The sequence below is a fragment of the Natrialba sp. PRR66 genome (assembly GCF_034808065.1).
GTDB lineage: Archaea > Halobacteriota > Halobacteria > Halobacteriales > Natrialbaceae > Natrialba > Natrialba aegyptia.
Genome location: NZ_JAXHGN010000002.1, coordinates 394,443 through 847,074, shown reverse-complemented (window position 1 = coordinate 847,074; position 452,632 = coordinate 394,443). Strand labels below are relative to the sequence as shown.

Annotated in this window: 441 protein-coding genes, 7 tRNA genes and 3 pseudogenes (2 of these 451 only partly in view); 249 read left to right on the top strand and 202 right to left on the bottom strand. The window is 63.6% G+C overall.

Features of this window, described 5'->3' with window-relative positions; translation table 11 throughout:
- The 5 genes from SM755_RS10340 to SM755_RS10320 form a co-directional block, all read left to right on the top strand.
- Positions 1 to 1,014: the 3' portion of an NADP-dependent malic enzyme gene (locus SM755_RS10340; protein ID WP_323172561.1), read on the top strand. Its footprint begins 1,236 nt before the window's first position; 1,014 of the gene's 2,250 nt are visible here — the last part of the coding sequence; the start codon falls outside the window, past its left edge; it ends in the stop codon at positions 1,012 to 1,014.
- Between the two features lie 236 nt (positions 1,015 to 1,250).
- Positions 1,251 to 2,597, top strand: a complete 1,347-nt coding sequence (locus SM755_RS10335; protein WP_323172560.1) for an FAD-dependent monooxygenase — start codon at positions 1,251 to 1,253, stop codon at positions 2,595 to 2,597.
- Positions 2,598 to 2,759: 162 nt separating this feature from the next.
- Positions 2,760 to 4,154 (top strand): PQQ-binding-like beta-propeller repeat protein, encoded by a 1,395-nt coding sequence (locus tag SM755_RS10330; RefSeq protein WP_323172559.1) that lies wholly within the window; start codon positions 2,760 to 2,762, stop codon positions 4,152 to 4,154.
- 66 nt (positions 4,155 to 4,220) lie between these two features.
- On the top strand, positions 4,221 to 4,595 hold the full coding sequence (locus SM755_RS10325; RefSeq protein ID WP_006108570.1) for a 30S ribosomal protein S8e: 375 nt from the start codon (positions 4,221 to 4,223) through the stop codon (positions 4,593 to 4,595).
- Positions 4,596 to 4,887: 292 nt separating this feature from the next.
- Complete coding sequence (locus tag SM755_RS10320; RefSeq protein WP_323172558.1) at positions 4,888 to 5,214, top strand: sodium:proton antiporter; 327 nt, start codon at positions 4,888 to 4,890, stop codon at positions 5,212 to 5,214.
- Positions 5,215 to 5,325: 111 nt separating this feature from the next.
- Here SM755_RS10320 and SM755_RS10315 read toward each other — a convergent pair whose 3' ends face one another.
- Complete coding sequence (locus SM755_RS10315) at positions 5,326 to 6,321, bottom strand: phosphate uptake regulator PhoU (protein ID WP_323172557.1); 996 nt, start codon at positions 6,319 to 6,321, stop codon at positions 5,326 to 5,328.
- A 392-nt stretch (positions 6,322 to 6,713) separates the two neighbouring features.
- Between SM755_RS10315 and SM755_RS10310 the strand changes: the two genes are divergently transcribed.
- From SM755_RS10310 to phoU, 6 genes are all read left to right on the top strand, one after another.
- Positions 6,714 to 7,688 (top strand): PstS family phosphate ABC transporter substrate-binding protein, encoded by a 975-nt coding sequence (locus SM755_RS10310; protein WP_323172556.1) that lies wholly within the window; start codon positions 6,714 to 6,716, stop codon positions 7,686 to 7,688.
- Positions 7,685 to 8,608 (top strand): phosphate ABC transporter permease subunit PstC, encoded by a 924-nt coding sequence (pstC, locus tag SM755_RS10305; RefSeq protein WP_323172555.1) that lies wholly within the window; start codon positions 7,685 to 7,687, stop codon positions 8,606 to 8,608. The genes SM755_RS10310 and pstC overlap by 4 nt, the downstream gene beginning before the upstream one ends.
- Entirely contained in the window at positions 8,608 to 9,498 is an 891-nt protein-coding gene (gene pstA, locus SM755_RS10300; RefSeq protein WP_323172554.1) for a phosphate ABC transporter permease PstA, read from the top strand. The genes pstC and pstA overlap by 1 nt, the downstream gene beginning before the upstream one ends.
- A 2-nt stretch (positions 9,499 to 9,500) precedes the next feature.
- Positions 9,501 to 10,400 (top strand): phosphate ABC transporter ATP-binding protein PstB, encoded by a 900-nt coding sequence (gene pstB / locus SM755_RS10295; RefSeq protein WP_323172553.1) that lies wholly within the window; start codon positions 9,501 to 9,503, stop codon positions 10,398 to 10,400.
- A 279-nt stretch (positions 10,401 to 10,679) separates the two neighbouring features.
- Positions 10,680 to 11,837, top strand: a complete 1,158-nt coding sequence (locus SM755_RS10290; RefSeq protein WP_323172552.1) for a glutathione-independent formaldehyde dehydrogenase — start codon at positions 10,680 to 10,682, stop codon at positions 11,835 to 11,837.
- Positions 11,838 to 11,918: 81 nt separating this feature from the next.
- Positions 11,919 to 12,590, top strand: a complete 672-nt coding sequence (gene phoU, locus SM755_RS10285) for a phosphate signaling complex protein PhoU (protein ID WP_323172551.1) — start codon at positions 11,919 to 11,921, stop codon at positions 12,588 to 12,590.
- A gap of 90 nt (positions 12,591 to 12,680) precedes the next feature.
- Here phoU and SM755_RS10280 read toward each other — a convergent pair whose 3' ends face one another.
- From SM755_RS10280 to SM755_RS10270, 3 genes are all read right to left on the bottom strand, one after another.
- Positions 12,681 to 13,028, bottom strand: a complete 348-nt coding sequence (locus SM755_RS10280) for a HalOD1 output domain-containing protein (RefSeq protein ID WP_323172550.1) — start codon at positions 13,026 to 13,028, stop codon at positions 12,681 to 12,683.
- 54 nt (positions 13,029 to 13,082) lie between these two features.
- Positions 13,083 to 13,724 carry a helix-turn-helix domain-containing protein gene (locus SM755_RS10275; RefSeq protein ID WP_323172549.1) on the bottom strand — a complete coding sequence of 214 codons (642 nt, stop codon included), beginning with the start codon at positions 13,722 to 13,724 and terminating at the stop codon, positions 13,083 to 13,085.
- Between the two features lie 71 nt (positions 13,725 to 13,795).
- A complete protein-coding gene (locus tag SM755_RS10270; RefSeq protein WP_323172548.1) occupies positions 13,796 to 14,659 on the bottom strand; it encodes a polymer-forming cytoskeletal protein in 864 nt (287 codons plus the stop codon).
- A 162-nt stretch (positions 14,660 to 14,821) separates the two neighbouring features.
- Between SM755_RS10270 and SM755_RS10265 the strand changes: the two genes are divergently transcribed.
- The 3 genes from SM755_RS10265 to SM755_RS10255 all read left to right on the top strand — a co-directional run bounded on the left by SM755_RS10265 (position 14,822) and on the right by SM755_RS10255 (position 17,294).
- On the top strand, positions 14,822 to 15,019 hold the full coding sequence (locus SM755_RS10265; protein ID WP_006666288.1) for a DUF5800 family protein: 198 nt from the start codon (positions 14,822 to 14,824) through the stop codon (positions 15,017 to 15,019).
- 269 nt (positions 15,020 to 15,288) lie between these two features.
- Positions 15,289 to 16,122: a YgaP-like transmembrane domain gene (locus SM755_RS10260; RefSeq protein WP_323172547.1), complete on the top strand. Its 834-nt coding sequence runs from the start codon at positions 15,289 to 15,291 to the stop codon at positions 16,120 to 16,122.
- Between the two features lie 2 nt (positions 16,123 to 16,124).
- Positions 16,125 to 17,294 (top strand): zinc-dependent alcohol dehydrogenase, encoded by a 1,170-nt coding sequence (locus SM755_RS10255; protein WP_323172611.1) that lies wholly within the window; start codon positions 16,125 to 16,127, stop codon positions 17,292 to 17,294.
- Positions 17,295 to 17,324: 30 nt separating this feature from the next.
- Here SM755_RS10255 and SM755_RS10250 read toward each other — a convergent pair whose 3' ends face one another.
- Together SM755_RS10250 and SM755_RS10245 are read right to left on the bottom strand one after the other, a co-directional pair.
- Positions 17,325 to 18,515, bottom strand: coding sequence for a saccharopine dehydrogenase NADP-binding domain-containing protein (locus SM755_RS10250; RefSeq protein WP_323172546.1), 1,191 nt, complete (start codon positions 18,513 to 18,515; stop codon positions 17,325 to 17,327).
- Between the two features lie 86 nt (positions 18,516 to 18,601).
- Complete coding sequence (locus SM755_RS10245; protein WP_323172545.1) at positions 18,602 to 19,189, bottom strand: hypothetical protein; 588 nt, start codon at positions 19,187 to 19,189, stop codon at positions 18,602 to 18,604.
- Positions 19,190 to 19,358: 169 nt separating this feature from the next.
- On the opposite strand from SM755_RS10245, the gene SM755_RS10240 reads away from it, so the two are divergent.
- Both SM755_RS10240 and SM755_RS10235 read left to right on the top strand, forming a co-directional pair.
- On the top strand, positions 19,359 to 19,715 hold the full coding sequence (locus SM755_RS10240) for a DUF192 domain-containing protein (RefSeq protein ID WP_006666283.1): 357 nt from the start codon (positions 19,359 to 19,361) through the stop codon (positions 19,713 to 19,715).
- Positions 19,716 to 19,940: 225 nt separating this feature from the next.
- On the top strand, positions 19,941 to 21,470 hold the full coding sequence (locus tag SM755_RS10235; protein WP_323172544.1) for a (R)-citramalate synthase: 1,530 nt from the start codon (positions 19,941 to 19,943) through the stop codon (positions 21,468 to 21,470).
- A 142-nt stretch (positions 21,471 to 21,612) separates the two neighbouring features.
- Here the strand turns inward: SM755_RS10235 and SM755_RS10230 are convergent, their stop codons facing one another.
- The 3 genes from SM755_RS10230 to SM755_RS10220 form a co-directional block, all read right to left on the bottom strand.
- Positions 21,613 to 21,816 (bottom strand): hypothetical protein, encoded by a 204-nt coding sequence (locus tag SM755_RS10230; protein WP_323172543.1) that lies wholly within the window; start codon positions 21,814 to 21,816, stop codon positions 21,613 to 21,615.
- 55 nt (positions 21,817 to 21,871) lie between these two features.
- Positions 21,872 to 23,458 (bottom strand): 4Fe-4S ferredoxin N-terminal domain-containing protein, encoded by a 1,587-nt coding sequence (locus SM755_RS10225; RefSeq protein WP_323172542.1) that lies wholly within the window; start codon positions 23,456 to 23,458, stop codon positions 21,872 to 21,874.
- 368 nt (positions 23,459 to 23,826) lie between these two features.
- Positions 23,827 to 23,911 (bottom strand) — tRNA-Ser (locus SM755_RS10220).
- A 212-nt stretch (positions 23,912 to 24,123) separates the two neighbouring features.
- On the opposite strand from SM755_RS10220, the gene SM755_RS10215 reads away from it, so the two are divergent.
- Entirely contained in the window at positions 24,124 to 25,092 is a 969-nt protein-coding gene (locus SM755_RS10215) for a MoxR family ATPase (protein WP_006666279.1), read from the top strand.
- Between the two features lie 33 nt (positions 25,093 to 25,125).
- Here the strand turns inward: SM755_RS10215 and ppc are convergent, their stop codons facing one another.
- Complete coding sequence (gene ppc / locus SM755_RS10210) at positions 25,126 to 27,816, bottom strand: phosphoenolpyruvate carboxylase (protein ID WP_323172541.1); 2,691 nt, start codon at positions 27,814 to 27,816, stop codon at positions 25,126 to 25,128.
- A 631-nt stretch (positions 27,817 to 28,447) separates the two neighbouring features.
- Here ppc and SM755_RS10205 point away from each other — a divergent pair.
- The 3 genes from SM755_RS10205 (at position 28,448) to SM755_RS10195 (ending at position 30,922) form a co-directional block, all read left to right on the top strand.
- On the top strand, positions 28,448 to 29,128 hold the full coding sequence (locus tag SM755_RS10205) for a class I SAM-dependent methyltransferase (protein ID WP_323172540.1): 681 nt from the start codon (positions 28,448 to 28,450) through the stop codon (positions 29,126 to 29,128).
- 52 nt (positions 29,129 to 29,180) lie between these two features.
- Positions 29,181 to 29,876 (top strand): creatininase family protein, encoded by a 696-nt coding sequence (locus SM755_RS10200; protein WP_323172539.1) that lies wholly within the window; start codon positions 29,181 to 29,183, stop codon positions 29,874 to 29,876.
- Positions 29,877 to 30,241: 365 nt separating this feature from the next.
- On the top strand, positions 30,242 to 30,922 hold the full coding sequence (locus SM755_RS10195) for a methyltransferase domain-containing protein (protein ID WP_323172538.1): 681 nt from the start codon (positions 30,242 to 30,244) through the stop codon (positions 30,920 to 30,922).
- 63 nt (positions 30,923 to 30,985) lie between these two features.
- On the opposite strand, the gene SM755_RS10190 is transcribed toward SM755_RS10195, so the two are convergent.
- The 6 genes from SM755_RS10190 to SM755_RS10165 form a co-directional block, all read right to left on the bottom strand.
- The gene (locus tag SM755_RS10190) at positions 30,986 to 32,530 is read right to left on the bottom strand and encodes an ABC transporter substrate-binding protein (protein ID WP_323172537.1); all 1,545 of its coding nucleotides are present in this window, start codon (positions 32,528 to 32,530) and stop codon (positions 30,986 to 30,988) included.
- The gene (locus tag SM755_RS10185; protein ID WP_323172536.1) at positions 32,527 to 34,878 is read right to left on the bottom strand and encodes an ABC transporter ATP-binding protein; all 2,352 of its coding nucleotides are present in this window, start codon (positions 34,876 to 34,878) and stop codon (positions 32,527 to 32,529) included. Before SM755_RS10185 ends, SM755_RS10190 begins: the two co-directional genes overlap by 4 nt.
- 2 nt (positions 34,879 to 34,880) lie before the next feature.
- Positions 34,881 to 35,789 (bottom strand): nickel transporter permease, encoded by a 909-nt coding sequence (nikC, locus tag SM755_RS10180; RefSeq protein WP_323172535.1) that lies wholly within the window; start codon positions 35,787 to 35,789, stop codon positions 34,881 to 34,883.
- Entirely contained in the window at positions 35,786 to 36,730 is a 945-nt protein-coding gene (gene nikB, locus SM755_RS10175; RefSeq protein ID WP_323172534.1) for a nickel ABC transporter permease, read from the bottom strand. Before nikB ends, nikC begins: the two co-directional genes overlap by 4 nt.
- A 201-nt stretch (positions 36,731 to 36,931) precedes the next feature.
- Positions 36,932 to 37,132, bottom strand: coding sequence for a hypothetical protein (locus SM755_RS10170; protein WP_323172533.1), 201 nt, complete (start codon positions 37,130 to 37,132; stop codon positions 36,932 to 36,934).
- A gap of 386 nt (positions 37,133 to 37,518) precedes the next feature.
- Entirely contained in the window at positions 37,519 to 37,947 is a 429-nt protein-coding gene (locus SM755_RS10165) for a CopG family ribbon-helix-helix protein (RefSeq protein WP_006824441.1), read from the bottom strand.
- Between the two features lie 152 nt (positions 37,948 to 38,099).
- Here SM755_RS10165 and SM755_RS10160 point away from each other — a divergent pair, with 152 nt between their 5' ends.
- Positions 38,100 to 38,972, top strand: a complete 873-nt coding sequence (locus SM755_RS10160; protein ID WP_323172532.1) for a YihY/virulence factor BrkB family protein — start codon at positions 38,100 to 38,102, stop codon at positions 38,970 to 38,972.
- Positions 38,973 to 38,999: 27 nt separating this feature from the next.
- Here the strand turns inward: SM755_RS10160 and SM755_RS10155 are convergent, their stop codons facing one another.
- Positions 39,000 to 39,653 (bottom strand): ERCC4 domain-containing protein, encoded by a 654-nt coding sequence (locus SM755_RS10155; RefSeq protein WP_323172531.1) that lies wholly within the window; start codon positions 39,651 to 39,653, stop codon positions 39,000 to 39,002.
- A 160-nt stretch (positions 39,654 to 39,813) separates the two neighbouring features.
- Here SM755_RS10155 and SM755_RS10150 point away from each other — a divergent pair, with 160 nt between their 5' ends.
- From SM755_RS10150 to SM755_RS10135, 4 genes are all read left to right on the top strand, one after another.
- Positions 39,814 to 43,083 carry a bacterio-opsin activator domain-containing protein gene (locus tag SM755_RS10150; RefSeq protein WP_323172530.1) on the top strand — a complete coding sequence of 1,090 codons (3,270 nt, stop codon included), beginning with the start codon at positions 39,814 to 39,816 and terminating at the stop codon, positions 43,081 to 43,083.
- 106 nt (positions 43,084 to 43,189) lie between these two features.
- Complete coding sequence (locus SM755_RS10145) at positions 43,190 to 43,330, top strand: rubrerythrin-like domain-containing protein (protein WP_006666264.1); 141 nt, start codon at positions 43,190 to 43,192, stop codon at positions 43,328 to 43,330.
- A gap of 93 nt (positions 43,331 to 43,423) precedes the next feature.
- On the top strand, positions 43,424 to 44,200 hold the full coding sequence (locus SM755_RS10140; protein ID WP_323172529.1) for an NAD(P)H-hydrate dehydratase: 777 nt from the start codon (positions 43,424 to 43,426) through the stop codon (positions 44,198 to 44,200).
- A 45-nt stretch (positions 44,201 to 44,245) separates the two neighbouring features.
- Positions 44,246 to 44,908 (top strand): class I SAM-dependent methyltransferase, encoded by a 663-nt coding sequence (locus tag SM755_RS10135; RefSeq protein WP_006666262.1) that lies wholly within the window; start codon positions 44,246 to 44,248, stop codon positions 44,906 to 44,908.
- 64 nt (positions 44,909 to 44,972) lie between these two features.
- On the opposite strand, the gene SM755_RS10130 is transcribed toward SM755_RS10135, so the two are convergent.
- Entirely contained in the window at positions 44,973 to 45,134 is a 162-nt protein-coding gene (locus tag SM755_RS10130; RefSeq protein ID WP_323172528.1) for a hypothetical protein, read from the bottom strand.
- A gap of 127 nt (positions 45,135 to 45,261) precedes the next feature.
- On the opposite strand from SM755_RS10130, the gene SM755_RS10125 reads away from it, so the two are divergent.
- Together SM755_RS10125 and SM755_RS10120 are read left to right on the top strand one after the other, a co-directional pair.
- Entirely contained in the window at positions 45,262 to 48,066 is a 2,805-nt protein-coding gene (locus SM755_RS10125) for an ATP-dependent helicase (RefSeq protein ID WP_323172527.1), read from the top strand.
- A gap of 439 nt (positions 48,067 to 48,505) precedes the next feature.
- Positions 48,506 to 49,375, top strand: a complete 870-nt coding sequence (locus tag SM755_RS10120) for an amidohydrolase family protein (protein ID WP_323172526.1) — start codon at positions 48,506 to 48,508, stop codon at positions 49,373 to 49,375.
- A 205-nt stretch (positions 49,376 to 49,580) separates the two neighbouring features.
- Here the strand turns inward: SM755_RS10120 and SM755_RS10115 are convergent, their stop codons facing one another.
- Entirely contained in the window at positions 49,581 to 50,348 is a 768-nt protein-coding gene (locus tag SM755_RS10115) for an IclR family transcriptional regulator (protein WP_323172525.1), read from the bottom strand.
- A 169-nt stretch (positions 50,349 to 50,517) separates the two neighbouring features.
- Positions 50,518 to 52,509, bottom strand: a complete 1,992-nt coding sequence (locus SM755_RS10110) for an FAD-dependent oxidoreductase (protein WP_323172524.1) — start codon at positions 52,507 to 52,509, stop codon at positions 50,518 to 50,520.
- A gap of 242 nt (positions 52,510 to 52,751) precedes the next feature.
- Here SM755_RS10110 and SM755_RS10105 point away from each other — a divergent pair, with 242 nt between their 5' ends.
- Genes SM755_RS10105 through SM755_RS10095 form a run of 3 tightly spaced genes read left to right on the top strand, consistent with a single transcriptional unit; the run spans position 52,752 to position 54,699 of the window.
- Positions 52,752 to 52,913, top strand: coding sequence for a hypothetical protein (locus SM755_RS10105; protein WP_323172523.1), 162 nt, complete (start codon positions 52,752 to 52,754; stop codon positions 52,911 to 52,913).
- Positions 52,910 to 53,077: a hypothetical protein gene (locus SM755_RS10100; protein ID WP_160164219.1), complete on the top strand. Its 168-nt coding sequence runs from the start codon at positions 52,910 to 52,912 to the stop codon at positions 53,075 to 53,077. The genes SM755_RS10105 and SM755_RS10100 overlap by 4 nt, the downstream gene beginning before the upstream one ends.
- Positions 53,077 to 54,699, top strand: coding sequence for a Na+:solute symporter (locus SM755_RS10095; protein ID WP_323172522.1), 1,623 nt, complete (start codon positions 53,077 to 53,079; stop codon positions 54,697 to 54,699). The genes SM755_RS10100 and SM755_RS10095 overlap by 1 nt, the downstream gene beginning before the upstream one ends.
- Positions 54,700 to 54,752: 53 nt before the next feature.
- Here the strand turns inward: SM755_RS10095 and SM755_RS10090 are convergent, their stop codons facing one another.
- The 3 genes from SM755_RS10090 to SM755_RS10080 form a co-directional block, all read right to left on the bottom strand.
- The gene (locus tag SM755_RS10090; RefSeq protein WP_006666255.1) at positions 54,753 to 55,340 is read right to left on the bottom strand and encodes an HD domain-containing protein; all 588 of its coding nucleotides are present in this window, start codon (positions 55,338 to 55,340) and stop codon (positions 54,753 to 54,755) included.
- A gap of 3 nt (positions 55,341 to 55,343) precedes the next feature.
- Complete coding sequence (locus tag SM755_RS10085) at positions 55,344 to 56,135, bottom strand: EthD family reductase (protein ID WP_323172521.1); 792 nt, start codon at positions 56,133 to 56,135, stop codon at positions 55,344 to 55,346.
- A gap of 113 nt (positions 56,136 to 56,248) precedes the next feature.
- Positions 56,249 to 56,740 (bottom strand): VOC family protein, encoded by a 492-nt coding sequence (locus SM755_RS10080; RefSeq protein ID WP_323172520.1) that lies wholly within the window; start codon positions 56,738 to 56,740, stop codon positions 56,249 to 56,251.
- A 116-nt stretch (positions 56,741 to 56,856) separates the two neighbouring features.
- Here SM755_RS10080 and SM755_RS10075 point away from each other — a divergent pair, with 116 nt between their 5' ends.
- From SM755_RS10075 to SM755_RS10060, 4 genes are all read left to right on the top strand, one after another.
- The gene (locus SM755_RS10075) at positions 56,857 to 57,066 is read left to right on the top strand and encodes a hypothetical protein (RefSeq protein ID WP_323172519.1); all 210 of its coding nucleotides are present in this window, start codon (positions 56,857 to 56,859) and stop codon (positions 57,064 to 57,066) included.
- Positions 57,063 to 58,769 carry a thiamine pyrophosphate-binding protein gene (locus tag SM755_RS10070; protein ID WP_323172518.1) on the top strand — a complete coding sequence of 569 codons (1,707 nt, stop codon included), beginning with the start codon at positions 57,063 to 57,065 and terminating at the stop codon, positions 58,767 to 58,769. Before SM755_RS10075 ends, SM755_RS10070 begins: the two co-directional genes overlap by 4 nt.
- 66 nt (positions 58,770 to 58,835) lie before the next feature.
- Positions 58,836 to 59,801, top strand: coding sequence for an NAD(P)-dependent oxidoreductase (locus SM755_RS10065; RefSeq protein WP_323172517.1), 966 nt, complete (start codon positions 58,836 to 58,838; stop codon positions 59,799 to 59,801).
- A 77-nt stretch (positions 59,802 to 59,878) separates the two neighbouring features.
- Complete coding sequence (locus SM755_RS10060) at positions 59,879 to 60,886, top strand: LLM class flavin-dependent oxidoreductase (protein ID WP_323172516.1); 1,008 nt, start codon at positions 59,879 to 59,881, stop codon at positions 60,884 to 60,886.
- A gap of 18 nt (positions 60,887 to 60,904) precedes the next feature.
- Here SM755_RS10060 and SM755_RS10055 read toward each other — a convergent pair whose 3' ends face one another.
- The 7 genes from SM755_RS10055 to paaA all read right to left on the bottom strand — a co-directional run bounded on the left by SM755_RS10055 (position 60,905) and on the right by paaA (position 65,568).
- Positions 60,905 to 61,291, bottom strand: coding sequence for a PaaI family thioesterase (locus SM755_RS10055; RefSeq protein ID WP_323172515.1), 387 nt, complete (start codon positions 61,289 to 61,291; stop codon positions 60,905 to 60,907).
- Between the two features lie 62 nt (positions 61,292 to 61,353).
- Positions 61,354 to 62,634, bottom strand: a complete 1,281-nt coding sequence (gene paaK, locus SM755_RS10050) for a phenylacetate--CoA ligase PaaK (protein ID WP_323172514.1) — start codon at positions 62,632 to 62,634, stop codon at positions 61,354 to 61,356.
- An 89-nt stretch (positions 62,635 to 62,723) separates the two neighbouring features.
- Positions 62,724 to 62,891: a 1,2-phenylacetyl-CoA epoxidase subunit PaaE gene (gene paaE / locus SM755_RS10045; RefSeq protein ID WP_323172513.1), complete on the bottom strand. Its 168-nt coding sequence runs from the start codon at positions 62,889 to 62,891 to the stop codon at positions 62,724 to 62,726.
- Positions 62,888 to 63,367, bottom strand: a complete 480-nt coding sequence (paaD, locus tag SM755_RS10040; RefSeq protein ID WP_323172512.1) for a 1,2-phenylacetyl-CoA epoxidase subunit PaaD — start codon at positions 63,365 to 63,367, stop codon at positions 62,888 to 62,890. The genes paaE and paaD overlap by 4 nt, the downstream gene beginning before the upstream one ends.
- Before the next feature lie 25 nt (positions 63,368 to 63,392).
- Positions 63,393 to 64,307: a 1,2-phenylacetyl-CoA epoxidase subunit PaaC gene (paaC, locus tag SM755_RS10035; protein ID WP_323172511.1), complete on the bottom strand. Its 915-nt coding sequence runs from the start codon at positions 64,305 to 64,307 to the stop codon at positions 63,393 to 63,395.
- Positions 64,307 to 64,624, bottom strand: a complete 318-nt coding sequence (gene paaB / locus SM755_RS10030) for a 1,2-phenylacetyl-CoA epoxidase subunit PaaB (protein ID WP_323172510.1) — start codon at positions 64,622 to 64,624, stop codon at positions 64,307 to 64,309. Before paaB ends, paaC begins: the two co-directional genes overlap by 1 nt.
- Before the next feature lie 2 nt (positions 64,625 to 64,626).
- Positions 64,627 to 65,568, bottom strand: a complete 942-nt coding sequence (gene paaA / locus SM755_RS10025; RefSeq protein WP_323172509.1) for a 1,2-phenylacetyl-CoA epoxidase subunit PaaA — start codon at positions 65,566 to 65,568, stop codon at positions 64,627 to 64,629.
- Positions 65,569 to 65,662: 94 nt separating this feature from the next.
- Between paaA and SM755_RS10020 the strand changes: the two genes are divergently transcribed.
- Together SM755_RS10020 and SM755_RS10015 are read left to right on the top strand one after the other, a co-directional pair.
- Complete coding sequence (locus SM755_RS10020) at positions 65,663 to 66,301, top strand: helix-turn-helix domain-containing protein (RefSeq protein ID WP_006666241.1); 639 nt, start codon at positions 65,663 to 65,665, stop codon at positions 66,299 to 66,301.
- Between the two features lie 50 nt (positions 66,302 to 66,351).
- Positions 66,352 to 66,783, top strand: coding sequence for a hotdog fold thioesterase (locus SM755_RS10015; RefSeq protein ID WP_323172508.1), 432 nt, complete (start codon positions 66,352 to 66,354; stop codon positions 66,781 to 66,783).
- 48 nt (positions 66,784 to 66,831) lie between these two features.
- Here SM755_RS10015 and SM755_RS10010 read toward each other — a convergent pair whose 3' ends face one another.
- The 4 genes from SM755_RS10010 to SM755_RS09995 all read right to left on the bottom strand — a co-directional run bounded on the left by SM755_RS10010 (position 66,832) and on the right by SM755_RS09995 (position 71,770).
- Positions 66,832 to 67,554, bottom strand: coding sequence for an ABC transporter ATP-binding protein (locus SM755_RS10010; protein ID WP_323172507.1), 723 nt, complete (start codon positions 67,552 to 67,554; stop codon positions 66,832 to 66,834).
- The gene (locus SM755_RS10005) at positions 67,551 to 68,423 is read right to left on the bottom strand and encodes an ABC transporter ATP-binding protein (protein ID WP_323172506.1); all 873 of its coding nucleotides are present in this window, start codon (positions 68,421 to 68,423) and stop codon (positions 67,551 to 67,553) included. The genes SM755_RS10010 and SM755_RS10005 overlap by 4 nt, the downstream gene beginning before the upstream one ends.
- Positions 68,423 to 70,429 (bottom strand): ABC transporter permease, encoded by a 2,007-nt coding sequence (locus SM755_RS10000; protein ID WP_323172505.1) that lies wholly within the window; start codon positions 70,427 to 70,429, stop codon positions 68,423 to 68,425. The genes SM755_RS10005 and SM755_RS10000 overlap by 1 nt, the downstream gene beginning before the upstream one ends.
- 72 nt (positions 70,430 to 70,501) lie before the next feature.
- Positions 70,502 to 71,770 (bottom strand): ABC transporter substrate-binding protein, encoded by a 1,269-nt coding sequence (locus tag SM755_RS09995; protein WP_323172504.1) that lies wholly within the window; start codon positions 71,768 to 71,770, stop codon positions 70,502 to 70,504.
- Positions 71,771 to 72,018: 248 nt separating this feature from the next.
- Here SM755_RS09995 and paaK (SM755_RS09990) point away from each other — a divergent pair, with 248 nt between their 5' ends.
- From paaK (SM755_RS09990) to SM755_RS09980, 3 genes are all read left to right on the top strand, one after another.
- On the top strand, positions 72,019 to 73,305 hold the full coding sequence (gene paaK / locus SM755_RS09990) for a phenylacetate--CoA ligase PaaK (RefSeq protein ID WP_323172503.1): 1,287 nt from the start codon (positions 72,019 to 72,021) through the stop codon (positions 73,303 to 73,305).
- Positions 73,306 to 73,452: 147 nt separating this feature from the next.
- Entirely contained in the window at positions 73,453 to 73,920 is a 468-nt protein-coding gene (locus SM755_RS09985) for a MaoC/PaaZ C-terminal domain-containing protein (RefSeq protein ID WP_006824620.1), read from the top strand.
- 724 nt (positions 73,921 to 74,644) lie between these two features.
- The gene (locus SM755_RS09980) at positions 74,645 to 75,184 is read left to right on the top strand and encodes a winged helix-turn-helix domain-containing protein (RefSeq protein WP_323172502.1); all 540 of its coding nucleotides are present in this window, start codon (positions 74,645 to 74,647) and stop codon (positions 75,182 to 75,184) included.
- A 120-nt stretch (positions 75,185 to 75,304) separates the two neighbouring features.
- Here SM755_RS09980 and SM755_RS09975 read toward each other — a convergent pair whose 3' ends face one another.
- The 3 genes from SM755_RS09975 to SM755_RS09965 form a co-directional block, all read right to left on the bottom strand.
- Positions 75,305 to 77,263 carry a 3-hydroxyacyl-CoA dehydrogenase NAD-binding domain-containing protein gene (locus tag SM755_RS09975; protein WP_323172501.1) on the bottom strand — a complete coding sequence of 653 codons (1,959 nt, stop codon included), beginning with the start codon at positions 77,261 to 77,263 and terminating at the stop codon, positions 75,305 to 75,307.
- A 149-nt stretch (positions 77,264 to 77,412) separates the two neighbouring features.
- Positions 77,413 to 78,474, bottom strand: a complete 1,062-nt coding sequence (locus SM755_RS09970; protein ID WP_323172500.1) for a phosphotransferase family protein — start codon at positions 78,472 to 78,474, stop codon at positions 77,413 to 77,415.
- A gap of 156 nt (positions 78,475 to 78,630) precedes the next feature.
- Complete coding sequence (locus SM755_RS09965; protein ID WP_323172499.1) at positions 78,631 to 79,383, bottom strand: HAD family hydrolase; 753 nt, start codon at positions 79,381 to 79,383, stop codon at positions 78,631 to 78,633.
- A 287-nt stretch (positions 79,384 to 79,670) separates the two neighbouring features.
- Here SM755_RS09965 and SM755_RS09960 point away from each other — a divergent pair, with 287 nt between their 5' ends.
- The 3 genes from SM755_RS09960 to SM755_RS09950 all read left to right on the top strand — a co-directional run bounded on the left by SM755_RS09960 (position 79,671) and on the right by SM755_RS09950 (position 82,708).
- Entirely contained in the window at positions 79,671 to 80,447 is a 777-nt protein-coding gene (locus SM755_RS09960) for a glucose 1-dehydrogenase (RefSeq protein WP_323172498.1), read from the top strand.
- A gap of 126 nt (positions 80,448 to 80,573) precedes the next feature.
- Positions 80,574 to 81,587, top strand: a complete 1,014-nt coding sequence (locus SM755_RS09955; protein ID WP_323172497.1) for a TIGR04024 family LLM class F420-dependent oxidoreductase — start codon at positions 80,574 to 80,576, stop codon at positions 81,585 to 81,587.
- 125 nt (positions 81,588 to 81,712) lie between these two features.
- Entirely contained in the window at positions 81,713 to 82,708 is a 996-nt protein-coding gene (locus SM755_RS09950) for an AIR synthase family protein (RefSeq protein WP_323172496.1), read from the top strand.
- On the opposite strand, the gene SM755_RS09945 is transcribed toward SM755_RS09950, so the two are convergent.
- The 3 genes from SM755_RS09945 to SM755_RS09935 form a co-directional block, all read right to left on the bottom strand.
- Positions 82,666 to 83,844, bottom strand: coding sequence for an NAD-binding protein (locus SM755_RS09945; RefSeq protein ID WP_323172495.1), 1,179 nt, complete (start codon positions 83,842 to 83,844; stop codon positions 82,666 to 82,668). The two genes, SM755_RS09950 and SM755_RS09945, sit on opposite strands and share 43 nt — an antisense overlap.
- 96 nt (positions 83,845 to 83,940) lie before the next feature.
- Positions 83,941 to 86,886 (bottom strand): AAA domain-containing protein, encoded by a 2,946-nt coding sequence (locus SM755_RS09940; protein ID WP_323172494.1) that lies wholly within the window; start codon positions 86,884 to 86,886, stop codon positions 83,941 to 83,943.
- A gap of 177 nt (positions 86,887 to 87,063) precedes the next feature.
- Positions 87,064 to 87,342 carry a hypothetical protein gene (locus SM755_RS09935; RefSeq protein WP_323172493.1) on the bottom strand — a complete coding sequence of 93 codons (279 nt, stop codon included), beginning with the start codon at positions 87,340 to 87,342 and terminating at the stop codon, positions 87,064 to 87,066.
- Between the two features lie 104 nt (positions 87,343 to 87,446).
- Here SM755_RS09935 and SM755_RS09930 point away from each other — a divergent pair, with 104 nt between their 5' ends.
- The 3 genes from SM755_RS09930 (at position 87,447) to SM755_RS09920 (ending at position 88,792) form a co-directional block, all read left to right on the top strand.
- Positions 87,447 to 87,998 carry a hypothetical protein gene (locus SM755_RS09930; RefSeq protein ID WP_323172492.1) on the top strand — a complete coding sequence of 184 codons (552 nt, stop codon included), beginning with the start codon at positions 87,447 to 87,449 and terminating at the stop codon, positions 87,996 to 87,998.
- Between the two features lie 93 nt (positions 87,999 to 88,091).
- Entirely contained in the window at positions 88,092 to 88,580 is a 489-nt protein-coding gene (locus SM755_RS09925; RefSeq protein WP_323172491.1) for a hypothetical protein, read from the top strand.
- Positions 88,577 to 88,792 (top strand): hypothetical protein, encoded by a 216-nt coding sequence (locus SM755_RS09920; RefSeq protein ID WP_006666221.1) that lies wholly within the window; start codon positions 88,577 to 88,579, stop codon positions 88,790 to 88,792. Before SM755_RS09925 ends, SM755_RS09920 begins: the two co-directional genes overlap by 4 nt.
- A 31-nt stretch (positions 88,793 to 88,823) precedes the next feature.
- On the opposite strand, the gene SM755_RS09915 is transcribed toward SM755_RS09920, so the two are convergent.
- Together SM755_RS09915 and SM755_RS09910 are read right to left on the bottom strand one after the other, a co-directional pair.
- Positions 88,824 to 89,786: a zinc-dependent metalloprotease gene (locus SM755_RS09915; RefSeq protein WP_006666220.1), complete on the bottom strand. Its 963-nt coding sequence runs from the start codon at positions 89,784 to 89,786 to the stop codon at positions 88,824 to 88,826.
- Positions 89,787 to 89,855: 69 nt separating this feature from the next.
- A complete protein-coding gene (locus tag SM755_RS09910; RefSeq protein WP_323172490.1) occupies positions 89,856 to 90,191 on the bottom strand; it encodes a hypothetical protein in 336 nt (111 codons plus the stop codon).
- Between the two features lie 360 nt (positions 90,192 to 90,551).
- Here SM755_RS09910 and SM755_RS09905 point away from each other — a divergent pair, with 360 nt between their 5' ends.
- The 6 genes from SM755_RS09905 (at position 90,552) to SM755_RS09880 (ending at position 94,964) form a co-directional block, all read left to right on the top strand.
- Positions 90,552 to 90,788, top strand: coding sequence for an LSM domain-containing protein (locus SM755_RS09905; protein WP_323172489.1), 237 nt, complete (start codon positions 90,552 to 90,554; stop codon positions 90,786 to 90,788).
- Complete coding sequence (locus SM755_RS09900) at positions 90,785 to 90,961, top strand: 50S ribosomal protein L37e (RefSeq protein WP_006108486.1); 177 nt, start codon at positions 90,785 to 90,787, stop codon at positions 90,959 to 90,961. Before SM755_RS09905 ends, SM755_RS09900 begins: the two co-directional genes overlap by 4 nt.
- Before the next feature lie 267 nt (positions 90,962 to 91,228).
- Positions 91,229 to 92,434, top strand: a complete 1,206-nt coding sequence (locus SM755_RS09895; RefSeq protein ID WP_323172610.1) for a threonine synthase — start codon at positions 91,229 to 91,231, stop codon at positions 92,432 to 92,434.
- A 169-nt stretch (positions 92,435 to 92,603) separates the two neighbouring features.
- Positions 92,604 to 93,311, top strand: coding sequence for a phosphoglycerol geranylgeranyltransferase (locus tag SM755_RS09890; protein WP_323172488.1), 708 nt, complete (start codon positions 92,604 to 92,606; stop codon positions 93,309 to 93,311).
- 215 nt (positions 93,312 to 93,526) lie between these two features.
- Positions 93,527 to 94,138, top strand: a complete 612-nt coding sequence (locus SM755_RS09885) for a DUF1326 domain-containing protein (protein WP_323172487.1) — start codon at positions 93,527 to 93,529, stop codon at positions 94,136 to 94,138.
- A gap of 28 nt (positions 94,139 to 94,166) precedes the next feature.
- Positions 94,167 to 94,964, top strand: a complete 798-nt coding sequence (locus SM755_RS09880; RefSeq protein ID WP_323172486.1) for a DUF2182 domain-containing protein — start codon at positions 94,167 to 94,169, stop codon at positions 94,962 to 94,964.
- 49 nt (positions 94,965 to 95,013) lie between these two features.
- Here the strand turns inward: SM755_RS09880 and SM755_RS09875 are convergent, their stop codons facing one another.
- Together SM755_RS09875 and SM755_RS09870 are read right to left on the bottom strand one after the other, a co-directional pair.
- Positions 95,014 to 95,868 carry a Sir2 family NAD-dependent protein deacetylase gene (locus SM755_RS09875; RefSeq protein WP_323172609.1) on the bottom strand — a complete coding sequence of 285 codons (855 nt, stop codon included), beginning with the start codon at positions 95,866 to 95,868 and terminating at the stop codon, positions 95,014 to 95,016.
- A gap of 79 nt (positions 95,869 to 95,947) precedes the next feature.
- Positions 95,948 to 96,652: a helix-turn-helix domain-containing protein gene (locus SM755_RS09870; protein WP_323172485.1), complete on the bottom strand. Its 705-nt coding sequence runs from the start codon at positions 96,650 to 96,652 to the stop codon at positions 95,948 to 95,950.
- Between the two features lie 218 nt (positions 96,653 to 96,870).
- Here SM755_RS09870 and SM755_RS09865 point away from each other — a divergent pair, with 218 nt between their 5' ends.
- Positions 96,871 to 98,217: a cytochrome P450 gene (locus SM755_RS09865; protein ID WP_323172484.1), complete on the top strand. Its 1,347-nt coding sequence runs from the start codon at positions 96,871 to 96,873 to the stop codon at positions 98,215 to 98,217.
- A 117-nt stretch (positions 98,218 to 98,334) separates the two neighbouring features.
- Complete coding sequence (gene aspS / locus SM755_RS09860; protein WP_006666210.1) at positions 98,335 to 99,639, top strand: aspartate--tRNA(Asn) ligase; 1,305 nt, start codon at positions 98,335 to 98,337, stop codon at positions 99,637 to 99,639.
- Positions 99,640 to 99,740: 101 nt separating this feature from the next.
- On the opposite strand, the gene SM755_RS09855 is transcribed toward aspS, so the two are convergent.
- Positions 99,741 to 100,661 carry an alpha/beta hydrolase gene (locus tag SM755_RS09855; protein WP_323172483.1) on the bottom strand — a complete coding sequence of 307 codons (921 nt, stop codon included), beginning with the start codon at positions 100,659 to 100,661 and terminating at the stop codon, positions 99,741 to 99,743.
- Positions 100,662 to 101,055: 394 nt separating this feature from the next.
- Positions 101,056 to 102,561 (bottom strand): PQQ-binding-like beta-propeller repeat protein, encoded by a 1,506-nt coding sequence (locus SM755_RS09850; protein WP_323172482.1) that lies wholly within the window; start codon positions 102,559 to 102,561, stop codon positions 101,056 to 101,058.
- 385 nt (positions 102,562 to 102,946) lie between these two features.
- Here SM755_RS09850 and SM755_RS09845 point away from each other — a divergent pair, with 385 nt between their 5' ends.
- The 8 genes from SM755_RS09845 to SM755_RS09810 all read left to right on the top strand — a co-directional run bounded on the left by SM755_RS09845 (position 102,947) and on the right by SM755_RS09810 (position 113,640).
- Positions 102,947 to 103,630 carry a helix-turn-helix domain-containing protein gene (locus SM755_RS09845; protein ID WP_323172481.1) on the top strand — a complete coding sequence of 228 codons (684 nt, stop codon included), beginning with the start codon at positions 102,947 to 102,949 and terminating at the stop codon, positions 103,628 to 103,630.
- Between the two features lie 90 nt (positions 103,631 to 103,720).
- The gene (locus SM755_RS09840; RefSeq protein WP_323172480.1) at positions 103,721 to 104,560 is read left to right on the top strand and encodes a pantoate kinase; all 840 of its coding nucleotides are present in this window, start codon (positions 103,721 to 103,723) and stop codon (positions 104,558 to 104,560) included.
- 517 nt (positions 104,561 to 105,077) lie between these two features.
- A complete protein-coding gene (locus SM755_RS09835; RefSeq protein ID WP_323172479.1) occupies positions 105,078 to 108,008 on the top strand; it encodes a DUF1508 domain-containing protein in 2,931 nt (976 codons plus the stop codon).
- 79 nt (positions 108,009 to 108,087) lie between these two features.
- Positions 108,088 to 108,864, top strand: a complete 777-nt coding sequence (locus SM755_RS09830) for a 4-phosphopantoate--beta-alanine ligase (protein WP_323172478.1) — start codon at positions 108,088 to 108,090, stop codon at positions 108,862 to 108,864.
- A gap of 157 nt (positions 108,865 to 109,021) precedes the next feature.
- Positions 109,022 to 109,330 carry a HalOD1 output domain-containing protein gene (locus SM755_RS09825; protein WP_323172477.1) on the top strand — a complete coding sequence of 103 codons (309 nt, stop codon included), beginning with the start codon at positions 109,022 to 109,024 and terminating at the stop codon, positions 109,328 to 109,330.
- A 137-nt stretch (positions 109,331 to 109,467) separates the two neighbouring features.
- Positions 109,468 to 111,408, top strand: a complete 1,941-nt coding sequence (gene ggt, locus SM755_RS09820) for a gamma-glutamyltransferase (RefSeq protein ID WP_323172608.1) — start codon at positions 109,468 to 109,470, stop codon at positions 111,406 to 111,408.
- Between the two features lie 221 nt (positions 111,409 to 111,629).
- On the top strand, positions 111,630 to 112,610 hold the full coding sequence (locus SM755_RS09815) for a tyrosine--tRNA ligase (protein ID WP_006665948.1): 981 nt from the start codon (positions 111,630 to 111,632) through the stop codon (positions 112,608 to 112,610).
- A 79-nt stretch (positions 112,611 to 112,689) separates the two neighbouring features.
- Positions 112,690 to 113,640 (top strand): biotin--[acetyl-CoA-carboxylase] ligase, encoded by a 951-nt coding sequence (locus SM755_RS09810; protein WP_323172607.1) that lies wholly within the window; start codon positions 112,690 to 112,692, stop codon positions 113,638 to 113,640.
- Between the two features lie 15 nt (positions 113,641 to 113,655).
- On the opposite strand, the gene SM755_RS09805 is transcribed toward SM755_RS09810, so the two are convergent.
- The 5 genes from SM755_RS09805 to SM755_RS09785 form a co-directional block, all read right to left on the bottom strand.
- Positions 113,656 to 114,132, bottom strand: a complete 477-nt coding sequence (locus tag SM755_RS09805) for a universal stress protein (RefSeq protein WP_323172476.1) — start codon at positions 114,130 to 114,132, stop codon at positions 113,656 to 113,658.
- An 86-nt stretch (positions 114,133 to 114,218) separates the two neighbouring features.
- On the bottom strand, positions 114,219 to 115,259 hold the full coding sequence (locus SM755_RS09800) for an amidohydrolase family protein (protein WP_323172475.1): 1,041 nt from the start codon (positions 115,257 to 115,259) through the stop codon (positions 114,219 to 114,221).
- 50 nt (positions 115,260 to 115,309) lie between these two features.
- The gene (locus tag SM755_RS09795; protein WP_323172474.1) at positions 115,310 to 116,548 is read right to left on the bottom strand and encodes an HD domain-containing protein; all 1,239 of its coding nucleotides are present in this window, start codon (positions 116,546 to 116,548) and stop codon (positions 115,310 to 115,312) included.
- A gap of 122 nt (positions 116,549 to 116,670) precedes the next feature.
- Positions 116,671 to 117,228 (bottom strand): DUF6790 family protein, encoded by a 558-nt coding sequence (locus SM755_RS09790; RefSeq protein ID WP_323172473.1) that lies wholly within the window; start codon positions 117,226 to 117,228, stop codon positions 116,671 to 116,673.
- 214 nt (positions 117,229 to 117,442) lie between these two features.
- Positions 117,443 to 117,742: a hypothetical protein gene (locus tag SM755_RS09785; protein WP_323172606.1), complete on the bottom strand. Its 300-nt coding sequence runs from the start codon at positions 117,740 to 117,742 to the stop codon at positions 117,443 to 117,445.
- A gap of 160 nt (positions 117,743 to 117,902) precedes the next feature.
- On the opposite strand from SM755_RS09785, the gene SM755_RS09780 reads away from it, so the two are divergent.
- The 3 genes from SM755_RS09780 to SM755_RS09770 all read left to right on the top strand — a co-directional run bounded on the left by SM755_RS09780 (position 117,903) and on the right by SM755_RS09770 (position 119,866).
- Positions 117,903 to 118,250: a hypothetical protein gene (locus SM755_RS09780; RefSeq protein ID WP_323172472.1), complete on the top strand. Its 348-nt coding sequence runs from the start codon at positions 117,903 to 117,905 to the stop codon at positions 118,248 to 118,250.
- Between the two features lie 116 nt (positions 118,251 to 118,366).
- A complete protein-coding gene (locus SM755_RS09775) occupies positions 118,367 to 118,597 on the top strand; it encodes an Lrp/AsnC ligand binding domain-containing protein (protein WP_323172471.1) in 231 nt (76 codons plus the stop codon).
- Between the two features lie 57 nt (positions 118,598 to 118,654).
- On the top strand, positions 118,655 to 119,866 hold the full coding sequence (locus SM755_RS09770; protein WP_323172470.1) for an MFS transporter: 1,212 nt from the start codon (positions 118,655 to 118,657) through the stop codon (positions 119,864 to 119,866).
- A 63-nt stretch (positions 119,867 to 119,929) separates the two neighbouring features.
- On the opposite strand, the gene SM755_RS09765 is transcribed toward SM755_RS09770, so the two are convergent.
- The 3 genes from SM755_RS09765 to SM755_RS09755 form a co-directional block, all read right to left on the bottom strand.
- Complete coding sequence (locus tag SM755_RS09765) at positions 119,930 to 121,054, bottom strand: Gfo/Idh/MocA family oxidoreductase (RefSeq protein ID WP_323172469.1); 1,125 nt, start codon at positions 121,052 to 121,054, stop codon at positions 119,930 to 119,932.
- A gap of 124 nt (positions 121,055 to 121,178) precedes the next feature.
- Entirely contained in the window at positions 121,179 to 123,677 is a 2,499-nt protein-coding gene (locus SM755_RS09760) for a glycoside hydrolase family 3 N-terminal domain-containing protein (protein ID WP_323172468.1), read from the bottom strand.
- A gap of 275 nt (positions 123,678 to 123,952) precedes the next feature.
- Positions 123,953 to 124,570: a nitroreductase family protein gene (locus SM755_RS09755; RefSeq protein ID WP_006665960.1), complete on the bottom strand. Its 618-nt coding sequence runs from the start codon at positions 124,568 to 124,570 to the stop codon at positions 123,953 to 123,955.
- 201 nt (positions 124,571 to 124,771) lie between these two features.
- On the opposite strand from SM755_RS09755, the gene SM755_RS09750 reads away from it, so the two are divergent.
- Positions 124,772 to 125,842, top strand: coding sequence for an aminotransferase class I/II-fold pyridoxal phosphate-dependent enzyme (locus tag SM755_RS09750; protein ID WP_323172467.1), 1,071 nt, complete (start codon positions 124,772 to 124,774; stop codon positions 125,840 to 125,842).
- A gap of 95 nt (positions 125,843 to 125,937) precedes the next feature.
- On the opposite strand, the gene SM755_RS09745 is transcribed toward SM755_RS09750, so the two are convergent.
- The 6 genes from SM755_RS09745 to rsmA form a co-directional block, all read right to left on the bottom strand.
- Positions 125,938 to 127,026, bottom strand: coding sequence for a methionine synthase (locus SM755_RS09745; protein WP_323172466.1), 1,089 nt, complete (start codon positions 127,024 to 127,026; stop codon positions 125,938 to 125,940).
- Entirely contained in the window at positions 127,023 to 128,027 is a 1,005-nt protein-coding gene (locus SM755_RS09740) for a 5-methyltetrahydropteroyltriglutamate--homocysteine methyltransferase (RefSeq protein WP_323172465.1), read from the bottom strand. The genes SM755_RS09745 and SM755_RS09740 overlap by 4 nt, the downstream gene beginning before the upstream one ends.
- Before the next feature lie 152 nt (positions 128,028 to 128,179).
- The gene (locus SM755_RS09735) at positions 128,180 to 128,797 is read right to left on the bottom strand and encodes a YIP1 family protein (RefSeq protein ID WP_323172464.1); all 618 of its coding nucleotides are present in this window, start codon (positions 128,795 to 128,797) and stop codon (positions 128,180 to 128,182) included.
- 142 nt (positions 128,798 to 128,939) lie between these two features.
- Positions 128,940 to 129,530, bottom strand: coding sequence for a HemK2/MTQ2 family protein methyltransferase (locus SM755_RS09730; protein ID WP_323172463.1), 591 nt, complete (start codon positions 129,528 to 129,530; stop codon positions 128,940 to 128,942).
- 2 nt (positions 129,531 to 129,532) lie between these two features.
- On the bottom strand, positions 129,533 to 130,711 hold the full coding sequence (locus SM755_RS09725) for a mechanosensitive ion channel family protein (RefSeq protein ID WP_323172462.1): 1,179 nt from the start codon (positions 130,709 to 130,711) through the stop codon (positions 129,533 to 129,535).
- A 102-nt stretch (positions 130,712 to 130,813) separates the two neighbouring features.
- A complete protein-coding gene (rsmA, locus tag SM755_RS09720; RefSeq protein WP_323172461.1) occupies positions 130,814 to 131,752 on the bottom strand; it encodes a 16S rRNA (adenine(1518)-N(6)/adenine(1519)-N(6))-dimethyltransferase RsmA in 939 nt (312 codons plus the stop codon).
- Between the two features lie 127 nt (positions 131,753 to 131,879).
- On the opposite strand from rsmA, the gene SM755_RS09715 reads away from it, so the two are divergent.
- Positions 131,880 to 132,341, top strand: a complete 462-nt coding sequence (locus tag SM755_RS09715) for a response regulator (RefSeq protein ID WP_323172460.1) — start codon at positions 131,880 to 131,882, stop codon at positions 132,339 to 132,341.
- 101 nt (positions 132,342 to 132,442) lie between these two features.
- Here SM755_RS09715 and SM755_RS09710 read toward each other — a convergent pair whose 3' ends face one another.
- Genes SM755_RS09710 through SM755_RS09700 form a run of 3 tightly spaced genes read right to left on the bottom strand, consistent with a single transcriptional unit; the run spans position 132,443 to position 133,775 of the window.
- Positions 132,443 to 133,039: a DUF655 domain-containing protein gene (locus SM755_RS09710; protein WP_006665969.1), complete on the bottom strand. Its 597-nt coding sequence runs from the start codon at positions 133,037 to 133,039 to the stop codon at positions 132,443 to 132,445.
- Between the two features lie 45 nt (positions 133,040 to 133,084).
- Positions 133,085 to 133,441 carry an RNA polymerase Rpb4 family protein gene (locus SM755_RS09705; RefSeq protein WP_006108447.1) on the bottom strand — a complete coding sequence of 119 codons (357 nt, stop codon included), beginning with the start codon at positions 133,439 to 133,441 and terminating at the stop codon, positions 133,085 to 133,087.
- 25 nt (positions 133,442 to 133,466) lie between these two features.
- Positions 133,467 to 133,775, bottom strand: a complete 309-nt coding sequence (locus SM755_RS09700; protein WP_006108446.1) for a 50S ribosomal protein L21e — start codon at positions 133,773 to 133,775, stop codon at positions 133,467 to 133,469.
- A gap of 154 nt (positions 133,776 to 133,929) precedes the next feature.
- Here SM755_RS09700 and SM755_RS09695 point away from each other — a divergent pair, with 154 nt between their 5' ends.
- A complete protein-coding gene (locus tag SM755_RS09695) occupies positions 133,930 to 135,099 on the top strand; it encodes a cystathionine gamma-synthase (RefSeq protein ID WP_323172459.1) in 1,170 nt (389 codons plus the stop codon).
- Between the two features lie 27 nt (positions 135,100 to 135,126).
- Here SM755_RS09695 and SM755_RS09690 read toward each other — a convergent pair whose 3' ends face one another.
- Entirely contained in the window at positions 135,127 to 136,173 is a 1,047-nt protein-coding gene (locus tag SM755_RS09690) for a hypothetical protein (RefSeq protein WP_323172458.1), read from the bottom strand.
- Between the two features lie 105 nt (positions 136,174 to 136,278).
- Between SM755_RS09690 and SM755_RS09685 the strand changes: the two genes are divergently transcribed.
- Positions 136,279 to 136,962, top strand: coding sequence for an MBL fold metallo-hydrolase (locus tag SM755_RS09685; RefSeq protein WP_323172457.1), 684 nt, complete (start codon positions 136,279 to 136,281; stop codon positions 136,960 to 136,962).
- Positions 136,963 to 136,993: 31 nt separating this feature from the next.
- Here the strand turns inward: SM755_RS09685 and SM755_RS09680 are convergent, their stop codons facing one another.
- Positions 136,994 to 138,124 carry an RNA ligase gene (locus tag SM755_RS09680; protein WP_323172456.1) on the bottom strand — a complete coding sequence of 377 codons (1,131 nt, stop codon included), beginning with the start codon at positions 138,122 to 138,124 and terminating at the stop codon, positions 136,994 to 136,996.
- A gap of 222 nt (positions 138,125 to 138,346) precedes the next feature.
- On the bottom strand, positions 138,347 to 140,281 hold the full coding sequence (locus SM755_RS09675; protein WP_006824674.1) for a beta-CASP ribonuclease aCPSF1: 1,935 nt from the start codon (positions 140,279 to 140,281) through the stop codon (positions 138,347 to 138,349).
- Between the two features lie 393 nt (positions 140,282 to 140,674).
- Here SM755_RS09675 and SM755_RS09670 point away from each other — a divergent pair, with 393 nt between their 5' ends.
- Positions 140,675 to 141,157 (top strand): hypothetical protein, encoded by a 483-nt coding sequence (locus tag SM755_RS09670; RefSeq protein WP_323172455.1) that lies wholly within the window; start codon positions 140,675 to 140,677, stop codon positions 141,155 to 141,157.
- A gap of 9 nt (positions 141,158 to 141,166) precedes the next feature.
- Here the strand turns inward: SM755_RS09670 and SM755_RS09665 are convergent, their stop codons facing one another.
- Entirely contained in the window at positions 141,167 to 141,814 is a 648-nt protein-coding gene (locus SM755_RS09665) for a hypothetical protein (RefSeq protein ID WP_323172454.1), read from the bottom strand.
- Between the two features lie 141 nt (positions 141,815 to 141,955).
- Between SM755_RS09665 and nucS the strand changes: the two genes are divergently transcribed.
- Positions 141,956 to 142,804 (top strand): endonuclease NucS, encoded by an 849-nt coding sequence (gene nucS / locus SM755_RS09660; protein ID WP_323172453.1) that lies wholly within the window; start codon positions 141,956 to 141,958, stop codon positions 142,802 to 142,804.
- Between the two features lie 97 nt (positions 142,805 to 142,901).
- On the opposite strand, the gene SM755_RS09655 is transcribed toward nucS, so the two are convergent.
- Positions 142,902 to 143,366: a YbhB/YbcL family Raf kinase inhibitor-like protein gene (locus tag SM755_RS09655; protein WP_323172452.1), complete on the bottom strand. Its 465-nt coding sequence runs from the start codon at positions 143,364 to 143,366 to the stop codon at positions 142,902 to 142,904.
- Between the two features lie 168 nt (positions 143,367 to 143,534).
- Between SM755_RS09655 and SM755_RS09650 the strand changes: the two genes are divergently transcribed.
- The gene (locus tag SM755_RS09650) at positions 143,535 to 144,005 is read left to right on the top strand and encodes a DoxX family protein (protein WP_323172451.1); all 471 of its coding nucleotides are present in this window, start codon (positions 143,535 to 143,537) and stop codon (positions 144,003 to 144,005) included.
- A 99-nt stretch (positions 144,006 to 144,104) separates the two neighbouring features.
- Complete coding sequence (locus SM755_RS09645; protein ID WP_323172450.1) at positions 144,105 to 144,632, top strand: GNAT family N-acetyltransferase; 528 nt, start codon at positions 144,105 to 144,107, stop codon at positions 144,630 to 144,632.
- A gap of 24 nt (positions 144,633 to 144,656) precedes the next feature.
- Here SM755_RS09645 and mutS read toward each other — a convergent pair whose 3' ends face one another.
- The 5 genes from mutS to gvpA all read right to left on the bottom strand — a co-directional run bounded on the left by mutS (position 144,657) and on the right by gvpA (position 150,044).
- Positions 144,657 to 147,353 carry a DNA mismatch repair protein MutS gene (gene mutS / locus SM755_RS09640; protein WP_323172449.1) on the bottom strand — a complete coding sequence of 899 codons (2,697 nt, stop codon included), beginning with the start codon at positions 147,351 to 147,353 and terminating at the stop codon, positions 144,657 to 144,659.
- Between the two features lie 66 nt (positions 147,354 to 147,419).
- On the bottom strand, positions 147,420 to 147,794 hold the full coding sequence (locus SM755_RS09635) for a CHY zinc finger protein (protein ID WP_323172448.1): 375 nt from the start codon (positions 147,792 to 147,794) through the stop codon (positions 147,420 to 147,422).
- Positions 147,795 to 148,020: 226 nt separating this feature from the next.
- Complete coding sequence (gene gvpO / locus SM755_RS09630; protein WP_323172447.1) at positions 148,021 to 148,581, bottom strand: gas vesicle protein GvpO, halophile-type; 561 nt, start codon at positions 148,579 to 148,581, stop codon at positions 148,021 to 148,023.
- 5 nt (positions 148,582 to 148,586) lie between these two features.
- Positions 148,587 to 149,750 (bottom strand): gas vesicle protein GvpN, encoded by a 1,164-nt coding sequence (gene gvpN, locus SM755_RS09625; RefSeq protein ID WP_323172446.1) that lies wholly within the window; start codon positions 149,748 to 149,750, stop codon positions 148,587 to 148,589.
- A 6-nt stretch (positions 149,751 to 149,756) separates the two neighbouring features.
- Positions 149,757 to 150,044, bottom strand: coding sequence for a gas vesicle protein GvpA (gene gvpA, locus SM755_RS09620; RefSeq protein ID WP_006108429.1), 288 nt, complete (start codon positions 150,042 to 150,044; stop codon positions 149,757 to 149,759).
- A gap of 231 nt (positions 150,045 to 150,275) precedes the next feature.
- On the opposite strand from gvpA, the gene SM755_RS09615 reads away from it, so the two are divergent.
- The 8 genes from SM755_RS09615 to gvpM all read left to right on the top strand — a co-directional run bounded on the left by SM755_RS09615 (position 150,276) and on the right by gvpM (position 155,259).
- Positions 150,276 to 150,920, top strand: coding sequence for a GvpL/GvpF family gas vesicle protein (locus SM755_RS09615; protein WP_323172445.1), 645 nt, complete (start codon positions 150,276 to 150,278; stop codon positions 150,918 to 150,920).
- 4 nt (positions 150,921 to 150,924) lie between these two features.
- Positions 150,925 to 151,179 carry a gas vesicle protein GvpF gene (gene gvpF / locus SM755_RS09610; RefSeq protein ID WP_006665986.1) on the top strand — a complete coding sequence of 85 codons (255 nt, stop codon included), beginning with the start codon at positions 150,925 to 150,927 and terminating at the stop codon, positions 151,177 to 151,179.
- Complete coding sequence (locus SM755_RS09605; RefSeq protein WP_323172444.1) at positions 151,179 to 151,958, top strand: hypothetical protein; 780 nt, start codon at positions 151,179 to 151,181, stop codon at positions 151,956 to 151,958. Before gvpF ends, SM755_RS09605 begins: the two co-directional genes overlap by 1 nt.
- A complete protein-coding gene (locus SM755_RS09600) occupies positions 151,955 to 152,911 on the top strand; it encodes a hypothetical protein (protein ID WP_323172443.1) in 957 nt (318 codons plus the stop codon). Before SM755_RS09605 ends, SM755_RS09600 begins: the two co-directional genes overlap by 4 nt.
- A 213-nt stretch (positions 152,912 to 153,124) precedes the next feature.
- Positions 153,125 to 153,595 carry a gas vesicle protein GvpJ gene (gene gvpJ, locus SM755_RS09595; RefSeq protein ID WP_323172442.1) on the top strand — a complete coding sequence of 157 codons (471 nt, stop codon included), beginning with the start codon at positions 153,125 to 153,127 and terminating at the stop codon, positions 153,593 to 153,595.
- Positions 153,592 to 153,936 (top strand): gas vesicle protein K, encoded by a 345-nt coding sequence (locus tag SM755_RS09590; RefSeq protein ID WP_006665990.1) that lies wholly within the window; start codon positions 153,592 to 153,594, stop codon positions 153,934 to 153,936. Before gvpJ ends, SM755_RS09590 begins: the two co-directional genes overlap by 4 nt.
- Complete coding sequence (gvpL, locus tag SM755_RS09585) at positions 153,933 to 154,859, top strand: gas vesicle protein GvpL (RefSeq protein ID WP_323172441.1); 927 nt, start codon at positions 153,933 to 153,935, stop codon at positions 154,857 to 154,859. Before SM755_RS09590 ends, gvpL begins: the two co-directional genes overlap by 4 nt.
- Before the next feature lie 40 nt (positions 154,860 to 154,899).
- Entirely contained in the window at positions 154,900 to 155,259 is a 360-nt protein-coding gene (gene gvpM / locus SM755_RS09580) for a gas vesicle protein GvpM (protein ID WP_323172440.1), read from the top strand.
- A gap of 169 nt (positions 155,260 to 155,428) precedes the next feature.
- Here the strand turns inward: gvpM and SM755_RS09575 are convergent, their stop codons facing one another.
- The 3 genes from SM755_RS09575 to SM755_RS09565 form a co-directional block, all read right to left on the bottom strand.
- The gene (locus SM755_RS09575; protein ID WP_006665993.1) at positions 155,429 to 155,644 is read right to left on the bottom strand and encodes a hypothetical protein; all 216 of its coding nucleotides are present in this window, start codon (positions 155,642 to 155,644) and stop codon (positions 155,429 to 155,431) included.
- 476 nt (positions 155,645 to 156,120) lie between these two features.
- Complete coding sequence (locus SM755_RS09570; protein WP_323172439.1) at positions 156,121 to 157,176, bottom strand: Gfo/Idh/MocA family oxidoreductase; 1,056 nt, start codon at positions 157,174 to 157,176, stop codon at positions 156,121 to 156,123.
- A gap of 442 nt (positions 157,177 to 157,618) precedes the next feature.
- Positions 157,619 to 158,680, bottom strand: a complete 1,062-nt coding sequence (locus tag SM755_RS09565) for a zinc-dependent alcohol dehydrogenase family protein (RefSeq protein ID WP_323172438.1) — start codon at positions 158,678 to 158,680, stop codon at positions 157,619 to 157,621.
- Positions 158,681 to 158,845: 165 nt separating this feature from the next.
- Between SM755_RS09565 and SM755_RS09560 the strand changes: the two genes are divergently transcribed.
- From SM755_RS09560 to SM755_RS09545, 4 genes are all read left to right on the top strand, one after another.
- Positions 158,846 to 158,998, top strand: a complete 153-nt coding sequence (locus SM755_RS09560) for a hypothetical protein (RefSeq protein ID WP_323172437.1) — start codon at positions 158,846 to 158,848, stop codon at positions 158,996 to 158,998.
- 145 nt (positions 158,999 to 159,143) lie between these two features.
- The gene (bcp, locus tag SM755_RS09555) at positions 159,144 to 159,608 is read left to right on the top strand and encodes a thioredoxin-dependent thiol peroxidase (protein WP_049903706.1); all 465 of its coding nucleotides are present in this window, start codon (positions 159,144 to 159,146) and stop codon (positions 159,606 to 159,608) included.
- Positions 159,609 to 159,804: 196 nt separating this feature from the next.
- Positions 159,805 to 160,485 (top strand): bacterio-opsin activator domain-containing protein, encoded by a 681-nt coding sequence (locus SM755_RS09550; protein ID WP_323172436.1) that lies wholly within the window; start codon positions 159,805 to 159,807, stop codon positions 160,483 to 160,485.
- A gap of 67 nt (positions 160,486 to 160,552) precedes the next feature.
- Positions 160,553 to 160,906: a hypothetical protein gene (locus SM755_RS09545; protein ID WP_323172435.1), complete on the top strand. Its 354-nt coding sequence runs from the start codon at positions 160,553 to 160,555 to the stop codon at positions 160,904 to 160,906.
- 104 nt (positions 160,907 to 161,010) lie between these two features.
- Here the strand turns inward: SM755_RS09545 and SM755_RS09540 are convergent, their stop codons facing one another.
- The gene (locus tag SM755_RS09540) at positions 161,011 to 163,275 is read right to left on the bottom strand and encodes a CDC48 family AAA ATPase (protein ID WP_323172434.1); all 2,265 of its coding nucleotides are present in this window, start codon (positions 163,273 to 163,275) and stop codon (positions 161,011 to 161,013) included.
- Positions 163,272 to 163,520 carry an Hsp20/alpha crystallin family protein gene (locus SM755_RS09535; protein ID WP_323172433.1) on the bottom strand — a complete coding sequence of 83 codons (249 nt, stop codon included), beginning with the start codon at positions 163,518 to 163,520 and terminating at the stop codon, positions 163,272 to 163,274. The genes SM755_RS09540 and SM755_RS09535 overlap by 4 nt, the downstream gene beginning before the upstream one ends.
- A 164-nt stretch (positions 163,521 to 163,684) precedes the next feature.
- On the opposite strand from SM755_RS09535, the gene SM755_RS09530 reads away from it, so the two are divergent.
- The 8 genes from SM755_RS09530 to gcvPB all read left to right on the top strand — a co-directional run bounded on the left by SM755_RS09530 (position 163,685) and on the right by gcvPB (position 174,851).
- On the top strand, positions 163,685 to 164,557 hold the full coding sequence (locus SM755_RS09530) for a TatD family hydrolase (protein ID WP_323172432.1): 873 nt from the start codon (positions 163,685 to 163,687) through the stop codon (positions 164,555 to 164,557).
- A 76-nt stretch (positions 164,558 to 164,633) separates the two neighbouring features.
- The gene (locus SM755_RS09525) at positions 164,634 to 165,212 is read left to right on the top strand and encodes a DUF2150 family protein (RefSeq protein WP_323172431.1); all 579 of its coding nucleotides are present in this window, start codon (positions 164,634 to 164,636) and stop codon (positions 165,210 to 165,212) included.
- A gap of 179 nt (positions 165,213 to 165,391) precedes the next feature.
- On the top strand, positions 165,392 to 166,729 hold the full coding sequence (gene hmgB / locus SM755_RS09520) for a hydroxymethylglutaryl-CoA synthase (RefSeq protein ID WP_323172430.1): 1,338 nt from the start codon (positions 165,392 to 165,394) through the stop codon (positions 166,727 to 166,729).
- 185 nt (positions 166,730 to 166,914) lie between these two features.
- Positions 166,915 to 167,787, top strand: coding sequence for a sulfite exporter TauE/SafE family protein (locus tag SM755_RS09515; RefSeq protein ID WP_323172429.1), 873 nt, complete (start codon positions 166,915 to 166,917; stop codon positions 167,785 to 167,787).
- Positions 167,788 to 167,805: 18 nt separating this feature from the next.
- Positions 167,806 to 170,328 carry a cation-translocating P-type ATPase gene (locus tag SM755_RS09510; RefSeq protein WP_323172428.1) on the top strand — a complete coding sequence of 841 codons (2,523 nt, stop codon included), beginning with the start codon at positions 167,806 to 167,808 and terminating at the stop codon, positions 170,326 to 170,328.
- A gap of 70 nt (positions 170,329 to 170,398) precedes the next feature.
- Positions 170,399 to 171,775: an AI-2E family transporter gene (locus SM755_RS09505; protein ID WP_323172427.1), complete on the top strand. Its 1,377-nt coding sequence runs from the start codon at positions 170,399 to 170,401 to the stop codon at positions 171,773 to 171,775.
- 212 nt (positions 171,776 to 171,987) lie between these two features.
- Complete coding sequence (gene gcvPA, locus SM755_RS09500) at positions 171,988 to 173,331, top strand: aminomethyl-transferring glycine dehydrogenase subunit GcvPA (protein ID WP_323172426.1); 1,344 nt, start codon at positions 171,988 to 171,990, stop codon at positions 173,329 to 173,331.
- Positions 173,328 to 174,851 (top strand): aminomethyl-transferring glycine dehydrogenase subunit GcvPB, encoded by a 1,524-nt coding sequence (gene gcvPB, locus SM755_RS09495; RefSeq protein ID WP_323172425.1) that lies wholly within the window; start codon positions 173,328 to 173,330, stop codon positions 174,849 to 174,851. Before gcvPA ends, gcvPB begins: the two co-directional genes overlap by 4 nt.
- Positions 174,852 to 174,883: 32 nt before the next feature.
- Here gcvPB and SM755_RS09490 read toward each other — a convergent pair whose 3' ends face one another.
- The 3 genes from SM755_RS09490 to SM755_RS09480 form a co-directional block, all read right to left on the bottom strand.
- On the bottom strand, positions 174,884 to 175,480 hold the full coding sequence (locus SM755_RS09490; protein WP_323172424.1) for a GNAT family protein: 597 nt from the start codon (positions 175,478 to 175,480) through the stop codon (positions 174,884 to 174,886).
- A 129-nt stretch (positions 175,481 to 175,609) separates the two neighbouring features.
- A complete protein-coding gene (locus tag SM755_RS09485; protein WP_323172423.1) occupies positions 175,610 to 177,472 on the bottom strand; it encodes an inositol monophosphatase family protein in 1,863 nt (620 codons plus the stop codon).
- An 86-nt stretch (positions 177,473 to 177,558) separates the two neighbouring features.
- Entirely contained in the window at positions 177,559 to 177,738 is a 180-nt protein-coding gene (locus SM755_RS09480; protein ID WP_006666012.1) for a hypothetical protein, read from the bottom strand.
- A gap of 105 nt (positions 177,739 to 177,843) precedes the next feature.
- Between SM755_RS09480 and SM755_RS09475 the strand changes: the two genes are divergently transcribed.
- From SM755_RS09475 to SM755_RS09455, 5 genes are all read left to right on the top strand, one after another.
- Complete coding sequence (locus tag SM755_RS09475) at positions 177,844 to 178,377, top strand: cob(I)yrinic acid a,c-diamide adenosyltransferase (protein WP_323172422.1); 534 nt, start codon at positions 177,844 to 177,846, stop codon at positions 178,375 to 178,377.
- 181 nt (positions 178,378 to 178,558) lie between these two features.
- Positions 178,559 to 178,633, top strand: a tRNA-Val gene (locus SM755_RS09470).
- 477 nt (positions 178,634 to 179,110) lie between these two features.
- A complete protein-coding gene (locus SM755_RS09465) occupies positions 179,111 to 179,446 on the top strand; it encodes a metalloregulator ArsR/SmtB family transcription factor (RefSeq protein ID WP_323172421.1) in 336 nt (111 codons plus the stop codon).
- Entirely contained in the window at positions 179,443 to 179,958 is a 516-nt protein-coding gene (locus tag SM755_RS09460) for an SRPBCC domain-containing protein (RefSeq protein WP_323172420.1), read from the top strand. The genes SM755_RS09465 and SM755_RS09460 overlap by 4 nt, the downstream gene beginning before the upstream one ends.
- Positions 179,959 to 180,218: 260 nt before the next feature.
- A complete protein-coding gene (locus tag SM755_RS09455; protein ID WP_006666021.1) occupies positions 180,219 to 180,359 on the top strand; it encodes a hypothetical protein in 141 nt (46 codons plus the stop codon).
- Positions 180,360 to 180,428: 69 nt separating this feature from the next.
- Here the strand turns inward: SM755_RS09455 and SM755_RS09450 are convergent, their stop codons facing one another.
- From SM755_RS09450 to SM755_RS09440, 3 genes are all read right to left on the bottom strand, one after another.
- Complete coding sequence (locus tag SM755_RS09450) at positions 180,429 to 181,595, bottom strand: hypothetical protein (RefSeq protein ID WP_323172419.1); 1,167 nt, start codon at positions 181,593 to 181,595, stop codon at positions 180,429 to 180,431.
- The gene (gene priS / locus SM755_RS09445; protein ID WP_323172418.1) at positions 181,592 to 182,767 is read right to left on the bottom strand and encodes a DNA primase small subunit PriS; all 1,176 of its coding nucleotides are present in this window, start codon (positions 182,765 to 182,767) and stop codon (positions 181,592 to 181,594) included. The genes SM755_RS09450 and priS overlap by 4 nt, the downstream gene beginning before the upstream one ends.
- A 78-nt stretch (positions 182,768 to 182,845) precedes the next feature.
- A complete protein-coding gene (locus tag SM755_RS09440; protein ID WP_323172417.1) occupies positions 182,846 to 183,322 on the bottom strand; it encodes an N-acetyltransferase in 477 nt (158 codons plus the stop codon).
- A gap of 232 nt (positions 183,323 to 183,554) precedes the next feature.
- Here SM755_RS09440 and SM755_RS09435 point away from each other — a divergent pair, with 232 nt between their 5' ends.
- A complete protein-coding gene (locus tag SM755_RS09435; RefSeq protein WP_049903707.1) occupies positions 183,555 to 184,016 on the top strand; it encodes an archease in 462 nt (153 codons plus the stop codon).
- 76 nt (positions 184,017 to 184,092) lie between these two features.
- Positions 184,093 to 185,559: an RtcB family protein gene (locus SM755_RS09430; protein ID WP_323172416.1), complete on the top strand. Its 1,467-nt coding sequence runs from the start codon at positions 184,093 to 184,095 to the stop codon at positions 185,557 to 185,559.
- A 29-nt stretch (positions 185,560 to 185,588) separates the two neighbouring features.
- Here SM755_RS09430 and SM755_RS09425 read toward each other — a convergent pair whose 3' ends face one another.
- Both SM755_RS09425 and SM755_RS09420 read right to left on the bottom strand, forming a co-directional pair.
- Positions 185,589 to 185,816 (bottom strand): hypothetical protein, encoded by a 228-nt coding sequence (locus tag SM755_RS09425; RefSeq protein ID WP_323172415.1) that lies wholly within the window; start codon positions 185,814 to 185,816, stop codon positions 185,589 to 185,591.
- A gap of 147 nt (positions 185,817 to 185,963) precedes the next feature.
- Positions 185,964 to 187,532, bottom strand: a complete 1,569-nt coding sequence (locus tag SM755_RS09420) for a methyl-accepting chemotaxis protein (RefSeq protein WP_323172414.1) — start codon at positions 187,530 to 187,532, stop codon at positions 185,964 to 185,966.
- Positions 187,533 to 187,679: 147 nt separating this feature from the next.
- Here SM755_RS09420 and moaA point away from each other — a divergent pair, with 147 nt between their 5' ends.
- Positions 187,680 to 188,675: a GTP 3',8-cyclase MoaA gene (moaA, locus tag SM755_RS09415; protein WP_323172413.1), complete on the top strand. Its 996-nt coding sequence runs from the start codon at positions 187,680 to 187,682 to the stop codon at positions 188,673 to 188,675.
- A gap of 116 nt (positions 188,676 to 188,791) precedes the next feature.
- Here moaA and SM755_RS09410 read toward each other — a convergent pair whose 3' ends face one another.
- Genes SM755_RS09410 through SM755_RS09400 form a run of 3 tightly spaced genes read right to left on the bottom strand, consistent with a single transcriptional unit; the run spans position 188,792 to position 192,647 of the window.
- Positions 188,792 to 189,565 (bottom strand): hypothetical protein, encoded by a 774-nt coding sequence (locus SM755_RS09410; protein ID WP_323172412.1) that lies wholly within the window; start codon positions 189,563 to 189,565, stop codon positions 188,792 to 188,794.
- Positions 189,562 to 191,598, bottom strand: a complete 2,037-nt coding sequence (locus SM755_RS09405) for a DUF58 domain-containing protein (RefSeq protein ID WP_323172411.1) — start codon at positions 191,596 to 191,598, stop codon at positions 189,562 to 189,564. Before SM755_RS09405 ends, SM755_RS09410 begins: the two co-directional genes overlap by 4 nt.
- Positions 191,595 to 192,647, bottom strand: coding sequence for a DUF4129 domain-containing protein (locus SM755_RS09400; protein ID WP_323172410.1), 1,053 nt, complete (start codon positions 192,645 to 192,647; stop codon positions 191,595 to 191,597). The genes SM755_RS09405 and SM755_RS09400 overlap by 4 nt, the downstream gene beginning before the upstream one ends.
- 244 nt (positions 192,648 to 192,891) lie before the next feature.
- Between SM755_RS09400 and SM755_RS09395 the strand changes: the two genes are divergently transcribed.
- The 14 genes from SM755_RS09395 (at position 192,892) to SM755_RS09330 (ending at position 199,482) form a co-directional block, all read left to right on the top strand.
- A tRNA-Ser gene (locus tag SM755_RS09395) sits at positions 192,892 to 192,974 on the top strand.
- Positions 192,975 to 193,045: 71 nt separating this feature from the next.
- Positions 193,046 to 193,564 (top strand): 30S ribosomal protein S13, encoded by a 519-nt coding sequence (locus tag SM755_RS09390; RefSeq protein WP_006108387.1) that lies wholly within the window; start codon positions 193,046 to 193,048, stop codon positions 193,562 to 193,564.
- Complete coding sequence (locus SM755_RS09385; RefSeq protein WP_006666033.1) at positions 193,564 to 194,085, top strand: 30S ribosomal protein S4; 522 nt, start codon at positions 193,564 to 193,566, stop codon at positions 194,083 to 194,085. Before SM755_RS09390 ends, SM755_RS09385 begins: the two co-directional genes overlap by 1 nt.
- A 1-nt stretch (position 194,086) precedes the next feature.
- Complete coding sequence (locus tag SM755_RS09380; protein ID WP_004213955.1) at positions 194,087 to 194,476, top strand: 30S ribosomal protein S11; 390 nt, start codon at positions 194,087 to 194,089, stop codon at positions 194,474 to 194,476.
- A gap of 3 nt (positions 194,477 to 194,479) precedes the next feature.
- Positions 194,480 to 195,229, top strand: coding sequence for a DNA-directed RNA polymerase subunit D (locus SM755_RS09375; RefSeq protein WP_006666034.1), 750 nt, complete (start codon positions 194,480 to 194,482; stop codon positions 195,227 to 195,229).
- A gap of 144 nt (positions 195,230 to 195,373) precedes the next feature.
- Positions 195,374 to 195,458 (top strand) — tRNA-Leu (locus tag SM755_RS09370).
- A gap of 176 nt (positions 195,459 to 195,634) precedes the next feature.
- Positions 195,635 to 195,988: a 50S ribosomal protein L18e gene (locus SM755_RS09365; protein ID WP_006666035.1), complete on the top strand. Its 354-nt coding sequence runs from the start codon at positions 195,635 to 195,637 to the stop codon at positions 195,986 to 195,988.
- Positions 195,985 to 196,440: a 50S ribosomal protein L13 gene (locus SM755_RS09360; protein WP_323172409.1), complete on the top strand. Its 456-nt coding sequence runs from the start codon at positions 195,985 to 195,987 to the stop codon at positions 196,438 to 196,440. The genes SM755_RS09365 and SM755_RS09360 overlap by 4 nt, the downstream gene beginning before the upstream one ends.
- A complete protein-coding gene (locus SM755_RS09355) occupies positions 196,434 to 196,832 on the top strand; it encodes a 30S ribosomal protein S9 (protein WP_006666037.1) in 399 nt (132 codons plus the stop codon). The genes SM755_RS09360 and SM755_RS09355 overlap by 7 nt, the downstream gene beginning before the upstream one ends.
- A gap of 12 nt (positions 196,833 to 196,844) precedes the next feature.
- Positions 196,845 to 197,039, top strand: a complete 195-nt coding sequence (locus SM755_RS09350; protein WP_004213962.1) for a DNA-directed RNA polymerase subunit N — start codon at positions 196,845 to 196,847, stop codon at positions 197,037 to 197,039.
- Positions 197,040 to 197,041: 2 nt separating this feature from the next.
- The gene (locus SM755_RS09345) at positions 197,042 to 197,218 is read left to right on the top strand and encodes a DNA-directed RNA polymerase subunit K (protein ID WP_006666038.1); all 177 of its coding nucleotides are present in this window, start codon (positions 197,042 to 197,044) and stop codon (positions 197,216 to 197,218) included.
- 3 nt (positions 197,219 to 197,221) lie between these two features.
- Complete coding sequence (eno, locus tag SM755_RS09340; RefSeq protein WP_323172408.1) at positions 197,222 to 198,427, top strand: phosphopyruvate hydratase; 1,206 nt, start codon at positions 197,222 to 197,224, stop codon at positions 198,425 to 198,427.
- Complete coding sequence (gene rpsB / locus SM755_RS09335; protein ID WP_006666040.1) at positions 198,424 to 199,233, top strand: 30S ribosomal protein S2; 810 nt, start codon at positions 198,424 to 198,426, stop codon at positions 199,231 to 199,233. The genes eno and rpsB overlap by 4 nt, the downstream gene beginning before the upstream one ends.
- 120 nt (positions 199,234 to 199,353) lie before the next feature.
- Complete coding sequence (locus tag SM755_RS09330; protein ID WP_006666041.1) at positions 199,354 to 199,482, top strand: hypothetical protein; 129 nt, start codon at positions 199,354 to 199,356, stop codon at positions 199,480 to 199,482.
- 91 nt (positions 199,483 to 199,573) lie between these two features.
- Here SM755_RS09330 and SM755_RS09325 read toward each other — a convergent pair whose 3' ends face one another.
- The 3 genes from SM755_RS09325 to SM755_RS09315 all read right to left on the bottom strand — a co-directional run bounded on the left by SM755_RS09325 (position 199,574) and on the right by SM755_RS09315 (position 203,021).
- Entirely contained in the window at positions 199,574 to 200,599 is a 1,026-nt protein-coding gene (locus SM755_RS09325) for a glycosyltransferase family 4 protein (RefSeq protein ID WP_323172407.1), read from the bottom strand.
- A gap of 20 nt (positions 200,600 to 200,619) precedes the next feature.
- Positions 200,620 to 201,885, bottom strand: coding sequence for a DUF354 domain-containing protein (locus SM755_RS09320; RefSeq protein WP_323172406.1), 1,266 nt, complete (start codon positions 201,883 to 201,885; stop codon positions 200,620 to 200,622).
- A 212-nt stretch (positions 201,886 to 202,097) separates the two neighbouring features.
- Positions 202,098 to 203,021, bottom strand: coding sequence for a thiamine-phosphate synthase family protein (locus tag SM755_RS09315; RefSeq protein WP_323172405.1), 924 nt, complete (start codon positions 203,019 to 203,021; stop codon positions 202,098 to 202,100).
- A gap of 106 nt (positions 203,022 to 203,127) precedes the next feature.
- On the opposite strand from SM755_RS09315, the pseudogene mvk reads away from it, so the two are divergent.
- The 4 genes and pseudogenes from mvk to SM755_RS09295 all read left to right on the top strand — a co-directional run.
- Positions 203,128 to 204,117 (top strand): annotated as a pseudogene (gene mvk, locus SM755_RS09310) (mevalonate kinase); the annotation flags it as partial.
- Positions 204,114 to 204,866, top strand: coding sequence for an isopentenyl phosphate kinase (locus tag SM755_RS09305; protein WP_323172404.1), 753 nt, complete (start codon positions 204,114 to 204,116; stop codon positions 204,864 to 204,866). The pseudogene mvk and the gene SM755_RS09305, both read left to right, overlap by 4 nt.
- 259 nt (positions 204,867 to 205,125) lie before the next feature.
- Positions 205,126 to 206,478 (top strand): ribonuclease J, encoded by a 1,353-nt coding sequence (locus SM755_RS09300; protein ID WP_323172403.1) that lies wholly within the window; start codon positions 205,126 to 205,128, stop codon positions 206,476 to 206,478.
- 1 nt (position 206,479) lies between these two features.
- Positions 206,480 to 207,529 carry a geranylfarnesyl diphosphate synthase gene (locus SM755_RS09295; protein WP_323172402.1) on the top strand — a complete coding sequence of 350 codons (1,050 nt, stop codon included), beginning with the start codon at positions 206,480 to 206,482 and terminating at the stop codon, positions 207,527 to 207,529.
- 47 nt (positions 207,530 to 207,576) lie between these two features.
- Here the strand turns inward: SM755_RS09295 and SM755_RS09290 are convergent, their stop codons facing one another.
- Positions 207,577 to 208,074: a TspO/MBR family protein gene (locus SM755_RS09290; RefSeq protein ID WP_323172401.1), complete on the bottom strand. Its 498-nt coding sequence runs from the start codon at positions 208,072 to 208,074 to the stop codon at positions 207,577 to 207,579.
- A 156-nt stretch (positions 208,075 to 208,230) separates the two neighbouring features.
- On the opposite strand from SM755_RS09290, the gene SM755_RS09285 reads away from it, so the two are divergent.
- Entirely contained in the window at positions 208,231 to 209,949 is a 1,719-nt protein-coding gene (locus SM755_RS09285) for a glutamate--tRNA ligase (protein ID WP_323172400.1), read from the top strand.
- Positions 209,950 to 210,107: 158 nt separating this feature from the next.
- On the opposite strand, the gene SM755_RS09280 is transcribed toward SM755_RS09285, so the two are convergent.
- Positions 210,108 to 210,758: a plastocyanin/azurin family copper-binding protein gene (locus SM755_RS09280; protein WP_323172399.1), complete on the bottom strand. Its 651-nt coding sequence runs from the start codon at positions 210,756 to 210,758 to the stop codon at positions 210,108 to 210,110.
- Between the two features lie 138 nt (positions 210,759 to 210,896).
- On the bottom strand, positions 210,897 to 211,382 hold the full coding sequence (locus SM755_RS09275) for a DUF456 domain-containing protein (protein WP_323172398.1): 486 nt from the start codon (positions 211,380 to 211,382) through the stop codon (positions 210,897 to 210,899).
- Positions 211,383 to 211,460: 78 nt separating this feature from the next.
- Between SM755_RS09275 and SM755_RS09270 the strand changes: the two genes are divergently transcribed.
- Positions 211,461 to 212,216 carry an SDR family NAD(P)-dependent oxidoreductase gene (locus SM755_RS09270; RefSeq protein WP_323172397.1) on the top strand — a complete coding sequence of 252 codons (756 nt, stop codon included), beginning with the start codon at positions 211,461 to 211,463 and terminating at the stop codon, positions 212,214 to 212,216.
- Between the two features lie 4 nt (positions 212,217 to 212,220).
- Here the strand turns inward: SM755_RS09270 and tmcA are convergent, their stop codons facing one another.
- A complete protein-coding gene (tmcA, locus tag SM755_RS09265) occupies positions 212,221 to 214,536 on the bottom strand; it encodes a tRNA(Met) cytidine acetyltransferase TmcA (RefSeq protein WP_323172396.1) in 2,316 nt (771 codons plus the stop codon).
- A 313-nt stretch (positions 214,537 to 214,849) separates the two neighbouring features.
- Here tmcA and rpl7ae point away from each other — a divergent pair, with 313 nt between their 5' ends.
- The 12 genes from rpl7ae to SM755_RS09205 all read left to right on the top strand — a co-directional run bounded on the left by rpl7ae (position 214,850) and on the right by SM755_RS09205 (position 224,993).
- Positions 214,850 to 215,212, top strand: coding sequence for a 50S ribosomal protein L7Ae (rpl7ae, locus tag SM755_RS09260; protein WP_006108361.1), 363 nt, complete (start codon positions 214,850 to 214,852; stop codon positions 215,210 to 215,212).
- Between the two features lie 11 nt (positions 215,213 to 215,223).
- Positions 215,224 to 215,448, top strand: a complete 225-nt coding sequence (locus tag SM755_RS09255) for a 30S ribosomal protein S28e (RefSeq protein ID WP_006064297.1) — start codon at positions 215,224 to 215,226, stop codon at positions 215,446 to 215,448.
- A 3-nt stretch (positions 215,449 to 215,451) separates the two neighbouring features.
- Positions 215,452 to 215,817, top strand: coding sequence for a 50S ribosomal protein L24e (locus tag SM755_RS09250; protein ID WP_006666054.1), 366 nt, complete (start codon positions 215,452 to 215,454; stop codon positions 215,815 to 215,817).
- The gene (ndk, locus tag SM755_RS09245) at positions 215,817 to 216,281 is read left to right on the top strand and encodes a nucleoside-diphosphate kinase (RefSeq protein WP_006666055.1); all 465 of its coding nucleotides are present in this window, start codon (positions 215,817 to 215,819) and stop codon (positions 216,279 to 216,281) included. The genes SM755_RS09250 and ndk overlap by 1 nt, the downstream gene beginning before the upstream one ends.
- 387 nt (positions 216,282 to 216,668) lie before the next feature.
- Entirely contained in the window at positions 216,669 to 217,904 is a 1,236-nt protein-coding gene (locus tag SM755_RS09240; protein ID WP_323172395.1) for a transposase, read from the top strand.
- Between the two features lie 224 nt (positions 217,905 to 218,128).
- Positions 218,129 to 218,509 carry a hypothetical protein gene (locus tag SM755_RS09235; RefSeq protein WP_323172394.1) on the top strand — a complete coding sequence of 127 codons (381 nt, stop codon included), beginning with the start codon at positions 218,129 to 218,131 and terminating at the stop codon, positions 218,507 to 218,509.
- Positions 218,510 to 218,706: 197 nt separating this feature from the next.
- The gene (gene sod / locus SM755_RS09230; protein ID WP_006824740.1) at positions 218,707 to 219,309 is read left to right on the top strand and encodes a superoxide dismutase; all 603 of its coding nucleotides are present in this window, start codon (positions 218,707 to 218,709) and stop codon (positions 219,307 to 219,309) included.
- Positions 219,310 to 219,473: 164 nt separating this feature from the next.
- A complete protein-coding gene (locus SM755_RS09225) occupies positions 219,474 to 219,746 on the top strand; it encodes a DUF5827 family protein (RefSeq protein ID WP_323172393.1) in 273 nt (90 codons plus the stop codon).
- Positions 219,747 to 220,586 carry an ATPase gene (locus tag SM755_RS09220; protein ID WP_323172392.1) on the top strand — a complete coding sequence of 280 codons (840 nt, stop codon included), beginning with the start codon at positions 219,747 to 219,749 and terminating at the stop codon, positions 220,584 to 220,586.
- Positions 220,587 to 220,671: 85 nt separating this feature from the next.
- On the top strand, positions 220,672 to 221,796 hold the full coding sequence (locus SM755_RS09215; protein ID WP_323172391.1) for a thiamine ABC transporter substrate-binding protein: 1,125 nt from the start codon (positions 220,672 to 220,674) through the stop codon (positions 221,794 to 221,796).
- Complete coding sequence (locus tag SM755_RS09210) at positions 221,797 to 223,878, top strand: iron ABC transporter permease (protein ID WP_323172390.1); 2,082 nt, start codon at positions 221,797 to 221,799, stop codon at positions 223,876 to 223,878.
- Positions 223,875 to 224,993: an ABC transporter ATP-binding protein gene (locus SM755_RS09205; RefSeq protein ID WP_323172389.1), complete on the top strand. Its 1,119-nt coding sequence runs from the start codon at positions 223,875 to 223,877 to the stop codon at positions 224,991 to 224,993. Before SM755_RS09210 ends, SM755_RS09205 begins: the two co-directional genes overlap by 4 nt.
- A gap of 24 nt (positions 224,994 to 225,017) precedes the next feature.
- On the opposite strand, the gene SM755_RS09200 is transcribed toward SM755_RS09205, so the two are convergent.
- Complete coding sequence (locus SM755_RS09200; RefSeq protein ID WP_323172388.1) at positions 225,018 to 225,596, bottom strand: MBL fold metallo-hydrolase; 579 nt, start codon at positions 225,594 to 225,596, stop codon at positions 225,018 to 225,020.
- A gap of 140 nt (positions 225,597 to 225,736) precedes the next feature.
- On the opposite strand from SM755_RS09200, the gene SM755_RS09195 reads away from it, so the two are divergent.
- The 5 genes from SM755_RS09195 to SM755_RS09175 all read left to right on the top strand — a co-directional run bounded on the left by SM755_RS09195 (position 225,737) and on the right by SM755_RS09175 (position 230,447).
- Positions 225,737 to 227,215 (top strand): hypothetical protein, encoded by a 1,479-nt coding sequence (locus tag SM755_RS09195; protein ID WP_323172387.1) that lies wholly within the window; start codon positions 225,737 to 225,739, stop codon positions 227,213 to 227,215.
- A gap of 97 nt (positions 227,216 to 227,312) precedes the next feature.
- Positions 227,313 to 227,387 (top strand) — tRNA-Glu (locus SM755_RS09190).
- A 113-nt stretch (positions 227,388 to 227,500) separates the two neighbouring features.
- Positions 227,501 to 228,337: a biotin/lipoate A/B protein ligase family protein gene (locus SM755_RS09185; protein ID WP_323172386.1), complete on the top strand. Its 837-nt coding sequence runs from the start codon at positions 227,501 to 227,503 to the stop codon at positions 228,335 to 228,337.
- 233 nt (positions 228,338 to 228,570) lie between these two features.
- Complete coding sequence (locus SM755_RS09180; protein ID WP_323172605.1) at positions 228,571 to 229,440, top strand: deoxyribonuclease IV; 870 nt, start codon at positions 228,571 to 228,573, stop codon at positions 229,438 to 229,440.
- 176 nt (positions 229,441 to 229,616) lie between these two features.
- A complete protein-coding gene (locus SM755_RS09175) occupies positions 229,617 to 230,447 on the top strand; it encodes a methyltransferase domain-containing protein (RefSeq protein WP_323172604.1) in 831 nt (276 codons plus the stop codon).
- 23 nt (positions 230,448 to 230,470) lie between these two features.
- On the opposite strand, the gene SM755_RS09170 is transcribed toward SM755_RS09175, so the two are convergent.
- From SM755_RS09170 to SM755_RS09155, 4 genes are all read right to left on the bottom strand, one after another.
- Positions 230,471 to 230,929, bottom strand: coding sequence for a hypothetical protein (locus tag SM755_RS09170; RefSeq protein ID WP_323172385.1), 459 nt, complete (start codon positions 230,927 to 230,929; stop codon positions 230,471 to 230,473).
- An 86-nt stretch (positions 230,930 to 231,015) separates the two neighbouring features.
- Positions 231,016 to 232,326 carry a hypothetical protein gene (locus tag SM755_RS09165; protein WP_323172384.1) on the bottom strand — a complete coding sequence of 437 codons (1,311 nt, stop codon included), beginning with the start codon at positions 232,324 to 232,326 and terminating at the stop codon, positions 231,016 to 231,018.
- Between the two features lie 95 nt (positions 232,327 to 232,421).
- Positions 232,422 to 232,991 (bottom strand): DUF6114 domain-containing protein, encoded by a 570-nt coding sequence (locus SM755_RS09160; RefSeq protein ID WP_323172383.1) that lies wholly within the window; start codon positions 232,989 to 232,991, stop codon positions 232,422 to 232,424.
- Positions 232,992 to 232,997: 6 nt separating this feature from the next.
- A complete protein-coding gene (locus SM755_RS09155; RefSeq protein WP_006666071.1) occupies positions 232,998 to 233,615 on the bottom strand; it encodes a DUF6230 family protein in 618 nt (205 codons plus the stop codon).
- Between the two features lie 339 nt (positions 233,616 to 233,954).
- On the opposite strand from SM755_RS09155, the gene SM755_RS09150 reads away from it, so the two are divergent.
- Complete coding sequence (locus SM755_RS09150) at positions 233,955 to 234,806, top strand: methyltransferase domain-containing protein (protein ID WP_323172382.1); 852 nt, start codon at positions 233,955 to 233,957, stop codon at positions 234,804 to 234,806.
- Positions 234,807 to 234,981: 175 nt separating this feature from the next.
- Entirely contained in the window at positions 234,982 to 235,632 is a 651-nt protein-coding gene (locus tag SM755_RS09145) for a helix-turn-helix domain-containing protein (RefSeq protein WP_006666073.1), read from the top strand.
- A gap of 52 nt (positions 235,633 to 235,684) precedes the next feature.
- Here the strand turns inward: SM755_RS09145 and SM755_RS09140 are convergent, their stop codons facing one another.
- Complete coding sequence (locus SM755_RS09140) at positions 235,685 to 236,461, bottom strand: SDR family NAD(P)-dependent oxidoreductase (RefSeq protein ID WP_006666074.1); 777 nt, start codon at positions 236,459 to 236,461, stop codon at positions 235,685 to 235,687.
- Positions 236,462 to 236,666: 205 nt separating this feature from the next.
- Between SM755_RS09140 and SM755_RS09135 the strand changes: the two genes are divergently transcribed.
- From SM755_RS09135 to SM755_RS09120, 4 genes are all read left to right on the top strand, one after another.
- Positions 236,667 to 238,355, top strand: coding sequence for an AMP-binding protein (locus SM755_RS09135; protein ID WP_006666075.1), 1,689 nt, complete (start codon positions 236,667 to 236,669; stop codon positions 238,353 to 238,355).
- A gap of 283 nt (positions 238,356 to 238,638) precedes the next feature.
- Entirely contained in the window at positions 238,639 to 239,784 is a 1,146-nt protein-coding gene (locus SM755_RS09130) for an acyltransferase (RefSeq protein ID WP_323172381.1), read from the top strand.
- A gap of 126 nt (positions 239,785 to 239,910) precedes the next feature.
- Positions 239,911 to 240,489, top strand: a complete 579-nt coding sequence (locus SM755_RS09125) for an SCP2 sterol-binding domain-containing protein (RefSeq protein ID WP_323172380.1) — start codon at positions 239,911 to 239,913, stop codon at positions 240,487 to 240,489.
- Positions 240,490 to 241,695 (top strand): acyl-CoA dehydrogenase family protein, encoded by a 1,206-nt coding sequence (locus tag SM755_RS09120; RefSeq protein WP_323172379.1) that lies wholly within the window; start codon positions 240,490 to 240,492, stop codon positions 241,693 to 241,695.
- Between the two features lie 128 nt (positions 241,696 to 241,823).
- Here SM755_RS09120 and SM755_RS09115 read toward each other — a convergent pair whose 3' ends face one another.
- Complete coding sequence (locus tag SM755_RS09115) at positions 241,824 to 242,081, bottom strand: PRC-barrel domain-containing protein (protein WP_006666080.1); 258 nt, start codon at positions 242,079 to 242,081, stop codon at positions 241,824 to 241,826.
- Between the two features lie 233 nt (positions 242,082 to 242,314).
- Here SM755_RS09115 and SM755_RS09110 point away from each other — a divergent pair, with 233 nt between their 5' ends.
- Entirely contained in the window at positions 242,315 to 242,971 is a 657-nt protein-coding gene (locus SM755_RS09110) for a hypothetical protein (protein WP_323172378.1), read from the top strand.
- A gap of 22 nt (positions 242,972 to 242,993) precedes the next feature.
- Here the strand turns inward: SM755_RS09110 and SM755_RS09105 are convergent, their stop codons facing one another.
- The gene (locus SM755_RS09105; RefSeq protein WP_323172377.1) at positions 242,994 to 243,722 is read right to left on the bottom strand and encodes an SCP2 sterol-binding domain-containing protein; all 729 of its coding nucleotides are present in this window, start codon (positions 243,720 to 243,722) and stop codon (positions 242,994 to 242,996) included.
- A gap of 214 nt (positions 243,723 to 243,936) precedes the next feature.
- Here SM755_RS09105 and SM755_RS09100 point away from each other — a divergent pair, with 214 nt between their 5' ends.
- From SM755_RS09100 to SM755_RS09055, 10 genes are all read left to right on the top strand, one after another.
- The gene (locus SM755_RS09100) at positions 243,937 to 244,680 is read left to right on the top strand and encodes a sterol carrier protein (protein ID WP_323172376.1); all 744 of its coding nucleotides are present in this window, start codon (positions 243,937 to 243,939) and stop codon (positions 244,678 to 244,680) included.
- A gap of 193 nt (positions 244,681 to 244,873) precedes the next feature.
- Positions 244,874 to 245,932: a ribonucleotide-diphosphate reductase subunit beta gene (locus SM755_RS09095; RefSeq protein ID WP_323172375.1), complete on the top strand. Its 1,059-nt coding sequence runs from the start codon at positions 244,874 to 244,876 to the stop codon at positions 245,930 to 245,932.
- A gap of 1 nt (position 245,933) precedes the next feature.
- Complete coding sequence (locus SM755_RS09090) at positions 245,934 to 246,284, top strand: hypothetical protein (RefSeq protein ID WP_323172374.1); 351 nt, start codon at positions 245,934 to 245,936, stop codon at positions 246,282 to 246,284.
- 6 nt (positions 246,285 to 246,290) lie between these two features.
- A complete protein-coding gene (locus tag SM755_RS09085; RefSeq protein ID WP_323172373.1) occupies positions 246,291 to 246,596 on the top strand; it encodes a 2Fe-2S iron-sulfur cluster-binding protein in 306 nt (101 codons plus the stop codon).
- A gap of 234 nt (positions 246,597 to 246,830) precedes the next feature.
- A complete protein-coding gene (locus tag SM755_RS09080; protein WP_323172372.1) occupies positions 246,831 to 248,384 on the top strand; it encodes an aldehyde dehydrogenase family protein in 1,554 nt (517 codons plus the stop codon).
- A 118-nt stretch (positions 248,385 to 248,502) separates the two neighbouring features.
- Entirely contained in the window at positions 248,503 to 249,570 is a 1,068-nt protein-coding gene (locus SM755_RS09075) for a zinc-dependent alcohol dehydrogenase family protein (RefSeq protein ID WP_323172371.1), read from the top strand.
- Positions 249,571 to 249,951: 381 nt separating this feature from the next.
- Entirely contained in the window at positions 249,952 to 250,884 is a 933-nt protein-coding gene (locus tag SM755_RS09070; protein WP_323172370.1) for a substrate-binding domain-containing protein, read from the top strand.
- Between the two features lie 97 nt (positions 250,885 to 250,981).
- The gene (locus SM755_RS09065) at positions 250,982 to 251,731 is read left to right on the top strand and encodes an ABC transporter permease (RefSeq protein WP_006666090.1); all 750 of its coding nucleotides are present in this window, start codon (positions 250,982 to 250,984) and stop codon (positions 251,729 to 251,731) included.
- Positions 251,732 to 251,733: 2 nt separating this feature from the next.
- Positions 251,734 to 252,573 (top strand): amino acid ABC transporter ATP-binding protein, encoded by an 840-nt coding sequence (locus SM755_RS09060; RefSeq protein WP_006666091.1) that lies wholly within the window; start codon positions 251,734 to 251,736, stop codon positions 252,571 to 252,573.
- A 52-nt stretch (positions 252,574 to 252,625) separates the two neighbouring features.
- Complete coding sequence (locus SM755_RS09055; RefSeq protein ID WP_323172369.1) at positions 252,626 to 253,474, top strand: TOBE domain-containing protein; 849 nt, start codon at positions 252,626 to 252,628, stop codon at positions 253,472 to 253,474.
- Between the two features lie 23 nt (positions 253,475 to 253,497).
- Here the strand turns inward: SM755_RS09055 and SM755_RS09050 are convergent, their stop codons facing one another.
- Complete coding sequence (locus SM755_RS09050; RefSeq protein ID WP_323172368.1) at positions 253,498 to 254,178, bottom strand: hypothetical protein; 681 nt, start codon at positions 254,176 to 254,178, stop codon at positions 253,498 to 253,500.
- Positions 254,179 to 254,280: 102 nt separating this feature from the next.
- Positions 254,281 to 254,754 carry a DUF4442 domain-containing protein gene (locus tag SM755_RS09045; protein ID WP_323172367.1) on the bottom strand — a complete coding sequence of 158 codons (474 nt, stop codon included), beginning with the start codon at positions 254,752 to 254,754 and terminating at the stop codon, positions 254,281 to 254,283.
- Between the two features lie 153 nt (positions 254,755 to 254,907).
- Between SM755_RS09045 and SM755_RS09040 the strand changes: the two genes are divergently transcribed.
- Positions 254,908 to 255,627, top strand: coding sequence for an alpha/beta hydrolase (locus SM755_RS09040; RefSeq protein ID WP_323172366.1), 720 nt, complete (start codon positions 254,908 to 254,910; stop codon positions 255,625 to 255,627).
- Positions 255,628 to 255,799: 172 nt separating this feature from the next.
- Positions 255,800 to 256,759, top strand: a complete 960-nt coding sequence (locus SM755_RS09035; protein WP_323172365.1) for a TIGR00269 family protein — start codon at positions 255,800 to 255,802, stop codon at positions 256,757 to 256,759.
- 241 nt (positions 256,760 to 257,000) lie between these two features.
- Here the strand turns inward: SM755_RS09035 and ftsZ are convergent, their stop codons facing one another.
- The 3 genes from ftsZ to SM755_RS09020 form a co-directional block, all read right to left on the bottom strand.
- Positions 257,001 to 258,191, bottom strand: coding sequence for a cell division protein FtsZ (gene ftsZ, locus SM755_RS09030; RefSeq protein WP_006666097.1), 1,191 nt, complete (start codon positions 258,189 to 258,191; stop codon positions 257,001 to 257,003).
- Positions 258,192 to 258,193: 2 nt separating this feature from the next.
- Complete coding sequence (locus SM755_RS09025) at positions 258,194 to 258,373, bottom strand: ribbon-helix-helix domain-containing protein (protein ID WP_006108317.1); 180 nt, start codon at positions 258,371 to 258,373, stop codon at positions 258,194 to 258,196.
- Between the two features lie 210 nt (positions 258,374 to 258,583).
- The gene (locus SM755_RS09020) at positions 258,584 to 259,345 is read right to left on the bottom strand and encodes a zinc ribbon domain-containing protein (protein ID WP_323172364.1); all 762 of its coding nucleotides are present in this window, start codon (positions 259,343 to 259,345) and stop codon (positions 258,584 to 258,586) included.
- Positions 259,346 to 259,470: 125 nt separating this feature from the next.
- Here SM755_RS09020 and SM755_RS09015 point away from each other — a divergent pair.
- From SM755_RS09015 to SM755_RS08960, 12 genes are all read left to right on the top strand, one after another.
- A tRNA-Tyr gene (locus tag SM755_RS09015) sits at positions 259,471 to 259,544 on the top strand.
- A gap of 584 nt (positions 259,545 to 260,128) precedes the next feature.
- Complete coding sequence (locus SM755_RS09010; RefSeq protein ID WP_006666099.1) at positions 260,129 to 260,521, top strand: hypothetical protein; 393 nt, start codon at positions 260,129 to 260,131, stop codon at positions 260,519 to 260,521.
- Positions 260,522 to 260,596: 75 nt separating this feature from the next.
- Positions 260,597 to 261,208, top strand: a complete 612-nt coding sequence (locus tag SM755_RS09005; RefSeq protein ID WP_006666100.1) for a translation initiation factor IF-2 subunit beta — start codon at positions 260,597 to 260,599, stop codon at positions 261,206 to 261,208.
- 129 nt (positions 261,209 to 261,337) lie between these two features.
- Positions 261,338 to 262,000 (top strand): HAD family hydrolase, encoded by a 663-nt coding sequence (locus SM755_RS09000; RefSeq protein ID WP_323172363.1) that lies wholly within the window; start codon positions 261,338 to 261,340, stop codon positions 261,998 to 262,000.
- 54 nt (positions 262,001 to 262,054) lie between these two features.
- Complete coding sequence (cbiB, locus tag SM755_RS08995; RefSeq protein ID WP_323172362.1) at positions 262,055 to 263,080, top strand: adenosylcobinamide-phosphate synthase CbiB; 1,026 nt, start codon at positions 262,055 to 262,057, stop codon at positions 263,078 to 263,080.
- Positions 263,071 to 263,838: an adenosylcobinamide-GDP ribazoletransferase gene (cobS, locus tag SM755_RS08990; protein ID WP_323172361.1), complete on the top strand. Its 768-nt coding sequence runs from the start codon at positions 263,071 to 263,073 to the stop codon at positions 263,836 to 263,838. The genes cbiB and cobS overlap by 10 nt, the downstream gene beginning before the upstream one ends.
- The gene (locus SM755_RS08985; RefSeq protein WP_323172603.1) at positions 263,838 to 264,446 is read left to right on the top strand and encodes an NTP transferase domain-containing protein; all 609 of its coding nucleotides are present in this window, start codon (positions 263,838 to 263,840) and stop codon (positions 264,444 to 264,446) included. The genes cobS and SM755_RS08985 overlap by 1 nt, the downstream gene beginning before the upstream one ends.
- 12 nt (positions 264,447 to 264,458) lie before the next feature.
- Positions 264,459 to 265,517 carry a nicotinate mononucleotide-dependent phosphoribosyltransferase CobT gene (cobT, locus tag SM755_RS08980; RefSeq protein WP_323172360.1) on the top strand — a complete coding sequence of 353 codons (1,059 nt, stop codon included), beginning with the start codon at positions 264,459 to 264,461 and terminating at the stop codon, positions 265,515 to 265,517.
- The gene (cobD, locus tag SM755_RS08975; protein WP_323172359.1) at positions 265,507 to 266,571 is read left to right on the top strand and encodes a threonine-phosphate decarboxylase CobD; all 1,065 of its coding nucleotides are present in this window, start codon (positions 265,507 to 265,509) and stop codon (positions 266,569 to 266,571) included. Before cobT ends, cobD begins: the two co-directional genes overlap by 11 nt.
- Positions 266,571 to 267,512, top strand: coding sequence for an adenosylcobinamide amidohydrolase (locus SM755_RS08970; RefSeq protein WP_323172358.1), 942 nt, complete (start codon positions 266,571 to 266,573; stop codon positions 267,510 to 267,512). Before cobD ends, SM755_RS08970 begins: the two co-directional genes overlap by 1 nt.
- Positions 267,513 to 267,538: 26 nt before the next feature.
- A complete protein-coding gene (locus SM755_RS08965; RefSeq protein WP_323172357.1) occupies positions 267,539 to 267,973 on the top strand; it encodes a hypothetical protein in 435 nt (144 codons plus the stop codon).
- Positions 267,974 to 268,127: 154 nt separating this feature from the next.
- Positions 268,128 to 268,334, top strand: a complete 207-nt coding sequence (locus tag SM755_RS08960; protein ID WP_323172356.1) for a hypothetical protein — start codon at positions 268,128 to 268,130, stop codon at positions 268,332 to 268,334.
- A 102-nt stretch (positions 268,335 to 268,436) separates the two neighbouring features.
- On the opposite strand, the gene SM755_RS08955 is transcribed toward SM755_RS08960, so the two are convergent.
- Positions 268,437 to 269,333 (bottom strand): sulfurtransferase, encoded by an 897-nt coding sequence (locus SM755_RS08955; RefSeq protein WP_323172355.1) that lies wholly within the window; start codon positions 269,331 to 269,333, stop codon positions 268,437 to 268,439.
- A gap of 106 nt (positions 269,334 to 269,439) precedes the next feature.
- On the opposite strand from SM755_RS08955, the gene SM755_RS08950 reads away from it, so the two are divergent.
- The 3 genes from SM755_RS08950 (at position 269,440) to SM755_RS08940 (ending at position 271,238) form a co-directional block, all read left to right on the top strand.
- Positions 269,440 to 270,168, top strand: coding sequence for a fumarylacetoacetate hydrolase family protein (locus SM755_RS08950; protein ID WP_323172354.1), 729 nt, complete (start codon positions 269,440 to 269,442; stop codon positions 270,166 to 270,168).
- 167 nt (positions 270,169 to 270,335) lie between these two features.
- Positions 270,336 to 270,845, top strand: a complete 510-nt coding sequence (locus SM755_RS08945; protein WP_323172353.1) for a YkgJ family cysteine cluster protein — start codon at positions 270,336 to 270,338, stop codon at positions 270,843 to 270,845.
- Positions 270,846 to 270,953: 108 nt separating this feature from the next.
- Positions 270,954 to 271,238 carry a translation initiation factor eIF-1A gene (locus SM755_RS08940; protein WP_083867281.1) on the top strand — a complete coding sequence of 95 codons (285 nt, stop codon included), beginning with the start codon at positions 270,954 to 270,956 and terminating at the stop codon, positions 271,236 to 271,238.
- A 48-nt stretch (positions 271,239 to 271,286) separates the two neighbouring features.
- Here SM755_RS08940 and SM755_RS08935 read toward each other — a convergent pair whose 3' ends face one another.
- Positions 271,287 to 271,850 (bottom strand): type 1 glutamine amidotransferase domain-containing protein, encoded by a 564-nt coding sequence (locus tag SM755_RS08935; RefSeq protein WP_323172352.1) that lies wholly within the window; start codon positions 271,848 to 271,850, stop codon positions 271,287 to 271,289.
- Between the two features lie 103 nt (positions 271,851 to 271,953).
- Positions 271,954 to 273,885: a formate/nitrite transporter family protein gene (locus SM755_RS08930; protein WP_323172351.1), complete on the bottom strand. Its 1,932-nt coding sequence runs from the start codon at positions 273,883 to 273,885 to the stop codon at positions 271,954 to 271,956.
- A gap of 95 nt (positions 273,886 to 273,980) precedes the next feature.
- Between SM755_RS08930 and SM755_RS08925 the strand changes: the two genes are divergently transcribed.
- The 3 genes from SM755_RS08925 to cruF are packed head-to-tail and all read left to right on the top strand — an operon-like array spanning position 273,981 to position 277,508.
- Positions 273,981 to 275,489, top strand: coding sequence for a phytoene desaturase family protein (locus SM755_RS08925; protein WP_323172350.1), 1,509 nt, complete (start codon positions 273,981 to 273,983; stop codon positions 275,487 to 275,489).
- Positions 275,486 to 276,460: a prenyltransferase gene (locus SM755_RS08920; RefSeq protein WP_323172349.1), complete on the top strand. Its 975-nt coding sequence runs from the start codon at positions 275,486 to 275,488 to the stop codon at positions 276,458 to 276,460. Before SM755_RS08925 ends, SM755_RS08920 begins: the two co-directional genes overlap by 4 nt.
- A complete protein-coding gene (gene cruF, locus SM755_RS08915; RefSeq protein WP_323172348.1) occupies positions 276,453 to 277,508 on the top strand; it encodes a bisanhydrobacterioruberin hydratase in 1,056 nt (351 codons plus the stop codon). Before SM755_RS08920 ends, cruF begins: the two co-directional genes overlap by 8 nt.
- 166 nt (positions 277,509 to 277,674) lie before the next feature.
- On the opposite strand, the gene SM755_RS08910 is transcribed toward cruF, so the two are convergent.
- The 7 genes from SM755_RS08910 to SM755_RS08880 all read right to left on the bottom strand — a co-directional run bounded on the left by SM755_RS08910 (position 277,675) and on the right by SM755_RS08880 (position 283,495).
- On the bottom strand, positions 277,675 to 278,625 hold the full coding sequence (locus SM755_RS08910; protein ID WP_323172347.1) for a phytoene/squalene synthase family protein: 951 nt from the start codon (positions 278,623 to 278,625) through the stop codon (positions 277,675 to 277,677).
- 168 nt (positions 278,626 to 278,793) lie between these two features.
- Positions 278,794 to 280,092 carry a TIGR00300 family protein gene (locus SM755_RS08905; protein WP_323172346.1) on the bottom strand — a complete coding sequence of 433 codons (1,299 nt, stop codon included), beginning with the start codon at positions 280,090 to 280,092 and terminating at the stop codon, positions 278,794 to 278,796.
- Between the two features lie 126 nt (positions 280,093 to 280,218).
- Complete coding sequence (locus SM755_RS08900; RefSeq protein ID WP_323172345.1) at positions 280,219 to 281,568, bottom strand: DolP-mannose mannosyltransferase; 1,350 nt, start codon at positions 281,566 to 281,568, stop codon at positions 280,219 to 280,221.
- A 96-nt stretch (positions 281,569 to 281,664) separates the two neighbouring features.
- Positions 281,665 to 281,799 (bottom strand): hypothetical protein, encoded by a 135-nt coding sequence (locus SM755_RS08895; RefSeq protein ID WP_323172344.1) that lies wholly within the window; start codon positions 281,797 to 281,799, stop codon positions 281,665 to 281,667.
- A gap of 124 nt (positions 281,800 to 281,923) precedes the next feature.
- Positions 281,924 to 282,145, bottom strand: a complete 222-nt coding sequence (locus tag SM755_RS08890) for a hypothetical protein (protein WP_323172343.1) — start codon at positions 282,143 to 282,145, stop codon at positions 281,924 to 281,926.
- 8 nt (positions 282,146 to 282,153) lie between these two features.
- Entirely contained in the window at positions 282,154 to 282,882 is a 729-nt protein-coding gene (locus tag SM755_RS08885; protein WP_323172342.1) for a glycosyltransferase, read from the bottom strand.
- A gap of 184 nt (positions 282,883 to 283,066) precedes the next feature.
- Positions 283,067 to 283,495, bottom strand: a complete 429-nt coding sequence (locus SM755_RS08880; protein ID WP_323172341.1) for a hypothetical protein — start codon at positions 283,493 to 283,495, stop codon at positions 283,067 to 283,069.
- Positions 283,496 to 284,091: 596 nt separating this feature from the next.
- Here SM755_RS08880 and msrB point away from each other — a divergent pair.
- From msrB to SM755_RS08860, 4 genes are all read left to right on the top strand, one after another.
- The gene (gene msrB, locus SM755_RS08875; RefSeq protein ID WP_006666126.1) at positions 284,092 to 284,544 is read left to right on the top strand and encodes a peptide-methionine (R)-S-oxide reductase MsrB; all 453 of its coding nucleotides are present in this window, start codon (positions 284,092 to 284,094) and stop codon (positions 284,542 to 284,544) included.
- A 144-nt stretch (positions 284,545 to 284,688) separates the two neighbouring features.
- Positions 284,689 to 284,895 carry a DUF2196 domain-containing protein gene (locus SM755_RS08870; protein WP_006108279.1) on the top strand — a complete coding sequence of 69 codons (207 nt, stop codon included), beginning with the start codon at positions 284,689 to 284,691 and terminating at the stop codon, positions 284,893 to 284,895.
- A gap of 72 nt (positions 284,896 to 284,967) precedes the next feature.
- Positions 284,968 to 285,426, top strand: coding sequence for a response regulator (locus tag SM755_RS08865; RefSeq protein ID WP_323172340.1), 459 nt, complete (start codon positions 284,968 to 284,970; stop codon positions 285,424 to 285,426).
- Between the two features lie 282 nt (positions 285,427 to 285,708).
- Entirely contained in the window at positions 285,709 to 286,611 is a 903-nt protein-coding gene (locus tag SM755_RS08860) for a serine/threonine-protein kinase RIO2 (protein ID WP_323172339.1), read from the top strand.
- A gap of 316 nt (positions 286,612 to 286,927) precedes the next feature.
- Here SM755_RS08860 and SM755_RS08855 read toward each other — a convergent pair.
- A pseudogene (locus SM755_RS08855) lies at positions 286,928 to 288,171 on the bottom strand (S8 family serine peptidase).
- A 680-nt stretch (positions 288,172 to 288,851) separates the two neighbouring features.
- On the opposite strand from SM755_RS08855, the gene SM755_RS08850 reads away from it, so the two are divergent.
- From SM755_RS08850 to SM755_RS08840, 3 genes are all read left to right on the top strand, one after another.
- Complete coding sequence (locus SM755_RS08850) at positions 288,852 to 289,046, top strand: hypothetical protein (RefSeq protein WP_006108275.1); 195 nt, start codon at positions 288,852 to 288,854, stop codon at positions 289,044 to 289,046.
- A 191-nt stretch (positions 289,047 to 289,237) separates the two neighbouring features.
- On the top strand, positions 289,238 to 289,828 hold the full coding sequence (locus tag SM755_RS08845) for a 50S ribosomal protein L15e (RefSeq protein WP_006108273.1): 591 nt from the start codon (positions 289,238 to 289,240) through the stop codon (positions 289,826 to 289,828).
- A 182-nt stretch (positions 289,829 to 290,010) separates the two neighbouring features.
- Positions 290,011 to 290,445 carry a universal stress protein gene (locus SM755_RS08840; RefSeq protein WP_006824808.1) on the top strand — a complete coding sequence of 145 codons (435 nt, stop codon included), beginning with the start codon at positions 290,011 to 290,013 and terminating at the stop codon, positions 290,443 to 290,445.
- Between the two features lie 136 nt (positions 290,446 to 290,581).
- Here SM755_RS08840 and SM755_RS08835 read toward each other — a convergent pair whose 3' ends face one another.
- Positions 290,582 to 291,292: a phosphoribosyltransferase family protein gene (locus SM755_RS08835; RefSeq protein ID WP_006666134.1), complete on the bottom strand. Its 711-nt coding sequence runs from the start codon at positions 291,290 to 291,292 to the stop codon at positions 290,582 to 290,584.
- Between the two features lie 86 nt (positions 291,293 to 291,378).
- A complete protein-coding gene (locus SM755_RS08830) occupies positions 291,379 to 292,083 on the bottom strand; it encodes a helix-turn-helix domain-containing protein (protein WP_323172338.1) in 705 nt (234 codons plus the stop codon).
- A 223-nt stretch (positions 292,084 to 292,306) separates the two neighbouring features.
- On the opposite strand from SM755_RS08830, the gene SM755_RS08825 reads away from it, so the two are divergent.
- Positions 292,307 to 292,921: a PEMT/PEM2 methyltransferase family protein gene (locus SM755_RS08825; protein ID WP_323172337.1), complete on the top strand. Its 615-nt coding sequence runs from the start codon at positions 292,307 to 292,309 to the stop codon at positions 292,919 to 292,921.
- A gap of 37 nt (positions 292,922 to 292,958) precedes the next feature.
- On the opposite strand, the gene thrS is transcribed toward SM755_RS08825, so the two are convergent.
- Together thrS and pyrE are read right to left on the bottom strand one after the other, a co-directional pair.
- Complete coding sequence (gene thrS, locus SM755_RS08820; protein WP_323172336.1) at positions 292,959 to 294,923, bottom strand: threonine--tRNA ligase; 1,965 nt, start codon at positions 294,921 to 294,923, stop codon at positions 292,959 to 292,961.
- A gap of 285 nt (positions 294,924 to 295,208) precedes the next feature.
- Complete coding sequence (pyrE, locus tag SM755_RS08815; RefSeq protein WP_323172335.1) at positions 295,209 to 295,778, bottom strand: orotate phosphoribosyltransferase; 570 nt, start codon at positions 295,776 to 295,778, stop codon at positions 295,209 to 295,211.
- A 309-nt stretch (positions 295,779 to 296,087) separates the two neighbouring features.
- Here pyrE and SM755_RS08810 point away from each other — a divergent pair, with 309 nt between their 5' ends.
- Positions 296,088 to 297,116, top strand: a complete 1,029-nt coding sequence (locus tag SM755_RS08810) for an alpha/beta hydrolase (RefSeq protein ID WP_323172334.1) — start codon at positions 296,088 to 296,090, stop codon at positions 297,114 to 297,116.
- A gap of 86 nt (positions 297,117 to 297,202) precedes the next feature.
- A complete protein-coding gene (locus tag SM755_RS08805) occupies positions 297,203 to 297,667 on the top strand; it encodes a response regulator (RefSeq protein WP_323172333.1) in 465 nt (154 codons plus the stop codon).
- 87 nt (positions 297,668 to 297,754) lie between these two features.
- Here the strand turns inward: SM755_RS08805 and SM755_RS08800 are convergent, their stop codons facing one another.
- Positions 297,755 to 298,300, bottom strand: a complete 546-nt coding sequence (locus tag SM755_RS08800) for a CDP-2,3-bis-(O-geranylgeranyl)-sn-glycerol synthase (protein ID WP_323172332.1) — start codon at positions 298,298 to 298,300, stop codon at positions 297,755 to 297,757.
- 230 nt (positions 298,301 to 298,530) lie between these two features.
- Here SM755_RS08800 and SM755_RS08795 point away from each other — a divergent pair, with 230 nt between their 5' ends.
- Both SM755_RS08795 and SM755_RS08790 read left to right on the top strand, forming a co-directional pair.
- A complete protein-coding gene (locus SM755_RS08795; RefSeq protein WP_323172331.1) occupies positions 298,531 to 299,409 on the top strand; it encodes a proline dehydrogenase family protein in 879 nt (292 codons plus the stop codon).
- Positions 299,410 to 299,448: 39 nt separating this feature from the next.
- Positions 299,449 to 300,147, top strand: a complete 699-nt coding sequence (locus tag SM755_RS08790) for a DUF502 domain-containing protein (protein WP_323172330.1) — start codon at positions 299,449 to 299,451, stop codon at positions 300,145 to 300,147.
- Between the two features lie 159 nt (positions 300,148 to 300,306).
- On the opposite strand, the gene SM755_RS08785 is transcribed toward SM755_RS08790, so the two are convergent.
- The 5 genes from SM755_RS08785 to SM755_RS08765 all read right to left on the bottom strand — a co-directional run bounded on the left by SM755_RS08785 (position 300,307) and on the right by SM755_RS08765 (position 305,391).
- Complete coding sequence (locus SM755_RS08785; protein ID WP_323172329.1) at positions 300,307 to 301,236, bottom strand: branched-chain amino acid transaminase; 930 nt, start codon at positions 301,234 to 301,236, stop codon at positions 300,307 to 300,309.
- Positions 301,237 to 301,344: 108 nt separating this feature from the next.
- Positions 301,345 to 303,369: a copper resistance protein CopC gene (locus SM755_RS08780; protein ID WP_323172328.1), complete on the bottom strand. Its 2,025-nt coding sequence runs from the start codon at positions 303,367 to 303,369 to the stop codon at positions 301,345 to 301,347.
- A complete protein-coding gene (locus tag SM755_RS08775; protein WP_323172327.1) occupies positions 303,366 to 304,571 on the bottom strand; it encodes a hypothetical protein in 1,206 nt (401 codons plus the stop codon). Before SM755_RS08775 ends, SM755_RS08780 begins: the two co-directional genes overlap by 4 nt.
- A gap of 119 nt (positions 304,572 to 304,690) precedes the next feature.
- Entirely contained in the window at positions 304,691 to 305,218 is a 528-nt protein-coding gene (locus SM755_RS08770) for a winged helix-turn-helix transcriptional regulator (RefSeq protein WP_323172326.1), read from the bottom strand.
- Positions 305,219 to 305,223: 5 nt separating this feature from the next.
- Positions 305,224 to 305,391: a hypothetical protein gene (locus SM755_RS08765; RefSeq protein ID WP_323172325.1), complete on the bottom strand. Its 168-nt coding sequence runs from the start codon at positions 305,389 to 305,391 to the stop codon at positions 305,224 to 305,226.
- 33 nt (positions 305,392 to 305,424) lie between these two features.
- On the opposite strand from SM755_RS08765, the gene SM755_RS08760 reads away from it, so the two are divergent.
- Positions 305,425 to 305,814, top strand: coding sequence for a hypothetical protein (locus SM755_RS08760; protein WP_323172324.1), 390 nt, complete (start codon positions 305,425 to 305,427; stop codon positions 305,812 to 305,814).
- A 50-nt stretch (positions 305,815 to 305,864) separates the two neighbouring features.
- Here SM755_RS08760 and ribB read toward each other — a convergent pair whose 3' ends face one another.
- The 5 genes from ribB to SM755_RS08735 all read right to left on the bottom strand — a co-directional run bounded on the left by ribB (position 305,865) and on the right by SM755_RS08735 (position 309,635).
- Positions 305,865 to 306,608: a 3,4-dihydroxy-2-butanone-4-phosphate synthase gene (gene ribB / locus SM755_RS08755; RefSeq protein ID WP_323172323.1), complete on the bottom strand. Its 744-nt coding sequence runs from the start codon at positions 306,606 to 306,608 to the stop codon at positions 305,865 to 305,867.
- A complete protein-coding gene (locus SM755_RS08750) occupies positions 306,605 to 307,312 on the bottom strand; it encodes a DUF120 domain-containing protein (protein ID WP_006666150.1) in 708 nt (235 codons plus the stop codon). Before SM755_RS08750 ends, ribB begins: the two co-directional genes overlap by 4 nt.
- A gap of 93 nt (positions 307,313 to 307,405) precedes the next feature.
- Positions 307,406 to 308,476, bottom strand: a complete 1,071-nt coding sequence (gene twy1, locus SM755_RS08745; RefSeq protein WP_323172322.1) for a 4-demethylwyosine synthase TYW1 — start codon at positions 308,474 to 308,476, stop codon at positions 307,406 to 307,408.
- Between the two features lie 49 nt (positions 308,477 to 308,525).
- Complete coding sequence (locus SM755_RS08740; protein WP_323172321.1) at positions 308,526 to 308,858, bottom strand: hypothetical protein; 333 nt, start codon at positions 308,856 to 308,858, stop codon at positions 308,526 to 308,528.
- A gap of 63 nt (positions 308,859 to 308,921) precedes the next feature.
- Positions 308,922 to 309,635, bottom strand: a complete 714-nt coding sequence (locus tag SM755_RS08735; RefSeq protein ID WP_323172320.1) for an HAD-IIB family hydrolase — start codon at positions 309,633 to 309,635, stop codon at positions 308,922 to 308,924.
- 140 nt (positions 309,636 to 309,775) lie between these two features.
- Between SM755_RS08735 and SM755_RS08730 the strand changes: the two genes are divergently transcribed.
- Positions 309,776 to 310,099: a multidrug efflux SMR transporter gene (locus tag SM755_RS08730; protein WP_323172319.1), complete on the top strand. Its 324-nt coding sequence runs from the start codon at positions 309,776 to 309,778 to the stop codon at positions 310,097 to 310,099.
- Positions 310,100 to 310,363: 264 nt separating this feature from the next.
- Entirely contained in the window at positions 310,364 to 313,075 is a 2,712-nt protein-coding gene (locus tag SM755_RS08725; RefSeq protein WP_323172318.1) for a methyl-accepting chemotaxis protein, read from the top strand.
- Between the two features lie 392 nt (positions 313,076 to 313,467).
- Here SM755_RS08725 and SM755_RS08720 read toward each other — a convergent pair whose 3' ends face one another.
- A complete protein-coding gene (locus tag SM755_RS08720; RefSeq protein ID WP_323172317.1) occupies positions 313,468 to 314,535 on the bottom strand; it encodes a hypothetical protein in 1,068 nt (355 codons plus the stop codon).
- A 3-nt stretch (positions 314,536 to 314,538) separates the two neighbouring features.
- Positions 314,539 to 316,080 carry a glycerol kinase GlpK gene (gene glpK / locus SM755_RS08715; protein ID WP_323172316.1) on the bottom strand — a complete coding sequence of 514 codons (1,542 nt, stop codon included), beginning with the start codon at positions 316,078 to 316,080 and terminating at the stop codon, positions 314,539 to 314,541.
- 303 nt (positions 316,081 to 316,383) lie between these two features.
- On the opposite strand from glpK, the gene glpA reads away from it, so the two are divergent.
- The 5 genes from glpA to SM755_RS08690 all read left to right on the top strand — a co-directional run bounded on the left by glpA (position 316,384) and on the right by SM755_RS08690 (position 324,549).
- Positions 316,384 to 318,060 carry an anaerobic glycerol-3-phosphate dehydrogenase subunit GlpA gene (glpA, locus tag SM755_RS08710; protein ID WP_323172315.1) on the top strand — a complete coding sequence of 559 codons (1,677 nt, stop codon included), beginning with the start codon at positions 316,384 to 316,386 and terminating at the stop codon, positions 318,058 to 318,060.
- The gene (gene glpB, locus SM755_RS08705) at positions 318,061 to 319,386 is read left to right on the top strand and encodes a glycerol-3-phosphate dehydrogenase subunit GlpB (protein WP_323172314.1); all 1,326 of its coding nucleotides are present in this window, start codon (positions 318,061 to 318,063) and stop codon (positions 319,384 to 319,386) included.
- Between the two features lie 108 nt (positions 319,387 to 319,494).
- Positions 319,495 to 320,862, top strand: a complete 1,368-nt coding sequence (locus SM755_RS08700; protein WP_323172313.1) for an anaerobic glycerol-3-phosphate dehydrogenase subunit C — start codon at positions 319,495 to 319,497, stop codon at positions 320,860 to 320,862.
- Positions 320,862 to 322,064, top strand: a complete 1,203-nt coding sequence (locus tag SM755_RS08695; RefSeq protein WP_323172312.1) for an AAA family ATPase — start codon at positions 320,862 to 320,864, stop codon at positions 322,062 to 322,064. Before SM755_RS08700 ends, SM755_RS08695 begins: the two co-directional genes overlap by 1 nt.
- Before the next feature lie 145 nt (positions 322,065 to 322,209).
- Positions 322,210 to 324,549, top strand: a complete 2,340-nt coding sequence (locus SM755_RS08690; protein WP_323172311.1) for a hypothetical protein — start codon at positions 322,210 to 322,212, stop codon at positions 324,547 to 324,549.
- A gap of 102 nt (positions 324,550 to 324,651) precedes the next feature.
- Here the strand turns inward: SM755_RS08690 and SM755_RS08685 are convergent, their stop codons facing one another.
- Both SM755_RS08685 and SM755_RS08680 read right to left on the bottom strand, forming a co-directional pair.
- Positions 324,652 to 324,786: a hypothetical protein gene (locus tag SM755_RS08685; protein ID WP_323172310.1), complete on the bottom strand. Its 135-nt coding sequence runs from the start codon at positions 324,784 to 324,786 to the stop codon at positions 324,652 to 324,654.
- 350 nt (positions 324,787 to 325,136) lie between these two features.
- Positions 325,137 to 328,076: an oligosaccharyl transferase, archaeosortase A system-associated gene (locus SM755_RS08680; protein ID WP_323172309.1), complete on the bottom strand. Its 2,940-nt coding sequence runs from the start codon at positions 328,074 to 328,076 to the stop codon at positions 325,137 to 325,139.
- A gap of 229 nt (positions 328,077 to 328,305) precedes the next feature.
- Between SM755_RS08680 and aglG the strand changes: the two genes are divergently transcribed.
- Complete coding sequence (aglG, locus tag SM755_RS08675; RefSeq protein ID WP_323172308.1) at positions 328,306 to 329,250, top strand: glucosyl-dolichyl phosphate glucuronosyltransferase; 945 nt, start codon at positions 328,306 to 328,308, stop codon at positions 329,248 to 329,250.
- Positions 329,251 to 329,333: 83 nt separating this feature from the next.
- Here aglG and SM755_RS08670 read toward each other — a convergent pair whose 3' ends face one another.
- The 10 genes from SM755_RS08670 to SM755_RS08625 form a co-directional block, all read right to left on the bottom strand.
- Positions 329,334 to 330,197 (bottom strand): glycosyltransferase, encoded by an 864-nt coding sequence (locus SM755_RS08670; RefSeq protein WP_323172307.1) that lies wholly within the window; start codon positions 330,195 to 330,197, stop codon positions 329,334 to 329,336.
- A gap of 1 nt (position 330,198) precedes the next feature.
- On the bottom strand, positions 330,199 to 331,101 hold the full coding sequence (locus tag SM755_RS08665) for a glycosyltransferase (RefSeq protein WP_323172306.1): 903 nt from the start codon (positions 331,099 to 331,101) through the stop codon (positions 330,199 to 330,201).
- Positions 331,102 to 331,198: 97 nt separating this feature from the next.
- Positions 331,199 to 332,101, bottom strand: coding sequence for a hypothetical protein (locus tag SM755_RS08660; RefSeq protein ID WP_323172305.1), 903 nt, complete (start codon positions 332,099 to 332,101; stop codon positions 331,199 to 331,201).
- Between the two features lie 163 nt (positions 332,102 to 332,264).
- Positions 332,265 to 333,251, bottom strand: a complete 987-nt coding sequence (locus tag SM755_RS08655) for a hypothetical protein (protein WP_323172304.1) — start codon at positions 333,249 to 333,251, stop codon at positions 332,265 to 332,267.
- A gap of 41 nt (positions 333,252 to 333,292) precedes the next feature.
- Entirely contained in the window at positions 333,293 to 334,699 is a 1,407-nt protein-coding gene (locus tag SM755_RS08650) for a polysaccharide biosynthesis C-terminal domain-containing protein (protein ID WP_323172602.1), read from the bottom strand.
- A gap of 159 nt (positions 334,700 to 334,858) precedes the next feature.
- Positions 334,859 to 336,664, bottom strand: coding sequence for a glutamine--fructose-6-phosphate transaminase (isomerizing) (glmS, locus tag SM755_RS08645; protein ID WP_323172303.1), 1,806 nt, complete (start codon positions 336,662 to 336,664; stop codon positions 334,859 to 334,861).
- A gap of 1 nt (position 336,665) precedes the next feature.
- Positions 336,666 to 337,853 carry a sugar phosphate nucleotidyltransferase gene (locus SM755_RS08640; protein ID WP_323172302.1) on the bottom strand — a complete coding sequence of 396 codons (1,188 nt, stop codon included), beginning with the start codon at positions 337,851 to 337,853 and terminating at the stop codon, positions 336,666 to 336,668.
- 47 nt (positions 337,854 to 337,900) lie between these two features.
- Complete coding sequence (locus tag SM755_RS08635; RefSeq protein WP_323172601.1) at positions 337,901 to 339,124, bottom strand: MFS transporter; 1,224 nt, start codon at positions 339,122 to 339,124, stop codon at positions 337,901 to 337,903.
- Positions 339,125 to 339,386: 262 nt separating this feature from the next.
- Complete coding sequence (locus SM755_RS08630) at positions 339,387 to 340,991, bottom strand: SLC13 family permease (RefSeq protein ID WP_323172301.1); 1,605 nt, start codon at positions 340,989 to 340,991, stop codon at positions 339,387 to 339,389.
- A gap of 83 nt (positions 340,992 to 341,074) precedes the next feature.
- On the bottom strand, positions 341,075 to 341,320 hold the full coding sequence (locus SM755_RS08625; protein ID WP_323172300.1) for a hypothetical protein: 246 nt from the start codon (positions 341,318 to 341,320) through the stop codon (positions 341,075 to 341,077).
- A gap of 447 nt (positions 341,321 to 341,767) precedes the next feature.
- On the opposite strand from SM755_RS08625, the gene SM755_RS08620 reads away from it, so the two are divergent.
- From SM755_RS08620 to aglJ, 7 genes are all read left to right on the top strand, one after another.
- On the top strand, positions 341,768 to 342,115 hold the full coding sequence (locus SM755_RS08620; RefSeq protein ID WP_006663647.1) for a hypothetical protein: 348 nt from the start codon (positions 341,768 to 341,770) through the stop codon (positions 342,113 to 342,115).
- 188 nt (positions 342,116 to 342,303) lie between these two features.
- Complete coding sequence (locus tag SM755_RS08615) at positions 342,304 to 342,873, top strand: hypothetical protein (protein ID WP_323172299.1); 570 nt, start codon at positions 342,304 to 342,306, stop codon at positions 342,871 to 342,873.
- 173 nt (positions 342,874 to 343,046) lie between these two features.
- The gene (gene aglF, locus SM755_RS08610) at positions 343,047 to 343,790 is read left to right on the top strand and encodes a UTP--glucose-1-phosphate uridylyltransferase AglF (RefSeq protein WP_006666178.1); all 744 of its coding nucleotides are present in this window, start codon (positions 343,047 to 343,049) and stop codon (positions 343,788 to 343,790) included.
- 117 nt (positions 343,791 to 343,907) lie between these two features.
- Positions 343,908 to 344,891: a GDP-mannose 4,6-dehydratase gene (locus SM755_RS08605; protein WP_323172298.1), complete on the top strand. Its 984-nt coding sequence runs from the start codon at positions 343,908 to 343,910 to the stop codon at positions 344,889 to 344,891.
- 1,021 nt (positions 344,892 to 345,912) lie between these two features.
- Positions 345,913 to 347,292, top strand: a complete 1,380-nt coding sequence (locus SM755_RS08600; protein WP_323172297.1) for an AAA family ATPase — start codon at positions 345,913 to 345,915, stop codon at positions 347,290 to 347,292.
- Positions 347,293 to 347,391: 99 nt separating this feature from the next.
- Complete coding sequence (gene aglM, locus SM755_RS08595) at positions 347,392 to 348,726, top strand: UDP-glucose 6-dehydrogenase AglM (protein WP_323172296.1); 1,335 nt, start codon at positions 347,392 to 347,394, stop codon at positions 348,724 to 348,726.
- A 117-nt stretch (positions 348,727 to 348,843) separates the two neighbouring features.
- Entirely contained in the window at positions 348,844 to 350,079 is a 1,236-nt protein-coding gene (aglJ, locus tag SM755_RS08590; protein WP_323172295.1) for an S-layer glycoprotein N-glycosyltransferase AglJ, read from the top strand.
- 163 nt (positions 350,080 to 350,242) lie between these two features.
- Here the strand turns inward: aglJ and SM755_RS08585 are convergent, their stop codons facing one another.
- On the bottom strand, positions 350,243 to 350,572 hold the full coding sequence (locus SM755_RS08585; RefSeq protein ID WP_323172294.1) for a hypothetical protein: 330 nt from the start codon (positions 350,570 to 350,572) through the stop codon (positions 350,243 to 350,245).
- 123 nt (positions 350,573 to 350,695) lie between these two features.
- On the opposite strand from SM755_RS08585, the gene SM755_RS08580 reads away from it, so the two are divergent.
- Together SM755_RS08580 and SM755_RS08575 are read left to right on the top strand one after the other, a co-directional pair.
- Positions 350,696 to 350,905 (top strand): ribbon-helix-helix domain-containing protein, encoded by a 210-nt coding sequence (locus SM755_RS08580; protein ID WP_006108209.1) that lies wholly within the window; start codon positions 350,696 to 350,698, stop codon positions 350,903 to 350,905.
- 157 nt (positions 350,906 to 351,062) lie between these two features.
- Positions 351,063 to 351,200 carry a hypothetical protein gene (locus SM755_RS08575; protein WP_169332869.1) on the top strand — a complete coding sequence of 46 codons (138 nt, stop codon included), beginning with the start codon at positions 351,063 to 351,065 and terminating at the stop codon, positions 351,198 to 351,200.
- Positions 351,201 to 351,307: 107 nt separating this feature from the next.
- Here the strand turns inward: SM755_RS08575 and SM755_RS08570 are convergent, their stop codons facing one another.
- The gene (locus tag SM755_RS08570) at positions 351,308 to 351,736 is read right to left on the bottom strand and encodes a hypothetical protein (RefSeq protein WP_323172293.1); all 429 of its coding nucleotides are present in this window, start codon (positions 351,734 to 351,736) and stop codon (positions 351,308 to 351,310) included.
- A gap of 138 nt (positions 351,737 to 351,874) precedes the next feature.
- Complete coding sequence (locus SM755_RS08565; RefSeq protein WP_323172292.1) at positions 351,875 to 352,579, bottom strand: hypothetical protein; 705 nt, start codon at positions 352,577 to 352,579, stop codon at positions 351,875 to 351,877.
- Between the two features lie 135 nt (positions 352,580 to 352,714).
- Between SM755_RS08565 and SM755_RS08560 the strand changes: the two genes are divergently transcribed.
- Positions 352,715 to 353,521, top strand: a complete 807-nt coding sequence (locus tag SM755_RS08560; RefSeq protein WP_323172291.1) for a VOC family protein — start codon at positions 352,715 to 352,717, stop codon at positions 353,519 to 353,521.
- 15 nt (positions 353,522 to 353,536) lie between these two features.
- Here the strand turns inward: SM755_RS08560 and SM755_RS08555 are convergent, their stop codons facing one another.
- The 3 genes from SM755_RS08555 to SM755_RS08545 form a co-directional block, all read right to left on the bottom strand.
- Positions 353,537 to 353,764 carry a hypothetical protein gene (locus tag SM755_RS08555; RefSeq protein WP_006666187.1) on the bottom strand — a complete coding sequence of 76 codons (228 nt, stop codon included), beginning with the start codon at positions 353,762 to 353,764 and terminating at the stop codon, positions 353,537 to 353,539.
- Between the two features lie 60 nt (positions 353,765 to 353,824).
- Positions 353,825 to 354,115 (bottom strand): DUF5779 family protein, encoded by a 291-nt coding sequence (locus tag SM755_RS08550; protein ID WP_323172290.1) that lies wholly within the window; start codon positions 354,113 to 354,115, stop codon positions 353,825 to 353,827.
- 62 nt (positions 354,116 to 354,177) lie between these two features.
- On the bottom strand, positions 354,178 to 354,633 hold the full coding sequence (locus SM755_RS08545) for a ferritin-like domain-containing protein (RefSeq protein WP_323172289.1): 456 nt from the start codon (positions 354,631 to 354,633) through the stop codon (positions 354,178 to 354,180).
- Positions 354,634 to 355,159: 526 nt separating this feature from the next.
- Between SM755_RS08545 and SM755_RS08540 the strand changes: the two genes are divergently transcribed.
- From SM755_RS08540 to SM755_RS08500, 9 genes are all read left to right on the top strand, one after another.
- Entirely contained in the window at positions 355,160 to 356,404 is a 1,245-nt protein-coding gene (locus tag SM755_RS08540) for a 2-isopropylmalate synthase (protein WP_323172600.1), read from the top strand.
- A 356-nt stretch (positions 356,405 to 356,760) separates the two neighbouring features.
- Positions 356,761 to 358,626, top strand: coding sequence for a biosynthetic-type acetolactate synthase large subunit (gene ilvB / locus SM755_RS08535; RefSeq protein ID WP_323172288.1), 1,866 nt, complete (start codon positions 356,761 to 356,763; stop codon positions 358,624 to 358,626).
- Positions 358,623 to 359,312, top strand: a complete 690-nt coding sequence (gene ilvN, locus SM755_RS08530; protein ID WP_006824862.1) for an acetolactate synthase small subunit — start codon at positions 358,623 to 358,625, stop codon at positions 359,310 to 359,312. The genes ilvB and ilvN overlap by 4 nt, the downstream gene beginning before the upstream one ends.
- The gene (gene ilvC / locus SM755_RS08525; protein WP_323172287.1) at positions 359,305 to 360,366 is read left to right on the top strand and encodes a ketol-acid reductoisomerase; all 1,062 of its coding nucleotides are present in this window, start codon (positions 359,305 to 359,307) and stop codon (positions 360,364 to 360,366) included. Before ilvN ends, ilvC begins: the two co-directional genes overlap by 8 nt.
- Before the next feature lie 23 nt (positions 360,367 to 360,389).
- Positions 360,390 to 360,800: a hypothetical protein gene (locus SM755_RS08520; RefSeq protein WP_323172286.1), complete on the top strand. Its 411-nt coding sequence runs from the start codon at positions 360,390 to 360,392 to the stop codon at positions 360,798 to 360,800.
- On the top strand, positions 360,797 to 362,218 hold the full coding sequence (gene leuC / locus SM755_RS08515) for a 3-isopropylmalate dehydratase large subunit (protein ID WP_323172285.1): 1,422 nt from the start codon (positions 360,797 to 360,799) through the stop codon (positions 362,216 to 362,218). Before SM755_RS08520 ends, leuC begins: the two co-directional genes overlap by 4 nt.
- A complete protein-coding gene (leuD, locus tag SM755_RS08510; RefSeq protein ID WP_323172284.1) occupies positions 362,215 to 362,856 on the top strand; it encodes a 3-isopropylmalate dehydratase small subunit in 642 nt (213 codons plus the stop codon). The genes leuC and leuD overlap by 4 nt, the downstream gene beginning before the upstream one ends.
- A gap of 195 nt (positions 362,857 to 363,051) precedes the next feature.
- Entirely contained in the window at positions 363,052 to 364,605 is a 1,554-nt protein-coding gene (locus tag SM755_RS08505) for an HTTM domain-containing protein (protein ID WP_323172283.1), read from the top strand.
- A 68-nt stretch (positions 364,606 to 364,673) separates the two neighbouring features.
- Complete coding sequence (locus SM755_RS08500; protein ID WP_323172599.1) at positions 364,674 to 365,645, top strand: isocitrate/isopropylmalate family dehydrogenase; 972 nt, start codon at positions 364,674 to 364,676, stop codon at positions 365,643 to 365,645.
- A 50-nt stretch (positions 365,646 to 365,695) separates the two neighbouring features.
- Here SM755_RS08500 and SM755_RS08495 read toward each other — a convergent pair whose 3' ends face one another.
- The 3 genes from SM755_RS08495 to SM755_RS08485 form a co-directional block, all read right to left on the bottom strand.
- Positions 365,696 to 367,843 (bottom strand): glycoside hydrolase family 3 C-terminal domain-containing protein, encoded by a 2,148-nt coding sequence (locus SM755_RS08495; protein ID WP_323172282.1) that lies wholly within the window; start codon positions 367,841 to 367,843, stop codon positions 365,696 to 365,698.
- A gap of 122 nt (positions 367,844 to 367,965) precedes the next feature.
- Positions 367,966 to 368,802, bottom strand: a complete 837-nt coding sequence (gene dph5, locus SM755_RS08490) for a diphthine synthase (protein ID WP_323172281.1) — start codon at positions 368,800 to 368,802, stop codon at positions 367,966 to 367,968.
- 82 nt (positions 368,803 to 368,884) lie between these two features.
- Positions 368,885 to 369,460, bottom strand: coding sequence for a Rieske (2Fe-2S) protein (locus SM755_RS08485; protein WP_323172280.1), 576 nt, complete (start codon positions 369,458 to 369,460; stop codon positions 368,885 to 368,887).
- Positions 369,461 to 369,519: 59 nt separating this feature from the next.
- Here SM755_RS08485 and SM755_RS08480 point away from each other — a divergent pair, with 59 nt between their 5' ends.
- Positions 369,520 to 370,518: a class I SAM-dependent methyltransferase family protein gene (locus SM755_RS08480; RefSeq protein ID WP_323172279.1), complete on the top strand. Its 999-nt coding sequence runs from the start codon at positions 369,520 to 369,522 to the stop codon at positions 370,516 to 370,518.
- Between the two features lie 103 nt (positions 370,519 to 370,621).
- Positions 370,622 to 370,695 (top strand) — tRNA-Thr (locus SM755_RS08475).
- 207 nt (positions 370,696 to 370,902) lie between these two features.
- Here SM755_RS08475 and SM755_RS08470 read toward each other — a convergent pair.
- From SM755_RS08470 to SM755_RS08435, 8 genes and pseudogenes are all read right to left on the bottom strand, one after another.
- Complete coding sequence (locus SM755_RS08470) at positions 370,903 to 371,829, bottom strand: hypothetical protein (RefSeq protein WP_323172278.1); 927 nt, start codon at positions 371,827 to 371,829, stop codon at positions 370,903 to 370,905.
- A 278-nt stretch (positions 371,830 to 372,107) separates the two neighbouring features.
- Positions 372,108 to 374,540, bottom strand: a complete 2,433-nt coding sequence (locus SM755_RS08465) for a BGTF surface domain-containing protein (RefSeq protein WP_323172277.1) — start codon at positions 374,538 to 374,540, stop codon at positions 372,108 to 372,110.
- 613 nt (positions 374,541 to 375,153) lie between these two features.
- Positions 375,154 to 375,600 carry a hypothetical protein gene (locus tag SM755_RS08460; RefSeq protein WP_323172276.1) on the bottom strand — a complete coding sequence of 149 codons (447 nt, stop codon included), beginning with the start codon at positions 375,598 to 375,600 and terminating at the stop codon, positions 375,154 to 375,156.
- A 383-nt stretch (positions 375,601 to 375,983) separates the two neighbouring features.
- Complete coding sequence (locus SM755_RS08455; protein ID WP_323172275.1) at positions 375,984 to 378,422, bottom strand: BGTF surface domain-containing protein; 2,439 nt, start codon at positions 378,420 to 378,422, stop codon at positions 375,984 to 375,986.
- A gap of 509 nt (positions 378,423 to 378,931) precedes the next feature.
- Positions 378,932 to 379,749: pseudogene (locus tag SM755_RS08450) on the bottom strand (IS5 family transposase).
- 569 nt (positions 379,750 to 380,318) lie between these two features.
- A complete protein-coding gene (locus tag SM755_RS08445) occupies positions 380,319 to 381,038 on the bottom strand; it encodes an energy-coupling factor transporter transmembrane component T (RefSeq protein ID WP_323172274.1) in 720 nt (239 codons plus the stop codon).
- A gap of 21 nt (positions 381,039 to 381,059) precedes the next feature.
- A complete protein-coding gene (locus SM755_RS08440; protein ID WP_323172273.1) occupies positions 381,060 to 381,752 on the bottom strand; it encodes an ABC transporter ATP-binding protein in 693 nt (230 codons plus the stop codon).
- Entirely contained in the window at positions 381,749 to 382,339 is a 591-nt protein-coding gene (locus SM755_RS08435; protein WP_323172272.1) for a biotin transporter BioY, read from the bottom strand. The genes SM755_RS08440 and SM755_RS08435 overlap by 4 nt, the downstream gene beginning before the upstream one ends.
- 526 nt (positions 382,340 to 382,865) lie before the next feature.
- On the opposite strand from SM755_RS08435, the gene SM755_RS08430 reads away from it, so the two are divergent.
- A complete protein-coding gene (locus tag SM755_RS08430) occupies positions 382,866 to 387,329 on the top strand; it encodes a CARDB domain-containing protein (protein ID WP_323172271.1) in 4,464 nt (1,487 codons plus the stop codon).
- Between the two features lie 53 nt (positions 387,330 to 387,382).
- Here the strand turns inward: SM755_RS08430 and SM755_RS08425 are convergent, their stop codons facing one another.
- Positions 387,383 to 387,679, bottom strand: coding sequence for a hypothetical protein (locus SM755_RS08425; RefSeq protein WP_323172270.1), 297 nt, complete (start codon positions 387,677 to 387,679; stop codon positions 387,383 to 387,385).
- Between the two features lie 111 nt (positions 387,680 to 387,790).
- On the opposite strand from SM755_RS08425, the gene SM755_RS08420 reads away from it, so the two are divergent.
- Positions 387,791 to 387,934: a hypothetical protein gene (locus SM755_RS08420; RefSeq protein ID WP_006826216.1), complete on the top strand. Its 144-nt coding sequence runs from the start codon at positions 387,791 to 387,793 to the stop codon at positions 387,932 to 387,934.
- A 189-nt stretch (positions 387,935 to 388,123) separates the two neighbouring features.
- On the opposite strand, the gene SM755_RS08415 is transcribed toward SM755_RS08420, so the two are convergent.
- The 6 genes from SM755_RS08415 to SM755_RS08390 form a co-directional block, all read right to left on the bottom strand.
- Complete coding sequence (locus tag SM755_RS08415) at positions 388,124 to 388,621, bottom strand: DUF5799 family protein (RefSeq protein WP_323172269.1); 498 nt, start codon at positions 388,619 to 388,621, stop codon at positions 388,124 to 388,126.
- 55 nt (positions 388,622 to 388,676) lie between these two features.
- Complete coding sequence (locus tag SM755_RS08410) at positions 388,677 to 389,177, bottom strand: gamma carbonic anhydrase family protein (protein ID WP_323172268.1); 501 nt, start codon at positions 389,175 to 389,177, stop codon at positions 388,677 to 388,679.
- 341 nt (positions 389,178 to 389,518) lie between these two features.
- Positions 389,519 to 389,917, bottom strand: coding sequence for a DUF3006 domain-containing protein (locus tag SM755_RS08405; protein ID WP_323172267.1), 399 nt, complete (start codon positions 389,915 to 389,917; stop codon positions 389,519 to 389,521).
- Positions 389,914 to 391,071 carry a ComEC/Rec2 family competence protein gene (locus tag SM755_RS08400; RefSeq protein WP_323172266.1) on the bottom strand — a complete coding sequence of 386 codons (1,158 nt, stop codon included), beginning with the start codon at positions 391,069 to 391,071 and terminating at the stop codon, positions 389,914 to 389,916. Before SM755_RS08400 ends, SM755_RS08405 begins: the two co-directional genes overlap by 4 nt.
- 159 nt (positions 391,072 to 391,230) lie before the next feature.
- Positions 391,231 to 391,626: an OsmC family protein gene (locus SM755_RS08395; protein ID WP_006665930.1), complete on the bottom strand. Its 396-nt coding sequence runs from the start codon at positions 391,624 to 391,626 to the stop codon at positions 391,231 to 391,233.
- 99 nt (positions 391,627 to 391,725) lie between these two features.
- Positions 391,726 to 392,454 (bottom strand): metal-dependent hydrolase, encoded by a 729-nt coding sequence (locus tag SM755_RS08390; protein ID WP_323172265.1) that lies wholly within the window; start codon positions 392,452 to 392,454, stop codon positions 391,726 to 391,728.
- Positions 392,455 to 392,935: 481 nt separating this feature from the next.
- On the opposite strand from SM755_RS08390, the gene SM755_RS08385 reads away from it, so the two are divergent.
- A complete protein-coding gene (locus tag SM755_RS08385) occupies positions 392,936 to 393,199 on the top strand; it encodes a hypothetical protein (RefSeq protein ID WP_006665928.1) in 264 nt (87 codons plus the stop codon).
- A gap of 143 nt (positions 393,200 to 393,342) precedes the next feature.
- Here the strand turns inward: SM755_RS08385 and SM755_RS08380 are convergent, their stop codons facing one another.
- Positions 393,343 to 393,774 (bottom strand): hypothetical protein, encoded by a 432-nt coding sequence (locus tag SM755_RS08380; RefSeq protein ID WP_323172264.1) that lies wholly within the window; start codon positions 393,772 to 393,774, stop codon positions 393,343 to 393,345.
- A 337-nt stretch (positions 393,775 to 394,111) separates the two neighbouring features.
- Between SM755_RS08380 and SM755_RS08375 the strand changes: the two genes are divergently transcribed.
- From SM755_RS08375 to SM755_RS08365, 3 genes are all read left to right on the top strand, one after another.
- A complete protein-coding gene (locus SM755_RS08375; protein ID WP_049903699.1) occupies positions 394,112 to 394,870 on the top strand; it encodes a TrkA C-terminal domain-containing protein in 759 nt (252 codons plus the stop codon).
- A gap of 509 nt (positions 394,871 to 395,379) precedes the next feature.
- Complete coding sequence (locus tag SM755_RS08370) at positions 395,380 to 395,673, top strand: hypothetical protein (protein WP_323172263.1); 294 nt, start codon at positions 395,380 to 395,382, stop codon at positions 395,671 to 395,673.
- A 635-nt stretch (positions 395,674 to 396,308) separates the two neighbouring features.
- The gene (locus tag SM755_RS08365; RefSeq protein ID WP_323172262.1) at positions 396,309 to 398,495 is read left to right on the top strand and encodes an OB-fold nucleic acid binding domain-containing protein; all 2,187 of its coding nucleotides are present in this window, start codon (positions 396,309 to 396,311) and stop codon (positions 398,493 to 398,495) included.
- A gap of 144 nt (positions 398,496 to 398,639) precedes the next feature.
- Here SM755_RS08365 and mnhG read toward each other — a convergent pair whose 3' ends face one another.
- The 7 genes from mnhG to mbhE are packed head-to-tail and all read right to left on the bottom strand — an operon-like array spanning position 398,640 to position 405,043.
- Positions 398,640 to 399,032 carry a monovalent cation/H(+) antiporter subunit G gene (mnhG, locus tag SM755_RS08360; protein ID WP_006665923.1) on the bottom strand — a complete coding sequence of 131 codons (393 nt, stop codon included), beginning with the start codon at positions 399,030 to 399,032 and terminating at the stop codon, positions 398,640 to 398,642.
- Positions 399,029 to 399,316: a monovalent cation/H+ antiporter complex subunit F gene (locus SM755_RS08355; RefSeq protein ID WP_006108165.1), complete on the bottom strand. Its 288-nt coding sequence runs from the start codon at positions 399,314 to 399,316 to the stop codon at positions 399,029 to 399,031. Before SM755_RS08355 ends, mnhG begins: the two co-directional genes overlap by 4 nt.
- Positions 399,309 to 399,998 (bottom strand): Na+/H+ antiporter subunit E, encoded by a 690-nt coding sequence (locus tag SM755_RS08350; protein WP_323172261.1) that lies wholly within the window; start codon positions 399,996 to 399,998, stop codon positions 399,309 to 399,311. Before SM755_RS08350 ends, SM755_RS08355 begins: the two co-directional genes overlap by 8 nt.
- Positions 399,995 to 401,761: a proton-conducting transporter membrane subunit gene (locus tag SM755_RS08345; protein WP_323172260.1), complete on the bottom strand. Its 1,767-nt coding sequence runs from the start codon at positions 401,759 to 401,761 to the stop codon at positions 399,995 to 399,997. The genes SM755_RS08350 and SM755_RS08345 overlap by 4 nt, the downstream gene beginning before the upstream one ends.
- A 5-nt stretch (positions 401,762 to 401,766) precedes the next feature.
- Positions 401,767 to 402,120 carry a sodium:proton antiporter gene (locus SM755_RS08340; RefSeq protein ID WP_006665920.1) on the bottom strand — a complete coding sequence of 118 codons (354 nt, stop codon included), beginning with the start codon at positions 402,118 to 402,120 and terminating at the stop codon, positions 401,767 to 401,769.
- Positions 402,117 to 402,581: an MnhB domain-containing protein gene (locus SM755_RS08335; RefSeq protein WP_323172259.1), complete on the bottom strand. Its 465-nt coding sequence runs from the start codon at positions 402,579 to 402,581 to the stop codon at positions 402,117 to 402,119. The genes SM755_RS08340 and SM755_RS08335 overlap by 4 nt, the downstream gene beginning before the upstream one ends.
- Complete coding sequence (mbhE, locus tag SM755_RS08330; protein WP_323172258.1) at positions 402,578 to 405,043, bottom strand: hydrogen gas-evolving membrane-bound hydrogenase subunit E; 2,466 nt, start codon at positions 405,041 to 405,043, stop codon at positions 402,578 to 402,580. Before mbhE ends, SM755_RS08335 begins: the two co-directional genes overlap by 4 nt.
- A gap of 193 nt (positions 405,044 to 405,236) precedes the next feature.
- On the opposite strand from mbhE, the gene SM755_RS08325 reads away from it, so the two are divergent.
- The 4 genes from SM755_RS08325 (at position 405,237) to SM755_RS08310 (ending at position 408,591) form a co-directional block, all read left to right on the top strand.
- Positions 405,237 to 405,917, top strand: coding sequence for a helix-turn-helix domain-containing protein (locus SM755_RS08325; protein WP_323172257.1), 681 nt, complete (start codon positions 405,237 to 405,239; stop codon positions 405,915 to 405,917).
- A gap of 69 nt (positions 405,918 to 405,986) precedes the next feature.
- Positions 405,987 to 406,220: a hypothetical protein gene (locus SM755_RS08320; RefSeq protein ID WP_323172256.1), complete on the top strand. Its 234-nt coding sequence runs from the start codon at positions 405,987 to 405,989 to the stop codon at positions 406,218 to 406,220.
- Between the two features lie 64 nt (positions 406,221 to 406,284).
- Positions 406,285 to 407,952 (top strand): tRNA uridine(34) 5-carboxymethylaminomethyl modification radical SAM/GNAT enzyme Elp3, encoded by a 1,668-nt coding sequence (locus SM755_RS08315; RefSeq protein ID WP_323172255.1) that lies wholly within the window; start codon positions 406,285 to 406,287, stop codon positions 407,950 to 407,952.
- A 402-nt stretch (positions 407,953 to 408,354) separates the two neighbouring features.
- The gene (locus tag SM755_RS08310) at positions 408,355 to 408,591 is read left to right on the top strand and encodes a hypothetical protein (RefSeq protein ID WP_323172254.1); all 237 of its coding nucleotides are present in this window, start codon (positions 408,355 to 408,357) and stop codon (positions 408,589 to 408,591) included.
- 168 nt (positions 408,592 to 408,759) lie between these two features.
- Here SM755_RS08310 and SM755_RS08305 read toward each other — a convergent pair whose 3' ends face one another.
- From SM755_RS08305 to SM755_RS08295, 3 genes are all read right to left on the bottom strand, one after another.
- Positions 408,760 to 409,578, bottom strand: coding sequence for an aldolase/citrate lyase family protein (locus SM755_RS08305; protein WP_323172253.1), 819 nt, complete (start codon positions 409,576 to 409,578; stop codon positions 408,760 to 408,762).
- Between the two features lie 69 nt (positions 409,579 to 409,647).
- A complete protein-coding gene (locus SM755_RS08300; protein ID WP_006665912.1) occupies positions 409,648 to 410,313 on the bottom strand; it encodes a lactate utilization protein in 666 nt (221 codons plus the stop codon).
- A gap of 139 nt (positions 410,314 to 410,452) precedes the next feature.
- A complete protein-coding gene (locus SM755_RS08295) occupies positions 410,453 to 411,295 on the bottom strand; it encodes a ZIP family metal transporter (protein WP_006665911.1) in 843 nt (280 codons plus the stop codon).
- Between the two features lie 159 nt (positions 411,296 to 411,454).
- Here SM755_RS08295 and tenA point away from each other — a divergent pair, with 159 nt between their 5' ends.
- Positions 411,455 to 412,114, top strand: coding sequence for a thiaminase II (gene tenA, locus SM755_RS08290; RefSeq protein ID WP_323172252.1), 660 nt, complete (start codon positions 411,455 to 411,457; stop codon positions 412,112 to 412,114).
- A 55-nt stretch (positions 412,115 to 412,169) separates the two neighbouring features.
- Here the strand turns inward: tenA and SM755_RS08285 are convergent, their stop codons facing one another.
- Complete coding sequence (locus SM755_RS08285; RefSeq protein ID WP_006665909.1) at positions 412,170 to 412,826, bottom strand: hypothetical protein; 657 nt, start codon at positions 412,824 to 412,826, stop codon at positions 412,170 to 412,172.
- 271 nt (positions 412,827 to 413,097) lie between these two features.
- Between SM755_RS08285 and rqcH the strand changes: the two genes are divergently transcribed.
- A complete protein-coding gene (gene rqcH / locus SM755_RS08280; protein ID WP_323172251.1) occupies positions 413,098 to 415,266 on the top strand; it encodes a ribosome rescue protein RqcH in 2,169 nt (722 codons plus the stop codon).
- 173 nt (positions 415,267 to 415,439) lie between these two features.
- Here the strand turns inward: rqcH and SM755_RS08275 are convergent, their stop codons facing one another.
- Positions 415,440 to 415,856 carry a DUF2178 domain-containing protein gene (locus SM755_RS08275; protein ID WP_323172250.1) on the bottom strand — a complete coding sequence of 139 codons (417 nt, stop codon included), beginning with the start codon at positions 415,854 to 415,856 and terminating at the stop codon, positions 415,440 to 415,442.
- 178 nt (positions 415,857 to 416,034) lie between these two features.
- Between SM755_RS08275 and SM755_RS08270 the strand changes: the two genes are divergently transcribed.
- The 3 genes from SM755_RS08270 to SM755_RS08260 all read left to right on the top strand — a co-directional run bounded on the left by SM755_RS08270 (position 416,035) and on the right by SM755_RS08260 (position 418,492).
- Positions 416,035 to 416,994, top strand: coding sequence for an N-acetylmuramoyl-L-alanine amidase (locus SM755_RS08270; RefSeq protein WP_323172249.1), 960 nt, complete (start codon positions 416,035 to 416,037; stop codon positions 416,992 to 416,994).
- A 72-nt stretch (positions 416,995 to 417,066) separates the two neighbouring features.
- Positions 417,067 to 418,134: an mRNA surveillance protein pelota gene (locus SM755_RS08265; RefSeq protein ID WP_323172248.1), complete on the top strand. Its 1,068-nt coding sequence runs from the start codon at positions 417,067 to 417,069 to the stop codon at positions 418,132 to 418,134.
- 40 nt (positions 418,135 to 418,174) lie between these two features.
- The gene (locus tag SM755_RS08260; RefSeq protein WP_323172247.1) at positions 418,175 to 418,492 is read left to right on the top strand and encodes a hypothetical protein; all 318 of its coding nucleotides are present in this window, start codon (positions 418,175 to 418,177) and stop codon (positions 418,490 to 418,492) included.
- A 61-nt stretch (positions 418,493 to 418,553) separates the two neighbouring features.
- On the opposite strand, the gene SM755_RS08255 is transcribed toward SM755_RS08260, so the two are convergent.
- From SM755_RS08255 to SM755_RS08245, 3 genes are all read right to left on the bottom strand, one after another.
- Positions 418,554 to 419,303, bottom strand: a complete 750-nt coding sequence (locus SM755_RS08255) for a helix-turn-helix domain-containing protein (protein ID WP_323172246.1) — start codon at positions 419,301 to 419,303, stop codon at positions 418,554 to 418,556.
- Entirely contained in the window at positions 419,300 to 422,359 is a 3,060-nt protein-coding gene (locus SM755_RS08250) for an MMPL family transporter (RefSeq protein ID WP_323172245.1), read from the bottom strand. Before SM755_RS08250 ends, SM755_RS08255 begins: the two co-directional genes overlap by 4 nt.
- Before the next feature lie 152 nt (positions 422,360 to 422,511).
- Positions 422,512 to 423,246: an MBL fold metallo-hydrolase gene (locus tag SM755_RS08245; RefSeq protein ID WP_006665901.1), complete on the bottom strand. Its 735-nt coding sequence runs from the start codon at positions 423,244 to 423,246 to the stop codon at positions 422,512 to 422,514.
- A gap of 137 nt (positions 423,247 to 423,383) precedes the next feature.
- Between SM755_RS08245 and SM755_RS08240 the strand changes: the two genes are divergently transcribed.
- From SM755_RS08240 to SM755_RS08225, 4 genes are all read left to right on the top strand, one after another.
- A complete protein-coding gene (locus SM755_RS08240) occupies positions 423,384 to 424,520 on the top strand; it encodes an alanine--glyoxylate aminotransferase family protein (RefSeq protein ID WP_323172244.1) in 1,137 nt (378 codons plus the stop codon).
- Between the two features lie 95 nt (positions 424,521 to 424,615).
- On the top strand, positions 424,616 to 424,924 hold the full coding sequence (locus SM755_RS08235) for a hypothetical protein (protein ID WP_006824906.1): 309 nt from the start codon (positions 424,616 to 424,618) through the stop codon (positions 424,922 to 424,924).
- A gap of 163 nt (positions 424,925 to 425,087) precedes the next feature.
- Entirely contained in the window at positions 425,088 to 426,287 is a 1,200-nt protein-coding gene (locus SM755_RS08230) for a redox-regulated ATPase YchF (protein WP_323172243.1), read from the top strand.
- Positions 426,288 to 426,431: 144 nt separating this feature from the next.
- A complete protein-coding gene (locus tag SM755_RS08225; protein ID WP_323172242.1) occupies positions 426,432 to 426,590 on the top strand; it encodes a hypothetical protein in 159 nt (52 codons plus the stop codon).
- A gap of 115 nt (positions 426,591 to 426,705) precedes the next feature.
- Here the strand turns inward: SM755_RS08225 and SM755_RS08220 are convergent, their stop codons facing one another.
- Positions 426,706 to 426,930: a hypothetical protein gene (locus tag SM755_RS08220; RefSeq protein WP_323172241.1), complete on the bottom strand. Its 225-nt coding sequence runs from the start codon at positions 426,928 to 426,930 to the stop codon at positions 426,706 to 426,708.
- 153 nt (positions 426,931 to 427,083) lie between these two features.
- On the opposite strand from SM755_RS08220, the gene SM755_RS08215 reads away from it, so the two are divergent.
- Positions 427,084 to 427,731, top strand: a complete 648-nt coding sequence (locus SM755_RS08215) for a hypothetical protein (protein ID WP_323172240.1) — start codon at positions 427,084 to 427,086, stop codon at positions 427,729 to 427,731.
- Positions 427,732 to 427,853: 122 nt separating this feature from the next.
- On the opposite strand, the gene SM755_RS24375 is transcribed toward SM755_RS08215, so the two are convergent.
- The 5 genes from SM755_RS24375 to SM755_RS08195 form a co-directional block, all read right to left on the bottom strand.
- Positions 427,854 to 427,943: a carbon starvation CstA 5TM domain-containing protein gene (locus SM755_RS24375; protein ID WP_369335241.1), complete on the bottom strand. Its 90-nt coding sequence runs from the start codon at positions 427,941 to 427,943 to the stop codon at positions 427,854 to 427,856.
- A 119-nt stretch (positions 427,944 to 428,062) separates the two neighbouring features.
- Complete coding sequence (locus SM755_RS08210; RefSeq protein ID WP_323172239.1) at positions 428,063 to 429,898, bottom strand: carbon starvation protein A; 1,836 nt, start codon at positions 429,896 to 429,898, stop codon at positions 428,063 to 428,065.
- A 167-nt stretch (positions 429,899 to 430,065) separates the two neighbouring features.
- Positions 430,066 to 431,040 carry a TRC40/GET3/ArsA family transport-energizing ATPase gene (locus SM755_RS08205; RefSeq protein WP_323172238.1) on the bottom strand — a complete coding sequence of 325 codons (975 nt, stop codon included), beginning with the start codon at positions 431,038 to 431,040 and terminating at the stop codon, positions 430,066 to 430,068.
- A gap of 133 nt (positions 431,041 to 431,173) precedes the next feature.
- Positions 431,174 to 431,470, bottom strand: coding sequence for a hypothetical protein (locus SM755_RS08200; RefSeq protein ID WP_006665891.1), 297 nt, complete (start codon positions 431,468 to 431,470; stop codon positions 431,174 to 431,176).
- A 332-nt stretch (positions 431,471 to 431,802) separates the two neighbouring features.
- On the bottom strand, positions 431,803 to 433,830 hold the full coding sequence (locus tag SM755_RS08195; protein ID WP_323172237.1) for a hypothetical protein: 2,028 nt from the start codon (positions 433,828 to 433,830) through the stop codon (positions 431,803 to 431,805).
- A 135-nt stretch (positions 433,831 to 433,965) separates the two neighbouring features.
- Between SM755_RS08195 and SM755_RS08190 the strand changes: the two genes are divergently transcribed.
- The 3 genes from SM755_RS08190 to SM755_RS08180 all read left to right on the top strand — a co-directional run bounded on the left by SM755_RS08190 (position 433,966) and on the right by SM755_RS08180 (position 436,505).
- On the top strand, positions 433,966 to 435,243 hold the full coding sequence (locus SM755_RS08190) for a GTP-binding protein (RefSeq protein ID WP_323172236.1): 1,278 nt from the start codon (positions 433,966 to 433,968) through the stop codon (positions 435,241 to 435,243).
- A 270-nt stretch (positions 435,244 to 435,513) separates the two neighbouring features.
- Positions 435,514 to 436,167, top strand: coding sequence for a hypothetical protein (locus SM755_RS08185; protein ID WP_323172235.1), 654 nt, complete (start codon positions 435,514 to 435,516; stop codon positions 436,165 to 436,167).
- Positions 436,168 to 436,271: 104 nt separating this feature from the next.
- Positions 436,272 to 436,505: a hypothetical protein gene (locus tag SM755_RS08180; protein ID WP_323172234.1), complete on the top strand. Its 234-nt coding sequence runs from the start codon at positions 436,272 to 436,274 to the stop codon at positions 436,503 to 436,505.
- A gap of 196 nt (positions 436,506 to 436,701) precedes the next feature.
- Here SM755_RS08180 and SM755_RS08175 read toward each other — a convergent pair whose 3' ends face one another.
- Entirely contained in the window at positions 436,702 to 438,069 is a 1,368-nt protein-coding gene (locus SM755_RS08175; protein ID WP_323172233.1) for a sulfatase, read from the bottom strand.
- 290 nt (positions 438,070 to 438,359) lie between these two features.
- Here SM755_RS08175 and SM755_RS08170 point away from each other — a divergent pair, with 290 nt between their 5' ends.
- The gene (locus SM755_RS08170) at positions 438,360 to 440,021 is read left to right on the top strand and encodes a fused MFS/spermidine synthase (RefSeq protein ID WP_323172232.1); all 1,662 of its coding nucleotides are present in this window, start codon (positions 438,360 to 438,362) and stop codon (positions 440,019 to 440,021) included.
- Positions 440,022 to 440,034: 13 nt separating this feature from the next.
- Here the strand turns inward: SM755_RS08170 and SM755_RS08165 are convergent, their stop codons facing one another.
- Positions 440,035 to 440,256, bottom strand: coding sequence for a hypothetical protein (locus SM755_RS08165; RefSeq protein ID WP_323172231.1), 222 nt, complete (start codon positions 440,254 to 440,256; stop codon positions 440,035 to 440,037).
- Between the two features lie 189 nt (positions 440,257 to 440,445).
- On the bottom strand, positions 440,446 to 441,201 hold the full coding sequence (locus SM755_RS08160; protein WP_323172230.1) for an NAD(P)-binding protein: 756 nt from the start codon (positions 441,199 to 441,201) through the stop codon (positions 440,446 to 440,448).
- Positions 441,202 to 441,757: 556 nt separating this feature from the next.
- Between SM755_RS08160 and SM755_RS08155 the strand changes: the two genes are divergently transcribed.
- The 4 genes from SM755_RS08155 to SM755_RS08140 all read left to right on the top strand — a co-directional run bounded on the left by SM755_RS08155 (position 441,758) and on the right by SM755_RS08140 (position 445,044).
- Complete coding sequence (locus tag SM755_RS08155) at positions 441,758 to 442,255, top strand: hypothetical protein (RefSeq protein ID WP_006665883.1); 498 nt, start codon at positions 441,758 to 441,760, stop codon at positions 442,253 to 442,255.
- Positions 442,256 to 442,382: 127 nt separating this feature from the next.
- Positions 442,383 to 443,312 carry a ribonucleoside-diphosphate reductase gene (locus SM755_RS08150; protein WP_323172229.1) on the top strand — a complete coding sequence of 310 codons (930 nt, stop codon included), beginning with the start codon at positions 442,383 to 442,385 and terminating at the stop codon, positions 443,310 to 443,312.
- Between the two features lie 43 nt (positions 443,313 to 443,355).
- The gene (locus SM755_RS08145; RefSeq protein WP_323172598.1) at positions 443,356 to 444,108 is read left to right on the top strand and encodes a metallophosphoesterase; all 753 of its coding nucleotides are present in this window, start codon (positions 443,356 to 443,358) and stop codon (positions 444,106 to 444,108) included.
- A 501-nt stretch (positions 444,109 to 444,609) separates the two neighbouring features.
- Positions 444,610 to 445,044 carry a universal stress protein gene (locus SM755_RS08140; protein ID WP_323172228.1) on the top strand — a complete coding sequence of 145 codons (435 nt, stop codon included), beginning with the start codon at positions 444,610 to 444,612 and terminating at the stop codon, positions 445,042 to 445,044.
- 71 nt (positions 445,045 to 445,115) lie between these two features.
- Here SM755_RS08140 and SM755_RS08135 read toward each other — a convergent pair whose 3' ends face one another.
- From SM755_RS08135 to SM755_RS08125, 3 genes are read right to left on the bottom strand one after another with little or no spacing between them, the layout of a single operon-like run.
- Entirely contained in the window at positions 445,116 to 445,937 is an 822-nt protein-coding gene (locus tag SM755_RS08135) for a fumarylacetoacetate hydrolase family protein (protein WP_323172227.1), read from the bottom strand.
- Positions 445,938 to 445,981: 44 nt separating this feature from the next.
- Entirely contained in the window at positions 445,982 to 446,329 is a 348-nt protein-coding gene (locus tag SM755_RS08130; protein ID WP_323172226.1) for a cupin domain-containing protein, read from the bottom strand.
- Complete coding sequence (locus SM755_RS08125) at positions 446,326 to 447,114, bottom strand: SDR family oxidoreductase (RefSeq protein ID WP_323172225.1); 789 nt, start codon at positions 447,112 to 447,114, stop codon at positions 446,326 to 446,328. Before SM755_RS08125 ends, SM755_RS08130 begins: the two co-directional genes overlap by 4 nt.
- A 442-nt stretch (positions 447,115 to 447,556) precedes the next feature.
- Between SM755_RS08125 and SM755_RS08120 the strand changes: the two genes are divergently transcribed.
- Positions 447,557 to 448,354: an IclR family transcriptional regulator gene (locus SM755_RS08120; protein ID WP_323172224.1), complete on the top strand. Its 798-nt coding sequence runs from the start codon at positions 447,557 to 447,559 to the stop codon at positions 448,352 to 448,354.
- 4 nt (positions 448,355 to 448,358) lie between these two features.
- Here SM755_RS08120 and SM755_RS08115 read toward each other — a convergent pair whose 3' ends face one another.
- A complete protein-coding gene (locus SM755_RS08115; protein WP_323172223.1) occupies positions 448,359 to 449,660 on the bottom strand; it encodes a DUF362 domain-containing protein in 1,302 nt (433 codons plus the stop codon).
- A gap of 160 nt (positions 449,661 to 449,820) precedes the next feature.
- On the opposite strand from SM755_RS08115, the gene SM755_RS08110 reads away from it, so the two are divergent.
- The 4 genes from SM755_RS08110 to SM755_RS08095 form a co-directional block, all read left to right on the top strand.
- Positions 449,821 to 450,933, top strand: a complete 1,113-nt coding sequence (locus SM755_RS08110; protein WP_323172222.1) for a mandelate racemase/muconate lactonizing enzyme family protein — start codon at positions 449,821 to 449,823, stop codon at positions 450,931 to 450,933.
- A 117-nt stretch (positions 450,934 to 451,050) separates the two neighbouring features.
- Entirely contained in the window at positions 451,051 to 452,268 is a 1,218-nt protein-coding gene (locus SM755_RS08105) for a mandelate racemase/muconate lactonizing enzyme family protein (protein WP_323172221.1), read from the top strand.
- An 85-nt stretch (positions 452,269 to 452,353) separates the two neighbouring features.
- On the top strand, positions 452,354 to 452,539 hold the full coding sequence (locus SM755_RS08100) for a hypothetical protein (RefSeq protein WP_006108117.1): 186 nt from the start codon (positions 452,354 to 452,356) through the stop codon (positions 452,537 to 452,539).
- 77 nt (positions 452,540 to 452,616) lie between these two features.
- Positions 452,617 to 452,632, top strand: partial view of a CoA transferase gene (locus SM755_RS08095; RefSeq protein ID WP_323172220.1) — the 5' end (the start) only. 1,187 nt of this gene lie beyond the right edge of the window; only the first 16 of its 1,203 coding nucleotides appear in the window; it begins with the start codon at positions 452,617 to 452,619; its stop codon lies off the right edge, out of view.

Below are 452,632 nucleotides of genomic sequence, written 5' to 3'. Positions count from 1 at the left end.
TACGAGGAAGAACTCGAGGCCCGCCTCGGCAAGTCCCGGGAGATGATGCGCGTCGTCCTCAACAAGGCAAAGAGCGACCCCAAGACGGTCGCGCTCGCCGAGGGCGAAAACGAGAAGATGATCCGGGCGGCCTACCAGATTCAGGAGCAAGGCATCGCCGCACCGATTCTCATCGGCGACGAGTCAGAGATCCGCCAGACCGCATCGAGTCTCGGCCTCGAGTTCACGCCGCAGGTCGCGGATCCCTCGGTCGGCGACTACGAGGCGTACGCCGACCGCCTGCACGAACTCCGCGCACGCAAGGGTATCACGCGAACGGAAGCCGGCGAACTCATCGAGGGCGATTCGAACTACTTCGGCAGCGTGATGGTCGAACAGGGCGACGCTGACGCACTCTTGACGGGTCTCTCCCATCACTACCCCTCGGCGCTGCGGCCGCCGCTGCAGGTGATCGGCACCGCGGACGACGTCGACTACGCCGCCGGGGTCTACATGCTCACCTTCAAGAATCGCGTCGTCTTCGTTGCCGACGCGACGGTCAATCAGGCTCCCGACGAGGAGGTCCTCGCGGAGGTCACCAAACAGACCGGCAAACTCGCTCGCCGGTTCAACGTCGAACCGCGCGCCGCACTGCTGTCGTACTCGAACTTCGGCAGCGTCGACAACGACGGCACGCGCAAACCGCGTCGCGCCGCGACGATGCTGCAGGACGATCCCGAGGTCGACTTCCCCGTCGACGGCGAGATGCAGGCGGATACCGCCGTCGTCGACGACATTCTCGAGGGCACCTACGGCTTCTCCGAACTCGAGGAGCCGGCGAACGTGCTCGTCTTCCCGAACCTCGAATCGGGGAACATCGGCTACAAACTCCTCCAGCGTCTCGGCGGCGCGGACGCCATCGGTCCGATGCTGGTCGGCATGGACCGTCCGGTGCACGTCCTCCAGCGCGGCGACGAGGTCAAGGACATCGTGAATCTGGCGAGCGTCGCAGTCGTCGACGCACAACAGGAGTAGCGACGAGCACCGGCGTTTGGAAGGCGAATTCTTCCGTTCGAAACGGTTGGACAGGAGTGCTGTCCGATCAGTATCTGTTCAACTGTACTGGTGGACACTGTGTGCGGTTCCGACTGTTTTCGGCGGATTGTCCGGGATAGTTGTCTGCGTTCAGCAGTAGTCTACGCATCAATATCAGGTGATGTGGTAACATTTAACACACTACTCCGAGAACTACGTACCGAGGGGGAGCCACGATGACTCTCGAAACCGTTTCCCGGTACGATCCGACTCGGCGTTTCGAGGGTGGTGATCATGCCGTGGTTATCGGAGCCGGAATGGCCGGTCTGTGCGCGGCTCGAGTTCTCGCCGACGGGTTTACCGAAGTCACGATCGTGGAGCGGGATTCGCTGATCGACGAGCCCGTTACCCGCCGCGGGGTTCCCCAATCCCAACACATCCATGTCCTTCTTGAAGGAGGACGGGCCACGCTGGAGGACCTGTTTCCGGGCTTCGGCGAGGAGTTGCTCTCGGCCGGTGGGGTGGCACACGATGCCGCGCGTGACGTAAAATTCTACATGGAAGGTGATTTTCTCGCAAACGGTCCCCGCCGCTGCACCGTGTACGGTGCGACCCGACCACTGTACGAGCAGGTAGTACGCGAGCAGGTCGCTGCGCTTGAGGGCGTTCACTTCCGCTCGAACAGCCAGTTCACTGACTACCTCGTTACCGATGCAGCAACGAGCGTAACGGGCATTCTGGTGCAGGATGAAGGCGGGGAGACGACGGCGATCACTACCGACCTGACCGTTGATGCCACCGGCCGTACGAGCCGGACCCCGCGGTGGTTGGACGAGCACGGGTACACTCGGCCGTCCGTTGACGAGGTTCGTATCGACGTGGCCTACAGCAGCACCACTGTCGAGCGTCCTGCTACCGACCGCCGAGGTATTATCGTGACACCCTCACCGCAGCTCCCTCGCGGCGGCACGTTCGTCCCCGTCGAAGACGGACGATGGGTGATGACGTTGTGGGGGATGCACGGTGATGCTCCCCCGACCGATCCGGCGGGCTTTGCAAACTTTGCAGCCAGTCTTCCCGTTCCCGACCTGAAGCGGATGCTCGACGACCATCCGTGGCGAACCGACGATATCGCACACTACCCGTTTCCGTCCAACCTTCGGCGGCGATACGAGGACCTCGACCGATTCCCCGAGGGACTGATCGTTATCGGGGATGGTGTCGCCAGCTTTAATCCCATTTACGGCCAGGGCATGTCGGTGGCGGCCTTCGAGGCCGCCCAGCTCCAACACGCGCTCGTCCAGGATAGTCACACGAATCTCGCGCCTCGATTTTTCGACCGAATTGAGGAGACAGTGGATCTGGCGTGGAACTTGGCGGTCGGTAGCGACCACCAGTTCCCCCAAACCGAGGGGCCGAAACCACGCGGAACGGATTTCCTGAACTGGTACCTGTCTCGCTTTCTTCGGAAAGCCCACACCGACGGCGAACTCTGGGATCTCTTCTTCAGTGTGCAAATGATGGAGAAACCACCAACCGCACTACTGCGTCCCGGCGTCGTCTGGCGCGTGTTCAAGCCATAGGTGAATACAGACCGCGCGCTCTTCGTTCCCGTGAAACGAACGCCGCATAGCCGTCGCGGTATCTTCGTCTCCGCGTTCTCTCCGGCACTACTCACCCGACAACTCGCACATAAATCGCCGGTATTTAGCCGGTCTCAACCGTGGCTGTTGCTAGAGCCCGCTATGGAACCGCCACACCGACCTCGATCTCATCGATCCCGAACCCGCCCTCGCTCTCGAACCTCCACTGACGACGGCGAGGCGAACGCATCGCGACGCCGTTTTCTCGGCGCGACCGCGACTGCAACCGCCGCGGCGACGGGCCTCGCCGGCTGCGTCGACCTGCCGAACACGCTCGGCGGCCTCGTCGACGGCTCCGAAGACGTCTCCCTGTTCCAGAACGACCTACGTCGACTCGGTTACTACCCCGACGAGGTCGTCCCCGACGCCGTACACGTCGACTGGACCTTCCCGGTCAACTACGTCGGTCACACCGCAGCCAAATCTAGCCCCCTCCCGACGCCAGACGGCGAGACGATCCTGTTCGCCGGCGACACCGGCCGCGTTCACGCCTACACGCCCGCGGGCGAACTCCGCTGGACGACTCAAACCGGCGCGACCGAACTCGGCTTCCACGGCTCCCCCGCCATCGTCGGTGATACCGCCTACATCGGCGGCTACGACGGCGACCTCTACGCGCTCGACACCGACAGCGGCGACATCGTCTGGCGCACCCGCTCCGCCGAACTCGACGGCGCGCTCGCGATCGGCTCGAGCCCGGCCTACCACGACGGCACACTCTACGTTATCTCCGAGTTCGCCCCACCCTCGAGCGGCGCGCTCTGGGCGATCGATCCCAACACCGGCGAGCCCACATGGAGCGACGACCGAATCTGGGGGCAGGCCCACCCGTCGCCGACGATCGACCTCGACGCCGGGCGGATACTCGCCGGCTCGAACGACGGTGCCGTCTACTGTTGGGAGTTCCCTGAACTCGAGTTCAGCTGGCAATACCAGGCCGACGCGGACGGCGAAGAAGCTGCGGATGGTGCGTTTCGGAAGGGTGCCCAGATCAAGGGGACCGTCGCGGCCCACGACGGCTACGGCTACGTTGGCAGTTGGGACAACAACTTCTACTGTCTCGATCTGGCGGACGGCGAGGAGGAGTGGGTGTTCGAGACGGGAGCGTCGGTGATGTCGAATCCGGCGGTCGATGTCGAAGAAGATATCGTCTACATGGGAAGCGACGACAACTACGTCTACGCGCTCGATGCCAAATCTGGCGAGGAACTGTGGTCGACGGACGTCAACGGGCGCGTCATCGGGGCACTGACGGTCACGGCCGAAACGGTGCTCGCCGGCTCGTACGATTCGCACCTGTACGCCCTGGACAAGGAGACCGGAGACCGTCGCTGGCGCGTCGAAAACCGCGGGCGGGTCACCAGCGCTCCAATTCCCGTCGACGGGCGGATCTACTACGCCGAGCGCGGCGTAATTTCGAATTATTACGATGATAACGAGGAGACGACGACGCTCGAGGAACCCGGTCACGCCTACTGTCTGGTCGCCGACGACTGAGACTCAGTACCAGTCTCGCCGGCACGAAAGCGTGCATTCAAGTATTTGCCGGGATTGTTCCCGCGTATGCAAGATCAGGGACGCTCTACGCGAAAGCGAACCGGCGGTCGACTGAAGAACGTTCGCAAGCGCCGAAAGGACGAACTCGGCCGGCTGCCGACGGAGACGCAGGTCGGCGAACCGCGCTTCCGGACCGTCGATGTCCGCGGTAACGACACGAAGACGCGTGCGCTCGCGACGGACGTTGCAAGCGTCAACACCGACGACGAAACGGTCTCCGCGGACATCGAGGACGTCGTCGAGAACGACGCCAACCCGAACTACGTCCGCCGAAACATCATCACGAAGGGTGCCGTTATCGCGACCTCCGAGGGTGAGGCTCGCGTTACGTCCCGGCCCGGCCAGACCGGTCAGGTCAACGCCGTGTTGCTCGATAACTGATCGACGCCGACTCGATTCTCTTCGACGCTGGTTCCGTAGCTCCAGCAGTGGCCGAATCCGACGCCTATTCTGTGGCCTGTGGGAAGTCACGACGAATCACTGCTGAGAACTGCGACCGGTTGCAGATGGGACAGCAGGACCAATACGCGGTGACTCGTCGTATCCGTCCGCTCTCGATACGCCGACGGTTTGTTTTCAGGGTGCCTCTCTCACGCCGACACCCGCACCAGTCACTACCGCAGGGATCGGTGAGGTCGGTTATTTTATAGTAGTGCCTCGCTAACTAGTACATATGCTCGCTCCGTTCACCGCCGTCCTCTCGTTCATTGTCGTGCTCGCGGGGACCCTCTGTCTTTACGAGTTCTTCCTGTACGATGCGGACGAGAAGGCGGCGGCCCCTGTCCGGTCGCGCATATATCTCGGTTCCGTCCTCCTCTTGGTGCTACTCGGCGTGGGCGGGCTGGTTGCAATCGCCACGAATGCCGTCTCCCAGATGACGGTACTCGGACTCATCGGTATCTTCGGGGCATTCCCGGCGTTCGCCCAGTACCTGTTTCACCGACAGATTGACGCCGAGACGGGACCGCTGGCCCGTCGCGTCTCCGACCGCTGGTCGTGATCGTGGATTGCACACCGGATTTCAATTGAATTCGAGTCAAACCCGCCGCGGCGGAACAGTGCGGAGAACGAACGCTGGCGCTCGGAGAACCGGTTACGGTTACGACTACGATTAGGGCCGCGGAGCCGCCTTCTGCAACGCCGTCTCAGCGATGTTCCCTCCGTAGTCTGCGCTTCGCGAAAGCGAGTCGACGATCAGCCCGAGCGACTGGGCCTGGACGGGATCGAGTTCACGGAGCATGTCGTCGATCGTTCGGGTATGTTCGTCGATTTCGACGACGGCCTGGCGGGCGGCGTGTCCCAGCCGATTCGCTTCTTCGGAGTCGTCGGCGACCAGCGCGTCCATCGACTTCTCTAAGACGTCGGCAGCATCCTTGTGAAGTGCAACGACTGCCTCGGCAACCGACTCCGGAATCTCCTGGAGTTTGAGCGCGAGATTGCTGATCTTGGTGGCGTGGTCGGCGATGCGCTCGAGTTGGCGCGCACTCGAGTGGTAGTCGAAGCAGTCCTCGCGGGGCACGCCGAGTTCTTCCGCGGCGCGCGGGGAGCGAAGCGTCGCCCGGAAGATGCGCGAGACGACGAGCCAGAGGCGGTCGACGTCGTCGTCGCGCTGGATCACGTCGAGTGCGATGTCGTCGTCGTTCTCGACGAGGGCAGTGATCGCATCCGCGAGCATCGAACTCGCGATCAGGCGCATTCGCGAGATGGCGTTGACGATCGAGAGTTCGGCGGAGTCGAGCAGATCTTGAATGACGACGCTGTCGTTCGTCTCCTCTAAAACTTCGACGCCGACGAGGCTCTGCGTGGCGTTCCGAATCGCCCGTCGCTGGTCGGTCGTGATCCGGGTCGCCTCGAGTCGGATGAGGTCGAACCCGCTGACGTACATGGTCATCACGGCCCTGGTCAGGCGTTCGCCTTCGAGATCGGAGACGTCGAGCGTTCCTTCCTGGCGCTCGATGTCGCTCGCCGGCGTGAGCAAGAGCGCATCGTCCTCGGGATAGAACTCGACTGTCGTTCCGGCCTCGACATCGTTTTCGGTCGCCCACGTCTTGGGCAGTGAGACGGTGTACGTCGACCCGCCGGTCACCTGAACCTTCCGCGTTTCCATACCGGAGGTGTTTGAGCGTTCGAATATAAATACTCTGCTATCTATAGAGATCAACGCCGACTATAAAATGGGCGTTTTGGGGCCAGAAACGTACTATTCACCGATGACGATGGCATCAGAACGAATAGTGTGGGCGAATACATATAACTGTGGATCACTCCGGAGCCGTTCCGTCTGTATGCGAGACGACAGCAATACAGTATAGACGTTCAACGCTACGTGGAGACTACTGATTCGTAACGACTCCGTAATCGTTCGTCATCCAGGCGCATGGCGGGGGTAACGACCAGACTGGCTATCTAGCTCATTGCGGAAACTCAGGATAGAGATTATATATAGATATATAGCCATCATAGTAGAGTACTTATTTAGGTGCTGGCGAGTCTTCAGTGATGTCGAGAGATACCACGGCGTCCTTGCCGACCGGACTCGGTCGGCGTGATTTTCTCGCCGCGGCAAGTGTTGCTCTCTCCGGTGGAATGGCCGGTTGTGCCGGTGTCTTCGCCGAAGAGGGCAATCAAGTGAATATCGCGGGAAGCAGTACCGTGTTTCCCGTGACCGAGGCGATCGCCTCCGCATTCTCCGAGGAAAACCCGACCGTCAACCTCTCGCTCAGTAAAACCGGGACCGGCGGCGGATTCGGGAACTTCTTCTGTGCGGGACGGACCGACATTAACAACGCGAGTCGGGCGATCGCCGACGCCGAAATCGAACAGTGTGGAGAGAACGATATTACGCCGATCGAGTTCCAGGTTGCGACGGACGCGTTGACGGTCGTCGTCAATCCCGAGGCCGACTGGGTCGATTGTCTTACCGTCGACGAACTCCACGATATCTGGCGCGCCGGTGGAGCCGAGCGCTGGAGCGATATCAACGAGGACTGGCCCGACGAGGAGTTCGAACTATACGGCGCTGCGACGACCTCCGGCACGTTCGATTACTTCAACGAGGCGGTCATCGGCGAGGAGGAAAACCACCGAAGCGACTACCACGCGACCGAGCGCGACCGAACGATCGTACAGGGCGTGCAGGGATCGGAGTACGCGATGGGGTACTTCGGTTTCTCCTATTACAGCGAAAATCCGAACTCGATCAAGGCGCTCTCGATCGACGACGACGGCGCTTGCGTGGAGCCCTCGATCGAGACGGCAATGTCCGGTGAGTATACCCCGCTCTCGCGGCCGCTGTTCATCTACGTCGCGAAGGAATCGCTCGCGGATTCAGCCGTCCGCGACTTCGCTCGCTTCTATATGGAACGAGCCGCGACAGACCTGGTCTCCGAAGTCGGGTACGTCCCGATCACCGAGGATCAACGCGATGAAAACGTAGCGAAACTCGACGAGGCGATCGCCGAGGTGACCGAATGAGTCAGCCGGACTTCTCTCACGACGGCATCCGAACCGCGCGCGGCACGGCATTTCGCTATCTCTTCATGCTGTGTGCGCTCCTGTCGATCCTGACCACCGTCGCCATCGTCGCGACGCTTCTCATCGACGCGATCGATTTCTTCGCAACTGTCTCGCCGATCGAGTTCCTCACCGGAACGCGGTGGAGTCCGACGAACGAACCAGTCGCGTTTGGCGTGCTGCCGCTGATTTCTGGCACGCTGATCATCACCCTCGGCTCGGCGCTGGTCGCGCTGCCGATCGGGTTGCTGACCGCGATCTATCTCAGCGAGTACGCCTCCGAGCGCCGACGAGCCTACCTCAAGCCGGCGCTCGAGGTGCTGGCTGGCGTGCCGACGGTCGTCTACGGCTACTTCGCGCTCGTCTACGTGACGCCGGCGCTGGACACGATCTTACCGCTCTCGACGTTCAACGCGCTCTCGGCATCGATCATGGTGGGGATCATGATCATCCCGATGGTGTCCTCGATCAGCGAGGACGCGATGAGTGCAGTCCCGGACTCGCTTCGACAGGCCAGTTACGGACTCGGGGCGACGAAGTTTACCGTCTCGACATCCGTCGTCGTGCCGGCCGCGCTTTCGGGGATCATCTCGTCGTTCATTCTCGCCCTCTCGCGGGCGATCGGCGAAACGATGATCGTCGCGATCGCAGCGGGACAGACACCGCGAATGGTCGATCTGACCGACCCGGCGGGGATGTTCCTGGATTCGATCCAACCCATGACCTCCGCGATGGTCCAGATCGGCACCGGCGACATCGTCGGTCAGGGCGCCGCCTACAAGAGCCTCTTTGCAGTCGGGCTCACCCTGTTCGTCATCACCTTCGTCATGAACCTCGTCAGTGAACTCGTCGCCTCGCGCTATCGGGAGGTGTATCGCTAATGGCTGCCGATACGCAGGAGACATCGGTCGACTCCGGATTCGGCCAGATCAGTCGTACGAAAGACGTGGCGTTTCGGCTGCTCGCGTTGGCGGCGACGCTCGTCGGCATCGTCTCGCTCGCGGCGTTGCTCCTGAACGTCGCCGTCGACGCGGTCGGTTGGCTCGACTGGAGGTTCCTCACGAACCCGCCCCATCCGAACCCGAACTCGGCCGGATTCCTGCCAGCGCTCGTCGGCTCCATCGCGATCATGATCATGATCGCGCTCGTCACGTTCCCGCTCGGTGTCGGGGCTGCGATCTATCTCGAAGAGTACGCCGGCGACGGCTACCTCACGCGGTTCATCCAGCTCAACATCGCCAACCTCGCCGGCGTCCCCTCAGTCGTCTACGGCCTGTTGGGGCTGGGACTGTTCGTGGGACTCTTTAACATCGGCTACGGGTCGGTGTTGGCCGCGGCGTTTACCGTCGCCTTGCTCATCCTGCCGATTGTAATCATCTCGGCACAGGAAGCGATACGATCGGTCCCCGACTCGCAGCGACAGGCATCCTACGGAATGGGCGCGACGAAGTGGCAGACGATCCGGAACGTCGTTTTGCCACGGGCAATGCCCGGCATCATGACCGGGACGATCCTCGCACTTGGTCGTGCGATCGGCGAGACGGCACCGCTGATCATGATCGCGGCACCGACGACCGTCTTCGGGGTTCCGAACAGCCTTCTCAGCAAGGTCAGCGCCATGCCCTTACAAATCTACAACTGGGCGTCGTACCCGCAGACGGAGTTCCAGTACGGCGTCGTTGCGGCTGGCGTCGTGACGCTGCTCGTGATCCTGCTTACGATCAACTCGGTCGCGATCATCATCCGGAACCGATATCAACAGCGAACCTGACAATGACTAACAAACAGATGACGTCCTCGGAAACGGAACAGACTGACGACCAGCAACCCAATCCCACGCCGGGCACCGACAGTCTCGCGGACCGCGGAACCGATATCGGCGTCGAGACGAGTTCACGAGACGACCCGGAGACAGTGGCCGACCGAACGATCATCGAGTCGCGCGATCTGGACGTGTACTACGGCGACGACCAGGCGTTAAACGGGATTTCGATGGAGATCCCCGAACAGCAGGTGACGGCACTCATCGGGCCCTCGGGCTGTGGGAAATCGACGTTCCTGCGCTCGATCAACCGCATGAACGACCTCATCGATATCGCCCGCGTCGACGGGGAGTTGTTCTTCCGCGAAAAGGACGTCTACGACGACGATGTCGACCCGGTTGCGCTTCGTCGGCGGATCGGCATGGTGTTCCAGTCGCCGAACCCGTTCCCGAAGAGCATCTACGATAACGTCGCTTACGGGCTTCGCGTACAAGGTCAAGACGACAACTTGGACGAGAAGGTCCACACGGCCCTGGAACGCGCCGCGTTGCTCGACGAGGTCGAGGATCAACTCGACTCGAGCGGCCTCGATCTCTCGGGCGGCCAACAACAGCGCCTGTGTATCGCGCGGGCGATCGCGCCCGACCCGGAGGTCATCCTGATGGACGAGCCGGCGTCGGCGCTCGACCCCGTCGCAACCTCGAAGATCGAGGATCTGATCGAGGATCTGGCCGAGGAGTACACGGTGATTATCGTCACCCACAACATGCAGCAGGCGGCGCGTATCTCCGACAAGACCGCCGTCTTCCTCACCGGGGGGAACCTCGTCGAGTTCGACGATACGACGAAAATCTTCGAGAACCCGGAAAGCGATCGGGTCGAGGATTACATCACGGGCAAGTTCGGGTAGTCGACGATCGGCGCTCCGTTTCGGAAGGGTATAGTGGCGCTCCGCTTCGACAGGTTGTTCGCTGTTCTGGGCTTCGCTTCGGCGTTTTTCTCTCTCTCTCTCTCTTTCTCTTTCCGATTCGCACTCAGTTTTCCACGCTCTACGCTCCACGCTCCACGCTCCACGCACCACGCACCACGCTCCGCGTTCAGCGCTCGGGCGGTCGGTTCGTCACCGAGTTGCACGTGCACCGCGAATCTTTAGGGACAGGGTCGGAGTCGCGACCGGTAGGTGTCACCGATGTCAATCAGAGGCGTTGTCTACCACGACTCCCACGACGTATCGGTCGATGAAATCGACGAACCGACGCTCGAACACCCGAATGACGCGATACTCGACGTGACGACGAGCGCGATTTGCGGCTCGGACCTGCACATGTACGAGGGACGGGCCGGTGCCGACGAGGGGATGGTCTTCGGCCACGAGATCATGGGCGAAATCACCGAGGTCGGCGAGGGCGTCGACACGCTCGAACCCGGCGACCGAGTCGTCCTCCCGTTCAATATCGCCTGCGGGTTCTGCGAAAACTGCGAGGAGGGGAACTACAACTACTGCGAAACCGTCGCGGAGACGCCCGGCGGCGCCTACGGCTACGTCAAGATGGGCCCCTATCAGGGCGGGCAGGCAGAGAAAGTCCGCGTCCCCTACGCCGACTTCAACGCCCTCTCCTTACCCGAGGAGGGCCACGAAGAGGACTTCATCATGCTCGCCGACGTGTTCCCCACCGGCTGGCACGGCACCGAACTCGCCGACCTCCAGCCCGGCGAATCGGTCGCCGTCTTCGGCGCTGGTCCCGTCGGCCTCATGGCTGCTTACAGCGCGAAACTCAAGGGTGCCTCTGAAATCTACGTCGTCGATCGAGTCGAGAGCCGCCTCGAATTGGCCGAGGACCACTGCGACGCGACGACGATCAACTTCGAGGAGACGGACGCAGCCGAGGCCATCGTCGACGCCCACGGCGGCCCGGTAGACAAGGGCATCGACGCCGTCGGCTACCAGGCGATCGACAGCGAACGCGACGGCGACCACCCCTACGATCACGAACGCGAGAACCCCTCGCTCGTGATCAACCAACTGATTCAGGCGGTCGAAGCGACCGGCAAGATCGGCATCGTCGGCCTCTACATCTCGGAGGAACCCGACCCGCCCGAGCAGGTCGACGAACAGGGATTACTCAACATCGATCTCGGCATCGCCTTCGAAAAAGGCCTCCAGTTCGGTACCGGGCAGTGCCCCGTCAAGCGCTACAACCGACGGCTCCGCGACATGATCGTCTCCGGCCGGGCCGAACCGGGCTTTCTCGTCTCCCACGAGGTTGAACTCGAGGATGCCCCCGAGATGTACGAACGGTTCGACGAGCGGGAGGAGGGCGTGACGAAGGTATTGTTGCATCCCTAAGGCGAGGAACAGGCAGCGACGAACCGAGACGAGAGTACATCGCTACCAATCTTTATCAACCACCAGCGTGCTTTCTGCAGTATGGCCCGCCAATCCTACCAGGAGAAACTCGAAACGCTCCGTGAGGATATCCTCTACATGAGCGAGATCGTCATGGAACGCCTTCGGATGGGGCTCGATGCCCTCGAACAGAAGGACAACGACCTCGCCCGCGAGGTCATCAAAGGCGACAGCGAGGTCAACCAGCAGTACCTCGACCTCGAACAGCAGTGTATCGAACTGCTCGCCCTCCAGCAACCCGTCGCCAGCGATCTGCGGTTTATCGCCGCGTCGTTCAAGATCATCACGGACCTCGAACGAATCGGCGACCTAGCGGTCAATCTCGGCGAGTACACCCTCGACGCCAGACACGATCTCTTCCCCGATGTCGACGTACAGGAGATGGGTGAGATGACCCTCGAGATGATCGAAGACGCCATGCTCGCCTACGACAGCGAAGACACCGACGGCTGCCGCGAACTGGCAGAACGCGACGACGACCTCGATCACTTCGCCGAGCGCGCGAGCGAAATCGTCGTCCGCGACCTCATCGAACGTGAACTCGATTCTCCCGACGAGGTCGAACGGCTTCTTCAGGACGTTTCGCGTCTCCTGCTGACGATTCGAGACCTCGAACGGGTCGGCGATCACGCCGTCAACATCGCCGCACGGACGCTGTACATGGTCGAGAACGACGACGAACTGATCTACTGATCGAACGCGAATCAGAATCGAAACGCGGACAGAGCAAGCGCGAATCAAGCGACAGACCGAAAACAATCCAAACCTGACCGGCGGTCCTCGTTACGTATCTTCGAGTTCAACGCGGCCGGTCGTATCGACCGTGACGGTGCGACCGGCGTAGGAGAACGTGACGCTACCGCCTGCGCGGTCGAGAGAAGAAGAGTCGGCCGACGCGTCACCGGGCTCGGGTTCGAAGAGGGAATCGAGCGCCGCTGGATCGATCACGTTGTAGAGGGGATCGAGTTCGTCCGCGACTTCCATCATGTCGCGGCCGTCCTGGTTCGCAATTGCGGAGATAACGGCGACGCTTAAGGGTTGCTCAGGGTCGGCCTGGTAGACGAACCGGTCGTCGCTCGCGGCCGGCTGGGTCGTCGCATCGGCGTGAGTACTGTGCGGTGGCTGGTTCATGGATCGACTAACGAACGGGAGCCGGGAAAGACCGTCCGTTGACTGGCCAACCTTTTAAGAGGGGGCGTCTGAGAGCGTATTCCAGAGCAGATTCGCCTGGCCGCGTCGGAGTCGGGCCGAGAGAGCCTGATCCGAGATATCGAGTTCGGCGGCGAGTTCGGAGAGGGTGACCGTCCGCGGGACCTCGAAGTAGCCGCGTTCGAGAGCGGTAAGGAGGGCCTCGCGTTGGTGTGCCGTCAGATCGTACCGTGCGGTTTCAGTCCCGTGTTCCTGGTAGATTCGTCGGACGAGAAAGCCGACGTCTCGCTCGAGACAGCCCTCGCGATACGCGTGAAGCGCCTCTCGAGAGGGGACGCGGGCGCGAACGACGGTCGTTCCCGTGACGACGATGTCCAGAATCCCGATGTCGTGTTCGGCGGCGACCGGATAGGTGAGCTTCGCGGTTGCCTCCTCCGAGAGGACCACGCTGTACAGGCGTCGCTCGGCCAGCGATTCGAGTTCGGCGAACCGGTCGACGCTGTCGTCGGCCCCCAGTGCGCGTTCGAACGCGTCGAACTCCTCGCCCATCGCCCAGAAGAGCAGTTTCGGTTCGCCGGTTTCGGTCCGGTAGAGCTCCTCGATCCGTAGCGTTTCGATCGCCGACGCTGCGGTGCGAAGGATCGGCGTTTCTAGTTCGAACTCGACGATGAGGGACACGGGTCGGTATCCAGGGTGTGGCCCGATGATTGTTCGGGTGGGACGAGCAAGCGGTGGCGCTACAATGGAACCTACTCGAGATCGCGCTCGCCTGTCGCCATCGTAATTTCGCCGTCGGCCCGGATCGTGCCGTCGATTTCGGCACCGGGCCCGAGTTCGAGGTCGGCACACGACACATCGCCGAGGATGCGCGCGTCGTCGGTGATCGTCACGTCGCCGTTTCGCGTCGTCAGGTCGCCGTGGATGCGCGTTCCGTTGCCGACGGTGACGTCGTCGCGGGCGCGGAGACTCCCGAAGATGTTGCAGTCGCTCCCGACGACGATCGTTTCGGCGCGGACGTTGCCGTGGAGCCGACAGTCGTCGCCGATCGTTGCGGGCGTCGAGACGCGCCAGGCGTCGTCGCCGACCGTTGCGTTCCCGGGGATGACGAGCGGCTCCGTGTCGGGGTCGTCTTCGTCCGCATCCTCGTCGACGAGTTCGGAGATCAGCCGCTGGGCGGTGTCTTCCTCGCCAATCAGGAGGAGGTGTTTGAGGTAGACGAACATGAGGACGATCGTCGGCATGGGGTTGCGGATGACGATCCAGCCGTTGGCCTCGAATCCCTCTTCGATGTCCACGTCATCGCCGATATCCAGGTCGCCGGCGACTTTGAGTTTGCCTGCGATATGCACTCGCTCGCCGATATAGGCGTCTTGGCCGACGAGAACGTTCTCCGCAACGTCACACCACATGTCGAGACGACAGTCGCCTTCGGCTTCGATCTCGCCGTCGACGGAGACGCTCTCGCCGGCGAGGACGTTGCGACCGCGCACGCCGAACTCGATGGTCGAGCGACTGCCGATCAGTACGTCTCCATCGGTTTCGAGGGCGACTTCCTTGGCTTCCGTCCCGTCGGGAACGACGAGTTCGTCGAGCGGGTCCCTGTGTCCGGCCACACTCTCACCCAATGTGAGTGCCCGGTAATAAACCTCGCGCGTCGTCCGCCGTTCGTCTGACGCCTGTTAGCGGAGTATCACCATCGCGGTCCGTCCGAACGGAACCGTCGGCCCGTGGCAGCGTTCGGTTCCTTTTACATCCCCCATCGCGTACACCAGGCCATGACAACGCTTGCATTCGACGACGACGGCGTCGATGTCGTCTACGAAGGCACCGAGTTTCGCCTCGAACGCGAACTCATCGAGGAAGCCGTCGAGAAGTCCTACTACGACGTGACCGATCACGAGGTCCTGCAGATGGTCGCCGAGCAGCCGAACCTCCAGGGCGAGCCGCGCCGCGTCGGCGATATTCTCGCGTAGCGCGCCGAACTCCGTCGGTCGGCCGTCGGTCATCAGTCATCAGTCATCGGTCGGTTTTGCCGTTCCCGTTTGCCACGTTCACGCCTGCGTCGCGTCCAGCGTTGCACTTGCAGCCCGAATCACCAATGGACCGGTTCACCCGATTATATATCGGACTGACACGCTATGGAACGAGTCAAACTGGCGCACGGCGACGACGAGCGGCGGACGTATCGACCGGACGGGACAGAACTCGCTTTCGCGCGGAGAACCGGCCCGACGGTGGAACCATGACCGCCCAGCCGAACGACACCTCGCTCGCGATGTCGGACGAGCCGGCCACGCCCTCGGGTCGTTCTGCATCTGATCCGACCGGTAACGTCGGACGCTGGGATCGACTCGGCTCCGCCGCGCTCGGCGGTATCCTCCTCGTCCGCGGGCTCCGGAAACGCTCGCTCGGCGGCGCAGCGACGGCACTCGTCGGCGGAGCGTTAGTCTCCCGCGGCGCGCGCGGTCACAGCCGTCTGTACCGCCGCCTCGGTGTGAACACGGCAGGCAACGAGTACCGAGACCCCGAACCGCGAACTGACTCCGCCACGGTCGAACGCTCGATCACCGTCGGGAAGCCGGCAGACGAACTCGTCTCGTACTGGCGGGACCCGGAACAGTTGTCGCGTCTCGTCGGCCACTTCGCCGACGTGACCACCTGGGGCAAGGACCGGTACAACTGGCGCGTATACGGCCCGCTCGGGCAAACGATCGAATGGGATACGCAACTCGTCTCGGATCGGCCCGATACGGAGCAGCCCGACGGGGACCGGTCGGACGCGACTCGATCCGACGACGACCTGCACTGGGAGACGATGGAGGGCGCACCGATCCCCCACGACGGAACGATCGAGTTCCGTCCGGCACCGGGCGACCGCGGAACCGAGGTGACGCTTCGGGTGCAGTACGACCCGCCCGGCGGAACGCTCGGCACTGCGGTCATGCGATGGCTCGATGTCGCCCCCGACGTACTCGTCGGCACGACGCTTCGTCGGTTCAAGAGCCTCGCCGAAACGGGAGAAATCCCGACGCTCGAGGCCAACCCCTCCGCTCGCGGAGCGGGTGATCTGGTATGAGCATGCGCGCACTGTGCTGGCACGACGTCAACGATCTGCGCGTCGACGACGTGCCCGAACCCGAACTCGTCAACCCGCGCGATGTCGTCCTGCGGGTAACGATGACGACGGCCTGCGGGTCGGACCTCCACTTCATCGACGGCTACCTCCCTACCATGCGCGAGGGCGACGTGATCGGTCACGAGTTCATGGGCGAGGTCGCGGAAGTCGGCCGCAAGGTCGAGGGCGTCGAGGAGGGGGACCGCGTCGTCGTCCCCTCGTTCATCGGCTGCGGGCGCTGTGGCTACTGCCAGGATGATCTCTGGTCGCTCTGTGACAATACGAACCCGAACGCGGCGCTACAAGAGCCCGTTCTCGGCGATACGACCGCCGGAATCTACGGCTATACGCACGCCTTCGGCGGCTACGCGGGGTCACACGCCGAGTACGTCCGAGTGCCCCACGCCGACGAGAACTGTTTTCACGTGCCCGATGAACTCGACGACGAGCAGGCGCTGTTCGCCTCCGACGCCTGGGCGACCGGCTACATGGGCGCTGACTTCTGCGACATCGAGGAGGGAGACACCGTCGCCGTCTGGGGCTGCGGCGGCGTCGGACTGATGGCCCAGCAGAGCGCCGCCCTCATGGGTGCCGAGCGCGTGATCGGGATCGACCGGTTCCCGGAGCGGCTGCGACTCGCCGAGCGGGAGGCGGGCTCGGAGACGATCGACTACACCGCGGTCGACAGCGTCGTCGACGCGCTCAAAGCCATGACCGGCGGGCGCGGTCCGGACGCCTGCATCGACGCGGTCGGCATGGAGGCCCACGGCACCGGCCCGGCTCACGCCTACGACCGCGCGAAGCAGCAACTGAAGCTACACACCGACCGCGGCGAGGCGCTCCGCCAGGCCATCGTCGCCTGCCGCAAGGGCGGGACCCTCTCGATCCTGGGGGTCTACGGCCTGATGGACAAGTTCCCGCTCGGAATCGTTATGAACAAGGGGCTTACCGTGCGCACGGCCCAGCAACACGGCCAGCGGTACGTGCCGGACCTGCTCGAGTACGCGGCCGAGGGCGAGATGGATCCCTCGTACCTGGCGACCCACGAACTCGAACTCGAGGAGTCCCCGCGGGGGTACGAGCTGTTCAAGCACAAGGAAGACAGCTGCGTTCGGCCGGTGTTCGTGCCGTAAGGTCGACCCGGTCCCGGTCTCCCTGGCGGCTCACGACGGTACGTCGACCGCCGGCGAGTCGGATTCGGGCGTCGACTCGTCGAAGAACCCCGCGACGCCCTCGAGTTCGAGAACGAACTCGGGCCCGAACGCGCCGGCCGGCGTCCGGAAGCCGTCTTCGGCCTCGCCGTCGAGGACGCGCTCGGTCGCCGCGACGGCGGCGTCGACGGTGACGACGTAGGGGTCCGGCGTTTGCAGGCGGGAGACGGCTCGCTCGCCGCTGTTCGTGTCTTCGGTATCGGCGTCAGCATCGTCCGCGGCTTCGGACTCTCGTTCGTCGTTCCCCTCATCACCTTCCTCCTCACCTTCGACCCGCGCCTCGCCCCAGAGGTACGCCGAGCCGCGCTTTCGCGACCACGAGCCGGGCCCCTCGCGGACCAGCCCCGCGAGTTGCTTCATGCCCTCTCGGACGGGCGTCGCGGCGAGCAGCGGTGCGAGGTACCGGTGGGATTGCAATGCGAGCCGTGCGGGCCGGGGTGCGATCGCGTAGATGGAGACGTTCGGGATCCCGGTCGTGTAGTGAGCCGTCGACACGTCGCCCATCGGCATCGTCACCGCGGAGCGTTTGCCGCGGCCGAAGTCGATGCGTCGCGTTCGCCACGCGGCCGGAACGTGTTCGAGTCGGCCGTCGCGGTAGATCGCGCCGCCGTCCTCGATGCCCTCGATGACCGTCCTGACCGTGCCGATCGACGGCGGGCGAAACGAGTCGACGCCCAGTTCGAGCGCGTCGGCGTCGGGGAGGCGCTCCGCGAGGTGGGCGGCGAGGCAGTCCATCGGCACCGCCGAGAATCCGACCGCCGGGAGGAGCGTGACGCCGGCGTCGCTCGCGTCGTCGTCTCGCTTTCTGATACCCTCGATAACGGGGATCTCGCCGGTGATATCGACGTAGTCCGTGCCGGTTCGCAGACAGCCCTCGACGAGCGGGTCCGCCGTGTTCGAGAACGGGCCGGCGCAGTTCAACACGCAGTCGACATCGTCATCGTCGAGCGCGTCGGTGACGACGGCCGGATCTTCGAGGGGGAACACGCGGCCGGGCCGCTCGAGTTCGTCGACCTGCTCCGCGAGCGCCTCGCGGTCGCGGCCGGCGAGGAGCACGTCGAGGTCGCGGTCGATCGCCTCTCGGGCAACCAGGTTTCCGACGAACCCGTAGGAGCCGTACAGCAGGACTGATGGTGAGGACATACGCACGAATCCGATTCCCCGGTGGGTAAACGATGGCCCGGCGAGCGCCGCCCGTGCTGTGAGCGGCGCGAATCGGCCCGGGACGGCTACTCCTCGCGGTCGGCGCGGTCGTACCGCTCCGCCGCGGATTCGAATCCGAACTCGTCGCGTTCGCGGCCGCGCCGTCCTTCGAGTTCGGCGGTCGCCTCGGGATCGGGTGCGGCGTCGTCGGTGATCCGCGCCCACGAGTTGTGGACCTTGGCGTGACACCAGCGACAGAGGTAGACCGTAATCTCGTGAGAGAGCGTCTCGCCGTCGTTGGCGTCTTCGGAACGCGTCGCGTTCTGATTGCTCGATGGACGATGGCCATCGTTGTAGGACAGGTGGTGTTCCTCGAGTAACGGCCGTTCGTCGTCGTGAGCCAGGCGCTTCTCGGCGAGCCCGCAGCGGACGCACTCGCGGTCGCGGTTGCGCGAGCGAAAGTGCGGACAGTCGGCCCACGTCTCGTCCGTCTCGGGGTCGACGACGGGGCAGGCGTAGTCCTCGTCGGCGCGCTCGCGAGCGAACTCGGGGTCGTGCTCGTAGTAGTCGAAGGCGTACCGACACTGCCCTTCACCCGTGAGATGGTCGCAGACGCCGGCGAACTCGTAGGGGTCGTCGACGCCGACGGACGTGCCGTTTGGCGTTCGCTCCATCCTCGACCCGAACCACGGTGTCGATCGGTTTGAACCCCTCGGAGCCTCGCAGACCACCGGATTCTACGGCACCCGCGGAGACACGGAGTGGCATCGACAACTCGCGAGACGGCGCTCCGGGCCGCCGAAACCGGCAGTCTTTTTGCCATCTGCGAATCGATTCGCGGCCGTGCACCTCGTTCACGACGCCGAGACAGCCGACGGCGCGACGGTACTCGCCTCGCAGGTCGAACTCGCGGACTCGCTGCTCGCCCAGACGCGCGGGCTCATGTTCCGACGGTCGCTCCCCGACGAGTTCGCCCTCGCGTTCCGATTCGATTCCGCGAGCACCCGCGACGTACACATGCTGTTCGTCTTCGTGCCGCTCGATGTCGTCTGGGTCGTCGACGGCGTCGTCCAGCGGGTCGAACGCCTCCGGCCGTGGCTCGGCTTCGCCCGCGAGCGAGCGGACACGATCCTCGAACTGCCGGCGGGGGCTGCAGACGGGGTCGAACCCGGCGACGAACTCGTGCTCGCGGACGAGTAACCCGAGCGCGGCTGTCGCAGATAGTACCGTCACCGGCGCGTTTAAGAGGGTGTGCCACGGTAGACCGAGGTACAATGGCACGAGATTCCGTCTCATCGCCGGAGGATAGAGGAAGTCGGGGCGACCCGGCTGGACGCGAAATTCTACGGCGAACGTAGTCACACCGCATCGCTCTGTGGTACTGCTTCTCTACAACCCGCGACAGAAACTGCACCTGATTCTGATATGACTTCGCTCACCCCCGACCAGACGATTCACCCGGACCGAACCGTTCGACTACTCGACACCACGCTTCGCGACGGCGAGCAGGCACCCGGCGTCTCCCTCTCGCCCGACGAAAAGGTCGACCTCGCCCGGGGGCTCGAACGCGCCGGCGTCGCCGTCATCGAAGCCGGCAGCGCCTGCACCGGCGCGGGTGAGCGACGAGCAATCTCGCGGGTCACCGACCTCGACCTCGACGCCCGCGTCACCAGTTTCTGCCGCGGGATGCGGACCGATATCGACCTCGCGCTCGAGTGCGCCGTCGACGGCGTCCACATCGTCGTCCCCTCGAGCGACCGCCACGTCGAAGGCAAGGTCGGCACCTCCCGCGAGGACAACCTCGCGACGACGGCCGAACTCGTCGAGTATGCGACCGACCACGACCTCTGGGTCGAAGTCATCGGCGAAGACGGCTCCCGAGCCGACCTTGACTATCTCGAGGACCTCGCCGAAACCTCACTCGACGCGGGGGCGGACCGCTTCTGTTTCGCCGACACCGTCGGCCACACGGGCCCCGAACGGACCACCGAGGCCGTCTCCCGACTCGCCGCTCTCGGCCCCGTCAGCGCCCACACTCACGACGACCTCGGTCTCGGCGTCGCGAACGCGCTCGCGGCCGTCTCGGCCGGCGCGGACCTCGTCCACTGCACCGTCAACGGCCTCGGCGAACGCGCCGGGAACGTCGCCCTGGAGGAGGTCGCAATCGCCCTCTCGCACGTCTACGACGTGGAAACGCTCGAACTCGACGAACTGTACGACCTCGCCCAGCGCGCCGCCCGCGCGACCGGCGTTGAACTCGCGCCGAACAAGGCCGTCATCGGCGAGAACGCCTTCACCCACGAGAGCGGCATCCACACCGACGGCACCCTCAAAGACGACAAGATGTACGAGCCCTACGCGCCCGAGACCGTCGGCCGCGAGCGACGCCTCGCCCTCGGCAAGCACACCGGCCGCGCCGGCGTCGCCGCCGCACTCGAGGAACACGACGTCGAGGCCAGCGACGAGGAAGTCGCCGAAATCGCGACCCGCGTCACCGAACTCGGCGACCGCGGCCGCCGCGTCACCGACGCCGACCTCCTCGCCGTCGCCGAGGACGTAACCGGCGACGACCGCGAGCGCGTCGTCGAACTGCACGATCTCACCGCCACGAGCGGCGGCTCCGTTCCCACCGCGAGCATCCGCCTCGAAGTCGACGGCGAGGACCGCGTCGCCAGCGGCACCGGCTCCGGCCCCGTCGACGCCGCCGTCTCCGCCATCCGCGACGCGCTCGGATCGAACGCCACGGCTGAACTCGAATCCTACCACGTCGATGCCGTCACGGGCGGCACCGACGCCGTCGTGACCGTCGAGGTAACCATGGTTCGAAACGACCGATCCGTGACCGTCGCCCGCAGTGAAGCGGACATCACGCGGGCGAGCGTCGAAGCCATGGTCGACGCGCTCGATCGGTTGCTCGCAGTCGATCAGCAACCGCTCACGCCGGCGGACGACTGAATCCGGCAGCCGACTGAATCCGGCGGACGACCGAATCGGTGAACGGTAAACCGAGTGTCGCGCTTCGATTCGAGAGCACCATGACAAATGCTACAGGCCGAGTGCGACACACCGAGTTCAGCTAGCGACCCGCCTTCCCGAATCACTGAAACGGCTGTCGACTGAGCACACCCCAGGGATCGAGGAGATAGATACCGGCTAGAAAGAGCGCGAAAACGATCACGAACACCTGTGCGAGTTCACCGGCCGAACTGGGGAGCCCCGAATCGAGCGACAGGGGGATGGTCATCAGCGCAGCCACCCCGATCCAGAGGGTTCCGATAAAAAGCCGATCGCGACTGATCATGTGGATGTGAACTCGTTCGTGTGCAGCGTTATGAACGCCCCGTATTCGGCGCTCGCTATAACTCGAGGCCGCCGAAGGTGCGCTCTTCGGTTTCGTCCATCCGGTTATCGACCAGATTGACATCGTCGTAGGCGACCGGGCCCTCGACCTGTTCGGCCTCGGATCCGGGTTCGTTGCCGAGGTAGGTGACGTTCGGGTCGGTGTTGTACTCCTCTAAGAGCTTGAACGACGAGGTGTTATCGCCGTACTCGCCGCGCAGGAGTCGCATCGCGTCCTCTTCGGTCATGCCGTCCTCGTCGTCCTCGCTCGCCGGTTCCTCCTCGCCCTCGACGATTGCGATGGCTTCCTGCAGTTCCTCGTCGTCGGGGTCGTGCTCAAGTGCTCGCGCGAGCGGGACGTTCTCGATGTACTGCTGGGGATCGCTGTCGGGATCGTTCATATTCCCGAACTGAATCGCGCCGGGCGGACAGGCCTCCTCGCAGGCGGTCGTGCCGACCATGTCCTCGCCCATATTGCCGTCCTGGCGGGCCGGATCGAAGATGCACTTCTCCATGACGCCGCGCGGACCGCGGCCACTCACCCAGCGGCCGCGCTCGTCGTACATCATGTCCTCGCCGAGGTCCTCTGAGGGGGCCTCGGACTCCGGGTCTTCCCACTGGAAGTAGTTGACGCCGTAGGGACAGGCAACCTGGCAGTACCGACAGCCGATACAGACGTTGTAATCCGTCAGAACGAGGCCACCGTCCTCGCGGGTATGGCGGGCCGTCGTCGGACAGACCTTTTCGCACGGCGCGTCGGTACAGTGCTGACAGGGACGGATCAGGTAGTTGAAATCCCGCGTGTCCTCGAACTCGTCGGCATCCGGAGATTCGACGGTGCCGTCCTCGTAGGCGAGGATGTACATCCAGTTCGCGCCGTCGTTCCAGTTGTGCTCTTCGTTGCAGGCGACCACGCAGGAGAGACAGCCGTCACAGGTTTCGAGGTCGAGAACCATTCCCCACTGCGTCCGGTCACCGTCGTCTCCCCCATCTTCGTCCGTCTCGTTTTGTATCGCTCCGGCCGCCGGGTCCGACTCATCGGCGTGCGAAGCCCCCCACGCGCTGAACCCGAAAATACCCGCGCTTGCACCCATTTTCGTGAGTAGCTCCCGCCGTGACTCATCTTCCGCGCCGAACCGCGACAGCGCCCGGTCGAGTCGCCCCTCCTCGCGGGCCGCCTCGACTCGCTCGGCCATCGGCCGTTCGTCCTCGCCGAACTCGTCGACGACCTCGTCGTGGTACCGGTCGTAGAACGCTTCCTCTGAGAGTTCACCTTTCGTGAGCCGCATTGCGTCTCTGGCCATCTCCATGCCGAGGTCCGTGTCGTACTCGGTCTCCTCAAGCATGTCCCTGAAATCGGTCTGTGCGGTCTCGCCGAGCGGGTGGAATAGCTCTCCGGTTTCGAGGTCTGTCTCGTCAGTCTGTGTCTCGTCAGTCTGTGTGTCGTCCGGCCGTGTATCGTCCGGCCGTGTGTCGTCTGTCGACGGTCCCTCCGAGTCTCGCTTTCGATCTCGTTTCTCGGCGGAGTCATCCGGCTCATCCGAATCGGTTCGATCGCCGACCGCTCGATCGTCGTGCTCGTCCCGGTCACCTGGATCAGTCATCGTCGCTGCCCACCCCGCTGTCGATCGCACCCTGGATTATGACACTCATTGTCAGGGATATCGACCAGCCCGACGTGAATAATGGGGTCCCCTGCAGATGACGGCGAGCAAAGCGTGCGTTTCTCTCGTCTAGCGGCGTTCCGGTACAGCTCGTGCTCGCTACGGATGCAGGTTGCATCCGAGACCGAGCACACGCTACGCGGCGCTCGGAGGTAGCGTCTCGCGAAAAACGCCGAGAGGGAGATTTGAACTACGTCCGAGACCCTGCCTTCGGCAGAACCTCGGTCTCATTCAAACCTCCGGACCGTTTCAAGCGCCAAACCGATTCGCGCCGCTACATACGGTTATCGGTTGTTGCTGCTGAAAAACGCCGAGAGGGAGATTTGAACTCCCGAGTCCGTGGGGACAGCAGATTTCGAATCTGCCGCCTTGGCCGGGCTAGGCTATCTCGGCTCATCCGTTGATACTCGGGTAACGTTTTTACCGGTTTCGATCTCTCTCGGAGTCTGTGGATCAGTCACGTCCGATCGGCTGGCCGCCGTCGGCGATCCTCGAACGGGGGGACGCCAGTCGAGGAACCGGTCACGAACGCGTTCCAGCGATCACGGTCCAGTAGAGCCACCAGGAGCGAAAACCATTTGACACGAGCGGCCGAGGACGCTTTCATGGACGTCACCCAGGCCAGCACCGAGTGCACGGCCGTCCTCCAGACGATCGACGACGCCGTCATCTGCGACCGATCCTTCCCCGAGGACATCCTCGTCGGGGTCGTCGGCCGCGGCCACGTCCTCGTCGAGGACGTTCCCGGCACCGGCAAGACGCTGACCGCCCGCAGCGTCGCCACCGCACTCGGCCTCTCGTTCTCCCGCATCCAGTTCACGCCCGACTTACTCCCCGCGGACGTCACCGGCACGCACATCTTCAACGAACGCGAACGCACCTTCGAGTTCAACAAGGGCCCGATCTTCGCGAACGTCGTCCTCGCAGACGAAATCAATCGCGCCCCGCCGAAGACCCAGGCTGCGCTGCTCGAGGCCATGGAAGAAGGACAGGTCACCGTCGACGGCGAAACCCGTCAGCTCCCCGACCCCTTTATCGTGATTGCCACCCAGAATCCGGTCGAACAGGAGGGGACCTTCCCGCTTCCGGAAGCCCAGGTCGATCGATTCCTCGTCAAAACGTCGATGGGATACCCCGACGAGGCCGGCGAAGTCGAACTCTTGCGGCGGCGCGCGGATCGGGAGACGACGAGTCCGTCCGTCGAACGGGTGCTCGAACCCGAGCAGGTCGAACAGCTCCGTCGGGCTCCGGAAACGATTCGGGTTGACGAGGACTTACTGGAGTACATTGCGGCGCTCGCCCGCGAGACGCGAAGCGACGGTCGCGTCGAGGTGGGCGTCTCACCGCGTGGCACACAGCGGTTGTTCGAGGCGGCGCGGGCCTACGCGGCGATTACCGGACGGTCGTACGTCACACCGGACGACATCAAGCGCGTTGCCCGGTCGGTGCTCGCCCATCGGCTCGTACTGACGCCGGACGCGACCGTCAACGGCGTCGACAAATCGCAGGTCGTCGACGGCGTCCTCGAGTCCGTTCCGGTTCCGACGGTCGAGGCACCGGACCAGAACGCGTAGCCGACCGACTCTCAGTCGCGCCGTTATCCGGTGTTATCCGGTGTTTTTCATCCCGGCAGCGATCCCTTTGACCGTCAATCGGAGCGTTCGCTCTTCGATGTCCGTCCGGTGCGAGCGATCGAGCAGGTACGTCTGGAGCAGGTTCAGCGGATCGACGTAGGGGTTTCGTCGCTCCAGGTTTTCGCCCAGCCAGTCGCGGGTGTGCAGTTGCTCACGTTGGCCGATTTGCGTGATCAGGTCGGCCGCTCGCTCGTACTCGTCGAGCAGTCGCGGGAAGAACTGCTCGCGGAGCTCCTCGTCCGCGAGTTCAGCGTACTGGGCTGCGATTTCGGGTTCGGTGCGAGAGAGCGAGAGTGCGGCGTTGTCGAGCGTCGTCCGGAAGAACGGCCACGACTCGTACATCTCCTGGAGGGTTTCCACGTCGCCGCCGTCGTCGAGGTACGCGTCGATCCCGGTTGCGATGGCGTACCAGCCGGGTAGGATACACCGCGATTGAGTCCAGGAGAATACCCACGGAATCGCCCGCAGATCCTCGACGGTCCGCTCGCCGGATCGCGAGGCGGGACGGGATCCCAGGTCGAGGTCCTCGATGACGGTGATCGGCGTCGCCTGTTCGAAGTACTGGACGAAGCCGTTGCTCTCGAGCAGGTCGCGGTACTCCCGGCGGGCGACATCGGCCATGGTCTCCATGGCGTCGACCCACTCCTCGCGGACCTCCTCTTCGGGCTGGTCTTCCGCGTAGAGACGCGCCCGAAGCTGTGCGTTGAGCATCTGTTCGATGTTGCGCTCGGCGATGCGGGGGTTGGCGTACTTCTCGGCGATCGCCTCGCCCTGCTCGGTGAACTTGACCTGGCCCGTCACGGTGCTGTTTGGCAGCGCGAGCAACGCCTCGTTCATCGGGCCGCCGCCGCGCGAGATCGACCCGCCGCGGCCGTGGAACAGCCGCATCGTCACGTCGTGGTCGTCGCAGATCTCCCCGAGTCGGCGCTGGTTCTTGTACAGCGACCAGTTCGCCGCCAGGAAGCCGTTTTCCTTGTTCGAGTCCGAGTAGCCGAGCATGATCTCCTGCGTGCGGCCGCGCGCTTCGAGCGCCTGCGCGTAGGCCTCGTTTTCGAAAAGCGAACCCATGATTCGGCGTGCGCCCGAGAGCGCGTACTCGGTTTCGAGCAGCGGCACGATATCGATCCCGCAGTGTTCGGGCAGGGAGATGACGCCCGACTGATCGGCCAGGAACAGGACTTCGAGGACGTGACTCGGTTCCTCGGTCATCGAGATGCAGTAGGTGTCGATCGCCTCGACGCCGTACTCGGTCTGCCAGTCCGCGAGCCGGTCGAACAGGCGGAGGACGCGAGCGGAATCGTCCGAGAGGTCGGCAGTCGCCGTCAGGTCGATCACCGGTTCGTCCTGCAAGATCGCGTCGGTCAGCAACTCGACGCGCTCGTCCTCCGAGAGGCCGTGGTAATCGACGCCCTCCGCTTCCAGCGCCTCCGCGATCGCGTCAGTGTGTTTCTGCTGGTGATCGCGCAGGTCCAGACTCGCGAGCGAAAAGCTGAACGTCGCGACCTGTCGGCGAATCGGATCGACGTGGGCGTCGACCACGCTCTCCGCACCGTTATCCCTGAGGCTCGATGCGATCACCGTCAGATCCGACCGCAATTCCTCGGCGTCGTCGTACCCGCCCGGCCGCACATCGCCGACGCGATCCAGTCGCTCTCGCATCAACTTGAGCTTCTGGCGGTACGGCTCGTCCGGATACCGTTCTGCCGCGGTCTCGGCACTCCCTGGCAACCGCTCTCGATCCGCCTCGAGTCCAGCCTGGAACGCCGGTCCGGTGTCGATCCGACTGCCGTCCTGACTCAACACCCCCGACAGTCGCTTGAGTTGCTCGCGGTAACGCTCGAGGATCACCGAACGCTGCCGTTCGAGCGTTTTCGCCGTCACCTCCGGGGTCACGTACGGGTTCCCGTCGCGGTCGCTCCCCGCCCACGACCTGAACTCGAACAGCTTCGGAATATCGAGATCGCCCGCGACCTCCTCGTCGATCGCGTCGGCGAACTCGTCGTAGATCTCGCCGACCACGTCGAACAGCGTATTCTGCAGATACCACTGCACGTTTCGCGCCTCGTCTTCCGGTTCCGGCTGCCGGTTTCGAACCTGTGGCGTCTGCCAGAGACTCGTCACCTCGGAGTCGACATCCTTCCAGACTTGTCGTTTCTCCTTGTCGGTGAGCAACCGCTCGTCGAAGGTTTCGAGAGCCGTCGCAATCGACCGGAGCTTCGACTTGACCGTCTTTCGCCGCGCTTCCGTCGGGTGTGCCGTAAACGTCGGCTCGATCAATACGTCCTCGAGAACCTGTCGTACCGTCTCAATATCTTCGTCTCCGAGTTCAGCCGCCGCCGTCTCGAGACTGTCCGCGAGCGCATCCTCCTGGGAATCGGTTCGGATCGACCGAACTCGTTCGCGCTCCTCGGCCAGATTGATCAGTTCGAAGTACGTCGTAAACGCGCGGGCGACGATCCGCTGTTGGTGGGGTGAGAGCCCCTCGAGTTCAGTGATGAGTGACTCTCTTGAGTCGAGTTCGCCCGCGCGGTAATCGATGGCTGCTTGGCGACACGACTCGACCGTTTCGAAGGCCTGGCGTGAGGTCTGCTCCTCGAGGATGTCGCCGAGTAGGGTGCCGAGTTCCCGGACATCCTGCCGGACTTCCCTGTTGTGTAGTCGCATATCATAGGGGTGTGAGTTGAACGGTAAAAAATCCTTGCAGGTTCTCAGCCGGCCATATACATCGTTTTCGATGATAGTTATCGACGATACCAGACGAAAGGAATCGGTCGAATCGTGCAGGTAAATCGTCACCCGGGTTTGCAGCGCTGCTATTTGGCCAACATAGTGCAGAATTTACTACAACTGGTGTTAGTGACTCACTCAATATTCCTTATATACGCTTATAAATAGCAGATACCACCATTCAAAGTTAGTGTATCTTGAAATACCAGATGTGGAGATCAGTGCCGAACCGATGTCTGAACGGCGAGGGTCGAAACGAGCGAGTCCATCGGTCCGCTGGACGATGCGGCGGCGGTTGCGAGAGAAGCACGTAGCGACACCCGGTGGCACCGACCGGCGAGACGGCATCCGGCCGCCGGATACGGAATTATAAATAATATCGACTCCAAGATTAATATCACATGTCTCGAACGACGATGGGCGACGACGGCGGACGGAACCGTCTGGGAGACGCCCGCCAGAACGCACGAACGGACGCCGCCGCTGCGGGCCGGAGGATCGATATCGCGATGAGACCCGGCGGTAGGCGCGGCAGGATGTCTACCGAGCGAATCCGAGGTGCCCGATAATGCCTGGTTCCGACCCGTCCGCGGAGGATATCAAAGCGCACGTGCAAACGTACTGGAACGACCGCGCCGAGACGTATGACGACGACAGCCACCACGCCATCCATGACACCGAGCAACGCGAGGCGTGGCTCTCGGTTCTGCGCACGTTGACGGGTGAGCCCCCACAGCAGATACTCGATCTCGGCTGCGGGACCGGCGTCATCTCGTTATTGCTTGCTGAACTCGGCCACGACGTGACGGGAGTCGATGTTTCGACCGAGATGCTCGAGCGAGCGAAGGAGAAAGCCCGTCAGGCCGAGGTATCGCCCGAGTTCTATGCGGGAGACGCAGAGGATCTGGACGAGCCCGAGAACGAGTTCGATCTGGTGACGGGCCGGCATCTCATCTGGACGCTTCCGACGCCCGCGAGCGCGATCCAGGAATGGCAGCGAGTTGTCCGTCCCGGCGGTCACATTGCGCTCATCGAGGGCCACTGGGATTTCCCGGAGCCGTTCGAGGGCTACGAGGCGATTCACGACGACCTGCCGCTGTACGACGGTCGTCCGCCCGCGGAGTTGGCCGCGTTCCTCGCGGAGCACGGACTCGAGGCCGTCGAGTACGAACCCCTGATGGATTCGGTGCTTTGGGGCGACGAGCCGAACTATGATCAGTATATCGCGGTCGGTACCGTTCCACGATGAGCGATCGGAAACCGTCGCTCGTATTCCGATTGCGGTTCAACGAATCAGACCGATGCACCTAGAGACAAGTTCGTGGCCGGAGATCGAAGACGAAGCACCGACGACGGCGCTCGTTCCCGTCGGCAGCACGGAGCAACACGGTCCGCACGCACCGGTCGGAACCGATACGATCATCGCCCGTGCGATCGCCGCCGCGGCCGACCGAGAGTGGGGCGGCACGTCAGTCGTGCTCCCGCCGATTCCCGTCGGAATCGCACCCTACCACGGCCGCTTCCCCGGAACCCTGTCGATCTCGCCGGAGACGCTTCGCCGCTACGCCCGCGACATCGTCGACTCGCTAGCGAAGTCCTGTTCGAGCATCGACACGGTCGTATTCGTCAACGGACACGGCGGAAACGGCGAGACGCTCTCACACCTGGCTCGAGAGGTGACCGAGTCGGATGCGACCGATCTCACCGCGTACCGCTGGGAATGGATGCGCGCTCTCGACGACCACGTCGGACACGCCGGTGAACTCGAGACGTCGGTTCTCCTTCATCTCTGTCCGGATGATGTCGATGATCCGGTCGCTGGGGACGCAACGACGTGGGCAAGCACGGTCGACGGCGGGGTTCTCCACGAGTTCACCGACGAGTTCAGCGAGAACGGCGCGGTTGGTGATGCGACGAACGCGAGTTCGGAACAGGGCGAAGAAGTGTTTGTAGCGGTCGTTGATGCGCTCGTGTCGTTTTTGGGGCGCGTGCAGTAGGGCGGGGAGCGGTGGAGTCGGCAGTGAGGGTGGTCAAGCGGGCACAGGTGAGCGTGAAGGCGGCAACAGGAGCGGTAGGGGGTGAGAGCAATACGGGAGCGTGTGGTGGGTGCGGTACGGAATCAGTGTGATGGGAGCAGTACGGAATCAGTGTGATGGGAGCAGTACGGAATCGGTGTGATGGGAACAGTACGGAAGCGGTGCGGAAGGGGCGGTTTCGACCGAACCGGTTCGCGCTCGGCCGTGTGTGACGAAATGCAGTTAGTGGAGAGTGACGGAGTCGTGAGCATGGTTCGATACGCGCGGTGTCGTCGGCACCTGAAACGAACGGGGCAACTCCAGCGGTCGATTGACGGTGATCGGTCGTGACGCGGTCGGAGCAGTCCGACGAACCGATCAAAGCGGTGGTCCAACAGTACTGGAACGGACGGGCCGACTCGTACGACGACGACGGCATTTCCGGCGTCCACGCCGACGAGCAGCGCGAGGCGTGGCTGTCCGTTCTCCGTCCGTGGGTTGGCGAGCGGTCCCGATCCGTCCTCGATCTCGGCTGCGGAACGGGAACGCTCTCGGTGCTGTTGGCGGCGGCCGGACACGACGTGACGGGGATCGACCTCTCGCCCGAAATGCTCGGCCGCGCTCGAGAGAAGACACAGCAGGCGGGACTGTCGATCGAGTTCAGCGTCGGAGATGCCGAGCAGTTACCAGTTCCCGAGAACAGCTACGACGTGGTGACGGCGCGCCACCTCGTCTGGACGTTGCCGACGCCCGCGGCGGCGGTGCAGGAGTGGCGGCGGGTCGTTCGTCCCGGCGGCCGGCTCGTGCTCGTGGAGGGCTACTGGGACTTCCCGGAACCGTTCGAGGGCTACGAAACGATTCACGACGAGTTGCCGCTGTACGACGGTCGTCCGCCCACGGAGTTGGCTGCGTTTCTCAGGGAGGAGGGATTCGACGCCGTCGAGTGCGAACCGTTGTCGGAGTCGGTGCTCTGGGGGGAAGAGCCGGAGCAGGAACTGTATCTCGTGGCCGTCGATGTCCCCGAGTAGCGGGGTCGTCGAATCCGGCGAGCGATCGCCCGTTACAGAAGTAGCGAGGCGAATGCCCCGCGTTCACTCGCTGTCCATCGAAATCGCTTCGAGCCCGTAGTGCAATTCCGTCGGATGAGGTTCGTAGCCACGGACATCGTCGCCAGTCGCGATGACGTTCGTGTCGTTGGTCACGACGACGATCGGCGCGTCTTCGACGACGATCGACTGGACCTCGCGATAGCGTTCCCGTCGCGCCCCGAGCTCGTCGAGTTCTCGTGCGTCTTCGAGCAGCGTATCGACGCGATCGTTCCCATAGCCGTGGGGTATCGACGCGGCCGTCGAGTGGTACAGCTCCGCGAGTCGGTCCGGATCGGGATACCAAAGCGTTCCCCACGACGTGAAGTAGGCGTCGAACGACCGCTGAGTGACCCGATCGATCATCGCGCTGTACTCGAGCGTTTGCACGTCGACGCTGATGCCGACCGCAGCGAGGTGATCTTGCATCACCTCGGCGATCAGGGGAAGGCTTCTGGCGTCGAAGGTGAGAAATTCGACGGACAGTTCGACACCGTCGCGCGTCCTGGTCTCGCCGGCGGTTCCGGTCCATCCGGCATCGTCGAGCAGTGTCCGGGCCCGGTCCGGATCGTAGGGATTCGACTCCAGATCCGGATTCGCCCACTCGGTGATCGACGGCGAAAACGGCCCGACTGCGGGCTCGACGAGCCCGTCCAGGAGCGACTCGGTGATCGTCTTCCTGTCTATCGCAAGGGACACGGCCTGCCGAACTCGCCGGTCGTCGAACGGTTCCGAATCCGTATCGAACGCGAGGAATCGAATTCGCGGAATCGGTGGCGTGTAGACGTCGATCCCGCCGGTCGATTCGAGCGCGTCGACCGTTTCGTGCGGGAGGATTCGCGCCATCTCGAGTTCGCCGTTCTCGAGTTTCATCCGGCGCGTCTGATCGTCGTCGACGACCTCGTAGCGAACCGACTCGAGGGCCGGAACCTGCCCGTAGTAGTCGTCGTTGCGGGCGGTCAGGATCTCGATGTTGGGGTTGAACGATTCGACGGCGAACGGTCCGGTACTGATCGTCTCGGTGACCGACCCGTCGTCGTCGACGGCGCGGGGGCTGAGGATCACCGCCTCGTTACGCGAGAGGTGAGCCGGCAACGGCGCGAACGGCGTTTCGGTTGTGACGGTGACGGTCGTCTCGTCGACCGCCTCGACGGCGTCGATCGGAACGTCCTCGAATGCGGGCGCGTCGACGGTTCGGGTGAGCGAGTCGACGGCGGTCGTCGCGTCGAACGCCTCTCCGTCGTGAAACGTAACGTCCTCTCGAAGCGTGAACTCCCACTCCCGGTCGCCGCGTCGCTCCCAGTCGGTCGCCAGTTCGGGCGCGGGCGACGCGTCGTAATCGACGCCGACCAGTCCCTCGGTGATTCCGAGCCGGCGGATCGTGCTGCCGCCGTCGAGCGGGTCCCGGTTCGGTTTCCACGGGCTACCGATTCGAAAGTCGGCCCTGTTTGCATCGTTCGCCAGACACCCCGCAACGGCGAGCGCCGCGGTTCCGAGCGTCGTTTGCAGTGCGGTTCGCCGATCCATCGTGTGCCGTCTCTCGTCTGTCATTGTGTGTCGATATCGTCGGTGGTCTCGATCGATTCTTCGGCATTACCGTCCGGTACTGGCGCTCCCTCGTCGATTCCCGGGCGGTCCTCGATCGCTCGCGAATCGTCTGCACCGGTCTCCCGGCGGTCCGCATCGTCCCGCCACTCCGGAGCGTACAGACACCGCGAACGCGCCTCGCCGACGGCCTCGAACGTCGGCTCAGTTCGCGAACACTCCTCGGTGGCGGCCGGACAGCGGGGGTGGAAGGCACAGCCCGTGGGCGGCGCGGCGAGATTCGGCGGTTCTCCTGCGAGCGCATCGCTGCCCGACCCCGTCGCCGATCGCGACCCGCCGTCGGCTCCCGTTCGACCGTCCGGGATCGCATCCAGCAGCGTTTGCGTGTATGGATGTGCCGGATTCGAGAGCGTCGAGCGCGCCGGCCCGACCTCGACGAGTTCACCGCAGTACATCACCGCGACCCGATCCGCGATGTGGCGAACGACGTCGAGGTCGTGCGAGACGAACAGATACGCGAGCTCGAGGTCGTCCTGCAGGTCGGCGAGCAGATTCAGGATCGTCGCCTGCGTCGACACGTCGAGTGCGGCCGTCGGCTCGTCCAGGACGAGCACGGACGGCTCCAGCGCGAGCGCGCGAGCGATCGCGACGCGTTGGCGCTGGCCGCCCGAGAGCTGTCGCGGGTACCGATCGGCGACGGCGGGCGAGAGTCCGACCAGCGAGAGCACCGTCGCGATGCGATCATCCCGCCGCGGCTCCGCCCACCCCGCTTCGAGGAGCGGTTCGCCGATCGACTGTGCCACCGTCCGTTTCGGATTGAGACTCGCGCCCGGGTGCTGGAACACGACGTCGATCTCGGCCAGTTGTGAACTCGTCCGCGCGTCGACGCCGCCGACCCGCTGGCCGCGGAGGCAGACCGTTCCGTCGTCCGGCGTTTCGAGGCCGGCGACCAGGTGGGCGAGCGTCGACTTTCCACAGCCGCTTTCGCCGACGAGGCCGACGGTTTCTCCCGGTCGAAGGTCGAGGGACACGCCGGTAACGGCCGGCACTCGGTCGTCGGTTCCGAGGAGTCGATCGAGGAGCGCGTCCGACTGTCGGAAGGATTTCGTGACGCCCTCGAGTTCGACGATCGGCTCGGCCGCGTGTTCCGGTTCCGGTCCCAGTCCCGGCTCTGGTCCCGATCCTGAGTTGTCGCCCGGGTCCCGCCCGGAATCGCCGTCCGGAGCAGCCGCCGCAGCCGCGGCTGTATCCGTGCCGCCGTCGACGGCCAGCGACGGCGCGTCGCGTTGCGCGTCGCTCCGGGTGTCCGGCCGGGGAGTTCGAACCGCCTCGACCGGCGCGTCGCGGGCAGCCGGCACGTCACACCGAACCGTTCGGTCCGACCCGACGGCGACCGTCGGCGGTGCCGATGTCCGACAGTCGGGGGTCGCGAACGGGCACCGATCGGCGAACGCACATCCCGGTGACACGGCTCCGTCCGGCGGCGTTCCCGTGACCGTCGGGAGCCGCGACCGGGGCTCGGTGCGGCGCGGCAGACACCCGAGCAACGCCTTCGTGTAGGGGTGTGCAGGATCCGACCGGAGTTCGTCGGCCGGGCCCCGTTCGACGACGACCCCGTCGTACATGACGACGATCCGGTCACACAGCGTCGAGACGACATCGAAGTCGTGGCTGATCACCAGCATTCCCATCCCGCGTTCGTCGTTGAGTTCGGCCAGACGGTCGAGGATCGCCGCCTGCGTCGTCGTATCCAGGGCCGTCGTCGGCTCGTCGGCGATCAGGACGGACGGCCGCCGAGCGAGCGCGATCGCGAGCATCGCCCGTTGACGCATCCCGCCGCTGAACTGGTGGGGATAGTCGTCGACTCGTCGGTCAGGCTGTGGAATCCCGACGGTCTCCATGAGTTCGAGGACGGTCGAGCGCACGCTCGTCGATCGGAGCCGGGCACTCGCCCCGAGCGCGAGTTCTTTGAAAAACGGCTGCGCGTCCGGCTCGCGGTGAACTCGAAGGGCCTCGGCGATCTGTTCGCCGATCGGGTACACCGGGTTCAGCGTCGTCGACGGGTCCTGAAAGACCATTGCGAGTTCTTGGCCGCGGAGCCGTCGGAGCGTCCGGTCGTCGGCCGTCGTCAGGTCCTGCCCGTCGTAGCGAATGCGCCCGTCGACGATCTCACCGGGAGATTCGAGGCGGACGATCGAGCGGGCGGTGACCGACTTGCCGCAGCCGCTTTCGCCGACCAGACCGACGATTTCGCCGGGGGCGATCTCGAACGACGCGCCGTTGACGGCGTGCACGGTGTCGGACTGAGTGCGAAAGCGAACGTGGAGATCGTCGATTTCGAGCGGACCACTCATCGTCAGGTTCGCCTCCGTTGTCGGTCGTCCAGATGGTCGGGGTCCAACCGGTCTCGCAATCCGTCCCCAAGGAGATTGAAGCCGATGACGGTCGCCATGATCGCGACGCCGGGTGCGGTGATGAGCCACGGAGCCGAACGCATGTAGTTTCGCCCGTCGGCGATCATCGACCCCCATTCGGCCGTCGGGGGCTGTGCACCCAGTCCGAGGTAGGAAAGCCCGGCAGCCGCGAGGACGATCGTTCCGAGGTTGAGCGTCGCGAGGACGATCACGGGATTCACGACGTGGGGGAGGAAATGGCGCTTGACCAGTCGGTGCCACGGCGTCCCATAGAGCGTCGCGGACTGGACGAACGGGCGCTCTTTGACGGAGAGGACCGTTCCTCTCACGACCCGTGCGTACGACGCCCAGCCGACGATCGACAGTGCGATGACGACGTTTCGAAGGCTCGGCCCGAGGACGCCCGCGATCACGAGCGCGAGCACGAGGCCAGGGAACGCGAGCTGAATGTCGACGAGTCGCATCAACAGTATGTCGACGAGTCGGCCGCCCGTAGCGGCGAGCAGGCCGACCGTCGTCCCGAGGACGAGTCTGACGAGCGTCGCCGCGAGCGCGAGCGCGAGCGAGACGCGGGCCCCGTACGCGAGTCGGGTCGCCACGTCGCGACCGAGCGCGTCGGTACCGAGCGGATGGGCGAGCGACGGGCCCCGCAGTCGCATCTCGAGCACCTGCGTCGTCGGATCGTACGGCGACACCACTGGACCGACGAGAGCAGCGAGGACGAGCAGTCCAATGACCCCGCCTCCAAGGCGGATTGTAGTATTCGTTTGCAGAGCGAACTGCCGGTACCGCCGGTACAGTCCGCCGAGACCCACGTTCGACGGGACGAGTTCAGTCGCCGATTTACTCACGGCCGCTCACCTCTGCGTTCGATGCGCGGATCGAGGGCGACGTACGCGAGATCGACGAGTTGGTTGGTCGCGACGAACGCGAACGTCGTGAACAGGACGACGCCCTGCACGATCGGATAATCCCTGGCGAAGACGGCGTCGACGAGCAGCGTGCCGAGGCCCGGTCGTTGAAAGACGGCTTCGACGATCACGGCACCGTTGATGACGGTCCCGAACTGGAGCCCCACGATCGTCACGACTGGAACGAGAGCGTTCCGGAGCGCGTGTTTGTACACTACGAGCCGTTCGCGGACGCCTTTCGATCGCGCGGTATCGACGTAGTCGGCGTCGAGTACCTCGAGCATCGATGCGCGGACGAGGCGCGTGACGATCGCCGCCATCCCGGTGCCGAGCGTGAGCGCCGGGAGGACGAGCTGGCCGAGCGTTCCCGCGCCGCTGACCGGCGTCAGGCCGAGCCACAGCGAGCAAACGAGGATCAGCAGGTACCCGAGCCAGAAGTTCGGCATCGAGACACCGACCAGCGCGGCGATCTGGCTCGTCCGATCGATCCAGGTGCCGCGGTGGACAGCGCTTACCACGCCCATCGGAACGGCGAGCAGTACCGAAACAGCCGTCGCCGCCAGCGCGAGTTCGAGCGTGTTCGGAAGCTGTGCGAGCACCAGCGAGGTGACGGGTTCGGACTGCAGATACGAGGTGCCTAAATCGCCCTGTAGGGCGTCGGTGAGCCACGAACCGTACTGGACGAGGAAGGGATCGTCGAGTCCATGCTCCGCGCGAAAGGCCGCAACTTCCGCGGCCGAGGGTGAACTCTGGCGTTGTTCTCTGAGGATCGTATGCGCCGGATCACCCGGCGTGAGAAACACGAATCCGTACGTGATCAGCGAGACGCCGGCCATCACGACCGACAGCGAGCCGAGTCGAGCGAGGAGGGATCGCAGCATGCTAGTGCTGGATCGTCGCTCGTCCCCGCCCGAGAGTACAGTCCGCGATGGCGGTCGTCGATTCTTCGTCGATCACCGTCGAGCGCCCTCCCATGCAATATGAATTGTAGTAGTGAAAATATGATTGTAAAACTTCGGGTTTCGTCGCGGCGTACTCATTGACGGTCGTCGGCTGAGGTGAGACCGGTCGGTCGTAGCACATCATTCGTTCGCGACCGGATACTCCAAGTCCCGTTCGTCGGCCAGTCGGCCGATTTCCGCGAGCATGTCGCCGTGGAATCGACGGCAGTCGTACCCGTTCGGGAGTTCAAGGAGGTTCTCGCCGCGCTGTGAGAGTTCGGTACCAAGGCTCTCACTCGAAACAGGCGCTGGGATCGGCAACCGGATCGTGCTCGATTGCATACTCCGGTTATGAATATCTTCCACTAAAATATTAACTATTGGTACTGGGAGTTGTATATGTAATAATAAGTGCCACCAATGAGGTTCGCGGTCAAGTTGGGCGATCGACACCTCCTGCACGAACTGTCAGCGAAGTAGCTGTCCGTCGTCGTCGAGAATCGCATCGAGGAGACGAAACAGCGCAAAAACGAGGGCGTTCCGTCGGGTTCGATCGGTGGACCCGAGTTCAGGTATCCGTCTCGATGATCGATCTCGCCCGCCTCGAGAACGGGGGTTCAACGCCCCGGTCGACGGCGGTGACGGCTTAGGCAGTCGGTTTCGAGAACGAGACTGGATCCCGCCGAGACGGCCACTGAATGGTGACTGAGACGGTACGGCGGTTTCGTCTAGCTCATCTCGGCCAGCGGCCCGAAGTCGTCGACGGGAAGCACCGAGTAATCGATCGTGAGCGTGTCTTTCGTCGCTCGAATCTTGCCGACGAACGTCGAAATCTCATCGAGCGATCCCTCGAGCACGAACAGTTCCATACAGTGGTGCCCACCGACGTGGCTGTGGAAGTTCGAAGCGACGAGTTCCTCGTGTTCGTGGCGGAGGTGCATCATCTTCTCTTCGACGCTCGTCGTCTCGTAGTCGAACACCACCGTCACGACGCCCATCAGGTCGCGACCTTCCAGTTTCTTGTCCTCGAACTCGCCGAGGAGATTACGACTCGCCTCTCGGAGTACTTCGCTCCGGCCGGAGTAGCCGTGATCCTCGGAAAATTGGTCGATCCGTTCGAGTAACGCTTCGGGCATCGAGACGCTAACGACGCTCATATAATAACACAGTCGCCACAAAATGTTAAATATTGTTATCTCACTTATCGACGGGGCCGAGACGACTCCCGGTGATCTCACGCGTCAACGAACGTCCACCGGACGCCTGCCGACAACCGTACTCACTTCCGATCGTTCGTTGTCGACAGCGTATGGCCGACTCACGGACACGGACGGCGAGTTCACTCGCACTCGTCAGAAACGTCGTTGCTGTCGCCCGAAAGTACCAGCTCAGCGTCATCTCCGCTGGCCTCGCATATCACGCGTTCAACGCACTCGTCCCGCTTATCATCTTGCTGCTCGTCGGGATGAGCCTGGTCGACGCGCTCGAACCACTGCTTCGCGCCGTCGAGGCGGCAACTGAACTCGAGGGCGTTCTCACTCATGACGCGATCCTCGTTACGGGGACCACTGATACCAATATCATGCGCGCTGGAACGCTTGCGTTCGTGATTCTGCTGTGGAGTGGTGCCCGGCTGTTCCGGGCGGTAAACAGCGCGTTTGCCGAGATTTACGGCGCACGTAAAACCCAGTCGTCTGTCGCCAACGCAGCGACGGTAACCCTCGTGACAGCCGTCAACGCCGCGCTGCTCACGGCGACGGTGGCTCTCGGTGTCACGTTGGTCAGTGTCGTCGGTGTGAGCCGCTCCGTTTTCGTCGGTGGCGCGGTAGCAACGGCCGCAAGCAGTGTTCTCCTCGCGTCCCTCCTGTTCGCCGTTTTCTTCCCGATGTACTACCTCTTCCCGCCGGCCGGCGTCTCCGCGGGCGAAGTCCTTCCCGGCGCACTATTTGCGTCCCTCTCCTGGACCGTCCTGTCGCTCGGCTTTCGCATCTACGTCTCGACCGCCGAGAGTGTCGCACTGTTCGGTATCGCCGGGGCCGTCCTGCTGGTTCTTACCTGGGTCTACTTCGGCGGGCTCTGTCTGCTTCTCGGTGCCGCCCTCAACGCCGTCCTCGCCGGCCGCGTCGATCCGGATGACGGCTGGGAGCCGATGCGCGACATCGCCCCGACCGAGATTTCGTGACCGGACACGCCGTCCCGCGAGACGTGATTACTCACGAACTGCCGCGGCGACCGTTCGCGCTCGTGTTTCGCCGATACCGTCGATCCGAGTCAGATCCTCGACGCTCGCTTCGAGCAGGGATTCGACCGTCGGATACCGTTCGTAGAGCACGGTCGCGAGTTCGGGACCGATGCCGTCGATACAGCCGTACATTCGTTTGGTCGTCGGTTCGCGCCGACTTGGAACAGCGCCCGGAGAAAGCGGCCGTGTCGAGGCTGTGTCGGTGTGTTTGTGGGCGAGTCGAACGGCGAAGTCGACCAGTTGCGACCGGTCGGTACAGGGGATTATCGGGACCGAGTGACGGGCCGTGATAGACGCCATCGACCCGCGGATCGCAGTCGGAGAGACGGTCGTTCGCAGCGACTCGAAATCCGAGAAGTCACCCTCGAGCAGCACGTACGCGTGTGTGACGGCGGCGTCGAGCCGTTCGACCTGGTCGTACAGATCCGGCCCGGACCGTCCCATGGCGCTCGAGACGTAGTCGCGCGGCGTCTTGCGCTCGATGCCGACCGGCCCGATCGTGATGTCGCCGGCCGACAGTCGATCGACCGTGACGCCCGTTACGTCGGGATGGTCGCGGACGGCCGAGACGAGCGCGGGCGGCTCCCTGTCGTCGACCGCGGCGGTAACGGCAGTGGACATACGCCCCCGTTCGGTCTCGAGCCGTGAACGAGTATCGGTTCCCGTCTCGAGTTCGTTCGGAGACGGCAGTGTGTCCGGGTACGTGTGATCGTGTGGTCTTGCGAGGGCGCGACTGGCGGAACCGGTACCTTCTCTAGACCCTGTTACGTATTCCCAGTGAATGGGTTCCGCACGGATGGACGATAGCGAACCGACGCGACTCCTCGTCGCCGGGTTCGACGGCGAAGCCGAGTTCAGCGATGAGAGCGAGGACGATGGTACCGACGAGGCCGCTCTCGTGCCGGACGAGGTGGACGACTGTCGGAGCGTCTCGACGATGGCTGGTGCGCGTTCCGAACTCGAATCGGACAGCGTCGCTGTCGACTGTCTGGTGACGGCGGGGGAGTTACCGGATGGGACCGGTCTCGAACTCCTCACGTCGATCCGCCATCGCGAACGGCAGACGAACGCGGATATCGAACTGCCGGTCGTTCTCGCGCCGGCGGACGGTAGCGAAGCGCTCGCGAGCGAGGCTATCGCCGCAGGTGTGACGGAGTACGTTCCGCGCTCGGGTTCCGAGTCCGGGGCCGAAACCGGAACTGAAGCTGGGACTGAAACCGAGGCCGAAACCGGAACTGGGACCGAGACGGAGACCGATACTGGTGCTGGCTCCGAGTCCGCCGATCCGCGGCCGACCGACGCGGAGACGACCCGCGAGAAATTGACGACAGCTATCGAGCGGGCGATCGCACACGGTCGAACCCGGGAGCGCCGGCAGGCAAAGGCGCGGCAGTTCGAGGCGGTTTTCGACGATCAAGAGACCTACGCCTGGGTGCTCGCTCCCGATGGCACCGTTCGCCGGGCGAACAGTACGTCGATCGCCGACCGTGACGCGTCCGCGGGCGTGGATCCGAACGCGACGGCGAACGCAAGTCGCGGCCGTTCGTTCTGGTCGCTTCCGCTCTGGGGGTCCGTCGAGGGGGACCGGGAGGCGATTCGACGTGCGATCGAGACGGCGGCGACCGGACGGCTCGTCCGACGGGAGGTGACGATCGAGCGCGAGCGAGCGACGGACCGCGAGACGCAGACGCTCGAGCTGACGGTCCGCCCCGTCACCGACGAGACGGGGGCCGTCGCGTCCCTGTTCGTCCGGGCGACGGACGTCACCGAACGCGCCGCGCTCGAGCGCGAGCGCCGCGAGTCGGAGGAACTCCACCGAGTCACGTTGAACAACATGACCGACACCGTCCTCATCACCGACGACGAGGGCGAGTTCACCTACGTCTGTCCGAACGTCCACTTCATCTTCGGCTACACGGACGAGGAGATCTCCGAGTTCGGATCAATCGACGACCTGCTCGGTCCCGACCTGTTCGATCGCACCGAACTCGCCGCGGAGGGGGTTCTGACAAACATCGAGTGTACGGCGACGGACAAGGCGGGGCGCGAGCACACGCTGCTGGTCAACGTCCGCGAGGTGTCGATTCAGGGCGGGACGATCCTCTATAGCTGTCGCGACGTGACGATGCGAAAGCGCCGCGAAGAGGCGTTGACGGCGCTCCATCGAACCGCCCGAGAGCTGTTATACGCCGAGACGGATCGGGAGATCGCAGATATCGCGGTCGACGACGCGACGGACGTCCTCGATCTGGAGGCGAGCGCGGTGTACCTGTTCGATACCGACGAGAACGTCTTCCGCCCCGCCGCCCGGTCGGCGTCGATGCGAACGTTACACGGCCCGCTGTCGTCCCAGCAGGTTGGCGACAGCATCGCAGGCGAGGTCTTCGTCGACGGCGAGAGTCGGTTCCTGGCGGACGTTCACGAGTCGCCGCTGCTCGCCGACCCGACGACGGAGATCCGAAGCGCCGCGTTCGTTCCGCTCGGCGACCACGGCGTCTTCGTCGCGGGCTCGGACGAAGTCGGCGTCTTCAACGATATCCGTCGCGAACTGACCGACCTGCTGGCGGCGACGGCCGAAGCCGCGTTCGACCGCGTCGACCGAGAGCGCACGCTCCGCGAACGCGACCGCGAGCTCAAACGGCGAAACCAACAGCTCTCGCGGCTCAACCGACTCAACGAACTCATCCGAGAGATCGATCACGAACTCGTCCGAGCCGAGACCCGCGAGGAGATCGAACGCGGCGTCTGCGACCGACTGACCGCCGCCGATCGGTTCTCGTTCGCCTGGATCGGTACGACGAGTTCGGCCGGCGACCGACTCGAGTCGCGCGCCCACGGCGGGACGGACCGCGGGCGGGACTACCTCGATAGCGTGTCGTTTTCGTTGCCCGCTTTCGAATCTGCTGTGACCGACGCGGCCGGTGTGACCGACACGGCCGATGTGACCGACGCAACCGACCCGAACGAGGCGTCCGAGACGGCCGGCACGGACGACCGACGGAATCTCCGCCACCGCGAACCGGCCGTCAGAACCGCCGTCACGCGCGAGGAAACGGTCGTTTCGAACGTCGTCGACGACCTGCGCGACCAGGCATGGCGGACCGACGCGCTCGAACGCGAATACCAGTCGGTGCTCGCCGTGCCGCTCTCCTACGACGAGTTCACCTACGGCGTCGTCACCGTCTACGCGAATCAGCCGGACGCGTTCGACGACGTGACGCGGACGGTGCTCGCCGAACTCGGGGAGACGATCGCCTCGGCGATCGCGGCCGTAGAGCGAAAGCACGCGCTGCTGTCGAACACGACGACGCGCCTCGAGTTCGCGGTCGCTGACGAGAACTTCGTCTTTACGCGCCTCGCGCGGCGAGCGGACTGTACGATCTCGTTCGACGGCGGCGTCCGCCAGCACGAGAACGGGGCGACGGTGTTTGCCACCGTCGAGGGAGCGCCGGCGGCGGCCGTCGTGACGGCGGCGAGTGAACTCGTCGCGGTGGCGGATGCGCAGGTCGTCAGCGAGTGCCGTGCGGGCGCTGATTCCGATGACGACGATGACGACGGCGGCGATACCGGGGCGGACGGCGACGAGCGAGAGGGGACCGTCCGGCTCGAACTCTCGCGGCCGTTCGCCGCCGTCCAGCTCGCGGATCACGGCCTCGTCCTCAAGAGCGTCACCGCGACGCCCGAGTTCACCCGCGTCGTCGTTGACGCTCCCTATAGCGTCGATGGCGGCGGAAGCGTCGATATCGTGACGACGGCGTTCTCGTCGGTCGAACTCCGGTCGAAACGCCAGCTCGATCGGACGACGCCGCAGGACCTCCGTTCCGAACTGCTCGATCGGCTGACCGACAGACAGCTCGAAGTCGTCCAGTTCGCCTACTACAGCGGGTACTTCGAGTCGCCGCGCGAGCGCTCCGGCGAGGAGATCGCGACGATGCTCTCGATCTCCCCCGCCGCGTTCTACCGACACACCCGAACCGTCCAGCGAAAACTACTCACTATTCTGTTCGACGAACTCGGTGTTCCGGCAAGTACTGCACCACCCGTTGAATAGTGAACCCCTGTCATCACGGCGGGCTAGATAGTGAACGGACACGCTCATCCTAATATAACTAATATTCCTTAGTGGACGGTCGTTGCCCACAGCACTACTCAGTACGATGAAAGATATCGAACGCAACCCCGACGAGGAATCGGTGTACGAGTGTTTCAACTGCGGAACCATCGTTACCGCCACGGCGGCGGGCTCGTGTCCGGACTGCGGTGCCGATATGCGAAATCGGCAGACACCGATCGAATAAGCGCCACGTGGTGGTGGCGGGTCCCGATAGCGCCGGGTCGCAACCGGAACTCGCTTGCCGAATGCCTACCGTCGCGCCCGCCGAACCGATCGTATGGGACGGCTTCAGCGAACGCTCTCGACCGTTTCCGAGGCGGACGACACCGACAACGGTCGCGTCGCCGTCGTCGGCGGGAGCATCGAGTATCCGAATCAACCCGCACTCGTCGGCGAAGCGGCGCTTCGCACCGGTACCGATCACGTCCGCACGCTGGTCGCCGAGCCGATCTACGACATCGTCGCCGGCTACTCCCCAAACCTGCTCGTCAGTCCCTACGACGGCGAGCGGTTCGATTCGACCGCCGTCGACGACACCGTCGCCGTCTGCGAGTGGGCGGACGCGTTGGTGATCGGTCCCGGGCTCGTCGACGCCGACACGGCCGCGATCCGGGACGTTATCGACCGGACCGACGTTCCCGTCGTCGCCGACGCCCTCGCGATCGAACCGGCGCTCGACTCGGACCTCTCGAACGTCGTCCTCACGCCGAGCGACGCCGAGGACGACCCGATCCACGACGGTCACGAGTCCCTCGAGCAGTTCACCGAGGAAACCGGTGCCGTCCTCACGCTGACCGGCGATGTCGACGAGATCGTCGTCGACGGCGACCGTCTCGAGAACGACACCGGCACGTCGGCGCTGACCGTCGCCGGTACCGGCGACACGCTCGCCGGTATCACCGCCTCCCTCCTCGGCCAGGGCATGGATCGCCGGACCGCCGCCGAACTCGGTGCCTGGATCCTCGGCAAGAGCGGCGAACTCGCGACTGCCGAGTTCGGCCCGGGACTCGTGGCGACCGACGTTATCGATCGGATTCCGAGCACGATTCGCTGACGGGGACAATTGGTATGGGGCGTCCCGTGGTCGTTCACGCACGCCATGGCTTCCAGCACGAGCGCTTCGACTACTGACGCGTCGAACGACATCTCGAGCCCGCTGTTCGCCGCAGTGTACGACTACGTCGTCCCGGACCGGCTCCTCTTCGCACCGCACCGTCGGTATCTGACCGCCGGTCTCGACGGTCGTGTTCTCGACGTTGGCGCTGGGACGGGGACGAACTTCCCGTACGTCGCAGCTACCGACGAGTCGGTCGAGTTCCACGCGATCGAACCGGACCCGCACATGCGCCGCCAGGCCGAGGCGCAGGCGGCCGAAAGCGACTGCGCCGTCGACCTGCGGGACGCCCGAGCGGAGTCGATGCCCTACTCCGACGACGCGTTCGACGCGGTCCTCGCCAGTCTCGTCTTCTGTACGATTCACGACCCCGACGTTGCGCTGGAAGAAGTCGCACGCGTGCTCGCTCCCGGCGGCGAGTTCAGATTCGTCGAGCACGTTCGCGCCGACGGCTGGCGAGCGACGGGGCAGAACGTGTTGAACCCGCTGTGGGAGCGACTCGCGGGCGGGTGTCAACTCAACCGAGATACCGTCGAGCGGTTCGTCTCTCACGACGCGTTCGCGGTCGAGACGATCGAGCGCCTCGACACGGGTATCTTTCCGGCGACGCCGATGGTTCGCGGGACGATGCGACGACGGCGCTGCTGAAACGGGGAACCGATTGCAGCGGCGAATTACCGGGGTGACGACGCTATAACGCGTGACGACGCTACTACTCGGCGGATGCAGACGCATCGTCGGACCGAACGTGATCGAGCAGCCGGTTCGATCGCGCTCCCAGGCCGAGTCCGGCCGCGAACGAGAGCAGACTCGGGACCAGAATCCACACGAGATTCGGATGCGTAGAGCCGGTGTGTAGCAGGGAGTCGAGCATGCCTGTCCCCTCTCGACTGAGTCCAATCAATCTGCCGATCCCGCACGTGTTGTGTCCATCGTCGTTCTGCTTCACTTTCGCCCCGGTGACCAAACCCTCTTACACTCCGCTCCCCCAGACGACGGTGATGGATGGGACCGCGCGCCGCGAGTTGCCGATCGCCGACGACGCTCTTCCGTTTGATCCCGACACCACCGCGATCGAAGACCGCGAGGTGTTCGACCTCCTCGAACCCGCCGTCCAGGAGTGGTGGCTCGAGGAGTTCGGCGAGTTCGTCCCGGAGAACGGTGGCTTCTTCACGCCGCCACAGCGGGGCGCGATCCCGAACGTCCACGAAGGAACGAACACGCTGATCTGCGCGCCGACGGGGTCGGGAAAAACCATGTCGTCGTTCCTCTCGATACTGAACTCGCTGTACAAGCGAGATCGGGAGACGGCGGACGGCCTCGAGAACTCGGTCTACTGCCTCTACGTCTCGCCGCTCAAGTCCCTCGCGAACGACATCCACCGCAATCTCGAGGTCCCTCTCGACGGCATCGAATCGATCGTCGCCGACCGGGACGGCGAGTCGATGGGCGAGATCCGCCACGCCATCCGCCACGGCGACACCGACTCGGCCGAGCGCCAGCGGATGCTCGAGGAGACGCCCCACATCCTCAACACGACGCCCGAAACGCTCGCCATCCTGCTGAACTCGCCGAAGTTCCGCGAGAAGCTTCGGACGGTGGAGTACGTCATCGTCGACGAGATCCACTCGCTCGCGGCCGGCAAGCGAGGGACGCACCTGTCGGTCAGCCTCGAACGACTCGCGGCGATGACCGACCACGAACTGACCAGAATCGGCTGCTCCGCAACTATCGAACCGCTTTCGGACGTCGCGGAGTTTCTGGTCGGCCGCGAGGAACCGCACGTGCCGGACGCCCCCCAGGGGGGCGAGGTACCGGACAGCGACCCCCGCAACTACGAACTCGTCGACGCCCGCTTCGCCCGCGAGTTCGACATCGAACTCGAGTGTCCGACCGACGACCTGATCAACACCTCCTGCGAGGTCGTTCAAGAGCGGTTCTACCGGATGCTTCACGAACACGTTCAGGAGCACACGAACACGCTCGTCTTCACGAACACCAGATCCGGCGCGGAGCGCGTGTTACACAACCTGCGCGAGACCTTCGACGCCTACGACGAGACGAACTCGGGCTGTCACCACGGCAGCCTCTCGAAGGACGTTCGCCAGGATATCGAGGGGCGACTCAAGAGCGGTGAACTCGATGTCGTGACGTCCTCGACGAGCCTCGAACTGGGGATCGACATGCCCCACGTCGACCTCGTCGTGCAGGTCGGTTCGCCCAAATCGGTCGCCTCGCTCCTCCAGCGCGTCGGGCGCGCGGGCCACCGCGTCGGCCAGACCGTTACGGGCCGCGTTATCGCGCTCGACCGCGACGAACTCCTCGAGTGTGCGGTCATGCTGAAGAAGGCCGAGGAGGGATTCGTCGACTCCGTGTCGATCCCCGAGAACGCCCAGGACGTGGCGGCCCAGCACGTCTACGGGATGGCGATCGCCGAGATCCGACCGGAAGCCGAAATCACCGAGATCCTCCGGCGAGCCTACCCCTATCGGAACTACTCCGACGCCGAGTTCGAGTCGCTCATGCGCTACCTGACCGCCGAGTATGCGGGCATGGAGGACAGAAACGTCTACGCGAAGGTCTGGCGCGACGAAAACGACCCGCCCGACGGCGAGCACCACTACGAGGAGTTCCCCGTCGGCACGCCGCTGATCGGCAAGCGCGGTCGCCTGGCACGGGTGATCTACATGACCAACATCGGGACGATTCCGGATTCGTTTACCTGTGACGTCTTCACCCGTGCCGGCGACGAGTGGGTCGGCCAACTCGACGAGAACTACCTCGACACCCTGGAGAAGGGCGACGTGTTCGTCCTCGGCGGCGACCACTTCGAGTTCAGCTACCGGCGCGGCTCGAAAGTCTATGTCGATCGAACCAGTGCCCGGCCGACGGTCCCCTCGTGGTACTCCGAACGGCTGCCGCTCTCGTACGATCTCGGCTGTGAGATCCTCGCGTTCCAGGCCGAACTGCTCGCCCACTACGAAGAGGGTGGTCCGCCCCGCGTCCGGGCGTGGCTCCGCGAGTTCCCGCTTGACGACGACAGCGTGCGGGCCGTCGCGCGGCTGTTCGATCACCAGCTCCGGTACGCGGGGGCCGACACGGTGAGTACGCCCGACCGGCTCGCCGTCGAGGTCGAACGCGACCGCGAGGAGTACGAGCGCCATTACTACGTGCACTCGAACTACGGCCGCCGGTTCAACGACGGCTTTTCGCGGCTTCTCGCGTACCACTGCGCCCAGGAGGCGACGGCGAACGTCCGCGTCGCGGTCGCGGACAACGGCTTCGTGCTCTCGATGCCGCTCAACCGGAAGGTCGACGTGGCGGGGATCATCGACGACCTCGAATCCGACCGGGTTCGGGAGAATCTGCGCGCGGCGATCGACGGCACCGACCTCCTCCAGCGGTACTTCCGAATCAACGCAACCCGGGCCCTAATGATCCTCAAACGGTACAAAGGCTACGAGAAATCCGCCAGCGAACAGCAGGTCTCGAGCGAGATGCTCCTCGGGTTCGCCGCGGATCTCGAGGAGTTCGCCGTCATCGAAGAGACCTACCGCGAGATTCTCGAAGACAAACTCAACGTCGCCGAACTCGAGGCGTTTGTCGCCGAACTCGAGGCGGGCGATATCACGGTCGAACGCACGCTGCTCGACTCGCCGACGCCGCGAGCGTTCGGACTGGCGACGCTCTCGGCGAGCGACGTCGTCCTCGCGGACGACGAGAGCGCCGCACTCCAGGCGTTTCACGAACACGTTATCGACGAGATCGGCGACGAGTCGCTTCGCGAACTCTCGTCGGGGAGTTAGGGAAAATACCAAGTTGAGTAGTATAAACCGAAGCCGTCACGTTCTGATCGGATCAGAGACGAAACTATTTCGAACGCTGATTGTAATATCGCTCTCGATGCACTTCTCGCGCCGGATACCGGCCGGTGAAGGTGAACAAACCGGACCGGATATCGAAGGCGAGGTATCTCACTTCTCCCCACTGAGACGGGAGACGCGATAGCCGCTACACGGCCTTCAAGGCGCGAAAACGAGCCTCTATCCCACTCTTTCACTTCCGTTCGTTTTCGGTGAACTCGATCCGACGAATCTCTCCCACAGCTATTTTATCGGCTACTATTTCACAAAATTCTCTGAACTCTTACTATATTCACGATCGAAATCGACGCCCAATCGCGTCGCTATCGCTCGGCGGTCACCCGTGGGAACGTACATATACGAGCGTGTCATCGACACCCGTATGGACGGACCGACGGTACTCGACGAACCGCGCGCGATCGATATGCACGCTCACCAGCCGACCAGCGAGTTCCTCCACGACGCCGGCGGCCAGATGATGCGAGACGCCGCCGACCGGTTCGGTGCGGATCTCGAGACGGACACCTACGAGAACATGCGCGCCGAGTACCGCGACGCCGGCGTGGACAGGGCGATCCTGCTCGGCTGGGACGCTGAGACGAATACCGGCAACCCGCCCGTGCCAAACGATTACGTCGCCGACGTTCGCGACGAGTTCAGCGATTTCTTCGTCGGCTTCGGCTCCGTCGATCCGCTCAAGGACGACTGCGTCGAGGAGGCGATCCGCTGCGTCGAGGATCTCGATCTGTCGGGGTTCAAGTTCCAGCAGATCGCCCAGGGATTCGATCCCTCCGCCCCCGAGCACGACGACCTCTGGTCGACGATCGAGGATCTCGGCGCGCCGGTCGTCTTCCACGGCGGGAACTCGACGCTCGGCGCGTGTTCGCCGGGCGGTCGCGGGCTGAAGATCAAATACGGGAACCCGATGCTGATCGACGACGTGGCGGCCGACCACCCCGACTTGCAGATTCTCATCGCCCACCCGGCCTACCCTTGGGAGAAAGAACAGCTCGCCATCTGCCAGCAGAAGGGCAACGTCTACATGGATCTCTCGGGGTGGATGCCCCGCTACATCGACGACCAGGTGCTTCACTACGCGAAGACGCTCCTCTCGGACAAGGTCATGTTCGGAACCGACTATCCGATGCTCGAACCGAAACCGTGGCTCGAGCAGTTCGCGGAACTGGACTTCGACGAAGACCTCCAGCGAAAGATCCTCTGGAAGAACGCCGAGTCGTTCCTCGGTCTCTGATACGGTCTGCTGTAACGATTTACCACTCGATCCCGCGTCGACCCGGTGTTCGAATAACGGAAACCGAACTCGTCAGCGGCCGGATTATCGAAACGCGACTGATCGGTCGCTCTGCAACCGGTCGTTCTCCCACCGCATGATTACAAGTGTACTATTGTAATCCGCCTCGCAGAGCTGTTCGAACTACTCGAACGGGAGGGCTAGACTACGAGTGTGCCAGATTGATCTCGATTTCGTTCGTCGCGCCGAGCAAGAGCGTGGGGAGGTCGTCGGTGAGCAACTCCCCGCTGAGTCGGTTCGCCGGCCCGGCGATGCTGATCGCACCGATGGCGTCGCCGGATTCGTCTTTCACAGGTGCGCCGACGGCGTGGACACCGGCGACCGATTCCTCGTAATTGAGCGCGTATCCCCGCTCGCGGATCGTTTCGAGCTGGCTACGGAGTTCGTCGCGATCGGTGATCGTCTGTGCGGTCTGTGCGGCGAGGTCGTACTCGTCGAGGATCCGTTCGGTTCGGTCCGCAGGAAGGTGGGCGAGGATCGCCTTTCCGGCCGCAAACTGGTGTAGCGCCGTTCGCTTTCCGATCCGCGCGTGTGTCCTGACCGAGTGACGGCCTTCGGCTCCGTAGATGTGGACGCCGACACCGTTCTCCTCGATGACGCACCAGACCTTCTCGTCGGTTTCCGCCGCGAGTTCATCGACTTTCGGCGTGGCGACGTCGAACAGCGGGTGTTGGTTTCGGACGTGGATGCCGTAGTCGAGAAACCACGTGCTGATGCGGTAGGTGTCGCCGTTTCGGACGACGAGGCCGCGGGATTCGAGCGTTTTCGTGTGGCGGTAGACGGTGCTCTTTGCGAGGCCGAGTTCGTCGGCGATTTCGGTGATGCCGGCACTGGTGGTGTGTCTGAGAACGTCGAGAATGTCGAACGCCGTCTCGACGGTTTCGACCGGTCGATGATCCGGGTGGCGTGCCATAGTAGCTACTCAGATGGGAGCGTCAAAAGGTTTGTTCCCGTTATTCGAACGCGCGCCATCGTCGGCCGGCTGGACGGGGGAGAGCGTTCATACGGACTGCTGCAAGTCAGTTCCAGCGCAACCGCAGGACGGGCGCGGTTGCGCCGGTAAATCGTTACAGTAGACCGTATCAGAGTTCACGAGCGAGTTCGTGGCCGGCGTAGACAGCGTCGGCGATCCGTCTGGGCGCGACGCAGTCGCCGACCGCGTGAATCGATTCGATTTCGGTCGACGAACGGAGCGACTCGGCGTCGGCTTTGAGCGATCGATAGAGGTCGTCGTTCGATTCGCGCATCGTCGTGAACACGACGGCATCGGCCTCGTAGCTGCGCCGGTCCCCGGAATAGACGTTCGACGCGACGACCTCGTCGTCCCGCACCTCCTCGAGGGTGTGGTTGGCGACGAACTCGACGCCGAGGTCGTACAGCGCGGTGAAAATCGTCCGCCGTTCGAACGTGTGAAGCGTTTCCTGAAACGCGCTCGCCCGCGGCGTGACGAATATCACGCGATTGTCGGCGGCGAGCGATTGGGCGACGCCGGCGCTGACGTTGTACCCCTCTTCGTCGAAGATGACGATCGTTTGCCCCGAGAGGTCGGTCGCGATCGCGTCGGTGGGAGTGAGAACGTGATCGCGTTCCCACCCCGGGACCGGCTGGTGTGAACTCGACGTGGTTCCGGTTTCGTCCCACTCTGCGCCGGTGGCGATGACGACGAGTTCAGCGCCGTAGGTCCGCACGTCGTCGTAGCCCATCTCGGCTCTGGGGCCGGTGTGGACCGAGACGGTCTCGAGACGGTCGAGTTCCGCCGCCCGCCAGTCGCGAACGCGGTTCCACTCCCCCAGCTCCGGCAGTCCGGCTTCGAAGGTGACGCGGCCGCCGAGTCGGTCGTCGCGTTCCTTGAGGTGGACCAGGTGCCCGCGTTCGCCCATGACGCGTGCGAACTCCATGCCGGCCGGCCCGCCGCCGACGACGAGGACGCCCTTCGGGTCGGCGGCGTCTTCGTACGTTTCGGGCGGCCAGTCACCCTCGCGGCCGACGGTCGGGTTCTGCGTGCACACTAACGGAATGCCCTGTCGCGATTGGGAGACGCAGATATTGCAGCCGATACACTCCCGAATTCGGTCGACATCGCCGTCTTTGACCTTTCGCGGCCAGTGGGGATCGGAAATCGACTGGCGGGCCATTCCGATCATGTCGACGTAGTTCTCCTCGAGGAGCGCCGCGGCGTCGTCCGGGTCGGTGATTCGGCCGGCACCGCCGACCGGCACGTCGAGTTCTCGAGTCGCCGCTTTCAGATAGTCCATCTGGTAATTTTTCTCGTGGCGACGGCTCGGGCCGATCATGTCGTCGATCGACTGCTTGATGCCGATATCCACGTCCCAGAAGTCCAGATCGTCGGACAGTCGGCGCATCACTTCGATGCCGTCGCCGTCGGCGGTGAGTCCGCCGTCGACGCGCTCGTCTATCGTATAGCGAGCGCCGACGGCCATGTCGGCGCTGACGTTATCGCGAACTCGGTCGATGGCCGCCTCGAAAAATCGCATTCGGTTCTCGAGGGAGCCGCCGAACTCGTCGTCTCGGTCGTTGTAGAACGGAGAGAGGAACTGCGAGAGCAGGTAGCCGTGTGCCGCGTGGAGTTCGATGCCGTCGTAACCCGCTCGCCGCGCTCGATCCGCGGCGTCGCCGAACGCGTCGAGAACGGTTCGAATGTCCTCGCGTTCCATCGCCTTCGGCGTGTAGTTTCGCCCGGTCGGCTGTTGTGACGACGTAAGCGGTGGCTGGCGGCTGCCGTAGTTGCCGGCAGTCGCGCCGCCGTGCCACAGTTCGACGAAGAGTTTGCTGCCGTGGGCATGGACGGCGTCGACCATCCGTTTTTGCGGCGGGATCGTCTCGTCGTCGTGGAGGTAGCCGGAATCGACCGGCGTGACGTCGGTCGTGTCGTCGATCTGGCTGTACTCCTGGACGATCAAACCGAAGCCGCCCTTCGCCTTCTCGGCGCGAAAGTCGGTCTGTTGTTGGCCGAGGCCGTACGCGTTGCCGTGGGGCGGCTGGAAGATGCGGTTCGGAACGGTCACCGGACCCAGTTCGATCGGCTCGAAGAGCCGACTATAGGTCGTCGACATACGGTAGTGACTGTCGTGGTATTACTTAACAGTACTCTTCTGACAACCGTTCTGTGCTTCGATAGTCGCCGTTTGAACGATCGGGTCTCCAAGGTGACTCCCGTTCGTCGGCGTTTCACCGTTTAGCCGTGCTCCGGGAGGAGTATCAGTACACTATCAAGTCACCATCCGCGTTCTGTCACGCGTCGTCGACCGTGGAACATTGAGGTATGTTTATTATGAAAAACCATGTGTGGTGTTGTATGGCACACGATCGACAGTGCGTCCAGCCGCCAGTCCGTCAGTTGACGACCAGCGACCAGCCGATTGAACTCGGGGGGCGGTCGTTTGAGCACGCGAGCGCGGGTGAGAGTGCGAGTGAGGGCAGGAGCGAAAGCGAGAACCAAGACGGGGTGACGCGATGAGTTACCTGCTCGGCTTTCCGACGCCGATCGTCGAGGTGTTTCTCACGCTCATCGTGCTCTTCCTCATCGTCTCCGTGTATCTGGGGATGCGGATGGAGGGGACGACGGCCGTTCGAGACGCCGACGAGTTCACCCAGAGTGACGTTGGGGAGGTGAGCGATTGATGGGAGCAACTGTCTTTGGGTGGCCGCTCCAGACGTGGGGTGGTGACCTCGGTGTCGACTACTACTCCCGAACGGCGGTCGTCTTTTTCGTCCTGTTCGCGGCCCTGATGATCGGGATCGGAATCCTGGCCGGGCGATACCAGACGAACGAGGAGGAGTACTTCGTCGCCGGTCGTCGGTCGGGTATTCTCGTCGTCGCCCTGGCCGTGTTCGCCTCCATTCAGAGCGGATGGGGGATGATCGGCGTGACCGGCACCGGCTACCTCGTCGGGCTCGAGTACTTCATCCTCGTCGGGGGGCTCATCATCTTCGGCTTTACGGGCTCGTACTGGCTGCTCGGCCGAAAGATGCGCGTGCTCGGCGACGTTCGAAACGCGATCACCGCGCCGGACGCGATGTACTACCGCTTTCAGGACGAGCGGGTGCGGCTCTTGGGCGCGGCGGCGGTCCTGCTCGGCTGCATGGGCTATCTCGCCGCCCAGTACGCGGCGCTCGGCATCGTCGGCGCACTCATCCTGCCGATCAGTTTCTTCCAGGCGCTGGTCATTGGCCTGCTGATCGTCGGCTTTTACACGATCATCGGCGGCATGCTCGCGGCGATCTGGTCGGACGCGGTCCAGGGGTCGATCATGATCGTCGGCGGCATCCTGACGGCCTACTACGTGATCACGAACTCGACGCTCGGCTGGAGCGGGATGACGAACGCGATTCAAAGCGGCAACCCACAGTACTTCGAGTTCACGCTGCTCGGCGGCGACGGGCTGATGGCGATCGGACTGATCGTCTCCGTGATCGTGATTCAGGCGACCGTCGCGGGCCAGCCCCACGCGATCACGAAATTCTACATGGTGCGAAACGTGTCGGTGCTGAAGTGGGGCGCGCTCATCACTGGCGCGGCGTACCTGGCGACGACCCTCTACTGGGTCGCAGCGCCGTTCGTGCAGGCGGCCGTCCTCGAGGGAACGGTCGCCGATCCGGGCAATCCCGACGCGACGTTACCGCTCGCGCTGATCGAGTGGGCACCCGACGTGGTCGTCGCATTCGTCCTCACCGCCGTCGTGGCCGCGATCATGTCGACGAGCAACGCCTTCCTCAACATGGGTGCGTCCGCCGTCGTCCACGACTACATCATCGAGTACCGAGGGACCGAGCTCACGCAGGCCGAAGAGGTGCGCTGGGGTCGCGTTACGACCGGCGTCTTGCTCGTCGCCGCGGGCGTCATCGCCGGCACGTTCCCGGGGCTCATCTTCGTGCTCGGAGCCGCCGGCTGGGCGATCTTCGCCGCCGTCATCTTCCCCTGCGTCGCGATCGCGTACAACTGGCGCGGTGCGACGGCCGAGGGGGCGCTCGCCGGTGGCGGATCGGGACTCGTCCTCACGATCTTGCTGGCTTACGGGGTTGAGTATCTGGGACTGTCGCTGCCCTACGGCTTCCTCGGCGGACAGGTCGCGACGATCGTCGCCGTCGCGGTGTTCGTCGGCGTCTCGCTCGTGACGACGACGAGCGAGTACGCTGAACTCGACGACGACATCCGGATGATACTGGATCTCGGACGGATCACCGGGAGCCCGGAACAGCCGACGGAAACCATCGCGGATGGGGGTTCGGATACCGAACAGTAACACTCGATTAGTCGACCGTCGATTGTCCGATCGAATCCGTCACGGGTCGGCGTTCAGGCCGTCTGCGAGTACTCCTCGACCCACTCCTGCAGCGTGAGCCCCATCGCGGCCTGGGTGATCGCGTTCGAGGACGCCGAGTTGGCGCTCTTGACGAGTTCAGCTTCGAGCGTCCGGGTCGGTACTTCGCCCAGGAAGTGCGGGATGGCACGCTGGACCGACAGGGGACAGCCGACCTCGTGGGCGAGGGCGTACCCCGAAATCGAGTGCGGGATTTCGTCGCTGACGTAGCGAGGGGACGGATCGTCGAGCAACTCGTCGTCGACGAAGTCGGGATACTCGTAGCACTTGCCCACGTCGTGCAGGAGGGCGGCCGCGACGATGGTGTCGAGATCGGGATCGGCGTCGTGGAACTCGCGTTGCTGAGTGGCGGCATCGACCGCGATGCGCGTGACGCCGCGGACGTGCTCGACGTTGGTGACCTCGTGGATGTTCCAGGCGTAGGGGATATCCGTCACGTCCCGCCAGCCGCCGCGGTCGAGGCCCAGGACCCACGCCTCGACGATGCGCTCGCGGAGGTCGTCGCTCTCGACGTGCTCGAGTTCGGGGAGGGCGTCGCGGACCTGGGTGTCGAAGTCGGGCATCGCTCACCTCCGGCCGCCGCCGGTTCCGACGCGTTCCCCGTCGGCTTTGACGAGTCGTTCCCGGCCGATGAACCGCGGTCGCTCTTCGACGGCGAGGAAGTTGTTCACGTCCTCGCGGGCCTCCTTTGCCTTCCCGCGGGCGGGGTCGTAATCGCGCGAACCCTCGCTGCCGAGGGCGTCGTAGAGCTTCTCGAGGTCCTCGAAGTAGAGTTCAGCGACGCCGTCGAACTCGGCGTGCTCGGGATCGGTCGGGATGACGGTGTTGTACTTTACGACGCCCTCGATTTCGCGGGCGATCGGCGTGTGATTGGTCTGCCAGTAGTCGACGAACTCGTCGTGGGTCATGCCCTCCTGGCGAACCAGAAACGCCGAGTGTTTGTACAGGCCGTCGGTGTCACCGGACTTCGTCCGGTCACTCGTGGAGCTACGCTCCACGCTGTCGCCACCGACCTCGTCTTTCTGGACGATCTCTTCGCCGATGAATCGCGGTCGCTCCTCGACGGCGAGGAAGTTGTTCACGTCCTCGCGGGCCTCCTTGGCTTTGCCCTGGTCCGGGTCGTAGTCGCGCGAGCCCTCGCTGCCGAGGGCGTCGTAGAGCTTCTCGAGGTCCTCGAAGTAGAGTTCAGCCAGGCCGTCGAACTCGGCGTTCTCGGGGTCGGTCGGGAGGACCTGCTGGTACCGGACGACGCCCTCGATCTCGCGGGCGATCGGCGTGTGGGTGGTCTGCCAGTGGTCGACGAACTCCTCGTGAGACAGTCCCTCCTGTCGAACCAGCAGGGCGACGTGCTTGTACATCACGAGCCCCTTTTTCGTACAGTACAATAAATCATGGTACTTGTTCCCGTGAAATGCACCCCGCGGTGCGCTCACAGCGGACCGCAGTCGGTCCGCAACGACCCGTAGCGGCGTTACCGCGTCGAGTCCCGCCGGTCCGGTACCGGCACACCGTGCACGAACAATCGATCTCCGGCCGCGCGGTCGTCGGCGTACTCCTCCCGGTACTCCATCAACTGAAACAGGACGCCCGTTGGATTCTGCGGCGTCACGAACGCCTCGTGCCAGTGCTCGAACGTCTGCCGGTCGACGACCGACACGCCGGCCGCATCGAGCGCCTCGACCGCCGCCTCGAGATCGGCGACCTCGAGCGTAACGTGGTGCAGCCCCGGCCCGTTCCGTTCGAGGAAATCCGTCAGAAACGAGTTCGTCCCGTCGTCGGGCGCGATCAGTTCGAGTCGGGACGCGTCGCCGAGGACGTACGTCGCCCAGGTGAACTCGCCGTACTCGCTTCGTTCCTCGTGGATCTTCTCGCAGCCGAGCGCGAAGAGCAGCCCTTCGGCGTCGGGAACGGAGTCGACGGCGATCCCGACGTGATCGACGCGTATCGCTGGCATCGTCGACATATACACGACACGCGCGGCCGATCACATAACGATTTGGAATGGTACCATACCTCGATAGCTGCGTGAACATACCGCACCGGTAGAACAAAGTCACCGGCGCTCGACAGAGCGCATGCATGCCAACACTCGCCGAGTTTCTCGTCCGCGCGGACGAGTTCAGCCTCGTTCCGTCCGGTAACACGATGAAGCAGCCGATTGCACGGGCGCAGGGTCGGTCCGTGAGCCGCCGTCGAGACGACACCACGTCCGTTCGTGGGACTCCTGACCGAGTCGCAAAGACGGTAGAGACAGTAGGGACGGCAGTACCAACCACTGCAAACACATGACGACGACAGCAGCCGAACTCGTCGACACGCTCGATTCGCTCGGCGTCGAGTACGTCTTCGGCTATCCGGGCGGGCGCGTCATCGAGCTGCTCGATCATATCCCGGACGCCGACGGCGTTGAACTCGTGCGGCCGCGCGACGAGCGGGAGGCGAGCGTGATGGCCGAGATGTACGGGCGTCTCACGGGCCGTCCCGGCGTCCTGACGGGGCAGGGGCCGTGGATCGGGAGCCTCGGGATGATCGGCCAGATGGAAGCGCGGCTGGCTTCCTCGCCGATGGTCGTCCTCACGGAGGCCTCCGAGCGCGGCGAGTACTCGACGCTCGCGCCGTACCAGCAGGCACGAGGCGATTACGGCGGGTTCAGTCTCCCGGACATCCTCGACGGCGTGAGCAAGGAGTGGTGGTTCCCGCGGACGCCGACCGAGACCGTTCGCTCGACGCAACTCGCGTTCAAACACGCCGTCGCCGGCCGCCCCGGCCCGACGGCGGTGATCCTCGACGGCGACGCGATCACGGACGAGGTCCCAACCGATCCGACGCCGGCGACGTGGGACGCGCGAACGCAGACGCGGACCTGGGACGCCGCGCCGACCGCGACGGACGTGGTCGCGGCCGTCGAGGCCCTGGAAGCGGCCGAGCGGCCGGTCGTCATCGCGGGCAACGGCGTCCACGCCGCGCAGGCCTACGACGAACTCGCGGCGGTCGCCGACGCCTACGACTGCGCCGTCGTGACGTCCTATCTCGGGAAGTCGACGTACCCGGAGACGGACGACCGCGCCGCCGGCGTCATCGGCTCGTTCGGCCACGAGGGCGCGAATCGCGTCGTCAGCGAGGCGGACACCCTGTTCGTCGTGGGCTGTCGGCTGAATCCGATGGACACCAACTGGCAGGCACCCGCTTTCATCCGGCCCGACGAGCAGACGATCGTTCACGCCGATATCGACACGCGAAACGCGGGGTGGGTCTACCCCGCGGACGTCGGGCTCATCGGCGACGCGAGCGAGAGTCTGGCGGCGGTCGCCGAGGCCGGCGAAGCGTCCACAGGGTGGGCGATCGAACGCGCCACGGCGGCCCGCGAATGGTTCGAGTCCCCCGCGTGCACCGACGACTCGGTGCCGATCGCGCCCCAGCGCGCCGTCGCGGCGATTCAGTCGGTCGTCGACGAGGAGACGATCGTCACCGCCGACTCCGGAAACAACCGGTTCTGGCTGCTAAACTACCTGCAGACGCCGGCCGTCCGCACCTACTTCGGGAGCGGCGGCGTCGGCGGGATGGGCTGGGCGACCCCCGCCGCAGTCTCGGCGGCGCTGACGACGGGCGAGGACACGAACGTTATCGCCGTCGCTGGCGACGGCGGCTTCTCGATGACGATGAACAGCGTCGAGACGGCCGTCGAGTACGGCGTCGCGCCGACGGTCGTCATCCTGAACGACACCAGCCTCGGGATGGTCCGCCAGATGCAACACGAAGACGGCGACATCGCCGGCGTCGAGTTCACCGACACGGACTTTCCGAAAATCGCCGAGGCCTTCGGCGCGGTCGGCCGGCGCGTGACCGATCCGACCGCCCTCGAGAGCGTCCTCGAAGAGGCGAAGGCGGCCGACGTTCCCCACGTTATCGACGTGCGCATCGACCGCGAGGCGGAGATGGCCGCGACCCTGTCCTCCTCGTTCTACGACTCGGTCGGGGGACTCCACGAATAGCCATCACATCGGTCAGTACCCGACGAATCACCAAGCTATACGTACCCATCCAACATACCACGATACATGACAGACGAAACGACCGTACTGGTAACCGGCGGAACCGGCTTCATCGGGTCCTACGTCGCACGGGACCTGCTCGAACACGGCCACGATGTCGTGGCTTACGACCTCTCGACGGACACGACGATCCTCGAACAACTCGGCGTCGCGGACGACGTGACGGTGCGACGCGGCGACGTCGCCGACCCCACGGACGTCGTCCGGGCGGTCAAAGAGACAGGCGCGACGCACATCGTCCACCTCGCGGCGCTGCTGACGACCACCGCGCGCGAAAATCCGCGGGCGGCCGGCGAGGTCAACATTTTGGGGACGAACAACGTCTTCGAGGCCGCTCGCACGCTCGACGACCAGGTCGAACGCGTCGCGTGGGCCTCCTCGGCGGCCGCCTACGCGCCGCCGGACAACTACGACGCCGAGTGGATCGACGAAACCGAACTCGTCTATCCCGACACGCTCTACGGCGCGACCAAGGAGTACAACGAACACCAGGCGCGGGTCTACCACGAGGACTACGGCCTCGACCACGTCGCGCTCCGGCCGACCGTCGCCTACGGCCCCTACCGCGAAACGGGCGGCTCCGCGTTCCTGGCAAACATCGTCGAAAAGCCCGCGCTCGGCGAACCCTACAGCGTCGAGTACGGCGATCAGTACGTCGACTGGCAACACGTCGAAGACATCGCACAGGCGTTTCGCAAGGCCGCGTTCGCGCCCGCGGACGAACTCTCCCAGCGCGTCTACAACGTCCGCGGCGTCCTCGCCACCGTCCGAGAGGCCGCCGAAGCGGTCGAGTCGGTGATGCCCGACGCCGACATCGACGTCTCGGACGACGGCGAACTCCCCTGGACCCAGAACCTGGACATGAGCAAGGCGCAGGCTGACCTCGGCTACGACCCCGAGTACGACCTCGAATCCGGCTTCCGGAAGTACATCAACGTCCTGCGCGAGGAGCACGGCCTCGAACCGGTCTGAGTCTCGGGCCTCAGTCGTCAGGCCGACGAATCACCGCCTCAACTACTATTAAGACGGCTGACCTGTATACCGATAGTATGAAACTCGGAACCGGACTGTTCACCGGCCAGCAGCGGCCGGGCGACGAGCGAACCGCAAGCGAGCGCTACGACGAGATCCTCGCGCTGACCCGCGAGATCGAGGCCGCCGGACTCGATAGCGCCTGGGTCTCCGAACACCACTTCGCCGCGGACGACTACCTCTCCGGGACGATGCCGACGCTCGGCGCGATGGCCGCCGAAACCGACCGGCTCGAGATCGGCAGCTGCGTCGCGCTCGGCCCGCTGTACGACCCGATCCGGCTAGCCGAAGACGCGGCCACGGTCGACCTGCTCGCCGACGACCGGCTCACCCTCGGCCTCGCGATCGGTTCGAACCCGCACGAGTTCGATATCTTCGGCGTCCCGCGCGAGGAGCGCGGCGAGCGACTCGCCGACCTCGTCCCCTTCCTCCGCGGTGCCTGGAGCGCGGGCGAACTCGGCTACGAGTCAGGCGTTCACGACGTGCCGGCCGGCGTCGCGATCACGCCGAAACCCGTCGACGAAACGGTCCCGATTATGCTCGGCGGGGCGGCCAAACCCGCCGTTCGCCGGGCCGCCCGTACCGCCGACGGCTGGTGTGCGCCCTCGTCGCTCTCGGTCGAGGGCGTCCGCAAGCGCGTCCGGGACATCCGCCGCGTTCGCGACGAGGAAGACATCGACGGCGAGTTCACGATTTACGCGCTCCAGCACGGCTGGGTGGGCGACTCGCGCGAGGCGGCCTGGGAGGCGATGCGGGAGGGCTACCTCTACCTGCAGCGGCGCTACGCGGAGATTTTCTCCGGCGAATCCGTCGACGAACTCGACGAGGAGCGCAAGCGGGAACTGAAAGAGCAGGCGATATTCGGCACGCCCGAGCAGGTCGTCGCTGAACTCGAGACCTACCGGGACGCGCTCGGCGATGATAGCCACTTCATCCTCCGGACGTACTACCCGGGCACCGACACCGACGCGATGATCGACTGCGTCCGCCGCCTCGGCGACGAGGTCGCGCCGGCGCTTCGGTGAGTGAAAAACTCCGTTCCGCTATCCCGTCTTGTACACGCCGCGGGCGTCCGCGATGTGCGTATCGTCGTCAGCTGCGTACACGTCGACGTCGACGACGCCAACGTCGCTGCCGCAGCGAACGACGTCCGCCTCGGCGTAGAGGTCACCCGTCCCGGCCGAGAGGTAGTCGATCCGCATGTCGATCGTCGGCACCGGCTGGTCGACGAGCGAGACCAGCGCCGCGCCGCCGACGGTGTCCGCGAGCGTGAACGTGACGCCGCCATGGGCCATCAAGCGATCCTCGTTCCAGGAGAGTTCGTCGGTCATCTCGAGTTCGCCTTCGGCGTGGCCGTCGGCACAGTCGGTGACGTCGATGCCGAGCAGGGAGGCGAAGGGCATCCCCTCGAAGAAGGCTTCGGTGTCCATGCACCACACTGTCACGTGAACCGTAATAAAGGTGCCAGTCGGCGACGGGTTCCACGCCGCTCTCAGCGGTGGTCGTAGACCCGTTTGACCTTGCCGACCTCTGTGCGTTCGATCGAGCCGTACTTGACGAGTTCGAGTTCGTCCGGCGTGAACGACAGCGCGTTGTGCAACCGTTCGCGGATCTCCTCGCGGAGTGCCTCGCGGTCGCCGTCGTACTCCGCCTCGAGTTCGACGGTCAGAGCGAGCGTGTCGAGGCCGTCGTCCCGATCGAGGTCGATCCGGTAGTAGGGCGCGACGGAATCGAACTCGAGGATCACGGCTTCGATCTGACTCGGGTAGAGATTGACGCCGCGGACGATGAGGAGGTCGTCCGCGCGGCCGGTGACGTTATCCATGCGAACCATCGTTCGCCCGCAAGCACACTCCTCGGTGGTGAGGCTGGTCAGGTCGCCGGTTCGGTAGCGCAACACGGGAAGCGCCTCCTTCGAGAGGGTGGTCAGCACGAGTTCACCGTCCTCGCCGTCGGGCAGCACTTCGCCGGTCGCGGGATCGATAATTTCGGGGTAAAAGTGATCCTCCCAGATGTGCATGCCGTCCTGGGCCGCGCGGCACTCGGCGGCGACGCCGGGGCCGATGATCTCCGAGAGGCCGTAGTTCTCGATGGCGATGACGCCGAGCCGGTCTTCGATTTCCTCGCGCATCGGGTCGGTACACGGCTCGGCTCCGTAAAGCACCGTCGAGAGCGGTAGACTCGTCGGATCGATCCCCATCGCTTCGGCCGTTTCGGCGACGTAGAGGGCGTAGGATGGCGTACAGCAGAGCGCGTCGCTGCCTAAATCGCGCGCGAGTTCGACCTGCCGTCGGGTGTTGCCGCTGCTCGTCGGAATCACCGCCGCGCCGAGTTCCTCGGCCCCGCCGTGAAAGCCGAGACCGCCCGTAAAGAGTCCGTAGCCGTAGGCGTTCTGGACGGTATCTGCGTCGTCGAGCCCGGCCGCCGCCAGCGAGCGGGCCATCACCTCATGCCAGCGATCGAGATCCCGCTCGGTGTAGCCGACGATCTTGGGTTTCCCGGTTGTTCCGGAAGAGGCGTGAATCCGTCGGATCTCGGTAGTATCGACGGCGAACAGGCCGTCGGGATACTCGGCGCGGAAGTCTTCTTTCGTCGTAAACGGCAGGTTCTCGAGAGCCTCGAGCGAGTCGATCTCGGACGGCGAGACGCCGGCGTCGTCGAACGTCCGACGGTAGAACGGGACGTTCTCGGCGGCGTACGCGACGGTTTCGCGGAGTCGTTGCAGTTGCTTCGCTCGCAGATCATCGCGGGCGAGCGATTCGGTGGATCCCATACCTCGATAGACGACAACAAGCACCAAAGGTTTTGATCCGGGCGCACGCCGATGCGCGTCGAGACGGCCCGGCGCGTTCCCGGCCCGCCTCACTCGAACTTCTCGAACGGCTGCTCGCACTCCTTACAGTAGTGCATCGACCGGCACAGCGACGGGCCCTTGGGATGTTCGCGGACGGTGTCCGTCGACTCGCAGTAAGGACACTCCGCACCCGCCGCGTCCCCGCTCGTCGTGACGCTCGGATCCAGCCGTCTCATACGCTCAACCCGAACTCCCGCAGGTCGTCCTTGCCCTGTTCGGTGACGAACTCGACGGTCCACTCCGGGCTCCAGACGAGACGCAACGTCGCCTCCTCCACGCCGTCGACGGCCGCCACCACCTCTTCGACCTCCTCTGTCAACATGTCTCGGGCCGGACAGCCGGAGTACGTCAGCGTCATGTCGACGGTTGCGACGCCGTCCTCGTCGTCGACTGACACCCCGTAGATCAGCCCGAGGTCGACGATACTGATCGGCATCTCCGGGTCCTCGATTTCGTACAGGGCGTCCCACACGGCGGCCTCCAGGCCGGCCGCGTCCGTGCCGGTTGCCGGCAGGTTATCGTCGGCCTCACCGGATCGGTAGTCGGTGTACGCACAGGGCGTCGCGCCAGTTTCGGCGTCGGGGTCGAAGTCCGGGTCTGGGTCCGAGTCCGAGTCTGGGGCTGGATCGTGGTCTTGAATATCGCTACTCATTGAATTCTCGTCCTCGTTGTCGTTCTCATTCGGGAGCGTCCATGATCGTGGTCGGTTCGTCGCGACCGAGTTCGCGATAGGTGCGGGTGAACTCGTCGTAGAGTTCAGCCCACGCGTCGGTGTGGGTGCCGTCGCGGCCGCGCTCGTCGGGCAGTGCAGCTGCTGTCACTTCGAAGCCGTCGTCGTCACCGTCGATCGGAACCGCGAGATCGAGCGACTCCAGGTACGGAACGACGATCGAGAGCCACTCCTCGCCGAGTTCCTCGAGCGTCGCGGTGCGGAGACCGAGGTCGACGATATCGGCTTCGATCCCGGGGTCGACTGCTCGCGGCTTGTCGCCGCTCGCCTCGTTCGCGCCGCGTGGCGGCGCGCACGGCTCGAAGAGCGTGAGTGCATGCGGAAACAACTCGTCGAGCGTCGCCTGCAGGCGTTCGCGGCTCTCCTCGTCGTCGGCGAGGCGCTCGAGCCAGTTCTGGGCGTGTTCGCGGTGGTAGCTTTCTTCGCTCCGAATCTTCTCGACGCGGTCGGCGATTTTCGGGTACGAGGAGTCCGCAAGCGCCTCGAGTCGCAGTTCCTCGGCGACGTCGTAGAGGTACGACCGGAGAACGGGATCGGCCCAGTTGCCGTCCTCGAAGGGGCGTTCGACGAGCGTACTGTGCCGGAAGTCGTCGGGGTCGCGCTCGTAGACCAGCTCCCGTTCCTCGAGGCCGAGGTCGCCGAGCACGTCGTACCACAGGCGCGCGTGACCCAGTTCGTCCTGCGCGTTGTTCGCGAGCGCGAGATCCGATTCGAGCGTGGGAGCCCGGACTTGCCACTCCGTGTAGCGCTCGGCGAGGACGAACTCGTCGTCCGCGAGACGCTTACAGAGCGTTTCGAGCGCCGTCCGCTCGCGCTCGTCGAGGTCACCCGGCTCGCCGAACTCGTCGGGTGCGGCCGCCATCAGTCGTCACCCCGCTGTTTCTCGGCGGTCGCCTGTTCGTCCTCGGACTCGACGACCTCCCGGGCGTCGGCCCCGGTGGTGTTGTAGGCCGTCGCCCAGCGGTAGCTCTTGTCGGTAGTACCGCCGAAGGCCACGTCCTCGCCGTCGATCTCGCCGACTTCCTCCTGGGGCACGACCCAGAGGCTGTTCGTCGGTTTGCGCCGGCCGTGCTGGATGGCGGCGAACTGCTTTGCCATCTCCCGATCCGGCGCGTGGACGTTGCCGCAGTGGGTGTGATATCCGCCCGTCTTCTCCTGGCGAAAGACTTCCCAGATCATGTTCAGTCGGCCGCCTGCGGCGCATGGCCGCCGGCGGCGGATGCATCGCGTTCGATCGTTTCGCGGACCCAGTCGACCGCTTCCTGTGCGGTCTTTCGCCCGTTGATCTGGCCCAGTCCGGGCTCGAACTCGTTGTTCGCGATCGTGAAGAACTCGTCCCAATTCAGGTCGTCCTCCTCGACCGCGTAGGTGCCGTCCTCGCGCTCGCGAATCCGGGGTTCGTCGGGAATCTCGAGCCCGTACTTGCGCGCCTTCGGGATGTACTGATCGAGGAAGGCGTTGCGCAGGTCGTCGTTGGACTGCTGTTTTAGCCCCACCGAGGCGGCGAAATCGTGGTGGGTGCTCTTGTCGTCGGTCGGCCCGAAGAACTGGATGATGCGGGGCCACCACTCCTCGAAGGCCTCCTGGGTCATTTGCTGTTCTTTCTTCGATCCGGACATGAGTTCCTTGAGGATGTCCTCGCCGTGTTTGACGTGAAAGCCCTCCTCGAAACACACCTTGTCCATCGCGTGAGCGTACGGCTCCCAGCTCGTTCGCCGGAGTGTCGCCTGCCGGCGCATCGCCGCGCCGTCGACGAAAAAGGCGATCATCGGCGTCTCGACCCAGCTCTCCATCGGATAGTGGAAACAGTTCAAGAACTTGCCGTCGCCGTTGGCCAGATCGTCGAGCATCTCCTCGCGCGTCTTCACGCCGAGGGACTCCGCGGCGCGGTAGAGCAACTGTCCGTGACCGATCTCGTCTTGCACCTTCGCGGAAAAGGCCAGTTTCCGGTCGATACTCGGCGCTTGCCGGATGAACGGCCGTTCCAGATACGCCCCCATGATCTCGCTGTTGGCGTGGAACTCGATCATCCGGGTCGCCGCCTCCCGGTACTCCCTCGGGAGTTCGTCCGCCGGGCTGAACTCCCGCGGCCCCGCGCGTTCTTTGACCGTGTCGATGTTCATCGTATCACACTAGACGCGGGTTATATCCTTAGCAATTGACCACCACATACGGGGGTTTTAAATATATTCCAGATAATAGATCATGCTACTGGGGATGATTGACGAGTGCCTCGCGGTCGAGTTCCGCGTGCAAAACGACGACTGTCCGCTCGCGGCGGCGACGCGAGCGACCGGAATCGAGGTCGACGCCAAACCGCCACAGCGTCGCAGCGACGGGTACGATCTGCTACAGTTCACGGCGGTACAGTCGGAGGAACTGGTCGAGACGCTGGACGCCGACGACCGACTCCTGTACCTGCACGTCTCTCGAACAGACGGCCGATACCGGTACCGCTGCCTGTCGAAGCATCCGTGCGTCGTCCACGAACTGATCGACGGCGGCCTCATCATCGAAACGCTCCGATACCGCGACGGCGCGGCGACGATCACCGGTGCGGTCGTCGGCCGCGACGTTCTCAAGGGCGTCATGGCGGCGGCCGGCGAAACCGTCGGCGTCCGCCTCGAACGGGTCTACCCGCTCGAAGCGGAGGCCAGAGAATCGCCCGGCCACCGATGGGATCTCACGCCGGCCCAGGAAGAGTGCATCCGCACCGCGGTCGCGATGGGCTACTTCGCGATTCCGCGCGAAACGTCCTCGGAGGCCGTCGCCGACGAACTCGACATTAGCAAGTCGGCGTTCCTCGAACGACTCCGCCGCGGCGAGGCGGCGCTTTTCGGCCAACTCTTCGGGTGATCAGCGCTCCGCCGGTAGTTACTTCCGTTTCCGCATCGCTGTGCCAGCGTATGGCACCGCGAGACGCAGAGACGGATACGGACGCGAACGCGAACGCGATCAGACGACAGATCGAAAGCGACCCCTACTGTGCAACCCTCGGCATCGAACTCGCCGAACTCGGGGCGGGCACCGCACGAACGAGACTCGAGATCACCGACGACCTGACGAACTTCCATGGCACGCCACACGGCGGCGCGATCTACTCGCTCGCCGACGCGGCGTTTGCGGCTGCATCGAACTCGGACGGCGAGACTGCGGTCGCCCTCGAAACGAACGTCTCGTATCTCGACGCCGTCGAGGTCGGAACCGTTCTCACCGCAACGGCTCGGGAGACTCACGACGGTGGCCGCACCGCCGAGTACGCGGTCGTCGTCGCCGACGCGGCCGAGGAAACTGACGACCGCGTTGCAACGTTCCGCGGGCGGGTGTACAAACCGTGATGTCGGTCACTGTCAGCAGTCAGCCACCCGGCGGAAAATAGAGACGGCTCAGACGGTCACACCGAGATATCTGTCGAGAACGTCCTCGTTGGCTTCGAGTTCAGCGGCCGTGCCCTCGTACACGATTTGCCCCTGGTCGACGAGGTAGTTGCGGTCGGCGAGTTCGAGACAAACCTGGACGTTCTGCTCGACGAGCAGGACAGTGATTCCCCGCTCATTGAGGGCCGCGACGATGTCCATCACGTCCTGAACGATGTAGGGGGCGAGCCCTTCGGTCGGTTCGTCGAGCAGGACGACATCCGCGCCGCTGACGAGCGCACGGGCGATTGCGAGCATCTGTTGTTCCCCGCCGGAAAGCGATGACCCGGCGTTTCCGGCGCGCTCTCGCAGGTTCTCGAACATCTCGAGGGCGTCGGCGACGGAGAGTGAGTCACCGTCCACCGTGCCGCCGTGGGCCGCCAGTTCGAGGTTTTCGGTGACGGTCAGGTCGGGAAAGATTCGGCGTTCCTCCGGGACGAGTGCGAGTCCCCGCTGAGCGGTTTCCGTTGCGTCGAGTGCGGAAATGTCGGTTCCGTCGTACGTAACGTGTCCGCTCGTCGGCTGGAGAATCCCCATAATCGTTCGGAGCGTCGTCGTCTTCCCGGCACCGTTGCGGCCGACGAGCGAGACGATTTCGCCCGCCTCGACCGAGAGCGAGAGGTCGCGCAGCACCTGCGTGTCGCCGTAGCCGGCGTCTACCGAGTCGACCGACAGGAGCGGGTCGGTGCTCATTCGGTCATCCCTCCGAGGTAGGCGTTTTGCACGTCCTGGTTCGCGGCGATTTCCTCGGGCGTCCCTTCGGCGAGGATCTGCCCGCCGTTCAACACGGTGATGCGGTCTGAGAGTTCCATGACGAGTTCGATATCGTGTTCGATGAGCAACAGCGTCTGGTCGACGAGGACCGCTTCGAGCAGGTCGATCGTCTCCCGGGTCTCTTCGACGCTCATGCCGGCGGTCGGTTCGTCGAACAACACGAGTTCGGGATCGGTCGCGAGGACGACGCCGATTTCGAGCCGTCGCTTGTCGCCGTAGGCGAGCGCGTTCGCCTGTTCGGCGGCGACGTGAGCGAGGCCGATGCGGTCGAGGATCGCCTCGGTCCGGTCGTTCAGTTCGTCGTAGCGGTCGGTCGGTTTGAACAGCGATTCGACGGCAGTATACTCGTCGCGAGCGACCGACTGGATTGCCAGCCTGACGTTCTCGCGGACGGTGAGCCCGCCGAAGACGTTCGAGATCTGGAACGAGCGGCCGATGCCGCGACGGACCCGCGCCGACGGCGACAGCGTCGTGATGTCCGCGCCGTCGAAGTAAATCGCGCCTTCGGTGACGGGCAATGCGCCGGTGATGAGGTTAAACAGGGTCGTCTTACCCGCCCCGTTCGGCCCGATGACGCTCCTGAACTCGCCGCGTTCGATCGTCAGGTCGACGCGGTCCGTCGCGGTGAACTGGCCGAATCGCTTGACCAGTCCATCGGTCTGAAGCAGCGGGTTGTCCGTGCGTTGCTGGGTCGTTTTGATCGGGTCGCTCGGCTCGGTTGGATCGGTCGATTCGTTCGATTCGTTCGATTCGTTCGGTTCGCTCGGTTCGGTCGATTCGAGTGCCATCAATCGTCACCTCTGGTGTGTGCGTCGTCGACGTCCGTCGCTGGGTCCGGGTCCGGGTCCGGATTCGATTCCGGCTCCGAGTTCGGTTCTCGGCCCGGCATCCCGGACAGGGCCGGCGCGAGTCGGCTCGGAAGCGAGACCAGCCCGCCCGGGAGGAGGATGACGAACAGGACGAAGATCGTCCCGAGGACCAGTCGCCACCGGTCCGTAAAGCCGGTGAGCAACTCTTCGAAGCCGAAGAAGATTCCCGAGCCGATAATCGGCCCGTAGAGGGTCCCCATCCCGCCGAGAATGACCATGACGATGACTTCGCCGGAGTTGAGCCAATCCACGAGCGACGGCGTCGCATAGCCCGCGTTAAGCGTGAAGAGTCCGCCGGCGAGCCCGGCCAGTGCGCCGCTGACGACGAACGCCCGCCGTTTGTAGACGGTCGTCTCGTAGCCGATGAACGTCGCCCGCTGTTCGTTCTCGCGGATGGACTTGAGAACCGCGCCGAAGGGCGAGTTCAGCATCCGTCGGGTGAGGAGGAACGAGGCGACGAGCGCGGCCAGTGCGATGTAGTAAAACAGCGACTGGCCGGTGATTGCGACCGGGCCGAGGAAGACGGCGATTTCGTCGAGTTCGACGCCGACGCCGGCGAGACCGTAGTAGGTGGAGAGGCCGAACAGGCCGTCGGAGCCGCCGGTGATATCGAGCTGACCGAGCATGTTGTAGAATAATTCGGCGAATCCGAGCGTGATCATCGCGAAGTAGACGCCTGAGACGCGGATCGAGAGGAAGCCGATACCCCAGGCGATCACCGCCGAGAGGACGATCGCGAGTCCGATCACTACGAACGCGGACTGACTGACGTGGGACAGTCCGAGCGCGACCGTGTAGGCACCGAGTCCGTAGAATAAGGCGTGGCCAAGCGACACCAGGCCGGTGTACCCCATCACGAAGTCGAGGCTGAGGGCGAACAGGCCCCAGATGATAATCTCGATCACGAGCGTGACGGCGTAGGTGGAGTAGAGGGTTCCCGCGCCGAGGGGAATCAGTGCTAGCAGGCCGACCATGGCGAGTCCGAGCCGTGTGCGGGTCTGTGAGTCGAGAAAGCCGCCGCGTGGCCCCGAGAGGAGATTGCCGGTGTGTTCCTCGGCGGCGTCGGTACCGAAGAGGCCGTGTGGCCGAACGAGGAGCACGCCGATCATGAGCACGAAAATTCCCGTTCCCTCGAAGATCGGCGCGTACATTCGGAGGGCAGTCTGGACGAGGCCGACGAAGAGCCCGCCGACGACGGCTCCCCTGAAACTCCCGAGCCCGCCGAGAACGACGATGACGAACGCCGGGATGATGACGGACATCCCCATCGTCGGGTTGACCGTCTGATACCCGCCGAGGATGATGCCGGCGAACGCGGCCAACGCTGCCCCCATCCCGAACACGAGCGAGTAGTACCGGTCGATATCGATCCCGAGATTCCGGACCATCTGCCGGTCCTGGGCACCGGCGCGGACGATCAGCCCGTACTTCGTGAACTCGAACATCGCCCAGACCGCGATTGCCATTAGCGCGCCGAAGACGATGATAAACAGGTTGTACACGCTGGCGGTGACATCGAGTACGGCGATCGACCCCGAGAGCACCGCCGGAAGCGGAAGGGTGACGCTTCCGGGTTCCCAGATCAGGTAAATCAGGTCGTTGATGACCAGCACGAGGCCGAACGTCAACAGAATGTGATACAACGGGTTCCGGCCGTACAACGGCCGCACGGTAAAGCGTTCGATTCCAACCCCGATGATCCCGACGAGAAGCGGTGCGACGAACAGTGCGACGAAAAACGCCGAGCCGCCAAACGGCGCGATGAGCGCCAACGCGAAGTACGCACCCAGCGCGAACAGCTCTCCATGAGCGAAGTTGATGACGTTCATCACGCCGAAGATGACCGACAACCCCGCGGCCAACAGCACGTACACGACGCCGATCGTCAACCCGTCGACCAGCAGCTGCAGGAGTTCACTAGCCATTGGTTATCGAGTTCACCCGTAACTGCGGCGTTGGAGCTGGTCTCACAGTCGATGGGCCTCGCCGCTTCATACTTACAGGTCACACCCCGTCTCCGCACAGTCCGGTGCCGCCTCCTCACCGGGAAGCTCCTCGAGCAACTCGACGGTGGCGAGGTCGCCCGACTCCGGTTCGACGCACTCGCCCATCCAGACCGGATTCGACGCCTGCTGATCGCACTCGCGGAACTCGTTCGGTCCGAAGATGGTTTCGTGTTCCATGCCGGACAGCGTCTCCGCGACCGTCGTCGGATTGCGGGAGCCGGCTTCGCGGATGCCGTTTGCGACCATCCGAACCGACTCGTAGCCCACGCGCGAGAAATTATCCGGTACGTCGCCGTCGTACTCGCTCTCGTAGGCCTCGACGAATTCTTGGTTATCCCCCGTCTCGAGTTCGGGCACGTATCGCACGCCGCTGTAGATGTCGTAGGCCCCGTCGCCCGCCCCCGTTCGGATCGACCGGAACGAGCCGGTCGTCGTGACGATCGGGATCTCGTTCTGGAGGCCGCGCGAGCGCGCCTGCGAGAGGAAGATGGCCAGGTCGGACCCTGTCATCCCGACGACGAGCGCGTCCGCCTCGTCGCTTTCGTTCGAAATCTGGCTGATGAACGCCTCGAAGTCGTTCGACCCCTGATCCGACCGGGTCACGCCGACGCGTTCGTAGGAGTCGCTGGTCGACTCCATCCGCGTTTCGACCTCCTCCAGCACGGACTCGCCGTACGCGTAGTCGGCGATGTGGTAGACGATCCGGTCGCCGAGTTCGTCGGCGGTCCACTGAGACATCACTTCGGCGATCTGTGCCGTACTCGTCTCGAACCGGAACACGTACTGATTGCACTCATCGCCCGTGATCGACACGTCCGCCGCGCCCGGCGTGTAGACGACCTCGTTCTCGCGCGCAAAGTCGTTGATCGCGAGCGCCGACGAACTCGAGATGCAACCGGTGAGAAACTGCGCTCCGTCGGATTGGACCGCCTGATCGGCCCGCTGGGTTGCCGTCGCCGGATCGAGTTGCGTGTCGTAGTCGTTGTACTCGATCGTAAAGTCGTACTCGTCGCTCTCGTTGATCTGCTGGATCGCGAGTTCGGTTCCCTGGTGTCGTTCTTCGGCGAGATCAGTGAACGCGCCGGTGAACGGCTCGAGGACGCCGAACTGGACGGTATCGAAGTTTTCGTCGTCGCCGTTGCCGACCTCGTCGGGACTGCCGATACAGCCGGCGAGTCCGGTCACGCCGACGACGCTCCCGGCCGTGAGTGCTCGAAGAACGTCACGCCTGCTCCCCTGTGATATGTCACCCTGAGACATACCACCAATTGATTTCACCACCCTATAAAAATCGACCCCCGCTTGTGGCGGTTTTATAAGGTCCTGACGGTGATACGCGCCCGATTCGTGCTCGCTGACCCGGGTCGTCTTCGTTAGTCCCGCGAGCGAGCCGCTGTCTGTTTCCCTCGTCCACTTTGCTCCCCGCACTATGATCGTTACCACAATCCACAATCCGTGTGTGCATACCACATGATTTTTATCGAGGGACTCTAGAGTGGCGAATGAGGATGAGTTATACGCAGACAGAGACGGCCCCCCGTTCGGAGATTCGAGCGCTGCAGAACGAACGGCTTCGAGAGACGGTCCGCCACGCCTACGACAACGTGGCGTTCTACCGCGACGAACTCGACGCCGCCGGCGTTTCCCCCGACGATATCCAGACGGTCGATGATATCCAGCAGCTACCGTTCACGACGAAAGAAGACTTTCGGGCGGAGTACCCGGACGGCCTGTTCGCCGTCGACGACGCGGACGTGTGCCGGATTCACGCTTCCTCGGGGACGACCGGGAAGCCGAAAATCGTCTCCTATACCGACGAGGACGTGGCCGTCTGGAGCGAGGTCGTCGCCCGATCGCTCGCCGCAGCGGGGGTCGAACCGGGAGATACCGTCCAGAACGGCTACGGCTACGGACTCTTTACGGGCGGCCTCGGACTCCACTACGGCATCGAAGAACTCGGAGCGACGGTCATTCCGATCGGCGGGGGACAAACCCAGCGACAGGTCGAACTCCTGCAAGACTTAGAGAGCGACGCGCTCAGTTGCACGCCGTCGTACTCGCTGTATCTCGCGGAGACGGCCGCCGAAATGGGGATCGACGTTGCCGACCTGCCGGTCTCGACTGTTATCTTCGGTGCCGAACCCTGTACCGACCCCATGCGCGAGGAAATCGAAGACCGGCTCGGCGTCACCGGCATCGACATCTACGGCCTCTCGGAGATCATCGGCCCCGGCGTCTCCGTCGAGTGCCACAACGCCCAGGACGGCCTCCACATCTGGGAAGACCACTTCTACCCCGAAGTCGTCGACCCCACCACCGGCGAGCCACTGCCCGAGGGCGAGGAAGGTGAACTCGTGCTGACCACCCTCTCGAAGGAGGCGCTTCCGGTACTGCGATATCGGACCGGCGATCTGACGACGCTCACCACCGAGAAGTGTGACTGCGGGCGAACGATGGTTCGCATGGATAACGTCACCGGTCGTGCGGACGACCTCATCATCGTCCGCGGCGTCAACCTCTATCCGAGCGAGATCGAGGACGTGGTCCTCGAGTTCGATTCCGTCGCGCCCTATTACCGGATCGACCTCTATCGAGAGGACAACCTCGATCGACTGGAGCTCACGATCGAGCACGAAACCGATCCGGTGGCCGACCGAAGCGAGTTGCGCGATCGGATACTCACGCGGCTCGAAAACGTGCTCTCGTTCACGCCGGACGAACTCGAACTCGTCGACCCCGGGAGCATCGAACGGACGGAGGTCGGCAAGGTCAAACGGGTCTACGACCACCGGTAATCAAGCGATTGTCACTGCGTGGCGATGACAGCGCGGAGACGGAAGCGGAGCGGCGACAGCAGAGGGGTCTGGGATCAATCTAGCGCCGCGTCGCACCCGAATCAGGGACGTGGTAAACTATTTGTGGGTTGGTTAGAAGGTCTACGTATGGCATACAGTTACGAGCCACACCACTTCGAGGACTTCGAAGTGGGCCAGGAGTTCGAGAGCGTCGGCCGAACCGTCACGGAAGCCGATTTCGTCATGCATTCGGCGCTGTCGGGTGACTGGACGGAACTGCATACGAACAAGGACTATGCCGAGGACGGTCCCTTCGAGGGACGGATCGCCCACGGACCGATGACGTTCGTCCAGGCGACGGGGTTCGTCTATCGCACCGGCATCGTCGAGCGCACGGCATTTGCCTTCCTCGGGATGAATTACATGGATCTGCCGAACCCGGTCTACATCGGTGACACCCTCTCGCTCGACATCGAAGTTACGGAGACGAAGGACGTGAGCAGTCGCGACGACGCGGGTCTCGTCGTCCTCGATACGGTGATGACGAACCAGGACGACACTGTCGTCTTCGAGGGCGACATGAAGTTCCTCATCAAAACCGAGACAGCGGAATAAGCGGACGGGAGGCGTCCGCGACGAGAACGCCGTCGTCGCGACCGACGAGGAGAACGCTTTCAGCGCCGGTGGCGACAGCGAAGCGAGGACCGCACGCGACGAAACTCCGCCCGAGGGAACCGTTCGATTGCGAATCGCGGACGGTCGCATCGGCAAACAACTGCTAGCGAGTTCAGCGGCGGTGGTCGCGCAGGTCTCCGGAGCGGAGGCTACGAGAATAGATCAGGGCGTTCCGGCACGATGCCGTCGAAGGTTCGGCGAGTTGGCACCGACAAGAATAATGAACGCTGATGGTGGCCTCACAGGTTCATAGTTTACTAGTAATACCAATTTATCTGATCTTTATCAGCCGGCCTAGACAGGAGGATGTTTATATGAATACTATTCGGACAAAATAATGTAGTGTATATAAATACATCCAGAAATATCCCTATTATATGGATTATAGAATAGAGTGCCGCCTATTCAGGATCGGCCATTTTCCAGTACTATTTCTGTTTCTTTCTCTAATACCTCATAGTACTGTCAGCTGTGCATTCCCAAACTGACTTTACAATGGAAACTAAACACAGTACTCGAACGAACGACCGGGGCAGAGCAGCGACTGACAGCAGAGGCATCGAGTTGCAGCGAACTCGGTAGTAGGCCGGTCAGTCGAGTTCAGCGCCGGTACTCACCGACGACTGCAAACCGAACTTACAGCGACACCGATCGACGACTACAAATGACATCCGAATCCACGCCCGACGATGCACCGAACTGGGAGTTCAAAGACCGCGACATCGCGATCCTCTGTGAACTCTCGAACGATCCACAACTGTCCTCGCGGGAACTGACGACGGTACTCGAGGAGGAGTACGACATCGACGTGTCACACGTCACCGTCAGCGAGTCCATCCGGCGGATGCGCGACGAAGGCGTCTTCCGGGAAGCAATTATCCCGAACGAGGAGTATTACATCTTCGCGCTGTTCGAGTTCAAGTTCAACGCGGAAAACTTCGCCGAGCGCTGGCGGGATGCGATGGAACACATCAAGCGGGACAAGCACACGCTGTTTTTCTTCCTTTCCGACGGCGAGTACCAGTGGAAGACGGTGATGATGTTCCGCAATCGCGAGCAGGTCTCGCGGTGGATTCACGACTGTTACACGGAGTACGGCGACGTTATCGCGAACGTCCGAAACTCGGTGGTCCACAACGTCCTCAAGTTCAAAACCGATCCACGGATCTACGAGGATCTGGGCGAGGACGACAGCGCCGAGTGAGACGGACTGCTGTCGGTCGGTGCCGACGCACTGGCAGGACAGCGCGGGCGCGCCGGGAAATCGGTATCGGTATCGGTATCGGTACAGCAGCCCGTCTGAGTGTCGAACGGCCGACGGGCACTACTCGCCGCTGAACTCGGGCTCTCGATCCTCGGCGAAGGCGGCCGTCCCCTCGCGCATATCCTCGGTCGTAAACAGGAGTCCGAAGCCCTGGCTCTCCATCGCGAGCGCAGCCTCCAGACTCGCATCCTCGCCCTCGTTCATCACCTTCTTTGCCACCTTGAGACCGATCGGCGGGCCGTTTCGCAGGTCGTCGACGAAGTCCGCAACCACGTTGCTGAACTCGTCGCGGTCGACTGCACGATTAATCAGCCCCCATTCTTCGGCGCGCTCGGCGTCGATGTGGTTGCCGCGGAAGACGAGTTCTTTCGCGCGGGTCTCGCCGAGCACGCGAAGGAGTCGCTGCGTGCCGCCGCCGCCGGGGATCAGTCCGAGCCCGATCTCGGGAGCGCCGAAGGAGGACCGTTCGGTGGCGAGTCGCAGGTCGCAGGCGAGTGCGAGTTCGAGGCCGGCACCGAGACAGTAGCCGTCGATCTTGGCCACGACGGGTCGCGGGAAGTCGTTGACCGTCTCGAAGGCGGGCGTTACGTCCATCACGTCGGTCGGGTCCGCGCCGCCGAAACCGGTGATGTCAGCCCCGGCGCTGAACGCGCGGTCGCCGACGCCCTCGACGGTGACACAGCGCACGTCGTCGGTGTCGACCGTCGAGAGCAGGTCGTCGAGTTCGGCGAGGAGGTCGTTCGAGATGGCGTTCATCCGCGATGGGCGGTCGAGTTCGATTTCGAGCACGCCCTCCTCCAGTTCGACGTTGATGTTGTGGTAGGAGTCGAGCGCGCCGTCGTCTCCGTCGTATTCGTAGAAGCCCGCGCCGGCGTCCTCGCCGGTGTTGCCCTCGGAGACGAGTTCTTCGAGATACGAGTGCGGTTCGAACCGCTCCGCGCCGGTCTCCTCGTGGAGCGTTTCGAGTTTCTCGAGGACGGTGTCCAGTCCGAGCTTGTCGGCGCGGCGGCAGATGCCCTCGGGGAAGCCGAGGCCGAGCTGGACGCCGGTGTCGACCTCCTCGGGCGTGGCGACGCCCTCGCCGACGAGGAACGCGGCGCGGTTTGCCATGCGCGCTTCGACGCGGAGCCAGTCGAAGTCGCCCGCGTCGTCGGGCTGGTAGTCCGCGCCGTCGCCGTCTTCGTAGTCGTAGAATCCCTTTCCGGTCTTCTGACCGAGTTCCTCGGCCTCGACCTTCGCTTCGGTGATCGGTGGGATCGGACTGCCGCCCTCCGTGCGGACGTGATAGCCCACGTCGATGCCGGTCAGGTCGGCGAGTTCGAACGGCCCCATCGGGTAGCCTCGCTCGTGGGCCATGGTTGCGTCGGCCTCGCGAACGGTCGCGTCGCCTTCCGAGACCATGAACGCGGGTTCGCCGCCGAACGGGCCGACGATGGTGTTGACGACGAAGCCGCGCACGTCCTTGCGGACGTAGATCGGCGTCTTGTCGATCGACTCGACCCACTCGTAGCCGGCGTCCGCGACCTCGTCGGTCGTCTCCTGCCCGTAGATGACCTCGACGAGGTCCATCTTCACCGGCGGGTTGAAAAAGTGCAAGCCGAGGACCCGTTCGGGGGAGTCGAGGACCTCGGCGATGTCTGTGATCGGGAGGCTCGAGGTGTTGGTCGCCAGCAGCGTGTCCTCGGTCGTGAACTCCGCCAGATCGCTGAAGATGTCGTGTTTCAGCTCGAGGTTTTCGGGAGCGGCTTCGATGACGAGATCGGCGTCGGCGACTGCCGCTTCGAGATCGGTGGTCGTCTCGATCCGGTCAAGAACGGCGTCGGCGGACTCGCCCAGCCGGTCTTTCTCCTCGAGTTTGTCGAGGCTCCAGGCGATCTGCTCGTACCCGTCGTCGACGAGTTCTTGCTCGATGTCGCGCATCGTGACCTCGTAGCCACCCATGGCGGTCACTTCGGTGATACCGTGGCCCATGTTCCCTGCACCGAGGACGGCGACGCGGTCGATGCTGTCGAATGACATGACTGTGTCGTCGGCTGGGAGCGTCTTAACTCCACCGACGGCAGTTACCATCGTTAAGATGAAAGTGGTCGAGATAACAGTTGTACGATGGTGTGGCAGGGATGATCGCCGCCATTCGCCGTCGTCCCCATTGGGACCGCTCGATGCCCCTATAGCGGTTCGTCGCCCTCGATAATTCGCTGTGCGCGCGCGGCAAGCGCCGGAACGCGGTCTTCCATCCGCGGATACATCGGATCGTCGCTGTTGCCCTCGAGATACCGCCGGAAGAACATCTCGCCGAGCCCGGCCAGTTTGTAGACCGCCAGCGCGCGGTAGAATCGCCCGTGTTCGAACTCGAATCCAGTCTGTGCCTCCCAACGTGTGACGAGTTCGCGGCGCGTCGAGTAGCCGTCGCGTTCCATGAACCGGTTCGTGAGTTCCGGGATCGTCGGCTCGGGGTCCTTCGCGTCGCGCCAGTAGGAGAGCATCCAGCCCAGATCGGCTCGCGGATCGCCGAGCGTGGCCATCTCCCAGTCGAAGACGCCGATCAGTTCGGGCGGCTCGTCGGGACCGAACATCACGTTATCGAGCTTGTAATCGCCGTGGACGAGCGTGTGGGGGTGTGACTCGGGTGCGTGTTCCTGCAGCCAGGAGCCGACCTCGTAGAGGGCGGGCACCTCGCGCTCGTCGGCCGTCACCTCGAAAGCCCACATGAGTTGCTGGCCCCAGCGTTCGACCTGCCGGTCGGTGTAGCCCGCCGGCCGACCGAACTCGTCGAGTCCGACGGCCTCGTAGTCGACGCCGTGGATCGACGCCAGCGTGTCGACGAGTTCTTCACCGATCCGCTCGCGGTGCTTGGGGTCGGCGAATCGTGTCGGCTCGCCCTCCCGGAGCACGTCCCCCTCGAGGTGCTCCATGACGTAGAAGTCGCTGCCGATGACGTCGTGGTCGTCGCAGGCGAGCACGGGTTCGGGGACCGGAACGGCGGTGTCCGCGACGGCGTCCGTCACGCGGAACTCGCGCAATACGTCGTGTGCGGTGTCCGCGGTCTCGCCCGGCGGCGGGCGACGGACGACGAGTTCGCGATCGCCCCAGGTGACGAACAGGGTTTCGTTCGAGTGGCCCTCCTGGTGGCGGCTGATCTCGTAGTCCTCGACGGGTTCGAGGTGGTCGGAGAGGTAGGCAACCAGTGCGTCCTCGTCGACGAGGCGCTCGTAGTAGGTGTCGCTCATGGCGCTCGCGCGGTCGTTTCGGGAAGCGAAGCGTCGTTCTCGGCGACCGGTACGCGTGCGGATATCGAATCGCTGGTTGCGCTCGACATTGTCGGTACGACCACCGTCGTGCTTCTTAACGAAAATAGTTACGCCGCGAAAAGAGACTTACAATGTTCACTTCTCAGGGGCCTCCTCAGCGACGATTTCGAGCACTTCGAGCGGCGACGCGATCCGGTAGGCGACCGCCGGCCCGTCGGCAGCCCCGAACGCGACCCCGTGCATCCCCGCCTCGTCGGCACCCTTCACGTCGTGGTCGTACCGATCGCCGATCATCAGCGATCGGTTCGGTTCGACGCCGGCCTTCTCGAGTGCCGTCTCGAAGATTTCGGGATCGGGTTTGGTGCGTCCGACCTCCTCGGAGGTAGTAATGGAATCGAACCGCTCGCGGACGCCGAACTGGGCGAGCATCTCCCGGCCGGCGTCATCGTCGACATCGCTGATGACGCCGACGTGAAGGTCTCGCGCGGCGAGTCGTTCGATCGCCTCGACGGCACCCGGAACCGGTTCGATGGCGGACCGGACCGTTTCCTCGAATGCCGGTCGCCACTCCCCCGTCGCAAGCGACTCGCCCGCGACCGCCTCGAACCCCTTCGCGTAGCCGTCCCGGGCCGCTCTGAACTCGGTTCCGTCGCGTTCGCGGAAGAACTCGCCGACGGCTGACCGCCAGGTCTCGACTGCCTCCGCGGTCGACATGTCGAGTTCATTCCGCTCGACGAACTCCTCGATGACGGTCGCGTGAGCGGCCCGAACGGACTCGAGTTCGAGGATGACGCCGCCGATATCCCAGAAGACGGCCTGCCAGTCCCTGTTCGTTCTCTCCGGCCATCCGTTGACGCCGGAGTCGGTACTGGCAGATCCGTCACTCATCGTCTCATCTCCCAGTGTGTTTCCCGTTCCCGTGACCGTACCCGTGCCGTCCCCGTCGCTCGGTTCGTCTCATGTCGCTCTCTCCACTCGTCTGCACTCGTGTCGCGAATCGGTGCTGTCATCTACAGGTGCTCCGTCGGCGGTGAACTCGGGCCGCCGTGTGATCGTGACTCCCGGCGGCAACACTTAACAGTGCGGGTTGTTTGCCCACTTTTATTAACAATGTCTTCTTACTGTTCCCTGTTGCTAACAATGGTAGTGAGTACACAGCAGTCCGGTGATCGCGTATGAGCACGACGCAGTTCGGCGTCGACGGTGACGTGGCGCTCGTGACCGGCTCTTCTTCCGGCATCGGGAAGGCGATCGCCGAGCGGTTTGCCGCGGACGGGGTCGACGTGGTCCTCTGCTCGCGCGAGCAGGGCAACGTCGACCCAGTTGCGGCGGCGATCACCGAAAGCGAGCGCCCCGGCGAGGCGCTGGCCGTCGAATGCGACGTGACCGACCGCGAGGCCGTCGAGGCACTCGTGGAGGCGACCGTCGACGAGTTCGGTGAACTCGACGTGCTGGTGAACAACGCCGGCGCGTCGTTCATGGCCGACTTCGACGACGTGTCACCGAACGGCTGGAAGACCATCGTGGATATCAACCTCCACGGCACGTACAACTGCACCCACGCGGCGGCCGAGCACCTCAAGGACGGCGGCGGCTCGGTCATCAATCTCGCGAGCGTGGCCGGCCAGCGCGGCTCGCCGCTGATGAGCCCCTACGGGGCGGCCAAGGCCGCGGTCGTCAACCTCACGACGACGCTCTCCTACGAGTGGGCCCACGACGACGTGCGCGTCAACTGCATCGCGCCGGGGTTTGTCGCGACGCCGGGCGTCGAGAGCCAGATGGGTGTCTCCGCGGAGAACATCGACCGCGAGGCGGTCGCGCGCCGCATCGGTACCGTCGAAGAGATCGCGGACGTCGCCCAGTTCCTCGCCAGTCCGGCAGCGTCGTACGTCGTCGGCGAGACGATTACCGTGCAAGGTGTTCCGCAGATCAGCGAGGATCGCGAGGTCTGATGGGGTGCCGGTGCTACTGGCGGTGTCTTCGTTCGTGGTTCTGCGAGCAATCGTTGGCTAAACCCCGCTCGCTATCGTCAGCAGTTCCCATACACTCAAAAAGCCATCCTTCGTCTATGATCAATGATGACTGACAGAGACGTTCACCTTCCGGTCGCCGCCCAGCCGAGCGTCGATTCGCTCGTCGAGTACGCCCAGACAGCCGAAGCCGGTGGGTACGACTGCGCCTGGCTCCCCGAAACCTGGGGGCGAGATGCAGTGACGGTTCTGACCGCAATCGCCGAACGAACCGAGACGATCGACATCGGGACGAGCATCGTCAACACCTACTCGCGCTCGCCCGCGCTACTCGGCCAGACGGCGGCGACGCTCCAGGAAGTCTCCGACGGCCGCTTTCGTCTCGGTCTCGGACCGAGCGGCCCCGTCGTGATCGAAAACTGGCACGGCGTCGCGTACGGCAACCCGCTCAAGCGAACGCGAGAAACCGTCGACATCGTCAAGCAAGTGCTCGCGGGCGAACCGGTCGAATACGACGGCGACGAGTTCAGTCTGTCGGGCTTTCGGCTGCGCTCTGCGCCCCCGGACCCCACTCCGCCCGTCGAAGTGACGGGTATGGGACCCAAAGCCGTCGAACTCGCCGGTCGGTTCGCCGACGGGTGGCACGGCATCATGCTCACGCCCGAGGGCATCTCGGACCGCATCGACGACATCGAACGTGGCGCTGAACTCGGCGACCGCGACCCCGACGACGTGCAGGTCACGACCGGCGTCACGTGCTGTGCGCTCGAGGACGCCGAGCGCGCTCGCGAACTCGCGCGCCAGCACACGGCGTTCTACGTCGGCGGCATGGGTACCTTCTACCGCGACGCGCTCGAGCGCCAGGGGTACGACGAAGCCGCCGATATCCACGACGCCTGGCAGGACGGCGACCGCGAGCGCGCACTCGAACTCGTCGACGAGGCGATTCTGGACGACCTCTGTGCCGCTGGCAACCCGGAGACGGTGCGCGAGCAGGTTTCCCGGTACGAGGCGGTCGAGGGCGTCGATTCGGTCGCGGTCAGTTTCCCGCGCGGGGCCGACCGGGAGGACATCGAGCGGACGATGGACGTGCTGGCACCCGACGCCGACGACGCGTCCTAACACCTGCTCCGCATCGCCGGGTCACTCACCGGTCACTCGCCGGGATGTCGGCATCCCGTCCGTTCAACGGCCCGTCGGCTGTCAACAGCGACAGGTACAAACCCCCGATCCTCCCAGTTCGTGACATGCCCGGCAAGGTGTCTCCGGACGAGCTGCTCGCACACGTCTTCGATCGGACGGGGGCCGACGCGGACGAAACGATCCTGCAGGGCCCCGCAAACGGCGAGGACGCCGCCGCCATCGACTGGCCCGGCGGCGACCTCGTCGTCAGTTCCGATCCGATCTCCCTCGCGGCGTCGCAGGTCGGCTCGCTCGGCGTCTACGTCGCCTGCAACGATATCGCCGCCTCGGGCGCGGACCCGCGCTGGCTTACCGTCGTCATCCTGCTTCCCGACGAGAGCGTCCCGATCGAAACGATCACGACCGGTCTCGATGCCGCCGCCAGCGAAGTCGGCGCGTCGATCGTCGGCGGCCACTCCGAGTACGTCGATCAGTTAACCCGCCCGCTCGTCTCGCTGACCGCTATGGGTGCCGCCGCCGAGTTCATTCCGACCGGCGGCGCGTCCCCCGGCGACCGCGTCATCGTCACGAAAGCCGCCGGCGTCGAAGGAACTGCCGTTCTCGCGGCGGACTTCGGCGCTGAACTCGGCGTCGAGGATGCGGTTTGCGACCGCGCCGCGTCGTTCCTCGACGAGATCAGCGTCGTTCCCGACGCCCGCGTCGTCCGCGAGTTCGCGACGTCGATGCACGACCCGACGGAAGGGGGTGTCGCCGCCGGACTCGTTGAACTCGCTCGCGCGTCCGGCGTCCGCCTCGACGTGGATGCGGACGCGATTCCGGTCCGCGAGGAGACCGCCGAATTGTGTGCGGCCGCGGGCGTCGACCCGCTGCGCATCTTCGGCTCCGGGGCGCTTCTCGCGACCGTCCCGTCGGACTCGGCCGCGGACTGCCTCGCCGAACTCGCGGCGGCGGGTATCGAGGCCGAATCGATCGGGACCGTTCGCGAGCCCGCAGCCGACGCCGGCCCGGCGCTCGAGCTCGGCGACGAGACGATCACGGAACCGGTTCAGGACGACCTCTATCCGCTGTGGGAAGCCGCCGACGCGAGCGACGAGGCGTAATCGTCGTCCGATTCCGTTCCGAGCGCCGCGTCGACCGCCGCGTTCGTCACCAACTGTTCGGGTGAAATAACGACATCCGCGCCGGCCCGTTCGAGCGTCCCGCCTGCCGCCTCGTCGGTAATGACGACGATTTGCACATCCGTGCGCTCTCGTGCCAGAAGCACGGCGTAGCTATCCTCGGCAGCGTCACCCGTCGCTACCAGCACCGCGTCCGCCTCGTCGAGTGCAGCGCGCTCGAGAATCGCTTCGTCGGTCGGATCGCCGGCAAGTACGTCGGCGTCCCGATTCTCGAACGCCGCCGCAGCGTTCTCATCCGCCGTGATGACGAGGACCGACGACTCCCGCGTCGCGAGTTCGTCGACGACACCGGCGACCGGGCCGGCGGCCCCGAGAACGACGATGCGCTCGCGCGAGGCGGTCGAGCGACCCCGGGCTGCCGCTCGCCGGCCGGTCCGTCGAAGGTGCGCCTCGAGAATCGGGCCGAACAGACTCCCGGCGGCGACGGCGACGGTCGCCGGCCCGAGGAGGACCAGCGAGATAGCGAACAGCCGACCGGCCTCGCTCGTCGCGTGCACGTCGCCGTAGCCGACCGTGCTCACCGTCACGATGGTGAAGTAGGTCGCATCGACCACGGTGTGTAACTCGCTGAAATCGTGTCGAAGCGTGTACGCGCCGGCGATGCCGTAACAGCACACGCCGACGATCGCGACGAGGCTGCCGAGTTGCGTCGGCGTCAGTGAACTCGAGCGGGTAAACCGGGCGCTCGTGACTGCCAGGACGACGAGCCCGCCGATCGAAAGGACGACCAGCGGAACCGAGAGCAACCGCGACTGGACGATACCGTGGGCGGCCACGAGGACGACGAGGACCGACGCGGCCAGGTACGCGAGCCGATAGCCCCGGCGCATCCCCCAGGCGGTGACCAGCAGGGCGAACCCGAGCAGCGTGCCGCTGAACTCGGCGACCGACCGGAGCGCACCGAGCGGGCCGCCGGTCTGAAGCGCTGGCTGCGTGAGGATGGCGAGGACGCCGGTCGCGATGGACACGAGCGCGATGGCGGTGACGAGTTGGACGACGGCGCGGGCGCTGGGGCGACGCTTGCGCGGTACCGGGTTCCGGATGCTCCGATCAGGCATAGGGGATCCACACTGCCGACTGCGGTAAAGATGCAGGTGGACGCGAACAGGATCGCCGCGGCCGCGTTCGCTGGCCGTCGTTGTCGTCGGAATTCGTCAGCGTCGCGCCCACTCGAGCATTCGCGAGTAGACCGGGTCGGTCGCGAGCGCGTTCGCGTCGCCGACGAGGACGAGCGCGCGCTTCGGACGCGTCAGCGCGACGTTGATCCGCCGGTAGTCCTCGAAGATTGGTCCCTCGAGCGAACCCGTCGCGGTAAAGGAGACGATGATGACCTCCTGGCTGGAGCCCTGGAACCGGTCGACCGTATCGACCGCGACCTCCTCCGGCACGTGCTTCGATAGCTCCGAGACCTGCGCGCGAAACGGCGCAATGACGCCGATATCCGCAGCGTCGAGGCCGGCGGCCCGGTACTTCTCGACTATCTCCGCGATGCGGGCCGCTTCCTCGCTGTCCGTGTACCGGCTGCCGTCGCCGTCGACGTCGACGAACGTGACGGCATCCCGAAGTTCGGTCGGCAAGTCGTCGCGAGCGACGCCCGAGAGGTCGTCGAGCGTCCGTCCCGCAACGTCGCCGGTCGCAGGGCGGAGTTTGCCGTCGTAGAACTCCTGCGAGGCGAACGCCTGGATGCGCTGGTTCATTCGGTACTGCTTGGTGAGCATGACGCCTGCCTCAGGGTAGCGATCGACGAGCCGTTCGAACAGCGATTCGGTGAGGTCCGCCGCGCGGGGCTCGTCGCCGTTCGCACCGCTCGAGACGCGTCGTGTCCCTCCCTCGGACTGGACGACCGGCGGCAACTGCTCGTGGTCGCCGACCAGAACGAACCGATCCGCGAGGTTGATCGCTGCGTGCGTGCCGGGCTCGGTGAGCTGTGCGGCCTCGTCGACCAGCGCCGCGTCGAAACGCTGTTCTTTCATGACCCGCGAGCCGCAGGTCGCAGTCGTCGCCGCGACGACCTGTGCGTTCTGCAGCGTGGCGGCGCGCTCGCCGGGGTCACCCGCTCGATCGAGCCGGTAGGGTTGCATGTCCTCGCGGACGCCGCTTTCGGAGCCGACGCGGACGACGTCAACGGCTTCGCCGTCTCCGTTTCGTTGCGCCGGAGACGCAACGCTATCTTCCTCGATCACTCCCTCGAGCTGCTCGAGCAGCGCCTCTAAGGCGTTATCGACCGCGCGGTTCGTAAACGCCGAGAGAAGGACGCGCTCGCCGCGCTCGACCATCGCGCGGATCGCGCGAGCGATGGTGTACGTCTTGCCCGTGCCGGGCGGCCCGTGGATCAGCGCGCAGTCGTCCGCACCGACGGCCTTCCGCACGGCCTCGTCCTGCGCGTCGTTGTTCGGGATGAACGTCTCGTCGAGCGACTCGAACTCGGGCTCGGCGCGATCGAACAGCACGTCCTTCCGGCGCTCGTCCCCTTTCAGGAGCGCATCGTGTAACGCGGCGAGGAGCCGATCGGTCGTGAGTTCGGAGGGATAGACATCCAGCCTGGTGACTTCGACCGGCTCGTCCGCCGTGAGCAAGATCTCGTTCTCGTCCAGCCGTTCGATGCGGGCGAGTTCAGCGCTGCCGCGAACGGGGTGGCCGTCGCTCGCGAGCACCAGGTCCCCTTCTCGGAGTTTCGATGTCGCATCGCCGGTTCGACGCGCGCGGAGTTCCCAGCGGCCTTCCGCGAGTTCGGTGCTCTCGAGGAACGCGAGGTCGATCAGCGCGCGGTCGTCGTCGGCCCGCTCCTGGGCGTCTTGTTCCCAGAGTTTGGCGAACTCGCGGTGGACCGCCCGCCGTTCTGCCTCGATGGCGCGGTAGAAGCGCTCGAAGTACTCGCGTTCCGCGGCGGGGAGCGCCTGGCCGATCTGGCCGGCCTTTGACTCCTGGTCGAGGCGGCCCGAGACGACCATGCAGGTGTCCTGCTCGAAGCAGTACTCGCACTTGGCCGAGCCCTCGTAGCCGGTCGGCACGTCTCCTGAAACCTCCATCGCGGCGAGTTCGTTGCGCAGGCGGACGACGAACTTGAGGAGGCCGTCGCCCATCGAGAACTCCTTTGCGGGGGTGAGATCGCCGGTCTCCTCGTTGCGGTCGAGCGCCGAGTTCTTGGTGTAGAGGAGGGTGCCGGTGTCGACGTCGCCGCCGTGTTCCTCGAGCAAGAGCGCGTAGCAGGCGGCCTGCACCTTGTCCTTGAACCGCGGCTCCTTTTTCAGGTTCTTGCCGGTCTTGAGTTCGACCGGCGCGCCGCGGCGGACGGCGTCGGCGCGCCCGCGGATGCCGAAGGTCTCGCTGATGAGCAGTTGCTCGGACCGCCAGCTACTCTCCGCGGGCGTAAACGCCGCCTCCGAGTCGTCGTCGGCTGTCACCGCCGTCTCTTCGTTCTCCGCCGTCTCTTCGTTCTCCGCCGTCAGGCGACCCTGTTCGAGCCAGCCCTCGATCGCCGTCGCGTTCTCGCGAACGTCCTCGGCGACGGCGTCGGCCGTCTCGCCGAGCAACCCGAGTTCGAGCCCGCGCTCTTCCACGCGGGCGTCGATGGATTCCTCCAGATCGCGCCCGCGCAGCAGGTCACCGAAGACCTCGTGGACGAGCGTCCCCTTCACGACCGGGTAGTTGAGCGGAACGCCGGAGAGCTTGTTCAGATAGTAGAGGCGCGGACACTCCACCCAGTTACGGATCGCCGTCACGTTGACGTGGAAACTCGGCGCGACGACGACGTATGAATCGCCGGTCGTCGCGTACCGCTGCTCGCCCCTGAACTCGTCTTCCTCGGCGTCGGTGACGAGCAGTTCCATCCCGGGTTCGAGCAGTTCGGCGGATTCGGTCCACTTGTTCCAGAGGGTGATCGTGGTCGGGTCAGCTGCGCGAGCGGCACCGTCGCTGAGCGTCCCACCATCGGTCTCCGTCTCAGCCGCATCGAACGGCGAGGTGGTCGCCGTTACGTCGTCGAGATGGTCGCTTTCGACAGCGAGTCGAACCGGGACCTCGGCGAGTTCGCTCTCGCCGTAGCTCGTCGACACTGTCCGCACCTCGACGTCACCCGCGACAGTTCCGCGTACGTGCACGGCTATCTATCAGGGGCCGAACGATCAAAAACGCTATCGGTCGCGATCGGGGACGGAAACGAGGGCACGGCACAAATTCGAGACGGGAACGGGAACGGTGACGGGTCCGCACTCACCGCACACTCACCACGTCACAATTCAGTCGCCAGATATCCATCAGAAGCACAACACCCAGCGTCAGAACGGGCCTCGAGAGCTGGTCCCCTGTCGCTCGACGCCCGACTCGAGTCGCCAGAGCCGATACGCGGCTGCATGATGGCCCAGTGCGACGACGGTGAATCCGAGCATCGCGAGCGTGAATCCGACCGCGATGAGCGGAGACACGTCGTTGACGTAACTATTCCAGAGTTGCCCGACCGCGAGGACGAGCGGAACGACCGAGAGCAGTGAACTCGAGACCGGCCGCGCGCGAAACAGTTCGATGACCGTACGACCGCGAGCGGATATCTTGTCCATGCCGAATCTTACCTGCCCTGACTGCGGAGCCACTGTATTCCTTTTGATCCCCGACGCTCACCGGGACCGATACGTTCATTCGCCTCGCGTTCCAACGGTGAGATATGCGGATTCGCGAGTGGCAGGACGTACTCGAGGATGTCACCGAACGGAACGTCGACCCCAAGGACTGGCGTGCAGTTGCCGGCGACCGGGCCGGCGGCGTCGGCGAAGACATGTATCTCGCGCATCCCCGCGCCGGCGTCTTCTTTCTCAAGACGTACGCGAAAAACCCCTACGAGGTCCGCGGCGTCGGGACGCAGGTCGCCCGCAATCTCGACGACGAAATCGGCTCGTTCATGCCCCGAGAAGAGTCGGGCGGTCGCTTCGCCGTCCAGTCGCCACCCGAGGACGAGGACCAGGCCGAAACCGTCTCGAAACGCCTCCAGACCGTTCTCGAGACGCACTCGGACGCGCCGACGCGACCCCAGGATCTCTTCGACGACGTCATGGACGCCCTGGAGAGCCCCGCGTTCGGGCCGATGGAGTACGACCAGTACGACCGCCCGGACGAACTCGACGACCTCGCAGACCGCTTCGAAGAAGCCGACGAGTTGCTCCACGCCGAACTCGACGAGTTGATCGAAACGGACGCGGTCGATCGCGGGTTTATGTAGTTCGACGGGACGGTAGCGCCAGCGGCGGGTACCCTGCGGTCATCCGATGCGCCTTTGAGACCGGCCTTCGACAGGACGAACGAGAAACGAACCATGACCGCGAGCGCCGAGGCCACGATCCGAGACTACTACGACGCGCTTCGTGACGGTGATCCGCTTGTGCCGTACTTTCGGCGGAGCGATTCCACGGTCAAGTTCGCCATCAGCGAGGCGCTGTTCGGTCACGACGACATCGGGGCTGCCCTCCGTGAGCAGACCGAAACGACCGCGGAGTGGACGATCGAGAGTTCACACCTCGTCGTCACCGAACGCGGTTCCTGTGCGACGTTCGCCGATGAGGTCACGATGGCGTGGACGGACACTGAAACCGGCAAGCGCCGACAGTTCGAGACGCGCTGGAGCGGCACGCTGATCGTGAACTCGGCGACGGACGATACCGAGACGGACGGAGCGCCTACGGGGACCGAACGCGAGGCTGCGTCCGAGCGTGAGACGGACGCGGAGACGGAGACGGAAACGAAAACGACCGACCGCGGGTGGGAATTCGTGTCGATGCACGTGAGTACCGCGGACGAGGTATGAGCCGGCGACGCGGGCCGCGCTCCGATTCGAACGAGGGGAATCAGCGCCGGCTCAGACAGCTCGGAGCCGCGTTCGTCCTGCTGGTTGGACTCTCAGGCGGCACGATGGCGTTACAGGGCGGCGCATCGCTGCTAACCGCTGGAGCGGTGATTCTCGGGTGCCTGGTAGCCGGAAGCGTCCTGTTGTGGTATCTTCACTGGATCGTGCAATAGCCGGCGTCCCGACAGTCGAGTACAGCCCGACTCAGCGTTCGACCCGCTGGATCCACAGCCCCGGCGAATCGAGTTCATCGTGGGTCGGCAGGTTCTCGGGCCGATCCCAGACCAGGCTGGCCGTCTCGAGGTCGCGAACGGCGATGACGTGCTCGAAGAACTGCTTGCCGCGTTCGTACTGGCGCTGTTTGAGGCCGAGACCGAGGAGTCGTCGGAAGAGTTTCTGCAGCGGTCCGCGACCCTGCCGGCGAGCGTCGAGCTTGCGCCGGAGATCCGCGTACTCGTCGTCGAAGGCGTGGTCCATCAAGAGTTCGGCGTAGCCCTCGACGACGGTCATCGCGGCGTCGAGGTCGCGGAACGCGTCGCGGTCGAACGAGCCGTCCGAGAGGGCGGCGATGCCCGACTCCATGCGCGCCTCGAGGTGGTCGGAGAGCCACGGCGCGGCACCGAACTCGGCGGCGTGGGTTACCTCGTGGAAGGCGATCCAGCGCCGGAACCGGTCCGGATCGACATCGAGCACGTCGGCGGCGTTGAGGATGTTCGGCCGGACGAAGTACAGCGCGTGGTCGTCGGCGGGCGTTTCCGCGAGCAAGAGCGGGTCGTACTGACCCAGAACGTTGCGGCCGAGAAAAGCGAGAAGAACGGTCATCGTCCCCGTGTTGATCGTCCGGGCGACGCCGGGGAACGTCTCGGTGTGAGTCTCGAGCGTTCCCATCACGCGCTCGAAGGTGGCGACGTTGGCGTCGATCCAGTGGTGGCGGTTCTGGATCTCGATGGTCTCCGGCACGTCGAACTCGACGTCGGCGGCCGTCTGCACGGCGCTTCGGGCCTCCCGAACGTCGCGGGCGTAGCCCTCGCGCTCGCCGCTGCTCAGCGAAAGCGAACCGGGGTCAGTCGCCGCCTTCGCAGCGTCGGCCGCGGACTGCCAGTCGATCGCGTCGTCCCCGGTCCCGGATGCGCCGGCGACGGTCCGGGCGCTACGATAAAGATTCACGGGAGTCGGTACGAGTGGCAGGCGCAAAAGCGTTCGGCTCGGTCCGCTCAGTTGATGCTCAGTTGATGCTCAGTTGACGACGATATCGGGTTCCGTCTCCGTCTCGGACTCCAATTCCGCCTCACCATCGCCTCGGTACTTCTTGACCGCAACACCGGCAGCGACGAGCAACGCGAGCGCAACGAGCGCACCGACGGCACCTGAACTCGAGCCGCCATCGCCCTCGTCCGGTTCGTCTCCGATGGCTGCAGCCTCTTCGCGTTCCCTCGCCTCGTCTGCCTCCGCGGGTCCGGGTTCGTGCTCTGGTTCGGGCCCGCCAAAGGGGAGCGCGTTGCTGACCGCACCCGGTGCGAACTGATCACCGTCGATGTGTAACTCGAGGATCGTGAACTTCTTGTCACCCATAGTCGGCCTCTCAACGAGTGTCCACTTAGCGGTTTGGATCGGGTAGATTGGGCGCGCCGACGGCGTCGTCCGCGATCGACTTCTCGAGACGAGTCCGCCAGCAACCCGCAACCGGAGAGCGTGATAGATGCTCCGGTGCAGCGCCGAGCAAAATCGTTCTCCGTCTCATGGTGAGTCTCGTCGCCGATAGACGAAATAGCAGTTTGAATTGGATACAACACGGTTGCTATTATATTTCCGATCGAACCGGTGCAGAAATAGAATCGTCCGCAACAGCGCTACCTGGATGGTGTTTCGAACGCGAGAGAGAGACGGATTCGGACCGGTACGATTAAGTGTCCATCACCTGCGCTCTTTCGTATGAGTGGACGACCGCTTGACGTTCTCGAGGCGTCACTCGGCGAACGAGTTACGGTGCGACTCAAGAGTGGCGACGAGTACGTCGGTGAACTCGGCGGCTACGACCAGCATATGAACCTCGTCCTCGAGGATGCGACGAACGCAGCCGACAGTGGCGAAATCGAGCCGGCAACTGCGGAGTCGGTCGAAGACACAACCATTATACGCGGCGATAACGTCGTTTCGATCACTCCATGACTGGTGCAGGAACCCCGAGCCAAGGAAAGAAGAACAAGACGACCCACACCAAGTGTCGTCGCTGCGGAGAGAAGTCCTACCACACGAAAAAGAAGGTTTGTTCCTCGTGTGGCTTCGGCAAGTCGGCAAAGCGACGTGACTACGAGTGGCAGTCGAAGACCGGCGACAACTGAGTTGCGCCGCCGCGACACTCGATCGCTGACGCTACTCTCATTGTACTTCGTACTTGTGGCTGCCGAGTAGACCACACGACACCACCGTTCTCATACCGATCCAGCGGCTGCGAGTTCACTGTGCACTTCCACCGCCGGACAGGAAAGCCATTAGTCTCACGCGCCGAACGCTTGGGTATGACGACTGAGACGGACCCCGATCGCGATTCGGACGCAGGGATGGACGGGAAGCCAGCCACGGACGGCGGCGCGGGGGCGGACGCCGGTATCGAAACGACAGCCGCCTTTACCGGCCTCGAGTGTCGCGACTGTGGCACTCACTTCGACCCCGACGAGGCGACCCACCGGTGCCCCAGCGCCGACTGCGACGGCATCCTCGATCCGACCTACGACTACGACGCTCTCGGCGCTGCGCTCGATCGCGAGACGCTCGCCTCGCGTCCCTTCGAGTCGCTGTGGCGCTACGAGGAGCTGCTGCCGTTCACCCGCGATAGCGCCGTCTCGATGGACGAGGGCGCGACGCCGCTCGTCGACTGCCCGAAACTCGCCGACGAACTGGGTGTCGAACGCGTGCTCATCAAAGACGAGGGCCGGAATCCGACGGGGACGTTCAAAGACCGCGGCCAGACCCTCGCCGTCACCGCCGCACTGCGACACGGTGCGACCGACGTGGCTCTGGCCTCCGCGGGCAACGCCGGCCAGTCGGCCTCGGCCTACGCCGGCCGCGCCGGCCTCGACTCCCACGTCTATCTGCCCTCGCGCTCGGGCTTTACGAACAAGGCGATGGTCAACGTTCACGGCGGCGACATGAACGTCGTGGGCGGCCGGATCGACGCCGCCGGTGCCGCCTTCGAGGACGGCCTCGCCGAACACGACGAGTGGTACCCACTCCAGACGTTCGTCACCCCCTACCGCCACGAGGGCACGAAGACGATGTACTACGAACTCGTCGAACAGCTGGACTGGGAGGTTCCCGACGCGATCTGTTACCCCACCGGCGGGGGCGTCGGCCTCGTCGCCATGTACAAGGCCGCCCAAGAGTTCACTGAACTCGGACTCACCGATGAACTCCCCGGCTTCTACGCGGCCCAGTCGGCGGGCTGTGCGCCGATCGTCGAGGCCTACAACGAGGGCTGGGACGAACACGAACCGGTCGAGACGCCGGATACGATCTGTGGCGGGATCGAAATTCCCGATCCCGGCGCGAGTTCGTGGGTCCTCGAGGCGATCCGCGAGAGCGACGGCGGCGCGGTGGCGACGGACGACACGGAGATCCTGGATGCGGCGACGCAGGTCGCCCAGCACGAAGGGCTCGAGATGGTTCCGACCGCCGCGGCGGCGGCCAGTGGCGCGTGGGAACTCGCAGAGCGCGGCGAGTTCAGCGGCGACGAGACGGTTGTCATCCTGAATACGGGAACCGGGAACAAGGAGGCAGATGTGTTGCGCAGTCACCTGATGAGCCAAGGGATCTGAGTATAGGACCAACTGCAACGAGTTACACGCCGATCCCGTAGTCGTCGGTCGGGGTGCAGCGACTACTATAGTGGGTATCGGGCGGCTGCGGTACGGTCTCGCGTACCAGCATTCCCCGCGCCTTGACCGTTTCGTAGCGTTTTTCCCGACTCTCGGGAAACGGGGCGATATGACTACTGCTCCACCCTGGGACGAGTGGAACCACATTCTCAAGATCGATCCCGACAAGGAACTCCCCGAGGGTGTCACCTACGGCGATCTCTGTGCGACTGGAACTGACGCGATCGAAGTCGGTGGCACGATGGGTATCACCGAGGAGAACATGGAAGCCGTCGTCGAGGCCTGTGCCGAACACGACGTACCGCTCTATCAGGAGCCGTCGAGTCCCGACGTGGTCATCGATAATCGGGCGCTCGAGGGGTATCTCATCCCGACCGTCTTCAACGCCGGGTCGCCGTTCTGGATCACCGGCGCGCACAAGGAGTGGGTTCGCCTCGACAACGGCCTCGACTGGGATCGAACGTCGACCGAGGCGTACATCGTGATGAACCCCGAGGCCGACGTGGCCACCTACACAGAGGCTGACTGCAACCTCTCGGCCGAGGACGTCGGCGCGTACGCCGAGGTCGCGGAACGGATGTTCGGCCAGGAAATCGTCTACGTCGAGTATTCCGGGATGCTCGGCGACGAGGCTGTCGTTGAAGCCGCAGGGGATGCAGTCGACGACGCGACGCTGTTCTACGGCGGCGGCATCCACGACTACGAGTCGGCCCACTCGATGGCCCAGTACGCGGACGTGATCGTCGTCGGCGACCTCGCTCACGACGAGGGCGTCGAGGCGGTTCGCGAGACGGTGAAAGCGGCGTCAGACGCCTAATTCGAACAGTAGATGTAGATAGTAGTACGATTGCTGTATCTAGAGATAGTCACGAAACCCGTAGTCAGTATGGGATAACGGGATACCGTGCGCGCATGGTTAGCTGACGAGGTACATCTGCAGGTGAACAGGTGGTCGACGGTTTCACCAGGTGGTATATTTTCACTAGATAGTTATATCATGGTGCTTGCTGGCGTACCACATGGTGTTCATCAATGGCACGAGAATGGATCCTCAAGGGAGACTACGTCGAAGCCTGCAACTGCGATGTTGCATGCCAGTGTGTATGGATGGAACCGCCGGACGATGACGTCTGTACCGTCTCACTGGCGTGGCATATCGAGGAGGGAAACTACGGCGATGTTGATCTAAGTGGAGTAGATGTCGGCATGCTCATTTCGACCGATGAGGGGGTCATGTTCGCCCCCGAGACGGAGTGGGACATCGTGTTATTCGTCGACGAGACAGCTACCGACGACCAGCGAGAAGCCCTCGAGGACATCTACTCCGGCCGCGCCGGTGGCATCTGGGCACCTGTCGCTGATACGCACGTCCGCTCCGCCGAGGTCACAACCGTTCCGATCAGCTTCTCGCGGGACGGGGCGGACTTCTCCGTCGAGATCGGGGATGCCATCGAAATGGACGCGAGCGGTGCGGTCGGATTCAACGAGGAGGTCGGTACGATCTCGCCCCACCCACTGACGAAGAGCACGGAGGTACAGACCGGGAAGTCAACCACGGCCACCGTCTCCTACGACGACCAGTTCACGTGGGACGTCTCCGGAAACAACGCCTACCTCGGCGACTTCGAATTGGCGAACTCCTGAGGGCGGTAGGACAGCGATAGAGTCAATCATGGGGACACGTGATTCACTCCGGGATCGAATTACCCACCGGCGCATCCCGATTGTCGCGCTCGTTACCTACGTAATCGCGCTGCTCGCGTGGGCAGCGGTTATCGGTCGTTGGCTCCCGATGCCTGGCGGACAGATGGATACGCAAATGCACATGTCCGATCCGGGAGCACCGGAGGCGATGGCGCTCTCGAACGGGGTGACTGGTATCAGCCTGTACCTGCTCATGTGGGGGGTGATGATGGTCGCCATGATGTACCCGTCGTCGGTCCCGCTCTTCCGGCTATACGCCGAGACGCTCGAGGGGACGACGGCCGTGGGGAAAGCAACACGAGTCGGGGCGTTTATCGGGACGTACGCACTCGCTTGGACGTTGACAGGGATCGTCCCGCTTGTGGTCAATGCGCTGGTACCGATTGTCAGCCTCGCGAACGCCCACGGCGGGCTCCTAATAGGTGGGTCGTTGCTACTCCTATCGGGGTATCAGCTTTCACCGTACAAATACCGGTGTCTGCAGTATTGTCGGTCACCGATCGGGTTCCTCCTGGGCCATCACCGGCCAGGGGTCCGTGGTGCCGTCCGGATGAGCTGGCAGTTCAGCGTCTTCTGTGTTGGGTGTTGCTGGGCGCTGTTCGCATTCATGGTGATCGTGGGCTCGATGAATATCGTCTGGATGGCGCTCATCGCGGTTGTGCTCTCGCTCGAACGGACCGTTTCGTGGGGTGAGCGACTAGCACGTGGGGTCGGTATTCTTGCTGGTAGTGGCGGTAGTGTCGTTATCGTGATCTCACTGGTCTAGGACGAAGCCGTATTACCGACTACTGCTACTCGGCCCTCGGTTTCGTCGCTTACGCTGACTCCTGTGCAGACCCCGACGACTCGACCAGTTCCTGCAGCCGTGGCAACGCCGTCGTCACGTCCTCCTGCAAACAGCCGTCCGCCACGCTGTCGACCGGCGTCGACTCGAGATTGACGATCCCCACCGTCGCCTCGTTCGAAGCCGCGATCCGCGGCAGCGACGCCGCCGGTTCGACGACCAGCGAGGAGCCGACAGCCAGAAACACGTCGCTCTCGCGGGCGAGCGAGCGCGCCCGCTGGAGGACCGTCTCCGGCAGCCGTTCGCCGAAAAGCACCACGTCCGGCTTGTAGGTGCCGCCACAGTCGCACGTCGGAGGGAGTTCACCGTCTTCGGCCCGCTCGACGATCGGCTCCATCGGCTCCCGACGCCCGCAATCGGAACACCGAACTCGCCGCGCGTTGCCGTGGAGTTCAAGGATCGTCTCGCGCGCGCTGAACTCGGCGGCCGCTTCGGCGCTCTCACCGCCGTCACTGCTGTTGTCGTGATCGCCGTCGTCTCCCCCAGCATCGGCTGCCGCTTTCGCGTGTAACCCGTCGGTATTCTGCGTGACGATCGCCTCGAGATGTCCGTCGCGGTTCAGTTCGGCGAGGGCGTCGTGGGCTGCGTTCGGCTCGTACTCCGCGTCGAACATCGTACGGTGGAGTTCAACTCGATCCGCCCAGAATCCGGCAGGGTCGCGCTGGAACCGATCGTAGGTGAACTGCCCCTCGTCGAACGCCTCCCAGACGCCGTCGTCGCCGCGGAAGGTCGGCACGCCCGAAGGCGCGGAGATCCCCGCACCAGTGAACGCGACCGCGGTCTCCGCGGTTCGAAGGTCGGCTGCGAGTCGCTCGAGTTCAGCCATCCCAGACATACTGGGGCGGTTGGGTTCGAACGGCAAAAACGGGATCGGAGTGGGCTGACTGAACGTGACGGGATGGGACTTACTGTCGTCTCGGCCGGGCATACGCAGCAGCTAACTTCGATTCGATCCGCTGAATGTGTTCGCCGACGGTTCCCGTGGCAAGGTCGAGTTCGTCGGCGAGGTCGCGCTGTGTCGTCTGTCGGGGTACCTCGTAGTAGCCCTCGTTCCACGCCAGTTCGAAGAGTTCTCGCTGGCGGTCGGTGAGTACGGGTGATCCACCGGGTGCCCCGCGTGATCGGGTGTCGTGATCCGGGTTCGGGTCGTAGTCACCGAGCCGCCGGACATCGAGGGCGACGCCGTCGGGGAGATCCGCGGCCGCGCGCTGGATCGCCCGATCGGTGCCGATGACCGTGAGTTCGAGGGCGCGTCCACTCTCTGCGTCGACGACGGACAGCGGCCAGTCGACGACGAGTTCGTGAGTCTGCAGGATCGATAGGAGGTCGCCGACGGGGCCGACAGTCCGACGTTGGACGTAGGCAACGCCGTGTGTGCCGTCGCCGGCGATGTCGAACTCGAGGGCGTCCGGTGACGCCTCGAACAGCGTTCGGGCGCGCTCGAGGTCGCCCCGGAGCTCGAGCAGTTCGACGTATCGGTCGTCGTCTTCGGAGACGGGATTGAGGTACCGAATGGCCTCGATCGAGATCGCCTCGGTGTGACCGAAGGGGCGATCACTGGGGCTGGGGTGACCGTCGTTCCAGAAGAGCGTCACTGTCGCGTATCTCATGGACAGTTCCTCCGAGATGATCGGATGCCGGCTTCCAAGACGGGTTCTGAGACGGGATCGTATCGGATGCGGTCAGTCCCCGTCGCTCGGATATCGCGTCGAATCATGCTCGTCCGTCGGTGGCCACGCATACGTGACTCATCGCAGCCCACGCATAAGTACACCGAGCATGCTCGGCCACAGGCATAGGCGCGTTGAGCCCGTTGTATACAATACAGATGAGCAGCGAATCATCCACGGTCACGGACGAACACCCTCCAGGCCCCGACGGCCTCCCGCTCGTCGGCAATCAACTCGCCTTTCTCCGCCATCCCTACGAGTTCATGACGGAGACGGCTCGCGAGTACGGTGATATTGCCTACTGGGAAGACCCGACCGGCCCCGTCTACCAACTCAACCACCCCGACTACATCGAGCAGGTGCTCGTGCAGAACAACCAGCACTACGTCAAGGGCGACCGGTTCCAGAACGTGCTGGGGCCGGCGACGGGCAACGGGATTTTGAACAGCGAGGGGGCGGTCTGGCGTCGCAATCGCCACCTCATCCAGCCTGCGTTCAGGCCCGATCGCATCGAGGAGTACGCCTCGATGATGACCGAGTTCACCGAGGAGAAACTCGAGACGTGGAACGAGGGCGAGACCCGTCCGTTCCACGAGGACATGATGGAGGTCACGCTAAAGATCGTCGCCCGGGCCCTGTTCGGCGTCGATATCGACGACGATGTCGAGACCGTCGGCTCGGCGCTCGACGAGTTCATGCTGGCGACCGAGAGTCTTTCGCACATGATGCTCCCGTCGCAGGTGCCGACGCCATCGCGCCGGCGCATTCAGCGCGCACGGGAGTCTCTCGACGCCGTCGTCTATCGGATGATCGAGGAGCGGCGGGCGAACCCGACCGACCGGGACGTGATCTCGAAGTTACTCGAGGTGACCGACGAAGACGGGACCAAACTTTCGGACGAGCAGATCCGCGACGAGGTCGTGACGCTGCTGCTCGCCGGCCACGAGACGACGGCGCTCTCGCTGACGTTTACGGCGTACCTCCTCGCGACGAACCCGGCGGCCGAGGAGCGCCTCGTCGACGAACTCGACGACGTGCTCGGCGGCGACACGCCGACGATGGCGGATCTGGACGACCTCACGTACACGGAACAGGTCGTCGAGGAATCGATGCGGCTGTACCCGCCGGTACCGGGCATCGTCCGCGAACCGGCCAAGCCGGACATCATCGGCGGCTACGAGATCGAGCCCGGCGCGACGGTCCGCATGCACCAGTGGGTCGTCCATCGCGATCCGCGGTGGTACGACGATCCGCTCGCCTTCCGGCCGGCGCGCTGGACCGACGATCTGAAGCAGTCACTTCCCAAACTCGCGTACTTCCCGTTCGCGGCCGGTCCCCGCCGGTGTATCGGCGACCGCTTCGCGATGCTCGAAGCCCGACTGCTGCTTGCGACCATCTACCAGAACTACCACCTCGAACTCGTTCCGGGCACTGAACTCGATCTGATGGCGACGATCACCGCGCGCCCGAAGGACGAAATTCCGATGACGGTCCGCGAACGGTAACTGCGGGGGTGAACCGTCGGCGAGACCGGGGACGCGACCTCTCGCCACCGACCGCCACACGCCGAACGGCGGGTCGGAACGATTGCGCTTAAGTTGCGGCGACGGGAATCGGGTGGTATGCAGGACAGAACCTACACTGCCGACGCCGAGCCGGGCGACGACGCCACGGTCGCCGGCTGGGTGCACGAGATCCGTGACCTCGGCGGAATCGCCTTCCTGATCCTCCGAGACGCCACCGGAAAGATCCAGATCAAATTCGAGAAAGACGAGATGGACGACGACCTCGTCGAAACCGGGCTGGGCGTCTCCCGCGAGAGCGTCGTGAGCGTCTCCGGAGCCGTCGAGGAGGAACCGCGCGCCCCGACAGGCGTCGAAGTCGTTCCCGAATCGGTCGACGTCATCTCCGCCGCCGACCCCGAACTGCCGCTTGACCCCTCGGGCAAGGTCGACGCCGACCTCTCGACGCGACTCGACAACCGCACGCTCGACCTGCGCAAGGACGAAGTCCAGGCCGTCTTCGAGATCCGCGCCGAGATCCTGCGCGCCGCCCGCGAGCGGTTCCGCGAGTTCCACTGCACCGAGATCAACACGCCGAAGATCGTCGCCACCGGGACCGAGGGCGGCACCGAACTCTTCCCGATCACCTACTTCGGCGAGGAGGCGTTCATGAACCAGTCGCCACAGCTGTTCAAGCAGCTGATCGCCGGCTCGAACATCGAGCGCGTCTTCGAAATCGGCCCCATCTTCCGCGCCGAAGAGCACAACACGCCGCGGCACTTAAACGAGGCTACGTCGATCGACTTCGAGGGCGCGTTCTGCGACCAGAACGACGCCATGGACGTCGCCGAGGGCGTCGTCACGGCCGCCTACGAGGCCGTCGCCGAGAACTGCGGCGATGAACTCGAGGCGCTCGGCCTCGCCGACGACTTCGAGGTCCCCGAGGCCGACTTCCCCCGACTCAGCTACGAGGAGGCCATCGAGCGCATCAACGCCACGGGCGAACTCGACGAACAGCTCGTCTGGGGGGACGACCTGCCAACCGAGGGCGAGAAGGCCCTCGGCGACGACGTCGGCGGCCACTACTTCATCACCGACTGGCCGAGCGAGATCAAGCCGTTCTACATCATGGACCACGGCGACGACGAAGAACTCTCGACCGGCTTCGACCTGATGCACCCGCGCATGGAACTCGTCTCGGGCGGGCAGCGCGAGCACCGTCACGAACACCTGATCGAAGGGTTCGAACAGCAGGGCCTCGACCCCGACCAGTTCGAGTACTACACGAAGATGTTCAAGTACGGCATGCCGCCCCACGCCGGCTTCGGGCTTGGCGGCGAGCGCCTGATCATGACGGTTCTCGGGCTCGATAACATCCGGGAAGCGGTCCTCTTCCCGCGAGATCGACAGCGTCTGTCACCGTAGGCGCGGCCCAATCGATCCGTAGCGGCACCCGTAACTGCTTGTGTGTCGCTGGTCGCGGTCAGTATCGACCGCAACCGACGACAGTGGCTAATCTATAGCGATCACCACCAACCGCCGTCGTCATCGTCGCTATCGTCATCGTCGTCGGCACCGTCGCAGCTCCCGCTCAAGATTGCATCGGCGAGATCGGACCCGACGGTCGAGTCGCCGAGGTACGCGAGGTGGCTGCCGACGCTTGCGGTGACATCGATATCCGTGTAGTTCGCGGCCGGCGAGCAGCCCGCGCCTTCGGTTCCGAGCGCCGTATCGCCGAAGCCGCCGTAGGCACCGCCGACCGTCGAGTCGTTCTCGGAGTGGTAGTTACGAACCTCGCAGGCGTTGTCGAGGCCGTCGTTCCACGGCGAACCGCAAACCTCGGAGCCGTCGGCGGCCGCTCCCAGCGGGGCGACCGTTTCGAGTTCGTAGCCGGCGCTGAGCTTGTCCGCCGTCCAGAGTACGCACCGTCCGCCGAGGGAGTGACCGACGAGACGAATGTTGCCGCCGCCGTCGTCGTAGAACTCTTCGGCGAGTTCGGCGGCGACTTCGCCCACGTCCTCGGTATCCGCCTCCGCGCCGAAGTAGTTGGCCGTGCTCGCGGGCCACTCGAGGACGACGCTCTCGTCGGGCGAGAAGCCGCCGGACTGGATCGACTGGAGCACGTCGTCGGCCTGGCTGCGGGCGGTCGAATCGCCGAACCAGCCGTGGATGAAGACGAACAGTTCGTCCGCGACGGGGAGGCTGCCGTCGGCGCTCCACCCGAACAGTCCCTCGTCGATTTCGATGACGTCGATATCCCAGGGCGCTGCCGTTGCTGTCGTCGTCGTTGCGGACAGTCCCGCCGCCCCCGCGACCGTCGCGCCGGTCGCCGCGAGGAGCGATCGCCGTGTCGTCGCCGTCGAGTCCGTTTCCGCCGTCGCCCACCGATCGCGGGTCGCCGGTGTCGATGCGTCTCCGCTCGCAGTGTGGCTGTTGTTTTCTGCCATATCGCAAGCAAACGATCGGCGTACGCGAGCAAAGATTCAATTCTTCACGAACGAACTCATTTATATCCGGGACGGAACGGTCCGGTAACGAATCCCGTCACCGCCGTTTCGTCAGTTCACTCGGATCGTGTTTGGTTTGTAGTATTATGCTAGCCAGGCACCGTCTAGTTCAGCCCCTCCTTAGCTGGTATTCGGCCGTTGAGCGCTCGAGTCGGCCGATCGTGGTTGTAGTGATACCTCAGTCGATTGTGTTCCCCGGGCGCTGAGAGTTCCTCTCACGCCAAAAACAGCCGCGACAGCGATTTCGAAGTCGACTGACTATCGTGCTCGGATATCGGCCCGGAGGACGCCGAGTGTGCACTGGGAACCGGGATCTCCGATACGGACGTCCGTCCTAGCAGTTCGTTTCGTCTTCGGTGTCCCCGCCCGAGTTCTCGTCCGTTCTCCTATCCTCACTCGAGTCGTCGTCTGTTCCACCGTCTTCGTTCGAGCGCTCTACACCTGCATCCAGCGCGTGCACCGTTGCGCGGTCGGCTGAAACGAAGACAGTACCGTCCGCGAACCTCGGCCCGCCAACGTCGGTATCGGCGATGAAGTTCCACTTTTCGTCGCCGGTGGCCGTATCCAGCGCGTTCAACCGATAAGCGTCCTCGAAGTCCGTATCAGTTCTGCTGACGACGAAGAGGGTATCCTCGATGACGGTTATCGGTGAGAGCAACAGATTGCCGGCGAGGAAACACCACAGTTCCGTACCCGTCTCCGGATCCACCGCGTGAACGACGCCGTCGTCGCCATTCCCAACCGCAGTTCCGACGAAGAGCGTGCCATCCGCCTCGGTCACCGTATCGACCGAATTATCGGCCTCAAATTGCCACTTTTCTTCGCCTGAAGCCGCGTCAACGGCGTACAGACTGGCGCACGTGGGATAGTCAGCACACGCGTCCGACCCGGCAAAGAGCGTGTCATCGATCACGGTTACGAACTCGAGCGTCGGGCTTTCGAGACCGGGCTCCGGATTCAGCGTGAATCGCCAGCGTTCGTCGCCGGTGGCTGCGTCCAGCGCGGAAACGTAGTACTGGAGTTCGGAGTTAGTCGGCTGTTCCATGTCGCTGCCGAATGCACCGAGGAACAGCGTGCCATCGACCACCGACAACTCGGTCGTTACCCGAGTGCCGGCATCGGCGCGCCACTCTTCCTCGCCGGTAGCCACGTCCACGGCGAACACGTTCCCGTCACCATCAGCGACGTAGAGTGTGCCGGTGGCGGTCTCGGCGAAGAAGTCCGTTCTGGGATTGGTTTCTACGCCGTAGCCCACCTCGAACTGCCATCGTTGTTCTCCGGTGGTCGCGTCCACCGCGTAGACGCAAAATTGTGATGGGATAAAGACGGTGTTCTCCGCAACGTGTATCGGTGCAACTGTATCCTCGTACTCGTCGAACTGCCACTTCTGTTCGCCCGTGTCCGCGTCGAGCGCGTACACCGAGGTATCCTTTCCGTCGCCTCCTTCCTGACCGGAGGGATCGTTAGTCGTAGCAAAGACGGTGCCATCGACCACGATCGGCGGATCGTGAAACCTCGTGTCGTCGACGCCGAATTGCCACTCTTCGTCGCCCGTCGATGCGGACAGTGCATGAACAGCATCGGGGTTACTTACGAAGAGGGAACCATCTGCCACGGATGACAGGGAAGGACCACGAAGGTATTCCGAATTAGCGAAATCGACTCGCCACAGTTCTTCACCTGCACTCGATTCCGCGCCCTCGTCACTTTCGCCACTAGCGGCTATCCCGGTACCGATCCCCGAAAGGAGGCACGCACCCGCAGCACCGCGCAGGAACCCGCGACGACGAGTTGATTGGAACGATTGCTCTTCGAGTGGATTACTGTCGTGTTCATCCATACCCTCGCAGAAAGAACAATCGAGGTTAATTATACTGTCCGTAGACAATTTCAGTACTCCAATCGTTCCTGCAGAACTCCCGTCAGACCCGGCACGACCGAAATCTCCCTTCAGTGTCAGGGGCCCCAGCAACGCACGATGTATTCGAAATCGGTCGATAGGCACACAGCGCCGGGCCCTTCAACGTAAGATGAGTGTTGTACGGATCGGTGGAATTAGTCGTCTTCTATCTGATGGGGGAGAAACAGGCTCGTATTTAGTTAAGGCGGGAGGATTTTCAACTGTTCCATAGCGGAGATCACCTGCCCCACTCTGCATGCGTAACGAAACACCGTCTTCACTCGCTTCGGAACGTTTTTACCAATGGTTATTGTCCTCTCGCTACATGAAGCGAGTGACATATATTGTCACTCCACGGGAACGGTACTTCGATCCGACGGAACGTCGCTTTCGGGCGAACGGGGTGACACTCGAGGCGATCCACGAGGTCGACATCCTTACCGACGGGACGATAACGGTGTTTCTCGAGGTGACGGGCGAAGTACCGGCAGTTCGGCGGTCCTTCGACGAGGACCTGCCGCGCCTGGTGGACTGCGAGATTATCGATACCGATCAAACGACGATGGTCCAACTTCGCTACCACCCGACCGAGTTCAACCGAGCGATTCTCGAAATCCATCGGAGTTACGGGGTGTTGGTGCAGTATCCCATGGTGTTCGTCGACCCTGCACAGTCGTCCCTGCGGGTGACGGTCGCGGGGCCGAGCAAGGACATCCAGCAACTCGTCGCCGAGACGCGCGATCTCGCCGAGCTCACCGTCGAAACCGTTACGGAGTACGATCACACCGCCAGTCGGCAGTTTCACGAACTCACGACCCGCCAGCGCGAGGTCTTGCTCACCGCCTACGAGTGTGGCTATTACGAGGTTCCACGGGAGGCGACCTACGAAGATATCGCGGCGGAACTGGACTGTTCTGCGAGTTCAGTCGGGCAGACGCTGCGGCGGATCGAATCTAGACTTGTCACCGTGACCGTCTCGAATCGAACGGGGGCTCGGACGGAAACCTGAGACGTGTGATAGCAGTAACAAAACCGCCCGTAAGGCCACAGTGTGGCTCGAATCCGCAACGTTATACTCCCCGAGTCGCAAGGGTCGCCAATGCGCGAGGAGGCGACGGCGTTCGTACCAGGGCACATAACGGGCTTTTTCAGCGCGCACCCGGCAGACGATCCGACGAAAGCGGGATCGCGCGGTGCCGGGCTGACGCTGACCGATGGCGTTACGGTCACGGTCGAATCGGTATCCGACGAGGCATCAGAGTCGATCGTCATCCTCGACGGCGAAATGATCGATATCGAGCCGGTCGAGACCGTTCTCGAGACGCTCGGCGTCGTCGCTCGCATCGAAGCCGAGTCCGACCTCCCGCTGGGTGCCGGCTTCGGCGTCTCGGGTGCGATGGCGCTTGGCACCGCACTCGCTGCGAATCGCGTTTTCGAGTGCAAACTCTCGCGAAACGAACTCGTGGCGGTCGCCCACGGTGCGGAGGTCCAGGCCGGTACCGGGTTGGGCGATGTCGTCGCACAGGCTCACGGCGGCATTCCGATCCGCCTCGAACCGGGGAGCCCGCAGGAGAACAAACTCGACGCCATCCCCACGCGAGCGCGCGTCGAATACGTGTCGTTCGGTGAACTCTCGACGGCGGACGTGCTCGCGGGCGAAACGGAGCAGCTGACAACGGCCGGCAAGGAGGCGCTTTCGCGGGTCGTCGAGGAACCGACGCTCCTCTCGTTTATGTACGCCTCGCGGCTGTTCGCCCGCGAAGCGGAGTTGCTGACCGACCAGGTCGCAAAGACGATCGGCGACGTGACCGACGAGAACGGCCAGGCGTCGATGGCGATGCTCGGCGAGACGGTCTTTGCGCTCGGGACGGGGCTCTCGGCGGCGGGCTACGAGCCGTCAGTTTGTGCGACCCATCCCGCGGGAGCGTTACTGAAGTAGCGCGTCGCTGCCGGGGCGTGACGAGCCCTCGTCGCTGGCCGGTCACACGAGTTCGAAGCCTGAAACCTCGCCCGCTCGTTGCCAGCCCCGACCGGCGATCGACTGTCTGCGGATCCGTGCTCGCCGCTTTCGTAAGCGTGTCGACAGTCTCTCCGTCGCGCTCGCTCCGAGTTCATCCTCGAAACAGGGCCGAGTACTGCCGTCGACGCACGTCGAAGACGAGTCGTCACAGTGACAGTCGTTCCAGAAGAATGCAGGGTGTTAACACGATAGTGGCGACTATCATAGTCACAAAATAGAGGTGTTCGAGGACAAGCCGGAGTGGGAGTGTTTCAAGCGGCCCATTCGAATCACAGACGCGGCTAAAAACGCCGATAATGGGGGATCTGGTGTCCCACTCTAAAAATCAAAGTTGAAACCGCTGTCGGCCAAATGGTATTCGATATTATATGTCCGGAATGTGTCTGATGGCCAGAGGTTTATTATGGTGGGTTTCCGTGTTCCGGTCACATTTCGAATGTCTTCGATCAGTGACCTTCACCACAAACTGTATCGGTTGTACGAACGCTACGTCGGGGAGCCCGACTCGACGAAGGATGTGTACGGCTACTGGGTGTTCATCGTCGGCTACGTCGTCGCGATTGCGGGCGTCGCGACGTTTATTGCCGGCTACGCGGCCGAGGTCAATGCGTATGGGATCATCCGCGCCTCCGGAGTCATCGCCGCGACGGGACTTGCCCTCTGTCTCTTCGGGATCGTCCTGATGCTTCCCGTTCGAAAACGGGGGATTCAGGCGAGCGGTGTCGGACTGGTTATCGCGTTCATCGGCGTCGGATTCTTCGGTTGGGCGTATCCCTACAACTGGCGGAATCTCGGCACTGACTACAGCGTGCAAGTCATTCTGGTTTACACGCTCGGTATCGGGATCATCGCGGGCGTCACCGCGCTCGTTCCGGTGCTGACCGGTCGCAAGGGCATGTTCGTCACGGAGGAAGGCGAAACGGAGGAACCGCCGATACTCACCGGCGACGCGCTCGAAGGTGCACAGTTCGCGGTTTTCCGCGACGAAAACGGCGACTGGAAGTGGCACGTGCTCCACCTCGAAGCGCTGGCAGAGAGCAACGAGAGCGCCGTCACCCGACCAAAGGCGACGGAGGGAATCGAACGCGTTCAGTCCCAGATCAGTTCGGCCGGGCTGATGGAACTGACGACCTCCGCGTTCCGACTGTACGAGGACCGCGACGGCTCCTGGCAGTGGACGCTCGCTCGCGACGACGGCAGCGTCGTCGGCACCTGCGCCGGCGAGTTCAGCGAGCGCGACGGTGCCGAGGAGTCGGTGAGCTTCCTCAAGGATCGCGGTCCGGCGGCGGACGTGATCGAGATCGAGGGAGCGGCGTTTACCTACGCCGAAGAGCGCGATCAGTGGTACTGGCAACTGGTCGACGACGAGCGCGCGCCGCTTGCCGCCGGCGAGGACGGCTACGGCACCCAGGAGCGCGCCGAACAGGCCGCGCGGACGTTCGCCGAGCAGTTCGACCAGGCGCGACTGCTCGACATCGAACACGTCGGCGCCGAACTCTACAAGCAAAACGGCGACTGGACGTGGCGGTTCGTCGACGACCAGGATACGGCGCTGGCCGCCTGCACCGACGAGTTCGACGCGCGGCGGGATGCGGAGGAGGCGGCCGGTGCGTTGCTCTCGACGCTCGATTCGGCGTCGGTAACGGTGGCCGGCGAGCCGACTTACGAACGCTACCAGACGGGCGAGCAGTGGCGCTGGCGGCTCGTCGACAAGGCCGAACACATCGTCGCACAGAGTCCGGCGGCCTCCGAGACGGAGGCGGACGCCGCACACGAGACCGATACGTTCGGCGAGCACGCCCGCAACGCCGACGTCGTCGAGATCGACGACGCGGAGTACGAAATCTATCCTGCTCCCGACCGCGAGCTCACGTACGACGAGGACGACAGTCTGCCCGCGACGGCGAGCGAGGGGAGTACACTGGTGTCGACGGACGGCGGAACGACGACAGCCGACGGCGAGGCCGACGCGGACGCGACCGACGGTCCGGACTGGAACTGGCGGCTCGTCACCGAGGATCGCGACGTGATCGCCGCAAGCACCGAACGCCACCGCGACACCGAAACGGCGACCGAGGCGATCGAACGCGTTCGCGATCAAGCGAGCGAAGCCGATCTCATCGAGTTCGACGAGGCGGCGTTCCAGGTCTACGAAGCGGACTCCGGTGAGTGGCGCTGGCGGCTGATCGACGAGGACGGGAACGTGCTCGCCGACAGCGGCGCGGAACACACCTCGCGCGGCGAGGCTGCCGAGGCGATGATGACGCTCAAAGAGCAGGCTCCCGACGCCGAACTCTTAGAGATCGAAACCGCCGCGTTCGAACTCTTCGTCAACGAGGACGACGAGTGGGGCTGGCGGCTGATCGACGAGGCCGGTAAACTCGTTGCCGAGGACCCGGAAACCCATCCGACCCGTGGCGCCGCCCGAGAGGCGATGAACCGCCTGCTCGAGCACCTCAATTCGGACGTGCGGACAATGGACGAGGCCATCTTCCAGACTTACGCATCCGAGGACTGGCACTGGCGATTCGTGCTTCCGTCCGGCGAAACCGTCGCCGTCGCCGGCGACACCGCCGCGACGCGAGACGAACTCGTCGACACGCTTCCGGACGTTCGCGAGTCGGCGGCATCCGCACAGGCCTACACGATCGGCGACGTGACGGTCCAGCTCTACGAGAACGGCGACTGGAGCTTCCGGCTGCTCGATCGCGACCGCAACGAAATCGCCGACGCGACCGGCACCTACGCGAAGCGCGAGGCCGTGCTTGCGACCGTCGACACGCTCACGGCCAACGCCGCCGATGCGCCGATCTTTACGATCGAGGACGCGGCGATCCGACTCACCGACGAGGACGGCTGGTCCTGGGAGTTGGTCGACCGCGAGCGCACCGTCTTCGCGAGTTCGACCGACACCGCGTCGAGTCGGGACGAGCTGTACTCCCAGGTCGAGACGGTGCGCCAGCTCGCGCCGATGGCCGGCCGCGTCGACTTCGACGTCGCGTCGTTCGAACTCGTCGCGGACGAGGACGACCGCTGGCAGTGGCGGCTGATCGACGAGGACGGACGTACGGTTGCGACCGGCTCCGAAATGCACGAATCGAGCGAGTCGGCGCGCGAGGCGCTCGAGAACGTGCGCGAGCTGATCGAGGCGGCGAGCATCCTCGAGATCGACAGCGTTTCCTTCGAGTTGCACACGGCGGACGACGAAGACGGAGAAACGGACGGGTGGGTCTGGCGGCTGGTCGACGAGTTCGGGTCGACGATGGCCGAGAGCACCCAGACCTACGAGTCTCGGACCGACGCTCGCGAAGCGATGAACGACGTGAAAGCGGAGGCTCCGGAGGGCTGGATCACCTTCACGGAATAGCGAGCGAGAACGACACGGGAGAATCGGTCGGTACGAACGGATCGGGCCGCTTTTTATCGATGCAATCGGATGGTCGATCGTGAGCGATTACGATACCGTTTCGGCTGATGTCGAACACGAGGAGGAGATCCCGGCGGACCATCCCAGATACCAGGATCTGCTCACTCGCCACCGGATCGAAACCGGCATCGAGAAGGGCATCACCCACCTCCAGGGGATGCACGCCGAGGGTCGGGGCAGCGCCTTCGATTACCTGCTCGGCGAGGAGACGATTCCGAGCGCCGATGCGGCGGAGCGGGCGGCGGCCGCACACCTCCTGCTCGCCGACCAGCCCGTCCTCTCGATCAACGGGAACGTCGCCGCGCTCGTCCCCGGTGAGATGGTCGACCTCGCGTCGGCGGTCGACGCCGATCTCGAGGTGAACCTCTTCAACCGAACCGCAGACCGAGTCGAGGCCATCGCCGAGCACCTGCGCGAACACGGGGCTGACGAGGTGAAAGGACTGACGGCTGACGCTCGCATCCCGAAGCTCGATCACCAGCGCGCGAAGGTCGACGCCGACGGTATCTACGCTGCTGACGTGGTTCTCGTTCCCCTCGAAGACGGTGATCGCGCGGAAGCCCTGCAGGAGATGGACAAAACCGAGATCGTGATCGACCTCAACCCCCTCTCGCGCTCGCCGCAGGTCGCGGCGGTGCCGATCGTCGACAACATCATCAGAGCCGTGCCGAACATGACCGAGCACGCGCGTGACCTGGCAGACGCTGACGAGGCCGAACTCCGGTCGATCGTCGACGAGTTCGACCGCGAACAGGCACTCGAGGAAGCCGAAGCTCGCATTCGAAACGGGCTCTGACCCGTCGGTTGGATCGGTCTCCTCTGGCTGTCTCCGAGACCGGCATCGAGCGGGAGCGAGAATACGACGGACACCGCACGAACGCGAGAAGAGCGCGAAAGTGTCGTCTCAACTGGACATGCAATGGCCAGTCAAACGGTTACAGTCGCGGCCCAAAATGGCATGGGTACCGATGACCGAAATTATCGGGTCCCCGGGAAACTCCGACAAGATACTCACGAGACGAACGCTCGACACCGAGCGGGACGCCCCCGCAACCCAGATCGTTGAAGCGATCGCTGAACTCGAAAACACCGGCCCGACTGAACTTCCACCGATATACAACTGTATCGACGACCTGATCGCGAACCTCTTTTCATCACCACCACCCGAAGAAGCCGACGCGAACATCACGTTCACGTACCGGGGGTACCGGATTCATGTACAGCAAAACGGGAGAATGACGATCTTGCAGTCACCATCGTAATTCGGTTCCGCGGGGTTGTTGGTCGAACAATACTGGATCCAGCAGGCGTCACCATGCGAATCACTGGAGGCGGTATCGGTGACGTTCACCACAACGATTATTATTGGAAATGGTGAATGGTTTCTGGGATTCAACCGATGACGAACGACCAGCCCTCACGCGGAGTCGAGACCGGCGAAGATCGAGACAGCGCCACAGCGGACGGAATCGACCGACAGGCGACGTGGCGCGGCTCGCTCAGTCGCCGGTCGCTACTGGCCCAGACCGGTATCGCTGCCGGAGCGCTCGCGGCCGGTCCGGCGGCGATCCCGGCGGCCGCCGACGCGCAGGAGGTCACCGACGTTCCGGGATTCAGCTGCGACAAGCGTCACTTCCGGTGCGGACAGCAGGTCACCGCGGCGGGCGGCATGGTTTCGAGCGTCGATCCGATCGCCTCGGGCGTTGCAGCGACGATCCTCCGGGAGGGCGGGAACGCGGTCGACGCGGCCATCGCGCTGCAGTACGTACTGACTGTCACGCAGCCACACGGCTCCGGCATCGGCGGCGGCGGATTCATGGTCATCTACGACGCAGCGGACGACGAGTTCAGCGTCGTCAACAGTCGCGAGCGCGCGCCACACGGCGCGACGGCGGACATGTTCCTCGACGAGGACGGCGATCCGATCCCGTTCGACACGCGGATTCAGATGGGAGAGGCAGTCGGCGTGCCGGGGACCGTGTCGGGGCTCGAGACGGCGCGCGAACGACACGGCTCGCGCCCGCGCCAGCGACTGATCACGCCCGCGATCAAGTTGGCGTGGAACGGGTTTTCCATAGACGAGTTCCTGGCGGCGCAGATCCAGTCGAACTGGGAGAAGTTCAACGACGCGGCGCGGGAGGCCTACTCGGACGAGAACGGAGAGCCGCTTTCGGCGGGCGACACGTACGTCAATAAGGATCTAGCGGAGACGCTCCTCTGGATCAAGCACCTCGGTACGGCGGGTTTCTACAGTGGCCCCGTCGCGGCCGATCTCGCGGCGACGGTGCAGGAAGCGGGCGGGAGTATGACGACGGACGACCTCGCCGCGTACGACGCCGTGGTCGACGACCCGGTGCGAGCGGAGTGGGGCGACGTGGAGATCGTCGGCCAGCCCCTCCCGAGTTCGGGGCCAAGCGCGGTGATCATGATACTCAAACTGCTCGAAGAACTCGATTTCGAGGCGTACGACCGGGATTCTCCCGAGGCGTACCATCTCGTCGCCGAGGCGATACGGTTGGCCTGGGCTGATCGAAACGAGTACATGGGCGATCCGGAGTTCGTCGACGTTCCGATCGACGGACTACTCGACGACGACTACCTGTCGGGGCGCGCCGCGCAGGTGTCGATCGGGGAGACGCTCGCGGACTACGGGGCCGGCGAGTGCGTCGAACCCGGCGTTCCGCCGGGAGCGGGAGACCAGCCCGCCGCACCCGCTTCCCCCTATTTCCCGGGGTCGACGACGCACTTCTCGGTCGTCGATGCGGACGGAAACGCCGTCTCGTACACGTCGACGATCGAGCAGTTCATGGGCTCCGGGATGATGGTGCCGGGCCGGGGCTTCATGCTCAACAACGAACTGACGGACTTCGACGCCGTCCCTGGCGGTCCAAACGAGGTCGAACCCTGGAAGCGGCCGCTGAGCAGCATGAGTCCGACGATGGTGGTCCGCGACGGCGTCCCCGAGTTCACCGTCGGCTCGCCGGGCGGGTGGACGATCGTCTCCGCGACGGTGCAGACGATTCTGCACCGCTACGTCTACGGACTCGACCCGCTCGAGTCGATCACCGAGCCGACGATCTACACCGGCGAGTGTCTCGACATCTCGTGGGACGCGGGCGTGCCGGACCACGTCCGCGAGACGACCGCGGACTGGGGACAGGTCTGGGAGAACTCGTCCGAGGCGCTGGGGAACGTCCAGGCGATCGATATCGACGCCGATAGCGACGACCTGACGGGCGCGGCCGATCCGAACCGCAACGGACAGGCGGTCGGGCTCGTGGAGATGGGGCCCTGGAATGGCGCTGCGGGTGGGAAGGACGAAGGCGGGAAGCCGGAGTAGCGACTGCCCGTCCGAACAGGCACCCGCGTTCTGCGCTCTTTTCGGTGCTGTCTGCTCCGCATTCCATCTCCCCTCCGTATCCTACACTCTCCCCCACCGTCTCCTCTACTCTCCTCCGCCCCACACCTCACACTCCGCTCCACCCACCCCGCGCACCGACCGCCGTGCGAACATCGTTCAAGAACGCATAAATCCGTCCGTTGATTCCACTGAGACAAGCCATGGAGACGTACGATCTGATCACGCGAAACGCCGAGGAAGTCGTGACCGACGAGGAGGTGCGCGAACTCGCCGCAGACCCCGACGGAAAGCGCGCCTACGTCGGCTACGAGCCCTCGGGCGTGCTCCACCTCGGGCACCTGCTCACCGCGAACAAACTCATCGACCTCCAGGAGGCCGGCATGGAGGTCGTCATCCTCCTCGCCGACGTTCACGCCTACTTAAACGGGAAGGGGACCTTCGAGGAGATACGCGAGACCGCAGAGCAAATGAAAGCCCAGTTCGTCGCCTACGGGCTCGACGAGGACAACACCGAGTTCGTCTACGGCTCCGCGTTCCAACTCGACGAGGAGTACACCCTCGACCTGCACGAACTCGAACTCTCGACGACGCTCAACCGTTCCCAGCGCGCGATGGCCGAGATTCAGGGCGGCGAGACCGCGAAAGTGAGCCACGTCGTCTACCCGCTGATGCAGACGCTCGACATCGAGTACCTCGACTTAGACCTCGCCGTCGGCGGCTTGGACCAGCGCAAGGTCCACATGCTCGCCCGCGAGGAACTGCCCGAACTCGGCTACGATGTCCGGCCGGCCCTGCACACCCCCATCGTCGCCGACCTCACCAGCGGCGAGGGCAAGATGTCATCGAGCGATGGCGTAACCATCTCGATGGAGGACTCGACCGACGATCTCGAAGAGAAGGTGAACTCGGCGTTCTGCCCGCCGACGCGCGATCCCGAGGGCGACCTCGAGAACCCCGTGCTCGAACTGTTCGAGTACCACGTCTTCCCGCGGTTCGACGAAATCGTCGTCGAGCGCCCCGACGAGTACGGCGGTGACCTGACCTACGACGACTACGAGTCGCTGGCCGCCGATCTCGAATCCGGCGAACTCCACCCGGCCGACGCGAAGGGGACGCTCGCGACGTACCTCGACGAACTCATCGCGCCGGGCCGCGAGAAGCTTCGCGAAATCCGAAACTGAAACCCGCTGCTAACACCGTTTCGCGCGCACCCGCTGTCGATCCCGCCGATTGAAGTACGAGCGGCACCCGCTTGCGTTCATGAACGAGACGCGACGCGCAATCGTCGACGCCCTCGCCGACGGCCCCGTCTCCGGTCCCGAACTGGCGGACTCGCTCGCCGTCTCGCGGGCCGCCGTCTGGAAGCACGTCGACGCCCTCCGCGAGGCCGGCTTCGACATCGAGAGCGGCCCGTCCGGCTACGAACTCGTCGACGTCGACGCCTACAGCGGCCCAGCCGTCGAGTTCGGTCTCGACGCGCCGTTCACCGTCGAGTTCCACGACGCGGTCGAGAGCACGAACGCGGTGGCGCGAGAGCGGGCGACCGACGGCGCGTCGGATCTGGTCGTCCTCGCTGACGAACAGACCGGCGGCCGCGGTCGTCTGGACCGCGAGTGGTCTTCGCCGTCGGGCGGTATCTGGCTGAGTATCGTCACCAGGCCGTCGATTACGCCGGCGCGAGCGCCGTTGTACACGCTCGCCGCCGCGGTCGCGACGGCCCGAACGGCCCGCGAGGCCGGCGTCGACGCGGGGATCAAGTGGCCGAACGATGTCGTCGTCCCCGTCGGGGAGAACGGCGACTACCGAAAGCTCGCGGGTATCCTCACCGAGATGGAAGGCGAGACGGACCGCGTCGCGTGGCTCACCGTCGGCATCGGCGTCAACGCGAACATAGACGCCGACACCCTCCCGGCGGGAGCCACGACGGTCCGCGACGAGGCTGCCGACGTGGATCGACGGCGGTTCGTGCAGCGACTCCTGGAAGCGTTCGACGACGCCAGAACCGATCTCGAAGCGGTCGTGCCGGCCTGGCGCGAACTCGCGCTGACGCTCGGCCAGCGCGTGCGGGTCGAGCGCCCGGCGGGCGAAGTTGTCGGCGAAGCGGTCGACATCACGGCGGCGGGGGCGCTCGTCATCGAAACGGACGCCGGAGAAGAACGGACGACGGTGACGGTCTCGGCGGGCGACTGCGAGCACCTCCGTCCCGTCTAAGATCTGGGGTCCTCGTTACTCGACGATAGCGCGCGATTCGTTCGGTTGCTCCGGCACGTCGGACGGGTCGACCTGTACCGTCAGCACGGGAACCGGAGCCTGCCGGACGACGCGTTCGGTGACGCTACCGAGCAGTAGCCGGTCGATACCGCCGCGCCCGTGGGTTCCCATCACGATCAGGTCGCAATCCTCGGATGCCGCCTGTTCGACGATGACGCGACTCGGCGACCCCTCGAAAATCGCCGTTTCGACCTCGATATCGTCGGGCGCGAGTTCTTCGACGCGATCGACGGCGGTCTCTCCCTCGCCGCGCAGCGCGTTGTTGATCCCTTCCCAGGCGGTTTCCATCGGCAGCCCCCCGTAGCCGCTGATGTTGACGACGTAGAGCGCCCTGATCGTCGCGTCGTGCGTGCGTGCGAGGTCGAACGCGTACTCGAGCGCGCGCTCGACCTCGGGCGAGCCGTCGGTCGGAACGAGGATGCAGTCGTACATTGGTTGTGTTACACAATGGCACGGATGCTATAAGAACGTTTTCGTGACCATCGTGACCGTCAATCCGTCTTACGTCGGAACAGGACTCACCCGTCGGGCTCCGGAGTCGCGATGACTTCGCGGACATCGTCGACGCCCGCCCGACGAACGACGGCACGGACGAGTTCGCGCGCGCCGTCGAGATTGGCCGATCCGCCGTCGAGGACGAGCAGTCGGGCCTCCCGTCCCGGTTCGATCACGCCGTAATCGAGGCCGGCGAGTTCGGCCCCGTTGATCGTCGCCATCCGCAGAATTTCGGTCGCGGAGAGCTCCGAGAGTTTGGCCAGAAACTCCATCTCGCGGAACATCGACGGCGAGTTCAGCATGACGTTGTCGGTGCCGAGCGCGAGCGTCGTTCGCTCGGCGAGTTCGGCGTAGGGGGAGAGTCCGACGCCGGTGACGAGATTCGAGCGCGGGCAGACCGCGACGGGGACGTTCTGGTCGTCGATGCGCTCCAGGTGGTCCGGTTCGGGGTGGACCATGTGAACGAGGAAGTCCGGTTCGAGATCGAGCGCGGGGTCGATGTCGCTCGCGTCGACCTCGCCGGCGTGGATGCCGAAGGGTTTGCCCGCCTCGCGAGTCGCCTGGCGTTCCTCGCCGAACTCGGCGTCGTTGGCCCCGCTCGCGCCGAAGCCGTCGCCCGCGTCCATCGCGTCGACGGAGCCGCGGGCGAACGCGAGCGCGTCGACAGCGCCGTCCGCGGCGGCGACAGCCGCTTCGAGCATCTCCACGCCGGCAACGTCGCCCTCGCGGAAGTCGAGACAGGCCGCGGTGCCGCTCCGATGCATGAACTCGAGCGAGGTCGCCATCGCCGCGACGAGTTCGTCCCGCGAGGCGGCCCGGAGCAACCGGTGTTTCAGCCCGTCCGGCGGCGCGACGAGTTCTTCGAGCGAGAGGCCGCCGCCGGCCTCCTTGGCGATCGAATCGCCGATGTGGGTGTGGGCGTTGACGAACGCCGGGAGGATGATGTCGTCGGAGTCGACCGACTCCTCTTCGATCGCCTCGATCCGTCCCTCGTCGTCGAGAACGACGCGACCCTCGACTGGAGTGAACTCGCGGCCGCGAAGGATAATCCCTGTGCGTTCCATACGCGTGTGTTCGCGGGCAGTTCCATCAACGGTTCGCCTCGGGACCGTCGCTACGCCTGGTCCGTGAACTGATCGAGCGTCGTGTCGAGTCCGTTTCGCACCTCGCTGACCAGCGCGCCGTCGATATCCAGCCCGAGGACCGAAACCGCCGCGTGGCCGACCGCTTCTCGAACCGTCGACGGCGAGTACACGCCGAGTCGCCACTGGGAGTACTGGGCACCGCGCAGCGCCTCGACCAACGGCGACTGCTGCCCGAGCCGCCGCATCTCCCCGTTTACCATCACACGCGAGGAGGATTCGGTCATCGACGGCCGGCTCGGCACGTCGAGAATCACGCGTTCCGGGTCGACACCCGCTCGGTCGGCGATCTCTCGCTCGAAATCGCGGATCGACTCGTGATCCGCCTCGATGACGCCGCCGGGAACGTCGTCGATCTCCGCCCAGACGGCCCGCTTGAACAGGTCGCGCTCGTCGAGTCGGCGAGAGAACTCGCTGGTGGCCGCACACGAGCGCAGGGCGACGATCAGGTCGTAGTCGTCCATGCGCTGGAGCGCCGCGGCGTCGGTGTCGGTCGTTGGCGTGTCGAGCAACCGTTCGGCCGCGCGGCGAAGCATCGCCTTGCCGATTCGGGCCACGCTGTGGCTGTAGACGGTCGGGTTCATCAGCGCACGGGCGACGAGCAGGCTCTCTGCGGTCTGGACGTTGCCCTCGTCGAGCACGAGTTCGTCGTCGACGAAGACGAGTTCGCGGATCAGTCGACCGTGGTCGATGGTACCGTAGGGGACGCCGGTGTGGTGGGCGTCGCGCACGAGGTAGTCCATGCGATCGACATCGAGTTCACCGGAGACGAGTTGGCCGAAGCGGCCGTCGCCGGCGACGAGGTCGGCGATCGTGTCGGGGTCGAGGTCGTGGTTGCGGAGTACGTCGCCGACTGCGCCGTCGGTAAGGAGATCGTGGACGTCGTCGTGGTAGCGACCGGTACGGCGGTGGGTCAGCGATTCGAGGTTGTGGCTGAACGGACCGTGACCGACGTCGTGGAGGAGGGCCGCGGCCTGGACGCGCTGGCTCTGTACGCCCTCGATGCCGAGGTGGTCGAGGGCTTCGCAGGCGATGTGGTAGACGCCGAGGCTGTGCTCGAAACGAGTGTGGTTTGCGGAGGGGTAGACGAGCGAGACCGTGCCGAGTTGGGAGATGCGCCGCAGTCGTTGCACTGCCGGCGTATCGACGAGATCGCGGGCGACGCCGTCCACGGCGATGTGATCGTGGACGCTGTCCTTGATGATCTTCATAGCCGTCATTCCGGCGCTATGGTAGAAAAACTGTCGCGACAACCGGGAAATGAGATTGAAACGGGCGTGAAGGGGCGCGTACGGGGCAGCGGAATGGATTATAGCGGCTAGTTCCTACAGTTCTACAGGAGGTATCGCAGCGCGAGGAGTCCGAGCAACGCGAGCGGAGTGAGGATGTCGGTGACGAGAATCCCGCCCGCGTTCGCGGGATTGAGATTCCCCCGCTCGCGGATATCGCGGATGTGGACGGACGCGGCACCGAGCAGGAAAATCGAGATGCCGATCGCGGTTGCAATCCAGAACTCGCCGCGATAGACCACGCAGAGGAGGCCGAGAATACCGAACGCGAGGTTTGCGAACGCGATTTCGGTCTGGAACGGATTGCCGGCCGGCCAACCGATGAGTGCAGCGACCATGTCGGCTTTGAAGTAGTGGCCGAGAAACGCCCAGATTCCCTGGAACCCGACCGTGACGACCAGAAACGAGAGCAAGAACGCGTCGACGGGAGTCATGTTCCAGACGGTACTCAGGGCGAGTGCAAGTACGATCGCGCCAGCGGGAAACGCAAGCGGTTGGATGTAGTCCTGAACTCGATAGTCGCGGTCCTGTTCTACTGGTTTCTGATCGCCGCTCCCGGAAGCCGCATCATCGGACGGAGATCGAGTCGAATGTGCAGTCATCGTGTGGTTCACCGTGCACGCGTTGTCCTACCGTACGCCTCACACGGAGATAAAGCAGTTACCGGCTGCCGCTGAGTGTCGCGCCGAGAGACACATTCCGGCCGTTCCGGACACACGAAAGACGGCGACAAATCGGACGGACACAGCACGGTCGTTCATCGAAGTCGTCGTGCAATCTCCGCTGACGAGTTCACAACTATCCCTCGGGCCGCCGTCAGTGCGTACACAGCAACAGTTTCTCGTCGGTCCGGGCGAGACAGAACGGGCGCTCTGCCGGCGTCTCGAACGACGCCGTTTGCTCCTCGGTGACGAACAGTCGATCGAACTCGCGTTCGCAGGCCGGACACAGCAACCCCTCGCGGTTTTCGAGCGTTCGCGTCGTGCCGGCGTCGTTCAAGAGCTTCAGTTTCGTCCGGTAGTCGTGGATGCTAAAGCCGCCCGCGAGTTCGATTGTCGAACCCTGTTGTGTACGCGTCCGGTCCTGCTCGCCCGCTCCGTTTTGTGGCCCCGTCATGGCGACAGTACTGTACCGACTCGCGCCCTCGCACATAACGATTCTCGCCGGCGCGTCGCGGTCCTGCGAGAGCGAACTCGATCAACACGAGTACAAAAGCTCCCGTCGCTTGACGTGTGTGCGTTTACCCGTCTCGCCGCCGGAGTACTCATACCCATTCATGACCGAACTTACGATTCCGCGGGACGCCAGCACCGACGAAGCGTCTCGACTCGTCGAGGAACACGTTACGGTCGGTGACACCGTCGAAGTTCGAGAGGCCGATCGGACGGGGGCTGATGACGTCTCGGCCACGGGAGAGGTGACCGGCATCGAACCCGGCTACCTCGAACTCGACGGTCGGTCGCCCGGTGAGGGAAGTCCCCGGTACGATCAGATTCGGACCGTGATCAGGATCGAGGCTGGGACTGAGACCGAGACAGGCGCTGGGACTCCCACTGACACTGGTGCTCACTCTGGCGCTGATACCGATACCGATACTGATACTGATACCGATTCCAATACCTGATCGACGCGTCCCCAGTACCGTCCGTGAGGCGATTCTCTCACTATCCGAACCGTCTCTACTGGCGGTATAGAGCTATATCCGCCCGTAGCACCTGTTCTCAACTGGTGGTGAACTCCATGGTAGAAGCGTACGTCCTGCTTATGACCGCCGCCGGAACCGCCCGCCCCGTCCTCGCGTCGCTCCGCGAACTCGACGCGGTCACTCGGGCGAGTATCATCGCCGGCGAGTTCGACATCATCGCCGAAGTCGAAGCCGACTCGAATCAGGAACTCCTGTCGCTGGTCACCGAACAGATTCAGTGCGACGAAAACGTGGGGCGGACGCGAACCTGTATCGTTCTCGAATAGGCGGATTTCGACGGGGTACCGAACAGCACTTTCGTTCTTCGGACCGTGTGACGCCGTATGTCGGCCGACGAAACGACGATTCCATGGCGGTCGCCCACGTTACAGGCGATTCTCGTCAGTACGCTCGTCCTGCCGCTCGGCGTCCCGCTGCTCAGTCCAGTGCTCCCCGCCATTCGAGACTCGTTCGGGATTACGGACGCCCGGACGAGCCTCCTCATCACGGCGTACTTCGTGCCGGGAATCGTGCTGTCGCCCGTCATCGGCATGCTCGCCGACCAGGTCGGTCGCAAGCGAGTCATGATCCCGAGCCTGCTCGCGTTCGGCGTCACCGGCGTCCTCGCCGCGTTCGTGAACTCGTTTTCGATCGTGCTCGCACTTCGCTTGCTGCAGGGGACCGCGTCGGCCGGCGTGTTCATCCTGACGGTGACGTTCATCAGCGATGTCTTCGACGGCGTCCAGCGAAACGCCGTCCTCGGCGTCAACGCCGCCGCGTTGTTTGCGGGTGCGGCGATCTATCCGTTCGTTGGCGGTGCGCTCGGCTCGATCGACTGGCACGTTCCGTTTTTGGTGTACGCGGTCGCGATTCCGGCCGGTCTCTTCGCGATTCGGGCACTCGAAGAGCCGCCAACCGGCGAGCCGCGGACCGGCCTGCGATACCTTCGCGGGGCAGTCGACGCCTTACCCGCTGGCGAGGCGAGCGCCCTCTACGGCGCGACCTTCCTGCTCGAAGCGGTCGCGTTCGGGACGATTTTGACCGCGCTCCCGTTCATCCTGACGGCCGACTTCGACGCATCGTCAGTCGTCATCGGTGCCGTGCTAACAATTCAAACGATCGCGTCGGCCGCCGTCGCGCTGAAGAACGGCGACCTCGCCAAACGCTGGTCGAACCACCGGCTGGTGGCGGTTAGCTTCCTCTGTTACGGTATCGGGTTGCTCGTCGTCTGGGTGGGACAGTCGGTACGCTTGCTCACCGTCGGTGCCGTCGTCGTCGGCGTGGGGTTTGGACTCGCGCTTCCGTCGATCGACGCCGCGATCGGCCGGATCGCCCTCCCGGAATACCGGGCCGGCGCGCTGAGCATTCGAAACGCAACGACCTTCCTCGGTCGCTCCGCCGGCCCCGTCGTCTACACCGGGCTGGCGGTTCTCGCCAGTTACGCCGCACTCATCGCTCTCTCGGGAATCGCCATGCTCCTCCTCGGAATCGGCGCACTACTGGTTACGAGTTCAGAGCCGCGAGTGCAGTCCTCCGAGAGTCCCCGCTCCCAGTGACGGGAACGCGCCCGCGTTCCGTTACAGCGCTGAACGCCCCGTTCTCGTCGCGCGAGCCACAACTCAGCCGAGAGTCACCCACTCGCCGCGCTCGTCGCTCTCCTCGATCGCCGCCAGGACCCGCTGGGCGGCCAGTCCGTCGTCGAAGTTCGGCGCGAACGATCGCCCGTCTGCGACCGCGCTCAGGAACTCGTAGTTCTCGTGGACGAACGTGTGTTCCCAGCCGAGAACGTGGCCCGGCGGCCACCAGTGGTCGAGGTACGGATCGTCCTCGTCGGTCACGAGAATCGTCTCGTAGCCCCGGTCGCCGTCGCGCAGGACTTCGAGTTCGTTCAGTCGCTCGAGGGAGAAGCGCAGGCTCCCCTCGGAGCCGTGAATCTCGATCGTGTGGTCGTTCTTGTGCCCCGTCGCGTACCGGGTTGCTTCGAGCGTCCCCATCGCGCCGTTTGTGAACTCGAGTTGGGCGGAGTAGGCGTCGTCGACGGTGACGGGCCGCGTTTCGTCGCCGTCGTCGACGGGGCGCTCGTCGATGAACGTCTGTAAGTGCCCGCTGATACGTTCGATGTCGCCGGCGAGGTCGTCGTCGCCGACGAGGAATCGCACGAGGTCGACCGTGTGCGCGCCCAGATCGCCCAGTACGCCGGCACCCGCGAGATCTTCGTCGAGTCGCCACTCCCAGGGTGCCTCGGGATCGACGAGCCAGTCCTGGAGGTAGCGACCACGAACGTGACGGATTTCGCCGAGTTCACCCGCGTCGAGCAGGCCCTTCGCGTACTGGATGGCGGGCACGAACCGGTAGTTGAAGGCGGCGCCGGCGGGCACGTCGTCGCCAGCGTCGGCCGCCGCCTCGGCCATCCGTTCTGCCTCCTCAAGCGTCGGCGCGAGGGGTTTCTCGCAGAAGACGGGCGTGCCGGCTTCGAGTGCGCCGATCGAGGGCTCGGGGTGGACGTGGTTCGGACCGAGATTGTAGAAGACGTCGACGTCGTCGACGACGGCCTCCCAGTCCGTCGAGATCGAGTCGAACCCGAGTCGGTCGGCGGCCTCGCGCAGCGTTTCTTCGTTGCGGCCGACCAGGACGGAGCGCTCGATCGCCGGCGCGTCCGGGAAGAACATCGGCAGCCGCGCCATGGCGTTTGCGTGTGCTTTGCCCATGAATCGATAGCCGAGAACGCCGACGTCGAGGGTCATGGTTACCCTTTCAGCGGTGTCCGGGTTAGATGTTTGTATCGCAGAAGCGCGCCGGCGTACCGAGGCGGATCGTCACGTCGCGCTCGCAGCCGATTCGTCGCCGACGAACCGGGATTTCACCGGTTCAGTCGTCACAGCGACCGCCGGCGGAACCGTCCCGACCGGGGGCCGGCTTCGGATCGGTGAGCGACGCCGTCTTCCCGATCGTCAACGTCGCCGTCTCCTCGCCGACCGAGAGTTCGTACTCGCCGGCCTCGACGACCGTCGGCTTCCAGCCGGGCACGTCACCGGGGACGACCTCGAGCGCCGAGAGATCGAGTTCAACTGCGACGGTCTCGCTCTCGCCGGCCGCGACGTGAACTCGTTCGAAGCCGAGCAGCCGGCGGTGGGGCTGGAGGACCGACCCGCAGGACTCGGTATTGTACACCTCGACGATGTGCTCGCCGTCCATCTCGCCCGTGTTTTCGACGGTAACCCGGGCCGTGACCGTCGGATTCGATGTGGGATTCTTGATGGTCGACGCCGACAGTGTCAGCCCAGTATACGACCAGTCGGTGTAGGAGAGCCCGTGGCCGAACTCGAACTGGACCGTCTGCGCGCCCGCGTCGACGGACTGTCGGGGCGGATAGTCGTCGTAGCACTGCGGGACGTGGCCGACGTTGGCCTCCCACGTGAACGGGAGTCGCCCAGACGGGTTGTAGTCGCCGAACAGCGTGTCGGCGATCGCGACGCCCGCGTCGCTCCCGGGTTGGCCGGCGAACAGGACGCCGTCGAGGCGGTCGAACGTCTCCGCGGTCCCACGCGGACTACCGGCGAGGACGACGCCGATGAGCGAAACGTCGTCGCTGGTGACTGCATCAAGGAGCGCCACGAGTTCGTGCTGGGCTTCGGGGAAGCGCATCTTGTCGCGGTCGCCGAAGCCCTCGTTGTGCGGCCCTTCGCCGAGGACGACGACGACCGCATCTGTAGCGGACGCCGCCTCGCGAATTGCACGCTCCTGCTCGTCGGTCACGTCGAAAAAGCCGTTGTCGAAGTTCTCGTAGATGCTCTCGTACGGCGCGGCCTCGAACTCGGTCGGGACGTGCGTCAGTCGGTCGCCGAGTCGCTCTGCCATCGCGCCCTCGACGGTGGTCTGACGCGGTCTCGGGCCGTCCGCGGTCAGGTCGCCGTCTTCGACGCCCTGCCACCCGAGCGTCCAGCCGCCGTGTTGCATCAGGAACCGGTTCGGCGTTCCGTCCTCGACTCCTGGGCCGGTTAGCAACACCCGTTCGGTCCCCTCGAGTGGCAGTACATCGTCCTCGTTCTTGAGGAGCACCAGCGATTCCTTCGCCAGTTTCGCGGACACGTCCCGTGCGCCGCCGACGAGGGAGCCGATCCGATCCTCCCGGACGAGCGGCTGCTCGAACAGTCCGAGCTCCCGCTTGAGTTCGAGGATGCGACGCACCGACTCGTCGATGCGGTCCTCGGAGATCTCGCCGCTCTCGACGAGGTCGACCGCCGTCTCGATGAACTCGGCCGGCGACACCTCGCCGCCGCACATGTGCATGTCGACGCCGGCCGTGATGCCCTCCTTGACCGCCCACCGCCACCCCTCGTCCGTGTTCGGGCGGTACTCGTGATTGGTGAGCAAGCGCAGGAAGTCGTCCCAGTCGCTGACGATCACGCCGTCGAAGCTGTATCGCTCGCGCAACACCGTCGTCAGGAGCCATTCGGAGACGTGTGCCGGTTTCCCGTTGACCGCGCCGCTGTTGACCATCACCGTCTTGGCTTCCTCGAGCGCTCGCTCGTACGCCGGCAACTGTCTGGTCCGGAGGTCTCGCATCGACGTACGAGCGTGTGCACGGTCGCTACCCGTGTTCGGCGTTCCGTAGCCGGCGAAGTGTTTGACCGTCGCCGCGACGCGACCGTTTCGTTCGAACCCCCGGGCACGTGCCCTGGCCAACTTCCCGAGAAGCATCGGATCTTCGCTGTGGCCCTCGAAATATCGTCCCCAGCGCATGTCCCGCAGGATGTCGACCGTCGGTCCGAAGTTCCAGTGACCGCCCATGGCCGCGATCTCCGACCCGGTCTGGACCGCCGCCGCTTCGACCAGGTCGATGTCGCGCGTCGCACCCATGTTGAGCCGCTGGGGAAAACTCGTACAGCCGTCGAGCAGGCCGTTCCCGTGGAGCGCATCGCCGCCCCAGAGGAACGGAACGCCGTGCTCCGTCTGCTCGATAGCGTACCGCTGTAACCCGTTCAGTCCCGCGACGAACTCCTCGCCGTCGAACGTCGGCCCCGACGCGCCGCCGCTGAGGATCGACCCGACGTGCAGGTCCGTAAACAGGGCTCCGACCGTCTCGGGTTCGTCGTGCGTTTCGAACGGATCGTCCGGGTCGAACCCTTCGCCCGCTTCGCCGAGTGCAACCTGGGTCATCTGTCCGACCTTCTGTCTGACCGTCATCGACTCGAGACGACGCCCGATATCGTCCGTCGTCTCCGGATCGGCGTCCGTCTTCGACTCACCCGCACCGACCACGGCACTGTTCACGCCGGTTCCGATTGCCATCGCGCTCGTCGCCTTGACGAACGTCCGTCGTGATGCACCACTGCCACTGCGATCGAATGCTCGTTCCGGTGGCATGCTCGGAGACGGCAACTCTCTCCCGAATAACTATTTCCGGACTATCGGCGCTGTATCAGTAGCGTTCTTCGAGCAATAGCAACGTATTTCGGGAATTACCAACCCTAACTAAACCGGCGTCTGGGCTACCAGTCGAACAGCGACGAGAGGATACCGATTACAATCGAAGGAAACCGAACAGACGAAACCCGGTACCTGTCACCCGGCACCCCGAACCCGTCCGCGTACTCGTCTGCGTGTTTCGGCGTCTGTACGAGTTCAGCTGTCGGCGCGACTTACTCGAACTCGCCGCGGAAGGCGATCTCGTCGACTGGCTTGCGGTCGCTCGGCTGTTCGCGCTCCTGGTAGTCCTCGGGAAGCGTCTCGACCGGTGCTCGCTCGCCGACGGCGAACATCGCTTCGACGGCGAACTCCTCGGGCACGTCGAGTTCGGTCGCGGCGCGTTCGTAGTCGAAGCCGGCCATGCCGTGGACGGCGAGGTCGCGGCGCGCGCCTTCGAGCGCGAGGTTCTGCCAGGCGGCACCGGTGTCGAAGGAGTGGACCGGCGCGGGTTCGCCGTTGTGGTCGAAGGTCGTCTTCGAGACGATGACAGCGAGAACGGCGGCGTCGCTCGCCCAGGCTCGGTTGCCCTCGCTCAGCAGGTCGACGAACGTGTCCCACTCGTCGTCCTCGCGGGTGGCGTAGACGAATCGCCAGTGCTGGTTGTTGAACGCGGAGGGGGCCCAGCGGGCGGCCTCGAACAGCGGGAGGAACTCCGATTCATCGAGCGACTCGCCGGTCATCGCGCGCGGCGACCAGCGGTTGACGAACAGCGGGTCGATCTCGTGATCCGGATCGCGGTATTCGGCGACTTCGTCGTCGAGTTCGTGAGAGACTGAAAGAGACTCTTGCATCGACTCACCCTTGGAACGCCACATACGTATATATTTCCTGATATACGGGTTACCAGGTGACGACCGTGTCGTCGGTTCGTGGTTCCATCCCGCATACGCGCTTCGATACCCGTCGTCCGAAGACGGACCCCCTCGGAAACCCGCCGTCCACACGTTTGCCAATTGAGGCACGTATATGCGTCCCCTCCGCCAGTGTTCCGTATGGAGTTACCCCCCTTCGAACTAGAGCGGTGGCTCGACGAGTACGAATCCGATGCCGACGTGATGCTCGCCGAAAGCGGCGTTCGAAGCCTTCCCGCCGACCGGTTCGACCTCGACGTGGGTGAACTCGGCTACGTCATCCCGACCGACGGATCGCCGGCGTTCCGCGCCGAGATCGCCGAGCGCTACGGGCGCGACGCCGAGGAAGTCGTCCTCACCTGCGGCACGCAGGAGGCGGATTACCTCACGTTCATGGCGCTCTTGGACGAGGGGGATCACAGCGTCGTCGTCTCGCCGACCTACCAGTCGCTCGCGAGCGTGCCGGCCGCCGTCGGCGACGTGACCGAAGTCCGAACCGAGCCGCCGAACTGGGATCTCTCCGTCGACGCAGTCGCGGACGCGATACGCCCCGATACCCGGCTCGTCGTCCTCACGAATCCGAGCAACCCGACCGGCAAGTACCTCGGACCGGAGACGCTGCAGGCGCTGTACGACCTCGTCGAGGAGAACGACGCATATCTTCTGGTCGACGAGGTGTACCGGATGCTCGCCGACGATCCGCATCCCCCGGCCGCGACGCTCGGACCGCGAGCGATCTCGACCGCCGGCGTCTCGAAATCCTACGGCCTCGCCGGCGCGCGTCTCGGCTGGGTCGTCGCGAACACTGAACTCGCGGACGCAGTCCGAAAGTGGAAGGACTACACGACGATTTCGCCCCCGATTCTGGGACAGCACATCGCTCAGCAGGCACTCGGCGCGGCGGAGGACGACATCCTCGATGCGAACCGCGCCCACGCGAACGCCAACCGCGACCGCGTCGCCGAGTTCGTCTCCCGCTACGATTTAGCGTGGTTCGAACCGACGGGCGTCAACGGGTTCCCGACCGTTCCGGACGGGTTCGAGAACGGAACCGAGTTCTGCCGGTCGCTGTTCGAGGCCGAGCACGTCGTCCTCGCCCCCGGCGACGTCTTCGGCTACCCCGGTCGATTCCGAATCGGCTTCGGCCTCCACACCGACGAACTCGAGGCGGGCCTCGAACGGGTCGGGCGGCACATCGAAACCCACGGCTGAGGAGTCGCGTACACGTGGGATTCGCGTCTGAGTCCGCGCGGTTACCGCCGAGGAACAGCTGAGGAACAACCGGAAAACGCCAAGAAACCGCCGGCTCAGTCGTCGGCGGGCGTCGGCGCGCCGCGCTCGATATCGAGTTCACCCGCGTCGAGGGCGGCTTCGACGTTGCGTGCGGCCTCGACCATGTTCGCCATCTTGCCGTAGGCGACCTCGCGGGGCAGCAGTTTCACGCCGCAGTCCGGCGAGACGACCAGTTGTTCCGGCGGGACGACCTCCAGTCCCTTCTTGATATTCTCCTCGATCTGCTCGACCGACTCGACCTCGGCGACGTGGGCGTCGGTGACGCCGAGTGCAAGATCCTTCGTGAACTCGGGATCTTTGAAGACGTCGAGCTGTTCGTAGTCGCCGTTCGCGAGTTCGAGGTCGAACTCGTCGACGGGGAACTCGAGAATCTCGGGGTAGATGCGCGAGTAATCGCCGTAACAGACGTGCAGGCCGATCCGGACCTCCTCCGGAATATCGGCCACGATACGCTCTAGGGCCTCGCCGACGATGGCGTGATCGTCCGGCGTCGTCGCGAGCGCCGGCTCGTCGATCTGAATGTACCGTGCACCCGCCTCGACGAGCTTTTCGATCTCTTCGTTCACGAGATCGGCGAGGTCGTAGGCGAGTTCCTCGTCGTCGTCGTAGGCCTCGTTGAACGACCAGTTTGCGAGGGTGTACGGACCGGTGATCGGAACCTTCACCGGACGGTCGCTTGCCGCCGCGGTGAACTCGTACTCGTCGACCAGCCAGGAATCGTCGTACTCGACTTCCGAGACGACGGAGGGCTTGTCGAAGTAGTTGTGCCCCCAGACCTTGACCGGGCCGTTGAACTCGTAGCCATCGATCCGGTGGGCGAAGAACTCGACCATCTCGTTCCGGCGCATCTCGCCGTCGACGACGGCGTCGAGACCTGCACGCTCGTGTTCGGCGGTGATGAGTCGGGCGGCGTCGTCCGTGGCTTCCTGCCAGTCCTCGGCGTCGAACTCGTGGTCGTCGTCCTGGTAGAGTTCTTTCGCGCGGTTGAGCCACTTGGGCTTCGGATAGCTGCCGACGACGGTCGTCAGCAGGAAGTGGTCGGTGTCATGGTCGTCCGGTCGGAACTGGTCTTTGTTTTCGTTGACGGGTGTGTCTGGGCTCATGCGGCTTTCACCTCGGCGAGTTCGGCGGCTTCGGCAAGGGCGGCGAGTTTCTCCTCGAATTTGGCGTAGGGAAGGTAGAACGTCTCGGTGTTCGTCGTCAGGTAGACCGTCTCGAACGCGGAGACGGGCAGTTGGTCGTAGATCCAGTCGACGCGCTCGCGGATCGCTTCGGGGTCCTCGACGAGCGTGTTCTGGCCGTCGGCCAGCCCGAGAGAAATGTCGTCGGTCGTGCCGTACTCCTGGATGTTGTACAGGTTATCCTCCCGGTTCGCGACGAAGTCGAAGCCGACTGCGTCGATGTCGGCGTCGAGGAGGTGGGCGTAGACCTTCTCCTCGAGTGCGCCCCAGTAGGGCTGGACGACGACGTCGGCGTCGACCGCGCCGGCAACCCGATCAATCGCCTGGCTCGCGCGCTCGTCGACCCCGTCTTCGGGCGCGTTTTCGACCAGCGAGGGCTCGAGCAGAAACAGCGTCTCGTGCTCGGGAAAGGCCGACGCCTCGGCTTCGAGGAAGTCCGCAATCGCATCCAGGAACGCGGCCTCGTCGCCGTAGTGTTCGTCGGTCGCCAGGTCGGCGAGCGAGTAGGGGCCGGGCAGGACGGCCTGCAGGTCGTCGCCGGCCGCGAGTTCACTGGCCGTCTCGAGTTCGGTTGCCACGTCGCCGGAGAAGTCCAGGTCGTCGGTAACGACGGGTTCGCGGTAGAAGTTGTTGTTGTCGTAGTAGCGGACGATGCCGTGGGTTTCGACGGCGTCGTGGACGGCGAGGGGGTGGGCGAGCATGTCGTCCCAGCGGAGTTGGCCCTCGACGGTGCGGTCGAGGTCGGCGTCTTGCTGCCCCTTGATTACCTCCTTCCGGGCCTCCTCGTAGGCGGCGGCAATCTCGCCGCTTTCGTCGCCGCTGATGAGGTCGTGTTTCTGGTGGCCCTTGAGATCCGAGAGGTCGTCTTTCGCCCAATCCGGGAGCGGGAAGAGCCCCGGTGTGGTCGAAACGTACTCAGTCATCGTGATGCTGGATAGGCTATACCGACGCTTAATATTTTCCATCCGTATTAATACACGGTAGTAATTGTTCGGGTGCACGTGGGGGAGTTTGCATGGGTGACGAGACGGGCAGGGACGGGGTGGCTGGTAACGAGGTAAGAGAAGAAAGAGATTCAGACGAATTCAAGTAGCAGTACGCCACACCCGATGATGAGCGCTGCGCCGAACGCGCCGGCGAACGGCACGTCCTCGTTTGCTGCATCGACACCCTGCGTGAGGATATACACACTCCAGAGGACGACGGTAAGCGGGAGAACCACGTTGATGAGCGTCGACGATGTCTGTGAGAGGAACTCGGTTCCGGTTGCGAGTTCAGCGGGTTCGAGGTCCGTAAACGTATTCGTCGTGGCTCCCTCAGCGGTGACGAGTGCGAGGATCACCAGTTGTGCGATCGCGTTTGGGGCGTACGACCAGCAGGCAACTGCGAAGGTCGCCACGATGTTTCCGTTCTTCCAGAGCGCGCCACTCAGAACGTAGAGCACGGCGGCGACGATGAACAGTCGACTGCCGAGGTTGATGACGATGGTGAACAATACGTGGATGACGGCTTCGAACAGGACGAACGGATCGGATGCGTACTGCCAGCGTGTTCCGACCAAGGCGATGACGGAACTTGCCACAATGATGCTCGTCAGGAGAGACAGGGCAAAGACGCCCAGTGCAAGCGGCAGCGGGTCGTCAGTTTTGGCGAAGTATTGACCGGGAAACAGGAGGGGTGTTCTCGGTGGCACGGGTTCCAATCGTTAGTGACACGACAAGTGAATTTCGAATAACTACAACCAGTAGCTAGACTCAGATACTATCGTTTCGGGTGTGTAGCGGATAGCCCAACTCGGAACAGGAGTGCCAGCCAGTGGCGATCCGGGCGGTCGGCTACTGGAGTAATGTGAGCACCGTCAGCGTCTCGAAGGGGAACGACTCGTCGGCGATCGCAACGGCGCTGAATCCCGCTTCGCCCGCGTGCTCGACCACCTCGTCGACGCCGGTGAGGCTGCTGACGAGCAGGTAGACGACACCGTCCGGGTCGAGTACCCGTCCGACCGAGGCGAGAAACGGGTCGATGACAGCCCGGCCGTCCTCCCCGCCCGAGAGTGCGTGTTCCATCCAGTCGTCCCACTCGTTGTCGGGGTCCGTCGGCAGGTACGGCGGGTTGAACAACACGGCGTCGAACGCGCCGTCGGCGAACGGCGAGACGAGGTCGGCTCGGACCGCCTCGACGCCCTCGCGTCGCGCCTGTCCCACGGCGTGGGGGTTCAGATCCGATGCGATTACGCGCGCGTTCGTCTCGTCAGCGACACGACTGGCAACGTACCCCGATCCGGTCCCGACCTCGAGCACGGTCGTGTCGGGCCGGTCCCGCGTCCGCTTCCCGAGGTGGTCACACGCCGATTCAGCGAGGAGTTCGGAATCCTCGGCGGGCTGATAGACGTCAGTTTCGACGCCGCGTTGGTCTTTCAAATCCATGGTCACTGCTCCTCCGGCGAGGTCATCTGATACTCCCGCGATGCCGTGTCGGTCGTCTTCGACGTGTTATCACCATCGCCGATCCGAACGGCGGTCTGTTCGCGACTCGAGAGTTCGCGCTGGGGGTACGGAATCCCGATGTCCTCGTCGTCGAAGGCTTGCTTGATGGCGTTGATTGCGGCCGTCTGTGCCTGCCAGCGGCGTCTGGCGCTCGGCTTGTCGATCCAGAAGCGAACGCCGAGGACGATCGACGAGTCGCCGAATCGCTTGGTGACGACCTGCGGGCCGGGTGCAGAGAGGGTCAACTCGAGTTCGTCGACGGTCGATTCGGCGAGTTCGGTGGCGCGTTCGATGTCGGTTTCGTAGTCGACGCCGACCTCGACCTCGATGCGGAGGCGGCCGCGTCGCGAGCGGTTCGTCACCGTCCCCGCGGAGATGACGTCGTTGGGGATCATGATGTACTCGCCGTCGAACGACCGAATGCGGGTGTTGACGATGGAGATATCGGTGACGATCCCTTCCTCGTTCTCGACTTCGATCCAGTCGCCGATCTCGAAGGGGCGGGCGAACATCAGGACGAATCCGGCCAGGACGGTTCCGAGGGTCTGCTTTGCGGCCATACCGACGACGATGCCGAGGAAGCCGGCCCCGACGAGGAGACTACCGAGATCGTCGACCCAGACGCCGAGGATCACGATGAGCGCGATCGACCAGACGATCACCTGTGTGAGCCGGCGGGTGATCTCCCGCTGGTGGTCGGTCACGGCCGACGCGGAGTCGAGGACCTCCTCCAGGACGCGTCTGAGAAACCGGACGACGATGAACGTGCTGACGAGGAGGATAAACGACACGATGAGCTGTGCGACGACTTCGCCGCCGCTATCGAGTTCGCTGTAGAGTCTGTGAACCTCGCTCGTCTGCCCCCAGACCCCGAGGACGACCGCGAGGGAGAACACGCAGGTCGCCGTCAGGACGACGGTCGACGCGATATCCCCATAGAGCGGCCGACTCCGCTCGCAGACCCACTGCTGGAGTCGCCGGTAGGAGAGCAATACGGCCAGCAACAGGCCGGCCGCGACGACCGTTACGAGGACCTTGAGTTCGGTCGCCTCGAACGTGTCCGCGAGCCAGTCGAATCCAGGCCCCGATCCGGTTCCGAGAAGCCCCACATCTACAACCATAGGATGCTCGTCTCTGATTCTCTCGTCACCGAAGGTTTGAGTATCCGTCGGTCAGTTCGTTTCGCGCCCGATTCGGACACAACTCGTGACTATCCGTTCAGCCTACTCGTCCCCGCCCTCGGGCGCGCCAACGTCGCTCGCGAGTTCGGCGAGCGCCGCGAACTCGGCGGGTGCCATCGCGTCGGCGCGTTTTTGCAGCAGGTCCTCGTCGGCCGCGTCGACGACCGCCTCGGGGGCGTCGAGTCCGGAGATGTGGGACGTGTTCCGGATCGCGTTTCGAATCGTCTTCCGGCGCTGGGTGAACAGCGCCTTGACGAACCGGAGGAAGAAGTCCTCGTCGTCGACCTCGTAGTCGGGCTCGCGGGGACACAATCGCACGACCGCACTTTGGACCGCCGGCGGCGGCGAGAACGCCTCCTTCGGAATCGACTCGACGAGTTCGGCGTCGGCGTAGTGTTGAGTCGATACCGAGAGTCGACCGTACTCGGACGTGCCGGGCTCGGCCACCATCCGTTCGGCGAACTCCTGTTGGAACATCAAAACGAGCGGCCGTCCCTCCGGAAGCAAGCGAAACGTGATCTCGCTCGAGACGCCGTAGGGAAGATTCGACACCGACGCCGTGAACTCGGGGAGGTCAACCTCGAGCGCGTCGCCTTCGATCACGGTCAGTCGCCCGGCGTCGATCTCGTCGCTGAACTCGGTGCGGAGGAAGGATGCGAGTTCGCTGTCGCGTTCGACGACGGTGACCCGGTCGGTTTCGGTGCCGAGTTCGAGGAGGCGGTCGGTGAGTGCGCCGGTGCCGCCGCCGATTTCGAGGAGGTGGCTGGTGTCGATGGTGTCGGGGGCGGTCTCGGTCTCGGGAGCGGTCGCGGTTTCAGTGGGAGTTGTGGCGGCCTCGGTACCGGTGGTTTTCTCGGGATCACAGTCCGTCAGATAGGATGGCAGTCGGTCGAGGACGCGGTCGTCGACGAGAAAGTGTTGATCGCGGTCCGGATCGCCGCGGACGCCTGCGCGGGCGATCAGTCCGTCTGGATCTCTCATTGCTGGCGCTATGGGGAGAGATGGTGTAAACGCACCGTCTCGAGGTCGGGTCGGTTTCCGTTCGCCGATGTGATTGGCAGTGAGAATGAATCCTCGTTGTTTTACCCTCCCACGCAAATGTAGGTGTATGAGTTTGGATGTGGAGGATGAGCCGATCGAAATTTTACTCGTTGAGCCCAGTCCTGGTGACACTCGGCTCTTCACGGAATCGTTCAAGGATGCGAGCCTTACGAATAGCGTGCATACTGTTTCGGACGGGGAGGAAGCGCTGGATTTCGTTCATCAACGCGATGCCTACAGCGACAAGCCACAACCCGATCTTATTCTACTCGAGCCGCAATTGCCGGGAACGAGCGGGTTCGACGTCCTGTCTGAACTGAAAAACGAGGAGGCGTTGTGCGACATTCCGGTCGTCGTCCTGACGAGTTCAGATGTGGGGGAGAAGATCGTCAAGTCACACGATCTCGACGCGGAACACTATCTCCAGAAGCCGGTCGAGTCGGACGACTTCATCGAGTTCGTTCAGTCGGTCGAGAATTTCTGGTTGACAATCGTACAGCAGACGACGCCGACGCAAGAGCAGGGGTGAGCTAGCGTCCCGAGAGGCCGCTTTCAAGGGTGAGAGCGGGTGAGAGGATGAGAGCGGGTGAGTGGGGAAGGGTGAAGGGTGGAGAAGTCGTCAGTGGTTCGTCAATGGTCCTGTTCCTGTTCGTGGCGACCGACGAACGTCTGGTATTTGAGGTCCTCGTCGCGCAGTTCCTGGATGATGCGTTCGACGATGATCTCGTCGGGGTCGTGAAGGCCAGAGACGCGTTCTGAAAGTTCTTCGAAGCTCTCGAAGGGTTTGCGCTTTCGTTCGTCGAGGATGCCGTTGCGGAGTTTCTTCCCGATCCCGGGCAACAGGTTGAGTTGGTGGAGTCGGAGCGTAATCGGTTGGGCGTCGTTGTAGAAATCGACGAAGCGCTGTTCGTCTTCCTCGACGAGGTCGGCGACGACGTATTCGAGTTCGGACTGTGCGCCGGAGGAGAGGGCATCGTACTCGACGCGGTTGGCTTCGGTGACGATATCGCGTTCGGCCGGGGGTTCGATGGCGACTTCGCTGCCGATGGTGAGGCGTTCGTCCTCGTCGAAGGCGACTTCGTAGAGGCGAAAGTCAGTGGTGTCGAGTGCGTACCCGGCGGGTGACTTCGCGTACTGCGGTCGGCCGTCATCGGAGAGCCCGTGTGCGAGGTAGTCCAACACGACTGCGCGCCGAACGTCCGTCCCGTCGCTATCGACTTCGCTCATTGTCATGTGATACGGGGACGGCGTACTTAAAGAGTCGGCCCGCTTTCAGGCGTATTGTGCGACGACATTCAGAATGTCGTCGAGTTCGTCTCCGGACAGCGAATATCGTTGCTGTGCGTACACCGATCGGAGTTCGTCCCGGTTGCGCGGGAGGAGGTTGGCGATTTTGTACGCCGTGGCTTCGTCGACTTTCTCCAGGTCCTGGAGGTCGTCGACGAGGGTCTGTGCCTCCTCTGGCTCGAGGACGGTGAACTGGTTGACGTGGTCGATCGCCCGAGCGAGTTCGTAGGGCAGTTCGCGGTCCTCGTCTAGTGCGCGGTCGGCTTCGATGTCGGCGAGCAGCTCCTTCGTTTCCGAAACCGTCAGGAACTCCTCGTCGACGATCTCTTTGAAGATCGTCATTGTACGTGTACGTTGTACCGACGGTTCAGACGCGCTCTTCGGAGCGATCCTGGGCGCGCATGTGCGCTGCGGTGACGATGAGCGTCTTGTTCTTGCCACCGTCGTTGATCTCGACTTTGAAGGCGTCGCCCTGCGTCCCGACGACTTCGCCGGTGTGACCGTCGAAGCGCGGGTGGAAACGACCCTTGTGGATGCTTGGGTCGATCTTCAGGTGGACTTTCTCGCCGACCTCGTAGTCCTGAATCGCTCGCTGTGGCGGTGATGCACCACGGTCTCGCGGATCGTTGGATAATTTGTTCCGGGTTCCCTGACGAGGGCCATTAGATTTCGGCATAGTCGTACGACCGTCTTGACCGGTGATGGTTATAAAACGCACGTCTTCCGCTCCGCTCGGTCGTCACTGACACGGGCCACCGGTGGCGGCACGAATCGGTCGGCACCGACGCGGGTCCGCAACAATAATCCGCGCAGGCAACACGTACCGCAGTATGGATACCGACGACGATCAGTTCCGGATCGAAACGCGGTCGATTCACGCCGGCCAGGACCCCGACGAGGAGACGGGCGCGCTGATGACGCCCATCCACGCGAACTCGACGTACGAGCAGGACGCGCCCGGCGACCACCGGGGGTACGAGTACTCCCGGACCGGCAACCCGACGCGAACCGATCTCGAAGCCAACCTCGCGAGCCTCGAAAACGCCGAGTACGGCCGCGCGTTCGCGAGCGGAATGGCCTCGATCAACACCGTCCTCAACCTGCTTTCGGCGGGCGACCACGTCGTGACGGGCAATGACGTCTACGGCGGTACCCACCGCATCTTCACGCAGGTGTACGAGGACTACGACATCGAGTTCAGCTTCGTCGATATGACTGACCTGGACGCGATCGACGCTGCGTTTCGGGACGAGACGGAACTGCTGTGGCTCGAGACGCCGACGAACCCGCTGCTGTCGATCGTCGACATCGAGGGCGCGGCCGAGATCGCCCACGACCACGACGCGCTCTGTGCGATCGACAACACCTTCGCCACGCCGTATCTCCAGCAGCCCCTCGACCTCGGGGCGGATATCGTCTCGCACTCGCTGACCAAGTACCTCGGCGGCCACTCGGACGTGGTCGGCGGCGCGCTGCTGACCGACGACGAAGCACTCGACGAGCGCTTCGGCTTCTACCAGAACTCGGTGGGCGCGACGCCCGGCCCCTTCGAATCGTTCCTCGTCCTTCGCGGGACCAAGACGCTCCCCGTCCGGATGGAACGCCACTGCGAGAACGCCCGTGCCGTTGCCGAGTGGCTCGACGAGCAGCCGGCTGTCGAGCGCGTCTACTACCCGGGTCTCGAATCCCATCCCGGCCACGAGATCGCCGACGAACAGATGCGCGACTTCGGCGGCATGCTGAGCTTCGAACTCGACGCGAGCTTAGAGGAGACGAGCGAAGTCGTCTCGAACACCGAGGTGTTCACGCTCGCAGAGAGTCTGGGCGGCGTCGAGAGCCTGATCGAACAGCCCGCCCCGATGACCCACGCCACGATTCCGCGCGAGGAGCGCATCGAGGCCGGACTCACTGACGGACTCGTCCGCGTTTCGGTCGGAATCGAACACGTCGACGATCTGATCGCCGATCTCGACCAGGCGATCGGGTCGGCGCTCCGATAACTCACAGTCGACGCAGGTGCATTCGCCTCAGGTCGCGTTTCGCGTCGCGATATGTGACCGCAGGATCGTCTCGAATCCATCGAGATAGCCAGCCAGATCAACGCTTTCGAGTGACTTCTCGAACCGCGCTGCGTCGGCACACTCCACGCGCCACTGATCGAGGAAATACTCTTCGACGGTCGAGTTCTCGATTGCGCGAACGACTGCGCGGAGCGCGTCGGGATTCGGATTGGCACCGAGAGCCCGCAGTTCGGTCGCGGGGACGACGTTCGTTTCGACGGCGCGAACGACGACACCGGAACTGTAGTCGCCCTCGCCGAGTTCGCGCTTCCAGGTGGCCAACCAGTTGCCGATCCGGGCCATCCGCTGGGTTCTGTCGAGGGCCTGCCGGAGCGCGGACAACTCCTGGACATCGAACGCCGGCGCGTTCGCGAGATCGGTGTCGGCGTGGACGAACACCATCATGTTGTAGGCATCGTACCGCCAGAGTTCGTGTTCCGAGACGAGTTCAGGGCTGTGGTTTGTGAGGGCGGAGTACTCGATCGCGGCGAGAACCTGGCGCACGTCGAAACGGAGTTGCTCGCTGAACTCGTGTGCGCGCGGGCTGTCATCGTATATCCCCCGAAAGCAATTCCAGACGTCGATCCCGAACCGGACGATATCTCCGTCGACGGCGGGATGGGACGGGTCCGCGTGCTGGTGATCGAAGGGGACGTTCGCCAGTTCGGCGAACGTTTCGCGGTCGCCGTGGCGTTCGGCGACGTCGTCTGCGACGGTGATAAACAGCGTCGAGAGGAGTTTTGCGATCCGAACCTGTCGCGCCCGCTCGGTATCGACACAGGAGAGCCGAAAGGCCGGGAAGGCGTTGTAGAGCCAGTCCCACTGTGCTTGGTCACGGTCTGCAACGACGTCGTCGTATCGCTCGAGTAACTCGGAAAGGAAGTCGGGAAGCGACGGCCGAGCGACGTCGATGGGGTCAGTTTCGATATCGAGTGTCGGGAACTCGTGGTCGTCGTCACGGTCGGGTTTGGTTCCGATGGCAGCTGTGTAGCGCTCGCCGTCCTGATCGCCCATGGTATTTCCACTAGGAATACCCGTAAATTGGTTGCGTTTCTGTCGTTTCATCCGCCGCCCTAACCCCGTATCCATATCCTTCGGGAGCGAGTAGTTCTGCAAACGATGGCGAACGATCCCGGGTTGCATGCACTCCCGAGCACAGTCGAGTTCGGCGGACGCGAACTGACGATTACCCCTGCGGTTGTCGAGACCGAACGCGGGTTGGTCTTGTTCGATGTCGGTCCTGCCGATTCCGGGGCTGTGGACGCGCTCGAAACGCATTTGCGGTCGCTCGAGTACGATCTGACGGATATTTGGCTGGTCGTCCTCACGCACCACGACGGGGACCACGCCGGCGCGCTCGCAACGCTGCTCGACCGGACCGATGCGGTCGTTGCGGCCCACCGCGAGGAAGTACCTTACATCACCGGCGATCGGGCTCCGATCAAGAGCGGCGGCGACCGGTATCCGCCGGTTGCGGTCGACATCGCGCTCTCTGCCGGCGTCCGGATCCCGACGCTCGCCGGGCCGATGGACGTGCTCGAGACGCCCGGTCACACGCCCGGCCACATCTCGCTTTACTTCCCCGAAAGCGCATTGCTCGTTGCCGGCGACGCCCTCGTCGCAGACCGTGAGGCTCCCCTTTCGGGTCCCAAGCCGCGGTTCACGGCCGACATGGACCGGGCGCTCGAATCAGTCGCTGAACTCGGGGCACTCGAAATCGACCACACGCTGTGCTATCATGGCGGCTACGTCGAACAGGGTGCCGAACGTATTCGAGAAATCGCAGGCGCGGCGCGCGAGTAGTCAGTAGTCGCTGCTACAGCGCTGCACTTCGTTACTCCGTGACGACGTGGCCCTCGAGATAGTTCCGAGCCGTGTCGTTCGTCGCGGGCGTTCGCTTGCGGAACGTCAGTACTCGATCACCGTCCTCGCGACGATCGTCCTCGATGTCTATCTCGAGTCCCTGACCGCGAAGGTGGGCGAGAAGGACATCGATCGTCTCGGTACTGGCACGAACCGTGTGGCGCTCGCCCACCGTCTCGCCCGCGTCGATCGTCGCGATGGTCTCTCGCATCGACAGTAGTATCGCCTCCCCGAGTTCGTGTGCGCGTTTCCGGGCGGCCTCGTCCGACTCGTCCCGCTCGACGGTCTGGAACCCCTCCCGGATGAGTCGTCGGAACATGAACGGCCGCCCGTAATCGAACGGCAGCGAGAACGCGTACGCGAGGTCCGATTTCGTCGACGCCGAGGTCGTGTACTTCAACTGGGTCCGCCCGTCGGGCGATTTCATCACGACGCCCTCGCGGTGCTCCGCGTCCAGGTCGCGGATACGGGCATCGACCGTCTCGGCCGCATCGTCGACCGCGACGAACTCGAACAGCGGCGTCTGCGGGATTTCGAAGCGCTCGTAGCGCGCCCGACGTTCCTGAACCGGTAGTGGCTCACCCGTTTCGCGGTCGCGCCAGTCGAACGCGCGAAACGCGATGGAGTCGACGCCCGGGTAATTGTGTGCGGTGTAGGGGTTTTCGGGGCCGATCATCTCGCCACAGACCATCGCCATCGGGTAGGAATCGAACAGGTCGGCGAGATCGACCAGTCGGTCGAGCATCCGCGTCGTGAACGGACAGACCATCCCGCTCCTGGAGAACGCGAGCACGTCGCCGTCGATTCGTGCGACGCGGACGTTATAGCCGTTTAACTTCTCTTCGACTGCGATCCGATCGTACTCGTCGAACTGCGTCGGAACTCCGGTCGAGAGAACGAGGGTTCGCGGCACCTTCGGAAACCCACGGACGACTTCGCCGTCGATCAACACCGTCCCGCGTTCGATCCCGCGACGGGCATCCGGGAGGTGGTGGTACTCCCGGCCGTCGTAGTTTCGCTCCTCGAGGTGCGGTTCGAGGCCCTCGAAGGCGGCTTCACCGATCCCGAGCGCTCGATGATACTGAGACGCGAACTCGTCCATCGGTACTGCTACGTGGCGAACCTAAATAGAAGCGTGCGAACCGTTCGAATCGGCGGAGCTACCACTGCGGTAGAAAATCACTCGCGAACGACGGCGTCGAACCGGCGACCCGTTGCAGTTCTCTTTTCACCCTCGTTTCGTTCGTTCCCGCTCCACCTCTCCAGAAGCGACGAGTTCAGGTGGTGTCGATGAGAGTGTGACCAGCGTCCGACGAAAGACCGATCAGAGGAACCGGAACGTCTCCAGATTCTTCGGTGCGAAGGTCCGCATGTTGTAGTCGTGATAGAGCGCCGAGGAGAGGTCCTGTGCCGAGCGCTCGTCGCCGTGGACACACAGCACCTTCTCGGGGCGCGGATTCATCGTCTTGACGAAGTTCTCGAGCCCCGCGCGGTCGGCGTGGCCGGAGAACCCGTCGACGGTGTCGACGTCCATGTTCAGCGTGAGCGTCCCGCGGCTGTTGTCAGAGCCCATCGCCCCGACTTCGCTGGTCGGAATCTCGTCCCAGCCGTTCTGGATGCGCCGGCCGAGCGTTCCCTGTGCCTGGTAGCCGACGAAGACGAGCGTCGAATCCGGGTCGGGACCGATGTGGCCGAGCCAGGACATGATCGGGCCGCCGGTGACCATCCCCGACGTCGAGAGGATGATACAGGAGTCGCCGTCGGCGACGTCCTGGCGCTCCTCCTCGCCGCCGTCGATGTGGTTGAACTCGTCGGCGAGGAAGGGATTCTCGTCGTCGTGGAAGATGCGGTCCCGAAGATCGTCTCGCAGGTATTCGGGATAGGTCGTGTGGATCGCCGTCGCCTCCCAGATCATGCCGTCGAGGTGGACCGGCATGGAGGGGATATCGCCCTCGCGCATGGCCTCTTCGAGGACGAGCATGAGCTCCTGGGACCGGCCCACCGCGAAAGCGGGGATGACGACCTTGCCGCCCTGCTCGTAGGTCTCGTTGATGACCTCCTTGAGTTTCTCCTCGGAGTCCGCCTGGTCGGTCTGGTAGTCGTTCCGACCGCCGTAGGTCGACTCGAGGACGAGCGTTTCGACGCGCGGGAAGTCGTTGACCGCGCCGTTGAACAGGCGGGTGTCCTCGTAGTGAATGTCGCCGGAGAACGCGACGTTGTACAGTCCGTCGCCGATGTGGAAGTGCGAGACGGCGGAGCCGAGAATGTGGCCGGCGTTGTGCAGCGTGAGTTTGACGTCCGGCGCGATGTCGGTCACGTCTCCATATTCGAGAGGGATACAGTGTTTGATCGCCTCGCGAACCATCTCGGAGTCGTACGGCGGCGTGCGCCCCTCTTTTGCGGCGACATCGAGGTAGTCGAGCGTGAGCAGCCCCATCATGTCCCGGGTGGGTTCGGTACAGTAGATCGGGCCGTCGTAGCCGTACTTGAACAACAGCGGGATGAACGCGGAGTGGTCGAGGTGGGCGTGCGTGAGCACGACCGCGTCGATCGTCTCCGGACCAGCGCCGAACGCCTCGGGCGCGTGCAGGTACGGTACCTCGCCTTCCGCACCCGGCTTGTCACCACAGTCGACGAGGATGCGCGTCTCCGGCGTCGAGAGAATAAAGGACGCGCGGCCGACCTCGCGACAGCAACCGAGCGTCGAGATGCGGACGTACTCGTCGTCGGACATCTCCTCGCGGTGGATCTGTCGGCCGACCTTCTCTAAGATGTCCCGGCGCTCGTCGCGTTCCTGCTTGAGGAAGCTTCGAACGTTCGAGACCGTCGAGGACTCGATCGGCGGCGTCCGAACGACCTCGGGCGTCCAGCCGACGTTTTTCGTAATGTCGCGCAACGTCGACCCGTGGCGGCCGATCACCATCCCCGGCTTTTCGGCTTCGATGACCACCTCGCCAGTATCGGCGTGGAAGTCGAGGTCCGTGACGCCCGCGTCCTCCGGAATTACCTGCATGATCTCCTCTCGGGCCTCGTTCGGCCGCGAGAGGACGCTCGGATCCGGTCGAACGGTGATCCGCTTGCGAAGCTTACTCGCAAGCTTCCGGATGAGGTCACCCTGTTGGGCAAACTCCTTGGGATCGCGCGTATAGACGACCAGTTCCGGGCCTTCGTACTTCACCGAGGAGACCGAGATATCACTCGGTAACTCGCTCGTGATCTCTGCTTGCAAATCGTCGAGTTGCTGCTCTACAGTACTCATAATCGCCAGATGTGGCTTGCGTGAACTCGTCGCCCGGGAGTATGAGCCGGGAAGTCGCTGTCACAGCCGTCCGATCCACCCCACGCCACTGTCGAACTCGTGTGGCTGAGTGGTGAGACCGATGCCGATACCGATACCGACAGAGACACCGACGACGGAACCGCCGACACCGCCGCCGATACCGACACCACGGTCCGCTCCCGTGAGACAACGCAGTCTGCGTCGTATCTCGGATCATTCGCTGTGACATCGTCCCATGACGAACATACTCCCAGGTCGGTTATCCTGGTCACTGCGGGAAGATTCCAGGGAGAACCCGCTTACCCGAGGCTATTCTTTGCGTGGTATAAAAGCCTTCGCAAAATCCAGGATGACGCCACCCGTAGTGGGCGTATGCGCCTGACACCGGCCCGCGTCGCCGACGAACGAGACTGGATTCGCACCCGCGCCGATACCATCGTCCCGCTCATCAACGACATCCGCGACGACCTCGGCACCCACTTTGATACCGATGTCGATCACGTCACGACGGCCCAGTACCAGCAGGCCGTCGACACCGTCTTCGCCGACGGCGACCTCGCCGTCAACGTCGCCGCCATGGTCGCACTGCTCCGTGAACTCGACGTTCAGGACGACTATCCCGGTTTCGTCGTCGACGAACTCCTCGGTCGCGAACTCGCTGCAACCATCGCCGGCACGCAGCCGTTGCGGACGCTCGGCGAGGCGACCTTCCACTACGCGGATATTCACGTTCACGGCGACCCGGACCAAAACGCGGGCCTCGACGACCTCGATGCTGCGCTCGCGGCCGGCTTTCAGGAGCGGCTCCCCGGTTGGGACTGGACCGACCGTGAGAGCCCGTTTCGCGTCGAGTGAGGCCGGTCGTCACTCGCTCGAGTTCGTCTCGCCGTCCGAGTCGGACTCCTCGTCCGTCTCCGATTTCGCGTCCGTCGTCGATTCGTTCTCACCGCCGCTTTCGCCGTCGTTCCCGCCCTCGCCGTCGGGTGCGGACTCGTTTCCAGTCCCGTTCGCGCCCTGTCCCTGGGCCTGCTGGAGGACGAGTTCGTATTCCGAGCCGGGAAGCAGCGCGTCCACTTCTTCGGCGCGGAGCAACTCGACGAGGCGGTCGTCGGGGCCGTCGACGAGGAACGCGCCCTGTTCGGCGACGGCCGCCTCGAGCGAGACGTCGTCGTCTTCGAGCATCGCCGATTCGAACTCGGCGGAGCGCTCCTGGAACAGTTCGGTTTGTCGTTGTTGGTACAAAGTCTCTAGCTCCTGTCGGGTCGCGTCCTCGCCGGCTTCCTCCCTGACCTCCTGCTCGAGCGCGACGAGGTCCTCTCGGGCGGGCTGAACGGAAGCGGTGATTCCCTCGGCCGGATCGATTCCGGGCTCGACGCCGGTTTCGAGTTCGAACTCGTCGCCGCCGTCGGACTCGTTTTGTAGCATATCGAACTGGCTACAGCCCGCGAGCGATGTCGTCGCGCCGACGCCGGTCAGTTGCAGGACACGGCGTCGCGTTGTGAAATCGGTCACGGGTCAGTAATGGGCGAACGAACGGAAGAACCCCTCGCAACTGTCCGGCGTTGTGCGGGTGCCGCTCGGTTGAACTGCACCTAGCGCTCGCCTCGGAGTCGGTCGCGGCGCTTTTATCCGCCGCTTCGCTAGATATCGGCAGTGACCCACAGCCAGCAGGACCAGGAGTTACACGCTGTGACGCTCGAACAGCCCACGCTCGCGGCCGCTTGCGACGCCATCGCGGACGGAATCGACCGCGAGGCGCTCGTGACGGTCTTCGGTCGCTGCACCGTCGAATACGACGGCCGGGCCTCGAGCACGCTCGACGCCGGCGACCGTCACGTCATGCTCAAACCCGATGGTGCGGCGCTCGTCCACACCGACGAGGGCCAACAGCCGGTCAACTGGCAGCCACCGGGCTGCGAACACGAGGTCTTCTGCGAGCAGCGAGACGCCGATGCCGACCGGAGCGACACCGCCGAGACTGCGGGAGGGATAACGACGGAGACGGAAACGGAAACCGAGACAGAGACGACAGAAACGACGGAGATCCTCACCCTCGAAAGCGTCCGTTCCACGCCCGACGAACGCCTCCTCGTGCGCTTTCGGAACGTCCTGCAGGTGTCCGCGTTTTCGGGCACCGACGAAACCGAACTCGCCCTCTCTGGAACGGAAGAGGATCTCCGCCAGCGGCTCCTCGACGAGCCCGACCTCCTCGAGCCCGGGTTCACGCCGCTTGCGACCGAGCGCGATACGGCCGCCGGTGCGATCGACATCTACGGCGAGGACGACGCGGGCCGCACGGTCGTCGTCGAGCTCAAGCGCCGCCGCGTCGGTCCCGATGCAGTGAGCCAACTCCGCCGGTACGTCGACGCGTTGGCCCGAGACCTCCACGCCGATGCCACCGTCCGGGGCATTCTCGTCGCCCCGTCCGTTACCGACCGCGCCAAGCGACTGCTGACCGAGCACGGACTCGAGTTCATCTCGCTGGAGCCGACCGCCGCGTAGTGCCACAGTCGTGACTCGGGTTCGTGCCCGGTGGCCTGGACTCCGAACTCGTGACCTGAACCCGTGATCCGCCGCCTCGACTCACATGGGAATCTGTTCAGACCGGGTACGTCCCTTCGAGCGTCGTCGTCTCGATGACGCGACCCGCCGCCGCGGATTCGAGGTCGTCGGCGTCCGCCTCCGGCTCGAGGTCGAGCGGCGACTCGAGCGCGAAGAGCCTGAACCGGTAGGTGTGTTCCCGGTCGGGCGGGTTCGGGCCGCCGTAGCCGCGCTCGCCGAAGTCGTTCGTTCCTTCTCCGACATCGGTGTCGGGGTCGGGGTCCCAGTCCTCCGGAACCCCCTCCCGTTCGGGCGGGATATTCCAGACGATCCAGTGGTCCCAGACCTTGCCCGCGGGGTCGACCGCGTCCGGATCGTCCACGACGAGCGCGAGGGCCTCGGCCTCGTCGGGGACGCCCCCGAACTCGAGCGGCGGGTTGACGTTCGATTCGCCGTAGCCGTACTGCTCGGGGATTCGGTCGCCGTCCGCGAACGCTGAACTCGTGAGTGCCAGTTCTGGCACGGTGATCACCGCCTGCCTCGTGCGAGGACAGGCCCGTCTGTAATTCTTCGACGGCATCAGGGAAAACGTTGCAGGGGACGTTTCGGCGAACGCCGAGACGGTCACCGGCGGACGGCCCCTGCCATTGCTACGTCGAGTTCTAACCGTCCGCGCCCGTCCGTTCGAGACATGACTCTTCAATCGTGGTTCCAGTCGAGCGGGGACGGTGACGGAGAGGCCCCGGCCGAGCCCGTCGAACCCGAGCCGTCGGCCGAGACGAGTTGGGTGTTCCGCCTCGGTCGCGCGCTCTTCGGCGGCATTCTCGCGTTCAACGCGCTCGACAACCTCTGGAATCTGGACGAACGGATCGCCTACGCTGAGGCAAAGAACACGCCGATGCCCGAGTACACGGTTCCGGCGACGAGCGGCGGGTTGCTCCTCGGCGGCATCGGCATCGCGCTGTGGCGACGCCCATCCGCGGCCGCGGCGTTGATCGCCGGCTTTCTGGTCAGCGTCACCCCGGTGATGCACGACTTCTGGAACCTCGACGATCCCGAGGAGAAACAACAGCAACTGATCCACTTCCTCAAAAACACGGCGCTGTTCGGGGCGGCGCTCGCGTTCCTCAGGTTCGGCCGCCGGAACGGCTCATCCAGCTAATCGTTTCCCACCATCCGCGGAAGCCGGACGGTGAGCGATAGTCGCCAACGTATCGGCGTATCCACAATCGCTTTGGAACGGCGCACTCATCGCCACCACATGGCACAGCCGCTGACGATTCGCCGCTACCAACCCGGTGATGGGCCGCGAGTTCAGGCCGTCCACGAGGCGGCCATGCGGGCTGCCGGCGCGTACGTCGAGGGCGTTCCGGACGACGATCTCGAGACGATACCGGAGACGTACCTCGACACGGCGGGGACGTTTCTCGTCGGCACGGTCGACGGACGGATCGTTGCCACCGGTGCCTTGCGCCCCGTCTCGGAGGCGACCATCGCTGCGAAATACAGCGCCACGTCGCCGGACTCGACGGTCGAACTGACTCGGCTACGCGTCGCGCCTGACCACCAGCGATGTGGCTACGGCGGTCGCTGCTGCGATGAACTCGAGCGCCGAGCGCGAACGCGCGGAGCGACGGCCATCGTTCTCGATACGCTGTCGATCCAGTCCGCCGCGCAAGGACTGTACGAGACGCAGGGATTCGAACTCGTCCACCGCGAACCGATCGAGCAGTCCGCCGAGAAGGTCGATCTCCTCGTCTATCGAAAAGAACTCGTCGAGAGCGGATAGGTGGGTCGGAGGATAGACCGTCGCTCACTCTTCGAGTAGCCGCTGGAGACGGTCGAGTTCAGTAAGCGCGTCGACGGGGGTGAGGTGGCCGACGTCGAGGGCGCGGAGTTCGGCGGCGACATCGGCGGGAAGTTCGCCGCCGTCGGCGTACTGATCCTGTTGCTGGGCGTCCGAGGGGGACGAGGATGCTGGTTGGTCGACGAGTTCGCGCGAGCGGTCGACGACGGCCTCGGGGACGCCGGCGGCGGTCGCGACTTCGACGCCGTAGGAGCCGGTCGCCGCGCCGGGTTCGATCTCGTGGTGGAAGACGACCTCGCCGTCGGTCTGGTCGACCGCGAAGTGGAGGGTGAACGCGGCGGGGAGGTCGTCGGCGAGTTCGGTCAGCGGGTGGTGGTGGGTCGCAAAGAGGGTGGTTGCGCCGACCTCGTCGTGGAGGTGTTCGGTGATCGCCTGCGCGATGGCGAGGCCGTCGGCGGTCGAGGTACCGCGGCCGACCTCGTCGAGCAGGACGAGCGAGCGCTCGTCGGCGTCCCGGAGGATGGTCGCGAGTTCGTCCATCTCGACCATGAACGTCGAGCGCCCGCCGGCGATGTCGTCGCTTGCGCCGACGCGGGTGAAGATGCGGTCGACGGGTGTGAGCCGCGCTGCTCTCGCGGGGACGAAACTGCCGACTTGCGCGAGCAGGACGATCTGGGCGACCTGGCGCATGTACGTCGATTTCCCGGACATGTTCGGTCCAGTAATCACCGCGAGTCGCCGCTCGGGGGAGAGACGAGCCCCGTTCGGGACGAACGATTCCTGGGTTCGTTCGACGACGGGGTGGCGGCCGCCCTCGATATCGATTTCGAGGCCGCCGTCGGCCGCCTCGCGATCGAGGATTTCCGGCCGGCAGTAGTCGTACTGGGCGGCGGCGGTCGCGAGCGAGACGAGGGCGTCGAGGGTCGCGAGCGCGTCGGCCAGGCGCTGGACGCGTTTGACTTCGTCGGCGACGGTGCGGCGAACGTCGCAGAAGAGTTCGTACTCGCGTTCGTCCGCGCGTTCCTCCGCGCCGACGATTTCGTCCTCGCGCTCCTTGAGTTCGGGCGTGACGAACCGTTCGGAGTTCTTCAGGGTTTGGCGGCGCTGGTAGTTCTCCGGCACCGCATCGAGGTTGGGGTTCGTCACCTCGATGTAGTAGCCGTGGACGGAGTTGTAGCCGACCTTGAGCGAGTCGATGCCGGTGCGCTCGCGCTCGCGAGCCTCCAGGTCATCGATCCACTGCTTGCCGTCGCGGGCGGTGCCGCGGAGGTCGTCCAAGTCCGCATCGTAGCCCTCGGCGACGATGCCGCCCTCGGTGATCTCGATCGGCGGATCGGCGACGATGGCGTCGTCGATCAGATCCCGCACGTCGGCGAGCGGATCGAGTTCGTCGCGAAGGGCGGTCAGCCGGTCGCAGTCGGCATCGGCCAGTTGATCGCGGAGGTCGGGGACGACGGCGAGGGTGTCCCGAAGCGACCGCAAGTCCCGCGCGTTCGCCCGCTCGCGGGAGATGCGTCCGATCAGCCGTTCGAGGTCGTACACGTCACGAAGCAGTTCGTGGCAATGCTCGCGCGTCTGGACGGAGCCGGTTAGCTCTTCGACGGCGTCGTGGCGCGCCTCGATTCGGCGGGGTTCGAGCAGCGGTCGGCGGAGCCAGTCCCGGAGTTTGCGGCCGCCGAGCGCGCAGGCGGTCTCGTCGAGGACGCCGACGAGCGTGGCGTCCTCGCGGCCCCGGACGGCCCGCGGCTCGAAGAGTTCGAGGCTGCGCAGGGCGACGGCGTCGAGCAGGAGGTACTCGCGGGGATCGTAGCGCGTGAGGTGGGTGAGGTACTCGAGGCGGTTGCCCTCGTTTTTGCCGGCCGCGACCGGCGAGTTCACCGCGTCGTCGCGCTCCGTCCCGTCGCCGCGCTCGCCCTCGTGTTCGCCGCCGCGGGCGTACTCCGCGTAGGCGAGCAGGGCTCCGCAGGCCCGTATTTCGGCGTCGCTCGCGAGCAACGCGTCCGGATCGCCGAAGTAGCTCGAGACCGTCTCGCCCGCACGGTCGCGGGCGAACACACGGTCGTCGAACGGCGTCACCATGCACTCCTCCGGCAGCACGTCGGCCGGCGCGTCCGGCCCGACGACCGCCTCCGCGGGCCCAAAGCGGCTGACTTCGTCCGCGATAGCCTCGTCCGAAGCTGAACTCGTGGCGAGGAAGTCGCCGGTCGAGACGTCGAGGAGGGCGAGCGCGAGTTCGTCGGCGGCGGGTCGCGTGTCGGTGCCGCGGCCGCGGGCGATTGCTGCGACGAAGTTGTTGTCGTCGCTCGCGAGCAGTTCGTCTTCGGTGAGCGTGCCGGGCGTGACGATTCGCGTGACTGCGCGTTCGACGACGCCGGAGGTTTCGCCGGGTTCCTCGACCTGATCCGCGACGGCGACGCGGTAGCCAGCCTCCAGTAGCTCTTCGATGTACGATTCGGCGTTGTCGATCGGGATGCCGGCCATCGGGTACTCGCCGGTGGAGTCCTCGCGGCTGGTCAGCGCGATTTCGAGCAGCCGCGCGCTGCGTTCGGCGGCCCCGCAGAAGGTTTCGTAGAAGTCGCCGACCTGAAAGAGGACGATCGCCTCGTCGTAACGGGCACAGAGATCGTGGTACTGACGCATCATCGGCGTCAACTCGTCGCGTTTCTCGGCCATCGCGTCGGGCGGGCCAAGCGCCGGGTCCATACTGTGAGGTCGGCCGCCGGACGCTGAAATAGCTTGCTGGACGCGTCGACTGCTTCCCCTCGACGATCAGCCGTCGGTGTCCCCGGTGTCAGCCTTCCCGGTGTCGGCCTCCCCGGTCGCCGTCTCGAAGTACCGATCCGCGTGCGCCTCACAGCCGGGATTGAAGGGGGCGTCACAGTTCGGACAGCGATACGCACACGCGAGATACGTCGGGACGGTAAACGCGGAGTCACAGGCCCCACAGCGGACGGACGGCTCGTTGAATCGATTTCGTGGCCAGGGAATCGCCTCGTGGTCTTCGACGGCCGCGTGGCACCGAAAACAGGGGAAGTACGCGTCGCAGCAGTCGAATCGGAACGAGACGATATCGCGGTCGGTGTGGTAGTGTCCACACCGCGTTTCGGGACCGACATCGACGCCGCGGACGGGGAGCGAAGACACGAGTTCAGTCGAGCGAACGGCCGGAAAGCACTTCGAGATTGTGGTTCGTGGGTCCGAGAGCGGCCGCCGGGAGCCGGATCCGGGGGCTGGATTCTGGATTGAGGTGGATCGAGAGATTCTGGGTCCGGGTGTCTTGGGAGCGAGTGTAGTGACGTAGCAGTCGCTACTCGGCAGCGTGGGCGGCCGTCAGGTACCGGGTTAGCATCGGCTCCCGACTGCCGGGGGGTTACTCGAACACGGTCGTATCGCCTCGCCGGTATCGGTCGAGGCGCCGATAGCCCTGGACGACGCCGTCCGTATTGAGGTCGATCTCGTACCGACCGAGCACGTCCTGCGTGTCCGGGACCGCTGAGCGCTCGACGACTTCGACGACGGCACACCAGCCCTCGTCGGTCGGCGAGATTTCGCTGACGCCGTCGAACTCGTGACCGATGAGTTCGCCGGCGGTCGAGACGACGGTTCGGCGGATCGCGAGGATGCCCTCGATCTGGTCGGTGTCGACATCCGATTCGGTATCGGCGTCGAGTTCGTCGGTATCGACGGCGTCGGGGTCGGTTGTTTCGTCGCTGGCCATCTCAGAGGTGGGTTGTGAGGTGTCGGTTTGGTTCGATTGTGCTTGTTCGTCTTCCTGTTCCTCGGCTGCGTCATCGGCCTCGCTCACGGTGGGATCGCTCTCATCGTGCTGGAAGCAAAAGCCGTCGTCCTGGGCCGGCCGCGAGCAGCGCTCGCCGTCCGCGGTGAGCGCCTTGCACTGGGTCGTCGCGTTCGCTGTCTCGGCGTTGGCCATTGGTCTCAGAGTGTCTCGGTAATCCGCTCTCGGAGCGTCGATACGTCGTCTATTTCCGTGCCCGCGAGTTTCGGCCCGAGAACGTCCGTAAAGACGTCCGCCAGCAACTCATCGTCGAAGGTGTGACCGCCGTCCGTCTGTTGCTGTGCCGACTCGGTACCGGCCTGGGTTCCGAAGACAGCGATCCCTTTCGCCGCCGTAATCGCCGCTCGCGTCCCGACGACGAACGGCAGTTCCTCGCGCAATGTGCGCGTCGTCTCGACGACGGTTCCGATCGCTTCCGGATCGAGTGCGCCGCGCTCGTCGTTGTTCGAGTCACCGGAGTCGCTCGGCTCTGCGTCGTCGCGAGTATCCGCCACGTCCACGTGCGTGCGGACGATCTCGCGCTCGGTTTCCGCGTCGTAGTGGCCGACGTGGACGCCGACGACGCGATCGAGCAGCGCATCCTGTTGGCGGTGGACGCCGGCGTACTCCGCATCGTTCGACGTGAGGATCGCCCGGAACTCGGGATGCACGTCGATCGTTCTCTCCCGCCCGCGCTTGCCCGGCCGTTCCAGGACGCCTTCCTCGAACACCGAGAGCAAGACGTTGTGGGCGGCGGGATCGCTTCGGGAGAACTCGTTGTAGACGAGCGTGGCACCCTCCCGTACCGCCGCCGAGAGCGGGTTGTCGACCCAGCGGTCGCGAACGATCTGCGTCTTCTTGCTCACGCCGCTGACGAACTCGTCGCGTTCCTCGTAGCGTTCGCCGCCGGCGTAGGTTCCGACGAGCGTCGCCGTGTCGACGGCCTCGTCGCCGTTGATGTGGACGACCGGTCGGCCGCGCGCTGCGGCCGCCGAAAGTGCGAGTGCGGTCTTTCCACAGCCCGTCGGCCCGATCAGGTGCACGGGTTGGTCGGCGGCGAGCCAGCCGGTGATCCGTTCGCGAAGCGACTCGACGGCGTCGGTTTCGACGAACGGCTCGGGAGCGACGGTCTCGGGGGATTCGAGATGGCCGCCGCCCTCGTCCCCGGTCGACTCGTTCGCCGCGGCTGTGCCGGCCTCGTGGTCGCCGTTTCGCGATGCCTTCCGCGCCAGTTCCTTTCGCGCTCGCCGTCGCTTTTTCTGTTCTCGATCGCCGCGAATCTTCCTGCCGCGGACCTTGCGCTTTCGCGAGGTGTCCTCGGCCATCGTCGATTACTCGGTGGCCGATTGCGGCGACGATTCGGGCCGCGGCTCGACCTCGAGTTCTTCGAGATCCTCGAGATCGCCGTCCGCGGTCGCTTGCTCAATTTTTGCGATCTCCTCCGCGTAGTGGAGGAACGTGTCGACGGAGGCGACGACGACGCGGGCCTCGACGGTGAGGAGTTCGATCCCGACGACGGAGACGCGCGCCCAGACGTCGATGACGACGCCCTTGTCGAGAACGCGGTCCAGTACCTCCGCGAGACTCGAGGAGTTTGGCCGCTGTTGTGGTTGTGCCATTACGTCTCCGGGTTCACTCCGATTTCCTAACACGGCTTGCTTTGCGACTGCAAGCCGGCTCGGCTGAGCCGACTCCCGAGTTCAGGTGACAACGAGGCTGCGATTGCAAGCACCACGGTAAGGCAAGCGGCTGTCGAACTACCCGTGACGATTACGATTACGTTCTCTATGAGACCCGTACTACCGCCCGAGCAGCGATCCACGACCGCCCTGCAGCCGGAGTGACCCAGAATGAGCAACAGCAACCGGTACGTCTACGGTATCGTCAACACCGCCGACACGGGAGACATCGAGTTCGAGACTGACGCCGTCGCCGGTGCCGACCGCGTCTACACCGTCACCCACCGACGGCTCGGGGCCGTCGTCTCGAACATCGACACCACGGACCCCGAAGAGACCGACGAGGACGCCCAGCGCCACGACGACGTCCTTCGGGAGATCATGGACTACGACGGTGGCAAAACCATCGTCCCGATGCAGTTCGGCATGGCCTTCGAGAACGACCGCACGCTGAAGAACGTCCTCCGCGGTGCTCGGCCGGCGTTTCGACGGGCGATGAGCGACATCGAGGGCCGGATCGAACTCGGGCTCAAACTCGTCACCCAGGAGGACGGCTCGGTCGACCGCGACGAGGTCGAGGACGCCGTCAGCGACGAACTCGACCCGATCGCGGCACAGGCGGTCCAGAACGGTCGCTTCAGCGACCGACTTGTGTTGAACCGATCGTACCTCGTCGACGAGGACGAACGCGAGTCCTTCGACGAGGCGGTCGCCCGACTCGAGGACCGCTACGGCGACGAGCTTCTCGTCCAGTACACCGGCCCGTTCGCACCGTATAGCTTCGTCAACGTCGAAATCGGGGCCCAATCCCAGTGATCGCATGTTCGTTCTCGACGACCTTCTGTTCCGGCCGCTCATCGGCATCGTCGACACGCTGCACTCGCTCGCGCTGCAGGAACTGTACGACGTGGAGGCACTCGAGGACGAGCGCAAGGAAAACCGGCTGCTGTACGAACTCGGCGAACGATCCGAGGAGGAATACCTGGACCGAAAGGAAACGATCGAAGCCGAACTCGAACTCGCCCGAGAGGTCCGCGAACAATTCGCGAGCGGCCGCGTCGAGGTGAAACGCTGATGACCCGAGACGACCCACACGATAGGAACGATCCGCACGACAGAACCGATCGCAACGACGGAGACGACCCGGCTGAGCGGCGGGCTCAGGAAACGGGGTGGCTCGCGACGGTACGGGCACTGCTCGATCGCCTGGATCGGAGTCCGAACTCGAACACGCTGTCACCCGCGGGACGAGGCGGGCGCAATCGGTCCGTATTCGACTACAGTATCTCGATTCGGACGGGTGACGACCTGCTGGACGATTCCCGGTTTGGGGAGTCCTTCGCCGACGAGTGGGTCGACAGACTTCGGCAAGACGAACGCGGTGAGACGGATTCGGATCGGACGTGGGACCGTGATCCGGACCACGATCGGGCGGGCCGTCCGCGAACGCGGCGAAGTCGGGCCTCATCTTCGTCGGGACCGCCTTCAAATCCGTCGGCCCGCTCGTCTTCCGCAGCGGACACCCCGTCAGCTTCGCGGGCCGATTCCCACCACATCACCACCCGCACGCACGACGACGAACTCCTCGTCATCGCCGACGTCTCCGGTGCCCACGTCGATGTCGACGCCGACGATGTCACCGTCGGCTTCAGCGACACCGCGCTGGTCATCGTCGTCGCCGGCACCGAACTCGACCGCATCGACGTTCCCTGGGCCGACCCGACCGGACAGGCGGCGATCAACAACGGTGTCTTGACCGTTCGAGTTCAGCCTGCGGACGCTCCAGAGGAGGCGACGGAGACGAGTTCGGACGGCGATACAGAGACTGAGACGGACCCCGAGGGTGATCGATGAGCGACGACGCTTCCGCCGACTTTGACCTCGGCACGATACTCGACGACGCCGAAGACGCGCTCGATGAACTCGAGCATACGCTGGGGGCCGGCGACGGGGAGGAAAGTGGAGACGGCGACAACAGTGCTGACACCGGCCTCGACAGCCTCGACAGCCTCGACAACCTCGACGACCTCGACGACGAAACGCTGTCCGCACTCGTCGACGACGTCGAGACGCTCAGCAAACTCGCCACCGCGGTCGCGGACCTCCTCGAAACGCTCGACCTGTCGGACCTCCCGGAGGCCGTCGACGCCGACGAGTTCATCGCGGCGATCGACGCGGGCGAGATTCCAACCGCTCTGGCCGACGACGACACCGGTGCCAGCGATGTCGTCGATTTCACCCACCTCTTCCGGGCCATCGACCTGCTCGACGCCTGGGACGCGACGGACATTGGCGAGCTCTGGGAGACGAAACGCGAACTCGAGGAGTTGACCGACGATGGCGGTGATGGTGACGATGACCTCCTCGATGGACTGGACCTGGGCGGCGATGACGGCGGTGATGACGATCTCCTCGACGTCGACGCCGATCCAGCGGAACTCCTCGGCGATATCGACGTGATGGACGATCCCGAGGCCTACCAGGTCGCGATTCAGCAAACCGCGATGGAGGGTATCGATAGCTTTCGCGAGGCCCTGCTCGAAACCCACGCCAAATTCGCGAAGCTCCACGAGTTCAACCGCGAGAAGATGCGCCGCCAGGACACGAGTGTGAACTCGCGGAATCCGACGGCGGCGTCGACGATGCCGGCGGCGCGCGCGGACGTCGCAAGCGGCGTCAATCACTCGACGGTGCCACAGCGGGTTCGGCTCTCGACGGCTCCGAGCCGAAAGCGGATCTACGGGAAGCGATTCGAGCGCGAACGGACGAAGCGCCAGCAGGAGACCGGAGGTGACGGCGGAGACTGATCGGACAGCGCTACTAGCGGTCGATAGCGGACCCCGAACGGAGAGACAGGCTGCGATCGAACATCGAAAACCGAGCCAGCGAGCGATTCACGACGAGACTGCCACTGATCGAACCTACCATGACCCAGAATCAGAACCGGACACCACCCTCGACCCGTCGGCAACAGCGCGAGTTGGACGGACACTGGCGACGCCCGCTCGGAGGTGAGTCGGATGGTCGATAGCGTTCAGCCGAGCCGCCAGCAAACCGACCTCGCCGAAGTCGTCGAGATGCTCCTCGACAAGGGTATCGTCATCAACGCCGACATCGCCGTCTCGATCGGCGACACGCAACTGCTCGGGATCCAGCTCCGGGCCGCGATCGCCTCCTTCGAAACCGCGGCGAAATACGGCCTCGAGTTCCCCGAGGGGACCGACATGCAACGCGTCGCCGAGGCGGTCGACGATCCCGAACTCGCGTCGCCGGATCAGGAACGGCCGAATCCGGCGATCGATCCGACTCGCGGCGTCAACGTGACTGCCGAGAACGAGGACAACGACGAGGACGAGGCCGAAGCCGCCGACGAAGCGCCGGACGCGGCTGACGACGCTGAGACGGCGGACGCCGAGGCGAGCGAGAGCGAAACGGCAGCGGCCGAGACAGAAACGGAGACTGAGGCGGAGGCGGAGGCGGATTCGCCATGAGCACGATCGACGTCGGCGACGGCGACGACGCGCGCCAGGGACTGGTCACGCTCGTCATCACCGTCGTCGAACTCCTGATCGACGCGCTCGAGCGCGAGGCGGTCAGGCGCATGGAATCCGGCAACCTCTCCGACGAGGAAATCGACCGTCTCGGGCAGCAACTCGCGACGATCGAAGCCGAGATCGAACAACTCAAAGCGGACGAGGGAATCGAGGACGGCGTCGACGACCTTCGCGGCGATCTGGACGGGCTCGTTTCCGACGCGATCGAACAACTCGATGCCGACTCGACGCCGCGTCACGCGCCCGGCTACTCCGTATTCGGCGGTGAGAACTCGTGACGACGGACGAGCAACGCCGCGACGTGTCGGCGAACACAGCGGAGACGCCCGACATCGAAACGGGTCGCTACCTCTACTGCGTCGTCCAGGCCGACGACGACGCCACGCTCGACACGACCGGTATCGACGGCGAATCCGTCTCGGTCGTCACCGAAGACGGCATCGGTGCCGTCGTCCACGACTGCGACAGCCTCTACGATTCGGCCGACCTCACGCAGATCCAACACTGGCTCGTCCGTCACCAGACCGTCGTCGACGCGGCCGGCCAGGCGTTCGGCACGCCGGTCCCGTTCCAGTTCGACACCATCCTCCGCGGCGACGACACCCGCCTGCGCGAGTGGCTTCGCGAGGAATCAGCGACGCTGCGGCCCGTGCTCTCCGAACTTGCCGATCACTGGGAGTACCGCATCGAAGTCGTCGAGTTCGACACGCCGGACGACCGAACGCTGGTCGAACAGGACGACCGCCTGGCTGAACTCGACGAACAGATAGCCGACGCGAGCGAGGGTCAGGCGTTCTTGCTCGAAAAGCAGTTCGAACAGCGATTGACGGAGTTGCGAACGGCGCGTCGTGAAACGATGGCGGCCGAGTTGGAGGCGGAGCTGGCGGAGACGGTTCGCGAGGTGCATACGCTCGAGCGATCGCCGGCATCGGATATTGCGGACGTCGCGAGATCCGAGGACGAGACCAGGACCGAAGACGGCGACGATGTCGACACGCTCTGTCGGCTCACGGTGCTCGCACACGAGGACGACGAGGATGCGGTCGGGTCGATACTCGACGGCGTTGCGGCCGAGGACGGACTCGAAGTCAGGTTTACCGGGCCGTGGCCGCCGTATACGTTTGCACCGGAACTGGGAACCGACCCGGACGGTCAGAACGGCGATCCAACTGGTGCTGGAACCGATACGAACCCGCTATGATCGCACTGCAGCACGCACCGATTCGAGAGGTGAAACCCGTATGAAGCCGCAAAAGGACGACGAAGCGCTGGTTGATCTCCTCGACGTGATTCTCAGAGACGGCGTGATCTTGCGCGCCGACGTCATCATCTCGGTCGCGGAGATCCCCCTCGTCGGGCTCAAACTCACGGCGGCGCTCGCCGGGATGGAGACGATGACCGAGTATGGCCTCTTCGAGGAGTGGGATGCAAGACATCGGCTCCGGGCGACGGAAGACCACACCGGAATCGACGGCGCGGACGGGACGAGAACGACCGCCCCCTCAGTACCCGGGCCACGACCCAGCGCAACGATAGATGGGCGAATCGAGGGAGCAAGCAATGCGGAGACGCCAGAGCCAGATAGCGACGGTACCGGTTGAGCGTTCGGCTCTGGCACGGGCCGGGACGAAGCACAGCCGAGAGAGAGAGAGAGAGAGAGAGAGAGAGTGTGTGTGTGCGCGTCGAAACCGCACGTAAACAGCCGTTTAGAAGTGTATCGTCCGAGTACTACCGACGGCCTCCGTCCGTCGCCCCTCGTGGGGCGACCGGTCAGGCAAACTTCGGGCGTTCGGTCGTGAGTTCGACGTCTCCCGAGACGGTTTCTTCGTCGCATTCCTCGTCGTAAACGTACTGCCCGGTCGACCCGCAGAGCGTACACTCGTACGTCTCGGAGAGTTCGTTGATCATCTCTCCGTCCTCGAAGTAGACGCGGCTCTGGGTGATCTGCAAGAACTGTGGGGTCTCACAGTTTGTACAGGTGATCATATCCGTCGGGTCACGTGCACCGGTTGTAGTTATCCGGCTTGTAACCGCTTGCCACGGTGAGCTATCGGTTTCTTACTCCCGTGGCAGACGATGACTGAGTATGTGTCGCTGTCGATGCAGCCGTGCGAGACGGCGGCCGAGAAGAAACCGCCGTAAACCGAACATAACCGCACGACTGGGTCGAGTTCAGTGCGGGGGAGTCGGGATACTGTAATTGTCGAAAAACGATCGGTTAGCCACCGGTATCGAACCGTTAGTCACCGGCTTCTCCCGCAGGTAGCGTCGGAAGTGACGGCGCTCGAATCGAGCCGGCGAACGGCGTATCACGCTTCCGTTGGGAGTCGCCCAATACAGTGTCGTGTAGCGATTCGTTTCGTGCGGTCAAGACCAGAGCAGTCGTTTACAGTCGTCGCTAGGGTCCCACCTGGACTGTTCACACTGGCATTGCTATCGTGCGAGGTGATGCGCACTGGCTGTCAGTGGCTACCAGATCGACCCTCTGGCTCGAGTTCGACTGGGATTCGATCGCCGGTACGAGCAGCCTCGTACGCCGCGTCGGTCAGCGCCGTCACGCGGAGGGCATCGCGAGCCGTCGCAGGGGGCTCGGTTCCGTCGCGAATACTGTCGACGAACGCGCCGGCGCGGGTCCGTTCCTGCCGGTGATCGATGTAGGGAACGTGTTCGCTTGCGTCCGTGTCGATCTCGAAGACCTCGCGGGAGCCCCACTGCGTTCCCTCGAGATAGAGCGCTCCTTGGTCGTCCCAGCAGTGGATGTGCTCGCGGGTCGACGGCAGGTCGCCGTGGAGCGAGACGGTTCCAGTCGCACCGTTTTCGAACCGAACGTCGAGGTGTGAACGGCGGTCGACCCGCTGCTCGTCGTCGTAGAAGTCCATACTCGCCGCGACGGAGGCGGGTTCGAGACCGGTCGTCCAGAGGATGCCATCGAGCAGGTGGCTACCGGTATCGAAGAGAAACCCGCCGCCCGACAGGTCGGGATCGAGCCGCCACGTTCCGGCCGAATCCGCTATCCAGTCCTGCGTAATCGACGCCGTAATCCACCGCGGCGGTCCGCTCGCAAACCGCTCTCGCGCCCGCTGGAACGCGGTCTGGAGGTGGCGCTGGTAGCCGACCATCAGCGTTCGATCCGTTCGGTCGGCCCTGGCTACGAGTTCACGTGCGCGGTTCAGGTCGGTCGTGAGCGGCTTGTCACAGTAGACGTGCAGGTCGCGATCGAGCGCGGCGACGACCTGGTCGTAGTGAAGCGTATGCGGCGTCCCGACGAGGACGGCGTCGAGTTCACAGTCGGGATCGTCGAGCATCGTCTCGTACGCGGTGTACCTGGTGGCGGGTGGAACGCTGAACTCGGTGCCGACCGTCGCGAGGCGGTCCGCGTCGAGATCACAGACTGCCTGGACGGTGGCATCCGCGTGGCGGTGGAACTGCCCGCCAACGGTCGTGCCGATGTAGCCGAGACCGACGATGCCGATGCCAATCGGCGTGTCCGAGTTCGGGGCCGACGCGTGAGCACACATGGAACGAGGGACGAGACGCGGAGGCATGTCTTTGACGGCGCTGGCGATCGTAAGTGCTCGCCTAGACGATCGTAGGCAGTGATAACTAGTACGGGTTCGTGCTCGTGGGCTCGAACAGCGGGTGCGTAGTACGCCAGTACGTCCGCAGTAGCGCCATCCTGTCGCTGGTTTGACGACACTACGGGCGGGCAATTCGGTCCATAACAAAGGGGGACACCTGCAATTGTTCTACGTGCGGGGATACACGCCCCGCCGGGTACGCGCTTGGCCCAGACACGACGCGCTGACCGCCGATTGCGTGCGTTCGTGCCCGGATCGCTCGGAAGTGGACTCGCCCCCGCTTCGAGTTAGCTCATGTCTCTCACACCAGGGTGGGCTCCCGCCCCCGCCCGGGTTATGTGTGGGTGTGTCTCACCCCATTCCCCTGTCTTCGACCTACCGCTCAGAACTCCGTAATGACCGGAATGCCGACCGTCTCGTAGTCGTCCATCGAGGCGAGCGTGTTGGGTACGTCCTCGAGCGACAGCGTTTCACCGATGATCTTGCTCGGGTCGAGCGTTCCCTCGCCGATCAGTTTGAACAGTTCCTGGTAGCGAACGAGCGGCATGCCGTGGGAGCCGTGGACGTCGAGTTCTTTCATCGTTATCGCGTCGACGGGCAGTTCGATCTCGCCCTCCTCCTCGCCGGTCGTCAGGCCGACCTGGACGTGGGTCCCCCTCGTTCCCAAACTGGCGACGGAGTTCCGGCAGGTTTCGGCGATGCCGAGCGCGTCGATCGAGACGTCGGCACCGCCGTCGGCGAGCGATCTGACCGCCCGCGCTGGATGCTCCACCTCGGTCGAGTTCACCGCCGCGGACGCGCCGAGTTCGCGGGCGCGCTCGAGTTTATCGTCGCGAACGTCGACCGCGATCGGATGCGCGCCCAGCGCGTCGGCGATGTGGATCGCCGAGAGGCCGACGCCGCCACAGCCGTGGACGGCGACCCAGTCGCCGGGCCGGAGCTCTGCGCGGTCGGCGAGCGCGTGGTAGGCGGTCATGAACCGACAGCCGAGCCCGGCCATCTCGGTGAACTCGACGCTGTCGGGGAGTTTCACGCAGTTGAAGTCGGCCTCTCGAACGGGGAAGGCTTCGGCGAACGCGCCCGGTGCAGCGCCAGAAAGTCCGAGCGGGACGACGGTCTCGCAGTTGTTCGCCCGTCCCTCGCGGCAGTGAGAACAGGTTCCGTCGCCGAGGTGAAAGGGGACGGCGACCCGGTCGCCCTCCTGGAGCGTCTCGACGTTCTCGCCGACGGCCGAGACGATTCCGGCGGGCTCGTGTCCGAGGATCTGCCCTTCCGGGACCGACGCCCCGACCCAACTCCAGTCGCCCTGCCAGGCGTGCCAGTCGCTGCGACAGATGCCGCAGGCTTCGGTTTCGACGATAGCCTGATCGGGCGCCGGTTCCGGCTCCGGAACGTCCTCGATCTCGAGCGGTTCACCGTGTGTTTCGAGTACGGCAGCTCGCATGGTCCGGTGTTTTCTGATGAGCATATAAAAACATGATAGACGGGCGTGATACTGCCGCTATTCCGTCCCGGTGTCACGGCTGTCAGTTCGTCTCCGAGTACCGGCAGCAACGACGGGCCAGCAATTATACCGCTCACCGGTGTAGCCGGAGGCGAGTGGCCCCCGATGTCCGTGACCTGTGCAAACTGCGGCGAGGCCGACCTTCCGGTGCGCCGGTATCACGTCTATCTCACAACCGACGAGGTCGTCGAAGTCGATCTCTGCGAAGGCTGTCGCCACAAGTTCGTCACCGCAACCTGGGTCGAAGCCGTCGTGTGAACTCCCTTAGACTGATACAGACCGCTGGAAGCCAACTCCGGTGCAGTCGCGGCCCGTCCCATGGTTGTGCAGGAAATCGTTCCAGCAGACCGTTTGGACCGACGTGAACCACAACACCTACGGTAGCCGTGCCGAACTCGTCTCTATGCTCGACGTTGGCGAAGACGCTCCCGCGTTCGAACTGTCCAATCAGTCCGGTGAGTCCGTCAAGCGGTCGGATTTCGATGGCCAGCGACTCGTCGTGTACTTCTATCCGCGCGCGAATACCGAGGGCTGTACCACCGAAGCCTGCGAGTTCAACGAGACGTTGTCGGCGTTCGACGACCACGACGTTGCGGTGGTCGGTATCAGCGACGACCCGGTTTCGGATCTGGCCGCCTTCGCGGACGAGTATGATCTTTCGTTCGATCTCCTCTCGGATGAGGACGGCGCGGTCGCGACGCAGTATGACTCCTACGGCGAGAAGCAAATGTTCGGCAACACGTTCGATGGCGTCTTTCGGAACACGTACGTCGTCGGGCCTGACGGGACTGTTGAGGCGGTCTACGAGAACGTGAGTCCGGACGGACACGCCGAGACGGTGCTCGAGGATATCGCTAGTACCAACTGAAACGGTTTCTAGGCTGATCGCCCAGCCGTCGATCGATCAGGTGTACACTGACTTTCAGTGGCTACTAGAGGCCGCGGTGTACGAGAGCGGGGCCCGTTGCATGCCCACCCACTATTGCTCACTCATTGTCACTTTCTCGCACGGAGCACTCACTCTCTGGCCGCACACTTATCCACCGCGGGACGAAGGTGCTCGTATGAGTGTGATGGGCGAGTTCACCGTCGATTCTACCGATTTTGCGCTTCATCACGCGCTGTCGTCTGCGCCGAGCATCGTCGTCGAAATCGAACGTCTCGTCGCCACGACGCAGCATCGGCTCATGCCCTACTTCTGGGTCACTGGCGAGGAGCAAGAGCGGTTCGAACGGACGTTCAGCGACGACCCGACCATCAGACACGCGATGAGGGTCGATCGCGTCGACGACGCCGTCCTCTACCGCGCAGAATGGACGGAAAACATCGAGACGATCATCTACGCGTACGTCGAGATCGGCGCGACGATCCTCGAAGCGACGGGGACGAACGAATCCTGGGATCTGACGATGCGCTTCGACGACGAAAAGACGGTCTCGGCGTTTCACGAGTTCTGCCGAGAGAACGATGTCGAGTTCGAACTCGACCGGCTCTACGAACAGAATCAGCCGATGGCGAGTTCACAGTACGGCTTAACGCCGATACAGCGGAAAACGCTCGTAACCGCCTACGAGGAGGGACTCTTCGACGTTCCACAGCGGACGACCATGACCGAACTGGCGGAGCAGTTAGGGATCACACAGCAGGCGCTGTCCAAGCGCCTCCATCACGCGGAGAAGAACCTTATCGGTAACGTCTTGACGGTCGGACAGGTCGGCGAGGGTGACGATGCCGATTCCGGGTAACTACACTTAAATGACGATATATACAACCCCGCCACTCTTTTCGCTAAGTCAAATATGAACACGTAGCATGAGCGAACTCCGATCCGATCACGGAGACGTTGAGACGGTGTTTACGATGCTCGCAGACGACCGGTGTTGGTACGTTCTCCGATGTCTCACCGAGCACGAGACGCCGATTTCGCTCGCTGACCTGGCTACCGAGGTAGCCATCCGAGAACACGGGACAAGACCGGCCGACATTCCGGCGGCCGACACGAAACAGATCCACGTCACGCTGTATCACAAGTACGTCCCGAAACTGGCAGCGGCCGGCTTCGTCACCTACGACTCGGATCGAAACCGCGTCGACACGGTCGAGTCGTTCGATGCGGATATTCCAGCCATACTCGAGGCGGTCTCGCGCGCGACCGACGCCCGATAACGCACCCGTTCGGAGACGATATCAACCGACACTCGACGGCAACCGTCCCACCTGCACCGGTCGTCGCAGTGAAAATCCGCGTCGGCGGTGGCGGTCGAGTTGCGTTACTGGAACGTCCGTCCCAGTTGCTCCTCTTCCTGACCCGGTTCCGCCTGCTGGAACTGCTGTTCGATATCCTCGTAGCGCTCGCGCGTCTCGGGCGTCACGCTCGGCTGGACTTCATCGAGCGCGTGCTCGAAGTGTTCCCTGCTGATACGAACGTTTCCAACCGAATCGTCGATATCCTCCGGCTCGACCGAGTTGATGAACTCGCGGCTGGCGGCCATCGAGGCCTCGCGGCAGACGGCTTCGATGTCGGCACCGACGTACCCCTCCGTCTCTTCGGCGAGCCAGTCGAGTTCAACGGCGTCGGCGAGCGGTTTGTCGCGCGTGTGGACCTCGAAGATACGCTCGCGGGCCGCTTCATCGGGAACGGGGACGTGGACGTGCCGGTCGAGACGTCCCGGCCGCAAGAGCGCCGAGTCGATGAGGTCCGGTCGGTTTGTCGTTGCGATGACGACGACGTCTTCGAGTTCTTCGAGGCCATCGAGTTCGGTCAGCAGTTGGGAGACGACGCGTTCGCCGACGCCGGAGTCACCCTGTCGCTGGCCGCGTTCGCCGGCGATAGAGTCGATTTCGTCGAAGAAGATCACGGTCGGAGCGTTCGACCGGGCCTTTTCGAAGATCTCGCGGACGCCCCGCTCGGATTCGCCGACGTACTTGTTCAGGAGTTCGGGGCCTTTGATCGAGATGAAGTTCGACTGGGCCTCGTTGGCGACGGCCTTTGCGAGCAGGGTTTTCCCGGTGCCGGGCGGGCCGTACATGAGGACGCCCTTCGCAGCCTGCATGTCCATCTGCTCGAAGACCTGCGGGTAGTCGAGGGGCCACTGGATCGTCTCGCGCAGGCGCTCTTTGGTGTTTTCGAGCCCGCCGACGTCGTTCCAGGTCACGTCGGGGACTTCGACGAAGACCTCGCGCATCGCCGAGGGCTGGATGCCCTTGAGCGCCTCCTTGAAGTCGCCTTCGGTGACCTGGAGCGTCTCGAGGACTTCGGCGTCGATCTCCTGTTCCTCGAGATCGAGGTCAGGCCGGATGCGCCGCAGCGCGTTCATCGCGCTCTCGCGGGTGAGCGACTCGATGTCGGCACCGACGAAGCCGTGGGTGTTCTCGGCGTAGCGGTCGAGGTCGATCTCGTCTTCTAAGGGCATCCCGCGGGTGTGGACCTGCAGGATCTCCTTGCGGCCGTCCTTGTCCGGGACGCCGATCTCGATCTCGCGGTCGAAACGTCCGCCGCGTCGAAGCGCGGGATCGATGTCGTCGAGCCGGTTGGTCGCCGCGATGACGGTGACCCGGCCGCGCTCTTCGAGGCCGTCCATGAGCGAGAGGAGCTGTGCGACCACGCGCCGCTCGACGTCGCCGCCGGCTTCCTCGCGTTTGGCGGCGATGGAGTCGAGTTCGTCGATGAAGATGATGGCGGGGGCGTTCTCCTCCGCGTCTTCGAAGACTTCGCGGAGTTGCTCCTCGGACTCACCGTAGTACTTCGACATGATCTCCGGGCCGGAGATGGTCTGGAAGTGGGCGTCGATTTCGTTGGCGACGGCTTTGGCCATGAGCGTCTTCCCGGTGCCCGGCGGGCCGTGGAGCAGGACGCCCTTCGGCGGTTCGATGCCGAGTTGCTGGAACAGCTCGGGGTGGCGCATCGGCAGTTCGATCATCTCTCGGACCTGGTCGAGTTCGTCGTCCAGGCCGCCGATGTCCTCGTAGGTGACGTTCGGGATGCCCTCGGCACCGGGCTCGCCGCCGGAGCTGACCTGTTCGGCCGGCGTCTCGGAGATGTCGATGGTCGTCGAGTCGGTGATGACGACGGTGCCCGAGGGCGAGGTGCTCGCGATCTTGAGCGGGACCGACTGGCCGGAGCTGGCCATCGGCCCGAACGAGAGCGAGAAGGGGACCGTCTGCCCCTCGGTGACGGCCTGGCCGCTCAGTTTATCGCGGACGAGTGGGCCGATGTCACCGCGGATGCGGAGGTTCTGCGGGAGTGCAACGGTGACAGAGGTTGCGGGATTGACGTCGGCGGGTTCGACCGAAACGCGGTCGTCGATACCGACATCGGCCTCCTGTCGAAGGCGGCCGTCGATTCGGACGATGCCCCGGCCCTCGTCTTCGGGATAGCCCGGCCAGACGCGGGCGACGGCCTGGCTATCGTCGCTTCCCTCGATGAGGATGTAATCCCCGTTCTCGAGGTCCAGTTCGCGCATCGAGACGCGGTCGATGGCGGCCAGTCCGCGCCCTGCATCCTTCTGCTTGAGTGGTTTGACAGTGAGTTTCATCGGTCGCCCTCCACTTCGATAGTGAGCACCCCGTTTTTGATAAACGTATGCGCGTCGTCTGCACCGTCGGGAAGGTCAATCTCGTACTGTTCGCCGTCGATGACGGCGAGGACCGTGCTATCGACGACATCGACCGAGGCGTCGGCCGACGCCGCTCCGAAGTCGACGGCAAAGACCACGGCGTCGTCGTACTCGTATCGACGGGCGACCTGCTGTTCGCTGTTGGTAAATTGGTCGAGGTTCATTCGTTGACTAACCCAACGTAACCGCTACACCTATATAAGCATTGTGCCAATAAACCCGGGTACGTGAGGGTGATCACGGAAAGACCGTTGTTCGTAGTTCACACCGTTTCGACCCGCGCGAGGAAGCCGGTGACTTTTCCCGGTTCGCGCTCTCAGATCCGCGCATGATCGACGACGAGAACGACGAGCGGCCGGTTCTCGACAACCACCTCCACCTCGATCCGGACGCCCACCGCGGCATCGACGCCGTCCGAGACTTCGCCCGACTCGGCGGCACGCACCTCCTCGTGGTGAACAAGCCCTCCTGGCACCTCGGCGTCGAGGCCGACACCGGCGAGGACTTCCGTCCCGTCTTCGAGCGCACCATCGACATCGTCTCGGACGCCTCGGCTGAACTCCCCGGTCGCGCCTGGCCCGTCCTCGGCGTTCACCCCGGTCTGATCTCGCGACTGGTCGACGACCGCGGCTACAGTCCGGACGAAGCCCGCGAAATCATGCAAGGCGGGCTCGACGTGGCCGCCGAGTTCGTCGCGCGCGGCGAGGCCCTCGCGCTGAAATCCGGACGGCCACACTACGACGTCTCCGAGGCCGTCTGGGACGCCTCGAACGCCGTCATGTGTCACGCCTTCGAGCACGGCAGTGAACTCGACTGCGCGGTCCAGCTCCACGCGGAGGCGACCGAGGACATGACCGCAGTCGCGGAATGGGCCGAAGACCGCGGGCTGCCCGCGCACAAGGTCGTCAAACACTACGCCGCCGGCCGGTTGGACGGGCCGACGCCGAGCGTCATGAGCGACAAGGACCGGCTCGAGCGCGCGGCCGAGCGCGCAGTCGAGCATGGTGCGCCGTTTCTGATGGAAACGGACTACGTCGACGACCCCGACCGTCCCGGAGCCGTCCTCGGACCGAAGACCGTCCCTCGCCGCGTCCGATGGCTACTCGAAGCGGGCCACGAGCAAGCGGTGCACACGGCACACGTCGACACACCTGCACTCGTTTACGGGATCGATACGGAAGGAACGCTCGAGCGGGCATAAACGGCGCTGCAGCGGTTCTGTCGCGACGACGTACAGGTAGAGAAAGGCATTTCAAGCGGCCGGTGTAGGTGTCTGTATGAGCAATCCCCCGACCGAGTACTACTCGGAGGAACGCTGGCAGAACTGGATCGATCGCATCAAAGACGAAGAGATCGATCCCGAGGACGAGTCGTCGGCGCGACTCCTGCTCAATCTGCAGGATGATACGGCAATCGCAGTCGCGAAGATCGTCGCCGCCTACGACGACGGGGACCTCGGAGAAGAGGAAGCGCTCGAAGAGATCAACGATGTCCGCGAAATCGTCCTGAGCGAAATCGACATCGAAGACGAGGAGAAATTAATCCTCGTCGACGGCGTTCAGACGAGCCTCGTCTGCGTCTTCTTCGCCGCCGAAGAGTACATCGCGAACGGTCCCGCCGAAGACGGTAGCGTCGGCGACTACCTCGGCGCTGCTGCCGACGCCGAAGCCGAAGAAGACTTAGACGCCGCGCTCGGCTACGCCGCCCAGGCCGGCACCCTCATCATCGACGACGCTGAACTCGATATGACCGTCGCGGAGGACCTCGAGTACGGCCTCGTCACGGAGTGGATCAACGGTCTCGACAGCCTCCAGAGTGCGATGAGCGATCCCGAAGTCGTCGAAGAAGACGAATAACGCCGCGCTCGAAGCGAGTTCTCTGTCTCCGACATTCGTGGTCCGCTGGCCGAGTTCAGTTCGGCGAGCGCACCGAGTCCGCCGGGAGGGAAGTGCGGGTGTCAACACTGGCCGCCAGTCCGTCAATCGTCGAATCTTCGAACGACAATACCATATAGCTCGCTGTATAGTGTGGGGGTATGACAGCAGTCGGTATCGACGCCATCGAGATCTGGACCGGGAATCTCAAACTCGACTTGCCCGGGACGTTCGCGCCGGAAAAGGGCGAAGACCCCGAGAAGTATACCAAGGGACTCGGTCTGAACGCGAGTTCGTTTCCCGACAGTTACGAGGACATCGTCACGATGGGCGCGAACGCGGCCCATCGTCTGATGGAACGCAAGGGTCTCGAACCCGACGATATCGGCCGAATCGACGTTGCAACCGAGAGTTCGTTCGACAACTCGAAGCCGGTTTCGACGTACGTCGCTGGCTGTCTCGAAGACGTCTACGACAGCGATTTCCACCACGCGAACAAGGGCGAGCGGAAATTTGCCTGTATCGCGGGAACCCAGAGTCTGGACGACGCGTACAACTGGATCCGCGCGGGCCGAAACCGCGGCCGCGGCGCGCTCGTCATCGCGACGGACACCGCGCTGTACGCCCGCGGCGACGCCGGGGAGGCGACCCAGGGTGCAGGTGCGATCGCGATGTACATCGACGAGGACCCGGATCTGATCGAACTCTCCGCAGAACAGGGCTACGGCTCGGCCGACGAGACGGACTTTCTCAAGCCGAACCAGCAGTTCCCCTCCGTCGACGGGAAGCGCTCGGTGCAGGTGTATCTCGCCCGGATGCGCGAAGCCCTGGAAGACTACGAGAGCGTCGCGGGCGACGTCCATCCCGAGGACATCACCTTTGCGCCGTTCCACACGCCGTTCCCCGGTATGGTCCGCAAGGCCGCCCTGCTCGCCTATCGCCACATCATCCGCGATACGAGCATCGAGGACGATCTGGCCGGCGAAATCGGTCGTCAGCCCCGTCCCGAGGCGTTCGACACCGACGATGACTATCGCGAGGCCCTGCGGGAGTACATGGACGAACTCAAGGAAACCGACCGCTACCAGGAGTGGTACGCGGAGATGATCGACCCGACGCTATCGATCTCCCGCGAGGTCGGCAACTGGTACACTGGTTCAGTTCACGTCGCCCGCGCGAGCGCGCTCAAGTCAGCACTCGAGGACGGCCGCGACCTAACCGGTGAGACGCTGCTCATCGGCTCGTATGGAAGCGGTGCGCAGGCCGAAATCCACACCGAAACCGTCCAGGACGGCTGGGAGGACGAGATCGAGGCGCTGAACGTGGACGAACAGCTTGCGGCCCGCTACGATCTGACCTGGGCGGATTACGAGGACGTTCACGACGCCCACAACCACGAGATGGACGTCGACGTCGAGGAGTTCACGACGCCCGACGAGGAGTTCGTCTTCGACGGCTGGGGTCGGATGGGCGAACGGCAGTATCGCTACGTCGAGTAACGAATTGATAGGCGAGCGACGACCGACGAGCGACGAACCGCAAGTGTTCGACAACTGCTTTTGGCGGCATATCCGAACTCGTTCGGGTGAGAGGCGGCGCGTACAGCCGTCTGCGGGGATCGAAGGCGAAACGCACTACCCGGTGGGGAGACTAGGTCGGCTAACGGCGAAAGCCCCGACCGATCATGGACCCACTCTCACTCCTCGGCGTCGACGTGGCCCTGTTGTTCGTTATCGGCCTGCTGGCCGGCGGGCACTGTATCGGGATGTGCGGCCCGCTCGTGACGATCTATGCCAGCCGGATGGACGGAAACGGGAGTGAGAGCGGACGGCAGTCGCAGGGGGCGACCAGTACGGACGGCGGACGCGCGTCCACTGCCGCCGGCAGCGCCCGCCCGAGCGGACACCTTACGATCTACGAAGTGCGCCAGCACGCGCTGTTCAATCTCGGACGAACGGCGAGTTACACGCTGCTCGGGGGACTCTTTGGCACGCTCGGCGGCATCCTGTTCGTGACGACGGCCCAACTCACGTCGCTCGTCGAGTTCGCCCGCGGCGGGGTCGGCCTGCTCGTTGGCGCGTTCGTCATGGTGACGGGACTCTACTACCTGCTCGGGCGGAGCACCGGCGGCGTCAGTCTGCCGGGCGGCGAGCGACTCGTCGGCTGGCTGACGGGGTACGTCGATCGCCTGGCGAACGGGCCGGGCATCGTCGGCCTCGGCGCGTTGCACGGCCTGCTGCCGTGTCCCATCCTCTACCCGGCGTTTCTGTACGCCTTCGCGACGGGATCGCCGACGCGGGGAGCGCTCGCCCTCGCCGCGCTGGGGCTGGGAACGGTCCCGGCCGTCTTCGCGTACGGGACCGTCATCGAGGCCGTCGACGTCGCCCACCGGCGGCGGGTCCACCGCCTCCTCGGCGCAGCTTTCCTCGTCCTCGGCTACGTCCTGCTCGCACACGGGTTGATGAGTCTGGGGATCCACGTTCCACACCCCGGATTGCCGTTCTACGACGGCTTCGACGTGGCGGGTATCGAGGCGGGCGGCCACGAGAACCACTGAGCGGACGATTCGATAGGTATGACGGAGACACCGAACTCTCGATCCGCAGTCGACGCCGCTGCCGACAGCGGCTGTACCCTCTGTGACCTGCCGGTCGACGGCAGCGGCGTCGTCGCCGACGGCAACGCGTTCTGTTGTGTCGGCTGTCGCAACGTCTACGACGCACTCGGCGATGTAGCGGACGTAGACGCAGCCGACGTTCGCAACGCGCGAGCGGCGGATGAGGCCCAAGACGGGACATCGCGAGACGTGCCGCCCGACCACGAAACCACGTTCCTCGAAGTCGACGGAATGTACTGTGCGACCTGCGAGGCGTTCATCGAGTCGGTCGCCGCGGAGACCGACGGCGTCAGCCACGCGAGTTCGAGTTACGTGACCGACACGGCGCGGATCGACCACGATCCGGACACCGTCTCGGTCGAGGACCTCAAAGCGGAGATCAGCAAACTCGGGTACAGCGCCTACGACCGCGCGGACGCGTTCAGCCGGCGGCGGGCCGACAACTGGCAGATGGCCCGCGTCGGCGTCGGCGTCCTCATGGGGATGATGGTGATGTTGCAGTACATCGTCATCATCTACCCGACCTACTTCGGCGGGCTGTTCTACGACGAGCGGACGACCGAGTTCTTCACGCAGACGCTCTCGAGCGAACTCGCGACGCCGTTTTACGTCGTCATCGCCGCCCTCACGACGATCGTCCTTGCCGTGACCGGCAAACCGATCCTGCAGGGGGCCTACGTCGCCGTCAAGACGCGGTCGCCGAACATGGACCTGCTCGTCGCGATCGCGGCCGTTAGCGCGTATCTCTACAGCACGCTCTCGATCGCGACCGGCGGCGCTCACATCTACTACGACGTGACCGTCGCCATCGTCGTCATCGTCACCGTCGGCGGCTACTACGAGTCGACGATCAAACGCCAGGCGACCGAGCGCCTCTCGGATCTGACCGCCGTGCAGGTCGAGGAGGCCCGCCGCGTCGGCGACCAGGGCGACACCGAACCGATTTCCGTCGACGAACTCGACCCCGGCGACCGCGTGCTGGTCCGCACCGGCGAGCGCGTGCCCATCGACGGCACCGTCGTCGACGGCCGCGCCGCGGTCGACGAGGCCGTCGTCACCGGCGAATCGCTGCCCGTGACGAAAGAATCCGGCGACGAGGTCGTCGGCGGTTCCGTCGTCTCCGAAGGCTCGTTGACCGTCCGCGTCGGCGAGGACGCCACAAGCACCCTCGACCGGATCAGCGAACTCGTCTGGGACCTCCAGAGCGGCACCCACGGCATCCAGAAACTCGCCGACAAACTGGCGACGATCTTCGTCCCGTTCGTGCTCGTCCTCGCCGCCGTCGCCGCGGCCGCCCACCTGGCGCTCGGTGCCGATGTCACCGAAGCCCTACTCACCGGGCTGACGGTCCTGATCGTCTCCTGTCCGTGCGCGCTCGGCCTCGCGACGCCACTCGCCGTCGCCGCCGGTATCCGGGACGCGCTCGAGCGTTCGATCGTCGTGTTCGACGACAGCGTCTTCGAACGCATCCGCAACGCGGACACCGTCGTCTTCGACAAGACCGGCACGCTCACGACCGGGGACATGACCGTCGTCGACACCGACCTTCCGGACGACCTGCTCGAACAGGCCGCCGCGCTCGAGGAGCGATCCGCCCACCCGGTCGGAAAAGCCATCGCCGCGGCGACACCGGTTGCAGACGGCGGTACGGTCGAGCCCGGGGCGTCGGCGGAAGGCAACGTGGCCGACACAGGTGACGCGACTGCTGGCGACCTGATCAGTGACGACGAAAACGCGCCCGACCGCGTCGACACGTTCGACTCCCACCGCAACGGCGTCTCCGGCACCGTCGACGGCGACGAGTTCATCGTCGGCCATCCCGACCTCTTCCGGGACCGCGGCTGGGACGTGCCGACCGAACTCGCCGACCAAATCGGGGCTGCGCGCGAAACCGGACGCGTCCCCGTCGCCGTCGGCCGCAACGGCACCGCCTCGGGCGTCATCGTCGTCGGCGACGAACTCCGGGAGAACTGGGACGAGACGCTGACGGCGATCTCGGAGAGCGGCTCCGACATCGTCGTGCTTACCGGCGACGACGCGCGGGCTGCGACGCAGTTCCGCGAGCACGACGCGGTCGGTCAGGTTTTTGCCGGCGTCCCGCCCGAAGGGAAGGCCGAAACCGTCGATCGGCTCAAGCGGACCGGCCGAACCGTCATGATCGGCGACGGAACCAACGACGCCCCCGCGCTCGCGAGTTCGGATCTCGGCATCGCGCTCGGCGGCGGCACGGCGATGGCGGCCGACGCGGCCGACGTGGCGCTCGTCGACGACGACCTCTCGTCGGTCGAGACGGTCTTCGAACTCGCGCGGGCGACAGACCGACGCGTGAAAGGAAACATCGGCTGGGCGTTCTGTTACAACGCGGTCGCGATTCCGCTCGCGGTGACGGGGCTTCTCAACCCGCTGTTCGCCGCGCTCGCGATGGGCGCGAGCAGTCTGCTCGTCGTCACGAACTCCTCGCGGTCGTTGCTTTCGGAGTGATCGCGCTGCCCGATTGCGGGCCGTTGTTTCATCAATATAATACGTTCGGAGTGCGTACCGGCCCGTATTCATGGCCGATCGTCCGCCGTCAGGGGAGTGGTTTGCCAGGCGACCGGGGCTAACCGTCCTCGCTATCGTCGCCGCCGTTCTCGGACTTCTCGTTATTCTGCCCTATCTCCAGTACGTCCTCCTGGGGGTCGTGCTTGCGTATATTCTCGTTCCGGCACAGCGCTGGCTCGAACAGTACGTGAGCTCGCTCATCGCGGCCCTCTCGCTCGTCGCGGTCACGATCCTCGCACTCTTGCTGCCGTTGGCGTACGTCCTCACCGTCGCGTTCCGCGAGGCGCTCAACCTCGTCGACGTGATCCAGGACGGAAACGGCAACCTCGATGTCACGATCATCGAATCGCAACTCGAAAACGTGGGCTACTCGGTCGATCTCGTCGAGTTCTACCAGACCTATCAGGACCCGATCGCGACGGGACTGCAGGGGCTGGCCATGAGCGCGGTCGAGATCGCCGGCGGCGCACCGGGACTCTTCATCGGCCTCACCGTGACCGTGTTCGTCCTCTTTGCCCTGCTGCGCGACGGCGGCGAGTTCGTCGTCTGGATGCAACGCGTGGTCCCCATCGAGGACGACCTGCTCGCGGAACTGCTCGCTGAACTCGACCAGCTCATGTGGGCCTCGGTCGTCGGGAACGTCGCCGTCGCGATTATTCAGGCGGTCCTGCTCGGGATTGGTCTCGCCGTCCTCGGCGTTCCGGCGGTCGTCCTCCTCTCGGTCGTCACGTTCATCTTCGCGTTGCTCCCGCTCATCGGAGCCTTCGGCGTTTGGGTCCCGGTTTCGATCGGACTACTTGCGACCGGCCAACTCGTTTCGGCCGCGATCCTCATCGTCTACGGCTCGATCGTCAGCGCCTCGGACACCTACATCCGTCCCGCACTCATCGGCCGCACGAGCGCGTTCAACTCGGCGATTATCGTCGTCGGCATCTTCGGCGGCCTCGTCGTCTTCGGGGCCGTCGGCCTCTTTATCGGTCCCGTCGTCCTCGGCGGGGCGAAGATCACCCTCGATCTCTTCGCCCGCGAACGCGCCGACGCCCCGCAACCGGTTACCGGCACCGCTACCCCCGGTGCCGACAGTGCGGTTCAGACCGAACCCGAAACCGGACTCGCCGGCGAGCAACCCCCCGAGAGTGAACTCGACGTGGACGAAGGTGGTGATACCGAGACGAACGCGGATGAGGCCACGGCCGGCGTCGACGGCGACGAAGCGACGGAATGTGAGTACGACGGCTCTCCCGACGAGAGCGACGAGAGCGACGAGACCGATGGGGCCGATGAGACTGGCGAGACCGGCGAGACCAACGAGACCGACGGAACTGACGGAAATCGCGATACCAGCGACGAGACTGCAACCGATACCGACTCCGAACTCGACCGGTAGCCAGTCGTGGCCGACTGTCTCGCACCGAAACACACTGCCCGCCCACACGGAACGGGTGCGTTAATTAGCCCTTGGCCGCAACGAACTGCTATCGTGTCCCGAATGCCATCCTGTAATCGAGAGGGGGATCGAGAGAAATCGCGACAGCGACAGGACACCCATCACACCACAGCCAGCACCCGAATCCGAAACCAAATCACCGGGAGGAGGGTATGAACGGGGCAGAAACGCGCGCCTCCGGGAGTCCGTACGCCCCCCACACGGCCGACGAGCGCGATGCGATGCTCGAGGCGGTCGATGCCGACTCTATCGCGGACCTGTTCGACATTCCCGATACCGTCCGATTTGCGGACGAGTTCGGTATCGATGCCCGGACCGAGCGCGAGACGAGACGACTCGTGCGCTCGATTCTCGGACGCAACGAGAATCTAACGGAACTGCTCGGGCGTGGCCACTACGGCTACTACGTGCCCTCGCTGGTCGATCACCTCGCGGACCGCTCCGAATTTCTCACCTCTTACACGCAGTACCAGCCCGAAATCTCGCAGGGCTTTCTGCAGGCGCTGTTCGAGTACCAGTCGCTGCTGGTCGAACTGACGGGACTCGAAATCGCCAACTGCTCGATGTACGACGCGGCGACCGCCCTCGGCGAGGCCGCGACGCTGGCGGACCGCGTCCGCGAGACGAGCGGCCACCGCGTCCTCGTGCCGGATCTCCTGCGCGAGGAGCGCCGGAGCACCCTCGAGAACTACGTCGCCGGCACCGATCTGGTCGTGGAGGCGTACCCGACCGCGGACGGCGCTATCGACGCCGACGAACTCGCCGACGCGGTCGACGAAGATGTCGTCATGCTCTACGCCGAAAACCCGACTGTCCGCGGGACAATCGAGGAACGCCTCGACGCCGCGAGCGAACTCGCGACCGACGCTGACGCGCTGTTCGTCCTCGGTTCCGACCCGGTCGCGCTCTCCCTGCTCCAACGACCCGCCGACGTGGGAGCCGACGTAGTCATCGGCGACGCGAGCGTCCTCGGTCTGCCGACGAGTTACGGCATGGGCCTCGGGCTGTTCGCCTGTCGCGAGGACTACCTGCGGCAGGTCCCCGGCCGCCTGGTCGGCGTCAGCGAGGATGCAACCGATCGGCGGGCGTTCACGCTCACCCTGCAGACCCGCGAACAGCACATCCGCCGCGAACGCGCGACGAGCAACATCTGTACGAACCAGGCCTGGGTCGCCCTTCGAACCGCGATGCACGCCGCCGCACTCGGCCCCGACGGACTGGTCGACCTCGCGAAACGCGGCGTCACCCGCGCCGAAACTCTCGCCGAGCGACTCGACGAACTCGTCGGTGTGTCGGCTCCGGTCCACGATCGCCACCACATCCGCGAGTTCGTCGCGCACGTCGATCAGCCCGCGCCGGCGATCGCCGAGGACCTCGAAACGCGTGGCTTCGCGGTCCACGTCGTCGGCGAGCACGAACTCCAGTGTTGTGTCGCCGGCGTTCCGGACGCCGAACTCGACGCGTTCGTCGCGGCGTTTTCGGAGGTGGTTCGATGAGCGACGGAGACGAGTTGGCGTCCGACGCCGAACAGGTCCGCTACGACCAGGCCCGCTACGTCAACGACGGCCAGTACGAACCCCTGCTCTCGGAGAAAGACCGGACGCGCGTCGAGATCGGCGACGACTCGCCGCTTCCCGACGACCTCACGCGAGACGAACTCGAACTGCCCGCCCTCTCCGAACCTGAACTCGCCCGCCACTACACGCGCCTTTCGCAGATGATCTACGGGATCGACAGCGGTCCCTACCCGCTCGGCTCGTGTACGATGAAGTACAACCCGAAATTCACCGAAGACGTGGCGGCGCTGCCGGGCGCGAGCGTCCACCCCGATCGCTCGGCGGCGTCGGTGCAGGGCACGCTCGAACTCCTCTCTCGCCTGCAGGACTACCTCGGCCGAATCGGCGGCATGGACGCTGTTACGCTCCAACCGCCAGCCGGCGCAGCAGGCGAGTTCGTCGGCATCCGCGTCGCCGCGGCCTACCACGAACACAACGGCGAGGGTCACCGCAACGAGGTCATCGTTCCCGAGAGCGCCCACGGGACGAACTTCGCCAGCGCCGCCCTCGGCGGCTACGACGTGGTGTCGCTGCCCAGCGACGACGAGGGACGGGTCGATCTCGACGCGCTCGACGCCGCCCTCTCGGAGCACACGGCGGCACTGATGCTCACCAACCCGAACACGCTCGGCCTGTTCGAGCGCGACATCGAGGAGATCGCCGACATGGTCCACGACGTGGGCGGCCTGCTCTACTACGACGGTGCGAACCTGAACGCCCTGCTCGGGCGCGCCCGCCCCGGAGACATGGGCTTCGACGTCATGCACTACAACGTCCACAAGACGTTCGCGACGCCCCACGGCGGCGGCGGTCCCGGCGCGGGCCCCGTCGGCGTCGTGGACGAACTCGCGCCGTTCCTGCCCGCACCGCGGGTGCGAGCGGCCGACGACGCACGTACAGGAGACAGAGACGGTGGCAGTGCCGGTACTGGTGCCAGTACCAGTGAGCAGCGCTATGAACTATTCGATCCCGAACACACCATCGGCAAGGTCCACGGGTTTCAGGGCAACTGGCTCGTCCTCGTAAAGGCCTTCGCCTACATCGCCAGACTCGGCGACGAGGGGCTCGCAGATGCAAGCGCGAAGGCAGTGCTCAACGCGAACTACCTCGCGAGCCGGATCGAGTTCAGCGTTCCGTACGGCCCGTTCCACCACGAGTTCGTCGCGAGCGCGGGCGAGCAGGACGCGGCCGACGTGGCAAAGCGGATGCTCGACTACGGGGTGCATCCGCCGACGACGAAGTGGCCCGAAATCGTCCCCGAGGCGCTGATGACCGAACCGACGGAGGTCGAGAGCAAGGACACGCTCGATCGGTTGGCGGCGGCGTTCAACGCTGTCGCGCGGGAGGACGAGGAGACGCTCGCCGACGCACCGGAGCGGACGACCGCGCGGCGGATCGACCAGACCAGCGCGGCGCGAAGCCCGCGCCTATCCTGGCACGAACTCGCTGGCGACGACTGAGAGCCACGAACGGACGCGATCGCGTCCCGCTGTCAGTCGCGGTTTCGCTCCCACTCCGAACGGGAGATGCTGTACCGGATGCTGTCTCGCGGCTCGTCGTCGATGATGATATCGTTGCGGATCCGGCCCTCTTTTCGGCCGCCAAATCGCTCGACGTACTTCTCGATGGCGCGGCGGGACTTCTCGTTCGCGGGATCGTGTGCGACCGTGACCACTTCGAGGTCGAGGCGGTCGAAGGCGAGTTCGAGCATCCGGGCGGCGCGCTCGCCGGAGTAGCCCCGGCCCCAGAACGGTTTCCGGAGCCACGCGCCGAAGACCGCGAGCCGCCGGTCCCAGTCGGGGTGGATACCGGCGAAGCCGGCGAGTTCGTCGGCGCGGTCGCCTTCCGTCGGTCGGAGGGCGTAGGTGGCCGCCGCGCCGTCTTCGAACTGCTCGCCGCAGTGCTCGACCCAGTCGGACGCCTCCTTGGGGTGCTGGTGAGGATCCCAGGTGACGTACTTCGTGATCTCGTCGATGCCGGGTGCGCCGGCGTGAACGTATTCGTACAGTTCGTAGGCGTCGAACTCGTCCGGGTGGAGCCGCTCGTACCGGAGCCGCTCGCTCTCCATCTCGGTCGGGAAGAGTGACATGTTCCTACACCCACAGTGTGTAGCGGGGACGATAAACGTGTTCGAGGCGTGGAACCGACGCTCACACCACCGAAACAGACTTCAACGGGATCGGGTACGCGACAAGGCGAGTGTCGAACGGCGACCGACTCAGCGATCCGCTCTGCGGTCCGACAGCCCCGTCTTGAGATGCTCCACCAGCGCCGGGTGCAACGGGCCGTTCGAGCCGAGCAGCGCCGTGCGGTCGTCGGCCTCGAGTTCAAAGACGAACGGGTCGCCGCGTTCGTCGGTGATCGTCGCGCCGGCAGCTCGTGCGATGACGAGGCCGGCGGCGATGTCCCAGGGATGGGTGTCGTGTTCCCAGGTCGCGTCGGCGCTGCCGCTCGCCAGGTAGCAGAGATTGAGCGCGGCCGACCCGAGACGGCGGACGCCGCGAGATTCCTGGTAGAAGTGCGAGAGGAAGGTGCCGTCGGGGTCGTACCCCGAGATGAGCATGCTCTCGTCGAGGCGGTCGCGGTCCGTCGTCTCGATCGGATCGCCGTCTCGTCGGGCACCGACCTCGGCGATTGCGCTAAACAGTTCGTCCGTTTCGGGGACGTAGACGACGCCCATCACCGGCGTTCCGCAATCGAGAAGCGCGATCGAAACCGAATAGTTCGGGTTGCCGTGTGCGAAGTTCCCGGTTCCGTCGAGCGGATCGATAACCCAGGTGTAGCCGTCGGCACGATTTCGCCGCGGTTGCTCTTCGGAGACGATTCCGTGCTCGGGGAACTCGTTGTCGATAACGGTCGTGATGATCCGATTCGCCTGGTGGTCGGCCTCGGTGACGATATCCGATTTGTTGCTTTTGACAGTGATGGAATCGACCTGGCCGTGGAGTTCGCGCAGCGGCTCGCCGGCGGCCTCGGCAGCCTCTGTTGCAACCGTGCGGGCGTATTCGAGGGTCGTCCGGTCGTCACGTCCCGTCGACGGAACAGCGGGCGAATCGGAACGGCTTCCCGTCTCACCGGCATCCGCCGCTGAACTCGACTTCGCTGGGTCCGCTTTTGCTTCCGATGCCGTTTCCAGTTCCATCGGTGTCGCCGACGAAATCGCTCCAGCGTGCAATCCCGATCCGAGAGCGCGGTCCGTCTCCGAACGCGGTGTCGACGGCTGATCGTCGACGGCGCGGATTCCCCAGCCGAGTTTCTTCGCGATTGCGGTGAAGAAGTGGTCGTCGTAACTCGTTCGGACGACGTGTGCGAGCCTGTCGGCACCCGTCAACAGGACGCTCTCGCCCGTTTCGAGGCGGGTATGCGTCCGTCCGCCGTCGACCAGCAACGTTGCGGGGCCGCGGGTGACGATTCGAAGTTCGGTCGAGGGCGAGACGACGATCGGCCGGACGCCCAGCTGGTGGGTGTGCAACGGAACGAGCTGCAGCGTGTGGTTGTCGACCGGGTAGTGGATCGGGCCGTTCGCGGACAGCGAAATCCCGGTCGACCCGGTCGGCGTCGAGACCGCAAGTCCCGTTCCCTCGAACTCGCCGATATACTCGTCATCGGCGTAGACATCGAGTTGCGTCACCTTGCTGTCGACGGGGTTTTCCGGCGGAACGTGCTCGATAGTCACGTCGTTGATTCCCGTCGCATCGACGCTCGAGCCGGTGACGGCGACCTGTTGGCGGCTGTCGACCTTTGCACGTCCCTGAACGACTTCATCGAGGGCGGCGTTGAGATCTTCGGGTTCGACGCGGGCCAGAAAGGAGAGGGTCCCCGTATTGACTCCGAGTTGGGGCACGTTCCGCGGTGCAAAGGTCTTGATCCCCTCCAGAAAGGTGCCATCACCGCCGATCGTTATCCCGAGTGTCGCCCGGTTCGGATCGTATCGCTCACCGATCTCGTCGCCGACGTCGACCGTCGACAGCGTGATGTCACGCGCTGTGGTCCACGACTCGAGTCCGGCGACGACATCGTCACTGTCAGGACTGACGATCGCAATAATCTCGTCCGTCGTCGCGAGCCTGCGTCCTTGCATGGGGAGGTCCAGCGGAAACTGGTAGTGTTCGGTTCGTGCTGCCAGCTGGTGATTTCCGGTACCGGTACTGGTACCAGTACTGGTGACTAGACGTCCACGCTCGAGTCGACAGCAGTTCCGTTGTCGCCAATCTGGACAAAGCCGTAGTCACAGTCCGGACAGTGCCACTTGACCTTCTCACCGAGATGCATTGTCGTACTCGCCGCGCGGTAGAACGTCCGTTCGTCGCCACAGTTTGGGCACTCGTGGTCGAGTTCCATCGTCATACGCGGCGATTGCACACGGACCAAATTGAACGTACTGGTTCCTGATCGTGCCACCGGATCACCGCTCGGCCAGCAATTAAGTACTCTCCCTTCATCGGTTCGGCCATGTCGATCTACACCGGCCGTGGCGACGACGGCAAAACCGATCTCCGGGATATGACCCGCGTCTCGAAGACCAGCCCCCGAATCGAGGCCTACGGTACCGTCGACGAACTCAACGCCCTGCTCGGCACGATTCGACCCACCGGACACGCGGATGTCGACGATCGACTCCGCACCGTGCAGAACCACCTCCACATCGTCCAGGCCGACTTTGCGAATCCCGACCCCGATGAAGACGACCCGGCGATCACCGCCGCCCACGTCGACACCGTCGAAGACTGGATCGACTCGTTCGACGCTGAACTCGAGCCGTTGACTGCCTTTATCCTCCCCTCCGGGAGCAACCCCGGCGCGCAGTTACACCACGCTCGAACCGTCTGTCGCCGAGCCGAGCGACGAGCAGTTGCACTGGCCAGCGAAGCGGAGATCAACGAGCAAGCGGTGCAGTACCTCAACCGACTCTCCGACGGCCTGTTCACGTTCGCCCGCGTCGTCAACGCTCGGGAGGGTGAACCGGAGGAAACGCCGGAATACTAATCGTCTGGAGCAGCGAGAGAACGCTCCATGCATGTCGGTGTCGGTATCGGTTGCACGACAAAGCGGTTTGTAGCGTCGTCGACCGGACGGCTGGGAATCGCCAGAACGACAGCGGATACAGGGTATCGGCCTCGAACGTGAAAGGAAGTCTTAAGTCGAACGCACGGATACGACCGTATGCGGGTTGGTGATCTAGTCCGGTTATGATACCTCCTTCACACGGAGGAAGTCGGCAGTTCAAATCTGCCCCAACCCACTACTTCTGTCGCGAACAAAACCGTGAGCGACAGAATCGTCACGTTGGCCAGATTTGAATCAGGGAGTGCAGCGAAGCGGAACGACCGTGGTTCAAATCCGCCCCAACCCACTGATTTTGCGCCGAACAATTCCGTGAGGCACAAACCAATTACGTTGGGCAGCTTGAACCGGACGAGACGCACAGCCATACGAGCACATCTCGCCGTGGTTCAAATCTACCCGACCCACTCGCTTCCGGAGTGATATCGTCATCTCTGGCACTACGCAATTAACTGTCCCGCTGAATCTTTGATTGCTGGGTGCTGTCCCGGCCCGTTCCTAACGCCGCCAGACGACACATAGTGCCGTCCGATCTCTCCTGGGCCTCGCACCAGTATTCAGTTAAACGCCTAAACGAGCCGTTCCAGACAGTTTCGCTGATGGTCTCGATAGTACACTAAATGGTTAAATATCTGTGCAGCTAGTATTCAACCAGATGGTTGACCGACGTGTAGCGATAGACCTCGATACAATCTGCCAGCCATTGTCCCGCCCGACTCGGCGAGTTCAGATCGAGGACCTTGCCACCGGACCAGCGAGTGTCACTGAACTCGCAGAGTCCCGCGACATCTGCCTGGCCGCCGTTTCGAAGCACCTGCAGGTACTCGAAAACGCGGGATTGATCGAGGTCGAACAGGACGGACGCGTCCGGCAGTGCCAGTTGGAGGCGACTCCACTGAGCGTCGCGTTCGGCTGGCTGACGCAGTACCGCGTCTTCTGGGACGACCGGCTGGACGCGTTGGCTGACCATCTGGAGAACGAGGGCCAATGACAGACGAGAAGACGACAGCAACCGAGTTCGAACCGAGCGAGTACGACATGACGATCCGGCGGACGTTCGACGCCCCGCGCGAGCGCGTGTTCGAAGCGTGGACCGACCCCGAACGGGTCGAACAGTGGTGGGGGCCGGCCGAGTTCACCGTTCCCTACTGCGAACTGGATGTCAGACCGGATGGGGAATTCAGAATCGACATGCAGGGCCCTGATGGCACTATCTATCCCGGTACGGGGGTGTATCACGTCGTCGATGAGCCAGCGCGAATCGAAGCCACCAGTCGGGCGCTCAAGGACGAAGACGGCACCCCGCAACTTGAAGTGTATCAAACGGTCACGTTCGCCGAGCGCGGTGAGCAGACCGAACTGACGATCCGGGCGGAAGTGATCCGGGCGAGCGAAGCGGTGGCTGACTCGCTCGAGGGAATGGAACTGGGGTGGAGCCAGAGCCTCGACAAACTCGAGGGGTTCATCGCCGACGAGTCGGCCGTTCCGTCGACAGGCGACTAACCGCTTCCAATCGCGTCACCGCTGTGCGAGATCCGATCACGGTCTACGCAGCAGCAAAGGCGTGGCACGCGATCAGCAGGCACGACTGTCTGACACCGCCACCGGGTCTCGAGTCGACTCCGGACGACACTCTCAAGAGCGTCGTTCTTTTGCAACCCCCTGCGAAGCAGCCCTGTCCGTGACAGCGGACCACCGTTCCAAAACTGCAACCCAGCGGAACCACGACGAATGCTTAAGGCCGCCTATGTTCTTGGTATCATATGGCATACCAACTTCGCTGCGACAGTTGCGAACTCGATCGGGAATGTCGCGACTGGATCGAAGCCAGCGAGGTCGCCAGCGAACACGAAGCGGAATACGGTGACCACTGGGTGAGTATCTACGACGTTCCAGCGGCCTGAGACGAAATGCGTCGATAGCAGTCGCAGTTGTCGGTGTCGGCAGAGTGCTACGGCCGTCAATTCCGAATGTCACTCGAGCGGTTCGGCCGCTTCGCGTTCGAGCAGTGGCGTCGCGTTCGCTTCGGGGAGCGTCACAATGTCATCGCTGACAAGCGTATATTCCCGGTCGTCGACACCGAGGATAGAGCCGATGTCCTGCGTGATTTTGACCGTCATGCGGTCGACTTGCGATTCGGCGGTCGCCTCGTCCCCGTCCGCTTTCGCTTCGGAGGGCGAACGGGATCGTGCCCCGTCGTAGTCGTTGTTCGTCCCACCCTCAGTACCACCACCAGTACGGTGTTGCTCGGGTGTCCCGGTATCGGTTCCGTCTCCTTCCCCTGGATCTATGGCTGTCTCCGTCGCTGCACTCGAGTTCACCTGCGGGGCGGACTCGGCGTGAGCCGTGTTGGCGGTGTCGGCTGTCTCGGTCGTGTCAGCCGTCTCGGCCGTGTCGGCCCCGGCACTCGAGGTAGCACTAGCAGCGTCACCGCCCATCACGTCCGCAGGGGAGACGCCCGCGGCGTCGGCGGGTTCCGAGTCGGGAGTGGCTGGCGTGGACTGCGAAGTCGGCGGCTGCTGCGTGTGGGGTGCGTTTTGTGAGTGCTGCTCGGACTGAGACTCGGGGACTTGGTCGTCTCCCCGGTTCGCTTCGCGGCGTTGCACGGGGTCTTCCGATGCGGGTTCTTGCGGTGGTGTCGGTGGGGCGGGCGAATTGGAGTGCTGGCGCTGGCCCTGGTCCTGACCCTGATCTTGACCGGCTTCTCTCGAGGTAGCGCTATCGGTGGCCGCATCCTGGTCCTGGGCCTGGGTACTGCCCTCAAGCACGTCGAGCACGCGTGCTTTGTTCCCCTTGATGCGGTCGACGAGATCGTCGAAGAGGGCAGCCTCTTCGGCGGTGAGCCCCTCGTCGTCCGCCGCCATGCCGGCCGCGGCGAGACTCGCTTGCTTGACGAGTTTGCCCATCCGGCGCTCGTAGATCGCTTCGACCACGTCGTTTGCGGTCTCGATTTCGTCCGTGAGCCGGCCCACTTCGGGCGACGAAAAGGGGTCATCGGCGCGCTCGGCCGCGCGCTCGCGTTCGGCCTCGAGTTCGGCGATGTACTCGCCGACCTCCTGGTAGAACGAGGGGCGAAGGTTCTGGAGGCTGTCTTTCTTTCGCTCCTTGCTCTGGACCGAGCGTAGTTCGTTCAAATTCATTCTTTCTCCTTTTCAGCCCGACCGCGTGCCATCAGGAAGACGGCAACGTACTCTGGGAGTGACTGGTCACCCTCGGAGACCGTAAAGCTATCTCCTCCGAGTTCGACCGTCCCGCCGTCGGTGACGTCGACGGCAATCTCCTGGCCCACGAACGTCTCGGGGACGGCGTCGACCAGCGGGTCGAACGCGTCGAGTTCATCGCGCTGGAGGCGAACCGTTTGCAGTCCGCTGCCGCCGTGGAGCGTGCCGGGCAGTCGGATGAGGCGGTTCGTGTCGGTCGTCACCGGTTCGTCGATCGGGGCGTTGTCCCGTTCGACGGCTTTCGAGGCGAATCGCTCTGCCAACTGCGCGACGGCGGTGTGGACGGTGACGTTGCCCGATTCGAGTTGCTCGCGGTTGTTCCGGGCGGCGTGTATCGTCGCCTGTGCCTTCCCCTCGCCGATACCGTCGAACTCCTGGAGGCGCTCGAGTGCGGCGTCTGCTTCGAGTTCGAGGAGATCGTCGACGAAGGCCATGAAGTGATCGTGGGTTCGCTTTCCCCAGCCGCCCTCGACGCGGAGCGTTCGTCGCTCCGTCGGCGTCTTTCGACCGAGTCCGGCGACGGTCTCGGTTTCGATCAGTTCGTCGAAGTCGAGGCCGATCCCGCGGACGTAGTCGACGATTTCGCGGCGGTGCTCCCGGTCGAGGTGGCGGACGTTGTCGTCGCGGACGTGGACGTGGTAGCCGCGGCCGCCCGAAAAGACGAGCTCCAGTTCTTCGAATCCGAAGTCGTTTTCGAGAAAATCGAGGAGTCGAAACAGGGCGTCCTTACACGTCGCGAGCATCTCGGCGTAGGTGTCCTCTCCGAGGGTGACGTTCGGCAGGTGGTCCGCGTCGAGGTCGAAGACGAGATCGGCGGACTGCCAGTCTTTCTCGCTCATCGAACTCGCGCTCGGATCGCGAAAGCGGCCCGCGGAGAAGTAGACGTGTCGCGGGCGCTTGCGGACGAGGAACTCGGAGAGGTCGCCGAGTTCGAGCAGTGATCGGTGGCGGACCATCGTCGTGCCGGGGCTTTCGGTCCAGGGGATAAAGCCCCACTCGCGTTCGTTCGCGGCGGGCGGTGGCGTTAGCTCCGTCCGTCGATAGTAGTCTCGAAATCGCCCCCGAAGATAGGCCCTCGTTCGCTCCTCCATACGCTTGCGCTACTCGTCGTGGCGCGGGTATAATTGTATTGGACTGTCCGTGTGGGTGACCGTCGGTCCCAGACCACACTACCGGCGCATCAGGTCGGAGATTCGGTCCGCGATCCCGTCGCCGGAGCCGAGTTTCAGGTAGTAGGCGTCGCCGCTGTCCTCGTAGTAGTTGTCGATCCGACGTTTGATCTCGAAGCCGAGATGCTCGTAGAACTGCAGGGCGTTCTCGTTGCTCGTCCGGGCGTGACAGGTGATCGTCTCGTGGTCGTCGGCAACCCGGGCAACGAGGCGTTTTCCAAGGCCCTCTCCGCGGTGGGCCGGCGAAACTGCGAGAAAGAGAATGTAGCCGTCGCGCCGAACGGCGGCAAAACCGACGAGTTCGTCGTCGAGGACGTAGCAGTGAACGGTCGATCGTCGGTAGGCGTCAGTAAAGAAATCCCGCCGCTGCTTGAGGACATCCTCCTGCTGGTTGATCTGCTCTTTGAGCTGCCAGGCCTGCTCGACGAACTCGTCGTTCCCTGGCGTAACGACGCGCCTGTCGATGTTGACGCTCACTACCACTGCCTTACATCGTCGCCAATATAATTCCACCGGCAACGAGGTCCCCGACCGAGATACTGTCGACCGGGTGACTATCAATCGCAGTACTGCGGGCTACTGCAGGACCCGCCGCGGACAACGGGGGTTCGAGGCCGACCGCTCGCTGACTCTCGTCCGAAAGTACCGGTGCTACGTCGGCGGAAGCGACGGACATACGACGGTGGTACGCAAACGTCGAGACGAGACGATGGGCTTCGAACTGCGCGATCACACTGCCGACGTTGCGGTCGCGGCGACGGGTGGGTCACTCGAAGCGGTCTTCGCCGCCGTCGCCGACGGCCTGGCGGCCTGCTCGACTGACGAGATCCCCGACGCAGGCGAGCGGTTTTCGCTCACCGTCGCCGCCGAGAGCCGCGAGGCACTGCTGTTCGACTACCTCGACGAACTCATCTATCTGCGGGACGTGCGCGCCGAACTCCCGGTCGATCACCGCGTCGAGTCGATCACCGGGCCGAGAGTCGAGGCAGCCGACAGCGACGCCGATGGCGACGATCCGACAGCCGATCCTCCGTGGGAATTGACCGCAACCGCCCGCGGCGTCCCGCTTACTGAACTCGACGCCCGGGAGGTGAAAGCCGTCACCTATTCCGAAATGCGACTCGAGAACGTCGCCGACGGGTGGGAGGCGTACGTCGTCTTCGATATTTGATCAACCGGGGACTCCACTCGCATAGCGAGCAACTCGAGAGACGAACACCTTTCATCGTCGGGGTCCGACTTTGCGTATGAGCAATTCCACGTTCGAGGCCGGCGACATCACGCTCGAGCAGGTGCGCGAGTTCGTCTGGGAGATCCCTCAAGAGGGGGATATGCGCGCGCCCGCGAGAGTGCTCGCGAGCGAAGCCCTCCTCGAGGAGATCAGCGAGGACAAGACGCTCGAACAGCTTCGAAACACGACTCACCTGCCGGGGATCACGAACTACGCGATTTGCATGCCCGACGGCCACCAGGGCTACGGGTTCCCGGTCGGTGGAGTGGGTGCACTCGACGCCGAGAACGGCTGTATTTCGCCGGGAGCGGTCGGCTACGACATCAATTGCGGCGTCAGGATGATGCGGACGAATCTGACCTACGACGAGCTTCAGGGACGGGAAGAAGAACTCGTCGACTCCCTTTTTGCGAACATCCCGTCGGGGCTCGGCGGCGGCGGCGTCGTCGAAGCCGGTGTCGACACCGTCGAGGAGATACTCGAACGGGGCGTCGACTGGGCGCTCGAGAACGGTCACGCCGTCGAGGACGACCTGCTCCACTGCGAGGACGAGGGAATGCGTGAGGGCGCGGACCCGGAGAAGGTGAGCCAGAAGGCCAAAGACCGCGGGAAAAACCAGATCGGTTCACTCGGCTCGGGCAACCACTTCCTCGAAGTCCAGCGCGTCACGGACGTCTTCGACGACGAGGTGGGTGGGGCCTACGGCCTTGAAACGGACCAGATCGTCGTCCTGATCCACTGCGGCTCGCGCGGCCTGGGCCACCAGACCTGCAACGACTACCTCCGGAAGATCGAGCAGCAACACCAGGGACTGCTGAATCAGTTGCCGGACAAAGAACTCGCGGCCGCACCCGCCGGCTCTCAACTCGCCGACGACTACTACGGCGCGATGAACGCCGCGATCAACTTCGCGTGGGTCAACCGCCAACTCATCATGCACCGCACGCGGCGGGTCTTCGAGCGCGTCTTTGACCGCTCGTGGGAGGCCATGGACATGCACCTGCTGTACGACGTAGCCCACAACATCGCGAAGAAGGAAACGCACACCGTGGCGGGAGACGAACGCGAACTCTACGTCCACCGCAAGGGTGCCACGCGGGCGTTCCCCGCCGGCCACCCCGAAGTTCCCGCCGCGTATCGCGATGTCGGTCAGCCCGTCATCATCCCCGGCAGCATGGGAGCCGGCAGCTACGTCCTGCGAGGCGGCGAACACTCGATGGACCTCACCTTCGGCTCCACGGCCCACGGTGCGGGACGGCTAATGAGCCGTACCCAGGCCAAAAACGAGTTCTGGGGCGGCGACGTACAGGATGAACTCGAGGACCAGCAACAGATCTACGTAAAGGCCCAGTCCGGCGCGACGGTCGCCGAGGAAGCTCCCGGCGTCTACAAGGACGTCGATGAGGTGGTTCGCGTCTCGGACGCGTTGGGAATCGGCGACAAGGTGGCGCGGACGTTCCCGGTGTGTAACATCAAGGGGTAATAACCGACTTCGATCGGGGTTCGAGAGGCCTATTTCAGTCGGAACGGGTTCTCGTCGTCCTCACTGGCAGCACCGCTCGTCTCTGCGGTCTCGCTCTCGTATGGCTTGCGGGCGGTGATCGTCACCGTCGCCTCGGGATTGTCCTCGTCGGACCAGGGGCTGTCGTAGGCCGAGAGTTCGAGATCGGTCACGTCCCAGCCGGCGGCTTCGATGCGTTCGACGAGTTCGCGCTGGTCGGAGAGCATGTCGTCATCCATGGTCGGTGTTCGTGCGGGGGCGGTGTAGGTTTTCGGCCGGCGGGGGTTTTTTCGGCTGGCAGGGTTCTCGGTCGACGGAATGGAGAGGGGGACGAGTCACCACAGCCGTCCGTCGGTGGAACTGGAACGAGGGCGTACGAGGTCGCGTTAGTCGTCGGTCTGTAACTCGTCGACGCGGCGGACGAGTTGGTCGATCGTTTGCTCTTGCTGGGTCGTCGCCTCAACGATTCGCTCCGTCGCCGTCTCGCTTCGCTCCGAACGGTCCCGGACCGTCTCGATCGTCGAGGTGAGTTCTTCGACGCTGGCCGTCTGGTCGTCGATTACACGGGCGACCTCGGAGATGCCGTGGGCGGCCTCGTCGACGGAATCAGCAATCGCCTCGAGTTCAGTGATGACGGCATCGATCTGGGTTTCGGCGTGGTCGATCCGGTCGTGGGAGCGGGAGACGGCGTCGGTCGTCGCGGTGAACTGGGTCTGCAACTCGTCGAGGTTCGCCGTGATCTCCTCGGTGTGGTCCTGCGTTTCGTTGGCGAGGGTTTTGACGTGGTCCGCGACGACGGCGAATCCGTCGCCGCTGTCGCCGGCGCGAGCGGCTTCGATGTTGGCGTTGAGCGCGAGGAGGTTCGTCTCGTCGGCGACGTCCGAGATGACCTCGACGACGGAGCCGATGTCGTCCATCTTGGCCGTAAGCTCGTCGATGTTTGCGGCGAGTTCGTCGCCGATTTCGACGACGTCTTCGGTCGCCTCGCGTGCATCCGCGCCGGCATCGAGTCCGTGTTCGACGGCGTCTTTGGCGGCCTGGGCGGCGGTGTCGACCTCTTCTGCCTGGGCGGCGACTTCCTCCATGCCGGCCGCGAACGTCTGCATCTCGCTTGCAGAGTCTTCGAGTAAGCGATGCTGTTCGGCGACGTTGTCCGCGATATCGTCGGCGGCCGCGCTCGCGTCGTCGACGGCGGCTTGCATCTCGGTCGCCTGTTCGCTCACGCGGCCGGTGAGCGTTTCGAGGCTGGCGGCCATCTCGTTGAGGTCGTCGACGACGGCCACGAGTTCGGAATCGAGCAACTGGAACGAGTCGCGTCGCTGTGCGCGGGCGGTGAGGTCGCCGTGGCTGATTTCGGTTGCGGTCGTCTGGAGTTCGCGGACGAGCGCCGTCGTGGCGTCGCGCTCGGCGACGATGTCGGTTCGGTCGACGACGACTTCGATGACGCCGAGAAGGTCGTCGTCGCTTCCCCCATCGGTGCCGTACAGCGGTGTCGCCGAGAAGTCGATGTGTTTCTCGTCGCCGTGGCGGTCGACCATGGTGCTGGTGTCGCCGTACCGGCGTTGCTCGGGGTCGCGCAGTTCGACGCCGAATCGTTCGTGGGCCCGCTCGGGGGCCTGTAACACCTTGTCCGCGAGCGTATCACCACGGCGGCCGTCCGGATAGAACAGTTCCGACGCGTAGTCGTGGCCGAGCGCATCGGCTCGGTCGACGCCGGTCAACTCGGCCAGCGCCGCGTTCCACTCGACGACCGTTCCCTCGGCGTCCAGAATGAACGTGGGAATGCCGGTTCCATCGAACAGTTGCCGATAGCCAGCCCGGCGAATGACCGGCGCAGCAGCGCCCTCGAACCCGCCGACGGACTCCTCCTCGCGGTCGTCTTCGGTCGGTCGATTGGAGACCCGTGTAGCTGTCGACTCGGCGTCTCGAGACTCGTCTGAAATCTTACTGTCCATTGGTCACTACCCGCACGGTTAGACGGAACGTAGTTAAAGTCGACGGCAACAGAACGTTTAGTTGACAGTATCGGGCGTAACGGAAATCAGTTACTGGATGTCGAAATACCCGGCGCGTTTAAGCGGATTCGACCACAACACAAAGCTATGCTCACCGACGAGTTCGGACGCGAGGTGACCGGGGTCCGCGTCTCGCTCACCGATCGGTGTAACTTCGACTGCGTCTACTGTCACAACGAGGGTCTCGGCGACACACGGGGGCCGATGGATCCGCAGGACGACGAGATGGAGACGGACGACGTCGTTCGCTTTCTCGAGGTCGCCGCCGAGTTCGACGTCGATGCGGTCAAATTCACCGGCGGCGAGCCGATGCTCCGACAGGACTTAGCCGAAATCATCGAGCGCACGCCCGACGGGATGGAGGTTTCGCTGACGACCAACGGGACGTTCCTCCCCGACCGCGCCGATGAACTCGTCGATGCGGGACTCGATCGCGTGAACGTCTCGCAGGATGCGCTCGATCCGGAGGATTTCGCAGCCGTGACCCAGAGCGGGGCCTACGAACGAGTGCTCGAAGGGGTTGAGGCAGCGCTCGATGCGGGGCTGGACCCGGTCAAGCTCAACATGGTCGTCTTCGAGCAGACGGCGGGGTACGTCCCGGAAATGGTCGATCACGTCGCTCGGAACGACGGCCTCCAACTCCAGTTGATCGAGTACATGCCCGAGTTGACCGGCCGACCCGAGTGGAACATCGACATCCAGCGCGTTCACGACTGGCTCGCCGAGCAAGCCGACGAGATCGAACATCGGGAGATGCACGATCGAAAGCGCTACTGGGTGAGCCACGACGAGGCACCCGAATCCGACCGCGGCATGGTCGAAATCGTCGATCCCGTCGAGAATCCGACCTTCTGTGCGAACTGCCATCGCGTCCGCGTCACCCACGAAGGTTATCTCAAGGGCTGTCTCAACCGAAACGACGACCTCCGGTCGATGGGCGACATGACGAAACAAGAGATTCGCGAGACGTTCCGCGAAACCGTCGCGAACCGCGTCCCCTACTACGGCGAGTACATGGTGCAAAACGGCGACGGCGAGTGGGAAGTCAACGACGAGTACATCGAGGGCTACGCCGGCACCTGATCGCCACACTGCAGCGGAGTGATGCGGCGATGGCACTGACGGTGACACTGAACTCGTCTCTGCCGGCGGGAAATCCCTCTCCTCTCACATCCCGATTCGTCCGGAGTGGCTACCGCCTATCGTGGTGGCCGCTCTCGTTTTCGTTTCCGATTGGGACTCCTGGATCGCTTCGTTCCGAGACTGACAATGATGAGCGTGACTGCGACCAACAGCAGGACGATCGTCGAGGCTGGCAGGTTGCCCGTCCCGGCGGTGTACACCGCGTAGCCGATGGTTCCTGACAGCAGTCCGACCAGCAGGCTCGATCCGAGCTGGACGAGTTCAAGACGGATGGTCCGGGCGTCGCGGCCGAGTTGGGTGCCGAGTGTGAGTCCGCTGTGACCGAGATCCCAGGCGAGGACGGTCGCGACCGTGCCGACGACGAGGGGTTCGACGAGGGGTGATCGAGCGCCCGCGACGATGAGGCCGACGAGGAGGACGAGTGCACCGATGTCGATCGTCCGTGGGTGTGCCCAGTACAGTCCGGCGGCGAGGACGGCGACGCCGAGCGCGGTGACGCCGACGGCCGGGGTGGTGATGCCGGATGCGAGTGCGGCCATAACCGTTGTGACGAGTGCGGCGGCGAGCGCACACCCGCTCGAGAACAGCGTCGGTTTGCGCGTGAGGGTGACGGGACCGGCCGCTCCACCGTGGTCGTAGTCCCGCGACTCGGCCCCGTCTCGGTCTCGATCCCGGTCCTGATCCTGCTCGCGCTCGCCTGGGCTCGTTGTCCCGTCCGCTGTCGCTCGGTGCCGTGGCTGTGACTGTGGCTCCGATTCCGCGCGGGGACCGGTTCCCCTGCTGGCGCGTCGCTCCTGTTCTCGACCGTTCTGTTCCGGTGGCGGCGTCATCGAGAACCACCTGCAGCGTGGCGCGCGAAGACCGCGTCGATCGATTCGTCAGGCCCCCAGTCGACGACCGAAATCCCCGCCTGTTCGAGATCGAACCGACGAACGCGTCGGGCGACGGCCGCGAGGCGATGGCCGACCGTTCGTTCCGCGGTCGGATCCGGGCTCACGACCGTCACGGCGTGGCCGCCGGCGTCGAGTCGCCGGGCGATATCGGCCGCCATCGCATCGCACAGCGGCGAGAGGAGGACGATCTGCGTTTCGGCCGAGAGTCGGCGCTGAATCGTCCGAAACTGCGAGAACCAGCGACTGTTCTGGTCCGGCGGGAGCGTCTCGAACTGCGGATGCGTCGCGAGCAACTCCTGAAACTGGATCTCGTGGTCCCGGCCGGACGCCGGCGCGAGCCAGCATGGCTCCGTCCGTCGCCGTCCAATTCTCGAACGTACCTGTTCGCGATCGGTCGGGCCGAGTCCAGCGAGCCCGACGGTATCGCCCGCATCGAGGAGCGAGGCGGCGATCCGACCCGCCGCGGTTACCGAGCGATCGACCGCGTGCGCCCGATCCGGTGCCGGAGCGAGATACGACTGTCGCCGCGCATCGACGAGGACGACGACGCGAGCGGCCCGCTCCTCGTGGAACTGGAGCGTCGCGAGTTCGCCCGTCTTCGCGCGACGATTCCAGTCGATACGGGAGAGCGAGTCGTTCGGCCGATACTCCCGCACCGAGTGGAAGGTCGTCCCCGTTCCGCCCTCCGCCGTCGTCAGCCGACCGGCAAACGCGGCTGCAGTCGCCCGAAGCGGAACCGGTGCGGTCGTCGGACGGAATTCGGGTTCACAGGTGACGGTCGTCTCCGTGCCGACGAGATACTCGCGTTCCGTCGAGCGCGAGAGGTCGCGCACGATCGCGAGCGCGGGATCGAACTGGTGGGCCCCACGCTGGACGGTCACCGTATACTCGAGCGTGGCCGACTCGCCCGGCCGAAGTGCGGTCCCGAGCCGGCTCGACCCGTCCGTCACGGCGAGGCCCGCCGGAATGCCGTCGACGAACCGAAGGTCCGGGACGAAACCCGAACTCGCGTTCGTGAGCGTGACGGTAACGTCGACGTCGTCGCCGGGGTCGGGCGCGTCGTCTTCGACCGTGCGCTCGAGTTCGAGTTCGAGTTCGGGCGGCTCGAGCGCCCGGGCGAAGCCGGCGTAGCCGATGCCGATGACGCCGATGAGGACGACGCCGGCCGACTCGACGAGCGCGCCGATACCGACGGCGAGGAGAGCGACGACGCCGATACCGAGCCAGTAGTCGGTCGATCTGGTCCGAGACGCTCGGACGCCGTCGACGGATTCCGTCGTCGTCCGGCGCGGGGTTGGCGTCGAGCCATCGGCCGTTCCGCGCTGGTAGTCGTAGTCCGGGAGCGCAACGGTCCCGGTCTCGCCGGGGCTCGTTCCCGGGGCCGCGGAGTCGGCTTCAGTGTCGCTCCCAGCCCGGTCGTAGCCGACCGACGCGATCGCGGCGACGGTGTGGCGAACGCCCCGCTGGAAGGCGGTTTCCCCGTCGGTGATGCGCTGCAGTCGCGCTCGAAGCGACCGGTTCGGCCGGTCGACCGAGTCCGAGAGGAACGCGGCGGCGATCGGATCGTCGGTCCAGGTCCCCGCTTCGATGCGGTCGGTCGCATCCGCCACGGTATCGCCTTCGAACCGCGTGAGGACGGCCACGGCCGCCGCCCGGAGTCCGTCGACCGTCCGCCGCCCACGGGTCGTATACTCGGCGGTCGCTTGCCGAAAGTCGGCGACTGAACTCGAGAGCGAGTGACCGGGAACGGGAACGTCGACTCGTCGTTCGGGCGCTGCCTCGGCGCTATTCGGCCGGTCGCGCCGATTGGATCGCCGTCCGAGTGATCGAAGACCAACCAGGAGTGCGATCAGTGCGACGACACCGATCGCACTGTCGGCGAGGCTGAGCTCGAGAGTTCCGGTTGCGACAGCGAGACCGCACCCAAGTGCGAGAAAGCCGAGCAGCAGCGGGACTCGTCGGACGTTCACCGATTCTCACCGCCGTTCGGTCGCCCGGAGCGGTCCGAGTACCCTTGTCCTGCTTGGTCCGATCGACGCTGTCCGGCAGCGCCCGACTGCTCGGCGTCCGTCGCTGCCGACCGCTCCGAATCGGCGGCTGCCGACGCCGCCGTGTCGCCGTATTCGCGTTCGATCCGTCGAAGGATCGCGACCGCCCGGTCTTCGAGTTCGGGCGTCGACTCCGTCGAGCCGTATCGAACGTCCTCGAAGAGCCGGGTGAGTTCGTCGACGTGTTCGCGAGTCAGGCCGGCGTCGACGGCGGCGCGTGCGAACTCGCGCGGCGTGCTCGAGTCGGGGCGGTCGACATCGAGCGGTCGGGTCATCTCGCGCCAGGCGCGGTAGATTTCGTTGTCGAGGTCGGTCGACTCGTCGATTCGGTCGGCGGCGCGGCCGGCGGCGGTACCGACCGCAGTAGCGTCTGCGCTTCGGGTCGCATCCTCGTCCTGCGCCGTGGCTGTTGCCGTACCGTCGTCCGTCCCGGATCCGCGGGAGAGCAACACGCCACCGACGAAAATCGTCGTAATGATAGCAAGCGCGGCAAATAACGGATTAGTCGGGAACACGTCGCTGGCCTCGCCGTCACCGCTTCCCGGAGCGGCGGGGGTTCCCGAGCCGGCGCTCCGATTCAGCATTTCGGCTGGACCGCTCGCCATATCGAACTCGAGAACGGAGAGGAGGAGAATTCCGCCGAGTGCGGCGAGGAGGGCAACGGCGATCAACGAGACGGCCTCGCGTCGGTTGGCGAGGAGATACCAGACGAGTGCGATCACGACGATGATGAGGAGCGCGTAGAAGAGGTACTCGAGAAACGGCGGCACGCCGCCACCGCTCGGGACGTCGTTCGGGGAACCCGGTTGGTCGACGATACCCTCGGTGCCGGTTCCGGCACCGCTTCCGGCGGAGCTGCCGCCCGAGCCGCCGGTATTGATCGGCGTATCGATCGTCGCCGCTGCGAGCGCGATCGCAACGATACCGCCGAGTGCGGCGGCGACTCGGACGAGGAGGTCGTTTCGGGACACCAGTTTCGGGGACATTGTGTCGCATCAGTAATAAGTGAGTCCATCGATCGCGGGATCTATTCACAGGGAGGTCGGACCCCGATAGAACGTCGTCCGGCGGATAACGCGGGGCACACTCGCCTGCGTAACCGAGTGGTTGCTGGTGCCTTTCGTTGCCCTTAAGTACCAGACGGGGGTACGTTCGATTGCGATACGTGTAGGGGAGCAGTCCCCGAGTCCGAACGGGCGATGATAGAGACACGGTGTCGTGGTAGCCAAGCGGCCCAAGGCGCATGGTTGCTAACCATGTGGCGTCAAGCCTCCGGGGTTCAAATCCCCGCCACGACGTCGGATACCCGAGACTGGCACTCTTCGCCAGTCGATTGCACCGCTGCAGACCAGACACAGATACACGACATATGAGCGCGGAAGAACCCCAAGAGCAAGAGGACGAAGACCTTCAGTACTTCGTCCGTATCGGTCAAACCGACCTTGACGGGACGAAGTCCGTCGAGCGCTCGCTCTCGGAGATGAACGGGATCGGTCGCCGAACCGCCCGACTCATCGCCGAGAAAGCGGGCGTCGATCGAACGGCAACGTTCGGCCGACTCGACGACGACGTCATCGACGAGGTCGTTTCACTCGTAGAGAACTACGCCGACGAAGTCCCCGACTGGCTCAACAACCGCCAGCACGACTTCTACACCGGCGAAACAACCCACGAGATCGGCAACGATCTCCAGCTGAGTCGTCAACACGACATCAACCGGATGAAGATGATCGACTCCTACAAAGGCACGCGCCACAAGCGCGGCCAGAAGGTTCGCGGTCAGCGTACCAAGTCCACCGGTCGAACGGAGGGCACCATCGGAGTCAACGTCGAAGAGATCCGCGAAGAAGCGGCCGAAGAAGCCGCCGAAGAGGAGGGTGAGGACTAATGCCACTCGGCACCGACACCAAGCAGTACGAGACGCCGAATCACCCCTACCAGGGAGAACGCATCACCACCGAACACTCCCTGCTCGACCGCTACGGCCTGAAAAACAAAGAGGAACTCTGGCGCGCGCAGTCCCAGCTTCGCTCCTACCGGCGCGAGGCCCGCGACCTGCTCGGCCAGGCCCAGGGCGACGAAGCCGTTATTCGTCGCTCCGAGGAATTCCTCGGACGGCTCAAACGCGTCGGCATTCTGGACGAGGCGGACGAACTCGGTGACGTCCTCTCGCTCGAAATCGAGGACGTCCTCGAACGTCGCCTCCAGACGGTCGTCTACCGTAAGGGACTCGCAAACACGACCCAGCAGGCGCGACAGTTCGTCTCTCACGGTCACATCGTCGTCGGGGACCAGCGCCAGCGAATCCCATCGTACGTCGTCGACGTCGACGAGGAAGACCTCGTCGCATTCGACGAGAACAGTCCACTCGCGGACGAACTCCACCCGGAGCGGGCGGAGGGTCAGTAACATGAGTCAGGACGACGAAAAGTGGGGCGTAGCCCACGTGCACGCATCGTTTAACAACACCATCATGACCGTGACGGACCTCACGGGCTCGGAAACTATCACCAAATCCTCCGGCGGGACGGCCGTCAAGCAAAACCGCGACGAGGCCTCGCCCTACGCCGCGATGCAGATGGCCGAATCCGTCGCCGAGGAAGTCAAGGCCGCCGGCATCACGGGCCTGCACGTTCGCGTGCGCGGCCCCGGTGGCAATCTCCAGAAGTCCCCCGGTCCCGGCGCGCAGGCGACGATCCGTGCGCTCGCCCGCTCGGGCATCGAGATCGGGCGCATCGAGGACGTCACGCCGATCCCACACGACGGATCGCGCGCACCGAAAGGCAAGGGCGGCTACTAGACCATGAGTGTAGCGTACGACGTCGAGTTCGTCGAACGCGAGGACCGAGACGCCCGGTTCCTCGTCCGCGGCATCACGCCCGCGTTTGCCAACGGCATCCGTCGCGCGATGCTCGCCGACGTGCCGACGATGGCGATCGACACCGTTCGGTTCGTGGAGAACTCGTCGGTCATGTTCGACGAGCAACTCGCACTTCGGCTCGGGCTCGTCCCGCTTTCGACCCCGCCCGAAGGCGAGTTCGGTGAGGACGATACCGTCACGCTCTCGATCGACGTCGAAGGGCCAGCGACCGCCTACTCGGGCGATCTCATCTCGAGCGACGAACTCGTCCAGCCCGCAGACGAGAACGTGCCGATCATCGACCTCAAAGACGATCAGCGTCTCGAGGCCGAGGCAGACGCCGTTCTCGACCGCGGCAAGGACCACGCCAAACACCAAGGCGGTGTCGCAGTCGGCTACCGCCACCTGCAGCGTGTCGCCGCCGTCGAGGATCTTCCCGAGTTCGAAGACTCCGAGAGCCGGATCGTCCGCGGCGTGATCGAGGACGACGGCGAACTCGTTCCCACGAGCGAGTTCGACCACGACCTCTCGAACCGCTATCCGGGCAAGGACGTGACCGTCGAGGACGTGCCGAACGCCTTCGTCTTCCACGTCGAGACCGACGGCTCGTTCACGGTCGAAGACCTGGTCACCCGCGCCGCCGAGACCATCGAATCTCGCGCGACTGAACTCGAAGACGCAGTACAGCTATAGAGCAAATGATCCGACGCCCCCGATCCAACCGATACGAACGCGGACCGGCTGCCAGCGCCGCCAGCGACGAGACTGGCACCGGCCCGCGTATTCAAGCTGGAATCGAAAGGGGTTTGAAGGGGCGACGGATAGACGAGAGTGCGAGCAGGGATAGCCAAGTCAGGCCAACGGCGCAGCGTTCAGGGCGCTGTCTCGTAGGAGTCCGCAGGTTCAAATCCTGCTCCCTGCATCAGTTCTCGTCCGTCGACTGGTGTGTTGACGATCGCGATGCCAATGGCGATTACGATCGCTATCATCATCGTCACCGTCACCGCAATCCCGGTCGACGATCTCTCGTATCGGAACTCGATTCCACTCGACACAGTACTCAATTCTGTGTTGATCTCGCAGATTTGGAGGAAACCAATGAGTAGCAAGACCAATCCGAGGCTCAACGATCTTATCGCCGAGCTGAAGTCGACGTCCCGCAAAGCGGACGCCGACGTCTGGCAGGACATTGCGGATCGTCTCGAAAAGCCCCGGCGCACCCACGCAGAGGTAAACCTGGGCCGTATCGAACGATACGCACGCGAAGAAGAGACCGTCGTCGTTCCCGGCAAGGTGCTGGGATCGGGCGCACTACAGAAGAACGTGACCGTCGCCGCCGTCGATTTCTCCTCGTCCGCAGAGACGAAGATCGACCAGGTCGGCGAGTCAGTACCGCTCGAGCACGTGCTCGAAGAAAACCCAGACGGCTCCGACGTACGGGTGATTCGATGAGTGCAAGTATCGCAGAGTTCGACGCAGATATCGTCGTCGACGCCCGCGACTGTATTCTCGGTCGTATCGCCAGCCAGGTCGCCCAGCGCGCCCTGGACGGCGAGCGCGTCGCGATCGTCAACGCCGAAGACGCCGTGATCACCGGCGACAAGGAAGACATCTTCGGCACCTACCGCAAGCGGCTCCAGCTCAGCTCCGATAGCGGGCCGTACTACCCGAAACGGCCGGACACGATCTTCAAGCGCTCCGTTCGCGGCATGCTTCCGTACAAGAAGCCCCGCGGTCGCGAAGCGCTCGACAACGTCCGCGTCTACGTCGGCAATCCCTACGAAGACGATGACGAACTCGAGGCCGAGATCCTCGAAGGAACGTCGCTGGACCGACTTTCGAACATTCGCTTCGTCCACCTGGGCGAAGTCTCAGACCAACTCGGTGCTAACGTTACATGGTAACCAATACGAGTGGCAAGAAGAAGACGGCCGTCGCCCGCGCAACCGTTCGCGAGGGCGAGGGTCGCGTCCGTATCAACTCGAAGCCAGTCGAACTGGTCGAACCCGAGATGTCCCGGCTCAAGATGCTAGAGCCGTTCCGCATCGCAGGCGACGACCTGCGTGACGGCGTGGACATCGAAGTCCACGTCGAGGGTGGCGGTATCAGCGGCCAGGCAGACGCCGTCCGCACCGCCATCGCACGCGGCATCGTCCAGCACGCGAACGACGCCGAACTCCGCGATGCGTTCATGGAGTTCGATCGCTCGCTGCTGGTCAACGACGTTCGACAGTCCGAACCAAAGAAGTGGGGCGGCCCGGGCGCTCGGGCGCGCTACCAGAAGTCCTACCGCTAAGGTGATTCAAGCATGATGGTACCGGTTCGGTGTTTCACCTGTGGCACGGTCGTCGGCGAACACTGGGAGGAGTTCGACGAACGAGCAAACGAGGGCGACGAGGACCCCGAGAAGGTCCTCGACGAACTCGGTGTCGACCGCTACTGCTGTCGGCGGATGCTCGTCAGTCACACTGACCTGGTTGACGTCGTCTCCCCCTATCAGTAACCATGCAACAACAGCACCACAATCGTTACGAGAAAGCCCGTATCCTCGGTGCGCGAGCGCTGCAGGTCTCCTACGGCGCGCCGGTGTTGATCGAGACCGAGCAGACCGAGCCGATCCTGATCGCCGCGGAGGAGTACGATGCCGGTGTCTTGCCGTTTACCGTCAAGCGAGGCGAGTAATCAATGACGCTCATCACCGACGTTCGACTCCGACGCGTGCTCGACTCGCGGGGCAATCCGACGGTCGAGGCGGACGTGCTCACCGAGAGCGGTGGGTTCGGTCGCGCTGCAGCGCCAAGCGGTGCCAGTACCGGCGAGTACGAAGCCGTCGAGCGACCGCCCGGCGAGGCAATCGCCGCTGCCCGTGAACACGCCGTTCCGCGGCTCGTGGGAGAGGCGTACGCCGGCAACCAGCGCGAGGTCGATGCACTGTTGCACGCTGCAGATGGCACTGACGACTTCTCGAAACTCGGCGCGAACAGCGCTGTCGCCATCTCGATGGCTGCCGCGAAAGCCGGGGCCGACGTGCTCGGTGCACCGCTGTTCCAGCATCTGGGTGGCACCTTCCGCGGCGAGAACTTCCCGATTCCGCTCGGCAACGTCGTCGGCGGTGGCGAACACGCCGCCGACGCAACGGACATTCAGGAGTTCCTCGCGGCACCCGTCGGCGCACCGAGCGTCGAAGACGCCGTCTTCGCGAACGCAGCCGTCCACGCCGCCGTCGCCGACCTGCTCGCAGAACGCGATCACCCCTGCGGAAAGGGCGACGAAGGTGCGTGGGCCCCCTCGATCGACGACGAGGAGGCGTTCGAGATCGTCGATGAAGCGGTCTCGGCCGTCGAAGACGAGGTCGGTTTCGAGATCGGCTTCGGGCTCGACGTCGCCGGCGCGGAGCTGTACGACGCCGACTCCGGAACCTACGAGTTCAGCGAGACGACTCGCGATACGGACGAACAGATCGCGTACATCGCCGACCTCGTCGAAGAGTACGACCTCGTGTACGTCGAGGACCCGCTCGACGAGGACGACTACGAGGCCTTTGCCGACCTGACCGATCGAGTCGGCGACCAGACGCTGATCTGCGGCGACGATCTGTTCGTCACCAACACGGATCGCCTCCGCGAGGGAATCGAGCAGGACGCAGCCAACAGCATCCTGATCAAGCCGAACCAGATCGGCACGCTGACCGACGCCTTCGACGCGATCGAACTCGCGACCGCAAACGGCTACGATTCGGTCGTCTCACACCGCTCGGGCGAAACGGAAGACGCGACCATCGCACACCTCGCCGTCGCGACCGACGCTCCGTTCATCAAGACGGGTGCCGTCGGCGGCGAGCGAACCGCAAAGCTCAACGAGCTCATCAGAATCGCAGACGACGCGACATGACAGATAACGATACGACCCAGGAAGGGCTCGACGCTGCCGAAGAGGAGATCGAGGAGGAGCCAGCCGAGGGCGCTGGTCCCGCCGCAGATCCCGACGAGGAGGTCGAGCCAGTTGACGAACAGTCCGCCACCGCCGAGGCCGACGAGGCCGACGCCGCGGCAGAACCAACCGACGAGGAGGAAGCATCCGGTCCGACCCTCGACGACGACGTGATGTCCGACGAGGAGGCCGACCTGCTCATCCCCGTCGAGGACTACCTCGGCGCTGGCGTCCACATCGGGACCCAGCAAAAGACCAACGACATGGAGCGGTTCATTCACCGCGTCCGGACCGACGGGCTCTACGTCCTCGACGTTTCGAAGACCGACAGCCGTATCCGCACGGCTGCGGACTTCCTCTCGAACTACAACCCGGAGCAGATCCTGGTTACGTCGAGCCGCCAGTACGGGCGTTTCCCGGCGGAGAAGTTCGCCGAAGCCGTGGGCGCTCGCGCTCGCACCGGCCGCTTCATCCCGGGCACGCTGACGAATCCGAAGTACGACGGCTACATCGAACCCGACGTTGTCGTCGTCACTGACCCGATCGGCGACGCCCAGGCCGTCAAGGAGGCCATCACGGTCGGTATTCCAGTCATCGCGATGTGTGACTCGAACAACCAAGTCAGCAACGTCGACCTCGTCGTTCCGACGAACAACAAGGGTCGAAAGGCCCTTTCGGTCGTCTACTGGCTGCTCGCAAACGAGGTTCTCGACCGCCGCGGTGCCGAGCCATCCTACTCGCTCGAGGACTTCGAAAGCGGCGTCTAGATTCGGTTTTCGAATCGAACTGTTCCGTCTCAGTTTCCTCGCTTCTCACGTAGGTCGCGTCGAGTGTCTGTCTTCGAGCGAAGAAGTTAGGTGTGACCCCCGACGAGTTCAGGTATACAGATGTCAGACTGGCTGTTCACCGCGGAAGAAGAGCGGCTTTCACCGGCCGTCGTGTTCGCAACGGCGGGGTTGATCGCGGTCTTCGCGCTGGGACTGGTCTATCGCGGACTGGCGGTCGTGCTTTTCTGAGCACCCGGCAGTCGCAATTGCCGATCACGGACTGAGCCGGCAAGTGGCTGTAGGCCAGTGATAGCGCCGAGATTCCACGAGTTCAGTTCGGTTACTGGGCGGGCTCCGTCTCGCGAAGACACTGCTCGTAGACGGTTCGAAGTCGAGAACCCATCGTCTCGACAGTGTAGTCCGTGAATGTCGTGCGGCCGTCGGCTGACTCGCCGGTTTCGAGGAGGGCTGCCAGGTGCGTTCGGAGGGCGGCGTCGTCGGAGGCGACGGCTGCGTTCGATACGTCTGTGAGTACTTCGCGAGCGAAGCCAACGTCGCGCGAGACGACGGGGGTATTGCAGGCGGTTGCTTCCTTGATCGTCATCGGTCCACTCTCGAAGCGCGACGTGAGCAGGACGGCGTCGGCGGCGTTCAGGTAGTAGGGCATCTCCTCGTACGGCTGGTTGGCGACGGTTCGAAGGCTGATTGGATAATCGAGTTCGTCGCGGAGATCGTCGACCACGCGTTTCGCCAGAGGATAGTTCTTCTCGTCGCGCGAGGGTGCGTACGGAAAGAGAACGATTCGTTCCTGTTCCCGTTCCCCTTCGGTTTTAGTTTCGGTTTCGGCTCCGGCGTTGGTTTCGGTGGAGTCCCACCCAACGTGTTCGCGAGCGGTCGCTGTCGGAATCGGTCGGAAAAGATCTGTGTCGACTGGGAACGGGATCACGTCGCAGGGGCGGTCGACGCGGTCGGCCATCGCCTTCGAGGGGACGATGACGTGGTCGGCGTGTGCCGTGGCGCGTCTGATCAGCGGTTCGAACTGGTTGTCGCGATACTCGCCGCCCCAGAGCGTACAGACGACCGGCAGATCGGCGGTCGGCAGCATCGAGGCTGCAACGGCGAAAGGTGCCGTCAGTCCGTAGTTAGCGTGAACGAGGTCGTACTCGCCGCGGGCCTCGCGAAGCACTTGCGGGAGGTATCGGACGTAGTCGGCCGGCGTGCGCCGCCGAACGTCGTCTTCGAGTGCACGGTGTTCGCCCGGGACGGGAAGCGTTGTTACTTCGATTCCCGCGTACTCGAGGGCTGCCATCTGACTCTGGTAGAAACTGCGCCAGGCAGTCGTCGTGAGGCTCAGGATTCGGGTCATACGGTGGTGTGGAGTCTCTGTTAGCGTCGCCGGTTCCGGTCCTGAGTGTGGGTTTGGTTTTGATTCTGGCTCTGGTTCTGGTTCCGATTCCGATTCGAGTTCGAACTCGGGGTCGGAGTTGGAGTTGGAGTTGGAGTCGGCTTCGAAAGCGACAGCCCCGATTTGGGAGTCGAGCCAGGGTCAGGGCCAGAGGAGTTCGGAACGGTCAGGTTCGAATCCGGATCTCGGTCGGTCGGCGTCGGTTCGGGAACGTCCTCGAGTAGTTGGCTGAGGATGTACTGGGTCACGTCGACCTTCGTCTCGAGCAGTGCTGCTCGTCTGTTTGCCCAGATCGTTGCGGCGTGTGGGTCGCGAACGAGCCGTTTCAGTTCGTCGATTGCGTCGCGTTCGGAATCAGTGTGGAAGGAGCGAACGAGGCCGTACGCTTCGAGTTCGCGGAACTTGCCCATCTCGGTCGACCCTGCGAACGGACTGATACGGACGGTCGGCGTCCCGAGGAGGCCGGCCTCGAGCGTTGTCGTCGCGACTTCGCCGACGACGAGGTCGGCGAACGCGAGGAGGTGGTGGAAGGCTTCCGGTGGGACGGGAAGCGGGTCGGCTCCGGCCGGGATCGGGCCATTGCCTTCGTCGGAGACGTAGACGCGACCGTCGGCACCGAGTTCGTCGACGATCGTGCGTCGGCCCGCAGTCGAGATGCCCGCTTTGCCGAGGTCGTGGTTGCCGTTCCACGCGCCGACGCGCAGGACGGCGTATTGCTCGTGCGGGTCGACGCCGTACCGTCGTAGCAGGTCCGGGTTAGGTTCGAATCGGTCGGGATGCAGGTAGGCCAGTTCGTGGTAGCCGGGGTAGTCGACGTGTGCGTCGCCGTAGGACTCGCGGAAACTGTTCGGCGTGTAGAGCGCGTCGGTGAACGGAATCGTGAGCCGATTGCCGCCGTTGATCGCCGTTTCGGTGTCGATGTAGACGTGGCTCTCCGCACCGACCAGCGTCGAGACGTGAGTAGCCGCGATGCCGTGACTGGTCAGGACGTAGTCCGGGTCGATCGCGTGCGCTCGCCGCAGCAGCCGCGCCTCGTAGCACAGTTGCGTTACGCCCAATTCGAACCAGCCGCTCGGTTCGTCACAGAGGAGTTCGTGATCGATGTCGTACGCGTCGAGCAATTCCCCCGTCACCCCCTTCTCGCGAGCGAACACGTACACGTCGTGCCCTGCAGCCTCGAGTTCAGTGACGACGTGCTTGAAGAAGTGGACGTTCGCCGCGTGTTGAATCGTAATAACGAAATCCATCCTCGTGCCCGGTTGCAACTATTCGGACAGCAGCCCTTACTATCGGGTCAGTAGAACGGTCGCACGGATCGAAACCATCTGTAACAGTTGCGTGTCACTCATTTCGCTTACTTCGATTATTTCAATTATTTCAATCATTTCGCTTATTTCGTTCGAGAGCGCTTCCAGAGGCATAGCGGGCACGACAGAGACGACAGCGGTAGTCGCCAGTACTATGCCATCGCTTCGTCGAGCAGTTCCCCGATCAGAGCGGCCGCATCGTCGGCGCTCTCACCGAACACGTACGTCGCCGGTTCGATACCGAACGCGCCGCTGTGATAGGCGACTCGCGGCACGCCGCCTCGTTTCTCGAACCGCGTTCGGAGGTGCTCGCCGCGGTCCTCGTACTCCGCACTGAACTCGAGCGGATCGAGTCCCATGGCTCGGGCGGCCTCGAGGATCGCATCGTCGGTCGCGATATTGATCGCGCCGCGAACGGCCGGGTCGATCGCACCCGCGGCGAGGACGGCGGTCGCGACGTGTTTCGACGCGCCGAACTCGGGATTCGCCGGGATTTCGATGCGCCCGCCCATGGCGTAGATACGGCCGGGGATGGCGGCGACATCGGTTTCGTCGCGCGCGTTCGGAAGCGCCATTCCGACGTTCGTGCCCACGTTTGGAATGCAGTCGACCATTCCCGGCGTTGCGGCGAGCGTTCGGGCGGCCGTTCGGACGGTCGCGAGCACGTCCCGCTCGGCGCTGACCTCGGGATCGAGGCCACGCACGCAGAGATCGCAGCCGAGCCCCCGGAGCGCGGGCATTTCCTCCTCGTGGAGTTCACAGATCGGGCCCCGGTCCTCGAGACTGCGGACGAGCGAGAGGAGGTCGGCGAGGGCGTCGTAGCCGTCCATCCCGCCGCTCGCGAGGCCGTCGGCGATGCGCTCGACCGTGGCGACGGTTTCCGGGTCGTCACGAAAGCGGTCGTCGCCGCCGCTCTCGCCGCTTACGTACTTGCTGACTGCGGCTTGGGTGACGCCGAGGTTCGCGGCGATTTCCTGTTGGGTCATCCCGCGCTCGGCGAGTTCGGCGGCGAGCATCGCCCGCACCGTCGGGAGGAATCGATCGACGACGAGTTCGCTGGGGAGCACGAGGGACATACGCCGGCGTTCGAACGACACCGGCTTAAGTCCGACTACAGGCGGCGACGTAGGGCTCGAACGATCTCGAGAGGATAGGTATTAATCGCCGTCGTACGAACGGCCGGATATGACAGTCTCGAGCGCCCCCGGGAAGGTCTATCTGTTCGGGGAGCACGCGGTCGTCTACGGCGAACCCGCCGTCCCGTGTGCGATCGAGGTGCGAGCACGGGTCGGCGTCGAACGCCGGGACGACAGCAAACTGCGAGTTCACGCCGAGGATCTCAGTCTGGACGGCTTTACGGTCGAGTACGGTGGCGGGGCCGACGAGCGGCCCGACGTCAACGCATCGGAGTCGCTGCTCATGGCCGCGACACAGTACGTCGACAGCGCGATCGAGCAGGTTCGCGAGGTTACCGGCGAGGAGGATGTCGGCTTCGACGTGACGATCGAAAGCGACATCCCGCTCGGGGCGGGACTCGGCTCCTCCGCGGCGGTCGTCGTCGCGGCGATCGACGCCGGCACCCGCGCGCTCGGGACGACGCTCGAGCCGGCCGAGCTCGCCGAGCGCGCCTACCGAACCGAACACGAGGTCCAGGACGGCCAGGCGTCACGCGCGGACACGTTCTGTTCGGCGACGGGCGGCGCAGTCCGCGTCGAGGGCGACGACTGCCGATCGATCGACGCCCCCGATCTCCCCCTCGTGATCGGCTTCGACGGCGGTGCCGGCGAGACGGGTGAACTCGTTTCCGGCGTGCGCACCCTCCGCGAGGAGTACGAGTTCGCCGCGGACACGGTCGAAGCGATCGGCGACATCGTCAGAAACGGGGAGGACGCACTGGCCGACGGCGACATCGCTGAACTCGGGCGACTCATGAACTTCAACCACGGGTTGCTCTCGGCGCTTGGCGTCTCCTCGCGCTCGCTCGAGACGATGGTCTGGGCGGCCCGCGACGCCGGGGCCCACGGCGCGAAGCTGACGGGTGCCGGCGGCGGCGGCTGTATCGTCGCCCTGGACCCGACCGAGGAAACCGAGACGGGTCTGTCGTTCACCCCGGGCTGCGAGGACGCCTTCCGCGCAGAACTCGCCGAGGAGGGGGTGCGCCGGATCGAATGATCGTCCTGAAACTCGGCGGCAGCGCGATCACCGACAAGGACCGCCCGGAAACGCTCGACGGGCAGTCGCTCGCCGCGGCGACGGATGCGATCGCGAGTTCGTTCGGTGCGGACGGAGACGGCGCAGTCGACGAACTCGTCATCGTCCACGGCGGCGGCAGCTTCGGCCACCACAACGCGAGCGAACACGGCGTGACCACGACTGCGGGAAGTCGCGATCCGGCCGCCGTCCACGACATCCACGGCGCGATGACGACGCTAAACGAGTTCGTCCTGAGCCGCCTCCTCGAGCGCGACGTGCCGGCGGTGCCGGTGCATCCCTTCTCTGCGGCCCACCGCGATGCCGACGGCGAACTCGTGCTTCCGAGCGGGCAGGTCGAGGCGCTCGTCGGGGAGGGGTTCGTTCCGGTCCTCCACGGCGACCTCGTTGCCCACGTCGGCGAAGGCACGACCGTCGTCAGCGGCGACGAACTCGTCGCTGAACTCGCTTGCAGTCTCGATGCGGATCGGATCGGCCTCTGTTCGACGGTCCCCGGCGTTCTCGACGACGCGGATACGGTCGTCCCCGAAATCGGATCGTTCGACGCCGTCGCGGACGTGCTCGGCGAGAGCGAGTCGACCGACGTGACCGGTGGAATGGCCGCGAAGGTACGGGCGCTTCTCGAACTCGACGCCGAGGCGTCGATCTTCGGACTCGAGGGAATCGAGCGATTCCTCGCGGGTGAAAACCCGGGAACGACGGTTCAGTAAGGCTGTTCTGACCCGTCTTCTCGCCCCGATACCGGTGATGTGTAACCCACTGTGTTTTTAACACCCGGGCGTGTAGATGGGGATAGCGAAACCCGCGGGCAAGTGCGTGTCGGTGTGGTTGGCCGGAGAACGCCGGCTAATCACGGGTTGCCGAACGCATAGCGGGATGGCCGACGTGCTGTAAGACGCCGGGGCCGGATGAATCGGAGTCCGCGGACTGTTTCGATGAGAGTCATACGGACTTTCAGTGCTACGAACTATGGAAATCGAAATCGCAACAATTGGCGGCTACGAAGAAGTCGGACGGCAGATGACTGCCGTTCGCGCCGGTGACGACGTCGTTATCTTTGACATGGGACTGAACCTCTCGCAGGTTCTGATCCACGACAACGTCGAAACCGAGCGGATGCACAGTCTCGATCTGATCGACATGGGCGCAATCCCGGACGATCGGGTCATGAGCGACCTCGAAGGCGACGTTCAGGCCATCGTGCCCACCCACGGCCACCTGGACCACATCGGTGCCATCTCGAAGTTGGCCCACCGGTACGACGCGCCGATCGTCGCCACGCCGTTTACGATCGAACTGGTCAAACAGCAGATCGAGAGCGAACAGAAATTCGGCGTCGAGAACGACCTGATCAAGATGGATCCGGGCGAGACGATGTCGATCGGCGACTCCGGCAAGGTCGATCTCGAGTTCGTCAACGTCACGCACTCGATCATCGACGCGATCAACCCGGTGCTTCACACGCCCGAAGGCGCGGTCGTCTACGGGCTGGACAAGCGCATGGACCACACGCCGGTGCTCGGCGATCCGATCGACATGGAACGGTTCCGCGAGATCGGTCGCGAGGGCGAAGGCGTTCTCTGTTATATTGAGGACTGTACGAACGCCGGTCGGAAGGGACGCACCCCCTCCGAGAACGTCGCGCGTGAACACCTTCGGGACACCCTCTACAGCATGGAGGACTACGACGGCGGGATCGTCGCGACGACGTTCTCGAGTCACATCGCCCGCGTGAAGAGCCTCGTCGAGTTCGCCGACGATATCGGTCGCCAGCCGGTCCTGCTCGGACGCTCGATGGAGAAGTACTCCGGCACCGCGGAACGACTCGACTTCGTCGACTTCCCGACGGATCTGGGAATGTTCGGCCACCGCAAATCCGTCGACCGCACCTTCAAGCGAATCATGAACGAGGGCAAGGAGAACTTCCTCCCCGTCGTCACCGGCCACCAGGGAGAGCCGCGCGCGATGCTGACGCGGATGGCCCGCGGCGAGACGCCGTACGAACTGAACAACGGTGACAAGGTCGTCTTCTCGGCTCGCGTTATTCCGGAGCCGACAAACGAGGGCCAGCGCTACCAGGCCGAGAAGTTGCTCGGCATGCAGGGTGCCCGCATCTACGACGACATCCACGTCTCCGGCCACATGAACCAGGAAGGCCACTATCAGATGCTCGAGGCGCTCCAGCCGCAGAACATCATCCCTGCCCACCAGGACCTAGAGCACCTGGCAAAGTACATCGACCTCGCCGAGAACCAGGGATACCAGCTCGGTCGGGACCTCCACGCGACGCGCAACGGGAACCTTATCCAGCTTGTCGAGTGATATGACAACCCCCAAGGCACGTGAGGAGGCGGTACTCGAAGCGGTTCGAGAGCGCCGCGAACTGGTCAACGACGCGATTCCCGAAGAGTTACCGATCCAGCGGCCAGAACGGCTCTACGAGGCCTCGCGATACCTCCTCGACGCGGGTGGGAAGCGGTTGCGACCGACCGTCTTGCTCGCAACGGCCGAAGCGCTCGCGGATGTCGAGCCGTTGATGACCGATTATCGGGCGTTCCCGACACTGTCCGGCGAGCCGATCGATCTCATGGACGCCGCCGTCAGCGTCGAGGTCATCCAGTCGTTTACGCTGATCCACGACGACATCATGGACGACGACGACCTCCGACGGGGCGTCCCCGCCGTCCACCGTGAGTACGACCTCGAGACGGCGATTCTGGCCGGCGACACGCTCTATTCGAAGGCCTTCGAGATCATGCTCGAAACGGGCGCGGACCCGTCCCGAATGGTCGACGCACTCGACGTGCTCGCGACGACCTGTACGAAGATCTGCGAAGGCCAGGCGCTCGACGTAACCTTCGAAGAGCGCGAAGCCATCGCCCCCGAGGAGTACCTCGAGATGGTCGAACAGAAGACCGCCGTCCTCTACGCTGCTTCCGCGTGTCTCCCGGCCATCCTCCAGGGTGCAGACCAGGAGACGATCGATTCCCTCTACGGCTACGGGCTCGACATCGGCCGCGCCTTCCAGATCCAGGACGACGTGCTCGATCTCACCGTCCCGAGCGACAAACTCGGCAAACAGCGCGGTAGCGACCTCGTCGAAGAGAAACAGACGCTCATCACCGTCCACGCCCTCGATCAGGGCGTCGCTATCGAGGACCTCGTCGACACCGAGGACGTCGACGCCGTCACCGAAGCCGAAATCGACGACGCCGTCGCCGAACTCGAGGCCGCCGGCTCGATCGACTACGCTAACACCACGGCACGCGACCTCGTCGATCAGGGGAAACGGCGACTCGAGGTCCTGCCGGACAACGAGGCCCGCGAGTTACTCTGTCAGCTCGCGGATTACCTGATCGAACGCGGCTACTGAGCCACCCGATCGGATCCGCGGCTTTTCGAACCGTCGGTACGCGACGATCAGCCGGCGGCGTAGATCGCGTAGTTGAGGGTGAACGCGAACGAGACCCAGCCGAGGTACGGCACGAGTAGCCCGGCCGCCAGCCGATCGAGGCGAGCGAACGCGACGATCGTGCCGACCACCGCGATCCAGAGAGCGCCGATGACGACGAGGCCGATGTCGGGTCGCCGGAGCCCGAAGAACACCGGCGTCCAAGCGAGATTCAACGCGAATTGGACGGCGAAGGCCCCGAGCGCGAGGCCGAGGTCCCGACGGCGGCCGGACCCGAGTTCGCGGGTGCGGCGCCACACGAGAAACAGGGCTAGTCCCATCAGCGTGAACAGGAGCGTCCAGACGATCGGAAAGGCGATCTCCGGCGGATAGAACCACGGCCGATCGATCCAGCCCGTGTCGGAATCGACGAACACCGCCGGTGACGCGCCGAGCGCGTTCACCCCCAGCACGAGTCCGAGCGCGACGAGACCGTCCCGTATCGACGACGCTCTGGAGCGAGACATCATGTTCACACCACTCATTCGTCACGGGGGCAGGTAGCAGTTCCCCTGGCGATCGAGCGGCCGCCAGTCGGCGGATCGACGATCCGCGGGACCGACGGCCGGTCCGACGGACCGACACCGCGAGGGTTTTGGTCCGGGCACCAATACCCCCGAGTAATGAACGACGATCTCCGCGAGCGCGTCGAGCGCGAAGCCGAGAAACACGCGCTGTTAAACGCCGTCAAACACGAAAGCGACGCCAACGTCGGTGCCGTGATGGGGCCACTCATGGGCGACAACCCCGAGTTCAGAGCGCACGCAGACGACATCCCCGGCGTCATCGGCGGCGTCATCGGCCGGGTCAACGATCTCTCGTACGACGACAAACGCGAGCGCCTCGAAGAACTCGCGCCGGATGAACTCGCCGAACTCGAGGCGGAAGACGAGGAGGACGAACACGATCTGCCGTCCCTTCCCAACGTGGACGACGTTGACGAGGTCCGCATGCGGTGTGCGCCGAATCCGAACGGGCCCTGGCACGTCGGCCACGCGCGAATGCCGGCAGTCATCGGCACGTACCGCGATCGCTACGACGGCTGGTTCTGCGTCCGGTTCGACGACACGGACCCCGAGACGAAGCGACCGGATCTCGACGCCTACGACGCGATTCTCGACGATCTCGACTACCTCGGGTTCGAACCCGACGACGTGTATCGAGCCAGCGATCGACTCGAGACATACTACCAGCACGCTCGCGACCTGATCGACATGGGCGGGGCCTACACCTGCTCCTGTTCGGGAGAGGCCTTCTCCGAGCTGAAGAACGCGGGTGAGGCCTGTCCGCACCGCGACAAGGACGCCGACACCGTCCACGAGGAGTTCGAGGACATGGTCGCCGGCAAGTACGAGAGCGGCGAGATGGTGCTCCGGGTCAAAACCGATATCGAGCACAAGAACCCCGCCCTTCGCGACTGGGTCGCGTTCCGGATGATCGACACGCCACACCCCCGCGAGGAGGCAAGCGAGTACCGGTGCTGGCCCATGCTCGACTTCCAGTCCGGAATCGACGATCACCTGCTCGGAATCTCTCACATCATCCGCGGGATCGACCTGCAGGACTCCGCGAAACGCCAGCAGTTCGTCTACGACTACTTCGACTGGGAGTACCCCGAAGTCATCCACTGGGGCCACGTTCAGGTCGACGCCTACGACGTGAAGATGAGCACCTCGACGATTTCCGAACTGATCGACGAGGGCGAACTCGACGGCTGGGACGACCCGCGTGCGCCGACGCTCAAAAGCCTCCGCCGCCGGGGCATTCGCGGCGAGGCCATCGTCGACGCGATGGTCGAACTCGGCACCTCGACGAGCGACGTCGACCTCGCGATGAGCGCCATCTACGCGACCAACCGCGACCTCATCGACGACGAAACCGACCGTCGGTTCCTCGTCCGCGACGGCACTGAACTCGCACTCGGCGGCGAGCCGCCCGCAGAAGCCACTCCGCCGCTCCATCCGGACCACGAAGAGCGCGGCGTCCGAGAAATCCCCGTCGGCGACGCCGTCCTGCTCGAACCGGCTGACATCCCCGACGACGGAACGCGCGTCTGGCTCAAGGGACTCGGCTGCGTCGAGGCCACCGCGGACGGACTCGAGTTCACCGGCGCGGATATCGACGTGGTCCGCGAGGAGGGTGTCGATGTCGTCCACTGGGTCCCGGCGGCCGAGAGCGTCCCGGTTCGACTGCGAACGAGTACGGGTGACGTGTCCGGGCGAGCGGAACCCGGCGTTGCTGAACTCGAATCGGACGAGATGGTGCAGTTCGAACGGGTTGGGTTCGCCCGAATCGATCACCACGATGGCGACGAAACGGTCGCGTACTACACGCACGACTGATGTGACCGGCTGGTCACGATTCTCATCGAGACTGCGCCGGGGCGCTGGTGGATCGGAACGCCGGTCGAGCGCAGCTATCGACGAAAATAGTATCGCTTCGGTTGGGACGATCGCTCGTCGTGTTCGTGTTCGAGTACGGGTGCGGGGCGACGGGAGCGTTATTCGTCGCTCTCGTTGCCGTTCCCCATGCTTTCGTTGCCGTTTTCGCTCTCGTTACCGTTCTCCATACTTTCGTTGCCGTTCTCGGTTTCGTTACCGTTGCCGGTCTCGTTACCGTTTCCACCGCCGTTGCCGCCCGAACCCTGCTGTAAGTCGATCGTTCCGCGCATCTGGTTCTCGTGTGGACGACAGACGTATTCGGCCATCTCGCTCGTGACTTCCTCGATTTCGAGCGTCTGGGTTTCGCCTTCCTCGTTCATCTGCTCGGTGGAGAGGTCGTTGACGACCTCGTCGTTCTCGTCGACGATTTCGAGATTGTGATTGGCCCCATCGCCGTTCTCCCAGGTAATCTCGTAGGACTCGCCTTCGAAGAGGACCAGCGAGGGGTTGGTCTCCCCCTCGATCGGGCTCGGCGAATTCCCTTCCCACCCGCTTGTCACACCGGTGAGTTCGATTTCGCTGACTCCCTCCCACTCGCTGACATCTGTGCCGCCGTTTCCGCCACCATTGCCGCCGCCGTTTCCGCCGCCGTTGCCGCCACCGTTTCCACCGCCGCCGTTATCCGCACAACCCGCGAGAAGACCGGCCGCACCGACGGCACCGGATATCTTGAGGACCGTCCGCCGCGTCGTGGAATCGTTTTCTACCATGTCTCGCCCTACAACACCCACAAGTGTTAAATCAAATCCGGCACACTGATGACTATCTCAGTTTTTTAGACCATATATGGTTGTATTTTTGGACGTTCAATCACGTCCCGAAGAGTCTCAGAAACGACCGTCTGTCACTCACAGAACGACAACCGCGATGAGAAAGCCACAGAGAATCGACACCGTCAACAACACCTGGATCGCCGTCGAGGCCAGAATACCGGCTGTCGCGTAGATCGCTGATTGCGTGCTCCGGTCTAGATCCCCGACTCGCAAATACTCCACAACGAAGACAGTACCGAATAACCCGAACAGTAAGCCGAGCGGACCAGTCACAACCATCAACACGATCCCGACCACAGCAGCGATCCCGGTCGTCACCCAGGAGGCACCGCCCGCTCGTGCCGCGATCGACCCCGCAAAGAGTTCAACAAACAGCGTCACCAGTCCAAGGATCGTGAGGACGGCAAGCGCAATCGGTCCCGGCGCTGTGAATCCGGAGAGCCACCAGTAGAGATACACGCCCGCCAGTGAGAGCGCCCCTCCCGGGACGAGCGGCACCACCGTTCCAAGGACACCGCCGAGGAGCACCGCGACCGCAAGCACGAGTCCCGCATCTACCATACGACACCCAACGGCAGCGAACGGCAAAGCCGTACCGCCATCAGTACTGTTACGGTTGCCGCGTGACCATCTCGTGACATGACAGCACAGACGGCCGATCCGCGCGGTGCGATCATCATCGGTGCCTCCTCCGGTATTGGAGCCGCCCTCGCGCGTGAACTCGCCGCCGACGGCTACGAAATCGGGCTGGCCGCACGACGAACGGACCGCCTCAAAGACCTCGGCGCGTCGCTCCCGACGAAAGCGTACGTCGCAACGATGGATGTCACAGAGACGGACACCGCCCGCGACCGGTTTCGGTCGCTTGCCGACGCGATGAACTCGGTCGATCTCGTCGTCATCAGTGCCGGGGTTGGCGATGCGAATTACGACCTCGACTGGGAAACCGAACGCCGGACGATCGATGTCAACGTACGCGGGTTCACCGCGCTCGCGACGGCCGCAATGGACCATTTCGAGCGCCGGTCGCCCGCTCCGGGTGACCCGGACGGCCATCTCGTCGGGATTTCCTCCGTCGCCGCTCACTTCGGTACCGGTGGGACACAGGCCTATAACGCCTCGAAAGCGTACGTCTCGCGCTATCTCGAGGGGTTACGAAGTCGACAGACCGGTGCCGACACGAACGTGACGATCACGACTATCGAACCCGGATTTGTCGACACTGAACTCTCCTACGGCTCGTTCTGGCAGAGTTCGCCCGAGACGGCGGCGAGCCAAATCGCGGATGCGATCCGTGACGAGCGCGAGCACGCCTACGTGACGCGTCGCTGGCGGCTGGTCGCGTGGGTGTTACAGGTCCTCCCCGGATCGGTGCTCAGACGACTGTTCGCCTGAGTCGTTACTCGGTAGCGAACCGATCTCGAACCTCCAGCGCCGCCGCCGATCCGTATTCGTCCACCAGCGGCTGGAACGCCTCACCGAGTGCCCGCATGCACTGCCCCGCTGAGTGGAACTCGAGCCGATCCGCAACCGTCGACCAATCCGTTCCCTGAAGCACCCGCAAGACGAGCAGCCGCTCTTCGCGCGCGGAGAGGTCGACAGCGTCCGGCTTCGTGAGGAAGTACCGACCCGCGAGTTCACGGAAGGGACCGGGGTCGACATCGAACAGGCCGGGGCCGTAGGCCGCCCCGGCGACGATCCGCCACTCGTGATCGGTGAACTCGAGCGGCGGCGCGGCCTCGGCGGGGGAACTCCGAAGAAGTTCGCGGGCGATGTCAGGGTCCAAATCCGCGAGCGAGTCGGTACAGAGCGCGGGGAATCGGCGGGCGAATCGATCGGCGTGGCGGTCGTAAAGTGCACGGCCTGCGTCGCTCGTCGGATCGAGCATGAGCGCCGAGTACTCGCCGCTCGCGTCGTTGCGCGTCGTCGAGACGTGCAGTGTTCGAAAGCCGTTCTCGCGCCAGAACGAGAGCAGGCCCGGCGTCGCGCCGAAGCCGGTGCCGAGCCAGTCGACGGTCGAACCGAACTCGTCGCTCACGCGTTCGAGCAGGCGCGATCCGAGGCCGCGAGCGCGCACCTCGTGATGGGTCGCGATACGAACGACGCGCACGCCGGCCGGTTCGCCGGCCGCTTCGTCGCGAAGTTGGCTCGTGAGCACGTCCGGGAGCATGTTCCCGCGGATGCGCCCGCCTTCGTACATCATCGCTCGCGTCTCGGCGTCGAGGTCTCCCTCGCGGGCGAGCAGCGCGACACTTACGACGTGGCCGCCGTGAACCAGTGCGCGGGCCTCGAGATTCGGCGCATCGAGCAGTCTGGCCAGGTCGTTCGGCTCGGTGCGGTAGTGAGCCAGGACGAGGAGCCCGAAGGCCTCCCGGAGCAAGCGTTCGTCTGCGAGCAGCTCGTCCGGGTCGAGCCGGCGATACTCGACAGAATCGGGAGTCGCGTCGGCGACGAGCGGAGCCACGGGCGGCCGAGCGTCGAGCAGTAGCGCGCGGAAGGCCCATACCTCGATCGGATCGCCCGCTGCGTAACGGATCGGGTCGGTAAGCGTCCGCTCGGTCACGTCGTGGTCGCTCTCGGCAAGGCGGTCGCGAAACCGCACGGAAAAGCCCCGCCCCGCCCCCTCGTAGCCGTGGATCGTCGTCGCAAACGCGATGCGGTCGGCGGCGAGGAACGACTCGAGCGTCGATACCGGAAGCGCGGCGGCTTCGTCGACGATGACGACGTCCGCCGCCTCGCACTCGCTCGCCGCGGCGGACGGGTCACGGAATCGGACGTGCCCGCCTGAACTCGTCTCGGTCTCGCGAGGGACGCCCTGAGAATCCGCAGCGACGGACGCCTCGGCGTCGAGTTCAGCGACGAGTTCGTTGGCGCGGTCGAACAGTTCGGTCGCGTTAGCAACTGACGGTGCGGTGACGAGCACCGAGTCACCTGCAAGCGCGAAGCAGCCGGCGGCCAGTCCCGCGGCGCTCGATTTGCCGCGACCGCGGTCGGCGTCGAGGACGACGGCTCGGCCGGGTTCGGCGAGCGATTCGAAGGCGGCGAGCCCCTCGACCTGGTCACCGGTGAGACAGGCCTCGTAGGCGGCCGCTGGAAACGCGGCGTCGGGTGGGATACCTGTGGCGGGCGCAGTGTCCGGGGTCGATAGGATCGGCGCGGGGTTCGTCAGGCCATTTGCGACGAGTTCGTCCTTGGCGAGCGCCGCAGGCTCGGCGCTGCCCGTGTCCCCGTCGCTGAACTCGACGACTGCAATGCCGCGGTGCTCCCGGATCGTCTCGACCAGTCGGCGTCTGAACCGGCCGGTCACGTCGTCGATCGTGAAAGGCGGAACAGCCAGCGACTCGTCGAAGCCGTTTCGCCGATCGGGCCACGTCTCGGCTGCAGGCGTGAGCAGGATCAGCAGACCGCCGCCGTCGACGGCACCGACGACCTGGCCGAGCGCATTCGGCTGCAGATCTTCATGTGCGTCGACGATCACCACCTGCCGGGTCGTTCCGAGGAGTCTTCCCGCATGTGGCTGTTCGATCTGCTCGCAGCGAAGCCGATCCTCGGGGCCGACGAGCGTTGTGTCAGTGATGCCGACCGGCAGCGTCGAGAGGATCGCCTCGAGACAGGCATAGCCCCGCTCGCGGTCGCCGCCGAGGACGAGCGCCCGCCGCTCGTTCGTCTCCCGAGCCTCGCGGGAAAGTGAACTCGCGAGGGTGCCGACGTTCATACTCGCGGTTAGGACGCGGACCCGTAATACTGTGTGATTTCGTGCCCGGGCCGACTGTGCGTCGAGGTCACAACCGTCCAGCGTTTTGAACACGCTTTTAAGGGGGGCAACGCTACTGACGTAGTACACCCTACGCGGGGTTGATGATGCTCCTAGCCTTACAGGACCTCCGCCGGGCATTGCCCGGCCTGGGGTCTGGTTTCCGGAGCCGGAGTCGATGCCGAAACCCAAAATCGAACCCGGGACCGGAGTTCGAACCGGATCCTCGAGGGCAGGGGAGCGCGAGCCCACGCGTAGGAGAGGTGAACAACCAATGTCAGTCTACGTCACAACCGACATCCCAGCCGACCTCGCAGATGACGCCCTTGAGGCGCTCGAGGTCGCACGAGACACGGGCCGAGTAAAGAAAGGAACCAACGAAACCACCAAGGCGATCGAGCGCGGCAACGCCGATCTCGTCTACGTCGCCGAGGACGTCTCCCCCGAAGAAATCGTCATGCATCTGCCTGAACTCGCAGACGAGAAGGGTATTCCTGTCGTCTTCATCGAGACGCAGGACGACGTCGGCCACGCTGCCGGTCTCGAGGTCGGCTCGGCCGCCGCAGCGATCGTCGACACGGGCGAGGCCGAAGGCGACGTCGAAGACATCGCCGACAAGGTCGAGGACCTCGACTGAGGTGATCAGAGATGAGTGCTGAAGAGGAAGAAAGCGGCTCCACGCCCGCCGAGGTCATCGAGATCGTCGGCAAGACCGGCATGCACGGTGAAGCCATGCAGGTCAAGTGCCGGATCAAGGAGGGCGAGAACCAGGGACGCATCATTACCCGTAACTGTCTCGGGCCGGTCCGCGAAGGGGACGTGCTCCAACTTCGCGAGACCGCCCGCGAGGCAGACTCCATCGGAGGACAGTAACCAATGGTCGAGAAACGAACCTGCGACTACACAGGCGAAGAAATCGAACCCGGCACGGGCATCATGTACGTCAAGACCGACGGCACCGTGCTCCACTTCGTCGACTCGAAGGCAGAGAAGAACTACAAACTCGGTCGCGAACCGCGCGATCTCGAGTGGACCGAGGAAGGTCGTGCTGGTAAGGGCCCGGCCGACGCCGACACGCCCGCCGGCGAGGAAGCCGACCAGGACGAAGTCGTCGAAGCCAGCGAAGACGAGGACCTCGAGACCGAGTCCGAAGTCGCCGAAGATGACGAAGCGGACGTTCCCGCCGGGGACGAAACCGTCGACGAGACCGAAGCTGACGAAGCCGAGGAGAGTGAAGCCTGATGGGCGACCATGAGCGAACTTTCGTGATGGTCAAGCCCGACGCCTTCGCGCGCGGACTCGTGGGCGAGGTCATCTCTCGACTCGAGGACCGCGGGCTGAAGCTCGTCGGTATCAAGGTCGAAAACATGCCTCGCGACCGGGCGGAAGAACACTACAGCGAACACGAAGACAAACCGTTCTACGACGACCTCGTCGACTTTATCACCGGCGGTCCGGTCGTCCCGATGGTCTGGGAAGGCCAGGATGCAACCCGACAGGTCCGCCAGATGATCGGCGAGACCGATCCGCTCGAAGCCGCGCCGGGAACCATTCGTGGCGACTACGCACTCGACCTCGGCCGCAACGTCGTTCACGCTGCCGACCACGAGGACGAGGGCGCAAACGAACGTGAGATTTCGATCCACTTCGACGACGCCGAACTGATCGACTACGATCAGCACGACGCCACGTGGCTCTACGAATAACGACGACGCCGACCCGTTCGAGTTCAGACGCAGTTTCAGAACTCGGCTGATTTTCGCGGGAACGCGGTCCTTCGTCGATCAGGAACTGTCAACACTGGCGAGCGTAGTCATCGGATCCGAGTTATCTTGCGGCAGCGAGAAAACCCGTGCTTTAGCGCGGGGTTGAATCGCGTTCGTTCGTGTCTCGACTCGACCTACAATGGCCCCTCGGTGTCCAGCGATCTCGCCCCTTGGAGTAACATCCCTTTCCAGGTGAGACCGTGCGCGTCCTTGATTTCGCTTAGGCGGTCGTACTCATCTTGATCTACTTCGATATTCAGGTTGGGCATCTACATACATGGTTATCTTTCAGTTATCTTTAACTATTACGCTCTCGCACTCGTAGTTGTGACGGCAACCGCCACGAAAACGCTCGAAGCCACGCTTGCTCCGCCCACTACGGGCAAAGAGCAACGTCTTGAGCGTACCGTGGCGACCTACCGTCGCGCCCTCTCGGACGCCTTCGAGAGTGGCGCGGATACGCAGACAGCAGTCAACAACGTCGTTACACCGTACGATCTCTCAGGACACGCGAAAAACGCCCTTAAGAGCTACGTTCCAAAACTCCGAAAGACGTACAACGCTTCTGAGATCAAGGATGACCACCCGGTTCGGTTCACGAACCAAGGGTGGAATATCGACCACTCCGACGAGCGAACGTACGAGTTCTGCTGGCGCGTTCCACAGGCCGGGCGTGGCAATGCCTTCTGGATCCCCCTTCGGATCAACCCCGAACAGGAATCACTCTGGTTCGACTTGCTCGACGAGAGTGCGACAGTCGGTGAGTTCCGACTGCAACAGAACCGCACGAACTGGGTGTTGCACGTCACTGTCGAGTACGAGGTAGCCGAACCGGAAACACCGGACGACCCGACTCGAATTGGCTTCGATATCGGCGAGTCCAAGCTTCTGACGGGCTGTGCCTGTCAGAACGACGCTCCGATCCAGCCGTACATCTACGACGGCGCTCGTGCTCGAGCACTCCGTAAGGAGATGTACACCACTCTGAAACGCCTTCAGGAACGTGACGCCGCCGAGTGGCGAATTGATGAACGCTTTGACCACTACCAGAACGCGCTCACGGATATCGTCGAGAAAGCATCTCGCGAAGCCGTCGAGTACGCCGCGTCTTTCGAGGACCCGGTGATCGTACTCGAGGACTTGTCGTACATCCGCGAGAATCTCGACTACGGCAAGTATATGAACCGGCGCTTGCACTCGTGGGCGTTCGCTCGGCTCACTGACCGCATCGAGGACAAGGCCCTCGAATCGGGTATTCCGGTCAAGTTCGTGAACCCGCGCTACACGAGCCAAACGTGCCACTCCTGTGGCCACATCGGCCGTCGGGGGTCGCAAGCCGAGTTCAAGTGCACGAACCTGGAGTGTTGGGTCACGGAGTATCAGGCGGATATCAACGCGGCCGCGAATATCGCCGGTCGCGTTGACCCGTGGGGAGAGAGCGTTCCTTGGGAACTGGAGCGCGATGACTCGCCACAGGACGGGAGCCGTTGTGACACGGCCACAGGACACCGCACGCCGAGTCGGCAATCCCGACAGACGACGCTTGCGGCCTTCGAGTCCTGAAACCTCCGATGCGAGGATTCCCTTGTAGGAAGCCCCGCCCTTTAGGGCGGGCGAGGATGTCACGAGTCTAGCGCTCACCTGCGGGGAAAGAGGGGTTCTACTCGAGACGTTCACACAGGAATTTAGTCCAACGTATGGTACAGGTAGACGTAACATCTAATGTGCCGGCTGCAGTATAGGCTCGTGGTGGTTTCGAATGGTAATATACGGTAGGTGGTCTGTGGATGCGTGAAACAGAGCGGGAGTCGACACAACGAGCAGTCGAAGCGACGCCATCGCTTGATCGCGTATTCGATCTGCTGTCAAACCGGCGGCGTCGATACGCGCTGTATACGCTGTACGAGCAGCCCGACGGCGTCGCAACGATCGACGAACTCACGGATCGCGTGTGTGCGTTCGACCGACAGTTCGCGCCGTCGGAGACGGCAGCCGACGACGACTTCCAACAGGTCGTTCGAACGGAACTGCAACACATCCACCTCCCAAAGTTAGCGGATGCGGGTGTTCTTGAACAGGATCAGCGTACTGAGACGGTTCGTTACTGGTCCCAACCCACGTTGGAGGAGTGGCTCGAACACGCGTATCACAAAGAACAGCGATCGTAGTTGCGGACGGCCTCACCCGGGAGATCCAGCGCCAGCACTGAACCGCTGAACGCTGCTGAAAGTTTTAACACGATACTCGGTGTCAACGCAACTGGACTCGGACGCAACAGTACGCGGACGAGAACTGTGCGCTATGATACCCCCTCATTCCGGTACGCGTTCCAGGAATGAACTGCTATCATACACAGGTGTTATCCATGACTGATCACGAGCTCCCCCCACTACCGTACGATTACGATGCACTGGAACCGTCGATTTCCGAGCAGGTCCTCACCTGGCACCACGACACGCACCACCAGGGCTACGTCAACGGCCTGAACTCGGCGGAAGAAGAACTCGAACAGAACCGCGAGGACGGTGATTTCGAGTCGACGCCCGCAGCGATGGAGAACGTGACCCACAACGGCTGTGGGCATTATCTGCACACGCTGTTCTGGGAGAACATGTCCCCGAATGGCGGTGGCGAGCCCGAGGGAGACCTCGCTGCCCGCATCGAAGAGGACTTCGGGTCCTACGAAGCCTGGAAGGGCGAGTTCGAAGCCGCCGCGGGCGCTGCCGGTGGCTGGGCGCTACTGGTGTACGATCCGGTTGCAAAGCAACTGCGCAACCTGAAAGTCGATCGTCACGACCTCCACGCGCTCTGGGGTTCCCATCCGATCCTTGCACTGGACGTCTGGGAACACTCCTACTACTACGATTACGGTCCGGACCGTGGCAGTTTCATCGACGCGTTCTTCGACGTCATCAACTGGGAGTCGGTCGAAGACGAGTATCAGACGTGTCTTGACCAGTTCGAATAATCGCTGAACCGCCCAGCGACGGCGACGATTCCGACTTCTTTCGGCGACCTGACCCAGCGGTAGTCCGCTGTTTCGGCGCGAACTGGAGCCGGCCGGGTCAGGCCATGCAAGCGTAGTCCGAGATCGAACGATTTAGGCGTCCGAGCGCGGTATCTCCGAGTATCATGCCCGTTTCGAAATCCGAGTTCGACAGTCTCCCCCCGTGTGACTTCTACACCCCCGCGGAACTGCTCGAAGCGGACCAGATGTACACCGTCTACGAAATCGCCCGCATGCTCCAGGGACTCGAACCCGACGCGGAGATCGAGCAAGAGACCGAAGCCATCCTGCTCGACTGGGCCATCCCGTGGATCATGACCAACGCAGCCGAACTCGTGGTCGCCGAGCCACGCAGCGAGGACGAACCCGGCTACTACGGGCTGAAAACGGACGAGTAGATGATTCTCCTCGTCGTCGGGACCGACCGGGTCGACGCCGGCAAGACCACGTTCTCGGTCGGCCTGCTCGAACGAACCGGTGCCCGCGGCTACAAACCGCGCGCCGGCAACGACTTCTGGTTCGACCACGACGATTGCCGGCGCGCACTCGCCGAGAGTCGACTCTACGGCAAGGACGCGTATCGACTCGCAAGGGCGGAGGAACGCGGTCGCACGCCCGAACGGCTCAATCCAGTCCACCGCCTCTGGCGACCGACGCCCGGCGGCGGAACCGGGCTCCTCGGCCAGCGCGACCGCGAGTTCATCGTCGACCGTCTCGGACGGGGCGAGGACGCGACGTTCGTGCGCAACGCAACCGCCGACGTGCCGCCGGCGGTCGCCGAGGCGCTGCCGCTTGCGGATGCGATTCCCGTCGAGAGCGTCGACGAGTTCAACGACCTCGCCGAACGGCGCTACGTCCCGGCGTTCGCCGAACTCGCAGACGAACTCGAAGCCGCGGAGGTCGCCGTCGTCGAGTCTTACAGCGATATCGCCCAGCCGTTGCAGTCGCTCGATCCGGCGGCGGTCACCGCGGTTGCGGCCGTCGAACCGGGTCGCGCGCGGATCTACCCGGGCGATCGGTACTGTCGCGCCTGCGAAATCGCGAGTTCGAGTCCGAGAGACGGCGCGCTCGAAAAGCGGGTGCCGGACGTCCTCGAGTATCTCGACCCGATCGACCGGGTGCGACTCCCGCCGCTCGGGAGCGACGACCGGCGCGATCCTGCCCGAATCGAGGACGCGTACGCGGCGGCCTACGACGCGGTGCTCGCTGCGGCTCGGCGCGCGGGAACGGCGGACTAAGCGACTGTACCGTCGCGTTCGCTCGCCTACTGATGTCGAGGAAGCGAACGATGCGCTTAAAACCACGCAGTGGAACAACCAGGTAATGAAACGCCGACCGTTCGTTACGGCACTCGGTGGGGGACTCACGGCCGGACTCGCGGGCTGTCTCACGAGAGACGACGGCGACGGGGAAAACGGGGGCGAAACGACCGACCCCGAACCCGACGACCCGGATCTCGAGGGCACGCTCGAGGTCGTCACCTACGAGTCGATGCTCGACGGCGAAACCCCCGCAGGACCGTGGCTCAAAGACGAGTTCGAATCGACCTATCCCGACGCTGAACTCGAGTGGACGCTCCTGCCGGACCAGGGAATCAACCACTACATCTCGCGGGCGTCCCAGGGTGGGGCGATCGATCCCGACGTGTATCTCGGTCTGAACGTCGACGACCTGGTGACCGTCGACGACAACTTAGACGACGGCGGCCTCTTTCGCGAACTCAATCTCGACCGGATCGAGCGGTCGGATCGCATCCGCGACGGACTCAACATGGGCGATCCGCACGGTCGCGTCCTCGCGTACGACACCGGCTACATCAGTCTCGTCTACGACGAAACCGTCGTCGACGAACCCGAGACGTTCGATGATCTCCTCGATCCGGCCTACGAGGACGCGCTGATCGCCCAGAACGCCCAGACCTCCGACCCCGGCCAGGCATTTCTGCTGTGGACGATCGACGCCTTCGGCGAGGACGGCTACCTCGAGTACTGGGCGGACCTCGCGGACAACGGTGTTCGCGTGCTCGACGACTGGACCGAGTCCTACTACGGAGCGTACATGAACGAGGAGCGCCCGATGATCGTCTCGTACTCGACCGATCAGGTGTTCGCCTCGGCGGAGGGGAACGATCTCAGTCGACACCAGACCGCCTTCTTGAACAACCAGGGGTACGCGAATCCCGAAGGGATGGCGATCTTCGAGAGTGCGGACGAAATCGATCTCGCCTACGAGTTCGTCGACTTCGCGCTCTCGAATGCGGCCCAGGCGGAGATCGCCGAGCGAAACGTCCAGTTCCCCGCGGTCGCGGACGAACACGTCGATCTGGACGACGAGTTCGATCAGTACGCCCACGAACCGCCGGAGGCGGTGACGATCGGCTACGAGGAGCTTCGTGGCAACCTCGACGGGTGGGTCGACGACTGGGCGCGCGACTTCGCGAGTCAGTAGGTGGTTCGCGTGGGGTTTCGGGAACTGTTGGATCGATCGTCACAGGAGTCGGTGAACTCGGCGGAGACAGCGGAGTCAGCGAAGTCAGCGAAGTCAGCAGAGTCGGTGGAGTCCGTGGAGTCTGCGGATTCAGCGAGTTCAGCCGACCGGTCGACCGACGAACACCCCGCGACGAAGGGGCCATCAAACTCCGCAAGCCCGCTCAGTTCGCGGGTTCGAACCTGGCTCGAACGGCACGCGCTCGCGCTGACTGCGCTCTGTACGGCGGCGGTCCTCGTCGTGATGCTGTACGTGCCGACGGGGATCGTCTTCGTGAACGCCGTCCTCGAGAACGGACGGCCGACGCTCGCCCACATCGCCGGGGTTCTCACGGACCCGTTCTACGTCGGCGTGCTGGCCGACGTGTTCGCGGACCCGCTTGCGATCGGGGAGCACTTGCGGTCGCTTGCGGGCTGGGTCAGCGCGATTTCGGTGTCGCTGACGGTCGCGTTCAGCGTTCCGATTCCAGTTGTAGACGGGACGGTCCCGATCCCCTGGTTCGCGCTTTCGGTCCCGCCCGTGCGGCAGGGACTGTTCGGATTCACGGCCGTTCAGGCGGCGCTTTCGACGGTCGCGAGCGTCGCGATCGGCCTTCCCGCGGCGTACATCCTTGCGAACTATGAGTTCTACGGGCGGCGGACGCTGCGCTCGCTGACGATTCTGCCGTTCGTCCTGCCGGGGATCATGGTCGCGGTCGGCTTCTACGCGATGTTCGGGCGGACGGGCACGCTGAACTCGGTGCTCGGCGCGGCGGGAATCGGTCCGTTCGCGTTCATCGAGACCAGTCCGCTCGCGGTCGTGATCCTGGCACACGCGTTCTACAACGCGCCGCTGGTCGCGCGGGTTACCGTCGCCGCCTGGGAGTCCGTCGACGTTCGGGCCGTCGAAACCGCCCGCAGTCTCGGGGCGAGCAAGCGCCGCGCGTTCCGCGACATCGTCGTCCCGCAACTCGCGCCGGCCGTTCTCACGGGCGCGCTCCTGACGTTCATCTTTACGTTCATGACGTTTCCCATCGTGCTCGCACTCGGCGGGTTGCAACTGGCGACCGTCGAGGTCTGGATCTACGATCGGATTCAGAACCTCGATTACGCCGACGCCGCGACGCTCGCCGTCCTGGAGACGATGCTCTCGCTCGGGCTTACCTACGCGTATTTGCGGTACGAGTCGGCCCGGTCGGGACTCTCGCAGGCGGCGTCCGCACCGCCGACCGAGCCCTTATTCCCCGATCTGCAAACGGCGCTGTCGCCGCGTCGGCTCGCGATCGCCGGCTACGGCCTCCTCGCGCTCGTCCTCTTCGTCGGCCCGATCGCGAGTCTGGTCGTCGGGAGCGTGACCGACGGCGGCGGGTTCACCCTTCGCAACTACGCGTTCCTGCTGGAGCGCCAACTCGGCGGCGAGCAGTACCAGGCGCTGCCCTGGCCCGCGATCCGGAACTCGATTTTGTTCGGTCTCGCGACGCTCGTCGTCGCGGTGCCGATGGGCGTCGTGATCTCGGTGCTGACCGTCCGCGCGGGCCGAAGCGGCACGCTCGTGGACACGCTCGCGATGCTTCCCCTCGCCGTCAGCGGCGTGGTGTTCGGCATCGGCCTCCTGCAGGGGCTCGTCTTCGGCCTCCCGCTGCCCGGCGGCTGGCGACTCCGGGTGACGGGACCGATCGCGATCGTCGTCGCCCACGCCGTCGCGGCCTACCCGTTCGTCACCCGGAACGTCTCGCCGTTGCTCGCGAACCTGAACTCGGCGACGGTCGAATCCGCACGCGCACTCGGCGCATCGCGATTCCGGGCGCTCCTCGATATCGAACTCCCGCTCGTCGCGAGCGGCATCGTCGCGGGCGCGGCGTTCGCCTTCGCCATCTCGATCGGCGAGTTCTCTTCGACGGTGATTTTGGCGTCCGGGAACGGCAGTTACACCATGCCCGTCGCCGTCGAACACTATCTCGGCCGGCGCTCCGGTCCGGCGATCGCGATGGGGACGCTCCTGTTAGCCGTGACGGCGGCGAGTTTCGTCGTCATCGACCGCGTCGGCGGGAGGTACGAACTGTGACGACGCTTCGGCTGTCCGGCGTCTCGAAGCGATACGGCGGGAGCGGGGGGAGCGCCGACACCGCTGCCGGTTCGGGGGCGGGGACCGTTGCACTGCAGGACGTCGACCTGACCGTGAACGACGGCGAGTTCTTCACGCTCGTCGGGCCGTCGGGCTGTGGCAAGACGACGACGCTGCGGACCATCGCGGGCTTCGAGGAGCCCACGGCCGGCAGCGTCACCTTCGACGGGGAGTCGATGGCCGGCGTGCCGCCGGAGCGGCGAAACGTCGGCGTCGTCTTCCAGAGTTACGCCCTCTTTCCGCACATGACCGTCGCCGAGAACGTCGGCTACGGGCTGCGATTCCGAACCCCGCCGGCGGGGACGACGGTCGACGAACGCGTTACCGAACTGCTCGAACTCGTCGATCTCGCGGGGTACGGCGACCGCTCCCCCGACCAACTCTCGGGCGGTCAGCGCCAGCGGGTCGCGCTCGCTCGGGCACTCGCGCCCGCACCCGACCTGCTCCTGCTCGACGAACCCATGAGCGCGCTCGACGCCAGACTTCGGGAGACCCTACGCCGACAACTCGCGCGGATTCAGACCGAACTCGACATTACGACGGTCTACGTCACCCACGACCAGGCCGAAGCACTCGCGATTTCGGATCGACTCGCAGTCATGCGAAACGGCCGCGTCGAGCAGGTCGGGCGGCCGCAGCGTCTCTATCGCGAACCCGAAACCCGGTTCGTCGCCGAGTTCGTCGGCGATAACAACGTCTTCGACGGCGCGGTCGTCGACCGCACCGGAACCGGAGACGAAGGGAAAGGGCGAGCATCGGTCGCCGTTCCCGACGGAACGCGCGGGACGGCTGCCACGTTCGAACTCGCGGACGTTCCCGCGAACGCGACGCGACTGGGCTTCTGCGTTCGGCCGGGCGCACTATCCCAGACTGCCTCGCAGAACCGCTTTCGAGTAGCCATAGAGACGACCGAGTTCCTCGGCGAGAGCGTGCGCGTCCACGGACGGTGGAACAAGATGCCGATCGTCTTACGGCTCCCAGCGGTTCCCGAAATCGGCACCGACATCACGGTCGGGTTCGATCCCGGTGATGCGCACCTTTTCGAGGCCGACTGAGAACGAGTTCGGCTGCCGCCGCACTCACACCTGTCGTGCCATCCGCCCCGCGAGTTCGACGTGTTCGAACGGATCGGTCGTCACGCTCGGCCCGTGGCCGGCGTGTAACGCTTCGAGGTCCCCGTCGATCCACTCGCGCACGCGGTCGATACTCTCGATCAGCGCTTCGCGATCCCCTTCCTCGAGATCCGTCCGTCCGAAACTCCCGTTCTGGAATATCAGATCGCCCGCAAAGAGGATGCCCGGGTCCGCAGCGTAGAAACAGAGGTGGTCATCCTTGTGGCCGGGCGTATGAAGCGCGGTGAACTCGTGATCGCCGAGTTCGACGGTCCCCTCGTCCGTGATGGCGTGATCCACACCGTCGATGGTCGTATCGTACCCCCAGGTATCGACATCGAAGGTGCTCGTGACGGTATCGAGATTCCCGACGTGGTCGGGGTGAGTGTGCGTGAGGACGACCGCATCGAGTCCGTCGACTCGGGAGCGGACCATCTCCACGACATCGAAGTTCGCTCCGGCATCGATCAGTACCGTTCGATCACCGGTGACGAGAAAGACGTTGCTCGTAAACGCCTGCACATCCTGTGCGAGATTGACGACCATACGCGGAATACACCACCGAGCGGTTTGTGCGTATCGACAGAGACCGCCGCTACGAGTTCTGCTTGCGCGGTGATACGAACTCGTACTGTACGGTCCGGTATTCACAAGCATTTTTAGCTCCGGCACGTAGTGACGGACGAATGAATCGGCCGGTTTCCGTCGGATTCGTCGTTATCATCGTTCTCTCGGTTATCAGTATCAGCGGCGGCCTCGCGATGACTGGACTTCCGGCCGGACCCGTCGGAACCGGTACCGCTTCGGACACGACAGCTACCCCGCAGTTCGGGGGCCTAGACTATCAGAGCCAGAGTCAGAACCAGATCACCGGTTCGACAGCGACAACCGCCCAATCTCAGCAGTATCAACTTGACTCCCGGAACTTCGACGACACGACGTTCGAGGTTACAGTCCACGAAAACGGCAGCGCAACCTGGACGTTTCGCTACGAACAACAGCTCGAAGAGAGCTCGGATACCGAGAACGGGACCGGAAACGAAACCGGAAATGAAAGCGAAAGCGAGACCGCTACCCGCGAAAACTTCGAAACGTTCGCCGACGAGTTCGAATCCGAGGAAACCGAGTTCTACCAGCGGTTCGTCAACCGATCGAACTCGTTAGTCGAAACGGGCGCCACCGTCACCGATCGGGAAATGGACGCCTCGAATTTCGAGCGGCGGGCGTTCGTCCGGGACCAGATCAACCCGACAGGCGTCGTTGAACTCTCGTTTACCTGGCACGGGTTCGCTGCAGCCGATAACGGCACGCTCGTTGTCGGTGACGTCTTCCAGGGGATGAACATCATGGAGGATCAATCGCTCGTTATCCGCTCGGACGACGGGCTGACCGTCCAGGAGGCCGAGCCCGAACCCGAGTACGTCGTCAACGGCTCGCCGTCGACGGGGACGTCCGTTCGCTGGAGCGGGGAACGAGAGTTCTATCCCGGCCAGCCGCGTGTCGTCTTCGACCAAGAGGGGACCGGAGGGGCTGGCACCTCGAACACCGGCTTTCTCGAGGGCATTTTCGAGGACGGCACGGACGCGTTTGCCTCCCCGCTGGTCGTTCTCGTCCTCGCACTCGTTCTCACGCTCGTCGTCGGCTTCGGGCTCGGCCTTGCCAGCGTCCGATATCGGTCCCAAGATGATGGGCTAGCCGGCGTGATCCCCTTTGTCGGGCGTGATAACACCGCCAACTCACCGTCTACAGCGGACTCACAGTCGGGGTCACAATCACAATCACGGTCACGGTCACACGCCAACACAGCGACCCGATCCGAGACGCCTGCGGCCGGCGAGCAGAACTCGGAGAGACAATCAGCGGGTGGTGTGGGTGCCACGGAACCCGATACAGAGGCGGACCCGAACGCCACGCCGGTGGGGCTCTCGGAGGAGGAACTGCTCACCGATGAGGATCGCGTCGTCAAACTCATCCAGGAGAACGGTGGTCGCATGAAGCAGGTCAACATCGTCGACGAGACGGGATGGTCCAAATCCAAGGTGAGTATGCTCCTCTCCGAGATGGAAGACGACGGAACGATAAGCAAACTACGTGTCGGGCGAGAGAACATTATTAGCCTCGATGGCTTCGAACCGGAGGCGACGAAGTCACCGTTCGAGGAGTGAGCCCGGCGTGAGACTGTGAGACATTCCTAATTCGAAACGGAATGCTTAAACATCGTACTGCGCTACGTCAGGATGCACTCGCGACGAACCGCGACGTGCTCCGATAGTGTAGTCCGGCCAATCATATTGCCCTCTCGAGGCAATGACCGGGGTTCGAATCCCCGTCGGAGCATCCCGACGTATTTTCGTGGTTTTACGTCATCAGTAGGGTAGTACAGTCCGACAGCCACACATCGATCGAGTAACTGCGGAATCGCTTTCCGTTATGCCGTTCTGTGACCGCGTATGACAGCGCTTACCGACCGCGAGTGGCGGCTCATAACGGACGAGGTCCGCGATGGCCCGACCCAGATGGCTCTCGAGGAGATCGCCGCCCGGACAGCGATCGAAGACGGCGTTCGAACGGTGCGCGTTTATTCGTGGGAACCCAGCACGCTCTCGCTCGGATACCGACAGGAGGCGGAAACGGTCGACTGGGAGTTCTGCGAGCGTAACGGAATCGACGTGACTCGTCGGCAGACCGGCGGCGGCGGCATCTATCACGACCGGCACGCTGATATTTCCTATACGATCGTCGCGCCGGCTGACGAGGTCCCGGGGGACCTGATGGACTGCTACGCGCTGTTTTGTGAGCCGATCCTCGACGCCTTCGAGCGAATGGGCGTCGACGCCGATTTCGCCGGCACCGAGCAGTCGTCGATTTACAAACCGTCGTGCTATCTGCGAGATATCAATCCGGCACACGACATCGTCGCCCCAGCGAGCGACGCCACACGGGCGCGAAAGATCAGCGGCAACGCCCAGTACCGCCAGCGCGACGTCGTCATCCAGCACGGGTCGCTGAGCTACGACCGCGAGCCCACCCGGCACGTCGGTGCGTTCGATACCGAACTCGAGACGGAGACGTTCACCGACCGGGTGACGAGTATCCGCCAAGAGGCTGGTATCGATCGTGAGGAGGCGGTCGAGACGCTTTCCGCAGCGCTCGGTGACTGGTGTGACGCTGCAAACGGCGGGTGGCGCAAGGGCGAACTCGAGGACGCTCGCGAACTCGCAGCGCGGAAGTACGGAGCCGACCCCTGGATTCGAAATCGGCAAGCTCCAGACGCGCCAGAGCGCTGAACGCGCCGATGAATCACCCGATACGGACCGCTTTCCAGACGGTTACTTGCAGAGTTCAGCTGCGATCGTCGGACCAGCGGGACGTGCTCCGATAGACACCCGGACTCCGGTCGCCCTATCCGCCACTCGAGTCGCAACTCGAAAATCTTCGATCGCTGACTTCCGAGCGATGGCCCCGTCCGCACTGGTCCGGTATACATATCACGGACCGGTACTGACGAGAATCCATGACCATGAAGGTCGGCGCACACGTTTCGATCTCCGGCTCGCGCGTCTCCTCCGACGACGAAACACCGCCGTACGACGACGTTCGCAATGCCGTCCACCGACAGCTCGCCTTCGGCGGGAACTGCGGCCAGATCTTTACGACCTCGCCGCAGGTCTGGCAACAGCCAGAAATCAGCGACGAGGCTGCCGACGGATTCCGGGCGGAAAGCGACGACCGACTCGAGGGGCCGTGGGTCATCCACTCGGCCTACCTCGTCAACCTCTGTACCCCCAAGGACGACCTCCGCCGGAAATCGAAAGAGAGCATGCAGGCTGAACTCGACGCCGCTTCCCGATTGGGAATTCCGTACGTCAACGTCCACCTCGGTGCCCACACCGGAGCCGGCGTCGAGGGTGGCCTGGACAACGCCGCGAGCCTCATCGACGAACTCGACGTTCCCGACGGCGTGCAGATCCTCATCGAGTCCGACGCCGGCAGCGGTACCAAACTCGGCGGCGAGTTCGCTCATCTCGCGGGCATCATCGACCGGACCGAGACGGACATCGGCATCTGCATCGATACCGCCCACACGCTCGTCGCGGGGAACGATCTCACGACGCCCGACGCCGTGGACGAAACGGTCTCCCGGTTCGACGACGAGGTCGGTCTCGAGTACCTGCAGTACATCCACCTGAACGACTCGAAGCACGACGTTGGCACGCACAAGGACGAGCACGCCCTCATCGGGGAGGGCTATATCGGCGAAGACGGGATGCGGGCGATCGTTAACCACCCCGACCTGCGCGACCTGCCCTTCGCGCTCGAAACTCCGACGGAGAACGGCCGCGGCTTCGCCTGGAACATCCAGAAAGTAAAAGAACTGCGCGACGACTGATACTGCCGGACAAAACTATTCGCACGTCGATCGCATCTCACGGATCGTCGCTTGTGGCGACGACCGTTCGAGTGCGATCGAGTGTTCGCTGACTGTTGTCCGACAGTGTAAGCCACGTTCCCGGCCTCGTCGCCAAAATCGACCTGCTTTTACCCCCAAGCGGCCTACCGGGGCTCGTGCGCGAGTTCTCCGAAGACTATCTGCGACGGACCCGGGCCGGCATGTGGGACGATTCCCGGGCGGCGCTTTCCCCGCTCGAACTCGACTCGCGCGAGCGGATCCTCGACGTCGGCTGTGGTACGGGGGAACTGAGCCGCGTTCTCGCGGCGGAGTCGCCTGGTGCGGTGATCGGCTGTGACGCCGATTCCGAACTGCTTCGGGCTGCCGGCGAGTTCGTTCCGGCGGTCGCTGGGGACGCCCATCGGTTGCCGTTCCCCGACGACGCCTTCGATCTCGTCGTCTGTCAGGCGCTGTTGATCAATCTGCCCGATCCCGCAGCTGCGCTCGATGAGTTCGCCCGTGTCTCGACGGACCTCGTCGCGGCCGTCGAACCGAACAACGAGGCCGTCGAGATCGAATCGAGCGTCCGTGCGGAGGGCGCACTCGAGCGACGCGCCAGGGACGCCTACCTCGACGGGATCGACACTGACGTTGCGCTCGGTGCCGACGCCCGCGAGGCCTTCGACGACGCGGCACTCGAGGTTCTCGAGACGCGCCGATACGATCACGTTCGGACGATCGAACCACCCTATAGCGACGGTGCAGTGCGTGCTGCGCGTCGGAAGGCGACTGGAGCGGGGTTAGCCGATGACCGGGAAACGATGCTCGATGGACCGTTGACGGCGGCGGAATACGACGAATTGCGAAGCGAATGGCGGTCGATGGGACGGGACGTGATCGATCAGATGGAAGAGAGAGAGTATCGCCGAGCGGAAGCCGTCCCGTTCTTCGTGACGGTTGGACGGCTCTCCGACGGTGCCGACACCCGCACCCACAATCGGGGCTGAGACCGCGACCGCGATCCTGACCGTCACCGGGGCAGCAGCGTCCGGAGCCCACCGCCGACAACGCCGCCAAGCACGCCGTCGGCGACGGTCAAGAGCGAAAAGAGGAGTGCGAGCAGGACGATACTCGCGAATCCGAGCCCCGAAACCATCGGACTCACGGGGCCGATCGAACCGAACACCAGCAGCGGCGGCTCGTTGTACAATCCGAGGACGGCACCGAGCGTTCCCGTCACCGTTCCTGCAGCAATGCCAACGAGTGAACTCGCGAGTATCGCGTGAATGAGTCCAGAGACGATCCGTCCGGTGGCGTATGCGGCGACGAATCCGGCGACGACGCCGCCACCGAGGCGGCCGAGCAACGGCACCAACAGCGCGGTGAGGTCGACGAGAACGCCGGCGATGACGGCTGCGAGCAGGATCTGTACGTCGAGTTCAGCGCGGAACGCCGAAGCCGTGGCGGTGGACGAGTCATCTTCACTCATGGTCGGTGTTTCCTACTCATCGTCGGTGGTCGTCATCGCCCTCGCAGTGTGACGATTCGTGATCGATTCGACACATACACTCCGGATCACGGGGCGAGGAGCCCGGTCGTTTCTTCGGTTGTTTCCCGGAGGAACTCGGTGCTGTTGGTGGCTGTTTCCTCGATGTGGTCGCCCGTCTCGTTGCTCGTTTCTTCGAGGTGCTCGCCGGTGTCCACGACCGTTTCGTTGATGTGATCTCCGGTTTCGGTTATCGTCTCTTCGAGGTGCGCACCGGTTTCTGCGAGGGATTCTTCGAGTTGGTCGTCCGTTTCGTTCGGGTTCTCGGCGATCGTCTGCGTTACGTCGGAAGTGGTGTTCTCGGTGTGGTCGAGCGTTCCCTCGACTGTTTCTTCGGTGTGATCGAGTGTGTTTTCGGTCGTCTCTTCGGTGTGGTTGAGCGTCTCCTCGGTCGTTTCTTCGGTGTGGTTGAGGGTGTTCTCGACCGTTTCCTCGGTGTGATTGAGTGTGTCCGCTGCCGTCTCTTCGGTGTGGTTGAGCGTTTCGTTGGCGGGGTCGGTGACCGGATCGGTTTCGGTGTCGTTCTGGTCGTCGTTCTCGTGTTCGTTTTCGGTCTCGTCTTCACCCTCGTCTCCACTCTCGTCCTCACCTTCGTTTTCGCCGGTGTCGTTCCCGTCACCGTCGTCTGATCCGGTTTCATCGTCATTGGTCGGCGTATCGTCCCCGTCGTTCGATTCGTCTTCTTGGTCCGAGTCGTCGGTATCGTCTCCGGAATCGTTCCGGGTGTCAGTATCTCGGTCGTTGTCATCAGGCCGGGATTCGTCACTTTCGTCGTCGCTCTCGTTGGAGTTGTTGGAGTCGTTGGAGTCGTTCGAGGAGTTAGTGTCGTCGGTACCGTTCGAGTCGTCGTCCTGCTCAAGGGACCCGAGATCGAGTTCACCGAATCCGTCGGCTCCGGGCGTCTCGTTGTCCGGTCCGACTTCGATCGAGTAGCCGTTGACCGACAGGCCCTGCGTCGTAATCGACGTAGCGGTGATCGTCAGATTCGTCTCCTCGGTGGGGAGACAGTCGCCGGCCGCGGAAAGGTTGTCTAGTGCCTCGCTCTGGTGTTCGGTACGGAGCAGCATCGTTGCATCCGGCCGGGTCTGTTCGAGTTCGACGCGTCTGTTCTCGCCGAGGTAGACGGTGGTGTTGTCGTAACTCCCGTTCCGAACGAGGAGTTCGTTGGTGCCGGAGGTGAGTTGCTGGGCGCAAACGGTTGCGTCCTCGATCGATCCCAGTTCCACCGTGACGGTGCCGTCGTTCGTCTCCTGGGCGGCCACGGGAAGGGTACCGATTCCCGAGATGATGCTGGCGAGGACGACGAGTGCGACGACGAGGAGGGACGTCGTTCGAGTCATAGCATGTCAGCTCACGTCTCAGTGTTCTCTCGCGATGATCGTCTCGCGGGTTCGGTGCTCGGTGGCGCGTGTTGTGCCGCGGCGATGGCTCTCACTCATCGGTCGTTTCCGTGTTCTGCGGACCCGGTCTCGGTCGCGGCCGCGAGACGGTCACGGAGTCTGCGTACGATCGGACCGACGACGCGCTGGAGCCGGTTGCGAACACCCGCGACAGCGTTGTCGACGGGGCTCGGTTCAGTGACGTGGTCGGGGACGCGGTCTTCGTCGGGTTTCCACGCGAGACAGAGGTTACCGCCGAGGATGCCGAATAGGAGCCCGAACAGTAACCCGCCGAGCGAGCCGACCAGCGAGAGAATCGACAGGGCGATGCCAATGACGCCGATCACGTCGGAGTGGGCCGGTTTGTACAGCGCGAAGACGCCCGTCAGGAACACCAACACGCCGAACGCGACGCCGATGGCGAGAAAGCCGGTCAGCTCGCCGCCGACGAAGAGAAGGTCCGGCAGGATTTGCATCGGGACCCAGGTGATGATGATCCCGGCCAGACATAACAGGAGCCCACCCAGGAACGGTCGCCGGAGCCGCCAGGCGGTAAATCGATCCCAGCGCCGTTTGATCCGTCCAGTCGTATTCGTGGAGTCGTCGTAGCTAGATTTGGTTGCCATGGGTGATCACGTCTCTTCGTCCGTGTACTCGACATCGACATCGAGACCGGGCAGGCTGATCTCGTTCGATGCGAGATACACCATCTCGATCTCGACATCTTCTTGCACCATTCCGGGCGCGTCACCGCTTACGTCGGTGAGCAGGCCCTCTTCGGGTTCGGCGTTCTCTCCAGCTGCCTGCTGGAACTGCTGGTTCGGATCGTCGCTGTACTGGTCGTTGATCACCTGACCGTTGAACGTCGCCTCCTCCGCGCTCAGCCCGGTCAACTTGATGTACTGTTCGTCCGCTTCGACGGTTTCATCCGTGGTAAAGGAGATCTCGATCGTCCCGTCGATCCCGGGCAGGTTATCGACGGACTGCTCTTTCGTCAGCACCAGGCCATCGATTTCGACGCCTCGCTGTTCGACGACGACGACGGGCGTCGCCTGTGCCTCGCTACTCTCCCCGACGCCAGGGTAGAGGAGGAACTCGTCGGATCTGATCTCGTCGGCCTCAACGGTAAAGCCGCCGGCGGCCAACGGCGCGGCGTAGGCCGTCCCCGATGACAGCACGATGATCGCGACGAACGCAACAGCGAGAAACGACGCACCCGTGCCGGTCAGCAGCCGTTTCTTGTTGTACATGTTAGGCACCTCCTCCGGTGCTGTTCGGTCCCCCTTCGCCGTCGAGCAGGGACCGTCCCGTGCCGTCGTTTACAGTTCGTCCGCGTTGCCGGTGGTTGTTGGATGTCACAAGCACACACCCAACATGATTTGTAATCATTTTTCCTCCTCGTATACGGTGTCATTTATATTCCGGCCGCAATAGGCCACAGTACTGTTCGTCTCGATACTGCCAGTGTGAGTGATTCTGTCGGCGTTTTGACTACTGTTCGAAGACCGAGACAGTCAGCACGGGACACGTATAAAGACACGCGGAAACGCGGGAGAAATACTATCGGCCACACCGGTGCGTGTCGGGGTGTGCAACCGAAATCGTTCAGTACTACTGATATAGTCTCGTTCTACAACGAGACCGCGTGGGAGTATCGGTTTTTCTGGAGTGAGGTCAACCTGCACTACGGCTTCTACGACGACGCGCACACGAGCCATCGGGAAGCCATGAGGAACTCGAACAGCGTCTACGCCGACAAACTCGATGCCGACGAGACGGATACGATACTGGACATCGGGACCGGGCGCGGCGGATTGCCGATCCACATCGCGGCCGAACGCGACGCCGACGTTCACGGCATCGATATCGACCCGTCTCACGTTCGCGACGCTCGGGCGAACGCTCGCGAACGCGACGTGGCGGCATCGACCGCGTTCAGCGTCGGCACCTATCACGACATTCCGTACCCCGACGACACGTTCGACGCGATCTCCGGTATCGAAACGGTCTGTCACTCCGCGCAAAAGGACCGCGTACTCGAGGAAATCCGCCGCGTCCTCGCGCCGGGCGGGCGCGTGCTGCTCTCCGACGGCTACATGAGCCGAACGGCGCTGACGGCACCGGAAAAAGAGACGGTCCGAACGGTACTCGACGGGTGGGCCGTTCCCGAACTCGCACACGTCAGCGAGTTCAGAACTGAACTCGAAGCGGCCGGCTTTACGAACGTGACGTTCGACGACCACTACGACCGGATTATGCCGTCGTCACGCCGTCAACGGTGGCTCTCGCGCGCAGTCACGCCGCTTCTCAAGGCTGCTTCCGCGCTGGGTGTAAAAAGTGATTCGTCGGTCAAACAGGGGGTAACGCTTTACCACCAGTACGACGTTCTCGACCGCGGACTCGCAGTGCACGGTGACTTCACTGCGGAGTTGCCGGCGTGATGGCGGTGGTCTCGCCGATGCAAACCCGTCGAGTTCGGGACGGAAACCGCCGGCCGATGAGTGGTGTCCGTTCCGCTTCCAGTCCCGCGTTCGAGTCGTATTCGAAACCCTGGATGTCACCAACTCTGTCAGACGATACCAAGAAGTATGTTCACAGTGAGGTGATTCTCACGAGATGAGATACGCAAAGTGCATCGTTATCCCGGACAACGAGGGGTTACACCCCGTCGATCAGCAGATTGCAGATCATCCCGATATCGCGCGTGAACTCCTCCACAACGTCAATCTCCTCGCCGACGATACGATCGTCACGCTCTATCAACTGTCCGGTGATGCAGCGGCGCTCGAGTCGATTCTGACGGATTCAACGATGGTTCGCATGTACCATCTTTCGGAGGCGGACGACGCGATCCACGCCTACATCCACGTCGAAGCCCACGACAGGCTCGTCGGGCTCTTGAGCATGTTCCGCGAGTTCGAGTTCATCTTCGATACGCCCCTGGAGTACACGCGACGCGGGGGATTGCGCGTGACGATGATCGGCGACGTGGGGAGCTTTCAGCAGGCGATTCCGGACGTTCCCGACGGGATTCGGATCAAACTCCTCAAGACGGGGACCTACGAGCCGAACACGGATCGGCTGTTTTCACAGCTCACCGAGCGACAGCAGGAGATTCTCGAGACCGCAGTCGATATGGGCTACTACAACGTGCCGCGCGAGGTGACTCACGCGGATATCGGCGACGAACTCGGCTGTACTGGCGGAACGGTTGGGGGGCACCTGCGAAAGATCGAGGCGAAACTGCTGGCTCAGATCGTTCCGTGATGGCTGAACTCGACGCGACGCGGCGTCAACGCTCTCACTCTCTCTCTCTCTCTCAGAACGTAAAGAGGTCGACACCGCCGGTGACGCCGACGACCTGTCCGGTGACGTAATCGGCCTGCTCCGAGCAGAGGTACGCGATCAGGTTCGCGACGTCTTCCTCCCGGCCGAGTCGTCGCATCGGGGTTGCCTCGGCGATTCGAGCGAAGTGTTCGTCGACCTGTTCGAGCTGCTCGAGGGGCAGATCTGCGAGCGCGCCGACGACGATACTCGGGGCGACGACATTACTCGTAATACCGTGCTGTGCGCCCTCTAAGGCAAGCGTCTTGCCGAAGCCGATCAGCGCCGACTTCGTCGCCGAGTACGACGCCTGTCCGAAGCCGCCGTGCCAGCCGGCGACCGAGGACATGGTGACGATGCGGCCCCATCCGCGCTCTTTCATCCCCGGATAGACGGCGCGGGTGACGTTGTAGGTTCCCGTCAGGTTGACCGCCACGTCGCGGTCCCAGATCTCGTCGTCGAAGTCCTCGACCTTGTCGCGGGCGTCGACCAGTCCCGCGTTGTTGATCAGCACGTCGATCCCGCCAGTGTCCTCGTCGACCGCCGAAATCGTCTCCGCGACCGCGTCGCGATCGGTCAGGTCGCACTCGAGCGTGCGCGCCGTCCCGCCGGCGTCTTCGATGTCGTCGACGACGGTCTGCGCCGCGTCGGTGTCGACGTCCAGCGCAATCACCTCTGCCCCTTCCGCGGCGAGTGTTTCGCAGTCGACGCTGCCGATGCGTCCGCCCGCTCCCGTCACGAGAGCGGTCTTCTCGTCCAGTCCGAAATCCATACGGTGAGCACCACCGGCAACGACGAAGGGCGTTTTTCGACGGATCGCAGGCGATTTATATCAGTGGAGAGGCCGGTACCGAGCAGTCGATCGGCTACGGATCCTCGCACGACTATCCGACCGCGGCCGTGTCCCGCTTCGGTCTTCAACGACCGCGTATCCCAGCGAGTACGCTTTAGCAACGCAGGGGTGATAGCGTGACCGAATGTCCCGAGACGCGACACCCTGGACGGCGGCGTACGAACGGTTCGGCATCCCCGAATCGCTCGAACCCTATCCCGACGAACCGGTTCATCAGTTCCTGTACGACGCTGCAGAGGAGCATCCAGCGCAGGGAATCGTCCAGTTAGGCCAACGATTCCCCTACCCCGACATCCGCGAGGACGTCGACCGACTGGCGACGGCGCTGCGCCAGCGCGGCATCGAGAAGGGTCACAGAGTCGCAACGATCCTCCCGACATCCGTCCAGTTCGTCGTCGCCACCAACGCCATCTCGCGGGCCGGCGGCGTCCACATCCCGAACGACTTCCTCGACGCCGAGGACGACCTCGTCTACCGACTCGAGCAAGGCGATCCCGACGTACTGATCGGCCACGACAAACACCTCGATCTCATCCGGTCGCTCCAAACTGAACTCGAACTCGAGCACGTGCTCCTCACGTCGCTCGAGGACTACTCGGCGGACCCGCCGGACGAGGGCGAGCGAGAGACGATCGACGGAGCCGAATGGCTCCGCCCGGTCATCGACGCGACGGAACCGGACCCGCCCACCGTCGAGTTCAGCGTCGAAACGGACGTGCACACGCTGTTGTTTACGGGCGGGACGACCGGCTTGCCGAAGGGGTGTCTGCTGACCCACCGGAATCTGGTGGCGAACGCGCTCCAGGGCGTCGCCGTGCAGTCCCAGTTGGCAGCGGCGATGCGCGGCAGCGAGGCGGCCGTGATGGCGCTGCCGATGTATCACGCCTACGGCTACTCGATCACGAACAGCCTGCTCGAACTCGGCCTCGACATGCTGGTCGTTCCCGACGCCAGGGATACGGTGCAGATGCGCGACCTGGTCGAGCGCCACGAACCGCTGCTCATGCTCGGCGTGCCGACCCAGTTCATGGAATTGGTCGACGAGGAGGTCGCCTCCTCGGTCGTCGGCATCTCCGGCTCCGCTCCCCTCGCGGTCGAGACGAAGTCGCAGTTCGAACGCGAGGCCGGCGGCGTGTCCCAGGGCTACGGCCTCTCGGAGATGTCCCCGATCACCCACTTCGACGTACACGGGCTCTACGAACTCCTCGCCGGCGGTGAGAGCGAGGACGGGTTGGACCATCCGACCATCGGAATTCCGGTCCCCGATACGAGCGTCAAACTCCGCGATATCGACTCCGGCGAGGCGATTCCGATCGACCGCGCCGTCGACGACGAACTCGAGGGCGAACTCCTCGTGAAGGGGCCACAACGGATGGCCGGATATCTCGACGAGGAGAGAGACCCGTTCGACGAGGAGGGATACGTCGCCACGGGAGACATCGCGAAAGTCGACGCAAGCGGTCGATTCTACGTCGTCGACCGCATCAAGAACATGATCAACGTCTCGGGGTTGAAGGTCTACTCCGAGGAAGTCGACGAGATCCTCTACGGTCTCGAGGGCGTCGAACGACCGGCCACGGTCGGCGTCCCCGATCCGGAGCGGCCGGGCAGCGAGCGCGTCCACATCTTCATCGAATCGGAACCGGATGCGGACGTAACCGAACAGGACGTTCGCGACCATCTCGAGGGTACGGTGCCACGACAGGCCCTCCCGTCGACGGTGACGTTCGTCGAGTCGATCCCGCTCACTGATATCGGAAAGACGGACAAGCAGGCGCTTCGGGAGGGCACAGCAGCCGAAGCAGACACCTGAGTCGTTTCAGTCGATCTGCTGTCCCGGTTTCCCGACACAACCCTGGACCGGGTCGTGGATGTGCCGAAACTGATTGCCAGCAGTCCGTCTCAGCGACTGCTCTCGATTCGTGCTGAACTCGAGTCGAGTTCAGTAATCGGTTTGTCGCATGATGCAGCTGCCATGGTGAATATCATATATCTTTAATATACACAGAATGATTCTATAGATGACAAAATTACAAGTCGACGAACCGTTTACCTGAGGCAAAAGGATCATAGGTAGAAATGTGGTTGGCCGGGTTATGGGCGAACGAATCTATAGTATCGATTCGATGCGGATAATTACGATGCTGTTCGTTGTCGCTATTCATACAGATCCATTCAGGAATATTACTATGTATGGAAATATGATAAATTTCGTGATCGACAGCTCGGCGCGATTCGCAGTCCCGTTTTTCTTCGTGACGTCGGGGTACTTTTTCGCCCGGAAGACGGCGAATCGCGATCCCGTCAGCTACTTCGTTAAACGAGCGACGACGATCGCTTCTATTTACGTCTTTGGACTGGCGCTTTCGATGCCCGTTTTTCTCGTGGGGTCCGGCGTTCGTGCTACCATCGAAAATCGCGCCGTCGCGACCAGCGTCGTCGGCAAACTGTTCGAGTTCACGTCGCCGGTGGCGTTGTTCTACTACGGCAATTCCGTGTCGGAGATCCTGTGGTTTCTGCCGGCGCTTCTGGTTTCGCTCGGATTGATCTGTCTGTTCGTGCTCGCGGACAAAACGTCGTACCTGTTGCCGATCTCGGTCACGTTCCACGTCGTCGGACTGCTCGGGGCGAGCTATACGATGTTCGTGGACGTGCCGTTCGAGATCAGGGATGCGTTGTTCTTCGGGTTCTTTTATACGAGTCTCGGGTATTACATCGCCTCGCGAGACTGGCAGCCGGCCCCCGAGCGGAGCAGGTGCTATCTCGGGGCGACTGTCCTCTTTAGTGTGCTCCACGTCGGCGAACGCTACGTCCTGGGGTACGTCGTGGGCGACGAGACGTTCGCACACGGCGTCTACACAGCCAGTTACTCGGTCGTCACCGTACTTGTCACGCTCTCGTTGTTCGCCTTTCTCCTCTCGCGGCCGTCCCTCGGGAAGTCGACCTCGTTGCCGTCGTGGGGAAAGTACGCCGTCGGCGTCTACGTCGTTCATCCCGCGGTGTTGTTCGCGCTGGAAACGGTCGGCGAACTGCTCGTCGCAAACGGGTACGAGATCGAATCGTCGCTGTGGTGGCACCTCGTGTTGACGCCGGCGACGTTCTTCGGGGCCCTGTTCGTCTACCTCCTCGCGACCAAACACGGGGTCGTCGAGGTCGGCGGGAGCCACCTGCCGGGGACGGACTGGCTTTGGAAGTACGATCTCCGACCCCCGTCCGGCGACAGTCGCTCCCGAAACAACTGACCGCTCGCCGACCGTCGCACGGACCGTTATAAATGTCCGCGCATTCCACGGATCACACTGTTCGTCGGGTGTTCCCTATTCACTACCAGCGGGACTCATCCGCGCGGTGAGCCCGAATCGATACCCATGACCGACACCGACCTGATTCAGGACATCGACGAATCGCTCGAGCAATCCGACGACGAACTCGAGGGCGACCTCCCGGAACTGCTCGGCCGGATGGAAGGCCAGACCGAGGATCTTGTCCGCGAGCACCCAGAGACGTTCGGCCGCGTGGTAGCGCGAATGGAGACGATGGACATCGCGTCGTTCGTCTCCGAGAACCCCGAAACTGCAGACCAGTTCCAGGAACTGCTCTGGGCCGGCATGAACGTCCTCGTCGAGAGTTCACCCGAGGTGAAAGAAAGCATCGACGACGACATCACCGTCACCTTCGAAGCCGACGACTGCCCGATGGCTGGCCACCTCGAGGTCGACGGGACCGAACAGACGATGACCGGCGGCGCGGGCACGCTCGACGACCCAATGCTCGAGATCACCGGCCCGGCGGACACGCTCGTCGGGCTCATCGTCGGCCGTGTCGATCCGATTCAGGGGTTCATGCAACAGCAGTACCAGATGGACGGCCCGGTCCACAAGGGCACCCGCCTCGCACCGATCATGAACTCGCTGTCCGACCAGGTTCCCGCATCCGCGGAGTCATAAATGCGCCTGACCGACGACCAGACGGCGTTTCGCGACGACCTCCGAACGTACCTCGAGACTGAAATCGAGCCGATCGTCGACGAGGCGGATCGTAACGGGCCGATGACCCGAGACGAACTCGTGGGCTACCTCGAGGATCTGGAAGAACTCGGGATCGGCTTTACACCGGATACGGTTCACCGATACTTCGGGGATGTCTGGCGGTTCGTCATCGCTTCGGAGGAAATCAGCCGCGTCTGGCCGAGTCTGAACGTCGCTCTGCAGATGTCGTTTCCGGCGCTGTTCGTCCGGTTTGCGGCCGACGAGACACGACAGGCGATGCTCCCGAAACTCGAAGAGAATCGGTGTATCGGCTGTCTTGCGGTGACCGAACCCGAAGGCGGCAGCGATACGGCCCACCCGAACACCGTCGCGCGCAAGGACGGCGAGGAGTTCGTGCTGAACGGCGAGAAAGTCTGGGTCGGAAACGCCCAGATCGCCGACGTCGCGCTTGTTATCGCTCGCGACGCCTCCGAGGACGTCCAGGACATGTTCCTGGTCGACCGGGCAAACGCCGACTTCGAGACCGAGGAGATGAACAAACTGGGCTGGAAGGGCGTCCCGAACGGCCGCATGGTCTTCGACGATGTCCGCATCCCGATCGAGAATCGGTTCTCGACGATCTTCGGCGACGCCATCGCCGACGGCCACGACATCTCCGAAATCGTCCCGTTCCCGGAGAGCGTCAGTCAACTCTTCTTCGAGCACAAGCCGTTGAACGTGATGTTCTCGTTCATGCGGACGGGAATGGCGTTCATGGCCGTCGGGATCATGCAGGCCGCGTTCGACGACGCGCTCGCCTACGCCCAGGATCGGGAGACGTTCGGCGACCCGATCGCGCAGCACCAGTTGGTACAGGAGAAACTCTATGACGTTCGGGCGGCGATCGAAGCCTCGAGAGGCATCTCGCGGCGTGCCGCCGAAGCGCTCGTCGATGGCGACTCCGACGCCCGACTGCTCTCGTCGCTCGCAAAGGGCTACGCCTGCGAGCAGTCGATCGAAGCGACGAGCGACGCGCTCCAGGTTCTCGGTGCCGCGGGGCTCGATCTCGAAAACCGGATGGAGCGGTACTACCGCGACGCCCGGGTGATGACGATCCCGGACGGAACGACCGAGATCCAGAAGCTCATCGTCGGCAAGGAACTGACCGGAATGAGCGCGTACTGATACTGCCGGACAAAACTATTCACACGTCGGTCGCATTCGAACGGTCGTCGCCACAAGCGACGATCCGTGAGACGCGATCGAGTGTTCACTGACTTTTGTCCGGCAGTATGATCGTCGTCAATCCCCCGTCACCGCCCGCGGTCGTCATCGGGGCGGACGACGATTTGGTCGCTCACTCGCTTGATCCGGCTGACGGGGATTCGCAGCCGGTCGTCGTCGGTGCGAGGCGTGATCGACGAGGGGGAGTGGTCGCCGGGATCGACGACGAGATCGCGGAGCGCGCCGGACTTGGGTTCGATCGTAATGGTGTGGAGCGTGCCGAACGCGGTGCCGTCGGTTCCGACGATGGTCTTTCCGCCGAGGTCCTGTGCGAATAGTTCGTCCATACCTTCTCGGGCCCACATCCCGATAGTAAACGATTGCGGTCGTGGGCCGGCACTCGCGGTTGTCCGACGGTCGAAGCCGTCCGGCAAGCTATCGAACCAGTGCGGGCGACCCGGTGTGAGAATCGCCGATCGACACGTTTTGGGCCGATCCGGAACCGGACTGCACCGTATAAACGACCCCGGATACGCGGAACAATACTGAGGCGCGGTACCGTCAAACACGATAGCAGGGTATGGCAGATGGAGACACCAGTGCCGGTCACGACGCCGGATCGAGTTCTAACGCCGATACGACCGCCCCGACCGCCTCGACCGACGCTGTGGAGCCGCCGTATCGCATTGTCCTGAACTCGATCGACGAGTGGCTCGCGTCCCTCGAGTTCAGCGTGCGGGAGATCGAGGCTGCCGTCGCGGGTGGTCTCGCGGGCGGATTTCAGGCGGCGCTGGTGCTCCAGCTGTACGATACTGATGCGATCAGACGGGTCGGCGGAGGCTTCGGCTCGCCGACGTTAGACGGCGGTTGGATCGCGATGTTCGCGCTGGGCGTGCTGTTCGCGCTTCCGTTTAGCCTGGTCGTCTCGCGGTCGATCGATTCGTTCGTCGGGACGGTGATGGCGCTCTCGAGCCGTAACGAGCCCCTGCGGCGGCTCCTCACGCCGCTTCTCAAGCGATCCGCACTCGCGACGACGACGTTCGCGCTCGGGAACGGATACGGGATCGTCGTGGGTGCGGTCGGTGTCCTGTTCCTCGTCCCGGGCTGGCTGCCGGCCGCGATGGGCGTCTCGACGCCGTTTTCGAACGCCACGGTCGCCGGCGTCGTCGGCGTCCTCGCGTGGGCGATTTACGGGGGGATGCTCGGGCTGGTGTACGGGTTGATTCTCGAGTCCTGAACGCGCGGAACGGGGACTCGGTTCAGAAGATGAATCGCGTGTCGACGTCGGCGGCAATCTCCGCGAGATCGACCGCCGCGTCGGAGTACTGCAGGATCTTCTGCATGTCGCCGTCGATCTCGAACTCGCCGGACATCAACATGTTGATGACGTCGCCCTCGCCGCGGACGAGGTCAGTCCAGGTGTCGTAGTCGCCGATGAGCCGAAAGCCGTGCTCTCGGTCGTCGAGGTCGAGCATCGTGTCCACCGATTCGCACTCGCCGTCGTAGAGTTCGAGATACGCGTAGATCGTGCCGTCGTCGGCCACGTTCTCCTCGAGTTGGGTTATCAGTTCGTCGAGGATGGTCGGCAGTTCCGTCCGGAGCGCCGGCCAGGTACGATCGGGAAGCCCCGCCATCGTCGTTTCCCGAACCTCGGCGGTAACGCGCTCCTCGATCGAACCGTTGCGGGACTCGATACGCTCGCGATCAGCTGCCGGCGCTTTCTCGAGAACCGCTTCGAATCGGTCGTCGGAGAGCGCGGAGAGGTCGTTCTCGACCGCCTCGACGAGTTCGGACGGGAGGTCGGCGACCGTCGTGGAGTCGAGCGGAACGGCCTCGATCTGGAAGACGAACGAGCCGTCGAAGTCGACGCCCCAGCCGGCCGAGTGGTCGGCGTAGGCGTCGTTTTCGTCGATCGCCGCGCGGTACTGCTCGAGCCACGGCTCCGTCGGGAAGTACTGTTCGATCGGTCGGCGTTGTTGCGTGCTCATCTGGGTTTCCGGGCCACGGTGGACCCGATCTAGAACTGTGCTCATTGTGAACTCTTGTTGTGATTTCTCCGGGGATGCGAGGGAGTTTATCACGGGCGGTGGCTGTAGACTTCGTTCGCTGCTCTCATCGCGAGGCCAGTGCCCGGGAGACCGGTATATACTCCCTCGGATTCGCGGACGAACGCTGAAGCGATCGACTGCAGTGCGTACACGCATGGTTGACTGGTTTCCGTCCGAAGAATGGCTCGAGAGTTACCGCAGGAACCTCGCCGAAAACGACGCCTACGCGGCGGCGAGCGAGGGATGGGGCGTCGACTTCGACGGCGACTTTTGCTTCGTCCTGACGCACCTTCCCCTCGAACAGACGACGCTCGGCGACCTTCCCGACGCGTTGACAGCCGAGCTATTCGACCGGATCGACGCGCTCTCCGCCGACGAGTTCGATCGGTTACGGGAGACGGCGACGCCGGCGTTCGACGAGCGATTCGCCGCCGTCGACGGAACGGGCGAGAGCGAGGGTGCGGATGAAGAGGAAAACGAACGAGTTCGATTCCGACGGGCGCTCTCGACCGTCGCGCTCGCCGACGTGCCGACCGTCGTCTGGCCGGCGCTCGAGACGCATATCCGGGGTGACCTCGAGTCACTGCTCGCACAACTGGAGGCGTACGTCGTCGACGGGTCGGCGGGGTCAACGGTGTACGCCCATCTCTCGCTCGAAGACGGTGACTGCGAGCGAGCGGAACTCGTCGCCGACCCGTCGGCCCGGGACCCGGGATTCGAACTCGAAGCCCCCTACGAGATCTGGACCGAACTCGTCGCGGGTGCCGACGTGATCGAGTCGGTGATGTCGAACGAGATGGAACTCGACGGGGACGTGACGCGAGTGCTTCACTACGGCGATGCGGCGGCGGCGATGGGCGATGTCGCCGGCGAGACCGACGCGCGATACCTGTTCTGAGCGGCTCTAAGCGGCGGGCCGTGGCGTATCGCGCCGTCGTGTGTCCCGCCCGGTCTCTTCGTGCGCATAGCCCTCACCGCACGAGTGACAGCCCTCGCCCAGTCGAGCGAGGCGGAAGAGCCGCAGACCGGCGACTTTAACTCCCGCGTATTCGAGCGGGTACGCTCATTGACAACTGCGGCGAAGCGTTCATGTGCCACAAGCTACCACACAGTCTGGATTCCAGGCCGAACGGATCGATACCTCGAGTAAGTGGTACGACCTCTTCCAGAAAGGGGTCGAACTCGGGACGTGGAACGTCGAAAAACTGTTCGACGAGGTCGGTTTCGAGGAGGACCGAGAGATCTGGTCGTCGCTCGAACCCGGCGAGCAAAAACAGATCCGATACCTGTTGTCGGGGTTTCTCGACGGCGAGTTCGCCGTCGGCGAAGACGCGAGTCACCATCTCCAGCGCATCGCGGGCGCGCCGTGTTTCGACGACAACGAGGAGATGGAGATGTACATGACGATGTTCACCCTGACCGAGCACAAGCACACGCAGTTCCTCGACGTGTACATGCACGAGGTGATGGGCGAACAGGACGTGTTCGCCGACCTTAACCCGAAGCGCGGCGGCGCTCGGATCCCGATCGTGCAGGCGACCGGCCTCGGCGAGATCTTCGATCGGCAGGGCCAACTCACGGCCAGGGCCGCCCACTCGAGGGACCCGGTCGACATCGCGAAGGCGCTGACGGTCTACCACATGATCGTCGAGGGACTGCTCGCTCGCGGCGGCTTCTACTCGATCAACAAACTCTCACAGAACGCGCCGCTGCCGCTTTTGAACCACGGGTTCAAGTTCATCAGCACCGACGAGGGCCGGCACATGACCCACGGCGTCGAAGCGCTCTCCGAACTGATCGCGAAAGAACGCGCCGGGGAACCCGAGTTCCAGGGTGTCAGCCAGGCGATCGTCGACGTGCTGTACGAGAACGTCCCGGCGGTCGCGGACTTCGGCTACATGTTCACGGACGCCGTCGACGATCCCCTCGAAATCAACTTTAACGACCTCCTGTTGCGGGTCGGCCACCTCATCGACGGCCAGTTCAACGAAGCGCTCGATCTCGACATGGACCACCGGACCGTCGTCGGCCGCGTCGCCGACCGCCACCAGGAGTGTCTCGAGAAAGACATCGACGACGCGGTCCGGACGTATCGGGACCTGTACCAGCGAAAGCGCGGCGTCGAAGCCGCGGCTGACGGAGGGCGATAACATGACGGACGACACGGACCCCACGAACGCGACTGATACGCCAGCCGCCACTGCGACCGACGCGGACGCCGACCCGACCGAACTCACCGAACTCGCGCGCGGAGCCGAGTTCACCGCCGCGGAGGAGGAGGTTGCTGAGGCGATCGAGGACGCCGCCGCCGAACTCGGCCAGAGCGCCGACGAGGTCCGCGAGAACGTCGCTTACATCATGGATTCGACGTTCGAGGACGAGGGCGTCAGCACCTCGTTCAACGAGAGTATCAGCGGCACCAGTCTCGAACACGACGAGGTGGGGACCGGCGATCCGCGCCTGGAGGCGCTGGAACTGTACAAGCTTCGCCAGCGGATCTAACCGGAGATGTACGAGATCACGTTTCATTTCGAGGACGGGACGGAGACGATCGAGGTCGCCCCCGACGAGTTCGTCCTCGATGCGGCCGAGCGGGCCGGCCTCGAACTGCCCCACTCCTGTCGGAACGGCATGTGCACCTCGTGTGCCGGCGAACTGCTCGCGGGCGACCTCGACGGCGACGGGACGGCGCTCACGCCGGGCCAGGAGGCCGACGGCTACGTGCTGCTGTGTTGTTCGTCCCCGCGAGCGGACTGCGAGATCCGGGTTGGTGAGCGCGTCCAGAACGAGTTGCTCGGTCTCGACGCGCTGTGAGCCGTCTTTTGCTTTCCGGGAGATCGGATCGGTGGGGTGCAGTGACACGGTCGACCGCCGTTTAAAGGTACCCGCGTTTCCGAGGGATCACGCTGACGAGCAGGAGCGACGATGGCTTGTCTATAGATGCATGTGATTCTCACACAGCCACCACGAACCGAACGCTGGGCAATCACCGCGCTCGAACCGGCACCGATCCGCGGCCGCCGCGCGCCGGAGGGCCGGTGATCGTCGATGCAGGAGCAGTTTTACGACCGGACGCGCTACGAGGTGAGCGACGCCGTCCGCGAGCGCCACCGGGCCGCGGCCGAGACGGTCGTCTCGCGCGAGCGGTACGGGCACCTGATCGACGGCGAGTGGATCGACGCCGCGGCGGGCGAGGACGGCGTCGCCATCGACGCGACGACGGGCGCTGAACTCGCGACCGTACAGAGCGGCACCCCCGAGGACGTAGACCGGGCCGTCGAGGCCGCACGGGCAGCCGTCGAAGGAAGCTGGGGACAGCTCACGCCCCGACAACGGGCCGACCGCCTCGGGGAGATCGCGGACCGGCTTGCAGACCGGACGACGGAAATCGCGAAACTCGACAGCCTCGAGACCGGGAAGCCGAACCTCCACGCGCTGTTCGTCGACTGCGAGGTGCTGATCGAACAGTTCCGCCACTTCGCGGCGCTCGCGCGCTCGACCGACGACGGGCGCGTCGTGCCGACCGGCGACGAAAAACGCGTCTTCACGCATCGGGAGCCATACGGCGTCGTCGGCGCGATCTCCGCGTGGAACTTCCCCGCGATGTTCGTCGCGTGGAAGCTCGGTCCGGCGCTTGCGGCCGGCAACGCGGTCGTCTTCAAGCCCTCCGAGCGAGCCACGCTTTCCTCGCTCGCGGTCGCGCGAATCTGCGACCGAGTGCTGCCGCCGGGGACCGTCAACGTCGTTACCGGCACCGGCGACGCGGTCGGGGCAGCGATGACCTCCCACGAGGGCATCGACAAACTGAGTCTGACCGGCTCGCGCGCGGCGGGCGTCGCAACCCTCGAGAACGCCGCACAGACGATCACGCCGACCTCGCTCGAACTCGGCGGCAAAAGCCCGAACATCGTCTTCCCCGACGCCGATCTCGAGCAGGCGATCGAGGGAACGCTCGTGAGTATCTTCTTCAACTCCGGTCAGCAGTGTACCGCCGGCTCGCGGCTGTACCTCCACGAAGACATCGCCGCCGAGTTCATCGAACGCCTTCGCGATGCCGTCGACGGCCTCACCGTCGGCGATCCGCTCGCCCCCGCGACGGACATCGGGCCGATGATCGACCACGCCCACCGGGAGCGCGTTCGCGATTTCGTCGAGACGGCCGTCGCCGAGGGCGCAACGATAGCCACCGGCGGGACCGACGGGGTCGAGGGTGAACTCGAGGGAGCGCCCTTCGTCCGGCCGACGGTGCTGACCGACGTCGGCGACGACGACCGCATCGGCTGCGAGGAGGTGTTCGGCCCCGTACTCTCCGTTTTCGAGTGGCGCGACCGCGAGAACGTCCGTCGCCGGGCGAACGACACGTCCTACGGCCTCGCTGCGGGCGTCTGGACCGAAGACCTCCGAACCGCCCACGAGTTCGCCGCCGAACTCGAGGCGGGGACGGTCTGGATCAACACCTACAACGACCTCTTCGATCCGGCACCCCACGGCGGCTACAAGGAAAGCGGGACGGGACGTGAACTCGCCGAAGAGGCGCTCGCGGAGTACTCGCAGGTGAAGACGGTGAAGGTGAATCTGGGCGGTGTTCCGAAGATGGGTTGACCGAGCGTAGCGGTCGGCGACCCGCCTCGGATGATGCGGTTACGATGCGTCGATAGCCCCGGCCATTACATAATGATCGATAATTAATTTTATGAGCACGGGCCTCGTGTGACCGGCTATGAAAGCAGTCGTGTTCCAGGGCGTGGACGAACCGCTCGCGGTTGAAAACGTCGATCGGCCGGAGTGCGAGGCGGACGGCGTCGTCGTCGAGACCGAGGCCTGCGGCATCTGTCGCAGCGACTGGCACGCCTGGCAGGGCGACTGGGACTGGATCGGACTGGTTCCGTCGCCGGGATTGATATTCGGCCACGAACCCGTCGGTCGCGTCGTCGAGGTCGGCGAGAACGTCGACCGCGTCAGTGAGGGCGACCGCGTGACGAATCCGTTCAACCTGAGCGACGGGACGTGTCCGCACTGTCGAGCGGGACGGGCGAACATCTGCGAGCGGTCCGTGCCGATGGGATTCGTCCCGTTCCAGCAGGGTGCCTTCGCCGAGGAGTACCCGGTTCGAAACGCCGATCAGAACCTCGTTCAGGTACCCGACGCGGTCGACCCCGCGGAAGTCGCGGGACTTGGCTGTCGGTTCGCCACCGCCTTCCACGGCGTCGTTCACCGCGTGGACGTCACCGCCGGCGACTGGGTTGCGGTCCACGGCTGCGGCGGCGTCGGACTCTCCGCGATCCACGTCGCGAGCGCGCTCGGCGCGAACGTGATCGCCGTCGACATCGCCGCCGACAAACTCGCCATGGCCGAGGAAGTCGGTGCCGTCGAGACCGTCGACGCGACGGCCGTCGACGACGTTCCGCAGGCCGTGAAAGCCTACACCGAGCGAAGTCGCGGCGTCGCCGTCTCGGTCGACGCGCTCGGCGTCGCGGAGACGGTTCAGAACTCGGTGAACTCGCTCGGGAAGGGCGGCCAGCACCTCCAGATCGGGATGACGACGTCTGACGAGGCCGGCGAAATCGCTGTGCCGATCGATACGATGGTCACCGACGAACGCGAGTTCTACGGCTCGTACGGTATGCCGCCGAACGAGTACGACGAAATCTTCCGGATGATGACGGCCGGGACGATCGATCCGGGAACGATCGTCACGGAAACCTGTTCGCTCGAGGACGTGCCCGACGTGATGGACCGCCTCGGCGAGTACGACACCCTGGGCATCCCGGTCTGTACCGAGTTCTAGATCGCGGACCGCCGGCGTACCGACGGACGAACGGCCGTCGAAGCGAGGCGATGGTGCGACCGAACCGCGAACCAACGCTGGTTGACCTGCTCCCGCGCCTAAAGACGCGGGAATCCCACCACGGGAATCAGACGGCGCGATATCTCCTACCGCCGTCCGTATGTGGCGATTCGAATCGGGAATATACTCACAACCACAGTTCCAGTCACGAACCTTCCCGCGTTCACGCTGCAGTGAACCGGCCGGCGATTACTGTCGGCAGACGGTCGATTTCAGAACGTCATACAGAGAGACGTTCGGTCGCCGGTCCGGAGAATTGTAACGGTTTCTGGTTACGATCTCCCCATAGCTATTTGCACACCGGATGATAACGATATATCGATGTCGATACAACGCCGAGCGTTCATCGCGACAGTCGGGGGTGGCCTCGCCGTCGGCAGTGCGGGCTGTCTCGGGAACGGTGGATCGGACGAAGGCGACGGTATGCCGGACGTGAGCGGCACGTCGCTCACACTTACCACGACAACCAGCACCGAAGATTCGGGACTGCTCACCGAACTCAACCCGCCGTTCGAGGAGCACTACGGGGTTACGGTCGAGGCGGTTCCACAGGGGACCGGAAACGCCATCGAGACGGCGCGCCGCGGCGATTCCGACGTGGTGATGGTCCATGCCCGCTCGCTCGAGGACGAGTTCATGGAGGACGGTTACGGCGTGAACCGGCGCGATCTGATGTTCAACGATTTCGTCGTCGTCGGGCCGTCCGACGATCCGGCCGAAATCAACGGCAGCGAGTCGGTCGTCGAGGCGTTCGAAGCGATCGCCGACACCGGTTCGACGTTCGTGTCCCGCGGCGATAATTCGGGGACGTACACGAAAGAACAGGAACTCTGGGGCGAAACGTCGCTCGGGGAGCCCTCGGGCGAGTGGTATCGCAGTATCGGATCCGGCATGGGTGATGCGTTGAACCAGGCGAACCTGGATGGGACCTATACGCTGTCGGACAGAGGGACCTTCCTCTCGATGCGCAGTGATCTCGATCTCGAGATTCACGTGCAGGGGCCGATCGAGGGCGGGCCGGAACTGCTCTCGAACCCGTACGGGATCGTCGCGGTCAATCCCGAGATCCACGACAACGTCGAGTACACGCTGGCGATGGCGTACATCGGCTACGTGACGAGCCCCGAGGCGCAGTCGATCATCGAGGAGTATACGGCAAACGGCGAGCAGTTGTTCTACCCCGATGCGTTAAGCGAGGACCCGAACTTCCAGCAGTACGTCCCCGAGGGGTGGCAAAGCGACGACGAGACGTAATCGACGTGGTGATAACGCGTGACCGAACAATGAGACGACAACCGAGGACGAATTCGGTGATCCGACCGTGAGTATTACCCGGACGAGCGCCGCATCGATGGCCGGCTGTAGCGACTGCCTCGTTCGACTGTCTCACTTCCACTTGGGGACGATCGCCCCGCTCCAGTCCGAGTTCCCCTTCGAGTGGATCTACATCAGGAGCATCATCGAGGTCTCGCTCTACGTCAGTCTCGTCGCCGTCGCCCTGAGTACCCTCCTGAGCATCCCCGTCGCGCTCGTGCTCGGCTTTACCGAGTTCCGCGGCAAGGGCTTTCTGCGGTCGGTCATCACGACCGGAATGGGCTTTCCGAGCGTCGTCGTGGGGCTTTCCGTCCTGTTTCTCGTCTCCAATCAGGGGCCGCTCGGCCCGCTCGATCTGATCTTCACGACCGAGGCGATGATCCTGTCCCAGCTGGTCCTCGCGACGCCGGTCATCATGGGCGTGAGTCTCGCCGCCGTCTCGAGCGTCGACCAGCAGGTCCGTGATGCGGCCTTCGCGATGGGCGGGACGCGCCTCGATGTCGCGCTCGTCACGATCAAAGAGGCCCGGTACGGTCTCGTCACCGCCGTCCTCGCCGGATTCGGCCGGGCGATCAGCGAGATCGGCAGCGTCCTCATCGTGGGCGGCAACATCGTCGGATCGGACGGCGAGTCCTACACGCGGACGCTTACGACGGCGATCCGCGTCGAGGCCCGGAACGGCCAGTTCGATACGGCGTTTCTCCTCGGCGCGATTCTCGTCGTCCTCGTCTTGCTCGTCAACGCGCTCGTGATCCGCCTCGGGGGCACCAACGGAGGATACCGATGACGATGGACGACCCTGCAACGGCCACAAAAGACGCGAGTTCAACTCGGCCGACGGATGCGCCACCGTCCACAACACCGACGCTCCGGGCCGTCGACATCCAGCACGGCTACGGCTCCGAAACCGTCCTCGAGAGTGTCTCGCTGTCGATCGACGCCGGCGAGGTCGTCGCGATCATCGGCCCGTCCGGCGTCGGCAAGACGACGCTCTTGCGTCTCCTTGCGCTGTTCGAGCAGCCCCGCGACGGGACACTGGAGTACGACGGGACCGACGTCTGGGAAATCACGACCCAACAGCGCCTCGCCTTCCGCCGGCGGATCGGCATGGTGTTCCAGGACGCCAGCCTCTTCGACGCGAGCGTGCGACGTAACGCCGAGTACGGCCTGCACGTCCGCCAGTCCTGGATCGACCGCCTTCGCCGCGAGTTCGCCGACCTCGTCGGGCTGCGCGACGGCACCGGCGAGGCGATCGAGGCGCTCGACGTGGTCGGCCTCTCGGACGAACTCGACCGGCACGCGAGTTCGCTCTCGGGTGGAGAGGCCCAGCGCGTCGCGTTTGCACGGGCGCTGGCGTTCGATCCCGACGTGCTCTTGCTCGACGAACCCACGTCGGATCTCGACCCGCGGAATACGGCGGTCATCGAGGATGCGGTCCGCGAGGCGAGCGAGCGCGGGATCGGCGTGGCGATCGCGACACACGACATGAACCAGGCCCGGCGCGTCGCCGACCGGGTTGCGGTGTTGCTCGGCGACGGGATCATCGAGGTCGGCGAGACGAAGACGATGTTCGAAGACCCGGAGGACCCACGGACGCGGAAGTTCATCGACGGGGAGTTGATTTACTGATGGCTCCGTATTGTCTTCGTATGCCACTCACTCCCGTGCGACGGAGGTCACCGTGACCGTCGAAAAGCGGTACCGAACCGAACTCGCCATCGACGACGTGACGATCGACCGCCGGGACGTCGAGATGCTCGAAGCCATCGACCGCCACGGCTCGATGCACGCCGCCGCCGACGTGCTCGGGCGCTCGTACGCCCGCCTCCAGCGTCGCATCGTCGAACTCGAGGACGCGGTCGGCGCGGTCACAGAGCGCCGCCGCGGCGGTGCGGACGGCGGCGGAACCGAACTCACGCCCGCGGCGGTCGATCTCCTCCAGCAGTTCGAACGCCACCAGACCGAACTCGACGGCGTCGCCCGCGTCACCGAATCCGTGTTTCCGGGAACCCTGGTCGACCGAACTGGTGAACTCGGGACGGTCGAGACGCCGATCGGTCGGATCGTCGCCCTCGTTCCCGACGACGCGACGACGGTCGAGGTCGGCGTCCGCTCGGACGCGGTCGTGCTGTCCGATCCATCGACAGTCGACGCGACAGCGACCGACGATCCGTCGGCGTCCGACGCATCGATAGCCGAGAGCGATGCCACAGACGGCGGCGACCCGCGGCGGACGAGCCTTCGAAACCAGTTTACGGGAACCGTCACGGCGATCGACGCCGCCGACGCCATCGCCAGAGTCACGCTCGATCTCGGCGACGAGGGCGACAAGGGCAACGAGGGCAACGAGGGCAACGAAGATGACGAGGGCGACGGCAGCAGTGATGGCGACAGCGGTGACGAGTTCGCCCTTCAAACGGTCATCACGCGGACAAGCCTGCAGCGACTCGAACTCGAACCCGGCGTGGCGGTGCGTGCGTCGTTCAAGGCGACGGCGGCGCGGGCGATTCCGGCGGCACAGAACCGGTAGTAACGGAACGCAGCCGCCCGTTCTCAGACGATGTCGCCGCGAACCGTTACGCCGTCCTGTTGCTCGCGCCAGGCGTGGAGGTCGTGGGCGGCCTCGGTCGCCTCCTCGTCGTCCAGTCCGAGCATCCCCAGGGCCGCCGAAAGCGTCGGCAGCGCGAGTTCGCTCTCGCGGAGTTTTCGGAAGGCCTCGTCGCTTTTCGTGCCCTCGGCCCAGAGGCAGACGCCGCGGGGGTCGAGCAGTTGCGTGTAGTCGCCACGGCGTTTCGCGCCGCGGAGGCGCTGGGTGACGTTGTCCTCGAAGGAGGCGTTGCAGACTTCGAGGTGGATCGGTTCGTCCTCGTCGCCGAGCAGGTGGGCGGCGAGACACCGTTCGGGAGCGGCGTGGCCGTTCGCGTTCGCTCGCAGGAGGTCGGGATGGTCGTCGGCCCAGTCGGCGCGGACGGATTTGCCGACGCCGGCGATGCCGTGGGAGTCGCGAAATCGGGCGTCCGGGTCGTCTCCGGCGTCGCTGGCGGCCGCGCTGCCGTCGCGCAACAGGATATCCTTCGTCAGGTAGACATCGAGGCGCTCGACCGGGTCGAGACCGAGCGCGACATCGCCGAAGGCCCAGACTTCGCGGACGGGCACCGGCAACTGCTCGCGTTCGACGGTGTCGACGAGTTCTTCGAGCCGGGCGACCGCGTCGGCGCGGTCAAATCCACTCATTGTGGGTGAGTGGGGTCTCGAGTCGCAAAACGGTTTCTCGTTTTCAGTGTCGGTTTCAGTTTCGATGTCGCTCCCATTCCCGCGCCTGCTCCCAACGGCGCTTCAAACCCGCTTCGACCGATCGGTCGTCACGTACACCGTCTTCCGAACCGTCGCGTGCACCGTCCCGTCCGCGTCGACGAGGTTGACGGTGTAGTGGCGATCGATCGAGTCCGTCTCCGAATCCGCGAGTTCAGCGCGGACCGCGGCCAGTTCCTCGTCGCTGATCGTAAACCGCGCGTACAGCGTCTCCTGTCCCGGCTTCTTGAATCGAATGTCGGCCTCTTTGTCCCAGACGGTGAACTCGTCACCGAGATTTTTGAGGAGCATCATCATGTAGAACGGGTCGATCGCGGCGTACATGCTGCCGCCGAAGGTCGTCCCGACGTAGTTTCGCGTCCGCCAGGTGTGCGGGAGCTTGATCCGAACCTCCTGCCAGTCGGGCGCGATGTACGTGACACGGCCGCCGGTGCGGCGGTAGGCCGGAAAGAGATTGAACCCGATCCGGTAGAGTCGTGCGCGAAGCGAGTCGAACATACGCCCCCTCGGTCGAGTACCCTCAAAGCCGTTGGTAAACCCCGTGTTCGTGTCCGCGCGTTGTCGCTGCCTCCACCCGTCGACACCGTTGGACACCGGCGCGAATCGTGTCATGAGAGCAGGTTTTTATCCGATCATATCGAATGCCAAGATATGCGACACCGCGTCTTCAACGACGACGGCGACACTGAACTCGTGTTCGTCATGGGCTGGGGCAACCGCTGGACCCACGAGAACGTCAGTTGGCTCATCGGGAAGCTGACCGACGCCGGCTATCGAGTTCACGCGTTCGAACTCCCGACGAACATCGAGGATTTCAAAGCGGACTGGCTCGAGCCGATCGCGGAGTACGTCCTCGAGTTCGAGGAGTACCAGCTGTTGGCCCACAGTTCGGGTGCGCTCGTCGCCCAGGCGTTAGACGGCGCGGACGACCACGTCTACCTGAGTCCGTGGTGGGGCTACGGCGCGGACTATCCCGACGCCCTTCTCGATCTGGTCTCGAAAGTCCCGACGACGCTCCCCTGTCTGCCCGTCGGCGACATGGACCGCGATACCCTCGGCGAGCGGGCAACCGACCACCAGCTCGCGACGACCCCGCAGTGGGTCTCGCCCGCGTTCGTCCGCGAGACGCGCCACGCCCAGCAGGACCTGCTCACGATCGACCACGACGCGGTCGTCTTCTGCTCGCTTCGAGACCCGGTTATCAGCCTCCGCCCGATCGGCGAGCGCGTCCCCGCGGAACACGTCGTCCTCTACGACGGCGGCCACGAACTCTTTTCCTCGGCGACGCGGGAGCGCTACATTGACCTTCTGCTCGACGCCCTCGAAGACGGGGCTGCAGCTATCGAAGCGCGGTCGATCGTGCCGGCCTGAGGCGGTTTCCGCACTGTTCGCTGCTCGAAGGCGGTTTCCCGACGAGCGCGATCGAGGCGACGAAAGGCCGCAATTGTGGAGACAAACGACCGGCCGCGACCGAGGCGACGAAAGACCGGCCACAACCACGGAGACGAAACCGACATACGCGTTCGACCGCAACCTCTCCGCGATGGACTGCAATCGGTGTGACCAGGAGGCGGTCATGCACGCCGCCTACTCCGGCTCTCACCTCTGTGCCGATCACTTCCGCGAATCCGTCGCCAAACGAGTTCGCCGTCGCATCCGACGCGACGATCTCGTCCCCCAGGACGCAACCCCCGAAAACCCCCAAACCTGGGTCATCGGCCTCTCCGGCGGCAAAGACAGCGTCGTCCTCACACAGCTCCTCCACGACACGTTCGACGACGACCCGCGCATCGAACTCGTCGGCCTGACGATTCACGAAGGCATCGAGGGCTACCGCGACAAGAGCGTCGACGCCTGCGTCGAACTCACCGACGACCTCGGCATTCACCACGAACTCGTCTCCTACGCGGAGGAATTCGGCGTCCGGATGGACGATGTCGTCGAAGACGACCCCGAGAACATGGCCGCCTGCGCCTACTGCGGCGTCTTCCGCCGGGACCTCCTCTCGACGTACGCCGATGAACTCGAGGCCGACCTGCTGTTGACGGGGCACAACTTGGACGACGAGGCCCAGACGGCGTTGATGAACTTCCTCGAAGGCGACGTCGAACAGATCGCCAAACACTTCGATGCGAGTCTCGGTCCGCTCTCGAAACGCGAGGACCAGAGCGAGTTCGTGCCGCGAGCCAAACCGCTTCGTGACGTTCCCGAGAAAGAGGTCGCCCTCTACGCCCATCTCGAGGATCTCCCGGCACACATCACGGAGTGTCCGCACGCGAGCGAAGCCTACCGCGGCGAGATTCAGCAGTTACTGTACGAGCTAGAGGAGAACCATCCCGGGACGCGCCATTCGATCATCTCGGGCTACGAGGAGGTCGCGGAGATTGCGGCGGACGAGTTCAGCGGCGACGATGGTGCAGACCTTCAGGAGTGTGTCGAGTGTGGGTCGACGACGACGCGTGAGGTCTGTCGGAAGTGTTCGTTGCTCGAGGCGCTCGTCTGAGACGGTCTACTGTACCGATTTCCCGGCACACTCGGCGTACATGGAGGACGGTCGTAGGTGCGCCGGGGCTGACGGCAGTCCGTGTGAGCGAATCGGCGTACCGGTGTCGTCGCTGCGTGTACGTTTCACTCGCGTCGCTGTATGCAATGTGTACGACAGGTGCTGCCGCGTCATACATGGTCGACGCTCACGGATGTATTTAAAACCGAAACTGCACTCGATCGCCTGAAAAGCGACGAGCTTACCGGATAACGTCGACGCCGTTCTGTTTCTCGAGTTCACTCCGGCCGCCGTCGCTCTGCGCGCCGAATCCCTGTTTGCGTCCGGATTCGACGTTGTTACTCGCGTCGAAGTCGGCATCGTTGAGCCCTTCGATGCTGGCGCGGGACTTGTCGGCCTGCTTTTGCGTCGTCGGACCGAGGACCTGGGCGCTCTGGACGCCGGTCATGATCGCCATGACGCGGACCTTGCCCTTGTAGTTCTCCTGAATGCGGGCACCCCAGATGACGTTCGCGGAGGCTTCGAGGCGTTCCGTGATGTTGTCTGCGATCCCTTCTGCCTCTTTGAGTGTGAGGTCTGGACCACCTGTGATGTGGACGAGTCCACCGGATGCACCGCGGTAGTCGACGTCCAGCAGCGGGTGGTTCATCGCGTCCTTGACGACCTCGTCGGTCTTGTTCTTGTCCTGGGTTTCGCCGACGAGCATGACGGCGACGCCACCCTGGTTCATGATCGTGGACATGTCCGCGTAGTCCAGGTTGATCAGGGACGGCTGTGTGATCGTCTCCGAGATACCCTTGACGGTCTCGGCGATGATCTGGTCCATTACGGAGAACGCCTTGCCGATCGGCAGGTTCGGGACGTAATCGAGCAGCCGGTTGTTGTCCAGCACGATGATGGAGTCGGCCTGCTCGCGGAGTTTCTCGAGACCTTCCTCGGCTTTGACCGTGCGGGCGCGCTCGACGTTAAATGGCGTCGAAACCATGCCGACGACGATCGCACCCTGCTCTTTGGCGATCTTCGAGACGACGGGGGCGGCACCCGTGCCGGTGCCACCGCCCATCCCCGCGGTCACGAAGACGAGGTCTGCGTCGCCGAGAACTTCCTTGATCGTGCTCTGGGCCATCTCGGTCGCCCGTTCGCCCATCGACGGATCGCCACCGGCACCGAGCCCGTTCGTGAGCGACTTGCCGACGAGGATCTTCGTGTCGGCCTCGATCATCTTCAGGTGCTGTTTGTCCGTGTTGATCGCAACCGTGTCGGCACCGTCGACACCGATGTTATACAGCCGATTGATGGTGTTGTTCCCCGCACCACCGCAGCCGACGATGACGATCCGGGGCTCGCCGAACTCGTCTTCGTCCATCGATGCGTCCATCTCACGGGCTTCCTGTTCCGCGTTGTCGAGGGCGTCCTGAACAATATCCTGCATCGTTACACCTTGGCCCAGTTGTGTTTACCGGCCTGTTCGCCGTGGCCGTCGTACTGTTCGTTGATCATTTCCCGGACCGCCGACCGGATCGCCTCGCTCCGGTTTGGGAACTCGCCCGAGTCGACCAACTGCTCTACTTCGTCGATCTGCTGTTTCGGGATACGCAGTGTCACACGCTCCATTGTTGTATTCCCCGTTGGGTAAGACGGTGGCGCGCCCCTGTCAGACACGACGTGTCTTACACCGGAGACGCCCGACATCGGGCGGTTTCCGCCGTTTTGTGTCCGGTGTAAGACGACCGTCTTACGCGAATAAACGGAATACTGTCTTGCATAATAAAAGTACCGACGAGCCGGACGATCACTGTCTTACGACAGTCACAGATCTGGCGTCTACGGCTTCCTCGACTCCAGTACGTCCGCTGCTGGCGTCCGGCGACCACAGCCCGGACAGAACGACCAATCGGATCTGAACTCATCGCCGCACTCACAGAACAATCGCCGTGAGGACTTCTCACCGCAGTTCGGGCAGTAAACGTGCTCGTCGTCAACGGGCTCGCCACACTGCCCACACGTCGTTTGCACCGATTCCGATTGAGTCTGTTCCTGGTCGGCCTGTTGTGGTGCGGGCTGCCCGCCGCCGTTTCGACTCGAGTTCGCTCGCAAACGCTGTGGCGAATCAGACGGTTGATTATTTGGTCGTCTGACATGGTCTTCAGCTGACGCCCGTTCGGACACGCGCGTCTCCGACTGCTCGTCAGCCGACTGGAACGCCTCCCCTGCAAGCGAGACGGTGACATTGATGTCCTGTGTCTCACGGTCGCGGGCGTGTCTATCGCTTCGTCTGTCGCCGGCGTCTGACGGCTCTTGTGGACCCATCTGGCCGACAGAGTGCTGTCCGACGAGCGACGCAACCTGCTTGGCTACGAGTTCATCGACGCGTTCGCGGACGAGTTCGTCGAGCGTCTGATCGAGTGCTGAACTCGCCGGTTCGGTATCAGTTGTCGCGTTCCGCTCCGCGCGGGTATCGGAGACTGGCCTCTCGTGACCGAGATACGAACGGAGTGCCTGGCGCATTGCCTCGCTCTTCGAAAGATCGAGGGCCTCGAGTTCGTCGACGAGGGCGTCATCGGCGCGGAACGTGATCTTACTCATAGCCCGATATACAGGACTATTGATGAGCCACCTATATCAATCATGCTGTTACGTGCTACCAAACTCATTCCAGCAGCTGAAATAATAACCCTTATGTTCCGTTCGGCGACTACGTGTGAGTGTACCCGCCCTTAGCTCAGACTGGTAGAGCAGTCGACTGTAGATCGACTTGTCCCCCGTTCAAATCGGGGAGGGCGGACTCGGATTCTCGCTGAACTGTATTCGAAACCGGTAGTGGTGTTTACACCGGTTTTCGGGCATCTACTCCCCGTTTCTTGTTCGTAGAAGCGACCGGCAAATCTGGAGTGGAGTTCGTTTCCAGTCGGGGGCCACCGCCTGCTGTCGAATTTTGTAGTGGAGATTTGGAGTGATCTGTGTGACGATCGTCCGGCGGGCGGTAGACAACACACAGCGATCCCGTTTCAGAACTCGCAGCAGAACGGGGCTCTATCGCGTTTTCGGTATCGATGAGATCATGCGTCGATGGAGCGGTGGGAGAAGTTGGGAGATCGGCGTCCAGCCGATCCGGCTTGCGTTGGCCGAGCGTATCGGAGAGGGGCCAGCAACCGGCGAAGCCGTGCGGTAGCGGTAGGTGGTGATGGTGGTGTCGGAACTACCGCAGGCAGTTAGACAACATGCAGCGCGAGGATAAATGGCTGTGACGATGGCAACCTATGTCGATCGTCCTTCGAGATCGAAGGGAGGACAACTCCCACCGTCCGATGGCGGCAAGCGCGCAAACGCCGGCCGTCGGCTTTTGGGTCGTGTGGTGATATCGCGCGTATGAGCGAGGATCGTTCAGAGCCGGATCGTGATCGCGCCCAGGATCGCGCCGAACAGCGAAAGTCCCAGCGAGCGGACACCACCGAGTCGATTCTCGAAGATGTCAACCGCCATCTCGGCGAGATGGAGTACCCGATTACGGGCGAAGAAATCGCGTCGGAGTACGGCAGCGAACCGATCGATATGCCGAACGAGACGGAATCGCTCGGGAGCGTCTTCGACCGACTGGCCAACGAAGAGTTCGACAGCCAAGAGGAAGCGCGGGAGGCGATTTACGGAGAGATTACAGGCGAGGCGGGGAGCCCGAACGAAGCGAATCCGGAGCGCGATCTCTCGCGCCTAGACGAGGAAAAACAGGGGTCGCTCGGCGAAAGCGGGAGCGATTCGCTTTAAGGGCTGACCAGCCCGATTCGGGTCCCGGAGCGTGATAGCAGAACCGATTTACGTCAGCGTCGTCTGGTTTCGCGTATGGATTACGAGTCGAGTCTCGACCGAGCAATGGACGATGTCCCCGACATCGGGGGCGACGAGCAGCGGTTACAGATTCCGGATGCGAAAACGCAGAAAGACGGCGCGTTTACGCGGTTTACGAACCTGGGCGAAATCGCCGATGTGCTCTCGCGCGAGGACGAACACCTGCACCGATTCATCCAGCGCGAGATGGGGACAAGCGGCAAACTCGAGGACGGCCGTGGTCGGTACAACGGGACGTTCTCGGAACAGGACTTTAACGCCGCCGTCGAGGCCTACGTCGACGAATACGTTCTCTGTTCGGAGTGTGGCCTGCCGGACACTCGTCTCGTGCGCGAGGATCGGACGCCGATGTTGCGCTGTGACGCCTGCGGTGCGTTCCGCCCCGTCACCAAGCGCTCGGCGAGCACCCAACAGCAACAACAGCAGGAAGCTGTCGAAGAGGGCAAGACCTACACCGTCGAGATCACTGGCACCGGGCGCAAGGGCGACGGCGTCGCAGAAAAAGGCGAGTACACGATTTTCGTCCCCGGCGCACAGGAAGGCGACGTGGTCGACATCTACATCAAGAACATTTCGGGTAACCTCGCGTTCGCTCGACTCGACTGACTCCCTGCCACTGCCTCCTTTCGATTACCGCCTCGTTCCGTTCAGTTCGTTTTCACCAGTGCTGACTGCCACCAGGACGGCCTCGCCGAAACCGCGACCATAAAGTCAACTTGGGCTAGTCACACGAGCGTGGGAGTCTCGTTCGATCTCTTCGACACGCTCGTCACCGCCGACTATCCGACCGATCCAGCCGCCGCCATCGCAACCGAACTCGAGAGCCGCGACGTCTCGGTTCCCGACGATTGGGCCGACGCGTATACCGAAGCGCACGTCGATGCACCTGCGGGCGCAGAGATCCCCCTCCCGGCGCACGTTTCTCGCGCGCTCGCGAGCCGCGGCGTCGAGTTCAGCGGCAACGTTCCCAGACGGGCGGTCGTTTCGGCGTTCGATCCCGCTGTCGAGACCAGACCGGGCGCGCGAGAGGCGATCGAGGCCGCTCGCTCCCGGGGCCACGCCGTCGCCCTCTGTTCGAACTGTAGCGTCCCCGAACTCGTCGGGCGAACGCTCGTTCGATCGGAGCTCACACGCGAGGACTTCGACGCGATCGTCACGAGCGTCGGCTGTGGCTGGCGCAAGCCGGCACCCGAAATATTCGAGGTGACGGCGGACGAACTCGGTGTCGAGCCGTCCGAACTCGTCCACGTCGGCGACGACCCGCGAACGGACGGCGGCGTCGAAGCCGTCGGCGGAACGGCGCTGCTTCTCGACGCCGATGCGGAACCGACCGCCCGAACGCGTCTCCCGAACCTCGGTGCGCTCGCGGATCGGCTCGACGCGCTGGAGGTGACCTGAACTCGTGACACGGGTGTCGGCGTGGTGTCCCGTCACGAGCACGGAGGGCAGCCCATGGCACTGCTGACGGTCGTCGTCCTCGTCGTCGCAGTCGGACTCGACTGGGTCATCGGCGAGCCACCGAACTCGATGCATCCCGTCGCCTGGCTCGGCCGTCTCGTCGGTGCACTCGATCGCGAGTGGAGCGAGAACGAGCGGCGACAGCGTCTCGTCGGGGTCGCAATCGCACTCCTTGTTCCGCTCGTCCCCGCGGGCGTCGCCGGTGGTTTTGTCTTCGGTTCCACGACGATCTCCCCGCTACTCGGGGTCGCAACGGCCGCACTCGTCCTCTTTCTGACGATGAGCCTGCGATCGCTGCTCACGCTAACCGACGAGGTCGTGGACGCGACCGCAGGGGACGCGACGGCTCTCGAGACGGCTCGTAACCGGGTTCGGGGACTCGTCGGACGGGACGTGTCGTCGTTATCGCCGGCCGAAATCCGCAGCGCGGCGGTCGAGAGCGCGGCTGAAAACCTCGCCGACGGCGTCGTGGCGACGGTACTCCCGTTTGCGATGCTCGCTCCCGTCTCGCTACCGGGAGCCGCGGCGGTTGCCGCCTGGGTCAAGGGCGTCAACACGCTGGATTCGATGCTCGGGTATCCGTCGAAACCGATCGGCACCGCGAGTGCGCGCCTCGACGACGTCGTGATGTGGATTCCCGCCCGCGTGACGGCGGCGGCGCTCGCACTCGCTACCGCGGACCCGCTCGCGCTCCGCCGCGCCACCGCGTGGGCTCGCGCTCCGCCGTCGCCGAACTCGGGCTGGCCGATGGCGACGCTCGCCTGCGCGCTCTCCGTTCGGCTCACGAAACCGGGCGTGTACGACCTCAATCCGACAGCGCCGCTGCCCACTCTCGAGGACGGTGCGCGAGCGACGACAGTCGTCGGGGCGGCAGCAGCCGTCGCGATCCTGTTCGCGATCGTCGCATCGGTCGGGGTCGCCTCGCTCGCTGCTGCGTCCGGCGTCGCGGATGGGCCGATGGACGGCGCGTTGAACTTGTCGCTCGAATTGCTTGCCGTGGGGGTGGGTCAATGGTCGTAAGCGTCAAACGCTGGGGCCGCGCGATTCGCGGCGCGCTCGGCTTCCTGACGCGGCTCCCGGTCGGCCACCACGACGGCGACTGGGACGCGTTCCGCTCGACGCCGGCCGCCTTTCCGCTCGTCGGACTCGCCGCGGGAGCGGTCGCTGCGCTCCCGTTACTCGCAGCCGATGTATTGGCTCCGCCGACCGTCGCGTTCGGCTATCTGCTGGCCGTATACGCGGTGATGGGGATCAACCACCTCGATGGTGTTGCCGACCTCGGCGATGCGCTCGTGGTCCACGGTGATTCCGACCGCCGCCGCGAGGTGCTGAAGGATACGACGACGGGGGTCGGTGCGATTCTCGCGGTGGCGATCACCGTCGCCGGACTTGCACTCGCGGGGCTCGGTCTCGCCTCACTGCCGGTCCTGACGGCGGTGACGGTCGCAATCGGAGCCGAAGTCGGCGCGAAGTTCGGCATGGCGTCGATGGCCTGCTTCGGCCGCGCACCCTACGGGGGAATGGGCCGGCAGTTCACCGAGGCCGCGAGTTCAGGATCGTGGCTCGTCCCGGCGGCGGTCGTCCTTTCGGCGGCGACGATCGGCTGGCCGCATCCGGCGACGGTCGCCGTCTGCGGCGGAATCGGGGGCGTCACCCTCCCCTGGTACTGGGCGAACCGTCACCTCGGCGGGATCAACGGCGATATCTTCGGCGCGGCGAACGAGCTGGGGCGCGTCGCCGGCGTGCACGCGGGGGTGATCGCGTGGACGCTCTTGTGATGTGCGGTGGAAAGGGAACGCGCCTCGAGAGCGACCGCGAGAAGCCGCTGTACCCGATCGATGGCGTTGCGATGGTCGACCGCGTCGTGACCGCGCTCGCGCGGAGCCGCATCGACGCGATTTACGCGGCGGTGTCGCCGAACGCGCCGGAGACTCGCGACCATCTCCGTGCTTGCGACGGGCCCGTTACGACGATTAACACCGCCGGCGACGGCTACGTCGCCGACCTCCTGTCGGTTCTCGACCGACCGGCCGTAACGACGCCGATACTCACCGTCGCCGCCGACCTCCCGCTTCTGGACGCGGCGATCGTCGAGGAGGTACTTACGGTCTACGACGACCGCGGCCACGCGGGCTCGCTGACCGTCTGCGTCCCCGAGACCTGTAAACGACAACTCGGCACCAGCATCGATTCCCGGCTCGACACGGCCACCTCGCCCGACGAACTCGTGCCGACCGGCGTCAACGTCGTCGACGCCACAGCGAACGACTCTACCACCGAATCCATGACCTACGTAACCGACGATCCACGACTCGCGATCAACGTGAACCGCCGCGAAGACGCTCGCATTGCGACCGAACGCATCCGTCGTTCGACCGATCGATAACGACCAGTACTAATGACACGCATCATCCTCCCCGCCGGAACGACCGACACGGCGCTCGTCGACGGCATCAGCGCCGCCGGGGCAGCGCCGGAGCTCATGGCGCACACGCCGTCCGCAGACGTTGAGATCCTCGAGTTCGGCGCGCCTGCGCGCTCGCCCGTAACACCAGTCAGCCCGAACGGCTGTCCGACGCCCGCCGCCGTCACGCGGGCCGTCCGCGAGGTCGTCGGCTTCGACGTCACGGTGGTCGACGCCGGCCTCGCGAAGCCGACGAGTTCGCCGACGGTGGACCTCGGCGTCGCGCCGGGGACGGACATCCGCGAGTCGACGGCCGTCCCCGACGCGGCGGCGATTTTCGACCGCGCGCACGGCTACGGCGCGAGCCTCCCGGCCGGCGAGACTGAACTCGTGATCGGCGAGACGATTCCCGGCGGGACGACGACGGCCCTCGGCGTACTCACTGCGCTGGGCGAGCCGACGACCGTCTCGTCGTCGCTGCCCGAGAACCCGGTCGAGCGCAAGCGCCGCGTCGTCTCCGAGAGTCTCGCAGCGAGCGATCTCGAACCCGGCGACTGCGCGTCGGACCCGTTCGCGGCGATTCGAGCCGTCGGCGACCCGGTCCAGCCGACCGTCGCGGGCGTCGCGGCCGGCGCGCTCGAGTCGGGAGCCGACGTGACGCTCGCGGGCGGCACCCAGATGGTCGCCGTCGCCGCCGTCCTCCGCCACGTCGGCATCGACGCCGCGCTCGAAATCGCGACGACCTCGTTCGTCGCGGCCGAACAGGGTCCGCGCCTTCGGGAGGCGTGTGCTGAACTCGACTGCGACCTCACGGTCACCGATCCGGGCTTCGACGACCACGGGCGCGCACACGTCGCGATGGAGCGTTACTGCGCCGGCGAAGCGAAGGAGGGCGTCGCGATGGGCGGTGCGCTCTCGCTCGTTCCACCCGGCGAGATGGCAGCGGTCAGAGAGCAGTTTGAACTCGTCTGTGCACGGCTCGGAATCGATGCCGACGGCGAGGGGTTCGGAGACCCGAGCCAGATGGAAACGGGGGGCGGGGATGGATCCTGAATCGATCCGCGCCGGAAACCGCGTCTACCATGGCGGCGATCCCGATCCAGAGATCCTCGATTTCTCGGCGAACACGAACCCGTTGACGCCCGCTGGCGTCGACGACGTATACGCCGACGCACTCGAGGCCGCCCGCCGATACCCCGACGACGACTACGCCGACTTCCGGGCCGCCGCAGCCGCGTTCGTCGACTGCGATCCCGACCGAGTAATCCCGACGCCGGGCGGCCTGGCCGCGATTCGACTGGCGATGGAACTCGAACTCGAGCCCGGCGACGAGGCGCTGGTCCCCTACCCCAGTTTCGGCGAGTACGCCCGTGAGGTCCGATTACAGGGTGCGACGCCGCGGTTCGTCCGGTACGACGACTGCTGTGATCTGCGCCAGGCGGCGCTTGAGAACTGTTCGCTCGCGGTCGTCTGCACGCCGAACAACCCGACCGGCGACATGGTCGATCCGGACGATCTGGCCGCATTCGCCGCTCGCTGTGCGGAAGCCGGGACGACCCTCCTCGTCGACGAGGCGTTCCTCGGATTCACCGAGCGTCCGTCGGCGGCCACGCTCGACTGGGAAAACGTCATCGTCGCGCGCTCGCTCACCAAACTGTTCGGGCTGCCCGGACTCCGCGCCGGCTTCGCCGTCGCCACCGGCGAGCGCCGCGACGCCCTCGAGACGGCCCGTCGCGCGTGGTCGCTCGGTACGCCGGCCGCACGCGTCGGCGCATACTGCCTGCGTCAGGACGAGTTCATCCGCGCGACTCGTTCGCGCGTCGCCAGCGAGCGCGCGCGGCTTCGCGAGACGCTCGACGCTGAACTCGGATTCGACGTGTGCGATTCCGATGCGCCGTACCTGCTGTGTGACGTCGGTGGCCGCGACGTTGAGGACGTACTCGCGTCGGCGCGCGAGCGCGGCGTCGCCGTCCGCGACGCGCGGACCTTTCGGACCCTCGAGTCACACGTTCGGGTTGCGATCAAGGACCGCGACTCGAACGATCGGTTGCTCGCTGCGCTCGGTGCCAGTGTCGGTGACACCGACGACGGTGGTGGCCCTAGCTGATGTCGGGGCGGGAGTGCGCGTACGAGGCCGTTCGGCGCGACGGGGTGCTCAGGGTTCGCCGACCCGGGACGGAGTGGCTTTCGAGCGGCTGGAGCGGCGGTCGCTGGACGAGCGACTGCGCGTACAACCTCTCGGTTCCCGACGGGTGGGGGCAACGGAATCTCGGGACATACATCGTCGACCGACTCGACCGGACGGGATTCAGCGTTCGTGAACGCGATTGCGGCGGTGGCCGTTTCGGGGAGAGCGAGGAGAAAGCGAACAGCGACGCCGGGGATGCACGACGACGGCTACCCGGACCGGCCCTGCTCACCGGCGTCGACATCGACGACGCCCGCGGCGCGCGCTGTGGCCCCGTCACCGCCTACGCGACCGCCGGCATCTCGAACCCCGCAGCCCTCCCGATGGACCCGAGCGGCGGGTCGCTTCCCGCTCGCGAATCCGCGGCTGAACGCGACTCGACCGTCACCACCGAGGAGAATCACGACGCCGACGCCAGCACCGACGCCGACAGTTCGGAACCGGGGACCGGTACCGTAAACGTCATCGTCGGGACGACTCGTGAACTCGCACCCGGCGCGTTGACGAACCTCCTCGCGGTTGCGGCGGAAGCCAAAACCGCGACGCTGCTCGCCGAAACCGGGTTTCCGGGGACGACCACCGATGCGATCGTCGTCGGTCACGATCCGGCCGGCCGTCGCGCCGAGTTCAGCGGCAGCGCGACTGCGGTCGGTGCAGCGACGCGGGCCTGCGTTCGCGAGGCGGTTCGCGCCTCGTTGCGAGCGCACTACCGAGACGCCGAGTTCGGGCTCCCGCCATCGGTCGAGGAGGCGGCCTATGGGGTCTCGACGGAGGTCGAGGCGACGGTTTTCCGGCCGGCGACTGGTGCCGGCGTCGATGCCGATCCAGAACGGCCCGCATCGCCGGACGACGGTGCTTAACCGATTGGAGATCAAAGCACCCGATAATGGGTGCAGAGGACGACCCGACGGCGATCCGATCGGTTGCCGTCTCGCCGGCGGACGTTGTCGACGCCTACGCCTATACCCGGGAGAATCCCGGCGAGGCCGTCCTGCGAATCACGCCGCCGTTTCACGGCCGCATGCGGGCCCGGATTCACGTCTACCGGCGCGATGACGCCGAACTGACCGGAGCGGTTCACGTCGATCCCGCTGCCGTTCTCGACAGCGAGGTGCGTGCGGCGTACCCGCAGTTCCGGACGGAAGACGACGAGCAGCCCGCCGATTCGGGCGATTCGTCACTCACACCGGACCAGCGGCGCAAACGCCACGCTGCGGCCGTCGAATCGTGGCGAGAGCGCGCACGCGAGTCGCTGGCCGAGACAGTTTCGATCGAAACCGAGCACGGCCGTCGGCAGGTCGATCTCAAGTCGCTCGGCTGACAACGTCGATACTGCTGTCCGCAGTCGGTTTTGGTTTCAACTGATATCCGGTCCCATCTCCGGCTGAATCTCCCGTAGTGAGGGGCTCCACCGACCACTTTCACTTTCACCCCGGACGGGTCGGATTGACGTACTGTCAGTCTAACTGAGTGGTATGACACTGATCGTCGACCGAAGTGATGGCTCCATCGGGACCGGAAGCGAGAACGAAACGGCGACGGCCCCACAGCGTGAACGGATCGAGGTTACTGAACTCGATGCGGCGAGCATTGGCGAGTTCGTCCAAGCACGGGTGGACGTCGATACAGATCAGGTGTCGCTCGAGCACCGTGGCGCGCGGACGTACCTCGTGCTGGAGTAGCGCTCGTGCGGGGTGCTGCGGAATGACGACCTGAGGGACGGAAAACGGACACGGTGTGGTACCGCGGCGGCGTAGCGACGTGGCGTCGGTGACCGGTGCCAGTCAGTCGCTTTCACCCTCGCCTTTCTCGATCGGCGCGCGGATGAGATTCCCCCATTCGGTCCAGGACCCGTCGTAGTTGTGCACGTCTTCGTAATCGAGCAGTTCGTGGAGGGTAAACCACGCAATCGCGGAGCGCTCGCCGACGCGACAGTACGTGACGACGGATTCGTCCCCGTCGATTCCCGAGTCGGCGTACATCGTTTCGAGTTCGTCCGGCTCCTTGAATCGGCCGTCGTCGCGCAGGTTCGTCTTCACGGGGACGTTCGAGGCCCCGGGGATGTGCCCGCCGCGTTGGGCGGTTTCCTGGAGTCCTTCGGGGGCGATGGTCTCGCCGGAGAACTCCGCGGGTGAGCGAACGTCGACCATCGGGATGCCGGCCTCGCGGGCTTTGTCGACATCGTCTTTGTAGGCGCGGATACTTTCGAATGGGCCCTTCGCGGTGTACTCGACGGCATCGAAATCGGGTACCTCGTCGGTCAGCGGGTAGTCTTCGTTCACCCAGTAGTCCTTCCCGCCGTCAAGGACGCGCGCGTCGTCGTGGCCGTAGTATTTGAACTCCCAGTAGGCGAAGAGGGCGAACCAGTTCGGAATGTGGCCGTCGCCGTAGAAGACGACCGTCGAGTCCTCGCTGATGCCGCGTTCGCCGACCGTCTCCTCGAAGGCCGCCTTTTTCAGGATGTCTCGCTGATCCGGATCGGAGAGGTCGTCGTCCCACTGGAGGCCGATCGCACCGGGAATGTGACCCTCGTCGTACCGCGAGGGAAAGTCACCCTCTTCCGGCGATTCGGGACTGTTGACTTCCACGAGGCGATAGTCCGGATCGTCAGCCTGGAACTCGTCTAAGTGGTCTTCGACCCAGTCCGCCGAAACCAGCACGTCGGTGTCGTATTCGGACATGCACCCGCGACTCCGACGAGCAACGGCAAAAGCGTAACACGGATCGGGCCGACACGTTCGAAATCGAACCGGTAAGGCTACCAAATTCGAGTCACGACCACCTTGTATGCGACTCGCACGGATCGACACTGCGTCCGGGCCCGTGACAGGCCGATACGAGAACGGCATCGTCCACGCCGACGACGACACCCACGAGGTCGGTGTCGACGGCGAACTGCTCCCACCCTGTGAACCGACAGCACTGTACTGCGTCGGCCGCAACTACGCCGAGACGCTCGACCAGATGGAGTACGAGCGCCCCGAGGAACCCGACTTCTTCATCAAACCGCCGGCGTCGCTGCTGGCCCACGAGGCGCCGATTCCCTACCCCGAGTTCACCGACGAGTTGACCTACGCCGGCGAACTCGCGGCCGTCATCGACGAGTCCTGTCACGACATTAGCGAAGACGAGGTCGCCGACGTCGTTCGCGGCTACACGATCATGAACGACGTGGACGCCCTCGACCAGCAGGGCCGAACCGCGCGGAAGGCCTTCGACGGCTCCGGCCCGCTCGGCCCGTGGCTCGAAACTGAACTCGACGCGACGGCGACGGAGATCGAGATGTACACAGACGTTGCGGGCGAGCGCCGCCAGGAGGCGACGACGGATCTGATGCTGTTTGGAGTCGCCGAGATCGTCTCCTATCTCTCGAACCGGTTCACCCTTCGCCCCGGCGACGTGATCGCGTTCGGCAGTCCGGCCAATCCCGGCCTGGTCGAACCCGGAGACACCGTTGAAATCACCTACGAGGGCGTCGGAACGTTGCGGAATACGGTCGTTGAGCCGGCGGAGTGAGTAGAGCGCGACCGACGAGAGATCAGCGAGAGATCAGCGAGAGATCGGCGAAAGAGCGGCGGGGTGCGGGTGCGGATACGGGTACGAGTACGAATACGAATGCGGGCGTGACACAGGTATGGGTACGGGTAGAAAGGCACTTCAGGCCGAACACCCTCCGCCGACACGTGAGCGCTGACTCCCGCCGCGTCGAGGTCCACCCCGGCCGCGAGGCCGTCGTCGAGTTCGATCCGGAACTCACGTTCGAGTGCGTCGACGACTGCACCTGGTGCTGTCACCATGGCGTCTTGCTGTACGACCGGGACTTACTCGAACTCGCCCAGCGGGCGAACCTCGTGGAGACGACCACCGATTTTCGGGGCGAGAAGTTCGTCACGCGCGAGGAGAAAGCGCGGGACGAACACGTCGCTGAAGACGGTCACGCCTGCGCGTTTCTTCGGGAAGACGGACTCTGCTCGCTGCACTTAGAGGAAGACTGGAAACCGACGCGGTGTTCGGTCTTTCCGCTCGGCGTCTGGCTCGAAGGGGGAGACCTTCACGTCGACATCCGAGAGTCGGCACACGACCACTGTGAGGGGCTGAACGTCAGCGAGCGGCGCGTAATCGACAATCTCGAGGCGTTCCTGCCGGAGTTGTTGTGGGATCTCGACGATCCGGACTCGGATCGAGAACTCTAACGTACCTGACTAATCATCCGCGAATGGCCCACTTTTTGCCACCCGCCGAGTGACACGTGATACCACGTCTTTCCGATAGTTTAAACGGCTGCCCCACGTAGGGAAGGTGTGACAGAAGACTCCGGGCGACGGAATCTCCGTATGCCCAACAACGATGAAGTATTCGCCGTCGTCACCGAACACCTCGGCGGTAACCACGTCCAACTCCGCTGTGAAGACGGCGAGGAACGTCTCGGCCGTATTCCCGGTCGGATGAAATACCGGACCTGGATCGAACAGGACGACATCGTCGTCGCCGAACCCTGGGACTGGCAGGACGAGAAGGCCACGATCGAGTGGCGCTACACCAGCCAGGACGCCGACCAGCTCCGCCGCGAAGGCCACATCGACTGATTTTGCTCTCGCTCGCGTGCTGACGCCCGCGTAACCGAGCCGCGCTTCTCACGCCGACCCGTCTGCGAACGCCTCGACGATTCCCTCACAGAAGGCGTCGAGATCGTCCGGGTTTCGGCTCGTCACGAGCCCCTGATCAGTGACGAGTTCGTCGTCGACCCACTCGCCGCCCGCGTTACGGATATCCGTCTGCAGACTCGGATAGGAGGTGAGCGTCCGGCCGTCGACGACACCCGCCTCGACGAGCAACCAGGGGCCGTGACAGATTACGCCGGCCGGTTTTCCGGATTCGACGTGCTCGCGGAGGAGGGACACCGCATCCTCGTCGAGTCGGAGCGTATCCGCGCCGACGGTGCCGCCGGGGACGATGAGTGCGTCGTACTCGTCCGCGCTGACCTCGCTGAACTGTTTGTCGACCGCGTAGGTCTCGCTCTCCTTGAGATCGTTGTTGACGCTCTGGGCCTCGCCGGTTTCGCTCCCGAGCACGTCGACGGTCGCGCCGGCGTTGGCGACCGTCTGCTTCGGCTCGGTGAACTCGATTTCCTCGGTCCCTGCTGGCGCGATGAACACGCCGACCGTCGTGCCGTCGAGTGACTGCTCGTCGGTACTCATACTCATGCTGAACTCGTGGGAGCACGTGGAAAACGATTGCACCTACGCTTGCAACCGGAGCGTTCACGACGGATACTGAGACACGGTTGTGGGACCGTTGCCGTTACTTCCAGCCGAAGAGTCGCTTGAGGAGTGAGCGGCCGCTCGGTCGTTCTGCGAGAACCACCGAGCAGTCGACTTCGTTGACGACATCGAAGTGGAGCGATCCCGTGAGCAGCCGCGAGAGGAGTCCGCGCTCCGTTGCGCCGATGAGGAGCATCGAATGCTCTTTCGATTGGCGACAGATCGCGCGTTCGACATCGCCCGAGTCGTCGACCACGAGTTCGGCGTCCTGCAAGTTGTGGTCGACCGCCCAGTCCGAGAGGAACTGTTCCCCGGTCTGGCGTTCGTCGGGGGTATCGACGACGTGCAGGAGCGTCACCTCGGCGTCCGCCGTTTCGCGGAACGTTTGGGCGACTTCGGCACTCAGGTCCGAGTCCGGCCCGCCGGCGGTCGGCAGGAGGATTCTGGACGGGTCCAGTCCGCGGTCTTTCAGGACGAGGAAGTCACAGGGGAGCTGTCTCGTCAGTTCGCTGAGCGGCCGTTCTGCGCGCGCGGCGCCCCAGAGTTCGTTGACGCCCCAGCCGATCACGACGAGGTCGCTGCGTTTGCTCTCGGCCAGGTTGAAGATTTCCTCGAACGAGCGGTGCGTGACGATCGTCGAGTATTCGAACTCGACGTCGTAGTCGTCGATCTCATCGCCGACGTCTCGCAGTAACGCTTCGGATTCGGACACGATCTGATCGCGCTGTCGTCCGCCGCTGGACTGATCCGGGATTTGCACGATGTGGACCACGTGTACGATCGCGGATTCGCGTTGTGCTGCGAGCGTTGCGGCGAGGTCGATGAGTCGGGATTCGGTGCGCGGGTTCGCGATCGGAACGAGGACCCGGTAGCCCTCCTCGTCGTCTTCTGTTCGCTCGGCTGTGTCGATCAGCGGAACGTACGACCGACCGGCGAGGCCGCCGAACACCCACTCCTTGAGCGAGAGCCGGCGTTTGATACCCTCGAAACGGGCGGATTCGAGTCGTTCCTCGCTCGTCTGGAAGTAATTGACGACGGTGACGAGGAGAATACCGCCGATGGTGTTACCGAGCAGGACCGGCAGGACGAAGTGGATCAGGCCGGTGAAAAAGCCGAGATCGCTGCTGACGAAGACGGCGTAGGACATCTCGGTGAACGAGGTGACGACGTGAAACAGGTTCCCGATCGGAATCGCCAGGAACGCCATGTAGACGACGACGAGCCGAGAGATCGTATCGCGGGAGGCGAACGTGACCCAGACGACGCCGGCGACGATCAGCCCCGCGAAGGCTGCCTTGAAGAACAGATCGAACCAGGGCGTCTCGACGCCGTGTCTTCCAAGGTACAGTGCAGCCTCGGCTGCGTCCTCGGAGAAAACACCACCCCATGCGAGCGTCGCTGCGCCCATGATAGCACCGAGGAAGTTCCCGATGAGGACGATCGTCCAGTGCCGAAAGAGCGCCGGAATGCTCGCGAGGCGCTCGAGCGTGAGCGCCACCGGCGGAAGCGTGTTTTCGGTGTAGAGCTGGTAGCCGCCGATGATGATGTAGATGAACCCGAGCGGGTACAACAGCGCGCTCAGTATCGGATGGCCGTCCGTCGAGCCGTACAGCGAGGCGTACAACAGGAACGTGATCGTGATCGCGAATCCCGCGGCGATCCCGCTGAAGAGCAGTTCGCGGTTTCCGGACGTGACCTCCTCGTCCGCCGCGGCGACGATCCGCTGGAAGACCTCGTCCGCGGAGAAGCGATCGCGAACGACCGACCCGACCGCGGGCGCGCCGCTTCGAGAGCGTTCGACGGCGTCCCGCACCGCATCTTGGCGCTCCGCAGTGGTCACCTCGGGCACCGTGTGATCCGTTTCGCGGTCCGCGTCCGACTCAGTCGACTCGCGGTCGCGCCGGATGTCCTCGTCTCGCGTCCCGTCCTCGTTACCAGGGGGTGGCGTGTGTTCGTGTTCAGAGGTATCCATTACTAGACCGAATCTCCCAGACGAACTAAGGCATTGGTATTTCGCTCAACGGAACCGGGATGCACATTCTTCACGCTACTTCCGGTACCCATCGTATGCGCTCCCCGGCCGGGTCCACAGCCATCGTCGTCGGAGCCGGTGTGGGCGGTCTCTCGACCGCCTGTTACCTCGCCGATGCCGGCGTGTCAGTTCACGTTGTCGAGCAAAACGACCAACTCGGCGGCCGTGCGAGTCGGCTCGAACGCGACGGGTTCCGATTCGATATGGGGCCGTCCTGGTACCTGATGCCCGACGTCTTCGAACGGTTCTTCGCCGCCTTCGACCGAACGCCCTCCGAGTACTACGACCTCACCCACCTCGATCCGCACTATCGGATCTTCTTCAAAGACGGGGACCAGGTAGACGTGACGCCCGACAGAGAGCGAACGAAACAACTCTTCGAGTCCTACGAAACGGGTGCCGGCGACGCGCTCGAACGCTATCTCGAGACCGCTCGCCACCACTACGAGATCGGCATGGAACACTTCGTCTACGAGGATCGGCCGCGACTTCGGGATTACATCGATCCCGATGTTGCCCAGCACGCGCGTGGGCTCTCACTCCTCGGGTCGATGCAGGGCCACGTCGAGGACTATTTCGACCATCCAAAACTGCAGCAACTCATGCAGTACACGCTCGTCTTTCTCGGCGGGTCACCATCGAACACGCCCGCGATCTACAACCTGATGAGCCACGTCGATTTCAACCTCGGCGTCTGGTATCCCGACGGCGGCATCGGTGCCGTCATCGACGCACTCGTTGACCTCGCTCGCGAACTCGGCGTCGAGTTCAGTACGGCTCGTCCGGTGACACGGATCAAGGGCCGGGAAGGTGCCTTTCTCGTCGAGACGCCCGACGGGCCGTTGCGGTCGGACCTGGTCGTCAGCAACGCCGATTACGCCCATACCGAGCAGGAGCTGCTCGCGCCCGAACAGCGACAGTACGAGTCCGAGTACTGGGAGTCGCGAACCTACGCCCCGTCGGCGTTTCTCCTCTACCTGGGCGTCGAGGGGGACGTTCCCGAACTCGCACATCACTCGCTCGTCCTGCCGCTGGGGTGGGAAAAGCACTTCGAACAGATTTTCGAGGAGCCGCGGTGGCCCGACGACCCCGCGTATTACGTCTGCGTTCCGTCGCAGACGGACGAGACGGTCGCACCAGCGGGCCACAGCGCGCTGTTCGTCCTCGTCCCGATCGCACCCGGACTCGAGGACACGCCGGAACTCCGCGAGCAGTATCGCGAGACGATTCTCGCCGACCTCGCCGCACACACCGGGTCAGACGTTCGCGAACGGATCGTCTTCGAGAAACGCTTCTGCGTCTCCGACTTTGCCGCCCGCTACAACAGCTACGATGGAACCGCCCTCGGACTGGCGCACACGCTCCGACAGACCGCCCTCCTGCGCCCGCCACACCGTTCGAAGGCCGTCGACGGACTCTACTTCACGGGCGCGGACACGACGCCCGGTATCGGCGTCCCGATGTGTCTCATCAGCGGCGAACTAACGGCAGACGCACTGCTCGCGGACTACGGTGACGGCCCTCACCCGCGCTGTGACCGATGACCGACTCGAGTTCATCTGGGTGCGGTGATGGCGGGGAGCAAAGCGACGACGGCAGCGATAGCGACGCTGCCGGAGCCGCCGTCCGCACCCCCCGGGACGGACGGCCCCGCACCGGTCATGAATCTGAACTCGTCGATTGCCTGGCTTACGTACTCGTGCTGTCCCGGCCCCGATTTTGGCTCTACCTCGCGGGGCCGGTTCTGGTGGGCGTCGCCTATGCCGCCGATGCCGTCGGCGAACTGTTCGCGCCCGCCGCCGTCGTCCTCTTCGCGTACTTCCTCGTCCCGGCGAACGTCTTTCTCTACGGGATCAACGATATCTACGACCGCGAGATCGACGCTGAAAACCCGAAGAAAGACGCGGACGAGCGCGAGGCCCGCTATCGGGGTCAGCGGTACGTTCCCGTCGTTGTCGGACTCTGTGCAGCACTCCCGCTGCTTTTCGTTCCACTACTCCCGACCGCGGCGTGGCCCTGGCTCGTCGCATTTCTCGTCCTCGGGGCAGCCTACAGTGCCCCGCCGATCCGATTCAAGACGATGCCGCCGCTCGATTCGGTTTCGAACGGCCTCTACGTCGCGCCGGGAGCCGCGGCCTACGCCGCCGTCGCCGGAACGCAACCGCCCTTGATCGCCGTCGCCGGCGGCTGGCTGTGGGCGATGGGGATGCACACCTTCTCGGCGATGCCCGATATCACCCCAGACCGCGAGGCGGGCGTTCGGACGACCGCGACGGTCCTCGGCGAGACGTGGACAGCCGTCTACTGCGGCGCGTGCTGGCTGGCGAGCGCCGCCGCGTTCGGCTCGCTCGACGTTCGTCTCGGTCTCGTCCTGCTCGTCTATCCCGCTCTCATCTCGGTGCTCGCCGCGACCCGAATCGACGTTCGCCGGGCCTACTGGTGGTTCCCCCTGATCAACACGGCCGTCGGTGCGGTGCTGACGATGGGTGGCCTCTGGAGGCTCCTCCATGGATAGCTCGGAATCCGATCCGAGCGCCGGGAGCGATCGAGACCGGGACCAGGACCGAAATCGAGAGCAAAATCGGGGTCGAGACCAGGACCGAAATCGAGGGCAAAACCGGGGTCAAGGGCAAAACCAGGACCGAGGGAATCAGGATGCGAATCAAACCGCACTCGGCCACCGGGGGCGACACCGATCGACCGACGACGACGGTACCCGGGCCGCCGTCCAGCGGTGGCTCGAAACCCGCGTCCGCGAGAACCGTTTCACCATCGCGGTCGTCTTCCCCGTCGTCGGCGCAATAACGCTCGTCGCGAGCGATCTCGGGCACCTCCCCGCACCGCTCGCGTACAACCCCCTGCTCTTGCTCGTCGGCACCGCCGTCATGCGCTCGCCGCTGCTCGTCGGCGTGCTCCCGACGCTCGGCCGGCGAGCGCTCGGCTGTCTCGGCGCGCTCACCGCCTTCACCTACGCGATCGAACTCGTCGGCCTGCGGACCGGCTGGCCCTACGGGACGTTCGAGTACGCAATTGAACTCGGGCCGACGCTCGCCGGCGAGGTGCCACTCGCACTGCCGCTGTTCTTCGTTCCGCTGGTACTCGATGCCTACCTGCTAACGGTGCTGGTACTCGATTCCCGCTCCGAGAATCGGTTCGAGACGCCGCTCGCCAGGCTGGCGGGGGCGATTGCCACGGTACTCGCCATCGATCTCGTCCTCGATCCCGCGGCCGTTGCCATCGGCTTCTGGGAGTTCATCCCGGCGGGTGCGTACTACGGGGTCCCGGCCTCGAATTACGCCGGCTGGCTGCTTTCGGGAGCCGTCGCCGTCGCGCTCGTCGAGTTCGGATTCGATCACGAAGCCCTCCGCGAGAGGATCCGGTCGTGCGAGTTCATCCTGGACGATCTGGTGAGCTTCGTGCTGTTGTGGGGGTCGATCAACGTGCTCTACGGGAACTGGATCGCCGCGGCCGTCGCCGGCCTCATCTGTCTCGGGTTGGTCGGGACGGATCGGTACGGCGGCGACCTGTTTCGGACGGCGATTCCGCCGACCGGTAAGAACTAGCGGTTTCGGGGTTCGCAGCGGCGGGATTCGAAGCGACGGGACGATAGCCGGCACGGACAGCGGATCTCTTCTGTAGATCGTTTGCTCCGTACCCACCCCAGGGCTCCGCGCGACCGAACCGAAGCGCGAGCGGCCGCGTCAAACGAGTTCGGTGACGGCAGTCGGCTCAGCGCATCGGCGTTCCTTCGCCGCGACTCGATCCGTGCGAGTCGGTCCCGATCGCAGGGACGGCCGAGACGCGCCGAAAGACCGCTTCCGGATCGCGGTTCCACTGCCAGTGCCACCGCGTCCGCACGAGACACCGGAGCTTACGGGCCGTCGAGAGCGACGGCTCGCTCGAGAGCACGTCGTACCCCTGCGCGCGGATACGCGCGTGATATTCGGCGTAGAGCACCGCCGCCAGCAACACGGGAAACTGGCAATCCGCCGGGAGGTATCGAATACCGGCGACACCCTCCCGATACAACGCCTCCGTCCGCTGGAGTTCGTCCGCTATCACCGCGGCGAACGACTCGTTGAACTCGAGGGCTTCGAGTTGCTCGTTCGAGACACCGTGCTTCCGGAGGGTCTCCTGCGGGAGATAGATCCGATTGCGTTCGACGATGTCCTCGCGAACGTCTCGCAGAAAGTTGGTCATCTGGAAAGCCTCGCCGAGTTTGACGGCGTGTGGCCGCGCCATCGCTTCCAGTTCCGGTTCCATAATCGCAGTCATCATCACGCCAACCGCCGCCGCCGAACCGCGCATGTACGAGTGGAGTGCGGCGGCGGTCTCGTACCGGGCAGTCGCGACATCGGTCGCCATCGCGTCGATGAACAGGTCGATTTCCGATTCGGGGATGTCGTACCGTTCCCGAATGTCCTGGAAGGCGGCGAGTACGGGGCCTTCCGGCTCGATTTCGCCGAGCGCCTGCGCACGGAGCGATTCGAGTTCAGCGCGTTGGGTGGCCGGCGGCACGTCGTCAGCGTCGTCGACGATTTCGTCTCCGAGCCGAAAAAAGGCGTAGAGGACGTAGGTCGCGCGACGAACTCGTCGCGGAAGGAACTTAGTTGCGAGATAGAACGTTTTCCCGGTTCGTCGGTGGAGTTCCTTGCTGGCGGCGATGTGTTTTCGGTGCATTCTTACTCGTGTCGGGTCGGCTGCTCGTCGAAAGGTAGCTGTCGTACTACAGATTCGTATAAAATACCACGCCCTGACTGCGGTCGGGACGAGCGGTGCTTCGGCGGAGAGCTGCTCTGTTTCGAATATTCGGCCGTGCTGACCGGTGTGATCGTCCCGGCTAGGTGGTCACGCCGAGTGTTGCTGTGACGGGTCGCAGAGTTCGTCTGCGAGCATCGGGATGAACGCGCCGATGTCGGTGACCATGCCGATCGCCTGGGCGCTGCCGCGGTCGAGTAGTTGCGTGACGGTCGCGGGGTTGATGTCGACGCAGACGGTCTTCGTCGTCGAGGGCAGACAGTTGCCGACGGCGACGGAGTGGAGGAGGGTTGCGAGCATGAGCACGATGTCGGCATCCTGGGCCTGTTCGCGGATCGCGTTCTGAGCCTCGATCGAGTCCGTGATCGTATCCGGCAGCGGGCCGTCGTCGCGGATCGACCCGGCGAGCACGTAGGGAACGTCGTTGCTGACGCACTCGTACATCACGCCCTCGTCGACGACGCCGGCGTCGACGGCCTCCGGAATGCTGCCGTGGCGGACGATTTCGCTGATCGTGTAGATGTGGTGCTTGTGCCCCTTTCGCGGGTGTTCGAGGCTCTCGGTGTCGACGCCCAGCGAGGTGCCGTAGAGGTCCCGTTCTAGGTCGTGGACGGCGAACCCGTTGCCGGCGCTGATCGCGTCGACGTACCCCTCTCGAACGAGTTCGGCGAGGGCGTCCCGACCGCCGGAGTGGACGATTGCGGGGCCGCAGACGGCGAGGACGGTGCCGTCGTTCTCGCGGACGTCGCGCATCTCGTCGGCGATCTCCTCGATCAGCGACTCGGAGGGGCGCTCGCTGGAGACGCCGCCTTGCATGAAGCCGAACGAACCGCCGCCGTTGCGGGGTCGTTCGGGGGGCTCGACCCTGATTCCGGTTTCGCCGGTGACGACGAGGTCGCCTTCTTCGACGGCGTTCAGTACTTTCGTGGTGACGCGAGGGTCGCTCTCGTCGCTCTCGTTCGCGCCGTTTGCGTCGTTTGCGTCGGCTACGCTATCGCCGTCCCGTTCGACGATCAACGCGCAGTCCATCTCGATATCCTCGACCGCCACCCAGTCGCCGTCGACGCGGACGTACGTCGGGTGGTTCGTCGTCGAGTAGAAATCGACCGGGACGACCTGATCGTCCGGCGCGGGTTCTATCGTCGCATCCCGCGGATCGGCGACGGTCGCTCCCTGTTGGTTGAGTTCGTGCAGGATCGCCCGGAGGTCCTCGTGGCTCTCGGCGGTGACCTCCATCCGACAGTACGTCTCGTCGTGTTTGTGGCGGCCGACCTCGAACTCCTCGACTTCGAACTCGCCGCCCATCTCCATGACGGCACCGAAACAATGGCCCATCGACCCCGAGTCGATAATGTGACCCTCGAGTTCGACGGTCTGGGAAACTGTCATTGGTGTGGGTTGGCGACCGAAGACCGTCAAGGTGTGTGTCTTCGGTCGCCGCTCGCACACCGGGACCGGTGCGTCGTCACCGCCTGAAAGCGGGCCGACGGGCGATGGGTGACGGGTCTCGGTTCGTCAGCGTATCCGGTCGGTGAGCCACTCCCGCGGCGGATCCCCGAACGGCCACCGTCCGCATTCCGCTTGCGTGAGCGAGCCGCCCGTCCGCTGTGCGTACTCTCGTTGTTTCTGTCCCAGCCGATAGTGGCAGCTCTCGGGCTGTCGCTTCTCCCAGTAGATCGTCTGCATCGACTCGATTTCGTCCGGCTTCTCCGGAAGCGTTTCGTAATTCGAAACCGACACCGCCTCGTGGGTTTCTTCGACTTCGGTCTTAATCGGCGTCACCGGGCCACCGACCCAGTAGAGGCTCGCGACCGCGAGCAACGCCACGGTGCCGGCGACGATTGACCGTCGTCTCGGGGTCCGCGCCGTTGCGATCACCAGGCCGACGCCGATAGAGAGAAAGAGCAACGGGAGGACCAGTTCGATAGCGCCCTGCATCTCGAGGAAGATCTGCAGCGAGTACAGCGAGCCCCCCGCGCCGACCCACCAGTATCGTCGCCAATCGAGAGCGATCCCCCGAACCCACCCGTAGACGCCGAGCGGGATCACCAACACCCCGTATCCGAGGGTTAGTACGAGGTCGAGTAGTCGTCCCGAAACCGTGTACCGTTCGACGCCGTAAATCGGCGCGAGGACCGTTTCCAGGAAGAGCGGGATGGTGGCATCCGCGGCGACGAACGGGGCGACGACGACGGCCGTCACGAACGCTCCGCCGGCTATCGTTCGCGCCAGGCCGCGGCTTCTCCCGCGCTGGAACCCGATGGCGAGAACGAGCGCGGCAATCGGCCCGCCGAGCTGCCAGAATCCGGCGCTCGTCGCCGCGGCGGCACCGCTCAGCGCCGGTCGATCCGTCACTGCAAGCAAGAGGCCCGCACCCCCGAACAACAAGGCGAGGTATTTCGGTCTGAGTCCCGCCGCCGGAAAGCCGTAGAGCGACGGGACGACGAACATCGTCGCACCGGCGACGAAACTCGCGAACTCGTGCGCCGTTAACCGATAGGTGAGCAGGCCGACGAGCGTCACGCCGCCGACGACCGAGGCGACGGCGACGCCGATGCTCAGCAGGTGTAACACCATCATATTCCCGCCCGACAGGAACGCCAAGACGGTCGTGACGGCGTAGATGAGCGGCGGTTTCAGATCCCAGAAATCGACGTACGGGGTTGCCCCTTGCAGGATGTACCACCCGGCGTGCTGAAACAGCGCCGAGTCGTCGTGTATGCGAAACGGTTCGTGAACGAACTTGACTATCGTAGCAACCGTCACGAGGACGGCCGACCCCGCGAAAAGCAACCCGAGCCAGTGCTGCTCGAACCGATCGGTCCAGCGAGACGGTATACTCGCACGCGATCCGTGAGATCCCATACTCGGTCGGGCTAGTACTATCCGCCTTATCGAATAAGATCGGTGCCGGCACTCTGAGAGCGCCGACGGACGTTTGCGGGTCCGATGGGAACTCGCTCACTCAGGCGTCGCCTCGAGCACGCGCCAGCAGAGCGCGCTTTCTGCGACATAGTTACCGGCCATCCAGACGCAGATATCGATCCCGTTTGCGACCGTCGGCCGGAGATCGATGCCTGCGATCGGGAATTTCATCGAGAGAAGCGGACCAAACCGGACGGAGCGAAAGCCGATCGAAATCCCCGCGACTCTGACGGGTTCGATTGCAGCCGCCGGTTCAAGAGCGTGATTCCGCCGACGGTTCCGTTCTCGGCGAAGTCTAGCGGTCGTTGATGACGACCATCGCAGTGATCGAGACTTCCGCTCCGACCGCCTTTGCGGCGAGCAATCCGACGCCCGCGGCGGCTGTCGCTATCGCGACGATGATCGTCTCGCGTACCGCTCCAACGACCCCGACGGAAGCGAACCGGCCGCTTCGCGCTCGGTGAGCGAGTTCACCGAACGCGGACGCACATACTCGACCACACTCGGTGCGAAACACCGAACTCGTCAGTGACTCGTCGTTCGGACGGCGCGGTTCGTCGCGATCGCGTCCGTTCGCCGTTTTACGGTGATCAGTGCAGCGAGTAACTCGAACGATGTCGGGATCGGGTCGACCGTCGAATCGGGCCGATCCGCCCAGACGACGGGCACCTCGACGATGTCGTATCCGAGCACGTCGGCGACCGAAACGAACTCTAAATCCCACGCAAAGCCGCGTTCGTAGCAGTGCTGGCCGATCGATTCCCAGGCGTCCGCGCGAACGGCTTTCGCCCCGCACTGGTAATCGCGACACTGCGTCGGGAGGATCCGTCTGGCGGCGACCGCGAACAGCACCCCCAGAAACCGTCGAACGACCGCCTGGTGGGCGAGTATCTCCGACGAGGAATGCCGGCGCGAGCCGATACAGACCTCAGATTCTCCCGCTCGCATTTCTCGAACGATATCGTCGAGCGACGAGACGGGGACGGAGCCGTCTGCGTCGGCGAAGACGTAAATGTCGGTGTCGAGAGCGTCGAACCCCGCCGCGATCGCAGCGCCCTTGCCGCGTCGATCCCGCGATGTATTGAGCTCGATCGCCGACTCGGAGAGGAGTTCGACGTGCGATTCGGTCGGCTGATCGAGTTCGACCCGAACGGTTTCGGGGTTGAGCGCGGTTCGAACGGCCGTGAGATACCGACTCAGTGCGAGCGGATCGGGATCGTATGCCGGGATGACGACGCCGAGAGAGTCAGTCATCTCCTCGAACCCCCTCGCGCCGCTGCTTGCGGGACGCTTCGATCGATCTCGACGCCGAGTTCGCGTGCAGCCACGTCGTACTCTCCTCTCTTTGTCTCTGTTCTCGCATTCCCTTCGTCAGCCCGTTTCTCGGCGCTCTTACCGTCGAAAATGGATCTGACCTTCGCGGTTGTATCGTTCGCGTCTACTCGATCTCGATTTCGCCGCGCATCGTGTTCGGATGCACTCGGCAGACGTACTCGACGATTTCGTCGGTCGCGTCGAACTCGATGAACTGATCCTCGCCTCCTTCAGTCGCCTCTTCGGTCTCGTAGTCGTCGACCACTTCGTCGTTCTCGTCGACGAGTTCGATATTGTGGGATGCGCCGTCGCCTTCTTCCCAGCCGATCTCGTACGTTTCGCCGTCCTGGAGGGTGAGCGTCGGATTGTCTTCGTCTGCGATCGCTTCGGGTTCGATTCCGACCCATCCTGAGGTCTGTGCATCGAACTCGATTCGCGTTTCGGGTTCGATGGTTTCATCGTCTTGTGCGCTTGCAGACGCGCCTCCGAACCCGAGTAGAAGTGCCCCGCCGGTCAGTTGAAGGACTCGCCGCCGTGTCGTGTCTCGTACCATCACCCTCGTCTGGCTACGACGACGTACTTAAACCATTCATCACAATTACTGGACTGAATCCGTCGCTAGTGATATTGACAAGCTGAGACGAAACGCGACCCGCTACAGCGTGACCGGCGTCCATCGCGAAAGAAAGCACCGACGATGAAACGGACGAAACAGATCGGAGTAGCCATCGCGGGCTGTTCGATAGCCCTACGCGGATGGTAGTAGCCCAGCGCTCCAGTTCGGTCGCGTCTCCGGCACATATCAAATTCCGTTCTGGTACTAACTTATATGGTCGCTTTTATCATAGTCTCTCATATGGCCGGTACATCAACCACTCGCGGACAATCTCGGTGTCGCAACTGCGGCTTCGAAGCGCCCGGTGGTGACGAACAGTGGCTTCGAATCGAGGTTCCGAAGCTCGGTCGAATGACACAGTGCCCGGTCTGTGAGAGCACGGACGTGATCACGAGTCGATAGCGCAAGCCAACGCTTTCTTGCACTCGACGTGGCACGCAACCGGACTGGGGTACTAACCAACGCACTTTTCGGCACGATACAACAGCCGGCATCACAACAGACTCTTTGTCCTCTCTCCCCTTTCTAGACGTATGAGTAACGATTCCAGCCAGGAACAGACATCCGGCTCCGAAACTCGGGCTGACGTCCCCGAAACCGATGCGGAGTGGCGCGCCGAACTCGACGACGAAGAATACCGCGTCCTTCGCGAAGCCGGCACTGAAGCCCCCTTCAGCGGTGAGTACGTCGATCACAAGGCAGACGGCAGCTACGAATGTGCGGGCTGTGGCGCTGCACTCTTCGACGGGGACACGAAGTTTGACTCCGGCTGTGGCTGGCCCAGTTTCTACGATGTTGACGACGATCGAATCGAGACGCGACCGGACAACAGTCACGGAATGCGCCGTACAGAGGTCCTGTGTGCCAACTGCGGGGGCCATCTCGGTCACGTCTTCGAAGACGGACCGGAGCCGACCGGCAAGCGATACTGTATCAACTCCGTCGCCCTCGACTTCGAAGACGACGATACTGTCGATCACGACTGAGAACGGCGACCACGATCGAAACCCCAACTGAAGGCTGTCCGTAGAACTGATGGAGAGACGGACACAATTCGTCTGCAGACGGTCAGCGCGCACGACGCGAGTGCAGGCAGCATCCTTTTCGAAATTCCTGTCGCACTATCGCCCATGTCCAATGAGCGACCAACCGCAGAAGAACTGCGCCAAGGGCTCACCGTTGAGATCATTCAGGGTGACCAGGATGTCGAATCGGAAGATCAAGAACCGATCATCGGTGAAGTCGGAACCGTCTACGAGGACGATCCCGCCGGTCCGACCGTCGAATTGAAAAGCGGTGTCGTCGGTCACGTGCAGTCGATCGTCCACGACAGGTGAAACGGATAGACGAGAAGAGTAATCAGAACTGGTGACCTCGCTGTTTTAACCTTCCGCTCAGAATACTCCGTAATGACTCCAGACGGCGAGGAGGTCGGCGATCAGATCACCATTTTACTGATCGAACCGAATCCCGGTGATACGCGTCTCTTCACAGAATCCTTTAAAGACGCGAAACTCAAGAACAAACTATACACCATCAGCGATGGTGACGCTGCCCTTGATTTCATTAATCAACGCGGCGAGTACGCGGCTGAACCACGCCCGGATCTGATCCTCCTCGAGCCGAAATTACCCGGCAAAAGCGGGATGGACGTGTTGTCTGAACTGAACAACGAGCCTGCACTCCGGGAGATTCCCGTTGTCGCGCTAATGAGTTCGGAGATAGGCGAAGACATTATCAAGTCACACGGTTTTGAGGCGGACCAGTACGTCCAAAAGCCAGTTGAAGCGGAAGACTTCGTCAACTTCGTGCAGGAAATCGAGGACCTGTGGTTTGCAATCGTTCAAGAGCCATCAACGGAGGAGTGAGTCTGCTACTGAAACGCGTTATACGGGTCTCTGAGAACGATCTGTGATGGTCGAGATCGTGTTACGTGCAGTTAGGGCGGTTCCTGCATCCGGTTCTGTATCCCCTAGGCGGTTTCTACCGATTCCGTTTGATGAGCGCTAGAATCCATCGATTCGTTTGCGAATGACCGCACAGACGACCCCGACAGGAACCGGAATCGAGCACAAGTACAACACGCATCGAACCGCCGAACCCAACCCAGCGTCACGACGTTTTTACGTGCACGGCGGGTATCCCGGGCCATGGTGCGGAACGTCGCCGAATTACTGCCGGAACTCGAAGAGCAGGATTTCTATCTCCTTTCGGGGGTCGAACAAGGAATGCGCTTCTCCGAGTGGGTACAACGGGAGAAACTCCCGAAATTCGCCAACCTGACCGACGAAGAAGTAACGTACCGACTCGAACGATGTCTCAAACGCGGCCTCGTCGAGAAAAAGACCATCCAGTACGAGGGATATACTCTCCAGTTCGAGGGGTACGACGCCCTCGCGCTCCGGGCGCTCGTCGAGCGGGATACGATCTCGGAGTTCGGCGCACCGCTCGGCGTCGGCAAAGAAAGCGACGTGTACGAAGTTCGGTCGTACAAGCCGCTCGCGCTGAAATATCACCGCGAGGGGTATACGAACTTCCGAGAGGTCCACAAGGAACGCGATTACACATCGGACAACGAACACGTCTCCTGGATGTACACCGCTCGAAAGGCCGCCGAACGCGAGCACAACATCCTCGAAGAACTCTATCCGGACGTTGCGGTCCCCCAACCAATCGACCAGAATCGCCACGCCATCGTCATGGAAAAGATGGACGGCGTCGAACTCTCACGAACGAAACTCGAAGCCGACCAGGTTCTGGGCGTCCTCGATCTGCTCATCTCCGAAATCGCTCGCGCGTACGAAACCGGCTACGTCCACGCGGACATGAGCGAGTACAACGTCTTCCTCGACGAGAATGGCGTCACCATCTTCGACTGGCCACAGGCCGTCCCGACCGACCACGAAAACGCCGACGAGTTCCTCCGGCGAGATCTCCGGAACGCCGTGGGGTACTTCCGGCGAAAGTACCCACAGCAGGTTTCGGATGAACTCGACAGCGACGAGGTGGCGGCAGAGATCGCTGCGGGGTCGTTCGAGACGATTCGCGAGTAGTGTCGGCCCTCTCGGCGTTCGGTTCCGGTAGCTGAGACTCGCTTTACTCGATTCAGATAGTGACAGTAGTCACCTGAGTACGGCAATCGGGTCGAAGAGACTGTCGTACGAGGACCGTATTCGGTCGTTGAAGGGTATGTAGCATCCCGCGCGACGGGATAGCGGGAAGCCGCGTTGAGTTGCATCGCTCGACAGAATACCTGTTGGAGGTCTAGAGGGATGAATGGGATATCGATATGCGAAATCCAGAAACGGGTGAAGGACGGGATGAACGCTGCAGGACAATGCATGTGACTTCCTGGAAACGAAATCGGTGCTACTCGCGACTACCGGGGGCGAGATCGACCTCGTCGAATCCTGCGAGTTCACCCGACTCGGCGCGCTGAACCGCTGTCAATGCGTCGACGTAGCCGGCACCGACGGATTCGGCGGTGTAGGTGTCGTGAACGGTTTCGACCGCCGTCGCTTCGAGCGTCGTAAGCACGTGGATGGGATCGGGCGCTTCCCCGTGAGCCTCGAGAGACGCGTCGACGACGAGCGTTGCACAGCCGGCAGTGACCGGACAGGACATGCTGGTCCCGGACATCGGCCCGTAGTAGCGTTTATCGTCGGGATCGGCGACGTTTAACGGATCCGCGGGGTTGAGCGTGCTCATCACGTCGCCACCCTTGGCGGCGACGCCGGTGCGGTAGATTCCGAGCGGCCCTTCGATCTCGTTTTCGGGGGTGCCATCGTGCAGCGCAGCGAGATTTTCGTAGGCCGCGTGCCGGTCATAGTTGTCCTGCTCCCAGGAACCGTCCTGCGGGCGGCCACGTGAGGAAAAGTCCGTCACCGTCTGGTCGGCGTGCGTTGCTCCGACGCCGAGGACGTGCGGGGCCGTGGCGTACTGGTTCAACGTCCCTCGTTCCGGACCGCTGTTACCGGCTGAGAACACCGGGAGAATGCCGGCCTCGTGTGCGGCCCAGGTAGCGACTTCGTCGGATCGTCGGGAACGAACGGACGGTCGTCGTCGGCCGGGCCGTACGAGTTCGAGACGACCTGTACGTCGTGTTCCCCCTCGCACTGACGACGGAGCATGTCGTCGTAGGCGGCGACGATGTAGACGGTCAACAGCCCGCCGACGCCACAGGAGTAGACGGTGAGGTCGGCGTCCGGAGCCATGCCGGTGAACTCGCCGTCGCTGGCCGATCCGTCGCCGGCGATACTGCCGGCGCAGTGGGTGCCGTGACCGCTGGCGTCGCTGTCGAGGAAGCCGACGTCCTGCCACCACAGCGGGTCGTCGGTCACGGCGGGGATACCGACGTACTGCAGGGTCGCTCGCAGGGTGTCCTCGAGATCTGGATGCGCACCGTCGATGCCCGAGTCGATGACGACGGTGTGAGCGTTCGACCCGGTGTACGCCGTATCGAGCCCGGTTCCGGCCTGGACCGTCCCGGCCCGCGTATCCGCCCGTGCATCGTCGTTGTGGTACTCGAGTTCGTAGTTCGCGGAAACGTAGCGCACCTCGGACCAACCGGCGACCGTCTCGATTAGCGGTCCGGTGAGTTCGGCGTACGCCATCGGAAGCACGTCGAACTGGCCGACGAGGGCGTCGAGTGAAAGCAGCCGGTCTGCGTCGGCGTTGGTTTCGAAGACGACGATCGTCTCCTGTTCGAGGCTACTCTCGAGGTCGAGAGTATCATCGACGAGCGTGTCTCCGACGCTAACGAGTCCGTCGACGATATTTCCGAGAAACGCGCTTGCGCTCCCGGTGAGTCCGATTTCGCCGACAAAACCGTTGCTCCTACGCCGGTGAGGAATCGCCGTCTCGTTGCGACACTGTCCGTCGATTCGTCCGCGGTCGAGCCTGTCGAGTCTTCTCGTTCCATAAGATACTTCCACTGGAAACAATGACAAATGATATCATGTCTTTTCGGCTAGCTGTTTGGGTTTCATCACGATCACGAGAGCCGACGCGTGCCGGATGGAAAACAGCCAGCAGCGACGACTCTGGCGGCCGATCCTCGACCCGTTTCGTGTATACAACTGTTCGTCTCACACAAACTGCAGTCACACAGTGCTAAAGACGGTCCCAGGAGTGGGAGCGTACGCGTAAGTAACCACAGGATGCAGGTCCTGGTTGATCGGTCGAGTGTGACGTATCTTCCAGCGTTCGTCCCGATTAGCTGGCCGTTATCCAGCGAGCAACGATCCTAGTGCAGTCTATAGCTATCAGGACAAATCTCATGGCAGTAATCAGGATGTCCGAGACAGCACTCGAGTATCAGAAAGATGTGCTCGAAACGATCATCGACGAGGCGGTGTACGTGGGAACGGCCTCCGAAGAAGAGGCCGAACAGCTCCACGATCGGCTGGACGAACTCGAATCGATGCAGTCGATCAACCAACTGTGGTACGATCTCTCTCAAGAGTACGACGTAATCGAGCAAACCTGACGAGGCAACGGGCCTGTTATACTCGAAACGCTTCGAAGCCCTTATACTCGGGAGTTGGATAGAGTATCGTAACTCGCTGGGCCGCGGGCACCAGCGGGCACCTGTCCGGCACGACGCCGCCACAGGACGGAATGTGATCCGCGAGGCAGCGCCCTCGCCGGGTTGAACCATCACCGCCCGCGGTGAATACAATGGCAAAGAGCTTCTATTCCCACATCAAGGACGCGTGGAAGGACCCCGACGACGGTAAACTCGGGGAACTGCAGTGGCAGCGAAAGCAAGAGTGGCGCGACCAGGGCGCAATCGAGCGCATCGAGCGACCGACGCGGCTCGACAAGGCTCGTGAACTCGGCTACAAGGCAAAGCAGGGCATTATCATGACCCGCGTGTCGGTTCGCAAGGGGACCGCCCGCAAGCAGCGCTTTACGGCCGGTCGTCGCTCCAAGCGCCAGGGTGTCAACCGCATCGGGCGGCGCAAGAACATCCAGCGCATCGGCGAAGAGCGCGTCTCCCGAAAGTATCCCAACATGCGCGTGCTCAACAGCTACTGGGTCGGTGAAGACGGGAGCCAGAAGTGGTTCGAAGTGATCCTCGTCGATCCGAACCACCCTGCGATCGAGAACGACGACGATCTCAACTGGATCTGTGACGACTCCCACACGAACCGTGCTTTCCGCGGCCTCACCAACGCGGGCAAGGACAATCGCGGTCTCAACAACCGCGGCAAGGGTGCCGAGAAGGTCCGTCCGTCGAACACCGGCGGGCAGGGCCGCGCGAAGTAACCCGCCGCACAGACTTTTGCCGCATTCGGCGGCTTCGATTCAGTGCCTGTTGTACCGGTTCTCGATCAGCTCACGCTCTCTCGATCTATTCGGCTACCGGACACAGCCAGACGGAAAGATCGACGCGACGGCCCCAGTATGACGGGCTGAAACTTAACTCGATGCTCGTCGTAGCGGGAAGCATGCCACGCCACGTCCTCGTTCCGGTCGACGACTCGGACCGTTCGACTGACGCGCTCGAGTTCACCTGTCGGGAGTATCCGGATGCGACGATCACGGCGTTACACGTCATCGATCCCGGCGACTTCTACGCGGCGACGGGAATCGAGGGCGGCGCGGTGGCCAATTACGAGGAGATTCAGACCCAGCACGAACAGCGAGCCGATGCGCTCCTCGAGCAGACGCGCGAGGAGGCGGCCGAGTTCGGCTGCGAGATCGAGACGGACCGCGTTGTCGGCGGCATCTCGCGATCGATCGTCACCTACGCGGACGAACACGATGTCGATCACATCACGATCGGGAGCCACGGCCGCACGGGTGCGAGTCGAATCCTGCTGGGAAGCGTCGCGGAGAACGTCGCCCGGCGGTCTTCGGTTCCGGTGACGATCGTTCGATAGCGATCCGGATCACCGATGCACCATGCTGGCTGCACTATCGCCGCTGGTAGCGGCTTCGTCGGGAATACAGGATCGGTGACACGGACGAACGGAGAGACAGATCAACGACAGCACCGCGATCGGAGTCCCGGAGCACCTAGACCGAGGTTAGCGAGCCAACCGGTGCATCCGTCCGACTGCGAGCGCGGCGAATTCCATCCTCGCCGGCGGCAATGAGCGCGAAAACGCCGGCGACCTCCGCTTCGGATGTCTCGACGATATCGAGCAGGAGTTCCTGCGTCTCACCCGAGCGGATGAGGTCGTCGACGACCAGCACCGACTCGCCGGCGTCGATAGCCGCGGCGGGCAGGTAGTAGGTGAGTTCGATGCCCGACTGCAGGCGCTGGCGCGCCTCGATGAACTCCTCGACTGCGGTCTCTTTGCTCTTTTTCGCGTAGGCACACCGCGTGCCGTAGTAACTCGCGAGCGACGCCGCGAGCGTGATTCCGTCCGTCGCAGCGGTCAGGACGACATCCGGCCGATCGAACTCGAAGGCGTTCGCGACGACGGGCGCGACGAGGTCCAGAAACGACTGATCGAAGACGGTGCCGGAGTTGTCGACGTATCCCTCGTCGTCGACGCGGATGCGCGCATCGAGTTCGGCGGCGAGGGCCTCGCGGCCGATATCTTCGACGACTTCGCGAGCGCGTTCGGTGCCGGGGAGGACGTGGCCGTTGACGTAGCGATTGAGGTCGCCGGCCGGAAGCCCGGTCGTCTCGGCGAGTTCGTCGTAGGTCCGCGTTTCCTTCAGCATCCGCAGTACGTCGACGGCCCGCAACTGGAGGGCAGCCTTTTCTGCTCTGTTCATACTGGTATGCACGATTCCGCAAGTATGGGGATTTCGATCTCCGTGCTGCAGAGATATCCCACGTATGTGGGTGGTGCGGTCAGCGGTTAGTTCGACTGGACCGTCGACGTGATGCCGTCGCGATGATGGCCGTCGCGTCGAACCAGCCGGCGCATCACGCGCGCCTGTGCTTTCTGCAGAAGCGTTGCTGCGGTACTCGGTGCACAGTCGAGTTCGGTCGCAACGTCGTCTACGCCGGCGTCGCGAGGAACGTCGAAGTAGCCGATGTCGGCTGCGATAGCGACGGCCTCGAGTTGCCGATCGGTGAGGTCGCCGGTTAGTGGCGCGTATCGGCGGTCGTACTCCCCGATCTCGCGGACGGTAACGTCGATTTCGTCAGGAAGCCCGTCGATCATCGCCTGGAGATTTTCTCCGGTTCCGACGATGGTCATCGTGAAGGCGGCCATGGAATCGTAAACGATCGGTGGGACGACGACGAGATCCAGGGTCGTAAACGCCTCGCGCCAGCGGATATCCTCCTCGCGGGTTTCCTGACAGAGGTAGAGATAAAACGAGTCGTCGTCGACCGGCGTGAGATCGTACCAGCGGACCGAGTCGACCTGTTCGAGTGCGGTCTCGTAGGGTTCGCGATCGGCGTCGGCGTAGAACAGTTCGTACTCGACGCCCTCGGCACCGGCGATGTTCCAGGCGCGAAGTTCCTCGTACCGAACCGCCTCGCCATCGCGGATAAATCGCTGCATCGGGTGGAGCATCCAGTCGGGTTGGGACAGCCGAACGTCGAGGTACTTCATCGCTTCTTCGTGACGACTGGCTGGCGTGCACATATAAATTCGCTAGTCCGTCCGCGAGAACGCACAGGGGGCCCGAGCGACGACTACCCGATATGCATTGCCGACAACGCCACCGAACTGAACGCGCTCACCGCAGGCGACCTGAATCTGAACTCGGGGCAAGGACGCGACTCGATCGCGGGAGAGGGCAAACCAGGACGCAAACGCAACGGGAGGAGAACCGATGAGTGAGACGGTGACGACCGCGGTATTCGGGGCCGGACTCGCCCTCAGTCTGAGCAATCTGGCAGGAGTCGTCGCCAGCGCGCTCGGGTTCGCGAACTACTGGCCACCGGGCGAGCGGGGCTTGCGGTACTACGTCCACTGGGGGCTGTCGCACGCGCTCAACGCGGCGATACTCGCGCTCGTCTATCTGGACTGGAACAGCCTCGGACTGCCGCGAGTTCCATCGCTCGCCGTCGGCGCGGTGCTGTTCGTCGCAGGGTACGTCGTCGCCATCGCGGCCGGCCTCGACCTGGGTGTCGAGGAGACGAAAGGAATCGCCGGCGAACTGCGAACCGGCGGCTGGTACCGCTACTCGCGGAACCCGCAGTACGTCGGCTACATCGTCGCAACCGTCGGCTTCGCGCTGGTTGCGAACTCGGTGCTGGTCGCTGCGATCTGTGCGATCTATCTCGGCTGGTGGCTCGCGCTGCCGTTCGCCGAGGAACCGTGGCTGCGCGAGGAGTACGGCGACGCTTACGCCCACTATGCGGCTCGAACGCCGCGGTTCGTCGGCGCTCGGACAATTCGCACGCTCACCGGTGATCGAGAGAACAGCCCGTCCGCAGGAGACTGAGGGCTTACCGCTTTCGGCAGACAGCAGACGACAGCCGTTAGTCCTGCAAAAAGTCCGGCTCCGTCCGCTTTTCGTCGCGTTCGGCGTCCAGGTGCTCGCGGAACGCGTCGATCTCGACGTCGTACTCCTGATCCTCGAAGCGGTCCCGAACCGAGATGGTCCCGTCTTCCTCCTCGTTGTCGCCGACGATGATCTGGTAGGGGACCCGGTCGTCGTGGGCCGCACGGATCTTCCGCTCGAGCGTCGAATCCCGGTCGTCGACCTCGACGCGGAACGCGTCGAACTCGTTTGCGACCCGGTGGGCGTAGCCGAGGTTGTCGTCCGAGATCGGCAGCACGCGAACCTGCTCGGGCGCGAGCCAGAGCGGGAACTTGCCCTCGTAGTGCTCGATGAGCACCATGAAGAACCGTTCGTAGCTGCCGTAGATACCGCGGTGGATCATCACCGGGCGATGCTCCTCGTTGTCCTCGCCGACGTAGGAGAGATCGAACCGCTCTGGCATGTTGAAGTCCAACTGGACCGTCGGGCCGTCCCAGACGCGCCCGATCGCGTCTTCGAACCCGAAGTCGATCTTCGGCCCGTAGAACGCGCCGTCGCCCGCCTCGATCTCGTAGTCCATCTTCGACTCCTCGAGAACGGACTCGAGCGTCGATTCGGCTCGCTCCCAGATCTCGTCGCTCCCGACGCTCTTCTCGGGCCGCGTCGCCAGCGATACCTCGTAGTCGAGATCGAACGTCTCGAGGACGGTGAAGATCATCTCGATGATCCGCTCGACCTCCTCCTCGATCTGATCCGGTCGGACGAACAGGTGACCGTCGTCGATCGTGAACGCCCAGACCCGCGAAAGCCCCGAGAGTTCACCGCGCTGTTCCTTGCGGTAGACCTTCCCGTTTTCGGCGTACCGGATCGGCAGGTCGCGGTAGCTCCAGGACTGGTCCTGGAAGATGGCGGCGTGGCCGGGACAGTTCATCGGCTTGAGGCCGAACTCGTCGTCGCCGACGTCGAAGACGAACATGTCGTCCTGGTAGTTCTCGTAGTGGCCCGAGCGGTGCCAGAGATCGGTCTTGAAGACGTGTGGCGTCTCGACGTAGTCGTAGCCGGCGTCCTGATTGAGGGTTTCGACGAAGTCCTCGAGTTCTTTCAGGATCGTCTTCCCCGGCGGGTGATACAGGGGGAGGCCGGGACCGGTCACGTCCTGGATCGAGAACAGGTTCATCTCGTTGCCGATCTTGCGGTGGTCCCGCTCTTCGGCTTCTTCCTTTCGCTCGAGGAACGCTTCGAGGTCGCTCTCGTCCTCGAAGGCCGTGCCGTAGATGCGCGTTTGCATCGTGTTTTCCTCGTCGCCGCGCCAGTAGGCACCCGCGATCTCTAAGAGTTTTACCGCACCGATCTCGCCCGTCGAGTCGACGTGCGGGCCGGCACAGAGATCCTCCCACTCGCCCTGGCTGTAGAACGTCACGGTGTCTGACTCCTCGGCCAACTCTTCGAGCAGTTCGAGTTTGTACGGCTCGTCGGCAAGTCGCTCTTCGGCGTCTTCGATCGAAACCTCCTCGCGTTCGATCTCGTAGTCGTCGTCGATGATGGCCTCCATCTCCGCTTCGAGTTCTGGGAGGTCGTCCTCGTCGATATCGAGGTTGTCGAAGTCGTAGTAAAAGCCCTCGTCCGTCGGCGGGCCGATGGCGAGGTCCACGTCGTCGTAGTGGCGTTCGACCGCCTGGGCGAGACAGTGGGCCGCGGAGTGGCGCATGACGCGGATGAACTCGTCGGACTGGTCCGTGATGATCTCGAGTTCAGCGCCGTCGTAGGCGGGTTCTTCCTTGGCGACGAGGTTGCCGTCGAGTTTGCCGGCGACGGTGTCGCGGCCGAGGCCGGGGCCGATTTCGTAGGCGCAATCTTCGACGGTTGCGTCGGCGTCGACTGCGAGTTCTGAGCCGTCGGGGAGGACGACTACGATACCTTCTGCGTCGGGTTCTGCTTCTGATTCTGGTTCTGATTCTGACATGGGTGTCGGTGTGGCTACTGTTGGTGCGAGCGCTGTGAAAACGCCGGTGGCGTGTCCGTCGCCGGGCGAACTATCGTCACCGTTTGCTGGCCGAACGACGCCGACACAGCGAACGGTAGGTGAGAGTTAGAAGCGGGCGCGAGCCCGGCGTGTAAAGCGGACACCTACCATCGTGGCTACGGATAGCCCGTACCTGAATAAAAGAATTGTGATGGGGCGTGCACCGATACCAAACGAACTCGTGGTGTGGATGCTCGCTTTCAGGTCAGCCCGGATAGCGGAAGATCAGGCGTCGTCGGGCTGATCCGCGAGCAGCTCGCTCGCGGTTACGAGCGACTCCATTTCGACGTTTGCATCTTCGACGGTCTCCCGACCGCCTTCCTCGCGGTCGACCACGACCAGCGCGCGGTCGACCGTCGCCCCGGCGTCCCGAAGCGCCTCGATAGCGTCGACCAGGCTGGTCCCCGTCGTCACGATATCCTCGAGCACGACGACCTCCTCGCCCTCGTCGAGTTCACCTTCGATGAGGTTCGCCGTACCGTACTCCTTGCGCTGCTTGCGGGCGATGACGTAGGGAACGGAGGCGGCGACGCTCGTCGCGGCTGCAAGCGGGACAGCCCCGAGCGCGACGCCGGCGAGTTTGTCGTCCGGCGTGATCCGGTCGGCGAAGGCGTCGGCGACGGCCGAGAGACAGTCGGGGTCGGTCTCGAAGCGATACTTGTCGACGTAATATTCGCTGGTACCGCCGTGGGCGAGTTCGAACTCGCCGAACTGGACGGCATCGACCGCGCGGAGTGCATTGATAAGCTCCTGGGTCCCCTGTGCATCCTGCGTGTCCTCCCGCTCGGTAGTCATTGCTCGTAGTGGCGAGACGAACCGAAATAAGCGGTGTGGAACGCGACGACTCTGTCCCGACCTGGCCGGTCCTGCTCTTCCGGCCAAATTCCGTTCTGTCCGGCTAAATCCCGTTCTACCCGCTATTTTTGCTCTTTGCATCTTCTCATCCCGTCCATCCGAGCCTCTCCTGTGCGCGCAAACACCGACCGGAGCGACAGTAGCCGCCGCAGTCACTGCACACCCGATCGCACGACGGCTATGAATCGGTGTGGAACTCGGTGCAGTTGTCACTATACCTTTTTCGTGCCGCGGAGAATATGTCAATCGATGACAGCAGATAGGGCTGCCGAGCCCCACCCCGACGTACAGCGGTTCCTCGAACTGTACGACTCCCTCGAGACACCCTCGTTCGACGAGGTGCCGGTCGAACGGGCCCGCGCGATGCTCGAAGAACTCCAAGCGGGCGAGCCGGCTATCGAACTCGAATCGGTGACCGATCGAACGATCGACGGGCCCAACGGAGAGATTCCGATTCGGCTCTACGAGCCGGGGGCGGGTGAGGACAACCAGCGAGGGCGGGACCGGGACGAAGAACAAGAGCAAGAGCACGAGCACGAGCACCAACGCCCCCTCATCCTCTACTTCCACGGCGGCGGCTGGGTCGTCGGCAGCATCGACAGCCACGACAACACCTGCCGCAAACTCGCGGCCGACTCCGGCTACCCCGTCGTCAGCGTCGACTACCGGCTCGCACCCGAACACCCGTTTCCCGCCGGACTACAGGATTGCTATGCCGCACTCGAGTGGGCCGCCGAGAGCGCACCTGAACTCGGCGCGGACCCGGACCGGATCGTTCTCGCGGGCGACAGCGCCGGCGGCAACCTGGCGGCGGGAACGGCCCTACTCGCGCGCGACCAGGGTGGACCGGCTGTCGCGTACCAACTCCTGATCTACCCGGCGACGGGCGATGCCACCGAGACCGATTCGTACGAAGAAAACGGCAAGGGATACTTCCTGACCGCCGACGAGATGGCCTGGTTCCGCGATCACTACTTCGAGCGGTCCCTCGATCAGGGCAACGTCTACGCCATGCCACGGCGAACGACCGACCTCTCCGGGCTCCCGCCCGCGACGATTATCACCGCCGGGTTCGATCCCCTTCGTGACGACGGCAAAGCGTACGCAACCCGGCTCGAGGATGCCGGCGTTCCCGTCACCCACTACAACTACGACGATCTGATCCACGGCTTCTTCGGCATGACCACCGAACCAGTGGCCATCGAACGCGCTCACGAAGCCTACGACGACGCCGTGGGCGATCTTCAGTCAGCACTGGACACGAAAGATACTGTATAAGATAGATACGTGAGACAGGCGCATACCAAGTATATTGGTACGCAAGTTTATTCAGCTACCGCACGTCACTTCCGCTGTCTACTACTGTGACCAACCAGACTTCCCGTGAACCAATCGATATCCTGCTCGTCGAGGATAATCCCGGCGATGTGCGGCTCGCACAGGAAGCGTTCCGGACAGTTGATATCGAGACAACGTTCCATACAGTCACCGACGGTGAAGAAGCCCTGACCGTCCTTCAGGAGCGGTTCGTGTCGGACGCATCAGTCCACATTGACCTCGTTCTCCTCGATTTGAATCTCCCGCGGGTGAGCGGCTTCGAAGTGCTCGAGACTATACAGAACGATCCTGAACTCGCGTCACTGCCGATCCTCGTCCTGACGAGTTCAAAGGCGAGCGAAGACGTGGCACGAAGCTACGATCTGTGCGCGAATGCGTACCTTACCAAGCCGAGCGGACCGGACGAGTTCGCCTCGTTGGGAGCGGCGGTCGAGGCGTTCTGGATGGACGAGGCGATGTTACCGCCCGGTCCATCGGAAGCATCGTCGTAGAGAGTCAAAAAGCGGAGCGAGTAACGACGGGCAGTGCAGCGGATCTCATAGGAGGATCGGCACGCGGTGAGCGTTCGGCGTCTGGTACTACCAGGGTTCGTTCTTCAGGCCGAGTTTGTACGCGATCATATTCGTCGTGACGTGGAGAACCGGCGTCAGAACGACGATGACGAGGATGACCGCCGGGGAGAACCACTCGCGGAACCAGTCGGGGGCAAGGAGTGCCGTCAGCGGGAGCGAGACGACGACGAAGTCGAGCTGATCGAGGCCGGGAAACATCGCACCGCGCTGGCGGCCGGTTCGGCGTTTGAGGAAGGAGGCGAGGATGTCACCGAGCATCGCGCCGGCGGCGAGCCCGACCGCGGCGAGAGGAGCGAATTCGGGGACCGCAAAACCGAGGACATCGCTTACGTCCTCGGCCAGAACCGTCAAAACGCCGGCGAGGACAAGCCCGGCGGCGATTCCGGCGGCCGTTCCACGCCAGGTCTTTCCGTCGCCGAGCAGGCGGGAGTCGCCCATCGTTCGTCCTCCGTCGATCGGCTGACCGCCACCGCCGAGCACCGCTGCATTGTTCGGCACGTACGCCGGTATCATCGCCCAGAACGCGATTACGACTGTCTCGAGTACTGCCATATTCGCCGAGAAGTGTCCGGACGCCTTAACCGGCAGTGATTCGGGTCACCCACTGTGAAGATATCTCATGGTGGTCGCTATCTCGGATGAGTCTCCTGCGCAAGGGAGGAAACTGGCGATACCGGCCGTCTCTACCGTCTATGCGATGGTCGACCGAGATTGCGAGCGACGCGAAGTCATTTCGGATTTCGAACAGTAACGTCTTATGACAGGCTATCGACTGCTACCGTATGATCCCGCCAATTGCACGCCGGTTCGTCGCGGGGGAGTCTCCTGCCGAGGTGCTCGATCACGTCCGCAAGGCCAATCGACGAAACGTCAAGGTCATCGTCAATCTTCTCGGCGAACACTACGACGACCGCGATACCGTCCGCAACGACGCCGCTGAGTACCGCTCGCTCGTCACCGACATCGCCGACTCGGACCTCGAAGCCTGTATCTCGGTCAAACCCTCACAGCTCGGTCTCGACCTCGGCGAGGATGTCTTCCGCGAAGAACTCGAGACCATCGTCGGAACCGCAGCCGACCGCGGCGTCTTCGTCTGGATCGACATGGAAGACCACACGACGACCGACGCCACCCTGGATGCATACGAGGAGTTCGCACGGACATACAGCGGCAACGAGCGATCCGCATCGAATCGCGGCTCCGACGGCACCGGTGGCGTCGGTGTCTGCGTCCAGGCCAATCTCAAGCGAACGCGAGAAGACGTGAAACGGCTTGCGGACGTACCCGGCAAAGTCCGCTTCGTCAAGGGAGCCTACGACGAACCCGCTGCTATCGCCTACACCGACAGCGACCGAGTCAACACGGAGTACAAGGCCCTCCTCGAGTTCGCCTTCGAGCACTTCGACGGCGGCATCGCGGTCGGGAGCCACGATCCGGCGATGATCGAGCGTGCGATCGAGCTCCACGAGGAGTACGGCACCGACTTCGAGTTCCAGATGCTCATGGGCGTTCGCGAGGACGCACAGTACGAACTCGCACGGGAGTACGACATGTGGCAGTACGCTCCTTACGGCAACCGCTGGAAGTCCTACTTTTATCGACGCGTAATGGAACGAAAGGAAAACCTCTGGTTCGCGCTCCGGGCGATCATCGGTCGATAAAGGGAAGGGCTCATTAGCCCCTAGTGAGACTGTCACGATATGGCTTCGTGGAAGCGGGACTTTGCGAGCGGGCTAATCGTCCTCGGCCCCATCCTCATTACGCTCTACGTCATCTACTGGCTCTACGGCCTCGTCGCCGGGGTCACGCCGTCGATCATCCTCGGAGAAGAGGCCCTCATACCGCTGATCCCGGGTGGCGGCAATCAGGCCGCTCGCGAACAGCTCGCACAGTTCCTTCGCGTCGTCGTCACGCTGACCGTCTTCATCGTTCTCACCTTCTCGGTCGGCTACCTTATGCGGACGACAATCGGCGGCCTCGTCGAACGCCTCGTCGACAACGTCGCCAATCGCGTCCCCGTCATACGCGTCGTCTACAACGCCTCGAAGATGGCCGCCGAAACCGCCTTCGGCGAACAAGAATCGCTGCAAAAACCGGTCAAAATCGAGGTCTGGGAAGGGCTCCGCATGACCGCCTTCAAAACCGGCAAGGTAACCGAAGACGGCAGAGAGATCCTCTTTCTCCCGACATCGCCGAACATCACGACTGGCTACGTCGTCGAAGTCCATCCCGAACGCATCACCGAACTCAACGAAGACGTCGAAGACGCACTCACCCGCGTGCTGAGCGCCGGGTTTGGCGACGCAGACAGAACCCACGGGATGGACGCCGGCGTCCCGATCGATGTCGTTGACGAGAGCAACGCGAATCCGACGCGACCGAGTGACGACGACGATTGATCGGTAGTCCGCTGTTCGACACGGTCTAACCACGCTCCCTCGTGTCACTGCTGCACTCGATCCGGTTCTGAACTCGGTTTCCCGAAACCGTCCCCCGAACTCGTTTTGCTGCTGGAGAAGTCGACCTCGTTTCGATACTACACCGGCGACTGGACGTCGTCAGACGTACTCGAACCAGTCGTCGTACTCGTTCGTCCGTCGTTCGACGACCTCGAAGAATCGGGACTGAATGTCTTCGGTGACGGGGCCGCGGGAGCCGTCGCCGATCGTGACGTTATCGACCTTCCGGATCGGCGTGACCTCGGCTGCAGAGCCGGTAAAGAAGAGTTCATCCGCCGTGTTGAGTTCGCCGCGCGAAATGGAGACGTTGTCGTGGACCGTATAGCCCAGATCTTCGGCGAGCGTGATCACCGTATCGCGGGTGATGCCGTCGAGGATCGACTCCGAGAGGCCGGGCGTATAGAGTTCGCCGTCGCGCACAAGGAAGACGTTCTCGCCGGGGCCTTCGGCGACGTTGCCCTCCTTGTTCAGGACGAGCGCCTCCGCGTAGCCGTTTCGTCGGGCCTCCTCGCCGGCGAGGAGGCTGTTGACGTACAGGCCCGTCGTCTTGGCGTTCGTCGGCACCTGACTCGAGGCGTGTTTGCGCCACGAGGAGATCATCACGTCGATGCCGTTCTGCAGGGCGTCCTCGCCGAGGTACGCACCCCACGGCCAGGCGGCGATCGCCGTTCGCGTCGGGCAGTCCTCGGGGCTCACGCCGAGGGAATTGTAGCCATAGAAGGCGACCGGCCGGATGTAACACGAGGAGAGATCCTGGCGCTGGATGAGTTCGAGCGTGGCCTCGGTGAGTTCAGCAACCGAGTAATCGATCTCCATCTCGTAGGGCTGTGCCGAGTTGTAAAACCGCTCCAGGTGTTCCTCCCAGCGAAAGAGCGCGGGGCCCTGTTCGGTCTCGTAACAGCGTGCGCCCTCGAAGATCCCGCTCCCGTAATGGAGGCCGTGCGTGAGTACGTGGACCTGTGCGTCGTCCCAGTCGACGAACTCGCCATCCATCCATATCGTGTCGACGTCCATCTCGTCGAATGCCATAGTGGTGTGTGTTGCAAGCCACCGTACTAAGTGTTCGCGATTTTCGGAGCGGGATCAGTGACGCGAGACGATGCCGGCGAGCCGAATCCGCGGTGCTCCGCGGAGCCGTTAGGTTCGTTCCCGGAACCGAGTCGCTTCGACGGCGACGGCAACGGAGCCGACGACCGCAATCGCCACAGCGCCGAACTGGAGGAGCAACGATAACGGCGAGCCGGCGGCTCCGCCGTCGTGGTCGGCGTGCGCGTCGCCCGTCTCGGCAGTCTCGACGCGCACGTCGTACGTCTCGCTGACGAACTCGTCGTTCGGACTTCCCGTGAGACGAACCTCCCAATCGCCCTCGACCGGAAGCGTCTGCACCGTCGCGTAGGTCCCGTCCGCGGTCTCCTCGAGTTCAACGTTGACCGTCCGGTCCCCTTCGGTCGCAGTCGCGAGCAGGCGCACCGGGCCGTCCGAGTCGATCCGTGTGTCGTCAGCCGCCGTTGAACTCGCGAAGGCAACGTCGAAGACGATGGGGTCGCCGGGCCGGACGAGCAGTTGCTGCGAACGGTCCGAATCACCGGTTTCGTTGGCGGTCCCAGTAGCGCTGCCAGCCGTCGGTCCTGCCTGCAGTTCGAGAACGACATCGTCCGTCACCTCGCGTTCGACCGTCGCCAGTTCCGAGTCGCCGGCTCCGTCACTGACGACCGCAGCAGTCGGGGCCGATGTCAACAGCCCGGAGATGAGGAGGACCACCGCGAGAACGGCGACCTCGAAGCGAACGGCGCGGACGAACGTGGCGACGGTAGCGGTATCAGTATCAGTATCGGTATCGGCGTCAGTAGCTGCTGCACTGAACTCTCGGCCCGAGTTCTCCGCGAGCCGGGAGAGGAGGACGAATCGGGTGAGACCGCCGAGTCCGAGCGCGAGCAGGACCAGGAGGGACTTCGCGGAGAGCGAGAGTCCGTAGAGGGAATCCGTGAGTGCGGCGAGCGACGGGACGTGCCAACTCGCCAGGACGAGTCCGGTCGCGCCGGCGAGGGTCACGCCGGCGAGTGCGAGCAGGGAGTAACGCCGGATCGCCCCGGCGGCGAGGTCGTTTCTGTCGACCGGCTTCGCCTCGCGAAGCGCGGCCGGGACGACGAGTGCAAGGACGACGAGTCCGCCGACCCAGAGGCCGGCACCGCCGAGGTGGGCGATATCGATGGCGGCACCCTGTAGCCGGTCGATGGCGGTGGCCGAGTGGCTCGTCCAGCCGACGGTCGCACCGACGAAGGCGGCCCCGACTGCGGTGCCGGCGAGCCACCCTCGACGGGGGAGCCGTCCGGTTAGTCCACCGACAAGAACCAGCCCGAGAAGTGCGGTCAATCCGACCTGAACGAGCCACTCACGGCCGAGCGGTGTGGCCAAGAACTGGACCATCGTCTCGAAAGAGAGCGACCCGATCGAAGTCGCCCGTACCAGTCCAAGCGCGAGTACAGAACCGAACAGAACAGCGCCCGCTGTGGCGAGAACTCGGCCGAGTCTGCGGTCGACTGCTTCGAGCGTCCGAGACGACGACCCGACTCGTGAAACGGCTGGATAGACGGCGACGACGGCCGTAATCGGGGCACCGATGAGGCCGACGAGTGAGATCAGCAACAGCCCTTTCGCGCCGGCAGCGATCGGCGAAACGTCCTCATCCGGTCCCTCGTCCTCGTGGGCCTCGAGTACCGTATCCCGGTCGAGCGGTTCGTCACCGACGCTGAAAACGAACGAGCCGCTGACCGTGTGGCCGTCGTCAGCAAGGATCTCCCACTCGACGCTGTACAGCCCCTCGGCGTCGTTCTCGTCGGCCGAACGCTCGATCGGAACGCGGACGAGTTGGGAGTCGTCGGCGTCGATTTCGGCCGCGCCGCTTACGTCCGCGCCGTCGGGGCCGGTGACGGTCGCGTCGGCGACCTGCACGCCGTCGCCCGAGAAGGAGAGGGTTATCTCGTCGGGAACGGCATCGATCTGTTCACCGTTGGCCGGATCGGAATCACTCAAGTACGCGTGCGCCGCAACTGGCGTCGCAAGGCTCGTGAGTACGAGGGCTGCAACGGCGAGCGCAACGAGTCCCCGCGCCGGTCGCAAACGAGACCACCGGTTGTACTCGAGCGATCCGTCGGCGCTCATTCTGACTCGGGAACGTACTGAACGGTGTCGACACCCTCCTCAACGGGGACGTGTTCGATCAGTTCGCGGTTCGCCATATCAATCACCGCAACGGTTCCGTCGGCATCCGCGGGCGTAAAGAAGTAGCCGTCGCCCGAGACGGCCGATCGGTGGAGATGGTGGGCGTCCTCGGGTCGTTCGATGCTCCCGGCGTCAATATGGTCGACGACTGAGAGGTCGTCAAGATCGATGACGGCCGCCTCGGGCGTCATCGTGTTCGCGGTAAAGCTGTACAGCGTGTCGTCGTCGGTCTCGTAGTACTCCAGGGCGTCCGGGCCGCCCTCGACCGTGACGGATCCAATTTCGTCGGTAGTCTCGCTCGTCGCGTCGAGAAGGAGAATCTCGTTCTCGCCGATGTTGCCCAGTCGCTCCTCGTCCGGCGTGAGATACAGGCCGCCGCTGAACTCGAGTTCGTCGACGACCTCGTTCGTCTCGGTGTCGACCACGGCGGTCGTCCCGACGCCGCCGGAGCGTTCGAAGTAGGCAAGCCCGGTTTGCGGACTGTACGCCTTGTAGTGGGTGCCGCCCTCGTCGCCGAGTTCGATGGAGTCGACGCGCTCGTAGGCGTCCATGTCGATGACGTGTGCCGCCGGGTCGTTGACGTTCGTCGCGTAGCCCGTCGAACCGAAATCCTCGTGGTAGAGGAGTTTCCCGTGGCCTTCGCCCTCGAGACCGGCCTCGACAGTTTCGACCACTTCGTGGGCCGACGTATCGATGACGTAGAACGTTCCCTCGTCGTCGGAGTGGGCCCACATCTCCTCGTCGTTCGGGTGGTACATGTGGGTGCCGCCGGGACCCATCGCGACCTCGGCGACTATTTCGCGGGATGCGGTGTCGATAACCAGGACCTGCGAGAGGGAGTCTTCGATAACGTAGAGGTAGTTCCCGTCGTTCGTCAGCACGGCATCGCCGTAGGTGTAGCCGTCGACCCCGTCCGTAATCTCGTCGACGACCTCGCCCTCGGACGGGTCGATGAGTGCGATCGTTTCCGAGCCGAAGGCGTACGCGAGTCCGGCGCTGCCGTCCTCGGCCGAACCGTTCTCGTCAGTGTCGCCGTTTTCTGCCAGATCGTCCTCGTCACCGCCGAGACAGCCGGCGAGTCCGACGACGAAACCGCCGCTCAATCCCTGTACGAGTCGCCGTCGATCGATGGATGCGTCCATATACTCTCACCTGGGACACGCTATATTATTCGTAGTTATGGTACGTATATCGAAATTGTGGTACATTCCTCGAAAACGAGCGACCGTGCGACCCGGACTGCGCGACGACGCGAACGCAGTTAGCGCGATTCGGGAGACTCCTCGAGCAATCCGTCGACGAGTCGAGTGAATCGGTCGACGAAGCGGTCCGGAACCGACGGTTCGACCGTCGACAGGAGTCTGCCCGTCGACTCCGGGTTTGCAAGCACGAGCGTCACGCGATTGCGTTCGTCGTAGGATTTCTCGACAATTGCGTGTTCGACGAGGCGGTCGAGATGGTACTCGAGCGTGCTTCTGGCGATACCGAGCGAGTCGGCAACGGCAACCGGGGAAGCCGGTTCGTGTTCGATCAGATAGACGACGATTTCGCGAGCCGTTTCCCGACGGAACAGCGCCAGCATCGCCCGCTCACGCTCGTCGTACTCCGGCGGATAGTAGTGGGTCCGACCGTAGAACTCACACCGAACGAGTTCGTCCTGATCCAGGAGTCGCCGGACGTGGTACTGGATCTGTCCCGGCGCGAAGTCGGACGTTCTGACGAGTTCGTTGAAGTGGATACCGGCGTTGTCCTGCACGTGCGTTCTGATTCGGCGTCGCGTATCACTCATAGTGGCTAATGGCTGTGGCGGTCCTGCGTGTACGTCTCTGCTAGCGATCGTGATAACGGGTTGCGGTCGTTCCCGACGGACGGGAACGGGCCGAGTTGCGAGTTGCGAGTTGCGAGCGATGAGCGGTGAGCGGCGAGCGGTGGTCCCGAGTCGACGATCGCACCGAAGCACATACGTGACTCACCATCCGACATAGAGCCGCGCCGATGGACTACACGACCCCGTTCGATATCGGGTGGGTAGATCCCGAGTTCGCACCCGTGTTACTCGCCGTGATCTGCCTTGCGGTCGTCGGAACGACGGCGTTGCTCGGTGTCGGGTTCGTCGCCTATCTGCAGCGCCGATCGAGTCGGTATCTGTTGATTACGGTCGTCCTCGGATTGCTCGTCGCGCGGTCGGTTATCGGACTCGGGACGGTGTTCGGGCTGGTACCGATGACGATCCACCACCTCGTCGGACACGGGGTTGATTTCTCTATTGCAGCCCTCGTGCTGTACGTCGTGTACCGAAGCGGGAGCTCGTCGGGGGGCGGATACGCCGGTTCCGGGAGCACCGACGACGGGATCGAGGGCGACCCCGAGCGCGTAAACGAGTGAGTGCAGCAGCGACGAGCGGCTGTTCGGAGACAGTGCGAACGAGACGAGCGCTACGCGAACCGATCGAGAACCGTCCGCCCCTCGATATACGTAACGTCGTGGGTATCAGCGTAGACGCGGGCGTCGGCCGGCGTGCGCGCCTGCCCAGTCTCGTCGTCTAACATCTCGCAGACGACGACAGCGGGCGGTAGGTCGGCCGCCGCCGCGAGCGCGAGGCCGAGTTCAGTGTGGCCCTCGCGCTGTGCCAGCAGCTCCGGGGCACCCTTGAGCAGGTGGACGTGGCCCGGGACGCGGAACTCCGACGCAAAGTCGGTTGTCGCGGGGGTGCCAGCGGCCTCACCGAGCGCGCGGATGGTCCGCGAGCGGTCCGCATCGGTGATGCCGGTGTAGGTGTCGCGGTGGTTGACGGTCAGCGAAAACGACGACCGTTCGTCGTAGCCGAGGTCGTGGTCCCCGGTCGCGGGGTGGTCGACGGCCTCGCCGTAGAACGGGAGGTCGAACGCCTCGGCGACGTCGTGGCCGAGCGCGACGCAGACGAGGCCCCCGGCGTCGTTGCGCATCCGAGCGACAGCGTCCGGTGTGACGGCGTCCGCGTGGTAGATGAGATCCGTCTCGCCCTCGCGGTCGGCCGCGTCGTGGACGAGGATCGGCTCGCCCGCGCGGAGCGCCTGCAGCGCGTGGTCGATCGACCCGTGTTCTGAACTCGATCCGGGAACCGCCTCCGCGCCAGTCTCCGTTCCCTCGTCCGTGTTCGGGTCCGTGTCCGGGTGTGCGCCGGCCTGCTGACCCGTCATTGGCGATCACCCACGATGACCGTCACGCGGTCGGCGTCCTCCAACTCGAGTTCTTCGCGGAGTTTGTCGGGAGCGATGACCTCGAGTTGGTCCTCGTCGTGGTGGGTTCGCTCGGGGGCGATGGTGTGGGCGGTCTCGTACCGTCGACCGTCCGCCGTTTCGATCGTCGCCGAGTAACAGACCGCGGGGCCGTAGGTGCGGTCGTCGTCCTCCCAGCCGTCGATGTGGACGGGTTCGAGCGAGGAGAGCGCGCTGCGGCGGCGGACGCTGTCGTCCCGGAGGTCGACGTTTAACGTGCCCGGGAACGGCTCGTAGCCGAGGCGGTCCTCGAACTGGCGGTTGTAGCCGGGCAGGGAGATGTAGTGGCGGCCCTCGCCCATGCCGCTCGTGACGGTCCCCTCGAGTTCGACTTCCGAGTCGGTCTCGAAGATCCGTCGGTAGTCCTCGTATTCGGCGTGGAGCGCGTGTTCACCGGCGTCGGTGATCCCGACCCATTGCCCGTCACTGACGGTGTCGCGCTGGAGGAGGGCGGCGCTCTCGAGGCGCTGGAGGCGTCGCGAGGCGGTCTGGTTCGACGCGTCGAGCCGGTCGGCGAGATGAGAACAGGAAATTTTGACGTCGCCTTCGAGCCCGCCTTCGAGGGCGAGCAGTTTGAGGACGGCGAGTTCGTCGTGGCCGACGGCGGACTCCGCTGTCGTTGACATAGCCGACGCTTTGTCGTCACCGGTCAAAAGCGTATCGAATGTGGAATGCGTAACAGAACTGCTATGGCGTTGTCGAGCGTTTATCGCGTCCGGTTAGTCGCCCGTTCCGGTCACCGGATCGCGCGCCCAGAACTCGCTTCCTTTCTTCAATTTCGGCACCCACGTGTCGCTCGTCTTCGAGAGCAGCGCGACGCGTGAAGAGGGCACGCCCTTGCACTCGCTGAACTCGGGCAGGTGCGATTTGACGGCGTCGGCGAACTCGAGAACCTCCTCGTGGTCGGGCATCGACGAGCGATCCAGTCGCCCCTGGGAGTGGCCGACGTGCATGTACGCCTTGAGTTCGATGAAATCGGGGTCGGCCTGCTGGTAGAAGCCGGCATACCAGTCCGGGTGGTGCATGTTCTCGCCCTTGACGAGCGTCGTCCGGAGGACCGTGCGAGTTTCATCTTTTTCTCGAAGGACGGCCATCGTCTCGAGGAGGCGGTCCCAGGCGTCGTCGTCGACGGCTTTGACGACCTGATCAAACGTGTGGCGCTCGGGAGCGTCGACGCTGACGTACAGTTGCGTGGGATCGCACTCCCGGAGGACCTCGGGCCGGGTACCGTTCGAGACGAGGAAGGTGGTGATGTCCCGGTCGTGGAAGGCTTCGAGCAGTTCCGGCAGGTACGGATAGAGGGTGGGCTCGCCGTCGAGCGAGATGGCGACGTGGCGGGGTTCCATCGCTTCGTCGAACACCTCGCGCGGCACCTCGTCGTTGCCGCCGAATCCGGACAGGAGCTTCTTTTGCAACTCGATCGAGGCGTCGACGACGGCCTCGGGATCGTCCCACTCGACCTCGTCCATCTCGTAGGCGTGGCCCTGGTGGTCGCGCCAGCAGAAGACGCAGCGCTCGTTGCACTTGACCACCGGCGTCATCTGGATGCAGCGGTGGGACTCGATGCCGTAGTAGATGTTCTTGTAGCACCGACCGTCCCCGCGCAGGGCGTTCGCCGTCCAGCCGCAGGTCTGGGCGGCGGTGTGGTTCTCGCTGTGATAGTTCGGGCTCGAGACCTGTGCCGGTCCGCCGGCGGGGTCGCCGTCGTTCCCGTCTCGGTCTCGGTCCCGACCCTGGTCCGGATCGGCGTCGGCTCCCACCTCGACGCCGGCGTCGGCGGAATCGCTCATGTTGCAATCGCTTGGACAGGGGCCACCAAAAGACGTGTGGTGTCGTTCGTTACTTCGTCTGCGAATCAACGGATTCCTCCGAACTCGTCGCGGGCGCGTGCGGCAGCTGCCCCGGCTCGGCCGGTTCGTCGTCCTCGTTCGCGATTCCGCGTTCGAAGGTGTACAACACGATGCCGGTGTTTGCCGTCATGATCACGCCGGGCATGGGAGCCGGCGCGAACAGGTACAGCCACACGCCGACGGCGAACGGTGCCGCCGCGATCACCCCCCAGAGCCGCGGCCGCGAGACCTCGTTGCGAGCCGCATCCCGGGAGACGTACGCGAAGAGCGCGAGCGTCCCGACGACCCCACCGAGCGCGATCACCACCTCGGCTGCGTCCATACGTGAGCCTTCGACGGCGCACGCAAAAGCGTTCTGCGTAGCGCCCGCCGGCGATCGCCACCGTTACCGAACTCGTTCGAGCACTGAAAGGGTCCCGTCGGCGTGGGCCGCATCGAGCACCTCGTCGGCCGCCGCCCGCGCTTCCTCGTCCGCGTTCGAAACCGCGAAGCTCCGGCCGACGACCTCGAACGTCGAGACATCGTTGATCGAATCGCCGACCGCGACGCAGTCAGCGAGGTCGATGCCGACGTGCTCGGCGATCACCTCGACGCCGTCGCCCTTGTTCGGCGCGGCGTCCTTGACGTGGTAGGCGTACCCCGTATCGATTACCTCGAGTTCGGCGTCGGCGGCGAACGCTTCGAGCGGGTCGAGGGGTTGGTCGCGGCTGACGGCGATTTCGGTCTCGCGCCAGCGGTTGATCGTGTCGCCGTCGCCCCAGCCGAGGTCGTAGCCGGCGGCACGGTACTGCTCGGCGACGGCCTGGGGAGCGTCGCGATCGGCGGTAAAGAACGCGTCCTCGCCGGTGTAGACGACGCCGCCGTTTTCGGCGACGACGAGTTCGGGAACGCCGATGAAGTGACAGAGCGCGATGGGGTAGGGAAAGGCCTTCCCGGTGGCGAGGATGACGGGGGCGTCCCACTCGCGGAGGGGATCGAAGATGCGGGGGTCGATGCCCCAGCCCTCGGGGCGCGTGAGGGTGCCGTCGATGTCTAAGACGAGCGGTGGCGGGGAGGGTGAAGATGGTGATGAGGAGGATGGGGATGACGATGGAGGCATACACGCAGATGGCAGCGCGGGGCCTAAAAACGTCGGGGCAAGCGGGGATGGCCACCGGGTTTCGAGGGCCACATGAGATCGGGAGTGACGAAAGCAGCAAACGAAACCTATAGCCCGGCTAGGAAACGAAGTCAGCAGGCATGTCGTGGTATATCCTGCTCGTTGCCGGCATATTCGAGGTTGCCTGGGCGATCGGACTCCAGTATTCCGATGGATTCTCGAAGCCGATTCCCACGGCGGGCACCGTCGTCGCCCTCGCCATCAGTATGATACTCCTCGCACGGGCCGTGACGGATCTTCCGATCGGGACGGCCTACGCCGTCTGGACGGGGATCGGAGCCGTCGGGACCGCCACGCTCGGGATCGTTCTCTTCGACGAACCGATGACGCTCGCTCGGGTCGGGTTCATCAGCGTTATCGTCGTCGGAATCGTCGGCCTCCACCTCGTTTCCGGCGGTCACTGACCGGCGAAGAGAGACGTGGTGGCCGCCGGTTGGCAATCGCCGTTACTGCTGGGGGACTGGTCGGGACCCTCGATCGATCGGAACTCGTTGTTGCCAGCAAGAACGGACCGATTCGTTCGACTGAGTTCAATATATGCCGAAATATTGGATGTCCCTCACAATGTTGCCGGCAACCATATTCATCCAGACAGTTTACTCGTTATACTATTCAAAATTGACTTATCTGGCAATAAGAACTAAGAACGCTGCTCGGCGTTAGCAGCTATGGTGTGGAAGGGACGGCAACTGGTACCGTCAATCATCAGACGAAAATACGCGTTGAAGTTCGGCGTCGTCTTTCTCGTTCTCGGGCTCTCGATCGGCGGGCTCGGCTTCGCTGCAACGACGTTACTCACAGATAATGTGGAAGCATCCGCTCTCGAAGAGCGACAGAACGCGGCCTACCAAGAAGGGGCGGCCATGGAAACCTGGCTCGAACAGAACCGAAACGTCGTTCAGGCCGCTTCCGATGCCCCGGTCGTCGACACGAACGATCCGGAGGCGATTCAATCCTATCTCGAAGAAACGTACTACGACATGCCCGAATCGCGGATGAACGGTCTCTACGTCAATACGACAACCGGCGACGTCGTCACCGGGGTCGGCGGCGACGCCGATTCCGTAGAGACGCTCGCCTTCCCGGACGCCGACGAACTCGGTTCGGATCTCTCGACGGATACGGTCGCGCAGACGGACCCGTACTCGATGCCGGACCAACTCGGCCGCTCGGCCGATACGTATCCAGTGATTTCCTACTATATCGGCGTCAACGACGGCGAGCACGCGCTCGTCTTTACGTTCGGATTAGCGGACCGATCGACCGGGATGATCTCCACTGCGGACTCGGATACCGTCATGACGATCCTCGACGAACAGGGCCGGATCGTCAACGACGACGCCTACATGGGCAATGACGACGGCGAGAACGCGACGTTCCTCACGACCTACGAGGACCAAAGTGGCGTTCTCGAAACGGTCCAGTCGGAGAGTCGCGGCGCACTCCGAGTCGACGAACCGCCGGGGGAAACGCTTCGGAGCGCTCCCTACAACTTCAACCCTGACGGCTACGTCGTCGGCTACTACACGACCGCCAGCGACTGGACCGTCCTCGTCCACACGACCGAAGCTGAGGCGCTCGGCTTCGCCCACAGCGCGACCCAGTTCGGCCTGTTGATCACCTTCGTCGGCGTCGCACTGATCGGCGTCTTCGGCGTCGTGCTCGGGCGCACCACCGCTCGATCGCTCAGCGACCTGTCCGACCGCGCGGCCGCGATCAGGGACGGCGAGTTCGATACGACCGTCGAATCGGATCGCATCGACGAGATCGGCACCCTCTACGAGTCGATCGACGACATGCGCCTCTCGCTCGTCGACCAGATCGAGGAGTCAGATCAGGCCCGCGCAGAGGCAGAGCAGGCCCGCGAAGACTCGGAGCAAGCCAGAGCGCAGGCAGACACGGCGCGAAAAGAAGCCGAGGAAGCAAAAGAGCGCGCCGAACGCGCCCGTCGGGACGCCCAGGCGATGACCGACCACCTGGAACGAACGGCGACCGAGTACTGCGATGTCATGCGCGCCTGTGCCGGCGGCGACCTGACGCGGCGACTCGACCCCGATACCGAGAGCGACCCGATGGCCGAAATCGCCACGACGTTCAACGAGATGTTAGACGACATCGAGCGCACTGTCGCCACCGTCTCTGCGTTCGCCACCGACGTCTCCGACGCGAGCGACGACGTGCAAGCCCGCGCGGCCGAACTCGAGGCGACAAGTGAGACCGTCAGCGACTCCGTCCAGCAGATCACCGGCTACGCGGATCGACAGAACGAGCGCATGGAAATCATCTCTGGCGAAGTCCAAGGCATCTCCGCGAACATCGAAGAGATCGCCGCCACCGCCGACAGCCTCGCAGAAACCTCCCAACACGCGGCCGAGCGCGCAAACGACGGCCGCGAGGCGGCGGCCGACGTGGTCGACGAAATGGAGGACATCGAGCACCGAACCGAATCCACGCTCCGGGCGATTCGCGAACTCGACGACTCGATGGCTGAAATCGACGAAATTATCGATGTCATCACCGATATCGCCGACCAGACCAACATCCTCGCGCTCAACGCTTCGATCGAGGCGGCCCACGCCAACAACGGCAACGACAACGGCGGCCGAAACGGTAACGGCAACGGGTTCGCCGTCGTCGCAAACGAAGTCAAACAACTCGCGGAGGAAACCAAAGACTCCGCCGCCGAGATCAACCACCTCATCGACACCGTTCAGTCCCAGACCACCGACACCGTCGCGGAGATGGAAGCCATGCGCGAACACGTCGCCGACGGCACCGAAACCGTCGAACAATCCGCCGCCGCTTTCAGCGAAATCGAAGCCGAAGTAACCGAGGCCGACCACGGTGTCCAGGAGATCAGCGACGCCACCGACGGCATCGCCAACTCGACGCAAGAACTCGTCACGATGGTCGACGACGTGACCGAGATCAGCACCGAAACGGCGAGCGAAGCCAGCGCCGTCGCCAGAGCCGTCGAAGAGCAAACCGCAGCCATTACGACGGTGAGTCAGAACGCCGACGCCCTCTCGGAGCAATCCGTGAGCCTGCAGGAATCGGTTGCAGCGTTCACGACCGATCGAGAGGCGATCCGCGCGGCGAACGCGGACGACCACGAAACGGTCGAACCGGCCGAAGCGACGGAACTCCAATACCTCGACGACGAACGCGAGGCAGACGACGCGAGTTCAGCGCCGAAGGCGGATTCGGAGACCGGCGACGAAAGTGGCGAAACTGACGTGGCGAGCGCCACGGCGCGTGATGGCGTCGAAACGGCGGGTGAAACCCCGCCTGCGATAGCGGACCCCGACGATACGTCCGACGACTCCGCTGACGAGGACGATGACGAAGAGACCGCAGACGAAACCGGAACGGACCGCTGAGGTGAACTCCGGGTCAGTTCTGAACTCGGATCGACTGTCCGGGTCGAAGAGTCATTCGAAGGCCAGAACGTCAAAAGACAGCGGCGTTGTGCGGCTTGCAATCGAGCAGCGCCGCGGAATCGAGCCCGCCGTTGGGTAGACGCGGTGGCGTGACGCCTCTGGGTCGCTCCCGACACGCCCGTTGTATTCTGTATCAAACTCTGATACGGTCGTTGTATTCTGCAGCGAAGTGCGATCAGGACGGTCCGAAGACGACCGGCGTAGCAGACGTTCGCGAGGAGCGTGGAGCTGACAGCGGTAACTGGACGGGGCGCAGCTGTGGCGGCGGAGAAACGGCCGCCATCGGTGTTGACGGCCGAAAATCGTCAGTTCGAGGGAGAGGAGCGTTCCGGTCAGAGGTAGCCTGCGTTCGGCAGGAGGCCGGCCAGATAGAGCACGCCGATCACGAGCATGAACGCGGCGATGGCCATCGCCGGCGGGTCGACGTGCGTGCCGGAGTGGGAGTAGAACACCCGCTGGGACAGTTCGCCGATGAGGGCGCTGATCACGCCGAACGCGCCGGCGACGAGCAGCACGATCGGGTCGCTCCCGACGGCCGACGCCGCGATTACCGCGCCCGTCGATCCTAACAGCGTGATGTGGTGCGTGACGGGAATTTTCTCGACGCCGAGATTGAGAAACAGCAGGCTCATCGCCGAGATCGCATAGCCCATGAAGATACTCCCCGTCTCGAGCCAGATGAATCCGCCGAGGATACCGCCGACGAGGCCGATGGTGGTGACGCCGGACCACTTGTACTGGTGGGCCAGCCAGGGTTCGGTCGCCAGCCGGCTGGTCGTGGTCCCGCCGTCGGCCGCCATTCGCTTCTCCTCGCGCTCGAACGGCGACATGTCGAGGATGTTCGAGCCGCCGACCTTGCCGACCAGCGGGTAGCCGAACGCGAGCCGTGCGAGGAAGGCCGTCGCCACGACCGAAAGTGCGATATTGTCGGTGGGGAAGCCGATTCCATCCATCACCTGGGTGATGAGCATTCCGAGCGCACCGAAGATCGCGCCGACCGCGAGGATGTCGGGTTTGGTTCCGAACGCGTACAGGATGTCCTTGCCGAAGTGGTAGTCCCAGCCGGCGGGTTTCATCTCGGGGTACTTCCGACCGGCGTAGGCCGTCGCGGCGACGCCGCCGGCGAAGGCGATGTGAGGGCCGGTGACCGCGCCGAAGCCGATCACGTCGGTGATCCCGGTCGCGATATCGCCGGCCGCGATTCCCTCGAGACCGCCGACTTCCCCTTCGAGAGTGGCGATCCCCTCGCCCAGGAAGACGACGAAGCCCGTGAAGACGAACGAGGGCAGCGCGCCGAGTGCCGCGCCGAACGCGCCGCCGGCGAGGGCGGCGATCAGCAGGACGGCGAACGCCTCGGCTTCCATGCCGATGACCGGAATCTGAAGCACCGTTTCGTACATGGATTACTCCTCACCGTCCCGCGCCCAGTCGCGCGAGCGTTCGACCGCGTCGAGCCAGCGATTGTATCGCGCGTCCGCCGTCTCGGCGTCCATCGTCGTCTCGAAGGTTCGATCGACCTGCCAGTTATCGCGCAGGCTGTCGGTGTCGTCCCAGTAATCGACGGCGAGGCCGGCCGCGTAGGCCGATCCAAGGGCCGTCGTCTCGTCGACGACCGGGCGGACGATTTCCGAGCCGATGATGTCGGACTGGAGCTGGCAGAGGTAGTTGTTCTTGACCGCGCCGCCGTCGACTTTGAGACTCGTCATCTCGATGCCCGAGTCGGCCTCCATCGCCTCCGCAACGTCGCGGGTCTGGTAGGCAATCGATTCGAGGGTCGCGCGGACGACGTGTTCCTTGCGGGTGCCGCGGGTCATCCCGACGATGGTCCCGCGTGCGCGTTGGTCCCAGTGAGGCGCACCGAGACCCGTAAAGGCCGGGACGACGTAGACGCCGTCCGTCGAGTCGACGCTGCGGGCGAGTTCAGCCGTCTCGGAGGGATCGTCGATCAGCGACAGATCCTCGAGCCACTCGATGGCCGCGCCGGTGACGAAGATCGAGCCTTCCAGCGCGTACTGGACGGGTTCGCCGGAACGCTGGAAGCCGATCGTCGTCAGGAGGCCCTGATCGGAGGTGACGGCCTCGTTGCCGGTGTTCATCAGGAAGAACGAACCCGTCCCGTAGGTGTTCTTGGCGTCGCCGGCGTCGAAACAGGTCTGTCCGAACAGGGCCGCCTGCTGGTCGCCGAGTGCGCCCGCGATGGGAATCTCGGCTTCGAGGAAGCCGTCGGGATCGGTGGTCCCGTAGGTTTCGTCGTCACTGGAGGGACGGACCTCGGGCAGCATCGCTTCGGGGATCGAGAACTCTTCTAAGAGATCGTCGTCCCACTCGAGATCGTGAATGTTGTACAGCATCGTCCGCGAGGCGTTCGTGACCTCGGTGATGTGGTTGCCGGTGAGGTTGTAGATCAGCCAGCTATCGATGGTTCCGAAGAGCACGTCGCCCGCTTGCGCGCGGTCGCGGATGTCTGCAGGGCGGGCGCGCTCCATCTTGATCGGATCGGCCTCGTCGAGGAGCCACTCGGCTTTGGTCGCCGAGAAGTAGGCGTCCGGCTCGAGGCCGGTCTTCTCGCGGATGGTTTCGACCGCACCGTTCTCTTCGAGTTCTTCGACGCGTTCGGTGGTGCGGCGGTCCTGCCAGACGATGGCGTTGTGAACGGGTCGGCCGGAGTCGGCGTCCCAGAGCACGGTGGTTTCGCGCTGGTTGGTGACGCCGATGGCCTCCAACTGCTCGGGCGCGATGCCCGCCTGGCCGAGCGCCTGCGTAATGACGGTTTTCGTGTTTTCCCAGATCTCGATCGGGTCGTGTTCGACCCAGCCGGGTTCCGGATAGATCTGTTCGTGCGTTTCGTATGCATTTGCGACGACCTGGCCACCGTGATCGAAGACGATAAAGCGGGTCCCGGTCGTTCCCTGGTCGACTGCGCCGACGTACGTAGTATCTGTCACTGTAGTCACCCCGATGTTTCACGCGCCGAATTTACTGTCGGTCACGCGTTACTGGTAAACAGTCTCGACGATCATTATAAATGTTACCGAATTCGCGGTCGGACGACTATCAGAAAGACGGAGCGAATAATCAGAATCTGAGATAATACCGATTGAGATGACGTTTCAACTGCTATAGGACCATATAAGCGACTATGAGGTGTATTAGATGTCAACAACCCACACGCACACTGTTTCTTATGGGTGGTCGGTGAGCGTCGATAAAAATAAAGGTCGCGGCGACCGAGGTACTCGAACGAAGGGATGGCACACGATACGACGGTCCTCGTCCTCGGGGGTGGCTCGACCGGCTGTGGTATCGCCCGCGATTTGGCGATACGCGGCGTCGACGTGACTCTCGTCGAACGAGGCAATCTGACCGGCGGCACGACCGGCCGCATGCACGGCCTCTTACACAGCGGCGGGCGCTACGCCGTCTCCGATCAGGCGAGCGCGACGGAGTGTATCGAAGAGAACGAAATACTCCGGGATATCGCGAGCCACTGTGTCGAGGAGACCGGCGGCCTGTTCGTCCAGCAACCCGAGGACTCGGACGAGTACTTCCGGGAGAAACTCGCGGGCTGTCGCGACTGCGGAATCCCCGCGACGGTCCTCTCGGGGCGCGAAGCCCGCGAGATCGAACCGTACCTCGCCGAGGACGTGGCGCGCGCGATTCAAGTACCCGACGGCGCGGTCGATCCGTTCCGCCTCTGCGTCGCGAACGCCCTCGACGCCGAGCGCCACGGCGCGCGCGTCGAAACCCACGCCGAAGTCATCGACCTCCTGCGCGAGGGCGACGACATCTACGGCGTCGAGGTCCGCCACGACTCCGGCCCGGGCAAGCGAACGCACGCGACGCCCGGTACGACCGAGGAAATCACCGCCGAGTACGTCGTCAACGCGACGGGCGCGTGGGCCGGCCGGATCGGCGCGATGGCTGACCTCGACATCGCGGTCCGGCCCTCCAAGGGCGTCATGACCATCATGAACGTCCGCCAGGTCGACACCGTCATCAACCGCTGCCGGCCGAAAGGCGACGCCGACATCATCGTCCCCCACGAGACGACCGCCATTCTCGGCACGACCGACGAGGAGGTCGACGACCCCGACGACTACCCCGAAGAACAGTGGGAAGTCGATCAGATGATCGACACCCTCGCCGAACTCGTTCCCATCATCGAGGACGCGCGGACGATCCGCTCGTTCTGGGGCGTCCGCCCGCTGTACGAACCGCCCGGAACCGGCACCCAGGACCCGACCGACATCACGCGGGACTTCTTCCTGCTCGATCACGACGAGCGCGACGGCGTGGGCGGCATGTCGAGCATCGTCGGCGGCAAGTTCACCACCTACCGCGCGATGGCCGAGGAAATCGCCGATCACGTCTGCGCGAAACTCGGCGTCGACGCCCGGTGTGTCACCGCCGAGGAACCGCTGCCCGGCAGCGAAGATATCGCGGTGCTCGAGGAAGGAATGGACTCGTTCGGCCTGCGCTCGCCGATCGCCCGCCGGAGCAAACAGCGCCTCGGCAGTCGCGCGCCGGACGTACTCGAACCGGCCGAGGACGAGGCCAATCCCGTCATCTGTCAGTGCGAGGGCGTCACGCGCGCCGAGATTCAGGACGCGGTCGAGCAGTCCGGCTCCGACCTGAACGCGGTTCGCATCCGCACCCGCGCCTCCATGGGCAACTGCCAGGGCGGCTTTTGCTGTCAGAACATGGCGAACGAACTCCACCCCCGGTACGACGAGCAGACGGTCCGCGACGCGCTCGACGAACTCTTTCAGGAGCGCTGGAAGGGCCAACGCCACGCGCTGTGGGGCGAACAGCTCTCACAGGCAATGTTGAACTACGCGCTCCACGCGACGACGATGAACCGAGACAACGATCCCGCAAACGCACCGGCACAGGTCGACTACGCGCAGTTCGACGGGGGCGCGTAAATGGCGATCACCGACGACGTACTGGTGATCGGCGGCGGACTCGCGGGCGCAACGGCCGCGCTCGCAGCCGCCGAGACGGCACCCGACGCCCGCGTCCGACTCGTCACCGCCAAACAAAGCACGCTCCGACACGCGAGCGGGTTGATCGACGTGCTCGGCTATGCTCCGGGTAGCGAGGGGCAAGAGCAGGGACATGGACAAAAACAGAAACCCATCGTCGACCCCTTCGCCGAACTCGATACCCTCCCCACCGGCCATCCCTACGAACGCGTCGGCGGCGAGGCCGTCCGCGACGCAATTGAATTCTTCGACGACATCGCCGGCGATGCCTACGCCGGCGGGCACACCGACAAAAACGCGCTCGTCCCGACCCACGGCGGCACGGTCAAACCGACCGCGCGCTATCCGACCGCGACGGCCGACGGACTGGCGAGCGACGACCGCGACGCGCTCCTCGTCGGCTTCGAGACGCTGCCCGACTTCGAGGCACCCCTTGCGGCAGCGCACATCGAATCCGCGGGCGCACCCTTCGACGCGCGCGGGGTGACGCTCTCGTTCCCCGGCATCGTTCGCGACGACGCCAAGGTGACGCGGTACGCACACCTCCTGGATCGGGACGAACGGGTGCAGTCGCCTGGTGGCAGCGTCAACGGTGAAATCGGCGCACGCGAAGCCCTCGCCGCAGCCGTCGAGTCGCATCTCGAGGGCGAACCGCGCGTCGGATTCCCCGCAATTTTAGGCGACGACCGGCCAGCCGCGGTTCGAGAATCGCTCGCCGACGCACTCGGCGTCGATGTCTTCGAAATCCCCATGGGACCGCCGAGCCTCCCCGGCCTCCGACTCGAGGATCTACTCTACGCTGAACTCGAGGATGCGGGCGTCCGCGTGACCTCAGGCGTGCCGGTCGTCGATTACGAAGCGGCCGACGGTCGGATCGATCACGTCGTCGTCGACCGCAACGGGGCCGAAATCCCCCACGAGGCCGCCCAGTACGTTCTCGCGACGGGCGGCCTGGTCGGGAAGGGAATCGAATCCGGTCGCGAGCGAGTATCCGAACCGCTTTTTGACTGCCACGTCCCCCACGCAAGCGACCGCTACGACTGGTTCGTCGACGACGTCTTCGGCGAACAACCCTACGCGCGCTTCGGCCTGGCCCCCGATCGTGAACTCCGGCCGCTCGATTCGACCGACGACCCCGAGTTCAGGAATCTGCGGGCGGCGGGTGCCGTGTTGGGCGGCTACGACTACGCGGCCGAAAAATCCGGTGCCGGCGTCTCGCTCGCGACGGGCTACGTCGCCGGGACGCGCGCGGGGGAGGAGATATGAGAATGAAAGTGATCGCAACAAGCGTTTCGACCGGCGTCGGGACAACCCAGCACACGAGTACGAGTTCAACGGGAGACCGCGGCGATTCTAATTCAGTGAGCTACCGCTATGAGTGAAGCAGAGCAACCGATCGACGACGGGGTACCGAGCGACCAATCGAGCGACGATGCGGACGACGAGTTCGAGCCGGTCCAGGTCTTTCCTGAATCCGAGGAGATGGACCTCCGGCCGGGCGCGGACAACTGTTATAAGTGCTCGACCTGCGACACGAACTGTCCCGTCGCCGAGGTCGACGACGAGTTCCCTGGGCCGAAGTTCCAGGGGCCCGAGCAGTGGCGGCTCAAGCGCCAGGACGACCACGACATCGACGAGTCGGTGATGAAGTGCTCGAACTGCATGCGCTGTGACAGTTCCTGCCCCTCGGACGTGCCGCTGTCGCAGATGCACAACACCGCCCGGGGCGAGTACGTCGAGGAGAACATGAGCAAGTTCTCCCGCGAGTACATCCGCAACCGAATGCTCGCGAACTACAGGCGACTCGCCCCGCTGGCGTCGATGTTCCCCCGCACGGCGAACTTCGTGATGGGGCTCTCGGTCACGAAGTGGCTCGGCGAGAAGACACTCGGCGTTACGAGCGAACGCGACTTCCCCGAGTTCGCGACGGAGACGTTCCGAGAGTGGTGGACAAAGCGAGGTGGCGCGCACGTAGAAAGCGAGGACAAGCGCATCGCGTACTTCCACGGCTGCTACTCGAACTACAACACGCCGGAAGTCGCGAAGGCGCTCGTGCGCGTCTACGAACACTTCGGCTACGAGATCATGGTCCCCGACCAGTCCTGTTCGGGCACCCCGATGTTCGCAAACGGCATGCTCGACGACGCCCGCCGCGCCGCCGAAACCAACGTCCGCGAACTCGCGGCGGCCATCGAGGACGGCGCTGACATTATCGCCTCGTGTAGCTCCTGCTCGATGTCCATCCGCCAGGAGTACCCCGAACTGTTCGACTTCGAGGACACCGACACCGTCGCCGAACACACCTGGGACGCCGTCGAGTACCTGCGCGTCCACGAAGACCTGGAAGCCGAACTCGAGGGCACCTCGGTCGGCGACGAGTTCGACGACTTCGCGTATCACGCACCGTGTCATTCACGTAACCAGGGGCTCGATGGACAGACGATCGAAGTGATGGACGCGATTGATGGTATCGAAGCGCACGATGTTGGGGACTCCTGTTCCGGAATCTCCGGGACCTATGGCTGGAAGGAAGAGAACTACGAGACGTCGATGAAGATCGGCGAAGACATGTTCGAGCACATGGCGGCCGCCGAGGCCGAAACCGGGCTGACGGAGTGTCCGACCTGCTCGATGCAGATGGAGCACGGGACCGGTTACGAAATCAGACACACGCTCGAAGTACTTGAGGCGGCGCTCGTCGGGAGCTCCGCGCAGCCAACACCAGCAACGGAGCCGAACTGATGAACTTACAAGAGCGCATCGCTCGCCGACGATCAGCACGCCAGGATCGCTCGATCATCGTCGATCGCGACCACCTGAGTCCCGTCGTTCATCGACAAGAGCCGGTCGGTCGGGGCCCCGTTCTCGAGCAGTTACTCGACACCCTCGAACCGGCTTTCGACGGCGAACTCCCCTCGCCGGTCGCAGTCGTCGGGCCGGCCGGCGCCGGCACGTCGGCGATCATCACCGCGCTCTTCGATGCGCTCAACGACCGCCTCGGCGAATCGAGCCGCTCGATCGCCACCACCACGCGCGCCGGGAGCACCGGTCCCGTCACCTGGTTCGTCTACGTCGACGGCCGCCGCGTCGAAAGCGCCTTCGCGTTCTACCAGGCCGTCCTCTCGGTCATCTCCGCCGAACCCGTCCCCGAGAGCGGCATCGGAACCGACGACCTCGGGGAGCGCCTGACCTCCCAACTCACACGCCACGACCGGCGCGCCGTCGTCGCCATCGACCACCACGACGAACCCGAAACCCTGTGCTACGACCGCGTCCGCGAACTGCTCGCCCCCGTCAACGATAGCGTCTCGACCATCGCCGTCGGCCAGACCGAACCCGACGGCTGGGACGCCGACGCCGGTTCCACCATCACCATCCCCGCCTATCGCCACCACGAACTCGTCGACGTCATCACCGACCGCGCCTCAACCGGCCTCGCCCCAGGCGTCCTCGATCACGAATCCGTTCGTGAACTCGCCGTTTGGGCCGACGGCAACGCCCACGACGCACTCGCCGCCCTATTCAGTGCTGCAGTCCTTGCCAGTACCACGGACGCAGACCACATCGAAGCCGGTCATCTCGAGCAGGCACAGACAGCCGTCCCCTCCCACGGCGTCCACGTCGACCGTACCCTCGCACTCTCCGAAACCCGCCAACAGGTCCTCGCCCATCTTGTTGATGTCGACCGCGACGGCCGCCCCATCCGCGAAATCGCGGGTGATATCGCCGATCGATCGACGCTCACCGACGGCACCGTCAAACGCTTCCTCTATGAACTCGCCGACCGCGGCGTCATCGAACGCGTCCCCCTCCCAACGACCGGCAGCGGTCGCCGCCCGAGTTCAGTCGAACCACGATTTCCAACGCTCGTGTTTCGAACGCTCAGTTCGGCTTCGACCGACAGCGACTTAGATACGGACGGGATGAGTGGAGAGAACTCGTAGAACGGAAAAGAGAGCCAGCGACTTGTAGCGAGGTATTCGAATCGAGTTCCCCGTTCCGAGGGAGACAACTGATGGCAGATACCAGATATCCGACAGTGCCCTTTTTTGGCGATGGCCATGAATGTGATTTATACTCGAGGTAGATATGACGATCGAGTTCACGGAAGTAACTACCCCACCGGGGCTGGAAATTCACGATTCGATCGAACAGCGCCATCTCCAGATCGAAACACCAGAGCCAGTATCGATCGAATCGCCGGTTTCCCATACGATCGCAGCCACAGCCCCTGTCTCGCCATCGAATATTGATACGAATTCGGCTTCTGCTCGTTACGAACCAGCATCCACAGATGATCCTCAGAATTTCTATTTCCCGGTCAACAAGACCTGTACGATCGAAACCGACGAACTCCGGTTCGACCAACGCCTCTCGGTAACCATTCACGACGACGCCGGACGAACTGAGGCGAGCTTCGACGCCGGAGAGCGGGGGGAGCTCGACGACCGAACGCAATATATCGGTCTCAGTGGTCCGATTAAACTCTACTGTCGCATCGACTCCCCCGGAACAATCGACGTTGGCTTGACTGCGGTCCGTGTTAATCTCGACTACACGACAGAAATCGAACTCGGTGCTAGATCGCTACACGATCGGCCCGCCGGGACAATCACAACACCGCCCGATCTCGACTCGATGGCAACGGCCATCTCAGTACTTTCCTTGGCACTCAAAACAACCTCACCGGAACGAACGTGGCCGACACTCCGCGGACATCCGCCGCTCATCGAACTCGGAGATACCCTCGAAATCCCCGATTCGATCCCCAAATCGACGATTCGTGACGACATCGATAGTTCTTACTGGGAATCGTTCGGCCCGAAAGGCACATCCTGCGATGTGGCTTCTCGAAAGAACAATAGTGCCACTGGCACGGCTGACACGCTCACGAGTTCGGCGACAACTGAAACCACGATCACCATCACAACACCGCCAACCTATCTCGCTCTCTTTCAGGCCGCCCCACTCGCGTTCTTCCTCGGTGCGACAGTCCAACTGACGACTCACACCAATTCGTCACCCGCGCTTCACACGCCACAGTTCGAGTACTCACTTCCGACCGGGAAGGAATTCGGGGATGAAATCGCTGCGCTTCTCAAACGGTTCTTCTTTTTCGATTGTCTCACCAGAACCGAAGGCATCTTCCAGTACGATCTCCTCGAACGCTCATTTCTGGAAGACGATCTCTCGTTCGATTTCTCATCGACCTACGAGAAGCCGCTTCCCGAACGACTCGAACTGTACCTCAAACCGCCAGCTGATCTCATTGAGGAGTACATCCCGCGGTGGCCCCTCACCGCTCACATCCCGTCGGAACCGGAAAGCATCGAACTGCTTCCGTTTATTGTCAACGAACTCGGAATCGTTCGTCCGTCTCGTGGTCGAACCCCTGAGACGATTCCATCCCAACCGCCGGCGGATGCCCGTCTCGTTCGGTCGGCAAGCGAACCGGACACGCGACGGCCGTCGTCGCCCTCGTCACCCACATCATCGGTACGGGATGCCTCAGAGTTCGTCGTGCCGACTGTCACCGACGAATCGATCGAGCACGCCTGGTTCGGTAACAACGTTCCCCAAAATGCCTCTAAGGCGACCATTGAAGCGTATCGGAACCAACTGGATCGCGATGCTCGAAACGACTCCATCGAAATCTTGCTCGTCTGCAACGACGCTCGCATGCTCGACGAACACGATTTACTCGATGCGACCTACGGCACTCGCGACGAACTCCCGTTCGAGATCCACTCCGAGTTCGGCGTCGACACGGCGAAACTCGCCGACCTCTTGACCGACGGCGGGTACGACTTCGTCCATTATATCGGGCATGCGACCGAGGACGGACTGCGGTGTCCCGACGGCGACCTCGACGTTCGAACGCTCGAGTCGGTCGACGTGGGTGTGTTCTTCTTGAACGCCTGCCAGTCATATCACCAGGCGCTTGCGCTGACCCGCCGCGGTGCGTTCGGCGGTGTAAGCACGTATAGCGACGTTGCAAACGAGGATGCAATCACCGCAGGTGAAACGATGGCGCGATTGCTCAATCGCGGCTTCCCGCTCCGTGGCGCACTCGAAATCGCCCGGCAGAATACAGGATTGGGCGATCAGTATCTCATCGTCGGTGACGGTTCAGCAGATATCGCCCAGTCCGAAGGTGGTGCCCCGGCCGTCCTTCAACTTACCAACCATGAAGACGGGACTGTTGACTTTGCCATGCAGTCGTACTCGACAAAGGAGTACAAATTAGGTACCACAACGGAATCCAGCCTTCCAACGGTTGCAGACTGGCACCTCAGCCCGGGATACACACCGTTTTTGTCCGTCGATGAGGACTCTCTTCAAGAGTATCTTTCTTGGAGCGAACTTCCCGTCGTCCACGAAAAAGAACTCTTCTGGAACGACGGTGTCGGCGGGTTCCACTTCCCGTGACGAATAAATCCAAGAAGTAGTTTCTCCACTACTGGTGTATAGAACAATACCTATTATCCCGACTCGAAAACGGCTTCGTAATAAGTACAGATAGGTTGGTGATTAGGGACCAACCTGGGAATACGTCCCTGCCGCTACTGTCCCCGCCTGACTGAGCAGCAGCAGGAGGGTGAACATCGCGCCGATCATTCGCGGGTGCTGTGCCAGGTAGTCTTTCATTCCGTTTGTGTTCGACATTGCATTCCAATAGATGTAACCAATAGTAATAAAGTTATCTTATGATTACATACTCATGATTACAAGAAAATATTACATGACGAAGATAGAGTCAGACAGTACCCATCAGAGGCGGTACGCTAATGAGATACTACTGCCTCTTCGAGGCTGCTATGACAGTTATTTAATCATCTCCAGCATTTCTGTTCTCCTCCGTGCGTATTTCACTCCGTGTGGTAGCGATCGGAAATTGGAGCTATCAGCCGTTACGCGGGCGTAACGATTTCTCGATCACACTACAACATCACTGACAGCAAAACGAGTTCAGCAGGCAGCCGCTACGCCATCCGAAAATCGGCTGGTCTATACTACTATGGCGCCGTTTTAGTGCTCACTGCGGCAGTCGTCTCGGTGTCGTTGTCCGATGAACCGTCGCCGGTACTTTCGTCATCGGTGGAATCGCCTTCCTCACCAGTCTCGTTTCCGGTCCCGGCGTCGCTTTCGTTACCCGAATCCGTCTCGTTTCCGTCAGCGCCGTCGTCGAACTCGACTTCTTCGAACTCGGTCGTGATCGTGTCGCCGTCGACGACCGCCGTCTCCGGAACGGCCGTGGTCGCCTCGTACGCGCTCGTCTCGTTGCCGTCTGCAGTGACGAGCGAGAGCGTGTAGTTCTCGTCAAGTGCCTCGACATCGCTGTTCGTGTAGCCGTCGTCGACGCCGAGTTCATCGTTCGTCGCGTACGGGACGGTCAGTTCGAACGAGCCGCTCTCGTCGACGGTTCCGCGCTGGGTGTAGTTGAACGTGGTGCCGGTGTTGGTCTCGAGTTCGAGCGTCGCGGTCACGACATCGCCAGCTTCGACGGCGTCTGCGCCGACGGTACCGGTGAGCGTTGCGCCTTCGACACGCTCGTAGGTTTTAACGGATGCTGTCTGGCGCTGCCCGATGAGTTCGTACTCCAAGTTCGGATTCTGTTGGATGACGCTGAGTTCGACCTGCGTCTGCCGACTGTTCAACTGCTGGTTGATGCGGACCTGTGGCGTTCCGTCGTCGCTCATGAGCACCTGATCGGTGTTCGTGTTGATGATCGCGTAACTGATGAACGCGGATTGGTCGTCCGCGTCTTCGTGGACGAGCCGGTAGTGGTCCATTCCGACGGCGTTGTTGAAGTACAGCGACGAGGTCATCGTATCGTCGTAGGGCAGATCTCCGAACCGTTCGGAAACCTCATCTCGATCGATTTGTTCGTTCGCACCGAGATCGTCGGGCGTGATGTAGTGGGAGTAGTCGGGCCCGGACCAGGCGGAAATCGCGGAGAACTTTCCAGCGGCCATCCCGTCATCGATCATGATGTACCGGATTTCCTCGTTGGTCTCGTCTGCGTCGGCGACGATCTGTTCGAGTTCCTCGTTAGACTGGTTACTGACGGATGCACCGGCTGCAATCGCGTCCAGAACCAGCTCGCCGCGCGTTTCGGATTCTGCGGTCAGGAACGCGGCCGAGGACTCGGCGTTTTGCTGGAACGGGTTCGAGTGGGGGATCCGTTCGGCCTGTGTGGTGATCAGGTGGCCGTAGTCCCACCAGGACAGGACGCCATACGATCCGACGGGATAGTCGTAGTCACCGTCTCCGGGCGAGTAGCTGCCGTAGTAATCGAGTTCACTGGCGTTGTCCGCGCCGCCCCAGTTGCCGGGGGCCGGCGTGTTTTCGGCGAGCCACTCGTTCGAACTCTCCCAGGTCTGGGCATCGCCGTGTGGCTGTACTCCCTCGGCCTGTTGCCACGCGGTCGACCCTTGTGCCATCGGCGGAAGCAACGGCGCAAACAGCAACAGGACGATCATGACGAGGACGATGACCTGGTAGGTCTCGACCTGACGCAGCGAGTCGATGCTGCCCCGAACGTCGACATTAAATAGACGGGCGATATCGGCCACGAAGACAGCGTTCACAACGACGACAGCGAGCGTGAGGTAGTACGAGAAGCGAATCTGGGTCGCCGCCATACTGATCAGGAACAGCGACCAGACGACGATCAGCGTATACTCCGCGCGGAACTTGCGGCCGAGGAACGGCCGCGCGATCAGCAAGGCGAGACCGACGAGCATCGTGTAGAACGCCGCGCCGAACTCGTCTCCGACGAATTGGGTGAAGTTATCCGGCGGTTGGGCCTCTTGAATCGTCAGGTCGGTCGCCGTTCCACCGAACGGAATCGCACGACGGGCCGCGTTGGAGACGATATTGTCGAACAGGTCTGGCAGTGCCAGCCACATCACAGCGAAGGTAAGGGCGATGAGGGCCCCAATCGCAGCCGGGTAGTAACGGCGGTCGATGTCGGTGCTGTTCCACTGTCGAGCGAACCAGGCCATGAAGAGACAGCCCCCAGCGACGAGTGCTGCACTCAGGGGCTGCAAGAGCCCAAAGCTCGTCGCGCTCGTACTGAACTGCTCTATCAACAGCGCCGTGATGATCGCGGTGAGACCGAGACTCACGGCGCCGACGAACGCGACGTGATCCGGCGAGATGTTCCGAACGTAGTCCAGACAGAGCTGGATCGTAAAGAAGATCGCGAGAATGCCGACGAGGACGACGCCGGACGGCCAGACCCAGATATACAGCGAGAGGGCAACTCCCGCGAGAATACTGTAGATCGTCGGCTGACGCAGCGTTTCCCAGTCGCCATCGACGAGCAGTTCGTAGATCGGCTGTTCGCGTTCAGCCGAGCGCAACGCTGCCATCAGCGCCAGGATTGCGATCGCCATGAACAGGACTTCCCCGATGTGGTGGTCGAGTTGTCCGACCGTCGACCGCGAGAGGAACTGACCAGGGATGAGTGCGAGGAGGACAATCGACGTGATGCCGCCGAGTGTGCCGCCGAGCCGGCGGCCGATGTAGAACACCGGAATCGCGATGAGCCCGGCCATCACTGGAACCGCGAGCAGAGAGACCGTGTACAGCGTCTCCGGCGACGGGTCGCCGAGGCCAACGATCATCGCCACGGTGACGATCAGTTGATCGAACAGCGTCCCGAACTGCCCGACGTAGCGGCCGGTCGGAAACCCGGTCCAGACATCGAACGGCATCGTATTCGGGAAGTTCTCCGACGTCCACTGGATCGTTCGCCAGTGATACCACGAGTCAACTCCAGCGAGGGCGGGCGTCCCGTCCTCGGTGATGAATTCACCGTAAGCCTGGGTGCGTACCCAGATCATGAACAGTATCACGGCCCCGAGGACGGGCACGTGATACCATTCGGACCACGTCTCGAGAACGGATGAGTCCGTCTCGTCCTCGACGTGTTCAGTGTTGGTACTCATTAGGTTCCACCAGACCCAAACAAAGAATAAGTCTTGTTATATACTTGTCTCCGATTGACCAATCCGACCACCCGTCAGTTCGCTTTGATACGGACTGCTGTCCGTCTGAATCCACAGGAGAAACTGCAACGCAGCAACATCCACGATTCAACCACGATGACCACGTCCGGACTCTCCAGACCAAGAGAAGGAAAAGGCTTATTCGCTATTCAGGGCAATTCTGTGGACAATGAAGGTTTCCGTCGTCATCTGCACGTACGCGATGGAACGTTACGACGTCTTCTCCGAGTGCGTCGACAGCGTTCTCGAACAAACGTACGACCCCCTCGAAATCGTCATCGTCGTCGACGGAAACGACGCCGTCTTCGACCGCGTTGTCGACGAATACGGAGCCCACGACGACATCGTCCTCCACTGTAACGACGACAACCAGGGTATCTCCTACAGTCGCACCCGCGGCGCTGAACTCGCGACCGGCGAGGTCGTCGCGTTCATCGACGACGACGCCGTCGCCGAACCCGACTGGATCGAAGAACTCGCCCGCGTCTACGAGGAAACCGACGCCATCGCCGTCGGCGGCCACGCAAAACCCGACTGGGTGACCGAGAAACCCGAGTTCTTCCCCGAAGAGTTCTACTGGCTCGTCGGCTGTGACGAGCGCGGCATGGGCGAGCACATGGAGGAACTGCGAAACACCTACGGCTCGAACATCTCCTACCGGCGAGACGTCTTCCTGAACGTCGGCGGGTACGACGAAAACACCGGCCGGAAGGGCGACCGGCACATCCAGGCGCACGAAGCGCCGGTCTGCATCCGCATGGCCAACGCGTACGGGAAGGGCGTTATCTACAACACCGACGCCGTCGTCAACCACAAACTGTTCGACTACCGCGGGGACTTTCGCTGGCTGGTGTTCCGATCGTTCTGGCAGGGTTACTCCAAGCGAATCATGGACCTGCTGTTACCCGAAGCCGCGGGGGACAAAAACGACTATCTAAAACAACTTATGCTCGAGTTCGTCCCCTTGCGGCTCCGAGAATTGGGGCGCGAGCCGACGGCCCCGAAAGGCAAGCAACTCGCGACGATTTTCGTGTTCACGGCGGCGGTCGGCTTCGGCTACCTCTACGGCCTCTTGCACTCGGCGGATGAACTCGTTGGCGCAGACGGCACATAGATCCGGCCGACCGGAGGATTCTTTTGTACGCTTACGGGCGTGGTTCGAGTTCAGGCGGCCCAGCACTGTCGCCGGCACCGCCTTCATCTCGCGTCCCCGCCGCGGAGTGACGCCAGGTATTCGTGATAGTACCCGAGTCCGCGGACGCCGGTGAGGGTTTGTGAAAGTGCACTAAACGCGAGCCGATCCCGCAGTGGGAGAGCGGAGTCCGGCGATTTGATCCCCGACGGGCGCGGCGGCACGCCAGGCGTGCCGTACCGTTCCGGATAATAGCGCTGTAGTTGACACAGCCCGCGGCCGACGCGACGATCCTTCGAGATCAGCGCGCGAAGCGAGTTCCGGGTGGGATGAAACATCGTCACGTCCGCCGCGACGTGCATCTCGTAACCGGCCTCGTGAACGCGATTGCCGAACTCCTTGTCGCCGCCGGACACGAGTCGATGATCGAACAGTCCCACGTCCTCGAAGACCTCGCGCCGAACGAACAGGCAACACGTCGGAACGAACTGCTGGTGTTTGAGATACTGCTCGATGGGAAAACCGGTGTGGTGATCGTAGCGAGCCGCGAGCGTCGGGTTTTCGGGCAGCGTGAGGTCGACGGAACAACCCATGTAGTCCGCACCGGTAGCTTTGAACTCCTCGAGTGCCGACTCGAGCCAGTCTTCGGGGACCGTCATATCCGCGTCGACGAAGGCGAGGATGTCGCTGTCGGTAGCGCGAACGCCGGTATTCCGGGCGGCGTAGGAGGACTGGATCTCCGCCTCGGTCCCGTGACGGATCGACTCCCCGTCGGCGTAGGCGTCGATCGCCGCCGGCGTCCGATCCGTCGAGCCGTTGTCGACGACGACCGCCGTCGCGTCGGTCGCCGCGAGCTGCGGGCGAAGCGAGTCGAGCGTCGCCCGAACGCCCTCGGGATCGTTGTAGACGGGAACGATTATCGAAACCATCCTATGAACGCCCCCGGGCGAGCGCGACGGTTTCACGGAGTGAACTCGTCGTCTGGATCAGTTTGAGCCCGTACTCGAGTACGTAGTAGCAAAGCATTTCGGGGGCAGACGCGGCTGTCCCCGAATACCGCCGGTAGAGGCGCAACGGGCTCGGCGGCAGGAATCGAACCGGATGTAACGGATGAACGTAGTTACTGTCCGCCGGATGGTAGTGGCGTCGCTGCGCTCGGCCGCGACCGATTCGGCGTGCCTTCGATCGAAGTGCCCCGAACGAGTCGCGGGCCGGGTGAAAGACCGTTATCGAACCGGCGTATCCCTGTTCGAAACCAGCCCGGTGGACCCGCTGGCCGAACTCCTTGTCCCCGCCGGAAACGAGTTGCTCGTCGAACGGGCCGACGTCGTCGAAAACCGCGCGACGAACGGCGAGTGCACAGGTTGGCGCAAAGTGCTTTCGTTCGAGATACGTCTCGACGGGAAACGAGAGCGCTTGTTCGTATCGTTCCCAGAGCGACGCCGAGTCCGAATTGGGGACGATTTCGACATCGCACCCGAGATAATCACAGTCGCGGGATTCCAGTGCGGAGACCATCTCGCTGATCCAGGTCTCTTCGACCCAGATATCCGCATCGATGAAGAGCAGAATCTCACCGGATGCGCGTTCAATGCCCGCATTCCGTGCAGCATAGGAACTCTGGACGGCAGTTTCCTCGGCGGGTACCACGCGGTCTGGATACTGCGATTCCCATCTGCGAATTACGTCCGGTGTCCTGTCCGTCGAATCGTTGTCCACGGGGATGATCTCGTAGTTTTCGTACGTCTGCTCGGTAAGCGAATCGAGCGTCGTCTCGATCCCACCGGGATCATTGTAGACGGGAACGACAGTAGAGACGCGTGGCGCAGGCATGGCTGAGATAGCCCTAGGTTACTACCAGAGGACAATAGTAATTCTGAACCGGTGGTCGCAGACGGCGTTGCCGATCGCGTAGCGGCGAAGAACGTAGTTACAAATAGCCCAGGTCCTGAAGGTGATCCTCGATATCGGTCGCTTCCTCGCTCAGATACGACCCGTCCGGAACGAACGTCTCTTCGTCGGTAGCCGCCGTCGTCACCCACGGCACTCGCTTGACACAGGGTAACAAGAATCCCTCCGGATGCCCGTACACAGTGTACTCGCCGAACGCGTTTCCATGATCGGCCGTGATGACGACCGACTCCGCATCGACGTTCTCGAGCAGCACCTCGACCTCGTCGAGGACGAGACGAAGGTTCTTCTCGTACTGCGCCCAGACTTCGTCGTGGCCGGCCTCGTCCGACTCGAGGGACTTCCACCCGTTCGCCTCGACATCCGTCGGCGTCCGTTCCTCCGCGAGCGCATCGGCGATATAGGGGATATGCGGTTGCATGTAGTGAGCGATCACCCGATCGTAGTCGTCCTGCCGAGCGAGTTCAACAGTTCGATCGGTAACGGCACGCGGTGGGACGCCGAGTTCATCTTGATGGGCGGACTCCCAGAGCAGATCGAGATGACCGAAGTCCTCGCGACTGACGGTGTTCCAGTCCGGCCAGCAGAACGGGACGGTTTCGTCCGGCGGATAATCAGCGGTGACGAATGTTTCGTGGGTGTGTCCGTTCCCGCTGATGTACGCGGTCTCGGCGATTTCAGCCGCGCGGTCCACGGTGAACGTCTTCGTCAGCCACTCGTGAGAGTGACTGCCGATGGACCAGCGGGAATCGACGGTGTCGATGAACTCGTAGTCCTCGGCGACGGCCTCGAGGACGTCGACGCGACAGGCGTCGAGGATAACCAACATATCCCAGTCTTCGTCGTACACGTGCGTTCCGGGTTGCCACCGCGACGTAATCGTATACCAGAGCCCCAGATAGAACGTAAAGGCCGCGTGCATACTTCCGCGCAGCGGGTCGGACAGGATCTGTGTTCGATGATCGCGCAACCACGTCGTAAACGAGCTGTCCATCTCTCGTTGAGGGGTTCTTACAGACGACCAAAACGATGCCGGTTCGGGAGAGTGAGACCGAGTGCGGGCCAGCACGGGCGATATCCGCCGACTACCGGTATCCCAGGTCCTTCAAGTGCTCCTCGATATCGACGCGCTCGCCGCGTTCGGTATCCGACTCCACCTGCGGCTCTCGCGTCCCACGGTCCTGTGCGGTGGTTTCTATCCACGGGACCTTCCTTACGATCGGGTGCGGGAACCCCTCCGGATGTCCGTACGCGCTCACTTCGCCGAACTCTTCGCCGTGATCTGCAGTGATCGCGACCCGATCGGCATCGATGTTGGCGATCAACTCCTCGACTTCGTCCAAGACGAGCCGCAGCGTCTCTTTGTACGCAGTATAAACCGCTTGTCGGTCCGCCTCGCCGGACTGTAGTTTTTCGTACCCCTGCCGTTCGAGTTCAGTCGGCTCTCGCCCCTCCGCAAGCGCGGGGCCGAGGTACGGGAGGTGTGGCTGCATGTAGTGAACGATGAGTCGGTCCGGATCGTGCGTTCGGCTGGCGTGGATCGCGTGATCGGTCATCGTCTCGGGAAGGGTCACCCGATACGTGTCGTCGAGGTGGTCCTCCCAGACCATCTCGAGCGCTTCGAACGAGTCGGGATCGACGATATCCCACCGGGTGAAATCGACCGGAGTGGTGTTGTTTACCGGCGGCTCCATGCGTTGCTCGAGTACTCGCCGAGCGTGCGGATTCGACGTGATATACCGCGTGCGTTCGATCTCCGACCGGTAGTCGGTCGAGAACGTCTGTGCAAGCCATTCGGCGGAGTGGCTTCCGACTGACCACTGTTCGTCGACGGCAGTGATGAACTCGTACTCGTCTGCGACTTCGCGGAGCGTATCGGTCCGACAGGCGTCGAGGACGACGAGGACATCCCACTCGCGATCGTAGACGTTCGTTCCAACCTGTCGCCGGGACGTAATACCGAACCAGAGCAGCAGATACCACGAATAGAGGACATACAGCGGGGCGCGGGTCGGGCTTTCGCGGAAATGGGCTGCCATCTCTCGCGCCCACGCTCGGAGGTTCGTTCGCATTGAGGGACTGTACGGTGGACGCGAGTGATGAACCAACCGATCTATTCCGAGACGAGCGACGGGAGCGCGAACGGGAGGTTGTCCCGAACGGTGGTCCGGAACTCCTCGGAGAGGCCGAGCAGAACGAGGAAGTAAACCGTCGCGCCGAGGCCGACCAGACCGATGACGATCGGGAGCGAGTTCCCGATCACCAACCGGCCCAGGAGGACGACTGCAGCCATCACGACGGCGGCGAAACACTGTTTACTGATTTCTGCAACGGGGACAGTTACGTCGACGACCTGCGTGGCGTAGTAGTACCCGAGTACCAGCCCCAGTCCGGAAGAGAACGTCGTCGCCGTCGCCGCACCGTACCAGCCGAACTGCCAGGTGAGGACGACGTTGAGGACGAGGTTCGTGACGACGAAGACGGCGTTAACGGCGAACGTGAGGTCGGGGCGATCGATCGCATCGATCGTGTTCAGGAACTGCCGCATGTAGCCGTACAGCAGTCGAGCGAACGTGAGAACGAGCAGGATGTAATAGCCCGTTTCAAAGCCGGGACCGTAGATCGTCAGAATAACGTCTCCGACCAGGGCGCTTCCGACGAGACCGGGGATAATGAACAATCCGGAATACGCGAGGCTGACGCGCAAGAGGCCGGCGATCTCCCCCCGAGAACCCTCTTCGGAGGAGATCTTACTGATCTCGGGAAAGAGCGTCTGCGAGATCGAGACCCCGAAGATAGCGAACAGTGACGCGAGATTCCACGCGACCTCGTAGACGGCGATCAGACTGTTCGAAACGAAAACGGCGAGAATGATCGTATCCATCGACATAAACGTTCGATTCTTGATCGAACTGAGCCAGGAGAACTGCGCGTAGGACTTGAGCCGAACGAACTCCCGCCGCGTCGGCCTCGTTCGTGGAATCGTCATAAAGTAGGTCCCGAGCGCCGCCGCAACGAGCGCCCCGATGACGTATCCGACAAACGCGCCGACGATTTGGAACCCAGAGAGAACCAGAAGCACCTGAACGAGACTCCGACAGGTCCACTCGACGGGGGACAGCAGACTGGAAATGTGAACGAGATGTTGCCCGTCTAGTACCTTCTGCACAAACGACAGCGCGAGTTGCGAACCGAGCATCGCGACGAGAAACCACGTCGCATCGATGCCGATGAACTCGTTCAGATACGGCCGACAGAGCAAGAGCGCGACGACGATGATCACGTAGAGTCCGAACTGGACGATCGCACCGGAGAGGACGAAGTTCCCCGTCGTGTTTTCGCTGACTCGCTTTTGAATCGCCCTGGGAAGCCCGAGCTTTCCGGTCATGGCGACCCATGCCAGTATTGAGAGCGCAACGACGTACGTCCCGTATTGCTCCTGGCCGAGCGTGCGCGTCAGGACGACCGTCGCAACGAACCCAGAAACGGACATGACGAACCGGGAGATGAAATTCACCATCGACGTCTGTCCGAATCTCATGGGTAGTCTCGTGACCTCCTCTCTGCTGGCGAGTTTTCGCTATCGCGCTATTAATATCACGTGTTCTATCGAGACAGACCGGTGCCCGATATCAGCCCGGAACGTCTCACGGCAGAATATAACACAATAGCAGCCCGGCTATTCCACTGTCACGCTTTTTGCGAGATTCCGAGGTTTATCGATCGACCGCCCCTGTTGATTCGCGATAGCGTACGCGAACAACTGGAAGTAGACGGTTGCGACGAGCGGCGTTACCGGTCCGAGGGAGGGAACGGAAAACGCCGTATCGAGCGAGTTCGTCTCGACGGAGCCGTCGACGATCCCGATCGCGGGCGCGCCGCGGGTCTGGGCTTCGGCCACGTTGTTCAGCGTCTCCTCGGGGCGCGTTCCCTCGGTCAAGACGGCGAGGATGGGCGTGTCTTCGGTAACGAGTGCGAGCGGACCGTGTTTCAACTCGCCGGCGGCGAATCCCTCGGCGTGATCGTACGCGATTTCTTTCAGTTTCAGGGCGCCCTCCAGCGCGACGGGATAGCCGTGTGAGCGGCTGACAAAGAAGTACGCAGTGGCGTCGACGAACGCCGTGGCGGCTTCCCGAACGTCGCCTGCGTCGTCTAAGACCTGCTGAACTGCGCCCGGAAGCCCGCGGAGATCTGTCAGTACGTCCCGAGCGTCGGCGGCAGACAGCGCGTTTCGCTCCTGGGCGACGAAAACCGAGAGCAGGGCCAGCGTCGTTACCTGCGAGGCGAACGTCTTGGTCGCAGCGACGCCGATCTCCGGCCCGGCCCGGATGAAGAGACTGTCGTCGGCTTCCCGCGTGACCGTGCTGCCGAGGGTATTCGTGACGGCGAGCGTCCGGATGCCGGCACCGTTCGCTCGACGGAGTGCACCGAGAGTGTCGGCCGTCTCGCCGCTCTGGGTGACGGCGACTGTGAGCGTTCGCCAGGGGTCGCCGCCGTCGACGGTGTACTCGCTCGCGAGTTCAGCCGTCGCCCGAACGTCAGCGAACGATTCGACAAGTTGGGCGGCGTACTCGGCGGCGTAGAACGACGTGCCACAGGCGACGAACTGGATTTCGTCGAGCGAGTCGAGCAAGCCGGCTGGAAACGTCAGATCCAGATCGGCCGTGCCGCGTTCGAGGTCGATTCTCCCCGAGAGCGCCTGTCGGAGAGCAGTTGGTTGTTCGTGAATCTCCTTTAGCATGTAGTGGTCGTAGCCGCCTTTTTCGGCGGCGGCGGCGTCCCACTCGACGGTCTCGACAGCTCGGTCGACGACTTCGCCGTCCCGGTACACGGTCGCGTCGCCGTCCGCGAGCGCCACGGTGTCCCCGTCCTCGAGATAGGTCACGTCCCGAGTGTGCTCGACGAACGCGGTTACGTCGCTGGCGAGAAACGCCGCGTCGTCGCTGTGGCCGACGACCAGCGGACTCTCGTGGCGCGTCGCGACGAGCCGATCCGAATCGGTACAGACGGCCGCAATCGCGTAGCTTCCCTCCAGTTTCGCGACCGCGGACTCGAGTGCAGCGCGGAGATCGCGGCCGTCGGCCAGTTCCCGCTCCAGCAGGTGAGGGATGACTTCGGTGTCGGTCTCGCTCGTGAACTCGTGGCCGTCCGCAACGAGCGTCGCCCGCAGCTCCTCGTAGTTCTCGATGATTCCGTTGTGAACGACGGCGATATCGTCGCTCATCCCGGTATGTGGATGGGCGTTCGTATCGGTCGGTGGGCCGTGAGTTGACCAGCGAGTGTGGCCGATACCGCAGGTCGCACCGGTGACGGTCGGCACGCTGAGGTTGCTCACCTCCCCCTCGCGTTTGGTGATGGTCAACCCGTCGTCCCCGAGAAGGGCCATGCCGGCGGAGTCGTAGCCGCGATAGTCGAGGTTTTCGAGCCCGCCGTGGACGATCGGTCCCGCCGGCTCGTCGCCGACGTATCCGACGATTCCACACATGTTACCCCCTCCTAACGACGGCGTCGGGTTCGATGTGACCGCCGACGTGCGCGCCGGCGTCGACGGTAGTGCCGTCGCCGATCACCGTTCCCGGATCCACGGTGACACCGCCCCCGAGGGTCGCATTATCGCCGACGACGCCGCCGAACTCGACGTTTTCGTGCGCCTCGCCGTCGACAACGATCGTACTGTCCCCGCCGGCGATGGTCGAGTTCGCGCCGACGCGTGCATTCCCCGCGACGACCGCGTCGCGAACGACCGATCCCGCCTCGATGACCGCGTCCGGGAACACGACGGCGTTCGAGACGACCGCGTTCGCCTCGATCGTCACGTTGTCGCCGATCGCCGTGCTCCCCTCGATCGTCGCGTTCGGCCCCAGCGTCACGTCGTCTCCGATGACCGTATCCGGCGCGATCTCGCCGTCGCTTCCGCCCGCTTTCGTCGACGAGTCCGCGGCGCTGAACTCGGTGCCGCCGAGGACGGCGGCGTTGACATCGAGGAGGTCCCAGAGGTAGGACACGTCGAGCCAGGTGTCGTGTTCGCGGATCGCCCGCACGGGCCGGTTCGCGATGATCGTCTCGAGGGTCGTCGTGATCGCGAGTTCACCCTCCTCCGTCGGCGTCTCTCGAACGGCATCGAAAATCGCGTTCGAAAAGCCGTAGACACCGGCATTGATGAGTTGGGAGCGGGTCGGTGCGGCGGGTTTTTCGGTGATTTCGACCACCCGATCGCCCTCCAACGAGACGACGCCGTAGTCGCTCGCATGCGCGGATTGCGTTACCGAGAGGACCGGGCGGTCGGCGTCGCGTTCGAGTTCGTCTCGAACGTGTGCGACGAGCGAGGGATCGACGATCCGGTCGCCGTTGAGAACGAGGAACGGACCGTCGATCGCCGCATCGGCCTGGAGGACGGCGTGGGCGGTGCCGAGTTGGGTTTCCTGGGCGACGTACTCGATGTCGACGCCCCACTGATCGCCGTCGCCGAAGTAGTTCTTGATCCGTTCCTGGCGGTACCCGACGACCAGCACGATTCGGTCGATACCCGCATCCGCGAGGGCCGACACGACGTAGGCCAGTATCGGCCGGTTCGCCACCGGAACCATGGGTTTCGGTCGCCGGTTCGTCAGCGGATCAAGCCGGCGGCCCTCGCCGGCCGCGAGAACGACGGCCGGCACCGTGGCATTGCTCATGCACTCCGTCGTGCGAGAATCCTTGAATAACTGCTGATGGCTCACCGTCATCGGTGAACGATTCGGCGTGCGAGGAGGAGTACGCAGAGGACGAGTGCGACGGACGTGGTGCACGCGAGCAACGTCCACGCGGCATCGTAGCCGCGAGCGTCGACGAGATACCCGAACGTCGGCGGGGCGACGAGCGCGCCCGAATTGAGCGCGAGTTGGCCACCCGCCGTGGCGCTTCCGATCCCGTCTCTCGGAACGATCGATCCGATACACGAGTAGTATATGCCGGTAAACCCGAGGATAAACGCGCCGAGAAGGGCGAACAGTAGCAGGGCAGCGAGCGGCGTTTCGGCGAGCGGGATCGCCGCAAAGAGGATCGACGAGAGGCCCGCCTGTATCGCGAGCAGAGACAGCGTTGCGGTCGTTACCGTGCCGAAGACGTTGTCGGCGATCCACCCGAAGCCGATGCGGCCGACGCTACCGGTCGCCTGCGCGGCGGCGAGGGTGACGCCGGCGAAGACTGAACTCGCCCCGATCCCGTCGGCCACGTAGAGGATCGTGTAGCCGACCGTGGTGAACAGCCCCGCGCCGAGGAAAAATCCCGCGGCGACGAGCACGACGTACTCGGAGTCGCCGAGATGCGTCCGAAGGGGCGTGCCCGAGCCGTCAGTGTTCGATCCGGCGGTATCGTAGCAAACCCGGAAGCCGACGGTGACCGTCGCCGCGACGACACCTGCCCCCAGAAATGCAATCTCCCATCCGACGCGACTCGCACTGAGAGGGACCAACAGCGAGCTGAGACCGCTTCCGGCGGTCACCCCCATCTGCTTGACTCCCATCGAAACGTTGAGCCGCTCCTCCGGAATCGTGTTGAAGACCGCCTTGTTCGTCCCCGGAATGGCCGTCGCGTAGAACGCTCCGAGAACGGCCACGACAGCGAGCAGAACGGGATAAGAGGGGACGACGATGATGAGGACGGTCGTCGTCCCGAGGCCGATCAAGCCGACGACCAGCACTCGACCCTCTCCGTACCGGTCGATAAGACGCCCGACAGGGACGACACACGCTGTGTATCCGAGCATCAGTGCGGTCAACACGAATCCGACGGCGGTCGTCGAAAGGCCGAACTGCGTTCGAATAAACGGCGTAACCGCGTAAATAGCGTAGAAACAGACGCTTGCGGCGACCTGCCACGCGAGGATGAGAGCGGTATAGCCTTTCCAATCGCGCGGGCGCAACTCGCGGGCGAAGTCCGGCCCGAGTTCAGTCGGAACGGTCATCATTCGCCCCGTCCTGTCGAATACATCGCCGTTCCGTGCGTCCATTGTGGTGTCTCCCATGCCGACGAGAGCCGTTTGGCTGCCGGCGAGGGATCGATCTCGGTGCTGGCACAGCGTCGTTTCGTCCGGCTTCGATCACGAGAACGACGGCGGAGATCGGTGCCGTGCGTGACCCGGCGGAAGACGGCCAATCGATCGGGGTTCGTGTCAGGGACCAAGACCAAGATGAAGGCCAGGGCCAGGCTCGAGACCATCGAATCTCTCACCACAACACGTGCGGCCAGACGAAGGTAAACAACAGCCAGATGATCCCCGTCAGGACCGCGGTCATAATGGCGTTCAAGATGAGCCCCGTCCGAAGCATGTGGCGCTGTTTGATGTACCCGCTCCCGAACACGATGGCGTTCGGCGGCGTCGCAACCGGCAGCGCGAACGCGAAACTGGCGGCGATCGTGCCGGCCACCGCGAGAAACAGCGCCGTCGAGAAGTCCGTGAGGCCGAGCGTCGCCGAAAAGACGCTTCCGAGACTGATCAGGATGGGAACGATGATGCTCGTCGTCGCGGCGTTCGACGTCATCTCGGTCAGGAAGACGACGAGCAGGATGACCGCGCCGATAACGAGGACGATCGGTGCCCCGACGAGCGCGCCGAAAAACGTCTCCGCGATCCACCCGGTCGCGCCCGTGTCAGCAAGGCCGTTGGCCAGCGAAATACCGCCGCCGAACAACAGCAGCGTTCCCCAGTCGATATCGACCAGTTCGTCCCACTCCATCGTGTCCGCCAGCACGAGTGCTGGAACCGCGGCGACGCCGACCATCACGTAGTACAACAACCCCTGGTGGCCTTCGACGCCGAAGACGGTCATTCCGTCCCCGCCGAAGAGCGTCGTCAGCCAGGCGGCCGAAAGATACGGCTCGAAGAACTCCCCGAGCCCGCCGAGTACCCACAGCCCGGCCGTCGCGGCGAAGATCGCTGCGACTCGCTTCCCGCGCGGACTGAGCGCTCCTTCCGCTTCGAGTTGCTCCCGAGCGGCCACTCGCGCCTCCGCCACGTCCGGTATCTCGGGCGGATAGAGGACGTACGTGAGAAGAGCCCACACGAGCGGCAACGTAACGACGACGACCGGAAGCCCGATGAGGAGCCACTCCGCGAATCCGACTTCGTAGTCGAGGACGGCGTTTAGCTGCCCGACGAGGATCGCGTTCGGCGGCGTCCCGATGATCGTCCCGACACCGCCGATACTCGCAGCGTACGCGGTCCCCAGAAGCATCCCGATCTGAATATTTGTGAACTCGTCGACCGCCTCCGCCGTCCCGCCGTCCGAGGCCGTTGTGGCCGCGGTGTCGTCCGCGGCCGCCTGCTGAGCTGACGCGAGTTCATCGCGATCGAGAACCTGCGCGAGGACGCCGACTGCGATCGGGGTCATCATCGCGGTCGTTGCGGTGTTCGATACCCACATCGACAGGCCGGCGGTGACGAGCATGACGGCGAGGATGAGCCGGCGGGGCGAACTGCCCATGGTGGCCATCGCATAAAGCGCGATTCGCCGATCGATGTTGTATTTCTGAATCGCGTTCGCGAGCATGAAGCCCGCCAGGAACAGGAAGATCAGGTGGTCGGCGAATCCCGAGAGTGCGACGTCCATATCGTCGTAGACGCCGGTTCCGGTTAGCAGAACCGGGATCGTCAGTGCGGTAACGGCGAGCGGAAGCGTGCCGGTGACCCAGAGAAAGCCCGCAAAGAACATGGTTGCGATCGCGTACTGGCCCGTCGCCGACAATCCTGCCGGGGATGGCCCAGCGGCGATCAGTACCGTTCCGAGAATCGCGACGAGGAACTGCGCGATCCGGCGTTGAGATCGACTCATGTGGCTGTGTATCATTGATACACACGATGATTAACATTATTGTTCTTAGTTCTTGTTATCCCGCCACATTCTGTGAGGGAATGTTAAAAATGAGTGACAATAACACGGACCTGCTCGTCGGTAAGGTCCGCGCTGTAGAGTTCGAACAGCGTCCGTCGGCGTGATTGGGAGAGTGAACGATTTCCGCTCTCGAGCATCGAGATGTGGGCTTGCATGAGACCGTCGACCTCCCGTTCGACCGCCCGTTGTTCGTATCCGGCCGCGACTCGAAGCAATCGCCAGGCGAGCGGAGATATTTGATCCGGGTTCAGGCCGTCGGAACCGTCCATACGTGGTGGGATACAAGAAACCCAAAAGGTTCTGTTGGAATACGCCGCCATCAACCGCTGTCTTCCGCTTAAATTCGACCGGTACATTCGAAATGAGAACCGGAGTCGGTGACAGGAAGTTTCCATCTGGGCACCAGCCGGTCGTGAGATGTTCGAAGCGCTGGCCGGAGAGGTCTCTCAGACAATCAAACTCCGATGCGTCGCTGTTTCTCGAAGACAGGTCGAAGCGATATGCGGTCTGGCCGTACCAACGGGCAACCGCGGTCCCTAGGCGGGCGACCGCGGTCGCTGGGACGACTAACTGCTCCTGGTTTGGTATTTTCAAGAGAGCGTCATAGAACGATTTGCATGGCATTCTTTTCACCCAATCTGGAGCGAACTATCCGTTCACTACACGTGCGAATGGAACACCGAAAGAATTATTCGCTGAGTTGACACGGGTAGCATATGACAGACGAGATTTCACTGGATGGACGGACACTTGCTGGCGTTGCAAATGATGAAGGTGGAGAAGTGGGTGCAGATACCGTCTTTCACTTCGAGCAGAACGGCGAACGAATATACGCGAACTATTCTGGTGGCAGTGTTGTAGACGGACATTTGGTTGGAACCTTCGATGGGAAACAGTGGGACATCCGATACGTCCAAATAAACACAGAAAACAAAACCGCTACCGGCCACTCCATTGGTGACGTTGAGCTTCTCGACGATGGTCGTATTAGAGTTGAAGATGAGTGGGAATGGGAATCGAAGCCCGGGAAGGGTGAGTCGGTGCACGAAGAAGTTGACCAGTAGATGGTTCCTGGAGAATTAATCTTCGACGTTCATTATTTGGCCTGTACTTACCGTTTGTCGGGGGGTCATAGGATAAGTATGCGAACCGTTCTATGACATCCTCATCTTCAAATCAATCGTGGCAGTTTCTCACTCGTCATAGATAAGGGAAAAATACATCATGAAGGTAACTCATATATAGTATGCTGATGGCTTCCTCCGGAACCGCTTCGAACGAGTTCGTTCGCGCCGCATACGAACAGCTCAGAGATTTACTCGCGCAGGGTGACGGCACATTCATCGAAGAGGGGCCGGCTATTCTTCGAGACGCGATTGAAACCGACGGGTTCTTCGACGGCGTTGAGACCGAGCACGCTGAAGACTCCTACACTCGACGGCTGGTCCACCGCGAATCGGACGGACCCGTCATTCGATTCATGGAATGGCCACCGGAATACGCACTTCTGCCTCACGAACACCACGGCCGCCCTTGCTTCGAGGTGCTCGTCGACGGACAGCTCTTCGTCGCCGACATGGAAGCAGAGAAAATTGCCGGTAACGAGTACGACCTGAACGTCGTCGAGAGCACCGTTTGCAATCCGGGCGACGCGGGCATCGTCGACCCGCGGACCGGTTCAGACATTCACGCGGTCTACAGTCCGGTCCGGACGCGGTCGCTGCACGTGTACCCGGACGACAACCACTACGGAATCGGGTACGTGCCGTCGGACGAACCGAACGACCTGTACAGAAAAGAGCGATTCCAGCTGCGTGAATAGCCGTTTCCGGCCCAGATCCGCGGCTTCCAGTTTTCCCTACGGAGGGGGGTCACAACAACACCACTACGGGCCTACGACGGGCTGCTCGGCTCTCGAATGTCCTCGATTCGACAGCGCTCGCGGCGAAGGTGCATCCCGAAGACATATAGTACTAGGTTCGGACCATTACCCATATGCAAGCAGTCGTACTGGCCGCGGGCAAGGGAACCCGCCTTCGGCCGTTGACCGAGGACAAACCAAAAGTCCTCGTCGAAGTCGACGGGACGCCGCTCATCGAGGACGTCTTCGACAATCTCCTCGACATCGGCGCGACCGAGTTCATCGTCGTCGTCGGCTACCAGAAAGAACAGATCATCGAACGCTACGGCGACGAGTACGAGGGCGTGCCGATCACGTACGCCCACCAGCGCGAGCAGCTCGGCCTCGCACACGCGATCTTGCAGGCGGAACCGCACGTCGAGAACGAGTTCATGTTGATGCTCGGCGACAACGTCTTCCGCGGGAACCTCGGCGATGTCGTCAACCGCCAGCAGGAAGACCGCGCCGATGCGGCGTTTCTCGTCGAAGAGGTGCCCTACGAGGAGGCCTCGCGCTACGGCGTGCTCGATACGAACGAGTACGGCGAAATCGTCGAAGTCGTCGAAAAGCCCGATGAGCCGCCGTCGAACCTCGTGATGACCGGCTTCTATACGTTCACACCGGCGATCTTCCACGCCTGCCATCTCGTCCAACCGAGCGACCGCGGCGAGTACGAACTCCCGGACGCCATCGATCTGCTGATCCAGTCCGGGCGGACGATCGACGCGATCCGGATGGACGGCTGGCGGATCGATGTCGGCTATCCCGAGGACCGTGAAATGGCGGAGGAGCGGATACAGGGCAAAGCGCCGTCGGTCACGGATTCTGAGTCGACCTGAATCCGTATCTCGAGTGCAGTATCTCGAGTGCAAAACGACCACGCAGATGTAGCGCCGACTTTCCGCGCTCCTGATCAGTTCGAAACGCACTAACGACACCGCGTAATGAAAGCCGATATGAACGTCCTCGTCACCGGCGGTGCGGGCTTTATCGGCTCTCACATCGGCGAACGACTGTTAGAAACGGGCCACACTGTCACCGCTCTCGACGTGCTCGATCCGTACTACGATCTCGGACTCAAAGAACGGAACATCGAACGATGCCGCGACGCGGGCGGCGACCGCTACGAGTTCATCGAGGGTTCGATCACGAACGACGAACTCGTCCGCGATGTCGTCTCGAGCCAGGACATCGAGTTCATCTACCACCAGGCCGCCCAGGCCGGCGTGCGGACCAGCGTCGAGAATCCGAAAAAACCCCACGAGATCAACACGACGGGGTTGCTCAACCTGTTGCTCGCAGCCGACGAGTACGGCGTCGAACGGGTCGTCAACGCCTCGTCCTCGTCGGTGTACGGCGAGGTCGAGTACCTGCCGTACGACGAGGACCACCAGAACGTGCCCCAGAGCCCCTACGGCGTGACCAAACTCACGGCCGAGCACTACTGTCGCGTCTGGAACGAGGTCTACGACGTCCCGACCGTGAGCCTCCGCTACTTCACCGTGTACGGCCCGCGGATGCGACCGAACATGGCGATCACGAACTTCACCTCCCGCTGTCTCAACGGCGAGCCGCCGGTGATCTACGGAGATGGGAAACAGACCCGAGATTTCACCTACATCGACGATATCGTCGACGCAAATCTCTCTCTTCTCGAGACGAACGCTGCCGACGGCGAGGTCATAAACGTTGGCTCGACCGGGACCATCACGATCGAGGCGCTCGCAACTTACATCGTCGACGAGACCGGCGCGCCCGTCGATCTCGAATACGACGACGCCAAGGAAGCCGACGCGCGCCACACCCACGCAGACGTCTCGAAGGCGACCGACCTGCTCGGTTACGAGCCCACGGTCGACATCAGAGAGGGCGTCTCGCAGTTCGTCGACTGGTACCGAGCGAACCGCGACTGGTACGAACCGCTCGTCCTGAACTCGTAGCGCAGACCCGATTCCGTTCCCGCCTGCCGAGAACTCGACCTGAGCGCGAATATCCGTTCCCGCGGCCAGTTCTCGCTCCCCCACACCGGATTTCAAATGAATCCGGCGGACAACGGTCGGGGTGGGGCGTTCAGCCGACCGAGAGGGTGGGCGTCGATACCGACAAGAAACAGCGGTAGCGAGACTGCAGAGCCGCATTCTTGCGGCGGGTCTGCGGAGACCCATCGCATATAACATAACTATTTCTATAGAGGTAATCTAGTAGTAGTACGAACGATAGAGAAACCGGATAAGTAGCTTACAGCGTCAATTTTCGTGAACGTCGATCGGTACCAGCAGTGCGATTATAATGGATAGGTTCACACGAGACTCCCGATCGCGTTCCGGAACCGACCACACGCGAGTTCAAGATTTTGCGCAGCGGATACCGTACACCGGATTTCAGATGATTCGGTCTCAAAATCCGTCCAACGCGGTCAGTCAGTTCGGGACGGAACGATCGCCGCTGTCGTGCACCGTTTCGGTGAACTCTCGGAATACGGTCGCTCAGGAGAGCGGTTCCGCCTGATTGACCGGGAGACCGAACCGGTCGCGTGACTTCAATACGAAGACGAAGCTATCGCTGCGCGGACAGGTATCCTATCACTGCGCAGGGTAACATACCGAAAGTCAAACGAACGGATCCTGATTTTGCGAGCAAACCCATCCCGACTCTCGACCGTTCAATTCATTTGAAATCCGGTGTGGGTGTGTCGTCGAACGGATCACGACAACTGTCATCCGTGATTTCATTTGAAATCCGGTGTCGGTCCGTACTGCACGACTGGTGAAATCACGTTCTGGAGTCGACCGTCGAAACGGAGTTCATTTGAAACGTGGTGTATCACACCCTACGGAGAGCCAAAACGAGGGACGAGTAGCTGAATACGGAAACCGTGGCCGAGATAGGGAGAACAGCCCGATCTCCAGACGGTGGAATCGAGAAGAAAGAACTAAACGGAAATCATCTGAAAGTCGGTGTATGACGCTGTTCGTGGAGGAGGGTGAAACGCTCGGCGAGTTCGCCGCCGAGCACGGTGCCGTGGCTCACTCTCGCTCCGAATCTCGCGACGATCCGCTGTCGGTCCTCGATGAGGAGGACCGGATTTTTGCGAACGAGGATCTCCTTCGTATCGATCACGTGCCCGACCAGAACAAGATCGTCGGTCGAAACAACCAGATCGAGACCGTCGCTCGGCGACTCAAGCCGACGATCTCCGGGGGGACGGGAAAGGGAACGCTCCTGCTCGGCAAATCCGGCTCGGGAAAGACGCTGGTCACCCGGTACGTCAGCCGCGAGGTCGTCGGACGGGGCGAGGAAAACGGCGTTCGAATCGGACGGGCCGTCATCGATTGCGCGCAGCGCCGCTCGGAGGTCCAGACCGTGATCCACCTCGCAAAGCGGCTCAACGAGCCCGACGAAACGGGAGTGACGATTCCACACTCCGGGATCGCGACGGGCGCGTACTACGATCGGCTGTGGCAGGTTATCGACGCGCTGTACGACGCGATAATCGTCGTGTTAGACGAGATCGATCGTCTCGCACCGGCCGACGACGTCCAGAACGTGCCGCCCGAAGAGGCCGACGACAGCAAACTCCTCATGCAACTCTCGCGGGCGGGCGAGGAGAACGATGTCGACGCGAGCATCACGGTCATCGGAATCAGCAACGACCTCAAATACGGCGACCGCCTCGATACCCGCGTCGAGAGTTCGTTTTCGCCGGACGAAATCGTCTTTCCGGCCTACGATGCGAACCAGCTCGGGGATATTTTGACCAGGCGGCGAGACGCGTACCGCGAGGACGTGTTGACCGACGACGTGATTCCGCTCTGTTCTGCGTTTTCGGCGCAGGAACACGGCGACGCGCGGCGGGCGATCGACCTCTTTCGGCTCGCGGGCGAGGTCGCCCGAGACAACGACGCAGCGCGCGTTCGCGAGGAGCACGTTCGGGTGGCGAACGACGACGCCGAGGTGACGCGGATTCAGGACCTCATTCGCGGCTGTCCGACGCAGGCGAAGATCGCGATCGGGGCGCTCGCGACGATGGACGAGTTCAGCGAGCGGTCGGCGTTCAAGGCGACGGAGATGTACCGCGTCTACCGGGCGTTCGCGGAGGCGATCGATACGAACGTGCTCGGGAAAAAGCGGATTACGGATCAGCTTCGGGAGTACGAGACCCTGAAGATCATCGACATGAAGCGGACGAGCGACGGCTATCGCGAGGGGACTTATCTGCAGCTCTCCTTGCTCGACGACTCGAGTCTCATTTTGCAGACGATCGGACTCGACGAGCGCTGTGCACGGATTCCGATCGATTCGCGGATGCGCCGGCGGATCGGCAAAATCATCGAGAGCTAACCGCCGATTGCGCGACGAACTCGGCCGGCGTTCCCCGCCGACCGGCTGAACCGCGTCCGGATCAAAAACGACTAACGCCGGCCCGTCGTCTCCAGGGATATGCACGTCTCTATCGTCGGCAGCGGGTACGTCGGGACGACGGTCGCCGCTTGCCTCGCGGACCTCGGTCACGAGGTCGTCAACGTCGAAATCGACGAGGACATCGTCGAGACCATCAACGCCGGCGAAGCCCCGATCCACGAGTCGGGGCTCGCAGAGCGCATCGCGGACCACGCCGGAACGAACCTGCGCGCGACGACGGACTACGCCGAGGTTCGCGAGACCGACGTGACCTTCCTCTGCCTGCCGACGCCGCAGGCCGACGACGGCAGTCTCGACCTCGCACCGATGCGCGCCGGCGCGGAGTCGCTCGGGCGCGCACTGGAGGGAAAAACCAAAACCAAAGTCGACGGCGACGACGCCCGCGACCACCTCGTCGTCGTCAAGAGCACCGTCCTCCCCGGCACCACCGAAGATGTCGTCGGACCCGTTCTCGAACGCGAATCCGGTACCGCAATCGGCGACGGAATCGACCTCGCGATGAACCCCGAGTTCTTGCGGATGGGAACGGCCGTTCGAGACTTCCTCGAACCGGACAAGGTCGTCGTCGGCGCGACGAGCGACGCTGCCGCCGCCGCGCTGCGTGAACTCTACGCCCCGATCCTCGAACGCGAGGACACCGACCTCGTCGAAACCGACGTTCGCGAGGCCGAACTCATCAAGTACGCCAATAACGCCTTCCTCGCGTCGAAAGTCTCGCTGGTCAACGAACTCGGAAACATCGCGAAGGAGTACGGCGCAGACGCGTACGACGTACTGGCCGCCGTCGGTCTCGACGACCGCATCTCGGAACGGTTCATGCGCTCCGGACTCGGCTGGGGCGGCTCGTGCTTCCCGAAGGATGTCGCCGCGCTCCGCGCCGGCGCTCGCGAGCAGGGGTACGATCCGGACCTGCTCGACGCCGTCGTCTCGATCAACGACGAGCAACCGCAGCGACTCGTCTCCCTCCTCGAAGACCACGTCTCGCTCGCGGACGCCCGCGTCGCCGTCCTCGGCCTCTCGTTCAAACCCGGCACCGACGACATCCGAAAATCCCGCGCACTGGACGTGATCGAGACACTCCGAAACCGCGGCGCAACCGTCGTCGCGTACGATCCGGTCGCGATCGAAAACGTCCGTACGCACCATCCCGAACTCGATACCGATCCCGCCGTCGAGTTCGCCGACTCGCCTCGGGACGCGCTCGCGGACGCCGACGGAGCCGTCGTCGCCACCGACTGGCCCGTGTTCGACGATCTCGAGTTCGACGGGATGGCCCGGAAAATCGTCGTCGACGGCCGGCGGATCGAGGTCGATCCGGGTGAACTCGCGGTCTACGAGGGGCTGACCTGGTAGGGCATCGCAGGTGTGAGTTCGGGACGGTGACGGTCATCCCGCGGGATGTCCGCTCCGCGACGGTGTGCGTATCAGTATCCTTTTGCATACCGGCCAACGAGTGGGTATCGATGGCGGATGACGGATAACGACTCTCGCGTGCACGCAGCCGAGCCCAAGACCATCGACGGGGAGACCCACGGCGAACGCGCCAGCACGACTGTCTCTACCGACGCCGAAACGCGGGAGATTTCAACGCACGAGGTCTGTGTCCTCGTTCCAACGCTCAATGAAGGAGCGACAATCGGGGACGTAATCGACGACTTCCGTACTCGCGGGTATCCGAACGTCCTCGTCGTCGACGGCGGCTCGACCGACGACACGAAAACGGTCGCCCGCGACCACGGCGCACGAGTGCTCGTTCAATCCGGCGAGGGAAAGGGGCAGGCCGTCCGCGAAGCCGTTCCCCACATCGACGCACCGTACGTCCTGATGCTCGACGGAGACGGAACCTACGACCCGGCGGACGCCGAGACCATGCTCGAACCCCTCGCTCGAGGGTACGACCACGTCATCGGCAACCGGTTTGCGGACATGGACGACGACGCGATGCGGGCGCTCAACGGCGTCGGCAACCGACTCATCAACCGCTCTTTCCGCGTCATTCACGGTGCAGACTACGACGACATCCTCTCGGGCTATCGGGCGTTTACGACCGACTCGTTCGAACGCCTCTCGCTCGACTCGGACGGCTTTACCATCGAAACTGAACTCGCTGTCGAGTGCGTGAAACACGGCGTCGACACGGCGGTCGTCCCGGTGAGTTACAGTGCCCGCCCGGCCGAATCCGAGACGAACCTACACCCGATCGCTGACGGCGGGACGATCATCTTGGCGCTGTACTCGCTCGCCAAGACTAACAACCCGCTGTTTTATTTCGGCAGCCTCGGAACTGCCGGCATCGCTGCCGGCGGCGCGATCGCGTCGTACGTCCTCTGGCGGTGGTTCCAGTACGGAGTCGGCCACGAAATCCTCGCGCTCGTCTCCGCGGCGGCGATCCTGCTCGGCGTTCAGTTGCTCATGTTCGGCGTCCTCTCGGACATGCTCGTGACGCTTCATCGCGAGCAACGCCGGCGTCTCGAACAAATTACGCGAAACGCGGACGTTCAGGGAGTGGAGTCTGCCCACAGGGCAGGACACAGCCACGAGTTCGGAACCGAGAGCGACTCGGACGGTGTGAGCGACTCGGAGACCACGACCGAAACCGGAGCTGCAGCGGAGCCCGAGTCCGAGCCCAAACCGGAAACCTCGACCGAGTCGGCTGACGCCACTGACGCCACCGTCACCTCCGAAACGGACCGCGGCGGCGAGTAGGGTGATCGTCCGCTCGGTGGTTGTTTCCTGCCGCACCGTCGGAGAGAGTACGGGGGTAAGAGGGTGAGAACGTGAGAGTGGCGTCCACGGGACTGCCGGAAGAGACACGTCTTGTCGCGATCCGGATCGGTAACGCAATCGCTTGCACCTCACTCTCGAACGTTCAAAACGGCAACATCGACCGTACTTGCTGGAAGACACCGCCCGAGTGTTCCCGCCGGTACGCCTCGAACGGCTGATGGAGTTCGTTCAGCAACTCCTGTCGCGTGTCGAATTTACGCGTCTGGACCTCGGCAAGCATCTCGCCCAGACTCACGTCGTTCCCGTGGGCATCGTAGGGTATTCGTTCGTGACCGAGTGCGGCTTCGACATCGTCTTTCGTGGCCGGAAAGGTGAGATCGGCGGATCTGAGCGCGGCGTCGACGGCGGCGATCCCGAACTCGATGCTTTCCGGTTCGTCGTCGTCTCCGTTCGATGGTGGCCGGACTCCCATACCACTCAGTAGACTGGCGAAATATAAAAACCGCTACGGACTCCGGATCCGCGCTGGCCGCTAGTATGCAGTTCATATTTCCCGTGGCGACACGCATTTGGGTTCCGCGACGGAGTATTGATTGTGACCGAGTATACCACAGTTTCGATCCCGAAGGATCTCGCCGACCGCGTCGACGAGACGATCGAGGGGACGAGCTTTCAGAGTACGAGCGACCTGGTTCGATTCCTGTTGCGCAGTATCGTTATTCAACACCAGAGACAGGGGAAGCTGACGGAAGCCGAGTTCGAGGAAATCACCGAACAGCTTCGGGGGTTGGGGTATCTCGAGTAGCGAGCGATGAGTAAGAGTTGCGAGTAGCGAATAGCGGGTTGTGAATAGCGATAACGGGCACTCCGTGCGGTCAGTCGGTCTCCCGACCTTTGCAGGCCCGCAACCACCAGTGAGACTTTCCGCATCGAGTCGCTAGTTCGATGTGGAGGGTAGATAGATGCCACACGTTCCGAACTTCCCAACGCCGACGGACGGCGGCGATGATGAGAACGACAGTGGATCTTCGCCGAATCGACGGGGTATCATCGATCGAATTATCGACGATGGCAACTGGCCGTCACCGACTGGCGACTAAGACTGACGCCACCGATCAATTTTCTTTGATTCGCGTTCCGTGCCGTCCCGTGTCACTGCCAGGCCACACGCGGAGACGAATCTACCATCTCCCGTCAGTAGCGCGTCTCAATCGGTCAACGTCTGTTCCGGCGGACTGGCATCGAGGATCTCGAGGGGCTGGCGCGTGCCGCTTCGATCGAACACGCCGAAGGAGTCTTCGGCGTTCGTCCACGGCGGCACGGCGACGAAGACGACCTGTGCGAGATCGTCCCGCCTCGTTACTTCGAGTTCACGAAGCGGATGGGACACGAACTGCCCTTGAGCCTGGCCGGCCGGCGTGGACAGATCGACGCCGAAGACGGCGTTGATGGCGTTGCCCGGATCTGGAAGGTAGAAGTCCGTAAAGACCGGCGTATCGGGCGGGAGTGTGTCCGCATCGTCACCGGCGAGTTCGGCTGCGGGAGTAACCGAGACGCCGGTGGCCACGCGGTCGGGATCGGCGTCGCTGGCGAGGTCGAGCAACACGTCGACGAGTGCACGCGTGATGTAGACCACAGTCGAGATACGACGAGCGGATAGTTAGATGTATCCCTGGCACGGGCGCGAGGCCGAACCTGTCGGTGAACTCGGAGACGAACGCTGCGAGCGAAACGGGGCACCGCAGTCGATCGGCGGTGGTTGAACCGAGCGCGTCTACAGCGGAAGGAACTGCCGAATCATCCCGGCGTACAGCCGCGGCGTGCCTCGCCGCGAGTTCAGGAGCGCATTTTCGAGGGCGACTGCTGCAGCGGTGGTCACGCCGGAGCCGTGGCCGACGAGGACGCGCTCGGGTGCGAACCCGCTGAGGGCATCCGTCGGCGGGGAGAGCCGCAACACTGGATGGACGCCGAGGCGTTCGTCGCCGGCGAGGAAGTAGCTGCTCGTCCCGACGGCTTCGGGGACCAGCAGGGTGCCGTTGTCCGGATTGTAGACTGCAACTTCCTGCCAGAATCGGTTGTCGACGACGGTGTGCGCTTCGAGTCCGGTATCGGAGATGTCGTCGGAAAAGCGAGCGACTGGTGCGTCGAGCTCGTCCGTGACGCCGTCGAAGAACTCCGGGAGATAGACCGGCACGTCGTGTCGGTTCGCGAGCTCGGCGGCGTCGCGCGTGTGGCGATCGAGGCAGACGACGACGCCGGCGACCTCGCCGAGGTCGGCGAGCAGCCGATCGACACCCTCGACGTCGACCGGATCGAACACCCAGACATCGTCACCCGAGGGCGTTCGGTCGCCGTCGACGACGAGGGCGTGACTCGCGCGTTGCATCCGTTCATCGGGATGGGCGATCCAGCCGACGCCACCGTCGAAGCGGTCGATTTCAACGAACTCGGTTGTGCGCTCGTCGACGCGAAAGGACATGCGAGTTGCTACGTGGGGTCCTCCCATAAACGTGACAGTGGCTGGTGCCGATATGCGATCATCCGTGCCGTCGCACAGCCTGTGTGCCGGCAACGCATCTATGTGCCACTCTTGCATAAACAGGCGTAGAGACAGATGCTTACCGGACTCTCCTGGCTCGCCCTCGAGGTCAAGGATCTCGACGCAGCGCGCGAGTTCTACACCGACCTGCTCGAGTTGCCGGTGCGGACGGATCGCGAGACGGGCGCGGCGGCATCGGACTCGGACCCAGAACTGGAACCGGACCCAAAATCGAAACCGAAACCGGAACCGGAACCGGAACCGGAACTGAACTCCAAATCGAACGCAGAACTCGAATCGGAACTCGCCGTCGCCGCCGGCGACACGTCACTCATCCTCCGTCGGCCCGAAAGCGTTCCGCGCGGCGGACTGCACACCCATTATGCGTTCTCGATTCCGGCCGCGGAGTACGACGACTGGTGGACCAAACTGACGGACGCCGGCTACGAACTCGAAGAAGCCCAGTTCGGCCCCGCAACGTCGCTCTACCTCTACGATCCCGACGGAAACTGCGTCGAACTCGGTCAACAGGACGTTGCCGGCCCGGGAATCGACGGCATCTTCGAAGTCGTCCTCGAAGTCGAATCCCTCGAACGCGCCCGGTCGTTCTACACTGCGCTTGGCTTCGAGACGGCCGACACCGGCGAGAACAGAACCCGCGTTCGCCTGGACGGTCCGGTGGCACTCGAGTTGTGGGAATCCCATCTCGGCATCGCAAACGCGAGAGGTGGCGTCCACGTCGATCTCGGGTTCGAAACCGAGACACCGCTGGCCGAACTCGAGGCGGTCGCCGATCGGGTGCGGCAGGTCGACCGGAAGACGGACGACGAAGTCGTCGTTCGCGATCCGGACGGTCACGTCGTGACGTTCGTGTCGCCGTAGTTCGCAACCGCGACGCTACTCGGTAAGCGGAAGCACGATGCCGAAGACCCAGGGGGAGAAGAACCCGATCAAGAGGCCGAGTACCTCGGCGTAGAAAAAGAGGGTGTGTTCCCAGCCGGGCAGGCCACCGTAGAAGGCGTTTCCGGCGAGTTCACCGCCGGCACCGAGGGCGAACACGCCGAGGCCGAGCAGGAAGCCGGTTTTGGTCAGACGGGCGTAATCAAGTGAACCGTAACGTCCCATACGCAGTCGTCTCGTTCCAGTACCCTAATCGTTATGAGATGTCTCCGCCGGTGGGTGTACTTACAACCTGTCAGTACTCACGTCGACGCCGGGCGGCGTGACGAGCAAGAACCCGCGGAAGTGGACCAGGTTGCCGCCGGATTCTCGGACGTCGCGGGCGAATCCGGACGCGAGGTCATTGACGTCGCCTTCGACGCAGAGGACGAGGACGTTTCCCTTCGAAATCGCCTCTAGCCACTCGTCCGGCGGCGTTTCTCCGTCGAGGACGCCGAGTACGATGCTCCCTTCGATGTCGAGTTCCTCGTCGATGTGTTCCTCGACCGCCCGGAGGTCGAGGTCGAAGTCGCTCATGTGGGCTTCCTGGGAGCGCGATGAGAAAAACGTTCCTCTGCTAGAGAGTGTTCGGATCTCGCTCAGTCGCTCGGGAACTCCTTTTGAAACCCGCGGAACTCCGTCCGGTGGGCCTCCTCGTCGGACAGAATCGTCACGGCAACGTCTTCCGTTACTGGGTCGTTCGCCTCGGTGGCAGCTTCGTGAAGCGACTGGTAGGTTTCGATCGCGTCCTCCTCGGCCTCGAGTACGCCCTCGATGACTGATTGGACGTCGGTCGTGTCTTCGGGCGGCTGCAGGCCCGACTGGCTCGCCTCGAAGGCCGCCGAGCCGGGCGGTGACTGCTCGAGTTGTTTCAGCCGATTCCCGAGCATTCGGGCGTGTTCGAGTTCTTCCTGGACGTCGGCTTCGAGACTCTCTTTGACCTCTTCGGCGTGGACGCCGTCGAGAACGATCGCGTTGGTCAGGTAGTTCATCACGGTCTCCAATTCGTCGACGTAGGCCTCGGTCAGCAGATCGGTGATCTCGTCGGTCGTCATACGGATGACCGTTCACCGACGGGGAGTAAAGTAGTGATACCTGCATACGAGACGCGTCTGCCAGGTCCGTCGACGAGTTCGTCTCCCTCCCGTCCGCGTCCGACCGGCCGGTCACGAACTGACCGCCATCGCCGAGACGACGATAGCTGAACTCGACAGACATAGTCACTACCACTGGACGTATGTTATCGAGATAGCCGTGAGAACGATATATCCTGATTCGACACGACTACTTATCGTGACTAGTGACCAAACGTCCACCGAGTGGCGCGCGCCAGCCGTCGAAGCTGACAATCGGGCCCGCATTCGCAGCTCCGTGCCCCGGGTTGGCAAAACAGACCGGTTTTTCGAAGTATGGTATTAGGTCCATTATATCGATTAGTGGCGTTGATTGCTTGCGTTTTTCTGGTCCCCGAGTTCATCATGATCGATCAGCACGTCAGCGATCCGGCATCTCGGCACCAGATTTATATACGACATCCACCCTCGGATTCGGATACAATGTCTCACCAAGACAGCCCATCCTCTGACACCAGTCAGGGGGGTCGAGTTCTTCCAGGGCACGTTAGATTCCACTGACGAAATCGAGTCAGCACGTGTCTTCGATACCACCCTCCGGGATGGTGAACAATCGCCCGGAACATCGTTCTCGTACGACGATAAACGGCAGATCGCCGCGATTCTGGACGACATGGGAACCCACGTCATCGAGGCGGGATTCCCTGTCAACTCCGACGCGGAGTTCGAGGCCGTTCGTGATATTGCTTCTTCGACGTCGACGACCACCTGCGGGTTAGCCCGCGTCGTCGACGACGACATCGACGCGGCGCTCGATTCCGGCGTCGAGATGGTACACACCTTCGTGAGTACCAGCGATGTCCAGATCGAGGATTCGATGCACGCGACGCGAGACGAAGTTGTACAGCGCGCAGTCGAGTCGGTCGAACGCATCACAGACGCAGGTGTCACCTGTATGTTCTCGCCGATGGACGCGACGCGAACCGACGAGACGTTCCTCATCGACGTCGTCGAAGCAGTCACCGAGGCCGGCGTCGACTGGATCAACGTCCCCGACACCTGCGGCGTCGCCACGCCGGGTCGCTTCCGGGACATGATCGCGAAGATCTGCGCCCACACCGATGCCCGGATCGACGTCCACACCCACGACGACTTCGGGCTGGCCACCGCGAACGCGCTGGCCGGCATCGAAGCGGGGGCCGACCAGGCCCAGGTCTCGGTGAACTCGATCGGCGAGCGAGCCGGCAACGCCGCCTACGAGGAGTTCGTCATGAGCGTCGAGTCGCTCTACCAGTCCGATACCGGTATCGACACGACGCGCATCGCCGAACTCTCGCGAGTCGTCGAGGAGAAAAGCGGCATGGCGACGCCCGGCAACAAGCCGGTCGTCGGCGATAACGCCTTCTCCCACGAAAGCGGCATCCACGCCGCCGGCGTGATCGAGAACTCCGATACCTTCGAGCCGGGCGTGATGACCCCCGAGATGGTCGGTGCCGAGCGCCGACTAGTCATGGGTAAACACACCGGAACGCATTCGGTCCGCGAGCGACTGCAGGAGTGTGGCTACGACCCAACGACGGAGCAGGTACGGGCGGTCACCCGCCGCGTCAAGGACTACGGCGCGGAAAAGCGCCGGGTCACGGTCAGCGATCTGGAACGGTTTGCCGAGGACGCCGATGTCGACCGTCAGCGCGACTCGGATCGGACCGACCAGCAGGATCAGGACCAGGAGCACGAGGAGGTGCGCATCTGAATAATGCCCTCCTCGGTTATCAGCAGCCGTGAGCACCTGCTGTCGCGCTCGGCCGTGAGAGAGTGCAACGATTACCCCACTCCCAACAGTTATGATCCTCGGGTAACGTACGTTACCAGCAATGACGTTCCGCGCTGCGCCGTCGGCCCGTCGGTCGGGAGACAGCAGCGCGTTCGCCTCGATTCGTATTGTAGGGGCCTGCTAGCCCCTCACTCAGTACTTCACCACCGTCGACCCCGTTTCGCCGCATCGTTTTCAGAGCGACAAGCCACGCTACAGATGACAACACGGACACCACGGTATCGGTCGCAGCGATTCACCCGGTCGAATCGCCACACGACGGCGGGAGGTAATCGATGAGCGAACGCGCAACGTCGGTTTCACCACCGGAGGAACAGCACGACGACCAAAACCAGGACGCACAACAGCCACAGGACGACACCGAACCCGACGAGTTCAGCGCGCCAGCAGGGGAGACACGAGCGGAACCCGTAACGACGGGTGCCGAATCCGTCGTCCGCGCGCTGGAGAACGCCGGCGTCGAGTACGCCTTCGGCGTCCAGGGCGGGGCGATCATGCCCATCTACGACGCGCTCTACGACTCGGAAATCGACCACGTGACGATGGCCCACGAACAGGGCGCGGCCCACGCGGCCGACGCCTACGGCATCGTCTCTGGCGAGCCGGGCGTCTGCCTGGCCACCTCGGGACCGGGCGCGACAAACCTCGTCACCGGCATCGCGGACGCCGATATGGATTCGGACCCGATGCTCGCGCTGACCGGCCAGGTGCCGACCGAACTCGTCGGCAACGACGCCTTCCAGGAGACGGACACGACGGGCGTCACGACGCCGGTCACGAAGGACAACACGTTCGCCGCCGATCCGGACGGCGTCGGCACCGACGTCAGCGAAGCCTTCGCACTCGCCCGCGAGGGACGACCCGGCCCGACGTTGGTCGACCTGCCGAAGGACGTGACGAACGCCGAGACGGACGCCGAGCCAGACGCTCCGGAAACGCCCGATACCTACGAGTTCACCGAGGAGGCCGATCCGGAGATCGTCGCGGCTGCGGCCGAGCAAATCGAGACCGCAAACCGACCCGTCATGCTGCTCGGCGGCGGCGTCATCAAGGGCGAGGCAAGCGAGACCTGCCGCGAGTTCGCGATCGAACACGAGATTCCGGTCGTCACGACGATGCCGGCCATCGGCGCGTTCCCCGAGGATCACGAACTCGCGATGGAGATGGCGGGCATGCACGGCACCGGCTACGCCAACATGGCGATCACCCACTGCGATACGATGGTCGCCGTCGGGACGCGCTTCGACGACCGCCTCACGGGCGGTATCGAGACGTTCGCACCGGACGCGGAGATCATCCACGTCGACATTGATCCCGCGGAGATCTCGAAGAACATCCACGCGGACTATCCGCTGGTCGGCGACGCCGACACCGTCGTTTCCCAGCTGGCCCACGCCGTCGAGAACTCCCCGCAGGCGACGAAGTGGCGCGCCCAGTGCCAGCAGTGGAAGTCCGATTACTCGATGGCCTACGACGTTCCGTCAGAGCAGAGCGCTGACGAACCGTCGACTTCGTCGAAGATCCCCGAAGACGAGCCGGTTCGCCCCGAGTTCGTCGTCGAAGCCTTGGACGAGGCCACGAGCGATCGCGCGGTCGTCACGACCGGCGTCGGCCAGCACCAGATGTGGGCCTGCCAGTACTGGACGTTCACCGAGCCCCGGACGTGGGTCTCGAGTCACGGGCTCGGCGCGATGGGCTACGGATTACCCGCCGCCATCGGCGCGCGCCTGGCGGCCGACGACGATCAGGAGGTCGTCTGCATCGACGGCGACGGCTCGTTCCTGATGACCCTACAGGGGCTGTCCGTGGCCGTCCGCGAGAACTTGGACATCACCGTCGCCGTGCTCAACAACGAGTACATCGGCATGGTCCGCCAGTGGCAGGACGCCTTCTTCGAGGGCCGCCACTCGGCCTCGGAGTACGGCTGGACGCCCGAGTTCGACACGATCGCCGAAGCCTTCGGCGCGACGGGCTTCCGGATCGATACGTACGACGAGGTCGCGGACACGATCGCCGCGGCGCTGTCCGAAGACGGGCCCTCCGTGATCGACGTGCACATCGATCCGCAGGCGAACGTCTATCCGATGGTGCCAAGCGGCGGGGACAACGGCCAGTTCGCGCTGGCGGAGGACCAGCTATGACTGACGGAAACGGAGACCGACGCCGCGGGCTGGACGGTCCGGCCCCCGAAGAGCGCCCGACCCCGACGGGCCGGCGCAACGAGCAGGGGATCCGGATCGACCCCGCGGTCGAGGCCACGCACGAGCCTCGTCGCACCGTCATCTCGACCCTGGTCGAACACGAACCCGGCGTGCTCTCGGACGTCTCGGGACTGTTCTCGAGACGGCAGTTCAACATCGAGAGCCTGACCGTCGGGCCGACGACCGACGAAGACCGCGCGCGGATCACGCTGGTCGTCGAGGAGCCAGACCCCGGCATCGACCAGATCAAGAAACAACTGCGCAAACTCGTGCCAGTCATCTCCGTTCGCGAACTCGAATCCGACGCGATGCGACGCGAACTCGCGCTCGTGAAGATCGACGCCGACGAGCCGGCCCAGGTGTCGGCCGTCGCGGACATGTACGACGGCAAGACCGTCGACTCCTGTCCCGAAACGGCGACGATCGAGATCACCGGCTCGCGCCAGAAGATCGATGCCGCGATCGAGACCTTCGAGCAGTTCGGCATCCGCGAGATCGACCGCACCGGCACCACGGCGCTCGCCCGCGGCATTCAGAGCACCGCCGCGCCCGCGAGCACGACCGAATCGACCGCCACCGAGGCGAGCCAACCGCAGAACCAATACGCACCAGCAGACGATGACTGACGAATTCACCACCGACATCTACTACGACGACGACGCAGACGTATCGACGCTCGACGACGACACCGTGGCCGTGCTCGGCTACGGCAGCCAGGGCCACGCCCACGCGCTGAACCTCCACGAAAGCGGGGTCGACGTGGTCGTCGGTCTCCGAGAGAACTCGTCTTCGCGCTCCGCCGCCGAAGCGGACGGGCTCACGGTCACGACGCCGGCAGATGCCGTCTCCCAGGCATCCTACGTCTCCGTCCTCGTGCCGGACACCGTCCAGCCGGCGGTCTACGAGAACGCCATCGAACCGAACCTGGAGGAAGGCGATACGCTCCAGTTCGCCCACGGGCTGAACATCCACTACAACCAGATCCAGCCGCCGGAAGGCGTCGATGTGACGATGGTCGCCCCGAAGAGTCCGGGCCACCTCGTCCGCCGGAACTACGAGAACGACGAGGGGACCCCCGGCCTGCTCGCGATTTACCAGGACGAGAGCGGCGACGCACAGGAGCGCGCGCTCGCGTACGCGAAGGGAATCGGCTGTACCCGCGCCGGCGTCATCGAGACGACCTTCCGGGAAGAAGTCGAATCCGACCTCTTCGGCGAACAGGCCGTCCTCTGTGGCGGCGTCACCTCGCTCGTCAAACACGGCTACGAGACGCTCGTCGACGCGGGCTACTCGCCCGAAATCGCCTACTTCGAGTGCCTGAACGAACTCAAACTGATCGTCGATCTGATGTATGAAGGCGGCCACGCCGAGATGTGGGATTCCGTCTCCGACACCGCCGAGTACGGCGGCCTCTCCCGCGGCGACCGGATCGTCGACGAGACCGTCCGTGAAAACATGGAAGAGACGCTGGAAGAGATCCAGAACGGCGAGTTCACCCGCGAGTGGATCCTCGAGAACCAGTCCGGGCGTCCGAGCTACACGCAGCTTCGCCAGGCCGAGAAGAACCACGAGATCGAGGCGGTCGGCGAACGGCTGCGCGACCTGTTCGCCTGGGCCGACGCGGAAGAGTCGAACGACAACGAGTCCGCCGAAGCGGCGGAAGCACCGGCGGACGACTGAGACGTGAACGCATTTGCAAACCGATGACTACGACAGAATCCGAGACGACTGCCACCCCGAAGCGGAAACGGAACCGAGAGCGGAATCGAGCGGACACCAAAGCGATGGGCGAGGTCAGCCACACGAACCCCTACACCGGGGAAACGGCCGGCCGCCTGTTCAACCGCGGGCCGATCGTCGCGGCCGACGGCGGTGAGCGAACCAGCGGTTCGCGATTGTCGGAAGACCGTGGGTCTTCCGGACGGCAGCCGGCCGCGACCGATCCGGAATCGCACAGCCGACGCGGCTCCGCAAGCGATTCCACCGAGACGATGCGAGACGTTTCCCATACGCCGCCCAACGACAGCGACGACGCGAACCGAGTCTTCGAACGCGGTCGAGCAGATGCGGATGCAGACGCGACAGACGCTGACGGGGTCGTAGACGATACATGAGCGATCGCACGCTGTACGACAAGGTCTGGGACCGCCACAAGGTAACGACGCTGCCGACCGGGCAGGACCAACTGTTCGTCGGCCTGCACCTCATCCACGAGGTTACCAGCCCGCAGGCCTTCGGCATGCTCCGCGAGCGCGACCTCGAGGTCGCCTACCCCGACCTCACCCACGCGACCGTCGATCACATCGTCCCTACGGCCGACCAGTCCCGCCCCTACGAGGAGGACGCGGCCGAGGAGATGATGAGCGAACTCGAGACAAACGTCCGCGAAGCCGGCATCGACTTTTCGGATCCGACGACGGGCGACCAGGGCATCGTCCACGTCATCGGACCGGAGCAGGGACTCACCCAGCCCGGTAAGACCATCGTCTGTGGCGACTCCCATACCTCCACCCACGGCGCGTTCGGCGCGCTGGCGTTCGGTATCGGGACCTCCCAGATCCGCGACGTGCTCGCGACGGGCACCGTCGCCATGGAGAAACAGAAGGTCCGCAAGATCCAGGTCGACGGCGAACTCGGCGACGGCGTCGAGGCCAAGGACGTGATCCTGGAGATCATCAGCCGCCTCGGAACCGAGGGCGGCGTCGGCTACGTCTACGAGTACGCCGGCGAGGCCATCGAAAGTCTCGGCATGGAAGGGCGGATGTCCATCTGTAACATGTCCATCGAGGGCGGCGCTCGCGCAGGCTACGTCAACCCTGACGAGACCACCTACGAGTGGCTCAAAGAGACGGACTACTTCCAGGAGAACCCCGACGAGTTCGAGGCACTCAAACCCTACTGGGAGTCGATCCGGTCCGACGAGGACGCCGAATACGATGACATCGTCCGTATCGACGCCGACGAACTCGAGCCGGTCGTCACCTGGGGGACGACGCCGGGCCAGGGAATCGGTATCACCGACCCGATTCCGGAGGCCGAGGCGCTCCCCGCGGACAAGCAGGATACGGCCCGGCGCGCACAGGAACACATGCGCGTCGAGCCCGGCGAGACGATGGACGGCTACGAGATCGACGTGGCCTTCCTCGGCTCCTGTACGAACGCCCGCTTGCCCGACCTCCGCCGCGCGGCACGGATCGTGGAGGGCCACGAGGTCGCAGACGACGTCCGCGCGATGGTCGTCCCCGGCAGCCAGCGCGTCCAGGAGGCCGCCGAGGAAGAAGGGCTGAAAGACACCTTCGAGGACGCCGGCTTCGAGTGGCGAAACGCCGGCTGTTCGATGTGTCTGGGCATGAACGAAGATCAACTCGAGGGCGACGAGGCCTGTGCTTCCTCCTCGAACCGGAACTTCGTCGGCCGCCAGGGGTCGAAGGACGGCCGCACGGTCCTGATGAACCCGCGGATGGTCGCCGCCGCGGCGATCACCGGCGAGGTAACTGACGTCCGCGATCTGAAGGAGGTGACGACGGTATGACCGACGCTGATGCGATCGAAATCCCCGAAGTCGATTCCGCGTCCGGGTCCGGGCTGCCGATCCGCGGCAACGACATCGACACCGACCAGATCATTCCCGCACGATTCATGAAGGTCGTCACCTTCGACGGCCTCGGCGAGTTCGCGTTCTTCGACAAGCGATTTACCGAGGATGACGACCTCAAAGACCACCCGTTCAACGAGGACCGGTTCCAGGACTCGTCCGTGATGGTCGTGAACTCGAACTTCGGATGCGGCTCCTCGCGCGAGCACGCCCCCCAGGCGCTGATGCGCTGGGGGATCGACGCGATCATCGGCGAGAGCTTCGCCGAAATCTTCGCGGGCAACTGCCTGGCGCTTGGCATTCCAACCGTCACCGCCGACAGCGAGACGATCCAGGACCTGCAGGACTGGGTCGACGAAAACCCCGATGGAGAGATCAACATCGACATCGAGGACGAGACAGTCACCTACGACGAGCAGACGATCGACGTGACCGTCGACGACGCCCAGCGCAAGGCCCTCGTCGACGGCGTCTGGGACACGACAGCGCTGATGAAGTCGAACGCCGGTGCCGTTGGCGAAACCGCACGGGACCTTCCCTACGTCGGTGACGCGGCCGGTTCTAGTGCCGACTGACGACCCAACGCACCCGCCTTTCGCTCATTCCTCACTATTCAGTCGACTGAGAATCTTTCCCGTTCCGTTTGCGCTCCTGAACTCGAGACCGTATCGCGTGCGACCGAGTTCAGAACTCGCGGTTGCAGCGTCTCGTTGAAGACAAGACACTTATAGGATCGATTAAGAGTCGGGATCGCTTACTAATCGATCTCCATGCCCTCTCGATCTGACGCAGGTCCCCATTCCAGAAGGCGGACCGCCGACGGCGATCCGCGTTACGAGTTCGTCGAGTCGCGACTGGGGATCGACGTGCGAGCGCTCGCTGTCTTTCGGATCGCACTCGGTATGTTGCTGCTCGTGGATTTGCTCGCGTTGCGATTGCCGGGACTCGTCACGTTCTATAGCGATTCCGGGGTATTTCCGCGATCGACGCTCGCAGAGACGTATCCCGCCTTCGAGGCGTGGTCGCTGCATGCTCTGTTGGGATCCCCGTGGTTCCAGGGCCTCCTGTTCGCGGTTGCCGGCGTGTTCGCGGCGCTGCTGCTCGTCGGCTATCGGACCAGACTCGCGGTAACTGGATCGCTCGTCCTCTTCGCGTCGCTGCTCGCGCGGAACCCGCTCGTGGTGAACGGCGGTGATACGATCCTCCTGACGTTTCTCGTGTTCGGGCTCTTTCTTCCGCTCGGGACGCGCTGGTCGCTCGACGCTCGCCGGCGGTCGCGTCGGCCCGAAGCGAACGGTGCCACCGGCACGCGCGTCGGCTCGCTCGCTGCCGCCGCAATTCTCGTGCACTTCGTCTGTATCTACGGAACGAACGCGGTTCGTAAGTTCCAGAGCGACCCCTGGACAAACGGCGTTGCGGTACGGCAAATCTTCCACCTCGAACAGTACCTGACGCCGCTTGGCTCCGCGCTGTCGGCGTTCGCCGCGCTCCTCACCGCCGTCAACTGGGGCTGGACCGCGCTCCTCTCGGGGTCGGTCCTGCTGCTCGTTCTCACCGGTCGAGCGCGAACCGCGCTGGTCGCCGGCTTCGTCACGGCGCACCTCGGCATGGCCGTGACGATGCGACTCGGCGTCTTCCCGTTCGTCATGATCGCCGGCCTGCTCTTGTTCCTGCCACCGTCCTGCTGGGACCGACTCGAGCGGGTCCTCGCGGCAACTGAACTCGGTCAGCGGGCGGGGGCTGGTCTGCCGATCGGCGATGGTGGCGGGCCCGACGACGACCCCAGCGAGTCCCATCGTCGCACCTCTCCATCCGAGGGTGTCACCGTCCGTCGCTGTGTCCACGCAGGCGGTACCGTCCTCGTCGCCTGTTTCCTTGTCTCATCACTGATTTGGCAGATTGCCGCCCTCGGCGTGGGAATCCCCCTTCCCGACTCGCTCGATCAGAACGGTGAGACCGACGGGGAGATCGGGAGTTGGTCGTTCTTTGCGCCGAACCCGCCGGACGCGTACAGCTGGTATACCGTCGAAGCGACGCTCGAGTCGGGCGAGACTATCGGTGTATTCCCCCGGAGGCACGACGGCGTTCGCCTGGATCGACCGCCCGACGGTACGACGGCCTACCCCTCGACGCTCTGGATGCGATACAGCACGGACGTTCGATACGCCGACGACACGTACTACGAACCCGCGGCCGAGTTCAGCTGCGCGCACGTCGATCGGGCCGTCGACAGGGTGACGATTTCACACGTCGAGCAACCCGTCGGCCCGGACGGGCCGACGGGCGAACCGGACCGACAGGAGCGGATCGAGTACGCGTGTTGACGCCGTGGTGACTCGCGATGTGTGACGGTATCGATACCCTCTTTTCGTCGCTCCAGAGAGATGTCGACATGACTCACGAGATCGCCGTCATCCCCGGCGACGGAATCGGACAGGAAGTCACCCCCGCCGCGGTCGAGGTGTTGGAGTCGCTCGACCCCGAGTTCAGTTTCACTGAAGCCGAGGCCGGCGACGCGGTCGCAGAAAAGACAGGCGAGGCGCTGCCCGAGGAAACGTATGAACTCGCGGCATCGGCTGATGCGACGTTGTTCGGTGCGGCCGGCGAGACGGCGGCGGACGTGATCCTTCCGCTGCGCGAGGCGGTCGACTCGTTCGTTAACGTTCGTCCCGCGAAGGCCTATCCGGGAGTCGATGCGGTTCGTCCCGAGACGGATCTGGTCTTTCTGCGGGAGAACACGGAGGGCGTCTACGCGGGTCACGAGGATCGACTGACCGAGGACGTGGCGACGCTGACCCGCGTGACGACGCAGTCGGCCTCGCGGAAACTCGCGGAGTTCGCCTGCGAGTACGTCGACGCCGACGGCTTCACCATCGCGCACAAGGCAAACGTCATGCGCGAGACGGACGGTCTCTTTCGAGATACGGTTGCCGCGGTCGCCGAGGAGCACGGCGTTGCAACCGACGAGGTATTGATGGACGCCTTCGCGACACGGGTCTGTCTCGATCCGACGCAGTTCGATGTCGTCGCGTGTCCGAACCTCGCGGGCGACGTACTCTCGGATCTCGCCGCCGGACTCGTCGGCGGTCTCGGACTTCTTCCGAGCGCGAACATCGGCGAACAGCGCGCGCTGTTCGAACCGGTCCACGGAACCGCGCCCGACATCGCCGGCGAAGGGGTTGCGAACCCGGCTGCGACGATCATCTCAGCTGCGATGCTTCTCGAATACCTCGACTACGACGAGGAAGCCGACGCGGTCCACGCGGCAGTTGAGGCGACGCTCGCGGAAGGGCCGCGAACGCCCGACCTGGGCGGCGACGCCTCGACTGGGGACGTGACGAACGCGATTATCGAGCGATTGTAGGCCGGCAGACCGCATTGTGGTCGTCCGGTTCGATTTGCGGCCGCGGAAGACTATCGAGTGTCTACGTCGACCGTTGTCTGGATATCCCGCGACGATCGGCCGACGTGGACGGTGTTCGATCCATCAGGAACGGTCCACCCGCTATCCTCGTCGTAGTACGCGAAGTCCTCGCGAGCGAGCGAGATGGTTACCGTCGCCGAGTCGCCCGCCCCGAGTTCAACTGACTCGAATCCGGCCAGTTCTCGCTCGGGCGTCGGAACCGGCGCGGCCGATTTGCCGACGTATACCTGGACGACCGCTTTTCCGGCGCGGGTGCCGACGTTTCGGAGGTCGACGGTCACGTCACACCCGTCATCGGTTTCGCTGACGGTCACGTCATCGTATTCGAACGTCGCGTACGATTGGCCGTGGCCGAACGGGAACAGCGGCTCGATGTCGCGGTCGTCGAAGTACCGGTAGCCGACGAAGACGCCTTCCTCGTACTGGGCAATGTCGTCCGTTCCGGGGAATGCCGTCTCGTCGGCCGTCGGATAGTCCGTAGCCGAACGGCCGAACGTTACGGGGAGGCGACCGCCGGGATCGGCATCACCGAAGAGGACCGCTGCGAGGGCCTCGCCGTCCGCCTGGCCCGGATACCACGTTTCGAGGACGGCGTCGACGGCGTCGAGCCACGGGAGTTCGACTGGCCCGCTGGTCCGGAGGACGACGACCGTCCGCTCGGCGGCTGCGGCGACGGCGTCGATTAACTCGTTCTGTCGGCCGGGGAGTTCGATCGAGTCTCGGTCCGTAAACTCCGTCGCGTCGTCCTGTGCGACGACGACCGCGCAGTCGGCGGACGCGGCGGCCGACACCGCGTCGTCGATGCTCGTCTCCCCTGTACTTGCACTTCCATTCGCGTCCGCCGACTCGGAATCGGCGAAGAACGACGACTCCGCGATCGGGTTTACGCCGCGTTCGAACGATGCGTCGGCGGCCCGCGATTCGATCCCCGCGAGCGGGGCGGTCTCCGTGAACGGCGAGACCTCCGAGGAGCCCCCGCCGCCCAGTTTGGCGGCGTCGGCGTTCGGTCCGATCACGGCGACCGAGTCGGATTCCGAGAGAGGAAGCACGCCGTCGTTCGTCAGCAGTACGGTTCCCGCGATCGCGATATCCCGGGCTAGCTCGCGGTGTGCCGGCGTATCGAGTTCACCTGTGCTGTCATCGGAGGGGGAACCGGTCTCGAACTCGGCGACATTCTGGCGGCCGGTCGATTCCAGCATCGAGAGCAATCGCGAGACCTTCTCGTCGAGGATCGATTCGTCGATCTCACCGGACTCGATCGCCTCGCGAAGCGGCTCGCCGAAGTAGGCCGGAACGTCGGGAATCGGCGGGAAGTCGCTACTGGTCCCGTTTGGAGGGCTGGGATCATCGTCGAAGCCGTCCGCATCCAGTTCCGGCAGATACTCCGTCAATTCGACGCCTGGCATCTCGAGGTCGAGTCCGGCCCGCGCTGCGTCGACCGTGCTTCGCGTTCCCCACCAGTCCGAGACGACCAGCCCGTCGAAGTCCCACTCGCCTTTCAGCACGTCGGAGAGCAGGCGCTCGTGGTCGCTCATATGAATACCGTTGACGCGGTTGTACGCCGTCATTACCGCATCAACGTCACCCTCCTCGACCGCCGCGCGGAACGCGGGCAGGTACAGCTCTCGCAACGCGCGCTCGCTGACGTCGGCGCTGACTTCGTACCGATTCGTCTCCTGGTTGTTCGCCACGTAGTGTTTGACCGTGGCCGAAACGCCCGCCGACTGGATCCCCTCGATAGTTCCGACGCCCATCCGGGCACTGAGCTGTGGGTCTTCGCTGTAGTACTCGAAATTCCGCCCGCCGGCCGGCGTCCGAATAATGTTGACACCCGGTCCGAGCAACACGTCCTGGTCGTGCGCTGCGGTCTCGCGTCCGACCGCCGTTCCGAACTCGCGGGCGAGTTCGGGATCCCACGACGCTGCGAGTGCGATCGAGGCCGGAAACGCGGTCGCGCGCTCACCCATCGCGCGCACCCCGAGCGGACCATCGACCACTGTTACCGGCGGTATCCCGAGCCGGTCGTTCCCGGGAACGTAGCCGGTTGCGGTCCCATCCGGGTCAGCCGCCCCGTGGACGAGCCGGATTTTCTCTGCAAGCGTCAGCTCCTCGAGCAGCGCCGTTACATCGGAGCCCATTTCGACCCGCTCTTGGGGTGGCTGACTGAATAGTCATTCGATCGTCTCTCGATCGTCTCTCGATCGAAGACACAAGACACACTGTACGCACCTGCTCGGTTCCGAACGGCTTCCCTCGGACGTTACACAACGTCGAGAGCGTTCCGCGCAGCACCTGCAAGCTCGACGAGCGCATCGGCTTCGAGTAAATGACACTCACCGGGGATCACGAGCAGATGCAACGGCTCGCCGAACTCGCGGTCGGCCAACTCGGACATCGTCCCGGCCTCGACGAGCGGGTCCGGACTCCCCGCACGGGCGACGACGACGCCGACGAGTTCGGGATACACCGCTGCGAGCAGGTCAGCGCCGACATCGGCGGTCATGAATTCCTCGTCTTCGTCGTCTCGATCCGCTTTGTCGTCAGAACCTACAGGATTCTGACTGTTGGGTGGACTGTGTCCGACCTTGATATCGAGATAGACGACCGTATGAAGCCCGTCCGCGCGGTTCTCGTCGATCGTCTCCGTCACGCTCGCCGGCAAGCCGTCGGCTCCGTGGGCGTAGGGAAACGGCAGCGTCGTCGCCGGTCCGAACCGGTAGTTCTGGAGTCCCGTCAGTGAACTCGTGGCTGTCTGTGCCGTTACGCCGTGGATGACTCGGGTTTCGATGCCGCGGTCGTGAGCCCGCAAGCGGAGATCGACGTGTGTCGTCGAAATCATCGTATCGCCGGCCGTCAGAAAGGCTACGTCTTCGCTCTCAGCCGTCTCGAGGATGTCTTCGGGGTGTTGTTCGACGCCGGCGCGGTCGCGGACCTCGATGTCGATGTCGTGGGCCGCTTCGAGTGACGAGACAGTCGTCCCGAGTAACTTGCTGGTGTAGAACTCGGCGTAGACGCGGTCCGCATCCCGCAAGGCGTCCCGTCCCTCGACGGTGATCGACCGCTCGTCGTAGAGTCCGAGTCCGATGAAGGTGAGCATACCAGCTACTGGGCCGCCACGGTACTTCAGGTGCCGGATTTGTCGCGCCCCTCGCGTCGCGTTGCCGGCGGCTCGCGTGCGCTCACAGCGACAGGTGTGAGGTAGACGAGGGACCACCATCTCCGTCGTCCCCCTCGTCGATCCCACCCTGATGGAGAAACGTCACCTCATCGTCAGTCAAGTACACGTCGCCGCCGTCGACGGCCACCTCGACCGACGGCAACGTCGTGTCGGCGGCCTCCCCGTTATCACAGTACCCCGAGCACGCATCGAACATCGAGCCGTGTTTCGGACAGATGATCTGTCCATCCCGCATCGCCGCCCCCATTCCCCGATCGAGTCGTTGGAACTCGTGGGTACACTGATTGACCCAGGCTTCGACGGCAGTGCCATTGCCAGCGCCAGCAGCAGTCCCGCCTCCGTCGCCCTCGGAACTCGTCGTCTCGCCAGTACTCCCAGTACTTCCAGCGGCCTTACTTCCACCGCCACCACTTCCACCGTCATCACTTCTCCCATCATCGCGGCTACCAGCTACAGTATCAGTACAGGGCACGAGAATTACCTCCTCCTTCTCGCCGTGTTGGTCACGAACCGTAAACAACCACGACCGCTCTTCGTAGACCGTGTCAACAGCCGTCAATCGCATTCGAACGCCCATACGCGACTCTCGTGGACCGGAAACGTCAGCGTTACGGCGACCCGTCGGCGACTACACCTATGGAAGTGCCGTGCGTCCGCGTCCCGCTCGAGGACGGCGAAGCCACGCGTCGCGAACTCGCGGACGCGGATCTGATCGCCGACGATTACGAGATTACCGTCGATGACGGCTCACTCTACGTCCCCGTTATCGACCCTGCCGCCGTCTCCGACGAGTTCGAACTCGTCACGCGCGCAGTCGACGAACGCGAGACACAGACGACACCCGCCGACGTGCTTGGATTCGATCCCTCCTACGAGCGCCTCGGGAAGGCGGTCCTCCTGGACGAGGATGACGACGACCGCGCACGGGAAATCTCCGATGCGCTTTTTCAGTCCGACCTTCCCGTCGAAACGGTGCTGAACAAGGCCTCGAAGGTCAAAGGCGAAACCCGCGTTCGCGACTGGGACCGCCTCGCCGGCGAGGACACCGAAGTGGTCCACCGCGAATACGGGTCGGAGTTCCGCCTGGATCTCGCCGAGGTCTACTTCTCCCCGCGGCTCGCGACGGAACGCCACCGCGTCGCCGAACAGGTCACAGCAGGTGAGCGAGCGTTCGACATGTTCGCCGGCGTCGGCCCGTTTGTCGTCCCGTTCGCGAAACGCGGTGCGGAGTGTGTCGGCGTCGATATCAATCCCGACGCAATCGAATACTTGCAGGAGAACGCACGCCGAAACGGGGTGGGGGATCGCGTGACAGCACTCTGTGACGATGTCCGCGCTACTGCAAGCGACTACGAAGACTGGGCCGATCGTATCGTGATGAACCTCCCGCACAGCGCCGACGAGTTCATCGACGCCGCGGTCGCGATCGCCGGCGACGACTGCGTGATTCATTACTACGATATTCAGCACGAAGACGATCCGTTTGGACCCGGAGAACGCGTCATTCGTGGCGCTGCCGAACCGACGTACGAGGTCACTGTCGAAACGCGACACGTCGTTCGATCCTACGCGCCACACGAACTCAACGTCTGTCTGGACGTACGACTCGAACGACCGGCCGTGCCACGTAACTAATTCGCACGACAGCGATAATTCGCAATCCTTATGGCTGCTTTCGCTCCTACGAATAAACGGACCTTGCATCGGTACACGAGGCAAGGGCTGTGACACTGCGAGCGCCGGTGTAGCTCAGACTGGCAGAGCGAATCCTTCGTAAGGATTAGGTCGAGGGTTCAAATCCCTCCACCGGCTTGTCTTCTCGAATTATCGTATTATACGGACAGAGCCGCTATTCTGTCGTGTTCAAAAAAGAGGTCGTGTACCGACGAAGATGTTTGAACACGGTACCCTCCGAAGGGAATGGGCAGAATGCCACTGGAAAAATCGAGTTCGAAGAGCCACAGTAGTGCAACTGCGTCCAATCGGATATCGAGTCTCTAAGCCACGTCCTCCGAAGGCTTACAGATATCCAAGCGCTTCGAGCTGCTCCTCGGTATTAGAACCCTCATTTCGGTCCATTAGTGCATCTAAGTCACTCACAGAATATGACTGCCCCTGTCCCACGGCGGTCACCCACGGAACTCGTTTGACAGCGGGAACCGGAGAATATCCGGGGTGTCCATAGACACCGAGTTCGCCGAGTCCATTTGCGTGATCAGCGGTGATGGCGATCGTTCCGGACAGATGCGTAAGGAGTGTGTCTACTTCATCAAGGACGGTTATGAGATTCTGTCCATAATCGTCCCAGACTTCCGCTCTGTCAAATTCGCCGGATTGGAGCCCCAACCAAACCTGGTGTGAGTCACCTCCCCAAACGGGGTTCTCGAGTTCGTATTTCTCCGGACAATGTAAGAACGGGGCGTGCGGGGGAATATAGTGGATGACTAACCGCTCTGCATCGCTTTCTCGGTTCGCTCGAAGAGCCTCAGCGGTCACTTCCGCTGGGTCGCAGTGTTTCTCGTCTTCCGCAACGAAACGCCAGAGTTCGGTCATCTCGTGAAAGCGATTCGGATCGACGCAATCGGAAAATAAGTTTGCAGAGAGATAGTGGATCTTGCTCAGTTCCGGGTCGTTGGCGCTCCCGAAGGCCTTTCTAAACCATTCTGAACTCGTACTTGCACAGGAATAAATCGACGTTGTCGTTTCGAACTCGTCATAAACTGGATGCCGTGGGGCAAATTCCGCGAAGAGATCGGCCCGACACGCATCAAGGATAATCAGTACATCCCACTCCTTCTCAAGGGGGCGTTCACCGTAGTTTATCCGCTTTCCAAGTTGGACCAGCGCGCGTTCTACCGCTTTTTCCGCGGTCAATCGACTTCCCGAGAGAGCCCCATGTTTGTCCACGGCATGTTGGTATTGAGAAAGAAAGTCCGATAGGGCCATGGTTAGTGACTAGTATTCAAAATACGATCTTTTCAATGTTCTGCCCCACACATGATATATTTGATGGGTGTGGCCGGGAGTACCGCGATTGTGACTCGGCGATCAGCGTCGCGTGAAGACGCAATATCGCAGATTCGGAGCCAGGGCTCGCCGATTGCGGGTCAGGTTGAACTCTACTATTCGATTCGTCTGCTACAGCTGTCGCTGGGTCGTGTAGCGTTCGAAAGAAAAATCGAAGTGCGTCAAGGGCCGGACTGCGTCCGGTAGTTAGCTACTGCTTAGTTCTGCTTGCGCAGAGCCAGCATGGCAGCGCCGAGGAGTGCGGCGAGGGCAACAGCGACACCGAAGCCGGGCGTTCCGTCATCGGAGCCGTCGTCTTCGCCACCATCGTCCGAGCCGGAGTCACCGTCGTCCGAGCCGGAGTCGCTACCGGAGTCGGACTCGTCGTCCGAGCCGGTGTCGCTACCGGAATCGGATTCGTTACCGTCGTCCGAGCCTTCCTCAGCGAAGGTGGTGGTGCCAGTTTCTTCGTTGTCACCGGCAGTAACACTCCACTCAACGTCACCGGCTTCTTCGGCGGTGAAGTCGAAGCTGTTGCTCCATTCTTCACCGGCGTCGAGCGTGATGTTATCGTTGAACGTGTTTTCGCCGCCGATCACAACGCCGACCTCGATCTCGTCAGAGGCCGAGCCGCCAGTGTTGCTGACGGTCACGTCGAGCGTCCCGTTTTCACCGACAGTAACCTCACTCGGAGCGTCGGTGTCCAGTTCGATGTTTGGTTCCTCAGCATCGACGAGTTCGGAGTCGATTTCGTGTTCAGCGTCGCTGGCAGGGTCCATGACGCGGAGCGTGAACTCAGTTCCTGGTTCGTAGTCACCGAAGTTGTAGGTTGCCGTGAAGGTGCCGTCCTCTTCGACAACAGCCTCTGGCGACTGCGTGAAGTTACCAACCGAGCGAGCCTGGGTGTTCAGTTCGGTACCAGGTGCGACGTTGGTCTCACCGCTCAGTTCAGCGCCGTCGATTGCGGGTGCACTCTCTGCGGAGTCGTCCCACTCGACCGAGCGCTCGCTGATCGAAATCGTGTGCTCGAGGTCGATTTCTTCGTCCTCTTCAAGGAAGAACGCGCTGTCGTCAGCCTCGACGGTCACGTCGAAGCCAGCATCGAGGTCGCTCTCATCGTAGAGGTCCGAGTTCGCGAGGTCGAGTGCGAAGTACAGTGTGCCGTCGTACTCAGCATCGTCTCCACTGTTGAGGAACTCACCGTACTCGGTGAGGTCTGTCGGGTTGGGTTCCTGGTTCGGAACGTCCTCTTCTTCGATCTGGATACTGATGCTGTCTGCCAGCTCGCCATCATCAAGAGCGCCAGAGAGACCGTAGTCCTCAATGGCGACAATGACGCCGTCTTGGTGTGCGAACTCGTTGGTCTCGGTGACCGTCGTTTCGTTGAGGTCGTCAAGATCGCTCAGGCTACCGAGGTCGTCTTCAGGCACGGTGTGGGTCGTGACATCAGACGGACCATCGTACTCTCCAACGTTGAGGAACGCAGTGTCCGTTTCACTCTGGATATCGTCTCCGTCGCTGTTGATGCCCGTACCGATCGAGAGTTCGTATTCGGTAGCTGCAAGCGGTTCGCTGAGTTCGCCCTCAACGTTTTCAGACGTGACCTCAACGTCATCTTCTTCAGCAGACCAGGCCGCGTCTTCGTCGCCCTGGCCGGCGATGAAGGTGTTGTAGTTGAGGGTAATCTGATCGAGACCGTCGTCAGACGTGTCCTCGATGTGGACGAGCGACTCGAATCCGCTGCTGTCCACGTCGCCAACTTTCAGATACGCTTCGTTGGTGTTTTCGAGCTCAACAGGGATTTCAGCGAGATCACCCTGTTCGACATTAATGTCAGACTCGACAAGGTCTGCAGCGATCTCTTCGTCAGTGACAGTGATGTTCGCCGTGTCTTCAGCGGTCGTGTCACTGGTTTCGATCGAGAACTCGTAGTCGCCAGCCTCGATGTTGCTAAAGTTAGCCTCGAACGCCTCACGGCCGTCGAGAACAATCTCGTCATCGTCAGTATCGATGTAGACGATGTTGTTGTCAGGGTTCGCGTCCTCCAGTTCGGACGCGGAGTCGTAGTCAGAGAAGATGCTTGCGAGGTCGTCAGCATCGAGACCACTTGCACTCACGTTCGTCTGAACGTCACCACGGTCCGAGTCAATCTCGAGTTCCGTCATGGCACTCGAGGACCCTTCGACGTTAGTCACCGTCGAGTCAGCGAACTCGCCAGTGACACCGTGCGTACGAAGTTCGAACGTAACGATGTAGTCATCGCCAGCCGTTCCGGCGTTATTGACAGTGACGTTGTACGTACCCGTTTCGAGGTTGTCCGTGTTGACCTCAACCTCTCCATCTTCAACGTCGAGGTCACGAAGCCAGTCACCATTATCGTCTTCAAGTTCGACAGTGGCATCGTCGAAAGAGACTGCGCCACTATCGTCTGACTGAGACGATTCCGTGATAATTGCGGTCTGTCCTTGCCAAACAGCGTCTCCGCTGTTAATTTCCGCTTCTCCACTGTTAACGTCGGATGAGTCTCCAACGTTGTACGCCGCTGCCGCACCCGCGAAGGATGCAGTCATGGCGACGACAGAGAGAACCATCATTGCGGTCAGGAACAGCGCACGTCCCTTCTCGCGAACTGAAATTTCGTTTTGTGTCATGTGTTGTCTGTTTTTTGTTTGTATGTCGATTCGGGGGCGGACCACCACAGCGGCCACCACGCGGTCGGTACGACCACATGTTGGAGGCCTGAGATGGACTCCCGGTGTAGGGGTATCTGGTCGATTTTAGACACTGTGTAATAAGTCTTCTAGTGTGACAGGGGGTTACAGAAAGCAATAGATTCATTTTGGAATGGAATCTCAATAGCTCTCACTTCCACGCGGCGCAACATATTAGTGAATCTGTAGCTGAAGATATTCTGTGGGGTTACCCACATCACAGGCTGCATATCTACGCAGAATGTGACCGTTGTCTTGTAGAAGTCGCGAGGCGGGGAGGACAGCACCCGGGTAGGGACTGAGTGCTGTTCCTCTTCTCGCCCGTGCTTTCATATTGATCAGTCGTCACCCGTCTTGACAGGTGCCATCACTTGTACCGTCTTTGCGGAGTGCCATTTCACCATCAATCGTGGCAGGACGACACTCAAAGCTGTCAGAAACACGGAAATACTCAAGAATGTATCGTGTATCGCCCATGACCACGCTATGGTTTGTGAGTGCCGATTGAACGATCTCATCTTCAAACTCGTCGTATAACTCCGTGAGAGATATGTTATTTGCGCGCGCTATGCTGTTCCCGTACTGTGTAGCGTCGGTTCGGGGACTCGTCGTACTTTTGGCGATCGATCACCCACCGTGTTTCGTCTGGACGTTCCTCCAGGACGACTGTTTCGTATTTCTCCAGTTCACGCTTCCCAAGTGCGTGGAGAATCCAATCATATACCGACCCAGGCATGCTCGTCTGGAGAATGTTCTTTTTCGAGAAGTCAACATCTGCTAAGAGTTCGCGGTTTTCATCAACGAAGACCGCTGCTGCCTGACGTTCGTCACCATCAAGATAGTAGATCGTAGAAAAGTCGCTGGACTCACCGATGTTTGAAACATTGCTTGTGCGAGTGACCGCGATACGGCAGAGGTCTTGGCGCTCCTCGAAATTGAGTCGGCTAACGTCGACTTGTGTTTGAGGTCCAGTTGTGAGAAGATCGTAGACTTCGGTCATAGCAACACCTAGTGCTAGCGATGGGTGTGAGTATATCGGTCTACTCCTCCGAACACAACACAGCCAAACACGACCTCTGAAATCCAGTGAAGGTCCATTGACGACATAGAGCTATCTAAAGAGCAGAATAGTAGGGAACTTCCCCATAGGTGTCCATGGTTGACAATAACGGATATGCTTTCTCTGAACCGCCACCATTTGTGAAATACTGCTTGAGTATTGCAGATTATTTAACAGGTATCGTACGTCACGGAACGAGGAAAAGTCTAATTCTCTTTTCAGTTCTGTTCGCGAGCGCTACAGCTGTCGCTGGTTCGTGTAGTGCTCGAAAGAAAAATCGAAGTGCGTCAAGGGCCGGACTGCGTCCGGTAGTTAGCTACTGCTTAGTTCTGCTTGCGCAGAGCCAGCATGGCAGCACCGAGGAGTGCGGCGAGGGCAACAGCGACACCGAAGCCGGGCGTTCCGTCATCGTCGCCGTCGGAGTCGTCACCGCCACTATCGTCGGAGCCGGAGTCACCGTCGTCCGAGCCGGAGTCACTACCGGAATCGGAGCCGGAGTCGCTACCGGAGTCGGATTCGTCATCCGAGCCTTCTTCGACGAAGGTGGTGGTGCCAGTTTCTTCGTTGTCACCGGCCACAACGCTCCACTCAACGTCACCAGTCTCTTCGGAGGTGAAGTCGAAGCTGTTGCTCCATTCTTCACCAGCGTCGAGCGTGATGTTCTCGTTGAGCGTGTTTTCGCCGCCGATCACGACGCCGATCTCGATCTCGTCAGAGGCCGAGCCGCCAGTGTTGCTGACGGTCACATCGAGCGTTCCGTCTTCACCGACAGTAACCTCACTCGGTGCGTCGGTGCTCAGTTCGATGTTTGCTTCTTCAGCGTCGTAGAGTTCAGACGTGATCTCGTGTTCAGCGTCGCTGGCTGGGTCCATGACGCGGAGCGTGAACTCAGTTCCTGGTTCGTAGTCGCCGAAGTCGTAGGTTGCCGTGAAGGTACCGTCTTCTTCGACAACAGCGTCGGGCGAGTGCGTGAAGTTACCAACCGAGCGGGCCTGGGTTCGCAGTTCGGTACCAGGTGCGACGTTGGTTTCACCAGTCAGTTCAGCGCCGTCGATTGCAGGTGCACTCTCTGCGGAGTCGTCCCACTCAACCGAGCGCTCGTCGATCGAGATCGTGTGCTCGAGGTCGATTTCTTCGTCCTCTTCGAGGAAGAACGCACTGTCATTTGCCTGTGCAGTGACATCGAAGCCAGCGCTGAGGTCATCCTCATCGTAGAGCTCCGAGTCTGCGAGGTTGAGCTTGTAGTAGAGCGTACCGTCGTACTCGTTGTCGTCTCCACTATTGAGGAAGTCACCGTACTCAGAGAGGTCCGTCGGGTTGGGCTCCTGGTTCGGGATGTCCTCTTCTTCGATCTGGAGACTGATACTGTCTGCAAGGTTACCGTCATCGAGTGCGCCGGAGAGGCCGTAGCCTTCGATGGCGACGATGACGCCGTCCTGGTGTGCGAACTCGCTGGTCTCAGTGACAACCGTCTCGTTGAGATCGTCAAGGTCGTTCAGGCTACCGAGGTCGTCTTCAGGAACGGTGTAGGTCGTGATGTCGGATGGGCCCTCGTAGTCCTCGACGTTGAGGAAGGCCGTACCCGTTTCACTCTGGATATCGTCATTGTCGCTGTTGACGTCCGTACCGAGCGAGAGTTCGTACTCAGTCCCTGCGAGCGGTTCACTGAGGTTGCCCTCGACGTTCAGTGGCGTGACCTCAACGTCTTCTTCTTCAGCGGACCAGGCTTCGGCCTCATCGCCCTGGCCGGTGATGAAGGTGTTGTAGTTGAGGGTGATCTGGTCGTAGCCGTCGTCAGAGTTGTCCTCGATGTGGACGAGCGACTCGAAGCCGCTGTTGTCCATGTCACCAACCTTCAGGTACGCATCGTTGGTGTTCTCGAGTTCGATCGGGATCTCAGCGAGGTCGCCCTGGCCGACGTTAACGTCGGAGTTGACGAACTCTGCGGAGATCTCCTCGTCAGTGACAGTGATGTTCGCCGTGTCTTCGGCGGTCGTGTCACTGGCGTCGATCGAGAACTCGTAGTCACCAGCGTCAATGCCGCCGAAGTCAGCGGGGAACTCGTCACGACCGTCGAGAACAATATAATCATCGTCAGTGTCGATGTACGGAACGTTCTCTAGCTCGTTGTCTTGAAGTTCATTCGCGGAGTCGTACTCCGTGAAGATGGTTGCGAGATCGTCAGCGTCGAGACCGCTCGCGCTCACGTTCGTCTGCAGGTCTCCCCGAGCCGAGTCGATCTCGAGCGTCGTGTCCGAGCTCGAGGAGTTTGCGACGTTGGTCACCGTCCCGTCGTCGAACTCGCCAGTGACACTGTGCGTACGGATGTCGAAGCTGACGTACGCGTCGCCGTCGAATCCGGTGACGTTGTACGTACCGGTTTCGAGGTTGTCCGTGTCAACGGAGACGTAGGTCGCATTAATCTCTGATGGGTTGTCGTCACCCTGCTCGATGTCAAGGTCACGGAGCCAGTTCCCATCGTCGTCTTCGAGCTCGATAGTGTTCGTGTCGTCGAAGGTGACGGCGTTGGTGCCGTCGTCACCAACTGTCTCGCCGTCTACGACGAACCCCGTCTGGCCTTGCCAGAGGGCATCCTCGTGGTCAAATGTCGTTTCTCCAGCATTCACGTCGGAAGAGTCTCCGGCGTTAGTCGCCGCGGCTGCACCCGCGAAGGATGCAGTCATGGCGACAACGGAGAGTACCATCATTGCGGTCAGGAACAGCGCACGTCCCTTCTCGCTGAAAGTGGTTTCCTTTGTCATGTTATTGTGTTCGTTGTGTGACCAGGCAGCCATCCCAGCGGCCCGATCGCCACGACCAACGTGATCGTGCCGATTGGAGATCTGGAATATGCTCCCGGATAGGGGTAACAGGTGGATTTTGGATAATGCGTAATAAGTCTTCTAGTTCTGACTTTCACTAATCGAAATATATTTGAGTTGCCAGTTAGAACTCATAGATGCGGGCGATCGACGCCCACACACATCCATCGCGGAATGTGTTGTCTTGGCGCGCTGGAGGCCGGGGCACCCGGGTAGGGACTGAGTGTTTTCAGCCTCCGCGCGCTTTTCCAATCAACTTCTGAGCAGCGGCTCGTCGATCTCGAGCTGGCCGAGGACTGACCTACGTATTGAGATCGTATTGTTATCCTGATGGTTGTGGCTGCTTCTGGTGCTATAGTTCAAGAGTTCTCCGTTCGGACGGCCGTTTTGTCCGTTCGACCCGCACTTCGAGTGCTGGGCTCTGTTGAATCGCCATACTGCGTTGGGTTTCACTGTTTGATGGCACGGTTGATGTTGTAGACGACACACATCAGCGTAATTTCACGGAACTCTCGAAACCAGGTTCGCGCTCGCTCGGCTACGCCGTGCGAGCGCTTGACGGTTGAGTTGACGGTTTCAGTCATTGATCGCTGAGCGTACCGATCTTCGTCAATGCGGGCATTGTGAGCGTGATCGTATGGTGCGAAGATCCGATGTTTGATTAGCGGGCGAATGTCGAGTTCGCGGAGTTGTTGCTTGTCAGAGCCCTTGTCAGCGGCCAGAGACCGCAGATCGCCCGCGTTCCGACGGGCGATCTGCTCACAGAGGTCAGCGTCACTGCCTTCTAACGTCGTCGAGCAGTGAAGGTCGAACACAGCTTGCGTCGCTGTATCGACGAGTTTTGTCACTTTGAGCGCCTGAACCCGATAATTCGTTCGGTGGCAGTAATGGCGGCTAGCACGATCTCGTTCATAGACGTTGCATCGATCGCAGCGTGCTTAGAGAGATCGTGCAGCTGCGCCGACTGGCGCAGCAGCACTCGACAGACACTCATTTCGATCCGATCAAACGCCTTACACAGCGTGGATGGTGCGGGGAGATCGGCCGTATCAAGGCCGATCTCCCCTGTTATTTGCGGCATTTCCTTCAGCAGATCGATCGTCATTCAATAGGATGTGTCGAGGTAAATCCGGAGACAATGCAGCGAAACAAGGGCATAGTCGGCGAATCCGCCGCCACCGCTTGGGGCGGCGGATTCGCCTCGTTCACCCGTAACACTTTGAGCAATCGAGACACAACGCTCGGTGAAGCGGGAGATTTTCGTCATGGACACCGAAGTCTCCCTGCTTCAACTCCTTTGGTTTACTGACCTTCCCCGACGCCGTCTAGTGATTCAACACAGCCGTTCACTCAGCCTCCGGGTAGAGGTAGCCAGGAATTTTAGAGGATCTGTAATAATCTTTCTTGTTTACAATCTTTCTCAGTGACTGGTCTGTGAGTATAATACACCACTAGCCCTTACTGTCTCTGTCGCTTATTCTGCTGTCCTATATCCGCTAGATGGGCACTTAGAACCGATTTTTAGGCGTCGAGTTCATAATCGGCGCTGAAGAGTTCAGGAGAGATATCGGGAAACAAAGATCCGGTCCTATTCACAAGCCGACCAATCAATTCGTTCGACACTGGCCCGGGATCGTCAGACGCCCGTCTGCCAAACAGTTATTAGTAATCACCAATAATAATCGAATGCCCATCCAGGCGAGTTCGTCTGGAGGCATCCCCCCATCCGCTTGTCAATCCATCCCCCCCATCCAGTGAGCAAGCACGCGGCTGGGTTTGCGGCCTGCGAGCGCGGCGAACTTCGCCGTGCGCTCGCCGCTCCCCCTTCTGGTCGTCTTACAACGGAATCGTTGTCAGTAGCGTCGAGCACAACAGTGTCGTCGCGAGTAGTAATGCGGGTACGTCGAGTCGAGAGAACGAGAGTGGGGGCAGCGTTGGGTCCCAGGCGAAACAGCGCGCTCGAAGAGCGAGCGAGAGGCGGTCGGCCCGATCGAACGCGCGCGAGAGTCCGAGCAGTGCGATCATCTCGGCTCGTTCGTGGGCACGTCGCCGAGTGCCGAGTCGGGCGGCCATGGCGTCTCGAATCGTCTGGATGTCCGCCCGAAGAACGGGAAGGAATCGAAAGAGAAGCGCGACGCCGATACCGAGAAGGTGGCCCGGACGGCCGGGGATCGTCCGCTGGATGGCAGCCCGAGAGTCGCGGACGCGCGTCGAGCGGACGGCAGCCGTGCTGACGAGGAGCACGAGCAACACTCGATAGCTCGCGAGAGCGGTGGTGAGTCCGGCGTCGATATCGATCCATGGCGGACCGAGCGTAACGGCAGCGAGCAGCGGTGCCAGCGACAGGATGACGAGCGCGTAGCGAGCGGCGATGACCGCCCGGATCGGTGAGACGCCGGCAGCGGCCAGCATTCCGATCGCGAGCCCGGTGAGTACGAGGGTTGCACGCGGACCGGTATGTGTCAGTGCGGCCGCGGCGAATCCGAGCTGGACGGCGAGCTTCGACCGCGGATCGAGCCGGTGGGCGAGCGTATCGTCGGGAACGTAGGTGAGCATACTCTGGACGGACGTGACGGATCACAGGATCGCGAGTTCAGCACAGTCGTCGAGTGCCTGTTCGGGTGGCTTGTCGATGATGATCTGGCCGTCCTGCATACCGATCACGCGGTCTGTGAGGTCACGAATCTCGCGCAGGTCGTGGGTCGCCAGCAGAACGCCTGTCCCGCGGTCGGAGAGCGATTCGAGTCGCGAGCGAACGGAGCGGCGGGCGGGCGTATCGAGTCCGGTGAAGGGTTCGTCGAGGACGAGGTACGATGGTTTCATCGCGAGCGCGCCCGCGATGGCGACGCGGGCCTGCTCGCCGCCCGAGAGGGTTTCGATGCGGTCGTCCTCTCGGTCGGCCATGTTCACCGCCTCGAGGGCGGCCGTGACGCGGCTGTCGATTGCCGGGCGATCGAGTCCAAGGTTCTCCGGGCCGAACGCCACGTCCGCGCCGACGGTCGCGGCGACGAACTGGTCGCGCGGGTGCTGAAAGACCATGCCGACGGTCGAGCGTGCGGCGATCAGGTCCGCTTCGACCGGCGTGCCGTCGACCAGCACGGTGCCGCTGTCGGGCGTGAGCAGTCCGTTACAGTGGCGCAGCAGGGTCGTCTTCCCGCTGCCGTTCGGGCCGACGAGAACGACGAACTCTCCGTTTTCGATCGTCAGCGACAGGTCCTCGAGGACCGGCACGTCGTCGAAGCCGTACGTGACGGATCTGAACTCGATCATCGAACTCGGGTCGGCGAGAGGCGGCCGCTTCTGACGATGGCGATCGCGGCGGCGATCTTTACGATTTCACCGGGGATGAACGGCAGTGCTCCGACGGTAATCGCCTCCCAGGCGTTCAGTTCCAGTATCAGACTCATGTACGCCGATCCCATCCCGTAGATGAGAATCGTTGCGGCAACGAGTGCGGTGACGACGACAGGCAGCGAGACGTTCGCCGGGTCTCGAAGGTCGGTTCCGCGATGAACGAAGAGCCCGATAAGCGCCGCCGCGAACGGGTACGACCAGAGGTAGCCGCCGCTCTGGCCAAACAGAACGCCGAGGCCTGCGTTAAACCCGGCAAAGACAGGTACTCCGACGGCACCGGCGGTAAGATAGAGGACCATTGAAAACGCACTCCAGACCGGTCCGAGAACGAGTCCGGCGAGGAAGACGAACAGAACTTGCAGCGTGATCGGAACCGGCGAGAACGGCAGCGGAATCGCAACCGGTGCAACCGCACCGAGAAGCGCCGCGAGCAACGCCGCGCGAGCGAATCGATGCACGACGGCGTCGCCGACGAGTTCAACATCACGCTGATCTGTTTCCATGCCCCCGCCTCGTTCGTAAACCGTGATCAAAACTTCGGTTTTCGAGGTGGGACCGACCGCGACGATCGGCGGGAGCGGAAGCCGGTTTACACCCACTCATAGCCTCATTCTCGCCCGCTTCGAGACAGCGCGGGTTCGAAAGCGGTCGCTTCCTGTCGCAGTCCGTTACCGTCACCGTCGCTGCGTAGTGCTGCCAGTCGCCGCTGAACTCGCGTTGTCCGCCGGCGAGTCGCATCTCGCTTGTCTCTGCCATAGCGTAACAAGCGATTGTGTCAACGCGGCTGCTGAAACGACCGGCGGGCTTATGCGCGGATTCGGTCGGGTGATGGAAAACGATGTGGGGTGGTACTGCATGGCATTTGGCTCGGGAGAATCGCACGGCGGGACGGCGATACCGGTACTCTGATCGAGGCGCGAGACGGGGCGTATCCTGTCGGCGTTCGCGTTCGAGAGACAGGTACTCGCAGCGGTCACGGCGGGATGGCGGATGCGACAGTGATGGCGGCCGGCGTCGCGGTGGTCGGCGATGACGCGGGCGCGCACACGAACAGTCACAGTCGTCGCGGTCGCGGGTCTGCTGATCACGAGCATGGCCGCAGTCGCGCTGCTCGGAACTGACCGTCCCGGCGTCGGGAGCGACGAGCCGAACACCGGGTTCGGCGACGCACCCGCGTCTTCGCCCTCCGCTTCGACACCCGGCGTTGCTAGCGACGGAGGCGGCGCGGAATCGTCGCCGACACCGCTTGCGACGGTCGATTCGACGGCGACGGATCGTGACGGCGTCACCGCCGATGGAACGCACCCGCAACCGGACCAGGCCATCCTCACTCAGGAGCTCGAAACCGCCGTCGAGGAGGGTGTCGATCGCGGGATTGAACTCGTACAGGCCCAGGGCGTCGAGGTGACACAGGACCAGCGCGTGGTTGCGATGGACGCTGCCAACGCAACCGCCGCACAGCACCAGGAAGCCGACGCACAGCAGGTACAGGCGGCGACAACGGGTGCGGTACATGGGACGCTGATGCAGGAACAGCGAGTGAACGCGACGCAGATTCAGGCCGCCATTGCCGGGGCGACGGACGGCGCGCTCGCACAGCACCAGACGGCGACTGCGAGTCAGTTGCAGAGTGCGACCTGGGGCGCGACACACGGGGCGATCGCCCAGGGACAGCGCGTGACGGTCGAACAGCTCCAGGTCGCAACGTACGGAGCCGCGACGGGTGCCGCGAGTTCGGCCGGCGAGCACGAGGTGGACGACCAGCCGACGGTTCAGGAGGCGGCACGGGGGGCTGCCTATGGAGCGCTGGCACAGTACCAGCGACTCACCGCCGAACAGCGACAGACGATACCGGTCGAGCACGCACAGCACGCGGCAGCGGGCGCTGCGGCGGGGACGCTCGAGGGGAGCACGGAGACGGCGCTCGAGCAAGACCAGCAGATCGAGGCCGACCAGCGCCAGCAGTCGACGATCAAGGAGATCCAGACGGCGGCGAAGGGGGCGGCTGCGGGCGCGCTCGTCCAGCAACAGACTGTCTCGGTCGAGCAGACCCAATCCGCAGCGCGGGGTGCGGGTGCGGGTGCGATCAAGCAGGTGCAGTCGGTCCGCGTCGAGCAGGTCCAGCGGCTGTCGACGGCGAAGATCGAAGAGGCCGCACACGGCGCGGCGACGGGGGCGATCACCCAGTCGCAGGAGGCCACCGTCGAGCAGATTCAGGCGGCGGCTGACGGCGGTGCGCAGGGCGTGCTCGTCCAGCACCAGGAGGTGTCGATCACGCAGATCCAGGCCGCCGCGACGGGTGCGTCGAAGGGGGCGGTCGAGTCGGCGATCCAGTACCAGGTCGTCGAGATCGAGCAAATTCAGGCCGTCGCCCGCGGTGCCGGCGAGGGGGCCGTGATTCAGACGCAGGTCGTCACCGTTACGCAGGTCCAGCGCCTCGCCGCGGGGAGTGCGCAGGGAGCACTGACCCAATACCAGGAGGCGACCGTCACCCAGCTACAGGTGGCGGCCACGAGCGCGAGCCAGGAGACGGCACGGGCGATCCAGTCCCAGCGGATCTCCCTCACGCAACTTCAGACGCTGACCGCCGAAACCGCAGCCGAGACGACGAGTTACGCCGTCCAGCAAGGGATCGACGACGAGACTCGGCTCGTCCAGTACGTTGAGATCGAGGTCACCCAGCGTATCGAGGAGATCGACGAACTCGAGGGCAACACCGCGATCTCGTTCTCGAACCAGAACACGACGGGCGAGACCGTCGAAATCGATGCGGTGTCCCTCTCGGAGGGCGGCTTCGTCGCGATCTACAACGATACGACCGCGGCTCTCGACCCCGACGACGTGATCGGCGTCTCATCATATCTCGAGCCCGGTGACCACGAAAACGTCGCAATCGAACTCGAGGAACCGCTCGAGGCCGATCAGGCGCTCACCGCGGCCGTCCACCATGATACGACCGGCGACGAGACGTTCCGCTACGTCGAACGAGCCGGCGGCGACGACGAGCCGTACGTCACCGAGGGCGGCGCGCCAGTACTCGATACGGCGTTCGTTACCGTCGATGACTCCGACGTTCCCGACGAGCGCGAGGCGTCCCTCTCGGTGAGCGACCAAACCGGCGACGGCGAGACGCTGCTCGTCGACGAGGCGAACGCCTCCGTCGACTATCTGGTGAGCGCCACCTACAACGGCGAGCGCGTCGACAGCGACACCATCGATGCGGGCGACGCCGTCTCGGCGTTCGAACTCGAACTCGAGCCGCCGATCACGGAGGATAGCCCCATCGCGGTCTCGGTTCGAGCGGCGGACGACGATGAGGCGCTCGCGAACGAGACAATCGAGTTCACGATCGACGAGCCGATCGATCCCGAGGCCGTCCTGTCTGTTAGCGACCAGACCGGCGACGGCGAGTCGCTGACGATCGAGACGGCCAACGCGTCGGTCGACTACGCGCTGACGGTCGCCGACGAGAACGGGACGCAACTCGCGGAGGCGGGGCCGTTCGACGCCGGCGAGGCGATCGAGAACGAAACGATCGACCTCGAGACGCCGCTCGCATCGAGTTCGCTGCTCGAGGTGTCGCTCGTCGCCGTCGAGGAGAATCGGACGCTGGAAACGGAACTGCTCGAGTACACGGTCGACGAGTCGTTCCAGGTCGAGTTCACGAACTGCACGCGGGCCGAGGTGACGGGGACGTTCGAGGAGGGCGAGCGGATCGCCGCGAGCACGGGCTTTTACGCCGCCGGCGGGTTCGGGAACACGATCATCGAGGACTTCGTCAGGATCGGCGAGGACACCGAAGCGCCGTTCACGGGAACGATCGTCTTTGAGGTCGGCGCGGAAGACGAGTTCGACGGCGAGACCGTCACCGTCGGCGTGCCCGAGTACGGCACCTTCGGCACCTATATCTCCGGCATCAGCTCGCCGGAGGCGATTCCGTTCGCCGGCATCGACCATCCGAATCCGCAGGCGCAGGCGTGCAACGAGGAGGTTCGGCCGGCGGAGCCCGCAATCACCGTCGAGGAGACGACCGTCGTCGACGACGATCCGGATGCGCCCGTCATCGATGTGACGTTCGGTTCCGAGAACCCGAACGACGTCGCGCTGCCGGGAATCAGCGAGTTCATCGACGGGACGACCGACGAGGAACCGATCGACGCGCTCGAGCCCGGCGAGGACGAGTTCACCGTCGAGTGGACGCCCGCGGACGAGGACGAACGGCTGGTCTGGCAGTTCAACCTTGCTCACTTCGGGTACGAGGAGCCGCTGATCGCCGAGACGCCGACGGCAGGAGAGATCCTCGGGGAGACTGACCCCGCCGCGTTCGCGGTCGAGATCACCGAGACGAACTCGCCGGTCGAGCAGGGCGACCCGCTCGAGGTCGAGGCGCTCGTCGAGAACGTCGGCGGCGAAACCGGCGAGCAGGACGTGGAATTCGCTCTCGACGGTACCGTCGTCAATGCAACCGCTCTCGAACTCGATGCCAATAGCTCTGAAACGGTCTCGCTGAGTGCGGAGACATCCGAGATCGAGCCCGGCGAGTACACGGCGACGGTCGCAACCGAGAACGAGACCGCAGAGACGACGGTGACGATCGAGGAGCCGTCCGACCCCGCCGCGTTCGCGGTCGAAATCAGCGAGACGAACTCGCCGGTCGAACAGGGCGATTCGCTCGAGGTCGACGCGCTGATCGAAAACGTCAGGGACGAAGCCGGCGAGCAGGACGTGGAACTCGCGCTCGACGGCACCGTCGTCGATTCGACGAACGTCGAGCTCGAACCCACCGCCACCGAAACGGTCTCGCTGAGTGCGGAGACGAGTGAACTCGAGCCCGGCGAGTACGTGGCGACGGTCGCGACCGAGAACGAAACCGCCGAGACGACCGTCACCGTCGCGGAGCCGGCCGATCCCGCCGAGTTCAGTATCGTCGATCTCTCGGCACCCTCGTCCTTCGTCGCCGGGCAGGACGTGACCGTCGCCGCGACGATCACGAACACGGGTGAGCAACCGGGTAGCCAGCCGGTTACCTACAGCGTCGACGGGACGACGATCGCCGAGGACGAAACTGAACTCGAGCCGGGTGAAACGACGGTACTGACGTTCTCGTCGACGATTCCGGAGGGTGAGTCGACGCACACCGTCACGACGGCGGACGAACAGGCATCGGTAACGATCGAAGGCATTGCGGTCCCGGCCGACGAGTCGCCGGCTGACGAGCCGATCGAAGAGGCCCCGACGGAGAACGGCGACGACGGATCACCCGCCGGAGCGTCGCCGGACGAGTCGACCACCGAGGACGCTCCCGATGGATCGCCGCCGACGAACGGAACTGAGACGGAGTCCGCCGACGAGTCGGCTGCTGAAGCGTCACCGGGAGACGACACGACGGAAGATAACGCGATAGCCGACACGGCCACTCCCGATTCCGAATCGGTCGAACCCGGTGCTCAACAGGAGACGAACGGTGCTGCTCCGAACGAGACGGAGACCTAGCTACCGGTAATGTTACCTCACGACGGTTCGAAACGCGACGAAATCGAGCCGAGTTAGTGCTGGTGGCCGGTCGCCTCCCCGAAGGTCACGCCGAAGCGCTCCTCGAAGAGTTCCATGATGCGTTCTTCCTGGGCGTCGAGTTCGGGATCAGTTTCCTCGCCGTGGTGGACGATGTGGTGGGCACGGCTGGCGAACGAGAGCAGCGTTACGTCGCCGACCGTTTCGGCTGCGGTCTGGTCGCCCTCCGCGACGAGATCGAGGAGTCCGGTGGGGACTGTGACCTCGTCCGTGGTGTCGTCGTCGGCGCTGATCGAGATGGTCGTCGTCTCCACGTCGGTTGTCTCTGCCATACTCATACGTCGAGGAGCGTCCGTAAAGGTGCTGTGGGATTCTGGTGCGTTTGCCGAACGTTCATCCAGTAGCCCGCGATGTTTTTGCCCGCTGATGCCGTGCGTGGACATATGCCACAGGTTGAACTCGACGAGGAAACGATCGAACGGTTGGACGAACTGCGCATCGAGGACGAGTCGAACGACGAGTTGATCATGGAACTCATCAACATCTACGAGACGAGCGAGTATACGCTGTTCCACGCGGGCGACTGAAACGGTCCGCTGTACCGATTTCCCGACGTAACCGCTGGCGGTTAGCGGTTGCGCCGGAACGGCTGACAGCAGTCCGTATGTCCGTATGCGTGTTCGGGCGCGACGGTATCGGCGGACGGTGCACGTCCGGACGGGCGGTGGAACGGCGACGGGATCAGAAAAACGACTGACCGAGCAGTGAACGGGCCGTTAGCTATTCGTTTCGGTATCGTCCTCGCTCGTTACGACAGCGGCCTCACGAACGGACTCCCAGCGCCCCTTCGATTCGAGGTGGGACTGCAACTCGTCGGCGTAGGCCTGGGTCAGCCGTTCGGCCGCCTCGCGTTTCTCGGCGTGATCGTTCGCGCCTCCGCCGCCCATCCCGAGTGCGCCCTTGATCGAGTCGACGAGTCCCCCGGAACTCGAACCGCCGCTACCGCCGGCACCGGAGCCACCCGCTCCAGCCATCGCCCCCATCCCCGACTGGACGTTTTCGAGTTCGGGAATGATCTGTTCGATCTTGTCCGTATCTGCGACGATCTGCGCCCGGTCTGGGTCGTCGGGGTGTTCGATCTCGAACTCCGTCGCGGTCATGATCAGACTCCACTGCTGATTCGAGAATCGTGAACTCGCGATCTGCGAGGAGAATTCCTGATCGACGGCCATCCGCTCGCCGACGATGCGGTCGGTCCAGGACGTATTGCTCATGCGCGAGGGTTCGGACGGTAGTTGTATCAGCGTTTCCCTCCGATTTCGAGGGTGTTCAGTCGATTCGCTCGGCGGTGTCGGCATACTGCGTCGCGAGCGTTGCGTAGTGGGTCGCCGTGGCCTCGAGTTCAGGATCGTCGACCTCGCCCTTCGGTTCGGCGGGCGTTCCGGCGACGAGCGTGGCTGGGGGAACGTCGGTTCCTTCGGTGACGACGCTACCGGCGGCAACGACAGCTCCCTCGCCGACGTGTGCGTCGTCGAGAACGACCGCATTCATGCCGATCAGTGCGCCCTCGGCGACGGTGGCGTCGTGGACGATCGCGCTGTGGCCGACCGTGACGGCGGGTTCGAGTTCGGCTTCCTCGTGAAGGACGGCGTTATCCTGCACGTTCGCGCGTTCGCCGACGACGATCGTGCCGTGATCGCCGCGAAGCGTGGTGTTCGGCCAGACGCTCGCGTCGGCTTCGATGACGACATCGCCGATGACGACCGCGGTGTCATCGACGTAGGCCGAGTCAGCAACGCGCGGGGCCGTCCCGTTGAACGAGCGTAACATATGCGGGGGTGTCTCGCGAACGGTCTTGAATGTGTGTCTTGGTGACGGTATCCGCTCCAATGTAGTTTGGCATCACGGCTAAGATGGCGGCACGAGATGTATGAAATACAGCGGACGAACTGGCCCCCCACTGCCAGCGCTCCGCTGCTGTGAGATCCCTGCCCTCCCGTTACGGGCCAAGTGGATTCACGACTCCCGCATACCCGGCACCCGGCACCCACCACCCACCACACCAACTCTACCCCTACCCGGTTTTCGGCAGCCGTAACCGATGCCCACAGCCTCGTAGCGCGCCGGTTCTGTCACTCTCATTAATTCAGCATCCGCCTCTCTGCACGGAGTCACTCCTCCGAAAGGCGCTCCGACAGCCGATCGAACCGATCCTGTGTCTGCTCGCGTCGAACGTCCTCCTCGTCCTCGCGGTATTCGAGATCGACTACCGAGTTCACCTCAGTGGTCGTTTCGTCGTCGGTCGTCTCGTCATCAGCCGTCTTGTCGTCGATCGTCCCGTCATCGGCCGTCTCACCGTCGCTCCGCTCGTCTGCAGTTGTCTCGTCGACGGTCCCCTCGTCGACGGTCGCCTCGAAAACGGCCCCCTCGTGCCGACCGGCCGCTGGAATCCGGTCGACGGGAAGCGTGACTTCGGCGACGGGATCGCCGCCGTCTTCGAGCAGCAGGACGGCCGTTTCGCCGTCGACGAGTCGGTCAAGGACGGCGGTGTAGGTCGCTCGAGAGTTCATGGCTGGTGTGACGTAGGAACCGAGAGCCTATCAATCGGCGGTGTCGGCTGGAACCCGGCCGCGGTCGACCCGATCGCACCGGGTCCCGCCGCGGCGGACTGAACTCGCGTCGAGGCCGCATCAGGCCGGCGTTCGAGGGCCGCCTGCTCGTTCGCCTCGTGCTTCCGATCGAGCAACACCAACGGATCAGTCGAGGCTTCCGTCTCCGGCGTGACCGACTGCTTCTCGCCGTCGGTCCTGAGTACGACCGAGTCGTGGACGCCCGTCCAGTAGGTTTCGATACCCCGGTCGGCGAAGGCTTCGAGCACCTCGTCGTGCGGGTGCCCGTACTGCGAGTCGAGCGCGCTCGAGACGATCGCCGTGTCGGGGTTGACGGCGTCGAGGAACGGATCGGTCGAGGAGGTCGACGATCCGTGATGGCCCGCCTGGTAAACGTCGGCGTCGAGAGCACCACCGTGTGCGTCGACCAACCGCGCTTCCGTCGCCTCCCCGATATCGCCGGTCGTCAGATAGCTGAACTCGCCGAACTCGACGGCGAGGACGACCGCATTTCGGTCGAGATCGTCACCAGAGTCACCCGCCGGCGGGTTCAACACGGTTATCTCGGTCGTCCCGTTTTCGAGCGGGAGCGTGTCGCCTTCGACGACCTCGAACAGGTCGACATCGTATTCCTCGATCGCGTCGAGATAGTTATCATACGTCGCGCTCGTGTGAGCGACTCCGGAGTCGTAGGCCGCGCCGACGCCGTCACCGTTTTCCTCGAGGTGTTCGATGACGCCCGCGTGACCGCCGATATGGTCGGAATGGGCGTGCGTCGCGACGAGGTGGTCGATACGGTCGATTCCGCGCTCATCGAGGTAATCGATAACGTCCTGACCGTCCGCCGGCCAGTCGCCCGTATCGATCAGCACGGTCTCGTTTTCGGGGGTGACCAGTAACGTCGAATCCCCCTGCCCGACATCGATGTGATGAATCTCGAGTTCACCCTCGACGGCCGTCGGAGCGGTGTCCGAATCGCGCTCGCCGTCGTCCTGCTCTTGGTCGGTGTCGCCGAGACCGAAGCCACCGCCACAGCCTGCGAGCGTGACGATCGTAGCCACGGCGATCACTACCACCACTCGTTTCACGGGCCACCCAATGAGATCCAGTGACATGGGTATTTGGGGAAGTCACGCGGGCTGCGAATTCGAGTATCGGTGCCCGAAACGCCGTGCAACGAGCAACGACGGGTGACGACTGGCGGCCAGTTCCCACCGTTCACTTCGGACCCGCCGATCGACAAGGACAGACTCGGCTCACAAGTCGATCCGTGCTCAGAACGCGTCACCCTCGAGACTCGCGTCCGCGTGCAGGCTCTCTTTCAGGGCGTCATGAACCTTGCAGAGTTCGAACGCGCGCTCGATGATCTCCTCGCCCGTCTCGTCGTCGACCTCGGCCTCGACGCGAATATCGAACGTAATCGATTCGAGTTTGTCGTCGTCGTTGAGTTCGCCCTCCGAATCGATCTCGATCCGGCCCAGGTCTTCGACCCCGCGCTGTTGGCCGCCGACTCGCAGTGCGGGGACGTAACAGGACCCGTAAGCCGCGAGCAGCGATTCGAGCGTATCGGGAGCCTCCTCGCCGTTCGAATCGATCGTCGTCTCGAACTCGCGGACCTCATTCGTCGCGCTGTAGCCCTCTTCGGAGATCGTCGTCGCCTGTTTCGACATAGCACTCGTGCCATCCACAGCTGGTGCTGTAAACGTTGTTCTCGTACGCAGTAGCGTTCGATAGCGTGACAAAAGGAGCGCGAAGAAAGAAGAACGCGGTTACCCCTCGAGTTCGAACGGCTCGCCGGCCTCGAGCGCGTGAACGTCCGCGTCGCTGCCCGTCGCCCGGACTTCGCGCTCGAAGTCGTCCGTGTCCTGTTCGATCGGCGGGAAGGTATCGTAGTGCTGCGGGAAGGCGTGGTCGACATCGAGCCAGTCGACGGCGACGGCGGCCTGCCACGGCCCCATCGTGAAGTGATCGCCGATCGGTACGGCGGCGGCGTCCGGTTCGAGATAGGGGCCGATGACCTCGCGCATCTCGGTCATGAGCGAGGTGTCGCCGGCGTGGTAGAACGTCGTCGATTCTTCATCCGAGACCTGCGTCGGCTTCGTATCCGAAATAACGAATCCGGCCGGCATCCCGCCGCTCGCATCATTTTCGGTCATGATCCCGTTCGTGTGATCGGCACGGACCATCGTCACGAACGCGTCGCCGCACTCGACGGTGCCCCCGAGGTTCATTCCCATCCCGCCGACCGCGTCCTCGAAGCCGAACTCGTCCTCGCAGTAGGAGACGAGTTCAGGTGTCGCGACGAGCGTCGCCTCGCTGAACTCGCCGGCGTGGGCGATGTGGTCGGCGTGGCCGTGGGTGAGAAGCACGTAGTCGGGTGTGTCGATGTCCGACGGCTCAAGATCGGTCTTCGGGTTGTCGAAGAACGGATCGATCAACAGATCGGTCTCACCGACGGTGACGTGCCAGGTCGAGTGACCGTGCCAGATGAGTTCCATAGCATTCGGTTGGTTCGTCGTGAGCGACTTAAAGTTGGGTGGGGCAGGGCCCGCCGGCGTCGAGTGGTCGCCGAAACGGGTGCGAGCGAGTGCCCGAAGGCGACGGATGCCCGAACGAATTGTGGCCCGGTGCCGGGCCGCGGTTCGATGCTGTGAACAATCACCAGTATTTATTCGTCACCGATCGAAATTATAACCGGCCGCACGCACGCTGACACACCCTGCATGCGGTTCGGCCCTCGGAGTGCTCCGCACGGTGCGGATCACGACTCGAAGTGGGCCGATGCGATCCGGCATCCGGAACCGATCCGGCGGGAACTGTCCGTGGTGGCCCCATTTTGGGGCGGCCTCGGTTCCGGTTTGTGTCCCACGATTGCACGGGGCTGACCGCGTTTTATCCCGCGAGATGAACAGACTGGGACGAGTTCACTGGGCGACCGCAATGCCGTGGCGTTTTTTATCCGGCCCCCGTACGGAGGGTATGCTCTCACTGACGCTCGAGGACTTCATGGTAGAGCTCAACGACGGCGCGATCAAGAACGTCGGCCCCAACAACAAGGAAGCCACGATCAAACTGTTCGACGTCGAATCCGCCGAGGCCCGCGAGTTCGGCGACAAGCGCGTCAAACTCGTCTTCGACGACGCCGACGGCAACGAGATTCAGGTCTCGCTGTTCCCCGAGGACATCGAAGAACTCCTCGCCGATCTCGACGAACTCGAGGAGAACTCGGCGGTCTTCGAGTAGTGCGCTCGGTGTGCGGAATCGACGACAAAAATTGATTTTCGGCAGAATCGCCCGGACGTAGTATCCGAGTTCGGTGCGCTAGTTCGGGGTGACTCTTGTCTCATCCGAACAGTGCTTGTGCTCGTACTCGTACTAATGACGAACTACTGATCTTGAGCGGTTTCGCACCCGTAGATCGGGGTTACTCCGTCGCCCGACTGTGGATCATAGTAGATGCTCAGACTTGCAGACGTTCCCTGGGAGCACTCTTCTGAATTAGCATGACGACCCTCTCGGGGAGCCCACGGGAATTGCACGGGTTCATCGTCGTCAACGGCGACGGCAACCGACGCAGGGGAACCGTCGATGACCCTGTTTTCGTCGCCGTTCCGGGCTGGAAGATCGTATGTCCGATCGAAGAGCGTCTCACCGGCGTCGTCGGTTATGGTGACCGCAAAGGCGTGGGATTCCTCGCTTCCGTTGAGCATATCCACGTAGTGGTGATCGGTTTCTTCACCGAGGACGGCCGAACAGCCGGCGACGGTTGCGCTGGCGAGGGCTGTCGTCGAGGCGAGCAAGGACCGGCGAGTAACCATAACAATCACATACAGGAGAAAATATAAGTACTTTATTTATCAGTATGAAAAAATCTCTGTCGAGCGAATAGCATTGTATTAGAGGGTATAGAACGATCCGCATGGCGTTCTTTTCACCCAATCTGGAGCGAACTATCCGTTCACTACATTTGTGAATCGAACGCTAGTACTTCTATCATCTATTGGTGATGTTGGCAGATCCGTGCTGAATACACAGCGCAAACGCAGCACAAGATTCAGTTCGGTTTGAGAAGGTGGTAGTCGCTCAGTATAGGGTACTATCAGTGCACTGTGAAACGTACGAGGACTCTTTTACAGCACCATGGTAGTGACGCACATGGTTGCAACAACCCAAATTTTCTCGGTCTTCATCATCTTCGCACTCTCTCTACTAGTCATCCGGATCGGCTCAGTCGCGCTTCGGATGACCGGACTGTCGCCCGATGTCTCCACATTTCAGGCCGCATCGGCGTTCTCTGGGGCCGGTTTTACAACTGAAGAGGCCGAATTCGCGGTTTCCGAACCCATCAGACGATCCACTATCTTATGGTTAATTCGCATCGGGAGTATCGGTGTCGTGGGTGCACTCACGTCGCTTCTCCTGTCGTTCATCAACTCTGGTGGCGAAAATTCGCTTACGCTCGTCTACGTTCTTGGTGGCTTGCTTCTGATTATTGCCACCGCGAAGAGTCAGTTGCTTAATGAAGCCGTTACACCACTCATTGAACGGGTTCTCGAGAGGACGACAGACCTGGCGATCAACGACTATACCCGGATGCTCGGACTCCAAAGCGAGTATCAGGTCGCTGAAGTAGACGTGAACCAGGACGACTGGCTTTCGAACAATAGCGCCGACGAAATGAACCTCGCTGAAGAGGGTGTGCTCTTGCTCGGCCTTCGGCGAAATGGCGACTACATCGGTGCCCCAGGATCAGATACGGAGATACATCCTGGCGACACTGTCGTCCTATACGGAAAGGAAGGCAGGTTGCAGGAACTCTCTGACCGTGCCGAAGGCGATGTGGATGCTCACGAAGATGCGACTGAGGAACACAAAGATATACTTGACGAACAGGCTGAGCTTATCAACCAGTGAGCAGTTCGCGTGACCGGTACATTCACTTGATCAGCATGGAAACAAACGCTAATCGGCTGCTGCCTACAACCTCTATATTCAGCAGGTAGCTTTTGGCATAGTTCGGATAGATCGATAGCCGCTTCGGTAACTGCTTGCCCTGGACTTACCGTTTGTCGGGTAGTCACAGAGAGAGGGGATGAAAACTGTTCTATGACACCCTCTTGTATTACGGAATTGTGGTTCGAGTTCTATCCCGTCGGGGAGAGTGATCGCAGCGATCCTTCCCGACAGTCAGCGATAGATATAAGTCACTACCAGTTACCAATTAGAACGGAAGCCACAACGTGGGGTACGAAAGTGCCCCGGGTGTTAGAGCACCCAAGGCGTGGCTTCCAACCCGTGCGGTTTGAAGCCATGTTTGCGTACATTCTCACGGGATATAAACATCCCGCACGATTGACGAGTCGAATCGTCCGCGTACTGCCGTCTCTACCGTCCGAATTCGGCGGAGTCACGAGGTGTCAGGAATGACCCGGAGTGACGACAACGGAGTCGGCGAACCGGATACCGAACCGACCGAAACCCGGACCGACGCACACGAGAACACCGGTAACGCACACAAGAATCCGGGCGAAACGCACGAACACCCCGGTGACGCACATGAAAATCCCGATCGCGAGACCGACCACGAGTTCAGAACGTGCCCGCGGTGCGGGGAGCCGATCACTCGGACGACGATGATCGGGCCGACGGACGCGGTTGCGGGGCCGTGTGGGTGTCGCGTTGCGCCGCCCGTTCCGGAGCAATCCGACGAGACCTGATGTGAGACGGTCTGCTATAACGATTTACCGGCGCGACCGCGCCCGTCCTGCGGTTGCGCCGGAAATGACTTACAGCAGTCCGTATGAGTCGCGTGCAACGTCCCCGGGCTGTTGCACGCCCGTCGTCGGGTCGCGGCGGGATATCGGATTCCGATCGGTGTGCCCGGTGAGCGGAGACGATTGCCATCGGAGCCCTCACTGACCACCACCATCTACCACCATTCGAAACCCGCATCGACCGGAATCCGGGCCGTAACTGCGACCCGAACGCTACTGCTCGCATTCTACAACCAGCGGATTCACTCGATCGGCTCCGGGCCGTCGATCGGACGCAGTTCGTTTTCGGCCTCGACGTCGCGCTTGAACTCGTCCGGGTCGGACGCATTGTCGCGTGTTGTGCCATTTCTGCCTGTCCCTGTGTCCCTCCAGCGAGAGCAGCGGCCGAACGACGGGACGAGTTCAGAATCAGGAATCACCACGATCGGTCGGTACTGGCCGTTCTCCGGAGGATGAGCAACTGTACTGCCCCCGGCGGGCAGGCGGGAACAGGGATGGACGAAACCGCTGACGACCACCCTGACAACCCGGACTCATTTCGACAACCGTTTTAGGACGAAACTGCTTGATACGAGTAGATGGGTAACTGTATCATCTGCGGCATACCCGTTGACGGTGAAATCTGCGAGAGTCACGAGGAGGATGCTGTCTTCGAATTCGAAGGCACAGCCGCCTCCCAGCTCTCCCCCGGTCGGTACTACCGGGGCACCGTCGACGGCTACGCCGACTTCGGTGTCTTCATCGACATCGGATCACACGTTACTGGCCTGTTGCACAGAAGCGAACTCGACCAACGACTCGAAAGCCTCGACTGGGACCCCGGCGACGATGTCTATGTCCAAGTGCTCGACGTGCGGGACAACGGCAACGTCGATCTGGGCTGGTCGATCCGCCAGCGCGAACGCGAGTTCCGCGGCAAACTGATCGAGACGGCCGACGACGAGTTCCGTCCCGAGGAGTTCGAGGACGAGACCGGGAGCGACACGCAGACCGATACCGGCGCGAACGCCGCCGAGACCACCGACGACTCGGCTGAGTCGAGCGATGACCAGCCAACGCCGGGGACGCCGAACGCGACGGATACCGTCGCCGGCGGCAGCGGCTCCGTTGCGACCGAGTCCGCGGCGGCCTCGGCTCCCGCGACCGACGCCGATGCGGAAACTGAAGCCGAAGAGACGGACGAGACGCTCGCTGCGGAGTCTGCAGACGAAGAGAGCGATGTCGACGAGGAACCGGCGCTCAAGCGAACCACCGTCGACGCCATCGAGAACCAGGTCGGCAGCGTCGTCCGACTCGAGGGTGAAATCACGGGTGCCCGCCAGACCAGCGGCCCGACGGTCTTCGAACTGCGCGACGAGACCGGCACCGTCGAATGCGCCGCCTTCGAAGAAGCTGGCGTTCGTGCCTACCCCGACGTGACGGTCGACGACGTCGTCGCACTGGAAGGCGAAATCGAGCGCCACCACGGCGACCTGCAGGTCGAGACCGAAACCCTCGACCGACTCGACGGCGACGAGCGCGCGACCGTCACGGAGCGCCTCGAAACCGCACTCGAACGCGAGGCGAGCCCCGACAACGTTTCGCTGCTTGCCGACCACGACGCAGTCGCCGCCGTCGAAGACGGGCTCGTCGACGCCGCGACCGCGATCCGTCGCGCCGTCATGGAGGCCCGACCGATCGTCGTTCGCCACGCCGCCACCGCCGACGGCTACGTTGCCGGTGCCGCCATCGAGCGCGCCGTGCTCCCGCTAATCCGCGAGAAGCACACCCGCGACGACGCCGAATACCACTACTTCGAGCGCCGACCGCTCGACGGTCGCGTCTACGACATGGACGCTGCAACCGACGACGTCACCTCGATGCTCGAGGCCCGCGAACGCCACGGCGAGCAACTCCCGCTCGTCGTCCTCGTCGATGCTGGTTCGACCGTCGAATCCGTCGACGGTTACGACCTGCTCTCGCTGTACGACGCCGACGCACTCGTCATCGACGACAGCAACGCCGACGCGGCGATCACCGACGCCGTCTCGGTCGCCGTCGCACCGTCGCTCGCAGATGCGGACGTTTCGGACGTGACCTCGACCGCACTCTCCGCAACCGTCGCCGCCCACGTCAACGACGACGTTCGCGCCGACCTCGAACACCTCCCCGCCGTCAGCTACTGGGAGAACACCCCCGAGGCCTACCGCGAACTCGCCGCCGACGCCGGCTACGACGAGACCGGCATCTCCGAGCGCCGTGAAGCCATCGCGCTCGAGGCCTACTACCAGTCCTACAAGGACAAACGCGAACTCGTCGCCGACCTCCTCTTCGGCGACGACGAGGAGACCGACCGGCCGGTCGACGGCGACCTCGCTGCCCACGTCTCCGAACAGTTCCGCGCGAAACTCGATACCGGTCTCGAAACCGCCCGGGAGAACCTGACGACCGAATCCGTCGACGGGATCAGCGTCGCCGTCCTCGATACGGCGGCCTTCACTCACCGCTACAACTTCCCGACGACAACGCTCCTGCTCGATGCGCTGCACCGACGCGAACGCGAGGACGACTCGTTCGTCACCCTCGGTCTCGGCGACGACGAACTCCACGTCCGCGCAACCGAGTCGCTGAACGTTCGTGACCTCGGCGACGCCATCGCCGAAGCAGCCCCCGACGCCGGCGTCCACGTCGTCGGCGGCCAGGACGGTCATATCGAGTTCCTCCCCGGCGAGCGCGACGCCGTTCGCCAGGCGGCACTCGACGCACTCGACGCAACGCTCGCGTAACACTACGTCGACCGCCAGACGGCGCGTCACAACGCAGTCTCGTCCTCCGGACACTATCGACCGATAGCGACGGCGTCGCGGTGCCGTTCGGCGACGAATCGGATCGACGGCGAGCGGACCCGCACGCAACAGAACGGTGCAGCGTTACGCATCTGAACTCGAGTCGTCGGCGGTTTCGGACTGCTCGAGTTCACCTCTCTGTTCACCGTCGTCTTCACTCGTCGACTCGTCGGGCCAGACGACGCTGTCCTCGAAGGGAACGCCGCTGCGGTGTGCGGAGCGGGCGATCATGTGTGCGCCGGTCGGGACGGTCAGGAAGAGGAATGCGATGCCGATGAGTGAGGTGAGGCCTTCGTTTCCGGGACCGAAGGAGACGAAGCCGGCGAGGAAGATTGCGGCGGTGCCAAGCGTCGTGGGCTTGCTCGTTGCGTGCATGCGGTTGTAGACGTTCGGGAGGCGGAGCAGTCCGATCGTGCCGACGGTGAGGAAGAAGACGCCGACGACGATCAGGGCGATGATGAGAGCGGATCGGATCATTCGATGATCTCGCCCTCCGTGACGAATTTGGCGACGGCGACCGTGGCGATAAAGCCGATGATGGCGAGGACGAGACTCACCGTAATGAAGAGCCCGCGGCCGGTCTGGAGTGCGAACAGGACGGCAATTGCGACGACGTTCGTGGCGATAGCGTCCAGTGCGACGACGCGGTCGGGTGTCGTCGGTCCCTGAACGACGCGATAGCCACAGAGCAGACAGAGTCCGCTGACGAGGATCAGCGCCGTGCGAACGGTCCATTCGAGGACGGCTGGATCGTCACTCATCCTCGTCGGCCTCCGTCTGGCTGTGCTGGTCGTCGGAGTTCGGCTCTCGGTCGGGCATTCCGTTGTGATGGCCGTCTTCGCCTCGGTCGTGGTGGGTTCGTTCGCGTGCAGCGTTCGTGTCGTCGTCCTCGCGTCCGGTGATGATCGCGGGTGGCGGATCGGACGGAGACAGTTCCTCGTCGAACATCTCCAGTGCATAGGTTTCCCAGGTTCTGATGGGGGCGGCGATCGATTCGGGATCGCGACCGTCGATCGCGTGGACGTACAATGCGTTTTCGTCCGGGTCGTGATCCAGGGCGACGGTGCCTGGCGTGAGGGTGATACTGTTGGCGATGAGCGTGATTCCGGCCACGGTCTGGACGCGAAGCGGGACCAGGATTACTTCGGGTTCGATCTTCACCCGGGGAGAGAGAACTCGGTAGGCGACATCGAGGTTTGCACGGACGAGTTCCCATGAGAAGGCCGCGAGGTAGCGACCGGCGTACGGTGAGGCGTGGCCCAGCCGACCGAGATCGGTGTACTTTCCGTACAGACGCCGGAAGAGGAACGCGATCGGGAGGCCGACGACGATGCCGGCGAGGAACTGTCCGACGAGCGCTGCGGGTGCGAGTTCGATGCCGCGGACGAAGATCCAGAGCACGGCGAAGACGATGCCGGCGACGGGCCAGGTGCGGACGGTCATGGGAGCTCACCTCCATCACTGGTAGTGATCGTTCCAGTTCCGGGTTCCGTTTCAGGTTCAGTACCCATTCCAGTTTCGCCTCCGCCTCCACCTGCGCCTGCGCCTGCACCCGTGTCCATATTGCCGCCGTCCACGCCAGAAACCGTCTGGTTCGGATCGACGGCGTCGATATAGCCGTCGGTATCGAGGGCGGCCGTGGCGGCGGCGTCTGCGAATCGGTAGATCGGCTCGAATCCGATGCCGACGGCGACGATCGTCACAGCGAGCGCGAGGAGAACGGCCACCTGAACCGGGTCGGTAACCGCGTCGTCGACCGCGGGTGTTCGTTGTCCCCAGAAGCTTCGGTTCCAGGCCCGCGTTACGTACGCGATCGTCAACAGCGAGCCGGCGAGGAGGAGCACGAGCACCGACATCGATCCTGCCTGGGCGGCGGCGTCGAAGACGAGGAATTTGCCGAAAAAGCCCGATAGCGGGGGGATGCCGACGAGCGCGAGCGAGCCGATGAAAAACGCCCCAGCGAGGGGTGGCGAACGGCTTGCCAGGCCGCCGAGGTCGGCGAGACGGCTCGTTCCGGTCGCCGTTCGGACCGCCCCGACCGCGAGAAAGAGCATGCCCTTCGCCAGGGCGTGGTTGAGCGCGTACACCAGTGCGGCAACGATCGCAATGTGGCGAATGTCTGGAACTGTCGTCGTTGCGGCAATCGCGACCGGAACCGCGATGAAGCCGACCTGACCGATACTCGAGTACGCGAGGACGCCCTCGAGGGAGTCTCGGCCGACGGCACCGAGTCCGCCGACGAGGATGCTTGCGGTGCCCATGACGAACAGGACGGCACCGATGAACGCGAGCGGCGAGTCGCCCGCGAGTATCGTGCCGACGGCCGGGACGGCGAGGTCGACACCGATCTGGGCGTCCGCGAAGACGGTGAACGAGAGCCGGATGATAGCGTAGATGCCGACCTTCTTGGTCGCGCCCGCGAGTAGTGCGGTGATCGGAGGCGGAGCGGCCCGATAGGCGGTCGGGATCCAGAACTGGAAGGGGACGAGCCCCGCTTTGATCGCGAACACCGACAGGAGAAGGCCGAGGAGACCGACGACCGGCCCGGGATCGATTCCGTACGCCGCGGGCGCGGCGAGTCGACGCGCGAGATCGGCCATGTTGAGCGTCCCCGTCGTCGCGTAGATGCCGCCGACGCCGAGCAGGAAGACGGCGCTGGCGAGCAGGTTGAGCGCGACGTACCAGAACGCGGCGCGGGTGTGCTGGGGGCCGCCGTAGTAGGCGACGAAAATGTAACTCACCATCAACATCACCTCGAACCAGACGAACAGGTTGAACAGATCACCCGTAAGGAACGCGCCGGTGACGCCGAGCGCCAGGAAGTGAAACAGCGGAAAGTAGTAGCTGCGCCGGTCGAGTTCAGGGAGGACTCGGATCGAGAAGACGAGCGAGGCGACGCCGATCACGGCGACCATCGTCAGCATAAATGCCGAGAGTCCGTCGGCGACGAGTGTGATTCCGAAGGGGGCCGGAAGCCCGCCGACCTGATAGGTTGCAGCGCCCGGTGCGTCGGGCGCGAGAACGACGTACCAGTCGATCGCTGCGACGGCGACGAGGTAGGCCGCGCCGCCCGCGAGGCTGACGCCCGCTCGGGCGCGGGGGCGAGTTCCGAGGAGCAACGTGCCGACGGCTGCGACGAGGACGATCAGCATGGGAGCGATCACCAGCGTCGATTCCGCGCCGGGAGACAGCGTCTGTAGCGCCATCCCGTTCACTCGCGATCACCCAGTTCGGAGGCGTCGAGCGTGTCGTGTTCCTCGTAGACGCGGTAGGAGAGCACGAGCGCGAAGGCGGTCATGCCAAAGCCGATGACGATGGCCGTGAGGACGAGTGCTTGCACGACCGGATCGGTCGTCTCGGGGACGCCCTCGCCGTGGCCGGCGAGGATCGGGACGGTCTCGAAGCCGCCGAGTTCGATCCCACCCATCGCCAGCAGGTAGACGTTTGCCGCCTGGCTGACGATGGCGAGTCCCCAGACGACGCGGATCAGGTCGCGTCGAAGCAGGAGGAACGTCCCGAGTGCAAACAGTGCGCCGACCACGAGCGCGAGGACGAACGCGCTCATTCGGCACCCACCACCGAAATAATCGTCAGCAGGCCGCCGACGACGACGCAGTAGACCCCCAGATCGAACGCCAGCGCGCTCGCGATTTCGAGGTGATGGTAGAGCGGCACGCCCTCGAGAACGATGTACGACTGCGACAGGAAGGGGTGAGCAAGCGCAAGCGGGACCAGCCCGCTGCCGACGGCGATCGCGAGGCCGGCCGTAAACAGCCGGCGGTAGGCGACGACGACGCGATCGCGCGAGGGGGTCTTTCCGGGATCGACATCGCGGCCGAGGACTCCCCGTTCCAAGAAATCGAGGCCGAACGCGATGTAGACGATCACGAACGCGGTCGACGTGAGGACGCCGGCGATGAAGCCGCCACCGGGGAGGTTGTGCCCCTCGATAAGCAGCGAGATGGCGACGATCAGAACGATTGGGACGACGATGCGAGCAGTCGTTCGCATGATGACGGTCGTCATTCGGATTCACCTCGGGTCTCGTGACTTTCGCGCGGTTCGTTCGCACTCCCGCCCTCCGCATCCTCGATTGCGACTGAACTCTCGTCACCGCGTGAGCGCATGACAATGAGCGTGAGGATCGAAATCGCGGCGACGGCGATCACGACGAGTTCACCGAGCGTGTCGAAGCTGCGAAAGTCGACCAGGATCACGTTGACGATGTTTTGTCCGCCGCCCTCGGGAACGGCGTGTTCGGTGTAGTAGCGGGCGATTGCGCTCTCGCCGGCGGGTCGGGCGTCGGTCGTGAGGAGGACGGTGATGAACGCGGTTGCGCCGACCAGGACGGAGAGGGCGGCGTCACGAGCGACCCTGCCGAGACTGACTTCGTAGTACTCCGGGATCTCTTCGACGACGAGCAGGAAGATCACCAGCACGAGCGTTTCGACGACGAGTTGGGTCAGTGCGAGGTCGGGTGCGCTGGCGAGGATGTAGAAGATGGCGATCATGAATCCGAGGATCGAGAGTGTGAGGATGCCGGCGACGTGCGAGTCGGCGGTGACGACCGCGAGGCCCGCGACGACTGCGAGGGAGAGGACGAGTGCGGCCGCAATCGGAACGTCGAGACTGGTGAGGGAAGCGGGGTCGAACGCGACGGGAGGGACGGCGGCATCGGTCGCGGCGAAGCCGGCGAGTGCGAGGACGCAAGTGGCGGTGAGCGTCCACGTCGCGTACGTCCGGAGCAGGCCGTTGTGAACGCGTGATGCGAGCCACGCGCCGTCGTCGGTGAGACGTTCGGTGATCGCGTCGTACCACCAGTTCGCGCCGATCGGCGGGACCACTCGGGGGATCGATCGGATGCTGCGGTGAATGGAGTCGTAGAACGGGTACGCAAGGACGCCGCTACCGATCGCGACGGCGCTCATCCCGACGGCCGGCGAGTATGCTGTCGGGAGCTCGACGTGCATCTCGTGGGTCCCGGGATCGACGGCGGTCGCGTCGACGCCGGCCTGCACGATCGCCCGAACCGCGAGTTCGGGATCGATGCTGACGACGGCCGTCAGTGCGGCCAGGACGGCGGGGGAGACGAGCAGTATAACCGGTGGCCGATGAACGTGGTCGAGCGAGTCGGGTTGGCGGCCGAAGAAGAGCGCGAGGAATCGAAGCGAGTACAGGACGGTGAAGATGCTTCCGAAGACGGCGACGGCCGGGTAGAGCCAGTCGAGCGGGCCGAGGTCGTGGTGGTGGCTCGCTTCGACGGTCGCCTCGAAGAGGAGTTCCTTCGAGTAGAAGCCGCTGAACGGCGGGATACCGCCCATACTGAGGGCGACGATAGCGGTGAGAAATGCCGTCACGGGGAGGTCGTGACGGAGTCCGCCGAGTTCATCGAGACGCCGCGTCCCCGTCTCGTGAGCGATGATACCGGCGATCAGGAACAGGGCGGCCTTGAAGAGCGCGTGGTTGAACAGGTGGAAGACGCCGGTTTCCGCGCCGAGGATCGAGGTGAATCCGAAGCCGGCGATCATGAGCCCGAGGTGACTCGCCGTCGAGTAGGCGAGCAGTTCCTTGATGTCCGTCGCGGCGACGGCGAGAAGGGCGCAGATCGTCATGGTTGCTAAGCCGAGCGTTGCGAACAGCACCACCCACTCGAGGCTCGCAAAGAGCGGGCGAACGCGGCCGACGAAGTAGACGCCGACTTTGACCATCGTCGCGGAGTGGAGAAAGGCCGAGACGGGCGTCGGCGCGGCCATCGCGTTGGGAAGCCAGAAGTGAAGCGGTACCTGTGCGGATTTGGTTGCCGCGCCGACTGCGAGCAGCCCCAGCACCGGAACGAACAGGCCCGCCTCCCGCAGCGCGGTCTGCATCTCGTCGGGTCGGTCGAGCATCGCGGCGAGGTCAAAGGCGGACGTTCCGGGACCGACGATGTCACCCGCGACGAACGCGAGCAGGAGAAAGCCGACGAGCACGAACAGCCCGCCGCCGACCGTCACGAGCATCGCCATTCGGGCGGCGTACTGCGAGGACGCGTCGTCGGTGTGAAAGCCGATCAGCACGAACGAACAGAGGCTGGTGAGTTCCCAGAAGAGGAAGATTGCGATGAGATCGGCGGCGAGTGCGATTCCGATGATCGAGCCCATGAACGCGAGGAGTGCAGCGTAGTATCTGGCGAGTCCGGACTCGCCGTGCATGTACGCCGGCGAGTACAAGAATACGAGCGCGCCGATGCCGCTCGCGAGGAGTGCGAACAACAACGCCCAGCCGTCGACGTAAAACCGGAGCGCGACCTCGAGCGACGGAATCCAGGCCAGTTCGACGGTTCCCTCGGAGCCGTACTGCGTTCCGAGGAGGGCGAAACAGAACGCGGCGACTGCCGCCCCGGCGTAGCCCGTCTTCTCGCCGAGCGATCGGATCAACAGCGGCGTCACACCCGCAACTGCAAACGGCGCTGTGACTACGGCGAGCACGACCGACAGCTCCGGGGGCATTCAGTCTGTTTTGACTACCAGCAGCGCCAACTTAACGATTCACCCGGAACTCGCGATTTTCGACCGACATCAGGGACGCATTTGCGAACGATCCGATCCGGATCGATCCACACCGAACGGAGCATCCCGTATCCACGGGAGCTATTGCCATCTCAACCCCGCGGCTTATCCCGCATCGTCCGCTTGCTCTCCCATGAGTGTCATCGCCGAGTTCACGATCCCAGCGGGCGCGTTCGCGCTGGGAGAAACGTTCGACCGGGTTCCCGCTGTAACGGTCGAGGTCGAACGGCTCGCGACGCACAGCCGAGAGTGGGTCATGCCGTTTCTGTGGTTCACGAACGCCGAAATCGAACCCATCACGACGGCACTGGCAGCTGATCAGAGCATCGACGGGTACGAGTTCCTCGACAGCGAGGACGACATCGTCTATTTCAACGTTCACTGGGACGAGGCGGTCCAAGAGCGGGTCGACGAGATCGTCGATCAACACGGCATCGTTCAGGAGGCGACCGCAGTGGATGGCCACTGGTTCTTCAAACTCAAGTTCGTCGATCAGACGGCTCTCGAGGAGTTCCACCAGTACTTTCAGCGCAAGGAGTACGCGTTCGAACTGCAACGGATCTACGACGGGTCCGCACCGAAAGAACGCGAGTACGATCTGACGAGCGCCCAACGCGCAGTTCTCGTTACGGCGCTCGAAATGGGGTACTTCGACGTGCCCCGCAACGCCCAGATCGGCGATCTCGCAGTCGAACTCGACATCTCCACGAACGCGGTTTCGGAACGCCTTCGCCGAGCAACCAAGAACTTGACGGAAAACACGCTGGTCGTCTCCTCGGAGCAGGCAAAACGCGAAATCGACGACGCAGACTGAGCGCCCGCTTATAAGAAGCCTCGAACTCACAGCAGTATTCGTTTCCACGTTCTAACCGATAGTACTGCTATGTCGAAGGAGTCGTCGTCGAACTCGTCGGGCGATACCGAGGAACACGAATCAGGCACAGAGAAGGTTGCCGCCGTCTGTTCGGAATGTGGAACGGCCTACGCGGCCGAGAAGTGGCCCGACGGGAAGATTCTCCTGATCGGGCAGCGAACCGGCTGTCAGTGCGGCGCGACATCGTTCGTCGAAATCGACGACGAAGACGAGGAATTTCCGCCACAGCCGAACGCAGAGTGACGGCCGCGAGCGAGCGGTAGCGAGTCCGACACGCTTATTCGCGCCGCCCGATGAACGGTGGATAGTGAGTACCGAGACGCCTGACCGCGAGCCGACCGAAACCGAGGCGTTCGAGCGAGTCTGCGAGACGCTCGTCGAGCGGATTCTCGCAGGCGACGTCGAACGCGACGAAGTCGAGAAGGCCAAACTCGAGGCCTGTTCGGAGCACTCCGCACCGAAGGTTCCGAAGAACTCGGAACTCCTCGATTACGCGCCCAAAGAGCACCGCGAGGACCTCGAAACGGTGCTTCAGCGCAAACCCGTCCGCACCGCCTCGGGCGTCTCGCCGGTCGCGATCATGACCTCTCCCGAGCGCTGCCCGCACGGGAAGTGTCTCTACTGCCCCGGCGGCCCCGACTCGGAGTTCTCTTCGTCCCAGAGCTACACCGGCAACGAACCCGCCGCCGCCCGCGGCGTGCAGAACGACTACGATCCGTACGGCCAGGTGACGCTGCGCCTCGAACAGCTCCGCGAGATCGGCCACCCGATCGACAAGGTCGAACTCATCCTGATGGGCGGGACGATGACCGCCCGGAGCCACGATTACCAGGAGTGGTTCGTCAAGCGCGCCCTGGAAGCGATGAACGACTACGACGTCGACAAGGAGCCCGAACCCGCGGAGGGCGAAAGCTTCGCCGAGGACCCCGCCGAGTACGAGTTCAAGTATTTAGAAGACGTGATCGCCGAGAACGAGACGGGAGACGTTCGGAACATCGGGACGACGTTCGAGACCAAGCCCGACTGGTGCGATCCCGAGCAGATCGACCGGATGCTCGATCTGGGCGGCACGAAAGTCGAGGTCGGGGTGCAGACGACCTACGAGCGGATCAACCGCGAGATGCACCGCGGCCACGGCGTCCAGGCCTCGATCGAGGCCAACCAGCGCCTGCGCGATTCGGCGTTCAAGGTCGGCTTCCACATGATGCCCGGCCAGCCGGGCATGAGCAAGGAGATGTGTCTGGAGGACTTCCGCCGGCTCTTCGAGCAGGACCAATGGAAGCCCGACTACCTGAAGATCTACCCGACGCTGATCGTCCGCGGCACGGCGACCTACGACTGGTGGCACGAGGGCGAGTACGAGCCGCTCGACAACGACGAGGCCGCCGAACTGGTCGCCGAGATCAAGGACATGATCCCGCGCTACACGCGGCTCCAGCGCGTTCAGCGGGATATTCCAGCAGATTATATCGATGCGGGCGTCTGGAAGTCGAACCTCCGTCAGTTAGCCCGAAAGCGAATGGACGACCACGACTGGAACTGCGAGTGCATCCGCTGTCGGGAGGTCGGCATGAACGACGCCGAGCCGAACGAGGTCGACCTCGACGTGATGACCTACGACGCCTGCGGCGGCACGGAGCACTTCATCTCGTTCGAGGACTTCGACCAGGATCTGCTGATCGGCTTCTGTCGGCTCCGGTTCCCGAACGACCCCGTTCGGCCGGAACTCGAAAACACCGCCCTCCTTCGCGAACTCCACGTCTACGGCTCCGAAGTTACGATGGGTGAGGCAGGCGAGTCGGACCAGCACCAACACCAGGGCTACGGTCGCCGCCTGATGAACCGCGCGGAAGAACTCGCGGCCGACGCGGGCTACGACAAGGTCAGCGTCATCTCGGGCATCGGCGCGCGGGAGTACTACCGGAACAAGCTGGGCTATCACCAGGACGGCCCGTACGTAAGCAAGCGCCTATAACGGCCGCTGCGAACGCTATTTTGACTGATTCATCGGTTTGGTACCGGTGTCCGAGACCGTCCGGTTACTGCTGCGTCTCGCACCAGTGAGGACACGGCACGTCGCAGCAGCATCCCGCAAGAACGCCGGTACTCACCCATCCATTCGAGTCAAGTAACAGTAGATATAAGACACCACACATCAACGGTTAGAACGGAAGCCACAACGGGCAGACGCAAAATGCCCCGGGTGCAGACACACCCGAGACGTGGCTTCCAAACCCCGAGGAGGGTTTGCAGCCATGTTCGGATTCATTCTACCGGGACATAAACATCCCGCACGATCGACGTATCGCTCGCTTCGAGTCTCATCGCCATCGCTCACGGATACAGTCACCATCGCGACTGCCTGCCGGAGGCGACGATGAGGGATGAGAACCTGAAGTCGATCGACGAACCGACCGGTCCCTCGTTGCCCGACTGTCCGCTCTGCGGCCAGGCGGTCGTGACCGTGACGATCCTCGGTCCGACGACGGCAGTTGCAGCTCCCTGCGGCTGTCGCGCGCCGCCGGAAGTCGTGCTCGTCGACCCGGCCGTTGCCTCGGCCGGCGACACCGGGGATGCGCCAACGAATACGGACGCCGACACGGGCAGGGGGTAACGTCGCGAAAAAGAACGGAACCCGCGCTACGATCGGTGCTCCCGAGACTACTGGACGAAAATCGGCGAACGCTCGATCGCGTCCCGCGAACCGTCGCTCGTGGGAGTCGTTCGAGTACGTTCGATGAGTCAAAGGTTTTCTCCGGCAGTATGGACCGAGACGTGCGGATTACTCGTCTCGCTCCGCTATCGCATCGTCGAACGCCGCCTTCGCCCGCCGCCCGCCCGATTTCACGTAATCGATGTCGACGCCGGCCAAGACGAAGTCGAAGCCGCGATCGACCCACCGTTCGATCTCCTCGTCCTCGAACGCCAGCGTCGCGACGGGTTTGTCGACTTCGTGGCCTGCCTCAAGGATACGATCGACAGCCGCGAGGAACTCGTCGCTCTCGGTCTCGCCGAAGCGCCCGAGCGCGGCCGAGAGATCCGCCGGGCCGACGAACAGCCCGTCGAGGCCGTCGACGGCGACGATCTCCTCGACGTTTTCGAGGCCGGATTCGGTCTCGATCTGGGCGATCGTGACGAGTTCATCGTTCGCCCGGTCGACGTATTCAGGAAACGCCAGTCCGAACTCGTTGGCGCGGCCGAAGCCGACGCCGCGGACGCCGTCGGGCGGGTAGCGGGTCGCCTCGACGAGTGCGCGCGCGTCCTCGGGCGTGTCGATCATCGGTGCCATCACGCCGTCGACGCCCGCGTCGAGGACGCGCTTGATCTCCGTCGAATCGTTCTCCGAGAGTCGGACGATGGTTCCGGTATCGGACGCGGTCTCGGTCCCGGTCTCGGATTCGTCGGCCCCCGCGGCGTCTGCCGCGTCGACCGCGCGTGCGATCTCCGTGAGCGTCTCGATCGAGTTCGTCGAGTGCTCGCCGTCGATGACGACGGCGTCGAACTCGAGGTGGGCACTGATCTCGCCGATCGCCGGATCGCTCAGTGCGACCCAGGTACCGACGAGTCGCTCGCGATTGCGGAGGTTCGAGACGAAGGTCATGGCGAAGCGTTGGCCGATCAACGAGAAAAGGCCACCGGTGGCGGAAACGGGCGGTTCGACCGCGGCCGCTTAGAACCCGAGTTCGTCGTCGATCAACACGAGTTGCGTGCGGTCGTCGACGCGCTCGTACTCGAGGGAGACGAGTTTGCCGACGAGGCTGCCCTGGTCGTAGACCTCCCGTGCACGGGCGTCCTCGAGCGGGAGCGCGAACTCGCGGACGCGCTCGACGGCCGTCTCCCAGTCCGGTTCGATCTTGTTCGTCCCCGCGACGAGGACGAGCGATTCGGCCCCGAACGGCCAGGCCCCGACGGCGTTCCCGAGCGCGTTTGCGCCGACGAGTTCGCCGCTTTCCGCGACAGCGTTGACGCCATCGAAGAAGACGTCGGCGGTGGTCGCCTCGCGGCGGCGGGTCGAGCGCTCGTCGTCGTCCTCGATTTCGGCGAGTGCGTTGCCGACGTAGTCGAAGCCGTCGGCTTCCTCGAGGGTATCGGCGAAGCCGATCTCTTCTAGGGTCGTCGAGTGGCCGTCCATTACCGCCGCACCGTCGGGGATTTGATCGGCGAGGAACTCCCGGGCCGCGTCCCCGTCGTCGAATACGTCGACCGCAATGTTTCGATCCTCGACGTTCGAGACGACCGTTTCGAGCGTCTCCTCGTCCGGGCGGTCGTCGAACCGCTCCTCGTCGATGTCGAGTTCGTCGTCGAAGTCGTCTTTCGTGTGATAGTCAGAGGCCATGGTCGGTGACGTGACAACGGTTGGGAGCCGATCCGGATCAACGCCCGGCCTGAATACGACTACGGCCTGCGGGATGGCCGCGCCGGCTCCGCACTTCTGACCGCGCTCAGATCCCTCTCAGACTGTGCACAGCCCCCTCTCAGACCGCGAGTACTGTATCCACGATCAGCATCAGCGCGAAGCCGAGGATGAACGCCGCCGTCGCGGTGTCGGCGTAGCCGTGGCCGTGGCTCGAGGGCACGAGTTCGCGGAAGACGACGGCGATCATCGCGCCCGCGGCGAAGCCGGCGGAGACCGGGAAGAGCCCGGAGACGACCGTGACGAGCGAGAAACCGACGGCCGCAGCGATCGGTTCCGGGATTCCGCCGGAAAGGGTCGTATAGAGGATCGTTCGACCGCGAGAGACGCCCGCCCGGACTGCGGGAACCGCCATCGCGAACCCGTCGGGAACGTTCTGGACGGCGATGGCGGCCGCGATGGCGAAGCCGACGGCGGACTCGCCGCTCGCGAACGCGATGCCGACCGCGAGACCCTCGGGGACGTTGTGGATCGTCACGGCCCCGCCGACGAGCGTCGCCCGGCGCAACCCGTCGCCCGTGAATTCGACGGGACCGCGTTCGCCCGCTCCCGGCGCGTTCACCGCCGGCTCGGCGTCGAGCGAGCGAGCCAGCAGTGCGGTCCCCTCGAGACGCTTGCTGCCTCGAAATCGCAGATGGAGGTGCGGGAGCGCGGCGTTTCCGACGAGCAGGAACGCGCCCCCGGCGACGATTCCGACGACGACCTCGAGCGGCGTTCCGAACTCGAGACCGGGAAGGACGAGCGCGAAGACGGCCGCGCCGACCATGATCCCGGCGGCGAGTCCCAGCGCGCCGTCGTAGAGCCGGTGGCTCACCCGCTCGGTTAGTAACAGCGGGAGCGCCCCGACGCCGGTGAGTCCGCCCGCAACGGCAGCGACGAGAACGACTTCCGCGAGCGAGACCATACCGTTCGTTCGCCGTCGAGGCAAAAATGACTATCCGGGTCGCCGGCGCGCACCGCCGACTTCGGCCGCGGACAGCGGCAGATGACACGGGGGCGTCCGGCGTTGGATAACTCGATTGTACCACCAACATATAATACCGCGCAACCACCGAACTCGTCTATGGCATTCAGCGACCACCTCCTCAACGCCGGCGCGGACATCTGGGACGCACAGAAGCGCCATCCGTTCGTCACCGAACTCGCCGCCGGCACGCTCGAGGAAGCCGCGTTTCGCCACTGGGTGAAACAGGACTACCGGTACCTGCTCGATTACGCGCGCCTGTTCTCGATCGCCGGGACGAAAGCGCGCGACGAGGAGACGATGACCCACCTCCTCGGCGTCGCTCACAACGTGCTGGAGCACGAACTCGACCTCCACCGCGAGTTCGCCGCGGACTACGGGATTTCGAGCGCCGAACTCGCGTCGGTCGAGAAGGCCCCGACCTGCGTCGCCTACACGAACTTCCTCGTTCGGACGGCCTACGAGGGCTCGCTCGCGGAAATCGCAGGTGCACTCTATCCGTGCATGCAGGGCTACCTCGACGTGGCCGAGCACATGGCCGAGCTCGCCGACGAGGAGCACCGCTACACCCCGTTCATCGAGATGTACACCGGCGAGGAGTTCCGCGAGGCGACGGCGTGGTGTCGCGAGTTCGTCGATCGCTGCGGCGAGCGTTATCCCGGCGAGCGCGAGGCGATGCGCGAGGCGTTCCTGACGAGCGCGAAGTTGGAGTACCGGTTCTGGGAGATGGCCTATACGCGGGAAGGGTGGGAGCTGTGACCGGCGGTCGCGTGAGCTGAGAGAGCGAGCGAGACGATAGGCGTCGGCGTCTGTGTCAATCGATCGTGATCTCGAGTTCGAGCAGGCCCAGATACGAGGGCGCGTTCCCGCTCGTTCTGAACTCGGTGGGCGTCGAGTCGACGAGCTGGTAGAACTCGGTTTGGGTCGCGGGGTGCATCGTCGAGCCGTCTTCGCGCTGGAGGAACGCCGGCGCGTCCGTCTGGCGAATGTACTCGACCTGTTCCTGCCAGTCCTCGCCGCTGTGCAGGAAGATGCCAAAGGAGAACCTCCCGGCGGCCACAGCGTCTTGTTTCGTCTCGAAGTGTTCCGCGTCCTCGACGCGGTACTCCTCGTCGCTGAGCCAGGCGAGAGCGGCGACTTCGGGCGTCTGGAGGAGATACACGTCCCAGGAGAGCGTCTTGTCGAAGACGGCCCAGGTGTTTCGCGGCCCGACGGAGTTCACCTCGACGCTGAAGGCGGGCCGGCCCCGCGAGCCGGTCGGTTCGTGGACGAAGGTTGCGTCGTGTCCGGGAACGCGAATGCCGCGGTCGTGGTAGACGACGCCGTCGGCCTCGACGGCGAGGTCGTTGCGCTCGGCGAGTTCGTCGACGAGTTCGAGGACGGGGATGCCGCCGGCGTCCTCGAGCCGGTCGAGAACCGGCGGGAGTTCGAGGATGGCCTGCCAGGTACGCTGGTCTTCCGGCGCGCTCATAGCTGCGGGCTGCCTCCGGTTTCGGGTGGGATGGAATCGACGGACGCGACGGTAGTTGCCCTGCGCGTGCCGCAGGTGGCGGTACGCCTCCGGTTTCCGACGGACGGCGGTTCGACGCCGGTGAGGGGGTCGAGCGCGGCGTTCATACCAGGTACCAGTGGGTCGGGCGGGATTAGCCTTTCCGACTGTCGGTCGGGTTCTCGGCGTGGACGCCAACCGGCCCCGCGAACGGAGCGACACGCCTTTTTGACCGCGCCGGGCACTCTGTTGTATGGATCCAAAGCGGGAGCTTACGAGCGTCGACCTCGCCGCCCTCGTCCGCGAGTTCGGAGCCTACGAGGGCGCGAAGCTCGACAAAGCCTATCTCTACGGGGACGATCTCGTCCGCCTCAAGCTGCGCGACTTCGACCGCGGGCGCATCGAATTGCTGCTCGAGGTCGGCGAGGTGAAACGCGCCCACACAGTTACCCCAGAGCGGGTGCCCGACGCCCCCGGTCGGCCGCCGCAGTTCGCGATGATGCTGCGCAATCGGCTGTCCGGCGCGGACTTCGCCGGCGTCGAGCAGTACGAGTTCGACCGCATCCTCGAGTTCGTCTTCGAGCGCGACGACGGGACGACCCGGATCATCGTCGAACTGTTCGGCCAGGGCAACGTCGCGGTGACGGACGGCGAGTACGAGGTGATCGACTGTCTCGAGACGGTTCGCCTGAAGTCCCGAACCGTGGTGCCGGGCTCGCGCTACGAGTTCCCCGACACGCGGACGAACCCGCTGACGATCTCGCGCGAGGCCTTCGGCCACGAGATGGAGGACTCGGATACCGACGTGGTCCGCACGCTCGCGACGCAGCTCAACTTCGGCGGCCTCTACGCGGAAGAACTCTGCACCCGCGCGGGCGTCGAGAAGGCGATGGACATCGCGGACGCCGACGAGGAGACCTACGACGGGCTCTACGAGGCGATCGAACGGCTCGCGCTCGATATCCGAAACGGGAATTTCGACTCGCGACTGTATCTCGACACCGGCGACGAGGACCGAGCCGGGGACGGCGACAGAGACGGGGACGACGGGAGCGCCGCCCGCGTCGTCGACGTGACGCCCTTCCCGCTCGAGGAGCACGAACAGGACGACCTCGACGGCGAACCCTACGATACCTTCCTCAAAGCACTCGACGACTACTTCTTCCGGCTCGAACTCGAGGACGAGGAGGAGCCGGACCCAACGGATCAGCGCCCCGATTTCGAGGAGGAGATCGCCAAACACGAGCGGATCATCGAACAGCAACAGGGTGCGATCGAGGGCTTCGAGCAGGAAGCCGAGAACCTCCGCGAGAACGCCGAGTCGCTGTACGCCGAGTACGGCCTCGTCGACGACATCCTCTCGACGATCCAGGAGGCCCGCGAACAGGACCGCCCCTGGGACGAGATCGAGGCCCGGTTCGAGGAAGGAGCCGAGCAGGGCATCGACGCCGCCGAGGCGGTCGTCGACGTCGACGGCAGTGAGGGCCTCGTCACGGTCGACGTCGACGGGGAGTACATCGAACTCGTGGCTCACGACGGCGTCGAGCAGAACGCGGATCGCCTCTACACCGAGGCAAAGCGCGTCGCGGAGAAGAAAGAGGGCGCGCTGGCCGCGATCGAGAACACCCGCGAGGACCTCGAAGAGGCAAAGCGCCGCCGCGACGAGTGGGAGGCCGCCGACGGCGAGGAGGCGGACGACGAGGCTGTCGAGGATGAGGGCGAAGACCACGACTGGCTCGCGGATCCGTCGATCCCGATCCGCGAGAACGAACCCTGGTTCGACCGGTTCCGCTGGTTCCACACCAGCGACGGCTACCTCGTGATCGGCGGCCGCGACGCCGACCAAAACGAGGAACTGGTAAAGAAGTACCTGGAACCGGGCGACAAAGTCCTGCACACCCAGGCCCACGGCGGCCCCGTCACGGTCCTAAAGGCGACCGACCCGAGCGAGGCCTCCTCAGCAGACATCGAACTCCCGGAGTCGAGCATCGAGGAGGCCGCCCAGTTCGCCGTCTCCTACGCCTCGGTCTGGAAGGACGGCCGCTACGCCGGCGACGTCTACGCCGTCGACTCCGACCAGGTGACGAAGACCCCCGAAAGCGGGGAATATCTGGAAAAAGGCGGCTTCGCCGTCCGCGGCGACCGAACCTACTACCGCGACACCCCGGTCGGTGCCGCCGTCGGCATCCAGTGTGAGCCCTACACCCGCGTCATCGGCGGCCCGCCGGCGGCCATCGAAGAGTCGGCGGAGACGACAATTGAACTCGAGCCCGGCCGGTACGCCCAGGCGGACGCGGCGAAGCGACTCTACCGGCGCTTCCGCGAGCGATTCGAAGACGAGACGTTCGTCCGCAAGATCGCGAGTCCGGACCGGATCCAGCACTTCATGCCGCCGGGCGGTAGTCGAATTTCCGAAGACTGAGGCGGTCTGCTGTCCCGGTTTCTCGATGCAATCGCAGGACGGTTCGCGGTTGCGCCGGAAATGGCTGACAACAGTCCATTAGGGGCGACCAGCCCCGTCGCTGATCCGGAGAGCAGATTCGACGCCGCGGTCACGCCGTCACCGCTTTTCTCGCGACGCCGCGTTCATCGGTGTCACCCCGAAATATGCCGAAAGTACCCGAGTGCGACGGCGTAGGTTCCGTAGACGACGACGGTCGTCCACGCAATTGCCGCGCTGGCCGGCCCCCACGAAAACAGTTCCGTCCCCGAGAGGACGACCAGCGACGGGTACACGAGCGCCGATAGCCAGCCGAACAGCGCCAGCGTGGTTCCGCTGGCCCGCCGGTGGATCGCGTCGTCGCGCTCGTCGAACAGCGGCCTCGCCGCCCCGTACGGAATCACCGCCGCTGCGGTCAGCCCGACGGCGTAGAGCACAACTGCGATAACGGGGCGGTTCAACGCCGTCCCGACACCGAGGGCGAGACCGGCGGCGACGCCACAGATTCCCATCAGTCGTTTGTACGTCGCTGGACTATCGTTCCGAATCAACGGGAGCGTCGTTTCTGTCATGGATCGATGGCACCCGAGTTCTGTAAAGTACCCTTTACAGTAAAACATGCTTTACACACCTACTTAAATCTATCCGCCACCCAACGATTGCGACTGTCCTCAAAATATCGTGTTTGATGTTCCCTCTGCCAATAATTTCCAATAACTATTATTGTGTCTCGCAGTGTACTGTTGTTCCATGTGTCTTGAGTGCACAAGCCACGGTTCGGAGCGGGATTCGAGTTCAGCCGACGATTCTTCGGGGACGGAACGCGATGGGGGCGACTGGAACCGCCGGTCGTTTCTCCGGGCGACGGGTGTCGCCGCCGGCTCGGGAACGGTGCTCGCCGCGCAAGGTGAGCGCGTCGCGGCCTCGCATACCGAGTGTAGCGCGGCGGATCGCTGGGTCGAAGCGGCGAATCACAGCGCGCGAAACTACGGGATCAACTGGATCGTCATCCACGTCACGGCGGGTGCGTACCAGGGCGCGCTCAGTACGCTGACGAGTTCGAGTTCGGGCGTGAGTTCGCACTACCTCGTGAAGAACTACGATTGGACCGAGGGACCGTCGGCGGGCCACGTCGACCAACTGGTACACCACGATCGGGCGGCCTGGCACGCCAGGTACATCGCCAACCACCGCTCGATCGGCATCGAACACGAGTGGTTCAACGACAACGGCATCACCGACGCCTGCTATGAATCCTCAGCTGAACTCGTTCGCTGTATCGCCGACATGCACGACATTCCGCTCGAGTTCTACACGAGCAACACCTGCATCCAGAACGAACCGGGCGGAATTATCGGGCATACGCACGTGCCGGACGGCGACTGTAGCAGTTTCTCTCACGGCGGGCGGACCTGCCCGTATCCGGACTGGGATATGGATCACTTCGCGAGTCTGGTTCGAGACGGCGGCGGTGGGGGAGGCGGCGGTGACAAGTTCCAGGACGGCGATCAGGTCGTCACGACGACGGCTCTCAACGGCCGCGAGCAGCCGTGTCTCAACGATGACGTCGTGTTGACGCTGCCGGAGGGAACCCAGGGGGAGGTCATGAACGGCCCCGAGGACTGCGACGGCATCACCTGGTGGGGACTGCACGTCCCGGCGTACAACGAGTGGGTCTGGTGCTCGGAGAACTACCTGGTCCACGCCTGAGACCGCCACCCGCCTCCTGTCGGCGGGTCGCGAACAACAGCACCTTTTACCGGTCCGCCCGGACTGACGGGTATGCAGATCAAAGACCGGGAACCGCTCGACGGCGGGCGCGAGCGGGTTACCGTCGTCCCCGAGAGCGTCGACGACCTCTGGCATCTCCAGTACGTCCTAGAGCCCGGCGACCGCGTCGCGGGCGATACGACCCGCCGCATCCAGCGCAACGACGATCAGATGCGCGATACCGGCGGCGAGCGCGAACCCATGTGGGTCGCCATCGCCGTCGAGGACATCGAGTTCCACAAGTTCGCGAACCGGCTGCGCGTCGGCGGCGAAATCGTCGCCTGCTCGCGCGAGGACCAACTCGGGTTTCATCACACCCTGAACGTCGAGGGGCGCGAAGAGATCTCGATCGAGAAACGTTTCAAGCCGGATCAGGAGGCCCGCCTCGAAGAGGCCGAGGAAGCCACCGAGAATCCCGACGTGGCCATCGCCACCGTCGAGGAGGGACAGGCCCACGTTCACACGGTCGCCCAGTACGGCACCGAAGAGCGAGCGGCGATCACCGGTCCCACCGGCAAAGGCGAGTATGCCCGCGAGCGCTCGGAACTGTTCGCCGAACTCGGCGACGTGCTCAAACGCCAGGACGCGGACGCGATCATCCTCGCCGGCCCCGGCTTTACGAAACAGGACGCCCGAAAGTACATCGAGGACAACGAGCCCGCAGTCGCAGAGCGGATCACGATGGTCGATACGGCGAGCGTCGGCGACCGGGGCGTCCACGAGGTGCTAAAGCGCGGCGCGGTCGCGGACGTCCAACAGGAGACCCGCATCGAGCGAGAAGCCGAGTTCATCGACGAACTCACCGAGCGCATCGCCCAGGGTGCGAAGGCGGCCTACGGTCCCGAAGAAGTCAAGCAAGCGGCCGAGTTCGGCGCGATCGAGCGACTCCTGATTCTCGACGACCGGCTCCGCAAGGAGCGCGGTCCGGAAGGCGAGTGGGCCATCGACGTTGACGATATCGTCCGCACGACCGAACAGAAAGGCGGCGACGTAACCGTCTTCTCGAGCGAGTTTCCGCCGGGACAGCAGCTCTCGAACCTCGGCGGTATCGCGGCACTGTTGCGCTACCGGCTCGAATGACGGCTCGCGCCGTCCGTCACGGGGCTGACCCGTCCACACCATGATCGAACACGCCGTGCTATGGCTCCTCGCAGTGTGTTCTTACGGACTTGGCGATCTCGTTACAACCGCCGCCGGACTCCGGTACGCTGAACTCGAAGAGGGGTCGGCGTTCGTCCGCAGACTGCTCGGCGAGCCGCCGACGCCGGGCGGACTCGTCCGGTTCGGGGCGTTCAAGGTCGTGTTGTTTCTGGCGTTCTACGGCGGCTATCTCGTTCTCGACGGATATCGAGTGCGGACTCTCGTCCCGGCCGCGATCGCCGGTATCGGAATCGTTGCGGTGGGCAACAACCTGCGTGCGATTCAACGTATTCGCTGATCGGTGTTGCAGCCAGACGGAGCCTGAAACCGAACCCGGACGAACTCGTCCGCCCGGGCCGTCAGCGAACGTGCTGATTCGCCTCGATAAGCTGGATGAGGACGGTGGCAAACAGCGATTCCGAACTCCAGATGGCGGTCTCTTCGCCGGCGTCGTCAACGACGCTGAGCAGGATTCCGTCGTCGTCGACGATGGCGATCCGTCCGGATCGGTGGTCATCCGTGTGGGGTCTCGTCGGGGACTCGACGGAGACGCCCTCGAGTTCAGCGAAGCGGTCGCAGACGGTGTCGGTGCGGCTAACTGCGATCGTCTCGACGCCGGCGCGTGCCTGCTCTTCGAGGACGCGTCCGATTGCGTCCGTGAAGAGTTCGGGAAGGCGCGTCGCGAAGACGAGACGCTCGTCGGCGCTCGAGAGCAGGTCGACGGTGCGGTCGTCGATCCGGTCGCGACCGCGGACGGTCCAGATGTCCTCCTGTGTCTCCTCGTCGGCGACTTCTTGCGAGACCTGATCGACGAACTCGAAGGCGCGGTCCTGTTCGCGTTCGAATCGGTCGCGCAGGATCGTGCGGGCGTCCTCGATGTCGACCGGCCGGTACCGGATCGGGCTGGCCTGTTGGACGTCGAGGAGGCCGTGCTCGGCGAGGCTTTCGGCGACGCTGTAGACCTGCGAGCGGGGAACGTCGGTGGTTCGGGCGACGTCGCGGGCGGTGCCGGAGCCGAGTCGCTGGAGGGCGATGAAGACCTTGGCCTCGTAGCTGGTGAGCCCGAGGTGTTCGAAGGCGTCGAGTGCCTCGGATTCGTCGGTGGTCATCGGTCGTCACCGTCCTCGTCGGTTCCAGCCTCCGCCGGTGCGCCGCCGTCACTCGCGGGGGTCGGTTCGGCGGTCGGATCGAAGTCGAACGACACGTCCGGACCGAAGTACCGCGTCCAGAGGACCAGCAGCGTCGGCAGGACGACGACGCTCGCGAGGAACGCGTACGTGATCGTCAGCGCGGTGATGATCCCGAACTGCTGAAGGGCGGGCAGGATGGCGAACGCGAGGACGCCGAAGCCGCCGACGGTCGTCGCTGCGCTGCCAAGCAGTGCGCCGCCGGTGCCGGTCACCGTCGTCCGAAGCGCCGACCAGACGTTCCCCTGGCGTTCTAACTCGAGCGAGTAGCGGGCGCTCACGTGGATACTGTAGGCGACGCCGAGCCCGATCGTGAGGCTCGTAATCATCCCCGTCAGCACGTTGAACGGCATGCCAAGGAGGTACATCGTCCCCAGAATCCAGCTGACGGAGAACGCGACGGGCAACAGCGTGACGGTGCCGAGCATCGCGCTGTTTCCGGTCAGCCAGTAGGCCGCCGAAAGGAAGACGAACACCGCCACGAGCGTAATCAGCAGGCTCTCGAGGACGGTGTCAAGCAGGTCCTGTTCGACGATGTAGCTCACGATCGGATCGCCGGTTGCGGTGACGGTCCAGTCGCCATCACCGCCGTCTTCGAGGGTTCCTGCGATGGCGCGCATCTCGTCGGTCGTCTCGCTCGTCGTTGCATCGCCGTCGGTGCCGATGACCAGTCGCGTCATATTGTACTCCCCGTCATCGGTTTGGTGGAGCACCTGACCCGCTGCCTCCTCGTCGACCTCGAAGAGTTCGTCGTAGAGCGCCGAGACGTTCTCGTCGGGCACGCCATCGCCGTTCGTATCGGCCGCGGTGAACGACTCGTTGAACGACTCGTTCTGCGCGGCGACGGATTCCATGGTCGAGAGCGGGTCCTGTACGTCCGCCTCGCCCGTCGCCAACTCGTAGGCGACATCGCTCGATGCGGCCTCCTCGCGCGTTTCGTTGATCTGTTCCAACAGGGCTGGATCGGCGACGTTACCTTCGACGAGGAGCTGCGCCTGGCTGTCCGCGCGCTGGAACTCCTGATTGACGTAGTCGAGGTCGTCTTTCGCCTGGTACTCGCCGGGGCTCATCCCGCCGGGCAGGCTCTCGGTCCAGGCCGGCGGATCCTCCGCGAGGAAGTCCTCCTCCTGGAAGCTGGTGTCGACCTGCGTCGCGCCGTAGACACCCCCGGCGGAGAGGACCAGCACGAGGACGAGGACGACCAGCGGGATCTTTCGGGCTGCGATCGACCCGAGCGTCAGCACCTCGCTGAAGCGACCGCCGCCGGTCCCGAACGCGCGCTTGTGTCGATCGAGGCCGCGACCCTCGAGGAACGCGTCGAGTTCGACTTTGGCGGCCGGGATCAGCGCGCCGAAGACGATCAGCGCGGCGACGATGCCGACCGAACTGACGATGCCGAACTCGCGGATCGGGCCGATCGGGCTGACGAGATTCGAGAGGAAGCCGATGACGGTCGTCGCCGTCACCCAGACGAGTGCGACGCCGACGCCGGCGAGCGCGACCGACATCGAGCCGCGAACCGAGCCATCGGCTGCGGATTGCCGGTCGGCGTCCGCGGACCGCTCGGTCTCGCGTTGCTCCCGGTGGCGCATGAAGACGTGGATCGCGTAGTCGATCGATAACCCGATCAAGAGCACGGGCACCGCGACGAACATCTGGTTGAACGCGATTCCGGCCCAGCCCATGAAGCCGAACGTCCAGACGAGGACCGCGCCGATCCCGACGATACCGAGGACGATATCGAGCAGGTCGCGGTAGGCGACCAACAGCGCCACGACGACGAACAGCAAGGCGAGCGGTCCGACGATCGCGAGGCTATCGCCCATCGACCGGTCGATCTCGTCGGTGATGAGGCCGGACCCGAAGACGAGGTAGTCGCCATCGTGTGCGTTCGCCATGTCGCGAATCTCGAGTTGGCTGTCGACGACCGAATCGTCGACCCCGCCCATCTCGGACATGCCGTCACTGCCGGCCGACTGCGTGATCGATGTCAATCGCGCGTCGGCCTCCGTACTCCCCGGATCGTACGACGTCGGCATCAGCGAAATCGCCGGGTTGTCCTCGCCCTCGCCGTCCGAGAGCGTCTCCGCAACGAGTTCGCTGAACTCGTCGTCGTCGAGGTCCTCGAGCGCGTCGATCTGTTCGTCGAGCGACGGCTGGTCGCCGCCGGTCTCCCCATCAGCACCGCCTTCGAGCGCGGCGTACTCTTCTTCGAGCACGCCCATGGTTCCGGCCTGATAGACGCCCTCGAGTTGCTCGGTGAGTTCCTGGTACTCGGGGGATTCGCTGGGATCGTCCGTGGTCTGCTCGAGCTGGTAGCGCTGGGATTCGATCTCGCGAGCCTGCTGGACGGCCGATTCGTACTCGGCGGTCTGTGCGTCGGTCAGCGGTGCCGTCGCGTTCTCGACGGTGGCATCGAGTTCAGCGTCGAGTTCGGCCGCGCGGGTCTCGTACTCCGGATCGGATTCGTCGTACGTCGCGTTTAGTTGCTCGTACTGGCGCTGAATCGCGACCGTCTCGTTGAGCCCGCGTTCGAGTTCTGCGCTGGTCTCGTTCAGCGCGTCCGCCTCCTCGCTTCGGATCGCCGAGATGGCGATGATGTTCTCGACGCCGGTGATCGGCTGTTCCTCGGCCAGCGTCTCGTTTATCGATTCGTTCGCTCGAATGTCCTGCTGAAACTCGAGCGACGAGATGAGTGACGATTTCGTCAGCACGTTGTCCCCGCCGTCACCGCCCTCGCCAGTGCGGGTTATCACCTGCAAACTCGTCGTGTTTTCCTGTTGGTCGCTCGTAAAGTTACCCTCGATATCTTCGAGCGCCTGTGCCTCGTCCGAGTCCGTCTCGAACTGGTCGAGCGACGAGTCGTCGTCGACCATCGTCGCGCCTGCACCGATGACCGCGGTCGTGAGCAGGAGGACGACAAGCACGACGCGCGAGTGTTGCGTGACGATCGCTGCGAGCCGTTCGGGCGCGCTCATTCGATTCCCCTCCCGGGGACTAGCCGTTGCTCCCGTTCGTCCTGAATCATGCTGTTGTTACGATCCTACAAACGGATCGGTTATACGTATTTGGATACGCAACGCTGTCCGGTTGTCTTCTCGATCGAATAGAAACGAGCCGGAAGCAGCGCTTACTCGACCGAAATCGTCATCAGGTCCTCCGCGAACCGCACGTCGCCGTCGTAGTGCGTGCCGATCGATTCGAGCATTTCCTCGTGGCGGCCCTCCGTATGCGGATAGAGATGTGTCAGGTAGACGCGGCCGATATCACGGCCCGCGAGTTCACGACCGAGGGCCTCGGGCGTCGGGTGATTCGAGACGTCGACGTCGTCGGGGAACGAACAGTCGTGGGCCAGGATCGCGGAGCCCTCGGCGAAGTTCGCCAGTCCCGCGAACGCCTCGGTGTCGCCGCTGAAGGTGAACAGATCGCCGAAGCGGTAGGCCAGACACGGCAGAGAGTGGCGCGTTTCGTAGGCCGTCACGTCGAAGCCGGCGACGCTGAACTCGCCGGGGACGACCTCGCGAACCTGCAAGTCGAGTTTGTCCTGCATGTACTCGTGGACCGAGAGGAGATCGTCCAGCAGCGCTTTGGTTCCCTGGGGGCCGACGACCTCCAAGTGTTCCTCGCCGGCGAGCCAGCGGGCTTTCATCAGCGGCAGGAGGTCGGCGACGTGGTCCAGGTGGTGGTGGGTCAGCAGGACCGTCGAGACGCTCTCGTAGCCGACGCCCGACTGCTGCAGGCGGTGGAGGACGCCGGAGCCGCAGTCGACCAGGAGCGTTCGGTCGTCGTTCTGAACGAGGATACCAGCCTGAAAGCGCTCGCCGGTCGGCATCGCGCTACCGGTGCCGAGAAACGTGACGTGCATACGCGACAGTGTGGCGGCCCGACCGATAAGGATAGCCCCTTCCGGTCGAGCGTTCCGGCGGAACAGCGGTGTGGGAAGCCCTGGCTACCGACGATACCGACGACTTTAGTCCTCGCCAGCGATAGTCTCACGCATCCATGACCGACACTACCGACTGTCTCGCCGCAGATCGACTGCGGATGACTCCCGGCCCGACCGAGATTCCGGCCCCGGTTAGAGAGCGGCTGGCCGAGCCAGCGCCGAATCCCGACCTCGAACCCGAGTTCTTCGCGTGCTACCGAAACCTGACGGACAAACTCACGCGGATTCACATGGCGGGACCGGCAGGTTCGGCCGACGCCGCGACAGATCGGGACACCGTCGTTCTCGGCGGCGAGGGGATCCTGGGACTCGAGGCTGCGATCGCCTCGCTCGTCTCTCCCGGGGACCGCGTGCTCTGTCTCTCCAACGGCCTGTACGGCGACGGCTTCGCCGATTTCGTCGAGCAGTACGGCGGCGAGCCGGTCCGCTGTGGGGTCCCCTGGGACGAAACGCTCGACCCGGACGCCGTCGAGGCGGCAATCGAGAGCGCGGACGAGCCGTTCGACGTGGCGACCATGGTCCACTGCGAAACTCCCACCGGCACGCTGAACGACCTCGAGCCGATCCTCGACGTGCTCGAGGCCCGCGACATCATCAGCGTCGTCGACGCCGTCTCCTCGCTCGGCGGCGCGCCCGTTCCGACCGATCGGATCGACGTCTGTCTCGGCGCGAGCCAGAAGTGCTTCAGCGCCCCGCCGGGGCTCGCCACCTGCACGATCAGCGATCGAGCCTGGGAGCGCATCGAGCGCGTCGAGACCGCCTCGCTGTACACCGATCTCGAACCCTGGCGCACCGCCGCCGACGAGGACGAAGAGTGGTTCCCCTACACCCATCTCGCCTCGAACGTCCTGGGACTGGACGCCGCCGCCGACCTGCTGCTTGAGGAGGGCCTCGAATCGGTCTTCGAACGCCATCGCGAGGCCGCCGCCCGCTGTCGCAACCGTGCAACTGAACTCGGGCTCGATCCGTACCCCACCTCCCTCGCGGACTGTTCCCCGACCGTGACCGCACTCGAGTTCAGCGGCAGTGCAACCGACCTGCAGGAGCGGCTGCGAACCGAACACGACATCGTCGTCGCGACCGGACTCGGTGAACTCGAAGACGATATCGTCCGGATCGGTCACATGGGCCACAACGCACGGCCGGAACGCGTCGAGCGGACGATGGACGCGCTGGCGACGGTGCTCGAATAGCGAGCGACGGCGTCGGGAGCGGCGGTTACGTACTTCAAACGCCACCGGAATCTGCAGGTAGAACCGTTTCCCGTGCTCCCGGTCTACCGATTGATATGTCCGATCGCGACTCCAACCTCGATCCCGACGCCGGGACCGATCGGGATCCGACGGAGAAACCGACTCGGGACGCCGAGGAGGCAAAGCAAGAGGGAGAGCAGATGGCTCGCAACTGGATCGCAGTCGGCGTCGTGTCGATCTTCTTGCTCCTGTTGATCGTCGTCGGACTGATGCAGGCGACCGGGCTCGTCGACGTGTTCGGGCCGATCGCGGAGACCCAGACGCAGCAGTGGGCCGCCTTCGCCGTTCTCGCACTGATCGTCGTCGCGCTCGCCGGCTGGAGTTGGACGACGCTGGTCCGGTGACAGTCCTCTCCGCGCTGCGATCCCTTCGAGTTCAGTTGTTCTGTTCTGTTTCTCCGTTTCGTCCTCTCGTATTTCCCCGTCTCTCGTCAGCGTGCCAGGAATAACCATATCACCCGCCGCCGAGACAGAAACCCGTTTAGGTCGGCCGCGTCAGGGACAGGTAATGAGTAGGAGTTACCGGATCGGACTCGTCGGCAAACCCTCCGTCGGCAAGTCCTCTTTCTTCAACGCCGCGACGATGAACGACGTGCCCGAAGGGGCCTACCCGTTCACGACCATCGACCCGAGCGTCGGCGAGGCCTACGTCCGCGTCGACTGCGCCGCCCCCGAGTTCGACGAGGAGTGCACCCCGAACGTCGGCTACTGCGACCACGGCACCCGCTTCGTGCCGACGAAACTCGTCGACGTCGCCGGCCTGATCCCCGGCGCACACGAGGGCAACGGCCTCGGCAACCAGTTCCTCACCGACTTGAACGAGACGGACGTACTCGTCCACGTCGTCGACTTCTCCGGCGAGACGGATCTCGAAGGTGAGCCGACGGAGGGCCACGACCCTCGCGAGGACATCGCGTTCCTGGAGGAAGAACTCGACCAGTGGTACCTCGGCGTCCTCGAGAAAGGCATCGAGCGCTACGAATCCGGCTACACCACAGAAGACGACGCCATCGAGGACGAACTCGCCGAGCAGATGAGCGCGTTCAAGACCAACGCGGACGAGATCAAGCGCCTCATCCGCCGCGTCGACGTCGGCTTCGAGCCCGAAGACTGGGACGCCGACGACGAACTCGAACTCGCCCGCGAAATCCGCAAGGAGACCAAGCCGATGGTCATCGCGGCGAACAAGATGGACACCCCCGAAGCGCAGGACAACTACGAGGAAATCACAACCGATCCTGACTACGAACACCTGATGATCGTCCCCTGCAGCGCCCACGCCGAAAAGGCCCTGAAGTCCGCCGACAAGGCCGGCGTCGTCGACTACCGGCCCGGTGACGCCGAGTTCGAGATGACAGGTGAGGTCTCCGGCGAGCAAGAACAGGGCCTCGAGCAGATCCGCGAGTTCCTCACCGAGTTCGGCGCGACCGGCGTGCAGGCCGCGATCGAAACTGCCCTGTTCGACGTACTCGGCGTCACGCCCGTCTTCCCCGGCGGCGCGAACGGCCTGGGTAACGAACGCGGCGAGGTCCTGCCCGACTGTTACCTGATCCCGCCGAACTCGACCGCCGAGGACTTCGCCTACAGCCTCCACTCCGACATCGGCGACGGCTTCCTCCACGCAATCGACTGCCGGACCAACCGCCAACTCGGCAAGGACTACACGGTCGAGTCACGGGACGTGATCGAGGTCATTACGACGAACTGAGTCAGCAGGAGGTCGCTCCGATTACCGGATGAGACCCGCACCCGAACTCACGAGCCGTCGTCCTGCTTTCTGACTATCGAAGCCGGACGAGAACCGCTGGTTTTTGCCCCGGTCGTTGAATACCCTCGGCGTGGTCGGGATCGTATGGACGACTCAGAGGTCCGTATCGACCATCCGGAGCGACTCTGTGATGCGATCATCGGGATTCTCGACGAACTCGAGGCCGAAGCCGTCATCGACGAAGAACGAGCGGCCGAACTCCGCTCGGAGATCTACCGCTCGGTCGACACCACCGAAACGTAACCGGATACGCATCGCCGCGGACGCCTCGACGAGTTCACCGTCGATAGCAAAATCGCCGGTACGTATACGGTGGGGGGCGGTACTGGCGACGATGGTCTCGGATGGTGTGAACCGTTTACTCACCCCAGGTAAATCGACGCACGACGGCATCGAGTTCACTCGCGACGCGGCTGACCCAGCCGTCGGGGGAGAACCGCCGCAGTTGTGTGTCGTCGACTTCGATACGCGCGTCGCCGTAGGGATTGCGGCCACCGCGCTCGCCGTCGTGCTGGTCGCCCTGTGCGGCGTCAACGACGATGGAAGTCGAACACCGTCCGCACGCTTCTCGGTCTCGTGCCATGTGTTGTTCTCGTCTCCACGGTTCGTCACCGTGGTATGTAAACACATGGTTCGCTGGGAGACTTCACCGGTCGAGCGCTGACCGCTGTTGCCAGCCGCTCGCCCCCGGACGGGTACCCGACGGACTTTTGAGGTCGACGTGGCATCACTTCACATGGAACGTCCAGCGGACAGGCCAACCGAAACGGGTCTCGATCCGGGCGGCGAGGATGCAGCCGGCGACCGCGACCTTGCAGCCGTCCCCGACTGGGACGACGAGTTCATCGACCGAGTCAGCGATCGGCTCATGCACAACTACGATCTCGAGAAAGACTACCGGGTCGCCGGCGAGGACTTCACGCTCTACGGGAGGCTTTCGGTCGTCAACCAGAAGCACGTCTTCCATCCCGCGCTCTCGTTCGCCGGCCACGAGTCGACCGAGCACCTGTTCGTCACGCACGTCGACGCTGTTGACGACCGAACGCTGGGGCACTTTGCCGACCTCGGCTCCGAACTCGCGGACGAGTGGATCGAGGCGGACGAAGAGCACTTTGCCACGGAGTTCACGTTCGTCCTCGTTACGCCGTCGATTCCGGACCCGGCGGACGTGCGGCGTCGCATCGAGGCCGTCGACGGGCGGACGCTATTGAAGTACGGCTATCACGGTCACTACGAGATCAATATCGTCGTCGTCGCGCCGGCGTCGGAGGCGCTGGTCGCGAGCGAGAATGCTGACGTGGCGTCGGCGTTTCGCCTCTGGGAGCCGATCGAGCGCGAGGAGCCGGGGCTCCTCAGACTGATCTCGCGCCGGTTCCAGCTGTAGCCGGTAGATCGCTCGATTCGGAACTCTTCTCCTCGGGCCGTTGAAAGAACGGTATTCCGCAACGCGCTCGCGACCATCAGCGCCATCGGAACACCGGTGGAGAGCAACTGCTTGGGCTTGCTTCAGTTGGCTAGCCAGACCGTGCCGGTCAGTAGCGCCAGCGACGCCAGGAACTGGTTCACGCCGCCGAACAGTGTCCAGCGAACTCCCATCGAACGCTACCGAGCAGGAAGAATAATTCGATCTACTCAGCCCCACTACATGATATTTGTCGCCACATAAACAATATCAAATCAGGCCTTCTCGGACTGATCACCTGTCGACTGCAGCTTCAGTCGTCTTCAGGTATCCCGTCACCTCCGTCGGCAGCCACGGGTTCGCCGCCGACATCGCCGGTTGACTTAATGTTACCATATCCCTTCCAGAATAGGGCCAGCGCCAGTCCGACCAGCGTCAGGTTGATGACGATCTGACTCCCGGCGGCGATCCAGATCCATATTCCCGGATCACCGGAAATCAGCCGGACGAACAGGACCTGATAGAAGGCGACCCACAGGAGGCCGAGAACCGTAATAACGCCCATCACCGCCAGTGGTCCACCAGTGCTGATAAGTTGCTTGCTGCGGTCCCAGTTGGTCAACCAGACCGTTCCGGTCAACAGCGCCAGCGCGGCCAGCAACTGGTTCGCACCGCCGAACAGCAGCCACAGGTCTTCCCAGCTACCCGTACCGAGTAGAAGGAAGGCGACGAGTACCACGACGCTCGTGTTTGCGTAGCGGTTGGCGGCGAACGATTGGATCGACGTTGTGGGCGTACCGACGAGTTCCTCGACCATGTACCGGCTGAGCCTGACGGCCGTGTCCATGCTCGTCAGGAGGAAGCTGGCGAGCACTAGCGCCATGAACGGCGCGCCGTAGCTCTCCGGAATACCGAACGCGGTGAGGATTACGCCGCCACCGTCCGCGAAGTTGGGCAGAGCGAGACCAATCCCCCCACTCGCTCCGGCGAATCCCGCGATGCCGATCGTACAGAGCGCGACGGCCGCGAGCAGTCCCTCGCCGAGCATCCCGCCGTAGCCGATCAGACGGGCATCGGTCTCCTTGTCCAGTTGCTTGGCCGTCGTTCCGGAAGAGACCAGCGAGTGGAAGCCACTGACGGTTCCACAGGCGATCGTAATGAACAGTAGCGGGAAAAGCGGCATGAGTTCGTAACCAGCATTTTCACTGCCAAACGCGCCGTACCACGCGTCGACCTGGAACGTCAACGGTTCGCTGGTGCTGGTCACGAACGTGCCGACGATGACTGCCAGCAGCGCGCCGCCGACCCCCGTGTACAGCAGGAACGACGACAGGTAGTCGCGGGGCTGGAGCAGCATCCATACCGGCAGGACGCTAGCGATCGCCCCGTAGACGAGCATTACCAGCACCCACATGCCGACGTTCGGATTGAAGCCGAGTTCCGGAATTATCGACGGTGCAGTCTCTCCGAACAGGACGATCGTGTCGGGTGCGTTCTCGAACTCCGCACCGAAGAACGCGATCGGATACTGAATGCCCACGTACACCGTCGCGAAGATACCGGTGACGAAGACGACCGTTCCCACCGAGAACGGCAGATTCAGTTGGTACAGCCAGAATCCGAAGAACAGCGCGAGCGCCACGTAGAGCATGCTGGCCGTCGCGGCCTGCGGATAGGAGTCGAACACGAATCCAATGACCAGCGCGAATACCGCCACCACGAGAATTGTCAGCAGGAACGCGAACCACAGCAACATGTTCTTGCCCTGCTCCCCGACGTACTCCCCGATGATGTAGCCGATCGACTTCCCCTCGTGTCGAAGGCTTCCCGACAACGAGACGAAGTCGTGGACCGCGCCGATCAGCGGGTTCCCGATGGCGACCCACAGCGCGGCTGGAACCCACCCCCAGACCAGTGCCGCCGTTATCGGACCGACGATCGGCGCGCCGCCCGCGATACTCGAGTAGTGGTGCCCCAGTAGCACCGGCTTCTTCGCCGGTACGTACTCCTGTCCGTCCTGGTACTTGTGCGCTGGCGTCTCGCGACTGTCGTCTAACCCCACGAACTGCGAGAGATACCGCCCGTACCCGACGTACGAGACGGTGAACAACACCAGCACCAGTGCCACGATCCATATTACACCCGCCATGGTATTATATCACGTGCCGGTTGTTGGACGGAGACACTATAAATATTATTTATTGAGGTCCGCATTCCCTTCGAGAAAACATCTCTTTTCGCTATCAAATGGAAGAAATTAGTGGTTATGCGACAAGTCGGAAACAAATGGGCACCTCAAAACCTCGCGAGTTCAATCTACTCCAGCCGCGACTGTTCGTCTGTGCTCCCCATATCGAGTTCAGCTGCGACGTCTTCGAGGAGACTGCCGCGAACCTCCTCGACGCGCGTTTCGATGGTTGCGACGACCGGCACGTCGAACTCGCGCTCGATTTGGTCGAGGCGGTCGCGTTCGGTCGCGACCCGCTCGCGGAGATAGCGTGCGCCCCGGCCGTCCTCGTCGGGGTCGGGTTCCGGCGTCAATCGGTTGACGACGAGTCCGCGAACGGGGAGGTCCGCGTCAGTAAGCGTCTCGACCGAGCGGCGCGTCTCCCGGATCGAGAGTTCGTCCGGATTCAACACGAGGTAAAACGAGGCGTTTTCCCGCAGCACCTCGCCGGCGAACTCGAATCGCTCCTTGCGTTGCTGGAGGCGAGCGAGGACGGGGTCGCCGTCCATCACCCGTCGGGGCTCCCGGTTGCCGATCGCAGCCTTCTCGTAGCGGTCGATACTCCGCTTGCGTTTGGCCACCAGTCGATCGATCCACTGTTCGAGGAGATCCGGTAGCGCGAGCAGTCGCAGCGTCGATCCGGTCGGCGAGGTGTCGAAGATCACCGTGTCGTAATCCTCGGCGGTCTGCATCACATCGACGAATCGATCGAACAGGGCCGCCTCGTAGGCACCCGGCGTCTGATGTGCCATCTCCAGTTGGATGTCCACCTCGTTGACCATCGCCGCAGAGAGCTGTGCATTTAACTGCCGCTTGAGATCCTGCAGATGGTCCTGTACCTCTCGCTCCGGGTCGATTTCCATCGCCGAGAGGCCGGTATACCCCTCGACTTCCCGGGGCTCATCACCGAAGTCCTGCTCGAACACGTCGGTCGTGCTGTGGGCCGGATCGGTCGACACGACGAGCGTCTCGTGCCCCGAACCGGCGCACTCGAGTGCGTGTGCGCACGAAACCGTCGTCTTGCCGACCCCTCCCTTGCCGCCGAAAAAGACGAACTCGGTCATCGGTTGAATCGGATCGCCAGGTCAGTCAGCAGGGTCGTCCCACGCGGCAGCGTCGGCGCTACTGCCGACAGCGAACGCGAATACGGGCGCGGACGTGGAATCACCGTCGTGGAATACATTGCGTTGTCTGCCCTCAGAAGTGATACTGGTGTCCCTTTCGTTCGATAACCGACTGCCGATCCCACATCCGACGCTCCCACGCGCTGAACTCGTCCTCCAGATACGGGAGGAGTTCAGCGGTGTAGTACGAAACCGGACTCGGGATGCCGAAGGCGTCGGGGAAACACGCCAACATGAACGCATCCTCCGTGTCCTCGGCCTCCTGCTCGATCTTCTCGTAGGCCGGATGCGTGAACAGTCCGTGAAAGAGCCCGCGAAGCCACTCCTCGAGCGTTGCCTGGTACGACGCGATTCGATCGGCAAGTGTCATCGTCGGTCATACTCGAGGCCGGAGACTAAAAGGTATCACCCTTTCGCCGCCCTCGCCTGCGACGTTATTCGGTGGCAGCCGCCGCGCCGAAACAGAACAGAACAGAACAGAATAGAAACATGCGCGCTATAGTCGCACCCAGGTTACACACCGATCGCATACCTGTCGCGCGATCGCGCGTCCACTGCCCCCATTAGCGACTACAACTTCGATCACCGGCGCGTTCGAGGGCAGGACGCTGATGACGCTCTGGTCGCAGAGACCAGCGCGCCGGCGGTCGCGTGAAGAACGGAGAGCGACGAAGAGCGAAGACCAGAGAGCGAAACGATCGATTATCGGTTCGGATACGCGTATCCAACCTGATACTCGCCGGCATAGCGAATCGACACGTGGTAGACCTCGCCGAGCTCGTCGTCGCTATCGGCTTCGGTACCGGCGTCGACCGTGAACGTTTCTCCCTCCTCGAAATCGCCGTCGATCTCGTCGCCGAGTTCGATTTCGAATCTGTCCTCATCCGTCCAGACCTCAGCCGTCAGTTCGGCGGCGGACAGTTCGTCGCCGCCGACGTGTTCGATCGTCCCAGCATCGTACTCGAGTTCGACCGACGGCTGCGGCTGGGTCGAGCCGATTCGCGTCTCCGTGGCGGCCCAGACGGCCTCGACATCCACACCGATCGGCACGTCCGTGAGTTCGATCGTGGCACCCGAACTGACCGTCTCGAACTCGTCCGTCCACTGCGTGTCGGCGGGCTCGCCGTCGATCAGGAGTTCGTACTCCGACGCCGATCGCTCGATGTCGCTCGCCTCGGCTTCATCCATCTCCGAGGCGGGTCGGCGGCTGCCGAACTCGAGAACCGCCTCGAGCCGCTCGCTGTCGTAGTCGTACTCGAAGGAGACGTGTCCCGGAGGACGAGCCTGCACTCGGCTGATGCTGTCGTCGTACGCGGTACCGTCCCAGCCGACGAGGACCGTATCACCGGGTTCGACGCCGTCGAGCGTCGCCGTGTCTCCTTCGGACAGCGTCTCACCCGTCCACGGCTGGGCGGACGTTCGCGGTTCGGGTGCCTCCTCGTCGGGCCGGTAATACGGTCGGTCCTCGTAAACCGCGAGGTGAACTCGATCGCCGTCGAGCGGGAAGTCGTCGTCGTACGTGACGCCGAGCTCGCCGGTATCGACGTCGAACTCGGACTCGAAGCGGAAGTGAGAGAGGATCGACGTTCCGCTCGTGGAACCGCCGAGGGCGTGATCGTGACTGAGGCTGATCGACAGGTTCGGTTCGACATCGTCCATGTCCATGACGATCGTATCGCCGGCCTCGAGTTTGCCGTGACCGTTGGTCCAGATGTCGCGGTCGTACTCTTCACCGTCGACCTCGAAGGTAACGTCCTCGATCGGCGTTGGGTCGCCGCGGAGGAGTTCGATCTCGAGGTACTCGTCGTCGAGATCGATCTCACGGTCGACGTGGAGGCTACCGGGACTGTCGTGCTCCCGAACGGCTCGTTCGGCGGCGAGATCGCGTTCGACCGTAGTGCTGACGAACGCTCCATCAACCTCGACCGCGGGTTCGTCCGCCGTTGCAGTGTAGGCAAACTCCGCCTCGAGGGTTTCGATCAGTTCGTCGGTAACAGCCGACTCGTCCTCGAACTGGACGCCAATCGAAACTTCCATCGTGTCTCGATCGAGAACGGTCTGTGCGCGGACGACGTACTCAACAGCTGCGTCCTCGACATCGCGTGGCGCCATTTGCTCGTCGCCGACCTGAACGGTCCGTGCGTCGCTGCCGTCGAAGACCGTCAATCCGTCTTCGACCGTCGACGCGGATTTGAGAAGTCGATCTCCCTCGCCCGCCTTCGCGTCGAACGCCGCGTCGACTGTCTCGGCGTCCGTGGCAACGACGAGAACGTCGCCGTCCGTTCCGACGACGGTCTCATCCCGGCTGTCGTGTGCGGTGAACTCGTACTCAATACCGGCGTCACTCTCGCGGGTCTCGGTCTCGGCTTCGAGTTCACTATCGGTGACGAAGACCCTGAGCGGCTGGGAGAACTCGTCGGTGTAGGAGGTCACGAAGGCGCTCTTTGAGACCGACTCCGCATCGATATCGAGTGAGCCAACGGACGGACGGGGATCGTGGGGCTGGTCGGCCTCGAGCAGGCGGTCGTAATCGACCGCGGTTACGACCATCGAGTCGTCGGCGACCGCTGCTGGAAGGTACGCGAGCACGTCGTCGAACGACGATTCGGTCGTCGTGGAGGCAACGGGCGTGCGTTCGGACTCCGTCGTCGCAACGGTCGAACCGGAGAGGGCAGTAATCATCGTCGCACCGATTCCTCCAAGAACTGCGCGGCGGGGACGTTGTTGCATACAGGGTCGATTTGATTCTTCATATACAAGTAGGTTATCATTACTTTCACTGTGAACGATCTATCCACAGAATCTCACGGTCAAAGACGGCCCGAGGCGACGAGGCTTAACCCGTGCAATACAATCACTTTCGATATGGCCGCGACGACTCCCGTCACGATTCTCGCCGGCAGCCTCGGAGCCGGTAAGACGACGCTGCTCAATCACCTGCTCCAACACGCCGACGGCCGCGATCTCGCCGTCCTGATCAACGATATGGGCGAGGTGAACGTCGACGCCGAACTCGTCGCCGACGGGTCGGAACTCGACGTCGACGACGGCATCGCCGAACTCTCGAACGGCTGTCTCTGCTGTGAACTACAAGACGACCTCGAAACCGCCGTCGTCCGGCTGGCCCGTTCCTACGAGTTCGATCACCTCGTCGTCGAGTCCTCCGGCATCTCCGAGCCGGAACCCGTTGCTCGCCTCTTTACCACGACCTCGCGCGTCGCCGCTCGCTATGCCGTCGATGCGATCGTTACCGTCCTCGATACGCCGCTGTTCATCGACACCTTCGCGGGGGAAGCGGTACCGGAACGCCGGACCGATCCGGCCGCAGAATCCGACCGCCCGCTTTCGGACCTCCTGATCGAGCAACTCGAGGCCGCCGACCTGATTCTTTGCAACAAGGCTGACCGCTGTGAACCGGCCGAACTCGCCGAAACGGATGCGCTTCTCGACGCGCTTCGGCCGACCGCCGAGACGATCCACACCGAGTTCAGCGCGGCCGATCCCGATCGAGTGCTCGGCGTGGGTCGATTCGATCCGGCAATTGATGCACAGCAGAGTCGGGGCCGTCGGGACCAGGATCGAGCGCAGAGTCAACCGTCCGATCAGAACTCCGATCACGATCATGAGGCCGACCACACCCACCGCCGCCCATCCGAAGCCTACGGCGTCGACTCGTTCGTCTTCCGCGCACGCCGCCCCTTCCACCCGGACCGATTCGCCGCCCTTCTCCGTGATCTCCCCGCTGCTATCGTTCGCTCTAAAGGAACCGTCTGGGTCGCCGGTACCGACATGCAACTCTCCCTCTCCCAGGCCGGCCCGTCCGTTCGGCTGACTGCAACTGGCCCCTGGATCGCCACCCTTCCGGCACTCGAACGCGATCTCTACCGTTCTAACCGTCCCGACCTCGAGTGGCACGACGAGTTCGGCGACCAGCAGACCGAACTCGTGGTTATCGCGACGGCGCGCGACGATACCGGCGAGCACAACGATTTCGACACTGAAATTGACGGCGTCGAATCGCGACTGCGCGCGCGGCTAACGGACAGTCTCATTAGCGAGACCGAGTGGGACCGTGACGCATTCGCGCCCAGAAACTCGTTTCCAGTAGAACCCGGCGAAGAAACCGTTTTGCGGCGGGAATAGCCGCTCTTTCAGGGCGACCAGAAAGACATAAACACTAGATAGTCATTTTATGGCGAATGTCGTATTTTACTCAATATTCATCGGCGTATTAGAACGGTATTATGTGGTTATTAGGTGCCGAGATTGTCCGGTAAACAGCTACTAACTGCCTAATGAGTGCTTAATGGAGACAGTTCCCGAATTGAAACGTAATGGCTATTTTACTGTTTATGCCGACACGATATACAATAACGTTTAGGAGGGCGTAGTTCACTCACCTGAGTGAGTAGTATGAGCACCACCGACCGCCCGACCCCCTCCGCGGCCACAGCGAATGCATCAGCGAGCGACCGCTCGCGCGACGAATCGACGACACTCTCCGATGACGATGTCTTTCATATCCTTCAAACCTCGCGAAGACGCGAGGCGATTCGGTATATGCTCGCTGCGAACGAATCCGTCAAGATGGGGAATCTTGCGGAGCACGTCGCCGCTCGCGAGCACGAGACAACGGTCGCCAAACTGTCCTCGACACAGCGCCAACGGGTCTACATCCCGCTTTACCAGTCGCACCTGCCGAAACTCGATAAGGCCGGCGTTATCGACTACAACAAGTCACGCGGTATCGTCAGCCCCGGGGACCACCTCGAGATATTCAGACCGTATCTCGAAGTCACGACACCCGATCCGATGGCTGCCGATGACGAAACCGACCAATCGCTGCTCGGTCGTTTCGGCAGTCCGGCCATAACTGACGAAACGTACTACGTCGCCACCGCGACGGCGAGCGTTGGCCTGTTACTTGCGGCCGCGTTCGGCTTCCTCCCGATCTCCGGACTCGCTCTCGGCACCATCGTCACGGCCCTGTTCGTCCTGACCACCGTTGCGTGTGCTGACCACCCGCTTGCGATTCAACAGGCCACCGACCGTCGGCGAAGTCAGTGATCGGACACCCCGTCCAAACGCGGCGGACCCGGACTCGGACCCGAACCCGAACCCGAATCGTCGGCACGGAAACGGCTAAGTGAGTGTCGTCCCCCTATCGCGCTATGGGTAGCGATCCCGATTCGGAGAGCAGGCGTGACGGATTCCGTGACGGACTCGAGTCCTCGAGCGGCGATCCGCGCCTGCTCGTTGTGTTGAACGCCGTCCTCTCGGGGCTGTTCGCCTGGTGGCTCGTCTGGGGTGCAGACACGATCGGGATGATCGAGTTCAGTCTCGCCACTGTTGCCGTCGTCGCGGTCGGACTGTTCGTTCTCACGCACGTGATGACGCGCCCGTAGGCTGCAACCCGTCCGTCTGCTGCCGACAGTCGAAGCGATGCCCGAAATCGGTTCATCGAGAGAACAGCAGTACGAGTACGACAAGAGTACTGAATGCAGCGACGAGCGTCGCCTCAGACGAATCGCTGGAAGTCAGTGCCGGCGCACCCGCGACCCATCCTGCGGATTCGCCGAGAAATCGGTACAACAGATCGTCTCACTCGTCGAGATAGCCTAACGCGGCCAGGTCTTTCTTGAACTCGCGCCGTTCGACGTCCGACGCGACCTGCACGGATTCGAACTCGCGGTCCAGTTCGGCGACTAACCGCTCGCGTTTCGACTCGGGTATTTCCGAGACGGGAATCACCTCTTCATCGCCGCCGTCGCTGTCGCTGTCGCCGTCGCCGTCGGCGATCCGAGTCGCGATCCGCTCGTCCCCGGTATCGATCAGTTTGTACTCCGGTCCGCGGACCCCCTTGATGTCTTCCCGATAATCCGGGACTTCCGTGTAGACGTAGTCGGCACCCCCGTCCGAAAGCTCGAACAGTCCGCTTCCGTCCACGATAGATTCTTTCAGTAGCCGAAGTGGTGCTTGGCCATCGACAGTTCGGGTCGGTCCATGGGGGTGACGAACGATGAGCGGGACGGCGACCAGCGTGTCCCACAGTTCGTGCGCGTGACCGAATTTGCCGAACTCGCCGAACCCTTCGCCGTGATCCGCGGTTACAATAATAAGCGAGTTCTCGAACTCGCCTTCCGAACGAAGGTGGTCGAAAAGACGGCCGATTTGCTCATCGACGTAGCGGACCGAGCAGTCGTAGACGTACTCCATATCGGGGACGTCCGCGTCAGTGATTTCGTCCTGCGCACTCCGTGTTTTCTGCGAGAGTTGTTTGATCTTCGTCGGCGAAAAGACGCGTCCGTACTGTTTCTGGATCCGTTTCGGCGAGAGGTACGGATGATGGGTGTCCATATAATGGACCCACAGGAACCGTTTGCCGTCCGTTTCCTCCATCCAATCGAGCGCTCTGTCCGTGATGACGTCGGCCCCGTCGTCCCTGTGAAAGAGACTTTTTCCGAGGTGTTCCATCGCGAGATTGTTCGCGTGCGACGCGGCCTCCATGAGCGGCGTGTCTTCGATCAGATCACGGACGTATAGCCGCCACGCACCGCTGTTGTTTTCCTTTCGCGCTTGCGCACTCACGTCATCGAAGTAGTCGAACCCGCGGTCGATATTGTACCGCCGCCCCGTGAAGTTGTTCTGGCTGAGCCCGGCGGTCGCAAAGCCGCGGTCCGACAGTTCCTCCGCGATCGTCGTCGGCGAACCACTCGCTGGCAACCCGTATTCGTCGAACTGGGACGGATACTTCCCGGTGAGCATCGACGGAATCGTGTCGCGCGTCGACGGACCGGGCGCGATGCCGGGGTTGAACTCGAGTGCCTCGGCCGCGAGTTCGTCCAGCGTCGGTGTGAGCGGCTCGCCGTTGCGGGTCGCGTGCACGCGGTCGGCACGCAGTGAGTCCGCCGAAAGGAGGATCACGGTATCGAGATCGTCAACCGGCGGCAGTTCACCCGAATTGGTCATACCGATGCAACACGGCTACACTAGTTAGTCCTTTTTGGTATGAATTCGTGAAATTCGGTGTTAAGTGGGTAGAGACGGATAACAGAACCAACGGAGGGGCGCACTTACACATCACTTCTGTTTCACTTGTGGGGCGTCTGAACTCGCCGGTGACGGCTCCCAGCGAAACGACCGGGAGTGAGCGATCACATCGGGACGGTCGATCGGCGCTGAAATCGAGCGACTGGACCGCCGGGATCGATCTGCCGAAGCCAACAGGTACTCACGGATCGACCGCGACAATCCCAGCAATGGCTGTCCCCGCGTTCGCCTCGGTTCGGCCGAGCAAACCCGACCTCGCCGTCTTCATCTCGGGCGTCACCAGCATGGGTCTCGAGATGCTCGCCATGCGGACGCTCGCGCCCGAGTTCGGAAATCACATCTACACGGTTGGGGGAATCCTGACCGTCTTGCTCGCCGCGTTGAGCCTCGGCTACTGGCAGGGCGGCAAGCGCGCGGCGGTCGCGACGAACCGCCAGATGAGTTGGCTCATGCTCGCGACCGCGGCGTACGTCGGCGTCGTCGTCTTCGCGAGCGACATTCTGCTCACGTACACCTCGGCGCTCGCACTCCCGGCGCGATACGCGTCCCTGCCGGCCGTCATCGTCCTCTTTGGCCCCCCGACCTACCTCCTCGGGTTCATCAGCCCCTACGCGGCTGAACTCTCGAAGAAGGAAGGCACCGGGGAAGCCTCCGGCCACGTCTACGCCCTCGGCACGATCGGCAGCATCGTCGGTTCGGGGGCGACGACGTTCGTTTTCATTCCGGCACTGAGCATCGACGGGATCGGTCTCCTGTTCGGACTCATGCTCGTTGGCACCGCACTCATCCTTGTAGTTCCGGAACTGCCGCGCAGGCCGACCGCCGCCAGCGTACTCGTCGCGCTCGCGCTCGTCGGCGCTGCCGCCGGCGGTCCCGCCCTCTTCGACATCGACCACCGGGGCGAGGTCGTCTACGAGACCCAGACGCCGTACCAACAACTCGAGGTCATCGATAACGGCGGCGAGCGGACGATGTACCTCGACGGCGCACAACACAGCGCGCTCGATCTCGACCAACCGGACCGACACGTCTTCACCTACACGAAGTACTTCCACCTGCCGATGCTCATGAGCGACGATATCGAGGATGTCGACCGCGTCCTGTTCATCGGCGGTGGCGGCTACACCGGGCCGCAGGACTTCGCTGACCAGTACAACGCGACGGTCGACGTGGTCGAAATCGATCCGTCCGTCACCGACGCCGCAGAGGAGTACTTCGGCCTCGAAGACCCCGACCAGTCCGACGATATCAACGTCCACGCGACCGACGGGCGACAGTTCCTCCAGCGAACCGACCAGACCTACGACGTGATCGTCCTCGACGCCTACAAGAAAGAACAGGTCCCCTTCCATCTGACCACCGTCGAGTTCATGGAACTCGTTTCGGATCGGCTGGCCGACGACGGCCGCTTCCACGCGAACGTCATTTCGGCTCCGAACGGACCGGCCGCCGAGTTCTATCGCGCCCAGTACCGGACGGTACAGGAAGCCTTCCCCGACGCCTACAGTTTCCGCACGTCGGACTCGAACGACGTCCAGAACATCGAAATCGTGGCGACGAACGACGATACCGCGTTCGACGAGGCTGAACTCGAAGCCAGGAACGACGTGCGAGCCGAGACGATGGGGGTTAATCTCAGCAGTGCGATCGATAACAGACTGGACGAACCGAATACGGACGACGCGCCGGTCCTCCGCGACGACCGCGGCGAGGTCGATAGCCTGCTCGACCCGATGCTGGGACAGCGGTACGTGATCGAGGAATCGGCGGACGACGGGGGTGGGACCGAAACCGATACCGAACCCGCCGAACCGTCGGCTGCGATCACTGCCGATTCGAACCCCGGCGCGAGGGCGACGCTCGTCGGCTAAGATCGGGCCCCGATTATCGATATATCTCTTGATACCGCTCCCGATACTCTCGGAGTGCGATCCGCGCCCGTCGTCGCGACGTGAACCCGAACCCGATGGCCGGACACGACTCGTCCGGACACTCCCACCGGAACGTCTCTGACCGTGGATCCTTGCGCACTGGAACGTCAGACTCGCAGCGCGGACAGCACCATCCCCACCGCGTATCGGCGGCGAACTCTCGTGGCCGTGACATACGCTCGATACGGAACAGGGCCGCCGGCCGGATAAGAACTCGACTGCACTGGTTTCTGTTTTATCCATCGTTTGCGTCCCCGGATATGACGTTTCCAGAGAGAAAGAGAGGGAGAGAGGGAGAGAGTGCGGAGACCGCAGCATCGGCTCACAACCCCAAACAGTGTAGCGACCACGCAGTGTGCTGGCGTTACAGCGACGTACAAACGTGTTCGCCACTCACGACTTCCGGAATCACGACCTCGTCCGCACCGGCACGACGGGCGAGCGCTTCATCGCGTTGGTCGCCAGCGCGGACGACGAGCGTTACCGTCGGCGCGAGTTGACTCGCCGCGATAGCGATTTGGATGTTCGCATTCGAATCGTCGATCGCTCCGACGACAGTAGCCGCCTGCTTGACACCCGAATCAGTGAGCGTCTCTTCACGGCGCGCATCACCGTTTACCGCGAGAATTCCGTCTTCGATTGCCTGCTGGTACTGTGCGTCCTGTTGTTCGATAACTACCACCTTGCGGTCTGCCTCCCGGAGCCGCGCTGCGATGGTCTTTCCGAACGTCCCGTAGCCACAGATAACGACGTGATCTGAAAGGGCGTTGATGTCTTGTTCGATCTTCATATGTTTGAACTCTTCCTGTATTTGTCCGCCAAACGCCGCTGAAAACAGCGTTTCACCGATCCATAAACTAGCGACGACCAAGCCGGAAAGCACGACGATAGCGTATGCTTTGACGAGCGTTGCAGGGCCCTCGTGAGTCTGGAAGTGGAGTTCGATGCTCGTGGGGTCGATCAACCAGAAGAGCGAATCGATGATTCCGATCCCATCAACCGTACGAAAGCCCACGATTCCGGCGACAATGACGGCAATAAATGCGACCACAGGCCGTAGCAACTGCCGCAGCACCGGTCGACGAACGAACGCTTCAACGAGATCGTTCGAGTTCATCATCGTCCCTCCGCTGCGATCGTCGGGTTACGGAGTGAACCACGCGAGTGTGATTCGGTCGAGATACCGGCTCTCGGCGTTGGATCGTCCTCAGAACGGAGCGTGAGATCCTGTTCTTTAATAAGTCTCCTCTTGACCCATATTTGGCCCAATTCCATTCTAATACTCGCCAATAGGTACACATATGATGCACCAATGTATGTATTTCTACTGTATATTAAATCATGTTATTCCCTGCCAAGCGTTCGGGACTTGGCTCGTCTATAGTAACAGCTGCAACGATTTGCATACCGACCGTCTGGTCATCATACGATCGGGCATGTATTGACTTGCAGTAGCGACGATAGCTGTTGATTATGGGGGCCACCAGACCGTTCGCAGCGAGTAGTTCGACGATACCGGTCGGACGCGTATGTCACGATACGTGTCTCCACCAGTCATATCGGTTCACCGGTTGCTGCTCTAGTGCTGGAACAGCGATCCGTTGTCCGGCACAGCCTTTAAAGAGAGCAATAGAACAGGGGAACGGCTACCCGTTCGTCGTTCCCAATCCCGACAGATGCAACTCGATCAGCCGACTCAGGAGACCGCCTGGAGCGGGACGGTCCCCAGCGCACTCGACGCTCGCGTACTCGGCCTCGTCGTCGTGACGGCGGGGCTCGCAGCGTCGGTGAACGTCCCCTACGGCGGCATCCCGTTCGCAGCTGTCGCGTTCGTCCTTCTCGCAGGCACCGGTGTCGTCGTGCACGTCCTCGGCGAACGAAAACTGCGACGGATCACCGATGGCCTCGTCGAACGCTGGGCCGACGCCGGCGGCGAGATCGAAACCGTCACGAAATCCGCTACCGGCATGCGAACCGAGTGGACCGTTCACACCTCCGACGGCACCATCACGATCGGCGGTATCGCACTCGTCCCGCTCTCTCGCCTCTCGATTGAATGGCAGGGCGTCGGCGATACGATGGACGCCAGCGAGGCGGCGGCGAACATGGACCAACTCGCAGCCAGCCTCTACGAGGAAATCTTCGAAATCGGCTCGCCATCCCGGCGCGCGTAACCGCCGCCTGCTCCGCTCTCGCCTCATCGGACAGCTCTTCCCACCACACACCGCGAACCACTCCTCCTCAGTTGGTATCAGTTTCTCGTGAACTCGTCTTTAATAGTTACACAGAATACCATGTCGTATGGCAACTGAGTACACACCAACCGACCTGATGGATCGAGATTCCCGAGCGAACCGCTACTATCGGAACGCGGTCGAACGCCACTGGGACCCCGGCGAAATCGAACTCGAGGAAGACGTCGACAATCTCCTCGCATACGTCGACGCTGCAGACGAGTTCACTCGGGCGGACTGGGAGCGAACGCTAAACGGCATCGCGAAGTTCGGGGCGGGCGAGGACGCCGTCACGGAGGATCTCGCGCCGCTTGCAACGGTACTCGACGATCTCGACGAACAGCTGTTTCTGACGACGCAGTTGTACGAGGAGGCCAAACACGCCGACTTCTTCGACCGCTACTGGCGCGAGGTCCTCTGGACCGTCGAAGACGAACGCGGCTGGAATCGGTCGAATCCCCGCGCGGACAAGTGGTTCAACGACCCCTACGTCGAACTGTTCGACCGCAACCGGGCGGCCCAGTACCGGCTACTCGAGGACGACACGCCCGAAAACCGTGCGAAGGCGTACTGTCACTACCACCTCACCGTCGAGGGGATTCTCGCCCAGACGGGCTACTACGGGATGCAAACGTCCTACGGCGGCGAGTTCGACGCGCTGCCGCACCTCCCAGGACTGGTCGAAGGATTCAGCAAGATCCGTAGCGACGAGGGCAGACACGTCGGCTTCGGCATGAACCAGCTCAAGAAACTCATCGCCGACGGCGTCGACCCGTCGCTCATCCAGGAGACGGTCGACGAACTCGTGCCGCTCGTCCAGGGTATCACCGAGGACGAGCGGTTCCAGCCCGACGACGAGAGCGAGCAGGTGGGTCTCGAAAACGGAAGGCTGGCCGCCTACGCACTCGAAAAACACACGGATCGAATGCAACAGATCACGGACGCCGCAGCCGACATTCCGGCCGTCGACGAACTCGTTCAGCTAGAAGACGACTAGGGGCTCGAAGCGGCCACGGCCGTCCGATGACGGCCCGCGACGAATCGCTCTCGTCGGTGACTTGAACGACCGACACCCCGAGAACCCCGACGACTGCCGCCGCGGACACTATAGTCCCAGCGGTCGTCGCTCCACCATGCTCGTCCTCGGTGACGCCCACGCGTCCGACCCGGCCCGCCGCGAGACCCTGCTCGAATGCTATCGGACCGTCGGCCCCGACCGCGTCCTGCAGGTCGGCGACCTCGAACACTACGACCTACCGGCACCGACCTGGTTCGTCGCCGGCAACAACGAGGACTTCGACGTGATCGAGGCGCTCCGGACCGAAAATCGACCGGCTGAGACGACCACCGTCAACCTCCTCGCGAGTTCAGCCGCGGCGCTCGAGGGTCGCCGTGTCGCCGGCCTTTCGGGCAACTACGCACCGACGAAGTACGACTGTTCACGGGCTGAACTCGAGGGCGACCGCCGCCGTCACTTCACCCACGAAGATATCGAACGGGCTGCCGACCTGTCGGATATCGACGTGCTGCTCACTCACGAGGCCCCGACCGGCCTGCTGTACTACGGCTACGATCCGGGCTGTGAGCACGTGACCGACCTGCTCGAGGCACTCTCGCCGACCCTCTGTCTGGTCGGCCACCACCACACCCACCGCGAAGCCGAAATTGCGGGCACCAGGGTCGTGAGTCTCGCACCCGCCTGGGAACGCTACTACACGCTCGACCCGGCGACGCTCGAACTCACCGCCCACGACCACGAGTTCGGCTCCGGTGAACTCGGTCCCGACGAGTGACTGGTTGTGTATTCGAGAGTGGCGAGAATTACCAAAATGGAATAATAGACAATAATAAGACAATACTCGAATAGCGATTAGGAATATAAACTCCGAATCCAATTTAGAGGGGCTCATATGCCCACATACTCCGCTTCGTAATAGTGGACTGGTATTCGTCGAAACAGAATGCAGATACACCAATGAGGGCTTTCTGGACCTGAAACGGCGAATATTCTGATTTCCGGAAGGAACACGATAGAAGAGGCATACCAGTAATATATATGAGGTATTGAAGTACACCTCTGACTCAAAACACATCAGGTTTGGTGTACTCATTGATCGTAAAACGTTCATCGTGGTCTCGATATCGATACCCTTGCGTCGGACGGTACCCGGTTCCGCCGTCGCTGCCCACCATGTTGCTACCACTATCGCCACCAGTTCCGATACCGATCAGTCGCCGAGGAGAAACGACCGCTCGCCAGGACACTTAAGGGGCCGCTCGAAGAGGGATACGATATGTATCGCGTCTTACTGTCGGTCAACCGGAACGAACGACGAACGGACCAGGCGATTTCGATTGTTCGCTCGCTCCCCGGCGATCCATCGGACATCGAGGTTGTCGCCCTAAACGTCTTCGAGAAATTCGACGTGACCGGCGTCAGCGGCCGCGTCAATTCGGAAAACCTCTACGACGAAACGGCCTTCCCACAGCATGCCGAGACCGCACTCGCTGAACTCGAAGAGGAGGGAATGTCGATCGAAATGCGGCGAGAACACGGCGATCCGGCCGAGACGATCCTCGAGGTCGCCTCGGAGATCGACGCCGACAGTATCGTGCTGTGCGGCCGCGAGCGGAGTCCGACCGGGAAGGTACTGTTCGGCAGCGTCACACAGTCGGTCCTGCTTTCAGCGGATCGACCCGTCATCACCCAGATGCAGACCGAAGACTGAGTCCTCAGCGGCTCCGCACCCGCAGTTTCTGACGGCAGACGAGCGTCCGGTGTTCGGATTCCCCGCCGCCGTCAGCGAACGACTGGGGCATCGACGGTGCCAATCGATTCTACTGTGGCGCTGACGTAGTCGCCGGGCGAGATCGGCTCCGCGCCGGGCGTCCCCGTGCTGATCAGATCGCCCGGTTCGAGCGTCATCACGTCGCTGTGGAACGAGACGAGTTCAGCCGGCGGGAACAGCATGTTTCGGATCTCGTTTTCGGCTGCAATCTCGTCGTTGACGATGGTGCGGACTGTCAGTTCCTCGAGTGCGAGCGGTTCCTCGGGGACGGCGATCGCCGGGCCGACGACGAGGAACGAGTCGAAGCTCTTGGCGCGGGTGAGAAATCGCGGGTTGCGCCGGAGGATGTCCTCCGCGGTCATGTCGATGACGGGGAGGTAGCCCGCGATTACGTCCTCGACCGTGTCCTCGTCGACGGCTCGACACTCGCGGCCGATGAGCACGGCGAGTTCGGCTTCGGCGGTGACGCCGTCCGTCCGCTCGACCGGCGGCAGTTTGATCGGGCCGCCGGGGCCGGTAAGCGCGCTTTCTGGTTTCATGAAACTCGCCGGTTCGTCGGGTCGCTGTTCGTCCAAGTCGCCGGCGTGGTCGGCGTAGTTGAGGCCGATTCCCCAGAGTTTGCCGAACTCGGCGAGCGGCGGACCGAACTGGATGTGTGCCGGGTCGATTCGCGCGGCCGGAACGGTATCGAGGGCGGGCAGCGTGCCGTCGGCGGCGCGCGCCAGGGCGTCCCTGACGGTCGCCAGTTCGGGTGTCGCCGACGCCAGTGGTACGTAGCCGTCGTCGTCGCCGAGAAGCGGCGTCCCGTCGGTGGTGCGTGCGAGGTACTTCATTGGTGGTGGGTATGAGTATGAAGACGTGGTATCGCGGCAGGCCGTCAGTCGTCCCGATCCGTCCAGAAGTCGAACGAGCGCCCGGGCGCGAACACGTCCAGCCCGACCGCGAGTTCGTCGCCGGTGTTCTCTACGCGGTGGGACTCCCAGGCGTCGAGCCAGACGGAGTCGTACCGTTCGAGCGTGATTTCGTCGTCCTCGGTCGCGACCGTCAACTCGCCCTCGAGACAGAGACAGACCTGCTCGTTCTCGTGGTCGTGCATCGGCGAGCTGTGTCCCGGCGGCTTTTCGAACCACTCGAAGGAGAACGCGTCGCTGCCGGCCATCGAGACCCGCCGCCAGCCCTCATCGGGCTCGTAGGTCTCGGCCTCGTCGAACGGGACCGGCTTCATAGGTTCGCTCCGGTCGACCCCCCGTCGATGAGGACGCTCTCGCCGTTGATATAGCCCGACAGCGGCGAAGAGAGGAACGCGACGGTGTTTCCCAGTTCCATCGGATCGCCGACGCGCTCGAGCGGGTTACTCGCCCAGTCGTCGAGCCCCGCTTCGTAGGAGTCGTACTCGCCGCGGTCGACGGCCTGATTGACGAGTTCTTCGATGCGCTCGGTCTCGTGGGGCCCGGGAAGCACCGCGTTCGTCCGCACGTCGGGTGCGAACTCCTGCGAGAGGGTCTTCTCCAGGCCGATGACGCTCATCCGAACCGAGTTCGACAGGACGAGGCTGTCGATCGCCTCCTTGACGCTCCGGGAGGTGATGTTGACGATGGTCCCCGCGTCGCTCTCGCGCAGGTGCGGTTCCGCCTCGCGCGCGAGGCGAACGACGCTCATGACGAGCAGATCGTAGGCCTGGTACCAGTCCTCGTCGTCGGTGTCGAGGAACGGACCGGACGGCGGGCCGCCGGCGCTCGTCACGAGGTGGTCGATGCCGCCGAACTCGTCGACGGTCGTCTCGACCAGCGCTTTGATGTCGTCCTCGTCGGTCAGATCGCCCTGCTGGGCGACGACCTCGCCGGTCGCGTCCGCTTCGATATCGGCTTTCGCGTCCGCGAGTCGGTCCGCGTCGCGGCCGTTGATGACGACGTTTGCACCCTCCCGGGCGAGCGCCCGCGCAGACGCCTTTCCGAGGCCGCTCGAGGAGGCCGTCACCAGCGCCGTGTTGCCGTCGATCTGTAGGTCCATATCGTCCGTAAAGCCAAAGGAGAGCACGAAAAAGGTTGCCGTTGCGGTAATCCCAACGGCGGACGAGATGCCGTCGGCGACCCCCGGATTCCGGACTGCGGAATTGTCCGGGGACTGAACGTATCGGGATTTTCAACGTCTATCGACCGGCTTTTCCACAGTATGTGCGGTTTTCGTTCGCTTGGCATCGACCATGGATTACATGTGTACATCTGTAATGTGACAGAGTAGTTCGACGGCCAGCACGCCTCACCCACTTCTTGAATTCCGGCCCGTAGAAGCGTTCCGGAACGCTGTCTGCGGTCGCGGGCCCGGATAACCGCTGCACCAGACGCGCTGCCGCCGGATCTTTCCTGCCGGGGTGAATTGGCAACAGTATGCCTCGGTAGCGGTGAATTCCACAGAGCGGAACTACTAAGTAGCGGTCCGACCGACAGTCACTATGGCGGACCGGAACGACAACGACGCGATCCAGACCACGAACACCAGTTTCGAAATCATTCACGCGCTGCAGGAGCTCGGTCCCGCCCGCCTCTCCGAAATTGCGGATCGGCTCGGACTGGCAGAAAGCACGACACACAGGCACTTGCAGACGCTTTCGGACCTGCGATACGTCTCTCGCGACGGCGACCGCTACCAGATCGGCCTACGCTTTGCGCGGCTGGGACGTGCCGCCCAGACGCGCGATCCGGCCTACGAGATGGCCAAGCCTCACGTCCAGGAACTCGCCGAGGAGACCGGCGAACGCGCCCAGTTCGTCGTCGAAGACCACGGGCTCGGCATCTACCTGCACGTCGAAACCGGTAGCCGGGCCGTCCGCGTTGGCTTCGGCGTCGGCCGACAGATCCACCTCCACTCCTCCTCTGCTGGCAAGGCGATCCTCGCACACTCCCCCCGCGACCGCGTCGACGACATCCTCGATCAGTGGGGCCTGCCCGCCCACGCGACGAACACGATCACCGACCGCGACGCGCTCTACGACGAACTCGAAACCGTTCGCGAGCGCGGCGTCGCGTTCAACCGCGAGGAACACGTCGACGGCCTCAACGGCACCGCGGTCCCGGTCAAACGCGACGGCCGGGCCGTCGGCGCACTCGCCGTCGCCGGCCCCTCACACCGCCTCACCGGCGAGTGGTTCGAAGACGAGATCCCGAGCATGATGCTCGCCGCCGCGAACGAACTCGAACTGAACGTGACCTACGCCTCGGACGCGAGTTCAACTGACCATATTGTAGAGTAACCAATCAGGCATCGAACGCGGCCGTACCGTCCTCGAATCGCAGCCGTTCTCGCTCGAGCACGGTGATCTCGTCGTCGCTCTCGAGTGCAGCGGCGAGCGCCTCGGAGACGCGGAACTCGGCGAGGTCAGTCGTGTTCTCGATCCAGACGACGCGGGCGGTGGCGGGATCGTAGCCGCCGAGGGCGGGCAGCGCGATCCGGAGCGCGAGTTCGTCGTCCGGCGCGACGGGCGGGAGTTTCGCCTTGGCGAGCGAGCCGCTGGTCAGGGCGTTCGCGTACACTTTCTGCAGGTCGAGTTGTTCGATCGCTCGCCGGCGCGTGATGTCGGCGAGGCCGATGCCGTTGCCGTTGCCCTTCGTCTTCTCGGTAAGGCCGCGCGCGTAGATGAGATCGATCGAGGGCTCGTCGGGATCAGGCGCGTTGATGACGCGATACCGGCCGATCACGTTCGTGTCCATGCCCGCGCCGGAGATTTCCTTCCCGAGTTCGTCGACGACGAGGAGGTCGATGTCGTCGACTGGAAGCGTCGCCATCTCTGCGGTCGCCCGCTCGAGCAGTTGGGGTTCGCGCGTTTCGAGTTCGGACGCCGGAATCGCCTCGATGTGGCCGAGTTCCTCGCGGAAGTTTTCGACGAGCGCGAGGCCGCCGAGCAGCGGGGTGGCGTTACGGATGGCGGCGGTTAGCGCCTCGATGGTGGGGACGTAGCCTTCCGCGAGCGCCGTCGAGTGAAACGCCCGCGCGCCTCGCTGTTTGCCGAGGCCGACGGCGAGCATCTTGCAGCATCCGCTTTCGATCCGGCCGGTGAAGTTCGTGTGCGGTTTGACCCGGTTGATCACCAACACTGCGTCCGCCTCGAGTGCGGCGGCGGAGAAGTAGACCGGTGTGGCCGTGTCGCCGACGGCGACCTCGTCGACCTGCTCGACGGCCATCGTGGTCTCGATGGGAGCACCGACGCGCTCCTCGCTAATCCCGAGCGCGGCGAGGATTTCCCGCTGGCCCTCGGGCGTCGCGCCGCCGTGGCTCCCCATCGCGGGGACAACGACCGGTTCGAACCCCCGCTCGTCGAGCGCGGCGATCGTTTCCGCGGCGATGTCCGCGATCCGGTGAATCCCTCTGCTGCCGAGGCCGACCGCCACGGTTGCGCCCGGTTCGAGTTCGTCGAGCGGGAGTCGCCCCAGTTCGTCGCGGACCGTTTCGAGCGGTGCGTCGAGCGTCTCGGTGGCCGGGTCGTAGCGAACGCGTGCGAACGACGGGAGCGGCTGCGGGTCGAGCAGGTCCTGGAGGTCGCACCGATCGGGGAACTCCATAGTGGCTTGTTTCGATCGCGGTATATATATTATCGGCTACATGCGGAATTCCGCGGCGTGGAACGGGATCGGTGGGGAGAAGGTGAAAGCTGAACCGTAACCACAGGCGACACTTGCCGGATGGTGGATGGTTTTTGGTACCGTTTGACGTGCACCGACTGTGGAGATCACAGCAATCGAAAGCGTTCCGGTAGAGATCCCGCTGGCGGAGCCGGTGTCCTTCTCGAATCGGACGCTGACCGCCCGCGACCACGCGATCACGTTCGTTCGCACTGCGGACGGCCGCGAGGGCGTCGGCTACTCGCTCGGGTACGAGGGCGCGCACCTGATCTCGCAGGCGGTGGAGTCGCTCCTCGAGCCGATGCTCGTCGGTGAGGACCCGCGAGACACCGAACGGCTCTGGCGCGAGATGTACGACGGGACCGTGCAGATCGGCCGCTCCGGACTCCTCCTGCGGGCGATTTCGACCGTCGATATCGCGCTGTGGGACCTGAAAGCGAAGATCGCCGAGCAGCCGCTGTACAAACTCCTCGGCGGGCACGCAGACGCGGTCCCCGCCTACGCCAGCGGCGGCTACTACCGCGACGACAAGGGCCACGAGGGGCTGCGCGAGGAGATGCGCCGCTACGTCGACGAGGGCCACGACGTCGTCAAGATGAAGGTCGGTCGGCGGTCCCCCGAAGCGGAAGCCGACCGCGTCGCGGCCGTCCGCGAGGAGATCGGCGACGAGCGGATCCTGTTGCTCGACGCCAACGGGGCCTGGTCGAGCGCGACGGAAGCCATCCGCAACTGCCGGGCGTTCGAACCCTACGACCCGTACTTCATCGAAGAGCCGGTCATGATCGACAGCACCGAGGCGATGACCGCGGTCAACGACGCGATCTCGTACCCGGTCGCGACGGGTGAACTCGAGGGTCCTCGCTACGACTTCGAGCGCCTGTACAGCGACGGCGCGGCGACCATCCTCCAGCCGGACGCGACGGTCTGTGGCGGCATCACGGAGTGGCTCAAGATCGCCCACTACGCGGCGGCGCTCGACGTGCCGATCGCGCCCCACTACAACTGGAACCTCCACGCCTCGCTGGTCGGCTCGATCGAGAACGCCCTCTGGGTGGAGTACTTCTACCGGGATATGGACGTGAAGGTCTTCGACGACATCGTCGAAGCGCCGCTGCGCCCGGACGACGACGGCACGATTTCCCTGCCGGACGAGCCGGGACACGGCGTCCGATTGGACGAGAATGCGATCGAGCGGTTCCGATACGAGCGATGAGACGAACGACCCAGCCCGCAACCACCGACACCGCACGCGGAACACACCGGCCGAATCGATACCCGCCCCACCCGGCGAACCGAAATACGACCCGTCGCCGACCGACTTACAGATACCATGAAAGACTTCTCCAACCAGATCGCGAACCGAGCCGACAGCCGCACCGTCGAAATCACCGCCATCGACACCTGCGTCGTCGAGGGCAACTTCGAGTGGAACCTCATCAAGATCGAAACCGACGCCGGCGTCACCGGCATCGGCGAAGCCTACCGCGGCGGCGGCGTCCCCGAACTCGTCGAGTACACCGAACGCTTCCTGCTCGGCGAGAACCCGCTCGACGTCCAGCGTCTCTACAGGCGAATCATCCAGGAGATGTCCGGCCACGGCGGCACGACCGGCAAGGTCGTCACCGCCGCCTCCGGCATCGAAATCGCCCTCTGGGACGCCGCCGGGAAGCTCCTCGACCTGCCGGTTTACCAGTTGCTCGGCAGCAAACTCCGCGACGAGGTCCGCATCTACTGCGACTGCCACGCCGGCGAGGCCTACGCCGTCGAGGACGGCTCCACCGACTACGCGGACGCCGAGGCCTACTCGCCCCAGGCGTACGCGAACGAGGCTCGCCGCGTCGTCGACATGGGCTTTAGCGCCCTCAAGTTCGACCTCGACCTCGAGCGGGACAACGATCCCGACCCGTTCAACGGGCGACTCACGAACGGCGCAATCGAGGAGAAACGCGAGATCGTCGCCGCCGTCCGCGAGGCAATCGGCGACGATGTCGACCTCGCGTTCGACTGCCACTGGGACTACACCGTCGAGAGCGCGAAACGCCTCGCATACGAACTCGAGCCCTACGATCTCATGTGGCTCGAAGACCTCGTCCCGCCCGAGAACATGGACGCCCAGAAAGAAGTGACGACGGCCACCCGCACGCCGGTCGCCACCGGCGAGAACCGATTTCGCGTCCACGAACTCTCGGGCCTGCTCTACGACCACGGCGTCGACATCGTCACGCCCGATCCGACGACTGTCGGCGGCCTCGGCGAAACGATGCGCATCGCCGACCGCGCCGAAGAAAACTACATCCCGATCTCGCCGCACAACGTCTGTAGCCCGATCGGGACGATGGCCTGCGTCCACCTCGGCGCGGTGATCCCCAACTTCGACGTCCTCGAGTTCCACGCGCTCGAGGTCGACTGGTGGGACGACCTGATCGAGCGCGACCAACCGCTGATTCGGGACGGCTCCATCGAGGTCCCGGAGACGCCGGGCCTCGGCGTTGAACTCGACGACGCGGTCGTCGAGGAGCACTTGCTCGACGGGACGACCGGCTTCTAGGGCGTCGGCCGCACGGATGTCGACGAGTTCAACGCTGGAACTGCAAAACGGGTGGATTTAACACGGTAGTCAGTGTGTATCACGCATGGCTTCGGACGAGACGATCGGAACGCGGGTGGTAGAGACGCTCGGCCGTGTCCACGAGCGCTACGACGAGACGGCGGCGGGTATCCGGACGTACGTCCCCGCCGCCGTCACCGCCATCGAGGTTGTCCTCGCCCTGGCGCTGTTCGCGATGCTGGCCCTCTGGTTCGTCCGCTATCTCGGCTGACGGCGCTGCAAGGATCGTCCGCGGGCGAGGCGAGGGAGAACGGAGTGCTCATTACGGGAGCGAACGGTACTCGAGACATGACATCCGACCCGC

Excerpts from the sequence above, each read along its gene's own strand:
- SM755_RS10335 (WP_323172560.1), top strand. The coding sequence starts at position 1,251 with ATGACTCTCGAAACCGTTTCCCGGTACGATCCGACTCGGCGTTTCGAG.
- SM755_RS10330 (WP_323172559.1), top strand. The coding sequence starts at position 2,760 with ATGGAACCGCCACACCGACCTCGATCTCATCGATCCCGAACCCGCCCT.
- SM755_RS10325 (WP_006108570.1), top strand. The coding sequence starts at position 4,221 with ATGCAAGATCAGGGACGCTCTACGCGAAAGCGAACCGGCGGTCGACTG.
- SM755_RS10320 (WP_323172558.1), top strand. The coding sequence starts at position 4,888 with ATGCTCGCTCCGTTCACCGCCGTCCTCTCGTTCATTGTCGTGCTCGCG.
- SM755_RS10315 (WP_323172557.1), bottom strand. The coding sequence starts at position 6,321 with ATGGAAACGCGGAAGGTTCAGGTGACCGGCGGGTCGACGTACACCGTC.
- SM755_RS10310 (WP_323172556.1), top strand. The coding sequence starts at position 6,714 with ATGTCGAGAGATACCACGGCGTCCTTGCCGACCGGACTCGGTCGGCGT.
- pstC (WP_323172555.1), top strand. The coding sequence starts at position 7,685 with ATGAGTCAGCCGGACTTCTCTCACGACGGCATCCGAACCGCGCGCGGC.
- pstA (WP_323172554.1), top strand. The coding sequence starts at position 8,608 with ATGGCTGCCGATACGCAGGAGACATCGGTCGACTCCGGATTCGGCCAG.
- pstB (WP_323172553.1), top strand. The coding sequence starts at position 9,501 with ATGACTAACAAACAGATGACGTCCTCGGAAACGGAACAGACTGACGAC.
- SM755_RS10290 (WP_323172552.1), top strand. The coding sequence starts at position 10,680 with ATGTCAATCAGAGGCGTTGTCTACCACGACTCCCACGACGTATCGGTC.
- phoU (WP_323172551.1), top strand. The coding sequence starts at position 11,919 with ATGGCCCGCCAATCCTACCAGGAGAAACTCGAAACGCTCCGTGAGGAT.
- SM755_RS10280 (WP_323172550.1), bottom strand. The coding sequence starts at position 13,028 with ATGAACCAGCCACCGCACAGTACTCACGCCGATGCGACGACCCAGCCG.
- SM755_RS10265 (WP_006666288.1), top strand. The coding sequence starts at position 14,822 with ATGACAACGCTTGCATTCGACGACGACGGCGTCGATGTCGTCTACGAA.
- SM755_RS10260 (WP_323172547.1), top strand. The coding sequence starts at position 15,289 with ATGACCGCCCAGCCGAACGACACCTCGCTCGCGATGTCGGACGAGCCG.
- SM755_RS10255 (WP_323172611.1), top strand. The coding sequence starts at position 16,125 with ATGCGCGCACTGTGCTGGCACGACGTCAACGATCTGCGCGTCGACGAC.
- SM755_RS10250 (WP_323172546.1), bottom strand. The coding sequence starts at position 18,515 with ATGTCCTCACCATCAGTCCTGCTGTACGGCTCCTACGGGTTCGTCGGA.
- SM755_RS10245 (WP_323172545.1), bottom strand. The coding sequence starts at position 19,189 with ATGGAGCGAACGCCAAACGGCACGTCCGTCGGCGTCGACGACCCCTAC.
- SM755_RS10235 (WP_323172544.1), top strand. The coding sequence starts at position 19,941 with ATGACTTCGCTCACCCCCGACCAGACGATTCACCCGGACCGAACCGTT.
- SM755_RS10230 (WP_323172543.1), bottom strand. The coding sequence starts at position 21,816 with ATGATCAGTCGCGATCGGCTTTTTATCGGAACCCTCTGGATCGGGGTG.
- SM755_RS10225 (WP_323172542.1), bottom strand. The coding sequence starts at position 23,458 with ATGACTGATCCAGGTGACCGGGACGAGCACGACGATCGAGCGGTCGGC.
- SM755_RS10215 (WP_006666279.1), top strand. The coding sequence starts at position 24,124 with ATGGACGTCACCCAGGCCAGCACCGAGTGCACGGCCGTCCTCCAGACG.
- ppc (WP_323172541.1), bottom strand. The coding sequence starts at position 27,816 with ATGCGACTACACAACAGGGAAGTCCGGCAGGATGTCCGGGAACTCGGC.
- SM755_RS10205 (WP_323172540.1), top strand. The coding sequence starts at position 28,448 with ATGCCTGGTTCCGACCCGTCCGCGGAGGATATCAAAGCGCACGTGCAA.
- SM755_RS10200 (WP_323172539.1), top strand. The coding sequence starts at position 29,181 with ATGCACCTAGAGACAAGTTCGTGGCCGGAGATCGAAGACGAAGCACCG.
- SM755_RS10190 (WP_323172537.1), bottom strand. The coding sequence starts at position 32,530 with ATGACAGACGAGAGACGGCACACGATGGATCGGCGAACCGCACTGCAA.
- SM755_RS10185 (WP_323172536.1), bottom strand. The coding sequence starts at position 34,878 with ATGAGTGGTCCGCTCGAAATCGACGATCTCCACGTTCGCTTTCGCACT.
- nikB (WP_323172534.1), bottom strand. The coding sequence starts at position 36,730 with ATGCTGCGATCCCTCCTCGCTCGACTCGGCTCGCTGTCGGTCGTGATG.
- SM755_RS10170 (WP_323172533.1), bottom strand. The coding sequence starts at position 37,132 with ATGCAATCGAGCACGATCCGGTTGCCGATCCCAGCGCCTGTTTCGAGT.
- SM755_RS10165 (WP_006824441.1), bottom strand. The coding sequence starts at position 37,947 with ATGAGCGTCGTTAGCGTCTCGATGCCCGAAGCGTTACTCGAACGGATC.
- SM755_RS10160 (WP_323172532.1), top strand. The coding sequence starts at position 38,100 with ATGGCCGACTCACGGACACGGACGGCGAGTTCACTCGCACTCGTCAGA.
- SM755_RS10155 (WP_323172531.1), bottom strand. The coding sequence starts at position 39,653 with ATGTCCACTGCCGTTACCGCCGCGGTCGACGACAGGGAGCCGCCCGCG.
- SM755_RS10150 (WP_323172530.1), top strand. The coding sequence starts at position 39,814 with ATGGGTTCCGCACGGATGGACGATAGCGAACCGACGCGACTCCTCGTC.
- SM755_RS10145 (WP_006666264.1), top strand. The coding sequence starts at position 43,190 with ATGAAAGATATCGAACGCAACCCCGACGAGGAATCGGTGTACGAGTGT.
- SM755_RS10140 (WP_323172529.1), top strand. The coding sequence starts at position 43,424 with ATGGGACGGCTTCAGCGAACGCTCTCGACCGTTTCCGAGGCGGACGAC.
- SM755_RS10135 (WP_006666262.1), top strand. The coding sequence starts at position 44,246 with ATGGCTTCCAGCACGAGCGCTTCGACTACTGACGCGTCGAACGACATC.
- SM755_RS10130 (WP_323172528.1), bottom strand. The coding sequence starts at position 45,134 with ATGCTCGACTCCCTGCTACACACCGGCTCTACGCATCCGAATCTCGTG.
- SM755_RS10125 (WP_323172527.1), top strand. The coding sequence starts at position 45,262 with ATGGATGGGACCGCGCGCCGCGAGTTGCCGATCGCCGACGACGCTCTT.
- SM755_RS10120 (WP_323172526.1), top strand. The coding sequence starts at position 48,506 with ATGGACGGACCGACGGTACTCGACGAACCGCGCGCGATCGATATGCAC.
- SM755_RS10115 (WP_323172525.1), bottom strand. The coding sequence starts at position 50,348 with ATGGCACGCCACCCGGATCATCGACCGGTCGAAACCGTCGAGACGGCG.
- SM755_RS10110 (WP_323172524.1), bottom strand. The coding sequence starts at position 52,509 with ATGTCGACGACCTATAGTCGGCTCTTCGAGCCGATCGAACTGGGTCCG.
- SM755_RS10105 (WP_323172523.1), top strand. The coding sequence starts at position 52,752 with ATGGCACACGATCGACAGTGCGTCCAGCCGCCAGTCCGTCAGTTGACG.
- SM755_RS10100 (WP_160164219.1), top strand. The coding sequence starts at position 52,910 with ATGAGTTACCTGCTCGGCTTTCCGACGCCGATCGTCGAGGTGTTTCTC.
- SM755_RS10095 (WP_323172522.1), top strand. The coding sequence starts at position 53,077 with ATGGGAGCAACTGTCTTTGGGTGGCCGCTCCAGACGTGGGGTGGTGAC.
- SM755_RS10090 (WP_006666255.1), bottom strand. The coding sequence starts at position 55,340 with ATGCCCGACTTCGACACCCAGGTCCGCGACGCCCTCCCCGAACTCGAG.
- SM755_RS10085 (WP_323172521.1), bottom strand. The coding sequence starts at position 56,135 with ATGTACAAGCACGTCGCCCTGCTGGTTCGACAGGAGGGACTGTCTCAC.
- SM755_RS10080 (WP_323172520.1), bottom strand. The coding sequence starts at position 56,740 with ATGTCGACGATGCCAGCGATACGCGTCGATCACGTCGGGATCGCCGTC.
- SM755_RS10075 (WP_323172519.1), top strand. The coding sequence starts at position 56,857 with ATGCCAACACTCGCCGAGTTTCTCGTCCGCGCGGACGAGTTCAGCCTC.
- SM755_RS10070 (WP_323172518.1), top strand. The coding sequence starts at position 57,063 with ATGACGACGACAGCAGCCGAACTCGTCGACACGCTCGATTCGCTCGGC.
- SM755_RS10065 (WP_323172517.1), top strand. The coding sequence starts at position 58,836 with ATGACAGACGAAACGACCGTACTGGTAACCGGCGGAACCGGCTTCATC.
- SM755_RS10060 (WP_323172516.1), top strand. The coding sequence starts at position 59,879 with ATGAAACTCGGAACCGGACTGTTCACCGGCCAGCAGCGGCCGGGCGAC.
- SM755_RS10055 (WP_323172515.1), bottom strand. The coding sequence starts at position 61,291 with ATGGACACCGAAGCCTTCTTCGAGGGGATGCCCTTCGCCTCCCTGCTC.
- paaK (WP_323172514.1), bottom strand. The coding sequence starts at position 62,634 with ATGGGATCCACCGAATCGCTCGCCCGCGATGATCTGCGAGCGAAGCAA.
- paaE (WP_323172513.1), bottom strand. The coding sequence starts at position 62,891 with ATGAGACGGCTGGATCCGAGCGTCACGACGAGCGGGGACGCGGCGGGT.
- paaD (WP_323172512.1), bottom strand. The coding sequence starts at position 63,367 with ATGAGTAGCGATATTCAAGACCACGATCCAGCCCCAGACTCGGACTCG.
- paaC (WP_323172511.1), bottom strand. The coding sequence starts at position 64,307 with ATGGCGGCCGCACCCGACGAGTTCGGCGAGCCGGGTGACCTCGACGAG.
- paaB (WP_323172510.1), bottom strand. The coding sequence starts at position 64,624 with ATGATCTGGGAAGTCTTTCGCCAGGAGAAGACGGGCGGATATCACACC.
- paaA (WP_323172509.1), bottom strand. The coding sequence starts at position 65,568 with ATGAACATCGACACGGTCAAAGAACGCGCGGGGCCGCGGGAGTTCAGC.
- SM755_RS10020 (WP_006666241.1), top strand. The coding sequence starts at position 65,663 with ATGATTGACGAGTGCCTCGCGGTCGAGTTCCGCGTGCAAAACGACGAC.
- SM755_RS10015 (WP_323172508.1), top strand. The coding sequence starts at position 66,352 with ATGGCACCGCGAGACGCAGAGACGGATACGGACGCGAACGCGAACGCG.
- SM755_RS10010 (WP_323172507.1), bottom strand. The coding sequence starts at position 67,554 with ATGAGCACCGACCCGCTCCTGTCGGTCGACTCGGTAGACGCCGGCTAC.
- SM755_RS10005 (WP_323172506.1), bottom strand. The coding sequence starts at position 68,423 with ATGGCACTCGAATCGACCGAACCGAGCGAACCGAACGAATCGAACGAA.
- SM755_RS10000 (WP_323172505.1), bottom strand. The coding sequence starts at position 70,429 with ATGGCTAGTGAACTCCTGCAGCTGCTGGTCGACGGGTTGACGATCGGC.
- SM755_RS09995 (WP_323172504.1), bottom strand. The coding sequence starts at position 71,770 with ATGTCTCAGGGTGACATATCACAGGGGAGCAGGCGTGACGTTCTTCGA.
- paaK (WP_323172503.1), top strand. The coding sequence starts at position 72,019 with ATGAGTTATACGCAGACAGAGACGGCCCCCCGTTCGGAGATTCGAGCG.
- SM755_RS09985 (WP_006824620.1), top strand. The coding sequence starts at position 73,453 with ATGGCATACAGTTACGAGCCACACCACTTCGAGGACTTCGAAGTGGGC.
- SM755_RS09980 (WP_323172502.1), top strand. The coding sequence starts at position 74,645 with ATGACATCCGAATCCACGCCCGACGATGCACCGAACTGGGAGTTCAAA.
- SM755_RS09975 (WP_323172501.1), bottom strand. The coding sequence starts at position 77,263 with ATGTCATTCGACAGCATCGACCGCGTCGCCGTCCTCGGTGCAGGGAAC.
- SM755_RS09970 (WP_323172500.1), bottom strand. The coding sequence starts at position 78,474 with ATGAGCGACACCTACTACGAGCGCCTCGTCGACGAGGACGCACTGGTT.
- SM755_RS09965 (WP_323172499.1), bottom strand. The coding sequence starts at position 79,383 with ATGAGTGACGGATCTGCCAGTACCGACTCCGGCGTCAACGGATGGCCG.
- SM755_RS09960 (WP_323172498.1), top strand. The coding sequence starts at position 79,671 with ATGAGCACGACGCAGTTCGGCGTCGACGGTGACGTGGCGCTCGTGACC.
- SM755_RS09955 (WP_323172497.1), top strand. The coding sequence starts at position 80,574 with ATGACTGACAGAGACGTTCACCTTCCGGTCGCCGCCCAGCCGAGCGTC.
- SM755_RS09950 (WP_323172496.1), top strand. The coding sequence starts at position 81,713 with ATGCCCGGCAAGGTGTCTCCGGACGAGCTGCTCGCACACGTCTTCGAT.
- SM755_RS09945 (WP_323172495.1), bottom strand. The coding sequence starts at position 83,844 with ATGCCTGATCGGAGCATCCGGAACCCGGTACCGCGCAAGCGTCGCCCC.
- SM755_RS09935 (WP_323172493.1), bottom strand. The coding sequence starts at position 87,342 with ATGGACAAGATATCCGCTCGCGGTCGTACGGTCATCGAACTGTTTCGC.
- SM755_RS09930 (WP_323172492.1), top strand. The coding sequence starts at position 87,447 with ATGCGGATTCGCGAGTGGCAGGACGTACTCGAGGATGTCACCGAACGG.
- SM755_RS09925 (WP_323172491.1), top strand. The coding sequence starts at position 88,092 with ATGACCGCGAGCGCCGAGGCCACGATCCGAGACTACTACGACGCGCTT.
- SM755_RS09920 (WP_006666221.1), top strand. The coding sequence starts at position 88,577 with ATGAGCCGGCGACGCGGGCCGCGCTCCGATTCGAACGAGGGGAATCAG.
- SM755_RS09910 (WP_323172490.1), bottom strand. The coding sequence starts at position 90,191 with ATGGGTGACAAGAAGTTCACGATCCTCGAGTTACACATCGACGGTGAT.
- SM755_RS09905 (WP_323172489.1), top strand. The coding sequence starts at position 90,552 with ATGAGTGGACGACCGCTTGACGTTCTCGAGGCGTCACTCGGCGAACGA.
- SM755_RS09900 (WP_006108486.1), top strand. The coding sequence starts at position 90,785 with ATGACTGGTGCAGGAACCCCGAGCCAAGGAAAGAAGAACAAGACGACC.
- SM755_RS09890 (WP_323172488.1), top strand. The coding sequence starts at position 92,604 with ATGACTACTGCTCCACCCTGGGACGAGTGGAACCACATTCTCAAGATC.
- SM755_RS09885 (WP_323172487.1), top strand. The coding sequence starts at position 93,527 with ATGGCACGAGAATGGATCCTCAAGGGAGACTACGTCGAAGCCTGCAAC.
- SM755_RS09880 (WP_323172486.1), top strand. The coding sequence starts at position 94,167 with ATGGGGACACGTGATTCACTCCGGGATCGAATTACCCACCGGCGCATC.
- SM755_RS09875 (WP_323172609.1), bottom strand. The coding sequence starts at position 95,868 with ATGGCTGAACTCGAGCGACTCGCAGCCGACCTTCGAACCGCGGAGACC.
- SM755_RS09870 (WP_323172485.1), bottom strand. The coding sequence starts at position 96,652 with ATGAGATACGCGACAGTGACGCTCTTCTGGAACGACGGTCACCCCAGC.
- SM755_RS09865 (WP_323172484.1), top strand. The coding sequence starts at position 96,871 with ATGAGCAGCGAATCATCCACGGTCACGGACGAACACCCTCCAGGCCCC.
- aspS (WP_006666210.1), top strand. The coding sequence starts at position 98,335 with ATGCAGGACAGAACCTACACTGCCGACGCCGAGCCGGGCGACGACGCC.
- SM755_RS09855 (WP_323172483.1), bottom strand. The coding sequence starts at position 100,661 with ATGGCAGAAAACAACAGCCACACTGCGAGCGGAGACGCATCGACACCG.
- SM755_RS09850 (WP_323172482.1), bottom strand. The coding sequence starts at position 102,561 with ATGGATGAACACGACAGTAATCCACTCGAAGAGCAATCGTTCCAATCA.
- SM755_RS09845 (WP_323172481.1), top strand. The coding sequence starts at position 102,947 with ATGAAGCGAGTGACATATATTGTCACTCCACGGGAACGGTACTTCGAT.
- SM755_RS09840 (WP_323172480.1), top strand. The coding sequence starts at position 103,721 with ATGCGCGAGGAGGCGACGGCGTTCGTACCAGGGCACATAACGGGCTTT.
- SM755_RS09835 (WP_323172479.1), top strand. The coding sequence starts at position 105,078 with ATGTCTTCGATCAGTGACCTTCACCACAAACTGTATCGGTTGTACGAA.
- SM755_RS09825 (WP_323172477.1), top strand. The coding sequence starts at position 109,022 with ATGGCATGGGTACCGATGACCGAAATTATCGGGTCCCCGGGAAACTCC.
- ggt (WP_323172608.1), top strand. The coding sequence starts at position 109,468 with ATGACGAACGACCAGCCCTCACGCGGAGTCGAGACCGGCGAAGATCGA.
- SM755_RS09815 (WP_006665948.1), top strand. The coding sequence starts at position 111,630 with ATGGAGACGTACGATCTGATCACGCGAAACGCCGAGGAAGTCGTGACC.
- SM755_RS09810 (WP_323172607.1), top strand. The coding sequence starts at position 112,690 with ATGAACGAGACGCGACGCGCAATCGTCGACGCCCTCGCCGACGGCCCC.
- SM755_RS09805 (WP_323172476.1), bottom strand. The coding sequence starts at position 114,132 with ATGTACGACTGCATCCTCGTTCCGACCGACGGCTCGCCCGAGGTCGAG.
- SM755_RS09800 (WP_323172475.1), bottom strand. The coding sequence starts at position 115,259 with ATGGAACGCACAGGGATTATCCTTCGCGGCCGCGAGTTCACTCCAGTC.
- SM755_RS09795 (WP_323172474.1), bottom strand. The coding sequence starts at position 116,548 with ATGAAGATCATCAAGGACAGCGTCCACGATCACATCGCCGTGGACGGC.
- SM755_RS09790 (WP_323172473.1), bottom strand. The coding sequence starts at position 117,228 with ATGACTGCACATTCGACTCGATCTCCGTCCGATGATGCGGCTTCCGGG.
- SM755_RS09785 (WP_323172606.1), bottom strand. The coding sequence starts at position 117,742 with ATGACGGGGCCACAAAACGGAGCGGGCGAGCAGGACCGGACGCGTACA.
- SM755_RS09780 (WP_323172472.1), top strand. The coding sequence starts at position 117,903 with ATGACCGAACTTACGATTCCGCGGGACGCCAGCACCGACGAAGCGTCT.
- SM755_RS09775 (WP_323172471.1), top strand. The coding sequence starts at position 118,367 with ATGGTAGAAGCGTACGTCCTGCTTATGACCGCCGCCGGAACCGCCCGC.
- SM755_RS09770 (WP_323172470.1), top strand. The coding sequence starts at position 118,655 with ATGTCGGCCGACGAAACGACGATTCCATGGCGGTCGCCCACGTTACAG.
- SM755_RS09765 (WP_323172469.1), bottom strand. The coding sequence starts at position 121,054 with ATGACCCTCGACGTCGGCGTTCTCGGCTATCGATTCATGGGCAAAGCA.
- SM755_RS09760 (WP_323172468.1), bottom strand. The coding sequence starts at position 123,677 with ATGCCACCGGAACGAGCATTCGATCGCAGTGGCAGTGGTGCATCACGA.
- SM755_RS09755 (WP_006665960.1), bottom strand. The coding sequence starts at position 124,570 with ATGCAAGAGTCTCTTTCAGTCTCTCACGAACTCGACGACGAAGTCGCC.
- SM755_RS09750 (WP_323172467.1), top strand. The coding sequence starts at position 124,772 with ATGGAGTTACCCCCCTTCGAACTAGAGCGGTGGCTCGACGAGTACGAA.
- SM755_RS09745 (WP_323172466.1), bottom strand. The coding sequence starts at position 127,026 with ATGAGCCCAGACACACCCGTCAACGAAAACAAAGACCAGTTCCGACCG.
- SM755_RS09740 (WP_323172465.1), bottom strand. The coding sequence starts at position 128,027 with ATGACTGAGTACGTTTCGACCACACCGGGGCTCTTCCCGCTCCCGGAT.
- SM755_RS09730 (WP_323172463.1), bottom strand. The coding sequence starts at position 129,530 with ATGGATTTGAAAGACCAACGCGGCGTCGAAACTGACGTCTATCAGCCC.
- SM755_RS09725 (WP_323172462.1), bottom strand. The coding sequence starts at position 130,711 with ATGGTTGTAGATGTGGGGCTTCTCGGAACCGGATCGGGGCCTGGATTC.
- rsmA (WP_323172461.1), bottom strand. The coding sequence starts at position 131,752 with ATGAGAGATCCAGACGGACTGATCGCCCGCGCAGGCGTCCGCGGCGAT.
- SM755_RS09715 (WP_323172460.1), top strand. The coding sequence starts at position 131,880 with ATGAGTTTGGATGTGGAGGATGAGCCGATCGAAATTTTACTCGTTGAG.
- SM755_RS09710 (WP_006665969.1), bottom strand. The coding sequence starts at position 133,039 with ATGAGCGAAGTCGATAGCGACGGGACGGACGTTCGGCGCGCAGTCGTG.
- SM755_RS09705 (WP_006108447.1), bottom strand. The coding sequence starts at position 133,441 with ATGACGATCTTCAAAGAGATCGTCGACGAGGAGTTCCTGACGGTTTCG.
- SM755_RS09700 (WP_006108446.1), bottom strand. The coding sequence starts at position 133,775 with ATGCCGAAATCTAATGGCCCTCGTCAGGGAACCCGGAACAAATTATCC.
- SM755_RS09695 (WP_323172459.1), top strand. The coding sequence starts at position 133,930 with ATGGATACCGACGACGATCAGTTCCGGATCGAAACGCGGTCGATTCAC.
- SM755_RS09690 (WP_323172458.1), bottom strand. The coding sequence starts at position 136,173 with ATGGGCGATCAGGACGGCGAGCGCTACACAGCTGCCATCGGAACCAAA.
- SM755_RS09685 (WP_323172457.1), top strand. The coding sequence starts at position 136,279 with ATGGCGAACGATCCCGGGTTGCATGCACTCCCGAGCACAGTCGAGTTC.
- SM755_RS09680 (WP_323172456.1), bottom strand. The coding sequence starts at position 138,124 with ATGGACGAGTTCGCGTCTCAGTATCATCGAGCGCTCGGGATCGGTGAA.
- SM755_RS09675 (WP_006824674.1), bottom strand. The coding sequence starts at position 140,281 with ATGAGTACTGTAGAGCAGCAACTCGACGATTTGCAAGCAGAGATCACG.
- SM755_RS09670 (WP_323172455.1), top strand. The coding sequence starts at position 140,675 with ATGCGCCTGACACCGGCCCGCGTCGCCGACGAACGAGACTGGATTCGC.
- SM755_RS09650 (WP_323172451.1), top strand. The coding sequence starts at position 143,535 with ATGACTCTTCAATCGTGGTTCCAGTCGAGCGGGGACGGTGACGGAGAG.
- SM755_RS09645 (WP_323172450.1), top strand. The coding sequence starts at position 144,105 with ATGGCACAGCCGCTGACGATTCGCCGCTACCAACCCGGTGATGGGCCG.
- mutS (WP_323172449.1), bottom strand. The coding sequence starts at position 147,353 with ATGGACCCGGCGCTTGGCCCGCCCGACGCGATGGCCGAGAAACGCGAC.
- gvpO (WP_323172447.1), bottom strand. The coding sequence starts at position 148,581 with ATGGCCAACGCCGAGACAGCGAACGCGACGACCCAGTGCAAGGCGCTC.
- gvpN (WP_323172446.1), bottom strand. The coding sequence starts at position 149,750 with ATGGCCGAGGACACCTCGCGAAAGCGCAAGGTCCGCGGCAGGAAGATT.
- gvpA (WP_006108429.1), bottom strand. The coding sequence starts at position 150,044 with ATGGCACAACCACAACAGCGGCCAAACTCCTCGAGTCTCGCGGAGGTA.
- SM755_RS09615 (WP_323172445.1), top strand. The coding sequence starts at position 150,276 with ATGAGCAACAGCAACCGGTACGTCTACGGTATCGTCAACACCGCCGAC.
- gvpF (WP_006665986.1), top strand. The coding sequence starts at position 150,925 with ATGTTCGTTCTCGACGACCTTCTGTTCCGGCCGCTCATCGGCATCGTC.
- SM755_RS09605 (WP_323172444.1), top strand. The coding sequence starts at position 151,179 with ATGACCCGAGACGACCCACACGATAGGAACGATCCGCACGACAGAACC.
- SM755_RS09600 (WP_323172443.1), top strand. The coding sequence starts at position 151,955 with ATGAGCGACGACGCTTCCGCCGACTTTGACCTCGGCACGATACTCGAC.
- gvpJ (WP_323172442.1), top strand. The coding sequence starts at position 153,125 with ATGGTCGATAGCGTTCAGCCGAGCCGCCAGCAAACCGACCTCGCCGAA.
- SM755_RS09590 (WP_006665990.1), top strand. The coding sequence starts at position 153,592 with ATGAGCACGATCGACGTCGGCGACGGCGACGACGCGCGCCAGGGACTG.
- gvpM (WP_323172440.1), top strand. The coding sequence starts at position 154,900 with ATGAAGCCGCAAAAGGACGACGAAGCGCTGGTTGATCTCCTCGACGTG.
- SM755_RS09575 (WP_006665993.1), bottom strand. The coding sequence starts at position 155,644 with ATGATCACCTGTACAAACTGTGAGACCCCACAGTTCTTGCAGATCACC.
- SM755_RS09570 (WP_323172439.1), bottom strand. The coding sequence starts at position 157,176 with ATGTGTGCTCACGCGTCGGCCCCGAACTCGGACACGCCGATTGGCATC.
- SM755_RS09565 (WP_323172438.1), bottom strand. The coding sequence starts at position 158,680 with ATGCGAGCTGCCGTACTCGAAACACACGGTGAACCGCTCGAGATCGAG.
- SM755_RS09560 (WP_323172437.1), top strand. The coding sequence starts at position 158,846 with ATGTCCGTGACCTGTGCAAACTGCGGCGAGGCCGACCTTCCGGTGCGC.
- bcp (WP_049903706.1), top strand. The coding sequence starts at position 159,144 with ATGCTCGACGTTGGCGAAGACGCTCCCGCGTTCGAACTGTCCAATCAG.
- SM755_RS09550 (WP_323172436.1), top strand. The coding sequence starts at position 159,805 with ATGAGTGTGATGGGCGAGTTCACCGTCGATTCTACCGATTTTGCGCTT.
- SM755_RS09545 (WP_323172435.1), top strand. The coding sequence starts at position 160,553 with ATGAGCGAACTCCGATCCGATCACGGAGACGTTGAGACGGTGTTTACG.
- SM755_RS09540 (WP_323172434.1), bottom strand. The coding sequence starts at position 163,275 with ATGAAACTCACTGTCAAACCACTCAAGCAGAAGGATGCAGGGCGCGGA.
- SM755_RS09535 (WP_323172433.1), bottom strand. The coding sequence starts at position 163,520 with ATGAACCTCGACCAATTTACCAACAGCGAACAGCAGGTCGCCCGTCGA.
- SM755_RS09530 (WP_323172432.1), top strand. The coding sequence starts at position 163,685 with ATGATCGACGACGAGAACGACGAGCGGCCGGTTCTCGACAACCACCTC.
- SM755_RS09525 (WP_323172431.1), top strand. The coding sequence starts at position 164,634 with ATGAGCAATCCCCCGACCGAGTACTACTCGGAGGAACGCTGGCAGAAC.
- hmgB (WP_323172430.1), top strand. The coding sequence starts at position 165,392 with ATGACAGCAGTCGGTATCGACGCCATCGAGATCTGGACCGGGAATCTC.
- SM755_RS09515 (WP_323172429.1), top strand. The coding sequence starts at position 166,915 with ATGGACCCACTCTCACTCCTCGGCGTCGACGTGGCCCTGTTGTTCGTT.
- SM755_RS09510 (WP_323172428.1), top strand. The coding sequence starts at position 167,806 with ATGACGGAGACACCGAACTCTCGATCCGCAGTCGACGCCGCTGCCGAC.
- SM755_RS09505 (WP_323172427.1), top strand. The coding sequence starts at position 170,399 with ATGGCCGATCGTCCGCCGTCAGGGGAGTGGTTTGCCAGGCGACCGGGG.
- gcvPA (WP_323172426.1), top strand. The coding sequence starts at position 171,988 with ATGAACGGGGCAGAAACGCGCGCCTCCGGGAGTCCGTACGCCCCCCAC.
- gcvPB (WP_323172425.1), top strand. The coding sequence starts at position 173,328 with ATGAGCGACGGAGACGAGTTGGCGTCCGACGCCGAACAGGTCCGCTAC.
- SM755_RS09490 (WP_323172424.1), bottom strand. The coding sequence starts at position 175,480 with ATGTCACTCTTCCCGACCGAGATGGAGAGCGAGCGGCTCCGGTACGAG.
- SM755_RS09485 (WP_323172423.1), bottom strand. The coding sequence starts at position 177,472 with ATGCAAGGACGCAGGCTCGCGACGACGGACGAGATTATTGCGATCGTC.
- SM755_RS09480 (WP_006666012.1), bottom strand. The coding sequence starts at position 177,738 with ATGACGATGGAACTCGACCACGAGTGCCCAAACTGTGGCGACGAACGG.
- SM755_RS09475 (WP_323172422.1), top strand. The coding sequence starts at position 177,844 with ATGTCGATCTACACCGGCCGTGGCGACGACGGCAAAACCGATCTCCGG.
- SM755_RS09465 (WP_323172421.1), top strand. The coding sequence starts at position 179,111 with ATGGTTGACCGACGTGTAGCGATAGACCTCGATACAATCTGCCAGCCA.
- SM755_RS09460 (WP_323172420.1), top strand. The coding sequence starts at position 179,443 with ATGACAGACGAGAAGACGACAGCAACCGAGTTCGAACCGAGCGAGTAC.
- SM755_RS09455 (WP_006666021.1), top strand. The coding sequence starts at position 180,219 with ATGGCATACCAACTTCGCTGCGACAGTTGCGAACTCGATCGGGAATGT.
- SM755_RS09450 (WP_323172419.1), bottom strand. The coding sequence starts at position 181,595 with ATGAATTTGAACGAACTACGCTCGGTCCAGAGCAAGGAGCGAAAGAAA.
- priS (WP_323172418.1), bottom strand. The coding sequence starts at position 182,767 with ATGGAGGAGCGAACGAGGGCCTATCTTCGGGGGCGATTTCGAGACTAC.
- SM755_RS09435 (WP_049903707.1), top strand. The coding sequence starts at position 183,555 with ATGGGCTTCGAACTGCGCGATCACACTGCCGACGTTGCGGTCGCGGCG.
- SM755_RS09430 (WP_323172416.1), top strand. The coding sequence starts at position 184,093 with ATGAGCAATTCCACGTTCGAGGCCGGCGACATCACGCTCGAGCAGGTG.
- SM755_RS09425 (WP_323172415.1), bottom strand. The coding sequence starts at position 185,816 with ATGGATGACGACATGCTCTCCGACCAGCGCGAACTCGTCGAACGCATC.
- SM755_RS09420 (WP_323172414.1), bottom strand. The coding sequence starts at position 187,532 with ATGGACAGTAAGATTTCAGACGAGTCTCGAGACGCCGAGTCGACAGCT.
- moaA (WP_323172413.1), top strand. The coding sequence starts at position 187,680 with ATGCTCACCGACGAGTTCGGACGCGAGGTGACCGGGGTCCGCGTCTCG.
- SM755_RS09410 (WP_323172412.1), bottom strand. The coding sequence starts at position 189,565 with ATGACGCCGCCACCGGAACAGAACGGTCGAGAACAGGAGCGACGCGCC.
- SM755_RS09390 (WP_006108387.1), top strand. The coding sequence starts at position 193,046 with ATGAGCGCGGAAGAACCCCAAGAGCAAGAGGACGAAGACCTTCAGTAC.
- SM755_RS09385 (WP_006666033.1), top strand. The coding sequence starts at position 193,564 with ATGCCACTCGGCACCGACACCAAGCAGTACGAGACGCCGAATCACCCC.
- SM755_RS09380 (WP_004213955.1), top strand. The coding sequence starts at position 194,087 with ATGAGTCAGGACGACGAAAAGTGGGGCGTAGCCCACGTGCACGCATCG.
- SM755_RS09375 (WP_006666034.1), top strand. The coding sequence starts at position 194,480 with ATGAGTGTAGCGTACGACGTCGAGTTCGTCGAACGCGAGGACCGAGAC.
- SM755_RS09365 (WP_006666035.1), top strand. The coding sequence starts at position 195,635 with ATGAGTAGCAAGACCAATCCGAGGCTCAACGATCTTATCGCCGAGCTG.
- SM755_RS09360 (WP_323172409.1), top strand. The coding sequence starts at position 195,985 with ATGAGTGCAAGTATCGCAGAGTTCGACGCAGATATCGTCGTCGACGCC.
- SM755_RS09355 (WP_006666037.1), top strand. The coding sequence starts at position 196,434 with ATGGTAACCAATACGAGTGGCAAGAAGAAGACGGCCGTCGCCCGCGCA.
- SM755_RS09350 (WP_004213962.1), top strand. The coding sequence starts at position 196,845 with ATGATGGTACCGGTTCGGTGTTTCACCTGTGGCACGGTCGTCGGCGAA.
- SM755_RS09345 (WP_006666038.1), top strand. The coding sequence starts at position 197,042 with ATGCAACAACAGCACCACAATCGTTACGAGAAAGCCCGTATCCTCGGT.
- eno (WP_323172408.1), top strand. The coding sequence starts at position 197,222 with ATGACGCTCATCACCGACGTTCGACTCCGACGCGTGCTCGACTCGCGG.
- rpsB (WP_006666040.1), top strand. The coding sequence starts at position 198,424 with ATGACAGATAACGATACGACCCAGGAAGGGCTCGACGCTGCCGAAGAG.
- SM755_RS09330 (WP_006666041.1), top strand. The coding sequence starts at position 199,354 with ATGTCAGACTGGCTGTTCACCGCGGAAGAAGAGCGGCTTTCACCGGCC.
- SM755_RS09325 (WP_323172407.1), bottom strand. The coding sequence starts at position 200,599 with ATGACCCGAATCCTGAGCCTCACGACGACTGCCTGGCGCAGTTTCTAC.
- SM755_RS09320 (WP_323172406.1), bottom strand. The coding sequence starts at position 201,885 with ATGGATTTCGTTATTACGATTCAACACGCGGCGAACGTCCACTTCTTC.
- SM755_RS09315 (WP_323172405.1), bottom strand. The coding sequence starts at position 203,021 with ATGTCCCTCGTGCTCCCCAGCGAACTCGTCGTCGATCGATTCCTCCCG.
- SM755_RS09305 (WP_323172404.1), top strand. The coding sequence starts at position 204,114 with ATGATCGTCCTGAAACTCGGCGGCAGCGCGATCACCGACAAGGACCGC.
- SM755_RS09300 (WP_323172403.1), top strand. The coding sequence starts at position 205,126 with ATGGAAATCGAAATCGCAACAATTGGCGGCTACGAAGAAGTCGGACGG.
- SM755_RS09295 (WP_323172402.1), top strand. The coding sequence starts at position 206,480 with ATGACAACCCCCAAGGCACGTGAGGAGGCGGTACTCGAAGCGGTTCGA.
- SM755_RS09290 (WP_323172401.1), bottom strand. The coding sequence starts at position 208,074 with ATGTCTCGCTCCAGAGCGTCGTCGATACGGGACGGTCTCGTCGCGCTC.
- SM755_RS09285 (WP_323172400.1), top strand. The coding sequence starts at position 208,231 with ATGAACGACGATCTCCGCGAGCGCGTCGAGCGCGAAGCCGAGAAACAC.
- SM755_RS09280 (WP_323172399.1), bottom strand. The coding sequence starts at position 210,758 with ATGGTAGAAAACGATTCCACGACGCGGCGGACGGTCCTCAAGATATCC.
- SM755_RS09275 (WP_323172398.1), bottom strand. The coding sequence starts at position 211,382 with ATGGTAGATGCGGGACTCGTGCTTGCGGTCGCGGTGCTCCTCGGCGGT.
- SM755_RS09270 (WP_323172397.1), top strand. The coding sequence starts at position 211,461 with ATGACAGCACAGACGGCCGATCCGCGCGGTGCGATCATCATCGGTGCC.
- tmcA (WP_323172396.1), bottom strand. The coding sequence starts at position 214,536 with ATGAACGTCGGCACCCTCGCGAGTTCACTTTCCCGCGAGGCTCGGGAG.
- rpl7ae (WP_006108361.1), top strand. The coding sequence starts at position 214,850 with ATGTCAGTCTACGTCACAACCGACATCCCAGCCGACCTCGCAGATGAC.
- SM755_RS09255 (WP_006064297.1), top strand. The coding sequence starts at position 215,224 with ATGAGTGCTGAAGAGGAAGAAAGCGGCTCCACGCCCGCCGAGGTCATC.
- SM755_RS09250 (WP_006666054.1), top strand. The coding sequence starts at position 215,452 with ATGGTCGAGAAACGAACCTGCGACTACACAGGCGAAGAAATCGAACCC.
- ndk (WP_006666055.1), top strand. The coding sequence starts at position 215,817 with ATGGGCGACCATGAGCGAACTTTCGTGATGGTCAAGCCCGACGCCTTC.
- SM755_RS09235 (WP_323172394.1), top strand. The coding sequence starts at position 218,129 with ATGCGTGAAACAGAGCGGGAGTCGACACAACGAGCAGTCGAAGCGACG.
- sod (WP_006824740.1), top strand. The coding sequence starts at position 218,707 with ATGACTGATCACGAGCTCCCCCCACTACCGTACGATTACGATGCACTG.
- SM755_RS09225 (WP_323172393.1), top strand. The coding sequence starts at position 219,474 with ATGCCCGTTTCGAAATCCGAGTTCGACAGTCTCCCCCCGTGTGACTTC.
- SM755_RS09220 (WP_323172392.1), top strand. The coding sequence starts at position 219,747 with ATGATTCTCCTCGTCGTCGGGACCGACCGGGTCGACGCCGGCAAGACC.
- SM755_RS09215 (WP_323172391.1), top strand. The coding sequence starts at position 220,672 with ATGAAACGCCGACCGTTCGTTACGGCACTCGGTGGGGGACTCACGGCC.
- SM755_RS09200 (WP_323172388.1), bottom strand. The coding sequence starts at position 225,596 with ATGGTCGTCAATCTCGCACAGGATGTGCAGGCGTTTACGAGCAACGTC.
- SM755_RS09195 (WP_323172387.1), top strand. The coding sequence starts at position 225,737 with ATGAATCGGCCGGTTTCCGTCGGATTCGTCGTTATCATCGTTCTCTCG.
- SM755_RS09185 (WP_323172386.1), top strand. The coding sequence starts at position 227,501 with ATGACAGCGCTTACCGACCGCGAGTGGCGGCTCATAACGGACGAGGTC.
- SM755_RS09180 (WP_323172605.1), top strand. The coding sequence starts at position 228,571 with ATGAAGGTCGGCGCACACGTTTCGATCTCCGGCTCGCGCGTCTCCTCC.
- SM755_RS09170 (WP_323172385.1), bottom strand. The coding sequence starts at position 230,929 with ATGAGTGAAGATGACTCGTCCACCGCCACGGCTTCGGCGTTCCGCGCT.
- SM755_RS09165 (WP_323172384.1), bottom strand. The coding sequence starts at position 232,326 with ATGACTCGAACGACGTCCCTCCTCGTCGTCGCACTCGTCGTCCTCGCC.
- SM755_RS09160 (WP_323172383.1), bottom strand. The coding sequence starts at position 232,991 with ATGGCAACCAAATCTAGCTACGACGACTCCACGAATACGACTGGACGG.
- SM755_RS09155 (WP_006666071.1), bottom strand. The coding sequence starts at position 233,615 with ATGTACAACAAGAAACGGCTGCTGACCGGCACGGGTGCGTCGTTTCTC.
- SM755_RS09145 (WP_006666073.1), top strand. The coding sequence starts at position 234,982 with ATGAGATACGCAAAGTGCATCGTTATCCCGGACAACGAGGGGTTACAC.
- SM755_RS09140 (WP_006666074.1), bottom strand. The coding sequence starts at position 236,461 with ATGGATTTCGGACTGGACGAGAAGACCGCTCTCGTGACGGGAGCGGGC.
- SM755_RS09135 (WP_006666075.1), top strand. The coding sequence starts at position 236,667 with ATGTCCCGAGACGCGACACCCTGGACGGCGGCGTACGAACGGTTCGGC.
- SM755_RS09130 (WP_323172381.1), top strand. The coding sequence starts at position 238,639 with ATGGGCGAACGAATCTATAGTATCGATTCGATGCGGATAATTACGATG.
- SM755_RS09125 (WP_323172380.1), top strand. The coding sequence starts at position 239,911 with ATGACCGACACCGACCTGATTCAGGACATCGACGAATCGCTCGAGCAA.
- SM755_RS09120 (WP_323172379.1), top strand. The coding sequence starts at position 240,490 with ATGCGCCTGACCGACGACCAGACGGCGTTTCGCGACGACCTCCGAACG.
- SM755_RS09115 (WP_006666080.1), bottom strand. The coding sequence starts at position 242,081 with ATGGACGAACTATTCGCACAGGACCTCGGCGGAAAGACCATCGTCGGA.
- SM755_RS09110 (WP_323172378.1), top strand. The coding sequence starts at position 242,315 with ATGGCAGATGGAGACACCAGTGCCGGTCACGACGCCGGATCGAGTTCT.
- SM755_RS09105 (WP_323172377.1), bottom strand. The coding sequence starts at position 243,722 with ATGAGCACGCAACAACGCCGACCGATCGAACAGTACTTCCCGACGGAG.
- SM755_RS09100 (WP_323172376.1), top strand. The coding sequence starts at position 243,937 with ATGGTTGACTGGTTTCCGTCCGAAGAATGGCTCGAGAGTTACCGCAGG.
- SM755_RS09090 (WP_323172374.1), top strand. The coding sequence starts at position 245,934 with ATGACGGACGACACGGACCCCACGAACGCGACTGATACGCCAGCCGCC.
- SM755_RS09085 (WP_323172373.1), top strand. The coding sequence starts at position 246,291 with ATGTACGAGATCACGTTTCATTTCGAGGACGGGACGGAGACGATCGAG.
- SM755_RS09080 (WP_323172372.1), top strand. The coding sequence starts at position 246,831 with ATGCAGGAGCAGTTTTACGACCGGACGCGCTACGAGGTGAGCGACGCC.
- SM755_RS09075 (WP_323172371.1), top strand. The coding sequence starts at position 248,503 with ATGAAAGCAGTCGTGTTCCAGGGCGTGGACGAACCGCTCGCGGTTGAA.
- SM755_RS09070 (WP_323172370.1), top strand. The coding sequence starts at position 249,952 with ATGTCGATACAACGCCGAGCGTTCATCGCGACAGTCGGGGGTGGCCTC.
- SM755_RS09065 (WP_006666090.1), top strand. The coding sequence starts at position 250,982 with ATGGCCGGCTGTAGCGACTGCCTCGTTCGACTGTCTCACTTCCACTTG.
- SM755_RS09060 (WP_006666091.1), top strand. The coding sequence starts at position 251,734 with ATGGACGACCCTGCAACGGCCACAAAAGACGCGAGTTCAACTCGGCCG.
- SM755_RS09050 (WP_323172368.1), bottom strand. The coding sequence starts at position 254,178 with ATGAGTGGATTTGACCGCGCCGACGCGGTCGCCCGGCTCGAAGAACTC.
- SM755_RS09045 (WP_323172367.1), bottom strand. The coding sequence starts at position 254,754 with ATGTTCGACTCGCTTCGCGCACGACTCTACCGGATCGGGTTCAATCTC.
- SM755_RS09040 (WP_323172366.1), top strand. The coding sequence starts at position 254,908 with ATGCGACACCGCGTCTTCAACGACGACGGCGACACTGAACTCGTGTTC.
- SM755_RS09035 (WP_323172365.1), top strand. The coding sequence starts at position 255,800 with ATGGACTGCAATCGGTGTGACCAGGAGGCGGTCATGCACGCCGCCTAC.
- ftsZ (WP_006666097.1), bottom strand. The coding sequence starts at position 258,191 with ATGCAGGATATTGTTCAGGACGCCCTCGACAACGCGGAACAGGAAGCC.
- SM755_RS09025 (WP_006108317.1), bottom strand. The coding sequence starts at position 258,373 with ATGGAGCGTGTGACACTGCGTATCCCGAAACAGCAGATCGACGAAGTA.
- SM755_RS09020 (WP_323172364.1), bottom strand. The coding sequence starts at position 259,345 with ATGAGTAAGATCACGTTCCGCGCCGATGACGCCCTCGTCGACGAACTC.
- SM755_RS09010 (WP_006666099.1), top strand. The coding sequence starts at position 260,129 with ATGAGCGAGGATCGTTCAGAGCCGGATCGTGATCGCGCCCAGGATCGC.
- SM755_RS09005 (WP_006666100.1), top strand. The coding sequence starts at position 260,597 with ATGGATTACGAGTCGAGTCTCGACCGAGCAATGGACGATGTCCCCGAC.
- cbiB (WP_323172362.1), top strand. The coding sequence starts at position 262,055 with ATGGCACTGCTGACGGTCGTCGTCCTCGTCGTCGCAGTCGGACTCGAC.
- cobS (WP_323172361.1), top strand. The coding sequence starts at position 263,071 with ATGGTCGTAAGCGTCAAACGCTGGGGCCGCGCGATTCGCGGCGCGCTC.
- SM755_RS08985 (WP_323172603.1), top strand. The coding sequence starts at position 263,838 with ATGTGCGGTGGAAAGGGAACGCGCCTCGAGAGCGACCGCGAGAAGCCG.
- cobT (WP_323172360.1), top strand. The coding sequence starts at position 264,459 with ATGACACGCATCATCCTCCCCGCCGGAACGACCGACACGGCGCTCGTC.
- cobD (WP_323172359.1), top strand. The coding sequence starts at position 265,507 with ATGGATCCTGAATCGATCCGCGCCGGAAACCGCGTCTACCATGGCGGC.
- SM755_RS08970 (WP_323172358.1), top strand. The coding sequence starts at position 266,571 with ATGTCGGGGCGGGAGTGCGCGTACGAGGCCGTTCGGCGCGACGGGGTG.
- SM755_RS08965 (WP_323172357.1), top strand. The coding sequence starts at position 267,539 with ATGGGTGCAGAGGACGACCCGACGGCGATCCGATCGGTTGCCGTCTCG.
- SM755_RS08960 (WP_323172356.1), top strand. The coding sequence starts at position 268,128 with ATGACACTGATCGTCGACCGAAGTGATGGCTCCATCGGGACCGGAAGC.
- SM755_RS08955 (WP_323172355.1), bottom strand. The coding sequence starts at position 269,333 with ATGTCCGAATACGACACCGACGTGCTGGTTTCGGCGGACTGGGTCGAA.
- SM755_RS08950 (WP_323172354.1), top strand. The coding sequence starts at position 269,440 with ATGCGACTCGCACGGATCGACACTGCGTCCGGGCCCGTGACAGGCCGA.
- SM755_RS08935 (WP_323172352.1), bottom strand. The coding sequence starts at position 271,850 with ATGAGTACCGACGAGCAGTCACTCGACGGCACGACGGTCGGCGTGTTC.
- SM755_RS08930 (WP_323172351.1), bottom strand. The coding sequence starts at position 273,885 with ATGGATACCTCTGAACACGAACACACGCCACCCCCTGGTAACGAGGAC.
- SM755_RS08925 (WP_323172350.1), top strand. The coding sequence starts at position 273,981 with ATGCGCTCCCCGGCCGGGTCCACAGCCATCGTCGTCGGAGCCGGTGTG.
- SM755_RS08920 (WP_323172349.1), top strand. The coding sequence starts at position 275,486 with ATGACCGACTCGAGTTCATCTGGGTGCGGTGATGGCGGGGAGCAAAGC.
- cruF (WP_323172348.1), top strand. The coding sequence starts at position 276,453 with ATGGATAGCTCGGAATCCGATCCGAGCGCCGGGAGCGATCGAGACCGG.
- SM755_RS08910 (WP_323172347.1), bottom strand. The coding sequence starts at position 278,625 with ATGCACCGAAAACACATCGCCGCCAGCAAGGAACTCCACCGACGAACC.
- SM755_RS08905 (WP_323172346.1), bottom strand. The coding sequence starts at position 280,092 with ATGACAGTTTCCCAGACCGTCGAACTCGAGGGTCACATTATCGACTCG.
- SM755_RS08900 (WP_323172345.1), bottom strand. The coding sequence starts at position 281,568 with ATGGGATCTCACGGATCGCGTGCGAGTATACCGTCTCGCTGGACCGAT.
- SM755_RS08895 (WP_323172344.1), bottom strand. The coding sequence starts at position 281,799 with ATGAAATTCCCGATCGCAGGCATCGATCTCCGGCCGACGGTCGCAAAC.
- SM755_RS08885 (WP_323172342.1), bottom strand. The coding sequence starts at position 282,882 with ATGACTGACTCTCTCGGCGTCGTCATCCCGGCATACGATCCCGATCCG.
- SM755_RS08880 (WP_323172341.1), bottom strand. The coding sequence starts at position 283,495 with ATGGTACGAGACACGACACGGCGGCGAGTCCTTCAACTGACCGGCGGG.
- msrB (WP_006666126.1), top strand. The coding sequence starts at position 284,092 with ATGAGTAACGATTCCAGCCAGGAACAGACATCCGGCTCCGAAACTCGG.
- SM755_RS08870 (WP_006108279.1), top strand. The coding sequence starts at position 284,689 with ATGTCCAATGAGCGACCAACCGCAGAAGAACTGCGCCAAGGGCTCACC.
- SM755_RS08865 (WP_323172340.1), top strand. The coding sequence starts at position 284,968 with ATGACTCCAGACGGCGAGGAGGTCGGCGATCAGATCACCATTTTACTG.
- SM755_RS08860 (WP_323172339.1), top strand. The coding sequence starts at position 285,709 with ATGGTGCGGAACGTCGCCGAATTACTGCCGGAACTCGAAGAGCAGGAT.
- SM755_RS08850 (WP_006108275.1), top strand. The coding sequence starts at position 288,852 with ATGTCCGAGACAGCACTCGAGTATCAGAAAGATGTGCTCGAAACGATC.
- SM755_RS08845 (WP_006108273.1), top strand. The coding sequence starts at position 289,238 with ATGGCAAAGAGCTTCTATTCCCACATCAAGGACGCGTGGAAGGACCCC.
- SM755_RS08840 (WP_006824808.1), top strand. The coding sequence starts at position 290,011 with ATGCCACGCCACGTCCTCGTTCCGGTCGACGACTCGGACCGTTCGACT.
- SM755_RS08835 (WP_006666134.1), bottom strand. The coding sequence starts at position 291,292 with ATGAACAGAGCAGAAAAGGCTGCCCTCCAGTTGCGGGCCGTCGACGTA.
- SM755_RS08830 (WP_323172338.1), bottom strand. The coding sequence starts at position 292,083 with ATGAAGTACCTCGACGTTCGGCTGTCCCAACCCGACTGGATGCTCCAC.
- SM755_RS08825 (WP_323172337.1), top strand. The coding sequence starts at position 292,307 with ATGAGTGAGACGGTGACGACCGCGGTATTCGGGGCCGGACTCGCCCTC.
- thrS (WP_323172336.1), bottom strand. The coding sequence starts at position 294,923 with ATGTCAGAATCAGAACCAGAATCAGAAGCAGAACCCGACGCAGAAGGT.
- pyrE (WP_323172335.1), bottom strand. The coding sequence starts at position 295,778 with ATGACTACCGAGCGGGAGGACACGCAGGATGCACAGGGGACCCAGGAG.
- SM755_RS08810 (WP_323172334.1), top strand. The coding sequence starts at position 296,088 with ATGACAGCAGATAGGGCTGCCGAGCCCCACCCCGACGTACAGCGGTTC.
- SM755_RS08800 (WP_323172332.1), bottom strand. The coding sequence starts at position 298,300 with ATGGCAGTACTCGAGACAGTCGTAATCGCGTTCTGGGCGATGATACCG.
- SM755_RS08795 (WP_323172331.1), top strand. The coding sequence starts at position 298,531 with ATGATCCCGCCAATTGCACGCCGGTTCGTCGCGGGGGAGTCTCCTGCC.
- SM755_RS08790 (WP_323172330.1), top strand. The coding sequence starts at position 299,449 with ATGGCTTCGTGGAAGCGGGACTTTGCGAGCGGGCTAATCGTCCTCGGC.
- SM755_RS08785 (WP_323172329.1), bottom strand. The coding sequence starts at position 301,236 with ATGGCATTCGACGAGATGGACGTCGACACGATATGGATGGATGGCGAG.
- SM755_RS08780 (WP_323172328.1), bottom strand. The coding sequence starts at position 303,369 with ATGAGCGCCGACGGATCGCTCGAGTACAACCGGTGGTCTCGTTTGCGA.
- SM755_RS08775 (WP_323172327.1), bottom strand. The coding sequence starts at position 304,571 with ATGGACGCATCCATCGATCGACGGCGACTCGTACAGGGATTGAGCGGC.
- SM755_RS08770 (WP_323172326.1), bottom strand. The coding sequence starts at position 305,218 with ATGAGTGATACGCGACGCCGAATCAGAACGCACGTGCAGGACAACGCC.
- SM755_RS08765 (WP_323172325.1), bottom strand. The coding sequence starts at position 305,391 with ATGTGCTTCGGTGCGATCGTCGACTCGGGACCACCGCTCGCCGCTCAC.
- SM755_RS08760 (WP_323172324.1), top strand. The coding sequence starts at position 305,425 with ATGGACTACACGACCCCGTTCGATATCGGGTGGGTAGATCCCGAGTTC.
- ribB (WP_323172323.1), bottom strand. The coding sequence starts at position 306,608 with ATGACGGGTCAGCAGGCCGGCGCACACCCGGACACGGACCCGAACACG.
- SM755_RS08750 (WP_006666150.1), bottom strand. The coding sequence starts at position 307,312 with ATGTCAACGACAGCGGAGTCCGCCGTCGGCCACGACGAACTCGCCGTC.
- twy1 (WP_323172322.1), bottom strand. The coding sequence starts at position 308,476 with ATGAGCGATTCCGCCGACGCCGGCGTCGAGGTGGGAGCCGACGCCGAT.
- SM755_RS08740 (WP_323172321.1), bottom strand. The coding sequence starts at position 308,858 with ATGGACGCAGCCGAGGTGGTGATCGCGCTCGGTGGGGTCGTCGGGACG.
- SM755_RS08735 (WP_323172320.1), bottom strand. The coding sequence starts at position 309,635 with ATGCCTCCATCGTCATCCCCATCCTCCTCATCACCATCTTCACCCTCC.
- SM755_RS08730 (WP_323172319.1), top strand. The coding sequence starts at position 309,776 with ATGTCGTGGTATATCCTGCTCGTTGCCGGCATATTCGAGGTTGCCTGG.
- SM755_RS08725 (WP_323172318.1), top strand. The coding sequence starts at position 310,364 with ATGGTGTGGAAGGGACGGCAACTGGTACCGTCAATCATCAGACGAAAA.
- SM755_RS08720 (WP_323172317.1), bottom strand. The coding sequence starts at position 314,535 with ATGTACGAAACGGTGCTTCAGATTCCGGTCATCGGCATGGAAGCCGAG.
- glpA (WP_323172315.1), top strand. The coding sequence starts at position 316,384 with ATGGCACACGATACGACGGTCCTCGTCCTCGGGGGTGGCTCGACCGGC.
- glpB (WP_323172314.1), top strand. The coding sequence starts at position 318,061 with ATGGCGATCACCGACGACGTACTGGTGATCGGCGGCGGACTCGCGGGC.
- SM755_RS08700 (WP_323172313.1), top strand. The coding sequence starts at position 319,495 with ATGAGTGAAGCAGAGCAACCGATCGACGACGGGGTACCGAGCGACCAA.
- SM755_RS08695 (WP_323172312.1), top strand. The coding sequence starts at position 320,862 with ATGAACTTACAAGAGCGCATCGCTCGCCGACGATCAGCACGCCAGGAT.
- SM755_RS08690 (WP_323172311.1), top strand. The coding sequence starts at position 322,210 with ATGACGATCGAGTTCACGGAAGTAACTACCCCACCGGGGCTGGAAATT.
- SM755_RS08685 (WP_323172310.1), bottom strand. The coding sequence starts at position 324,786 with ATGTCGAACACAAACGGAATGAAAGACTACCTGGCACAGCACCCGCGA.
- SM755_RS08680 (WP_323172309.1), bottom strand. The coding sequence starts at position 328,076 with ATGAGTACCAACACTGAACACGTCGAGGACGAGACGGACTCATCCGTT.
- aglG (WP_323172308.1), top strand. The coding sequence starts at position 328,306 with ATGAAGGTTTCCGTCGTCATCTGCACGTACGCGATGGAACGTTACGAC.
- SM755_RS08670 (WP_323172307.1), bottom strand. The coding sequence starts at position 330,197 with ATGGTTTCGATAATCGTTCCCGTCTACAACGATCCCGAGGGCGTTCGG.
- SM755_RS08665 (WP_323172306.1), bottom strand. The coding sequence starts at position 331,101 with ATGCCTGCGCCACGCGTCTCTACTGTCGTTCCCGTCTACAATGATCCC.
- SM755_RS08660 (WP_323172305.1), bottom strand. The coding sequence starts at position 332,101 with ATGCACGCGGCCTTTACGTTCTATCTGGGGCTCTGGTATACGATTACG.
- SM755_RS08655 (WP_323172304.1), bottom strand. The coding sequence starts at position 333,251 with ATGCGAACGAACCTCCGAGCGTGGGCGCGAGAGATGGCAGCCCATTTC.
- SM755_RS08650 (WP_323172602.1), bottom strand. The coding sequence starts at position 334,699 with ATGGTGAATTTCATCTCCCGGTTCGTCATGTCCGTTTCTGGGTTCGTT.
- glmS (WP_323172303.1), bottom strand. The coding sequence starts at position 336,664 with ATGTGTGGAATCGTCGGATACGTCGGCGACGAGCCGGCGGGACCGATC.
- SM755_RS08640 (WP_323172302.1), bottom strand. The coding sequence starts at position 337,853 with ATGAGCAATGCCACGGTGCCGGCCGTCGTTCTCGCGGCCGGCGAGGGC.
- SM755_RS08635 (WP_323172601.1), bottom strand. The coding sequence starts at position 339,124 with ATGACCGTTCCGACTGAACTCGGGCCGGACTTCGCCCGCGAGTTGCGC.
- SM755_RS08630 (WP_323172301.1), bottom strand. The coding sequence starts at position 340,991 with ATGAGTCGATCTCAACGCCGGATCGCGCAGTTCCTCGTCGCGATTCTC.
- SM755_RS08625 (WP_323172300.1), bottom strand. The coding sequence starts at position 341,320 with ATGGACGGTTCCGACGGCCTGAACCCGGATCAAATATCTCCGCTCGCC.
- SM755_RS08620 (WP_006663647.1), top strand. The coding sequence starts at position 341,768 with ATGACAGACGAGATTTCACTGGATGGACGGACACTTGCTGGCGTTGCA.
- SM755_RS08615 (WP_323172299.1), top strand. The coding sequence starts at position 342,304 with ATGGCTTCCTCCGGAACCGCTTCGAACGAGTTCGTTCGCGCCGCATAC.
- aglF (WP_006666178.1), top strand. The coding sequence starts at position 343,047 with ATGCAAGCAGTCGTACTGGCCGCGGGCAAGGGAACCCGCCTTCGGCCG.
- SM755_RS08605 (WP_323172298.1), top strand. The coding sequence starts at position 343,908 with ATGAACGTCCTCGTCACCGGCGGTGCGGGCTTTATCGGCTCTCACATC.
- SM755_RS08600 (WP_323172297.1), top strand. The coding sequence starts at position 345,913 with ATGACGCTGTTCGTGGAGGAGGGTGAAACGCTCGGCGAGTTCGCCGCC.
- aglM (WP_323172296.1), top strand. The coding sequence starts at position 347,392 with ATGCACGTCTCTATCGTCGGCAGCGGGTACGTCGGGACGACGGTCGCC.
- aglJ (WP_323172295.1), top strand. The coding sequence starts at position 348,844 with ATGACGGATAACGACTCTCGCGTGCACGCAGCCGAGCCCAAGACCATC.
- SM755_RS08585 (WP_323172294.1), bottom strand. The coding sequence starts at position 350,572 with ATGGGAGTCCGGCCACCATCGAACGGAGACGACGACGAACCGGAAAGC.
- SM755_RS08575 (WP_169332869.1), top strand. The coding sequence starts at position 351,063 with ATGCCACACGTTCCGAACTTCCCAACGCCGACGGACGGCGGCGATGAT.
- SM755_RS08565 (WP_323172292.1), bottom strand. The coding sequence starts at position 352,579 with ATGTCCTTTCGCGTCGACGAGCGCACAACCGAGTTCGTTGAAATCGAC.
- SM755_RS08560 (WP_323172291.1), top strand. The coding sequence starts at position 352,715 with ATGCTTACCGGACTCTCCTGGCTCGCCCTCGAGGTCAAGGATCTCGAC.
- SM755_RS08555 (WP_006666187.1), bottom strand. The coding sequence starts at position 353,764 with ATGGGACGTTACGGTTCACTTGATTACGCCCGTCTGACCAAAACCGGC.
- SM755_RS08550 (WP_323172290.1), bottom strand. The coding sequence starts at position 354,115 with ATGAGCGACTTCGACCTCGACCTCCGGGCGGTCGAGGAACACATCGAC.
- SM755_RS08545 (WP_323172289.1), bottom strand. The coding sequence starts at position 354,633 with ATGACGACCGACGAGATCACCGATCTGCTGACCGAGGCCTACGTCGAC.
- ilvB (WP_323172288.1), top strand. The coding sequence starts at position 356,761 with ATGAGCGAACGCGCAACGTCGGTTTCACCACCGGAGGAACAGCACGAC.
- ilvN (WP_006824862.1), top strand. The coding sequence starts at position 358,623 with ATGACTGACGGAAACGGAGACCGACGCCGCGGGCTGGACGGTCCGGCC.
- ilvC (WP_323172287.1), top strand. The coding sequence starts at position 359,305 with ATGACTGACGAATTCACCACCGACATCTACTACGACGACGACGCAGAC.
- SM755_RS08520 (WP_323172286.1), top strand. The coding sequence starts at position 360,390 with ATGACTACGACAGAATCCGAGACGACTGCCACCCCGAAGCGGAAACGG.
- leuC (WP_323172285.1), top strand. The coding sequence starts at position 360,797 with ATGAGCGATCGCACGCTGTACGACAAGGTCTGGGACCGCCACAAGGTA.
- leuD (WP_323172284.1), top strand. The coding sequence starts at position 362,215 with ATGACCGACGCTGATGCGATCGAAATCCCCGAAGTCGATTCCGCGTCC.
- SM755_RS08505 (WP_323172283.1), top strand. The coding sequence starts at position 363,052 with ATGCCCTCTCGATCTGACGCAGGTCCCCATTCCAGAAGGCGGACCGCC.
- SM755_RS08500 (WP_323172599.1), top strand. The coding sequence starts at position 364,674 with ATGACTCACGAGATCGCCGTCATCCCCGGCGACGGAATCGGACAGGAA.
- SM755_RS08495 (WP_323172282.1), bottom strand. The coding sequence starts at position 367,843 with ATGGGCTCCGATGTAACGGCGCTGCTCGAGGAGCTGACGCTTGCAGAG.
- dph5 (WP_323172281.1), bottom strand. The coding sequence starts at position 368,802 with ATGCTCACCTTCATCGGACTCGGACTCTACGACGAGCGGTCGATCACC.
- SM755_RS08485 (WP_323172280.1), bottom strand. The coding sequence starts at position 369,460 with ATGGGCGTTCGAATGCGATTGACGGCTGTTGACACGGTCTACGAAGAG.
- SM755_RS08480 (WP_323172279.1), top strand. The coding sequence starts at position 369,520 with ATGGAAGTGCCGTGCGTCCGCGTCCCGCTCGAGGACGGCGAAGCCACG.
- SM755_RS08470 (WP_323172278.1), bottom strand. The coding sequence starts at position 371,829 with ATGGCCCTATCGGACTTTCTTTCTCAATACCAACATGCCGTGGACAAA.
- SM755_RS08465 (WP_323172277.1), bottom strand. The coding sequence starts at position 374,540 with ATGACACAAAACGAAATTTCAGTTCGCGAGAAGGGACGTGCGCTGTTC.
- SM755_RS08460 (WP_323172276.1), bottom strand. The coding sequence starts at position 375,600 with ATGACCGAAGTCTACGATCTTCTCACAACTGGACCTCAAACACAAGTC.
- SM755_RS08455 (WP_323172275.1), bottom strand. The coding sequence starts at position 378,422 with ATGACAAAGGAAACCACTTTCAGCGAGAAGGGACGTGCGCTGTTCCTG.
- SM755_RS08445 (WP_323172274.1), bottom strand. The coding sequence starts at position 381,038 with ATGCTCACCTACGTTCCCGACGATACGCTCGCCCACCGGCTCGATCCG.
- SM755_RS08440 (WP_323172273.1), bottom strand. The coding sequence starts at position 381,752 with ATGATCGAGTTCAGATCCGTCACGTACGGCTTCGACGACGTGCCGGTC.
- SM755_RS08435 (WP_323172272.1), bottom strand. The coding sequence starts at position 382,339 with ATGGAAACAGATCAGCGTGATGTTGAACTCGTCGGCGACGCCGTCGTG.
- SM755_RS08430 (WP_323172271.1), top strand. The coding sequence starts at position 382,866 with ATGACGCGGGCGCGCACACGAACAGTCACAGTCGTCGCGGTCGCGGGT.
- SM755_RS08425 (WP_323172270.1), bottom strand. The coding sequence starts at position 387,679 with ATGGCAGAGACAACCGACGTGGAGACGACGACCATCTCGATCAGCGCC.
- SM755_RS08420 (WP_006826216.1), top strand. The coding sequence starts at position 387,791 with ATGCCACAGGTTGAACTCGACGAGGAAACGATCGAACGGTTGGACGAA.
- SM755_RS08415 (WP_323172269.1), bottom strand. The coding sequence starts at position 388,621 with ATGAGCAATACGTCCTGGACCGACCGCATCGTCGGCGAGCGGATGGCC.
- SM755_RS08410 (WP_323172268.1), bottom strand. The coding sequence starts at position 389,177 with ATGTTACGCTCGTTCAACGGGACGGCCCCGCGCGTTGCTGACTCGGCC.
- SM755_RS08405 (WP_323172267.1), bottom strand. The coding sequence starts at position 389,917 with ATGAACTCTCGAGCGACCTACACCGCCGTCCTTGACCGACTCGTCGAC.
- SM755_RS08400 (WP_323172266.1), bottom strand. The coding sequence starts at position 391,071 with ATGTCACTGGATCTCATTGGGTGGCCCGTGAAACGAGTGGTGGTAGTG.
- SM755_RS08395 (WP_006665930.1), bottom strand. The coding sequence starts at position 391,626 with ATGTCGAAACAGGCGACGACGATCTCCGAAGAGGGCTACAGCGCGACG.
- SM755_RS08390 (WP_323172265.1), bottom strand. The coding sequence starts at position 392,454 with ATGGAACTCATCTGGCACGGTCACTCGACCTGGCACGTCACCGTCGGT.
- SM755_RS08385 (WP_006665928.1), top strand. The coding sequence starts at position 392,936 with ATGCTCTCACTGACGCTCGAGGACTTCATGGTAGAGCTCAACGACGGC.
- SM755_RS08380 (WP_323172264.1), bottom strand. The coding sequence starts at position 393,774 with ATGGTTACTCGCCGGTCCTTGCTCGCCTCGACGACAGCCCTCGCCAGC.
- SM755_RS08375 (WP_049903699.1), top strand. The coding sequence starts at position 394,112 with ATGGTTGCAACAACCCAAATTTTCTCGGTCTTCATCATCTTCGCACTC.
- SM755_RS08370 (WP_323172263.1), top strand. The coding sequence starts at position 395,380 with ATGACCCGGAGTGACGACAACGGAGTCGGCGAACCGGATACCGAACCG.
- SM755_RS08365 (WP_323172262.1), top strand. The coding sequence starts at position 396,309 with ATGGGTAACTGTATCATCTGCGGCATACCCGTTGACGGTGAAATCTGC.
- mnhG (WP_006665923.1), bottom strand. The coding sequence starts at position 399,032 with ATGATCCGATCCGCTCTCATCATCGCCCTGATCGTCGTCGGCGTCTTC.
- SM755_RS08355 (WP_006108165.1), bottom strand. The coding sequence starts at position 399,316 with ATGAGTGACGATCCAGCCGTCCTCGAATGGACCGTTCGCACGGCGCTG.
- SM755_RS08350 (WP_323172261.1), bottom strand. The coding sequence starts at position 399,998 with ATGACCGTCCGCACCTGGCCCGTCGCCGGCATCGTCTTCGCCGTGCTC.
- SM755_RS08345 (WP_323172260.1), bottom strand. The coding sequence starts at position 401,761 with ATGGCGCTACAGACGCTGTCTCCCGGCGCGGAATCGACGCTGGTGATC.
- SM755_RS08340 (WP_006665920.1), bottom strand. The coding sequence starts at position 402,120 with ATGAGCGCGTTCGTCCTCGCGCTCGTGGTCGGCGCACTGTTTGCACTC.
- SM755_RS08335 (WP_323172259.1), bottom strand. The coding sequence starts at position 402,581 with ATGACGACCGTCATCATGCGAACGACTGCTCGCATCGTCGTCCCAATC.
- mbhE (WP_323172258.1), bottom strand. The coding sequence starts at position 405,043 with ATGCCCCCGGAGCTGTCGGTCGTGCTCGCCGTAGTCACAGCGCCGTTT.
- SM755_RS08325 (WP_323172257.1), top strand. The coding sequence starts at position 405,237 with ATGAGTGTCATCGCCGAGTTCACGATCCCAGCGGGCGCGTTCGCGCTG.
- SM755_RS08320 (WP_323172256.1), top strand. The coding sequence starts at position 405,987 with ATGTCGAAGGAGTCGTCGTCGAACTCGTCGGGCGATACCGAGGAACAC.
- SM755_RS08310 (WP_323172254.1), top strand. The coding sequence starts at position 408,355 with ATGAGGGATGAGAACCTGAAGTCGATCGACGAACCGACCGGTCCCTCG.
- SM755_RS08305 (WP_323172253.1), bottom strand. The coding sequence starts at position 409,578 with ATGACCTTCGTCTCGAACCTCCGCAATCGCGAGCGACTCGTCGGTACC.
- SM755_RS08300 (WP_006665912.1), bottom strand. The coding sequence starts at position 410,313 with ATGGCCTCTGACTATCACACGAAAGACGACTTCGACGACGAACTCGAC.
- SM755_RS08295 (WP_006665911.1), bottom strand. The coding sequence starts at position 411,295 with ATGGTCTCGCTCGCGGAAGTCGTTCTCGTCGCTGCCGTTGCGGGCGGA.
- tenA (WP_323172252.1), top strand. The coding sequence starts at position 411,455 with ATGGCATTCAGCGACCACCTCCTCAACGCCGGCGCGGACATCTGGGAC.
- SM755_RS08285 (WP_006665909.1), bottom strand. The coding sequence starts at position 412,826 with ATGAGCGCGCCGGAAGACCAGCGTACCTGGCAGGCCATCCTCGAACTC.
- rqcH (WP_323172251.1), top strand. The coding sequence starts at position 413,098 with ATGGATCCAAAGCGGGAGCTTACGAGCGTCGACCTCGCCGCCCTCGTC.
- SM755_RS08275 (WP_323172250.1), bottom strand. The coding sequence starts at position 415,856 with ATGACAGAAACGACGCTCCCGTTGATTCGGAACGATAGTCCAGCGACG.
- SM755_RS08270 (WP_323172249.1), top strand. The coding sequence starts at position 416,035 with ATGTGTCTTGAGTGCACAAGCCACGGTTCGGAGCGGGATTCGAGTTCA.
- SM755_RS08265 (WP_323172248.1), top strand. The coding sequence starts at position 417,067 with ATGCAGATCAAAGACCGGGAACCGCTCGACGGCGGGCGCGAGCGGGTT.
- SM755_RS08260 (WP_323172247.1), top strand. The coding sequence starts at position 418,175 with ATGATCGAACACGCCGTGCTATGGCTCCTCGCAGTGTGTTCTTACGGA.
- SM755_RS08255 (WP_323172246.1), bottom strand. The coding sequence starts at position 419,303 with ATGACCACCGACGAATCCGAGGCACTCGACGCCTTCGAACACCTCGGG.
- SM755_RS08250 (WP_323172245.1), bottom strand. The coding sequence starts at position 422,359 with ATGAGCGCGCCCGAACGGCTCGCAGCGATCGTCACGCAACACTCGCGC.
- SM755_RS08245 (WP_006665901.1), bottom strand. The coding sequence starts at position 423,246 with ATGCACGTCACGTTTCTCGGCACCGGTAGCGCGATGCCGACCGGCGAG.
- SM755_RS08240 (WP_323172244.1), top strand. The coding sequence starts at position 423,384 with ATGACCGACACTACCGACTGTCTCGCCGCAGATCGACTGCGGATGACT.
- SM755_RS08235 (WP_006824906.1), top strand. The coding sequence starts at position 424,616 with ATGTCCGATCGCGACTCCAACCTCGATCCCGACGCCGGGACCGATCGG.
- SM755_RS08230 (WP_323172243.1), top strand. The coding sequence starts at position 425,088 with ATGAGTAGGAGTTACCGGATCGGACTCGTCGGCAAACCCTCCGTCGGC.
- SM755_RS08225 (WP_323172242.1), top strand. The coding sequence starts at position 426,432 with ATGGACGACTCAGAGGTCCGTATCGACCATCCGGAGCGACTCTGTGAT.
- SM755_RS08220 (WP_323172241.1), bottom strand. The coding sequence starts at position 426,930 with ATGGCACGAGACCGAGAAGCGTGCGGACGGTGTTCGACTTCCATCGTC.
- SM755_RS08215 (WP_323172240.1), top strand. The coding sequence starts at position 427,084 with ATGGAACGTCCAGCGGACAGGCCAACCGAAACGGGTCTCGATCCGGGC.
- SM755_RS24375 (WP_369335241.1), bottom strand. The coding sequence starts at position 427,943 with ATGGGAGTTCGCTGGACACTGTTCGGCGGCGTGAACCAGTTCCTGGCG.
- SM755_RS08210 (WP_323172239.1), bottom strand. The coding sequence starts at position 429,898 with ATGGCGGGTGTAATATGGATCGTGGCACTGGTGCTGGTGTTGTTCACC.
- SM755_RS08205 (WP_323172238.1), bottom strand. The coding sequence starts at position 431,040 with ATGACCGAGTTCGTCTTTTTCGGCGGCAAGGGAGGGGTCGGCAAGACG.
- SM755_RS08200 (WP_006665891.1), bottom strand. The coding sequence starts at position 431,470 with ATGACACTTGCCGATCGAATCGCGTCGTACCAGGCAACGCTCGAGGAG.
- SM755_RS08195 (WP_323172237.1), bottom strand. The coding sequence starts at position 433,830 with ATGCAACAACGTCCCCGCCGCGCAGTTCTTGGAGGAATCGGTGCGACG.
- SM755_RS08190 (WP_323172236.1), top strand. The coding sequence starts at position 433,966 with ATGGCCGCGACGACTCCCGTCACGATTCTCGCCGGCAGCCTCGGAGCC.
- SM755_RS08185 (WP_323172235.1), top strand. The coding sequence starts at position 435,514 with ATGAGCACCACCGACCGCCCGACCCCCTCCGCGGCCACAGCGAATGCA.
- SM755_RS08180 (WP_323172234.1), top strand. The coding sequence starts at position 436,272 with ATGGGTAGCGATCCCGATTCGGAGAGCAGGCGTGACGGATTCCGTGAC.
- SM755_RS08175 (WP_323172233.1), bottom strand. The coding sequence starts at position 438,069 with ATGACCAATTCGGGTGAACTGCCGCCGGTTGACGATCTCGATACCGTG.
- SM755_RS08170 (WP_323172232.1), top strand. The coding sequence starts at position 438,360 with ATGGCTGTCCCCGCGTTCGCCTCGGTTCGGCCGAGCAAACCCGACCTC.
- SM755_RS08165 (WP_323172231.1), bottom strand. The coding sequence starts at position 440,256 with ATGTCACGGCCACGAGAGTTCGCCGCCGATACGCGGTGGGGATGGTGC.
- SM755_RS08160 (WP_323172230.1), bottom strand. The coding sequence starts at position 441,201 with ATGATGAACTCGAACGATCTCGTTGAAGCGTTCGTTCGTCGACCGGTG.
- SM755_RS08155 (WP_006665883.1), top strand. The coding sequence starts at position 441,758 with ATGCAACTCGATCAGCCGACTCAGGAGACCGCCTGGAGCGGGACGGTC.
- SM755_RS08150 (WP_323172229.1), top strand. The coding sequence starts at position 442,383 with ATGGCAACTGAGTACACACCAACCGACCTGATGGATCGAGATTCCCGA.
- SM755_RS08140 (WP_323172228.1), top strand. The coding sequence starts at position 444,610 with ATGTATCGCGTCTTACTGTCGGTCAACCGGAACGAACGACGAACGGAC.
- SM755_RS08135 (WP_323172227.1), bottom strand. The coding sequence starts at position 445,937 with ATGAAGTACCTCGCACGCACCACCGACGGGACGCCGCTTCTCGGCGAC.
- SM755_RS08130 (WP_323172226.1), bottom strand. The coding sequence starts at position 446,329 with ATGAAGCCGGTCCCGTTCGACGAGGCCGAGACCTACGAGCCCGATGAG.
- SM755_RS08125 (WP_323172225.1), bottom strand. The coding sequence starts at position 447,114 with ATGGACCTACAGATCGACGGCAACACGGCGCTGGTGACGGCCTCCTCG.
- SM755_RS08120 (WP_323172224.1), top strand. The coding sequence starts at position 447,557 with ATGGCGGACCGGAACGACAACGACGCGATCCAGACCACGAACACCAGT.
- SM755_RS08115 (WP_323172223.1), bottom strand. The coding sequence starts at position 449,660 with ATGGAGTTCCCCGATCGGTGCGACCTCCAGGACCTGCTCGACCCGCAG.
- SM755_RS08105 (WP_323172221.1), top strand. The coding sequence starts at position 451,051 with ATGAAAGACTTCTCCAACCAGATCGCGAACCGAGCCGACAGCCGCACC.
- SM755_RS08100 (WP_006108117.1), top strand. The coding sequence starts at position 452,354 with ATGGCTTCGGACGAGACGATCGGAACGCGGGTGGTAGAGACGCTCGGC.